Here is a 461,373-nt window from a genome sequence, read left to right as displayed (position 1 = left end):
TCGATGCACAAGCAGCTTCAGCCACTTGGCGCCATTCAGCCTCAATAAATTCCTCTACACCCAAGTCACGAAGCGTCAATGGAAGGCCTACATCCTTCACCAGTTTAATCACGGTTTCCAGTTCCTCTTTCGGCGCATTTTCCAGCACTAGCTGGGTTAACAAACCGAATGTGACTTTCTCACCATGCTGTGCTTTATGAAGCGAAGGAACAGCCGTCATGCCATTATGAATGGCGTGTGCTGCTGCCAACCCACCTGATTCTGCACCAACACCGCTCAGATAAATGGTAGCTTCAATCGTATCCTCAACCGCACGAGTATATACTTTACGATCCACAGCACGTTTGGCCTTCACAGCATTTTCCAGCAGCGTATCATAACAAAGACGAGCAAGTCCCAGTCCTGTAGTGGAAGGCTTGTTCAAAACCAGGTTATCCCCATTGGCCTGATAGCAGGCACGAGCTTCAAAATAAGTGGCCAGTGCATCACCGATTCCAGCTGCAAAGAAACGTGCAGGCGCTGCTGCCAGGATGCCTGTATCTGCCAGTACAACGTCTGGGTTAGTAGGCAGGAACAGATATTCATCAAAAGAGCCATCTTTTTTGTATATAACCGCAAGCGCGGTACAAGGAGCATCTGTAGAAGCAATCGTTGGGAAAATAACAACAGGCAGCTTTTCATAATAAGCGGTTGCCTTGGCGGTATCCAATGTTTTTCCCCCGCCAATCCCTATGATAATGTTCGAACCATGTTTACGCACCAATTCGCGGTTACGCTCAATCTCTTCTTTTGTACATTCATATTGAAATTTCTCGAAGACCACCTGGTTACCAGCTGCTTCAATCGAAGCACCTGCCTCCTTTTGGGCCCTTTCAAGTATGAATTCATCACAAATGACAAAGGCTTTATCGCCATAATCCTTAATATAGTCATTTAACGACGAGAGTAGATTTTGTCCAGAAATAAATTTCTTGGGTGAAGTGACGGACCTTACAACGTTTGCCATGTAAATTCCTCCTCAGCTTTGACTCATACTCAAATTAATAATGATTTGGGCATGTGACCCCTTAACTATAAACCTCTTTTCACGTTATTAAAAGGCTTATTATGGAATATTTTATGAACAAATTGTGTATCTATTATATTTGAACAGTCGAGCTCCATTCAGAATACAGGATACCCATCATGATACGATCATAACTGTTACCATCGCGAAGAACAGCGGAACGAACTCTACCCTCAAGCTGGAACCCCGCCTTCTCATAAGTTCGGATCGCTTGTGTATTGTACTCAATCACATCCAAGCCGACCCGATTCAAATTGAGCTCATAAAACGCATAACGAAGAATGAGCCGTACCGCTTCTGCCCCAAAGCCCTTGCCGCGGTAGTCCGTATTACCTATACCTATTGCCAGCTGTCCGCAGCGATTATTCCACTCAATCCCGTGGATAGCAACAAATCCGATCAAGACATCATCTGCCAATGTTCTTAATCGAAAATAGACCTCGTTAGAGCGGGGTGATCCTTCTGACTCCATCTGTTTCAACGTGTAAGGGAGCGCCAAATCCGTATCTACATTTCGCAGATACTTCGCATCCTCACCCCATTTGAACATCACTTCGGCATCTTCTTCCCTGACTGCGGCCAGTTTTATTCGTTCCCCATAAAATAAATTTTCGATCTTAATGACTCTTCAGCTCCTATTATGAATTGTGTGCCATGTTTTCCGTCATAATTGTCATGCTATCCGATGTCCGCAATATAAGCTCTCCCTTTTAATTCAATGTTTAAATTTTACAAAATAATCAAACATAGCACAACCAAATCATTACAATTGTCATTGTGTGACACACAAAAAAGACCTTGCAGCTGCAAGGTCTTCGCATAACTAATATTTAAACAACATAGCAACCAGCTGATATCCAGCTCCAATCGTCCAGAACAGCACATAATCACCGCGCCGGATACGACCCGATTCAATACCTTCATATAGCGCAATGAACGGGCTACTGGTACCTGTGTAACCATATCGATCACCCACATAAATCATTTGGGCATCCTCTAGCTTCAAGTGATCCTGAATCTTCAATACATTTGCTAACGAGAACTGAGACAGACAATAAGCCCGTACATCTTGAGGCGTCAGCCCGTTCTTTTTTAAAATGCGTTCAAGCAGATCAAATGTTGGAGGCAAGGCCATATTGGCATCGAACGGAAGCCACTGAATATATTTTCCGGGGGCGTTCCTTTGGAGTGTTGCCGCTAACCCCTGAGCCGGGTACAAAATTTTATCTATATTGACTGGGTCCGTAAAATACATCGAATCTATGAAACCGGTGTCTTCTTCTGTACGCTCCAAAATAGCCGCACATGCAGCATCTCCATAGTTCGCATAAGTAATCTCATCCTCCGGACCGGAAATGAGTGAATTATAATCTGAACCGATAATAAGCGCTGTCCGCACGTCAGGATTAGATAGCATCGACCGACTGGCTTGATCGACAGCGACTGTCATCCCTGCACAATTCGCGTTGGAATCCATCACGGCCACATCATGTCTGGCCCCAATCGCCTGGTGAACAAACAAGGCATTCATCGGAAACAGTGACTCAGGAACTTGAGTGGAGAACACGATCATATCCACATCACGGCCTGTCATACCGGCCTGTTCCAGTGCTTTTTGCGCAGCTGCAATTCCCATTGTTAGACCGTTTTCGTTAGGATCATCAATGATATAACGCTGTTTTCTACCCATATGCTCCATGAAGCGTCGAATATCTCTGCCCCGCTCGTCAAAATGGCGAACATAGTATTCGTTATCCAACGAATGGGGCGGATGGTACACACCCAGTGCTTTTATTTTGATATGGCTCATCAGGCTTCCCCCTTACACATACGTCAGCGCATTATTGTACAACAATATCTACGTTGTTTAATCCTGCTTCGCGTGCTACTCGACCAAGCTGCATTTTAATAATGGTTTGTTGAAGGCTGATGCCAAAGATTACTTTGGCAAATCCAGTTTCTTTATAACGTACAAATGAGCCCTTCAATTTTTCCACTTCTCCCGGACCCAAAAGTGCCATCTGGGTACAATCTACCTTGAGTGTAAAGCTGGGCGCCTGAATGGATGAAGTTTTGGCTACATATTCTTTTACAAAGCTATCATACTCCTCCTGGCTAAAAACTCCATTCACCGCCATATGTACCGTTTTCATGGCTTGATCTACTTCGATAGTGTAAGGATGTTGACTCATTTAGAAAGACTCCTTTGATTTCATTTTTTTGTCTATTAAGAGTATCGGAATAATAGGTAGAATTTTTAATATTAAATCAGATAAATCACCACTAAAATATTACAAATTTGTGAATATAAAAAACCGCCACTGCTCCTAGAAGAAGCAACTGACGGCTAGAAATTTGCGTATTCTCATGTGCAATTAATTCGTAAACGTATGGCGACCGAGTGAGATGACAGCCGGGCGACTTTTACTCCATTTGGCTGTGGCAATGGCCGGGTTGTAATAAAACAAGGATCCATTAGTCGGATCAGCACCGTTAAGTGCCTGTCTGGCTGCACGGTATGCCGTCTTGTTTGGTTTCAGGCGGTATTGACCATCCTGTACAGCGGTGAATTGGCCAGGCTGCAAAATAACGTCCGGGATCGAGCTTGGAAACTCGCCGGACTGAACACGGTTTAATACGACAGCGCCGACAGCCACTTGACCTTCAAACGATTCTCCGCGCGCCTCAGAATAAATGATACGAGCCAGTTGATCCAGCGCGGTTACGCGCACCTTTCCGAAGGATTCCAGCTTGGCTTGTGTTGCCGCTCCGGCTACTCCATCAGGTGTCAGACCGTTATCTCGTTGAAAACGAGCCACCGCTTTACTGGTCAGAGAACCATAGTACCCAGTAAACCCAGCCTTGAAATAACCGAGCGAATGAAGCTGCTGTTGAAGCTCCAGTACCCGTTCGCTTTGAATCCCTTTCTTCAAAGCTGACGTTTGTGCTTGTGCTTGTCCTGGTGCGACTGACAATACAGTACCTAACATACATGCGCAGGACAGGATTAAAATAGATAATTTTTTCATTTTCCAGACAACCTCCTCTTTCATGTTCTGTCCGGTGCAACCATTCCGGCCTGTACAACTCAGGGACGTTTATCCGATGATGTTTCTTATGACATAACTTATGCCTAGCTGCAGAAATGACGCGTGGCTACATACGGAATGGGACAATCATACTTTCACACGTCCGTTGCAGTATACCACAAGCCGCATTTACGTATCATCCGGCTCTGGTCCTAAGACTACCCAAGCAAATAAAACGTCATCCCTAAAGGGATGACGTGTATTAAAAGCAATGGATCATGTTCTGACCACACTTGAATACGTGACTTTTTTCGCTATTTTTCGCTTCTACTTGCCCGGGACCGGAGCCTGATTTCTACTAATCCAAATCACATTTGCGCGCACACATATATGGGCGTATGCATAGGGTAGCGTACGATCATCAAATCTTGATTAACAGAAAGGCTGGAAACGACGCGTGAATTCATATATGGATTACACCTCTCCTACTGTACAATTCACCTATGATTTAAGCGACAATGTTTTGTTTCAGAAGGATGCTCAAAATTCGATCAACGAGCTGTCGATCCAGCAGCTGAATACATTGGCAAATGTATCGCTGCTGGATATTCGCCTCAGCACTGCTAATGTTGTGGAGCCTCACTATCACCAAAATGCCACAGAACTGGTCTACTGCATCTCTGGAGCAGTAACCGTGTCACTGATTAACCCCTTTACCCGCGAGTTACGACATTTTCCGATCACACCTGGCCAAGTGGCTAACGTCCCTCAAGGATGGTGGCATTATCTGGTCGCCACGATGGATAACACTCATTTGTTGACGATTTTTGATGCCCCGACCCCTGAATTCATACTGGGATCTGACGTTTTGCGCCTAACGCCAAATAACATTCTGGCTCATACTTACTGCCTGGATGAGAATAAGGTTCAGGAAGCGCTCGCCCCTATTAAAAAACCTGTCATCATCGGTCCTCCCAATGACTGCAAGCAGCAGCCCCCCCGAAAGCCCGGGATACATGTAAGGCTTGCTGACGCTTCATCACACCATCAGGTCGTCCCCCAAAGAGATTACGCCTATACTAACGGATATCCTGGCTTCTCTTTTAATCCCTATCAGGAATAGGCTAACTCTAGTCAGGTCTTAAGTTGGAGGGAATACCTTTTTCCTGTATGTTCGCCGTTACCATAAGACCGTCCCTCTCATAAAATGCCAATGTATAAGAGGGGGTGATGGAATGGACGCTTACTACAACTGTTTGAACTGCATGAATAAAAAGGTGCGTATTCTCACCATTGACGGAAAACAGTACGAAGGAACCATTATGGATGTGGATCGTAATAATGTGTACTTAAAAACAGAACGGAACGGACGTGTACAAACGTCTGCCTTTTATCCTGGCTACGGGTATGGGAATCAAATCTTAACTTTGAGCCTGTTCACCCTGCTGGCGATTGCGTTAATTTAATCCCTGATCCATTGCCCGTTCCTGTCTATAGATGCCAATGTACCTCAAATGACAGCGCCCAGCCCGGCACAGTTTGTGTAGGGCTTGTACGCTGTTATTTGAGGTGTTTTATCATACGCTCCATCCTCTAAAACACTTAACCCCCCATCGGTTATATACCAATGGGGGGTTAAGCTACTCAGTTCAATTTAAACCCATAAAGACTTCGTAATGATAACGAGCAGAATGAACAGTACCAGAATAGCTCCTGTCGATGTCCATACTCCTGGGTAGCCCCCTACTGAACCGCCACCACAACCTCTTTCACATTCACTCATGGTCATTGCCTCCTTCAATTCAAGGTACAACATAGCTTATGTATTGAGCTTTCCTACGGACCGGGCTTTTCGGCAATGTTATGAATGTTTTGCTGATGGGCATTAGCCTACACCTTTCCTAGGCAGGAGCATAGGATAACACAACTAATCTTGAAGGAGTGAAGCAATTGAATTCAAATCAAATGCTCAATTACAACGTTAATCAACCTTTCCCCCACCATCCTACCTCTCACCATGTCGTGGTGCACCCTGTAGATCCATACGTCGTAGAAACATTAAAATCGGTGATCGGCAAGTACGTTGTACTTGAGACCACACGTGGCAGAATTGATGGATGCGTAGTCGATTGTAAGCCCGACCATGTTATTTTAGATGTATACGGAAAAAAATTCTTTGTTCGAATCAGCGAAATCGTATGGATCATGCCCAACTAAACAAATCAGACATTAAAAATCCTCGCAAATCCTGTTCCGGATTCGCGAGGATTGATTATAACGTTGATTATGCTAATCAAGCTCTCCTGCCAGTGAAGCCCGGAGTTCATCTATCGTTCCGTTGTATTCATCCAAATCGACTTGGCCTTGAATACCCGGAACACTGCCTGTGCTACTGTACTGCCAAGCCCACCAGTTATTCCAAGCTGGAACCGCGGTCGGCTTTTGCGTAGTACTGTATCGGGCTACCCACAGTTTATACATAGAAAATGTAGGATCAAACTTGGAAGCAAAAACATTGCCCGTGTATACGATCGGCTGACGCCCGGTAAGCCTCTCCATTTCATCCAAAAAGGCATGAGCCACTTCACTAATTTGTGCAGGAGTAAGACCTTTGGGGTTATTTTCATAGTCCATCACAGGGGGCAGATCCAGCCTGCCTCCTGCTGAATCTATAGCTCTGGCAAAATTGGCAGCTTCCTGACGAGCCCCATCCGCGGTAGTTGCGTTCAAAAAGTGGTAAGCGCCAACCAGGATGTTAGCATCTCTGGCCCCCTGTACATTTACTAAAAATTGATTATCTTGATATTTTGTGCCCTCTGTAGCTTTAATAAAAGCAAATGTCTTGCCTGCCGCCGCCACTTGCTGCCAATCAATATTGCCATTATGGTGGGAGACATCAATCCCTTGCGCGTGTCCGTCGGAAGAAATCGCAGGTGCAACAGGTATGGTAGGTATAACATCCTCGGTAGTTGATGGCTTCTCCGTTTCCTGATCCAACGCTATAACCACCTTACCATCATCCCCATGGAGTACATGAAAGGGTGTACTCTGATTAAGATCAACCACAATACGTACCGATGCGGGGGTTGTACTAAACATGGAGTATCTTACTTGGGAAACATCTGGATCTTCTGTGACTGGAAAACTTCCTTGTCCACCATTGTTAAATGATTGCGATGCTGGAAATTCCTCAGCAAACTTTGTATCCGGTATGTCTACAACAATACGATCTGTATGAGTCAACGTGGTTACTTTGGGGGTTACTTTTCCATTAACAGTTATAGTTAATTGGTGATTAGTGAAGCTAATTTGGTTTATAGCCGTGCGCGCACTCTCTTTAGGACTACTTACAGCTGGAGTAGCAGAATGATCATGAGTGGACTCGCTATTGCCGCTTGAAGTAGGAGGAGTCGTCAGGAACACGGTTTTAAGCTCGTTGTTCCAGGTCACATTCATTCCTGTCTGTTCCGATACAAAGCGAAGCGGAACATAAGTCGTCCCCTCTTTAAGCAAAGGAGCTACAGCCAATCCCATTTGATGATCATTGACAGAGGCTATGGGATTGTTGACCTGAAGACTGAGGTTAAGATTTTGCTTATGTATAGTTATGGTCCCTGTCTTGGACTCCCAATTCACACTATAACCCAATTCCTCTACAATGAGACGGAGTGGAACCAGTACGTTCCCCTTTACTTCTTGAATCTGAACACCTTTGCCAACACTTATATCTTTACCATCCAACTGAAGATGTGAACTCGAAGATGCAGCATGACTTTCTCTTGGAAATGCTAGTAGAAACAGAAACAAAAAAGCAAATAAACAAATTTTCTTCATTATGTACCCTACCAATCTCTATATTTTCGCTTATGAAATTCTTGCACGCTATGATTCTCAGGACCTCTATTTTGATAGACGCGAATCATATGGTAAAAGTTACGATTGATTCAGTACATATTTCAGTCTTATCATACAAAAGTACTAAAAAACTCTGCCAGCTATACAGCAAGCAGAGCTTTTTCCAGTTTTATTAATCTAGTTTACTAGCAATCTTATCACCAAACGAATACTTCATGTTCACACTGTTAAAAATGTTAACCCTATAAGAATGATCGAGGTGACAGATAGTACCAGTAAGGGAAGCATTGCTTTCTTCCGTAAAGCCTTAAAGCTCACATTCAGCCCCATGCCTACCATAGCCATCGTTAACATAAAGGTGGTGACTTGAGAAATTCCGTTCGTCAGACTAGATGGAACTTCAATATATTTTCCAAAAACATAGCTGCCCATAATACTTGTAGCCATAAAGCCGATGAGGAACCAGGGAAACTCCACTTTAGCGTCTGTACGAATTTTTCCAGTTCGTTTCATCCAAACCATTAAAACAAAGCTGAGCGGTATGAGTAAGAAAACACGCCCCAGTTTGGCTAATAAGCCCATTGCAAGAGCATCCTGTCCGGCAGGCGCTGCAGCTAAGGCCACATGTGCAATTTCATGTAAACTGATGCCCGACCAGATTCCATATTGCATATCCGTCAAAGGAAGCCAGGGCCGAAGCACAGTAAACAAAATGGCAAATACCGTTCCAACCAAGGCAATGAGTCCTACTCCTATGGCTGTATCCTCATCTTTGGATTTTAACAAGGGAGAAACCGCTGCAATCGCTGCTGCACCGCAAACTCCAGTCCCAATACCAAGAAGAAGCGAAAGCGAAGCATCTGCCTTGAAACGTTTTGCCAGCCAAACCGTAAAAAAGATGGAAAATACAACGGTGCCCACATCACGCAAAAGTAAACCTAACCCATGATGAATGACAACATCCATGTTCAGCTTCAGCCCAAATAACACAATCGCTCCACGTAGTATTTTCTTTGCTGAAAACTCAACCCCCGAGCGCACAGCTTCAGGGTATCCCCACAACTGTCGGTACAGAATAGCGAGAAACATGGCACAAGCCAATGGACCTACATAATGAAAACCTGGCAATTCGTTCAGGCTGTAGCCTGCCAAAGCAAATAACATCGTGAGGATAATACCAAGTATACGCTGGAATAATCGTCCTCTGTTCGAAAATAATTTGGTGTGTTGTGTATGACTGTTCATGGTGAACCCCTCCAATTCTACATGCATCAAGCTTAATATGTTTTTTGTCATAAGAAAAATAAATCATTATAATAATGATAATAAGTAAATAGATATGATGGATTTGGAGGAATGGGCTTTGGACCAATCTTTAATCGTATTTGTTAGGGTCGCGGAGAAACAAAACTTCACACGAGCTGCCGAGGTGTTACACATGACCCAACCTGCGGTAAGTCAATATATTCAAACGCTGGAACGTAGCGTAGGGACCCGCCTCCTGGAGCGTAGTAATAAATATGTGCGCTTAACCAAAGCAGGTGAAATTGTGTATCATCATGCTCAGGAGATTATCCGTCTCCATACACGGATGCAATACTTGGTGGACGAGCTGATACATACGGCAAAAGGAAACCTGTCGATCGGCGCAAGCTACACATATGGCGAATATGTGCTGCCGCATGTGATTGCGCAAATGAGAATCCATTATCCACTCATTCAGCCCTCGATTACCATCGGCAACACCCAGGAAATTGAAAAACTCATGATCCATAATCAACTGGATGTAGGCATTATCGAAGGAGAATTTCAGCATGACCATTTACACATTGAATCATTTGCTGATGATAGAATGTATATCGTCGTTCCGCAAAATCACAGTTTGGCTGGTAAATCTCAAGTGGATGTAAGTGAGCTGCAAGAGGACGTCTGGATTCTGCGGGAAGAAGGTTCTGGAACCCGGGAAGCGGCTGAAAAGATGTTTGCACGGCTTCAGTTCTCCCCTTCTCATATGATGAATTTTGGCAGTACACAGATCATCAAAGAGTCTGTAGAAGCAGGCTTGGGGATTTCTTTGCTGTCCCAATGGGTCATTCAGAAGGAACTTGCTCTGGGCACATTAAAAGTACTGGATATTCGTAATCTTCCGGTCATTCGGAAATTTTCCTTTCTAACCCCTTCTTCGACATTTGAAACGAAAGCATGCACCGCTTTTTTGGAGATTTTGCGAAGTTATAATGTGAAAAGTTAACGTGCAAAACCAACGAAAAAAGCACCCATCAAGGTGCTTTCAACATAATCACTATCATGTTTTTTTATGAGGAAAGATGATCCTTTCCATGATATAAGAAATGAGAAAAATCAGCGTAGCTTCCTTGGAACTGTTGCATATCATGAGCAGCAACACCTACAAAATTCCCTGTAAAACCACCGGATAAAAAGCTGATATCCTGCATTTCAAAAAGCCGCTTCCAAGCAGGTTTATCTCCGACTCCATAATAAAATTGCCCATGGGATGCATGGACTTCCACAGCTAAATGTATAGGAAGATCGTCCTGAAGCGTAATCGCTTGGGGAACTAAGGTAAATGTGTTGGCTTCACATCGCATCATGCGCAGTACCTTCCCTTGTCCCTCCTCATAGCTAACATAGGCGTACAAATAATCTTCTTCATTAAGGTACAGTAGTAGCCCCGCCATTTGTAAATAGCTTGTTGGCTGATACTCTAATGCTGTTTCTACCCGGAAATGATGATCCGTTTGCCGAATGGCAAGCACGTGATGCTGGAACAGACTTTGAATGGATTCTCCAGCCAGAATCCGAAGGTAACCTGGGCGCTGGCTTAATGAACACCAGCTATCGTCTGCCAGGATACGCAATGTGTTCCACGTTTTGTTTAATGTGGGGCCCTCGAAAAAATCCTCGAAAATATAACTCTGCTGCTCTTGCTTAACCGAGAACATCCCTTGAGGTGCGGGTACCTCCAATTGAGGTGTATGGCCCCCGGCGGTTAATCGCAGCCAGCCTTCATCATTCCAGTACACTTGCTGCAAGGCTGTTTCCCGTCCTAAAATGGCATATTTCCCCTCTACTGGACGCGTGCATAAATGAGCCATGTACCATTCGCCGTCCGGTGTCTGTACAAGACTGCCATGTCCTGCACATTGTAACGGGAAATCCAGCCGATCACGTGACGTAAGCATGGGGTTGTGCGGGTCTACTTCATATGGCCCGGATATCTGCTTCGACCGTGCTACGGTAACGGCATGCCCCGTACCCGTTCCGCCTTCCGCTGTAACAAGATAGTAATATCCATTTTGCTTATAGATGTGAGGCGCTTCTGTTTTCTTCAAAGGAGTACAATCAAAGATTTTAACAGGCTCGCCAATGAGCTGTTGTTGCTTGCTGTCATACTCCTGCATGACTATGCCGGAAGATTTATTACTTTCCAACATGCGGTAATCCCACAATGCGTTCAATAGCCATTTGCGTCCGTCCTCATCATGAAATAAAGACGGATCAAATCCACTACTGTTAAGATAGACGGGTTCCGACCATGGTCCTTGGATCGTAGGCGCCGTCATCACAAAATTATGAACGTCCTTGAACGGACGCTTGGTGCTTTTCACATCCGTATAGAGCAGATAAAAAAGGTCATCTGCATAGCTAAGCTGCGGTGCCCAAATGCTGCAATTTTTCGGGTTTCCTCTTAAATCAACCTGATCGGTCAAAATATCTGTGCAGTGCTCCCAATGGGCCAAATCTTTGGACTGGTACACCCGTACTCCAGGCAGCCACTCAAACGATGACACCACAATATAGTAAGTATCCTCGACTCGTGTAATACACGGATCGGGATTAAAGCCTTTTAATATGGGATTTTGGATCATCATGAGACCTCACTTCTCCTTACTTCCAAAATGTGACTTCATCAAAAACCTTTTCCTTGCTCCATGCTTTTGTTCCCGCTTCAAAACAATCCGCCCACGGAACACGCTGCTTACGTAACGTAGCAACTTCATCGTGTCCGTTATATTCCTGATAACAGACGGTTTTCTCGTTCGCAACATTGTTCCAATTGTCCCAGCCACGTGGGTCAATATGATCGCCCATTTTACAATTGACAAATACGGTCTTGGCATACTCCCGCCACGGACGCCCCAAAAAAACCGGGGTAATATCAGCTTCTGCGGTTAAATAGCAATGGTTGAATACATAACCGTACGATTGTCCTTGCGGCGTAGAGGCGGCTGTAACGTAGCTCGTTTGGTTTTCATGATGGCGTAAACTGCGAATCTCGCAATCTTCAAAATACGCGGTAGCCCCACCAAAAATAAAGTCCACCGTACCCTCTATATAACAATGCTGATAAAGCTGCCGATAGTGCCTATGATGCTCCTTCAAATGGATTCCACCAAACTGGAGTCGTTCTTTCGGTGCAGGAGGTAGAGGGCCTGTAAATAAAGTATCCTGGTGCCCTTTAAAGGTACAGTTTCTAAAAACCGTTTCATCACAATGAGCGTATACCGCAACGGCCTGCCCAACGGCTTCTCCCTGGCCCGCTGTGTTGGAAATCGTTAGATTTTCCAAAATCAGGTGGCTACCGCCTAAAAATAAAGTAGGTGTCGCAAAGGTCCCTATTTCCTCACCCGCTTCATCCCGCTCCTTGGCATACCGATCCATTCGAATCTCTACCTGTCCGATGCCTATAATATGAAGATATGAACGGTAAATCCGTACCTCTTCCTCATAAGTACCTGATAAAATAGTTAGTGTTTCCATTTTATTGGAAGCCGACTGCTCCAATACAGCAATCGCCTCCTGAATCGTATGGAAATCACAAAAGGATTCTTTTCCAACTAGCATGGTTACCCCGATCCCTTCATTTGATTTACAGGTGTTCGGCTAAAAATGACTGCCACGCCGTTCGCATTTCCAACGTCTCCATATGTCCACCGCCCGCGATTACAGGCTGCCAATGCTCAGGACGACCTGCTTCCTGGTAAGCTTCCAGCAGACCTTTTGCCAAATGCTCGACTCCTTCAATAGGACACATCCGGTCATTTTGACCTGTTATACTCATCCGTGGACGAGGTACGATCCGCTTTTGAATATCCAGTGTGGTAAAATGCTTCAGCAGGCCGGGGACATAGGAATAAAAGCCATGATGATCCAATCCCCTTTTGGCGATTAGCGTATGGGCATCTACCTGTCCACAGATATCAACCGTTACCTGTATCCGTTCATCTAACGCAGCCATCCACCATGCCATGAGTCCACCCATCGACATACCGATCGTTGCGATACGGGAAGCATCAATGTCTTCACGCTGGCACATATAATCCACCAAACGACGATTATCATACAGCATCATGCCCCACAGCACCTGGCCCTGCCAGAGCATTTCTTTTACCAGCTCGCTCTCAGTTTTGCCCCCACGTTCGTTGAAACCCCACATGTCAATACAGCACACGCAGTACCCCATGTCTGTCAGGGTTGTAGCGAACGAGGGCTGCTGCAAGTAAGAGCTGCTATGGATCAGCTCCTTGCGCCCGTTTGTATAGTTGCCCCCATGCGAATGGTTAAAAACAACCAACGGAAACGGACCTTCTCCTTGTAAGGGTATAGCTACATACGCTGGGACAGGCTCGATCCCGTTCAAATCCAGCAGGAGACACTCCAGTCGATATCCCTCACGCTCTTCTTGATTCAGCAGAGTTGCCGTTACAGGGCGATCTGCCGGAAGGTCTCCCAACAATGCTTGCAACTTATCCACGTTGTACCTCCTTTCATGCCCTCCTAATTCATCATATTTCGTTCAGAAGGTTGTATCGTTACTTGTTCTATCAGCTTTTCGGGCTGAGCTGTATTCTTCGAATGGCAACGATTGATTTCAACATCTTCTCCATTTTCAATGTAAAAGGCAGGACCTTCATGATTCTCAATCGTCACCTGTTGAAAACGAATATCCTTCACATTACCTAGATAAAAACCACGGTTGTTCATATCTTCAATCCCTGTCATCATCGCCGGACGACCGGGAATTGCATTTTTAGCCATAGAAATATCAATATTGGAAAATGTAATTTCAGCAATATATTGCTCTGCAAGTCCGTATAAGAATCCAGCAGCCGCATGAACCTGTCGTGCCGTAATATCGGAAAAATGGATTCGTCTGAAGCACGGGGTTTCATCGGTAATCGGATAAGGATTTTTGTCCCACACATATTTGTCTTTGCCCCGAGGTCCGCAGAAATAATAAAGGTTCAGAATAAATGGACAAATGACATCTTCCATCACAATGTTGCTGACTCGAATATCCTCAATGGTTCCGCCACGTCCTCGTCTGGACTTCAGACGTATGCCCCGATCTGTTTGCTTGAACACGCAATTGCTGATCGTAACATTACGAATATCACCACTCATTTCGCTTCCCAGTACGACTGCGCCATGTCCATGCACCATCGTACAATTTGTAATCGTAATATTTTCACATGGAATTCGCTCTTGTGTATCTTCGGTTCCTGCTTTGATCGCAATACAATCATCGCCCACATCTATATTGCAGTTGCTAATACGAACATTGGAACAGGATTCAGGATTAATACCGTCCGTATTGGGGGAGTCCGCCGGGTTAAGAATGGACAAATTATCAATCGTAACGTTATAGCAAGCGATGGGGTTTACCGTCCAACTGGGGGAATTTTTTAACATAACATCTTTAATGGTAACCCGCTGACAACGGTCAAAGCTGATTAATTTGGGTCTCGGATACTGTAATTCCTCTGGATGATTGCGGTGCTTTTCCCACCACGGCTGACCATTTCCGTCCAACGTTCCGCTACCTGTAACTGAAATATTCTCAAGGTTCTGTCCATAAATGCATGACGCATGCACTTCCCGCTGAACGCCCTCCCATCTGGATTCTACTACAGGGTAATCAGCCAGTTCCGTACTGAAGGACAGAGTTGCACCAGGGCTTACATGCAGCTCAATGTTACTTTTCAGAAAGATAGCACCTGTCAGATACGTCCCAGACGGAACAAAAACGGTTCCTCCTCCAGCATTGCTGGCCGCTTCAATGGCAGCCGCAATTGCTCCCGTAGCCAGCGTCGTGCCATCCTGAACTGCTCCATAATCTACAATGTTATACAATTGCATTTCGTTCTCTCCTGTCTTTATATTTTGTGAATGTTAGATCCATTTTGTATTGGGAAAGCATAAGCTGCCCCCCGGATTTCAACATCCAAGAAATCATTCAAGGAGTCAGGGGGCAACAGCCATGCTCAGCTATTATTTTTTCGTTTTCTTATACGCTTCCTCATACTCAGCGGTAATCCGTGATCCACCAGAGTTTTTCCAGTTTTCTACGGCTGCTTTAAACCCGGCTTCGTCAAGCTCACCCATAATAAATTTGAAGGAGGCGTCGGTAATGATTTTCTCCAGCTCTGTTCCTTGCTCATTAGCGGTGACTGAATCCAGTGGCACGGTCGGGTCCAGAACAGCAAATTCATTATTTTCTCGGACTAATTCATTAGCCAGTTCCTTCTCTGGATTGGCATCTTTTAAGTTGTAGGTCACTTCACTTGGTCTGGAGCTTGAAAACGGCTGAACATCTGCTTGCCACAAATCTGTATTCGTAATTTTGAAGGCTCCATCTTTTTCGATCTTATAATGAGTGCCTTCAATACCGCCGGTCATATACATATATACATCTTTGTCAATTAAATCATCTACAAATTGCAGCAGTCTCTTCAACTCAGCTTCTGTTTTTACTTCGGATTTCGGAAATGCCAGCAAACCTCCTACCCCGCTTCCCTCAGACCATACGTGGTATTTGCCATCTCCATTCGAAATCTTGTTAACCGGTACCAGCTTCAGCCCCTTTTGTAAGCCTTGGGACAAGGTTCTGAGGTTAGAGATATCGATCATGCCTGTATAAATACCTGCTTTACCTTGTGCAAATTGTTGCTGCTGGTCCGTTTTAGCGGTTACAGCAAAGTCTTTAGAAAGATATCCATTTTTGTATAATTTATTGGAATACTTTAAGGTCTCCAAATATTGAGGAGTATCAAATTCCGGCGTAAATTTTCCGCTTTCATCTACTTTCCAGCCATTAGGTGTGCCAAAGTAGGAACTTAAAGTTTTGAAGCTGCTGTAGCGTAGATCCGATCTGTCAACAAACCCAGTCGTATCATTTTTTCCATTTCCATCCGGATCATCTTCTGTAAACGCTCTCGCAACTTCATACAACTCATCCAGTGTCGTCGGCACCTTCAGTCCTAAGCGATCCAGCCAATCCTGGCGAATGACCAGACCCGCCCGAGCCAGATTCTTCTGGAACGGAACGCCATACAGTACCCCTTCAATGGATGCGGCTTCCCGAACTTCAGGCGGGATTTTTTTCAAATTTTCATAATCATCTAAATACTTTCCTACATCCCAGAATAGTCCTGATTTCAATGAACTACGCACTGAAGAATTTGTCATCATTGTCAGCGTCACCATATCGGCCAATTCGCCAGAAGCAAGCGCAGTAGTGATTCTCTCTTCTTTAGAAGCGTCAGGCACCCAATTGAACGTGATTTTAGAATTGGTGTATTCTTCAATTTTGCTTTTGATCGTTTCTGTAGGCGGAGAAGCTGTATGCAATACGTTTAACCAGGTAAATTCCAGTTTGGACTTCGGATCATAGGTTTGGCCGCTTTGATCCTCAGCTCCCTTGTCACCGCAAGCAGCTAAAAAAACACTCATGACCATTAGTACAGCAAGAAGGCCCGATACTCCCTTTTTCGTCGTGATTCCCTTTTTCATCGTATTTGCTCCTTTTCTGTTTATATATTTATGCCATATCTTCCTCTTTCACCAGAACCTCTCGCTCTATTTTGCTGAACACCTGATGCGTCATCCACATCACGAGATAACCCATAATACTTGCTCCGGCAAAAGTTAGAATTCCTGGGTACAAGCCTAGAATCAATGCAAAAAGCACGACAATGGCTACAAAAAGAACAAGCGTATATTGTAAATACGAAAACCCAATCACTATCGACATTTTGACCTTCAGTCTGATACCTTTCCAATCATAGTGAGCCAGCAGCGGGAAAATGTAGGCCAAAGAGATGAGATACAAAAAGGCTCCAATAAGCGTCACCACACGAACATACCAGGACGAGACGTTGACTATATCTACGTAGAGCACGTAACCCACAAGGCTGTAAAGCCCGCCAATGATGGCTGCTTCTTTAAAGCTTTCTCTAAAGTAACGTACAAACGTCGAGAAAATGGCGACTTCCTCATTGCCCCGAATCCACTGTCTTAAAATACTAAGCATAGCGACGGTTGCAGGCCCAACGCCTATAAAACCCAAGCCCAGAATCGTCGCAACCGTCCAAAGCAAGTTAAGATAGACCAAGCGTAGCAGGCGCATGCACCATTTGTTCATGTTTTCTACAAACCGTACCATTTTGCATCCTTCCCGTCGTCATTAGTAAACGCCGTCTTCACCAAATTTCTTGGCCAGTCGATTGGAGCCCATAATCAGGATTAAACCTACCACACCTTTAAAAAGTCCTACCGTCGTACTGAAACTTAATTGTCCATTCTTTAAGCCCGCAGTATAAATGTAGGTGTCAAAGATTTCGGCAACCTCGCGGTTTAAGGAGTTCAATAGCAGATACATATGCTCAAAGCCCAAATCCAACGTGCTACCGATTTTCAAAATTAACAATGTAATAATGACTGGGCGAATCGCAGGCAAGGTAACGTGCCATGTCTTTCTCAGGCGTCCAGCTCCGTCCATCTCTGCTGCCTCATACAATTGCGTATCTACCACTGTAATCGCAGAAAGATAAATGATGGTAGACCAGCCGAGTTCCTTCCAAATCACTTGCCCGATGTAGACCGTTCGTAGCCATTGCGGAGAAGTTAAGAAGCTGATCTTCTCACCGCCCAGCGCAGCAATCATTTCATTCAGCACCCCGCCGTCTACGGTTAGGAATACATAAGAAATCGAAACAATGATAACCCATGACATAAAGTGCGGGATGTAGATAATGGTTTGAATAATGTTTTTAAAAAACATCTTCCTAACCTCGTTCAGCATGAGTGCCAAAATGATGGGCAATGGAAAAAAGATTACAATGTTCAATGCAAACAAAACCAGCGTATTGCGAAGCAGCATAAAAAACGTGGGCTCGGTAAATAAACGAATAAAATGCTTCATTCCTACCCATGGACTACCTGTGATTCCCTGAAAAGCTTGATAATCCTGAAATGCAATCACCAATCCCCCCATAGGAAAGTACTTAAAAATAATGAAGTACACCAGTCCAGGCAAAACCATTAAATAGAGCAACTTGTGTTTCTGCATTCGTAAAAGGCTTTCCGTCGTTCTTTTGTTCTTTTTCATTTTCATGTTTGGTGCGGGGACACTTGAAACTTTCATTAGTTCGACCTCCTTCAAACGATCCTGTATACGTTTTCAAGAGTACGCGATTTTCAGCATTCCGCATATAATCATCAAATGATAGCGTTTACAAAATTGGGTGTGCAGCCTACTTTTCAACCTTTTCACCTTAGCTAATGATTACTACACAACCTAATGAGCATCCGCTTTTTTCCATGATTAGAGAACACCTCAAGATTTGATTATATACGGAATTCTTTCCTCTTGATAAGGTTGACATGTAAACGATTACGAGGAGGTCAACCACATTGACACAGCCATTACGAAAACAAAAATTACGAAAAAAAGAATCGCTGGGCAGTCGTATTTTCAACATTGTAAACAGTACACTATTGATTCTCATTGCCCTCACTTGTCTCTTACCTTTTTTGAATATCATCGCCAGCTCTTTTGCCTCAACCGAAGAAGTAATAGCCAAGAAGTTCATTTTATTCCCAGTTACTTTTTCCTTGGATGCCTACCGTTATATTCTGTCGACTCCCACCATTTTTAGAGGTCTCGGGGTTTCGGTCGGAGTAACGATCGTCGGTACAGTTGTGAGTATGATATTTACTGCTTTTATGGCTTATGGATTATCCCGAAGATATCTACTAGGACGCAATACGATTAACTTCATTGTAGTGTTTTCTATGTTGTTTAGTGGGGGGATGATTCCAACATTCCTGGTTGTAAAAAGCATGGGGCTTATCAATTCGTATTGGTCCTTGATTCTTCCCGTGGCCATTAATGCGTTTAACCTGATTATCATGCGTAACTTCTTTCAGGCGCTGCCAGATGATCTGGAGGAATCAGCCAAGATGGACGGGTGCAACGATTTTGGTATCTTCTTTAAAATTATGTTGCCATTAGCCCTGCCTTCTATTGCAACCATCTCTCTATTCTACGCTGTTGCCTACTGGAATACGTATATGCACGCCATTCTCTATATTAATGATTCTGCCAAATGGCCGATTCAGGTCTTGCTACGTCAAATTGTAATCGTTTCCAGTGGTATGCAGGCAGAAGGAACTGCTGTAGATGTCATCCCGCCTGCGCAGACCATTAAGATGGCAGTCATTGTCATTGCGACCGTTCCGATGTTAATCGTATATCCATTTGTGCAAAAGCACTTTGTCAAAGGAGCTTTGTTAGGCGCGGTTAAAGGCTAATTGGCTTGCTTCATCTTTCGGTAAGCTCCCGGTGTAACCTGTTCCTTTTTCCGAAAAGAGCGGATAAAGTTTTGTGAATTATGATATTGCAGTCGCTCGGCGATTTCTTTAATCGTCATATCTGTCTCAATGAGCCACTTCTTGCCCATTTGCAGCCGATAGCCCATCAGATATTCACTAAACGTCGTTCCGTATTCTTTTTTGAAAATACTGCTTAAATAATTCGGATTGTAATGAAGTCGGTCTCCAATGAGTTCTAATGATAATTCCTGGTCATATTCAGCACGGATAATAGCAGCAATTTTCTCCGAGAGACAACGGAATTGCTGGTTGGTCTTCTCTTTCATGCTTTTTACCATGGGGAAAATAACTTGCTCTATCAGCATACGTTCTATCTCTTCCGGGTTACGGATGTCCAGCAAACGATGATACAAGGCATGATTGTCTTGCGTCAGCAGCACTTCAATCCCTAATAGCTGCTCCAATTGGATGAGGTTATTCACAAACCGTACCAACAGTACTTCAAAGTTCATGGAATGATTATTTTTTATCATCATTTCCTCCAATAAAGAGTGCACGGTATGATATACCTGCTCTTCGTCCCCTATTCGGATGGCATCAAACAGTTTCGATTCCAATTCCGTAGGATAATGAAGCAGCACCGGACCTGAAATGACCATGGAAATATCTTCATAAAAAATAATCGACTCTTTGCCTAAATTTAAACGGTGATGCAAAGCTTGCTTGCTCATCTCACAGGCTTCTTTACTTTCTAATAAGTTATCATACGCTGTACTAATGCCGATGCTGATGGATACATTCAAATACTCTTTTACGTTTCGAACCAAAAGGGTCGCATCATCCAGAACTTGCTTTCTCATTTCCTGTTCGCTCAACCCTGTCAAAATTAATATGGTGGCCTGAGTGTTATCGTTCAAAATGATGGGGAGCATTCGCTGCTGCTCTGGAATCGTTTCTTCTACGATCTTGTTAATAGCCAGCAGCAAAACGTCTTTATCCGATGGCTCTCGATCTCCCAGATTATCCAGTTGGACTAACAAGGTAATATACATTTGATTCTCGATCTGCGGATAACCCAAGCGTGGCATTTTTCGTGCCAATTCCTCTGCAGAAATACGTTTGCGAAACAGATTGAGAATCAATTGGGTTTCCAACTGTGGCATTTCGGACTGAATGAGACTTTCCAAGCTTTCCTTCTCGGTTACAATGTTATCGATGGAATTAATAATCCATTCAATTTCATTTTTAGAAGGTTCATTTTTGAAAGCGAAATTAGGATTTTTAGGCAAGCTGCGTTTTATTTGCTGAAATGGCTTTGTAAAGTAAATGGCAATGAAGTATGCCACTACCACCATTAAAAGCGTTAATACAAGTCCCATCATGATGATCCCAAATTTGGTCGTTTGAAAGGCATCCGCAATTTCTTTCTTATCTAATACCGTTAAGTAAGTCCAATTATTATAGGCAGATTTAGCATAAATAACTTGTCGTGCAGGCTGCTGATCCGTTTTCTCCAAAGTTAACATACCTGTGTTGTTCGGCTTCACTGCAGCTTCTGAAATGTGCTGAAGCTGTTGGGTGGACAATAATTGTTCAGCAGGCTGGGTTTCATACATTAAATCGCCTTGTTTATTCAAAATAAAAACAGCCATATGATCCTCGGTTTGAATCGTATGATTTAACGTTTGCAGCGAAATATCCGACAGGGCAATGGCTTGCTTCTTCTTAGAGAATACAGGTAAGGTATTCACAAAACGAATTCCTTTATCTGTTTTAACCCAGAATAGTCCCTTCTCTTGGTGGTCGATATAGGTACTAATCAGCTTTTCTCGTTCCGTTTTAGTCAAATAGGACAGGCTTCCATTGGAGATTCTCCAATTCTGATTTAGACTGATTAGTGAATATTCCGTTCCCTCTAATCCCATCGTAGCAATATAATTGAGCTGAGTATTCACATTCCGATACGCTATAAAATCTTTTTCTGTAATGGGATTTTTCACAACATCATTAAAGGAACTGGTCGTGCTATACGTATTAAAAGCATATTCAATCGTTTGAATTTTCTGCTCCAGACTATTTCTGATCTGTGCCATGTAGCTTTGCTTGGTATTGGAAACTCTCTCCACAACGGAGCTAATTGTTGTAAAATAGATGTAGCTGCCAAAACTGGCCACCAATCCTACTCCCAAAACCAGAATCGTAATAAAAATAGTATAGAACATTCTTCCTTTTTTCATTGCGCTCCCCCTCTGGCTCTTTGCATCACAACAAAATTATAGCGCTTTCATAACAAGGTTTAAATCATTTTTTTCACGTGTGCATTATTTTTTACATCCGTATCATTCCAATTTAAGTCGATTTTGTTTGGTTTGCGGCAGTTAAAAAGAAATTTGGAGGAGTTACTTATGTTACATGTTGTTAGTCCTAAACAACCGATTATAAAAGAAGAATTTCCGTCAGACACTTCTTTTCTCTCCCTCTATCCCGTAGCAGTTCGTGAAGCTCGTCCTTTTATATTGGTATTGCCTGGCGGTGGCTACGAGCATTTGGCCTCACATGAAGGAGAGCCTATAGCCCGGTGGTTGAATGATCTAGGTATTCATGCGGGTGTGCTGGAGTATCAAGTCGGCGATTTCGAGATTAATTCCTTGTTGGAGGATGTAGAACATGCTCTGCAATGGATTCGCCAAACACCGCATGACTGGCTAGTCATTCCTGATCAAGTGGGGCTCATCGGTTTTTCTGCAGGCGGTCACTTGGCCTCCATTGTCTCCATGATAGGGACAGTAAAGCCAGATCTTCTGTTGTTGGGATACCCTGTAATTTCATTTCATGAGCCTTATACACATATCGGAAGCCGCACACATTTTTTAGGGGAACAGCCGACGCTGGAGCAGCTTCAAGCCTTTTCATCCGATCAGCAAGTAACTTCACAGACACCTCCAACTTTGATATGGACTACAGCTAATGATGGCGCTGTACCAGTAGAAAATAGTCTGTTGTTCGCTTTTTCATTATCCAGAGAACATATTCCGTTTGAACTGCATGTATTTGAGGAAGGGCGACACGGATTGGGACTGTCAGAGGACAACCATGAATGCCATCAATGGCTTAATCTGGCGGAAACTTGGCTTCAAAAACATGGATATGCTCAGGCAAGGCAACAGATGACAACTCGACTGTTTATCGCTGGGGACTCCACTGCAGCTCAAAAAGGGGCTACCGAAAAACCGATGACAGGCTGGGGCGAACACTTGCAAAGCTATTTGGCACCGTCTGTTCATGTGGACAATCGTGCTGTCAATGGGCGAAGCACCAAATCTTTTATAGCAGAAGGCCGATTAGCTGATATTGAAAAAGATATTCAAGCTGGAGACTATCTGTTTATTCAATTTGGACACAACGATGAAAAAAAAGAAGACCCCACTCGCTACACCGATCCTGATGGAGAGTATCGTCAAAACTTAATTCAATACATTCAGTCCGCTAGGGAGCGTGGTGGAATTCCAGTCTTATTGACCTCTGTAAGCCGCCGCCGATTCACCGCAAACGGTGAACCTGATCCGCTGGCTGTAGGAGCCTATCCTGCTGCCATGAGACAAGTAGCCGCGGAAACCAAAACACCCCTGCTCGATATTTTTGAAGCTTCTCAGCAGCTTTATCGTTCAATGGGTGAAAAAGAGTCCCAGCAGCTATTTATGTATTTGCCTGAAAAAACACATCCTAATTACCCCGCTGGTGTAACGGATAATACCCATTTTTCTGACGAAGGAGCAAGACAGATTGCTCAGCTTGTAGCAGAAGCAATTCGTCAATGTACGGAACTGTCCGCATTAAAACAACGTATGGTAGAAAAGAATCCAGACAGCGGTGAGAGGCTTGCGCACCAACTTGTCAACTGATATCAATAACTAAATAGAAATATACACGAAAAACGGACTTGGAGCTAATCACTCTGACGTCCGTTTTTTATTCCGTGTGATCGAAGACTATACAGCTAGGAGAATAGTTCAAAAGTACAGTAACTTAAATTAAAATTATTTAATTGTTATATTTTAATTCTTTTGTATTTTATAGGACTTTAGAATCGTTTTATTGTATTATTTTGACAACATTTGTCGAATGAAGTGAAATCCATAACTTTACATGGTATATTTTAGGAGATTGAATCATACATAAGGAGGATTTTTTTATGAAACTAAGAAAATATTATTATCAACAGCTATGTCTCTGGGACTTATTGGGAGCATTATCGTCCCTAGCGCGTCCGCATCTGTAGGCCCTTCTCCGGTAATTACGCCTGTCGTAGAAGTTAACGGAGTATACTACAGAACGGCTACGTTGCCACGTAATTATTCCTATGCGTTGTCAAATTACCCAGGGGATACTTATAAAGTGGCGAGCGGAAATGTCACCGTCTCCGCTTCCGGGGTGGTAACCACCACTACTGCAACGAATGCAAAAGTTGAGATTTACGGCGGTAACGGTAAATTGAGAATGGTATACACTGTTAAGGTATCTTAAGTTAAAAACGGTAAAAATAGCACTGTCCGTTTATTGGGACAGTGCTACTTTTATGGAACGAAAAGAACTCATATTAGCTTTTTTATCAGCGAAACCCTTTATTTGTTTTCATTGAACTCTATTAACCGACTCTTAAGAAGTTTTATTTAAATACTCCTCAAATTGCGTGCCAAATGCTCGAACGTCCTCTTTTCTAAACTTTCGTGAAATCAATAAAGATACCCCAAAAAATCTAAGTCTCCCTCACTCCAATCTATCTTTCCTACTTCTTTAATCATTATTCCATCAATTTTCTCAAAGCCTATTCCATTTGTAATATTTTTTTCATTATCAATTTTTAACCATTTAATTTTGTTCTTTACAGGCTTATATCCATTTCTTAAATACAAGTTCATATTATCAGCAAATAAAAGTATAAAATCAATATTTCCTGTAACGGAAACTTTTCAATTTCTAAAAGCAGTGCTGAAGCTATTCCCTGTGATCGGACATTTTTTGAAACACACAAATCAATTAAACCCAGTACTTTTATGGATTCTCCGTTTAGATTCATTATCCTATAATCTAATCCAACATGCCCTATAAGTTGATATTCATGGTTAAAAGCTAGAAGTCTAAAATGTGGAAGTTGCTTGAAATAAATTCTATCCTTAGGGTAGATTTCTGAAAAACTGTCGATTAATAATGCTTGTATACTGGCTGCTAACTCTTCACTTATGTCATGTTCAAAAACTTGATCTATTTTCAAAATACCACTCCCATCCTTGTGCCTACTGTAGCACTCTTCTACATTTAAGTGTGACAACTGTACGTGAATTACCGGAGTTGATCTAAACAAAATGAACCAACCTAGAAAAATATTCCTAGTTCTGATAGACTAATTTTGTGTTTTGAAAGTTAAATTGATAAGGAGCCATAAAAATGAAGAAATTTATATTAGTATTCTTCTCAGTAATCATTGTTTCTGCCTTCCTCCAATTTCCAACATTTGCTGCAGAAATCAATGCCAAAGAAATCCTTAAGAAAAAATATCCTCGGGAAATTGTAACACTGAGCAAATCTACGGATTTAAACGGAGATGGTAAAAAGGAATACTTCCTACTTACTGAAGCGGGTAATTTTTTTCTTGTTAATTCTAAAGGGGCAGTTGTATTAATTAACACAAATATAATAAGTGATGAATTTTTTGAACAGCCTACTATCCAGATTTATCAAGTATCTAAAAAAGAAAAGCACATAGCAATAACCTTTGAATATGGACCATCAAATACACAGTTTTATGCTTATCAATATAAAAACGGTACATTATTTAATAAACTTTCCATTATGGGCGATCAGGGAGTACAAGTTGATATAAAGGGAACCGTTAAACAATATTGGAAAAAGTACAGACCTGAGGGAGGATGGGATTTAGCTATAGCGACGTATTCATGGAGTGCTTCAAAGAATAAGTACCTCGGAGCAGGACAGCTGCCTTAGTTAATCATCTCTATTGAAAAGCTCACGTTTAAAGTCATCTAAGGAAATACACTGGGACTCACACCAGCTTTCAGTCAGTGGAGTCCTCTTTTAGATCTAAAAGTAAACTCACTAGTCCCTAATATTTTCTAAAGTAGCGCTTCCCATCTCCTGTAGGCATAATAACCTTCTGCTCCCTATCCCGTCATTCTACCCGCAATATAGACTCTTCCGCCCATACAATATAGTCAAATCAGGCATCGAAAAAAGACGATATAACGATCAGCAAAATGATTTCTGAAAGCTGTCCGTTATCAAAGGTATGATTGGGAAACCGATAAGTTATCGGAATGGCATACTGTTCCTGCTGGCGGCATTGTCATAATCGCCCCCTTATAAATGCTACTTCCCTCCATTTTCTCGCCCTCTATAAACAACAAAAAAACCCTTGCTACGCAAGGGATTTTGAGGAAATGGGCCCTGAGGGACTCGAACCCCCGACCAATCGGTTATGAGCCGACCGCTCTAACCAACTGAGCTAAGGGCCCTCAAAAAAATTTGTATATTCACGTTATACATTCATAACAGCAACGTTAATTAATATACAACATTTTCTTGTGTTTCGTCAATAGTCTTTCGAAAATTTTCTTTTATAAAATTATTTTTGTGGACTTACGGAATAAATCGGACACCATAACGACCTTTGCGCGAGCGGTACACCTCCACTGCGCGGGGATCATTGTAGCCATACATCCAGCCGTCGTGCTCCAACCTTTTTGCCAGACATCCTGCCTGAAATTTAGTCGTGTACAGTCTGCCATAGTAAATCCAATACATCCGAGCTCCCTCTTTTCACATGATGGTAGGAGTAGTGTAACCGGATCGAATTCGATTTACACGGCCTCAGCCATAACAATCTACAATGGTTAGCAACGAGTACGAATCGTTCTAATCATTAGCTCTGTTGGCCCCTATAGCTCATCTTATTTTCCAAAGGAAGCCGGGTCCTGACGCCAAGAACGCAGTAGTTCCATCTCTTCTTCCTGAATGGTTCCTTCACGCAAGGCAACATTCATCAGGGCTGTATAATTGGACAAGCTATGCAGCTCCACACCTGCTTCTTCAAAAGCTTGAGTCGCTTTGTCTAGCTGGTAGCTGAAAATAGCTAGTACCGCTAACGGCTGAGCGCCTGCTTGTGCTACAGCCTGCGCTGCTTTAATGGAACTGCCTCCTGTAGAAATGAGATCCTCGATGATCATAACCTTTTGTCCTGCGCTGATGCGGCCTTCAATTTGGTTCTCTTTCCCATGTCCTTTGGCTTTGTCCCTTACATAGGCCATTGGCAGATTTAGCTTTTGCGCCACCCAGGCCGCATGAGGAATCCCTGCTGTAGCTGTCCCTGCAATGACTTCGGTTTCGGGATATTGCTCACGAATGAGGGCTGCAAATGAGGCTGCGATCAGCTCGCGCACCTCCGGGTAGGACATGGTCAGGCGATTGTCGCAGTAAATTGGCGATTTAATGCCGGATGTCCATGTAAAAGGCTGTTGTGGGCGCAATGCCACCGCCTGAATACGTAACAGATGGGATGCGATTTGCTCGGGGATACTATTGAATGTGGTCATACTTGTATCATCTCCTCAATAATGTGTTCCGCTGCGGCACGTGGGTCTGCTGCTGCGGTGATAGGACGTCCAACAACAATGTAGCTGCTGCCTTGGGCAATGGCTTGCCCAGGTGTAAGCACACGCGACTGATCGCCTGCAGCACTACCTGTCGGGCGTATGCCAGGAGTTATCGTCTTAAATTCTGATCCACATACAGCACGAATGGCAGGCACTTCCAAAGGAGAAGCTACCACACCATCCAGTCCCGCCTCACGGGTCAATTGTGCGTAGCGAACGACTGCATCCTGTACCGTACCAGGAATACCCAACTCCTTATTCATGGTCGTCTGATCCGTGCTGGTCAGCTGTGTGACTGCAATAATGAGCGGCATGGAAAGCGAACTGTCTGCGGAAATAGCTGCTTCTGCACCAGCTTTAGCGGCTGACATCATACTGCTGCCCCCAGCGGCATGTACGTTGAACATATCCACACCTAGGCGGGTAATGCTCTCTGCCCCTCCCCGCACCGTGTTAGGGATATCATGCATTTTCAAATCCAGAAATACGGAGTATCCTCTGGACTTTAGCTGTTCTACAAAAGCTGGCCCTGCACTATAAAACAGTTGCATACCTACTTTTATATAACAGGGAATCCCCTCTAGCTGCCGAATTAACTGCTCAGCCTGCTGTGCATTGGGATAATCTAACGCAACCATCAGCCGTCCTGCCATCTGATGAAATGCTCCATTCACCGTTCTACATCCCCTTTTTACGTCAATTCGGGTACATTTGCCCGTGATAAAGGACATCCGTCAGCCGAAGCTGATGAATGTCCTTCCCTGTGCTACTTATTTCCTCACATCTATTCGTAACGCATTAGTTGCTCAGGACCGGCATGGATTCGGATGTGAAATTGATCGTTTCCAGCATTCTTAGCAAAGCGCGTACTGTATCCAGTGAGGTCATGCAGACGATGCCATTCTCAACCGCTTCGCGGCGGATACGGAATCCATCACGTTCTGGCGTTTTGCCTTTGGTCAGCGTATTGAAGACAAAGTTGGCTTCACCCGTACGGATCATATCCAGGATATTCGGGTTCCCTTCGCTCAGCTTGTTGATCGTGTTCACTGGAATGTTGGCTTGCTCCATAGCAGCCGCTGTTCCACCTGTTGCAATAATTTTATAGCCCAGTCTGTAAAAGCCCTGCATCAACTCGACAGCTTCTTCTTTGTCCTTATCTGCCACTGTAATGATGATCGCTCCAGTGGATGGGATTTTCATGCCAGCCCCCACAAGTCCTTTGTACAGTGCTTTGGCATACTGAATATCGCGTCCCATGACTTCACCTGTCGATTTCATTTCCGGGCCCAGTGTCGGCTCTACACGGCGCAGTTTGGCAAAGGAGAATACCGGAACCTTAACCGAGACATAATTACTTTCAGGCCAAAGACCTTCTGAATAACCTGCATCTTTAAGCTTACCGCCCAAAATAGCCTGAGTGGCCAGATTCGCCATCGGGATATTCGTTACTTTACTCAAGAAAGGAACTGTCCGCGAGGAGCGAGGATTAACCTCGATCACGTACACCTCGTCTTGATGAATAACAAACTGGATATTTACCAGGCCGATCGTTTTCAATTCCTTGGCGATGCTGATTGTGATTTCCACAATTTTTTGTTTCAGCTCGGCAGACAAGTGCTGTGGTGGATACACTGCGATAGAGTCACCTGAGTGAACCCCGGCCCGTTCTACATGCTCCATAATGCCTGGTACCAATACTGTCTCGCCGTCGCAGATGGCGTCGACCTCAACTTCTTTACCCAGCATATAACGGTCGATGAGCACTGGATGCTCTGGATTGATTTTAACCGCTTCTTCCATGTACCGCAGCAGTTCCGTATCGGAGTACACGATTTCCATAGCGCGCCCGCCCAGAACGTAGGATGGACGTACCAGGACCGGATAGCCTAGCGCCTGTGCGGTTCCTACTGCTTCATCTACCGATGTGACCGTGTTGCCTTTAGGCTGTGCGATAGCCAGACGAGACAAAAGTTGCTCGAACTTTTTCCGGTCTTCCGCTTCATCGATACTTTCCAGACTCGTGCCCAAAATATTCACGCCTGCCGCACTCAGCGGAGCTGCGAGATTAATGGCCGTTTGACCACCGAACTGGACGATAACCCCAATCGGTTTTTCCTGCTCGATGACATTCATTACATCTTCGAAGAAGAGCGGTTCAAAGTAGAGGCGGTCGGATGTGTTAAAGTCCGTAGATACCGTCTCCGGGTTGTTATTGATAATCACTGCTTCGTAGCCCGCTTTTTGAATAGCCCATACCGCATGTACGGTGGAGTAATCAAATTCAATCCCTTGCCCGATCCGAATCGGTCCGGAGCCGAGTACGATAACTTTCTCTTTGCTAGATGGAATCACTTCATTTTCCACCTCGTAAGAGGAGTAGTAGTACGGAGTTGTGGCTTCAAACTCGGCTGCGCATGTGTCTACCATTTTGTAGACCGGACGCAGGTTTTGAGCTAGACGGAATTCACGTACCTCACGCTCGGTTGTCATACTGTCGTTTTGGCCCATACTGCGAATCTCGGCGATAGAGCGGTCGGTAAAGCCTTTACGTTTGGCCTGATAGAGTGTTTCGTAGGTCAGCTCAGACTCTCCAGCGATGATGGCTTCGAACTTGACGATTCCCTCTACCTTATCGAGGAACCACCAGTCGATTTTCGACAAATCCTGAATTTCCTGCTGCTTCCAACCGCGACGGAATGCTTCAGCTACCAAGAACAAACGCTCATCATCTGCTTTAATCAGGCGATCCTTGAGCACGTCATCAGACAGCTGATCGGCTCCCTTAAGATGCAGACGGTGTACGCCAATTTCCAAAGACCGTACCGCTTTATGGATGGACTCTTCGAATGTGCGTCCGATGGCCATGACTTCACCCGTTGCTTTCATTTGCGTACCCAGCTTACGGTTGGCAGAAATGAATTTATCAAATGGCCAGCGTGGTATTTTGCTCACGATGTAATCCAGTGTTGGCTCAAAGCAAGCATACGTTTGTCCCGTTACCGGGTTCACAATTTCATCCAGCGTGTAGCCCAGTGCAATTTTGGCAGCCATTTTAGCAATCGGATATCCGGTTGCCTTGGAAGCCAGCGCCGAGGAGCGGCTTACGCGCGGGTTTACTTCAATTACATAGTATTGATAGCTGTGCGGATCAAGCGCAAACTGTACATTACAGCCGCCTTCGATATTGAGGGCGCGGATAATTTTCAAAGAAGCGGAGCGCAGCATCTGGTATTCGCGATCGGACAGCGTCTGACTCGGAGCTACGACGATACTGTCGCCAGTATGCACGCCGACTGGATCAAAGTTCTCCATATTACAGACAACGATGCAGTTATCATTGCCGTCACGCATGACCTCATACTCGACTTCCTTCATACCTGCGATACTTTTTTCCACCAAACATTGTCCGATTGGACTGTATCTCAAGCCAGAGCTGACGGTTTCACGCAGTTCTTCTTCTGTGGAGCAGATACCACCGCCTGTTCCCCCTAGCGTATAAGCCGGGCGAACGATAATTGGATAACCGATTTCGTTAGCAAATTCTAACGATTCTTCCAAGGTTGTTACAATGACACTTTCCGGTACAGGCTGTTCCAACTCGCGCATCAAATCACGGAACAGATCACGATCTTCGGCTTTTTCTATCGAATTCAGTTGAGTTCCCAGCAGCTTGACGTTTTCACGCTCCAGCACTCCCGCGCGAGCCAGTTCCACTGCCATATTCAGACCTGTCTGTCCTCCCAGCGTAGGAAGCAGACCATCTGGACGCTCTTGACGGATAATCTGTGTTACAAAATCAAGTGTAATCGGCTCGATGTATACTTTGTCTGCCATGTTGGTGTCTGTCATGATGGTTGCCGGATTACTGTTGATCAGTACTACCTCGACGCCTTCTTCTTTGAGCGCTTGACAAGCTTGTGTACCAGCGTAATCAAATTCCGCTGCCTGACCAATGACGATAGGACCGGAACCGATCACAAGTATTTTTTTAAGTTCTGTATTTTTCGGCATATTAGCGCTCTCCTCTCACTGCGGCGGCGATAGCAGCCTGACGCGGTTGCTTTGGATGATTTCTTTTGTGCTCACGGATCATGTTCAGAAAGCGGTCAAACAGGTAGCCATTATCGTAAGGTCCTGGTGCAGCCTCTGGATGATATTGCACCGAAAACGCGGGATACTTTGTATGTTTAAGACCTTCTATCGTTTTATCGTTGTTATTAATATGCGTCACTTCAAGCTCAGTTCCTTGAATCGAATCCTCATTCACCGTGTAGCCGTGATTTTGTGATGTGATAAAGCAGCGTCCGCTCTCCAGTTCTTTCACCGGATGGTTACCACCGCGATGTCCGAATTTCAGCTTTTCCGTATCCGCTCCCGAAGCTAAAGCGAACAACTGGTGTCCCAAGCAAATTCCGAAAATCGGATATTCCCCTAACAGTTCAGCTACCGTACGAACGGCATGGGGTACGTCTTTTGGATCTCCAGGGCCGTTAGACAGCTGGATACCGTCCGGGTCCAAGCGGCGAATTTCCTCAGCCGTCGTATCATGTGGAACGACAACTACATCGCAATCCCGTTTATTCAGTTCGCGCAAAATGCCACTTTTTGCACCGTAGTCAATCAACACGATCCGCTCTCCGTTGCCAGGACTGCTGTACGGATGAGGTGTGGAAGTCATAGGAACCTGATTGCGCAGTTCTTCAATGGTCAAGTCAGACATCATTTCTTTCAGTTCTTCCAGCGGCTGGGAACCAGTCGTCAAAATGCCCTTCATCGTGCCGTGATGGCGAATAATCCGGGTAAGCATGCGGGTGTCGATGTCGCTAATGCCAATGATGCCATATTCCTTCAGCAAATCGCCCACGCTGTATTGAGCACGCCAGTTACTTGGCGCCGGCTCGTAATGTCGAACAGCAAAGCCATGGACATAAGGCCGTACCGATTCAAAGTCATCCCGAGTAATTCCGTAATTGCCAATCAGCGGGTAAGTCATCGTTACGATTTGTCCGCAGTAAGAGGGATCAGTCAGCACCTCTTGATAGCCTGTAATCCCTGTGTTGAAAACGACCTCGCCTGTTTTTTCACCTTCCGCACCAAATGATGTGCCTGTAAACAGCGTGCCGTCCTGAAGTAACAATCTTGCCTGCATCCCGTCTCACTCCTCTATATTGTTTCCTGCTATTAGGTTCTATTTTTTTAGTGGTTTCTATTTATTTTGCTTCGTCAGCAGACCATACCAGTTTGCCGTCTACCCAAGTTTTCACGGGCCAGCCTTTGAGCTTCCAGCCTGTAAAAGGAGTGTTGCGTCCTTTGCTGGCAAACGTTTGCGGATCAACTGCCTGCTCCTGCTCCAGATCAATCATGGTCAGGTCAGCTGGAGCTCCTTCTTCCAGGCGTCCCGTATCAAGGCGGAAGACACGCGCTGGATCAGCAGTCATACGACGCACCAGAAAGTCCAGCGTCCACTGTCCGGTAGCTACGAATTTCGTGTACAACAGCGGGAAGGCCGTCTCAAATCCAACGATCCCAAATGGCGCCAGCTCCATCCCTCTTGCCTTCTCTTCCTCACTGTGCGCTGCATGGTCGGTTACGACGATGTCAATCGTACCGTCTTCCAGTCCCTCGATGCATGCCTGCACATCACGTGGGGAGCGTAGCGGAGGATTCATTTTCCAGTTCGCATCCAGCCCAGGGATGTCCTCATCTGACAATACCAAGTGGTGCGGGCATACCTCAGCCGTTACCTTGATGCCAAAAGATTTCGCGTGGCGGATTAACCGCACTGACTGCTCCGTGCTGACATGGCATACATGATAGTGTGCCCCGGTTGCCTCGGATAACAAAATGTCTCGTCCGACATGAATGGCTTCGGATTCGTTCGGAATGCCTTTAAGTCCGTGGCGCTTGGCAAATTCGCCGTCCGTCACTGCCGCTCCTTCAACAAGCGTGTTATCTTCACAGTGTGCAATAACCGGCATATCCAGTGCCTTGGCCCGCGCCATAGCGTCCTTCATCATTTGCGCGCTTTGCACCCCGACACCATCGTCAGTAAAGCCGATTGTACCTGCTGCTTTGAGCGCTTCAAAATCTGTCAGCTCACGACCCAGTTCGTTTTTCGTAATGGCTGCGTAAGGAAGAACCTTGGCAAGCCCGGCTTCCTGTCCCTTTTTCAATACCAGCTGGACTGTGTCCACATTGTCAGTCACTGGACGTGTGTTTGGCATGCAGGCAATCGTCGTAAATCCGCCTTTCACCGCCGCGCGGCTGCCCGTTTCAATCGTTTCTTTATATTCAAAGCCAGGTTCTCTCAGATGCACATGCATGTCGATTAAACCGGGGATGACCAGTTTTCCCTGGGCGTCAATTTTTTCAACTTCGCGCTCCTGCTCAGATGCCCCTTCTTCTATAAGTAGGCTGACTCCAGCATCTGCATTTGCGATAGCCAAAATTTTTCCGTCGGCGATTAGGATGGATTTCAATTCAGCCTCGCCCTGCTCGTTCAATACGCTTGCATTCATTATTAATTGTTTCATCTGAAATATTCCTCCGCTCAGTTTTCTGCAACTTTTTCCTACGATCCTACTGACAGCTTCTACAGCTTCATTGCCCGTTCCATAACCGCCATGCGGATCGGAACCCCGTTTGCCATTTGCGGAAAAATTCGTGATTGTTCGCTTTCCACAACTGCACTATCAATTTCCACATCCCGATTCACTGGAGCTGGATGCATGATAATTGTTCCGGGCTTCAGGTTCGCTGCTCTTTTCTCTGTCAAACCGTACTGCTCTCGGTACTCATCCGCTGAGCGCAACATCCCTTCGGCATGCCGTTCCAGCTGTACCCGAAGCATCATGACCACGTCCGCCTGTAGTGCCTCTTGCATCGAAACATAAGGCGCGTACGCCGCAAGATCAGGTGCTTGCATATTTTCAGGAGCGCAGAAGCTAACCTTGGCTCCGAACTTTTGCAAGGCCCATAGATTCGAGCGAGCGACACGGCTGTGCAGAATGTCTCCTATAATGGATACTCTCAAGCCTTTAAGCTCACCGAAAGTTTTGCGCATGGTGTACAGGTCCAGCAGAGCCTGTGTTGGATGCTCATTGTTGCCGTCCCCTGCATTAACCAGTGGAACATTGACCTTCTCAGCGAGCTCTTGCAGCACCCCGGCTGGCTTTAACCGGATGACTCCTGCATCAATGCCCATGGATTCGAGCGTACGTACTGTATCGTAAATAGACTCCCCTTTTTCCACACTGGAAGCCGCAGCGGAAAAGTTCAAAACCTGAGCGCCCAGCCGCTTCTCTGCCATTTCAAAAGAAAAGCGGGTGCGAGTGCTGTTTTCAAAAAACATGTTGGCCGCAAAGCGTGATTGCAGTACTGGAACCAGTTTTTCTGGTTGAGATTCCCAATAATGAGCGCGATCCAGAATGGACTCGATTTCATTTCGGCTAAGTTCCTTTAACCCGAGCAGGCTACGTTCTTTAAGTTGACTGGCTGTTGTGATCATAGCTGTTCCCCCCGGTTCTGAATGATTGTCACTTCGTCCTTACCGTCCGTCTCTTGAAGGGCTACTACGATTTCCTCAGATTTGGAGGTCGGGATGTTCTTGCCGATGTAATCTGGACGAATCGGAAGCTCACGGTGTCCGCGATCCGCTAGCACTGCCAGCTGAATCATTTGCGGTCGTCCGCAGTGCATCAATGCATCCATCGCCGCGCGGATGGTGCGGCCTGTGTACAGCACATCGTCAAAGAGAATGACTTTCTTATCATGAACCGATACGTCAGCAGGATTCATCAAAAGCTCTTTTCCATTTCCTTTAGCTTCGGCTACGCTACTCCGGTCATCCCGGTAGGCTGTGACATCCAGCTCTCCCCATGGAATTGGTGCGCCTTCAATCTCAGCAATTTTTTCAGCCAAGCGCTGCGCCAGATGAACTCCTCGTGTTCGAATACCTACTAGCACACAATCGTCAATACCTTTGTTTTTCTCTAAAATTTCATGTGCAATCCGTGTCAATGCCCGACGAATCGCAATTTCATCCATCAGTACATGTGTTTCATTACTCATGCTTCCAGCCTCCTCAGGTGATATTCCCTTCAGACCTGGTCCCGTGTTCGGATACAAAAAAGACTCCTTGCCCAAGTTTGGCAAGGAGTCTCGTGTGAACAGTTTTCTACTGTTCTCCGATCTCTCGGACACACTGAAGACATACCGCCGCAGCGGATGCACTGATCAGTGATCCATTCACGTTACCTTGCCAGCCTCACGGGACTGATTTAAAGGTGCTATTCAGGATTTCCTTTGTCCTGCTTCTCATAGTGTGAGATGGTTAGCCATCTCTTGGACAAAGTTCATCGCAACTACAAGAAGTATGACAGATTGAAAATCGTGTGTCAACACCCGTTCAACCGGAACCACCGGAAGCACTCTAATAATTATACAACTTCATTGTATAATTATCCATAGTTGTTTTTACCCATACCTTATCCCACAATAAAAAAACCGCCATTTAGGCGGTTTTACATAATAATTTATTCAGGTTTGTGAATAGGAATGCAAATTGTCATTGTTTTAGCGACTACGCAAGGATGCTAGCACATCCTCCATATCAGGAGGGATTGGTCTGTTGAATTCCATGTACTCTCCAGTGGAGGGATGCTTAAAGCCCAGTACCGCCGCATGCAGCGCCTGACCATCCATACGAACCCCTTTGCTGCGCCCATACATAGGGTCGCCAACCAATGGGTGTCCAATAAATTTCATGTGAACACGAATTTGATGTGTGCGCCCTGTCTCCAATTGAAGTTCAAGCAGGGTATAATCCCCCAACCGTTCAATGACGAGAAAATGGGTGACTGCGTGCTTGCTGTTACGTTCCGTCACTGTGAACAATTTGCGATCACCGGAATCGCGGCCAATCGGAGCATCTACCGTTCCCTGATCGTGGCTCAAATGACCGTGAACTAAGGCTATATATTTCCGAGTTACACTATGGTCCTTAAGCTGTGCTGCAAGTGACGCGTGAGCCTGATCATTTTTAGCCGCCATCAGCAGTCCTGATGTATCCTTATCAATACGGTGAACAATACCAGGACGTAATTCCCCGTTGATGCCGGAAAGATCGTGACAGTGGTACATCAGTGCGTTAACCAATGTTCCCGAAGAGTGTCCCGGTGCAGGATGCACGACCAGACCACGTTGCTTGTTAATAACAATAACGTCCGAGTCCTCGTAAACGACATCCAACGGAATATTTTCCGGTACAATATCTACACTTTCTGGCTCCGGTACCGATAATACAATACGATCTCCTTCAGCCAGCTTGTAGTTCGCCTTGATCGCCGTACCGTTCACCAGCACGCGACCATTTCCGATCCACATCTGTATCTGAGAACGTGACACTTCCTTCATTTCTTCGGCGATATATTTGTCTATACGCGTTTTGGCATCCCCGGAATCGGCCGTCCATTCCAGAGATTCACCCTCTAGTTCGTCCTCATAAGACAGACCTGCGGCTTCGCCGTTTTCATTCACTTCGCTCATGCTATGACTTCCCTTCAATGCTATCATTGCCATTGCCATTTCCCTTTTCCCGACGCGATTCCAGCAATGTATCCAAAATAATCAGTGCTACACCGATGACAATCGCCGAATCTGCCACATTAAAAATGGGGAACGTATAGCTTCCAAAATTAAATTGTGCAAAATCAACTACTTCCCCTGAAATAGCTCGATCCAAAAAGTTACCGACTGCTCCCCCAAGCACCAAACTTAGCGCAACAGGAAGTAGCTTTTGTCCAGCCTTGACTGTTTTTCGCAGGTACCAGACGATACCGATCACCACTACAATTGTAATCACGATAAAAAGCCAACGTTGACCTTCCAAAATCCCAAAAGCGGCTCCACGATTACGATGGGATGTGATTAAAAAGAAATCGCCGATGACTGGTATTTGCTCGTACAATTCCATCCGCGTAGCCACCAAATATTTGACTCCCTGATCAATCAAAAAAATAATTAGCGCAATACCAAAATAAATCACTGTCCTTCGTCACTCCGATCCGCTTATATCCGTTGTTGAACCCATTTATTGTAGCATAAGCGTTCTCAGATCGTCCACGAAACCCGCAAGCTATCAAGCTCAGATCATCCATAAAATGAACTCCTTCGCATTTGATTAGAATTTCCTATGTAAAAGAGGTCTTCCCGGTGCAAACTACATGGAGCATACTCAACACAACGCATGCGCATGTAAACCTAGAACAAGGAGAGGATTCCATGTCCCCATTGACGGAGCAACAATTGCAGGGCTTGCGTAACGAACTGCTGGAACGCAAAAAAGAAATTGAGCATCGTTTGCAAGACAACGACCATTACGGACTCGGCGATTCCCAACGCGACCAAACCGGCGAGCTTTCTCCTATTGATAACCACCCAGGAGATCTGGCTACCGAAACCTACGAGCGAGCCAAGGATATTTCCTTACTGGAGCACGACGAATTCCAATTAGAACGCATCGAATCAGCTCTGATGGCCATGGAAAAAGGGACGTATGGCATTTGTGCCGCCAGCGGTAAACCCATTCCCTATGAGCGCCTGCTGGCTGTTCCCTATACCATTTACTGTAAAGAGTACAGTCCCGAAACAGAAGTGTCTAACCGCCGCCCGGTGGAGGAAGAATTTCTCGCTCCCTCGTTCGGCAGAACGAGTCTGGATGAGCGTGATGATCAAAACGGCTTCGACGGTGAAGATGCCTGGCAGATCGTCGAAAATTGGGGTACCTCAAACACACCAGCTATGGCCGAAAGTGGAGAAATCCACAGTTATGATGATATGGAAATTGAAGCAGGCGATGATAATATGGGCTTCGTAGAGCCATACGAAAGCTTTATTGCTACTGACATTTATGGACAAAATGTATCTGTTATTCGCAGCTCCATTTATCAGCGTTATATCGAAGATGGCGAGGGCGAAGGTCTACTGGAGCCGGATACGCACGAAGACGAATCGTGAACTTCAAGGTGGAAATCGCTTCCTAATAGGTAGTAAGCTCCAATTGTCGTTGTACGATCCGTACAATATCAGCGATATAATCACCGATAATCGGCAAATTCAACGCTCCGAGCACTTGCAGCACATAAATAATGGTAGCGGCAAAAAAAGTAAAACCTAGCGCGATGCCGATTCCCCGGGAAACGCCTGATATTAGATTTAGCCAGAGCAATCGCCAAGGCTTATTCAGCAGTAAAGCATAATCTGCAATACGTGTCCGTTCCATCTGCTCTGACACAGCACGTATCAGCTTTTCAACACGACTTAATTGCTCTGCCTGATTACCTGTTTTGCTTTTATCTGCGGCTATGGCAGCCCCTTCTCCGTTGCCCCCTCGGAGACTCCTTCCCTGTCTACGTCTTGATCGTGCCGTCATATGCACAATCCCCCTTTTCCCATGGCTGCCCTGAACGCAGCAAACGAGCCGAAGCACGTAACGGAGAAAACCCGTTTCCGATGCTTAGGCTCGTTTTTATATGCTGCCTGTTATTGTATTATGGGACAGGGGGCTTGTAATTATTCCCCAATATGAACGCCGATGGTTTTACCGTTCACTTCCACATGTTCTGCCGGTTCGGCTTGACCAAATGTCACAGTAGTAACCAATACGTTCTCACGCAACACAGAGTCAAAGCTTTCGATGGCCTGACGCAGCTCGTTATCTACATCCAACGTCAACGCCACATATTTTTCAATCGGCAGATCCAGTTTTTTACGATAATCCTGTACCGCACGAACCACTTCACGTACCCAGCCCTCTTGCTCCAGCTCCGGCGTAATGTCTGTGTTCAACGCTACCGTTAAGCCATAACCGGAAGCAGAAGCGAAGCCTTCTTTCGCTTTTTTCTCCACCAGCAGTTCTTCGGCCGTAACTTGCAGCTCTTCACCTTCTGGAGAAGCGACGTTTAACACTCCTTTTTCTACAACAGAACGGGTATCCTCAGCAGACATTCCTTTGAAAAAGTTTTGTAGGAAACCGACATTTTTGCCGTATTTCTTGCCTGCTACTTTCAAATTCAGTTTCAGTGTAAAATCTACAAAGCCGCTATCGTCCGTCTCAACATGAATATGCTTCACGTTAATCTCATCTTTGATGATTTCCTCATAGCCACTCAGTTCAAAATCCTGATCCATGGACAGAATCAACTCGGACAACGGTTGACGCGTTTTCAAACCCGTTTCGTTGCGGACGTTACGCGCCAATTCGACGACACGGCGTGCCGTTTCCATATCTCGTTCCAGTTCCAAATCGATCAAGGACTCATTGGCAGTCGGATAATCATCCAGATGAACACTTTCCCCGTTGCTCAGGTTGAGGTAAATATCCTCTGCAAGCAGTGGTGTAAACGGCGCAAGTAGTTTGGCAGTCGTTAACAGCACTTCGGTCAGTGTACGGTATGCATCCAGCTTATCTTCTGTAAGACCATTGCCCCAGAATCGGTCGCGTGAACGACGGATATACCAGTTGCTCAGCTCATCCACAAACGACTCAATCGCTTTGGATGAGTTCAGGAAGTCATTTACAGCCAGCGCTTTGTCCACTACCAAAATCAGGCTGTTCAGACGGGACAAAATCCAACGATCCAACTTATGAGCCGATGGTTTGAACGGATGCTGTGCCGGATCAAATCCGTCGATATCCGCATACAAGGTCAGAAAAGCGTGTGTATTGACAAGCGTATCCACCAGCTTCGATTTAGCCTCACCTACAATGCCTTTGGAAAAACGTTTGCTATTCCATGGTGCACTATCTGACAGTAATGCCCAGCGGAAAGCATCTGTACCGTACTCGTCAATCACTTCCCACGGATCAATAACATTACCCTTGGATTTGGACATTTTCTGCCCCTGCTCATCCAGTACATGGCCTGTCGCCATGACAGCTTTATAAGGAGCTTTGCCAGTCAGCATAGTCGAAACCGCAAGCAAGCTATAGAACCAGCCACGAGTCTGGTCAATCCCTTCACAGATCATATCTGCCGGAAATTGCTGCTCGAACGTTTCATTATTTTCAAAAGGATAATGATGCTGTGCAAACGGCATGGAGCCACTATCGAACCATACGTCGATTACTTCCGGTGTACGAGTCATTTCGTATTTACCGCATTGACTACGAACCTTAATATCATCTACATATGGTTTGTGCAGCTCGATGTCCGCTGGTACATCGCCAATCGCACGTTCCCTCAATTCAGCAATACTATGTGGAGCGAACTGTTCTCCAGTTTCCTCACAAACCCAGATGTTTAGCGGTGTACCCCAATAGCGATCGCGACTGATGTTCCAATCCACCAATTCTTCCAAAAACTTGCCAAAACGTCCTTCACGTATATGCCCCGGGTACCATTCGACTTCGCTGTTGTTGGCAATCAATTGATCCTTGATCGCAGTTGTTTTGATAAACCAGCTGTCCATAGCATAGTACAATAATGGAGTATCGCAGCGCCAGCAGAACGGATAGCTATGCTCGTATTTTTCCTTGCTGTACAGCAAGCCTTTTTCGGACAGCATTTTAACAATATCTACATCACAGTCTTTTACAAAACGGCCTGCAAAATCAGTGATTTCCTCTACATAGTTACCTTGAAGATCCACCACGTTGATGAACTCAACACCATTTTCACGACATACCCGGTAATCATCCTCACCATGCGCCGGAGCCATATGAACGATACCTGTACCGCTGGAGTCTGTTACGAACTTCGCACCCAGAATCTGATTACCCTTCTCAACCTGAAAATACGTAAATGGCGGGGTATACGTTTGGCCAACCAGTTCTGAACCGGATAGTGTGCCAATCACTTCATGATCGCCTTTAATTACGTCCTCAACCAGATTTTTAGCAACGATGTATACACCGTCTTCCTGCTTCACACGTGCATATTCCAGTTCAGGGTTGACGGCGAGCGCCACGTGACTCGGCAAGGTCCAAGGTGTTGTGGTCCAAGCCAGTACATATTCACCACTGCTATGCAACTTGAATTTGGCCGTGGCACTCAGATCCTTCACATCTTTGTAGCCCTGCGCTACTTCATGAGAACTTAGCGTCGTCTGACAATCCGGGCAATACGGACTCACACGATGACCACGATACAGCAGATCTTTTTCATGAATTGTCGCCAAAATGTTCCACACGCTCTCGATATAGTTATTATCCAATGTAATGTACGGGTTATCGAGGTCTGTCCAGTATCCGATCGCTTCGGTTAGATCACGCCATTGTTGCTCGTACTCAAACACGCTCGCCTTACATTTTTTAATAAACTTTTCAACGCCATATTCTTCAATTTCAGGTTTATGGGAGATTCCCAGCTGCTTTTGTACACCCAATTCTACCGGCAAGCCATGCGTGTCCCAGCCTGCCTTACGTACGACGCGGTATCCCTTCATCGTCTGATAGCGACCGACGAAATCCTTAATTACACGACCCAGCATGTGACCGATATGCGGTTTACCGTTAGCTGTTGGTGGACCCTCATAAAACACAAAATTGGGCTTCCCTTCACGATTTGTGATAGATTTACGGAATGTGTCCTCCTGTTTCCATTTGCTCAGGATACGCAGGTCACGGGACCGTGCTTTTTCTTTAACATCCACTCTGTTCATACTGTCATACTCCCTCTCTGCTCATCATTGATTTCCCTAGCATTTACTAAAAAAAGCAACAAAAAAAGCCCCATCCCTGTAAAGGGACGAGACTGTGCTCGCGTTACCACCCTGATTCCGTAAAAACAGACCATTTTAAAAATACAGTCTCATCACGGCTCTCTGAGCCCCACTCAACTACAGCAGGGCGCCATTATAACGCATGGCAAACGGTGATTGCTTACACACGCCATAAATCTTAAGCGCTTCAGCTCACTTCTCCGGGAGGATCTTCGGTCATGTTCTGAACGTTGGCTTGCACCGGAAGGCCAACTCTCTGAGGGACAAATCATGACGTACTCGTTCCCATCAACGAATTAAACATGTTAAATTCATCGAATATTAAATCAGCAACATCGTTGCCTTGAATAACAACCATCAGCCGACAGACGGATAATCATTGAATTCAGTATAGTATTTACAGTTATAGCCTGTTTAAAGATAAAAGTCAACCCTAACAAAACCTGATAAAAGCTTGTCAGAAATGAAATTAGTAAATTTCTTTCATCTCACGCTCGCGCTCCAGTACTTCGCGTTCCCGGTTTTCAAGTGCTTCCCAGCCGTCTTGGCTTAACAAGTCAAGCTGTGCTTCCACCAGTGTACGAAACCGTGCTCGGTAAATCGATGCCTGCTTCTTCAGTTCTTCAACCTCCAACGCGATCTTGCGGGATTTGGACAATGCTTCGTTCACAATACGGTCCGCATTTTTTTCCGCTTCCTTCACGATCAGTTGGGATTCTTTCTTGGCGTTGTTACGAACTTCATCAGCCGCTTCCTGCGCCACGATAATCGTCTTACTCAGCGTATCCTCAATCGTCGCGAAATGATCGAGCTTCTCCTGTACGTTCAACAACTCGGTGCTCAGTTCTTTATTTTCACGAATAACGCCCTCGTAATCTTTGATCACCTGATCCAAAAATTCATTAACCTGATCCTCATCATAACCGCGAAGCCGGCGGGCAAATTCCTTGTTATGTATATCCAATGGCGTTAATGGCATGCCGTCCACCTCCTATAAGATTGACAAAAAATACATTTTCCGCGTCACGACGCTCACTATCATCTATCGGTCATCATACCCCGTTTTGTGAATACTGTACAGAGCAAAATCGTTCCAGTTCTTCGCTATAGCTTAATTCTTTCGACAGAAAGCTCGTGATTCCTGCCTACTGCTATACAAACTTACCAATTTTGACACGGAATCTTCCCTTTTTTGTCATCCCGTCTGTTTCAAGCACTTTGAAACGCCCAAAACCCTGCATGGAAATAACGTCCCCAGCTTTAAGTGGAGTGGATGGATTCTCCTCCACCTTCCAATTTACCCGGCACCGTCCCGCCCGAATCGGTGTTAATATTTTACTGCGGCTTAGCTTGTACACATCGCTGGCAATACCGTCCAGGCGCAAAGACGCGACCGTCAGATCTAGCGCCTCTAATGCAACTTCCTTCGTTCGCAGACTCGCTACAGGCAACAGTTCTGTCCATACATGAACACGATGTACCTGCTGCAAATGCATCGTCATAAAATCACCGATCTCTGAAGCTACCAATACATGGCACCCATCATCCAGTACATGAATGTCCCCGATTTTCCCACGTTTGATTCCAAGTCCCAGTAGGGCACCTAGATAATCACCGTGCTCAAGGGTACCTATTTTATGATCGTCAGATGTGATGGAAAGGACCTGAATCCCCATCTCCTCACCGTCCAAATACGAATAATCGGGCGCAATAAGCGCCCGCTTTCGTTCCGAAGCCATATATCCGCCATCTACCCTAATCGTGACCTTGTCTTCCTTCGAAGCAAGGGTCTCCAATATGTACTGTTGGCGCGGGTCCAAAAAATCAGTCAGCTTCTGCTCATGATAAGCTCCCGCATGACTGATCCATTCGGAAGCGCGATCCACATAATCCCGTTCATCCGGGTGAAAATGCTCATAAATCTCAGTTCGCATAACTCCTCCTAGACGAAATTACCAATTAAAGAAATCAAACCGTACGACGCAAAACGCAGAGCAATCAGCGCAACGATGGGTGAAATATCAATCATCCCGAAGATTGGCGGTATAAACCTGCGAAAAGGAGACAAATACGGCTCCACAAACTTGGCAAGTAAATCACCAATTACACTCTCTCTGGCATTAGGAAGCCATGACAGCAGAACATATGCAATGATCATGTACGAATAAATCTGAAATAGCCAGTAAATTACCTCGATCAAGAAAAGTTCACCTCATTCTGTTAAGTTCTTGTTCAGTGTCAGCCAGTATTTCCGTAATAGAGCCTTGAATCTCAACCGTATCTGGTGTACACAGAAAAATATTGTTCCCGACCTTGGAAATACCACCGCCCAGTGCATACACAGTACCACTCAAAAAATCAATAATGCGCAGCGCCTGATCCTTGCGAATTCGTTGCAAATTAACTACAACGGTGCGATGGGAACGGATATGGTCGGCAATTTCCTGTGCTTCATCATAAGAACGCGGCTCATATAGGACAACTTTCACATTTTTCTGTGAATGGATGCTGACAACATTAGTGCCCTTCTGGTTCTTACGTTTATCAAAGCTTGGGGTTTCAATTTCTTGATCTTCCGGCGTATTCATAACCTCTCGCTCTATAACTTCCTCTTCTTCCTGAAGCCCCAGAAAGTTCATGAACTTATTCATTACGCCCAATGGAAATCCTCCTCTCGTCCGACCAGTACGGAACCAAGCCGCAGCCAGGTCGCTCCCTCTTCAACCGCCACTTCAAAATCATTGGACATCCCCATAGACAAGTGAACGATGGGTTCTCTGGTCAAGGCTTGTCCATTTAACCTATCCCGTAATTCACGTAATCCCCGAAACACAGGCCGAGTTTTTTCCGGGTCTTCCTCATGAGGAGCCATCGTCATCAAGCCAATCACGTCCACATGCTCCAACTCGCGAATTTGTTCCAAAAAGGGGACAACCGCCTCAGAGGACAAGCCATATTTGGATATTTCCCCAGAAATATTGACTTGCACAAAAGCTTTAACTCGCAGTCCCAGAGCGGCTGCCTTTTTGTCCAATTCCTGAGCGAGCGATAAGCGGTCAAGCGAATGTATAAATTTAAATTTTCCAATCACATCTTTAACCTTATTCGTTTGGAGATGACCAATAAAATGCCACGTTCCCCGGTCACCCAACTTGCTCCATTTATCCGCAGCATCCTGCCAGCGATTTTCGCCCACATGCTCTAAGTCGCTATCCAATACCGATGTCATTGTCGCCGCCGAAACATATTTCGTGACAGCGATCACATTAACTTCATCACGCGAACGTCCGCTTCGGGCACATGCCGCTTCTACACGGGCATTCACTTCTTTAATTCGTTCCTCCAAAGACACGGGAGGACTCACCTCTCTTCCAGACCAATCCAACTCGCCATTCTTCCTGTGACGCCGCCTTCTTTGCGATATGAAAAAAACAAATCGCTACGGCTACTCGTGCATAAGGTAGTACATTCGATATGGCTCGGCAATATTCCTGCTTTCATCATAATGTGTCGATTGCATTGTTTCAAGTCAAGTAGTGTTTTTCCGTCGGTTAAGGGGAAGTAAACGGAACCTTCCCATTTATCATTACCCGGGCAATCATGCTCCAAAACCCGAATTTGGCTCATCACATGCTCATCCACCTCATAGGATTCAGAACCAATGGAAGGACCAATAGCTGCTAGTATATCAGACGGTTGAGATCCATATTCGTTTTGCATGGTCTGTACCATTTTCAATGCGATTTCCGCAACGGTTCCCTTCCAGCCTGCATGCGCCAACCCAATCACACGGCGCACTGGATCACAAAAATATAATGGTACACAGTCTGCATAAAAGGACGTCAGCAAAATGCCAGGTACATTCGTCAAAAGTCCATCTGTGTCCTGAAAAGCGGATGCACGATCCATAAAGCCCCGCCCGCGATCAGTAGCCTTGACCACAGCAACATGATGACCATGAACCTGTTCACCGCACGTCCACGCTTCAGCAGCAAAGCCAAGCTGCTCAGCAATGAGCCGACGGTTACGAATAACTTGCTCGGGGTCATCCCCTACATGAAACGCACAGTTCAGACTAGCGTAGGGCACCTCACTGACACCGCCATGACGACCTGTAAAACCCGCTGTTAATCCCTGAACCTGCCGCTCCCAAGATTGAATATATAACAACTCCGGTACGGGACGTCCGCCATCTTGCATTAGCGTAGCCCCCGTAGCCTCGGTATTCACTACAAATGGTTCCATTCATCCTCACCTCTACTGCCCAGTGTACCAAAAAGCCGCCGCCATGTCTTCACAACACACTAAAATACGTGGACCCACTGTTCAAAAGCCCCGCCGTTCACTCCGCTCTTGACGTTCGATATACAACTTTTCCTCCCCTTCACCCGGCGGCTCATGCAATCCTTCCAGACGTACAAGCACAACATCCGAACCAATTTTCACAATGTTACGCCACGGAATGACCAACTCGCTTCCGCCTCCAAACCAGCCCATAAAACGACTGCTGCCTGGAACCACAATGGCTTCAATTTTCCCCTGCCGCACGTCAATCTCCAAATCACTGATTTGTCCCAGACGTCGTCCATCTACAATGTTAATGACATCCTTGGTTTGAAACTCGGAAATTTTCATTGCTCTTACTGACGTTTCCGGTGCACTCACACGCATCACATCCTTTATTTCACTATATGAGCGGAAGAGCCCAAAAAATGTCCTGTAAACGCAAAAACGATCCGAGTAGGATCGTTTTTATCGCTGGATCATTCAAGCATTCATTTCATTAGGACTTTACATGTTTTTGCATTTGCTGTATAGCCGACTTCTCTAATCTTGAAACCTGGGCTTGAGAGATACCGATTTCGTCGGCAACCTCCATTTGCGTCTTTCCTTCATAAAAACGCATAGACAATATCATCTTTTCACGCTGGCCCAGGCGATGCATCGCTTCCCGCAGAGCGATTTCCTCAATCCATGAGACGTCTTTATTTCTGTCATCACTGATCTGATCCATCACATAGATTGGGTCGCCCCCGTCGTGATATATCGGCTCGAACAGCGAAACCGGATCCTGAATCGCATCCAACGCGAACACAACGTCTTCTTTAGGCACATTCAGTGCCTCTGAAATTTCAAAAATCGTTGGTTCTCGCGAGTTCAGATTCGTCAGACTGTCCCGCACCTGAAGCGCCTTATATGCAATATCCCGTAACGAACGAGACACACGGATCGGATTGTTATCCCGCAAATAACGGCGGATCTCTCCGATAATCATCGGCACCGCATAAGTGGAGAACTTTACGTTTTGCGAAAGGTCAAAATTATCAATCGCCTTCATTAGGCCGATACATCCTACCTGAAACAAATCGTCCACAAACTCTCCCCGATTGTTAAATCGTTGAATCACACTCAGGACGAGCCGGAGATTGCCGTTGACCAATTTTTCTCTGGCTGATCGTTCATTATTTTGCTGAAGTGATGTGAACAACTCGCGCATTTCTGCATTGGTTAATACCGGCAGTTTGGCGGTATCCACACCGCAAATTTCCACTTTATTTCGGGTCATCGAGTCTTACCTCCCAAGGAGCAACATTAATGTACATTATCTCCTGAGGGCATTTTTTTATTCGCCGTTTCCATCGCTTCCGGATATACCCATGCATTATACCATTTTATTAAATTCTTTTCGTAAGCGCTTTATAATTCGCTTTTCCAGACGCGAAATATACGATTGCGAGATACCCAACAGGTCAGCAACATCCTTCTGTGTCTTCTCTTCTCCGTCTTGTAAGCCGAAGCGCAGCTCCATAATCAAACGCTCTCGATCGGTCAACTTATCCAGTGCCTTATGCAGTAATTTACGGTCCACCTGCTCCTCAATATTACGGTAAATGGTATCATTTTCCGTACCCATCACATCGGAAAGTAACAATTCATTACCGTCCCAATCTATATTCAGAGGCTCATCAAAAGAAACTTCCGTTCTCGTTTTACTATTGCGACGTAAATACATCAAAATCTCATTCTCAATGCATCGAGACGCATATGTGGCAAGTTTGATTTTCTTCTCTGGATCAAAAGTGTTAACCGCTTTGATTAGTCCAATAGCACCGATGGATACGAGATCCTCAATGTTGATTCCCGTATTCTCAAATTTACGTGCAATATATACGACTAACCGCAAATTTCTTTCGATTAGCATCGACCTTACTGCTGCATCTCCAGAAGAAAGTTTTCCCAGCAAATATTCTTCTTCGTCTCTCGTCAGCGGTGGGGGGAGCGCCTCGCTGCCGCCAATATAATAAATTTCTTCACTTTTCAGCCCAAATAAAAATAAAATACGATAATATTGCAATTGCAACGCTAACCTAATTTTCATCTTCAATTTCATCTGTTCCCGCATACCATTCTCCCCCTTTTGAAAATAGTGCAATTACAGCTGTGCTCCGCCCATTTCACCATTGGATATTCCTCGTCGCCTTCAAACATCATTTTGTGTTTATGCTCCATCATCCTGATTCTGTAAAATGCTCACCCAAATGTGCATCTCGTTTCTGGTTGATATCAGCACTGCCCTCTTCTTGTGCCGTCACATCCGGATGGATGATGGCGCGATACTTACCCTCTGCTGACAATGTTCCCCCGTCCAAGCCAATCAACACTCGATGATGTACAAAATGAACCCCATTCATCACCACCTCTACCCGGTCTGGTTTAAGGGCCAGCATAAAGGAATGACTACGGTTAATTCCACGATAGGGAACGAGACGAACACGATCCTGCCAGCTAAACGATTCGTCCCCCAGTTCCATCACCAGTTGGTCAGCATTACCCTCAGAACATTTTCGGAGCCAGGAGGCGGGCAAATACGATTCCCACAAGGCCGCCTCCATGACCATTACCGGGGTTCGGGTCAAAGGATCATAGAGCTGGTTACCTGTATCCAACAAGCCTGTACACTCAATATGATCCCGCCCAATCCACACCTGCACTTGTCCCAAAAACCCACTCATCCTTTCTGTGCGCTGCTTTGAGGACTGCACAATACGAAAGAAAAGCATCACTCCGCCAAATGCGCATAAAATAAACCAGAATGCGATTTTCAGTTCAAAGGACATTCCTCCCGAAGCGGTGTACCAGATACCATTAAACAATTCCCCCGTATTTTGGAGAAAATAATGCATCCCCAAAATGCCACCTGCAGCTACAAAATTGATCATGTAAAAAGCACCCATTGTACGAAGATACTTTTGCATGCTGCCAAATCCAAAAGCCACCAGCAGCATTATGACCGATAATGCCAGTTTGATCAGGAACGTAAATAAAAAGGACAGTTCCGGCACAAACATCATGACCACATACATTGCGCCGATTCCAGCTGAAGTCATCAACCTCCACCACACTGGACGGATTTTTCTCATCCAGGCGGTGACCATCAGCAACACAGCATCAATGAACAAATTGGCCAAAAAAATCAAGTCGATATAAACAACCAAGGCTTCACCCGCCCAGCGTTTGCAGGATAGGATTAAGTATAGTAGTCATGCTGTTCAAAGTCTGTCTAACGGTGGGGACGGTGACCGACTAATTTTGTCGGAAAGAGGAGAAGCGCCTGAACTGCAGGATACGGAAAACAGAAAGAAGCCCGCATCTCCAGGGAGAATGCGGGCAATCCGAATTGAAACTAGTTATCGTTATTATTATTGCGCGAACGGTTACGTAAGAATGTAGGAATGTCTAATTGGTCACTGCTTTGAGTGTTACCAAATGGACGCAAGTTAGGAGAGCCTTTTTCCGCCGATTCGGAAGTAGCTGGGTTGGCTGCCGGTTTACGTCCCGGTGCCGGTTGACTTGGCTTGCCTTCAAAGCCAGTGGCAATGACGGTTACCTTAATCTCTTCTTTCAACTCTTCGTCAATGATAGCACCAAAAATCATGTTTACTTCCGGATCGGAAGCCGATGTTACAATTTCAGCCGCCTCATTAACCTCATACAGAGACAGGTTGTTGCCACCAGTGATGTTCATAATCACACCACGAGCACCTTCAATGGATGTCTCCAACAACGGGCTCATGATAGCCTTGCGTGCTGCTTCAGCCGCACGATTTTCACCAGTTGCTTCGCCAATCCCCATCAAAGCGGAGCCACGCTCCGTCATGATCGTCTTAACGTCAGCAAAGTCGAGGTTGATTAGACCCGGTACAGCGATCAAATCTGAAATACCTTGTACCGCCTGACGCAGAACATTGTCTGCTTCACGGAATGCTTCCAACATTGGGGTTTTCTTGTCCACAATTTCAAGCAAACGGTCATTCGGGATTACAATCAAAGTGTCTACTTTTTCTTTTAATCCCTCAATACCAAGTTCAGCTTGATTGGAACGCTTACGCCCTTCAAACGTGAATGGTCGGGTTACCACGCCTACAGTCAGCGCGCCGCATTCCTTGGCAATTTCAGCAATGACAGGAGCCGCTCCGGTTCCAGTACCGCCACCCATTCCCGCCGTTACGAATACCATATCCGCACCTTTGAGCGTATTCATAATGAGCTCACGCGACTCTTCAGCCGCTTTTTTACCCACATCGGGGTTAGCGCCGGCACCCAGACCGCGGGTCAGCTTATCCCCAATTTGAAGCTTATGCTCAGACTTCGCTAAATGAAGTGCCTGGGCATCTGTATTGACTGTAATGAACTCCACACCCTGAACACCATTTTCGATCATTCGGTTAACCGCATTGCTGCCGCCGCCTCCGACGCCGATCACTTTAATTTGAGCCAAGCTCTCCATTTCAAAATCAAATTCCAACATACTATTCCATCTCCCCCTCAATGTGCATGGATGGCCCGTCCATGATTGGCATAATTAGCAATGAACGTTATATAAATTCACTGAACATATTTTTTAAGCGTTCAATCAACCCCTGCTTTTGCTCGCCTTCCGCAGCGGGACTACTGCTTTTGGTTCGGTTAGTCGGCTTCTTGGTACTTCCGCCACTGTTGCTAACGCTAGTCGATCTTCCGCGATAGTAACGAATGGCATTATGCAAGATTCCAACTCCGCTCGTGTAGCCCGGATCCCTTACACCGATAAAATCAGGTACGGCGATCCTTACGGAAGCGGCCAGTTCGCTTTGTGCCACCTGAAGTACACCAGGCATGGAGACGGTGCCTCCGGTAAGTATATAACCTCCCGGAAGCTCTGTGTAACCCAAGCGCTTAACTTCTGCCTGAATGAGTTGAAAAATTTCCTGCACTCTCGGCTCAATAATAGCAGCCAAATCCTGCTGGTTGAACTCCTTGTCCACATTACTACCGATACGCGTCACTTTAAAGACGACATCGGCTGCCGCATCATCATACCATGCGCAGCCGTATTTAAGCTTTACTTTTTCGGCTTGATCGGTAAGGGTTCTCAGTCCGTAGGCAATATCATTGGTTACAAATTCTCCACCAATCGGAAGTGTTGATGTGGCAACAATCGTTCCTTCCTGGAAAATGGCAACATTCGTAGATCCTGCACCAATATCCACCAGCACTGAACCCATCACCTTTTCATCCTTCGAAAGAGACAATTGTCCGGCTCCAAGAGGTAGCAAGACCAGATCTTTAATCCTCAAGCCGGCTTTCTCAACGCAGCGCAACAGATTATGTATCGGGGTCTTGCCTCCAGTAACAATCGTAGCCTCTACTTCGAGACGAACTCCAATCATACCGCGAGGGTCCTGAATGCCTTCAAGGCCATCCACGACATACTGCTTGGCTACCACGTCAATAATTTCTCTTTCCGGTGGTACGGCAATAACCTCAGCTGCCTTCAGTACACGCTCAATGTCCTCCTCACCGATTTCACGGTCCTCGTTGGACACGGCTACTACGCCATGACTATTTTGCAGGCCAATATGATTGCCTGAAATCCCCACATACACTTCTGTTATTTGAATACCAACCATGCGTTCTGCGTGATCCACGGCGTTACGGATTGATTGCACGGTTTGATCAATGTCTACAATTGCACCTTTGCGAATCCCTTCCGAGTCGGCAGATCCAACTCCAATAATATTAAAGGTTCCATTATTCATTTCCCCAATAATAGCCCGAACTTTGGATGTACCGATGTCCAAACTAACAATGATGTCATTGTTGCTCAAGTCTGTGGCACCTCCTGACTCCAAAATGAATTTCGTTCTTTAAACACACTCTGTACATATTCAACAAACTCCATGCTTTCCCTCTTTTTTCTACAAATTTTTTAGAAGCCAATTTATGGTTGCAGTCACATAAAAATTTGAAGAAAAAAGAAGGAGGCAAGTCTATTACCCATAAAATCAATTCTAGCATTTTTTCACATCACTGAGTAGTATCTTTTTCTTGGCCCTCTTCACTCGTATCCGGTTTGAACGGAACGTAGGAATCCGCCTCCAACATGGTGATCAAACCTGGATCTTCTGTTTCTAGCACCTGGTTCAAATAGCTGATTTTAGAATTCAGTAGAGAAACGGTTGTAATAACCTCAAACTGGGAACGTGTGTACATTTTGATGCGGTCCGGAAAAGAAGGAATCGGCGCGGGAATGATTTCCGAAATATCGGCTGTCCATTCCCCCGGAATGCGTGATAAAGCATCACACAGCTTCGCTTTGTACGGATCATCAGATCTCCATTTGGTCAAAATAGGCTTCTCAACGGCTATTCCGCTACTCCCCACGCTCACGCTTGTCCCATTCGCTAGAATAGCACGAAGGCTCCCGTCACTCTGCAACTCGTAAGCGACCGTAGCAAACTCTTTAATGTGAATAGCAATAATACCCGGAAACTGCTTGTCCACTGTGACTTGCTGTATCGATTGAATTTCCCGCAGCTTCTCAGAGATGTCGGATGAACTGACTCCGAAATACTGGTCTCCAACAGCCAGACCGCTTCGATTAAGAAGCTGATCTCGGGTCGAAAATACATTACCATCAAAACGAATTTCAGAAACCCGACTCAACGAAGAACGGAAAAAGAGAACAGCGAGCAGTACGATAAACAACAAAATGAGAAGAATAGCAATCTTCCGGCTTGTTCTTTTTTTCGTCCTGTTCTTTTTAAGAACAGGTATTTGAGCATTTGGCATAGCTTCTCTCCACAAAAGCCTTTTGTCCCCCCGTTAACGGAGGGACATTACAGGCATTAATTTACGAAATCCAGGTGCTCCGGCACCGGAGACTGACGGCTCATTCGGGCACCCAGTCCCTGGAAAAGACGTTCGATTCGGTCATAACCTCTGTCAATATGATGAACCTGCTCGACAATGGTACGTCCTTGAGCCGCTAGACCCGCTATGACCAGCGCAGCCCCTGCCCGCAGATCGGTAGCCTCTACCGTAGCCCCGTACAGACGAGAAACTCCTCTTATAAAAGCAGCATTTGCATCAACCGTAATATCAGCACCCATTACATTTAGTTCATCCACATGTTTGAATCGGCTTTCGAAGACGGTCTCTTTCATGACACTGAATCCGTCCGCCAAAGAAAGCAGAACCATGACCTGAGATTGCAAATCCGTCGGAAAAGACGGGTAAGGGGAGGTAACGATCCTCTCCACTGCTTTGGGACGACTCATACAACTTACGGTCATTATATCATTCAAGATGCCGATTTGAACACCAGCCCGCCTGAGGACGTGAATCAAAGCAGACAAGTGGGATGGATTGCAGTGGGTCAGCGACACACTGCCTCGCGTTGCTGCAGCTGCAATCATAACCGTTCCAGCTACTATGCGGTCAGGAATGACCTCATACGTACACGGATTGAGGCGACTGACCCCCGTGATTGTAATCGTGTCGGTTCCAGCACCGATAATGCGGGCTCCCATGGCATTCAAGAAGTTTTGTAGATCCTGAATCTCCGGTTCCCTCGCTGCATTGGTGATCGTTGTTCGTCCTTCAGCCAACGCAGCAGCCATCATAATATTTTCCGTTGCACCTACACTCGGGAAATCCATGTGGATGTCCGAGCCGATTAGCTTGTGGGCTCGAAACGTAATTTGCTCGTCTTTTTCCTCTATCTCTGCGCCAAGAGCTTTTAAGCCCTCTAGGTGAAGATCAATTTTGCGCTCGCCTATGGCGCAGCCTCCGGGCTGGTAAATGGAAACCTCTCCATATCTGGCGAGCAGCGGTCCCATCAGAAAGATAGATGAGCGCATTTGCTTCATCAAATCTTCCGGAATTTGGAACGTTCGGACGGACGACGTATCCACGTATACCGTTTCCTCTTCATGTCGGCATGTACAGCCGAGTCTTTCAAGGATGTGCAGCATGACCTTAATGTCTAAAAGATGGGGCACATTCCGAATTTCTACCTTACCTTGTGCAAGTAAGCTCGCTGCAAGAATAGGTAGTGCCGCATTTTTTGCCCCATGGATACGTATGGTGCCTGACAGGGGACGGCCTCCCTCAATCACCAATTTGTCCAATGTATCACCTCCGAGTTTACCGCTCACCCACTACGAAAACCTCCGGAACTAGCTTGATGCCGGTTTGAGATGATATTGTACTTTGAATATGCTTCATTAGGGTAAGCACGTCCTCTGCTGTCGCTTGACCGGTATTTACAATGAAATTGGCATGCTGTACAGATACCTCTGCGCCTCCCGCCTTCAAGCCCTTGAGACCTGCGCTTTCAATAAGACGAGCAGCATAGTCTCCTGGAGGATTACGGAACACGCTTCCTGCACAAGCTAACTGTAGCGGCTGGGTCAGCCGGCGGCGGTCTTTAAAAGCCGCAAGCGCTGATGAAATTTCCTCGCGATCGCCCCGCTTCATCCGAAACACTGCCTCTGTCACCATTCCACGTTGCTCATGTAACACGGAGTGACGATAGCTGAAATGCATGTTCTCGGCATCGTACACAGCCAATTCCCCTGTATCCAGCACAATCTCAGCGGACTGGAATATTTGTGACACATCAGACCCATGGGCACCGGCGTTCATGTAGACAGCCCCACCGACTGATCCTGGGATACCACCAGCAAATTCAAGGCCGGACAGGCCCTGCTTGCTGGCCATAACGCACAGTTTGACCAGTGAAACGCCTCCTCCAGCAACGATCTGTTCATTCTCAAAATGAACATAATCAAATCCTGGCCCCAGCTTGATCACAAGGCCCCGTATCCCTTTGTCAGAGACGAGCATGTTGGAGCCCCGCCCCAACTGCATCCAGGGAATTCCGTGCTCGCTAGCCAGCTTCAAAACTCTTGCCAGCTGCTCTTTGGTATCCGGGATGACAAGTGCATCCGCAGGGCCTCCAATCTTCCATGTCGTATATTTGGACAGCGGCTCATGCTCCAGCACTTTTCCGATATCATGCTCCGCTAATAATGGCATCCATTGCTGCATTGTACTGAAACCTCCTTGTTGCTTGCCCCGCATGGTTGTAAGGCTCTCACCTGACAACCGGCAGCCTGAGTGATGGTCACAATCTATAGGGTATCCTATGTAAATACCATCCGGTGTGTGACAACCGCCCAATTCTGCGCTGCAGACTACCTTTTATGGGCAAGACGTTCCATTTCTTTTACTAAAATGTCTGCTGAGTCAGGCTTGCCGAGCGCAGACGCCGACTCTGCCATGCGACTCCGCCATGCCTCATCCTTCATAATCCCCGCTATAGATTGAAACAGGGTCGGGCCACTCAGTTCCTTTTCTACAATCATGACGGATGCGCCTGCCTTTTCAAGTGTACGAGCATTAGCCTCCTGATGGTTATTCGTCACATTAGGTGATGGGATCAGAATGGACGGAATGCCGAGCGATGTGATCTCTGCCAAGAAGGACGCACCTGCGCGATTAACAATTAATGAGGTACAAGCCAGCACCTCTGGCATATTGTGAATATAGGGAAGCACGTGTAGATGATTGGGCAATGAACCGATCTGATTCCGTATGCTATCCAGCGTTTGCTCATAATAAGATTCACCGGTTACATATACAAAATGGACGTCTTTCAGTTGCGAAAGTTGCGGAGCCATTGCAATCATGGCGTCATTAATGGCCTTCGCTCCCCTGCTGCCACCGACCACAAGGACGACCGAACTGTTCATCGGAACCCCAATAGTAGCAAATCCCCGATCCCGGTTAGCCAAACGAACTGTTGTAGCACGCGGGTTCCCAGTGTACAGTACATTTTTAGCTTTGGGGAATGCTCCTTCTGAGCCTTCAAAGCTAACAGCCACTGTATCCACATAGCGACTCAGAAATGTATTAGTCAACCCTGGAATTGCATTTTGCTCATGAATAATGCTGGGAATTCCCAACTTGGAAGCTGCATAAACGACGGGGCCGCATACATATCCCCCAGTGCCAATAACGACATCTGGCTTAAATTTCTTTAATAATGCTTTGGATCTGCGAACCCCTTTGAAAAAGCGCATGATCGTTTTTATATTTTCCACAGACAAGCTGCGGCGAAATCCTGTGATATCAATAGCCTCAAATGGAATTTTTTCCTGAGGAACCAACTTGCTTTCGAGTCCTCGTTGACCGCCAATGTATAAAAATTCAGAGTCCGGATCAATCTCTTCGCACTGTCTGGCTACGGCCAGCGCCGGATAAATATGCCCTCCGGTGCCGCCGCCGCTCAACACGACGCGCATAAACGTTCACCTCGCATAACGTGATAAATTTAGTAAAATGCCCAGAGCAGTTAGCATTAAGGTCAGAGAAGAACCTCCATAGCTGATTAAGGGCAGTGTTATTCCTGTCACCGGCATTAAACCGATAACGACACCAATATTAATGACGACCTGTACGGCGACCATTGCGACAATACCCACCGCAAGCAAACTGCCATAGGTATCCGGAATGGTTATAGCGACACGCATTCCTCTCCACACGAGAACCAAAAAGAGCCCCAGCACCGTCATTCCACCGATAAAGCCAAGCTCCTCCGCCAAAATGGAAAAAATAAAATCAGTCTGCGGCTCAGGAACGTAGCTATATTTTTGTCGACTCATGCCGAGTCCCAAGCCCGCCAGCCCGCCAGGACCAATCGCATATAGCGATTGAATAATTTGATAGCCTGCGCCAAGCGGATCAGACCAAGGGTCCAGAAAAGCGGTGATGCGCTGGAGTCGATAAGGCGCAGCTGCAATCAGTGCAGCAAACCCTGCTGCTCCCGACAGAGCCAGCAGACCGAGATGCTTCATACGCGCGCCTGCCGTAAATACGATGAGCATGGACGCTCCCATCATTACCGTGCCTGTGCCCAAATCGGGCTGGAGCATAATAAGCCCAAAAGCCAGTCCCATGAGTCCAAGCGGGGGCAACAGGCCGCGCGTAAAAGAGCTAATATCATAGTCAGGACGACTGAGCCAACGAGCGAGAAAAAGAATCATACCCAGCTTCATAAACTCGGAAGGCTGAATGCCGAAAGAGCTAATACCGAGCCAGCTTCGTGCCCCGCCTCTTACTACACCAATGCCGGGAATTAATACGGCAACCAGCAACGCTAGACAGATCAACAACACGACCTTGGCATATTTCTGCCAGATCCGGTAGTCCGTTCTGGCAGTAAAGTACATCGCTACAAGGCCGAGCCCTGCAAACAGCAATTGCCGCTTTACAAAATAGTAGGAGTCCCCGTACTCGTGAAAAGCGAGGACGGCGCCCGCACTGTATACCATAACCATGCCGATGGCTAATAAGCTTATGATACAAACGAAAAGCCATAGATCCGGCGCTGGACGAGATTGCTTCATCAGGAGGCCACCCCTTGCATAAAAGTAGGGGCTTATCCAACCCCCCTACTTACAATTTATGCGCCGCCTCTTTAAAAATACGTCCACGCTCTTCATAGGATCGGAACATATCCCAGCTTGCACAGGCGGGTGAGAGTAATACTACATCTCCCGTCTCAGCAAATTCAGCAGCCTTGTTCACAGCCTCCACGAGCGTAGCGGCGGCATCCTCCCCATTATCGACGACCTTGACATGCTCTATTCCGGCCTGCTGGGCCCGCTCAGCCAACTTATGCCGTGTCTCACCCAAGAGCACAACGGCTTTTACACCTTCCTGCAAGGAAGGTACGAGCTCTGTATAATCAGAACCGCGATCCAATCCTCCGGCAATGAGTACAATGGGTTGCTTAAAGGAAGATAAGGCCATCATTGTTGCTTTCGAATTGGTTGCTTTGGAGTTATTGTAATAAGCTACACCAGCGTGTTCTAAAACATATTCAAGCCGATGTTCGACGCCGCGAAAAGTACTTAATGGCTCCGCCAAATTCGCTGGTTCTGCGCCTGCAGCAATGGCGATTGCGCAAGCAGCAAGAGCATTTTCTACGTTAAAACGACCCGGAAGTCCAATCTCAGCTACGCCTATAATGGGATGCAACACACCATTTCCATCGCGGTATACAATGCTACGTTCAATATCGTCCGTCACATCCGGTATGTATGGCGGGTCAGCGAACAACCCTTCCTGCAAACGTTCTGTCATAGAGAACGGAAGCAGCTTCGCTTTTATATAGGGTACGAGTTCCCGGCAGACGGGGTCATCCCAGTTCACCACCGCAGTATCCGCCGCCGTTTGATTGGCAAATAGACGCGCCTTGGATGCAACGTAGTCCTCCATGCCTCCGTGGTAGTCCAAATGGGTCTCAGCTACATTGAGCAAGCAGGCCACAGTGGGCTTGAAATCTTTTGTTCCTTTTAACTGAAAGCTGCTCAGCTCCACAACCATCCACTCGTCCGACTTGGCATCCACAGCCGCCTCACATACGGGCGTACCGATATTACCAGCCACGATTGGATTCATGCCGGATGCCTCCAACAGCTTGCCTACCCAAGTGGTCGTGGTCGTCTTTCCGTTGGAGCCAGTAATTCCGATGATCGGAGCTTTACATAGATGGTAGGCGACCTCAACCTCGGTCACGACCTCAATGCCGAGCTCGACAGCTTTCTGTACGGGAGGGGCCGTATAAGGAATCCCTGGATTTTTGACAACCAGCTTCACTCCAGGATGAATTAGCCCCTCTGGGTGACCCCCGCATAAAACGGAAATTCCCAAAGCCTCTAATTCAGAAGCTTCGGGACATTGTTCCCTATCTTTTTTATCATTGACTGTCAGCTTGGCTCCGGCCTGGTGCAGCACCTTGGCAACTTGCACGCCGCTTTTAGCCAGACCGATAATGACGACTTCCTGATCTCTGTATGCGTCTGGATGGTTCATTTGTCTACAACCCCTTGTTGAGATAAAGTCCGAGTCCTGCCAACAGCAGTCCTACAGCCCAGAATGTAATAACTACGCGCCATTCGGACCAGCCGGACAGCTCGAAATGATGATGAATCGGGCTCATTTTGAAAATACGCTTGCCACGTGTTTTAAAGGAAGCTACTTGCAAGACTACGGACAGCATTTCAATTACGAATACACCACCGATAATGAGGAACAAAATTTCGCTTTTCGTAACGATGGCAATGGCACCTATGGCGCCGCCGATTCCCAGCGAGCCTGTGTCACCCATAAACACCTTGGCAGGATGAGCATTATATACAAGAAATCCGAGTACAGCGCCAATCATAGCCGCTGAGCATACTGCTGCCGGAAGCGAGGTTGCCTGAATCGCGACAATGGCATAAGCAGCAAAGGCAATGGCACTTGTACCGGACAGTAGCCCGTCCAGCCCATCCGTGAAATTGACAGCATTGCTAATCGCCAGCATCATGATAATGATGAACGGATAATAAAACCAGCCGCCCCAATCAAATGACCATGATGTTCCAGGGATGCCGATAGCGGTACTATGATCATTGCTAAGCAGAAGCCAGCACATAATTGCTCCAAACAATAATTGCCCAAACAGCTTTTGACGCGCCGTCAGACCTAACGAGCGTTTGAATACAATTTTGATATAGTCGTCCAAAAAGCCGATCAGCCCAAAACCGAGCGTAGCAACCAGCAGAACGTAAAAGTCCGTATTTTTGATAGCTGAAAACTTAAGAAAGGTCAGCGTAAAAGCCACCAGAATCACGATACCGCCCATTGTAGGCGTACCTATCTTTTTAAGATGGCTTTGTGGCCCGTCATCCCGGACCTGCTGGCCGAATTTCATTCGCCGCAGCAGCGGAATGAGCAGTGGAGCGGCAATGACCGCCAGTATAAACGATACGACGATCGTCAGCAGTAATAATTGAATATCCATGGGAGTCTCCCTCTCGTCAACATCAGTTCTGTAGCGGACCGTTTTTCAGCGCATCCACAATTTCTTCTAGTCGCATCCCTCTGGATGCCTTAACCAGCACAATATCATTGCCGTGGAGATGAATCTGCAAATGCTGGATCAGCTCTTGCTTATCTGTATAAGTGTGCACGTTAGCAGTTGGCATCAACCCTTGCGCACCCTGCGCAATCGAAGTGCCTAACGCACCGTAGGTAAACAGTACCTCTACGTCGTGCTTTGCCGCGAAAATTCCAATTTCCTCATGGAATTGCTTTTCCTCAGGTCCCAGCTCCAGCATGTCACCAAGCACGGCGACTTTACGTCCGTCCGTTTTATACGCAGACAACGTCTGAATTGCAGCCTTCATTGAAGCCGGGCTGGCATTATAAGCGTCGTTTAGCACGGTAAGTCCATTAGGACAGTTCACGACCTCAATGCGCATGCCCGTCAGTTTTAAAGACGACAACCCTTTACGTATATGGTCTGCATCGACATTGAAATGACGCGCTACCGCCAGTGCTGCCAAACCATTTACAACATTGTGCTGTCCAAGCAAGGGAAGCCGGAAAGCCTCTTTGCCAGATTGGGCTGTTATGAATAAGCTACCTTCTCCATCCGAAGTGATTTCAGTCGGATAGTCATCGTTGCCTGTAGCTAGCCCGAACGTAAACAATTTTAAACCTTCAGGCTTGACCGTTTCAGACTCCGCCAACACTTGTGAAAGCAGTGGTTCATCCCCGTTGTAGATCAGCAAACCACCAGGCTTAAGGCCACTTGTGATCTCCAACTTTGCACGAGCGATTTCTGCACGAGAACCAAGCTGAAGTAAATGCGATTCGCCTATGTTCGTTATGATAGCTACATCTGGTTGGGCGATATTAGCCAGCAGACGAATCTCTCCGCGCCCACTCATGCCCATCTCCAGAATGAGAATATCTGTATCCTGCGGCATGGAAAGTACAGTTAAAGGCAAACCGATATGATTGTTATAATTTCCTTCGGTTTTGTGTACTTTAAAAGTCGTGCCCAGCAGAGCGTTTACGATGTCTTTCGTTGTCGTCTTGCCGTTGCTTCCCGTGATCCCCACGACAGAAACGCCGGTTTCGCGTAAGTATACAGCTGCTAGATGCTGAAGGGCTTCTAACGTATCCTCTACCTCAATAGCGTTCTCAGCCGGAGGTGCTCCATGATCCTTTTGCCATAAAAATGCAGCTGCACTTGCCTCGCTTACGATCTGCTGCACATAATTATGCCCATCAAACCGTTCGCCCACGAGTGGAACAAACAACCCTTGGCTCTGCGGCCTGCGAGAATCTGTAAAAACGCCTTCGACCATCCGTTCGGCGTCCGCTTCTCCGTGAAGTGTTCCCCCACACATAGATGCAATCTGACCGATTGTTCTTTTCATCACTTGGATAAACCCCTTATCGCTTCTTTGGCTACGATGCGGTCATCGAATTCATGCACCGTTTTTCCGATCAACTGGTAAGTCTCATGACCTTTTCCCGCAATCAATACTACATCGTCAGGGCTTGCCATTTCAACAGCTTTATGAATTGCAGTTCTGCGATCCACGATCAATTCGTATCGTTCTGGGGGTATACCTTCGTCAATCAGCCCTTGTTCGATGTCTTCCAAAATCACTTTCGGGTCCTCTGTTCGCGGATTATCGGAAGTAATAAACGAATGATCGCTGTAACGCGCAGCAATTTTCCCCATCAACGGACGTTTCGTACGATCCCGGTCACCGCCGCATCCAAATACACACCATACTTTACCGACCGCAAATTCCTTTACGGTTCGAAGGACATTTTCCAATCCGTCCGGTGTATGGGCATAATCTACAATAACAGCAAAGGGCTGACCCGCATCTACAGGCTCTACCCGCCCATCTACGCCTGCGATAGACTCTAGACTGCGCTTGATATCCACCAGCGAGATTCCTTCCAGCAAAGCAGCGGTTATGGCCGCCAGTGCGTTGTACACATTGAACTTGCCCACCATTCGAAGCTCAATATCGGTATCTCCTTTAAAAGTAGACACATGGAAGGAGGTTCCCTTGGAACCTATAGTGATACGAGATGCCTGCACATCAGACTCCTTTTCCACGCCGTATGTAATCACTTGGGCCGCAGTTTGAGCCTGCAAATAGGAAGAAGCCGGATCGTCTGCATTCAGAACAGCATATTTGCTATCTGATGCATCCCGCGAGAAAGCATTTCCCAACCTAGAGAACAAAAGTCCTTTTGCAGCGCGGTACTCCTCCATTGTGTTGTGGTAGTCTAGGTGGTCCTGCGTCAGGTTTGTAAATATAGCGGTGCGAAAATCAGTTCCTTTGACGCGGCCTTGCTCCAACGCATGTGAGGATACTTCCATGACACAGCATTGAACCCCCTGCTCTGCCATATTTCCGAGATAACGTTGCAGTTCCACCGCTTCGGGCGTAGTGCCAGACATTGGGTAAGACTGACCTCCGTAACGCATTTGAATCGTACCAATCAGTCCGGTGTTCACCCCGGCATCCTTCATGATCTTTTCAATCAGATAAGTTATCGTTGTTTTACCGTTGGTTCCGGTTATGCCGATCATGCGCATGCGTCGGCTCGGTGAATCAAACATATAATCCGCCAAAACCGCCATGGCATGTCGTGCATCCTTAACTACAAGCTGCGGAACAGGTACATCCAGTTCCCGTTCAACGACCAAAGCTGCCGCCCCGGACGCAATTGCCTGCTCAGCATAGTCATGTCCGTCCACTGTAAGACCTGGCAAACACAGAAATAAATCTCCTGGTTGCACTCGACGTGAATCCGCCCCGATTCCTCGGCAATCCACTGTACCGTCACCTACCATACGGGAGACGGCCAGCAGTGAAGCCAATTGTTGAAGCTGCATCTTTCATTCCTCCATTGCTCTCTCGTTATTCATAGTATGGTATAAAAAGAACCTATCAATCCCCCATGTAAATACGGATCGTTGATCCCCGCTCCAATCTGGAGCCCGGCTTCGGCGCCTGACTCACGACCGTCTTGCCTGACCCAGATTTCACGAGCATAAAGTTCATATTCATATCTTCGTACAAATCAGCTGCAGTAGCACCTACCAGATCAGGTACCGTTTCGATTGGATTTTCTCCATACTTGTACTCTTTGGCAATTTGATTGGTGCGAGGCGGTATTTTCAAGGCAATCAGCGCGTCCTTTAAGATATTTTGCACGATTGGCGCAGCAACCACCCCGCCGAATTGAATGCCCTTCGGGTTATCGACAGCGGTATAGACGACGATTTGCGGATCATCCGCCGGCGCAAAACCAATAAAGGATACAATATGCTCCGAGGAAGAATAACGCCCGTTAATGACCTTTTGTGCTGTCCCCGTTTTACCTCCCACCCGGTAGCCTTCAATAAATGCAGGACGACCTGTACCTTTAGCAACGACGCTTTCCAGCGCTTCCCTTACCTGTCGGGAGGTTTCCTCTGAAATAACCCTACGTACCAGTTCTGGTTCTATTTTTTCCAGCACTTTTCCGGTTCCCGGCTGAACCCAACCTTTTGTAATGTGAGGCTTATAAAGATTACCGCCATTGATTGCCGCTGATACAGCTGTAACCTGCTGGATCGGAGTGACAGACACCCCTTGACCAAAAGCGGTTGTCGCCAGCTCTACAGGACCGACCTGAGGTAGCTTGAACAAAATGCCGTTGCCCTCACCAATCATGTCGACCCCTGTTTTGCTGCCGAATCCGAAATTGCGAATGTACTTGAACAGTGTTTCTTTACCTAATCGCTGCCCCAATGTTACAAAACCGGGGTTGCAAGAATTCTCCACCACTTGAAGGAAAGTTTGGCTTCCATGTCCGCCTTTCTTCCAGCAACGCAGGCGTGCTCCACCGACTTCAATATATCCCGGATCAAAAAAACGGTCATTTTTGAGATTGACCTTCTTTTCTTCCAAGGCAGCCGCCAGTGTAATAATTTTGAAAGTAGACCCAGGTTCATATGTCATCCAGATAGGCAGATTTCGATTATAGATTTCAGGCGCATATTGCTTGTATAGTGCTGGTTCATAGCTTGGTCGTCCAGCCATGCCTAATATTTCACCCGTCTTAGGGTTCATAGCTATAGACAACGCGGACTTCGCCTGAAATTTGACCATGGCTTGGTCAAGCTCCCGTTCCATAATGGACTGCACAGACTTATCAATGGTTAATTGTAAATTCAGTCCATCCTTCGGTTCAATGTATTTCTCAGAAGAACCAGGCATTAGACGACCACCTGCATCCGATAAATACGCAATGCTTCCGTCGATTCCCCGAAGCTTACTGTTTTGCTGCTTCTCTACGCCTGTCAGCCCTTGATTATCAATTCCTGTAAACCCAAGAATATGAGCCGCTAGATCACCATAAGGATAATAACGTTTGTTGTCTTCAGCAACAACGATACCCGGCAGCTTCAAATCACGAATTTGCTGCGCTTTCTCCATCGTAATTTTTCGTCCGCCGGGCTGAAGTTTTTGGCTTGCTGTTCGTTTGGTAATCAGCTTGAGCACTTTATCCTCACTCATATCCAGCAAGGGCGCCAGCCTGCGTGCCGTTTCTTCCGGCTCCTTAATTTGGACTGGTATCGCCATGACTGTCGGCGAACTGACATTATAGGTCAGCGCCGTGCCCTGCCGATCCAAAATTTCGCCACGCTTGGCTGCAAAAGGAATATTGCGGCGCCACGAATCCTCAGCCTTGGCCGAGAGCTCGCCTCCTTTACCCAATTGAACATAGGCGAGCCGGATCGACAAGGCCGCAAACAGTACAAATAATCCCATTAGCCCCCATACCAGCCTTCGCCGCATGGTCACGTTAGATTTTTTCAAACGCGCTCCCTCCGTTCCTCAAATACTCATGACATGTCTTACCTCATGAATATTCAAAAGAACGAACATTAGAACAAGCTATCAGTTATCCTCGCCTTTAATCGCAGCAGCACTTTGCTCATCTGCAACAGCCGATATTCCTCCCTTAGGAGCTCCCACGTCTATTCCAGCTTCGGCAGTAGTACCGGATTCGGTTTTAGTATCGGCCTCCGTTTTAATTGCGCTGCCGGTCTGGTTAGCTGCAACTCCATTGGTCGAGTCCTGTGTTTCCTCCGGTTTCACTCCGGTCACCGTTTCTTTGGCCGGCTGAAGCGTCACGCTGACGATTCGCTTTCCATTTACCATTTGCGCCTTTTGAGAGACAACATAACCTTCGCCGCTTACCTGCACACCAACCTTCATAAGCGTCAGAACTTGAAGTGTGTCACGCAACGAAACACCTGTAAAGTCAGGAATAGTCATGTTGGCACTATCCTCAGTCAGCAAGTAAATGCGTTGTCCGGGTTTCATTTTGACGCCTGCTTCAGGATACTGGCGAACAATTTTGGAGCCTTTGCCTACCGTTTCATAGGCAATTCCCTGTTTGAGCAATGCATTTTGCGCATCCTTCTTCACCTGACCAGTTAATGTTGGTACCGTTGGCAAATTCACTGTTTTTACAACAGCGCCACCTGATTTATTCGTTTTAGTTCCCGTTTTTGGAACCCCCATATATTGCAACGATTGGGATACAATTTTTTTAAATACAGGTGCTGCTGCTGTACCGCCGCCTACCGATTTGTTAGGTTCGTCCATAACAACCAAAACAGCTATTTTCGGATCATTTACCGGTGCAAAACCTATAAAGGACACGACATCCTTCGAATGGTCATATACTTTTCCGACGACCTTCGTCGCTGTACCTGTTTTACCAGCTACACGATATCCGTCAATATAAGCAAGGCGTCCCGTACCAATTTCTTGGTCAGATACGACCTGCTCTAGATAGCTGCTTGTCTGGACTGCCGATTCCCGAGTAATCACTTGGCGGACTTCCTTCGGTTGAATCGTCTGAACTTCGCCTGTATCTGGGTTGATGATTTCCTTCACCAGATGAGGCTGCATCAGCTTCCCCCCGTTAGCAATTGCCGAGATGGCAGCTACCTGCTGGATTGGCGTCACCTGAACACGTCCGTGTCCATATGAAGCGGTTGCGACCTCGGATTTGTACTGGGTATGGAATGTAATAGCTCCGGTAGACTCACTCGGAAGATCAATGCCCGTTTTCACGCCGAATCCAAAGTTATTAATATATTTCTTCAGTCTCCCGCCACCCAACTTATCCAGTCCCAGATGGACGAAACCAACGTTACTTGAGCGCTTGACTCCCTGAAGATAGGTTAACGTTCCCCAGTTGCGGCTTACATCACGAATATCCCAGCCTCCGACCCGAATCATACCAGATTGGTAAGATTCATTTGGATTGAACACCTTTTCTTGAACCGCAGCTGCCAAGGTTACAATCTTAAACGTGGAGCCTGGCTCGTAGATAGACTGAGTAGCATTATTACGGAAATATTCCAAAGGTGTACTCCCATATGTATTGGGATTAAAATTCGGGTAAGTCGCCATACCGAGAACATCCATCGTTTTAGGATCAGCCGCTACCACAGTCATCGTTTTCGGATTATAATTTGCAATAGCTTCCTGCATGGCATCCTCTATATAATACTGAATCGTATCGTCAATCGTCAGCTTTAAATTTTTACCATTTTGTGCCGGCTCATAGACACTTTCCGATCCTTGAAGAGGAACTCCCTTCCGATCCCGCTGATACAGAAGCTTTCCAGCCGTGCCCGAGAGCTCTTTATTATAATAAGCTTCCAACCCCATACCTGCTGTGCCATCTTTTCTTTGATAGCCAAGAACATGGGAAGCCAGCTTATTTTCCGGATAATAGCGTTTGGATTCTTGAACGGTGTCCACAGCTCCAATTACTTCATACTTATCCTTCAAATACTCTTTGAACGTATCCACTTGTGCCTTGACCTCAGGATCTACCTTCCAGCCCCCATTACGAATCTCGCGATTTTTTAAGTAGTTCCCCTTTTTATCCTTTGCAGAAAGATGTCCTCTCAGCTCATCCTCAGGCGTTTTGAGTAACTGGTGCAGCTTAGCTACAACCTCATTCTCCAAATCATACTCCTGAATGATGCTAGGATTGACAACTACCGTATAAGCCGGTGCATCCGTAGCCAATACGTTTCCTTTACGGTCCGTAATGGTTCCACGCTTGGGCTGAATCACCTGATCTCTTTCTACTTGATTAACTACCAGGTTATGCCAGTATTCCCCGCTCACAACTTGAATCCAAAATACTTTAAGTAGCAGAACAAGAAAAAAGAGGGTAATACATCCCCCTATTAGCAGTGTGCGAAGCTTTATTCTTTTGACCATAGCTCAAACCTCTCTGCAAAAAAATGTACGTCAGAGCATAGCTTGATGCTATGCCCTTAACTATTTGGCAGCCTGCTTTTCCACACGAATGGGCTCTCTTGTTGGTTCGATATATCCCTGTTGCTTTGCAGTCGGCACGATCTGATTTTCCAGACGCTCCTTTTGAATCTTCAGTTGGGCGATATTGGTCTGTAATTTGGAAATGTCCTTGCTTGCCGTATTAATCGAATAATTGATTTGATAAATGTGAGCGTACCTGCTAATCAACATACCAGCAATGACAATGCACGCTACAAGTGTCAATAGATACAGCAGCTTTTCTCGAATCGGCAGCTCTCTGCGGCGTGTAACGACTTTGGTAGTCTCACGATACCGTTGTTGCTGAACCTGTTCCTGACGGGCTCTTTCTTTTACAGCCAAATTACCGCGTGTATAAGCCATGTCGCCTCTCCTTCTCCATTAAATTTACAATTTCTCGGCAACTCTAAGCTTAGCTGACCGGGACCGTGGATTCATCTCTAGTTCCTGCTCTGACGCCACAATCGGTTTACGATTCACCAGCTTCAGATCGCCTTCCATTTTGTCCTCCAAAATAGGCAAATCAGACGGATAGATGCTTTTCGCCAAATACTCCTTGAAAATATGCTTGCATATCCGATCCTCCAGAGAATGGAATGTAATGACCGAAATTCTGCCTCCTGGAGCCAGACATCTTACTGCCTGATGCAAAGTATCTTCCAGTGCACCCAACTCATCATTCACAGCAATCCGCAAAGCCTGGAAACTGCGTTTAGCCGGATGTCCCCCGGTTCTGCGTGCTGCAGCCGGAATTCCTTCTTTGATAATATCGACAAGTTCCCCTGTTGTGTGAATAGGCTTGTTCAATCGACGTTCAATCATGATCTTTGCGATCCGCCGTGAAAACTTCTCTTCTCCGTAATGAAACAAAATACGCGCAATCTCTGCTTCTGACCATTCATTGACAATTTCGTAAGCCGTAAGCGAGCTACTCTGATCCATCCGCATATCAAGCGGCGCATCATGATTGTAGCTAAATCCCCGTTCCCCCTCATCGAACTGGGGCGAGGACACACCCAGATCGAACAAAATACCCTGGACCTGCGGGACGCCGTCTTTCTCGGGCAATCCCAATTCGGTCAGCTTGTCCTGCAAGTGACGGAAGTTGGATTTCACTAATGAAATCTTGCCTTCATAGGCTGACAGCTTCTCTCGCGCATTGTTCAATGCCCAGTCGTCCTGATCAAAGGCAATGAGCCTTCCCTCAGGGCCAAGCTGTGATGCAATGACTGAACTGTGTCCTGCCCCTCCCAACGTGCAGTCCACATAAATCCCGTCCTGCCTGATGTTTAGTGCCTGTGTTGCTTCTTCTTTGAGTACGGTAATGTGGTGAAACAAACGGCTGACCTCCTAAATTACAATTCAAAGTTGAAATCAACCAATTTCTCAGCAATGTCGTTAAATGCTTCTTCTGATTGGTTGAAATATTGCTCCCAAGTGTGCTTGCTCCAAATCTCTACACGGGTGGACACTCCCAATACGACGCACTCTTTAGTGAGCTTGGCGTATTCGCACAAATTCCCCGGTAAATTTACCCTGCCCTGTTTGTCCAATTCGCATTCAGTCGCCCCCGAGAAAAAAAAACGGGTAAACGCTCGCGCATCGGCCTTCATCAGAGGCAGTGCTTTAAGTTTTTTCTCCATGACAGCCCACTCATCCATGGGATACACGAAGAGGCATTGGTCCAGCCCGCGGGTAACCACGAACGAGGCACCGAGAAGTTCACGAAACTTGGCCGGTACAGTAAGCCGACCCTTCTCATCAATGCTATGTTGGAACTCCCCCATAAACATTGGTTTCGTCACCCCTTACCCCATTCTCCCACTTTGGCCCACTTTCCACCACCTAAGCATAATAGATTCGCTTTAAAAAATCAAAGACCTCTTTTTCATTACCAAAAAGTGATAGAAGCCGGATCCATACCATTATGTCTGTTATTGTAGCCCCGCGTCACAAGATGCAAAAAAGCCCCTTATCCCATGAAGCCGGCCCCCGACAATATGCATCAGGTTTCGAAACAACACGGAATAAAGGGCTTACTCTCTGCCCATTATGTCGACCTAAACAAATACTTGCATTAAAAACGCAACACTTTTGCAGCGGACATCGTGACGAAAAAATCCGATTACGCGTTCCAGCTGTCCAAATAGATCTTTTGGTCTTCGGTTAACGTGTCAATTTGGATTCCCAGACTATCAAGCTTGAATCGAGCTACCTGCTCATCAATTTCATAAGGTACATTAATAACGGCTTTGCCTAGCTCATTGTAACGATCATTCACATATTTCAAGCCAAGCGCCTGAAGCGCAAATGTCGTATCCATAATTTCCGCAGGATGTCCATCAGCAGCAGCCAGATTCACGAGGCGTCCTTCTGCCAGCAAATACATTTTACGTCCATCTTTAAAGCGATATTCCTCGATATTGCGACGCACCGTGCGAATGGATTCGGAGCGTTTAGCAAGCTCAGGCTTACTAACCTCCACATCAAAATGCCCTGCGTTACACAGCACAGCTCCATCCTTCATAACATCAAAGTGTTCCCCTGTAATTACAGCTTTGTTTCCAGTTACTGTAATAAAGAAGTCACCCAGTTTGGCAGCTTCTACCATCGGCAACACATGGAAACCATCCATATGAGCTTCTACTGCCTTGATTGGATCAACTTCGGTTACAACAACGTTGGCTCCCAGCCCTTTCGCACGCATTGCAACCCCTTTGCCACACCAGCCATAACCTACCACAACCACTGTACTCCCTGCCACAACCAGATTAGTCGTACGAATAATGCCGTCGAAAGCTGACTGTCCTGTACCATAGCGGTTATCAAACAAATATTTGCAGTAAGCATCATTAACAGCCACCATCGGAAAGTGAAGTTGCCCTTCTTTTTCCAATGCCTTCAAACGAATGATACCAGTAGTTGTCTCCTCTGCTCCCCCACGGATCGTAGAAATCAGATCAGGCCGTTCGGATTGCAACAGAGTAACCAAGTCACCACCATCATCTATAATGAGATCCGGCTTTGTTTCCAGTGCCTTGATTTGCAAATTTTTGAATTCTTCTGGGTCCGGATTGTATTTAGCTAATACCGTAACCCCATCTTCAACTAATGCGGCGCAAACATCATCTTGTGTGGACAATGGATTACTACCCGTAATAGTTACCTGCGCTCCACCTGCTTGTACCACTTTAGCCAGGTAAGCCGTTTTGGCCTCCAGATGTAGACAGATGGTTACCTTCAGACCAGCAAAAGGCTGCTCTTGCTCAAATTGTTGACGTATACGGTTCAATACCGGCATATGGGCTTCTACCCAATCAATTTTCAAATGACCTTCAGGGGCCAATTTAAGATCGTGAACTATGCTATTTTGTAGAGAATGGGAAGTCATACTTTGTTTCCTCCTTCATATTGGTTAAATTTGCTCCATGATAAATCCTATATAAAATAATTAATCATACATAGATAACACGATGCGTACCCATCAGATCCAATGGTACATTCATAATCATATCAATCAGGCTGAGACCATGACGGTTTAGAAAATGATAGATCGTATACGCCCGCTCCTGCGGCTGTCCAAATGGAAAAAGCGACCATTCAATACGATCCCACTGGCGAAGTGCTGTTTCATTTTGCCGAAGCAACGCTTCCTGAACTTTTGCCTCCAGATAGGCGATCTGTGACAGAATCTTGTCGCGGTTGGTTTCTCCGAGCCGTAGCAAACCTTTTTCAATCAAACCTGTCTGTTGCACAAGCGGTTCGTACATGCGGACAAAAGCTTCCTTAGCCCCGGAAAACTGATCCTGCATTCCAAGCTGATCTTGAGTGGCGATCCATTGCTTTTTCCGTTCCTCAAGTCCGTCTCTAACTTGACCAAAACTTAATTCATACTTAAGCATATGCTTCTCCACACCTGGCTCTACCAACGTAAAAGACATTCGTGGCAGCAGTATCGGCATCTGCATCTTCAACACCCCGAAAGCATCCCGTGTAATCGCCCAGTAAGCAATTTCTCCTAAACCCAGCACAGATGCCAGCACCGGAAACAGTGAATCCTGCATTATAGGACGAGTTAGCACATTGTTACTAAAACGTTCGGGATGTCTATCTATCTCTTCAAGCAGTTCATCCACAGTAAACGCCACCAGACCGTGTCGATCCGTGAATAGTCCAGCTTTTTTGAAAAGCAGCAAGCGTTCATCTTCATGGATATAAAAGAGATTCGCGCCACCTTCATGCACATCGGCTTGTAACTGATAGCCATAATCTACGATCCGCGTGGCAGCCGTCCGGTAAGCATGCTCCAACTCATCATTGTGCTGAACCAGCCGCTTAAAAATGGATGCTTCCAGTTTGCGTAGCGAAGGATCTGCTGAATCCAAAAGTACTAATCCATAGGTGCCGAACAAAAGGCCCAGCAACTTGGCAAAGGCTTCACTCAGTCCATATGAATCCGTTATCCCGTTCTCAATCATGCGCATTATATCAGCCTTATGTTCTGAATCTGGCAAGCTTTGCTCTATATCCGCTATCGCTTGCTTCCATTCAAGAGCGTCAACTTTAATGGCACTAACCGAAGAACGGCGTTCAGGTTGCTTATTCAGCTTGATTTTGACGGCTTGTGGGTCATTTGCCATTACGTATGTATGATTGACCTCGTCCCAGTCATGATCTTCGCCAGCAATCCAGAAGATAGGAATAACCGGACGTCCAAGCCGTTCCTCTGCTTCTCTCGCCGCCTTAATAAGGGTAGCGGCTTTGTAAATGACCAACATCGGACCTGTGAACAGTCCGCTTTGCTGCCCGCCAGCTACTACCAGAGCATCTGGACTTTCCAGACGGTCCAATGAAGCACCAACCGCCTCATACGAATTGTATTTCTCATTGTATATACGAAGACATGCTACGACATCCTTACGGTTTAATCGCAGATGCCCCGTCTTATCCAGCCACTTCGCCCGTTGGGCATAAGCATCGGCGTGCAGCACATTATATTCATACAAGTCGCTTGCGCGTCCTGTACCCTGTATATAATCTTCTGCCAAAGCCGACCCTCCGCGAAGCGTTTCCGGAATTATTTTCATGGGTCTGCCTCCTGTCTCCACCAAAACCTTACTGCTTGATTGTACCGAAAGCCTCTGTCCACGTCAAAGCTTCCTACAAAAAAAACCGCCGAATAACTCGGCGGTTGGTGCATAAAACAAGATCAGGCGTAAGGCTCAGCTACAAAATGTCCTTTAGACACTTCGATGAGCGTGGCATTTTCCAGGTTATAAGCCCCTGTCTTACTGCCAGATGCATCATGAATCGGGCCTGCTTGGTCGCCTGGCATAATAATCCGTTTTTTGTTGGCTTCTACTTCTGGATCAGGAAGTGGGATCGCCGACAAAAGCATTTTCGTATAAGGATGGATCGGGTTTGCATACAACTCAGCACTTTCTGCAAGCTCAACCATTCTACCCATATACATTACAGCTACCCGATCACTGATGTGCTTGACCATCGACAGATCATGCGCAATGAACAGGTATGTCAGACCCAAACGTTCTTGAAGCTCTTTTAACAGGTTGACAACCTGAGCCTGAATAGATACGTCAAGAGCTGAAATCGGCTCATCACAGATGATGAATTTAGGATTAACAGCCAGTGCACGTGCAATACCGATCCGTTGACGTTGGCCACCAGAAAACTCATGCGGATAGCGTGTTGCATGGTCAGGGTTCAAACCAACCAGATCAAGTAACTCTTCAATCCGTTTCTTACGTTCTGCACGGCTACCCGCCATATTGTGAATATCCAGTGCCTCACCAATAATATCAGAAACGGTAAAACGCGGGTTCAATGATGCATACGGATCTTGAAAGATCATCTGCATATCACGACGCATTGCTTTCATTTTACTTGGTGATAATTTGTAAATATCCGTACCGTTAAAACGTACGCTACCTGCTGTAGGTTCATACAAGCGCAAAATCGTACGACCCGCTGTAGACTTACCACAGCCGGATTCGCCAACCATACCCAGCGTTTCACCCTCGCGAATATAGAAATTCAGGTTGTCCACCGCTTTGAGCACACGGTTTTTGCCAACATTAAAATACTTTTTAAGACCTTCAACCTCAATTAAATTGTTGCTACTCACCATGATCTCACCTCCTATTTCTTCAACTTCGGATCAAGCGCATCACGCAAGCCGTCGCCAAAAAGGTTGAACGCAAGCATAATCAAACTGATCAAACCTGCTGGGAAAAGCATCCGCCACGGGTAATACATCCACCCGGTCAGAGCTGATTCAATCATTGAACCCAGCGACGCCTGAGGAGCCTGTACCCCTAATCCAAGGAAGCTCAGGAATGCCTCAGAGAAAATAGCACTTGGAACTGTCAAAGTCAGTGTGACAATGATCGGTCCTACCGCATTAGGCAACAAGTGACGGAACAGCAAACGACCAGCACCTGCACCCATTGAACGGGAAGCGAGTACGAATTCTCGGTTTTTAAGTTGTAACATCTCACCACGTACAATCCACGACATGTTAATCCACCCCGTTACACAGAGCGCAATAATAATTGTAGTGATACTTGGCTCCAGTACAACCAGCAACAGGATCGTAACAAGCAAGTAAGGAATGGAGTACAAGATTTCAGAAAATTTATTCATGATTTCATCAACGCGGCCACCAAAGTAACCCATAATTCCACCATAAATAACTCCAATCATCAAGTCAATCATTGCAGCAGCCAAACCAATAATCAAGGAAATCCGAGCGCCCATCCAAGTACGTACAAACATATCACGCCCCAGATCATCTGTTCCGAACCAATGTTCCGCCGAAGGAGGAAGATTGGTGCTCAACAAATCATTCGTGCGGTCATCGTATGGGGACAGCATCGGGCCAACGATTGAAGCAAGCACAATGAGAACCAAAACACTCAAGCTTGTCATAGCCAGTTTATTTTTACGAAGTCGCTCCCAAGCATCTCGCCAAGCGGATAAGCTTTCGCGCTGAATAACTTCAGACTGCTTTTCATCCGCCCCGACCTTCTGGAAATCTTCCGGTTTCACCTGAAGCTTATCCAAGTTCACAGCATTATCTTTAACAGACATAAAGTTATCCCTCCTTCCCGCCAGTAAGCTTAATCCGCGGATCAATAAATCCATATGCAATATCTGTAATAAAACGCGCCACCATCAGCAAAATACCGTAAAAAATAGTAACTCCCATAATCATGGTATAATCGCGGGTTGTAATACTATCTACGAATACCTTACCAATACCGCCAATCCCGAAGATACGTTCAATAACAACTGAACCCGTAATAATATTGGCCGTCATTGGTCCCACATAGGTAACAACCGGCAGAATAGCATTACGTACAACGTGTTTGAACATAATAGTAATGGATTTCAAGCCTTTAGCCTTGGCAGTCTTAATGTAATCCGCATGAAGCACTTCCAGCATGCTAGAACGCGTTAGTCGAGCGATAAACGCAATAGGGGAAGCAGATAGAGCTGCAACAGGCAGAACGTAGTCCATCGGACCGTCAAAGCCCATAACATTAAACCAACCTAACTGTTGAGCGAAGAAAAATTGAATCAACGATGCCAGAACGAAGCTGGGAACCGCAATCCCCATGATAGCTAATACCATTGCAACGTTATCTATTAGCCTACGATGATACAAAGCTGCTAGCATACCTAGCAAGAGACCGACAATTATCGACACGATTATGGCAACAAAACCCAGTTTGAGGGAAACCGTAAAAGTTTGTCCGATAATGTCAGTTACACTTTGATTCAGCTTTTTCATAGAAATACCAAAATCACCTGAAGCAATATCACCTAAGTATTTAAAATATTGGACATATACAGGCTTATCCAGCCCATATTGCTCCATTAACCGGGCTTGAATCTCAGGAGAAGTCGCTTTTTCACTCATGAAGGGGTTACCCGGAATTGCTTTCATGAGAAAAAACGTCGCAGAGATCAGAATGAACAAAGATAGCAGCATGTAGAAAAATTTACTGATCAAATAACGCGTCATTGCCCGTTTACACCCCCCATAAATTTTTTTCGACACCATTCGATTTTATCGAAATAGAATTGGACTGTCCAATCTACTTATTTGCATGGTTACATGATGATGGAAAAGACCATGACACACAAAAAAAACGGGATATATATGGTTCTATCCACATATATATCCCGAAGTAACTATCAAACTTCAGAATCGAGCTTCAGTTACTGTGTAATATACGCTCTTGTGAAATCAACTGCTCCACTAAAGTCAAGCCCAATGTCTTTTACATTCGGTTTTGTTAAAGAAACATTTGAGTAGTAGTAGATCGGAAGCATTACCATATCATCTTGAACCAGAATTTTCTCCGCTTTCGCAAAATCTTCCATGCGTTTTGCTGGATCAGTTTCTTTCTTAGCTGCTTCAATCAAAGCATCATATGCTGGGTTAGCATAACCTGCATTGTTATTGCCATTGCCTGTTGTCCACATATCCAGGAATGTCATTGGATCATTATAGTCAGCAGACCATCCACCACGAGCAATTTGGAAATTCAGCTTATTACGTGTTTGGATAAATACGCCCCACTCTTGGTTTTGGGTTTTGATGTCCACACCAAGGTTTTTCTTCCACATATCAGCAACTGCCAAAGCTATCTTTTGGTGACTCTCACTGGAGTTATACAGCAATGTTACCGGAGGAAGTGTAGTTACGCCTTCTTCCTTCATACCTTCTTGAAGCAATTTTTTCGCTTCAGTGAAGTCTTCTTTGAAGTAATCATCTTTATTCTCAGTACGGAATTCTTGAGATACTCCTTTGATACCTGGAGGTACAAAGCCGTATGCAGGAATTTGACCGCCCAATGTCACTCTTTCAACGATTGGTTGGCGTTGAATAGCCATCGCAAACGCTTTACGGATTTTAACATTGTTAAATGGTTTTTCAGTTACATTAAACAGATAGTAGTACGTACTTGCAATCCCTTTTGCCTTAAATTCGTTAGGCAATTCTTTTTTCACAGCCGGAATTTGGTCGGTAGGAATTTCACCGTTTGGCATACCTGCGTAATCGAGTTGTCCACTTCTATAAGAAGCCAGCTCTGTTGCACCGCTATTTACAAGGGACATCGTAATTTTGTTCAGCTTGATTTCGTCTTTACCCCAATAGTTTTCACTCTTGGTTACTTCGATCTTTTGACCGCTGTCCCAAGTCGTTAATGTGTAAGGTCCGTTAGTGATCATGCTATCTTTCTTAACAGCCCACTTGTCATTACCTTTAACAGAAGGATTTACAGGATAGAAAGTGTAGAAAGAAGTCAATCCCAAGAAGTAAGGAGTTGGGTGCTCCAGCTCTACTTGCAATGTATGATCGTCAACAGCTTTAACACCTACATCTTTAAAGTCTGTAACTTTAGTGCCTTTAAAAGATTTCGAAGTGCTCAGGTTGTAACCCTCAGCATTTTTGATATAGTACAATTGGTAAGCATATGGAGGTGCAGGAGCCGTGGAAGGATCCAATACCCGTTGCCAAGCAAATACGAAGTCGCTTGCTTTGACTGGATCGCCATTACTCCATTTTGCAGTATCACGAAGCTTGAACGTATAGGTTTTGCCGTCATCGGAAATTTTCCAAGATTCAGCTACGCCAGGGATTTCTTTGCCGTCAGGACCCATACGTACGAGACCTTCATACAAAGTTTTCAGAACCGTGTTAGTTTGACTATCCTGAGCTTGTGCCGGATCGAACGTTGGCGGCTCGGATGCAAGGTTAATGCGCAAAATTTGCTTGTCGGCCGCAGCCGGCGTAGTCGAGGTGTTTTCTTGTGCGCCCTTACCATTGGTATCGTTCTTGCCGCCGCAACCTGCGAGCAGTGCGCCAACTGCAAGAATGAGTGTCAAAAGGACTAAAAAGCTTTTCCTTTTCATCTAGCGTTTTCCCCCTAGTTCTAAAGTGGTATATGTTTATAGATTATACAACCAGCGGTCAAAAAAATCTACATTACATTTCTTCAAATTGAGCTTTTTTTTCAAAAAAACATGATTAATTCATATTTTTTCACCTTTCGATGTCATCTTATATCACATGATGTTGAATATATTCTTAAATATACCAACAACAGTCAACAAAATATACGCCAATGTCATCGCCATAAAAGTTAATCTCCAGACCGCTCTACATAATCTTTTACCATCAACCTTCCCTTTTATTCGATTTTGAGCTCCTCCAATTAAACCCAAGGCCAGTAATAGGAGCAGTAGAATCAAATAAAAACCGAATCGAGATGTAAAAATGACGTTAAAGAGTGCTGCGACGGAAAATATCAGAAAAAACGTGGTAATATCCATAGAAGTAAGTAACGATTTCTTTTTTTCCATTTTAAGAATGTAGCGACAAACCGCAAACACGATCAAAAACGGAAAAAAGGGAAGAATACTGAAAGTGATAATAGTACCTTGTATAAGACTCAACTAATCACCCCTCTTTTAGCCGCATGCCTTCAATTAATTGCCACAATAACTCATGAGTTGATGCAGTAACTCCAGCCCGATCTGCCATCTGCACCAGTTGTCCGTTAATCGAAGCAACTTCCGTCATGGACTGTGCAAGTACATCAGCTAGCATGGACGAGTGATTCTCTGCCGTTGCCCGGCATACATTCATAATTTGCTCCCACCATGCGTTTTCCCAGTGGATACCATGAGCTTCATACACTTGAATGCCTTCATCGTACAGCCTGCGCATCATATGTATTCGAATAGGGTCCGAAAGTAGCTCGCCATTACGAACTCGCCATAACGCCGTCAGCGGATTGATCACAGCATTGATCAACAACTTGCGATACATACCGTTCTCGATTTCTTTCGACAAGAAAGCGTCAAATCCTGCTGCAAGCAGCCGATTTAGCACACATTGATTAAAATTATTGTTCTTCGACTCCTCCTCTTCCTCCGAACATCCTATTTCAGTAACACCCGATCCTGCATGTACAATAGATGCTACTCCCTGCCTCTTGGCTCCTTCAGTCGTCACAGCAGGGTATACCACAGCTTTAGGCCAAGCCTTTCTAATGCGTTCTATATGGCCGATTCCATTCTGCAAGCAAACAATTCCTGTATCTCTATCCATTTGAGCTGCAGGCTGGATCTGTTCTAATACTTCCTCAATCGCCCCCTGTTTGGTCATAAGCATGATCCATCGTGCCGGAGCCTGTGAATTTAACCGTTGCCAATCTGCCAATGGCGCTACCTTCAATTTATTCCCGGACACATGTACTGCCGTCTGTCCCTCTTTATCAAACACAGTAATCCCTTCACGAGCAATGACGCGTGCCTGCTCAAGTGTACGCGTCCACAGCCTTACTTTTGTACCTGAGGCAGACAACCTCCCGGCAAACAACAATCCCAGCGAACCCGCTCCAATAATATCAATCACCTTTGTATCGTCTCGCTTCCATCTTTTTTTCTACTATATCATATGCACTCTAAAGAAATACAAAAAACGCCAACTCCGGCAAAGCGCTAGTTGACGTTTTATTTCAATATTGTAGAAGTAATCTTGTTACTCAATGCGCTCCAGATTCCCATTCGCGTCCATTTTGAATCTGGATTTAAGCTCTTCCTCTTCATCAGTGATTAAAGCCAAGCGCCGAGCCCGGTCCATAATCTGAATCAGAGCTTTATAATCATCATTCACAACACGATAGTCGGTTTGCACCTCATTCACTTCTTTGGACAATCGGTCATTAATGGAGCGAAGCTGATTCAATTCTTCTTCCTTTTCCCGTAAATCTTTCTCCAGCATCTTAATCTGCCGATTCGTTTCCTGGACGGATCCCTTCCATTGACGCAAGAAGCGAATTACTGCATCAATAGATAACGTATCCTCACTCGTACCATCCGTTCTGTACCCACCTTCGACTGTATCAAGTGAGGCAAAAGCCGCAACCTGTGATACACCTACTGGGTTCTGCTTACGGATATAACTGCGCTTCTGGCGCTGTGCTTTGGCAATGCTAATCGCTTCATCATAACGTTTGCGCACGCAGCTGTTCCAACGAAAACCACATGCTGCAGAGGTTCTTCCGATTTTTTGTCCAACCTCCTCAAACGCAGCGAGCTGCGTTCCACCTTCACGGATATGCCGCAATGTCACCTCCGCCAATATCAAGTCATCTTCCACACTCCATGCATCTTGTCTTATTGCAGTCATGCCTCTAGCCCTCCTAACAACATCCTGAAATAACCGTCTTCATGAACCGATCTTGCCGGTATTTGAATAGGGTATAAAAGCTGTTTATTCATTCCTATGCCTCTCGTAGAGTTCATAGAATCTATTTGATACTAAATTGTATTTCCATTTCTGCAAGAACTCATACGTGAACGTAAACAGTTTCGGGTTTCAAGCATGCTCAGACTGCTGTACAATAAAATGAATGGTTAAAGAAACAGAAAGGATCATATACATTACTATTAGTTTTTTTCGGGAATACATAAAAGGGGAAACCAAATGAACAAACGAATAAAAATCACAATCAGCACCCTGCTGACCACCATTATGATGCTAACTTTCATATATGTACGTCCTACTCTGGCCGCTCCCACCCATGAAGAAAATCAGATTTTACAAGATAGCCTGTCGATTGTAGAGATAGACCATGAAATTGAGCGAATCAGTCAGGAGCAGCAGACTCTTTTGCACCGTCAGCAGGAACTGCGAAGTAATCTCACCGTTCAGCAAGAGCAAATGACCATACAACGGAAGCGTGCAGGTTCTGTGCTGCGATCTTATTATATGGGTGAAAGGGACAAGCTGTTGAGCGTGGTGCTAGGGGCGAAAAGTATAAGGCAACTTCTCTCTCTGTACGATTACTACTTATTATTGATTAGTCACGATCAGGATGTGCTTCAAGAATACGAATCCAATTATCAATCTATGCGAAAAACAGAACAACAAGTCACCCAAGCTTCAATGGAATTGGAGACAGTCAAAACAAACTTACTGGCACAACGTAAACGCATTATCCTGCTTCAGTCGCGTGTAAATGACGGCGTTAACGCCAGTAATGACCCGGATACCCTACGCAAGCTTATTGGCGAAATGACAGCTTATTGGGAGAATGTAGGTGTCTACGAGGTAAATAAGCACTTTAAAGCATTAGCTCAAGCTATGCAGGATTTACCGCAATTCATTCAACAACAACAAGGTGCCATGGTTACAAATGGAAAAGTGATTACGATAAGCATTCGCGAAGAGGACTTTAACCGTTTTTTAAAGTCAGAAAATGAATTGTTTAATCACTTCAGCTTTACATTTGCGCAGGATCGAATTATGGTAGAAGGTCAGCAGGGAACGATGAAATTAAGAGTAGAAGGTCACTACACGGTAGAAAATGAACCGAAAAATGCAATTTTATTTCATGTAGATCGATTGGTATTTAATGGTCTAGAACTACCTGATACGACCCGCAACAAACTGGAAAAGGATTTTGATCTGGGTTTCTACCCACAGCAGCTTATTTCCTATGTCAAAGCCACAGAAGTACGCACTTTAGCAGGAATGCTTGAAGTTAAGCTCGAATTAAACTTTAAGTAAGCTTTTGCTCACTTTTATTGTTCTGAATTTTTACGTGTACAAAACAAGAGACCCCGGGATATTCCCGAGGTCTTTATTATTGTAATAACGATAGGAATTTTATAGCAGATCGGCTGCCAACTGCGCGAGCTTGGAGCGTTCTCCTTTTTCCAACATAATATGCCCGCTAATCCCTTCTTGCTTAAACCGCTCCACCACATAGGTTAGACCGTTACTGGCTGCATCCAGATAAGGGTGATCAATCTGCTCTGGATCTCCCATCAAAATGATCTTGCTCCCCTCACCCACCCGGGACACAATCGTTTTGATCTCATGTCGGGATAAGTTTTGCGCCTCATCGACTATAATAAATTGCCCAGGTATCGAACGCCCGCGAATATAAGTAAGTGCCTCCACCTGAATACTGCCCAAGCCCATCAAAATTTTGTCGATATCACCTGATTTTTTGGCATCAAACAGATACTCTAGATTGTCGTAGATTGGTTGCATCCACGGGCGAAGCTTTTCATCCTTTTCTCCCGGTAAATAACCAATATCCTTACCCATAGGAACAACAGGCCGAGCAATCAGCAGTTTCTTGAAGCGATGTTCATCCTCTACCTTAAGCAAACCTGCCGCCAGCGCCAGCAACGTTTTGCCCGTACCCGCTTTTCCTGTAATGGTCACGAGGGGGATATCGTCATTAAGCAAAAGCTCCAATGCCATCCGCTGTTGAGCATTACGCGCGCTGATTCCCCACACCGATTCGTTACTTAAGTACAGCGGCTCTAATCTCTCTGCCTCCTGATTTACTTTCAGCAAAGCTGATTTTCCTGTTCCCATTTCATCTTTCAGAATGACAAATTCATGTGGATACAGCGTATAAGGTAGTTCCAGTGGCTTGATTGGTAAAAAACGGTTAGAGTAAAATTCATCTATGATGGACGGGTGCACCTGTATTGCCGAGTATCCGGGATATAGCTCACTCAGATCGCCTGTTCTATCGGATAGGTAGTCTTCAGTCAGTAGTCCCAATACATCTGCCTTGATCCTGACCAGCACGTCTTTACTGACCAAAACGACCGAACGTGGTTCAGGCTGCTCCTGCTCTTCCAGATGATAATTCAAGGCGACCGCCAAAATCCGGTTATCGTTCGAAACCTCCCCGAACATCTCCTGAACTTTCAAAAAACTTCGGTGGTTTAACTCAACTTTAAGCCTCCCACCTTGGGGAAGTGGAACGCCACTGTGCAGATGACCTACTTCTCTCAACCCGTCCAACAGTCGCGATACATTGCGGGCATTCCGTCCAATCTCATCCGCGTTGCGTTTTTTGGAGTCGATTTCTTCCAGAACAACAGCTGGAATGACAACTTCATGTTCTTTGAAGGTAAAAATGGCTTTCGGATCATGCAGCAGCACATTCGTATCCAGCACAAAAATTTTCTTCATTAAATCCCCTCCAAAGCGGCGTGGACAATCTCGTGTTTCATACCTATACCTATTCACCGGGTACCCAATACTTGCTGATTCCCTGAAAAAAGAACCCCAAAGCAGCATAAAGCAACGAAAAGTTGTAGTGAAGATAGCCTCTGAGCCTGTACATTTTTAAATTAGACACAAAAGGCCCAGTGATTGCTCACTGGACCTAGACTGGGTTCACTATAACTTTAGACATACCTCAACCCCCTTATGTTATATAAGAGCTTTACTCGCTGCGATTATAACATAATAGGGGAGAAAGATACACACTCAGGAATTGGAAGAAGCTGCAGTATTATCGCTTGCTTTTTTAGCTAATTCCTCTTGTAGCGCTTGTTTGGCCAAATCGAGCTGTTGCTCATCAATGTACACATACGGGCTACGCCACGTTCCCGCCACCGGATTGTATTTCACATTTTGTTTAGAAATATTCCAATAGGTTTGTACGATATTTTTCATTTGCTGTGACTCGATATCTGTCATCATATTCTTATCAACCGATTTAATAATTGCACTAAACTTGGTCAAAGCGTTAAAGGATTGCATTTGGTCAATTAGGGAATGAAGCACCTGATTTTGTCGACGATTACGATCAAAATCGTCAGATTCAGCTGTTCTCGGACGGCAATTCGATTTGCGGTAGCGAACAAAATCAAGAGCCTGATCACCGTTCAAATGCTTGGCTCCAACTGTCAGGTTAATATCGGTACCATCTGCACGGTCACGATAACACATGTTTTTATCAACCGTCACATCTACGCCACCCAAATTATCTACTACATCTCTAAAGCCCTGGAAGTTAATAACCGTCACATAATCAATATCAATGTTTAAATATTTGCCAATCATCTTCTTCATTTGTTCTTCAGCAACTTCGCCAGATTCTTTCTCTCTAGCCTTAAACACCGGATAATACTCATTCAACTTGCGAGGTTTATATCCATCCATTTCTAGACGCGTATCGCGCGGTAAGGACACGATGGTAGACGATTTAGTATTGGGGTTCAATGTAGCTACCATAATAACGTCGGACAAATAAGTCGGATGATCAGGGCGGTAATCGGTTCCTAGCAATAAGATAGTCAAAGGCTTAGCTTCTGCCAATTGTGTTTTGGGTACTTCCGTGTTGATCCCCGTATCCAAAACTTCCTCTACCTGATTGTAAAGATAGTAGGTATAACCACCTGCTGCCAAAATACCTATAATAAGCAGAAACAAGACAAACTTCATAAACGATCTGAAAAAGCTTTTTTTCTTTTTCGTTTTTTTCGGTTTGGCGGATTTTTTCCCGCTTTGTGTCCGGGGAGGCAATCCGTTCGAAAGATTACTCATGCTTCAACACCTTTTCCTGCGTTTTGAGAAATATAGCTTTCTCCAAGTTTACAATCCTAAAACACACACAGCGGCGCATCCCGTTCCCGGGCGTCGCCGCTGTGGCCAAAGACCAATCCAATCAATTACATATTTGCTTGTGCTGTTTTACGTTGTTTCTCCGCACGCTCGCGTTCACCTTTGTTCAAGATCTTTTTACGCAAACGGATAGCGTTAGGTGTAATTTCGCAATACTCATCATCATTCAAGTATTCGAGCGCCTGTTCCAAAGAGAAGATAACAGGTGTTTTCAGTTTAACTGTATCGTCTTTTGTTGCTGAACGAACGTTTGTCAGTTGTTTTTCTTTACAAATGTTAACGACGATGTCGTTATCACGTGTGTGCTCCCCAACGATCATACCCTCATAGATTTCAGTACCTGGCTCCAGGAACAAAATACCGCGGTCTTCCACGCCCAGCATACCATAAAAAGTAGAGCTGCCGTTTTCCGTTGACACGAGTACACCCTGATGACGTCCACCTACTTGACCGCCAACAAAAGGTCCATAGCTGTCAAACGCATGGTTCATTACGCCATAACCACGAGTCAAAGTCAGGAAGTTTGTAGTGTAGCCGATCAGACCACGTGCAGGGATCAAGAATTCTAAGCGAACCTGTCCGGTGCCGTTATTAATCATGTTAACCATTTCGGCTTTACGGGAGCCCAAACTTTCCATAACCGCGCCCATGCTTTCTTCCGGAATATCAATAAGGAGACGTTCGATAGGCTCCATTTTCTTACCATCAATTTCCTTGACGATAACTTCCGGTTTGGACACTTGCAGTTCGTAACCTTCACGACGCATGTTTTCAATCAGGATACCCAGATGCAACTCACCACGTCCGGATACAATAAAGGCGTCCGGGCTATCAGTTTCATCAACACGTAAGCTGACATCCGTTTCGAGTTCTTTCAGAAGACGCTCACGCAATTTACGGGATGTTACCCACTTACCATCGCGACCTGCGAATGGGCTGTTGTTAACCAGGAAGGTCATTTGCAGTGTCGGCTCATCAATCTTCAGTACAGGCAGCGCTTCAGGATGATTTGGATCAGCAATGGTTTCACCAATGTTGATATCCTTAATTCCCGCAATCGCCACAATGTCACCAGCGCCCGCTTGGTCAGTTTCAATACGTTTCAGACCTTGGAAGCCGAACAGCTTCTCAATACGTGCTGATTTACTGCTACCATCACGCTGCATAACTGTGACTGCTTGCCCCTGTTTAATGATACCGCGGTTTACACGACCTACTGCAATTCGGCCAAGGTATTCGTTATAGTCCATCAGTGTTACGAGGAATTGAAGAGGCTCATCTACTTTCTCAGTTGGAGCCGGTATGTGCTCTACAACTGTTTCGTACAATGCTTGCATGTTATCGTCTTGCTTTTCAGCATCCATGCTGGATGTTCCGTTCAGCGCCGAAGCGTACACAACAGGGAATTCCAATTGCTCGTCATTCGCACCCAGCTCGATGAACAGATCCAGTACTTCGTCAATAACTTCTGCCGGACGAGCTGCCGGACGGTCAATTTTGTTTACTACAACGATTGGCGTCAGATTTTGCTCCAGCGCTTTACGCAGTACGAATTTCGTTTGCGGCATGCAACCTTCGTAAGCATCAACGACGAGCAAAACACCGTCAACCATTTTCATAATCCGTTCCACTTCGCCACCAAAGTCGGCGTGTCCCGGTGTATCTACAATGTTAATCAGATAATCTTTGTAAGTGATAGCTGTATTTTTAGCCAAAATCGTAATACCGCGTTCACGCTCCAGATCGTTGGAGTCCATGGCGCGCTCCTGAACAGCCTCGTGTTCTCTAAATGTTCCGGACTGTTGAAGCAGCTTGTCGACAAGCGTCGTTTTTCCGTGGTCGACGTGGGCAATAATCGCAATATTGCGAATGTTTTCTCTAGCATGCATGGTTTGTATCCATATCCTTTCCGTATATCAAAATAGTGTCTCTATCCTGAAGCAGTGCTGATTCAAGGCTAACAATCGTTCTTTAGGCCCACTCCCTGCCAGCCTTCTATATGTTTCAGGCTTTGTACAGACAGCTTCTCTCTCCGATTCGCGTGAAAACCTTAAAATAAGCGTCAGAAATCATTCCGACGCTCTTATCATATCCATTATATTATAGTTGAAATATGTCATAAAGCAAGACATTATTGCCTGTTCCGTAATTTACCGCCATAAAATCTCACAGCTTGTCGTTTTACCTTTTGCGTTTGCCACGGTTGTTTAGGACCAACCAGATTCCAGCGCCAATCAGTAAAACTGCAATAACATATATGATACCCGTTCTTAGGGAGGTAATAACCAATAAAAGCACCGATACCAAGCCCAATATTACGCCCCCTGTATATACATTGCGAGAAAGCGAAATATCATTAATGGCATACTCCCATAATCCAATCGCCACACCTAGAAGTAACAAAGGCCATAAATAGGCCATTAAATGCCAGCCCCAAATATTGCAGAGCAAAAATAAGAAGCCGTAAACCGACAAAATCCCTGCCGGCAGCAACATAAAGGGTGAAACTTTACGCTTCATGTACATTGCATGCAGTACGATTCCAGGTATTAAAAACAGCAAAGGCCAAAAGTTTCGTCCCAAAAAGGAGAACGCCCCCAGTTTCCCCAACAAAATAATCAGTCCTACGGCAACAATGCCCACTCCGATCATACGCTCTTTTCCGGAATTCATCGTGGTCTCCTTTGTTTGCTGAATTTGTTTTTAGGTCTCTTAATGTGATTGTTTTTAAGTATATTTTTGTGAATATAGAGTCTTTACAAAAACCGAGTAAACCTGGCATTCGCAAAACTCTATGTCTATTTTAGCCGATGTTTTCCAAAAAAACTACGTTCAAATATGGCGAGCTCGTAACTGACGATATATACCTGCAACGACAACTGCTGTTGCCAAGAGTCCCGGTAACCATGCATGTATAAGCTCTCCCGTACCTGCTAACCATACACCCAATCGGGGATCACGCAGTAGCATTTCTCCTGCCGTAAAAGCCAGGATTGCAGATCCGAGCAAAACAAGTACAGGGAACCGATGAAGCCAGATCGCAATCACGTTGCTGCCCCAGACGACAATTGGAATGCTAATCGCAATACCAATGACAATAATGGCGATATCCCCATCTGCTAGGGCTGCAATAGCTAATACGTTATCTAGACTCATCACAAAGTCCGCTACCAGAATCACCTGTATAGCCTTCCATATGGTTGTTTCTGCTCTTACTCCCACATGATCCTCATTCTCATAAAGCAGCTTAAACGCAATCCATAACAGAAGTAGACCGCCTGCCGCCTGAATAAAGGGTATGCCCAGCAAAATGACAGCTACAAAAGTCAAAACACAGCGCAGGAGGACTGCACCGACTGCCCCCCACCATATAGCTTGACTCCGCTGCCTTGCAGGCAAGTTTTTGCTCGCCATGGCTATAACAACTGCATTATCACCGCTTAACACCAAATTAATCATTAATATTTTCAACAGCAAAATGATATGCTCCATGTGTACAAACACCCCCATCCTACTTGTATGCGAAATAGGACGAGGCTATGCTTATAAGCCTTGTCAAATAAGTCATCATTTATTAAAAATTGATGTCAAATTTGTTGAGCAAAGACCTTGAAATCAATAACAAACAGCAATATAATGAATCGTATTTCCGAAAAACGGGTATTAAAATAAACAACATACAATGATTTTAGGATGTTTAATCAGGGAGATGAGAACGATTGATATGTCCGGATTTCAGTTCTTTTGGCTACTGCTTAATGTGATATTTATTGACCTTCTGCTCGCAGGAGATAATGCGATTGTAATTGGACTTGCCGCCAGAAAGCTGCCTCCTGCAACGCAAAAAAAAGCGATACTGTACGGTACCGGTGGTGCCCTTCTCATTCGCATAGCAGCCACCATTGTGGTACTCTGGCTGCTTCAAGTACCATGGTTGTTACTCATCGGGGGTGTCATGTTAGTCTGGATCGCTTATAAGTTGCTCGTAGATCAGGAGGACCATACCGAAATCAAAGCGGAAACAACGTTATGGGGTGCTATCCGCACGATTGTTATAGCCGATGCGGCTATGGGTCTGGACAACGTGATTGCTGTTGCTGGCGCGGCCCAGCAGCATTTGCTACTTGTAGTGCTGGGACTGTTAATCAGCGTACCGATCGTTGTATGGGGAAGCACTCTTTTTATCAAGTTGATCAATAAATTCCCTTGGATTATCTATTTAGGATCGGCTGTGCTTGGTTATACAGCCTCTAATATGATTACTGAAGAACGTAAGCTGGAACCCTACTTTACTGAGCACCCTGCACTGCGTATCTTGTTTATTGCCGCAGTCATGGCAGGTATTTTGCTCACAGGATATCTTCAAAATCGCAGAGCAGTGTCCAGTCGAGAAAAAGCCGTCTAAAATGCTTCAAAAACTGTTTTAACTAAAATAAAAAGGCAGACCCAAAATAGCTGGCGGGTCTGCCTTTTTGTTTAAAACCAATCTTCCTGTATAACTTCCTCTTTGCGCCCCTCTATAGCTCCGCCTGCCTCCAGGACAAGCGTCTCCGTTGTAGCCACGGCCTGTTCAATCAACACATTTAAATCCCGAATAGAGGCTTCAATCTTTTGAACAACCCACAAATTTGGATTGGTCGTTGGGGATTTAGGAACAAACAATGTGCAGCAATCCTCATAGGGGAGGATCGATAGATCGTAGGTGCCAATCTGCTTTGCGATTTCCGTGATCTCCTGTTTATCCATCATGACGAGAGGTCGCAGCAACGGTAATTCTGTCGAACGGCCAATCACATTCATGCTGGATAACGTTTGACTAGCGACTTGACCCAGACTGTCGCCCGTCACGAGTGCCAGTGCTCCTTCACGCTCAGCCAGCATCGTTGCAATTCGCAGCATAGACCGTCTCATTAACGTAATAATCAGATTGTCCTGTCCAGTGCGCGTAAAGGCCGTCTGCACCTCTGTAAACGGTACAAGGTGGATTTTGATCCGCCCCGCATAGCCTGCTAATACCCTTGCCAATTCAATGACCTTTTCTTTCGCACGCTCACTTGTAAACGGATAGCTATAAAAATGTACACATTCAATTTCCAATCCTCTACGCATGGAAGACCATCCTGCTACCGGGCTGTCAATTCCACCAGACAGCAGCAGCATAGCTTTACCGTTCGTTCCTAACGGAAAGCCCCCTACAGCCATAATAACATCGCTGAATATATAGGCCGCCTGTTCTCTAACCTCCACACGTAACTCAATATCTGGTTGATGTACATCGACCCTCAACGCTTGAAACTCTCGCAATATAGGAGAACCAATTAAATGATTCATCTCTTGTGAGGAATGAGCAAACTCCTTCCATACTCTGCGGGCATTTACCTTGAACGTCGTTCCCTCGGTCACATTCAGCTCACGCATCAAAGCTACAGCGGTTTCAATGATAGCACCCAGCTCGACAGGAGCCATTTTGACAGGACTTATTGTCGTGATGCCAAACACTTTTTGTAACACCTGAATGATCTGTTCATAAGGCTCTCCTCCGAGAACCACATAAATCCGTCCAAATTCCTTCCGCAAAGAAGCGCCGGGAAACGGTTTGAGCAGCAGCTTCACGTGATTCAGTACTGCCTTTTCAAAACGAGTCCGATTCTTCCCTTTTAATGTAAATTCACCGAAGCGAAGTAACAGCATATCATAGTGCATTTTAACGTTTCCACCTTTCAAGGGATTCCAGCTTGGCTACAGCCTTTCGCAGTGCAAGTATAAGCTCATCGATATCCTGTTCCGTATGTTCATCACCGAAGCTGATGCGAATGCCGCCAGAAGCTTCTGCCTCATTGCGGCCCATCGCCAGCAGCACTCGGCTGGGCTCGGCCAATTTCGAAGAGCAAGCCGATTTGGTGGATACTACCACGCCCAATTGCTCCAGCGTATGCAGCAGTACCTCGGCCTTCATGCCCGGATACGAAAAGTGGACAATATGCGGCGCTTCTCCTCCGCTGTTCAGCCGCAGTTGAGGGATTGTCTTCACTTCTTCGACCACCCGTTCTCTCCATTCGGTCATACGGCGTGCTGTCTCTGCTTGTCGTTCGCCCGCCAGCCGTACCGCCTTAGACATACCGACAAGCAGCGGTACATTTTCCGTACCTGCACGAAGCCCCTGCTCCTGAGAGCCGCCACTATGCAGTGGGAAAAGCTCTATACCTTCCCGAACGAATAGTAGTCCAGCACCTTTGGGTCCACGCAACTTATGCGCAGAGAGGCTGTACAGATCAGCCTGCCATCCCCGGATATCAACCGGTAGCTTTCCAAACCCCTGTACACCGTCAATATGAAATAGAACGCGAGGGAACTGTTTCTTCAGCGCGGCTCCGATATCATGTAACGGTTGCACCCTTCCCGTCTCATTATTGACATGCATAATACTGACTAAAATCGTATCTTTACGGACAGCGGCACAAACCTGTTCGGCGCTCACATGCCCTTCCGCATCGACAGGTAAAAATGTAACCTCAAAGCCCAGATTTGTCAGTTGTCTACAAGCTTCGTACACAGACGGGTGCTCTGTCGATACAGTAACAATATGCTTACCTCTGGTCTGATACTGCAAAGCTGCTCCCTTAATAGCAAGATTGTTGCTTTCCGTTGCCCCAGATGTGAAGACAATCTCTGATGGATACACTCCCAAAGCCGCAGCACATACTTCGCGCGAACGCTTAAGCAACTTATCCGCGTCCTCTCCATATCGATGCATCGAGGATGGATTCCCGTAGTGGCGTCTCATGACCTCGGCAACTGTTGTAATCACCTCTTCAAAAGGCGGAGTTGTCGCGGCATAATCAAAATATTTCATTGCACTCCCCTTTTCCGCCCTATAACTGCTGCAACAAAAAAAGACCAAAACAGGGAAAGGCCGCTACTACATTATAGCGACACCCTTTCCCCATATTGATCCTGTCTGCGGACCTAATCTAATTGAAATTACGCACTTTTTTCGTTGTAAGCTATAGGGCTTAGATCGTATATTTTTCACGTGCATTTTGAATTTTGGTAATATATCTTTGCGTTTCTACCGGAAGCTTGTCCAGTACAGCCATTAACTGTTCATCACTACTTACACCAAGCCGCTGCACCCGTCCGGGACCTGCATTATATGCAGCCAGCGCCATATTTTCTTGTCCGTTAAACCGTTTAATCTGGTAGGACAAATAACGAACACCGGCATCAATATTTTGAACAGGATCATATGGGTCGCTGACTCCCAGGCCTTGAGCCGTAGCATCCATAAGTTGCATAAGCCCTTTGGCTCCGGCCGAAGAAGTGACCGACGGATTAAACGAAGATTCCGTATCAATAACCGCTTTAATCAACGCTACTGGAACGCCGTATTTCTGGCTAGCCTCGTTAATTAAATCATCATATGCTGTAGGTGTTGTGGGTCCGTCTGTTGCTGTGCTGGAAGGAGCGGGGTACAATGACGAAGCCGTCCCCCTCGAAGGTCCCAATTGAAGCCATAGCAAACCGTTTTCGTCTCTGGTAACATCACTTGAATTTTCTCGTGTCACAGCACCATCTGTTTCCAACTGACCTACTTGTTCCAGTAATCCGGAAAAAGCGTCAGTTGTACCCGTCTGGGTTGTAGCACTCATATTATTTAACAGCTGCATGTCTAACATGGACTTGGACACGCGCGGATCAATTTGCATGTGGTGTTCCCAACTTTCTATAGTTGTTATATCCCAAATAGCTTGTCATTACTGCTATGATACAACTTTTTACTATGTACTTCCATACCTTTTAATGAAAAAAAGCTCCGTTTCTGTCGAAAAGACAGCGGAGCTTTATAGATCAGCTTTAATGTAATTATATCACTAAGATGAATTTTCTCGGATATACAAAAGAAAACTGAGCTTGTTCCTCCAGTAGGGTCAACGAACGAACGGGATAAAAGCAAAATAACTCAATGTCGCCAGCGCCCCAAGACCAATCGACCAAATGCCGGTCGTTTTGCTGCCATTCACATAAGCAAAAAAACCTAAAACTGCAGCAATAGGTCCCAGCACAATTGACCACATAAACAATGAGGCAATTCCTGCAGCCAGACCAATATAGCCAGAAATACGGCCACTATTGTTTATAACCTGCTCTTCACCCTTGACCTCATGTCGAGTTACAGCTGAGCCGGGAGCAACCTCTGCTGCATATTCTTCACGATCATTACGGCGCTTGGCAGATCGTTCATGAATGTGACGGGGGTAATCTACACGTTCGCGGCTAACATGCTCTTTACTCTGATGCTTGTCATTTTCATGATCTTCCATAATAAACTGCACCTCCAAATGCGAAATGAATCACGTAATAAAATTTACACGGACTTCGGCTTAAAAGTGTGGCAACAGGTTGCGGCTGACGTGGCAGCCTTATCACGTTCTTCTGAACTGAAGCTTTCTCCCGCATATTCTTCTTTAAATTTCTTACCGGCATGACCATCAACTTCAATCATGATCAAATCTGCCTTGCACAAATTGTTTTCTCCCCAATAATGGCAATTGGCTACGCTACACTTAACGATTGGCTTGGCCTCTTGGCTCATGATCATCACCTCGAATTCATTGTCCCCCCGCTACCCTGCACCTATGCGTTTATGGTATATGGCAGTTGGTGACATACGAAAAAAGCCGCTTCCTTCACCTCCTCCAAAATGGCAGGAAGCAAGTAGAAAACGGCTTGCTTGTCTTGTTTTAGTTTTTGATTAGAAATGATCTTCCCCGTTGAATGCTTTAGGCATGAGTACGTCGAGTCTGCATCCGGCGCTGAGTCAAATAGTCACTTTCATAATAAGTCAGATCATCACGCAATTCTTCAAAATTTTTCGTAATGTCCATGATCACTTCGCGAGCGGCTGGCACTGGCGTTTTACGGAAGCGAATAGCATCTTGTCCCGTATACGCATAGCGTCCATCCTCTGCGTAAGATTCATTTTTGGGATAAAAAAAGCTGTTCACGCAGTCATGGTAAACGTTATACAATGCCTTTTCCGCAAAATCGACGTCAAAATTGGCACGGCGTAAAGCCACACCCAGCTTTTCATAAGATACTTCGGAAAAAACAAGGACATGACGGAGATCCGACAAAAAGCCTTTGTAAAAAAGCACGGACTCCTCATTGCCATCTGCAGCAAGTTGCGGCAGAGCATGCTCATTGAGGAATGTTTCCACCCGTTTCACGGCAGTTTTCAGTCTCTCCTGCGCCGACTCACATAATTTTTGTACGTTGACTGCTGACATCAAGGCAGCTCCCCCTTATTTGTTGCTTGTTCATCAATTTGGTTACCCGAAAATAGTCCCTTCTAACCGAAAGAGCTGTAATTTTCAGTATTTATCCTACCACAAATGAGCATTGAAAGGTATAAAAACATGCCAACCTCCTCACGCTAAACCATAAATTTATGAATACTCAAGGAGGACGGTCCTATGTCTCGGCGAAAATGGTTAAAACCCCTGCTCGGAGCAGCTGCCGGGGTGCTTCTCATCACACTGATGCTGCCTTCCCGTGATCACCGCCATACACCTCAGCCCGAATATACGGCCAAGATGGTACCACAGCAAGAGAAGCAGCTCAAAAAAGGAATGTTGGCTTTGGACCTGTCTGCTACGGATACCCTCACACGCATGGATGCAAGGCAGGATATTCAATACGTGATGCGGGAGCTTGATGGTAAAACTACTGATCAGAAAAGGCAGTTTACCCGCACGCTCCAGCAATCGCACAGTCATCTTCATACGTTACTGTGGATTCACACACGCGACGGGAACACGAACACCTATACGGGCAGTAAATCACAAACTCGTCTGCTGAGTCATCCTCAAATTAAAAGCAGCTTGGCCGCGGCTCGTCGTTCCGTCATGCAAAATAAATCCTACGAATCTGCTGCATTTCAGGCTGAAGGCGGTAAATATTTTGTCATGGCAGAACCATCGGCTGACGGAACATGTGGCGTTGCTGCCCTGGTCAGTCAGCAAGTATTGCGAGACGTGGAGAAGCATCAGCGGAAGAATTTGCGTTTGATTCCCTATCCAAAAGAAGGCAGCTACAAAATCGAATCCGTACATCCCGACACATTGCACGATATTACTGTCAAGACGGGCCACGACAACGAAAATGCAAGTCATTATTTTGAAAACGAAATTGTCGTTCGCTTCCGTCACAACCCTGATTCTCGACAACTGCAGGAAATTGCAGCAGATTTACACTGTGCGCCAGGCCGCAAGCTTGGTTATACCTATGTATTTCATTCGGATAAGATGAACTTCAAGGAGCTAAAGCAATATTTTTCAAGAAAGTGGAACCCGCTTTATACTGAGCCTCACTATATGTATCTAACCAATGAGAAAACACCTATCAAAGCGGACAGCTCTATCCCCAATGATTTGCTCTTTTCCCGCTATCAATGGAATCTGCCGGCTACTGAAACCAACCGGGGTTGGAAATTAAGCAAAGGCAGCAAGGACGTAATTGTCGCTGTCATAGATACGGGAGTAGATTTGGATCACCCTGACCTAAAAGGTCAAATCCTTTCAGGTCATAACGTGGTAAATCCGTCTGAAAAGCCTTATGATGACGTCGGTCACGGAACGCACGTCGCTGGCATCATTTCTGCCCTCGTGAATAATGGTGAGGGGGTCGCTGGCATGACATGGTACAACAAAGTCATGCCGATTAAGGTACTTGACCAATCCGGCTCCGGTACGACTTACTCGGTTGCAGAAGGTATTATATGGGCAGCTGATCATGGCGCCAAGGTCATTAATTTGAGTCTCGGCAATTACGCACAAGCTGAATTTTTGCATGATGCGATCAAATACGCCTATGATAAAGATGTCGTATTAGTTGCAGCCACAGGTAATGACAATACGGAACGACCTGGCTATCCAGCAGCGTATCCAGAAGTATTTGCCGTTTCCGCTACAGATTCTTCTATGCACCGTGCATCCTTTTCTAACTATGGAGATTATGTAGACGTCATGGCTCCAGGTGCAAGTATTGCCAGTACGTACCCAGGGAACCAATATGCTGCACTGTCGGGTACTTCAATGGCCAGTCCCCATGTATCAGCGCTTGCTGCACTGATTCGATCCATTAACCCCGATCTGACCAACAAAGAGGTTATGGATTTAATGAGAAGCAGCGTAATTGACTTGGGCACACCCGGGCATGACAAATATTTCGGATATGGTCAAATTGACGTGTATAAAGCGTTGAAAGCAGCACAACGTCCATATGTTCCTTTGCAATTCTATCCACAGCATTTAAGTGACAAGTTAAAATCAATATTAAAGAAACTGGAAACGTAAGATTCCTTATTGGAAAAAAGCAGCCATGTTGCTCCATGGCTGCTTTTTTGGGCTTTATTAACGCTTGGAACTACTGCGAACAGGACGCTTGCCATGGCTGCGAGTATGACAGCAAGGTTCTCCAGGGTCCTTTATACTCACCGGAAATACGTGATGAGGTACAGGTACAATGTGCGTCTGATTAACAATTTCAATCGGATGAACCACAGGCACGACTTGTGGGAAAAATTGATGATTTACAAATTGGATCGGCGGGCACACGATCGGGTCGTAAGGGCAATGACTCATAATGTGCAACTCCTTTCGGTGAATTAGTACAGCATATTATGAAGGCGGGTGCTGTGCTTGGATGTTTACCCCCTAATACAAATATCCCTTATAAAATAGGCTTCCGTTCAACAATGACCGAACGATCAAGCAGTTCGCCCAACAAACGGCACAGTTTGTGAAGACCTGTTTTAAGTGTTTCCTTGTCCGCATACGAAAAAGAAATACGGATATGATTACTGTCCATACCACCAGCATAGCATACTGCCCCAGGTAAAAAGGAAACGCCTTCTCGGTCAGCCAGCCGCTCCAATTCTGGAATATCAACATTAGGAGGAAGCTTAATCCACACATTTAGGCCGCCTTCGGGAGCATACCAGCTGACCTCTGGCGGAGCATAGCGCTGGAGCGTGTGCAATGCAACTGTCAACCGATCCCGCATTTGTTCCCGCAACCAAACAAGGTGCTGATCAAGTCGGTTCTTGATAAAGGGCAGTAGCGCTTTTTGCGTTAATAGAGGGCTCCCCAAATCTGTAGTAGACTTGGCAGCCACCAAACGATCCATTACACTGCCCGTGGCCGCTACACAAGCTATACGGCAGCCGGGAGCAACGGTTTTGCTAAAGCTTTTGATATATATCACATGTCCGGACTGATCATGCGCCTTGATAGAGAGTGGCGGCTTTGTTTTATAATAAAGGTCGGAAAATGGATCATCTTCAACAATGAGACAATGATAACTTTGAGCTAGATCCAGTAATTGTGTGCGTCTGGTCATCGTTAAAGTTACTCCGGTAGGATTATGAAAGGTGGGTATCGTGTAGATCAGTTTTGGGGGATGAGTGTCACAGAGACGCGTGAGGATATCGATCCTCATGCCCTGCTCATCCATCGGAATCATAATTACTTTGGCACCACGACTGGTAAACACATCAATGGCCCCCGTATATGTAGGAGCCTCCATGTAGACAACATCTCCAGAACCAACAAAAGTGCGTGCAACCAAGTCAATCCCCTGTTGGGCACCACTGGTTACGAGTAGCTGTTCTGCCACTGTGCATATACCGCGTTCGTTCAAGTGATCTACAAACACTTCCCTCAGCGCTAAATCACCTTCAAAAGTCCCATATGCTGCCATTGCATCAGGATTTCCAGAGGATAGACGTTGAGTATCAGCAATGATTTCGCGTGTAGGAAGAAGCTCCGGTTGAATTGCTGCTATATGAAAAGAATAAGGAAACTGTCTGCTATGGTTAAAGTTTCTCCATAACTGTGCGCGTGGCAAATAATCGATCAGCGACATTTGCCATGACAAATCCTGTGCTCCCTCACGTTGAACAGCTACCGAAGGCTCCGCTACATAGCAACCTTTTCCCTGTGTACAGGTAACCAAATGAATAGACTCCAACTCAGCATACGCCTTGCTTACAGTTACGGGACTCACCGCAAGCAGACTGGACAGATGACGGACAGAAGGAAGCTTTGTACCCTGAGGCAGCAATCCAGACTGGATGCGATCTGCTAATGTTTTAGCAATCTGTAAATATAATTTGACACTGCTATTGCGGCTGAGATCAATATGCATCGGAACCGTCCCCTCCAAAAATCAACTGTTACATTTAGACGTTTACTGTTATACTTCATTATCGATATAATACAACAAATTTCATAGTACAGTATAGAACACAGGAGATGATTGGATTGGAACACAAATTTTCGGGTATGGCTCGTACTCAGGGCTCGTCCATGGTAAGGGACATTTTAAAGCTGACACAGGGAACAGATGTGTTATCTCTGGCAGGTGGCCTTCCGGCCGATGCCTTTTTCCCCATCGAAGCTGTTGCTAAAGCCTATGAGCGGGTATTTCGTCTCGGCGGTACTACCGCTCTTCAATACGGCCTAACCGAGGGCTACATTCCTCTACGGGAACGTCTTGCAGCAATCATGTCATCCCAAGGCATCTCCGTCACCAGAGATAATATCATCATGACGACGGGCTCACAGCAGACCATTGATCTGGTTTCGCGTGTGTTGCTCGATCCGCAGGATACTGTATTGGTGGAGTCCCCTACTTATTTGGCAGCTCTTCAGGTATTTAATTCCTATGGTGCCAACATTGTAAGTGTAGATACAGACTCTAACGGTATGCGATTAGAAGATCTTGAAGCCAAGATCAAAAAACATCAGCCTAAATTCGTGTATGTCATCCCCACCTTCTCCAACCCGGCAGGAAGTGTTTGGAGTATGGAACGCAGAACAGGCGTTGTTGAACTATGCCGTAAATACGGCACTTTGATTTTTGAAGATGATCCTTACGGACGTCTTAAATTTGACGAAAACCTTAACTTTCCATCCCTTTTCTCAATTGATCAACAGTTAGGTGGAGACAGCCATGTAATGTACACTTCTACATTCTCTAAAACTGTCGCTCCAGGTGTTCGCTCTGGATGGTTGGTAGCCGATCAAGCCATCGTCGTTAAAGTCGCGAATGCCAAACAATCTGCCGATCTGCACTCCAGCAGTATTGATCAACGTGCTTTGAATGAGTTATTGGACTTTTTTGACTTGGACGGACATATTCGCACTGTGTCCGCTGAGTACCATTCTCGTATGCTACGTCTCACGTCGCTAATGAAAGAACGCCAATGGGAAGGAATCACCTGGAATGATGCACTTGGCGGTATGTTTATGTGGGTTACCCTACCCGAGGGCTTCCGTTCTGATCGGTTGCTGCAACTCGCAATTCAGGAAGGAGTCGCATTTGTGCCTGGACAAGTCTTCTATGCTGACCTAAGCGGCAGCAACCATATGCGAATTAACTTCACACATACCGATCCTTCCTTGCTTCCAAAAGCAGTTGACCGATTGGATCGAGCGCTGAAGATGTACACAGAGGAAAGTGTGGTAAAAAGCGTACGCTGATGGAGTTGGCAGGACACGTACGTGAGGCCGCTTCACGAATCATTTGATTTTACGATCGCTGTTCCCTCTGATTCGTTTGGAATTTGAATAGCATGTTGGAATCTGGGACAAAGACGTACGCCTCCCTCCGTAGATTCAAATGCGTTGCTACGCTGACTACGTGCCTCATCCTCGCACGGTTTTACGGTAAAGAAGTAAAAATTAGAATGAAAGCACCCATTAATTACGCTGGGGGCTTCATTCTAAAAATGCACTATATCTGCGTAAATACGGTATGTTAAAAAGGGTGTGCCATGATTCCCACAGGAATATGACACACCCTTTTTAATTCAATAAATACATTTGGATTAAAGGCTTTCATGCAAACAGGTCATTTACAAAAGTTAAATTCATACATTTTAAGGTGTTGCAGTGGGGAAAGTTTTCCGTAAGCCGGGTTCTGTGCTATTCGTGGTACAGACGGGAACTACCCTCCCACTACAAGCGACAATCATCTATCTAGGCCGAACATTGCTATTCAGCTCCAGCGACCAACCTAGACACGCCTCGGGCTAAGGCTGCTTCGCGAAGAAGCTGTGTCCCATTAGGTCTTGCTCCAGATGGGGTTTACCAGGAACGAAGTCACCAGCGTTCCTCGGGGTCTCTTACACCTCGGTTCCATCCTTGCCTGTGCCGCAAGCGGCCATCGGCGGTCCATTTCTGTGGCACTATCCTTCAACTCGCGCTGACTGGACGTTATCCAGCATCCTGCCCTATGGAGCCCGGACTTTCCTCTCGCGGCTTACGCCGCCAGCGATTGTCTGTCAAACTTTCCGAACAACATTACATAGTATACAGGGAACGCGCGCACGTTACAACCCTGAAAATATTGTAAAAAGTAGAAAGCACCTTTATTTTCTCATAGACGTTGAGGTTTTACAAAAATTGAAAAGGTTCGGTTTCCACCTGAGATACATGTACTTCCGTTGAGTATCGACCTTCTGCCAAGCGTTTACGCATCCACTCTGCAGTTTTAGGCTTCATAATCTTTTCAGCGTTATGTCCAGGGTCAATAATAGCAATCCCCGCCATAAGGGCATCCTGAGCCGTGTGATAGTCAATATCCCCCGTCACTAATACGTCAGCCCCCTTAAAAAGCGACTTATTCACATAGCGGCTGCCTGAGCCCCCAAGCACGGCTGCCTTTTTGATCATACGGTCCAAGTCGCCCACCACACGTACATGCTCCACGTTGAGGCCATTTTTCACAACATCGACAAACTCCCGTAGCGTGCGAGTTTCCTTAAGCTTGCCCACCCGTCCCAAACCAAAGGAACGGCCCTGCAAATCCATGTGATACAGGTCATAAGCCACCTCTTCATAAGGGTGAGCCTTCAGCATCGCTTGAATGACTTTGTTGCGTACAGCCTGCGGTACAATGGTTTCAATACGAACCTCTTCGCTACGTTCCATTTTACCCGGTTCACCCAAAAACGGCTGGGTTCCCTCACCTGGTACGAAAGTTCCATAGCCATCAATGTTAAAGCTGCAATGGCTGTAGTTGCCAATATGCCCAGCTCCAGCCCCCAGTACAGCATCCAGTACCCGTTGATGATGTGTTTTGGGAACAAAAACAACAAGCTTGAATAATTGCTCAGTGTGAACATCCTCCAGCGTACCTTCACTTTGAATACCCAGTGCTTCTGCCATCCAGTCATTCATGCCGTCCTCAGCCGTATCCAGATTCGTATGACTGATGTAGACAGCAATATCATTCTTGATCAGCTTTTCATACAATCTGCCCGCAGGCTGATCCGTGTTCAAAGCTTTAAGTGGGCGGAATATAATCGCATGATGCGCAATAATGAGGTCAGCTTTTATGCGGATTGCCTCTTCGACAACCTCATCATTAACATCCAGGGCTACTAATATGCTTTTGATTTCCTTTTGCAGACTACCCAGCTGAAGCCCGATTCTATCGTCCGGAACTGCCAAGTATTTTGGAGCCAGCTGCTCCATGTAGCTAATTACTGTCTGTCCTTTGGCAAACATGCAAGTACCTCCTCTAGCTGTTCAATTTGCTTGCGCAATTGTTCCCGCTTATGCTGTGCGGATTCCTGATCTGACCGTGCCACTTGTGCCAGCACATCCTCAAGCTTGCGGATCTCCAATTTCCATTTATAAAAAAAGACTTCATTCGGTGCTTTGACCAATAGCGGTCCAAGTTGCATCAACAAATCCTGTGTCAGTACCAGTGAACTATCGGGAAGTTTCCATGGTTGATACAGCTCATCCTGTTTCAGTGGGCTTACCGAATCAGGTACTGCCGTCAGAATCTCATATATTTTTCTGTCTTCTTCCATAATATGTTCACTTGTTAGTACCCATTGATGTTCGATGAGCCATCGGCGTAAAATATCCTCGCCTACGTTAGGCTGTAGAACAAGTTGTTTTACTGAAACAAGCTTGTCTTTCCCTTGCTCTAGAATGGAAGCGATCAAGGCACCACCCATTCCGGCTATTGTAATAACATCAACCTCATTGGCCTTAATTACAGCCAAGCCATCTCCCTTTCTAACCGCAATGCGATCAGTAAGACCTGCTTCGGCCACCTGCTTTTGAGCCGCACGCAACGGCCCATCGTTGACTTCACCCGCCACGGCTTGCGGTACTCTGCCACTACGCACTGCAGCCACAGGGAGTAGTCCATGATCCGAGCCAATATCCGCAAGTCTGCTCCCGGCAGGAATTTGTTCCATAATATATTGTAATCGTTGAGAAAGTTTCATGACGTCACCCACGTAATCCATTTTTTTCGAGTCCAAAATAAAATCCCTACAACAAATGCCAACTTCAGTATGCTGTAAAACACCACATTTCCCGCCGCTTGATGGCGCAGGATAATCGTGTCTGCTTCAGCCATGAATGCTAGTGTCATGCCTATAGCGAAATAAACCAAAGCGAGACGCGGAAAGCGGCGATGTACCCACCAGCTTAACCAGATCAACAATACTGCGTGTAAAATCCAAAATGCCTCAAGCATCACTAAAGTTGCTGTAGGCCAGTAGCGGCCTATAAGGATCGCGTACACTAAAAGTAGCCCAACAAGGCCACAGTAATGAAGCAAGCTGATGCGCAAAGTTAATCCCACAAGACACCATACCACACCGCATAGGCCTACGAGAAAAAGAAACCAAACCTTAGCTTCACCTTGATGGAGCTGAATGATCCACACACCCGAACCCAGCATAATCGCACTGCCTAAAGTGCTCAACATCGCACTCATACTCTTTTCGGAAGACCGCCAAAATGCGGCCACTCCATAGCAAATCGTAGTAACTGCACTTGCCGAGAATATTTGCATTGCCAACGGAAAAGCGGTAAAATAAAAACCGATCAAACAAATGCAGGAAATAATGACAAAACCAAGAAGCCAGGCGATCCCATGCCCGTGTCTAAGATATGTAAGCAGCCCGGTGTTGTTACGGTTCTGGCTCTGCGACGGATCTTCGTTCTCCCGATACAGGTTAGACAAAAAATCGCAATATTGCTCAGGGAGCAGCCGACTTCGCCGCCAATGCTCAATTTCATGTAACAGTATTGCCCGTTTTTTCTCCTGGTCCAAGCTTCTTCCCCTCCACCAAGGCTGCCATGAGATAAAAAAAGACCCCCTGCGCGCTTCAAGCCGCAGAAGGTCCGCAATGTTACGCTTCTATTCGAGGAAATCCTTCAGTCGCTTACTGCGGCTTGGATGGCGCAACTTACGCAGCGCTTTGGCCTCAATCTGACGAATACGTTCACGTGTAACACCGAACACTTTACCCACTTCTTCAAGAGTTCTGGTTCTTCCGTCATCCAAACCAAAGCGGAGACGCAAAACATTCTCTTCCCGTTCGGTCAACGTATCCAGTACATCTTCAAGCTGTTCCTTCAGAAGTTCATAGGCAGCCGCATCTGCAGGCGCCAATGCTTCCTGATCCTCAATGAAATCCCCCAGATGTGAGTCATCCTCTTCACCAATTGGTGTTTCCAATGAAACCGGTTCTTGGGCAATTTTCATAATCTCCCGTACTTTTTCCACGCTCAGCTCCATCTCGGCAGCCACTTCTTCCGGCGTAGGTTCGCGCCCCAGCTCTTGCAACAGTTGACGCGATACGCGAATCAGCTTGTTGATCGTTTCCACCATATGCACTGGAATACGGATCGTTCTCGCCTGATCGGCTATTGCGCGCGTAATGGCCTGACGAATCCACCAGGTTGCATACGTACTGAATTTAAAGCCTTTTTCGTAATCAAATTTTTCTACTGCCTTAATCAAACCCATATTACCTTCCTGAATCAGATCCAGGAAAAGCATTCCGCGACCAACATAACGTTTGGCAATACTTACAACCAGACGCAAGTTCGCTTCTGCCAACCGACGCTTAGCTTCTTCATCGCCGTTATTGATCCGTTTGGCAAGCTCCACCTCATCATCAGCAGAAAGCAACGGTACACGACCGATTTCCTTCAAGTACATCCGGACCGGGTCATTAATTTTAATACCGGGAGGCAGGCTCAGATCGTCATCGAAATTAAAATCATCCCCATCATTGTTTTCCGGGTCGTCATTTTGACGCAATCTGGTAACTTCTTCGTCGTTGTCATTCACAACCTCAATCCCCAAGTCACCCAGCTGCTCATAAAACTCATCCATTTGCTCGGGGTCCTGATCAAACGGCGACAGTTTTTCCATGATATCTTTGTAGTTCAGAGAAGAACTTTTTTTACCCAACTCAATCAGTTGATCTTTAACCTGATCCAGTGTTAGTTCCGTCTCCAGTTCAGTATGCTGATCATTCGCCATCTTTCGACTCCCTCCTCCCTAGAAACATCCGACCTCTGTGTGTTCATTGTCTCTCTAGGGCTATAATCTCACTTGCAATTTGTGCTGCGCGCAAAAAGTCACCTAAGCGCTCAGCGGCTCTCATTTCTTCCCTTTTCAAATCCAGTTGCTCCTGCAATGGAAATTTTCGCACTTGATGAATATAATCATCCAAAATGTGCGGTGCCCATACGCCTGGAGCATCCATCATCATGATCGAACTTACGTTCTTCTCCAGTCGGTCGTCTTGCAAAGATGAAATAAAACGGCTTGTATCCGGTAACTTTCCTTGCGCGTAATAGGCATATAGATAAGCAGCAATTGCTGCATGATCCTCAATATTAAAGGCGTCGCCCAGATGCTTTTCTACATACTCTGCAGCTTCTAAATCCTGCATCATCCAGTGAAGCAGCCTGCGTTCAGCCACATGGTAAGCTGGCAACAGATTAGGTGTGGAGACCTGCCCTTTTTTATGCCTACCATTATTCCACCCATTTTCGTTATTATCCCCAAAGTTCTGTTTTTTTTGCAGGGATTGACGGAGTAAATTGCATTCTTGCTTCAAGGTTTCAAAATCCACCTTGACTTCGGATGATACTTCGCGCAGATACACTTCCCGCTCGGTCGGGGATGACAGAGGTGCAATGACATTTAATGCTTCGCGGGAATACGCGATTCTTCCTTCTTCCTCTTGCAGTATATGGTTTTTTTTCAGATATATAAGCTTAAATTTCACCGTTGAAACAGCACTTTCGATAATTTGGCGCTGGAATCGTTCGCCGCCGTATTGCCGGATAAAATCATCCGGGTCCATACCGTCACTGACCAGCGCTACTTTCACGTGAAGCCCCGCATTTTCCAACAGCGGAAAATTTTTAAGCGCAGCAGCTTGGCCTGCCCGGTCACCATCATAACAAATAATGACCTCGTCGCACAGTCCTTTTAACATCGTGGCATGGTGCTCCGTTAGAGCAGTGCCCATGGCGGCCACCCCATTTTGTACGCCAGCTTCCCATGCCGAGATAACATCACCGTAGCCTTCAAAAAGAACACTTTGGCGGAGCTTGCGAATTGAGGTTTTAGCATGATGGAGATTGTACAGCGTTCGGCTCTTGTTGAATAGCTTGGTCTCCGGTGAATTCAAATACTTCGGCTGTCCCTCACCAAGTATACGGCCTGCAAAGGCAATAACTTTTCCGTTGCGATTCCAAATGGGAAACATGATACGATCTCTGAATCGATCCACATATCCATCACCCTCATGCCGGGGAGAAATAAGCCCTCCCTTTTCCATCTCCACGGGATCAAAAGAACGCTTCTCCAGAAACTGAACGATCGTATCCCATCGGTTGGGTGCATAGCCAATTTGAAATTGATCAATGATCTTGTCACTGAATCCCCGTGAGCGCAAGTATTCCATGGCTGGTTTGCCGTGCTCCGTATTTTTAAGCAAAAAATGGTACATCTTAGAAGTTAACTCATACGCTTGCAACAGCCTGTCCAACTCAGGATGCTGATGCGATGAATCACGTCCCTGCCATTCGCCGAGCGGGATATGACTTTCTTCTGCCATTGTCCTGACAGCTTCGGGAAAGGATAGTCCTTCGATTTCCATCATAAATTTGATGGCATTGCCTCCCGCGCCGCAGCCGTAGCAGTAAAAAATCTGACGATCCGGTGTCACGGTGAATGAAGGGGTTTTTTCGGAATGAAAAGGACAGAGGCCTTTCATATATTTCCCCTGCTTGGTCAAATGCACGTACTTGCTTACCGTATCTACAATATCATGATGTTGTAAAACCGACTCAATGATATCGTCTGGTATGTTACCTTGTCCGGCACTCATATTAACCACCTTCATCTCTTTAGCACGTAAATATAATTCGATACCGTTACTCATTCTCCTGCAAGCGAAGTAAAAGTTTTGTCAGTTTATGTTGAAAAACTTCACGATCCTCTAATGTAAACGGTTTAGGACCTTTTCCATAACGTCCTTTTTTCCGTTCTTTGGCAGAAGTATGGCGTCGGTCAAGCATGAAATCTATCGAATCGTTTCGATACATAGCTCCGCGAAAAGACATCACTTCACAACCTTTTGCCAAGGCAAGTGCAGCAAGACCATAATCATTGGTGGTTACAATATCCCCGCGGCGGATATGATTGGCAATATAGAGATCGGCACTTTGGTCGCTTCGGTCTACTTTAACGACGCTTACGCCTTTGCTGCCCTGAATGAGATGATCATATGAAGATACCATAATAACCTCAATATGAAAACGGGAAGCTATCTCCGCAATTTCACTTTTAACAGGACAAGCGTCCCCGTCAACAACGATCCGTACATCCAGTAAAGTTCCGGTTCCCTCCATGAGCATCCCCCATCTCCATCCGCATTCGAGTAAAATACGGAACGGCTGCAAGATTACTCTTACACCGTTCCGTATATTTATACCCATTTTTTCAAGTTGTTCATACTACCACAACTGACGTTTAAACTACAAGCTTGGAAAAATCGGCAAAACGCTTCAGTTCTGAGTCAATAGCAGCCAGCAATGCCAAACGATTATTACGAACTGCATCATCCTCAGCCATAACCATAACGGAATCAAAGAACGCCGTCACCGCAGGGGTAATGGATGAAGCAAGCGCTAACGCTCGTGTCGCATCACCTTCCTGTAAAGCTACGCTATAAGATTCATAAGCGCTAGACCATGCTTCGTAAAGCGTTTTTTCGCCTTGCTCCGTAAACTCACTCGTATTAACTGACTTATGAACTGCTTTAGCAGCCAGATTACCTACACGATTAAAGGATTCAACTGTTGCTTTGAATACCTCACCTGTTTGTACGGCAGTCATTAATGCAGTTCCGCGGTTAACAACGGAAGTGACGTCGTCATATCCAGCTGCAAGCACAGCATCCACAACGTCATAGCGAAGTGTCTCAGACAATAGCTTCTTCACGCGTAATCCGAAAAACTCATGTAATTCTTTACGTATTTCATCCGCGGAACGTTTCATATTTCCAAGGTTGCCGTGCACATCGAGCGCGATATTGAACACATCAGACAACGTAGCCGAAAGCTTACGATCCAACAAGATCTGCACAATACCTGCTGCCTGGCGACGAAGCGCGTAAGGATCCTGTGAACCTGTTGGAATAATACCGATCGAGAAGCAGCCTGTAATGGTATCTATCTTGTCTGCGATACTTACAATCGCTCCAGCATTCGTTGAAGGAACCGTTTCTCCTGCATAACGCGGTTGGTAATGCTCAAACACCGCTCTCGCCACTTCTTCCTTCTCTCCAGCCTTACGAGCATAATCCTCACCCATCACACCTTGCAGTTCAGGGAACTCATATACCATTTGTGTTACCAGGTCAAATTTACAAATATCCGCTGCTCGACTAACCGATTCCTGTGTATCTGGGGAAACGCGAAGCTTCTCTGCCAGAGCATCAGCAATACGGCGAATCCGGCGCACTTTGTCTCCAACCGTTCCCAGCTCTTCGTGGAAAACGATACTTTCCAGTTTGGAGAGTGCATCTTTAATTTCCAGCTTCTGATCTTCTTCATAAAAGAATTTGGCATCAGACAGCCGCGCACGCAATACTTTTTCATTCCCTTTAGCAATGACTTCCAGCGATTGACTTCCTCCGTTACGTACCGTAACAAAGTATGGCAGTAGCTCTCCTGTGCGATCCAGCACTGGGAAATAGCGTTGATGTTCACGCATGGAAGTAATGAGTACATCCTTCGGAATGTTCAGGAACGCAGGATCAAAACCTCCGAACAGTACTGTTGGGGTTTCCACCAAATACAGCACTTCTTCTAGCAAATCATCCTTGACTGCAATCGTCCAATCTTTTTCGGCTGCCAACGCTTCAATCTGCTTTACAATAAGCGTTTGACGTTCCTCAATGTCCACAATGACATGCTGCTTGCGAAGTACTTCAACATAGTCAGCTGGACTTTCTACAACGGCATCCTGTCCCAGGAAACGATGCCCTCTTGTCACATTTCCTGACTGTACGCCGGCAATCTCCAAATTAACAATATCGTTACCAAACAAGGCAATCAACCAGCGGATCGGACGAACAAATTTAAAGTCATAACTTGCCCAGCGCATGAATTTAGGGAATGTCATCGCATGTAAAATGTGCAATAAACCTTCGGACAGCACTTCCGCTGTTGGTACACCTATGCTGCTCTTAGTTGCATAAATATATTCCACGCCTCCAAGCTCCTTGAACGTGAACTGTTCAGGATCAACACCTTGGCTACGAGCAAAGCCTAGTGCAGCCTTACTCCAGTTACCAGCTTCGTCGAGTGCGATTTTGCGGGAAGGACCTTTAACTTCTTCGTTAATATCTTCTTGCTTCTCCGCTACTTCCTTGACAAGTACCGCCAAACGGCGAGGTGTAGCATAAGCCTCTACAGCACCATAAGCAATACGCGAGCTGTCAAGCCACGCCGTCATACGCTGCTTCAACTGCTGAATCGCATTCGGGATAAAACGTGCAGGGACTTCTTCCAGCCCGATCTCAAACAATAAATCCTTAGACATTTGCCGCACCTCCTTTCTTCAACAGCGGGAAGCCCAGCTTCTCGCGCTCCTCCAGATAGGTCGCAGCCACCTGACGCGCCAAATTACGCACTCGTATAATAAACCCAGTCCGTTCCGTCACACTGATCGCTCCGCGAGCGTCCAGCAAGTTGAACGCATGAGAACATTTCAGCACATAATCATAGGCTGGAAATACAAGATGCTGCGCCATCGCTTTATTTGCCTCTTCTTCGTACATATTAAAAAGAGTAAAGAGCATTTTGACGTCAGATACTTCGAACGTATATTTAGAATGCTCAAATTCAGGCTGGTGGAAAACATCACCGTACGTGATTCCATTGACCCACTCCAAATCGAACACATTCTCCTTGTCCTGGATGTAGGAAGCAAGACGCTCCATACCATACGTGATTTCTACGGCAACCGGACTGGCATCAATACCGCCCACTTGCTGGAAATACGTGAATTGGGTAATTTCCATACCGTCCAGCCATACTTCCCAACCTAAGCCCCACGCTCCCAACGTCGGCGCTTCCCAGTTGTCTTCAACGAAACGAATATCATGCTCCAGAGGGTTAATGCCCAAACGGCTCAAACTCTCCAAATACAATTCCTGAATGTTATCCGGTGAAGGCTTCAAAACTACTTGGAACTGATGATGCTGATACAGGCGATTCGGGTTCTCACCATAACGTCCGTCTGACGGACGACGAGAAGGCTCAACATAAGCTACATTCCACGGCTCAGGTCCAATCGAACGTAAATACGTCATTGGGTTCATCGTGCCTGCCCCTTTTTCCGTGTCATACGGCTGTACAATAATACAGTTGTGTTCAGCCCAAAATTGTTGCAGCGTTAAAATCATCTGCTGAAAATTCATTGGTACACGCTCCCTTTCTACTTCCCTCAAATGTTGATGATTTCTTCTCATTAAGCTCGTATGTACAGGGCGATTTTATCCCAAAAGCCTTGCTAGAGACAGCAAAAAGCCCCCGCCTCTACGCCTGTACAGACGTAGGGACGAGAGCTGACTCCCGCGGTTCCACCCTACTTGATTGCGATCCTACATCACCAATCAGATCGTAATCCTCTTTTCCGTGTCCATTCAGATGCTCCCGAGTGCCTTGTTCACGAAGAATTCCCGCTGGGCTTACACCGTCCCCAACTCGCTAATTACAGAGAATACATCCCGCTACTTTCTCGTTCAATGCATCTGCTCCCGAAGGAGATATATAGTAGGATATTACACGTTTTCAGCAATACAGTCAAGAGAATAGGGCGTTTCACATATCGTACTTGTCGAGCTGATCCAAGAAATTGCGGGATTTCAGCTTGACCTCCAATTGCATATCCATGAACTGACGCATGACATGTTTGATCTCCAGCTTAGTGGAGTCCTTCACGTCAATGTTGCCGAGCCGATTCAAATCCATTCTGGCGAACAAGCGCAGCAACTTCAATGTACGTGGAGTCACGCTCAATGCAGCTGGATCAAAATGCTTGTAGCTTCGGCACAAAACTCCGCCTAGCCTCGGACTGACAAACATATCTTCATCAGCACATTGTTGACCACTTGAAATACATGCATCCAGCTGAGGAGCATATCCGGCCGCCTGCAATATTTTAAATTCATAAATACTCATGACGATCAGCGGATCTTTGCCACTCTCCAGCGCCTCCAAACATGCTTTTAGCTGCTTAAACCAGAACGCACCTGTTTCCTCATCCTGTAACACCCGATCGAGTAATTCACAAGCATAAGAAGCGTAAGCAGCCTTAGTAATATCCTCGCGTAATGTATGGTGGGATTGGATGATTTCACCGGCATTCAACGTGCCTAAGCCTGTGTTTCGAAAAAAAACGAATTCACCGTACGTAAACGGCTGCGTTAAAGCAGCGTGACGGCTTTTGGACTTTTTTGCACCTCTGACCAGCACGCCTGCTTTGCCTCCGCTTTCGGTGCAAAGCGTAATAATTTTGTTCCCCTCACCGTAATCCATGCTGCGGATGACGATTCCTTCCACCCTGTAAAGCATGCCTCTTCCCCCAAACATTCGCGAAGAAGCCAGTGGCTTGTACTATTCACGGGCTTCTTCATGCTCGTCCGACTCTCCCTCATCCGTGTCTTGGTCCCTTGTCCCGGCGCTCTCCCGATATAACATATACGCACCGACATCTCCAGTCATCGCAAAATACTTCCACGAAAAATCTCGCAATCGTATTCATCCTTTCTTCGGAAATGACGTTTGCATCTCAAAAATAGGATGATGCGAAGAGGGGAGAAGTATGCGATGAAATAAATGGATTGCGTTAAAAAAGGCCCATTATTTCATCGCTGGAAGAAAAGGGTAAAAAGAGCAAGAGTTAAGCGCTGCATATGCGCGGCGCTTTGAATGACCAGAAGACTGTTACTTATCTCAGTCATAGAGATCGGGACGGCTTTTTTATGATGCTTACAACAACTATACATATTTATTTAATATCAATTTTTTTAGCCTCAATAAACCCTTGAACTAAAGTGACGTAGAATCGAGTTCTGTTTTTAAGCGTCGCGGTGGAAGCCAAGGTCACGAAGGACGCGTTCCTGGTTGCGCCAGTCTTTTTTGACCTTAACCCACAGTTCCAAGAAAATCTTGGAGCCTAGCAGGTTTTGGATATCCTGGCGGGCCTGTTTGCCCACTTCTTTGAGCATGGCTCCCTGTTTGCCGATAATGATCCCCTTCTGGGAGTCACGCTCTACAAAAATAACAGCCATAATATGCACTACCCCATTATCCTGCACTTTCATGTCTTCAATCATAACCGCAATAGAATGGGGTACTTCCTCACGTGTCATATGCAGAATTTTTTCCCGTACCAGCTCGGCAATAACAAACTGCTCCGGATGGTCGGTAATTTGGTCATCAGGGTAATATTGCGGACCTTCTGGCAAGTATTTTTTCACCTGATCCAACAGAGTGTTTACATTGTTGCCCATTTTGGCCGAGATCGGTACGATTTCTGCAAAGTCGTACAACTTGCGATACTGCTCAATCAGGGGCAACAACGCTTCCGGCTCAATGCGATCAATTTTATTCAACACCAAAATAACTGGCGTTTTTACTTGTTTAAGCTGTTCCGCAATAAAGCGGTCGCCTCCGCCTAGACCTTCAGCAGCGTCAATAAGAAAAAGTACCGCTTCTACTTCACCCAACGTATTAAACGCAGTCTGATTCATATAATCGCCCAATTTTGACTGGCGCTTGTGAATCCCCGGTGTATCCAAAAATACAATTTGTGTGTCCTCTGTAGTAAATACGCCGTGAATTTTGTTGCGTGTAGTTTGAGGCTTGTCTGACATAATGGCAATCTTCTGCCCAATGACATGGTTCATCAGTGTTGATTTTCCGACATTGGGTCTGCCAACAATTGCGACAAAGCCTGATTTAAAGTGTTTCTTAGCCATTTCATTTCCTCCAGCGCGATTAAGCACCTATTTTATTTTGGTTTTTCCATTAAAACAGCGAACTAATTAACGTCAACATAGGCCTATAAAACACAAATATACCAATAATTACAGCAAAAACCGCTGCCAGGAGCACGGCTCCGGCGGCGGTGTCTTTAGCCGCTTTGGCCAGCGGATGAATATCAGGTGAGATGAGATCCACCGTTGCTTCAACAGCGGTGTTGAACAGTTCGGCCACAATGACTATAGCGATAGCCACGCAGACGAATAACCAGTCGAGCCGGGAGATGTGCAGAGTTAAGCCTGCTACAATGACAAGGAGCGCCACGGCCACATGTATCCGCATATTTACTTGCGTACGCAGAGCATACATCACGCCTTCTGCCGCATAGCGAAAGGTCATTCTCCAAGGCTGACGTCTCATTACCTTGTCAACCCCGCTTGAGCCAGTACAGCTTCCTGTTTGCCCATCATTTCAGCTTCACTCACATCATCCTGATGATCATAGCCTAACAGATGCAGAAAGCCGTGAACAAACAAAAAACCGATTTCACGCTCAATCGAATGTCCGTATTCTTCGCTCTGAGCTTGCGCTGTCTGTACAGAGATTATAATATCCCCCAGAACATCCGGTACATCATTCAATGAATTTTCTTCATTCGGTTCGTAAATAATTTCAAGCTCTTCATCCAGTGTCTCCTTCATAGCAAAAGACAACACATCAGTGGGACGATCAATTCCCCGATAGTCCCTGTTCAACTCATGAATTTGCTCATCATTAACGAAGGTAAGAGCTACCTCACCGTCTGTGACTCCTTCCACTCTGCCTGCCTCCTCTAATAAGGTGTTCAGCAGCGTAATTAAAGATTCGTTAATTACCATATCGTTTTGTTCATTATTCCAAGCTAATTGAAGGCCCATGCCAACCGCTCCTTTTAATTCTAGTGCTCTACCCGTGCTTCATGCACAAGTTATATTAAGCTTTTCCGTTTTCAGACTTGGGCCTTTCCTCTGGATACTCAATACGGGAATGGAAAATCCCCATTACTGATTCCTTGAGGGTTTGAGCCACGATATCAAGCTCCCGCATGGTCAGCTCGCAGTCGTTAAATTGGTGATCATCAAGACGGCTCTTAATAATTTTCTCAATCATGGATTCAACCTGTTCCACCGTCGGCTTCCGTAAGGAACGAACTGCTGCCTCCACACTATCAGCAATTCCCACCACAGCAGACTCTTTAGACTGAGCCTTCGGTCCCGGATAACGGAAATCATCCTCCGTGAAGTCAGGCTCCACCCCCCGCTCTTCAGCCTCACGCAACGCCTTGTGATAAAAATAGTGTAAGAATGTCGTTCCATGATGCTGCTCGGCAATATCGCGAATTGGCTTCGGTAGCTTGTAATCCAATTGCATTTCCACGCCGTCACGAGCATGGGCGATAATGATGGATTTGCTAAGCTTGGGCTCTATTGAATCATGTGGATTTTCCAACCCATTTTGATTTTCAATGAAGTACGAAGGCCTCTTGGTTTTACCAATATCATGATAATACGAACCAACCCGGCACAACAAGCCGTTTGCTCCTATAGCCTCCGCTGCGGCCTCTGACAGATTACCCACCATTACACTATGATGATACGTTCCCGGTGTCTCCGTAAGCAGCTTGCGGAGCAATGGATGATTGGGATTCGACAGCTCAACAAGCTTCAGTGCCGACAAGATACCAAAGGTAGACTCAAAAAATGGCATTAGCCCTATAACAAGTATTGCTGTTATCAGACCGCCTGCAAAAGCAAAAGCTACCCCATAGAGCGTCGTCGTTTGAGTCCAATTCCCTTGGTCAATCAGTGCCAGAGAAAAAACAGACAGGGCACCGAACAGGCATACCATGATCGCCCCTTTGAACAGTGTTGAACGCTGGCTGGCTCGATGGGTAGAGAAAATCGCTGCCAGACAGACCACAATAGCAAAAAATCCAAAATTAAAGTCAAAAATTTGTCCCTGACGGACATTCAAAATAACACTTGCCAATATACTGAATATAACGGCACATACGAAAGCCAACGACATATCAAGCAACAGCGTTACGAGCATAGCTCCAAGCGCGATAGGCGCCAGATAGCCGAGATAGGAACGTTCACTATTCTGCAGTATGGAAATTAACATCATTGCTCCAACTGTTATCACAAAGATTAATACTAGCATGAGCAACTGCGCATTATTATACTTGAAGTTTCGTGTTCGTGATTGGAATTGACGAATATACATAAACAGGCCCAATGCCAGCATCATAGACAACATCAGTAGGCCAAATTGTGGCCAATAATTGATTTTATCCTTGAGCAATTCATTTTCATCAAGCAGTGTATAGATTTCCTGGGTAATAATCTCACCCTTCTTGACGAGTACTTCACCCTGTTTAATGTAAACTGTCGGTGTATCTTCACGAGCCTGTACCTTGGCGTCCTTCGTAGCTGTATCATCATAAAACTTGTTGGCGGTAATCACAAGCCTTGCAAGTTCCTGAACAACCTCCCGTGAAGTACGCTTAGTAAGCGAGCTTGTACTAACCCGCTCAGCTACTTTCGCTCGGGCTGTCTGGGCATCCGTAATTTGATCATTCATCAACCCTGTCACAATCTCACGGGCAACAGGCCGCATTTCAGCAATATCCTCAGATGTAAGGCGGGGAATTTTAATGAATGTCTCCTCTGGAATTCGGTACGTTTGCTCTTTCGTTTTTTCCAGCACTTCATCCAGCAACTTATCTGGGTAGGCATCCGCATTACGGCTGTTATTCACAAAATTTTGTACAAATTCTCGTGCACGTTGCGGAATCTCATCCTTATAAATCGAAATCTTATCTGCTCTGGAAACCTGATCATCCTGATTGAGCCGTTCAATTCGATCCAAAATACCAGTAATCAGGTTATCGTTGCGAACGGGCACAATGGTATACATGGGCTGCACACGTTCAGCTGATTCCTCTTGAGCCTTCAAAGTCGCCTTACTGTTAGGAAGCTGCATCGGGGCGACAATTTCCTTTTCACTCGGTTGATTTACCCGAATATCATAACGCTCGGGAAGCAGCTTGGACGCAAAGCCTACATAAAAAAGAACCACCAAAAATAAAAACAGAAGATAGCGTGTCGCCACGCTATACTTCCATCCATTCATTCTATGCTGGAACGTTTTCCCTTTAGATAATTCCTTCGAGGTCATCTAAAACAATCCCTCTCCATCATCTTTTTCAAGGCAGCTACACTGCTCATTTTATACTTTTTCTGATCGTACACACCATACTCGTGATTGAATGGCTATCCATGATTTTCGGCAATACGGTCATAAGCAACAATGATTTTTTGAACTAGGGAATGACGGACAACATCCTCTTCTGCAAACTGGACAAAGCCTATTTCTTCAATCCCTTGTAAAATCGCATTCGCTTCAATCAGACCGGATTTTTTGCCACGAGGCAAATCAATTTGCGTGACATCGCCGGTAATAACCATTTTGGAGCCGAAGCCAAGTCGAGTCAAAAACATTTTCATTTGCTCGGGTGTGGTGTTTTGCGCTTCGTCCAAAATAATAAATGAATCATCCAGCGTACGTCCCCGCATATAAGCCAAAGGTGCAATTTCTATTAACCCACGCTCCAGTGCCTTTGCAGTCTGCTCTGGGCCCATCACATCGTATAGGGCATCATACAATGGGCGTAAATACGGATCAACCTTTTCCTGTAAATCCCCTGGTAAAAAACCTAAATTTTCACCTGCTTCCACCGCAGGACGAGTCAGTACAATTCGCTTGACTGAACCTTCCTTCAGGGCAGCTACGGCCAGCACTACAGCCAGATAGGTTTTACCAGTACCCGCCGGGCCAATTCCAAATACAATATCGCGTTTCTTAATCGTGGTTACATAGTGCTTTTGTCCAATCGTTTTGACGCGAATCGGTTTACCCCGGAACGTCGTCGTAATTTCACCCTTGAACAAATCGAGCAGCTGATCAGCGCGCAAATCTTTGGCCAATTCAATCGCATAATGGACGTCTCTTTCGGTCAGTATATACCCATTGCGAATTAACTGAAGTAATACATCGAACAATTGTTCGAGCACTTCCACCTCGTGTGCATTACCAAAAACATTAACTTCTGCCTCACGAGATGCTATTTTTGCTGGAATAGCGGCTTCGATTAATTTTAAAAAGGAATCCTGCGGGCCAAATAACGCCTGTCCTTCTCCCGCATTGTTCAATGCAATTTGTATGCTGCGTTGTTGTTCTGCCAAATAGCCTCATTCTCCTTGGTTATGAACTAACGGAAGTTCTTCCGCAATATCCTGCTCCACTTCAAAAAGCACTTTCATATAAACTTTACCATTCTCTCTCTTCTCATGCAAAATTTTTTGGCTCATTATTTTCGTTCCTTTGCCGTATTTAGCTAAAATATCAGCTCGCGCGCCTTCTATTCCTGACATTTTCGCTTCTGCTTCCGTAAGCTTCTGCTCTTGTATCTTTGTCTCCCTCACACTTTCGGTCATCCAACCCATTGGAAGTTTGTAGGAACGCCATGTTAGCGGATCATGTTCAACTGTTGTTTTATGTGTAGAATAAGGTATTTTCCCATATCCCCACAATTGTATCGCACGGTTGCCTAACACCAGATACAAGCGGTCGTGACTTGTACCTGTATACGTGCTGCTGCGTTGCACCGTGGGACTGCTAATTTCGTATTCATGCCATACAAGACCCTTAACCTCTCCTTTGGCTACGACCTGCTGCTGATTCTCCTCATCTCCAAGCGTTCCCGAGATGAGAATGGCTCCTTTTTTGACACGCGTATTTTTATGCACGACAGGACGACCCTGCTCGGCAAAAATTTCAGTGACTACCGCGTCTGCCTTACTGATGATATGACGTGGGCTGTAGAGCGGCGCAGGGGTAGGCTGTGAAGCTTCAACAACCTGAATCGTCACCAAAGTACCCTGTTTTTCCACACCGATCCAGGATGCCTCTGGAAGCTTCTGCATGAGCGCACGGGAAAGCTTGTCTTGACTGGAAAGACGAAAGCTCCATTGAAACGGATACAGACCCTCCTGTCGGGCAGCTTTGAGAACGGATTCCGTCGAGAGCTTATCATTCCCCTTCACTTCAATATCCCAGATAAGCGAAGACATCAGCAGGAGACCTATCCAGAACAAGGCCAGTCCAGCCAGAAAAAATTTACGTTTGGCAAGTCGTATAACAGTAAAGGGAAGCCCTTGCCGCTTCAGAACATGCATTTTACAGCCTGTCCTTCTCAAAAGCGGGCGTAGGAGGAAGACGTGCGGCAGCAGAAGGTTCATTTCTGCATGTCTAGTACCCATCGGCCGCACGTTCCAAACAGGTATATGTTGATCGGTGAGTAAATTAATGAAAGCTTCCACACTTTCGCCCTTGACAGCAAGGGTAACCGTGCCATGCAGCTTTGCTAAAGCAGGATGTTTCACGAGCCTTCCTCCGTTCCTTCCAATTGGATATCCGTTATATGTCCCTCCACACTTACCTGCTCTGGCAGAATAGACGTAATGACTAGATCATGGCCGGACACCCTCAGCCTGCCTTGCGCAAGTGCAAGTACGAGCTGATCCGGCGTGAAATCCACCACGCCCCGGTGATTCTCCACATAAAGCTGGCGGCTGCCGATGAGGGTTAACCGCGGCAAGTCAAATAGAATGTCCTGCGGAAGCTCCAGCGTCTCGCTGGCCCACTTTCGCAGTTTGCGGCTCATCCTGCTCATACGGCGAAATCTCCTTTCCCGTCATCAAAACATCTGTTATCCAATGGCTCATAGTTGTTTTGATGACAGCACGCTGCTATTTTTTCATCTTCTGTTATTGCCATTCGGACTCATAGATGTTTCATGGCAGCTACGCTGCTGGCTTTTCATCGTATATTCTTATTATCAGTGAACACCATTACACCAGCGCCACAGATATCTGTTCTGTACATTTTATGATCCAGTCCCCGCATTTATGAGGCTAAACTTACAATTCGTAGCTGCTACTATATTGCAGAGGCAAAAGATGGGTTCTTTCAAAATTCACAACCAAAAAAGCCAACCTCGTTTTCATATCGAAAACAAGGTTGGCTTTTTTTGATTTTCATTAAATGACACGGTTATTTCTCGGTATCTCGATTCAAAAGAGAGTTTTTTCTAGAGTATAAGAAGTAAACAGCCATACCAATGACAAGCCAAATAATAAAGCGAATAAATGTCTGACCATTCAAATTAAGAATAAGCACCCCACATGAAACGATAGCCAGGATTGGAATATACGGAACTCCAGGACATCGGAAGGCCCTTGGCAAATCAGGTTGTGTTTTTCTCATAACGATGACGGCGATCGAAATCAGAATAAATGCTGACAAGGTTCCAATGTTCACCAAACTAGCTAACTCATCTAGCGGGATCAGCCCACCCATTAATGCAGATAAAGTACCGAAAAACAACGTGTTAATGTAGGGCGTTTTATATTTAGAATGAACCTTGGATAATACTTTGGGGACTAAGCCGTCACGTGACATAGCAAACATAATGCGAGTTTGACCATAGAGCATAACCAGCATGACCGTTGTCATTCCTAAGATAGCTCCTATATCTATAATACCTGCAACCCAGTTCTGACCCGCAACCTGCAATACCAATGACACAGGGTGAGAGATACCTTCAAATTGCATAAACGGTACTATACCAGTCATAATCGCGCTAACAACGACATACAAAAACGTACAAACAACAAGTGAGAAAATAATGCCTCGCGGTAAATCACGAGCGGGATTTTTGGTTTCTTCAGCCGCTGATGAAACAGCATCAAAACCAATAAAAGCAAAAAACACAAGAGCTGCAGCTCCAAACACCCCACTGAACCCAAACGGTATAAACGGTGTCCAGTTATCTGGCTTCACATATTTAAAAGCAACGATGATAAATAATAAAATAACAACAATTTTTACGATTACCATGATGTTGTTTATCCGTTTTGATTCTTTTATCCCAAAATAAAGCAAGAACGTGATACCCATCAAAATTAAAAAAGCTGGGAGATTAAAATAAGTAGTTTGGTCTTTTAAAGCCCCAGGTGCAGCAGTGAATTCAAGCGGAATGTGAAGGCCAATTCCATTCCAAAATGATACAAAGTAACCCGACCAACCTGCGGAAACGGCGCTGGCTGCCAGCATGTATTCCAAAATCAAATCCCATCCAATAATAAAGGCCAATAGTTCCCCCATCGTTGCATATGTAAAAGTGTAAACAGAACCGGCTACTGGAACGGTGGATGCAAATTCCGCATAAGCCAATGCTGCGAATAAACAGGCGAGTCCCGCAATGACAAAAGAAAGAACCAAGCCTGGACCAGCTGTAACTGCTCCTGTACCTGTCAACACAAAAATCCCCGTTCCAATAATGGCTCCAATTCCAAGCATCGTTAAATCAAACGCACCCAGTTCCCTTTTGAGTGCTTTTTCCCCCCGCGTGGCAGCAACCAACTGATCAATGCTCTTCTTTCTGAACAAGCTGTTCCCCATCCATTCCATCCTCCTAAAAATTAATTTTTCATTTTTATAACCTTGTTTTGTCATCTCGATATAAATCAAATTTTAGCTAAATTTGGAGTAAATTTCATAAGTATCTATCATTGAGAACATTATATATAAAAAAGAAAAAATGAAAACTGCTTTCGGAAAGCTTCATTCATATTGTTACATTTGATCATTTTTCACGAATATATTTTCATAAATGAGACCCTAAATTAGACAAAATGCCACCATTTTAGATGACAGCAAATGTGAGAAACCTAGGGCACACAAGAAATTATCACATTCGTTGTCAGGTAATTAGAGCATTTGTCGTTAATTCACTTTTTATCCTGAGCATGGTTATGTATTCCTAAAGCATCACAAAAAAAGATCCGCCACAGCCAAAGCCGTGGCGGATCCACTATCATTTTAACGTCTTCCTCCACCCATGTAGCGCTTGGAACGCGGAGGACCTAATATTTCTGCCCAAATCACACCTCTGCGCAGATCAGCCGTATCCACCGTATTACGGTCTTGCGAAGCTATCTCTGGCGCATCTGTAATTTCCCCTGACTCCCTCGCGTTGGATATACGATCGAGACGGGCTAAAACCAATCTGCGCTCTTCTTCCATAGCACGGATCCGATCCTCTAGAGTCGAACCGTTATCTAATGAATCCCGGTCCATCCGTTCTTCCGTTTCCGAACGATCGCCCACTTCTTCTATACGGCGAGCTTCTATAACCGCCCGTCGTTCATTAGGAAATTGACGTTGCAACTCACCAGCAACATCCTGCTGGCGTTGCTCTTGCCCATGTTCCGTTGTGAAGGGTCTGGATGACGTCGAAGGCCCGCGAGAACCATGATCACCCCCAAAGGTAGGCATACCTTTTCGCGGCGGTGATTTCCGCCCTGTACCTTGGATGCTTTTCCCCAAAAAGGACACCAAAGCAAAGCCAATCACGATCAGGATATACAAATGTTCAAAGATCCAGCTGATAAAGTTCATTACTCACCACCTAGCTGCCGTAATTCATCGGCTATGTCCCGTTATTAATCCCGGTTCTTGTTGTCATTCCCGGAGTTCTCATTCGGTTTGCCTAAGGAGCCACGCATTTGCGTATCCGCCTCAATATTTTTCAAATTCATATAGTCCATGACGCCAAGCTTCCCGCCACGCAGCGCTTCAGCCATTGCCAGCGGCACTTCGGATTCGGATTCCACCACGCGCGCTCTCATTTCTACAACACGTGCCTTCATTTCCTGCTCCTGCGCTACAGCCATCGCACGCCGCTCTTCCGCTTTTGCCTGCGCAATACGTTTGTCGGCTTCCGCCTGCTCTGTTTGCAGAAAAGCACCGATATTTTTACCTACATCAACGTCCGCAATATCAATGGACAAGATTTCAAATGCTGTCCCGGCATCCAAACCTTTGGACAATACAGTTCTTGAAATTGAATCTGGATTCTCCAATACGTCCTTATGCGAGTTACTGGAACCTACGGTTGTAACAATACCTTCACCAACCCGTGCAATAATCGTTTCTTCTCCGGCACCCCCAACAAGTCGATCAATGTTGGCACGCACCGTAACACGAGCTTTAACCTTTACTTCGATACCATCCTTGGCGACCGCAGCCACAATAGGTGTCTCAATAACACGCGGATTAACGCTCATTTGGACCGCTTGCAGAACATCCCGTCCCGCAAGGTCAATCGCTGCCGCACGTTCAAACTCAAGCGGAATGTTAGCTCGCTGCGCAGCAATCAACGCATTGATCACTCGGTCTACATTCCCTCCTGCGAGAAAATGGCTTTCCAGCTGGTTGATGTTCAAGCCCAGACCCGCCTTGGTTGCCTTAATGAGCGGATTGACAATTCGGCTTGGCGTGACGCGCCGTAACCGCATAGCTACCAGCGTAATGATGCCAATACGCACACCCGAAGCCAATGCTGAAATCCACAGCATCACCGGGAAGAAACTGAAAAATACGCTCAATACAATAATCACTACAACGGCAATCAGCAAAACGCTGACAATACCCGATTCGAACACTCGCATCATCCTCCATTAATCTAATTCTTTGTTGTTTACTTGTTTAGACGCTAGTGTCTGCCTTGACCACAATTCGCCCACCTTCTACTTTGGATACTATAATCGGCATATCTGTAGCAATAAACTCGCCGTTCGTTACAACATCGACTCGCTCATCAGCGATCAGCACCGTTCCGGCTGGACGAAGTGGTGTCAGACTGACACCCCGTTGACCTAATAACATTTCCCGGTTCACAACTGAAGAAAAGCCTTGTTCGGCCGTTAAACTTTCTTTAAGTATAAAACGGTTCCATATCCCTCGGTCCTTGAATACAACCGCGATAATCGCCACAACAGCAACCGCAGCTGCAAAGGCAATGCCCAAAGATATAAACGCATGCTGCATGTTGTATGCTGCCCGAACAACTCCGGCGACAAGGCTAACTGAACCCAAAATGCCTAAAATACCAAAGCTTGGGATGAACATTTCAAGTATAAGCAGAGCCAGACCGATAATAAACAACAACCACGTCTCCGAACCTGCAAAACCAGCGATATAATTGCCGAAAAAATACAACCCAAATCCGAGTATGCCCAAAATTCCCGGTACACCAAAACCGGGTACGAGCAGCTCAATAACGACACCCGCGATACCGATAAATAAAAGCAACGTCTGCACAATTGGGTTGGTCAATATCTCGGCTGCTTTTTCAGCCCATGTTCGCTCCACATGAATTACATCATCCGTGCTGTAACCCATCCACTGGATAACTTCTTGTTCGGAAGACGCGATGTGATCCGCATAACCCAACTTCAGCGCTTCCTCACTGGTTAAAGAAATGATCTGACCATTTTCCTTATTAAAGTTCATCTCTGGAATAGATACGGTCGTTTTGGAGTCAACCATACCTCTGGCAATATCCGGGTTGCGTCCGCCAGCTTCTGCGGCAGATGCCATGCTACTCTTCCACCAAGCTACCGTTTTTGGATCTGTGATAGCCTGCCCCCTACCGTCTACTAACGCTGCTGCTCCGATAATACTCCCCGGTTTCATAACAATCTTGTTTGCGCTCAACGCAATATAACTACCCGCTGAGGCCGCTTCGCCCCTTATATAGGCTACGGTCGGAATTGGACTGTCTTTAATCAGTTTGCCCAGCTTCTCCGCTGTATCTACCCGTCCACCGGGAGTGTTAATATCCAGTAAAATCAGACCTGCTTTGGAATCTGCTGCTTCTGCAAATCCACGTTCCATGAATTTGCCCAGACCTTGCTCAATTTCCTGATCAACTGGTATAACAAACACAGCTCCACCTTTAGTTTGGGCCGCCGCTGATTCAGAATGAACTAAGGGTAACAGCAAAACGGATACCATAATCCACAACGTTAAAAAGATCAATTTGCGACTGGAGTGGTGATGTTCTCTATGCATTTCTCTCCCCCCTTTCGACCTTTCTATGTTACAGCATACCAAACTTTGTTAGACAAACTATACAGTTTTCAGGATTTAATGTGAAATTATTGGGTATATTGCTAATCCTGACGGCTGTCAGATACTTTACGCACCCAACGGACATCACGTTTCACACAATTAACGATAGCGCTTACATATAAGAATCTTCTCATCATTACATTCTATGGTAGACATCGCATATATAGAAATAACACCCTCTGTAAACAGAGGGTGTTGTGTTTTCCTGTTTGTCGCAGGTTTATTGCAGAAATTGCTGAACCGCTTGGTTCACGAGCTTACCGTCAGCGCGGCCTTTTACCTTAGGCATCAAGGCCGTCATTACTTTCCCCATCTCGGCTTTCGAAGAAGCACCGGTTTCCTGGATGGTCTGCTGTACAATAACTTTAATTTCTTCCTCAGAAAGTTGTTCGGGAAGGTACTGAGCGATGATCTCTATTTCTGCTTTAGTGCTTGTCGCAAGTTCATCACGACCGGCTTTTTCAAATTCATGGAGGGCATCTTTTCGCTGTTTGATCTCACGACTCAGAATATCAAGCACTTCGTTGTCGTCCAAATCCCGTTTCAAATCTATTTCAAGATTTTTAATCGTAGAACGAACCATTCGAATGGTGGAGAGTTTGAACTTGTCCTTACTCTTCATTGCTTGCTTCATATCTTCGTTCAATCGTTCGCTCAAATTCATGATTGCTTAGATCCTCCTAGAACTTTCTCTTACGAGCAGCCTCGGACTTTTTCTTGCGCTTTACGCTTGGCTTTTCATAATGCTTGCGTTTCTTCACCTCAGCCAATACGCCATCCTTAGCAATGGAACGTTTAAAGCGACGAAGTGCAGCATCAATTGTCTCGTTTTTGCGAACTTTAGTTTCAGACACCAGTTTTCCCTCCCTCCGACCAGACCGTCCAAGAGCAATAACACGGTTCATCAAATTTTATTATAGGTGAAACGGAAACCAGGTGTCAACCTATAAGAAAAAATGAATACTTAAAGGGCCGTTTTTCTCCATTCACTTCCGTATTACTGAGAAGACAAGCTCTGTCATTTTTTAAGAATGTGAGTCCGAAATACCTGTCAAGGCACCCAATTTGGCGCCGCCCAGTAAGTGATAATGCAGATGTCCCACCGCTTGTCCACTATCCGGGCCACAGTTGTTAATCAACCGATAGCCAGACTCAGCGATTCCTAACTTTTTCGCAACCTCAACCGCAACACGATGAATCTCCGCGATAAGAGGAAGATCCTCCTCCGTCACAGCGTTCATCGAAGGAATATATTTTTTTGGAATAATGAGCACGTGTACTGGCGCCGCAGGCTGGATGTCATGAAATGCGAGCACATTGTCGGTTTCCAACACCTTTTTGCTGGGGATGGTTCCATCCACAATTTTCAAAAACAGATCGTCCATTCAAAACCCTCCTTTGGCAGTGAGCCGATCATAAGCAAATAGACACAAACAGCCCTTGCTCTCGGCATTCAAAGTTATGTATTTCCCACACTGAACAGAAACATATACAGCCATGTTTGGTTATACTTATGTTTCTATATGTATCATAACGGAAAAAGGGTCTTAATACCAGTTTCCCTTACTAACTTCCTCTATAATAGCTTTCACCCCTGCATCAATTTGATCTAACTGCGCGCGCGAAATACTTATGCGCAAAAACTTCTCTTGTTCCCTATAGCCTGATAAATAAAAGCCTTTGCCAGCTACAACCTGGATGTTCCTCGCGGAAAGACACTGTACCAAGCGTTCCAAATTCACCGTCCGAGGCAGTTTAAACTGCATATAAACTCCTGAGGTTACAGCTGAAGTCTGAACGTATCCAGCCTGATTGTATCGTTCCACAGCCTTGTTAAGAGCACGAACGCGCTCCGAATACAGTTTGCATATCGTGTGCTTGTGGCGTTCATACATTCCATTTTTAATATAAATATCAAGCGCCGCCTGAGACAAAATAGATGTGTCGACATACCTTTTATAGGCATTAAACGTCTTCAATAGGGCTTCTGGCAATACCGCAACTCCTAATCGTAAGCCGGGGAAAATGATTTTCGAGAAGCTTTTCAAATAAATAACATGGTCCGTCTGGTCGTATGCATAAATGGGATCAAACAGATGATCAGCCCCCAAATCTGCCATATAGTCATCTTCTACAATGTACACATCATATTTGGCGGCTAAGGCAGCTATCGTTTTTCGCTCCTCTGTGTTGTATGAGATTCCTAATGGATTATGATATCTTGACATGGTATAAAAAAACTTGATGCTCTCGTTCTTAAATTGATTCTCCAATTCGTGAAAATCCATACCTTCCGCTGTCCGGACGATGGTACTGACGGGTATGTTCTCTTCCTCCAGAAAACGCAAATATATATCGTAACTTGGCTGCTCGACCAAAACCTTTTCTTTGCCATTGGGAAACGGCATTTTAGCGAGTATCTCCAATGCCTGCTGAACACCCGAAGTAACGATAATCCGATCCATTTTTGCAAACACCTGAGTATCAGCCAAATGGGAAACCAACGTATGACGCAGTGTTTCCAGTCCTTGCGAATCGCCATAAGTGAACAGATGATATTTGTAGGTGTCAATAGCCTGATTCAAACAATGTTGGAAATCCAGATAAGGGAATACATTTAAATCCGGGGAGGCCGAAGCAAAATCAACGGAGTCTTGAATATGGCTATAGTGCAAATCGCCCGCATTTTCCACTACATAGTATCCACTTTGCGGTATGGAATAGATGGCGTGTTTCTTTTCAAGTTCAGCATATGCCCGCAGAATCGTGCTTTTGCTGCACCTGTATAATTCAGAAGCCTCACGGACCGACGGCAGCTTGTAACCTGATTTATATTGTCCCTCGCGAATTTTAAGTTCTATATCCAATAAAATTGAAACGTATTTTTTCACAATATCCCCCCACCTGCTCTTTACATACTCATACATGCTCATTTCATTACATGCTTATTCCGTCTGATGTTTCTTTACACGCTAGATGTTACCATGGTTTATGGATAAACAGGATACCTTATTTCATTGAACTGTACTGATACAGTTTCAATTATTGGATCATATTTGGGATGTTTTACGTGAAAAAGAGGCTGTTTCTTCATAATGGAAGAAACAGCCTTGCATGGTGATGATGTATGGATGCGCCTTAAAGTCACTTGTACTGTACAAGAACTGTAGGCGGGAGAGAGCAGAGAATTCACTATATCTGGCGACTAAGGAATTAGGATTAGTAATAAGGCAGCAAGCTAATCGCTGTCAACGCTGCAAGTGGCAGAATCAAACGATTAAAGCGACGGCGTCCGTATGGGAATCCATATGCATAAGCGGGTACTGGATACGGGTACGGATACGGGTACGGAGGATAAGACGCATAGCCACCATAAGCACGGGAGCCGCAGCCACAATTGTTAGGTGGATATGGGAGATTAACATTGACATTCTCCATCTCGTCTCCACCCATAGGAACGGCTAAGTATATCTTTTCATCATCCACATGCTCTACAATGCCGTCATACATTGTCCCGTCCTTCACCCATACGCATACATAACGATGCATATGCTTTTGACATAGTGCTTTAGCATCCGTCTGTTCCGGTGCTGTAACTTTTTCGGTTGTCATGCTTTTTTCCATGGTTGTTTCCTCCTAGGCTCTTGCATGTATACCGTATGTTATTCAAAAACGGGCTATTTGCTACATCAAATTGGGCAAATTCCGGCTTGCAAAAAAAAAAGAAGCACCCCGGGAGCTCTTGGCAGAGCCCCTCTGAACGGACGTATGACGGGAAGATTTCTTCCGCAGCATACGTCCGCCGGGGTGCTGTATGATTAACTTGTCGGCTTGGCTGTATTATAACAATAGTTTGAAACTGTATCTGTGACCTGTATCACATTACTTCAAAAAGTTTCCATAACCACACGTGAGCCGCCTCCAGCCTGCTCTGCTGGAAGAACAACTAGCTTGCGCGGAAGACGGGCCCGTAGTTCAGGCACATGACTAATCACACCAACAGACAATTGATCGTGGTGCAGCTTTTCCAGTGAGGTGATCACTGTGTCAAGCAGCTCAGGGTCCAACGTTCCAAAGCCTTCATCCAGAAAGAAAAATTGCAGAGGGTATTGGCCCCGCAATTGAATTTGAGCCGAAAGCGCAAGCGCAAGCGACAAGGAGGTCAGGAACGTTTCGCCACCGGACAAGGTCGATACTGGACGTTTGACCCCACCGTTGGCATCGTCACTAATGACAAAACCACCGCTGGAATCTACCTCTAGCGCGTAACGCTGCTTGGTCAGAAAACGCAGGCGGCGTGAAGCCGATTGACTGACCTGCATGAGCTGCTCCTCGGCAATATATTCAACAAAGGCATTGCCGCGAAAAACAGACTGGAGCTTGGACATTTTTTCCGCTTCGCTACGCAAATGTATACGATTGGACTCCAGCTTCATCCAGCGGACGTGCCGATGCTGCAAGTCCTCTAAATCACGCTCAGCCTTGGCGCGATTCTGAAGCGCCTCTTCGTCGCGTGCACGGCAATCACGTAGCTGTGCAGTGGCCGTTTCCCACTGTTCCTCTGTTACCGTTGCTCCATTCAGCTGCTCTTCGACATGTTTTAAGCGGGAAGACAGCTCTTTTTCCCGTTCTCGATGCAAACTCACTTCACGCTCATAGCGTGCGGCTTCTTCCGGTCCCAGACAGCATTCCATGACCTCTGCTTCCGTAGCGAAGGAGGAGGCTTCCAGACGGCTACCCCAACGGGACTCTGCCATCTGACGTCTTTCTTCTGCCGAGTCGGAGGCCTGCCGGGCAATCAGTGAAGCATGAACAGCTTGCTGCTTGCGTTCTTCCGCTTCGGTACGGCGGCGTGCCGCGGCTTCGGCTCCGTTTTTCAGTCCCAACAGTCGCGAGGTCGCTTCTTCAAGCAATGAAGCCGCTTGGCCATCTCCAACCCATTTTCGGAGCTGTGCTAGCTTTTCACGAAGCGAACCATCTTTACTTTGGAGCCCTGTACGGCGGGCAATAATGATTTTGTCCTCCTCGATGATACTCTGCTGTATCTGTTGAACACGCGCCGCCTTTCCTTCGAGGAAGGTCACACTCGTCTCCAGCCGGGACCGCAGCTCTTCTGCACGCCCGTCGCGCTCCTGCATGGCGCGGTAACGCTCCGCAGCTTCGCTCGGAGCGACATCCGTTAGCTGCGCCGCCCATTCGGCGCGCAGCCCCTCGCTGCGCGTGGTGCATGCCTCGCGCTTGCTGCGTGCCTGCGTCAGCGCTGCAGCTGCTGCCTCCTGCTCGGCGGCAGCACGGATACGCCGCTGCTGTCCGGCGGCGTCTGCCTCGCGCAGCGCCTGTGCCTCGGCAGGCAGCGCATGCGCACGTGCGGCTAGTTCTGCCGCAGCACGCTCCAGCGCCGTGCAGCGCTCCGCCCAAGCGGCGGCACCGCGCGGCTCTGCTGGCGCTGCCGCAGGCGTGAAAGGCTCGCCCGTGGCGGCAGCGCCGCTGTCTGCGGTGGCGGGCTGCGCCAGCAAGCTGCGCTGCTCGTGCAACTGCTGGCGCAGTGTGAGGCGCAGCTCCTGCAAACCGAGCCGCAGGCGGTGCAGCTCATCCGGCGCAGCGGCATCTGCGCTATGCGCCGCGGCGACGGCAGGCGCGGGGTGATGCAGCGAGCCGCACACTGCGCACGGCTCGCCTTCGCGCAACTCGGCAGCGAGATGCTGAGCGAGACGGCCCAGCTCCTCGGCACGGAGCTCGTGGCGCAGTTGTTCTTCCTCGGAGGCCAGTGACGACATATCGGCGGTGATCTCTGCCTCCAACGTCAGCAATGCCTCAATGCCATCAGCTGCCTGTGTAGCAAGGGCAGAACGCCGTGCCTCCGTCTCCTGTGTCTCCTGGTCCGTCAGCTTCAGACGTTCGTCAGCTTGCGCAAGCCGTTTTTCCTGAGTGGCGTACTCCAGTTCAGCTTCACGCAATTGTTCATTCGCGATTTCCAGCTGTTGCAACCGTTGCACAGCCTCTTGCAGCATACGCCGCTCATCTGCCCGCACTTCATTTTGCTTTAGCTCTTGTTGAAGCTCTTGCTGTCGCTTCAAGCCTCGCGTCTGTAGCTCTTGTTCCTTTGCGAGTCCTTCTGCATGTTCAGCAAGGGTTTGTTCGCTTTGCACAAGCTCGGCCGCCAGACGTTCCCGTTCAATACGCAATGCTTCCGTATCACGCTCCAGTTGAAGTGCCTGCTCTAGTTGGTCGATCCGAAGCAATAGCTTCGGTTCTTCGGCACTGAGTGCTTGCCGGGCCTGCTCATCTGCTTGCGCAGACACAAGCGCAGCCTCCTGCGCGGTAGCGGCCAGGACTTCCATTTCTTCGGCAGTCTTTTGCCGTTTTTCCGCTTCAGCAATGGCTTCCTTCCAATCCGTCAGCGCAGGCAACAATGCCTCGGCTGCAGATGCTTGTCGAAGCTTGTGCTCCAGCAAAGCGATGCCTGGCTCCTGTGCTGCCAACTGCTCCAGCTCGTTCGATCTTTGGCTGAGCTCGACAACCAGCTCACGGGTTTTGTTTAGCGCCTCCCATTCACGTGAGACACGCTCTAGCTCACGACGCGAAGCTTCTGCATTGGCAATCGCCTCTTTGAGACGCAACTCTACATGTTCAAGCGCTTCAGCACTGGCATCCCCCAGCCCTTGCTGCTCCGCCTCTAACGCTTTCAGTGCGGTATCGTTATCTTTCACACGACGGCTTAGCTTCTGTGCAAGTTGGTCTCCGTACTTCTCCAGATGGAACAAACGCTGTAGCATCTGTCTGCGTTCACTGCCTTTTAAGGACAAGAATTCCGCAAACTTTCCCTGCGGCAACACGACAGCTCGTGTAAAATCGTCCATTTTCAGACCGATATACTCCTCCACACAGCGCGTCACATCCTGCACCTTATCGGCAAGCACTTCCTCGCCATCCTCTGTTAACGCAATAAAACGGCTAAGCGTATTATTAACCGATACGCCTCCAGCACGTTTGAAACGTCGTTCTACACGGTAACGACGAGGCCCTTGAGCTGACATTAATTCAAACGTAAATGCAACAGACAATGTATCCTCAGCATGATTCATAATGCCTTGTGTACCATTCACTGCCCGCTCCACTTTACCGTACATAGCCAACGTAATGGCATCCAGCAGCGTTGATTTTCCACTACCCGTTGGGCCAAATATCCCGAACAGTCCAGTTTCGGTCAAATCGTCAAAGCGAATTTCCTGCGACTCCCGGTAGCTTTGCAACCCCGCCAGTTTTAGAAGGATTGGTTTCATGCGTCATCCTCCTCAGCGTGGTCTCTTGCATCATCCTGTTCCACCAGTTCCAGAAACAACTGCACTAATCCGTCATCTGGCTGTGCTCCACCTGTCTGCCGCTGATAGAATGCCCGGAACAACTCATGCACTGGCAGTTCTGATCGTTGGTGCTCCAGCTGTGCGGCAGCCATTTCTGGATACATTGGGCGAATATGAATGATGCCTTCACGGCTTTTGCGCAGCCGCTGAATATCTCCCATCGACATCGCTTCATCCAGCGTAATTTCCAGATCAATAAAGGCATCGGCATCCAATCCTTCGTCCAGCCAGCGATATACTTCCTCCAGACCTCCCCGTGCGCGCCACCTCACTAATGGGCGTCCACTGGTAATATACAGTTCCTCGACCTGAGCAGGCTTGCCAGCAACCACGTCAATTAACGTAACCGATTTGGCTTGTCCGGCTTCGGAAAAGCTATAAGCCAGCGGCGAGCCACTGTAACGCATCAGCCCGTCTCCCTTCACATATTGGGGACGATGCAAATGTCCTAGAGCCGTATACTGTGCCCCAATACTCAAAGCAGACGGATCTACGGTATACGCCCCCCCGACCTGAATCGGGCGTTCCGAGTCCGACTCCAGCCCGCCGAGCACATAAATATGGCTCATCGACAAATTAACGGTGTCAGGCCGAAATGCTGTACCCAGTTGTGACATCAGCAAGCCCACACGGCGGCTGTATGCCTCGCGCAATATTGTTTCATCTCCGTCTTCAGACAATAGCTCGTTCAGACGAGACTCGGAGGGATATGGCAAGGCTGCAATGCATGCCATTTCACCCGTTCGCGGTGTACGAATGCGTACCGCTTCCCCATGGGGCAGTCCCAGCAATGTAATTCCACGCCCGCTCACCAGCGGTGTGACCGAGGATACCCTTTCCGGCTGATCATGATTGCCCGCAATGACGACTAGTGGTCTTCCTCCAGCCGTAAGACGGGCAGACGTTTCATAAAACAATTGCTCGGCTGCGGCCGAGGGATTGACTGAGTCGTATACGTCTCCAGCCATCATAATCAAATCGGCCTGCTGATCGTCAGCCATTTTCGCTAACTCTTCCAAAAACGCCTCCTGCTCCTTCAAACGGCTGCGTCCTTCCAACGTGCGGCCCAAATGCCAATCACCCGTATGCAAAATCCGCATGCTATTCCTCCTCTCCCTATCTATATAACTACAGCTGTACACTCTCTCCAGCTTCTAAAAAATACAACCACTTCTCAGCAACCTTTTTGCTTGTAATCTCTTCGATCACACGGGCATACAGCTCCAATTGAAAACGATATTGGTCTGTTAAATGGGACAGTGTACGATATTCAGATATCCGATCTGTTTTATAATCCACCAGCACGAGTCCTTCGGGAGTTTCAAACAGACAGTCAATAATCCCGTTCATCAGCACTTTATCGCCGTCCTGTCCAGCTTCCGAATCTGTTTCTTGTCCTGGCAGCACGGATGGTAAGCTGTGATTCCAGTAATCGGCTGCCCGCATGGTATAAGTAAACGGAAGCTCACGTTGAACATGGGATGCCCCTAGCATTCTGCTACCCAGCTCACTAGTGAAAAAGCGTAATATTTTATCCGTCTCTAGCGCCTTTGCATGAACATCCAGTAACATACGCTGATTGAGCAAACGAGCCTTGGTTTCCTCAATAACTTCGGCGCTCATCCCCCCATCTAGTGGCAAATGCAGCATCAACGTATGATAGACTGTTCCTCGTTCCGTTGGAGTCAGTCGCTGATTCCCCATAAACTTAGGTCTGCGCAAGTGTAATTGACTTCCCCCAGCGTGAGAATCCTCCCGATCCTCCGGTGACTCTGCTAGTAGGGAGGTAGATAAATTCAGCCAATCGTCCGAACCCATCTCCTGCATTTCCAGCCATCTTTTCATCTCAGTAACCGATGTATTGGCTGCCGTCTTGCTGGCCCGTTCATACGGATAGGTCCAGGAAAGAGCTGCTTCAATGTTCGTTTCACTCTCTTCGTTCAAGTCGATTAGCTCTGCATTTCTCAGTGCTTCTGTCTTCTTTTGGCGCTCTTCGCCCGACACCTCTTCCTCATGATCCGAGTTCACACGAGAGCCGGAAAGTGTTTCCGAGGCCACGATTTTAAATAACCAGTCTGTTCCCGGCATATGTTCCAGCCTGTGATAGTACCCATCCTGATCACCTGCCGCTTCCCTTAACAAAGTAGCAGAAGGATGCCGAATCAAAGCGGGACCTACCCAGTCCAGATAGCTGCGGCCTGCCGCCAGCATATAGTCTGGTAAGACCGTTTCCGTATGTTCTTTGGCACGTGCCCAACCCGCTGCGCGCGAAGCGAGATCCTTCACAGTTCCGGTCATAATCAGCTTTTCGCGCGGACGTGTAAGCGCCACGTATAACACCCGCATTTCCTCAGCCAATAGCTCCAGCTGTGAGCGTCGGCGGATCGCTAAATTAGGCAGCGTAGGGTAGCTGACACGATTTTGTTCCTCCACATATTTAGGACCAAACCCCAACTCCTTGTGCATAAGAAACGGCGCATTGAGATCCTGTTGATTGAACATTTTTGCTGTCCCGGCAATAAACACGATAGGGAATTCAAGTCCTTTACTTTTATGAATGGTCATAATGCGGACAGCCTGATCGGGTTCAGTCCCCCCGCTAATGGATCCTAAATCACCGCCTCGCTCCCGTAGACGGGAAATGAAGGTCAGAAATCGGAACAATCCTCGGTTGGACGTAGAAGTCTCATACTGTCTCGCTCGGTCATATAGCGCCCGCAAATTGTTTTGACGCTGTGAGCCGCCAGGCAGTCCACCGACCCAATCCAGATATCCTGTTTCCTCCAGCACATTCCAAATCAATGCACTTAAGCTGCCTTGTCGGGCTTCCTGCCGCCAGGCTTCCAAATTACGCAAAAATGAACGTAGTCGGGCAGATAACGTATTCCCGTCATTTCTATTACCAAAGTCAGATGAAGATAAAGAGTCCTCAGGGAAAAGATCCAACTCCATGATGTCAGCCGAGATCCCTTTTTCACTTTCTTCCAGTGGGTCAGCTTCTGCCGCCGCCAGCAATGCGTCATAAAATAATCCATCCGGCTTCTCCAACCGAATTTGTGCCAGTTCATCTTCGGTCAAGCCGACAATCGGCGAACGAAGCACGGATGCAAGCGGGATGTCCTGCTGCGGATTATCAATAATGTGCAGCAGAGACAACATCACCTCAACTTCCGTTGCTTTAAAAAAGCCTGTCGTCTGCTCCCCGGAAGCCGGAATGCCCTCAAGCCGCAGTTCCTCTACAATTAGGGGGGCCCACACGCTTGCCGAACGAAGCAAAATGACGATATCGCCGTAGACTGCCGGACGCATCGCCTTTAATCCTCTGTCGTAAATCAACAGTGGTTGTCCAGTGTCTCCGGTCAGTTCTTTAATCCGTTGCGCGATCGCACGAGCCTCTAACTGTGCCGTTTCCAGCTCCGCAAGCTCAGCCAGCTCACTTTCCTGTAGAGCAGATTCGTCCCCCGTTTCGGACAGCTCTGAAGCCTCGGAAAGACCCTGTCCACCCTTATCAACTAACAGCAGCTCAGGTGCGTATACGGATGCGGCGTCTTGATCCGACTGGTCGGGATAGGATGCACCATGTACCAGCCACGCTCGTTCATCGTACTCAATTTCCGCCACATCCACACTCATAATCTGGCGGAACACCAAATTGACCGCATCGACAACTTCCTCCCGACTGCGGAAATTACGCGCCAGATCAATTAATAAGCCATCTTCCTGCTCCTGCATGCCGTACCGTTGGTACTTATTCAAAAACAGACCCGGCTCCGCCAGCCGAAACCGATAAATACTCTGTTTCACGTCGCCCACCATAAAACGATTACCCGGTTCCTCCCGTGATACCAACCTAACGATATCTTCCTGTACGGTATTCGTATCCTGATACTCATCCAACAGCACCTCGTCGAATTGCGCCTTGTATTCGAGCGCAGCGTCGGAAGGTAGTAGCTTGTACGGAGTAGAATCGGGATGTCGTAATATTTTCAGACAATAATGTTCCAAATCCCCGAAGTCCACCAGCCCTTTTGACTGCTTGTGTTGTTGAAATCGTTCCCCGAATACAATCACGGTTTCTACCAATTCGTCCATCAGCGGAGCCGTAGCGTGCAGCTCATCCCAATAGGCTTCTGCTCTCCTGCCAAACAGAAAAGCCTTCATATCTGTAATCATTTTTTTGGCTGCTTCGCGCAGCGTCTTAACCCGTTCCTGCAATGCAGGCTCAGTCTGATCTTTTTTGACCGGCTTGAGCTTACCGAAGGAAGCTGTCTGAAAATGATCATATAGAGATGCCCACGGCTGTGTCTCCAGCTCCTGTAGCAATCCCTTCACCATCGCCGCATCCTCTTGCAGCGTCACGGCATAAGGTGCGGGACCGCCGGGCTGCATAGCTGTTTCATGCGCCTGTTCCAGCAAGCTCGCTGCTCCGCGCAATGAAAGTGCCGCATCCGCCAAAATGCTGCGAACCCAGGGAGTCTCTCCCAAAGCGGCTACATCCTGTACACGAAATGCTGCCGCTGTATCCCGCAGCCAATGTTCTGGCCAAGGATGACTTTGAGAAAAATCATACAGCCGCTGAACAAGCACGTACATTGCATCATCGGTGCGTTCTCCACTAAACCAGTCAACCAGTCTGCGGAATGTACTGCCTTCATCATGAGCCTCATATTTCTCCTCAAACAGTTCTTCTAAAAGCTCCTGACGCAGCAATTCTGTCTCATGCTCATTCATAATCCGAAAACCAGGATCAAGGGGAATGGCCTGATAATGCCTGCGGATGACCTCCATACAAAATGAGTGAAGCGTCGTAATCGAGGCCCGATTCAGCAACGATAGCTGGCGACGTACATGCTCACTTTCCGGTTCCTGCTCCAGTACACGTTCCAACGCTTCGCGTATCCGTTGACGCATTTCGGCGGCTGCAGCCTTCGTAAAGGTCGCTACCAGTAACCGATCCACACTGAAGCCGAGCTGGGGATCGACGATTTTACGAATAATACGCTCTACGAGCACCGCTGTTTTACCAGACCCTGCCGCTGCCGCGACCAGCATGTTGTTACCAGATTCCGAAATGGCACGCCACTGGTCATCGCTCCACATACTGCCTTCCGGCTTCGGCATGCCTTTAGTGTTTGACGTGCCTATCATTAGTCCATTCCTCCTTTCCCTTCCTGTGTATGACCCAGCAGATTCCAGATTTGATCCTTACCGGGTTTACCCCATTGATTGTAGCCACTGCCGTCCAGACTGTCGTCAAATTGACAAACCGGCTTAAAAGAGCAGAAGGTACATGCGGTCTCTTGCTGGATACGATAAGGTTCAATGGCCACATCGCCCTCTGTCATCCGTGTACCAATCGTCCGAATATTATTACGCACCGAAGCTAGCAGGCTGTCCCACTGTTCCGGCGAAGCAACCGAAGCACTGCTATAAAAACTGCCGTCTGCTTTCACCGCAACAGGTAAAATAGAGGAATATCCCTTGTCCAATGCTGTATCCATTTGTCCAACTACATCCCGATCCGCAAGCAATAATCCCTTCATCTTGAATCGTTTCAAAAGCTCCTGACGGGCCTGTTCTGCGCTAAGACCGTTAGGCGACTGCAACATCGGATTGTGGACGTGAAAATACAGGGTACCCGCTGGATAAGCGGTCTCGCCCAACCATTCCTCCGCCGCATTCAGCAGCACATCTAGGTAGGTGAGCATTTGCAAGGACAGGCCATAGTACACTTCATGCAGCTTGAGATCCTTTTGGCTGGATTTGTAATCGATGACACGCAAAAGTAACCCCTTTTCTCCCTCTGCCACATCTACACGGTCAATCCGTCCAACAATTTCCATCACAACGCCGTTATCTAACCGGAAGCTTAACGGAGGAAGCTGCTGACCCGGTCCAAAGTCCAACTCCAGCCCAATCGGCTCAAAACTACCTCTTCGCGCATGTTCACCTAAGATCAACGAAGCACGGCTCACGATGTCTTTCAATTTGCGCAAAATGTAGCCATACCGCTTGGAACTCATTAAAATCTCGCCTTGCAGACGAGGAGCCAAACGCTCCACTGTACTTTCCGCCTCTTGGCGGCATTCCTCGGTGCTGAGACTGCCCCAGCTGACATTGCGTTTACGCAGATTGATCGCCATCTCTCCAAGCGCTGCATGGAATAATTGTCCGATATCCGGGGCCTTCAGGCGATACATTTGACGTTCCTTCAAACGAAGACCGTGAGAGGCAAAGTGCGAAAATGGACATGCCACAAAACGTTCCATACGAGATACGCTGGTACGCAGCTTGCTACCGTACAGACGGCGGCTCGTTTCCTTCTGCATTTCGGCATGGTTCTCATAAAAAAGTGAGGTCAACAGCTGACGCAGCTTGTCCTTCTCACGCCCTTGCTGGCTTGCATACCAGTTATATACCTCCCACCAAGGAGATAAAATGTCACCGCCACGTCGCCAATGCCGTAATTGCGCAATGAGCTGCGGCAAAGCCTCGGACGGATGAGAAGCATACTCCCATTGCGTCGTCCAAACATCCCCAGGCAAAGGGTATCCAGCCAGCGGACGTTCGTCCAGACTAGGAAACAGATGCCGCACATGTCGTACTAACTCAGACGGCAACAATGACTTGCCTTCTTCATCAGTCACTGCATAGCTCATCCACAGGTTTTTACCGGCTGAGGTAAAGGCTGTATAAGCGAGAAAACGTTCGTCCAACAGACGTCTTGTCATATCCGGCGCCAGCTCTATGCCTCGTTCGTTTAATGCCGTACGCTCCTGCTCATTCAGCACACCGTCCTCATGGAACACAGCCGGCATCACACCTTCGTTCATACCTAGCACAAAGGCATGTTGAATACCGGACACACGTGTACGGTCCGTGTTTCCGACCAGAACCTGATCCAGAGCCGGCGGAACAAGTCCCATACGGAACTCAGCCAATCCCGTTTCCAGCACACCCGCAAACAAAGAGGTATCCAGCCTCTCATCACCCATCATTTCGACAATTTGATCCAGTAGTTCAAGCACTGCATCCCATACCTGACGATGCTCTTTCGCCTGCTCAGGTTTTCCTGCTTCCTCTGCCTGATGAATGAAGGCGTCCAGCTTGTGGCCGATTTCTGCATCCTCCAGTAACAGATATACCGCTTCACACTTCTCAAGTGCAGTTCGTGCCTTGCCCACACGTTTCTCAAACGCACGTAAAGGCGTCACGATCACATCCCGGCACAGCTCCATCAAATCCAACGTTTCATCCCGTTGACGATTCCGTTCCTGCTCCTCCAGCTCCAGTGACAAGCTGGGCACAGCCTGCCACGGGCGACCGTCTGTCCAACGGCTGCCTTGTATTCCGCAGGCTAGTACATAGTTTTCCAAACGGTCCATCTCCTCACGGCTCACCCGACCATCCAGCGGCAGGAGAAGGTCTGTTTTGACCACACGGAATACATCCTCATATCGCCAACGACGCTGCACGATATCCAGCGAAGCCCGAATCAATTCCACTAAGGGATGATGCAATACACTTCTCCGCTGATCCAGAAATACTGGAACCTCATATTGTTTGAATATCGGTTCCACCCATGGCTCATAATCTTCAATATGACGCACAAACAGAGCCATCTCCCGATAACGCGCGCCTTCATCTCGGGCCAGACGGCGCATTTCGCGTACAGCCCCTTCCAGCTCTGCACGGCGATTAGCCGCAGTGTACAGTTTTATTCCCTCCGGCTGCTTTTCTGTCCACTGCTCTCGTAGCTGCTGCAGCCGCATCCGTTGTTCCTGATTCCGTAACCCTGTACGATGTTCAAAGTTAGCCTCCAAATACGCCAACGCTGGACGCTCCTTAAATCTCGGCAGCGGATCAGGGCGCAGTAATTGTGTCTGCGTCTCTATCATCAGCTCGTCTGCCATTCCTTTGAGCTTTACATACGTAGCCGCCGAAGGATGAAACAAATCCAGCTCATGCGGAAGCTGTCCGCTCTCGTAGCTGCGGTTGCAAGTCAGCGCCACCGTCAACGAAGAGGCATGCAGCATAAGTTGCTCCACAACCTTGTATTCATGTGGTGTAAACCTGCGGTAGCCATCCATCCAAATATCTGCCCCACGCACAAGGGAAGACTCAGCAATCTGTTCTGCCAGCATGCGCAACGTATCTTCACCGTCAATATATTTAAGCGTCAGCTCTCGTTCAAAATCCTCATAGATTAGACTGATATCTTTGAGCTTGCCGCGCAAAATCGGAGTTGACTCTTCAGCAGCGTTCATTCGCTCCAGTTGCTCCGGTACAGACCAAGTATCATTTCCATACTGCTTTAGCTCCGTAAACAATGTATTCAACCGATCCACAAAGCCGAGCTGGTCTCCCGAATCCTTAAACAAGCTCAGTTCATCCTTACGACGACGAATAATTTTATATAAAAGCATCTTCTTGCCTTCTTCCGTAACAGGCACCAGTGCTGAACCCCCGGTTTCCTGCATAACTAAATAGGCAAGACGATGAAATCCCATCACTTGGGCGCGCACCGACCCCTGAATACCGTTTCCGGCTTCTGTAAGTAACGCATGCTCAGAAGCAAATGACGATTGCTCCGGTACAAGTAACAGCATAGGCTTACCTAGCGGCTCCTCGCGTAACATAGACGTCATTTCATTGCGGATTAACGTACTTTTACCACTCCCAGAGCGGCCAATCAACAAGCGGACCGACATGATGCGGCCTCCTTTCCAACGAACAACATTCTATTAAACAGTATAGCATATCAGGCAAGAGAGAAAAGAACGTACGTTTGCCATGTTGTAGCAATTCTTCCTCCCTCTAAAAAAACAAATCAGTCCCGCAGATTGGCTTGGTGCACGCCTTCTCTACAGGACTGATTTATACCTAAACGAGTCTATTTTACCTATTTAATCACCAAAAAGGCGATTGACTTTGACCTTGTATGAAACCTACAGCTGTGTCCGGCTGCGCACCTCAAAGATGGCGAATTTCAAGTAATGGCCTTCCTCCACACCCAAAATTTGAGGATGGTCCTTACCAGCCGCTCTCCAGTCTACCAGACGAAGGATTTTGCCAGCATCTGCCGCCGCTTCCTTAATGGTATCTAAAAACAACTCTGGCCGCATATGGAACGAGCAGCTCGCTGTCACCAGATAGCCGCCCTCATTGACCAGCTTCATCCCGTGCAGGTTGATATCTTTATATCCACGTGTAGCTCCTTTGACAGCGTTCTTCGTTTTGGCAAAGGCTGGCGGATCGAGAATGACCACATCAAAGGTGCGTCCGCCACCTGCTGTCAGCGGCTTGGATGTATCTCCTTTGCCCCCGGCTCGTGCATTGCGTTCCTCTACACCTTTCACTTGATTGCGCAAATATTGAAAAGCATCGTCGACAACAAACTCAACGCGTTCCTCAAAACCGTTCAGCTTGACATTATCCCGCGCACTTTCAATCGCATGCTCAGAAATATCAAGACAAGTTACTTTTTTAGCACCATGTTTACATGCATTGAGGGTAAAGCTTCCCGTGTGCGAAAAACATTCCAATACAGTTGCGCCATCCCAGAATGGGAATTCAACAACCTTACCACTTTTATTCACTGGCTTCATGACCGTAGTGCCCGCATCCCCTGAGTCTGCAGCTACTTCTTGTAGCGTAATTCCACTACGTGCTCCCCAACCTGTCATCAACGGTGCTATGGCCGCACGATTTTCACGCTGGTCAAAGAAATAACCCGTCTTCTGGCCCTCTACGATATCAACCTTGATGTGCAGCCCATTTTCCGTCACCACCACATGACGCGGGCAATCACCGTACAAAGGACCCTTCGTTTGTTCCAATCCTTCCAGCTCACGGATGGATACATCACTTCGCTCATATATACCAACAGGACCCACTACTTCAACGAGCGCATCCCTGATTTCTTCCCTGCGCCGATCCATGCCAAGCGTTAACAACTGCACGACTAACACATCACCAAATCGATCTACAATCAGTCCAGGCAAAAAATCAGCCTCGCCGTACACCAACCGATAAGCGTTTCCCCCGGTCACAAAACGTTCGCGGTGCTCCAGACATTTGCGAAAGCGTTGGGCAAAAAAGTTTTGATCCATTGCTTCCAGCGGCTCGTAGGACATTACACGCACTGTAATTTGTGAAGCTGGGTTATAGTAACCTGTCGCCAAATAACGCCCCTGATGGTTAACGATACTGACCAAATCGCCTGCCTCTGGGTCCCCTTCGATCTTGGCTATTTCGTTTTTAAACACCCAAGGGTGTGCGTGCTCCAGCCTTTTTTTACGGCTGCGTTCTAATATTACTGAAGGCAAAATCCTTCACTCCCATTCTTGGATTACTCAAAGTGTTAAAACGTTTTGTTCGATAGGGGCGCGGCTCCGCGATTCATTTGTTCTTATGAACACTGTCGCTTCTCCAGATTCAAATGAACCGCTTCGCTACTGCCCGCCTGTATATCGACGTCACGCTTTTAAAGCTTGTGAAGATACTACAAAATTATCGTTCCGTAAAAAAGAGCTCAGCCATGCTTGTCATGGCTGTCCCCAACAGATCATAGGCTGTTACATAAGTATTTTCACCTAGAAAAGGGGGCTATGCCCGTGTTTATACATGTTATACTCCCGTTGTGCGGTGGGCTGTTTATTTTTTTGGGCGGGATGAAGCTGATGGAAGCAGCCCTCCGGCATTTGGCCGGCCCCTTCCTCACCCGCTGGTTGAACCGCGCCACAGTTTCACCTTGGCGGGGCATGCTGTTCAGCTCAGGCATTACGGCCCTGCTGCAAAGCAGCACCGCCGTAACGGTGCTGACGATCGGACTGGTCAACGCCGGGCTGTTGACCTACGGCCGCACGCTCGGCATCATTCTTGGCACCAATATCGGCACCTGCCTGACCACCGAGCTGATGGGGCTCCAGCTCGGCATGCTGGCTGTTCCGTTGCTCTGCGGCTCACTGCTCTGCTGGAGCACTGCCGTGCTGTGGGGTGAAGCTGTCCCCGGCCGCCAGTATGCGTCTGACGGAGCTTCACCCGGCTCCAATGGGCTTAGCCGTCCGCAGGCTGTACAATATATCAGCCTCGTCTTTGCTGGATTTTCGCTGATTCTGGCGGGTATTCGCGTGATGCAGTCGGTCGGACCCTGGATTGAGCAGGCCGGACTATTCCGTTGGTTTCTTGATCACGCTGCAGCCAACATGTGGTGGGCCTTCGCTGCTGGAGCCTGCCTGACCGCGCTGGTTCACAGTAGCGCAGCCGTCATTGGCATGGCGATTAGCCTTGCCGCTGCGGGAGCCTTGCCAGCCGATGTGGGGATCGCCATCGTCATCGGCTCCAATGTAGGCACCTGCGTAACCGCCCTGATTGCCGCTGTTGGCGGTAGCGTGTCCGGCAAATTTGTCGCCTGGTCCCACGTACTGCTGAACGTAGGCGGAGCCTTGCTCTTTATGCCGTTGATCCCTGGTCTGGAGATGGCCGCTGCCTGGATATCTACCGAGCCCGGAGCCAAGGTAGCCCATGCCCAAACTCTGTTTAACGTTATTAGCTCTCTGCTGGTCTTGCCTCTCTGCTATCTACCTGTGTGGACGCGTTTAGAGGATCGTATATCTCCCCACAGAATCAAACGTTAATTCCTAGCATGGACAGCGCCTTGCTTAAAATGACATCATTATTGTCATATCCACCCTGGCGCTGGAGACGCCATGCTTCCTCAGGCGTATGCCACGCAACTCCTTTAATTTCTTCGATCTGTGCCTGTAAATCCCCATCCAGTGCCTCTACGAGATAATAGTGCACTTCTTTATCTACTTCCCCAAATTCTGGATGCTGATACGTATAAGCAATCATATCTACATGCTTGATAATCCGCCCGTTCAACCCTGTTTCCTCGCGAATTTCACGTAAAGCCGTCTGTTCGATTGTTTCCCCCAACTCCATTTTCCCTTTAGCCAAGGATACCTTGCCATATCGGTCAGTAATGAGCTGAATTTCAAGCTGCTCCCCCTGCTTGCGAAACACAACGCCGCCTGCGGAAATTTCCTTTTTTGCTGCCATCCTGTAATCTCCCTTCCTTGCGCAACAAGGATTCCGTCCTCTCTGTAAGGAAAGGCGAAATCCTTGTTTGCCATCTCTATTGCCTGTTCAGGCTTTTTTTGTTCTTACAGAGCTGTTTGCAGCCCATTCTCTAGTACGCGAACCAATTGCCCTTCACTTTCATTAATGCCTGCCTTCGTTAGCTTCACGCGGCATACCTTGCCAACCAGATCCTCAGTACCTTCAAACGCCAGTTGAATATAATTGTCACTATATCCATGGAGTATACCGCTATCTTCGGTCCCTTTCGGCGCAACTTCCGGAATGACCTCCAGCACCTGACCTACAAACTTCTCAGCATACGCCAGTTGCATTTGCTCTGACAGTTGTATCAGCTCATGCACTCGTGCATTTTTCACGTCTTCGTCCACCTGATCCTCCATACGCGCCGCAGGAGTTCCACTGCGCTTGGAGTACGGGAACACGTGCATTTCCGAAAAACCGATTTTTTTCATCAGCTCATAGCCATTGCGGAACATTTCATCCGTCTCCCCAGGGAAGCCGACAATCACGTCCGTTGTAATCGCTACATCTGGCATTGCTTTGCGAATCATAAGCATTTTGTTATAAAACTCTTCTGTCGTGTACTTGCGACGCATCCGTTTCAATACAGTGTCATCCCCCGCCTGAAGCGGTATGTGAAAATGACGAACCAGCTTGGTAGAACGGTTCAGCACATCAAGCATTTTTTCATCAATCTGGCTGGCTTCAATAGAACTGATACGGATACGCTCCAGCCCTTCCACCTTCTCCAGATCCCACAGTAGATCAGATAGGTCATAATTATCCATGTCATCACCATAACCGCCAGTGTGGATACCTGTGAGTACAATTTCCTTGTAGCCTGCGTGTACCAGTTGACGCGCCTGTGCAATAATGCTCGCAGCGTCACGACTGCGGGATAGCCCCCGCGACCACGGAATGATGCAGAAGGTACAGAAGTTATTGCACCCATCCTGAATTTTCAAAAAGGCCCGAGTATGATTAGCAAAATCAGGCACATCCATTTCCTCAAATACACGCGTTTTCATAATATTGCGCACGGCGTTCACCGGTTGACGCGTCCCTTGAATTTCCTGCACGAACGGAATGATTTTGTCCCGATCCTGAGTCCCGATAACAAGATCAACGCCAGGAATATCCATAATTTCGGCAGGAGAAGTTTGGGCGTAACAGCCCGTCACTGCCACAATGGCATCTGGATTCCGGCGAATCGCGCGGCGAATAATCTGACGACTCTTTTTATCGCCGGTATTCGTAACGGTACATGTATTAATAAGATAGACATCAGCTGTCTGCTCATCAAAGTCCACCTGTTCATAACCTTCATTTTTAAACAGCTGCCAGATCGCTTCTGTATCATAAAAGTTTACCTTACAGCCCAATGTGTAAAATGCCACTGACGGCATATTAAACCCCTCCCATTTCTCCTGTCTCATATAAAATGCATGCCAATGCAGCCATTCCTGCGGTCTCCGCACGCAAAATACGTCTTCCCAGTCCTGTAGACTGGGCTCCAGCCTGCTCGGCTTCCAGACTTTCCGCTTCAGTAAAGCCGCCTTCCGGGCCTACCACCAGCAGAACACGCGGCATGTCCGTCGACGCCCATTGTCCTGCCAAAGGCTGGATTACATCCCGTAGCTGTTTACCCTGCTCTTTTTCATAACAATAACATATCAAATCATACCCAGCAAAAGAAGCCAGAAGTTCTTTCCACGTCATGGGCGCGCTAATTTCTGGAATCCGGTTACGGTGGCTTTGTTCAGCCGCTTCCTTCACAATCTTGCGCCAACGCTCCAGTCGCTTGCCTTCTTTTTTGGCATCATACTGCACGACCGTACGCTCGGACAAAAACGGTACAAACCCGGTTGCTCCGATTTCTGTACATTTTTGCATCACCGTCTCCATCTTGTCTCCTTTAGGAAGACTCTGAGCGATGGTGACCTGCACATGCGGTTCAGAGGTCATCTTCAACGGCTCAATGATCGTCGCCGTAACATGGTCCTGCTCAATCGTATCCAATGCAGCCAGCGCTTCCCTAGATACCCCGTCACTAACTATAATTTTGTCACCACTACGGCCCCGCATGACTTTAGCGATATGTCGCGCGTCCTCACCCGCAACAATCACGTGATCTTCTAGAAATTGCTCTGCCGGAATAAAATAACGCTGCATTCTCTCTCACACCTATTCCTGGATTTTGCAAAATCCTCATTCTAAAAATAACTGTTATCCACTAACGTTCCGTACAAAATCCGAATAAATCACCAAGCAACATCATATCATCTTTTGCGCCTGTATGACCAGTCTGTTCCCTCTTCCATTCAGGTTATACCTACCTAATCCTCGTAAAAAAGGAGCCCTTAGGCTCCGAATAATCCAGTGATATAAAAAGAGAACTGCAAAAACTGTATATAAATCATCTGGGCCAGCGTGTAAAGAGGTTCAATCGTTACAGCTCGAACCTGCGGAATGACCAGTATAAGCAGAAAAATAAAGATCGACCACTGTTCAAATTGCTGAAGTTTACGGCGTACAGGAGTGGGGGCCACATCTTCCACAATCCGGTATCCATCCAGTGGAGGCAATGGGATCAAATTAAAGATAAACAAAAACAGATTTAAATTGATCAGAGCATTGATAAACAAATAGATTGCTTGAGCCACCCGTTGGTTCTCCATCCCCGGCAATACTTGAAAATGAAGGAGCACGGCATAGATCAAAGTAGTAACAAATGCAAGCAGCAGATTGCTGAGCGGACCCGCAGCCGATACGATAATGCCCATGAGGCGCGGACGGCTAAAATTGTCACGATTAACCGGAACTGGCTTGGCCCAGCCAAAGCCTCCGATCAACAGCAGCAGCGTACCCAGCAGGTCAATATGCACTGCCGGATTTAAAGTCACGCGCCCAAGTAGCTTGGCCGTAGGGTCACCAAATTTATTGGCATAATACGCATGTGCAAACTCATGAACCGTGAACGATATGATCACAGCCAGTAAATAAAAGGGAAGAACATTTAAATTTACACGAAAAATATTTTGTAAAAAATCCATACTTACCTCTTTCTCGCCACAAACGCCAGCCAATCTTCATCCCGGCTTATTTCGGCAATCTCAAAGCCAGCTGCTTTCAACGCAGTTTCGACAACTTCTTCTTTGTTCTTCCAAATCCCTGAAGCAATATAAATACCACCTGGTTCCAGGGCTTTATATACATCATCAATGAACAGCAGAATAATCTCTGCCAATATATTAGCTACCACCAGCTTGACCGGTAACTGGATGCCCAGTGTTGGATCGCTTGCTTTAAGCACGGATAGCAAATCACTTTCTTTAATGGTAATGCGTTCCTCCAGTCCGTTCAGACGCGTATTTTCCCGCGCACTGGATACTGCCACCGGATCCAGATCCAAGGCAAGTACATGCTTCGCTCCCAGCTTTACAGCTCCAATGGCCAAAATACCGGAACCCGTGCCGACATCAATGACTTCTTCCCCGCCCTTTATTACAGATTCCAGCGTTCTCAGACAAAGGGATGTCGTAGGATGCGTTCCGGTCCCAAAGGCCATACCAGGGTCCAGCTCAATGATTTTTTCCGCTTCACTCGCAGGCTCATAGTCCTCCCAAGTGGGTTTAATCGTCAGACGATCCGACACACGCAAAGGCTTGAAATATTGCTTCCAAGCATTTGCCCAGTCATCCTCATCAACTGTTTTCAGCTCATACTGAACCTCACCAGGATCAATATCGAAAGTTCTCAATTCTTCGACGCGCGGCTCAATCTGCGAACGAATACGATCCATGTCCACTTCTTCGGCAAAATAGCCTTTGATGATCGCTTGTCCTTCAGGTATGTCGTTCAAAGGCCGATCATACCACTGCCCATAGGACGTATCCCGCGGTTTGTTGAGCGAACCGGATTCTTCAATGGAAACCCCTCCTGCACCTGCTTCATGTAGAAAATTCGAAATCATTTCGATGGCTTCTTCGGTTGTATGTATTGTAATTTCATTCCACAACATGGTTTTCATTTCCTCCTCATTTCACATGCATACATTACATTGTACTATATACATGCACAGGAGTTCAAAAAAGCTAATATTATCGGTGCTCAAAATATTTTTTGTAGAGCTTGTATTTGTTGTCCACTCTTTTAGTCCAACCACCCTTAACTCTAGTACATACAATACAATATACTAGAAAAGGAGTGATTTAGTATGGCAAAGACAGTGTTAGATTATAATGCCAGTGTTATTACACCTATCACTAATGGTATAAATCTTCCTGTTCCGATTTCTCCAGCCTGACTTGGAATTGCTACGACGTCTGTATTTATTGATCCTGCTATTTCTGGAGCTGTCAACAACCGAGTAGAGTTAAAAGCCTCGATTGGACTACGTTTTGTCGGTGCCGGCAACATTAGAGTGCTTGTACGGATTTGGAGAGCTGGCAAAGAAATTTATTACGGACTGGAATCCAATGTCTTCGATAACAACATTATTCTTAATGTCGAAACGGTAGACGTTGCGCCTCTGGGCGTGCAAAACTACCAACTGATTATTGAAAATCAAACGCCTGCGACTACTGCTTTCGTCGCCGGTCCTCTTGTTTTTAGTGCAACAGCATACAGCGGATAATGAATAGAAAGAGGAAAAGAACACAAATAAGACGGGCTATCCCACAAATTATCCTTATTAATGGAGATAACCCGTCTTATTAAATTCTACTCATTGTCGTTTATGATACGTTGCTGACGACGGTCAGCTACTTCGCTACGCCGGATCGCTTCTAGATCCTCAGCATCTGCCTGATCTGCCGAGAACTCAACATCTTCATTTTTAGCAGATTGCATGCGTTTGATTTTTTCGGTTTTGGTCAGCACTTTATCAAACCGTTTGTTTTTGGACATCGGTCACTGCTCCTTCCAAACTTTTCACAGCATTCCACCCGCTTGTTCCACGATGGACATCGCCTGATGATGAATGGATTCATCCACCACAGCAGTCAACAAAATATCACGGCCCGTCGGTCCGCCCTGTCCTCCATCACTCATGCCACTGGCGGTCGGATCAGCTGCAGCCAGTATTGCTGGAGTTGCATCTGTAAAGTCCACGCCCTGTGTCAGTGAGGACAAGCTGCTAATCTGTCCTGAAAATACAGGCAATCCGGCGTTGCCAGTAGACTGCCGCGGATACCGGCTAAATCGGTCTATCGACACATCGGCTACCCGGAGAGCTTCCAGTTTTCTAGCGGCTCCCTGTGCTTCCTCAGGACTTTTGAAATACGCCAAAATATTTTTTTCGCCCATCTCAAAATCTCCCTGTGTAGTATTGAGCGCAACTGCTCTTCAAGAGCATAGAGCGTTACGCTTTGTTATATCCTGCTCATTGGCACGATTTTATATTCCCTACGAAGCTAGACGGATCAGGCGGTATCGAGAACATCAAGCCAAGACTGTGAACCATAGTTTGTGAAGAATATAACTTTTACGGGTGTAAAGTAGCAGTCGGAGCTTCACCTGACTTGGCCACTCCTGTCTCCCATGCAGCACGAATGACAGCATCCCGTACCTTTTGAACCACCTTCGGATTAAAAACATTCGGTATGATATAAGTTTCACTTAGCTCCTCAGGACAGATCGCATCAGCGATGGCAAGTCCGGCAGCTAGTTTCATTTCCTCATTAATCGTCGTAGCATGGCAATCTAGAGCACCCCGGAAAATTCCTGGGAAGCACAGCACATTGTTAATCTGATTTGGAAAATCGGAGCGGCCGGTAGCAAGCACACGTACATGAGGTGCGGCTACAGCCGGATCAATTTCCGGCTTCGGATTCGCCATGGCGAACACAATAGGATCAGTTGCCATGCTCTGTATATCCTCCACAGTCAGTATATTCGGGCCTGACACACCGATGAATACATCAGCTCCCACAATCACATCGGATAAACTTCCACTTAAATTGTGCGGATTAGTCATGTTCGCATACTCTGTCCAATGCGGGTTACTGTACTCCACGTCACGATGAATAGCTCCCTGTCGATCAACGCCAATCAGATTGCGCACACCTGCCTTGAGCAGCATACGGGAGCAGGCCATACCCGCCGCACCGATCCCTGCAAATACAACCTTGACATCCTCCATTTTTTTGCCACATACCTTTAATGCATTGACCAGACCCGCTAATACAACGACTGCCGTACCATGCTGATCATCATGAAATACTGGAATGTCCAGTTCCTGCTTCAACCGTCTCTCGATTTCAAAACAGCGTGGCGAAGATATATCTTCCAAATTAATACCTCCAAAGGCAGGAGCAATCATTTTGACAATTTGAACAATTTCATCAGCGTCCTTCGTGTTGAGACAGATTGGGAAGGCGTCGACACCTGCAAATTGTTTGAACAACACTGCTTTACCCTCCATTACAGGCATAGCGGCCTCCGGTCCGATATCTCCTAATCCAAGTACTGCTGTTCCGTCTGAAACGACTGCTACTGTATTCTTTTTGATCGTTAATTGATACGCTTTGGCTGGGTCATTGGCGATTTCCATACAAATTTCAGCTACACCCGGCGTATACACCTTGGACAACCCCTCCATCGTTTCAATTCGCTTCTTTGGTAAGGTCTCCATTTTGCCACCTGCATGTAATTCTCTAATTTCGTCTATTAAACTGCTCATATTTTTCTCCGTCCTTTCATGTCTCTATTTGGATATGAAACTCAGTCCTGTGTATAAAACTCATCAGCTCCAAAATTGGAGTAACAAAGTTGCTAAAATGACCGTGCCTGCCCCGCCAATACGTGTTGCAATTTGTGCAAAAGGCATCAGTTCCATCCGATTGGACGCAGACAGAATGGCTACATCTCCCGTCCCCCCTAATCCACCGCGACAGCTAGTCACCAAAGCAGCTTCTACGGGATACATGTGAATCCATTTTCCTGTGAAGTATCCGGTAACAATCAATGCAACTACAACAGATGCACAGGTGATGGCATAAGGAACCGTTAAAATCCCAACTACACTATCCAAAGGTACATACAAAATACCCAATCCCACCATCAAGGGCCACGTCAGACTTGCCGTTATACATTTGTACAAGTGAAAAGCTCCCTGCTCCAATGTGTTCGGCATGATCTGAATACACTTAATTAATGCCGCCACCAGGATCATGAGGATCGGACCTGGAATATGGAGATACGGCTCCAGCAGCTTACCCACAATAAAGAAAGTACAGGCCAACAGCAGACCTCCTCCCATCAATGGAAAAGAAATCGATTGTTCCAGACTTGTCGGAGCTAACTTGTCTGCATCTTTCTCTAGTTTTAGTAACCTCCCGTTACCTGAAGTTTTTGGATTTTTCTCTGCTAATCTCTTCAGAACACCCGCACCTATGATTGCAACAATGTTCCCGATAATTGCAGCCGGGATAAACTGGGATACGAATATTGCCGAATCCTTGCCCAGCACCAATCCATAAGAAATGGACAACGGTAAAATGCCTTCCCCAATCCCACCGGAGATAATTGGAATGATGATGAAAAAAAATGTATGATAGGCGCTATAGCCAAATGCCATACCCACCACCATCCCCACGCCAACAGCTGCAATAGATCCTATAATAATGGGGGCAAAAATTTTGACAATTCCGTTCATCAGCATTTTGCGATCCATGCCAAGAATACTTCCCGTTACTAGACATGCGATGTAGAAGTAAAGAAAATTCGAGGTTTTCATAAGCGTGTGTACCGCACCCATTGCAGATGGACTAAACATATTCCAAAATACCATTAACGATGGAACCATAAGAGATAAAATGGCCGGCCCGCCAATATGCTTAAGCAACGGAAGTTTGGCCCCTAGATCACTGAGCAGTATACCTAAAATCATGATGACGGCAAACCCGCCCAACAGATCGTTCGGGAGTCTTTCAGTAATTGCAGCTGCATAAACAATCAGCGCGATCACGGCATAGAGTGGAAGAGGAATAACCCCCACCTTTAGCCTACCCAGCATTCTGATGCCATCTACAAAATTTTTACTCCATCTTTGCCCCTTTTGAATGACAGGCTGATTCGTAGCATTTTCCATAAATCTCCCTCCATAAAGTGAAGAATGATGATCATGTTTCCATTCTACACTTTGGAAAACGCTTTATTTGGTTTTATAACTAATCATTCACTTTTGTAATTAAAGTAATCAGAAAGAAGATTTAAATAAAACTATTCATGATGCCTTCTGCCTGTGGCAATATTCGGTATTGGTAAACAGGGCGCCCTATGGTACCGTATATGATTTCCATGGAAAGAGCCTCAATCTCTGTCATAAAAGCCAGGTACTTGCGCATAGACACCCTGGATATCCCTGCGCTCTCCGAAATATCCTCGGTGGAAAACAGCACCTTATTATGCTGCTGGATACAATTCCATATCATAGACAGCGTGGATTTAGTTATGCCTTTGGGCAATCGTGCCAGGTCTTTAGTCAAGCTTTTATGATAAATCAGTCGGTCCAGTTCTTCCTGCGAAAGTAGGCTGCGCTCACGCACGATGCTAATGTGCTCTCGGTACCCCGTGAGGGCCTCCAAAAAACGGTTAAAGTGGAACGGCTTAATCAAGTAATCCACCGCGCCGAAGTTCATCGCTTTTTTGACACTGTTCATGTCACTTGCAGCCGAGATGACAATGACATCTATATTTACACCTGTCTCCCGTATGAATGACAGTAAATCGAGGCCATTGCTTTCCTGCATATACACATCTAGCAATATCAAATCAATGGCTTGTTCAGCTATATATTTCTTAGCCTCTTCCACAGAAGAAGCCCAACCCCCACATTGAAAACCTTCCACCTGCTCCATATATTTGCGATTAAATTCCGCAACCATCGGATCATCTTCTACAATCAGGACATTAATCATGTTCATCATTCCCCGCTATAATGTATGGAATCGTAATGTGAAAACAGCACCCTTGCTCGGCTGGGTTCAACTTTATACTTCCCTGTAATCTTTTCACGCTTTGCGTCACCAGATAAAGGCCCATTCCTCGTGACTCTCCCTTGGTCGAAAAACCTTTTTCAAATATAGCCTTCACATGCCCTTCCGGTATACCCGGACCATTATCGCACATGATACAGGTCAGATAGCCGTTCTTCTGGCTTTCCTCATAATAAAGTGAAAGAGTAATCCGCTTGTGCTCCAAAGATTCCATCGCCTCCACCGCATTATCAAACAGATTGCCAAGAATAGTAATCAGTTCATGCGTCGTTTGAGTTTGACTGGATTCGGGCAAGTAACTACCTGAAGTCAGTTCAAAATTCACCCCTACTTCTCTGGCCCGGCTTAATTTCCCCAACACAAATCCCGCCATAACCGGGTCCCTGATCTGCCGGGTGATGGAGCCAATCTCCACTTGATGATGCTCGACGGCATCCATAATGTAATGCTCCAGTTTATCGTACATTCGTAAGTGTACCATCCCCATAATGACATGCAGCTTGTTCATAAATTCATGAGCCTGCGCACGTAGTGCTTCTGTGTACAGGGACACTCCTGTCAAACGTTCCGCAAGCTGGTTCATCTCCGTTTTATCCCGAAAGGTTACAATTGCTCCCACAATTTCCCCTTTGACCCGTATCGGAACACTGGTGGTCAGCAAGGTTATTCCACCCAGCTCCATTTCCTCATCCATTTGTGGAGTACTCGCTTCCAAGACCTCTTGCAATCGAAAAGCGGATAGATAAACGGTAATTTCCTGTCCGGAGAATGAGAAATCTTCAATCCCCGCTTGTCTAAGCAGACGTATCGCTTCTGCATTCATCAGCATGACGCGACCGAATTCATCTACCGCAATAACTCCTTCCTTGATGGATTGCAACATAGCGCTGCGTTCCTCCAGCAAGCGTGCGATTTCTGGCGGCTCCAGACCAACTAGCATATTTTTGATTTTACGAGCCAGCACAACCGCACCTCCAGTGCCAATCAACATTCCAGTGCCAATGGCGATCGCAATAAGACGGTTGTTGCCTTCCTGAGCCATCTGTACATCTTGCATGGATATACCAACAACAATCGCCCCTACCTGCTTCCCCGTTAAGCTGAACACGGGGGAAAAGGCTCGCATGGACAAGCCCAATGTTCCCTTCGCAACGGACACGCTCTCATGACCATGAAGTGCAGTATACTCGTCTCCGCCGACAAAGGCTTTGCCGATCATCCTAGCATCCGGGTGCGTTTTACGAATTCCCTTCATATCCATAGCCACGATAAACTGGATGTGATTTGCTGCTGAAACCCTCTTCACATACTCCTGCATGGAAGGAGACGAACCCGTCTCTTGCAGTTGCTCGACAATAAGCGGCGTATGGGCGAGTGTACGCGCGATGGACATTGCCTTTTCTTCCAGTCCCTTCTCAGTTTCATGTTCCACTCTCTCAGCAAATAACAGGGTTACAGGCAGAAGCACAAGTGCCATAACTAGACATACTAGCAGTGTAATTAGGCCTCTGAGCTTTAATAGCGGTTTACCCCGACGTAGCTTGAGCTGTACATTTCCGATGGAACTCACCCCTTTCTATTTGATATTAAGTCTCAACAGTTCAACATGCCTATACAAAAATGGTTATGTATGTGTTTACGTGAATATAAAAAAAGGAACTATCCCGCAATTGCGGAATAGTTTCCTTTGATTCATGGTTGAAGCTCCGCGATTCCTAATTGGGCTTAGTCGCCTCGGAAGGCGCGCTTCACACGGTCAAAAAAAGACTGCTCATTCTCATGTGTCTGCTCTCCGCTAAGCGAAGAGAACTGGCGCAGCAAATCCTTTTGTTCCTCACTCAGTTTACTAGGCGTTACCACAACTACCTTAATATGCTGGTCACCCTGACCTACGCCGCGCAGTTTTGGCACACCTTTTCCTTTAAGACGGAAGTAAGTACCAGTTTGTGTACCTGCTGGAACTTTCAGCTTCACTTTCTCGGTCAACGTTGGGATCTCGACTTCATCTCCCAATGCTGCCTGTGAGAACGTCAGCGGAATTTCACAGTAGATATCGTCTCCCTCACGCTCAAAGAAGTCATGCGACTTCACACGGAACACGACGTACAAATCACCTGCCGGTCCTCCGTTGACACCGCCTTCGCCTTCACCGTTAATACGCATTTGTGCGCCGTCATCCACACCCGCTGGAATGCGGATATGAATTTTACGTTGCTTGCGTACCCGACCCGAACCGCTACAAGTCGAGCATTTTTCTTTGATGATTTTACCGGAACCGCCGCAATTGGAGCAGGCGCGTCGATTAACCATACGACCAAACGGTGTATTCTGCACCACTTCTTCCTGTCCGCTGCCGTGGCAGACGGAGCAGGTTTGTGGTTGAGTACCCGCTTTGGCTCCCGTACCGTGACACGTATCACATGTTTCCGTACGTTCAATATGAATGTCGGTTTCTTTACCGAACACCGCTTCCTTGAATTCAATCGTCATCGTATATTGAAGATCGTTCCCACGCTGCGGTGCATTCGGATCGCGTCGACCGTTGCCGCCGCCACCAAAGAACATATCAAAAATATCGCCAAACCCGCCACCGAAGTCGGCACCACCACCAAAACCGCCTCCCATGCCCTGGTTCGGGTCTACATGACCATACTGGTCGTATCTTGCCCGCTTCTGACCATCGCTGAGAACATCGTAAGCTTCTTTCACTTCTTTAAATTTAGTTTCCGCGTCCGCAGCCTTGTTCACGTCCGGATGATACTGACGCGCAAGCTTACGGTAAGCCTTTTTGACTTCTTCATCCGAAGCGCCCTTCGCGACGCCCAGCACCTCATAATAATCACGCTTATCAGCCAATGTTCCACCCCCATGCCTACAACGTGTCTGCACTACATATAAAAGGAAAGCCAAAGGCACGGGATGACCCGGCTTTGACCTTCCCATCATTTCAAGGCAGTACAACCCGTAATATGCTTATTTATCTTGGAAATAACTGTTACCCTTCGGCTAATTGTTATTTATCAAGGCAGCTACGCTGCAATTACTATTCAGTATATCATAACGCATCGGTGTACCGTAAAGCTACACTACCCGATTCGTAGCTTAGCCTTTCTTCTGATCTTCGTCAACAACTTCATAGTCCGCATCAACTACATTGTCGCGACCTTTGCTGTCTGCTGCACCGTCTTGAGCTTGTTGAGCCTGTGCTTCTTGAGCAGCTTGCTCATACAGCTTCACAGACAATTGCTGAACGATTTCAGTCAGTTCTTCAGTAGCTTTTTTGATATCTTCCAGGTTGTCGGTTTCCAGCGTTTTTTGCAGATTTTCTTTAGCTGCATTTGCTTTTTCGACTTCGCCTGCGTCCGCTTTTTCGCCCAGATCTTTAATCGTTTTGTCTACAGAGTAGATCAGTTGATCCGCAGCGTTTTTCGCTTCTACCAAATCTTTGCGTTTTTTATCTTCTTCCGCATGCAACTCGGCATCCTTCATCATACGTTCTACTTCCTCGTCACTCAAGCCGCTGGAAGATGTGATCGTAATTTTTTGGCTTTTGCCTGTGCCTTTATCTGTAGCGGATACGTTCACGATACCGTTCGCATCCAGATCAAAGGTAACTTCGATTTGTGGTACACCACGTGGTGCTGGAGGGATATCTCCCAATTGGAAACGACCCAGTGTTTTGTTGCCTGCTGCCATTTCACGTTCACCTTGCAACACGTGAATTTCTACGCTAGGCTGATTGTCGGCATATGTCGAGAATACCTGCGATTTGCTCGTAGGGATCGTCGTGTTACGATCAATCATTTTAGTAAATACGCCGCCTGCAGTTTCAATACCGAGGGACAGTGGAGTTACGTCAAGGAGTACAACGTCTTTCACATCACCAGTCAGTACACCCGCTTGAACTGCCGCGCCCAAAGCTACCACTTCATCAGGGTTTACGCCTTTGTGAGGCTCTTTACCTGTCAGCTTTTTGATTGCTTCTTGTACAGCCGGAATACGTGTGGAACCGCCGACCAGAACGATTTTGTCGATGTCGCTGGCACTCATGCCTGCATCTTTCATTGCTTGACGAGTAGGTCCCAAAGTACGTTCTACCAGACCTTCAGACAATTCTTCAAATTTCGCACGAGTCAGGTTCAACTCCAAATGCTGTGGAACTCCATCAGCTACTGTAATAAACGGCAAAGAAATCGTCGTTGTCAGTACGCCAGACAGTTCTTTCTTCGCTTTTTCCGCTGCATCTTTCAGACGTTGTACAGCAGCTTTATCTTTGCTCAGGTCAATGCCTTGATCTTTTTTGAACTCATTTACGAGGTAATCAATAATTACTTGGTCAAAGTCATCGCCACCCAGCTTGTTATCGCCGCTTGTTGCTTTAACTTCGAAGAAACCGTCGCCCAGTTCCAGAATGGATACGTCGAATGTACCGCCACCCAAGTCATACACGAGGATCGTTTGATCTTCAGATTTTTCCATACCGTATGCCAATGCAGCTGCTGTTGGCTCATTGACAATCCGCAGAACTTCCAGACCGGCAATTTTACCTGCATCCTTGGTTGCTTGACGTTGACCGTCATTGAAGTAAGCTGGAACAGTGATAACAGCTTGGGAAACCGTTTGTCCCAGGTAAGCTTCAGCATCGGATTTCAGCTTTTGCAAAATCATAGCGGAAATTTCCTGTGCGGAATATTCCTTGCCGTCAATGTTTTCTTTATGATTTGTACCCATGTGACGCTTGATGGACATAATTGTACGATCCGGGTTCGTAATTGCTTGGCGTTTTGCCGTTTCCCCTACAGTACGTTCTCCATCTTTTTTGAAACCAACAACGGAAGGGGTTGTGCGTGCGCCTTCCGGATTTGGAATAACGACCGCTTCGCCGCCCTCCATAACAGCCACACAAGAGTTGGTTGTACCTAAGTCAATACCGATTACTTTGCTCATCGGACAATTCCTCCTTCTGTATATACGAGGCCCGCAGGCCAGAATGGTTGAACCAAATTGATGTATTTCTAATGTATATTGAAAAAGTTACATGCTCACTTTTACCATCGCTGGACGAAGCACCTTGTCCTTCAGCATGTATCCTTTTTGTACCTCTTCAACGACGATGCCTTCCTCATGCTCTTCGCTCTCCACCTGCATAATAGCCTGATGGAAATCAGGATTAAACGGTTGTCCCACCGAATTCATGGCCGTTACACCCTCTGCCTGAAGCACACTCTCAAACTGGCGGAAAATCATTTCCACGCCTTTGCTGAATGACTCAGACTCCACTCCTTGCGGTGCTGTTGCCAGCGCACGCTCGAAGTTATCCAAAACCGGCACCAACTCGGTAACCAGCTTCATAGATGCATATTTGGCAAGGTCTTCTTTTTCTTTCAGCGTACGACGGCGAAAATTATCAAAATCCGCCTGAGCGCGTAAAAACCGTTGCTGATGCTCTTCCGCCTGAGCGCGAAGCTTAGTCAGCTCTGTTTCGCTTTCTTGGTCTTCCAGTGCCGCCGCTTCATTAACCGACTCTTCCTGCTGGCTCGTTTCGGCGGCTTCCTCTGTGCTTACATTTTGTTGTTTTTCTTCTTGGAACGCTTGTTCTTCCTTCAAAATGTTTCACCTCCTTCAAGTCATAACTACCTTTACAAAAACACGCAACAATGCACCCGCGCAGGATACGACCGTATCCTAGCGCGGAACATGTAGGACCGCAACCTATGCGGTCTTGTTCTATTTAAACCGCTGCGTTAGCATTGCGGTCAAATCCTTAGACAGGATACCCAAAATATTAATAACTCTCGCATATTCCATCCGTGTCGGACCCAGTATGCCTATAGTGCCCAACGCTTCTCCGTCTACTGCATACGTAGCAGTAATCAGGCTGCAATTGGCAAACGCCTCATGATCATTTTCAGTGCCGATCCGGACTTGAATTTCAGGTGCCCCGACAACTGGTGTCATTAGTTTAAGCAGCGTTGGTGTCTCCTCCAGCAAATCGAGAATATGTTTAACCTTTTCTACATCTTTAAATTCAGGTTGATTGAGCATGTTCGTCGCACCGCTCAAATACAAGCGCTGATCCGATTCATTATCCAGTGCTTTATCCAGCACCTTCATAGCATCCTCAAAATGAGACACATGTTTCTCCATCTCCTGACCAAGTGCGGTGTAAAGGCGTGATTTAAGCTGATAAATCGGCACACCGACCAGTTTGCTGTTCAGTAAATTCACAACCTTCTCCATCTCGGAAATCGAAATTCCCGGTGGAATATCTACCGTTTTATTCTCCACCTGACCGGTATTGGTCACGATTATCGCCACAGCCGTCGTTTCGTTGAGCGGCAGAAGCTGAAAATGACGCAATGAAGTATGAAAAACCTCCGGCCCAAGCAGGATGGAAGTATAATTGGTCATATGGGACAAAATGCCTGACGCATGCTGGATCACTTGCTCCATTACATTCAGCTTTTCGGCGTAAAAGGCTTTCAGTTCCCGCATTTCCATAGGCTTCAACGTATTCAGTGGCACCAGATGGTCCACATAATAACGATAGCCTTTATGAGACGGGATGCGTCCCGCAGAAGTATGGGGTTGCTCCAGATAGCCCTGTTCCTCCAAATCCGACATTTCATTACGGATCGTGGCCGGGCTGAATCCGACATCCTGCCTTTTGGATATGCTGCGGGAACCCACTGGCTCAGCCGAACGAATGTAGTCATCAATAATCGCATTCAGAATGAGTCTCTGACGTTCGGTTAACAAGCGAATCCCCCCTTGTTGTTTATCCATAATAGCATGATTGTTAAATGGAATCATTAGCACTCGTTCGCGATGAGTGCTAACCGATAATACAAAAATACCAAACCGACCTGATCATTGTCAAGTCAGATCAGTATTTTCAATAAACAAGATTTATCACAACAGTTTAGTTTACTGGAATGAATCCAGAACGTTTACACTTTTTCACGAAAAATCTCAATATCCAGCGTATAAAAACCGTATTTATGTATAGTGACACAGAAAATAGAAAAATTCGAGACTATGTCTCCATACCATTATAGCTTCTTTGTCCTTGAGGAGGAATTAAATTTGAGAACTAATCGCCGCAACCTTTTATACGCATCGATCGCACTTTTACCTACAATTTGTATGTTTCAGATTTTAATTGAGTTGTTTCCGTATACAGGACTAGGAAGAATAGTTGCTTTGCCATTGGTTTTCATCCTGAATGCAGCCCTTATTATTTCAGTCATCCATTTAATTCGTAAATTTAGCCCCCTGTGTTGTGCCTTAATCTTGGTTCCTACAATACTTTTAAGCATATGGAATACCATTTTGTTTTACCCTCAAGAATTCAGTCCAAGTATTCCCAAGCAAATAAAATACAGTATATCGGCAATACAACATTACGATGATTTAACACTAGCCGATTGGGAAGGATATACATATAGTCCAAGCAGAAGCGGAGCGTCTGAAAGATATGTTGTCGCCTTGTATAAATATAAATACCGAGTTCCATTAGACGGCACTGCATACTTTTATAATGATACTGATTATCATAAGGACCATCCCATAAGAAGCCTGAATGGAATACCTTCCGAACTGGAGCCTCATCATCAATTCATTTGGTGGTTGCTCAAAACATATGAGAAATGAACCAGGATTAAACAATGTAGGCTGTATAATATACGCATGATTAGGTCCTGATAAAAAAAGAACTGACCTCATTATTGACAGGTCAGTTCAGTACTTTCAACACTGCGATTTCATCACAATTGTTTTGTTTACTACAGTGAATGCAGTCGGTCCATACCTTTTCAGGGAAAATCTCTTTGCTTACTACATCAAAACCGTTTTTTATAAAAAAGGAGACCTCGTAGGTCAATGCCATAATTTTAGGAATACGTTGCCGCCGTGCTTCTATAATAAGGCCCTCCACGAGCTTAGAGCCAATACCCATACCTTTATGTCCTTCAGAGATGCCAAGGGAGCGAATCTCTACCAGATCAGCGCCCAATTTGCATAAAGAACCACAACCAACAACTTCGCCGTCCACCTCTGCAACAATAAACAGCTCCAGTTGGCGCGTAAGCACTTCCCTCGAACGTGGCAGCATAATCCCCCGCTCTGCATAGCCGCTAATCATTTGATATAAAGGCTCCACATCCTCAGGAACCGCACTTCTGCACAATACATCTTTACACACTGAAGCCATCTTGCTCTCCTCCTGCCGCTTGCCGCATATAATGAATAAATATACAACATAACGCATAGAATCGCAATACTCCATTTACCCTGCTGTGACAGAATGGTGTTATAAAATGATTGTCCCAGCTTACGAAGTTGAAACGTACTGTGCTGAAGCCTACGACTTATGAATTTACCGTGATAGAACCGATGAACTCTGCAAATACATCATTTCCGAATAAAATGCCGCGTTCACTCAAACGATAACCGTCCTCAATTGATTCGATTAACCCCGCATTGAGCATTTTTCCGAGAGGAGCAGTAAACGTATCCTCCAATGCCTGACCGAATTGAGCTTCAAAGCGGGACTTGGAAACGCCCTCTAGCATTCTCAAACCGACCATAAGAAAATCCTCCATAGCTTCCGCCGCCGGCACCTCAAAGCTATCCAGACGTGGCAAACCATTACGACTAGCCTCCACATAAGGGTTAATGCCCTTAATGTTCATATGACGCTCTCTGCCAACATATCCATGTGCCCCAGCGCCAAGACCGTAATAGTCCTCATTTCGCCAATAGGTCATGTTGTGCTTGCTCCCCAAGCCCGGTTTTGCAAAATTACTAATCTCATACTGCTCATAGCCCGCTTCTTTCATGCGACGCATGAGGAGTAAATACATTTCCAGTTCATCATCCTCGTGTGGAAGCGGTAGCTGATTTTTCTGATACAGCGTGTGGAAGAGCGTGTTTTCTTCAACCTTCAAGCTGTAGATAGAGTAATGAGGAAGCTCCAGCTCTAGTGCTCTACTGACGCTTTCATGCAGCATGTCCACCGTTTGATTCGGCAAACCAAACATCAGGTCAATCGACAGGTTGTCCAAACCTACCTTACGGGCGTTTTCCAAACTACGATATACGTCATCTGTACTGTGAATGCGACCTATGCCTGTGAGTAGCTCATTCTGAAAAGCCTGTACACCAAAGCTCAGTCGATTGACGCCGCCTTCTTTCATCACAGAGAGTTTTTCAAAATCAGTGGTGCCTGGATTGGCTTCCATGGAAAACTCAATATCTTCCGCCCAATGTGGGAAATAGGTTCGGACGCTCTTCAGGAAATATTCCATTTCTTTCGGGTTTAGGGTAGTTGGTGTTCCACCCCCGACAAAAATGGTTTTAATCTCTCCTGGCGGGTGAAGCTTGACTGTATGTTCCATCTCCCGTTCCAGTGCATACAGATATTCCATAACAGGTTGATCCTTGAGCACATAAGAGTTGAAATCACAGTAAAAGCATTTATTCGTGCAAAAAGGTATATGCAGGTAAACCGCTTGAGGCGCGGATGAATGTTCATGTTTTTGTATGGATGCGGTCATACCGATCCTCCTTGTCAATTCAGAGTGTGGTGATTGAAAAAATGGCGAAGAGGGGGAGAACGCTCCGTGGATGGATCATTCTTCCGATCGCTGTTACCCCCGGATTTTTTCTTTCTAAATAAACTTAATAGGGTAAAATCCGGGGATAAAGGCGAACGCTAACGCTTCTTCAGAACGATTCTATCCACTCCGCTGCTGCCCACCACCATCGGTCATTTTTTGTGATGTAGGTGTTGCAGTAAGAGTAAAGCATCTTTAGAAATACGCTAAAGATGCTGGTGTTATACTATTTTTGCAACTGAAATAACAAACACTCCATCTCTGGATAGCTTGCTCAAATAAATAACGTCCATTCTCCATGCACGGCAAATGCCCCATGAAAGAATGGACGAATACCGCTTGGAATCAAGCGGATCGTAATACCTTAGGGTACTCACAGAGTGATTGTACCTAAGCTACTACAGGATCATGCTGTTGTTGCTTATGTGTATTCAATTCATATACACAATTCTGATGTATCGAATTCAACACTGAGCTGCTGATTCAAGCAGCTTTACTCATCTATTTTCAGTACCGCCATAAATGCTTCCTGTGGTACTTCTACGTTACCGACCTGCTTCATACGCTTCTTGCCCTCTTTTTGCTTTTCAAGCAGCTTCCGTTTACGAGAAATATCGCCGCCGTAGCATTTGGCCAAGACGTTTTTACGCATCGCCTTAACGGTTTCACGCGCCACAACCTTTGTTCCCACAGATGCCTGGATCGGCACCTCGAACATTTGACGCGGGATTAGCTCGCGCAGCTTCTCACAGATAATACGTCCGCGATGATAAGCCCGATCTCTATGCACGATGAACGACAGCGCATCGACCTGCTCGCCATTCAACAAAATATCCATTTTCACCAGGTTGGACTGGCGATAGCCTGAAATCTCATAATCAAAGGAAGCATAGCCTTTGGTACTTGATTTAAGCTGATCGAAGAAATCATATACGATTTCAGACAGCGGAATTTGATACGTAATGGTTACCCGTGTCGTATCCAGGTATTCCATATTTACGTATTCCCCACGCTTGGTTTGACAAAGCTCCATCACCGTACCTACGTAATCATTAGGGACGATAATACCTGCTTTTACATAGGGCTCTTCCACATGTTCAATCCGTCCGATTTCCGGATAATTCGATGGATTGTCGATCTGGATCGTTTCCCCATTCGTCAACTTTATGCGGTAAATAACACTTGGTGCCGTTGTAATCAGCGGAATGTTAAATTCACGTTCAATCCGCTCCTGGATAACGTCCATATGAAGCAGACCAAGGAATCCGCAACGGAAGCCAAAACCCAACGCGCTTGATGTTTCCGGCTCAAAACTGAGCGAAGCATCGTTCAACTGTAGCTTTTCAAGCGCCTCACGCAGATCGTTATACTCCGATGTTTCGATTGGATACAGACCGCAATAAACCATCGGATTTATTTTGCGATAACCTGGCATCGGTTCTAATGTTGGATTTTTTGCATCTGTCACCGTATCCCCGACACGCGTATCACCCACATGCTTGATACCGGCAACGATAAAGCCAACATCACCGATATTCAGCTCGTCCACGATGTTCATACGCGGCATAAAAGCACCAACTTCAATAACTTCAAACGTTTTGTCAGTCGCCATCATTTTAATTTTCGAACCGGCTCGGATACTACCATCCACGACGCGAACATATACGATAACGCCTTTATAAGGATCATAGTGCGAATCGAAAATGAGTGCCTTCAGCGGATTATCCGGATTACCTTGTGGAGCAGGCACACTTCTGACTACCTGCTCCAAAATTTCCTTGATACCGATTCCAGCTTTGGCTGAAGCATGTACGGTCTCGCTTGTATCCAAGCCGATAACATCCTCGATTTCCTGTTTTACCCGCTCAGGATCAGCACTTGGCAAATCAATCTTGTTAAGCACCGGCAAAATCTCCAGATTGTTGTCCAACGCCAAATATACGTTAGCCAACGTCTGTGCCTCGATTCCCTGCGCGGCGTCTACTACCAGCAAAGCACCTTCACAGGCTGCCAAACTACGGGATACCTCATACGTAAAATCGACGTGTCCCGGTGTATCAATCAAATTCAAAATGTACTCTTCGCCGTCATCGGCCTTATAAGTGAGTCGCACTGCCTGGAGCTTGATCGTAATTCCGCGCTCCCGTTCCAGTTCCATCTGGTCAAGCACTTGCTCCTGCATTTCACGAGAAGTGAGTGCACCGGTATATTCTAAAATCCGGTCAGCCAGCGTGGATTTACCATGGTCTATATGTGCAATGATACTAAAGTTCCGAATTTTACGTTGTCTTGCCAAAATGTCAGTCATGCCTTACCCCCACACAATGCCTAGTGTCAATCAGCTTATTATAGCAGTTGTAAGAGGGGTCAGCAATATTTCTATTCTGTTACTCCATCAAATACAGATACGACCCATCGAATGCCCTGTCTCGACAGGTTTTGAAGCAGCCCAGCTGTTTTGTCCGCCATGGTATCCACCGAGGCTTGCTGTTCCTTGACGGCTAGCAGTTCACGCGGTGTCTCCAGGCCCTGAGTATTGACATGCTGCGCAGTCGTCGAATACCACCTGGATGCCCCGAGCTCCGTCTGTTCCTCATTTTCTTCCCTTCCACTAGCTTCGTTTATACCCGCTCCCGTTGTCGGCTCAACCTTAACATTTCCACTAGTGCTATACGTACCGCTATATGCACGAGTGTTAGCTGCGGGTGTATCCTCAATAACCATCTGTTCATATCCGACTTTCTGTTGATTTACCGATTGAATCGTATCCCCGTTCCATTCCGGTCCATACACTGAACGCAGGCCAGATCCTGCAAGTTGCATACCGAGTAGAATACCTGCCCCCATGAGCAGTACAAATCCAAGTGCTTTCTTACGAAAATGTCCAGACATTACCTTTCCCCCTTACCGCTACCTCATTTAATTGCCACTGTTGCTCTTTTTTGTATCCGATACGTTAGTGCCCGCTTTCTGAGCTTTCTGATCCTCCCAATACACTTCACCGATCATGTCCGCCAAAACGTCCGAGGTACGTTTCAACTCCTCCTCGGTGTTGTCAATACCCCCGATTTCGATCAAAATACTGTGGGAAGACAAGCTTTGATTGTACTCACCGTTATTGCCTTTGCCACCATCTTTCCCCCATACACCACGTGATACGCCGTGATACGATTTTTCCAGCTTTTCATGAATACGAGCAGCAAAAGCTTCATTTTCGCGCCAATTTTTGTTGTCATGTCCGATAATAAAATACACCTTGGCATAAGAGAGCCCATTAATGGTTGCTGTTGTTTTTCCGTGACGTTGTGAATCTCGATGGATATCAAGCAAATAAGTTAAACCTTTATTTCCAGCTAAAGCTTCCTTGACTGTTTCGCGTGAATATTTATAGGAATAGTTCCAATTGTAATTTTGAACTGTAGTGGCATAATCCTTGTTTACATGCAGTGTGGATATCCCTTGCTTTTCCAGCCTCTTCTTTACGAAGTCCCCTACCCTTGACACATTGGCTGATTTAGAACCTGAATTGGGGTTGGAACTGGTTTTGCTGAGTAGTGGGTTATATGCTTCTCTGGGATGAGAATGGTAGATTAATATACGCTTGTCCCCTTTGGCCGTATCACCTGGATGATCCTCACGTGCCGGATCTGTTTGCGGTGTTGTCGGAATATCCGGTGTAGTAGTCGGTGGGTTCTCAGATGCATCTAAGCCACCAGGGGCATCCGTCGTTCCCTGATCGGGCTGATAATCCGTAGGACCCTCTACTTTGGTGTTCCCCGAACCCTTGCGCAGCAAGACAGGTGCTCCTGCAGACATGCCAGGAATCTCACGAGAAATGAGACTTTTGGGATCCTGCGGATTAATACCTGTAAGCATCTGAAAAACAAAAGGCGACCATTGTTCACCCGACAACGAAGATTGCTGCTTCTTTTGTGCCAAATGAGGTACTTCCATACCTAGCATATCCGCGAAAAAACCGCTGGACACCGAACCTGCCAATCCTTTCATGGAAGAAACAGGAGAGGTTTGTAAACGATTTTCTGCCAACCCTCCTAGCCCCAAAACGACAAATAAAAGCGCCGAGCCCATGATCAGCAGCACAAGCGTATGTCCCATCGCCAAAATTTCGATACCTTTTCTTCTCCATCTTCCGACGTTCCAGGTCTGAATTTTTTTCATGTGAGCCTTGTCCTCCTTCGTCCCGTCGAAACCCGCTTTATATTTGGAACATAGGGTTCCTATCTGCTGCGGAAATCTCTTATACTTCAACTCTATGAACGGAGAACAATTACTAGAACACAAAAAATCTCTATCACAGGTATATCACCTCCCTTTTTGAAAGAGATTAGATTCCTGTTAAATAGAGACTTTCGTGTATCGAAATACGATTGTACCAACCCTTGATTAATGCGTATAGGCGGCGACATTGCCAGGATCAACAGCTTCGTGCAGAGCAGCGTTCAACCCAGTAGCAATGATGTTCGCGATATCTTCAATAAATTCATCGATCTCTTTAGGAGTCACAATCAGATCATGCCCCAGCGGTTGTAGGACCTCTCTCACCAGCCCAAGTCTCTCAGGTTCTGAAATATCGTCCAACATCCCCAGGATTGCTTTTGTAGAAGCCTTTTCTTTGGTAAAATGTGTTTTCATCAGTTCAATTACGTTATTGACAATGGTCGAAGCGTAGCATACCGTCGGTACGCCGATAGCGATACACGGAACGCCCATAATATCCTTGGTGATACCGCGCCGCTTGTTGCCAATACCTGAACCTGGATGTATCCCGATATCGGCCACCTGAATGGTCGTGTTGACGCGCTCCAGTGAACGTGACGCCAGAGCGTCAATGGCAATAATCAGTTCTGGCTTTGTGCGATCCACGATGCCTTGAACAATTTCACTGGACTCGATCCCCGTAATACCCAGAACGCCCGGTGCAATTGCGCTCACATCTCGATAGCCCGGGTTGATTTGATCAGGTGTCAGTTCAAAAAATTGACGAGTCACCATTAAATTTTCAACGACAAGCGGACCCAGCGAATCGGGAGTGACGTTCCAGTTGCCCAGACCTACCACCAGTACCTTTGCCGTATTAGAGATTCCTATTTTTTGTATAAAATGCTCCATTTCTTTTGCAAATGCAATAGCGACACGTTGCTGGAGCCCCGTGTCGCCTTCACGCAGGCCGGGTACTTCTAGCGTGACGTAATGTCCTTGTACCCGCCCAATACGGTTGGCTCCTTCTTCATTCAGTACATCCAGCCGTGTGATTTTGATTCCGTTATCTTCCTCCACATTCTCACTTATGCCCGCCAGAGGTACAGGCTGATCCCGTTCGGCCAGTTCTCTTGCCTCTAATGCCAAATCCGTGCGTACCGCATACTTCTGCAAATCCAGATCCATCTTTTAAGCCTCCTTGGATACCATCTTTGACTATAGTGTGCGAGACACCCAACAGGTTTATGCACATCCATTTTCATCCTGTAATTTGCATCGCCTCAGAATGTTTTCTTATTGCAATTTGAGGTGTGGCATGCTAAAATATTTTAAGTTGTGAAACGTTTGTGTTCATAAGTAATGCCTTTACAGGAGGTGAATGTAATGCCAAACATCAAATCCGCTATCAAACGCGTTAAAACTAGCGACAAACGCCGTGCGTTGAACGCTTCCCAAAAATCTGCGCTTCGTACAGCAGTAAAAGCTGCCGATACAGCGTTGGTAGGTAACGAAGCTGAAACTGCTGCTGCTGCTTTCAAAGTAGCTTCCCAAAAGCTGGACAAGGCTGTAACTAAAGGTCTGATCCACAAAAATGCAGCTGCTCGCAAGAAATCCCGCTTGGCGAAAAAACTTAACGCTCTTACAGCTCAAGCGTAAGCAAGAGCTACTTTATACGTTAATGAAAAAAACCTGACCAGCCTTGGCTGATCAGGTTTTTTTAGTTTATAATTTTTATTAATTTATAGAGTCAGCTTTTCACGATACATTAGCTGACTCTATAACAGCACATGGGGGGAATTAGATTGAAGCCCCCGCACCCATTTTCATCAAAAATATTTCCAGTCCCAGTACCTTGTCAACGACACCTGTTTTCATATGATAATCCAGCTCGCCCAATTCGTAGAGAAGCTGACGCAGCTGCTCAGGGCGAAACCTCCGCGCTTGGTCTCCTGCAACTTTCACCCCATAAGGATGCAAACTAAGCTGACTCGCAATTTGTTGCTGGGAATAGCTTTGACCTGCTAGCTCTTTGACCTGCAACATAATACGGAACTGGCGCGTGATCAAGGCGGCAATCTTGATCGGTTCCTCTTTTTGCTTAAGCAACTCATAGAAAATACTGAGTGCCTTATCCAGCCGCAAATTAGCCAGATCCTCAACCATCGCAAATACGTTTTGCTCTGTGTTACGAGGCACCAGGGATTCTATATCAGCAGATGAGATCGTTCCCTGTGCTCCTGCGTACAAGCAGAGCTTGTCTATCTCGGCAGCCAAGGATTGCAGCCCGGTACCTGTGAATTGAATGAGGCTTTCAGCAGCTCCTGCAGCCAATTGCACTTCTCTTTCTCCTGCACGCTTATGAATCCAAGCCACAAGATCATCTCCACCCATTGGAGCAAAAGCAATAACCGAAGCATCATTTTTCAGTTTTTTGACAATCTTTTTCCGTTCATCCAACTTTTCAGCCTGAACCGTAAAAACGATGACGCTATAGTCAGTCGGGTTATCCATATAAGTCAACAGCGTCTCAATCCGGTGCTCTATCTTACCGCTATCTTTGCCTGCTGCAAATACACTGGTATCCCGTACAATAATCAGCTTCTTTGGTACCAGAAAAGGCGCTGTTTCCGCCTCCTCCACGACCACCTCTATTGGCGTTTCGGTTAAATCATAAGGAATGATGGCGAAGTCACGATGCTCCTCTTCCACCACTTTCTCTTTAAGCATCTCAACAAACTGCTTCATTTGATATTTTTCACTGCCGTATAGCAAATACACTGGCGAAATGTCGCCTTTGCGAATAGCCTTAGAGGCTGTTTTTACATCCATTTTCCGTTCCCCCCACCCACTGATCGTACCCGACATCCGAACGGAAGGCAAGTCATGATACAAACGAAGGGACCCTGCTATAGGCAGGATCCCTTCACCACCATCTATATCAACACGGCAGCAGAAAGCTCTAGAAACTTTCGGCCGTCGGGATACGACGTCGGTTCATATAGTTTATTCTCTGTTTTTAAAAGTGTGTCAACTTACGGAAACTATTTTCCAGTGCTGCGCGGGACGGTGTACGTATATTTACTTGCTGTCCCATCCTGCTCCGTCTCATACATAAAGGTCTGGCTGTCTTCTGACCAGCTTCCTTTGACCCAGGCACCTTTTAAAGTACGGACTTCCAGGGTTGTTCGGTCTACACCGTTATCGGAAAGCTTATACACTTTCAGCTTTTTGCCCTCAATAGCCACCGCATAGCTACCATCAGGCGAGTTGAGCTGATCTGTAGAGCCGGATTGGGCACTATAGCTGGAAGCATTATCGTTGTCTGGAGAGACCAGTGAATTAGATACAAAGCCTTCTTTACGAACCGGGTCTTGTGACACGGATGATTGCTGATCATTAGAAGCTGCATTGCTGCTATCCGTTCCCAAGGCATTCCCCGAATCCTTAGTGATGCTTTTGGAAGTCGTGTCTTTCGACGTTTCGTTTGACGCAATCCGCTCCTGCACCTTCAATTCCTGACTAAGCGACGAAGATGAATCATTCGTACTCGTGCTATCGTTATTACCGTCCTGAGCGGTACCCGTACCCGCAAGGGGTGCTTTTTCCATTTTCGGTTCCAACTGTTCATCAGGAGCAATCGTGGGTTGATCAGATTTTTCCTGACTTAACTGTTTGTCCTCAGATTTAGAAGCATCTGCAGCAGACGGATTTTCCTTTGCCACCTGACGATCCGTACGTAGCTGTCCCTGCCCTTCCTCCTGACGAGAAGAACGTTCAGCTGGTGCAGATTTCGTCGAATCTTCCTCCCCAGCTCGCTGATCGTCACGTTTCCCAGCATCCCGTTTGGAAGAGTTCTTTTCATCGTCTGCATTGGTTGCACCTTTGCTCAGGTCAGGATCTTTATCCGCAGGTAGCTGAGATGCATCCGTTCCTTGCCCCTGCTCTGACGGCTGCTGTGTAGAATCCGAACCAATGGCTGCATAACGGCCTCCACTGCCATTGGCTGTATCTGTAATTTCCGTCTGATTTTGCGGATTCGTCACTTCGGGCGTCTGGGTTGTAAGTATGCCTTCCGCATCCTGCACTGTTTTAGGCTCGAAGTTAAATACTACAATCCCCAGTACAACAGCAGCGGCAGCCACGCCCATGGCAGCGCGCCCAGCCATTCGGTTCCACCAAGGTGTAGGCTGGGTACTTTGTCTAGGCACTGGTCCAGGCTCTACAGTCACAGGCTGCATTTCCTGAAGCGCACTTCCCTGTTCTTCACGTGCGCGGTCAATGGCATCAAGCTGAGGCATGATGGAATCCACCAGGCTGAACGCCGGGGAAACCGCAGGCAATTCCTCCAGCTCGCGAGAGAGTGTCTGAAGAATAAGAAATTTTTCCGCACAGTCCGGGCAAGTCGCAATATGGTTCATTAATTGGGACGTCTCTTCTTCGCCCAGCTCATGATCCACATAACGCTGCATCCAATCCATCACCTCTTCCCCACACTTCATCCTGATACACCACCTTTCTGATATTCCTGAAGTAGCCCTTGCAATTGCTGTCTTGCACGATATAAGTATGACTTGACCGTATTTAGCGGCAAATCCAGAGAATCTGCAATCTCGTTATAGGAGAAATCCTGCAAATATCTTAAGACAATTACCGTACGGTGGTGCTCCGGAAGTTGTTGTATAGCCTCACGAACATCCTGTGCCATGTAAGAGGTCAACACCTCGACCTCCACATTTTGGGGATCGTTGAATATCATGTCGTGCTCGTCAATGGAAACCGAGGGTTTCGTTCTTCTGAATTTGTCGATGCATATATTCGTTACAATACGTTGGACCCAGGTTTTAAACTGCGCTTTTTCCTCATAAGAGTTAATTTTGGAATAGATCCGTATGAGGGCTTCTTGTGAAGCATCCATGGCGTCCTGCTCATTGTTTAGAATGTAATATGCCGTACGGTACACATGCTGTTCTATCTCTCTTAATAGGGTAATGAGAGCGTCGCGATCGCCCGATTGAGCGGCTCGAATGAGTCCCTGCTCTACCACAAAGGATCCCCCTCTCCCTGCAATATTACAGACGTATCCATTTTGCAAATTGTTGCAGGATAGACGTCTGACACTAATTTTATTTTTTTAACAAAAAAAATTATACCAAAAAGCCCAAAATCCCCAGCGTATCCTCCCTTAGAATAACAGAAAAAGGGAAGGTAGTCACCTTCCCTTAGCTCCTGCATACATCTAAATGCTAGCCTATCGAGCTGCAAGATTATATTGTTACTTCTTGGAAACCAAAAAATCCGATATGAGTTCTAATTGATAAGTCAGAGCAATCGGATCTTGAAAATAAAAATCGTCGATTGAGTATTGATATACTTTACCTAATTTAACGGCAGAAAGGTTCTTCCACACACTTTTAGATAAAATATCTTTTCCTTGGTCTGCTCCGTCGCCTCGAATACCCAACATTAAATAATCGGCATCGCCCAGCATCTCCGGTAAAGCCTCTATTGAAATGCTGGCCCACCCCTTCTCGAACGCTGCCTTTTCTACCTTCTCAGGAGCATGAAGTCCCAGCTCATCATAAAGTATGGCTCCTCCACGTCCATAAGATTTTCCATATAGATATAATTCTTTTCCTGTAATCTCAAAAATAGCGATTTTTTTACCCGAATCAATGACGTCAGACAAAGCCTGTTTCTTCTCAGCAATCATGGTTGCAAAATCAGCCAGGCATTTCTTCGCTTCCTGCTCCTTGTTCAATACTTTGCCCAGCTCCATCAGACGATCCTTATATTGATATTTACCATATGGAATAAACACAGTAGGCGCTATTTTTTTCAGATTTTCATATGCTTTCTCATCATAGGTAATGATCAGATCCGGCTTTAGGGTGATCACCTTTTCAAGGGACAACGCGTAGCTGTCACCGATATTTTCAACACCATTCAAGTATTTTTTATAATATGGAACATTAAATACGGTATCTGGAGCCCCTACAGGTGTAATACCAAGTGCTAGCACATCACCTACATAATCACCGACTGCTACTACGACACGCTGGGGATGCTCAGGAAGAGTAATTGTACCTTTATCACTTTCATATGTACGCGTGGCAGCCTCATCTCCAATTGATGTGGTCTTGGAAGCAGTTGATTGACCGCTTTCTGTTACAGTCCCACCCCCACTTGTAGCGCATGCACTCAATACCAGCATTAATGAAATGATGAACAAACAAGCTGATGCTCTAAATTTAAATAACTCATAATATCCCTCCCATTAATAATGATTCTCATTTTCATTACTCATATGATTCTATCAAAGCTTACAGCTACTGTCCATGCAGATTGGATTCAAAGCAAACAGCCCACTCCTGAGAGTGAGCACCCGTTTTAGTATGTTGTTGTATTAGTATCTGTTTTGTACTGTTTGCGTTGGTACCTCACACTCAGTTTTCCTTGCTGCGCTCGAATCTGTATCTCTCCCATCGTATCTGTTCGATATATAGCAGAATCAACTGCCGATAAACGTTCCAATACCGCTTCATTCGGATGTCCGTAAGTATTGGTCGCACCGACCGAAATAACGGATACTTTCGGTCGCCAGTAGGATAACCACTCTTCCGAGGTGGAATACTTGCTACCGTGATGTGCTATTTTCATGACATCTACAGCTTTCCCGACAGCCCCCATTCCCTTATCTTTCACACTTGATGAAAAACGAGTTAATTCAGAGAGCAACGACGACTCTGCTGCATCATCCATATCTCCTGTGAACAAAAAAGAGGCTCCCTCCATCTCCAATATCATGGCAACAGAGTAATGATTTTGCTCCTTCATAACAGGCAACTGCTCAGATTCGTCCTCCGGTAGCGTAAACGGATAGAGAAAGCGGATTTTCGTAGCCTGGTCTGGCTCCCATTCCATACTATGATGTGCACCGTACAGCTTAATCTGCTTGTCTAAAGCCGTGTTCAACAGCTTACGGAATGGGGCTTTATCTGTCAGGGTACCATTAAAAAACAAGGTAGATACGGGAATCTGGTCAAGCACAGCCTGTAGTCCTCCTGCATGATCATGATCTCCGTGTGTTAAAATGACAGCGTCCAGCCGATGTACACCTCGTTGCTTTAGCAAGGGTACAATCGTATCTTCACCTACCTCATAGGGATCTGCGCGTTTGCGCCAAGCATTTTTCCCTGTAGCAAAGTCCATTGTGCCCCCGCCATCCACCAAAATATGTTTCCCGCCCGGCGTTGTAATTAAAATACTGTCACCTTGGCCCGCATCTAGATATTGAACAGTTCCCGTATTTCCTCCACCAGGAGATTGGTAACCTGTATACAATATCCCAAGCCATGCGATAACACTTAGAGCCAGTGCCAAATGACGATAACCATTCCACTGTCGACTCGCAAATTTCCCTGCCCCCTTAGGTTCATGAGCCGTATGCAATATAGCCGCCCACTCTGGAGAAGCTGCTAATCCTGTATATATAGGTGATGAAATAGTAGAGTTCAAGACGGTAATGTCGTTCGTTTGCCTGCGGGATGTCAGCCATGTTTTGAGCCAGTACAAAACACTGTACAAAGCTGCGTAATACACCATGACCCACAGGATGGAGGAAGACGGCCAAATACTCACATAAGCATCATCCACATTCAGCCATTTCACTAGTAAAAAGGTCAAATCGTTCAATTGCTCTGCCGGCCACGCAAGAATACGAGCCCCATCCCCCCACAAAAAGGAAAGCCCCATCGCCACCGTACCTAATGGAAGCACGATATATGTAATAAGGGGTACAAGCACAAAATTGGCCGCAAATGATAACAACGAAAATTGATTAAAGTAGAATACCGTCATTGGAAACGAAACAAGCTGTGCCGTAATTGTAATCGCAACTTCACCGCCGATTAGGAAAGGCCATTTGGCGAAAAACGGCTTCATAAGCGGCATATAAATGAGCAACCCACCTGTCACCAAAAAGGAAAGCTGAAAGCTGACGCTAAGAAGATAATATGGATTCCAAATCAGCATGAGCAACGCGGATATACTTAGAATATTAAGTCCGTCTTTGAGCAACCCTCGTCGGGCTGCAAACAAGCCGATCATCGCCATAATTCCTGCCCTCACAACAGAGGGAGAAGCACCTGTCAGCAGGACATAAGCCGGAATGAGTATCATCACGACTGTAAGAGATGTCTCGCGGCTAACTCGTAACAGCCTGAGTAAATATAATAGTGTAGCTGCATATACTGCCACATGCATGCCCGATATTGCTAAAATATGCGTTAAACCAAGCTGCGTAAACTCGTTATACGTTGCTGGGTCCAACTCATCTGTTACCCCAAGTACCAGTCCTTTCATATATCCTGCGTGATGAAGTGATGTAAATGCCGATTCCATTCTCTGCCCTAGCTGCTCCCTAAGCTGATCATTCCATCTGAACAAAGTGTAGCGGTTCCACAGTGAAGCCTCCTGCTTCTGTAGCGAGGCTGCCCCATCGCCTTTGAAAAGCCAGTGGATTTCCTGTGTGTGCAGGTATTCACTGTAATCAAAGCCGCCAAAGTTCCCCGCTTTTGCAGGAGCCTTCAAGGTACCACGCAGTAGGATTGCATCTCCACGCTGCCATGCTGCCGCAAGTTGCTGTTCCTGCTTGGCAGCCAACTTGATATGAACAATGACCTGTTCAGAAATTAGTGCACGATTCTCGTCCTTTTTCGAATGACTTCCGTAGTGATTGATTGAGGTGACTCTCATCTCAAACTGTGTTCGATCACCATCTACCTGTACTTCAGAAGCGATAAGCCCTGCTACTTGAACAGGCATGTCTTCCAACATAGAAGACGATACATGAAGAGCATCGGGAATACTGCTAACATTATGCGTATCATGCCAAAACCAATGAAATCCACCCCCGCTGATTGCAAGCCAAAGTAATACCATATGCCGGATGGGGATTTTCATCCATAAAGCTATAAGCGGAAAGATCAGGGTAACCCCCGCCCAGAGCAACAAAAGCATACGCCCAGAATACAGACATGCTCCCGCACTTCCTGTAATCCAACAAACAGTAAGGGTCAATATAGGTCTAGTTAACACAAGATTAGCTTGAATACAATCACCTTCCGGTAGCAAACATTACTTTTTGTCCAAAATAAGCAAAACAAAAAGAACCTCTGACAAAAGAGCATTCGTCAGAGGTTCTTCCTCGTTTACTTTTTAATTCATTACATCCATCAGCGTTTCTTTCGGTGGATGATAGGTCTTCAGCATACGAAAGGCGATTCCCTTTTCCTCCATCATAGCACGAACCTTGTCGGCATCTTTGGGATAAGGTCTGTGGTATACAATCTCCACAATACCGCTGTTCGCCAACATATTGGCACACGTCCAGCATGGCTGGTCGGTGACATATACTGAAGAGCCTTCACGATCAATTCGGTCAGTAAACAGTAGCAGGTTCTGCTCCGCATGAATAGTGCGAATACAACGCTGCTTCTTAACCATTTCCTCGCGCCCATCACGGTGAACGACCTCATACTCCTCTGAGATCATACAGCCTGCCTCAGAACAGTCAGGCACCCCGGATGGTGCTCCATTATAGGCCGTCCCCAAGAGCTTTTTACCTTGTACAAGTACGGCTCCAACATGACGCCGCGCACAGCGCGAACGGGTGGATACCATATAAGCGATATCCATGAAATAGGTGTCCCAGTCCTTGCGTACATCTGCACTCATTTCCATCTCTCCCGTATAAACAAGTTAAAACGTAAACCATATCCGCTACCGCCGTTCTCAGAGCCTGTACATTGTAATCTTATATAAGTTACAAGCTGACATACGGCTTCATTTTCGCCAACATCTTAGCTCCGATTCCCTTTACATGATCCAAATCATTCACACGTTTGAACGCCCCATGCTGATTACGGTAGTTCAGTATAGCCTCGGCTTTTTTAGCCCCAACTCCTGGTAACTTCATTAACTCAGCAGCAGTCGCCGTGTTGATGTTTACCTTTTTTTCGCCGGAATCGGGTGTAGTAACCGAATCACTTACCGTATAGGTCCTACTCGTCGTTGCACCACTCGAACTAACAATACCTGTGTCTGAGCTCAGATTCGCAACACCTGACTGCTTTACGGTACTTGAATTTCCCGCAATAGAGTTTTCGCTCACAGCAGCAGATACACCAGTAGAAATCTGCATAGTATCACGTTTCACATTGTCAGCGGCTTCGGCATTCCTACTGCGCTCAGCTTTGTCTGAAGGTTCTTTTACAGCAGGCTTTATCTGGGCGTAGTCACTGCTGCGCTGCGACTCATTTGGCTCTGCCTCCATCGCCACAGCCTGCTCCACCTTATGGTTAAGTAAAGTCCACTCTTCTTGCGGCTCAGAGCGCTGTCCTCCGGCAAATAAAATAAGTCCACTCCCGATTACAGCAAGCGTTATCGCTGTTCCTGTCCATACACGTTTCATTTCCGTATCGTCCCCTACTCCACATGGATTTCAGGAAATTGAGCCGACTGAAAACACCGTCTCAATCAAACAGAGCAAGTCTGTCCAATTCCCGTTAAACCGGAGGGTGCAAACAACCTCCATACGGTCTCGCTGTGAGCATTTTTACAAAAAAGTGGTACGACCCCGGGCACGATCTAACATGCTCAGACATAAAATTCGTCATGTCGGCCAAGACCAGGCGCATACACTAAGAAGAATGACAGCTGACAGCACAGCGTCTATACCGCAAAGTATGAAAGGAGGACGTTGAACAATGAAAGTTGGATTTATCGGGACTGGCAGCATGGGAAGTCTGCTAATTGAGTCTTTTATTAATTCTAACGCACTCAAGCCGCAGCAAATATCAGCAAGCAATCGAACGCATTCCAAGGTAACCGAGCTAGCCCGTCGCTATCCAGGTTTGCATGCAGCCCAAAGCAACCGTGAAACGGCAGCGGAAAGCGATGTTCTGTTTATCTGTGTGAAGCCGCTGGAATCAAAAGCCGTAACGGATGAAATACGCAACGTCATTACAGAAGAGCAAATCGTCGTATCTATCACAAGCCCGGTGCAGATTCGTATTTTGGAACATGCACTGAAAGCCAAAGTGTCCAAAATTATCCCCAGTATCACCCACCAAGTGGGCAGCGGAGCCTCACTATGCATCCATGGAAGCCGGATTACAGAGGAGGATCGCACCCTTCTGGAAGAGCTTATGTCCCACATCAGCAGGCCGATTCGGGTTAAAGAATCTTATACTCGGATCACGTCGGATTTTTCGAGTTGTGGTCCTGCTTTCTTGGCCTTTTTTATGGACCAGTGGATTCAAGCCGCAGTTCAAGCTACAGGTATAGACCGTACGGAGCTATGCGCCCTGGCCGGTGAAATGATCATCGGCACTGGAAAGCTGCTCACGGAAGGCGGGATGACACCAGCCGAGTTACAGGCCAGAGTGGCTGTTCCCGGAGGTATTACCGCCGAAGCTCTCGCATTGTTGGACATCAGCCTGCATAGCGTCTTTCCCGAGCTGATACAGGCCACGCACAACAAGTATGAAGAGGACATGCAAAAGGTAGATGTCTCCTTCGGCTTAAAGCCGATTAACCGGCAACAATATTAACCAGCTTACCTGGAACAGCAATTACCTTGCGGATCGTTTTGCCGGCCAGTGCCTGCTGAACATTGTCCAACGACACAGCGAATGCCTCCATCGCTTTAGCATCAAGATCCTTGGCAATCGTTGCACGCTGCACAATTTTACCATTCACTTGCACAACAATTTCCACTTCGGCGTCCACCGTCCATGCTTCATCATAAGCAGGCCAAGCCGCGTAGGTAATGCTATCATTGTGCCCCAGCAGCTGCCACAATTCCTCAGCCAGATGGGGTGCAAGCGGCGACAGCATTTGCACGAAGTTTTCCATTGCTGCACGCGGCAGAAGGTCTGCTTTGTATGCATCGTTGGTGAAGATCATCAGCTGACTGATCGCTGTATTGAAGCGCAGCGCATCCAGATCTTCGGTTACTTTTTTCAGCGTTTTATGCCAAGTACGATTGAACTCATCGCTACCGCCGTCATTTGTAATTTTATCGTTCAGGCTACCATCCTCGGAAACAAACAGGCGCCATACGCGGGACAGAAAACGATGTGCTCCCTCTACCCCATTCTCATTCCATGGCTTGGTCGCTTCCAGCGGCCCCATAAACATCTCATAAATACGCAGCGTATCGGCGCCAAACGTATTGACAATATCATCAGGATTAATGACATTACCGCGTGATTTACTCATTTTTTCATTGTTGTTGCCCAAAATCATACCCTGGTTGACCAGCTTATAAAAAGGCTCTTTCGTTTCCACTACGCCGATATCATACAGTACCTTATGCCAGAAACGGGCATACAGCAAGTGAAGAACCGCATGTTCCGCTCCGCCAATATACAAATCAACAGGCATCCATTCACGCTGTTTTTCTTTGGATACAAGCTCTTTGTCATTTTTCGGATCAATAAAGCGCAGGTAATACCAACAACTTCCTGCCCATTGCGGCATTGTATTCGTCTCGCGGCGTGCTTTCATACCTGTCTCAGGATCAATGGTTTCCACCCAATCTGTTGCGTTCGCCAGCGGGGATTCACCTGTACCTGAAGGCTTGATGTTGTCCATCTCCGGCAGTACGAGCGGAAGTTGGTCCTCAGGAACCGTTTTGATCGTTCCATCCTCCAGATGAATTACCGGAATGGGCTCGCCCCAATAGCGTTGACGGCTGAACAGCCAGTCACGCAGGCGGTAGGTGACTTTGCCGTGTCCTTTGCCCTCGGCTTCCAGCCATTCAATCATCTTCGGAATCGCTTCCTCGTTGGTAAGTCCATTCAGCGGGCCTGAATTGACGTGCGGTCCATCCTCAGTATATGGCTCATTAGCCACATCTCCACCTTGGACAACCTCAATGATATTCAATCCGAATTGCTTGGCAAATTCCCAGTCACGCGCATCGTGAGCAGGTACAGCCATAATCGCTCCAGTTCCGTAGCCCGCCAGTACATAGTCAGCAATCCAGATCGGCAGCTTTTCGCCGTTCACCGGGTTCACTGCATAAGCTCCTGTGAATACGCCTGTTTTATCCTTGGCCAGATCCGTACGCTCCAGATCGCTTTTACGAGCAGCTTGTTCACGGTACTGTTGTACAGCATCCTTTTGCTCAGGCGTAGTGATAATATCGACCAATTCCTGCTCTGGTGCCAGCACACAGTAGCTTGCGCCAAACAGTGTATCTGGGCGGGTTGTAAATACTGTGAGTTGCTCGTCATAGCCTTCAATTGGAAAACGAACCTCTGCCCCGGTAGACTTACCGATCCAGTTCCGCTGCATATCCTTAATACTCTCAGACCAATCCAGTTCCTCCAGATCATCCAGCAGACGATCCGCGTATTCCGTAATTTTCAGCATCCATTGACGCATTGGTTTACGGACGACCGGATGACCGCCACGCTCACTCTTACCGTCAATAACTTCTTCATTCGCCAGCACTGTTCCCAGCGCTGGGCACCAGTTCACGGGTACTTCAGCTACATATGCAAGGCCGCGCTTGTACAGCTGGATGAAGATCCACTGTGTCCATTTGTAATAATCAGGATCCGTCGTGCTGATTTCACGATCCCAGTCGTAGGAGAAGCCGAGCGATTTGATTTGACGGCGGAAGTTATTTACGTTTTTCACCGTAATTTCGCGTGGGTGCTCCCCTGTATCCAGCGCATGCTGCTCGGCAGGCAGACCGAAGGCGTCCCAACCCATCGGATGCAGTACGTTGTAGCCGCGCATTCTTTTATAACGTGAAACAATATCCGTAGCTGTGTAGCCCTCTGGGTGGCCTACATGCAGGCCGGCTCCAGATGGGTACGGAAACATATCCAAAGCATAAAACTTCGGTTTGCCCGGCTCTTCCCCGGTGCGGAACGTCTTGTTCTCATCCCAATATTTCTGCCATTTTGGTTCAATACTTTGCGGTTGATAGCCGTGCTTCGGCTGTGTGTCTGTCATTGTCTTTTCCTCCTCAAACGGTATGCAACAAAAAAACCTCTGCATCCCGTAGCGTGTCAGCGCTAGGGACGAGAGGTTATATTCCCGTGGTACCACCCTAGTTAGCAGAAAGCGTTCTTCGCGTTCTACTCCCTTTGCACCTGATAACGGAGGTGATCCGATGCGGGTTAATAACAGGATACAAGCACCTGTATAGGGCGTTCCTGCGTTGGACGCATATCTCCGAGGCGAGTTCACTTTGCGCTGTCAACCGGCTTGCACCACCCGCCGGCTCTCTACATGTCCAGACAAAGCTACTATTCCTCATCAGCGATTGTTTAACCGTTAATAATGGCACTATTATATTGAAAACCGCGAAAAAAGTCAAATAAGGACTATCTTTGGTGTTAAAGACCCTCTTCATACTAATTGTTCATGACACATGCATACGAATGTTTTATAATAACTTCGAATTAAATTGATGCAAATTGAGTTGAGTTGAGATAAGAAAGGTGAGCTGAGACATGGCACAGATTAAAATTTTCGGAATAAAAGAAGCTCTAAATCCAATCAAAAAGCAACTTTCAGAGGTGATTCATTCTGCTGTGGTGGATGCATTCAAATACCCTCCAGACAAGAGGTTTCATCGTTTTTTTCCTATGGATCAGGAAGACTTTATATATGCCGATGGTCGCTCTGAGGCGTACACCATTATTGAAATCAGTATCTTTGAAGGCAGAACGACAGAAGCTAAGAAGCAACTCATTAACCTGTTATTCCAACGAATTACGGACTATTTTGGCATTGCTCCACAGGATCTTGAGATTACTATATTTGAAACGCCCAAACAGAACTGGGGCATCCGGGGTGTACCGGGTGATGAGCTTCAGTTGAACTATAAAGTGAATATATGAGTGCAAAAAGACGCCCTTCATGTCATCATGAAAAGCGTCTTTCTTTTCCTAAATTTGCTCAATGAGTCTTCACTATTTTACAGCAACATAAAACAGTCTCGCCGCGTCATCTTCTGCTTCTACCCATTCAAAATCCGCATATACCTTCACATCACGAAAACCCGCTTTGGACAATTCTGCCTTCATCCAGTCTGGATCATAGGCACGCTGTACATGAATTTCCTCGAAACGCTGATACAGATCGCGTCCTTCATGTTCTGCTTTCGCAAAGATACTAAGATGATGCTCAATTTCACAACGGGGAGTGTCCAACGCACATGTCCAGATATACGAGATAGAGCGATCATCCAGTACGAATGGTTGCTCTTCATCATAACGTAAAAACGTCTGGGGATGATGTACATCGAACAAGAAGGTTCCGCCAGGCTTCAGACCAGCATGCGTTCTACGAAAAGTAGAAATTATATCTTCTTCCTCCAACAAGTAATTCAGACAATCGCAAAAAGAAATTACAGAATCCACAGGCTCGGGTAAAATCCATTCTCTCATATCCTGCTGTATCCAGCGAACGCTTCCCTCACGAAACAATCGCTGTCCCTGGGGAGTGGTTTCCATTTTGCGACGGGCTACTGCCAGCATGTCAGAGGATAAGTCGATTCCAGACACTTCGAAGCCCGAGTTAACTAGGGGAATCGTAATCGAACCCGTTCCACAGCCCAGCTCAGCCACCGTATGTGGCATACCGTACTGATCCCAAGCCTGCCGTGCAAAGCGTAACCAGTCCGGGTACGGCATGTCCTGCATCAGCTCATCATACACATAGGCAAACTTCCGGTAAGAAGCCATTTTTTATTCCCCATTCCCGTCCTTCGGTTTCGGCATTTTCTCCACCAGGTAGGTCCAGTTTTCCTTTTGTGTAACCATTCCTTCCTTCATCAGCTTGCCCATCGCACGCTTGAAGGCGGATTTACTGATACCAAACCGTTGCTTGATAATATCCGGCGGCGTTGCGTCGGAGTAAGGCATGCCGCCACCCGGACGCTCCTTCAGAAAAGCAATCAATCGATCCGCATCCTCATCACGGCCTACTTCCTTGCGTGGCGACATCGCCAGATTGACCCGACCGTCTTCGCGAACAAGTGTGACCCGTACCTTAACCTCTTCGCCCAAGCGAAGCATCCGGTTGCGTTCCGAGGAGTGAATCATCCCAATCGCACCAAAACCAAGCACACCTCCGTCCACCAGAACGAATGTGCCCATTTGAAGCGGCTTGTACACAGTCGCCTGCACCCACGTATTCAGCCACGAATCAGGGGCGTGAAAGCACAACGGAGCAAGCTCCTGTTCCCCTGCCAGCTTAGCCCGCAGTCTACCTTGCTTGTCATGCTCCATAATGGCATATACGTAGTCGCCCACCCGAGGATGTAAATCTCGGTTTTCTGGCAACTCACGAATCGGCAGCAAAAGCTGACGACCCAATCCCATCTCTAGGAAACAACCCAAACGCGGATGCACATCGGCCACCTCAAGCTTTGCCATTTCGCCCAACGACAAGAACGGCTTTTTCATGGTTGCGGCCAAGCGGTCCTCTGTATCGTGAAAAATAAATACCTCCAACCGTTCACCAACTTCAATTTCACGTGTCAGCTCCGTATAATGCAGCAGCACATCCTGCTCACCAACAGTGAGAAAGTAGCCGAAAGGAGATACCTCACGATCCACCATAATGGTGACATAAGTACCGGCGATCAAACTCATACCTTTTCCACAACCTTAGCATCCGACCAGAGTCGTTCAATGTTATAGTATTCGCGCTCGTCGCGATGGAAGACATGCACTACGACATCCCCCAAATCCATTAGAACCCAACGGGCGGAATCCATTCCTTCGATTCCTTTGATGGTTACGCCTTCATCATGAGCGCGTTTGCGAATTTCTGTTGCAATCGCCTGTACCTGTGTATCCGAATTACCGTGGCAGATGACAAAATAATCAGCTACTAGTGATATTCCCCGCAAATCCAGTGCGACAATATTCATTGCCTTTTTATCATTTGCAGCATCAACCGCTGTTTGCATTAATTGCTCATTAGTTAGGGTCATTCATGAACCTCCGTTTTTCTCTGTTTTAGTTGTTGAATCAAGTCATTACGTGACAAGACTGTCAGTGGAAAAATAACCTTTTTCTTTTCCAGCAACAATGAAATCGTGGAGTCAAATCCAGCGATAAGGCCCTGCTCCAAGCTTTTCTTTGCCTGTTTACGGATATGCTCAACCCCCGGAAAATCCCGTCCCGGTTCGATGTAATCAGCGAGACACACGACTTTGTCCAGCAGGCTCATACCTACGCGTCCTGACGTATGCCAGCGGATCGCATTCCTTATTTCCGGATCATCCACTCCGTAATCTCTTGCTGCAACGCAGTATCCCACCTCTGAATGCCAGAGCTGCTTGTCATGTTCCAAAAGCTCCTGATCACATTCGGGATGACTGCGAATCACCTCTTCCATCTGCTGAACAGGCCAATATTTCGCTACATCATGCAAAATAGCCGCCAGTTCGGCCTTATCCGGATCTGCTCCATAGCGCTTTGCAAGCTCCACTGAGGTATGCATAACACCTAGTGTGTGCTTCCAGCGTTTTTCAGGCATTTGACCAGATACGGCTTCCATTAATTGCTCACGGCTGTACTTCATACAAACCGCCCCTTGTAATATAGTCATGCACTCGATCAGGCACAAGATAACGGATAGTGCGCCCTGCCGCAGCACGCTCTCGAATATCCGTCGACGAAATATCCACCACCGGCATATCCGCCAGCAGCACCTTGTCCTGCAAATAATGCGGCAACTCATCCAACGCAAGCTGGAACCCTGGGCGCCGAACACCAATAAAACAAATTCGCTGCGCCAGTTCCTCAATTCCCTGCCAATGAGGCAAGTAGTTCACCATATCCGCACCAATAATAAAATAAAAATCCACAGCAGAATGCAACTCCTGAAGCTCCTTGATCGTGTCAATGGTATAGGATACTCCCCCGCGAAGCACTTCAATATCCAGCACTTCAAAAGCAGGATGACCCGCCACCGCTTCACTCGTCATCTCCAGACGCTCCTTACCGCTCGCCCCCGCCTGATGCTTGTGCGGAGGAATATGAGAAGGCATAAACCATACTTGATCCAGCCCATAGGCATCTCTTGCCGCTTCTCCAGCCAGCAGATGTCCAATATGAATCGGGTCAAATGTACCACCCATAATACCGATTTTCATAATTTTCTCCCCGCGTGTTATCCTCTAGGCAACTCAATTTCCTTATGATCACGGGATTCTTTGTACAAAATAATAGTGCTCCCGATGATCTGAACAAGCTCAGAACCTGTCTCCGCGGCCAGTTCTTCCGCAATTTCATGCTTGTCGTCCAAACAGTTGTTCAAAATTTGCACTTTCATCAGCTCACGCTTTTCAATCGCATCGTTGATGTGACGCATAAGATGCTCATTCGTACCGTTTTTGCCTACTTGAAAAACCGGGTCCAAATGATGCGCCATTGAACGCAAATATCTTTTTTGTTTACCTGTTAACATGTATATTTAACCCCTTCGTCGCCACATATGCAATGCAGCATTTCCATAATTTTAATGTACAATCTTACTTACGACAGGCTACTCAGCACAGCCGCTCTCATTTGCTCTACAGCAGGGACAACCCCTGTAAAATACTCAAAAGCTACAGCCCCCTGGTACACGAACATGCCCAAACCCCCATGTACAGTGCAGCCGCGCTGTTCACGGCTTTCCTGTAAAAGTCTCGTTTCCAGCGGGTTGTAGATCAAATCACTCACAATGATTCCCTCCGGAATCAAGCTCGTTTCCAGTGGAAGTTCATCCGATAAAGGAGACATTCCCACCGAGGTTGTGTTAATCAACACATTCACTGTGGCGAGCACGCTCTTGGCATCTTCGTTGGAATAACCCCTCACTGGGATCGCTTCCGTCGTCCACTCTAATGCCAGTTGCTCAGCTTTGTCACGTGTTCGGTTCAAAATAATAACCGATTCCGGTTGCTCCTCCAACAGAGCATGAATCACGCCACGAGCAGCCCCTCCGGCTCCAAGAACAGCAATTCTTGCGCCCTTCAACTCGACAGAAGTCTCTTCTTTGAGGGAACGTACGTAGCCAATTCCGTCCGTGTTATAGCCCTTAAGACGTCCATTGTCATTCACTATCGTATTGACAGCGCCAATGAGTCTGGCCCCTTCATCAATCTCATCCAGATATTTCATAACTTCAACTTTATGGGGAATCGTCACATTGACTCCGCGGAAATGCAAAGCGCGAATCCCCTTCATGGCATCTTCCAGCTGATCCGGTTTGACATGAAGAGGTACAAAATCTCCTTCAATCCCCGCTGCCTGTAAAGCTATTTTATGCATAAGAGGCGATTTGGAGTGCTTGATCGGATCACCCAATACGCCCAATAGTACAAGACCTTGTTCGGTCGCTTCAGACTCCCCGCTGTTCATCGTTGCTCTCCCCCATATTGCAAAATATTAGGCCGCACAAATACATGAATGGCGGCAGGAACCAATACCTGTTCCTTGCCGCCCTATAACATGGTTACAGCAACGTTATATCAACGCAGGCCGCAAAAGCACACGGACTCCCCGAGGAGCATGAACCGCAATCAGAGCTCCGTTCTCGCTATTTACCCTGATCCATCCCAAACCGGAAATGTAGATGTCCGATGGAGATTTGCGTGGAACGCGGAACTCATGTCTTGTCCATTCCGGCATCTCTGCCAATTGATCGCGTGTTGGCGGAGATAACAATTCCCCGGCATGATCAGCGAACAACTGATCAGCTCGCTCCAGCTTCGTGCGATGTATCTTAAGACCACCGTTAATGTAGCAGGTAAATGATTGGTGCTGACCCTCCACAAAATCAAATCGGGCCATACCGCCGAAAAACAATGTTTGTCCGGCATCAAGCTGATATGCAGCAGGCTTCAGCGGCTTGTCCGGCATAATAGCGCTCAAGTCCTGACGGGAGACGATTTCACTGAATCGCCAAGGGTATACAATACCCGGAGTATCAATAATGTGCTTGCCGTCGTCGAGCGGAATATTCACCATATCGAGTGTAGTCCCCGGGTAACGGGACGTTGTGAGTTCCTGCTCCATATCGCTATAATCACGAATCAAGCGGTTAATAAGCGTCGATTTACCCACATTTGTCGCTCCGACTACATATACATCGCGGTTACCACGGAGCTCAGATACCACATCCAACAGACGGTCAAAGCCCTGATTTTTTTTAGCTGAGCACAGTACGATTTCTTCTGTGCGTAGTCCTTGCTCCTTCGCTTGCTTTTGTACCCAGTTACGTACCTTGTTCCAATTCGTTACCTTAGGCAGCAAATCGGTCTTGTTCACAGCTAGTATAACCGGATTGGAGCCTACAAAGCGTTGCAAACCGGAAATCAAGCTACCTTCAAAATCAAAAATATCTACAATGTGGATGACGAGCGCATCCTTGTCACCAATTTGACTGAGCAGCTTCAAGAACTCATCTTGATCCACCGTCACTGAAGACGTCTCATTATAGTTTTTGATCCGGAAGCAACGCTGACAGATGACAGGTTCGCGAGTAAGCAATTTTTCAGGAATATATCCCGGAAGCTCCGGGCTAGTGGTCTGCACGGTGATACCGCAACCACTACATTTGACGGCAGTGCCGCCGTCAGGTCTTTCAGTCATTCTTCTTTTCCTCCTCAAGCCATAAGCCTTTCTTACGTAACCTTGTGAGCGCGATTCGCTCCAACCGCCGATTAAATCGGGTCATGACTCCTTCATCATGAATGGATATCGGTAGCACCAACACCGTATGCAATCCCAGTCGGTTGCCTCCCAATACGTCCGTCAACATTTGGTCCCCGACCATGATAGTCTCTTCCGGAGTCAGCCCCATCATACGGATGGCTCTACGAAAAGACGAGTTGGAGGGCTTCCGTGCGGCATGTATAAATTCAATGTCCAAAGGCGTAGCAAACACGGATACACGGTCCATATTGTTGTTAGACACGATGACAAGCTTAAAACCCGCCTGTTTGACCTTCTCAAACCAGGCCACCAGCTCGGGAGTCGCATTCGGCGCTTTTGCACCGACCAGCGTGTTATCTAGATCCGTAATAATGCCGCGATATCCTTGAGCATACAAGCCTTCAAGATCAATATCAAAGACGGTATTCACCCGTAATTTGGGCATCAGCATTTCAAACAACGTCGGTCACCTCAGTTTCATACGACAAACTATACCATATTACTATGGCTTAGTAAAAAGCTATCCGCAACAAACGGACAGCTTTTTCACTAAATATATAGCTAAAGATTAAAATAGACGGCGTTTGACCCTAATCAAAAATAGACTAGTCTTGATCCTTCTGATCCGACGCAGCTTTTCGTCCAGCCCAACGTTTAATCCATCCTTCTTTATGTAACAGGGAGGCTTGCTGGCGAACCATATGCCAATCTTCTGCGGTTACAGATGAGGGACTATAACGCGCTTGTTCAAATCGTCCAAGCAGCTGATGTAAAATTGAAGCGTGTTCCGGTACTTCTAGCGACCATCTATCAACTGATTCCCTCAGCGTCTCGTGACTGGCGCGGACAAATCCCCTTCTTCGCATGTACCTTAACCAGTGCTCAGTTTCGACGACCACCTTTTCATCCGGAGTCAGCGGCTTACCTCTGCGTAAGCGCAGCAGGTAAAAGTGAATGTCTGCCCGATTACGCCAGACGATATAAGCAGCCCACAGCAGCAGAATTGCAGCAGCAGAACCTATAATTACAGGATGAATCTTTGAACCTTCCTCCGGATTAGTCTGCGGGGTCTGCTCAGGCTGTTCTGGTTCAGGCTGATCTTTAACCTCAGGGGCTTCTGGAGTCTTTGAATCCTCCTGTTCCGTAAGCAGTGGCATATCAAAGCCAGGCGTAGCTTCTACAGGGACCCAACCGTATTCACCTAAATATACTTCCGCCCAGGAATGAGCATCCGCATTTGTCACGGAGTAAGAGGACATATTTTCGTCACTTTCGCCCGTTGTTGCATCATCTGAAAACGTCTGCTGACCAGGTGCATACCCTTTAACCCAGCGGGCTGGAACCCCAACAGAGCGAGCCATCATGACTAATGAGGTGGAATAATAATCGCAATAGCCCTCCCGAATCTCAAACAGAAAGGCATCCACAAAATCTCTGCTTCTTTTCCGTGAGAGGTCCGGATTGTTCGTATATGCATAATTTTGCTGCAAATACTGCTGTAGTAATCCGACTTTTTCATACGGCGTTTTCGCCGTTGACGTTACGTTCTGAGCCAAATCACGAACCCGCTGTGGCAACTCATTTGGAATTTGTAGATAGGCTTCCTGTTTGTTTTTTCCGTACAACTCATTAAAAGTTTTTGTGCGTAGCTCTTTCTCAGGGATCACAGGGACATGCGATACCAGAGTATACGTTTTAGGATAAGCAGTTCTTCGGGAGGATGGATTCCAAAGCAGCTCCGCCTGTTCCGGATTCCAACGTAACCCGTCTGCCCGTGAATCTCTGTCCACCGATTGAACACGCTGCACCGAATAGGCGCCAAACAAAACAGGATAGCTCTGGTCGTTTTGCATCGTAATGGTCTGAACGACCTGCTCAGTCGAATGCCGCGTTTCTTGTGTGTTTTCAAGCTCTGCGGTCATCGGCACATCATTTAGCGTTTGATCATCGTTGCCCCCGTCACTCCAGCCTGTACCGGAATAGGTTCGTTTCGTTTCCCCCCGCCAATAGCTTCGCTGAGTGGTCGTGATGGTCATGACAGGAGAATAATCAAAATTAAAACCTCCACCCAACCGATTATCCTGGCGACTATAACCCGATGCGGTGTTCATCCGCTGATTCAGTGCCCCAGATCCATTGCTGATCCCAGCGGTGGTTGAGCTATCTCTCTGGGTCCACGCTGTATAGGGATCCGTCAAAGCTGGCTGTACCTCAGGCATATTGACACCAGCCATAATAATGAGCGCAAAAATGACCGCAATATTGGCTGCTATTTTATATGGATAGCGCCGAATATGCTTCCACCCTTGAGGATAATGCTGCCGAAAATACTGCAGATGCTGTGTCACTAGCCAACCCATACCAGCAAAGACGATCCAAGCAACCTCCTCCCACAGCACAGTTGGCGTGAAGGAATCAAGCACTGCCAGCGCGGCAATATTAATACCCACAAAAACAAGAATCCGTTGCTTCGTTGTAACGATGAGCGGCACCATTTCAATAACTAGCCAAGCGATAAGGGAAAACCAAATATAAGGAGACATATTGGATATAAATTGGTCCAGGCGATTGGCTACCCCTCCGAAGGGGATAATGATGGAGTAAGACACCAATGTCCGATACAAAATAAAAAACAGCGCCGCCGCCTTAACAATAAATTCAATCCAAGGACGAAATGGTAGTACAATCTTCACCAGAGCCAGCATCGTAATGGTCATCAGTACAAGTGCTCTTGTCTCTTCCAGCCATAATTCGGAAGCAAAAGAAACCCATTGCATGGCAATAATAATAATCCATAAAAATGTAAAAGCGGGAGCCCAGGAACCCTTTAACGATTGTAACCAGCTCTTCATAGTGTCCCTCCCCCCATTACAGCCGGGAGCTCTTCAAGGCTCTCAACATCGTAGCCCTTGATTCCCCTTGCACGAAGCATGCTTATCCATTCTTCAGCTTCTCCCTCAGCAGAACCTTCTCCGATATAGACGTGGCACGGAGTCATCCCCCGGGTATCGGCCCAGCGAAGAAGCTCCATCGCCTGATAATCCCTCAGCGGACTAATCAGTATAAAATAACAGCCTTGCGGAAACTTGCGTACACTGCTTTCTACAGCGGATTTCAAGCTACCTTGTGAAGTTGTGTATATGTCTACCAAGTGATGCATCATTCGTTGTCGTTCCATTGTCTGCTCACTTGGCTGAAAGACGGTACCTTTCTCTCCAGCTGTGCACAATCCAACCCCCATTCGCTCCCGTCCACCATATTCCAGCAATGAAGCGGTAGAGGATACAGCTAGCTCAAACTGTTCGGCGTTTACATAATGCTTCATGTGTACGTCCAGCACAAGCATCGTTTTGGGAACGGTCTCATGCTCAAATTCCTTGGATTTCCAGCTACCTGTACGCGCCGTCGCATTCCAGTGGATGCGCGAAAACCGATCTCCATACACATAGTCCCGTACACCGTTAATTTGTGTCGTTTCACGCCGCGTTCGAGTTTGAACGGTCTGCGGTCCAGACATCCTTGAGCGACGGTCATTCATCTGCCAATACGGAATGAATACCGTTCGGGGCAGCACCCGAAATTCACCGCGTGCGTTCAAGCTGCCTTTGTGCTCCAACAGGCCGAAGATGTCCTCACTCACACATTCAGTTTCCTCAAAGTGGTAGCTTCCTCGTTCTAAAGCGGGAGTCTGAAATGTAAGCTGACCGCCCCCTTTTAGACTGGGAATGACACTGTCCTCAAACGACCAGGATTCACCTGTATGTCGCTTGAGGACCTCACGGACAATGACATAGGGTAACGGAAGAAAACCAGGAATGCTGAGGCTCAGCTTTACATGCACCTGATCTCCCGCATGCAGCAGTTCTCCAAACTGCGAGCCTTGCGAAAGCTGCCGGGAGCCTTGCACACGGCGAACTCCGCTCAGACCAACGATCCATAAATAAACGATTAACAGCGTAACCATAGACAACAGCATGACCGACGTCTTGCCGCCCTGAAACAACAAATATAGCAGGCACACCACCCATATGACCCCCAGAAGCCAGATGCGGCCTGACAGCCGGGGAAGCCTGCGCTTCCTTTTGACCATATTCATTCCCTAAGGACGCTCCATTCGTACGGGTACATGAACCTGCCGAAGGACAGCCTGCAGCACGGACTGGGCACTGGAACTGTCCAGACGCGCCTCGGGACGCAGCAACAAACGATGCGTTAGCACATAAGGTGCCAGCGCCTTCACATCATCAGGCAGCACATAGTCACGGTTGTCTAGAAAAGCGTATGCCTTCGCAGCCATTACAAAAGCAAGCGCCGCCCGGGGGCTTGCTCCCAGCAGCACGGATGGATGTTCTCTTGTCGCACGCACGATATCAAGTAAATAGGACGTCACTGCTTCGTCCATATAAATTCCTCTAATTTCCTGCTGGATGTCAGCAATCTGCTCCATATGAGCTACAGCCTCCAGACGGTCTGCTGGCTGGCCTGCCTGATGATGAAGCAGCATGTTTCGCTCCGTCTCCATGTCAGGATAACCCAAGCTGATTTTGAGCATAAAACGATCTAACTGTGCTTCCGGCAGCATATAGGTGCCTTCAAAATCAATCGGATTTTGTGTCGCACACAGCATAAAAGGATGAGGCAACATATGAGTGTCCCCATCCACTGTCACACTGCGTTCCTCCATAACCTCCAGCAGAGCCGACTGGGTTTTCGTCGTCGCTCGGTTAATTTCATCCGCCAGCAAAATATTAGTCATCACAGGACCCGGACGGAAATAAAAACGCTCGTCCCGTGGATGAAATATGGATACCCCTGTAATATCACTCGGGAGAATATCAGGATTACATTGAACACGGCGGTAATCACCGCGCATGGATTTGGCAAGAGCCTTGATCATTTGCGTTTTTCCCGTACCCGGAACATCCTCGATCAGAATGTGTCCACCCGCCAGCATAGCCGTAAGCAGTAATTTTATTTCAAAGGATTTACCTAATATACATGATTCCAGATTAGAACGGATTGCAGATACAATCTGCACAGATTCTTGACGTACGGGCATAGCTCTGTAAACCTCCTAGATAGCAACATGTTTCCTATTATTGTACATGAAGGTGGGCACAGAGTACACTTAACCCCTGCCCGTATTATTCAAACTCCATCCTTCTTTCGATCTTTCATGTGCAGAACAATTAAAAACCCTTCGGTCATTAGATCCGAAGGGCACATGTTTATAATCATTTATTTTTATGTCAAATCTAAAGTACGCTGCTTTTATATGCTTCCTTTTGGACGAACAAACAAGCATGCCAGAAAAGAGAAAATAATCGCAGAGGAAATTCCTGCACTTGTCAGACTAAAGATCCCTGTAATGACACCCAGCCATCCGTCCTTCTCCAATTCGGTTAATGCGCCATGTACAAGTGAGTTACCAAAACTGGTAATTGGAATGGTCGCACCCGCACCCGCAAATTTAATAAGCGGATCGTATATCCCAACAGCATCAGCAATTGCACCTGCAACCACCAACGTACTCATCGTATGTGCCGGCGTCATTTTGAACACATCCATCATCAACTGGCCCACGACACAAATGGCACCACCCACTAAAAAAGCCCATAGAAATATCATACTGTTCCTCCCGCTTCAAAAGCTACAGCATGTGCAACACAAGGAATGCTTTCACCCTGCTGTGTAGTCAAAGGAGATAATAACGCTCCGGTTGCCACGACCAGTACCTTTTGCAGCTCTCCTTTTTCGATCCGCTTCAACAAATGCCCGTAGGTTACAACAGCCGAGCAGCCACAACCACTGCCTCCTGCAATGACTTTCTTTTGCTTATTGATATCGTAAATCAGTAAACCGCAATCATTAAATTCCGTCTGATTCATATCGAACCCATCTTTTTTGAGCAGCTCCTTGGCAATCGGTAGCCCCACTGAGGCTAAATCGCCCGTTACAATGAGATCATAGTAACCAGGGTCACGGCCAGTATCTCGAAAATGAGACAACAGCGTATCCGCAGCCGCGGGAGCCATGGCTCCACCCATATTAAAGGGGTCTTTAATACCCATGTCCATTACACGTCCAATGGTAGCACAATCCACCACCGTCCCTGACTTGGCATGTCCTACAATTGCGGCGCCGGAACCGGTAACAGTATACTGAGCCGTAGGGGGCTTCTGTGATCCGTATTCATTAGGATAGCGGAATTGTTTTTCTACAGTACAGTTATGGCTGGTCGTACCCGCCATCACGTAGTCACCGGCCTCTGAGTCCACAATAAGTGCGGCTAAGGCTAAGCTTTCCATTGATGTTGAACAGGCTCCAAAAACACCCAAATAGGGAATAGCCAGCTTGCTAGCCGAGAAGGAGCTACTGATAATCTGATTCATCAGATCACCACTAATAAAAAACTGCACTTCTTCTTTGTTCAAATTGGCATTAATTAGCGCCAGCTCTGTAGAATGCTCAATCAATCTACGTTCCGCTTTTTCCCACGTTTTCTCGTTGATTTCTATGTTGTCATAAATATAATCAAAATCTGTGGACAACGGCCCCTCTCCTTCATCCGGGCCCACAACAGTGGCACTTCCAATGATGCGCGGTCTTGATTCAAACTTCCAGGTTTGTCCTCCCTGTCTTCTCATAAGTGATTGCCTCCCACACCAAGGATGGCATATATAACGCCTACGATAAATGCAGCCACCACCCCGAATACGACAACCGAGCCTGCAAGTTTGAACATATTGGCGCCCACTCCGAGCACCAGTCCCTCAGAACGATATTCCAATGCAGCCGAACACATGGAGTTAGCAAAGCCTGTAATGGGCACAGCGGTTCCTGCTCCTGCCCATTGAGCAACCTTATCGTAAACCCCGATACTGGTTAATATGACCGCCAGCAAGATCATCATGGATGAGGTCGGCGGGGCGGCCTCCTTGGCTGATATGTGCATTCCTGCCATAAAAGCCTCTTGAATCGCCTGTCCAATCACACAGATCCCGCCTCCAACCAGAAAAGCGCGCACACAATTGGCAAATACTTTTCTCGAGGGTTCATGCTTTTGTGAAATATTCTGATAGTCCTTCTCATTTATGGACAGCGGCGACGTATTGGTACGAAAACCGCGCTGCCCGGATTTAGCTGGCATCATTCACCACCCCTTATCTGTAAGTTTTCGCGCTTGGCGGTTCGAATTGCTTGGGTCTTTTTCATTATGAGCTTTTTGGAGAAATGTTATGTCAGGAAAATGATATCGTGGACATTCGATACAAATCCATTCATACTGAATACATGACGACCACTGGTTAATTAATAAGGAGTGAGGTATACATCATGGAATCAAAAACATTGGAATTGTTTAAAACCTTAACGGAGTTTCCTTCCATTCCTGGACATGAGCGTGAGTTGCGGGCATGGGTTAAGGAACGAATATCCGGTTATACCGATGAAATCGTGCAAGATCGATTGGGAAGTCTTTTTGGGGTGCTACGCGGTCAAGAGAGTGGACCACGTGTAATGGTGGCAGGCCATCTGGATGAAGTCGGTTTTATCGTGAATGGTATTACGGAAACTGGAATGATTCGTTTTCAGCCGGTTGGAGGCTGGTGGAGCCAAGCCATTATGTCACAACGTCTTCAAGTATTGACTCCAAAAGGCCCAGTTATCGGTGTAGTTGGCTCTGTCTCGCCTCATTTGCTGGATGAATCGCAACGCAGCAAACCTATGGACATCAAGCATATGTATCTGGATATCGGCGTAGACAGCAGACAAGAAGCGCAAGATCTGGGGATCGTACCAGGAACGGCCATTGCGCCGATCTGTGATTTCACTCCACTGGCAAATCCTAAAAAAATCATGGCTAAAGCGTGGGATAACCGCTACGGTGTAGGCTTGGCTATTGAACTGCTTGAAGCGTTACATAAAGAAAAAGACAAGCTTCCCAATACATTATATGCGGGGGCCACTGTTCAAGAAGAAGTGGGACTGCGTGGTGCACGCACAGCGGCCAATCTGATTCAGCCGGATATATTCTTTGCACTGGATTGCAGTGCAGCCAACGATATGGGCGGCGACCCGAATGCTTACGGGCACCTCGGTAAAGGCGCACTGCTGCGGGTATTTGATCCGGGTATGATTACACATCGCGGGATTGTGGAATACGTGCAAGACATGGCGGAAACTCACAAAATCAAGTATCAATATTTCATCTCCACAGGGGGAACCGATGCAGGTCAAGTGCACTTGAGCGGAATTGGCGTGCCATCCACTGTCATAGGCATCTGTGGACGATACATCCATACTTCTTCGTCTATTATTCACACTGATGATTATGATGCAGCCAAAGAGCTGATCATCAAGCTGGTTCAAAATCTGGATCGTACAACGCTGAATACCATTATTGAACGAACCTAAGTTGTAAGAGAGAATCGCAATCTATAAAAAAACAGTCAAGACACGTACAACGTGCATTGACTGTTTTTTTAATTTAATAGAAACAAAAGATAGAATATATCAAATCAAATGCTTATAACGAAGCAAAGCAATCACTACAAGTACAGTAGTTAAAGCAATACAGACGTTTTCTATCTTAGCTCCCTTCCGGGTTCCGGTACTCATCAATTTAAATCGCAACTTCCATTTGAACGGCGGCAAAGGTTTGATTCCATTATTCGTCAAGGAATCTGCCAGTAAATGCAGCAAGTACGCTAGACCTCCAGCCAGCCATATGCTGTCACCGTGCAAACGTGTCGTACCATAAAGCAGCGCAGTCCATGCGACTGTCCCATATACCGTATGTGTCAATCCCCGGTGTGGGACTAACGTACAAATGATCAGCAGACAGCCGGCGATATAATTCCACGGTGCATATGATTCTCCATACCAGGCTAGGCCGATACCAATTAGAAAGATAATAACCTTGCGCATGGATCGTGAAGGCATAAAAGAAGCACTGATCATCAGCAAAGCCAACACAAGATTCCATGGCGGTGGAGCCAAACGGGTGAAAAATACCCAACCAGCAGCCCCAATCATTAGAAGCTGTACAAGCCTAAGCATTTTGGTTGGCAGCGCACGACTCACGAGCATGGAGTTAGGCTCGTCAATATCCGGCAACAGTGAGCCGACCACAGCAGCTGCCACGGCAGCCGGGGTCACTTCGTATCCACTTAAAGCCAATACCGACAGGGAGACCCCGGTTCCAATAATCAAATGGGCTCTTCCCATCATGGTGCAAAACATCCTTTCGTTGCAGCATACAACAGAGTTCAACATCACTCCATTTGAATCAGCATAATTCGATTGTATACGACAAACAAAAGGAGAACAATAGTTCGCTTATTCTATTTAAAAGACTTCATTCAAAAGTCCTAGTTTCGTCCCCATTACTTAATCCTCCCCTTATTCTTTATCTGTACAACCATTTCTTAAAAAACACGCCATATGGCCTATGAGTATGTTGACAAACATCTTCAATATTTTCTTTTTGCCTCAAAGTCCTATTGTACAATTTGAAATATTAGGTAATATAGTGTTTATATTTACTATATGAATCTATTAAATGAATAAGGAGGAAATGTTATGCAAAAAATATCGACGTTCCGAAAGTTCAAAACCATTGGTCTGACATCGTTGCTAAGTCTTGTATTATTCGCCCTTCCCGCTTCAGCTGCTTGGAATGATACATACACGGGGTACGCCACATATACAGGATCAGGTTACTCTGGAGGGGCATTACTGCTTGATCCCATCCCTTCGGATGCCAAAATTACAGCGCTTAACCGCACACAACTGAATTATAACGGAATCAAAGCTGCATTAGCTGGAGCCTATTTGGAAGTTCAAGGTCCCAAAGGGAAAACAACCGTATATGTAACTGATCTTTACCCTGAAGGTCCAAGTGGCGCGCTCGATCTGTCTCCAAACGCGTTCAACCTGATTGGCAATCAAATAGACGGAAAAATCAATATATCATGGAAAGTTGTCAAAGCTCCGGTTAACGGCAATGTCTCCTACCGCATTAAAGAAGGCAGCAGCCAATGGTGGGCAGCCATTCAAGTACGCAATCATAAATATCCGGTCTTGAAGATGGAAGTCCAACAAAACGGACAATGGCTCAATCTCGAAAAACAGGATTACAACCACTTTCTAGGTACTAACTTAGGAAAACAACCTCTGAAAATACGGATTACGGACATTCGTGGTGTCGTGCTGAACGATACAATCCCAGCTCTAGCAGAAAATGGTACAGGTGGAGCCTATATCGTTAAAGGTAACGTTCAATTTCCTGACTAATTGCAGTACCGTCATCTTTCCTTCTTTTATTTGAATAGACAAACCCGGCCGGGAACCGACGCAATCCAATGCGTATAAGTGTTCCTGGCCTTTTTGCGAAAAAATCATTATTTTTCACAAAGAATCGGTTTGTTCACTGTCCTGTTCACAAGATCACACGTATAATGAATACATAAATAGGGTGTACTTTACAGCTACGTGCACACAGACAGGAGGCCTGTTCATATGAGCAATTTCAAAAAGCATCACAAGCTTCACAGCAAATTGCTGGTCAGCATTACGTTATGTATTACGCTAACGTTGCTGGTATCCACCACTGTGTATTATTTTTACTATATTCGCGTGGAAAAGGAGCAGGCATTCGAGGCCAATCACAACAGCTTGACGTTGAGAAGCAAAGAAGTTATTAACATGACATCTATTGCTCAATCTTTGGCATTTCAAATGTATCGCAGCAGTACCCTGTCCAAGTTGTTGTATTATCCAAAACCTAATGTATATGATGTAACCGCTGCCATGACCGAATTGAACAATTATCTTAACTCCATGCCGTATATCGAATCCATCTACGTGTTTAACCCTAAAAGCGGCACCTTCTACATTGCGTCCTCACAAGGTCAAAACGGGTTATTCAGCAAACATGAACTGGCTGATACAGATATCATTCGCGTGCTGGATCATTATCAGGACTATAAACCCTTTACGCCTATTCCACGCACGTATCCGCTGCTGACTGCCTCAGACTCCGGAGCTGGAGTAGAGCAAGCAAGCCCAGATATCGCAGCTTATACGTATTTATGTTATGACGCAATTAACTCGAACGAAGCGATAAATTCGGCTGTGATTGTGAATGTGTCGGCGGCCTGGATGAACAAGGAAATGGCGGCGAATCCAATCTCAGGCGGGACCGCTTATATTTTAGACGATCAGGGCAGACTGTTGTCTGGTACAACATTGACAGACGAAACTTTGAACGAAAAAGAACAGCTATGGTTGCACACGAGAGTCAAAAAACAAGAAACAGGCTATTTTGTAGAAGACTTTCATGGTAAAAGATCACTCATTTCCTACACCTCCCCGGATGGACTAGGTTGGCAGTATATTAGTGTCACACCATATGAAAGCGTTATCAAAATGGCAAGTGTCATTCGTAATGCGATGTTACTGATAGCCGCCATCATTGCATTGGCAGGATTCGTGGCTTCGTGGCTGCTGTCCAAAATGCTGTATACGCCTATTGGCCAAATTGTTGTGCATATGAATTCACTGGAATCGGAGAAACGAAACAGCATGTACACGATCCGACAAAACATTTTACGGAATGTGATCCGAGGAATCCGAAATCTTCCTGCCGGGGAAGAACCGGAACGATTACGCGAGCTTGGGATTACGTTCCAGTTCGACAAAGACTACCGCCTTGTGCTGCTGCGCATAGATGAATATACCCGATGGCAAAGCGAACGTGGACCTGATCTGCTACCCTATAAGTTTGCAATCATGAACATTGCTTCTGAAATATGCGGACAAACGTACCGGGTGGAGACCGTTGATATGGATGAGGACAGTGTATTGCTGATGCTTAACATTCTCGATCCCGCAGAACATACAGATACTGTACTGTTAGAAACCTTATTACGCCAAATACGTGAAGCTTGCTTTGAATATTTGAAGCTGAGCGTTTCACTGACTTACAGTGCAATCACGAGTCAACCAGAACGGCTGCATCTGCTGTACCGCCAGGTACAAGACGCATCTATGCACCGATTTTTTCAGGGGCATGGCTGCATTATTAATGCGCAAAACACTACAGACGAGGATATCCAAAATACTTACGTATATCCAGCCGATAAAGAGAAAAAAATGCTAGATACGCTGCTGTCTGGTCATACGGAGGATGCACACAGTATGTTCAAAGAATTATTGATGCATATGGAAAAATATCCGTTTTCCTCTGTTCAAGTGGCGATATCCCGGCTCATCATGAGTGTGAATAATGCTGTTCGGCATATCAGTGAGCTCAATGGATTTGCTATAGAAACTAAACCTGAATTACCATCCGCAGATCGGTTAGAGACCGCTGAGAATCTTATTGATCATTATCAATTGGTCTTTGATCATATTCGCTCCAGTCTATCGGAAAAACGAAACACGAAGCAGGAACGATTGGTGCGGCAAATCAATGAACGAATAGAGCAAGCCTATACGGATCCCAATTTTTGTCTCAATCAGATTGCGGAAGAGCTGGATATGTCGCCGATCTATGTCAGCAGGCTATATAAGCAACAGACCATGTCTACCATCGTGGACGTCATCCAACAACTCCGTATTCGCAAGGCCTGTGAGCTGCTGGAACAGACCGACTGGTCTGTAGCTGAAGTAGCAGAACAAACCGGATTTGCGAGTAGCTCTTATTTCCATCGCATGTTCAAGCGTAGCTTGGGCGTAACACCGACAGATTTTCGCCGTTCTAAAGCAAATGCGCAATAAGTAGACCGCTCTACACGACCACTCTGAGAACGGAACATTGCTCCCAAAAACATAAACTGACATTAAAAAGCAAGCCTCCAACTTTCTGGAGACTTGCTTTTTTCTTTATCACAATTCTTTATGTTTTATTTAATCCCCTTCTCCTTTACATAGGCTTCCCATTGTTTTGTATATTCGGTTTGGATTTTCTCCAAACCAGCTTGGTTTGCCTTTTGCAAGAAGGTCTGCAAGCCTTGATCTACATTGTCGATCAGTCCAGCTTGGAGCGGATACAGATATTGCTTCTCAACCTGTTCTAGAGCTGCTTTTTCTGCTTGATATGTCGTGTAGTCCTCTGCAAAGCCGGTAAACAGGTCAGGCTTCTGGATTTTATCCAGCTCGGCAAAAATTTTCTTCACACGGTCAAAGCCAGAATCAAACAGCATGTATTCCGGGTTACGCCAAGCCCAACTGTTCATACCTTCGCGTGAAAATCCATTAGAACTGCCGCTACCTATCATATGATAGTAACCATCTTTGACTTCGTAGTTTTTGCCTTCAATACCATATTGCGTGAGCAAGTTATAGCGTTTGTCCGTCACAAGCTTTTCATAAAAAGCTAATGCGCGCGCCGGATTTGGGCTGCTTTTTGGAATTGCAAAGCCGTTGTGAATCGGATGCACTGGAGTTGCATAACCTGTCGTCAAAGGGAATGGGTAATACTCGAGCTTCCAGTCCGGGTGAGATGCTTTGAGCTTAATGACCATATCATTAAACCGGGTTGGATTGTCACCGAAAATACTCGCCGCTTTACCAGAAGTCACTTGATCCTGAAGCGTATCTTTTACGTTTAATACGTTTTTAGGAATGAATCCTTTATCGGCCCAGCGTTTGTAAGTGTTCAGCTCTTCCTTTTGTTCATCCGAGCCCCAATATTTATAAACCTCTGTTGGTTTTTCATATTTAATACCGATGCCATAAGGCAAGGCACCTACACTCTTCGTTACTAATTCGGTATATCGGTCATGCAGATTTCCCTTGATATCGCTGTTCAGAGATACGGTTTTCATATTTGGCTCATGCTGACGTATCCCATCCATATAAGCCTCGTAACTTTTGATATCTGTCGGTTTAGGCAAATTGTACTTCTCTCGTAAATCCTCACGCCATACAAAGCCGTTAGTGACATACTCTTTATACGTGCCAGGCACGGTATAAATTTTGCCTCCGATTTTAACTCCATCCCACATGTCCTGAGGTACAAATTTTTGCAAGGCAGGTGCAGCCTTAGGCAGCAGATCGTCTAGCGGCAGGAATGCGCCCTTCTTGGCATAGGCCTGATACTGCGTCCAATCTGCAGTGAATATCAGGTCGATAGGCTGACCCGAAGACAATAACAGCTTATATTTTTGATCCCAGTCTGTCCACGTCGTATAGTTAAATTTGACGGTGGCATTCAGATCTTTTTCCGCCAACTTATTAATCTCTGCCTCAATGGTAGACAGATCCTTAGGAGCATCCCCCAGCATATAAAATTGCAGCTGAACTTTTTGGGATTTATCATCCTCTCCATTTGCTTTTTGTGCGCTGTTTCCGCTACCTCCTCCACATCCGGCTAATAGCGCCATGATGACCATTACTGCAATCAGGATGGACATGCGTTGTTTTCTTTTCTTTGTGAATGTCATGTGAATCCTCCCTTTGAAATGGTAGTCCGATTAAATAAAACGCTTACAAAGAGTGCTATTTAGATGGCACAACGTCAGCACGTCATGCCATCACAGTCCTTGAGTGCCACTTTAGCCTTTTACCGCACCAATGGTCAATCCCTTAACAAAATAGCGCTGTACGAACGGGTACAGCAGCAAAATGGGTCCAGTAACCACGATCGCCATTGCCATTTTGGTCGATTCTGTCGGCATATCATTGGAAAGGGACACACCAGTACCTGCACCCATTTGAGCGATAAATTGCATGGAGTTAATTACATTATACAGATAATATTGCAACTGGTATTTATGCGGATCGTTAATAAAGAGTGAGGATGAGAACCAGTCATTCCAGTAAGCCAAGGCCAGAAACAGCCCCACAGTGGCAATACCCGGTGTAGATAAAGGCAGCACAATTCGATAGTAAATTTTAAAATCACCCGCACCGTCAATTTTAGCGGACTCGAACAGCTCTTCCGGCATGGAGGAACGAATGAAGTTTTTCATCAAAATGATCAGAAACGGAGTCATCAATCCCGGGAAAATAAGCACTGTATACGTATCAAGCAATCCTAAATACTTCGTCAGCATAATGTACCAAGGTACCAACCCGCCTCCAAACAGCGTCGTAAAGTAAATATAGAATGAAAACGCATTGCGGTATTTAAAATCTTTGCGTGCCAGCACATATCCTGCCATCGTCATCAGGAACAGGCCTAACGTCGTGCCTACAACCGTGGTAAAAATCGTCACCCCGTATGCCCTTAACACCTCTTCAGGAAAGGTGAACACCGTCCGGTAACCTTCCAGTGAGAATTGCTGTGGTATAAAGTGATATCCATCCCTGATAATCGATTCATTACTGGTCAGTGAAGCCGAAATAATAAGTAGAAATGGAAGTAAACAAGCAATGGAAGCAATAATGATAATCACATAAGAGATAATTTTAAAAATTCGAGTGTATACATCCTCTTTGATCGCCATCCGTTTGGGTCCTCCTTTCTAGAATAAGGCATACTCGTCGTTCAACTTGCGGATAATGTAGTTCACGGTCATGATCAGTACAAAGCCGAACAAGGATTGGTATACGCCTGCCGCCGAAGCCATCCCCACATCAAAAGTCACTTTAAGCGAACGGTACACATAAGTGTCCAAAATATCCGTCGTATTGTACAGCACCCCATTGTTGCCGATTAATTGATAGAAAAGATCAAATTGTCCTTTCATAATACTACCAAGCGCAAACAACAGCAGCACAACGAATGTCGATTTAAGCATCGGAACGGTAATGTACCAGATTCGTTGAAAAATGTTGGCTCCATCCATTTTAGCTGCCTCATAATATTCGTCACTGATCCCTGTAATTGCTGCCAGATAGATCACCATACTGTAGCCGAGATTTTTCCATAAATAGAACAGGATAATCAGAAAAATCCATACCCATGGTTTGTTGTATACATCCACTCGTTCACCACCAAATTGCAGCAGCAGCGTATTCAGAAAACCATTATCATAATTAAATATGTTATACACGATGACACTTAGAATAACGAAAGAAACAAAATAAGGCAGGAACATCACGGATTGAGCAATCTTTTTAAAGTAGCGGCCTCGCAGTTCATTCAGCAAAATAGCGAGAACAATCGCTAACACGTTACCGAGTAAAATAAACGCTGCGTTGTATCCGACCGTATTCAATGTCAGTTTTGTCAGCGTGCCGGATTGCCATAGAAAGCGAAAATTTTGGAGTCCGACGAACTTGGCATCAAACAGACTGGTATTAAAGTCGAACTGAGTAAATGCATAATAAATACCCACCATAGGAATGTAGGAATTAATGAAGAAAAAAATTAAAGTGGGCAACAACATCAGAAATAATACGCGATTGCGGAACAGTTCATAGAAAAAACCGTGTTTTCTACCCGTTCCCAGCCTCTTACCATTCAGGCGGGAATCCGTTGCAAGCATTGCAGAATTTTTGGGCATAGGCTGATTCAATGTGAGTCACTCCCCCTCTGTGTACGTTACCGACAGCAAGGTTTGTAGCACCGCCGCCGTATAACTATATTTTATGTAAGCGCATTCAAAATGAAAAGTGAAGCCTCTCATGCTTCATGAACAAAGGAGTGTCCTGAGGAGTGAACAATTCGGATATTTGTGAAGTTTTGTGTAATATGAGGCGCCTGATCGACGCCTTGAGCCCATTCACAAAGCATATTTGAACGATCTACTCTATTCCTTTTGTCCACCCTGAAAAGTGGTTTCATCCTGTTTCACCCGAAATCCGATTTTCTTGGCCTGCTCCAGCAGCTCAGCGGCATTATCCTGCGGCTTATATCCGATTAGTTCTTCCAAGTAGCCAATGTCATAATAATTATCCGTATTGGCTGACGTACCGTACAAATTAAGATAACTCATCTCCGGACGAGCTTCGATACAGCAGACGGTCAGACGGATCATATCGCGCTCGGAAATCCAAATATGAGCGGCGCGCTCCGAATGGGGCCGATCATCCCCAGGAAAATTTCCGATACGGATATTCATTGAAGATATTTTGCCCTGATCGGCATACAGCCGTCCCAACAGTTCAATGTAGCACTTACTCAATCCATAAAAACTGTCTGGTCGGTAGGGATCTTCTACATCTATGCTTTCGCCTACTTTATAAAACCCTGTGGCATGATTGGAACTGGCAAAAACAATACGCTTTACCCCATTTTTCACCGCAGCTTCATACAGCTTGTAGGCTCCGCTAACATTGCCAGACAGCACTTTGCCGAGGAAATCCCCTTCATCCTTGATCCATGCAAAATGCAGTACCGTATCCACTCCGCGCGTCAGCTCATCCAGTCGTGCAGCATCATGTATATCCATTTCCACAATCCCTGCCTCTTCATCCCTCTTCACATCAGCAGCGGTTATTTCATATTTACCTTCCGCTTGTAGCCCTTCATACAATACTTTCCCAATTGTACCTGCCGCACCTGTAATCAATAATTTTCGTGCCATCGTCCGCATCTCCCTTCTTTGCTTGGTTGTATGCTGTCATCCATATCATAATTTTAACCAACTCCCCAGGGAGGAAACCCCTTAAACTCTCGAATTCGGTAGGTCATAGCCCACTTAGCTGTGTCTCCTGTTAGCATATAAAAAGGGACCCTGCTACTGTGCAAGAGTCCCTTGTTGTTACTTTGTTTCAAATTCTATGTTTCAAGTTGTATCTTTCAATTTCTTTGTTTCAACTACTACGTTCAAGCTTGTCGTACTACTCTCGCTCTGCGATTAACCAAATAAATGCTAAGCCCGATTAAGATCAACCCGATCAGCAGGAAAGCCGTAATCGCTTCGCCCAGCACCAACGAGCTGACAAACACCGAGATCACAGGCACCAAAAACGTATAAGACGCAACCTTACTCGCATCCCCTGAATTAACAAGTGTGAAATACAGCAACCAGGAAAGTGAAATTCCCAGCACCGTGCCGAATATCAGCCCTGACACATACGGGACATTCCATACGATATCTGACCAGCTTTCCGTCACCGTTCCAGCTCCCGTCAGCACGATGCCTCCCAGTGTACATTGAAATGCAACCAGCCACAGCGAATCGACACGCTGGTTTACCTTTTTCACATATACCGTTCCCAATGCCCAGCTCACGGCTGTAATAATGGCGATGATTACACCTGCCACAGCCACATGCCCTGAAAATCCGCCGACACTGACAGCTGCAACACCCAAAAATCCGATGACCAATCCAAGCACCTTGAGTCTGGACATCGCTTCCCCTAGCCACATCCATGCAAAAATGCCGACCAGCACAGGCTGGAGATATACCAGCACGGAAAACAAGCCGGAGGGGACGTACATCAGTCCCACTGTTTGCAGGCCATAAAACAGTACCACGTTAAAAATACCTGAAATAGCATACACCCGCCAATTTTCTTTCCAACGAATGCGATTCCATCTCGGTACTAAAATTGCTCCTAATAGCAGACCGCCCAGCAGTGTACGTAGCCCTGCAAACAACAATGGAGGTGTGAATTCCAATGCCACTTTATAAATGGGCCAAGAAATGCCCCACAATACAACCAGTAGCGCGATCATCATCATCCGCTTGGCTGTCGTTAACTCTCCCATGACGCTATCGCTCCTCTATGAAAAAAATCACTAGATTTTATATATTACGCCTACAGAACAACTTTATCAAACAAAAAATATGTATTGGAAAGCTCTACCTTTCATGCCCGCTTGTTCATCGAGGTATGTCTTCGGACAGAGGAATCCAGTCATTTGCCTATGTTACAATATACCAAAAAGACTTATAAAGCTTATAAGGATAGGAGGTTGTCTGCACTTGATTTATATCATCAAATTTTTGTACAGCTTTGTGCTCCCTCCCGGTTTGTTCATCCTCGTGATGGCAGGGCTCGTGATCTGGATATGGAAAAAGGCACGTATACCTGCGGTCGTACTGCTTCTTGTCACATTGCTGCTGTACGTTTCCTCGACCAATTTGGCTGGTGATTTGTTAATCAGTAGCCTGGAAAAACAGTACCCACAACCCCGTACTATTCAAGGCGATGTCATTGTTGTACTTGGGGGCGGAGCCACAGAAGGAACTCCCGACATCAATGGACAAGGCAATCTGCTAGGATCTGCGGCTAATCGACTGCTCACTGCGGCCCGACTGCACGAAGCAACAGGCTTACCCATTCTTTTCTCCGGTGGGCAAGTGTTTGGAGACAGTGGTAATGAAGCGAATATTGCGCAAAGGCAGCTGCTAGGACTCGGTATTCCGGCTAAGGACATCCTGATCGAAAACCGTTCTTTGAACACACAGCAAAATGCCGTATATACATCGCAAATTTTGGGAAAACATCAACTCACTAGACCTGTTCTGGTGACCTCCGCTTTCCATATGCCACGTGCTGCACTGGAATTTCAGCGTGCAGGCATACAGGTCATAGCTTATCCTACCGACTATCTGGCAAGTGAAAAGCTGTCACTGTATGCTGGCAAGCTCTCGCCGTCTGCTGGGGCCATGTCTACAACCGGAACAGCCCTCAAGGAATACCTAGGAATTCTTGCATTAAAGCTTAAATAATACGATGTCTATATTGTATGGCGGCACACAGCACAAACAAGCGTCTTGCGCTCGCAGGTATAAGCCTGTAAGCTAGCAAGGCGCTTGATCTACCATTTCATATTTAATCCAAGAAAATATCCGATATTTGTTCTTCCGATATGACCTTAAAGCCTTCCTTTTTTAACAAAGCCGAGGTTACCCCGTTACCTGCTATTTTACGGTTTTCGAATGACCCATTATATATTGCTGCTGATCCGCAGGACGGGCTGTTTTCTTTTAAAACAACAAATGTTGCGTTAACCTCTCTGGCTATATTCAGGGCTTCGTACGCACCTCTAATGTACATATCGCTGACATCGTTGCCTGAGAACTCGACCACCTTGGCTGTGCCGTTCAGCACATCCTCGCCTGTCCCTCCAATAATCTCAGCAGGCTCTCTCGGAGTCACAAAGCCCCCCAAAAGCTCAGGACAGATCGTCATAGCTTTCTTTTCCTTTACCAACTTCTGAATATGTATATCCAGACTATCCGTCCCGTTATATCGTACCTTCATGCCCGCCAAACACGAACTTACCAGAATCATTAGCTTCCACCTCATATCCATTGCATTCACTATTAAGTAGTTAAAGTATAAACAAATTTTCTCGTAGAGTCATCGTGCGAAAATTTAGGCTCGCCACTACGTCCACGTTCCGTAAGGATATTCGTCCAGCTGATGACATAACCATAATCCTGCACTCTATCCATACCATTTTGAACTCTGTTTGAAATACAAATAATGAAAAAAGGCCCTAATTAGTACCTTCAAATACTGCGGAGTTCTACGTATCTCCTTTGTCATTTATCCCTTCTGTTTGTAAGTAAAATAAATTCACTCTTGCTATAAGTCGTAATTTAAGATATATTATTAATTAAATAATCATTCATTTAATTAATAAAAGTTTAGTTTAAAGAGAGGGGAATACATTTGGCAAGACCCATCAATGAAGAAAAAAGACTGGAGCGGCGTAAACGTATCCTAGAAGAAGCTGTTGTCCTGTTCGCAGAAAGTGGATATTCTAATACCACAACGGCTATCATTGCGCAGAGTGTGGGAGTGACTCCTGGAACCATTTTTCAATATTTCCCCAGCAAAGAAGCTTTATACTACGCCGCTGTCCTTGAGCCGCTTGCTGATATTCAGGTGAAATCGCTTGCTTGTCTACAACAAGAGGGGACGCCGGGCGTATTGATTAAGAACATGGTGGCAGAACAATTCAACCATATCTACTTCTATATAAATGAATTGCGGCTTGTTCAATCTGTCTTAGGACAACGAATAAGATACCCTGAACTTACACAGAAGGTCCTTGAAAGTATAAAGGTAATGACAGATGCGATCGAATGCGTCTATGCCAAGGGACAGTTAATGGGAGAATTCAACAAAAGCTTTTCTCCAGCAATGATCTCTCGTGCCTATATCTCTTTCTTAAATGGAGTGGCCTTAACTCTTGAAGAAAGTATTATTCATCATCCCGAGTGGGAAAATCTGAAGGGGCATGCCTTTTATTTGTTCGCCCCCATACAACCTAAAGAAAAACTGGAGGAATCTGAATGAGTCAGGCATCATTACAACCCGATCTGACATTTAACGTTCGTGTGAAAAAACGAAAGAAAATTTTATGGAGCCTAGGCATCGTGCTCTTGCTTGTGATGGCTCTTGTATTTTTTATATCTTATAAAGTAGTAGACACCTTGTTGCACCATCCTAGGGACACTAATGTCAGCTACGGATTGAATATCGATAAAACTCCCTACGAAGAGGTCGAGTTCAAGAGTCTGAAAAATGATAATACGATTAGAGGTTCCTTCTTTCCTGCAAGTGGTCTTGGTAAATCAAGTAATAAGACGATTATTGTCGTCCATGGATATACGAGCAATCGTTTAGTCAAAGGGCGGACCCAAAAGTTAGTAGAGCATTTCGTTCCGAAAGGCTACAATGTATTGGCATTTGACCTCAGCTCACAAGGTAAATCCGATGGTGATTTGATTACACTGGGCTTCAATGAAAAATACGATTTGCTAGGAGCTGTAAGCTATTTAAAATCCAGAGACCATACGGGTGATAAGATTGGAGTTATCGGCTTTTCAATGGGTGCTGCTACTTCTTTGCTAGCCGCAAGTGAAAGTGATGACATCAAAGCCGTAATTGCGGATAGTCCTTTTCGTAATGCTGGTCTATTTCTGAGAGAGGGTTTGCCCTTCTTTTCAGGTTTACCTGCGTTTCCATTCAGTTATACATCGACATGGATGGCAAATTGGGCCTTTAAGGTTGATCTTGATTCCATATCTCCTATGGATGCGGTAAAAAAGATGCAAGACAAGCCAGTTATGCTCATTCATGGTACTGGAGATCAGCAAATTAGTTATAAAAATACAGAAATTATTTACGAGTCCTTAAAAGATAACCCAAAAGCAGAAGTATGGTACCCGCAAAATACGGAGCACATCGATGCCATCAACCATTACCCCACTGAATATTTCAAAAGAGTAGATCGATTTTTGGATGAGTATGTAGGAAAATAAATTCAGTCCAAGAGAGCCAACTAGCGAAGGAGCTTGTCCTGACGAAGTAAAAATACCCAATAATATCAAGCATTTTTAGCCTGTAGTGTAGAAAACCACTACAGGCTTTTATTTGCGTTTTAAATGAAAACACATAGCAAAATAGTTATTATTTAAGCGAAAAGGAGCAGTTGTTTTTATAAGATAGCCTTAGGTAAGAATATTGGATGGGCAGAGGGGGATGCAATTTAAACACGCCTCTGAAAAGAAGCAAGTAATTGAATTATGAAAAAGACCTAAAAAGGCCCTGTTAAGGGCCTCAAGCGGCTTCATATATCTCCTTATCCATTACCCCTTCTGCTTGTAAAACTCATGGTACAACTTCATCAGCGCGCGCTTTTCGATTCGTGACACGTACGAGCGCGAAATTCCCAGTTCTCGTGCAATTTCCCGCTGTGTTCGTTCTTCTCCTCCGGCTTCCAGGCCGAAGCGGCCGATCACCACTTCTTTTTCGCGCTCATCTAAAATATCCAGGTTGCGATAGATTTTACTCTTCTCGATTTTGAGTTGTACTTTATCTACAATATCGTCCGCCTCGGTGCCGAGGATATCAATCAAAGTAATCTCGTTGCCTTCCTTATCAGTCCCTATAGGATCGTGGAGAGATACGTCTTTGCGTGTTTTTTTCAGAGATCGCAAATGCATCAGGATTTCATTTTCTATACAACGGGCTGCAAATGTTGCCAGCTTGGTGCCTTTCCCAGTCTGAAAGCTTTCAATGGCCTTGATCAGTCCGATGGTACCGATGGATATAAGATCCTCCAAATCTTCGCCGGTGTTATCGAATTTTTTCACAATATGGGCCACCAGCCGTAGGTTATGTTCAATGAGTGTGTTACGGGAGTGTGCGTTGCCTTCGGCAAACAGCTTTAGGTGTCGAGCTTCCTCTTTCTCAGTCAATGGCTGCGGAAAGGCGTTGTTTTTCACGTAGGAAACGAGTAGCGTCAATTCCTTGATGAACAGAGCGATAGCGCTAAATAGTCCGGGCACGGATGACACCTCCTGAGGTAGTTGCGAACTTACCGGCCTTTGTTACTTACCGGGCTTGCGGTCTGTTTATTGTATGTAGGCAGGTGCCCATCCGTGCCTGTACTCCGAAAACTGCCCCGTAGCAATTTACTGGATATCTTTCTGGAGCAACTTCCAATACTTAATTCGAAACGTAGAGATCTCTTCGATACAAATCAATGCACTCCATATAGCCAGGGGGAAAGCTGGGATAGCTTTACATTATTCAACACTTGGTTTCCTCATTTTCTTTCAGTAGAGCATTAACTTCTTTCTAAATATGACAATGGGAGTGGGGAATAGACCATTGTATCTCCATCTTCATCTCGTTTTAAAACAATAGCAAACTCAGCACCATTACTTTCATCGCCTCTTGGCAATGGAAATATCATAGCCGGACAACGCAACTCATAATTATGAGAAAATTCTTTTCGAAAGTTCTCTAAAGCATAATTCAGAATCGCATCTATTTTGTCAGTAAGCACATTAAATCCACCTATTACAAAATCATTATATTCTTGGGAAGTCGTGTACTTCTCAAATAATTTTCTTTTATATTCCTCAACAGTACTAAAACAAACTTCCCAATCCAAAGGGAATATGCCGTCTCCCAAATAATAAGTGTATATTTTCATATTCTATCCATTTCCTTTCTCGCACCTTAATTAGTTATTTATATTCTAAACATGCAACTCCCCGCCCGCAAATGAGCTTGCTATTATGATGTTGGACCGCTTAAACACTAGTATGCATTCTATCATCAAGGAATATATTCATAGAGAGTTCCATATAAATGATATAAATCAACCTTTTCAACACATTCAAAAATTAAACTAAAGGGGGAATTTCAACATGGCAAAATTCAGCCAAAATCCAGACAACTATACTTTTTCCGTAGATCCTGTTGTTATAGCAGAGGAAAATGTTTCAACCAACGGGGATTCTAAAAATACTTTTCCGAAAAATGTTTTAGTCGATAATAATCTCTATTGGGAGAGCAGTTTAAGCGGTAAAGGTGGAGAAATCATCTTCAAATTAGATACAGGTAAGACGATCAATGATATTCTTTTAGCTCAGCCATCTTCTCGAGCTTTTATACTTTCATTTTCTTTTCACGGCTCTAATGACGGAGAAAATTGGTTTAGGTTAGGTGAAGTCGAAACTTTGCCAACCACTGCAAAAACAACCTATCAATTTAGTAATGAGATTCCTTTTTCATATTATAAAGTAGCTGTACTTTCCTCCGGGATGAGTAGTACAACCTCCTATTATGGTATACGATATATTCAGCTAAGAACCGCACTCATTAATGGCGTTCCTGCCTACAGAGCATCCAATATAAACCCCGCTATTGCGGAATAAGTTAAGTTAGTACACACAAAAAAAGGGGCTGGCCAACGCCGCCCCTTGATTCGTTCTATTTCATTTGTAGCATGTTATAAATCATCTCAGCCGCTTCCGCCCGTGTGACCTCCTGTTTGGCACGGAAGCTACCATCTGGATATCCTTGTACTAAATTAATCTCGGTTAGACCAAGTACATCCTTTCTGGCCCACTCTACAATTTGAGAGGAATCTGAGTATGCACTGCTTTCTTGCTGTGGTGTAGCTTTGATAATGTTATTCACCATTTTAGCCGCCTGCTCACGGTTAATGACCCGATCTGGGCCAAATTCTCTATTACTAAACCCACGAGCGACCTGATCTTTAATCGCCGTTTTGAGCAGATCAACGTACCACGCCGATGGATTGATATCCTCGAAGCCTAAAGTCACATCCGTTTCGAGCGGTAATTTCAAGGAACGGACCAGCATAGAAGTGAACTCCATACGCGTCACAGGTCTGTTCGGCTCAAATAGCGTGTGAGTTGTTCCCTTTACTACACCCAAATCGGCAAGCACATTTATTTTTTCTTTATTAAATACCCGATCAATGTCACTAAAATGATTTGCCTTCGTCTTAACGGTTGAATCTTGAATGTGCTTTGTTTCTATCGGCTCCTTTACAACAGGTTGAATCGGTTTTACACTCTCCGCCCCTCCTGCTCCACCCCCTGCGTCCAAAGTATTACCCGTTGTTTTTCCGTGCGCTTGTTTTGCTTCTGTGCGTTTTCCTTGACTATTTTCTGCCCAAAGTTGAACGGTATACAACTGCTTCTCTTTAAGTTGTTTCCAGATATAGCTTCGATCCTTACCACGATATAGCTCTGTTCCTCCTTCACTAGCGAGAACGAAAATATCATTTTTATGTTCTGACTCCCAATGGATGATAAACTCACTATTCTTTGTTTCTGTCTTTGAAAACGCAAACGCTGGAGACGGCAGCGTCTCGACCTGATCTTCTGTCTGCTTACCTTCACCACTTGTGTTCAATGGCTTGACGGTAATACGATACAATGTAGAACTATCCAATCCATCTACTTTAAATTCATGGGAGGTCGTATGACCGATAAGCACCCTGTTTTGGTAGACATTGTAAGCATCTGCACCCGAAGCTTCTTTCCACGTAACAACCAAATCGGTATCTGTTACTTCTTTCACAGTCAATCTATTGTCTGGTATTTGACCTGGCAAAGCGCGATACGTAAAGGGAGCTATATTACCTACCCCCGTTGTATTCACGGCCTGTATACCAAACGAGTAAATCATACCAGGCTGGATATCTGAAAGCTTAATATGAGTATCTCTGGTGTTAAAAACTTCCCCCGTATCTCTGCGGAATACAGTATATTGATAAGCGCTCTTGATTTCATCCCAGCTCAGCGAAATCTGGCCATCCTCAAGTTCTGTAACATTAACATTTTGTACTTGAGGAGGAAGTGTCAGCAGCTTACCCAACGCTGGCTGGCTGAAACCACTACTGTTCCCACTGCTCACTTGAAAATCATAGTTTTTCCCACCTGTTAAACCAGATACAACCACACGTGGTTCCGTACTATAAAAATTTTGACCGTTGATCGTTACCTTATATTGAGTTGCCCCATCAACCGGGGCCCATATCAACGTGGCATCGTGCTCGCGAACATCTTCAGTTGCAAGTTGCACAGCCAAATCAGGTAGTGTTAATGCGTTGATAGATGTATCTTTGCCTGTACCACTTCGATTGTAGGCTCGTATTTTAATATTGGCAGATCTACCTGCAGGCAAGCCCTCAAAAGTATAAGAATGGATACCACGCGCAACCCGCACCTTCGGTTCATCGTTAACATTCAAGATGTATCCTTCAGCCCCCTGCACATCCTGCCACGCAACACCGATAGCATACACATCCTTCGTCACACTTGATATTGTAGTTACTCGATCAGGTAAAGTGATGACTCCTAGATGGGCATAGTCTCCGAATCCTGTTGCATTTTCAGCGGAAACGTTATAACCATACTCTGTTCCTGCCTGAAGATCAGTATCGGTAAATTCTGTATACACATCTTTATAAACCGAGACTTCGTCACGTTCTAGGGCGTAGTAGGTGGCAGTGATTACAGAATTCCACTTCAAATCGATTCCATCTTCTCTTACAGTTACATTCCGGAATCCGTTCGGGCTGTCTGGTAGGCTTAGAAAAGATACATGCTTTGCTGTACCCTCTCCAGTGTCATTAATAGCTGATACAGAAACATCGTAATATTTACCAGGCTTCATTCCCGTAATTGGATTATACACATCCTGTGTAACCGTATCCTTAAATATGATTTCTCCCGTACTTACGTCCGCTGCTGTAATGTTATATTTGTTAGCTGATGAAACTGGCGTAAAGTCAGCCAAGATTTCTGTAGAATGACGTGAGACAGGTCGTAACTGGATATGATCAGGAGCAGCAGGTAACGTTAATACATGGACTCGATTGGAATACGCATTGCCTCCTACATGATTACTAGAACGGACTTCATATTCGTATTGCCGTCCTCCTTGCAGCCCTCTATCTGTAAAAGAATTTGCCGGATGCGTAACGTCCCAAACCTCATTAGTTGTTAGATTTCGGACTGTATAAACGTAACCATCATCAAGGACCGACGGGAGAGTCCACTGCAAATCAGCTTCCGTATTTCGTACGGATGTCGCAGAGAGCACAACCGACTGGGGCTGCTTTTGAATGCGAAGTGCACTGCTGACCGTTTCATAATTATTACCCACCTTGTCTTTGACCTTGGCATGAACATACCATTCGCCTTCATCTGAAAGATCCATCTGGATTGTTGTATCGGCTGTAGCATCCCAGTTTTCGGGTGAATCAGGGCTGTTCGTGATTTTATACTGCATTGTGGATAACTCAATCCCCGAATGCTGATCGGCATATCGTATCCTCACATGAATATGGGTATCTTTCCATTCACGCGAATCCGGCGTCAGTTGGATTGTCGGTGGTTCCAAATCAATATAAGACACCGCGGACACCGGATCGCTTCGATTTCCAGCCGCATCTACAGCTTGAGCAGTCAATTTTACGATACCCGAACCATTCAATATTCCAAACGAACCAGGAACATAGGCGCCAGAACCCAATTGATATTCATAATGTACTGCTGTAGTATCCGTCGCACCCGATAGAGCAAACTGCACTGGCTTATTGGTATATCGAGTAGATGTCGTCACCTCGGAAAACGTAACTTTCGGAGGCGTTGGCTGGGTTCGATCAATCATAACCGATTGAGTCACGATTGGACTAGACACGTCGAGATTATTGATCGTCCGTGCTGCTAATTCGTAAGTCCCTTCTGCGTTTAATGTAAAAGTGCCATTGTATGTCCGCCACTCCCCTAATGGACCCAAGCGATACTGTGTCATCTTAATTCCATTTGTAGAGTCACTTCCTGAATCAAGGGTAACATTCACATCACGGATCGTTGGCCCTGTCTCGCTAGCCCGGATGGCAGGAGCCGTCGGTCCCTTTTTATCAATGGTGACTTCTTTACTTACTTCTTGGCTCACATTACTGACGCCGTCAATGGAGCGTGCATATACCGTGCTTTTACCATCTTTATTCACATGAAACACTCCACTATAATCCTGCCAATCTTGATTCACAACGCCCGTCAAACGAAATTGAGTATGGGCTAGTCCAGAATAATCGTCTACACCCGGTTGTAATGAAATGGTGTAGTCATTACTATTTCCCGTTGCGCTTAGGGTGGGTGGAGTTGGAGGCATCTTGTCTATTCGGACATTCCCGGAAGAAAGACCACTATACTGGTTATTTACGTCCACTGTCCGGGCATAAATTGTATTTACACCATGGTCATAGACAGTGAAAGGCCCGGTGTATTGCTGAAATGCTCCTCCATTCAGGCTATATTCATAGTATTTTAGTCCTTCAGGAGCCACGTCTCCATCTATCCAAACGGTTACAGGTTCTTTGGTCCACCCTGTGATCGCTTGTCCCTCTGTACCTGCATGGATCTGAGGTGGTTTAGGCATTAGGTCCGATTTGGGAATAACACGGATTCCAAACTTGGATATTTCAACACTTGTCTGTTGGCTATCTCCCACCGCTCTGAAATATCGAACATCTCTTAATGTAATAGAGTCGGTGATATCTAACCATTTTCCCTGATAATATCTATCCGCATAGAATTTCGTTACATTAGTCCATGTATATAAGTTCGTTCCATTAGGCCTCCAACTGTCGCCTGCTGCGTTATTAGATGCATATATATCAGTATGATAAGACCCTTCAATGTAAACAAAAATCCTGTAATCCGAAGTCTTAATGGATCTTCCAATATCAATAAAACGATTTGTCGGCTGCGTAGTACCATCACATTTATACCTGGCCGAACCCATGCCAGTATATACTTCCGTTGCTCCTATCCCATTTCCTGACCAAGAACCCCAGCTGTCGCCTCCACCCGGCAAATTGTTTTGGCAAAAAGGGCCCCCAATGATCTCCTGAGCAGCAGCTGATACCCTTTCCGGAAATATGGGAATCATCGTTAATAGTAGGAATACAGCCAAAAATCCATACACCCACTTCCTTACCTTTCGCTTATTTTTTCGATACATACACTTCTCCTTACTTTATTTTATTTTCAAAGAGTTTTACAAACTCGCTTCGGGTAAATAGAAAAAGCACCTCAAACGAAGGCATTAATGCCTAGGTTTGAGGTGCTTCCTCTATATCACGAGTATGTTTTGAAGCTATTATACTTCGTTCCAAGCAGGATGTAAACAGAACTGACAAATTATTTGAAGATGTTAATGAATCTGAACGCCCAAGTTCCGAAAAAATCCTCGCATATTCTGCATGTAAGAATCTTGAGTAGCGGAAGATTCCTTAAGAAGATTTTGCATACTGTTCAAAAAAGCAGAAGCTGATGTTGTATCAGCTTTGTCAAACCGATTGTTTAACGGTGTGTTATTTAGCAACTCTGCGTTCTGTCCCGTGCGTTCCTTGTATTTCTCAATCCAATCGGGATGTTGAGGAACCTTTTGCGCAAAATTTAACAGTTGGCTCAGCCCATTTCCACCACCTTTAATATCATTCATGTACGCCGTATATTTTTGAGGATCGACCTGCTTCATCACTTCTGATAGCTTGACATAATCCTCAGGAGCACCTGACGGACGATCTATTGGAGTCGTGTAGCTAATATCTCCGGTCTCTGGATCAGTGGATCGTGTTAAAGCAATACCAGCAATCTGGTTCATGGTTTCGAGAAATTCTTTGGCCTTGTCGCCTTCCATGTAATGATCAGCAATATACTTGGATTGAGTGACTCCCATCTCCAGCAGCACAGCACGCTGACTCTCATCCGTTACTGTTCCGTCGACGATAAAATTAGATTGAATCATACTGTACACTGCATTAGACACTTCTTCTGGCTGACCTTCCAAAACCCGGTTTAATGAATCATTGATCTGTGTTGTACCGAAATACTTGGCAGCCTGTGATACAATAGCCCCTTCGGCCAACTGTCTACCGGCTTCACTAATCTCCACGGAGTCTTGAACTACCACTCTGGAGACCTGTTCTTCATGAAGCTGGGGTGGTGGAGCTTGCTTGCTTGTCGGATTGATCCGTAAACTACTCGCATTAAGAATCGCTTGCTGTGCTCTAAGAGGTCCAAAATTCATCCTATTTCCTCCTGTCATGTTTGTAACAGGCAATCTAAGGCGTATGTATAGTGTAATGTGACCCTGTTTCTATATATATCGGACAAAGCATATATGGAATGAATATATGCTTTGTCCCAAAAATGAACAAATATTGAAACGAACTACTTTTGTTTCAAATATAAAATACTCAAGCAACAAGTTACCTAAAGTTTTAGCTTAATACCCCGTCCATCAACCACCATAAATACTATAGGCAAAGTGATATACAATATCCGTGTCTATAATCGAAGTACCTGACACCTGAACGGCTACCCCTGATAGATCATAATAGTGTGTAAAACTGATGGCTCCAGACAGGTATTCCGCTATACTTCCAGTGGAAGATGGCAGGGAAAGAGTCACACTAAAGGCTCCATTCTGATCCGTATAAGCCGTGCCTGTACGAGTACGATTCCCGCTGCTTTCAGTCCAGTTCTGATTCAACCATGTCACATCAACAGGCGCATTTGCCACTGGATAACCATCAGTTGTCTTAACTACACCCTTCACGGTAAAGTTGCTGCGTTGATTAGCCCGATAATGACGACCATATGAGTAGTTCGGATAATCATTAGGGCCATTAGGAGAATCATAGCCGGTAATTTCAATTTTGCCAGCTCGAAGCACCGGCTTCAGTGTAAGTGTGTACAAATGATTGGGTGAATACTGATTGGTTGTGTACACTCGCACATAGTAGGTTCCTGTATTTAAGCTAACATTATGATTTGTTTGCGGCAAAAGCACCATTTGGTTTCCGGTAAGAGCTCCGTAGACTTCCGCTTTGTAGCCATAACCGTCCGAAACACTGTCAAGCTTTACGTTCAAAGCATCATAATTGCGGCTGGCAGGGATCGTAACTTGGTACCAGTCATTATCAATGCCTGAATGAATAGAGCGTGAATTAAGCGATGAACCGCCCGTACTAAAGGTAAAGTTATAGGCATGGAAAGCACTCTCATCTGGTTCATATGCATCGTAGCTGGAACTTGTATCGACCGTTAAATAGAAAGGATCATTGATGCTGGAACCTTTTTTGGCATGGACAGCAATCGCATATGCCTTTTCATATCCGGCAGCGTTGCGGGTTCCTACGTTTTCAGGAAGTGAGGCAGCCCCCTGTTCATAATTGTTAAAATAAGTACCATAGGTGGATGCATCAATGGCATTAGGATTAATGTCTCCTGTAGTCATATCAAATTCATATAAGTATAAGTCATAGTCAAGCTGGGCTGAAAATGGACCATCCAACTGGGACTGCAACAATTCACCAGGCTGCAAATAGATAGGGTATAAAAATTGTGTACCTCCTTCTTGCGTAATCGTACCGGAATACGTAGCAGAAGAAGCTGTGGCTGAAGCAGCCATTGGGCTTGCTTTCAGCGAAGAAATAGATTCCCTTTTCAATGAGGTTGTCTCTGGTGTCTTGAAGTTGAGATTTTCTTGCATGACATAAACCGAAGACGTAACGCTGTCTGGCTTGTCTGCCCGCGTTAAACGCTTAATCACATCTTCATTTACAGTTGTTAGCTGAATATCGGATTCCACTTTAATCGCTTGATTCGATGTAGCCTCCGTGTTTTCACTCGCATTCGCAGTCATTTCGAAAGCAAACAGGAGCATCATGCTTAACATTACTGCAATAGCCTTTTTGAACCTCTTCATACTGAAATCCCCTCTCAAATGGTTTAAGGAATTCCCGCTATCCCCGGATAAACCAGGGCGATTTCTAGGCTGTATGGCTCTATCATAATACATTTTTGGTTCAAATGGAATATACTTGTTAAAACATTCTTATTTGTAATTGTATATGAATAGGTTTAGGTTAATCAACTTAATTTCGACACTATTTTACCATAAAAATCCTACCATTCTCTTATTTATACGATATAATCAAATAATATGGATAGTTCCTTCAGACTATTAAATGAATCGAATTACCCATAATATACATAAAAAAGGGGAATACAGATGAAAAAACTTAGCCTGTTTATGTTAGTATTATGTTGCTTCTCCATTTTGGCAGCCTGCTCTACCGATCCGGTTAAAAAAGATTTAATCACGTATGTAAATGATGGAATGCTTCCTTTGGCACAAGATGAAAAAGCAGTTACTGATAAGTATGAAGCTGTGACCGGAGATAACTTTACAGATGATGTTACACTATATAATGCTTTAAAAGACGATATCATCCCGGAATACACCAAATTTGTTGGTAAGTTAGAAGCTGTAAAGACGGAGACCCCTGAGGTAAGAGCCGTCCACGAAACCTACATCAAGGCCGCTAGTACTCAAAAGGAAGCCTTCATTAAGATGCTCGATGCGTTGGATAAACAGGATATGAACTTAGTCAATGAAAGTAACACCAAGCTCAGCGAAGGTAGAAAGCTATTTAGAGATTTTGGCGAACAGGTCAACACACTTGCCAAAGAGCATGATGTTACTTTGAATAAGAAATAAATAAAAAACTCCCATTATGGGAGTTTTTTTATTTACTTCAGGATTGCAAAATCCTCACTTATGAATATTCGAAGCAAATTACCGCTTTCCTTAATTCTCGATCATAAAATAAGTAAACCGTATCGGCTCCAAACGCTTGAAAATAATATCCAGTGAAAGAACCGATATAGGTAAATGTCTCACCACTAGCGCGTTTAGGTACATGGAGCAAATTGGTTTGCTCGAACTGGAGCATCTCTTCAAGAGATTCGTCATATTCCTTCATGTAACTTTGAGCCTTGTCAGACTGAAATGCGATATCCTCTAAAATACCGTTAACTTCAGGGAAACTCAGCCCCCAACCGCTGGATTGCTTTTCCTCAAAATCACGGGTGAGCTCTTCCACAGACTTTTGGGCCTCCCCAAAGGAGGAATATGGATAAATTTTATTGTTTTCCAGGAAAAATGCTTTGCGAGCTTGGTAGTCTTGTTCATTAGCCATGTACACCTGTTCCAGTCCGTCCAGCGCCATGACTTCTCTCTTCATACGTAGGTACGCTTTATCCCCGGTAGACTTCAGCGCTTCATAGGTGGCTTCCAATTGCTCTTTCTGATGAAGGCTGAAATAATTCCAGTCCGCTTCGAATTTATATTTGCCGTCAATGACATCGAAACCTAGCATATCTTCCTTGGTATATGAGGTATGAAATTGCTGAGTATTTTCACCCACACAGCCTTCGTAGATTTCTTTTACGGAAACAAAATGCAGCCACTCGTCCTGCTCTGGGAATAAAAACTGAAGATTAATCGAGCAAATCGGCAGAAAGTGCTTGCGATGATGTTCAAGATCGCTGGCAAATACATCCTCGTATGCTGGAAAACGTTTGATGAATCTCTCAGGTATGTTCATGGTACTCCCCCTATATTGTATGGTTTTCCGGCAGCCTTCTGATCTGAAACGTTCCTTCATTGGAAATCACACTATAGAGTTCATCAAATCCTTCTTCGTAGCTTGGGATCTCTAGTTTACTCATTACACTTTTAATACCGATTTCAGGAATATACTCTTTGTCTGTACGCTGCTCATTACGCTTAATAGATTCTGCAAAATTGGGTTCAAAATAGTAGCCAATAATTTCAAATCCCTTATTTTTACAAGCATCTATATATTTCTTCCGTTCTATAACAGTAGCATTTGTATTGTCTACAACAAAGCGCTGCATGGTTTCGATGGAGGCTTGTAGATAAATATTTTCCCTATTCCGTGTTTTAAGCATATCAAGGTTTATTCGCATATGTGTTTTGAAGAAATGTTCTTTATAAAATGTCGACTTGCCCGAAGCCTGAATCCCTATAAAAATGACACACTCCAAATCTACACATCCTTGTCCAAGTATACATATTGGTTAATATAATCTCTATTCTGTGAAAAAATCGGTGTCTCATGATCAACATCCCACTTGCTTCTGACGGCTTCGCCTTTGTTGTACTGTTGTTTGGTAATGCAAATTCCCCGCTTTTGCCAGACCGGAAGATCGTTCCAGTTTAGCCCTTTTTCCACAAAAAGCTTGTCATGTAGCTGATTTCCGTTCAATCCTTCTAGTTCTGAATGCCTGAAATGGGCTTGAGCTACCATAGAAATGCTGTTTTTAGTAGCATCTTGTTGTCTCCATAGGAAGTAGTTTGTAACCTCATCCTGGGGCAAGACCCATGCTCTCGCATCAAAAGTGGCTAAAGGCTGACCTGGGTAAACCTTTTGGATTTCCTCATTAAATTTGGCTGTAGCCAGCGAGGCAGATATGGACACCATCTTTTGAAGATTATTTTCAAACCAGGATTGCGTCGTTAATTTATCATAATTCGTAAGAAGCAGTGAGATTTCATCGCTCTGATGATACACCAATTTACATCCCATAATGTTATAGGCCAAATATTTACACGTCTCCCATAATGCAAAAATTAGTTTCTCATCAAAAGGTTTCGTCATCCCACGTGTAAAGGTATGAAAATGCGCACCATCAATTCTGATGATTACGGGTAAACGGCGTGGTAGGCTTAATCTATAGGCATTTTCATATTCCTTCATCCTATTTCCAAAATCATTTTTTTTCATAAACTATGTAGGTTCCTTTCATGATCCATGATTTGCGCATAGAGTAAAACAATGTCTATCTTCCCCAATCGACATATACAAGAATTGTAACAAATTGGCTGATACATCGCTAGGAATTAAGCAAGACAAAAAAACTTAGCAGATGGACTTGCAGAGTCTTTCGTTTTTTCTTGGTATCTATTCCCCAAATGTTAGGCTATAATAATTTCAGATTTTACTTTATTCCGATATGAAAAGGATGATATATATGAGCCAAATTCCATCTTCCATTCCGCGTCCGTTAGTCAGGGCTAATCAATGGGTAATTGTTTTATCTGTAGTTTTCACTTGGATTACAGGGGGATATGGGGTGCTAGTTATTCCTCTTATCGCGGGGTTGCTCGGCGTCCTTTTTAACTTCAATCCAGTAATGCGGATAGCCAAGCTTTTCTTGAAGAAAAGCCCCTCCTCATATGTGCAGGAGGACCGAGAACAGCAAAGGTTTAATCAGCTTCTTGCCGTCTTTTTTCTGCTGGTCGCTTGGGTAGGATTTATGCTCCAGTGGAGTATTGTCGCTTATGTATTTTCGGCCATGGTCCTAGTGGCGGCTTTGGTGGCTATCCTTGGTTTTTGCATAGGATGTTTTGTTCTCTACCAATGGTCCCAATATCAATATCGAAGAAGAAAAAACGTGTAAACAGAAAAAACTCTCTATTCATTCCATTTCAATTAGGACATCGTTAATTAAATCGAGGGTGTAGCCGAACTCTCCAACAATATGGATGCTATATCGGTTCCGCCTTCTTTTTATTTTGCGGTAATGTTATCTTCAAATACAAAAACGGAGATGGCTATATCTTCCTCCACTTTAATATCTGAAAAGAGGTGCAGCAGCCGGGAATCCATGTAATCCTCCAGTTCTTTATTGAAGTGTGTGGGATATATTTTTTGAACCATTTTGGTTCGAGCTGCATGCACCATCTCTTTCCCGGATTCTTCTTGTGCCAGAAACTTTTCGGATGGGGTTAAATTTCCATACAGCATCGTGATGGCCATATTATCTACAAAGGTTGTATGTATGCGCTCCGGGCCTTTCCCAAACAGCTCTTTACGTACTTTTCGAATAATTTCGTTAAAACCCGTTTCCCTTCTCATATCGCACCGCTCTCCTAAAATCTACTAAAATCCCTATTACTATATCCATCATAACCGATTCCTCTCATATAAAACAGAGACTAGCGAAAGTGATTTTTGGAACATGATTTTAACTAAAATTATAAACGTTCATTAATTTTGAGTAACATTTCCTCTAAAATTTTCTTCTCCTCTTCAGTCAGGGATTGAACAATTTCGTCCTCCACCTTTTGGAAAGAATCACTAAAAGCTTCAATCAATTCAATGGCTTTTGGTAAAACATAAATATTTTTTTGCCGTTCATTATTGGCCGGGATTTTGCGCTCGATGAATCCTTTTTGCTCAAGACCTTGAAGTATGCTTGTAATGCTGGCTCCGCGCAGATGGAACCGATCGGCAAGATCCTTCTGAATTAAATTATTCTCTTGATTCTCGTAGATATATCTAATCATTTTTCCTTGTTGAGCATTTAATCCCAACTCTTTTATGCTCTCGTCCGCTCTTTTCTTTAACTTAAGACCGATAACCTGAAACAAATCCAGAAAAACCGTATCCTTTTGGGTTTTCATAATCATACCTCCTCAAATTATTAGAAGTCTAATTGTCAGTAAATAAACTATATAAATCTCTAAACTGTTTGTCAAATGAAAATTAGTTTATTGACAGTTATAAAACTAATAGTTAGAATTCTAAGTGTTTAAAACTGAACACTAAGGAGGAACGACATGAAGAATGTAACTCAAAGCAGCTCTACGGTAGAAAAAGTTACAGCAATTACGAATGTACGTATTTTCGATGGTGAAAAAGTTATTGAGCCCAGAAATGTTGTCATCCATGGGGAAACCATTATTTCGGTAGGCGGAGACCTTCCGACGCATGCAACGATCATCGATGGGGAAAATGCGACATTATTGCCTGGCCTGATTGATGCGCATGTCCACACTTCAATCGGTGGGTTACGAGATGCTTTAAAATTCGGCGTCACGACAGAACTCGAAATGAACGGCAGTTTTACAGAAAGAGGGCGCAAGATCCAGTTGAAAAACGTGAATGATGCCGCTGAAGTCCGTTCTGCCGGCACAGCGATCACCGCTCCAGGTGGTCATCCGGATGAATTATTGCAGGATGAGGATGAAATTCCTGAGTTCGTATTAAAGGAATTGGAGAAGTTACCCAAGGAAGACCGGGAAGCTATGCTAGCCGCCTACGCTCACGATCACGAAAAAGTGCCCCAAGTGACGACAGTGGAAGAAGCGATCAAACATGTGCATACCCAGGTGGAGAGTGGCGCCGACTATATTAAAATCATGATTGAAGAAGGGACGGTCTTGGGTGCCCCTGGACTGCCTATTTTAAGCGACGAGATTTTAAAAGCAGCCGTGGCAGAAGCCCATAAATTCGATAAAATTGTCATAGCCCACGTCTTGACGGCTCATTCTTCGCAAACCGCCATCGATATGGGAGTCGACGGATTGGGTCACTTATTTCTCGACAGGCCCGAATGCACATCCGAGTTGGTGAAATCCATAGCGGATTCAGGCGCATTTGTTATACCGTGCTTGGTATTGAACTCATCCATTCTGGGGAATCCGGCATCAGAATTGGCGAATGATCCACGTGTTTATTCTAAATTAAGTCCGGAATGGATCGATATTTTGAACTCAAGCTTCCATACTTTCCCGCAAGGCAATTTGGAGAATAGCTTTAAAAATGTGATGGATCTTCACCGTGCCGGTGTGGATATTCTGGTCGGGACGGATGTCGCCCCCGTTCCTGTTCCCAATCTTGGCGGCCTTGCTCATGGAGCCAGCGTTCATCATGAAATGCAATTGTTGGTTGAGGCCGGATTTACTCCCATAGAAGCGCTTCAGTCGGCTACCGCGAAACCGGCCCGTTGCTTTGGGCTTAACGATCGCGGCTGTATTGCCGAAGGTTTGCTCGCTGACCTTATACTAGTAAACGGTGATCCGACAACCAACATCTCGGATACCTTGTCGATCAAATCCGTATGGTTAAAAGGTGTGCAACAACTATGTTAATCGGAGCCTATCGAACAGGAACAACTTTCTAATCTCATTTGTATGACTTCCATTTTTACTTTCCGAGGATAGCTTAATCTTGTTGCCAACGCAAAAACACCTCCAAGGTTATCTCCATATCTTACGACATGGGGTTTCACTTTGAAGGTGTTTTAATTGCAAGGAACATTGTAAAAATGTACAAACAGTGGCCCCAAATAGTTTCGCCATGCACTGTTTGTCATAAAATATAGAACTTACTCGTAGGCACCGATGTTCACAGCGGCTCCCTGTACTCTAGGCTTCCCGTCGATATCCAGTGTTCCAATGATGGCACGGTCCGTGTTCCCAGCATCGATCGCCGGTGACGAAGACTGCAAATGGAAGTCGCCGTTCGTGGCATTCACGAATTTAGGATCGGAAAATAGAGAATGCGTATCGTTGCCGGTCCCCGATTTGTACGCGGAGAAACCTGTATATTCTTTATTTTTCCAGATCCAGTTGGCTTCCGAGCTGCCGCTCGGAGCAAAATATAAATTATAATCCACAACATTGCCGGAATTTTTGGTGTATCCATTGGAGATCAGCATATCCGTGGAGCTGGCCACGAAAATATTGTTTTTGATCACGTTGTTTCGCGTATCACATTGAACCAAAAGCTGACCGCTTCCGTCGTCAAACGTATCGTTCTTGTATAGTGTATTGTTCACGATCTTGCAGTTTACCGTGGAGCCACGCTCCTCATTGTAACCGCCCATGGCAATACCGGTCAGTCGGTTGTTATATATCGCGTTGCTGCGGACCGTAATATTACTGGTTGCTTTACCGGCGTGCTCGGAGGCAATTTCGACGCCGATATCGTTGTTGTAGCTGTAGTTCTGCTCAATAATGCTGTCCTTGCCTCCATCTACATAAATGCCGCCTGCCGAGTTGTCATCGCTCTTGTAAGATGGGTTATTTTGAACTGAATTATTATACACCCGATTGCCCTTCACCAACCCGTTCCGCGCCTGATCGTAAGCGGTATTCGGCGCAGTTCCCTCAAAGCCGATCAAATCAATCCCGATGTTGTCATTATCGTGAATGAGGTTGTTGGTCACCACAAAGCCATCCACGTTGCCGTTTAAAACGAGCGATTCGCTGGAGCCCAGCACGAGATTGTACAGCTCATTGCCGCTGATCGTAAGGTCGTGAATCGAAGCCGGAGCTTTCGTGCCGTAAACAGCGATACCGTGAGCATCCCGACCCAGCCGATCTTTGCCGGTCGGGGTAACCGTGTTTTTGATGTCATGGATTTTGTTGTTGGACAGATTAATGAAGCCGCCCGAACCGTGGACATAAATACCTACGGGCACCGTGTTCTTGGAAGCAGCGGTAAAATTGCGGATTTCAAACCCCTGAACAGTAACGTAATTGACATCGGCCAGTTCGATCAGCCCTTCGTTCCCGCTGACCGAAAGTCCGCTGCCATCAATAATGGCGGTCTCTGTCCCATAGTTGGTGAACACAATGGGACCCTGCGAAGCGGAGCCAGAGCGGGTAATCTTTAATTTCTGCTTGTACACGCCGCTCCGGACGTAAACCGTGCTGCCCGCAGGAGCCACGTCGGCCGCGTGCTGCAACGTCTTCCACGGCGCATCGTTCGTTCCAGCGTTAGAGTCGCTGCCGCTCGTGGCCACATAATATTCTGTACCGGCCGCGGAAGCGGCAGGAGGTTGCACATTTCCGGCCACCAGACCAAGCCCGAAAACCATGGCTAAACCTACCAGAAACATTTGCCCGAATTTCTTCATGTTCCACATCCCCCTTTGTTTTTCTTGTAAATTGTACCATAATTCCACTAAATCTGTTCTATGGCATCGGCCATTAGTGCAACCTAATGCGCGATACCAAGGACCGGGAGGTCACCGTAATCGCTGTCGAAAGAAACAAGAAACCCTGCGTTTTTAGTAATCGCAGGGTTTCTTGGTGATCTAAGCTGCTCTATAACGTTGCCGCAGCTGCCCTATCGGCAGACTGTGCATGTTCTTACTCCAAACGGACTAATCCTTTACCAGTCGATTAGAAAGCATCAACATGATAAAAGAGAATAAAATGATGACAGCTACCCAGCTCCAAGAGAGTGTCATATTTCCGACCTCGGACGCGGTGTAAATCGCTGTAGGCAGGGTTTGGGTCTGTTCAGGAATATTACCTGCAAGCATCAGCGTAGCGCCAAATTCCCCTAACCCTCGGGCAAATCCGAGAATGTATCCTGAAATGAGCGGTCGGTAGGCAAGGGGCATCGTAATGTGGCGAAACACTTGCCATTCGTTGGCACCTTGCGCACGTGCAGCCTGCTCTACCTCAGGGTCTACAGCTTCAAAGCCAGCTTTAATCGTACGGTAAGCCAGTGGAAAAGCAACAACTACGGCCGCCACCACTGCAGCTCCCCACGTAAATACAATCGTCTGCTGGAACAGGCTTTCGAAGGCTGTGCCGATCCAGCTTTTCCTTCCCAGCAAGATGAGCAAAATAAAGCCGACAACAGTGGGAGGCAAAACGAGCGGAAGAAGTAGGACGGTCTCGATCACGCTGGTTCCCCTCCGCGGCGTGCAGTTCGCCATCATCCGCGCTACCACAGTAGCTAATAAAAAGACGATGATGCTGGCGACGACAGCGACTTTAACAGATACGATAACCGGAGGAAGAAAAGCTGACCAATCCAACGGGACCCCCTCCTTTATCTGTGAATTCTATTTTCCCGTCATTTCTGTAGGGGCTGAAAATCCATCTTTACTGAACACACTCATTGCTTCATCTGTCCGTAGAAAATCAAGAAACTCGCCTGCTTCCTGGCTATGTTTGGTTGCTTTTACAATGCCTTCAGGATACAGGATGGGTGCATGCAATTCCTCGGGCACTTCCAGTGCTATGACCGTTTTATTGGATGATTTGGCATCCGTTAGATAGACGAGTCCTGCATCGGCGTTGCCTGTTTCAACATAATTTAATACCTGTCTTACGTCCTTGGCGAATACCATCTTAGGTTGCAGCTTATCCCATAGTCCAGCCTTCGTTAACGATTCTTTGGAATACTGTCCGGCGGGAACGGTAGTAGGCTCCCCAACTGCCACTTTCAGGAAAGAAGGACCCATCAGGTCATTGAGCGTAATGCTTTTGTTATCCGTGCTCTGCTCCTTATCTTGTGGAACAACCACAACCAGTTTATTTTGAAGCAGCACGTTATCCTTTTCCACTAATGAAGCATCCGTTAATGCCTTCATTTGCTTCATGCCCGCCGAAATAAATACGTCAGCGGGTGCGCCTTGCTCAATTTGTTTTTGTAATGTACCGGATGAAGCGTAGTTAAAGGTAAGTTTGATATCTGGGTGCTGTTTCTCATACTGGCCTTTGAGCGTATTCAGACTATCTTGAAGACTTGCAGCGGCAGATACGACTAGTTCTGTCTTGGGTGCGGACTGTGCCGATTGTACAGCAGCCGGAGACGAGCAGCCCGCCAGAACCCATGCCAACAATCCAACGAACGTGAATATGTACCCAAATTTCTTTTTCAACTTGTTTTTCCCCTATCCTATAAATTCCAAAATGAGATGACAAAAATGTGATAGCGAAAATAAGGAAACATTGTACATCTCATAACGAGTCGAATCTATTGGGTCAACCCAAATATTTGTGATAAATCGATCTCGCCTCGGCGATGTCCTTCGTGCCATGAATTAAGACGCGTCCATCCTGAAAAAGAACGATTCGATGCGTTCCGATAACAACGGATACCAGGTATGGATTATGCTCCACCTTGCCCCCCTGACGGGATAACAAACGTGCCGCTTCATTCAGATCACGTACAGTACCCGGGGCAGGGCGGATTTGAACCGTATCTCGTCCGCACAAGACAGCCGTTTTAGCCTGATGCTCCGATTGTAAAAAAGGATACACTGGGTGCTCACCACACGTTGGGCAATCGGCTTTCTTCATGGCGCTGATTTGAATCGCCTGATGCTGATTGTTCCACAGATCGAAAGAAATCAGCTTATTTTGCAAAGCCGAATCGTCCCCGGTGAGCAGCTTCAATGCTTCGGCGCTTTGATAAGCGGCCACCATCTGTACAGCCGGGCTAATCACACCGACCGTATCACAGGTCGCACCGCCAAGCGGTACGGTCCCGAGCAGGCAATGCAGGCACGGTGTCTGCCCTGGCACGATGGTAAAGGTTGTCCCATAGCTGCCCACACACGCCCCGTAAATCCAAGGAATTTGGTGCTTGACCGCATAATCGTTCATAAGCAGACGTGTATCGAAATTATCGGTGGCATCTACGATAAGATCCACCCCTGCTGCGATATCGTCGATTTCCTCCAGCGAGACGTCCCGGACTAGCGCACGAATGTCCACGTCCGAATTGATTTGCTGCAATCGCTTCTGCGCGGCCACTGCCTTGGGGATCTGATCACGGGCATCCGCTTCGTCATAGAGCTGTTGGCGCTGCAAATTGCTCCAATCTACATAATCACGGTCTACCAACGTCAGCCGTCCGATGCCCGCTCGCACCAGCATGTCAGCATTGGCAGTGCCCAGTGCGCCAGCCCCCACCATCAGCACATGCTTACTACGGATATTTTGCTGGCCTGTCGGTCCAATTTTCGAGAATAATTCCTGTCTAGAATAACGGGCATGAGACGTATGCGCATGTGCTTGTGCAGCAACTTCTATTTTCTGGATCTTGTCCATTTCTGACATCGTTGATTTACGCCTCCATACTTATCCATTGATAGCTACAAGTTGATCAGACAAGCTAAAAGTTCAAATGTCCTCGCCCTTATTTGAAAGCTTTGGGGTACTTTGAGGGTTCCAGCCACCCAGCTGATGCCCCTTCCATTCTGAGCCGTCCTCCCACACTTCCTTTTTCCAAATCGGTACGATTTGCTTTAACCGTTCAATGGCATGGCGGCTGGCTTCGTAGCAAGTATCGCGGTGTGCAGCAGAGACAGCAATCACCACACTCGTCTCTCCAATTCTTACCGTACCAAGCCGATGTGTAATCGCAGTACGTGTAGAAGGCCAACGCTCTGCAATTTCGTCACCAATCTGCTTCATCGTGTTCATGGCCATCGGGACATACGCCTCATATTCAAGCAGCACCGTTCGCTGACCTTGCGTAAATTCCCGAGTCGTACCATTGAAGGTCAACGAGGCGCCATGAGAAGGGTCGAGCACCTTTGAGGTTACTTCATCGGCATCAATCGGGTCGTACGTAATGGCAAATAAGCCACATTTTGAAACGACCGTCTCCATCCCGGGTGCTGACTGATGAAGAGCAATTGTATCTGATGGAAGCACAAGTTCATCTGGAGAAGCCAACTTTTTATGATGGGTAAAAAAAGAACCTGGCAGTTGTGAAGTCACTTCCGGGTACAGCTCATTCAGCCTTTTTCGAATGTCTGCAATGGTCACCGCTTCCTGTGAAAGTTCTACCGTGATCACATCACCAAGTTGCTCCGCCATACCTGCGAATAGCTGAATACGGTATTGCATATGATCTGCCCCCTTGCACCTATTCTATCAAATTCATTTATTCTATTAATAGAATTTACCCTCCTGAAACCGGAGGAATAATCGCAATCTCATCATGGATACTTACGAGGTCCTCAGGAGCGGCGTAGGCTTGATTTCTGGCAACAAAAGAACCCTGCAACTGGGCTGCTGCTTCAGGGAAACACTCGGATAGCAAGTCTTTTAACGCGGCAACGCTCATCGTTTCTTGATCAGTAGGCACCGTGATTATAGGCCCTCCCATCTGTTCCGCAAGTCCGGCAAATACTTGAATATGATAGTTCATTTAACATCCCCTCCTTTTCAGTACAGTGACTGTCCACCACATATGTACCAAGAAAAACCAACATGAATGAATACCCCGAAAGGTTTTATTCCATGCTGGTTAACTATGACGGTGTACAATGAGGATTTGTATATTATATTTTAGATTCAGCCAGTTCATCAATCCGCTCGGTATGCGTATATACATTCAGAGAATGACTGCGTATAAAGCCAACGGTAGTAATCCCCAGATCCTCAGCCAATTCAAGTGCAAGCTCTGTGGGAGCTGACTTTGACAACACAACTTCACAGCCAATCTTCGCAACCTTCAACAAAATTTCAGACGAAATGCGTCCGCTGAATACTATGATTTTGTCTTGTAATACAATATCATGTTTTAGGCAATGCCCATAGATTTTATCCAGCGCATTGTGTCGGCCGATATCTATTCTGGACAGGATCATCCCGTCTTTATCGCACAACGCTGCATTATGAACACCACCGGTCTCTTGGAACGTAAGTGCCGAGCTTTGCATTAAATTCATCAAGCGGAAACAATCGTCAAAAGACAACGTAACATGGGTATCATTCATTCTTTTTGCCACTTTGGCATCATTCATAAAATAAAAGCCCTGTCTGCTTTTTCCGCAGCAGGAGGTAATGTACCGTTTGGAATGAAAGTTTTGATAAAACTCATTCATTCGACGGGTTTTAATATGAACAAAACCTTCTTTTTCCTGAACCCAAATATCTTCAATATCATCGTACCGTTGAATGACGCCTTCAGAGGCCAAAAAACCTACTGCCATATCCTCCACATACTCTGGTGTACAAACCATGGTAGCAAATTCCTGCTGATTGATTTTGATGGTCACCGGATGCTCCGTCACCACAGTGTCTTCAAAACGCTTGATCTGACCGTCACGATAACGTAGAATCTCACGTTTTACCTCAGCTGGCTTTTCCATGTGCTCCACTCCCTTGTTTCTGACAGGCGGGCTCTTCGGCTCACCCACCGATGTGTGACATTTCAATTTTAGATGTTGCTTGCTGTGTATGATTCAGCCGTTCCTCTGAATAGCGGTCGGTACGTTCTCTCCAAACACGCTCAATGTAAGCTCTAATCTCGTCATCGGACTGTTCGGAACGCAGCATCGCGCGAAGCTTGTACCCTTGAGAGGCAAACAGGCACGTGTACAAGGAGCCTTCAGCAGAAATTCTCGCTCGTGTACATGTGGAGCAGAAGGCGTCCGTAACAGACGAAATAATGCCGATTTCCCCGTCTCTGTCCTGATACCTGTAGCGCGTCGCCACCTCACCTTTGTACTGGGGTGGGACAGGTTCTAACGGCATATGCTCGTGAATGGCTTCGATGATCTGCTGCTTGGAAACGACCTGATCCAATTTCCAGCCATTGGTGTTGCCTACATCCATAAACTCAACAAAACGTAAAATATGCTTTTTCTTTTGGAAATAATCGGCCATGGGAACAATATCCTGATCGTTAAAACCCTTTTGCACGACCATATTTATTTTCACCTGCATCCCTGCTTGAGCCGCAGCCTCAATACCATCCAGCACCGCCTTTACACTGCTTCTGCCCCCGTTCATTTGACGGAACCGATCGTCATCGAGCGAATCCAGACTAACCGTCACTCTCTTCAGTCCCGCCTCTCGCAGTGCTACAGCATATTTAGGCAAAAATACGCCGTTTGTCGTCATTGCAATATCTTCAACGCCATCGAGTTGAGTTAACGAATGAATAAGCAAGGACAAATTTTTCCTCAGCAACGGCTCACCACCAGTAATACGCAGCTTCGTAACGCCCAGCGAGATAAAAATACGGGAAAGGCGCGTAATTTCCTCAAAGGTCAATATTTTTTCTTTTGGCAAAAACGGATAGTCATGGCCAAATATTTCTTCCGGCATACAATATCGGCACCGAAAATTACATCGGTCTATGACGGATATTCTTAAGTCCCGTAACGGACGATTCCATTGATCGTCGCTCCGGTTCGCCATCCTGTTCACCTCAATCCGTCTTCATTAATAAAACTCTTTACACTCTAAATTGGAACGGTATTTCCATTCATTTTATACTGAACCAAAAAACCGGCATCACAACAACTTCTTCGCTTATGAGTATCGAAGAATCTGCTAAATGCCGGTTAATTTATCTACATCAGGATTTTACGAATCCCACTTCATGTGATATAGAAAAATCAAACTAACAAGCGCTGCGACAAATAAAATATACGCGGTTCCCACGCACACTCCATTTACGATTGCTCTGAAATAGATTACATTCCTATTGTTAGCAATCCTGGAACGTTTGTCAATGATTTTTCGATTTCTCAAACGATAATCATTATCAATTAAAAAATTAATAATGTACCGTTGAACTATCTTAAATTTTACGTTATAGTTACACGAGATGACATGCAGAAAATGACATATCTAAGTTATTCAGAAGTTATTGATATACAGACGGTGCGTACTGTTTGTTATTAATACATATTCAAATGGCGGATTGGCCTCCAGGACCTAGAGCTTGGTCACTACTCCACCATAAACACAAGTGCTGGAACACGAGCACTTGTGTTTATGGTGGAGTTTTTTTATTCCTAATTTTTAAATTTAAAATCTGAAAGGAGCCTGAACCGTGACTGATAGTACGATCAAAATTACATTAAACGGACAGGAACTGAAAACGAAGAACAGCGCAACGATTCTTGAAGTGATTAACGAAAACAACATCGCCCATCCCCAGCTGTGTTACGTTCCCGAAGTCGATCCGATCCGCACCTGTGACACATGTATTGTGGAAGTGGACGGAAAACTTATGCGTTCCTGCTCGACATTAGCTTCGGATGGAATGAATATTCATTTACATTCGGATCGCGCGAAAGCAGCTCAAACCGAGGCTATGGACCGATTGCTGGAAAATCATCTCCTCTACTGCACAGTGTGCGATAACAACAACGGTAATTGTACTTTGCATAATACAGCAGAGCTTATGGAAATTGAACATCAAAAATATCCGTACCAACCGAAAGTTGACCCGACAGAAGTAGATATGTCTCATCCCTTCTACCGATATGACCCCAATCAATGTATTGCATGCGGCCAATGCGTAGAGGTATGCCAAAACCTTCAGGTCAATGAAACGCTGTCCCTCGACTGGGAGGCTGAACGTCCTCGCGTCATATGGGATGACAGGGTTGCGATTAACGATTCCTCTTGCGTTAGCTGTGGTCAGTGTGTAACCGTCTGCCCATGTAATGCCTTGATGGAGAAATCTATGCTGGGAGAAGCAGGCTTCATGAGTGGCATGAGCAAGGATTTATTAAATCCGATGGTGGATTTAATAAAAGAAGTGGAGCCGGGCTATAGTGGGATTTTTGCTATTTCCGAAGCCGAGGCAGCGATGCGTGAAACCCGTACGAAAAAAACGAAAACCGTCTGTACGTTTTGCGGTGTAGGTTGCAGCTTTGAGGTTTGGACCAAAGGCCGCAAAATTTTGAAGGTACAACCTACCTCTGAGGGACCTGTTAACGGTATCTCGACATGCGTAAAAGGAAAATTCGGCTGGGATTTTGTGAACAGCGATCAGCGTCTGACCTCCCCTTTAATTCGTCAAGGTGACGAATTTGTGGAAGCAACCTGGGAAGAAGCACTGAGCCTGATGGCCAGCAAAATGGGAGCTATTCAAGAAACCTATGGTGGCGAAGCACTCGGCTTTATTTCTTCGTCCAAATTTACCAATGAAGAAAACTATTTGATGCAAAAGTTGGCTCGTCAGGTCTTCCAAACGAATAACGTCGATAATTGCTCACGGTATTGCCAATCTCCTGCGTCATGGGGGCTGCAATACACCGGAGGCATCGGTGGGGACAGCGGTACGATTAAAGACCTTGCCAAAGCAGGTTTGGTCATGCTGGTCGGTTGCGCGCCGGGAGAAGGACATCCAGTGCTGGCTACGCGTATCAAACGTGCGCATAAGCTGCACGGTCAAAAGTTGATCTCGGTCGACCTGCGCAAGCATGAAATGGCAGAACGCGCAGATCTGTTCATTCGTCCGAAGCAAGGTACTGATTATGTATGGTTATCCGCTGTAGCCAAATACATCATTGAGCAAAACTGGCATGATGCAAAATTCATTGAAGAGCATGTAAACTTCTATCCTGAATATTTGAAGTTGCTAGATCGTTTCTCCCTGGAATTTGCCGAACAGGAAACTGGTATTTCCAAAGAGACACTGATTCAGGTAGCGACTATGATTCACGAAGCCGACGGCACTGCCATTTGCTGGGGCATGGGTGTGACGCAAAACATCGCAGGCTCTTACACTTCGATTGCAATTGCCAACCTACTGCTGGTGACTGGAAACTTTATGCGTCCGGGTGCAGGCGCATATCCGCTTCGCGGACATAACAATGTTCAGGGTGCTGCCGATATGGGTACAATGCCGGATATTTTCCCGGGCTATCAGCCCGTGGCGAACGATGTCGTTCGTGCCAAGTTTGAAGCGGCCTACGGCGTACAAATTCCAGGTCAACGCGGACTAGACAACATTCAGATGCTGGAAGCCATTGAAACAGGTAAGCTCAAAGCGATGTATATCGCTGGAGAAGAGATGGCATGGGTGGATGCCGATTCCAACCATACCCAAGAAATGCTGGCGAACTTGGATTTCCTTGTCGTTCAGGATGTATTTCTGAGCAAGACAGCTGAATTCGCTGACGTTATTTTGCCAGCCGTACCTTCACTCGAAAAAGACGGAACCTTTACGAACACCGAACGTCGTGTCCAGCGTTTATATGAAGCACTCCGCCCTATGGGAGACAGTAAACCGGATTGGTGGATTTTCAGCCAATTTGCCAAGCACATGGGATTTGATTGGGATTACAGCCATCCAAGTGAAATTTTTGAGGAAATGGCGTCGCTCACTCCATTTTTCTCCCAATGTAATTATGACGTATTGGAAGGCTGGAACAGCTTCCACTGGGGATCGCCGGATGGTAGCAATACACCGCTGCTGCACACCAACGGCTTTAACTTTCCAGATAAAAAAGCGCGTTTGGGACTTTTCGAATATGTACCACCGAAAGAGTACCCCGTTGAATTCGATCTGACCTTAAATAATGGTCGACTGCTCGAACAGTTTCATGAAGGAAATATGACGACCAAATCAGCGGGTATTCAGCTCAAACTTCCAAAAGTATTTGTGGAAGTGTCCCCTGAATTGGCTGAAGAGCGCGGAATCAATAATGGATCGCTGGTTCGATTGGAATCCCCTTATGGTGCGGTCAAGCTACGCGTTCTGGTTACAGACCGGGTGCAGGGAACTGAAATTTATGTGCCGATGCACTCTACCAGCCATGATGGTGCTGTCAATCTGTTAACTGGTGGAGCGTTCGATGTGGTCACCCGTACACCAGCCTATAAACAAGCCAAAGTAAGGATGCAAATTTTGGAGGTAGACGGTCAAAATCCACTACCACGTATCAATCCGCGTTACAAAAAGCGTCATCCGCAAAATGGGGTTGAAGTGGACCGTAAGTGGAATCGTCCCGGTTATGTCGATTTGGTGGATCAAAAATAAGGAGGTCGAACCGTGGCTAAGCCTATTTCAATTGTGAGAAAACGCATTTTGACAGAAGAAGAACGGCAAAAACAATCGCTAGATCAGCTTACTGCTGATCTAGCAGACAATGGGGCGGCATTGCAGAAGACACTCGAAATCGTACGTGAGCTGCACGATAGTGGTCTTCTCGAAGCAGCTCAGTCTATGCTAAAGGCTAAAGAAAGCATCACCAAAATCGCTGTAGGACAAGCGACGCGTAAGCCTGTGACGAACATCATCAATAATCTCATGGGAGCAGCAGGGATGCTGTCTGAGGTAGACCCCGAGCTGATGAAAAAGCTGACAAACAGCGTTACCAATGGCCTGAACGAAGCGGAAGAACATCTAAAACAGAATAAAAAGACTCGTCTGCGCGATCTTATGAAGGCGATAAATGATCCAGATGTAAACCGGGCAATGGGATTTGGTATTCATTTTCTCAAAGGAGTGGGGAAAAGTTTGTCTGATAAATAACTCATAGAGCGTGAAGGTGGAAGACTAGTAACAACAGACAATAAAAAGAGCTGGCTCCGAAAACGGGGGCAGCTCTTTTTATTTATTTTTTATCCACCTGCAATAGCGTCACCGTTTTAAGAGAAACGGCATCTTTTATTTGCTCCTCTGCGATGACCTTGAGCTTAAGCAAACTGGCAATCTTCGACGTATCCGGCTTGGAAAACAAGCGCCATAGCTGCGGATCAGGCAGTGAATCATATAGCTTTGTATGATCGTATTCCTTGCGGTGCTGCTGTATAATCTTGACTCGGTAGTTGCCAATTTCCCAATCTGATACTTCCTGCTGTGCACAATGAGCGGTAATGTCATTACGCAAATCAGTCAGTTCACCTTCAATTTCTTTTTGCTTTTGCTTTAACTGGTAGTAGCGACGCACTTTGTTTTCCAATCCCATCACGCTCCTCTGCTTACATATGTATGTTTGCAGAAGCGTTTTAGGACAAGTTTTGTAATGTTAGGATTGAAGGTATAACTACAAAAGCATTTCCCGGGTAATGGAAAGGTCCATAAGTTGAGCCATCATCATCCAAACTTTATTTAGGCACATTCGCCCCTGGATTTACTGGCCCTGCTCCCTTGGGATTTCCCCTTACGCTTCATATAATTGGCCCAGTATGCCGTCAGAATAGGTACCAAAATCGAGGTCACAATGACCGAAGCAGCAACTAAGGCCGTTGCAGATTGCGCAACAGGCAGGAACTCAGGCTTGATATTGGCGACAATGACTGGATTGGCTACTGCTGCACCTGCTGTACTGGAGGCTGCAATTCCTGCTGTACCGTTGCCACCACCAATATATTTGTCCGCCAGAATCAGTGGAATACCTGTAATGATAATGACAAAAATACCTAATAAAATACCAAGCATACCTGTCTGGACAATAACACTCAAGTCAATGGAACAACCAAGTGCAAAACCGAAAAATGGAATCAAAGCTTGCGTTGCGTTCCCAAAATATTTTCGGAAATCATGATCCAGATTGCCCAACATAAATCCGACCAAAAATGGTAATACTGCCCCCACAAATGTCTGCGGTTCAAAAACGGCCAGCCCGGTGCTACCCAAAATAATCATGGTCACCAACGGACCTGATTCCAGTGACATCAGCACGAATGCTCCTGCCTCTTCCTTGGAACCATATTGCTGCATAATGGAGGCATATAACCCGCCATTTGTCATATCCATAGCCGAGATCAACGCCAGCACCGACAAACCTGCAAATAGTCCACTTTCTACGCCACCAACAGGCAGCAATCTGGACGCAATGATCGCCACTACCCAGGCGACCGCGATTTTAGTCAATACGAGCGTTCCTGATTTACGCAAAACGGTACCCGTCGCTCGTACATCTATAGAAGCACCCATACAAAAAAACCACACTGCTAAGATGGGTACCGTACCTGTCATCAGCCCCTTGGTAAAAGATCCAAAATAGTCGCCTGCCCATGGAGTAAATGTATGAAAAAGCGCGCCAATAAACAGCGGCACCAGCATAATGCCCCCTGGAATTTTATCAATGTTTTGTTTGATTTTCATAACTTCGTTCAACCCTTTCGTTTTTGCCAATGCAAAAACAAGGCCGTGTTACTTGCGGCTCAAGCCGAGCTCGGGAATCAGTCTTGCGAAGGTATCGTGACTCTCCTTCAGTTGCCGCGCGAATGCCTCTGCATCCTGGACACGCAATCCCAACCCATGCTTACGCATTTCCTCCCTGAATTCCTCGTCTTTCGTCCCCTTGATCAGTGCATCCGTCAGCGTTTGAGCAACTTCATCCGGTGTATCCTTGGGTACAGCCAGCCCTCTCCAAGTGCCAATAAAATGTACACGCAGCCCAGTGGCTTGCTGTAGTGTCGGCACTTTTGGAAACGCTTCCGAAATAGTGTCTGCCTGGATCGCCAGTATGCGAAGCTTCCCTTCGTCCACGTATTTCTTCACCTCTGCGGGACTGACGGGTACAGCATCCACAAATCCGCTCATTAAAGCGGAGACGGCCGGGCCTGCTCCCTCATAAGGGATATGGGTAAAGCGGACTCCGCTTTTCTGCTCCAGCATCGCGGCAGCAAGGTGCCATATGCTCCCTGTGCCTGCATTCCCCATTTTGAGCTTGCCGGGATGGGCCTCAGCGTCCTCCAGAAATGCCTCCGCTGTCTTCCATGGTGCATCCGCCCGGACCGTAATGGCGGAAGGGTCCATATTGGTTTGAAGCAGAGGCTTAAATCGCTCATAGGTGAGCGGTAGCAGTCCCAAATGAGGCAACGTAGTCAGCTCAGCGACCAGATACGTTACGGTATAACCATCCGCCTGCGCCTCAGCCCCTTCCATCAGCCCGACAGAACCGCCTCCTCCCGTTCGATTAACGACGATGATCGGCTGACCGAGATGCTTTTCGGCGGCTTTCGCCAACGCTCTCGCGGTAATATCCGTACCGCCTCCGGCTGCATAAGGAACGACGAGTGTTATTGGCTTCGTAGGAAATATACGGCTGTGATCCTGCAGGGTGCGGTGATCCACATATTCACTGATACTCAAGGCAGAAAGCATAGCTACTCCCGCCGCAACCAGCACATATTTTTGCCATGGCTTTTTCTTCATTACGTTTCCTCTTCTCCAAAAATGAACTGGGCCCGTCATGCGCCCGTTTTCACCTCCAACGTTTTCGGTCTTGTTGTTTGCGTTTACATGAAGTCAATGTACCGCAACGTGGAGGGCTACAGCTATCGCTTAATCTTCGTATTTATCTTCTATTTCGCCAAAGTATTCGCCTTTTGACCGATCTGCATATTCATTGGAAGATTTGCTGATTTGTCTGAATTTCCCTGGGGTCACTTGTTTGTGCTTGCGGAATACCCGGATAAAGCTGTTCTCATTTCGGTATCCGACCTGTTCTGCAATTTCACCGATTTTCAAATGGGTTTCACATAGTAATGTGCATGCCTTTTTTACGCGTAGTCCAGTCAAATAATCGTAAACGGTGGTCCCCGTTTCTTCCTTGAACATACTGCTCACTGAGGACACGCTCATGTGAACATGATCCGCAATTTCCTGAAGCCCGATGTTCAAATGCAAATGATGTTCCATATACTCGATCATCTCTTGTACACGCACAAAATCTTTGGACTGAATGCGGCCATGCCATTTTTCTTCAATATCAGTCAACATAATGACCAGCAATGCCTCAATGTCTTGAAGGTCTAGCGTCAGAATCTGATTCCAGTGGTAATCAGCAAGCTGATCCGGCGGCGTCACACTCTGAGTGGCACACCATTTTAGCAAATCTTCCAGCAATTCATGAACAAACAAGTAGACCTGGGCTGGGGATGTTCTGTGGAGTCGAAGTTCTTCTACCCAGTGGCTGATTAGCTTTACACTTGCACCATGTTCCTGTGACTCCAGGGCACGAATCATTTCCACACGCCGATTGTCCAGCAATGTTGAATCCTGAATCTGCTCCTTTGACTGTTCATCCACTGTGTTATCCTTTTTCACACTTATGCTGCTGTCTATATTCGTATATGAACGTCCATACCCCTCATACAAACGCAAATTAAGGGCCTCTTTCCCTTTTATAAAAGACGCCCGTGCCTCTTGAATATCCGTGACCATATGACCAATTCCTATAGAAATGGTCAAAGGAAGATACTCACCGACAACCTGAATCAGCCTATCCACGCTTTTGTGAAGCAAAATGCTCTCTTGGAGGTCAGTCTCTGTACCGACTTCATTCGAACTCTCGCTGAACTGTAACAGCACAATAAAACCACTTTCCTCCTCCGGCGAGCATACTGCTTTCCAGTGAGGTTCGAGCATCTCTAGCAAAATATTGTTTAGCGCATACTTGAGCAGCATTTTATCCTCTTCTGGAAAGCTTGCGGCCCACGCAGAATACCGGTCAATGGACACGATCATGACAAACAAAGAATGGCCGTCCCAATCGGAAAAATACTGTTCCCATTTCATACGCATTTCCTGTATGCCCATTCTACGCTGGATGACATCTTCCATATATTTAGAACGCAGCTCCGGCAAGCTTCGCTCTACCACCAATGATTTGCGGTGAAACTCTCCAACCAGTTTGCTAATCACAGGTTCCAGGTCATACAATCCTCCTTGGCGCGTTCCCTTATTGCCCGAATTCAATAGGCTATTGATTTTTTTCATGGGGCGAAAAGCTGCATAATTGTAATAGTAAACTGCTGAGCACCCAGCCAGTATGGAGATAAAGGCCAGCCACAGCATCATATTGCGCGCCAGCTTTACATTTTTCAGCAGCTTGTCCATCGGAACGAGCGATACTAGACGCCAGCCCGTAACATCAGAAAAGGTTTGGTTGGCCATATATTCCATGTCCCCTATCTCCACATAAGCATAGGGGCTCACATCCAGCTCCTTCAAAATCCTGCCCATATCATTTAAGGGTAAGGACGATCTCAGCTTGGGATAGATCAACTCGCCCTCCAGATCATACACGTATTGCGAGTTGGATAAATGAATATATAGTTTGGAGAAAAAACGGTCATAATCCAGATTGATTAGCACCGCACCCATGACCTGACCATTCTCTACTATGGGCCTGGCCAGCGAAAGCAACTCTACCGTCCCCTGCTCACGATCGGTTCCGTACCATCTCCGCTTAATCAACAACGGCTTTTTTTGAATGTCCTGAATCCAGGGAACCCATGTGGTATCCGGTGCCTGCTTCCAATCAGGTATGTAACCATAATTGCTGGATACCAGAGCATGATTGTCCAAGGAAATAACTTCAACCGAATAAATTTCCTCGTGCGAAGAAAGGGTTTTTAAGTATTTGTGAAGCCGATCTATGACGGAGGCGTTGTCTGACAGCGATTTTCCATCCGTTTGGACACGTACAAAAGCCTCTACGTCCGGATGATATGCTGCGTCCAGCGCCTTGTTATCAGACTCACGAAAAGCCCGATTGGTCACATCCAGATTGATTTGCAACAATTCTATATTGGGTGTATTCAGCTCGGTATCCAAACCTTCACGGTATCCTGAATACGATAGCAATCCGATCACGCTAATCACGAGCGACACGCACAGAGTGAGCAGTAGGATCAGTCTTGTCTGTTTATTTTTCAATATCAATCGAAGCTTAAGTCGCATCATTCCCGTAACTTCATCCTTCCGGACTTCGTTGTCCATCTTCCTCTTGCCAATATATCTGGTGACATATTCTCCCTAAATGTATTTGACGCAAGAGGCGGAATTCCCTGCCTATGTAAATCAAACTTAACAGAAGTCACATCATTAAAATAAAAAGAAGAAGTCTCCCTGTACAAGGTAGAACTCCTTCTTTGGCACTGCTTGTATCATTATTCAGCAAAAACAGATACTCGCTTCACAGGTTTTAGCTTGTCTATTCCACCTGAAAACGATCCAGCTCCCGCTGCATCTCCTCGCGAATCTGACGAAGTTCTTTTACCTTCTCAGCCGACTCCTCAAAGGAACGCTTCTGCTCCACTGTGGAAGCCGTAATCTCTTCACTGCCTGCGGCGGACTGCTGAGTGATTGCACTGATATTTTCGATAGCTTGCTGCACCTGTACGCTCAGTTCTCGCGATACATTCATGTCCATTGATAGCTTGCTGACTTGGCCAGCAATTTGCTGCACTTTGCCACTGATCTCTGTGAACGATTCTCCGGTGGAGGTAGTTGCCTTCTCCTGCTCTCGGAACAGCTCCTGACTTTGCGCCACAGAAGTCTTCACCTTTTCCATAGCCTGCGTAATACCTTCGACAGCGGTATAAATTTTCTTCACAGCAGATTCTGATTGATTCGCCAGCTTTTTCACTTCATTGGCAACAACAGCAAAGCCCTTTCCCGCTTCACCCGCACGTGCAGCCTCAATGGAAGCATTCAAGGACAACAGCGACGTCTGGCTAGCAATTTCGGATACGTAGCCGGTCATGGTTGTAATCTCGGCTGCATTGGCCTCCAGCTCCTTGACCGTCTGCTCCACTTCGGACATGGCTGAACGATTTTCTGCAACAATACGCAGTTGATCACTCATGACCCGCGTACCCTGCTCAATGACACGCAAAGCATCCTCACTATACGCAGTCGATTGTGTGGTCTCCAGCAGATTCGATTCAAACTTTTGCTGCATTTCATCCACAACGCCAACTGTTGACGACAGGTCCTCAGCAATTTTCTGACTGCCTATCGCCAGTTCCTCTGTTGACGTGCTGACTTGTGTCACAATTTCCTTCATGGCCTCATTATGCTGATCAATATCCCGAGCCATCAGATCGACACGATTACCCGCCTGATCAATGGAGAGTACAATGCTGCGCAAGTTCCCGATCATCACCCGGAAAGATTCATTGAGCTCGTCTAGCTCATCGCGCCCCTTCGTTTGTGCGAGCTGCACTGTCAGATTCCCCTCAGCAATTTGCTTTGCGGCATCCGTTAACTTACGTGTTCTAAGGGCAAGCTGCCTGGAGGTATATGTATTATATAGCCCAACCGCCACCAGAAGTATAACTGCACCTGCCAAGGCCAATTGCCAAGTAAAACGTATGCTTTTGGTCAAATCTTCTGTGTATTGGTCATAACGTGCCTTGGTCAGCAGATCCAGCATAAATACATCGTTCTGAATCCCTTGGGCACGCATGGCCTCCCGCTTGGACTCTGGACTGTTTTGGGTGCTCATTGCTTTCTCCGTTGCTACTTTCAATTGGCTGAATTTTGTTTTAATCGTATTCAGTCGCTTTTGCTGCGCTTCGGTTTGCATCATGCCCTGTGAAAGCAATGCAATCGTCTTTTCAGACTGAGTCAGTTGATTTTGCACATCGGCTTTATTGCTCTCCGTCATGGAAGCTGAGTAATTTTGCAGTGCCTGCCCTGACTGAATCAAATAGGCATTGAGCTGCTGTACATTCAACATAGCCGGAACCAGATTACTACTTTGCGAGTTAATACGAATTAATTCAAAAATGATATATGCCACTAAAGCCAGACAAGCGATCAAGGAAATCATCGCGTTCAGCACCAGTTTACCTTGCAGTTTCATCAGCATTCATCCTCCGTTTGCAAAAATTTATTGGGTGGGAACAGTAAGTGTGCCGGATTTGATTTTTTCCATTAAATCATCCATCACCTTTTGCTGATCCGGCTTCAGTGTCACGACACGAATAGGTGCCAGACCTATACCATCTTCCGCAAGACCAAACACCATGTCCTTCTCCGTAAATTTTCTTTGATGATCTGCAAAGCCTTTGACTACTGTATAAATTGCACTGTCTACATTTTTAATCATCGAGGTCACTACCGCTTTTTCCGCAATGAAAAACTGGTCGCTATCGACCCCGATGGCGAATTTTTGCTGCTTCTGTACTTCTTGTAGCGCACCCACGCCCGTAAGGCCTGCTGCTGCATAGATGACATCAATCTGATCCTGATTGATCATGTCATCTGCAATTTGCGTACCCAGCTCCGGCTTTCCAAAATCTCCTGCATACGTAGCGGTGACTTTGGCATTAGGCTTGACTGAGTGAACCCCTGCGCTATATCCAATTTCAAACTTTTTCAGCAGAGGAGATTCCACGCCTCCGAGAAAGCCCACCTGTTCAGTGCGACTTGTCAAACCTGCGACAACTCCGGCCATAAAGCTACCTTCTTCTTCTTTAAAGGTGATAGAGGCCACATTCGGTAAATCTGATTTCTCATCCACGATTAAAAATTTACGGTCCGGATATTTTTTGGCAACGCTTTCCAGACTGTCCTTGACCATGTAACCCAATCCAACGATTAAATCAGCTTTTTCTTGAGCAAGCTGTTCAAAAGCCGCATCATACGTCTTGGTCTCCGTTATTTCCCGGTATTCAAAAACAATCTTCCCCTCATCCCTTGCCTTGACCAAACCTCGAAAAGCCGCGTCGCTGTAAGATTGGTCACCCAGACCAATATCTGACAGTACGATTCCCACCTTAATGGGCTGAGCCTTGGTTTGTGCTGCCGAATGCCCACATGCACTTAGCAATAATGCAAAGATTGTGACAATGGGAATCCACCTAAAATTTAATAATACAGCTCGCTTCTTCATGACATATCACCTCAACATAATTTGGAAATCCCCAACATCTTTATATCGGTTATAAAAGCATATTTTTTCATAATAATTTCTGTAAATTCAGTTCTTCTATTTTATTATGAAAAAATAGAAGGGACTGACCACCAGGCTCGAATAACATCGCCTAACAATCAGTCCCCAATCTTATTTACTTTTACTCCATTTGGAAGCAATCACTTCGGTTTTACTTTCTATGAGATCCATGACTTCCTCGCGGTGTTTCGTCTTGAATAAATCAATCATGTCCATCAAGTCGTTGCGGTCTAATAGTTTAACCCCGTTGACAGCAGCAAGTGTTTTACAGGATTCCGTATAACGACCGGAGGTGATGACGACAGACTTTTCGGCCGCATAATAACGCATGGAGGTATAAATTTCCTGCACCGCGCCCAAACCTACCGGATGTTGTACCCCATAACGTTTGGCCTGTATGACAACTCTGACGCCTTCACGGTCTGTAAAAACCAGATCCGCTCCAAAATCCCGGCTACTGGTTGTTTTATAGATATCCTTATAGCCAAGCGCGGATAATAACCGCTGCAAATAAAGCTCAAATTCCGACCCATCCTCCATACGATCTATATCCTGAATTCCAATTTTGCGCGGGTCCAGATCACGTAAAATCCGATTTCTGCGACCACGTACCAGTCCTCTGATGATGAGCGCAAACAACACTAAAAGTACAATGAGTCCTATTCCTAATTCCTTGTATGCCAATAATTTCTCTAGCAACATCCAACTCTCCCTTTTCTACCATAAGCGTAGCCGTATCATCCTTAACAGGGAACTCCCCTATGCACGCTGGCTCCCGTATTACATCTCTCTTTATCACATAACAATAGCCCCGCCAGATTCGACGGGGCTATCTTCGTCTTGCCTCAAAGCTGTCTAAACTCCATACTCCGCATTATTATTCGCGATTCAGCAAAGATTCTCCGGCAATACCAGGCTGAGTCATTTGGTACGGGTCCAATATAATGTCCAGCTCCTCCTCGGTCAGTACATTGTACAGCAAGCACAGCTCGCGCACCGATTTCCCAGTCGTAATTGCTTCGCGAGCAATGCGTGATACAACCTCATATCCAAGATGCGGATTAAGCGCTGTAATAATGCCTACACTGTTCTCCACATATTCACGACACCGCTCCACATTCGCTTCAATTCCTTCTACACAATGAATGCGGAAGACATGGAAGCCCTGCTTCATAATTTCCAGCGATTGCAGTAGATTGTAGACCAGTACAGGCTCCATTACATTCAGCTCGAGCTGACCAGCCTCTGAAGCCAAGCAGATTGTATGATCATTACCAATGACCTGGAAAGCAATTTGGTTAATAACCTCACACATCACCGGATTTACCTTGCCCGGCATAATGGATGACCCTGGCTGGCGGGCAGGCAGACTCAGTTCCCCCAGACCCGCACGTGGTCCGGAAGCCATCAAACGGATGTCATTTGCCACCTTAGACATATTCATCATACAAATTTTCAAGGCGGCAGACACTTCAGTATAAGCATCCGTATTTTGTGTAGCATCTACAAGATTTTCATCAGCTTCCACAGGGAAGCCACTGACGTCTGCCAGTACCTCTGCGACACGCTGAATATAACGACGGTCTGCGTTCAGGCCAGTACCCACCGCAGTTGCACCCATATTAATCGTTAGCAGGTGCTGCTTGGTCGCACGGACGCGTCCGATATCACGACCCAGCACACGCGCATAAGCCTGAAACTCCTGTCCTAATCGGATCGGCACTGCATCCTGCAAGTGAGTCCGGCCCATTTTAATCACACTATCAAATTCATTTGCCTTGCGGGAAAATGCTTCCTGAAGCTCACTCATGGTAGCTAACAGCTTATCAATCATACTTAATACAGCCAAGTGTACGGCTGTAGGAAAAGCATCGTTCGTCGATTGCGCCATATTAACATGATTATTAGGACTGATCTCCTGATAATCTCCGCGTTGCTTGCCAATCAGCTCCAGCGCGCGGTTCGCAATCACTTCATTTGTATTCATATTAATGGACGTGCCTGCGCCGCCTTGAATCGGATCGACGATGAAATGATCATGCAACTGTCCTTGTATAATCTCATCAGCAGCCTGAATAATGGCCTCTGCTTTGGGGCGGTGTAAACGGGTTAGTTCCATATTTACCGTCGCTGCTCCCTTTTTTACAATCGCCATGGCTTTAATCAACTCAGGGTGCAGTTTTTGGCCTGTAATTGGAAAATTTTCTTTTGCCCTCAACGTTTGTACACCATAATAGGCATCTGATGGCACTTCCTTGGTACCTAAAAAATCATGCTCCAACCTCATATTCTCTGATTCCTCCGCTTTGTTTACTACGTTTCTTCAATTCAGTACAGCCAAATTGACATAAAAAGACCTTTTCTGATCCCCTCTTCATTATACGTTTCTATTCCCGTGCTTTTCCAGTTGAATAAACGCGGAAAAAGCTATGTAATCCTATGACAAGTTATGATTACCCGTATATACCACACTTATTCGGTAAATGCTCAGCTATGACTTGAATACGGATTTAATGGCTTATAATAATATCGAGTGGCATGAAGCTGACCGTCGGCTGATTGAGCATACCCCGGAATAACACCAGCTTCTACGAACCCGATCGACTCGTATAGTCCATTGGAGGGATCACCCACCCGTGTATCTAGCACCAGTAACGTTCTATCCTGACTTAGTGCCTCTTCTTCCGCTGCCTTCATTAACTGTCGTGCGATCCCCAGTCTGCGTCCGGACGGATGCACCATAAGCTTTGCAATTTCCGCACGATGAATAGCGTTAGCTTTTTGCGCCAAATGCAGCTGGACCGTCCCTACAGGTACTCCGTCCTTCTCGGCAATCCACAGAACTACGCCGTCCTCAAGTACATTGTTCCAATAAGCTGCTGCTTCCTGATAACCTAATGGGGGTAAGAAACCTATAGATGCACCGTCTGCAACCACGTCGATTAACAGTCGACTTAGCGAATCTGCCAGGGCTTCGTTCAGAGCTTGAACAGGGTAGACTCTCATTTCGTTAGACATTGTGATTCCTCCCGATGAGTTCGATAACATACAATAAAGAAAGCAAACTATCTTTTTAGGATAGTTTACTTTCCATGATACTTCGTTTACTTCATCGTTCTCATTTCCATTACTGCTCTGCCATATAAAAAAACTCCCACAGATGACCATCCAAATCCTGAAAGCTCCATCCATACATAAAACCATGATCTTGAGGTTCGTTCGAGGGCTTGCCGCCCGCTTCCAAAGCCTTGTGGACAATCTCGTCTACCTTTTCTCGGCTCTCTACCGATAAGGCAACAATCGCTTCTGTACTTTTTGTGGCATCTGAAATTTCCTTTGTCGTGAACGCTTTAAAACGTTCTTCAACCAATAACATGACAAAAATATGCTCACTAACAACCATACAGGTTGCATGTTCATCAGTGAACTGAGCGCTGAATTCAAATCCGATGGTAGTGAAAAAATCAATGGACTGTTGCAGGTTTTTAACTGGTAAATTCACAAAAATTTGTTTAGCTGTTACTCCCACGACATTTCACCTCTTCATTCGTCATTCATTCTACTTTATCATACTACTTCTCCACAAAAGATAACTTAACTATCGTATAAAGTCAATCAATCTGACATTTGTATAGCGAAATCTCCTAGTCCCAATGTAGCTTATCCAACGTTCGAGATAATACAGCCGCAGCTTCTGCCCTCGTCACGGATGTAGCCGGGCCAAAACGGCCTTTCTCGTCTCCCTTCATAATACCTAGTCCAGACAAAGTCTTCACAGCCGGAGCTGCCCATGTGGAAATCTTATGCGCATCCGACAATGATACGGATTTACTTCCTGTTGCTTCTTCTGTAGTTGCTTCTTCTGTATTTTCTTCTGTATTCCCAGCGAAGCGTAAGGCTCTCTCTATGATCACAGCCAGTTCCTCCCTCGATACCGTGGCATCAGGGCGGAAGCTTCCGTCAGTATAGCCGTTGATCAGCCCGGCTGCTGCTGCGGTACGTACGGAATCCACATACCACGATTCGGGTTGAACGTCGTCAAAGTTCGTCAGCGTGCGATCTGTACGCTCCAGTCCAAGCACACGAACCAGCATCGCAGCCAGTTCGGAGCGTCGCACCTGACCTTCAGGCTCAAAGCGTACGCTCGCTAAGTCCATTTCACTAGTCGCATTAGCTGTAGACGCTGATGGAATGGTCCCCGCCACAACCAGGCGAGTTGCAAGACGTGTAATATCCTGCTGTGCCCAATGGCCGGATATATCAATGAACGATCCGTTTTCTCCAGAAGCCCCGCCATCCAGCACAGCGTAAGTCCCTCCCGAACGACCATACACGGTTATTTCCTCACTCACAGCGTGAAAAGGAACGGGTTGATAGGACACTTGTCCGACTTGGTTGGTCGATACCTTCACTACAGCGAGCTGGCCTGCATCGACCGTTGCAGGAACACGTAACAGATAACGTTCATACCCACTACCTGAGCCCCCGTTACCTGCCAAAGGCTGTTTCCGTCCATCCTCACTTCTCAGCTCAGCTGTGATATCCAAAGCCTGTAACAGTTTGCGCCCTGTCGGAACATCCAAGCGTTTAGCCAGTTCTTCGTTCGAAGTGATGGAAAAATTCAAGGAAATTTGTTTTACAGGCACTTGCCAGGTATCAGCCAGTTTCTGAAGAGACAAACGACTTGTTGCTACTTCATATCCACCCTGTGGCGTTTCCACTCGAAGGGTACGAATACGGTCGTTCAAGACGGCTCCCAAAGCTTCACCGTCTAAATGAACCTCGTACGTCCTCGCTTCTACTTGCTCCCCTGCACGGATCACCAGCGTACCCTTCGCGCCATTTTGAATGGCCTTTTGTATTTCAGCAACTGTTATTTGAGCAACTGCCTTTTTCAGTCCGTTGTTCTCCACTCCGGTCATTACAGACTTGACTTGCACCACATTTGTACCAGACAGGCTGCTTCCATTGGGTTCACTACTGGCAGTCTGCCCCTGCCCATTTACCGTTCCATTCACGTTACCGCTACTGCCATTTCCAGTGTTACCGTTTCCCTCGTTATCCTGCTGATCCTCATCATCATCGTCATTTCGGCCACTCCCACCATCAGTTGGTGGTTCTTCCGTTTTGCGCAGCAAATCTATTTGCGCAACCAACGGATCATGATCACTGACCCGCCCGTCCGCCGCACTAAAGTCTGCATTCATATGAACGATATCCAGCACGGATGTTTTGCTCAGTGACGGGCTGACCAGCATATGATCCAATGTTTGCGAGTTACCTTCATAAACATAGGAGTACCGTTCCTTTTCATCCAAATTGTCAATCAGATTGGTCAATTCCTGCCCCCGTAGCAAAGCCAGCGTTTCCGAAAATTGAAAATCATTTAGGTCACCGAGCACCACCATATTGGCCTTAGGGTTTACTTGCAGTACCGACTTTACAAAGCCATTCACAATCGTTGCAATCTTCGCACGCTGTATTTCGCTGCTTCGTACAGGCGGCTGAATTCCTCCAAATGGCGCTTGATCGCCCCCTTTGGAATTAAAATGGTTAGCGACCACAATTACCTGCTGGCCTTCAAACTCAAATTCAGCGGCCAACGGCTTGCGCGAGTCTTCAAATGACGCATTCAGGGGATCAATCCGACCCGGGTTGAGAGAGAGTCCCTGCACCCCATAAGTGACAGACGTAACCGAATCCCCCTTGGGCTTGTCGGTCAGCGTAACACGTTGCGGATTGTACAAGAAGCCAACACGGATATTGCCACCGGGGGCACCGCCATCCTTATTATTATCAGGGGCAATATCTGTAAATGCGTATTCCGGGCCTCCATGAGCACGAATCGCCTCTATGAGCACACGGAAGCTTTCGGAAGCGTCTGTGGTGCCATCATCTTTCTCACCGTTATTATCCTGCACTTCCAGCAATCCTATGATATCCGGATGATTCAAATTTACGGCGATAGCCTGCCCCAGCTGATCTATCCGTTTTCCATCACCGGGATCGAAGTTTTCCACATTAAAAGAAGCTACTGTCAGCTTACGATCATCGCGTATCAAACGCGTGTTGGCTGGCTGGAGGCCACCAGGTATAACATCTGGCAGACGCACTGGCAGCAGCTTATAATTGCTAAAGCTATAGCTCACCACACCTGTGATAGGACCCACAAAACGATCGCCTGTTTTCAACGGTGTCGAAGGCTTCGCATCAATCAGAATCCGTTGCGGGTTCAGACTTCTTTCTGTCAGCATGAGTCCGCCTGCCTCCGTTACAACCTCACCTGTGTTTGGACCGTTATCAATTCGGACTGGAATTTCATAGCCATAAGGACCAATTACAGTGGCATCCTTCAACTCTACACGCATGCCTTCTAGGCTTTCAAAAAAGTCCAAGCCATCCTCCTGTGGATCAAACACTGTCATTCCGTCATGATCCACAACAGATGTCGGCATCACACGTCCCTGTTCTCCTAGCAAAATTGGAGCTGGCAATGGACGGTCATTGGCAATTACCTTAACCGAAGAAACCACAATTTCTGTGGTTGTCAGGTCGATTGGCTTGCTCGCATACGTTCTTTCCGTGTATTCCTTCACCGAACCGCTAACCCTTACCTCATCCCCAACTTGTACACCGTGACTAGGCTTGTACACTAAAATGGCCTCGGATGTTTTTTCATCCTGATCCACTTGAGCATCCAACTCTTGGATATAGAAGCTGCTCCCCTTCACCATCGTGACAACGCCTTCAATATCCGCTACTTTTTGTCCTTCATATGGAGAACGGTGTGCTCCCCCCTGTATATCGTGGATGCGAAGCTTTTTAGGAAAATAGACATCTGCATATACACTTGCCCCTACAGTTACGGGTGAAGGTTGCACCTCTTTTCCTGCAAAAGACGCAGGCTCTGCCGAAGCTTTTCCACTGGACAACCCTACCGGCCCTCCAGCCGAAAGCACCAGTATGGCACTGAGCCATGTGATCCCGAACCTTTGTAATTTCGTGGGTAATATTTTTTCTATGTATTCTTGTTTCATCAAAAGATACTCCCCTCCTCATTTTTACCATGATTACGCTTACAAATATATTCATCTTTTAAGATACCATAAATTAGTCAATTTAGTACCTTAATTATGTAAAATGAATTCTTCTTGTCGTAGCATATTCAGATCAAATTATTGTAAACTTGTTCTAATACAGAAAAAGGTGGCACATACGCTATGGAGCATTTGCTTAACGATCAGGTTAAAAACATTCAAATCAGCGGCATCCGCAAAATCGCCAACAAAGTTGCCGCATTACCCGGAACCCTGTCATTAACGATTGGACAGCCGGATTTCCCTACCCCTGCGCATATTATGGAAGCTGCCCATCGGGCGATTAACGAAGGACGCACCTCCTATACACCTAATCCGGGACTGCCGGAATTACGAGAAGCCGCAGCGGCGTTTGTAGCCCGTAAATACGGCCTGAATTACCGTGGACAGGATGAGGTTATCGTAACGAACGGAGCCAGTGAAGCGCTGGATATTACCTTACGCACGATTTTGTCACCCGGCGATGAAGTCATTCTGCCTGTCCCGATCTACCCAGGGTACGAGCCATTGATCCGTTTGTCAGGCGGTATTCCTGTGTTTGCCGATACCCGCAGTAGCGGCTTCAAGCTCACGGCCGAGGTGCTGGAGCCTTATCTGACCGAACGGACAAAAGCAGTCATTCTCGGATATCCTTCAAATCCAACCGGACGAGTGATGAGCCGTGAAGAACTGGAAGCGGTCGCGGATTTACTGAAGGAGCGCGATTTGTTTATCATTTCGGATGAAATATACAGTGAACTGATTTACGATACACCCCACGTTTCCATTGCAGCTCTACCAGGTATGCGGGAGCGCACCATCGTCATTAACGGTCTGTCCAAATCACATTCTATGACGGGATGGCGCATTGGTTTTACACTTGCACCCGCTGAAATTACACAGCACATGGTCAAAGTCCATCAATACAACGTAACCTGTGCCAGCTCGATTAGCCAATATGCTGCCCTGGAAGCCATGACTGTTGGTGTCGATGATGCACTCCCGATGCGTGAGGAATACCGCAAGCGTCGTGATTATGTACATGGTAGGCTGATAGACATGGGTATCCCGCTGGAGAAACCCGAGGGAGCCTTTTACCTTTTCCCTTCCATCGCGCATTTTGGATTAAGCTCTATGGATTTTACCTTGAAGCTGCTGGAAGAGCATGGAGTGGCTGTCGTACCTGGAGATGCCTTTTCTTCCTATGGCGAAGGATACATTCGCTTGTCCTATGCTTACGGGCAGGATGTGCTGGAGCAAGGGTTGGATAAAATAGAGAGGTTTGTTAGGGGAATTGTGAGGAGTTAAGGTGGGAGGAGGCGCTATGCAGTCCATTTGATCTTCCGATCGCTGTTGCTGGGGGATTCTTGGATTGGATAAAACATTTATAGGTAAGAATCCCACTAAGCATATGCTTTCGAAGCAAGCTTTCCTTTGGAAAGCTTTTAGCCGAACGCTGTCGCTTCTCCAGATTCAAATGGCCCGCTTCGCTACTGCCCACCTTAAAGTCCCTCAAATCTCTAACGTGTGTGTGTAGTATGGGGAAAAGAAGTACAATACTCACCGCTTTGCGCGGTGAATAAACATAAAAAAGGCCTCTGAGCCACCCGTACAGGTGGCTCAGAGGCCTTTTCGCTCTTCCTCTACTCCCTCACCTGGAGTGGGATTAATGGGTGCGTACCTTTAAGCACGTCGCAGCAAAGGGGGCGGAATGGTGCTGGACAAGCGAAGCGGTCGCCTTTAAATTCCGATTTTAACCTTTAAATATTCAATCATAAAAATCGGAATTTAACAGCGATGGGAAGCACCATCCGCCACCGCAGCGACCTTTAAAGCACCAACTCCTAATCCCAACGCCCCCCTACTTTAAATGCATTTTGAATTGCAGGAACAATTCATTGTAATGAGCGAGCATGCGCTTGCCTAGATTGTTGTATACTTCCAGCTTGTCTGTAATTTCGGACGGAGGGTAAAAACGCTCGTCACCAGAGATATCTTCAGGCAACAACTTCTTTCCATCCTCGTTGGGTGTGGAGTATCCTACAAATTCGGCATTTTGAGCGGCTACATCGGGCTGCATCATGAAATTGATGAACTTATGGGCCGCATCCACATGGGTAGCGGTTTTTGGAATAACCATATTATCAAACCACAAGTTGGAGCCTTCATCTGGCACGATGTAATCGAGCTTCTCGTTCTCATCCATGATTTCAGAAGCATCACCGGACCATACAACCCCGGCAGCGGCTTCCTCGTTTGCCAGCAGCATTTTAATCTCGTCACCGACAACCGCTTTGACATTGGGCGCTAATATCTCCAACTTCGTCAAAGCCTGCTGCAAATGTGCCTCATTCGTATCGTTCAAGGAATAGTGAAGGCTGTTCAGTGACATCCCTACGACTTCCCTCGCACCATCAACCAACAGTAGATTATTACGCAGCTTTGGATTCCACAGACCGTTCCAGCTATGAAAATCAATGCCTTTCGTCAGCTCTGGGTTAAACACAATCCCGACTGTACCCCAAAAATACGGCACTGAGTATTCATTATTCGGGTCGAACGAAAGGTTTAGAAAATGAGAATCCACATGCTTCAAATTCGGCAGCTTGCTGTGGTCCAACGGGAGCAACAAGTGCTCCTGCTTCATTTTAGCCAAAGCATATTCCGAGGGAACCGCTACATCAAACGAAGTTCCTCCCTGCTCGATTTTCGTCAGCATCGCCTCATTGGAGTCAAAGGTCTGATAAATGACGGTAATTCCCGTCTCCTTCTGAAACCGTTCCAGCAGCTCAGGATCAATGTAGTCTCCCCAGTTGTACACCGTCAGTGTGTTACCACCGGAGTAGCCTTGACTGGAATTAAGCCATGCAGCCACCCCCATCAGCCCAAACGAGATGATGAAAATCGACAGAAACACGCGCACAAGTGACTTCATCTAGGCACCCCCATTTCTGCCGCAGGCTCTTTTTTACCATTACGATTCGCCTTGCGCATAATAAAGTAGTAGCCCACCACCAGCAGCACAGTAAACAGGAAAATGAGCGTGGATAGCGCATTGATGGACAAGGAAACCCCTTGACGGGCACGTGAGTATATTTCCACCGATAAGGTCGAATAGCCACTGCCTGTCACAAAAAAGGTTACCGCAAAATCATCCAGCGAGTACGTTAACGCCATAAAGAAGCCCGCATAAATACCTGGCTTGATAAAGGGTAGAATTACCTTGGTCAGCACATCCATTCGGCTGGCACCCAAATCACGCGCGGCATCGACCAGAGATGGACTCATTTCCTGCAACCGCGGCAAAATCATAATGACCGCAATCGGCACACTAAATGCAATATGGGATAATAAAACGGAGTAGAAACCCAGCTTAATCCCGACCATCGTGAACAAAATGAGGAAGGAAGCGCCAATAATGACGTCCGGGTTCACGATCAATACATTATTGAGCGACAGCATCGTGCTTTTGACTCGACGGTTCTGCATCTGATGAATAGCCAGCGCACCCATGATGCCAATAATCGTAGCCAACGCAGACGACAACAAAGCAATCACCAAGGTGTTAATGACAATAATGATCAAGCGAGTGTCTGCAAACACCTCTTTGTAATATTGGAGTGTAAAACCTTCAAACTCATGCATCGTCCCGCCACTGTTGAAGGAATAGTACATCAAATACAAAATAGGTGCGTATAACACGAGAAAAACAATCACCAAATAAATATTCCCGAACCGGTTTTTATTTACCATGCCGCACCCTCCGTTTCGTTCCCGAGGTGAGCAGCATAATGATCCCCATCGCCAAAATCAGGAACACGGCAACCGTAGAGCCCATCCCCCAATCCTGAGTAACCAGAAAATGCTGCTCTATCGCCGTCCCCAGTGTAATCACACGGTTACCTGCAATCAGGCGGGTAATCATAAACAGCGACAACGCTGGAATAAACACAGCCATGCAACCGGATCGCACACCCGCAAGCGTTAACGGGAAAATAACCCTACGAAACGCGGTCCACTTGGAGGCTCCCAAATCTCGGGCAGCGTCCAGCAATGAAGGGTTTAACCCTTCCAGCGCGTTATAGATGGGCAAAATCATAAAAGGCACAAAAATATAAACCGATACAAACACAAAGCTGGAGCTGGTAAACAATAATTGCTGACCTCCCAACCCAACCATACCTAACACCGCATTCACCGGGCCATAGGTACCAAATATCCCGATAAAAGCATACGTTTTGAGTAACAGGTTAATCCAGGTCGGCAAAATAATGAGCAACAGCCACAGCTGCTTATGCTTGGTGCGTGTGAGCAAATATGCTGCCGGGTAAGCAACTAACAGTGAAAATACAGTGATCAGAAATGCATACCAAAACGAGCTAAGCGTCATGCTCAAATAAATAGGTGTCAGAAACTGAGCATAGTTGTTGAAGGTGAGATGACCATCCACATCAAATAGCGAATAGTAAAACACAAGTACAACTGGAGCCGCCACAAACAGCACAATCCATAAATAATAAGGCAGCAGATACGCTGCTCTTGTATTACCGGACATGCTGATCCACCTCTTCATAGGCTTCCAGACGCCGATCAAATTCTTCCTCTGTTTCCCCGAACCGCATCACATGGATCGCTTCCGGGTCAAATCGCAGACCGATTTCACTGCCCAGCTCCGCCTTTTTGGTAGAATGCACGAGCCACTCCTGTCCTGAATCATCATAGCAGCTTATTTCATAGTGAACACCACGGAACAATTGGGTATCCACTTTTACACGCAGCTTGCCTTCAACAACACTCGTAATCTCCAGATCCTCCGGTCGGATCACGATTTCAATGGGCTCGTTCGGACGTAATCCTCCGTCGACACATTCAAACTGTCGACCGTTAAATTCCACTTGGTAATCCGCAATCATACGTCCTGGGACAATATTGGATTCGCCGATGAAATCAGCAACAAACCGATTGATCGGCTCATCATAAATATCATTAGGCGTACCACTCTGCTCAATCTTACCTTTGTTCATGACAAAAATTTCGTCCGACATGGCCAGTGCTTCCTCCTGATCATGCGTAACGAAAATAAAGGTAATTCCAAGGCGCTGCTGCATTTCGCGCAAAATGTACTGCATTTCTGTACGCAGCTTTAAATCCAGTGCAGACAACGGTTCATCCAACAACAGAACATCAGGCTCATTGACGATAGCCCTTGCGATGGCTACACGCTGACGCTGTCCCCCGGACATCTCAGAAATTTCCCGCTCGCCGTAGCCTTCCAGATTGACAAAGGACAACGCCTGTGTCACCTTATCCTGAATATCCTTTTTGTTCATCTTTTTGATCCGCAGACCAAAGGCTACATTTTCAAACACATTCAGATGCGGAAATAGCGCATAATCCTGAAAAACCGTATTGACCTGCCGCTCATTGGCTGGAACACGATTAATGAGTTTTCCATTTAAATAAATAGAGCCTTCTGTCGGCTCCGCAAAACCTGCAATCATACGCAAAATCGTCGTTTTACCACAGCCGGAAGGCCCCAGTAGTGTATAAAATTTACCACGCTCAATCTCAAAGCTGACGTCCGCCAGCACTGGGGGATCGTTGTCATATTGCTTGGTCACCCGTTCAAATCGGATGATGGTTTGCTCTCCCATAACACCCTCCTTCAAAAATTCGACTTCATTCCATTTCATTCTCTTCATTAAACCTATTTATTCAGGCCGTATCATTTACCCCTGTGACTTCCATGTAAAATAGTCTGTCAGCACACGAATGGCCACGCCGATTGCTTCCTCCGCAGGCTCCAGCTTCGCATGGTGCAAACCATAAGGCGTATCAACACCAAGCCAGAACATCAGACCAGGAATTCGCTCCAGAAAATACCCGAAGTCTTCTCCTGTCATCGCTTCTCCGCATTCAATAAGCTGCACATCCTGCCGATTACGTACCCAGTTCATAAATTCCTCGGTCACCTGAGCTTCATTGTACACTTGCAAATAGTTTGAGCCATAATGAATCTCGGCATGGCATTCAAACCCAGCTTCCACACCGCGCACCAGCGCTTCAATCCGTGATTTAACCAGCATCATCGTATCGGCTGACAACGTTCGGATCGTACCCTCCAAACGGGCGGTTTCCGCAATAATATTCTGCTTCGTGCCTCCGCTAACCTTGCCCACGGTAATGACTGCTGCATCGAGTGGATTCACATTACGGGCTACAACCGTCTGTAATTGTCCCACCAGTTGGCAAGTAGCCACTACCATATCATTCGCCTTGTGTGGATACGCAGCATGCCCGCCAGTACCCTTCAAGTCGATGAACAGCTCCGACGTATTGGCAAATAGGATACCCGGGCGAGTCGCAATTGTACCGACAGGATATTCAGGTGCAACATGCAGCGCGACAATTTCATCGGGTATCCAGTCGGCCAGCTCCGTGCTGTCCCGCATAGGCAAGGCTCCACCAGGTCCTTCCTCAGCCGGTTGAAACAGCACAACCAGATCATCCTTAATCGGATGGCTTGCAAAGTGAGTAACAATTCCCAATCCAATCGTCATATGTAAATCGTGTCCACAAGCATGCATATAGCCGGGATGGGTCGAACGGAAATCGTACCCTGTCTCTTCTTCAATCGGCAAACCGTCCATATCACAACGATATCCATAGCGGCGTTCAGGAGCCGTTCCATGAATGAACACTAACACGCCCGTACGCCATGTACGAATTTCCAGCCGCTCCTGAGGGAGCGTTTCCAAATAATCCAGCAAATATTGTTGTGTTTTGTATTCCTCAAAACCCGGTTCGGGAATTTGGTGTAAATCTCTTCGTATTTGGACAAAAGAACGATAGTCGACCGTACTCATTGCTACTACGCCTCCTCTTTATAGCTCATCAGCTCTTATCTGGCAAAAGAACAAAAGGACAAAAGCCCGGCGCAGCCGCCGAGCCTTGTCCGTTGTGCTTCGTCCCTAAGTTATGCTGTCAGTGCATCATGCTTCTGACAAGGAATCGTTCACCTTTGGTACATAAAAACTTTTGCCTTCTTACAGAACGCGCAGTTCTTTCAAAATCTCAGTTTTAGATTTGGTCTTATCATCGACCTGTTTGATCACACGTGCAGGTGTACCCGCCACTACGGAGTATTCAGGCACATCTTCAGTTACGACTGCTCCGGCTGCAACAACTGCACCTTTACCAATCCGCACGCCTTCCAATACGACCGAGTTCGCACCGATCAATACATCGTCTTCTACTACAACTGGCTGTGCAGATGGTGGTTCAATGACACCCGCCAGGACAACGCCTGCACCGATGTGACACATGTTACCTACTTTAACACGACCGCCCAGCACAGCATTCATATCAATCATCGTGCCTTCACCAATGGTGACACCGATGTTAATCACTGCACCCATCATGATGACTGCGTTGTTACCGATGCCAACCATATCACGAATATATGCGCCTGGCTCAATGCGGGCATTGATGCCTTTCAGATCGAGCATAGGAACAGCAGAGTTACGGCGGTCATTTTCCACCACGTAGTCTTCTTCTTTCGCGTTTGCGCTATCCAGTACAGGCTTGATATCAGCCCAATCACCAAATACAACACCACTGTCTCCAGAAATAAAAGCTTGAACATTCTCGCCAAAAGATGCGGAAGCCAAAGCTCCTTTTACATATACTTTAACAGGCGTCTTTTTCTTGCTGTTTTTAATCACGTTGATGACTTCTTGTGTATTCATTTCGATGGACATAGTAAATCTAACAACTCCTTCATCGCTTCATACGACTTCGCAAGCCGGAATGATCTTATTCTCTCATCCTTTATAGCACAAAAGTGCAGGTCTCGCAATTATAGATTAGACCCTTATAGCTCTAACCTAACCCTTAAAATAACAATTTCCAACGGCATGACTGCCTTAAATTCATAATTGTAAGCCGCCGACCATCCCACATCAAAGTAGGGTTATTTATTAGCTTGCAGGCTCTCCAGCGATGTATAAATGAAGGATTCGAATCCTTCAGCAGGTTCACCTTGTGGAATGTTCACTTTCACGATGAAACCACCTGTTTTATTTTCTACAACAATATATTGCTGTGTCATCTTCGAACCGCTCGCTTGTAAGAACAGACGGCTACTGGACAGCGCTTCAGGTAAGGCTGCTTTGTCCAGCTTTTGCACCTTGCCGATGGAAGCTAGATCCTTCTCGCCTTCTTTTTGAAGCTCATCCAGATTAAAATCGGAGGGCAGCTTTGTAATTTCAGCATAATAGTTATCATCTACAGCCAAGGCAACACGGTTTTGATCGGGAAACAGGGACATCGGATCAAACACATACAGTGAATATCCCTCTCCTTTTGCCAATGTTGCTGTCTGCTTTTCCTTCTTTCCTTCAAGGGTAAGCTCAAAAGCTTGAGTTTTCGAGCGTTCCCCGCCTACTTGTTGACCAGAACTTCCGTTTTGACTGCTATCTGTTGCAGCCTCTGTTTTTTGTATTTTCGTTAAAGTCAGTTGCTTCGCCGTCGCGTCGCCCTCTACTGCTTTCTCGCTATATTCAAACGCTACTGTATCGCCTTCTTTAAGTCCAGCTATTACCGTGTCCAGTCCCTCCCCCAATTGGAAGGATTGGGCTTCACCATTGGTTTCAATCTCTACCGTATGCGGGTCAGCAGCTCCATTGTATACACCTGTGCCTTTTTTAACCTCCGGCTCAGCGATTGGCTCCGGTTTAACTTGCGGCTGCTGTCGCGTTTGCGGTTGGTCTGACCCTTGAGGTGCGGTGTTATTGGTTTGCGGTTTCGTTCCACAGGCTGACAGAGCCAGCACTGCCACTACAGTCAGTAGTATGATTGAAAATGTGTTTTGTTTTTTCATAAAATCCACCTCCACTATGATAGACGAGCTTGTGCAGCAAAAGTTCTACGCAGCATCTCACTTAAAATCCTACCTCCTGCTCCCGTTTATAATATTCTCAGGATTTTGCAAAATCCTAATACCACGGGAATGTCAGGTACGGTATAATGGGCTGTATTAAACCTATTTTTCGAGATACCGCTTGGAAGGAACATAGACGTATTTACTTTCTTCCATACGGATGGAGCTACCACATGAATCAAGCACACAAACCGTCGTTTTCCTTTGAATTATTGTACATCATAGGTATTATCGCTATTTCGTTCTCCTCGATCTTCGTAAGATGGTCTGAAGCCGAGGTGTCCGTCATCGCTATGTACCGTTTGTACCTAACCAATCTGATCATGCTGCCTTTGGTCTGGAAGTACCGCACTGAGCTGTTTAGCCTGACCCGCAAGCAGTGGATGCTGATCCTCTGGTCCGGTATTGCGCTGGGGCTGCATTTTTTGCTCTGGATGGGCTCACTGCGACTGACCACCGTTGCAAGCTCTACCGTTATTATGACATTGGAGCCGATCCTTGTCATGCTCGGTTCTTTTTTGTTTTTCCGGACGGGCACGAATCGCGCTATGCTCATCGGAATGGGTATGGCTTTTATCGGCTCACTGGCCATCGGAGCTGGAGACTTCCATGTCTCGGGACAAGCCCTGCTCGGGGACGCACTGTCCTTCTTGGGTATGGTAGCCGTGTCCATCCATATGCTGATGGGCAAGCATCTGCGCGAGCATTTGAGCGCGTTTGTCTATAATTTTTGGGTTTTCGCCATCGCAGCCACATCACTTGCGCTGTATAATGTGGTCAATGCTATTCCTTTTACCGGATACGCTCCACGGGAATGGGGACTGTTCCTGCTACTTGCCATTGTGCCTACGCTGTTCGGACATTACCTGTTTAACTGGCTACTCAAATACATTAACGCCACCGCGGTGTCGATGGCGGTACTCGGCGAGCCCGTTATTTCTTCCCTGCTAGCTTGGATGCTGCTCGGGGAAAGGCTGTCTACTTTACAATTTGGTGCAGGCTTTTTCATCCTGTTCGGGGTATGGATTTTTATCCGATACGGAGCGGATTTTAAAAAGAAAGTTATCCACCAAAGTGAGTTGCCCGACACTGAGCACCCCTTGAAGGCCAGCTCTTAACTTATTTACCCCATTTTCATAAACCATACTCAATGGATTAAATTTACTGTTAAATAAAGGAAGGCGGAATCCTCTATGAAATCCATCGTATCCAAACGCTGGCTGCTGGCCCGATTGTATGAGCCGGACATGATCATTGCCGACTGCCGTTCCCTGCTCGGACAAGCCGGGGCTGGACGGACTCAATTTAATGAAGACCATATTCCAGGGGCGGTTCACTTCGATTTGGAAGAAGACCTTACTGCTCCTCTTGGTGAGCATGGTGGTCGCCATCCATTACCTGATGCGGATACACTTGCCGCACGTCTGAGTCGTGCCGGGATCAACGCATCTTCACGGATCGTCGCTTATGATGACCAAGGCGGTATGATGGCTTCCCGCTTCTGGTGGCTCCTGCGCTATCTCGGGCATGAGCAGGTATATGTGCTGGAAGAGGGCTACAGCGCTTGGAAGGAAGCGAAGTTCCCCGTTACGGCAGACCAGCCAATTCGCATTCCAAGTACATTCACACCGAATGTACAGCCGCAAATGCTCACAAATATGCAAGAAGTGCAACGTGTATCCGAAGGTTCGCTTCCTGATAGCTCTTACATATTGATTGATTCGAGAGAGCGGCCGCGTTACCTGGGGCTGGAGGAGCCCATTGATCAAGCAGCGGGGCATATCCCAAGTGCGGTGAATTTCTTTTGGAAAGAAGTATTGGACGAAAAAGCCAGCTTTAAAAGTGTGGAACAATTGCAGCAGCACTTTGCCGACCTTGATCCAAACGCAGAAATTATCGTGTATTGCGGTTCTGGCGTATCCGCCTGTCCCAATGTACTCGCCTTGAATGAAGCTGGATTTAGTAAGGTCCGTTTATATCCGGGAAGCTGGAGCGACTGGATCAGCTATGAGGAGAATCCGGTGGCGACCGGAGAGGAATAAAAAGTTTTCAACGGATATACAGTGGTTCTAAAGACAGATACACCGTCCTAGCGATTAGGCTTACGGCGGTGTATTTGCTTTGTTCAAAAAAACAACTTGAGCTGAGTGAAGCAATAAAACGATGTAGTTGAAGTTGCTTGCTTTTTTGAATAGCTATCCAATCTTTTGAACAAATATATATCTTAATTCATATTTTTTCTGTTGTTTTTCTGCATATATCAGAGTTTCTCTTATGGAACCCGTTTCTAATATATTCAAATCATTAAAATGTTCTTTTAAATCTTCTTCAGTAAAGAAGTGAGCATATTTCCCTTCCTTGTATTCATATGTTCCTTCTTCAATTTCCCTACCCACACCATTATTAAAATCACAATTAGAAAAACATGTGAAATACATTACTCCCAATTCCTTCAAATGCTTCACGCAATTCTGTATCAGTCTTTTTCGGTCTTCTAACAAAAATAAATGCAATAAATCATAACAATATATTCCATCATACCTTTGGCATGTACTAAACTCTAATACCGATTCTTGAATAAAATTCGTTTTTAAGTCCCATTCTTTTGCTAGATCTATAGCTGAACTAGATATCTCAATTCCATCAACCTGAAAATAAGAAGAGAACGCCTTCGTATTTCTTCCATATCCAGCACCAGGAACCAAAATATCATGTACATTATTCTTTTTGAACAAATCTATAGCTTGGGTTACAGTTTGACTTGGTTCACAACCCCAAATCATCCCTTCTTCAGTAAATCTTTTGTTCCAATAATCCCCCATATGATTCACCCGCCTATATACTCACATAGCTTTTCTTTTAAGTTCATCAATCTGTCTGATATGATGTTGATCATGCCGGATAAAATCTCTTAAATATGATATTACAGTAAACTTCCCGTTAGCATATTCTTTAGTAAACTTATCGTCTTCAAAACCCTCTATACTCTCCAATATCATGTTACGGTACTGAATAGTCATTTTAATTAATTCTTCTTTCGTTTTTGTTTTTCCATATTCAATAGCATCCCGATTAAATTGTTCAAAATCCATATGTGTTAATGTCAAAGGTGTATTGTTTAATATCGGATTTATTGCTGCATCAAAAAAGTATTTATCCCACAGCAGTATATGACTTACGATATCCTGAACTGACCATTTACCTTCAGCAATCGTTATTTGCCAATCCATTTCACGAATCTCAGAAACAAAACGAATCCATTCCTTGAACTCCTCTAGTAACTGCGACTTCTCATTCATGGTATCACGCTCCTTTTTTCAAATTATTCATTATCCTTTGCCATTCATCTGCTAAAATCGCATGTTGATATGCATTATGCCAAATGGGTTGTCCTTCTTTTCGCATCAACAAGCGCTCCAATAATCTTAACGATGAAGCATTTTCTGGATTACACATCGCAATAATCCGATGAGCCTTTAACTCTTCAAATCCATATTGCAATACTCTTCTACTTGCCTCAGTAGCATATCCATTTCCATAGTATCTTGGGTTGAATATGTATCCATTTCCCATGTTAAAAACTCAAAGGGTACGGTTTGATTAAAGTAAATGTGTCCTATCATTTTATTGTTTTCTCTTAATAATTATCACCTCAGATACGTTTATTTAGCCTCTGCCTGAATTACTTTTAACGATCATTTAATCCCTCTCCATTGAGAATTTTCTGCATACATTTTTCAACCTTTGACTCCCGAGTTTTAGATCGTTTGGGTGCACTCAGAATCCGTAAGGAGCCGCTGCTTGGATATGATGTTAGGCGATACCCTTGATTTCTTTTGAGTTCCTTAAAATAGTCTTATTACTACTGTATTTTAACTTCTCAAATCGACAACCATCGTGATTGATGAATCAACTTTCCCAACTTCTTTAAATCCGAATCTCTCGTAGAGTTTCATTGCCGCTGCATTGCTCGGATCAACACTGAGGGATAATTTTTTTATATTCCTCTTCCTAGCTTCTTTAAATAATTCATCCATTAAGGCCATTCCGATTTTTCTTCCCCTGTATTCTTTTAACAAAGCCATTCCTAGTTCGGGTACATCATTATCAATAAATCCAAATCCCTTATTATCCTCGTTAAAATATCGAACTGTTATTGATCCGACGGGTTCACCCTCATGGTTCATTGCTATAAATCCAAAATCCCCATCTCTTCCCCAACCTTCAATATACTTTGATATATAAGGGTCTTTTATTATCGCTTTATCGAATGGCTCTTGACCTTCTGGGACAAATAATGATTCATATAACATCTCCCATAAAAAAAACACATCATCTTCTATTATTGGTCGGATTCTGTATTGCATCATTGAAGTTACCTCATTTCTAGATTCTCAAAGATTTCGCATAACGTTTCTGTATTCATGAGCCCCGTCAGGGGTTGTCTGATGAAATTCCTCTTCGAAATCCAACTCACAGACCTAGGCTCCATTGGAGCGGCAGCTTGAATGTTATGTTGTCAGATGTCAGTGCCTTCCACGATTTACTCAACGTCAATTTTTGTTTAAATCCTTTGTCAGTATTATTTCCAGAGGTTCATTCTCAAGCATTAAACATCCAGCATCTCTATATCCAAGCTTTCTATAAAAATGTTGAGCTTCTTCATTTGAAAGTGTTGAGGTCATAACCATTTCAAATTCTTTTTGTTTCATTAATTCCTCCCAATAGTGGACAACTTTTTTACCAATACCTGTTCCTCTATACTCCTCATCTATCCATATCATATTCATAAATGGTGTGTTGTCCCAGAAAAATCCGTATCTCATCCAACCTATTTCTTGATTGGAATCTCTGATTATTAGAATTTCATTTTCTTTTATTTTTGGTCTTATCAGTGTCTTATGTATGTGCTTGTCTCTTAACGAGATATACTCATAATCTGATTCAATCGCAAAATCAATCTTCATTGTAAATCCTCCCTTTCACTCTTCTCATTAAATATCTTCTTGGTAACACTTAGCACTGATGTCTCATAACGTTTGTACATTACATAAGTTTATAAAGTCTTTTTAAAAATGTATAAGTCACCTTCTTCTCTAACTTTAGTAAACCCACACTTTGAATAGAAGTGATGATTCTTGACACTCCAGCTAGGAGTATCCAGCCACCATTCAGTGCTGTCTGGAAATTTACCTTCAATTTTCTCCATCACTTTCGTTCCGATTCCTTGATTTTTAAAATTTGGATCAATAAAGATTCTTCCTAGATTATGCACTTGATTACATTCTACGAATATCATTGCTCCCCCGATTATTTCTCCATTAAAGAGTACCTTGAAATATTCGCAATTTTGCATCATCTCTTCTTGCCAGCTTATGGAGTCATATCCTATTGGCCCAACGGTTTCGTTATTATTAAAATGCTTTGACTCATCCTAAAACTGGCCTTTTGTATTTCAGCAAGCTTTGTGCATCATTTTTTCTAGCTTTTTCTAATGTCAGCACCATACATACCTCCATTGTCTTTTTATTTTTTCTGGGGTTGTCTGCTGAAATCCCTCTTCGAACTCCATCCCAACAGGCCAAAGCTCCATGAGGATTCGATGCTTGAATATTATGTTATCAGAAGTTACCGAACTTCTTCACTATGCATTCAAAATCAATCTGCAAATTTTTTTATCAGCGAATTTTCTAATATGGTCTTTTTTCATTTTGTAGTTTAATTATTAGTTCATATGCATCTCTTTCACTTTTCTGAGCTTTTAATGACTCTTCTTCTGTTATTTCTATTTCTATCATTTGAACCACTATTCCACCAGCATCAAAAATAATGAATATTCTCCCATCTCTTCGAATTATATTAATCCCATTCTTGGCAAGAGTATATCCATAAAGTGACCTCCAGTTCTTTCGTGTTCTTTATACTATAGCTTTTAGTACTTTTGAGATCTTATTATTATGTTTTAGTAATTCAAGAATTTCTGATAACGTTTGTGTATAAAGCCTCTAAATTAGAGGCTCATATGGACGATGTTCGTTCGTGTCCCTCGACACCACGGTTCAGCAAATTCCAAAATTGTTCAACCATGACCGATGCCGGATATGGCATCGAACGGGTAATCCACCATTCCACTACCCCCACTGCCGCTGAAATTAAAAATTGCACCGTAATGTCCCTGTTCATTTCCTGATCGAGGTTGATCGAATCCAGATGCTCGCTCAGACTTTGCCGAAACATTGTCTCCATTTGGTTCCGAAAAATCGTACTTCCCTTGTTCGTCAGCATTCTAGAATAGAATGAAGCATGCTGCTCCAAATATTCAAACGTACGCAGTAATGCGGTTTTGGAAGGGAGATGAAAGAAGTTATCTTCAGACATACAATTGCGTAGTAACTCGTTAATTTGAGCTTCCATGCATTGATCGCGCAGATCATACTTGTCAGCGAAATGCAAATAAACCGTTCCGCGATTGACATTCGCTTCCTCCGCAATTTGATTGATCGTAATTCTCTCGAATTCCTTTTCTGACATCAGCCTCATAAAAGCATCAATAATGGCTTGCCTCGATTTTTGAATACGCCTGTCCATATCCTTCTCCCCTTTGTACCATCCGAAAAAATGTCACTTCGAAGTCCTCTGTTGAAAAATCAACAACCAAGCTTGTTTTAACCATTGAACCCCATATACCGCTCTGATACATTCACTTTATAAAATTTATGTTGATGATTCAACATATGTTCAATTTTAGAGGAGCCATAATCATGAGAGCTATTGATTTACAATCTTTGGAATGATTTAAATCACATTGAATTAGGAGGGTTTAAAAATTGAAACTTACAGGAAACACGATTTTTATTACAGGCGGCGGTTCGGGAATTGGACGTGCGTTAGCAGAAGCTCTCCACAATCTTGGAAACAAAGTTATTATCTCCGGTCGACGTAAAGAGCGTCTGGAGGAGACGATCAAAGCGAATCCCGGCATGTCCGCAGTGGAATTGAATGTACAAGATCCTGCCAGCATAAAGGCGGTTGCCAAGCAGTTAATCGAAGAATACCCGGATGTTAATGTCTTGGTTAACAACGCCGGCATCATACAATCCGATGACGCGGCGGGTGTGATCGATGAGGATGTTTTGGTTTCGACTGTCACTACAAACTTGCTAGGTCCAATTCGCTTGACTTCTGCATTCATCGAGCATTTGAAGTCCAAAGAAGAAGCGGTTGTCATCAACACGACTTCAATACTTGGATTTGTACCGTTAGCGACAACTGCTGTATACTCCGCGACGAAGGCAGCACTTCATACCTATACGCTGTCCCAAAGGTACATGCTTAAAGACACATCGGTAAAAGTAATAGAAATTGTACCCCCATGGGTTCAAAGCAACAACGATGAACTACGGGCGATGCCACTTTCTTCATTCATTGATGCAACAATAAAGATACTTGGCACGGATACAGACGAAGTTCTGGTGGAAGAAGCGAAAATGTTTCGAAATAACCCTGGCCCGAACGAAGGTGTTTTTGTGACTCAGCTTAACGATACGATGAATTCTGAACCTCCAAAGATTCATTGATCCACCTGTGATTCAATTTTCAAAAGTTTAGGCGAACATGAAGTAGACACTCAGCTCTATCTACTTCATGTTCATTTTATTGCAACTTGCTCGTGAAGTAAGAAAAAGCGCCAAGCGGTCACACCCATGTTTAACCTCTTAAATAATTTCGTTGATTTCACATAGCGTTTGGGTATTCCTGAAGTTCAAGCAGCTTAAGGTGACCATTGGGAATGGTCGTCCGAATTAGCCGGTTGAATGTGTCCGGTGAATTCGCTCCTCCGAAATGCCTCTTCCAGACCAAGGGTTGGGCATGTCCCGACCGCTGCGTTGAATGCGATGTTAGATGATGTCACCCACTTCTTAGAGTTGCATTCAAAGTAATTATTATTCTTGTTTCCATTTATGTGTTTCGAGTAGTTTTCCAGTTTCATAATAATACTTTATTACTTCAAGCATAGGAATTAATTCTATACAAATGTTATCGCAATAATTGCCTAACTGACCACCAGCAATCAGAAGAATTTCACTGTTTCCCTGTTTATCATTCATAAGAGTATATATATTACCATCAATTGTAATAGACACTATGAAATATTCCGGTCCGCCTCCAACTAATGCTGAATCTGTGTCTGATACCTCAAAAAAGACTAATGTAAATTTATCTCCATCGAGTTTTCTTAAAAATCTTAAAGTGTCTCCCCATGTAGGATTCATAACTATTTCTTCATTGAATGTGGTCCCATTCCATTCATCAATACTAATAGATTTTATCATTTTTTCTTTGCATCCTTTTTAGATGGTTTTATTTATTTGGGTGCTTTCATCTAACGTTTCTGTATTCATGAACCCGTAGAGTTGTCTGCTGAAATGCCTCCCCGAAATTCATCTCGCAGACCAAGGCTCCGTCAGGAGCCGCTGCTTGAATATTATGTTATACGACGGAAGCACCTCTTCAATTAACCAATCTTCATTCTTTGCCCAATCTCTTATTGCTCCGCTATATGTTCCAATAAATCTCCTGGTTGACAACCTAAAGCTGTACATAATTTATCAATTACTTTTAATGACACATATTCATTCGTATTGAGCTTCGCCATTGTAGCAGATGAAATCCCCGTCATTTTCAATAAATCCTGCTTCTTAATCTCCCTGTCGATCAATAGTTTTTGAAAAGGCTTATAACTAATCATCCTATATTCCTCTCACACATGAAGTGGATTTTTCTTTAATTATATGAAAGTATTTTTCCTTTATTAAAAACATCTTCAATATCTATTGACTTAATTGTTCAATGTGATGAAATTAAATTCAACAAACTAAACTTTTATTCGTAAAATTAAATTAATTGGAAGGTGTTCAATTATGCCAAATTCTTTAGAAGTCTTACTTGATTCACTGATTCATACTCGAATCGAATCTTTATATGGCAAACATATCAAAAACAACTCCAGTTACAATCAGTTCTCATCCGAACGTAATCTTTACTTCAAGCAATTACACGAACTATTACCAGAAGAAATGCATAAGACCCTATTCCTTTATGATGATGCAGACCTTTCCGTTCAAGTCATTTTAGAACGCGAAATCTATTTGCAAGGTTTTAAAGACGCTCTTCACCTACATAACGAATTACATACATCTTTAGATTGAGAGCCTATTGGCTCTTTTTCATTTGATGCTGTCGTATAACGTTTCTGTATTCATGAACCCCGTCAGGAGTTGTCTGCTGAAATACATCTTCGAAATCCATCCAGCAGACCAAGGGTCCTTCAGGAACCGCCGCTTGAATACTATGTTATATGATGGAAATGCTTACGAGGTTGCTTACTAATCTGCTTTTCACTTCACTTATCTAATTTTTTCTTTGATTCATCTTTTCTCATGTGTTATCATATTCTTAAATAAAGACCAAGTGCGTCAACACTTGGTCAGTACAATTGGCTTGGATGGCTTATCCCTTCTTAAAGCTTTCGGAATAAAAACCCACCTTTGGCGGTCAACCTTGGGGTGGGTTTTTACTTTCTCTTGTTGTTATTGATGTGGATTGTCAACACTAAACTAGACAATTTTTTTGTGGTGCCTCTGCTTGAACTCAGCCGGACTCAAGTAATCCAGAGAACCGTGAATCCGAATATGGTTAAACCAGTGTACATAGTCATGTAATTCTGTGGTTAGCTCAGCAAGACTTTCAAAATGACGTTTCTTCACAAACTCCGTTTTGAAAATTTTAAAAGTAGTTTCCGCAACGGCATTGTCATAGGGACAGCCTTTCATGCTCAAAGAACGCTCAATCTGAAAAGCCTCCAGCGCAGCGTCGATGAGCTTATTCTTGAATTCATTGCTTCGGTCGGTATGGAAGAGCTGAATGTCATTCAGGTTGCCCTTAACGGAAGCCAAAGCACGGTAAACCAGCTTGGCATCCTTGTGGGGGCCTGCACTGTAGCCGATATTCTCGCGGTTAAACAGATCTACAAAGAAGCATACGTAGTTCCAATATGAACCCACTCGGACGTACGTCAGATCACTTACGACGACAGATAACTCCTGCTCTTGTTCAAATTTCCGGTCCAGTACATTCGCTTGCTTGGCTTCATTGCATCTCGTGGGATGAGGCTTTTACTGAGCGACCGTATACGAGGAAACCAACCCGTATTCCTTCATGATTCGTCCAATTCTCCGCCTGGATACCGTAAAGCCTTGCTGGTTCAACGCTTTTTTGATCTTAAGCGTACCGTAGTTTTGACGGCTGCTTTGAAAAATGTCCATAATCAGCCTGTTTCAACTCGTCTTCGTCCTCCTATTTCAAGTGCAATTGGATTACTACAAAATGGAAGTGGGAAGATACATCAATACCCTCCCACACGATTTCCCCTCTTCAATCCAATAACTTCTCTTTATACAATCGCCTCATAGGCGACGATTTCGCATGCTTGAATCTCATCTCCGGCCGCCACAGATTCACGTATTTTTTGACCATGTCCTGCGAGGTATGGCCCAAAATATCCTGCAGGCTGTAAGGATCACCTTCATTCATAATATACAGCTTGGCAAAGGTATGCTGGAGCGGGCTAGAGCGTACGTCCTTAATCCCTGCTGCTTCCCCATACTTGCGAATAGAAGCTTGAACAGATCGTACCCCGAGCGAATGTCCATCCAATGTGACGAAAAAGTGCAATGATGGTACTTCTCCTCTGGCTTTGACATACCGAATCAGCAACTTACGGACATCGTCACAAAATGGAATATCCCGCGGCTTCCGACTCTTCCCGATGACCCCGAGCAACTGGCTTTCCTTCACATCGACCTGGTTCATTTTAAGCTTGGTCAGTTCACCAACTCGCAGACCACAATCCAAAATCAAGGACAGCATGACGAAATCACGGAAGCCGATGAAGGTCTGCTGATCAGGTTGCTGAAGCAGTGCAATAACCTGCTCCTCTGAGAATGAAGCTATTGTTGGCCGGTGGCCTTTGCGCAACTTCAAATGCTCAGCAGGATTATGCGCAATCCAGCCTTCATCCGATAGGAACTGAAAGAATCGTTTTATGGCTTTGATCCGGTTATTGATCGTATTGAGCTTGTATCCCTTTTTTTCGACCATCACCATAATGAATTGATTCCTCAGAAAATCCGTTGAAACCTCAAGTAGTAACCATCAGTATATATATCTATTGTATTCATACAATTTGGCAATTCACTTCTTATCTTCTTCACATTATTCTCGATATTGACCGAATTCAGGATTAATTCTTTAGACCAAGGAATTTTCCTATACTTACTCAATTCTCTGCACAATCATTTTCATTCCACAGTTTTATATCTTCCAACAACTTAGAATAATTCACTTTTGTATAATCTGTTACATCTACTTCATATAACTTCCCTAGTTTAAACGTGTCATATCCTCTTGTTGTACATCTTTTTATAAATTCTTCATAAGTCAATAAATGATCTGCTTTACCTCTATCGGCCAAATACCGCCCTTTTTTATATGAAGTTACAATATGGCTTAAATGCCTTGACGGATCCAAATCCCGCTTTTTTTGTCGTTCAAACAAAATATCTAAATCTCCAATTAATCGAATAGTCAGAACCTTATAACCATATTCTTCTACCAATTTCTGAATATTGGGTTTTTGCTTCTGACTAAAAGGATAATCAGATATGATATTTTTTTCTCCTTTCATTTGTTTCTCCATTAATTCATAATATTTTACCCATGCTATCTTCTCTACCTCTTGCTTTTCTTCCAGATTATTGTAACCATACAAATCAGAATAGTATTCTTTCAGACTATCCTGAGAAAGCATATGAAATGGACCTAAAGAATTTATCAAGATATTGCTCAGATAAGTTTTTCCTGTACCTGGTAAACCCGCTAATAAGATCAAAACCCTATCCATCCCTATCACCTCATTAAAAAAGAGCACAAGGAATTCTTGTACTCTTCTTATTATTCTGCTTCATTATCCCTTATGAAAAAGACTAACACACTTTTGTAATTATTTTACTGTATTGAGATGACCCTCTTTATTCATAAAGATTCCTATTTTGTGTTTTACAACTTCTTTCACTGCCTCATTACATGGGATGATATTATGACGTAATGATTTATTTACTTTTGTTTCTCTAAATGTTTCCTTCGCTGTTTGTGTCCATGTTACTAACAACTCAGTACCAACATTGAATTTACGAATCCCATTATCAATTAATTCATGAATATCCTTTTCGTTTACACCTGTCCCCCCATGGATAACTAGAGGTACATCGACTACCGCATTGATTTCTTTTAATAGTGGTATATTTACTTCTGTTTTGGATTTATATTGACCGTGATTAGTACCGATTGCGATTGCTAAAGCATCTACTCCTGTTGCTCTAACAAAATCTACGGCATCTTTGGGATCTGTATAGCTCTTCTTATCTTCATCTACATGGATCCCTTCTTCAGTACCGCCAATAGTTCCTAATTCACCCTCTACTGAAACACCATGTTTATGAGCATAGTTTACTACCGCTCTTGTCTTCATAATATTCTCTTTAAAAGGTAAATGAGAACCATCGAACATTACGGATGTATATCCTTTGTGAATTGCCTCTTTAATATCATCAAAGTCTCTTGCATGGTCCAAATGCAACACTACATCTACCATTTCTGTTGTAGCCATAGACTTGCATACGGCAACGAAATTTTCATGACCTATATATTTCGCTGTATCAATACTTGTTTGAATAATAATGGGTGCCCCTTGCTCTTTTGCCGCACGTATCATATCAGGTAACATCTCTAAATTATGTGCGTTAAATGCACCGACAGTATAATTTAATTCTTCAGCTCTTAGTGCTGCTTCTTTTAATGTAATATACATAAAATCATATCCCTCCTGAGAATTCTTTATATTTTGCTACCTTATCGCACACCACGTGTAACATCTTTAGAAACCTGCATCATTTGATCCATCTTCTTTAAATAGATCTGTAATGATTCTTCATCATTTACTTTTGCTGCTTCCGCACGTTTCTTGTTATAAAGTTTTAATAAAGTCTTATAACCTTCTCCAACTGATTTTTTTGCTTGAAGACTTTTTTCAAATGCATCGATCGCATCATCCTCTTCACCAAGCTCATGAAATGCTAAGCCGATCTCTTCATAAACTTTTGCTTGTTCCTCTCCAGCTATTTGATTTACTTCTTCCTTCTTCAAGGAAATAGTACGTAATAATTCTTCCTTACGTTCTTCTGTTAATACCACTTCTGCTGCCGCTTCTTTTTTCGGTTCTTTATTCTTCTTCTTACCAAATCCAAACATGATGCAAACCTCCCACTACCTCTTTCTTAAAAAGGTCCACTTAAATTCCTAAAATGCTTTTAGAATTGGACCAATGATCCATGCATATAGTAAAGCGGCTGTTACGGTATCTACATCTGTCGCTGTTGCATTGACAAATCCCATATTATTGAAAATGGTAACTAACAGTGCCGGTAACAGCGTAATGAAGAAGCCATGTACAATACCTCCAATAATTGCTCCGCGACGTCCACCCGTTAAGTTACCAAAGATCCCGGCAGTACCACCCGCGAAGAAGTTTGTTAGTATACCTGGCAAGATCATAGCCCAACCAAAGACAGGCAATACAAACATGGCAATAATTGAACCTATCGTAGTTGTGATGAACCCTACAATTACTGCATTAGGGCTATATGGAAACAGTACTGGACAATCCAACGCAGGTACCGCATTTGGAACCAGGCGCATTGCGATCCCTCTAAATGCCGGAACAATTTCACCCAGCAATAAGCGAACCCCGGCTAATAAGACATATACCCCTACTACGAATTGAATAGACTGTATAAACGCAAACATGATATAGTTGGTATTTCCCGATAAGGTAGAACCAAACTCTGGACCTGCAAACGCTGCCGTAATGATATAAAGCGGAACCATCAATACCATCAATGATAAATACGTATCTTGTAAAAATTCTAATTGCGTTGGTAATTTCAAATCTTCAACTGATTTTTTGTTTTCACCCTTTTCACCAAATAGTTTCGCTACACCCGCTTCAAATACATATCCAACCGTACAAAAATGTCCCAGAGCAATTTCATCCATACCCGTAATCTTACGAACAAACGGTTGTGCAATCGCCGGCATAGCTACGGCAAAAATCCCCCCAATGAAACCGCCTACCAAAATCAATGCGGCGCCGCGCAAACCTGCGAAATATCCAAACACCGTTGTCATCGTTGACATCCAAAGAATCGCCTGACCCGTTAAAAAGATATACTTCCATTTCGTAAACCGAGCAATTAAAATATTGAATACAAAGATAGCCAAAAATGTTAATGCAATATCCCGACCTAAGCCTAAGTCATTCATTGCTTGACCGTTAATTGCTTCAATCGAAGGAATAATCCCTTGCATATGGAACCCTTCTGTGAAAATCTTTCCAAAATAAGTCAAACTATTGACAATAATACTAGAACCCGCCGACAACACCATAAACCCTAACAACGTCTTTAACGAACCTGAAATCACTTGTCCTAATGACTTCTTTTGCAAAATCAATCCTAACATGGCAATCAACGCAACGGTGATTGATGCTTGTGTCAAGATATTCTGGATAATAAAGTTTACTACTCCCATTTTCTCCCTCCTTATTTCCAGAATGGATTAAGCCAAAGCGCCCTTTTCCTGTAATACCGGGGTGATTTTTTCTTCAATTTCTTGTTTGGATACAATATTTTTCAAATAAATAATTGTCGTTTGTTTGGGATCAATTGAGAATTTCTCAAATTGAGTTTGGAAATTTTGTGCAGTCATAATGATATCCGGCTTATTTGATACTGCGGACGAGATATCACTATGATCCAGTTTCGCATCAACACCCAGCTTCCTTAGAACATCCTCAGCCGCCATTTGACACGCAAAGCTGCTTCCCAAGCCTGCTCCACATACAAATAAGATATTTACTTTTTTCATACTGCTCTCCCCTTAATTTAAATCGTTTGGTTTCTACTCATCCTATCTTGAAATCTGTCTTATTGAATCTTCTGCTCGCTTTGTATATCCTGAATTGGGGGATTCCCGTGTAATGCCTCATTAAAAGCCCTCATATCTTTTGCAACAATTAACTTATTTAATTTTTCTGTATCGTCAATTAACTCAACCAGACTTTTCATAATTCTTATATGCGAATGTGAATTTACTGCAGCTAAGCAAAAGACAATTTTTACAGGATCGTTATCCGGATGGCCAAAATGAACTGGCTCCTTCAACGTCATGACACTGATGCCTAATTTATTGACTCCGTCTTCTGGCCGTGCATGTGCTAACGCTAGATGCTTTCCCACAACAATATATGGCCCAAATTCTTCAACAGACTTAATCATTGCGGTTATATATCGCCCTTCGATGACCTCCTCTTGTAATAGAGGCATTGCAACCTTCGTTATCACCTCCTTCCAGTCTTGCCCTTCCTGATTTAGTAAAATGTTAGAATCCGTTAAAACATCCTGTAGCATCGGCTGTATCTCCCTTGTATTAATTTTTAAATGATGTTGTTTGAAAGTTTCTTCTACTTTCTCATAGCTTTCCTGTGTGATCGTACCGCCGCTGTCAACGATCAATGCCAGAACATCCTGGATAAGCTTCGTGGCATCCAATTTATTGGAAATCGTTCTTCTTTTATTTTGGTGTTCAAATAAGAACGCTTTTACTTCCTTCTTATCACTTTCCATTAAAATAGGGTTTAGTAATAAAATCGGCTTTTTAGGGTACTCAATGGGAATTGAAGTAAAGATCAGATCTACATCCAACTTGTCAATAAAAGCTAATTCATACGAGCTTAAAACGGCTACAATCTCGATATTGAACTGCCTTTTTAAATTGGAAGCTAATAGTTTTCCGGTTGAAATTCCATGATTACAAACGACAACCGCCTGATAAACATCTTGTTCTTCTTGGTTCATCCGGCTTGCTGAAGTGGAAAAATACACGGTTAGGAAGCCAATCTCATCTTCCGATAATGCTTTCTTGGTATAATCCTCTATTCGCTTGCTGAAGCAGGCTACTGCGTTATAAATTACTGCATAAGTTTCTTTAATCGTGTCTTTCAATGGATTAAATACCTGTAAATCGTTCTTGGTTCTACTTAACAATCCGGTGATATGCTTATACAAACCTTCATATAAATCTTCTTCTTCCTGAGAAAAAGGAATCCCCGTTACTTTCTCTACATGTTCTATTAATTGAATCGCTAACAATTGTGCTGCAACCCAATCAAATGAACTATTCATATCTTTTGGTTTCAACGATTCAATGGTGAATGTAATATATTTAATTTCATTTAACGAAGGATATAATGAAAAATCGGCACAAATCGAATCCACAAAATTTCTTACCGGGCCTTCTTTTATCTCTGCCCGTGCCTTTGTTAATTCACTAACGGTATTTCCTTCTTGTACACGTCTTCCCCATATAGCTACAAACAAAGTGATCTGGTTACGGTACACATGATTAGTCTCCACATTAGACTTTTTCAATAATTCATCATAATGTTTCCCAAGTGTTTGCAATACTTTTCGATCCAAATAATCCAGTACAAATTTACTTACGGTATCTGTATACCGCATCAGTTGATCAATATCTGTCATACTATTAATAACCTCAAACAGCATAGACCGTATGGACCGCTCATCCCCTTGCAATACAATGCCTTGCTTCGTCAAGCTTTCGACGGAAATCCCATATTGATTTAAATATTGACGAAGTTTACGCATATCTTCATCCAACGTACTTTTAGATACCTGCAACTTCCCTTCCATTTCATAAAGCAACGTGGTTTTTGTAGTATCTGTAATATCCAACAGCAAGGCAAGAAAACGTTCATCCGGTCGATAATAATCCTTTTCCTTATTGTCACCGACTTGCGCCAGTAACTTTTTCGTTTCTTTATCAGGCAGAACCAATTTCATTCCTTCGCCTCTTGAAGTAGTAACAACTGGATAATTATTTTCAGCCAAATATTCATTAATCAGCACCAATTCGTTTCGTAAAGTACGTTCACTGATACGAAATTCTTTGCTCAAATCCTCAAAAGTTAATGGCGTACTTACTCTTAAAAATCTTGCAAATATTCGTCGTGTCCGTTCCTTCATAAAATGTAACCCCTTTCTTAATTTCATTATAGTTATTTAAATTTAATAAGTTTAGTACAGCTTTTTGCAACTTTAATTCGCAAGAATGTAAGCGCTACAGAGCTGGTGGATATCATACGAAAAAAAAAGATTAACCTTAAACGTGTGTACCGGTTAATGAAGCTGAAGGGGTCAAAAAGCGTATTTAAGAGCGCTATTCTTGACCCTTTATGACAAATCCATTGTCTCCTATGTATTCGGGCGTTCCAAATAACAAGCTTCTTGTGTTCCAGACCTTGAAATTAGCTTTACTAGAAGCTTCGGGAAGTAAACCTATGCTTCATAGTGACCGAGGCTATCAATACACTTCGCTGGCTTTCATCGATAATAGCCCTATGGAATCGTTTTGGGGAACTTTAAAATGAGAGGTATTATTTAGATACTTATCCTACCTTTGAGGAGCTTGAAAGAGACATTAGGACCTACTCCACTTTTACAATTATGAACGGTTGCAAGCAAAACAAAACGGCCTCAGTCCAAAGAAATTCAGGACCAAGGCCGCTTAATGGCTCAAAACCATAATTAGTGGTTGACGAAGTAGAAAAGCAAGTAGAACGAGGATGAAAATGGAAAAACAGTTACCTCTGAAGTAGGACTTTATTATTATGTAATAAAATACTAGCGGCTCTAAATTGGATTTTATTTGAACCAACGTTGTATGAAATCATCATATTATCGGTTCATTCCTTCTCTGAAATTTCTAGATCATTATGGTTTGCTGATATTTCCTATAACGTTCTTGTATTCACGAACCCTCACTGGCTTAAGCGCGCTTGCGCGGGTCGTCAGACTTAGCCAGTGCAGGGTTGTCTGCTGGACTCGCTTCACCGAAATTCCTCTGCCGGACCGAGGGCCGGATGGCCCGATACGTGAATATTGTGTTAGATGATGCCAGTGCCTTCATCGATTTGCTTACACAATTGTTTCCAATATCCCCATGCCTGTATATATTCAGTCAAGTCATTTGGATGATGCCGTACACTAAGTCCTATTCGACAATAAAGATGTATCAGTGTTTCCTCAATTAATCTGGTTCTCTCAACATTACCTTGTTCAAGTAAATCCGATGCGGCAAACAAAGTATCAGTATTAATATCATCAGGTGAAGAACAAAATGCATATAAAAAATCATATATGATTGGCCCCACCATCGGTGACGGATCAATCACACCAATTAGTGTTGAATCATTAAAAACAAAATTATGAACGCCTGTATCCCCATGCAATAAATACTTATTTCCTTGCTTTGAATCATCATTAAATAGTTTTTTTGACATTAATTTTACGTATTGATAGTCTTCTGGCGATAATACATTCTTCAGATTTATTCTTGCTTCTTCAATGCTAATTTCATTAAATTCCTTCCATGTTTCTCGTGGGAATTCTATTCTTCCCCATGTATTTTTCCCCTGATGTTCAACATATTGGTTGAGCAGTTCTTTTACTAGGATTCTCATCCAATTTCTTTTTTTACCACGATTAAAATGAGTTATACCATCAATGAATGTATAAACAAAATATGACTTATCTTGGGCTGATAAAAGAATTTTAGGTAATAATACTGAATGCGTATAGGTATGAAGCAAATGTTCAACTAATTCAATCTGGATTGGAGTATCAGACTTCAAAATGTACTTAATTCCCTGCTTTGATTCTAATCTTAAAACTATTCCAGAAGTTGTTCCTGATAGTCTTTGAAAACTTACAATTTCATCATTTATATGGTGCTGTTGAAACAATCTATTAATCGTTTCGATATTATGTTCAATCATTATATATCTCTACTCCTTACTTAAGATCTTGTATTGGTTTCATCTAACGTTCCTGTATTCACGAACCTAGCGAATGCTAGGTTGTCCGGCTCCTGCCGGACCAAGGATGAATGTCCGATGCGTGAATATTATGTTAGCTGATACCATTTTATTTATTGAATTAACTAAGCTTCCTTAAACTTCTTTAAGTCAATATGTAAGTCTGTTAGTATCTTTTCCATTGCAATTATTATTTCACTTATGAATTCTTTGCATATATATATTTTGTTTCTTTCCGTTTCGAAAATACTCTTCCCCAATCTATTAATTGATTTTCTCAAATCTATGGTTCGAGAAAATAGTTCAACATCTCCGCCACAATGAACTATGCAATTTCTAACAAGAGCACAGTTCTTTATTGTTTTCCATTCATCAGTAGTTTCCGGAAAATTACTCTGAATAACTTTTTTCATATAATTTTTCGCTCTTTCAATACCAGCCCCTTTTAAATCAGCAACTGAAATTACAATGTTTTTTTGTTGTTTATAGTAATCACAAATTAATGCAAGTTGGTTCTCAAAGAATGCATACAATGAAACAAGTAGCGAGTTTCTTAATATTTGAGGAAATTCATCTGAATATTTATTATTAAGCAATAACCAATTTAGAAAGTTTTCTTCTCTCACATTGTTTTTCTTCAATTCATGTTTTAAATTTTCTAATTGATTTTCAGTCAATTTACAATACATCTTGAAATTATTCAGCTCTTTCTCAAAGCTATAATTATAAACTTTCATGTACTCACCTCTTATTTAATGGTTTCAGCTAACGTTCTTGTATTCACGAACCCGAGAGCCCTTAAGTGAGCAACGCGAACGGGTCGTCAGACTTAGGCTCGCAGGGTTGATTGCCTGAGTCCGCTTCCTGGCTTCTTATCTTCCGGCAATCCCAGGGCCGTATGGCCCGCCGCGTGAATAACGTGTTATATAAAGTCGGTGCTTCCCTGAATTCCCATCAGAATTATTCTTTATTCCAATCTCTATATATAAATCCTTCCAATACTCTTTCTACTGGTACCCATCCCTTATAAACTGGTTTGGTCCATCCCGGGGCCCCTTTCAAGTTTTCAATTTCCAAGTAGTTTTCAATTCTTACTTTATCCCATGCATGAACAACTTTCCCAGCTCCAATACAAAGAGCAACATGTCCCCAGTTCTTTACTTCCCCATTAATCACGCCGTTTGCATCATAAAATACAAAAGCTCCTTTGGGTGGTTCGGATGTATTCCGCCATGCTTCATAAATCTCCGCTGATTCTGCGGCATAGTCTCCACCAAAAACCTCAATATTATTGCTTCGTTCGAGTGCATCTTCAACAAAAGCTAAACAAATAAGACAATAGTCCGGACTACCTTCTTGAGCGACTGCCCAAGTAATAGCATTATCAATAATCTGATTTACATTTAAATTCATTGCTTTTCTCCTTTGTTCGCCCGTTTTAAATTCCCATATTCTTAATCCCTAGGTACAACTTCTTGAATAGCTTGTAAAACTAATGCACCATTACCTCTAAATATTGGTAATGTAATGGTAAGAATGCTTTTATTTGTTTTCCCCGATTTCATATAACGTTCCTGTATTCATGAACCCCGAAGGGGTTGTCTGCTAAAATCCCTCTTCGAAAATCCTTCCCGCAGACCAAGGCTCCGCGAGGAGCCGCAGCTTGAATATTATGTTATACGATGGAATCACTTCTACGATTAACCAACATTCATTCTTGATTCTAATCTGTCATTGTTCTGCTATATGTTCCAATAAATCTCCTGGCTGACAACCTAAAGCCGCACATAATTTATCAATCACTTCTAATGACACATATTCGTTTGTATTGAGTTTCGCCATTGTAGCAGACGAAATACCCGTCATTTTCAATAAATCCTGCTTCTTAATCTCCCTGTCGATCAATAATTTTTGAAAAGGTTTATAACTAATCATCTGATATTCCTTTCACACATCAAGTGAATTTTTCTTTAATTATATGAAAGTATATTTTCTTTATCAAAAACATCTTCAACATGTATTGACTTATATCTTCGTTATGATAAAATTATGTTTAATAAGTTGAACTTTTATTCATAAAATCAAATACATTGGATGGTGTTCAAAATGCATAATTCTTTAGAAGTCTTACTTGATTCACTGATTCATACTCGAATTGAATCTTTATATGGTGAGCTTATCAAAAACAACTCCAGCTACAACCAGTTCTCATCCGAACGGAATCTCTACTTCAAGCAGTTACATGAAGGAGTACCGGAGAATATACAGAAGACCCTATTCCTTTACGATGATGCTGAGCTTTCTGTTCAAGCTATTTTAGAACGTGAAATTTATTTGCAAGGTTTTAAGGACGCTCTTCACCTGCATAACGAATTACATATATCTTTAGATTGAGAGCCTTCTGGCTCTTTTTCATTTTAATTCTGTCGTATAACGTTCTTGTATTCACGACACCTGACGTATGCCAGGTGTGTCCGGCTGCCTCTGCTTCTCTGAAATCCCTCTGCCGGACCGAGGGCGTATGCCCGATGCGTGAATATTATGTTATACGGAGTCATCTTCTTCTCGAGAAACACAAACTAATGTCCATGCATTTCTTGAAAAGACATTATCAATGGCTATGATATTCATTAAGTTATATATCTCCATTGGTTTAGAGTATAATTCCATAAATTTATTAACGGTAACAGGCAAAAAATTTCTGGTTGATCCATGCCACGACCACATATCTCTATTTTTAAATTCTTTCATGATATTCAATTTGGTTTCATAGATAAATCTATATGGATCACCTCTCCATTCTTCTGGAAGATGAGATAATATTTCATTCAGTCCGGCAGCAATCCAAATCAGGGCTTGCTGCTCATTACTTTCTTTGTTGTTCCATAACATTTCAGCTGTTCGATTAAAACCGACTACTGTATCCCAATCAGCACCTAAAATGCCTCGATCATTTAGTTTCTTTGTTCTATATTCAACTTCATTGGTTGGCCACCAATCTATTATTTCAGTTCCAATATTAAGATTAGGATTTAACTGTGGTTTTATTTAAATTTTTTTAAAACTTTGTTCGTCAATAGATCTATAGCTATACTCTTCAATAAAGTGCTTCCAGTATGAATAGACTTCTTTCCATGAAAAATCATTAGAATTCATATTTGGTCTCCTCTTATGTAAGATGATTTCGTATAACGTTCCCGTATTCACGACGCCCAGCGAATGCTGGGTGTGTCCGGCTGCCCCCGCTTCCCCGAAATCCTCCTGCCGGACCGAGGGCGTATGCCCGATGCGTGAATATAATGTTATCTGATGTCAGCCCTCCTTAGAGCCACTAACTCACTTATTTTGAGCTTCTTCAGTAATTTTAAAGTTTTCTTGCTTTGATAACGAAGGTTACAGGAAACATCTTCGCTCTTTTTACGAAATCATTATTTTCATCGTGCAATTGTATGATTTCATTCTCGGTTTCTTCAATCATTTGTTCAATAACAAACCCTGCTTTCGCCAACGCATTTATATAGGTTGATAGTTTACGGTCAGATAAGGTTAGCGCGCCTTGACAAAAATCAGGAGATACCGAATACCAAGATTCATCGAAATAACACTTGTTAAAAGCAAATCTATTATTTTCTTCAACAACACATTTGTGTATAGGATGAGACCAACTGAAAATAAAAACGCAGTCTTTTTTTAAATAAGAAGCAATTCGACAAAAAGTGCCTTCTAGGTCGGTTGTCCAGCCTATGGTGTAAATCGAATAAACAAAGTCAAAATAATCTACAGGTATGTCACATTCTTCTTCCATGGGAGAACAGATCAATTTTGCCGAAAGACCACACGCCGTCAAATGTTGTTTTGCCTTCTCAATTTGTTTTTCTGATATATCCATCCCCCATAGTTCAGATGCTTTGCGATCCCCCTGATATTGCAAGGATTGACCATTTCCACAGCCTATCTCTAACATCTTTTTTCCTGAGACATCGCCAAAAAGTTGGCATTTTTCTTCTGAGACAAATGCTCCATAAAAAGGAAGTACGATTGCTCCTAAAAAGTCATTTCCTTTTGTATCCCAATAGAAGCTGTTTGTTTCATAAACACTATGCTTGTTCATCCTGTGACCTCCTCTAATATAAATTTTGTTCGCTGCTCAGGTGTTTACCTATTAGTCATTTATTAGGTTTAGTTAATTTATCTGAAATAAAGTAAGCAGCAATAAATGAAAGAATAAAATTAGTTGTAACATTATCTGGTGTCCATCCAAAGGTGTTCACCTCATTACTTAAGTGTCTATGATTTAGCTGATTTCAGATAACGTTTCTATATTCATGAACCCCAACGGGGTTGTCTGCTGAAATGCCTCTCCGAAATTCACCGCAGACCAAGGCTCCATTAGAGCCGCAGCTTGAATATTATGTTATCATATTTCAGCGTCTTCCTTGAATTACTTACAACAATCATTTTTTGTTTTTAATCACCAAACTGATAGTCTTGTCCTTGTATCATTTTCATCAGTTATATATTCCAGAGATTTATATCCCTTTCTCTTTATGTGATCATATAAGTCCTCAAGTTTTTCAAGGTCTTTGCAGTAAACTGTTATGTACACACTATCAATCACAAGAAGAATAATCTGACACTCACTCGCAATATATTCTTCATATGACATTACATCTATTATATTTGCTCCTTTTGGATACGCCTTTAAATTCGCAAATATTAAGTAGTACTTGTTGTAATCAATAATCTTTTTAAGATCTTCTCCATCCATTCCAGTAACCATGTCTGGAAAGAGATTACCCCCTAAAGTATCATCAACAATAAAATATGACTCTTCTCCACCAATAAACCAACTGAAAGTAGTTATATCTATTGGCTTTAAAATCTCTCCAAGATGGCTTCCATAAGAATTTGGAATTTCAAAACTTATGCCTCTATTCATTTATTCACCCACTTCACGCTGATTTCTGATAACGTTCCCGTATTCACGACTCAGCGTATGCTGAGTGTCCGACGCATGTCGGACCAAAAGCGAATGCTCACAGCGTGAATATTATGTTATATGCTGCCTGTGCTCTTCCAATTTCTCTTAATCTTATTTGATCTTTTCCTTCTTTAATTCTATGCTTTCTTTCTGTCTTTCTCCAATGATTTTTTAGTTCTTCCTCGATTGTTTAGCTCTTCCTCAATCTTTTTCAAATTTCCTTTGGTTTAAAATGCTTTCCAAACTCCCTTTCTTCATTCGTCTGATCGGAAACGACTCCGTGCTTCCTATTTCAAATCTGGACTTCATGCCTTAATCGTTCTTATCTCTGTAAATCGTTCTGATTTTTTAAATGTTTTTAATCTTAAACAAAAAACGCCGATAGGGAACTCGGCGCTTTGCAATCTTATTCTTTCCCTCATGGGTTCCCAGTTTTTCAGGTTACATAGAACGTTTCCGCAGTTCCCGACGTTCCTTCCTTTTTATGCCACAGCAAAAAAAGTGGCGCAGTACTTGCTTCGTAACAGCTGTGAATCGGAAGGAATGTAGTAAATTGTCGTGTTATAGGATGTTTGTTTCGTTTAATATACAAATGCATACAATCGAAGACATATTTCACTTTATTTAATTTTCAAATATTTACCTCTTAGCTTACACAAAAAATCCGTTTCTTCGAATTCATTTTGGCTCAATATAGTCATATCAATCTGAATTCCACTATATTCATACATAATAGAACTTATTTCCTCAGAATCATATAAAACCTTATTTGTTAATTCATCGTATACTAATAAAATATCAACATCGTTTAGAATCTTATTCAAAGATAATATCGAGCCAAATAAGTATACATTTGAAAATGAATCAAACAAGGACTGATGTTGAACAAAACTATAGTAAATTTTATAAATCTTATTTAAGTCTATTAACGTATACATAAAATTTATCCATTGTTAATAATGTGACAGCCATTTCGTCAGCCAAAGCATAAGCTTCACTCGATATACATCCCTTACCATTCCAATTGTGTAGATTTACTAGAATGCTATTTTCAGATGGAGTTAGTTTCATTAGGTCTACTTTACTGAGACAGTAATTATAAATGAAGATCATTTTTTTCCCTTTCACTATAACCTCTCTCAAATTAGTGTAATCATTAAACTCAAACATAACACCTCTAGTTTTTATAAATTTATAAGCAAAGTTTAAACTGTCCAATCGAACTTTCGCTCCCCGAAAACAACCATAGTCAAAATAGAATTGTCTTAGTCTAGGTGTATCATTTAAATACAATTTAACCACATTACCATCTTCGAGAAGCTCTATGTATGGATTATCAGTACCTAAAACTATCCCTACGAATTCACCTTGCCTTTGTAGCTTATTTATCAATATTTCTAACGACTCAACTGAGGGTAATAGTGACTGATCGACGGGTTCTATTCCAAACAAAGAGTTTATCTCTTCTGGGAACAGAACCTGTCTATGTTTTTCAACAGTAGGTCTAGTTGATTCAAATTCGGATATATGAACAAGAAATGTGTCAATTATCGCTAAATTTGAGTAACTTTCATCGCTATGCCTTTGAATTAAATTTCGATTTTGCTCAAGCAACTTCTTTAACATATTATTATTTGCTAAAATCTTACCTTCAAACACGTTCCAAAGTTCTTTTTTATCACCAATATAGTAGTTTTCAAAAATTACTTTATTTTCTTTCAGTAATGGAGCCACTCTACTTCTGAGTTCATCAAATGTACTAAATTTTTCACCAAAAAATCTATCAAATTCTTCTTTTCTATTCTGTTTCCACATTGTCACGTGAACTTTCGTGAATGCAGAATTCTTGTCAAAATCAGTATGACAATTTGGACACAGGACTACTAAATTTTCGAATGAGTTATCTTCTGAATCGCAGAAGGGCGTTAAATGCGCTTTCTCAATTATGTCTCCATTATCTCTAAACAACTCAACCTTACAATCAGGGTTCATACACCGCCCCATTGATTCGGCATACAACATTCTTTGAACGTGATCACTAATTTTTCTGCCCATAATCTACTTCGCCTCCAGCTAGTTTATTACTCATTTATTTTGAATATCAACATTTAATTGTTTTCATAAAGTTAAACAAAACCTTCAGATGAGAAAATAATATCCTATAACATTCCTGTATTCACAACTTATCGCATGCTGAGTGTCCGGCGTCTGTCGGACCAAAGGCGTAGATACATGTCGAGTGTCTAGCGAATGCTAGACTAAGGGCTTATGCCCGCAGCGTGAATATTATGTTAGATAATGCCTATGTCCTTCCAAATCCTCTTAATCTTATTCGATCTTCCCCTTCTTCAATTCTATGCTTTCTTTCTGTCTTTCACCAATGATTTTTTAGCTCTTCCTCCATCTTTTTCAAATCCCCTTCGGTTTGAAATGCTTTCCAAATTCCCTTTCTTCATTCGTCTGATCGGAAGCGACACCGTGCTTCCTATTTCAACTCTTGGCCCCGTGCTTTAATCGTTCTTAGATCTGTAAATTCCTTTGATTTTTCAAATACTTTTACCCTAAACCAAAAACGCCGATAGGGAACTCGGCGCTTCGTTATCTTATTCTTCACCTATGATTTCCCAGTCTTTCAGGTTGCATATAACGTTCCTGTATTCACGACGCTCGACGAAGTCGAGTGTGTCCACAGCAACAGCTTCCTTGAATCAACTTCTGGGACCGAGGGCGTAGCACGATGCGTGAATATTATGTTATAGGATGTCAGCGCCTTCTTCGAACAGCTTCAAACTAATTACTTTATATATTGCTTGAATTTCTGTTCCATTTTAATCAGTTGATCTTCAAAAATTGATATAAGATCATTAATTATTTGAGTTATTTCAGCCTGCACTTGTCGTCTAAAATTAATTGATTCTAAAGATACTCTGGCGTTTGTTCCAAACTCATCATCAGCAATTACGAGTGAAATTAATGGATGGTTAGCTGATTTAAGAATACAGTTGTCTTTTCGTTCTCTGATTTCTTTCATTTTTTCATAAAGAGCGCCGTCAATTTTATTTCCTGATTCTGCAGCCGAACTGATTGTACTTGACATTAAATCAAAATACTCTGACGGGCGTTCATACTGTGCTAAACCTTTAATAAAGTATTCGTTATTATTAAAAGAATCACGCTGACCTTTAAGTTTAAAAAGAACATCCGTCAGAAGTTTAATCTTCTCAGGGAACTCATCAATATATTTTTGCTTCGTTTGTGTGTTAATTGTTTGTCTTACACCAAGATATGTAAATAACCCGCCGATTACTCCACCGAAAATCGCTCCAAAATAACTTGCAAAAAATCCTATCCAAGATTCAGTACTTCCAAATGTAATTGATGTCCTCCATCCCATAAATGATACATTAATGAAGAATGGAAATATTGCTAAAAAAGTAATGACACAGACTAGAGCAATAACAAACTTATTGTTCATATTTTTGTTGTCTCCTAAATAATATTTTCTGTATTTTAATTTTTTAGTTTTTAGCGCTGATTTCCTATAACGTCTTATTTACGAACTTCCGAAAGAATGCTCTCTTCGTCATATTCACGAACTTCGTGAATCCTGCACTTTTCTCCCTATTCCCGCACTTTCTGCGGTTCAATCCTCCTGCCCGCTCATCCGATCCAACGGACTTTGAATCCGCCCAATGTCCCGCCTGCTCACATGTGTATACCGCTCCGTCGTTCGCACGCTCTGATGCCCTAGCAGTTCCTGAATATAGCGAAGATCAATCCCATTCTCCAGCAAAAGGGTCGCAAAAGAATGCCTTAGCGAATGAATACTTACCTGTTTGTGAATGCCCGCTTCAGCCAGTGTCTTATCAAATACTTTCTGCGCTGAACGTTCCGTCAAGTGGCGGCCTTCCCTCTGCCCTGGAAACAGCCAGTCTTCTGGCTCTCCACCCCTATGTACTGCTCGACCACCGCAAAAGCCGCTTTTGAGAGCAACGCTTGACGATCCTTCTTGCTTCTTCCGATAAAGTAGGTAATCTTCATGCTCGCTTGTCTCCTTAGTATATCAGCCGTTCAAAAAATTGGAAATCTATTTTCACACAAAAAAAGGGACTTAAGATGTAAATTCACCTTAAGGCCCTGATTCTTTCGGATCAAATTATTGATCCTTTAAGTTCAATTTTCATTATCATAATTACTTGGAATGAGACTCCGAAGACAAAAGAATAGTGTAACCGTTAATCTTTTGAATAAGGATATGCGGCTAAAAAGCGTGGTTCCTCGCCATTTTTTTCAGATAAACCGCTTGTATTACAATCATATATAAAGATCAACGAATTATATTTACCATCTACTTTACTCAAATCATGTAATAGTGGAGATAAAAAAGAATCAACATAGGAAACATCTTTTATACCATCATCTGACCCATCAACCAGAAAGACTCCTTCAGCAAAATCTTCGTCAAAATCATCTATTTTATGATCATTTAAAAAACCGCTAAAAATATTCTCATTCTCATCTTCCGGGTATTTGATCTCAACATATTCAAACAACTCATCTTCAGAGGCAAAGTGACCGTACCAGACGGACACCATATTTTTTTCAAAGCAATTCATATCTTCACCCCGCTAATATTTCAGTTTATACGTATGGTCTATCTGTATCCCGCACCAGCTACCATGCCCTCTACCCCACAACAGCTGTTGAAGCTAAAAAGCCCGCTGAACGCGGGCTTTGCTGTATATTTAGCCAATATCATGCCTAGTAGACTTGTTACTCAACCTTGAACTGTTTTAATTCGTCTTGAAGCTTATTGGACAATTGGTTTAATTGTTTGGATAGTTCAGCAACCTGTTCAAAGCTCTCCAATTGTTCCTGCGTGCTGGCGCTAACCTCTTCGGTTGAAGCTGAATTTTCCTCGGTGGTGGAAGAGATGATCTCCAGTGCCTGCAAAATCTCATCTTTGTGCTTGTGGACTTTGGAGGTGTTGGTGCTGATCTGGATCATTCGCAATTTCAAATCTTCCAAATCCTTGTTAATGCTAAAAAATACTTGCTTCGTGTCCTCCACCGATCTCGCATTTTCTTCCGCAATTTTCAGACCGTGAACCGTATGCTCAACTGATACGCTGGTTTTTTCTTCAATCACACGTACCTTCTTGTAGATTTCCTGTGTCGCCAGTGCAGTCTGCTCAGCCAGCTTGCGAACCTCCCCGGCAACAACAGCAAACCCTTTACCCTGTTCTCCTGCACGTGCAGCTTCAATAGAAGCATTGAGCGCCAGCAGGTTGGTCTGCGTTGCAATTTGGTTGACCGTATCGACGATGCTGGAAATCTCATGACGGCTCAGATCAATCTCCTGAATAATAGACGACATCGCTTGTGTGGAATTGTGATTTTCTTCCGCCCATCTGGATAACTGATCTACTACAGCAAGCCCCTGTCCGCTTTGTTCAGCAGAGATTTGTACCATCGTTTCGATGGCTTTGGCATCATTGGCAATTTCGTCAATTTGGCCGGATAATGCACCAGTTTTTTGTAAAATGTTATCCGTTTCGATGGATTGGTAGTTCGTTGCATTGGCAATTTCATTAATTGCTGTCGCCGTATCGTTCATCGTAATCGCGGTTCTGGAAGAAATGGATTGCAAATCATGAGAAGACTGATTCAAGACTTGAGCTGAGCCACCCACCATTTGGAGCATGCCTTGAATTTTTTGAACCATATTGTAAATTCCTTGAGAAATTTGCCCGATTTCGTTGTTGGATTGCGTATCAAACTGAACGGTCAAATCTCCATTTTCAATCAGCTTGATTTTTGCAAGCAATTTCGGGATTGATCTCAACAGATAACGGAGCGTTATATAACAAATCACAACGAGCAGGATGGTGGCTGCCGCAAAACCGCCAATGGTAAGCCAGGTAAAGGTTTTTAATTCTGTGAGCACCTCTTCTTCAGAAATAGTTAAGCCTACAGACCACCCCGTATCTTTACTGGTTGCATACCCAATATAACGACGTTCCCCATTATCATTAATTAGCTGTACTCCGGACTCACCAGCAATCATTTTCTTTCCAATCTCCCCAAGATCACCTGTGCTTTCGTTAATCTTTTCTTTCAGCACTTTATTTTGATCGGGGTGATACAAAATATCTCCTGTTTTGGACGCAAGAATCGAATAACCTGTGCTTCCAAGCGAATAGCTTTGCATAACGGCAGGGATGTCTTTGAAAGCAATATCGACAGCAGCAAATCCGATTAATTGATTACTTCTATCTTTAATCGGATAGAAAATGCCCATCAGCACATTACCCGAATTGACGTCCTTATAGGGTTCTGAGTAGTATAAACCGTCTGCTTCAACGGCTGGCTTGAAGTATGGGCGTGTATGGATATCGAAATCCGGTTTAGAAGCAACACCATCATTCTGAAGAAAGAAGCCTTTACCAGATATTCCTGCAATCCAGGCGTCGGCAAAAGATGGCTCTGCCTTTACAATGGCTGCCAGAGTCGCTACTGTTTCCGCAGCATAAGGAGAAGTTTTCACCATTTCTGCCGATGGGGTGGTTTCTAAATATTGCTTAAAAAGATTATTCGTTGACATTTGTTTGACAAGTGATCCCTTTTCTTTAAACAACGCATCGAATTGAGTGACAACGGCCTGCGTCTTGGTCTGGAGCATGGCCTCTTGCTGCTTGACAAGTATGCTTTGCGTGCTTGCAAACATGAACGTCCCCAAGGTTGCAAAGACGACAACGATAATGACTAACAAGACCATGGCCAATGTGTTGGCGATGCTGGATGATCTGAATATGCTCTTCTTAATATTTTGTGACATGCTGCCATCTCCCCGAGGAATATTGAGCGAAAAGCTCTTAGATAATATGTCGGAAGTTTGCAGCTGTTTTAATAGGTTTTTAGTATATACAATTTAAAGTTTTGCTATCTGATTCCTCATAGATTCCCTCCCGACCTGTTCCGTAACTCCAGCAAAAGATTAGGGCAGCACAAAGAGCCTCCGTCAGACGTAGGCTCTTTACTAAAAGCTATATATGAGAACGCAGGGTTTTGCGGATTTAGAGCATTTCAGCGATCCGTAAGCTCAACCCTCATCCTCCGTCGTTAACTCAACTGCATCGTTGTGATACACGTATCGTTTTTCTCATATGTAGAGAATTCAGTTTCAGCCGTTTTACCTTCATGATTCACGCTAATGCGGTATGTTTTATCCCTCGGTAGCCATAGATCAATAAAACCATTGGATTGTGATTTCATGGCGGCATTCTCCATGATGACATTCCCTTCGGAGTCGTGAACGGTCACATTGAACGCACCGTTTTTTATTTCGCCTTGGCAGCCCGTTAGACTATGAGTTGCACATGGGTGGGTCTGTTCCACATATGGTGCAATCGAAACAAAAAACTCGTTGTCAGGCAAATCATAATTAATGGTCTGAGTATCGTCCCCTGTCACAATCAACTGACTGGAATTAATGGAAGCAGACTGGGCTGTTGCCTTGCCTGCACTGATATCATGCACCAATTTCTTGATATCTGTCGTCTCATGTTTTTCCGCCCCTTCTTTCTGAATATTTCCTGCAATTAGGTACGTCCCCAATGCGGCAACAACCAACCCTGAAGCGACTAAGATTCCTTTTTTCATCTGGAGTTCATCTCCTCATCTGTTTTGTATTATTATAAGGGAGAATGCACCATAATGGGCAAAATGGGGTGCTGAAGTCACTAGATATTCACATATCTGTGTTGCGTGCTCAGACATATTTATATCACATTAGAGGATTACCGATGAACGAAGGAACATGAGCAGCTCTTCGGTCTCAACGTAAAAACACCCATTACTCTTGTGGAGCAATGGGGCACACTCGTTTTTTAACGGTCCCGGTTCACGACATAATGTATTAAGTGCTTCAGAAAAGCAATATTACGTGGGATCTCTTCTAATGCTTCCATAGCGAGACAATAGTGTTCCCACATCTCTTTACTGGCACCTTCTAGACCAAGGATGGACACGAAATTCGAATTGTTGTTATCAGAATCTTGGCCAACAGGTTTTCCGAGTAAGAGCATATCTCCTTCCACATCAAGCAAATCATCTTTAATCTGAAAAGCAATCCCCATATGATAGGCGAATTTCTTCAAAGCAGCAATTTCCGGTTCCTTGACCTGTGCAAGCATGGCTGGCATAACCAGACAAGCCTCAAACGCCACTCCGGTTTTGTAAAAGCACACCATATTCAGCTGCTCCAAGGTCAGTGCCTTTCCTTTGGAATCCAGATCCATCGCCTGCCCCATACACATATCTTCTGCTTTCTGGGCCGAGTATTGTATCAAAGCAAGCACCGTTTCAGCATTGAACTGGTCAAGTGACGATTGTTCCCCAATCGCCTTCTGGATCAGGAACAGACCGGTTAATTCTGCGGTAGCGCTATTGTGCACCTGATGCAAGGTCTGACGCCCTCTACGGGTAGACGCATTATCCTGGGAAGGAAGATCATCAAAAATCAGGGAGGCTGTATGCATATATTCCAATGATCTCAGAAGAGGCACAATTGCCGATGCATCTAATCCATATTCGTTCACGCCCATGACCCAAGTCAATATAGGCCGTATCCGCTTCCCGTCCCCTTCAAGACTATAATTTGCAGCCTCAATAAGCTGTTCTTTCATGGCCGGAATCCCTTGAGGCTTGGTAATTTTCAATTGGTTGTTAATCTGCTCACGGACCATTTTGACCGTATTGAAAAAGTCTTCTTTTTCCCTCGCATCGTTTTTCAGATGGGTAATCATCTGGTCCCGAAGCAGCTTATCTAAGAAATCTACATCATCCGCTTTTTGTACCATCTTCTGAATGAGATTATTAAATTCCGGATTTCCGGATGCAAAGATCTCCATCGTTTCATTATACTTTTCAATACCTACACGTTCTTTATAACGTTTGAGTCCATTCATTGCACGATCCAGTATCACCTCACGAGCCATGGCATCGGAGTCATATACGTTATGGATCAAATAGGAAATAACCGCCCAGTATAATTCAAAGGGATTGATCAAATCCGGTCTCTGATGATGATATTTTAAATAGTAGGTATAGGGTGTTACCGCACCGTCTCTCATATCGTCAACCATATCCGCAAAATCATCAGCAAGCTGGTTATAGATGCCATAAAAGAATGTTCGTTGCTCAAACCCCTCATCCGCAGGAGCACTAATCACAGAACGGACAATCAATCGGGACGAAGAAGACTTCAAAATAACGGGTATATAAAGCTCTTCATTAGTATAAGTAGCTCGCGTCAGATCCTTAACACGGTCAATATCTTGAGAATGAAAAAAGACATAAGCCTGCTCGAAAAATGTTTGCTGTGTGTCTGGCCGCTGATGTTCCTTAATATACTCAAATGCATCCGAGAGCTCCGAATGTATGTATTGAATCAACCTCATATGATTTCCAGTCCAATCGCCCATCTCAGGCACAGATCCACTGAGAAGCCCGGCACGTATCATACGGGAATATTGTTCTTTCTCTTGAACGTTCAGAACCTGGGAGTCGAGAAGATCATCAATGAAAGGATAGGTTAGACCATAGGAGTACCCAAGCCTGATGGCTTCATCAAGTCTGCGAGCACGTTCCATAGGTGACACTGTATCGTCCATTTCTTCCATCACATGCAAAATAACCCCGATAATGATCTTAATCAGTTTGCGCTGGGCTTGCTCGGCATCCATCTCTTTGGGAATATGGGAGGATACGGACCTAAGTTTGTTGATCACCCAAATTATCGCGGTTTCTATACCTTCCCTCTGGGCCCACCGATACACCCCGGCCAAATTCATAAATTCCGGTTGGTCTCCCCCGTTTGCACTGGTGGATTGGATCAAGTGTTTTTTTACGTCTGCAATGACACGCTGAATCCGGGTATGTGTGTCAGGAGAATTCAGAGCTTTGCCTAGGTCCCTCATATAAATATAGGAGACACTTCGGTCCAGATAATCATCCAATTTGCCTGTATAATTCAGCCATTGAATGTATCTATTATAGTCCCGAGTATCAGGTTTTCTCTTTCTCCGTGAAAAAAAGGATAACCATGAGGAATGATAAATATGATTTTTTTTCCACTTTTGAATGTCTTCTGTCAGGGTAGTCACATAAGATTTGTCTATGACCTGATCATACAGTAATGCAAAATACTGAATCGCCTTCCGCTCAGCCAGCTGATATCCTGTATTGGCTTGTAATTTTTCATTCATATGATGCATTACCTCAACTTCTCATTTTGTTAAACATGGTTGCATTTCTCCCTGAGGGTACGAATTCGGATCATGTTTTTATCTTTATACGGAAAAAAATCTGTAAGGTTACGAAATTTAATGGGGTCGAGGCGATATAAGAAGTAATCCCAAGAGGTGAATCGTCATGAAATATAGTGAACAAAAAAAGCTGGGCTCTGCTCCATAAGAAAAGCAGCCCAGCTTGATCTTTATAGATGTTCCCCTTGGAGCGTTTGGTCCTTCTCGACCTTCTGCCATAAAGCCTCAGTCAGTTCATCTATCATCTCCTTCATCGCCAGCTTCTCGCGCCAACGACTTGGGATACCGCTTACTCCGTAATAAGCTCCTGCAATTTGCCCATATACCGCTCCGGTCGTATCGGCATCATCACCCAGATTCACTGCCAGCAGTGCCCCCTCTTCAAATGAAGTCGAATGGTGAAATGCCCACAACGCAGCCTCAAGGGAACGAATGACATACCCGGTTCCTTGTATTTCGGGCGGCTCTTTATACCGGTAAGATCCCCGAATTATTTCTTCAATGGCTGCCGAATAAGCAGGCTCGTCCTGCCGCCACTTATAACAGACCTCCGCCGATAACATGGATTCTTTGTCCGCTCCTCGCAGACCTGCCACAAGGATTGAAGCAAGCACAGCACAGGCCTCCACACTTTCGGCTGCTCCATGGGTGGTTCGCGAGCTCATCTCAGCGTACTTCACCGCCTCTTCCGGACGGTTCGCATAGGCCATAGCCACAGGTGCAAGCCTCATAATAGAGCCATTGCCGGCAGTCATGGGGTCAATGGACCCACTGTACGGATCTCCGGTAGCTTCGAAGCGATGCAGTGCTGCTCTCGTTGCACCACCGATATCAAAGCACGTTCCCGTACTACTCATATATCCCAAGTGGTACCAATTGGTGTATCGGCGCATTTGATCTGCCGGATCAAAGCCATCTTTACGTACCATACTCTCGGCCAAGCAGAGCGCCATCGACGTATCGTCTGTCCACTGGCCCGGCTTTAACCCAAAGACACCGCCGCCCACGATATCCGTTACAGGTTCAAATGTACCTGGACTGCTGAATTCCACAGTGGTTCCCAAAGCATCGCCCACGGCCAGCCCAACCAGGCATCCCAAAAAACGATCCTTGATAAGTGCCATTTTGGTTTTACGCCCCTTTTCAAATGTAATAACTAACGCATATTTTCCCATCTCGCCAGGAAGGAAGCAAAAATGCGGTAACGCCTTTTATTCGTAGATCAAGGCTGTACAACGGCTATTCGGTTTTAATTCAATGAAAATCCCCGCCTCGTGATGGTAAACGAGTGCTGCCAGAGCGAAGTTCTAGTCTCCACAGTTCTGCTTGTATGTTTAGTGCCAGCAGGGTTATGCTTTCCTGAGAGTCGCCCTGTAGTGAATGAATGGCTGCAAGGCGTCCGATAGACGGTGGTAAATCAGGTAAAGAAACGTGATGGAATGGCATCATTAAACCCCTTTTATTCTGGATAAATAATAATTTATACCCGCATTTGTGAAGCTGGATTTATCAACAAAAAATCTGATATCAAGCAATGCAGTTAATATTTTCATAAAAACTCCCGGTTTTTTCTTGCAAAATAATTTAAGATATGTAATTTCGCTAGGATTACTTTTGAGAACAAAATAGGAATAGTTCATCAAGATCAAATGGGAGATGAACTGCTCTGTTGGAGATTGATGCTCATTGATACAGTCTATCAGCACCTCTAACACCCTATTTTTATTAGATTTGTAGGCTTGTATAAACATCGTTGCTTCTACAAACGGCTTGTTGAAATCATCGAATGGAAAATCATATACATCATGACTACCCAGAATGAAGTTAACCCATTGGCCTTGTAAAAATTTTATTTTTTCCAGCGCTGCTTGTGTATCCATATCCATCTTACTTTTGTTAATATGCTCATGCAAAATGTTAATAAGAATGTGCAGATCATAATATTGTGCGTCTTCCATTCTGTACATAATCCTATTAGTTTCAATCGTCAGGCGATCATAAATGTCGTCACCTAAACCCAGATCAAATAAGAGATGGTGAAGGAAAAGTAGTCTGTCCTTAGCAAACGTGAATTCATTCCCTCTCTCTGCTAGATGTGAAACCTGATATTGATAATAAACACAACATAAGTTTTTTCTGCTATAAGCAGCATCTTTGTGTATATCAAAAACATTAAAAATGAGCGAAAGCAATCGAATCAGGCGTTCAGCATCCGCTACGCTTAGAATGGGATGATCCATTTTTGTAAACAGCGACCTGTCAAACAGATCATGCCATCGCACTAGAGAAACATAATCCTGCTCGTTTATATTCAGGGTTAATATTCTTAAATTTTGCTCTTGATCGGGATAAGAATAAAATAGATATTCATGACTTAAATCAGAAATACGCTCATTAAAATAAGCTCTTAATTTGTAATCGTATATTTTAGAAAATGACATGCTTATCCTCCTTACAAGTAAGCCTGAGCATATTAAACTAAGTACAAAACATGTTCGAACTCCTATATTGTAAAATTAATCTGGATAGACTGGCAAGGCGGCACAATTACAGAAACATATGTTCTCCATATCTATATTATGATATCTTTAGGCTAGAAATGAAACGTTATTGTCGAAGGTCATAGCCTAAAATTAGAAAGGAATGCAAACCTATGAAACAATTAAGCGAAGCTCTGGCCTGTTTTGTACAACAACAAAACTTATATAATGATGCCTACGGGCTGTTCCAAAACCACGACATCCAGCCCCGGACGGAAAACCTAACAGATTGCTGGGACAGACGGATTCCCGTATCCCCTGAGCTTGAGTACCTGTATAGCCATTATGAAATGATCGATGCTAAGGCAGCGGGAACACACAAATTAAAAAATGCAGCAGTTGAAATCGGGGATGCCGCGGTTCTCTTTTTTGCCGCACCAGAACATCTGTATCGCCAACAGCTGGGCTATCGCTGGATTACATCTGGTGAGCTTGTCCAAGAATCTTCTTCGTGGCCGCCCCATCATGTCGTAATTGCCACTTTTAATGACGATCCAGTCATTGTCGATACTAGCGCACTCGGTTCCCCTGTATATGCTGCTTTTGAAGGTGGGGCAACGCAGCAGGTTGCCGACTCTTTAGCTAACTTCTTTACGGCTCTTTCCATCCTGATCGAAGGTGCCTGTACCTTTAAGGGAGAATTGAAAGATGAGGACACATACGAAACCAAAGCAGAATATATCGAGCACGTAAAACCATTGCTGCATCCGCTGTTGAGCGAAAATCAAACCACGTATTTAATGGAATACCTATCCCTTTGTTAGAAATCCTTTTTTTGAAGAGAGGTGGAGCTTATATGATCTATATCGCATTACTGCGGGGCATCAACGTTGGCGGCAACAACAAGATCGAGATGAAGAAGCTCAAGCAAACGTTTGAAAATGCAGGTATGGGGCATGTGACGACTTACATTAATTCTGGAAACATTATTTTTTCTAGTCAGACCCAGTCTAACCAGGAGCTTTCACTCATATTGGAACAGGCGATTCTGGAGGATTTTAGCTTACCCATCCGCGTCATCGTCCGAAACATGAAAGAGATTCAGAGCATTATGGAGGCACTGCCGAATGAATGGTCTAATGATACACAGATGAAAAGTGATGTATTGTTCCTGTGGGATGAAATTAACGATATTTCCGTTCTGGACAAGCTACCTTTGAAACCGGGAATTGGGCATGTAATATATACGAACGGGGCCGTTCTGTTTTCTGTCAGCAAAGAACAAGTCACAAAAAGCGGGTTAACGAAATTAGTCGGCTCCAAGCTGTATCAGCAAATGACGGTGCGGAATGTGAACACAACACGACAGATCTATAAGCTCATGCAAATGGCTGAACAGGAAGAGCTACGGGATACGAGTTCCTGACAATAGTCCAAAAGCAACGTTGGAAGGGTAAACTCAAAAAGGGAGCCTTTTTACGGCTCCCCAACTGTTTTTCTTTGATGTAATGTTTTCCCTAGTCTTTACGATGGGCCTCGTTAAATTTTAAAGCCTTCGACCAGTTCATTCAGTCGGGCCGCGCTTTCCTTCACCTGATCAGACTGGTGTGCCACTTCAAGAGATTTCTCCGTCGATGAAACCATATTCTCTGCAATGTGCTGAGTGGATATAGCGGACTGTTCGCTGGCTGTTGCAATCTCATGAATCGCTCTCACCATGGTTTGGATGGTTGCATTCACCTGCTTAGAGGTGGCGTTCAAATCATTGACCGTGTTTGTGTGTTCAACTGCATCCATGTAATATTGTCCTACTGTATCCTCAAGCAGCTGATAATCCTTGCCTACCTGTGCTTGCAGGAAGTGCAGTAATTCTTCGGCATTAGTAGTTAAATTCTCTACAGATTGCACAACTTCTTGAGTAACACTCTGAATTTGGTCTACCGCGTGTTTGGAGCCGTCTGCCAACTTGCGAATCTCGTTAGCCACAACCGCAAACCCTCGACCTGACTCACCCGCACGAGCCGCTTCAATGGATGCATTTAGAGCCAGCAAATTGGTTTGTGCCGTAATTTCTAAGATAGACTGAGAAAGTAAACGAATTTGGTCTACGGCCTTGGCTCGTTCTAGCGCTTCCTTCATCTTTTCATTGGCCTTCCGGTAAATTTCCTTGGCCGCTTTATTGGATTCACTAGCCGCATGCTTCAATGTTTCGGCTTTTACACTTGTATCATTGGCAGACTGAGCTCTTTCTTGAGTTTTGACCGAGATGTACTCCGCTGCCCGCTGCATTTCTTCCGCAGAATGATTCATGTTTTCGGTGTATGCCGAAGTCTCTTCCATAGCTGCTGACAGCTGTTCGACCGTGGCAGATACATCTCTAATCCGCTCATTGAGATCTGTCATATTATGATTCGTCTGGTCACTCAGTTGGTTAATTTGGCGTGACTCATTGATAACCCCCGTTATGACCATTGAGGTTGAATCTGTCATTTGTTGAATGGCACGAGCAATGACAGCGATCTCATTATTTCCTTTGAGCAAGGCAGGATCAAGTGCTGCCGTTAAATTTCCTTGGGTAATCTCCTCACAGTATTTCGTAATTGTACTCATCCGGAAACGGATATTTCGAATGGCCGCAAAGGAGATGGTGATAAGAATAGCCAGCACAAGGGCCAGAACCGTGATCAAAACAATTGTACGCATTTTAATCTCATTTTGCGTATTTTGATATAAGTTGGCGGATTGCTCATTGTTATAATCTGAAATCGTAGTCAGCATCGTAACAATTGCCGTACTGGATTTATTAATCCGGCCTCTCTCTTCCGTGTCATACGTTCCGCTATTTTTTTTGACTGCCATGATTTGCTCAATATCCTGATAATATGTGTCTATACTCCCCCGTAGTTCCTCGTACAATTTCTGTTCCTTAGCATCCAAATTCCTTTGTGAGAATTCATTTAGTCCGGTTGTAACGCTATCTTTTCCTTTCTGCACCTGCTTATACTGTTTATCTGTGTACTCCTTATTGTCGAGTATTTTTGTATAATTAGCCCGCATATTATAGAAATCACTTTTGACTTCAAGAATATTCGTTTGGTGTTGAAAGCGATCCACATACAAAATACCTTGACCCTCTTTAGCTTGATACATACCGATAACCCCTACCAACGATACAATGAGTAAACCTACTAAGCTGATTACAATCATGGAGATCATCGTTGTCGTAACCTTTAAATCTCTAAAACCTTTTCCTTTTTTAGTCCTGTCTGATTGCTTGTTACTCATCCAAACCCCTCCAGATCGTCTATGGATAATAGTTCACGCTGCTCTCAACTTTCACGAGTTTCCAGTCGGTCTCCTTGACATTGCCCTCCAAACAACAAAATGAAGCAGATCACAGAACGTGATGATATATATATCTATATATCGGTAGAAAGCGCTTAAATTTATAAGTAAACTAACGGTACTGCAAAAATAAGAATATTATAGTAGGCAACTTCATATTTGGACTTGCTATGTAACTCAAAATTTTAGATATTCATGGGCTTAAAGAATTTGCTAAACTAGAAGAGGAGTCCTTACACGAAGTGGGGCACATATAAACAACAAACGCTGAATGATGGGAGAGAAAGTATTGTGACAAACATACAAAATAAAAAACAAGTATATATAATCCACGGATACACAGCTTCGCCAGCCGATCATTGGTTCCCTTGGTTACAAGACAAATTACAGGAAGATGGAGTATCGGTAGGTATACTGGAGATGCCCAACTCGCAATCCCCCAAACTTAATGAGTGGATCGAGCATCTATTACAAAATATTAAAGTTCTACATAAAGACACCTATTTTATTGGTCATAGCTTGGGATGTGTATCCATATTAAGATACCTACAGCAAGTAAGTATCCCAGAACCACTTGGTGGTCTCGTTTTCGTTTCCGGTTTTACTGATCCAGTGCCGAGTCTACCGTCATTAGATGAATTTACCAATGGCCATTTGGATTATCAGCAAATCATGGATTCGCTAAAAGCGCGTTCAGTTATCGCTTCAAAGGATGACACAATTGTGCCCTTTGCACTCAGTAAGAAACTAGCTGAAGACATCCAAGCCGATTTCCATGAAGTAGACCATGGAGGACACTTTTTACAAAGTGACGGTTTTACCACCTTACCGATGGTACATCAAGTGTTAATTGAAATGATGAATGCAAATAAGTAGCATGACAGGCTTAGTTTGAAAACTTACATAACCCGCAAAATGGAACCGGCGAAGGGTTCATTATTGCGGGTTATGTAATCACTTCTGGAATACGTACGTCTTAACAAGGAGTCGCTCCACAGATGTACTTATAGTCAATACATCAATACAATGCCCATTTTTCCGTACACAGCTCTATAAATGAATGGGCAACCTGTTCACATTCGTCATATCCCAAACTACCAGAATGAGCAAAAAGAACGGGATACTCATTGTTTCTTTTTTCCTCTCTCATATCAAACATATAGTGGTTTCCGCACCCATCCATCGCAAACGACACAGCACCCGGCATATATTCCGGTAACTCGTAGGCAAGGTTCATTTCTCTCAAATCTTTGGTATTGAAAAACTGAAAATAACGTTCTCCATTTTGAAACTCCCCGCCGTTAGAGTATCTCAAAAAATCCATATAGCTGTCAGGAAATTGCCCTTGGGGCAGATGCCAGCTCACAGGATCTAAAGGTTTATATTGATCATAGAATGGAGACGACTTTGGAAAAGGGTTCACTTGTCTTTGCTTGATTTCGTGAATCTCTTGTTCCGATAGCTTTATGTTCCATGTTTTCAAAAAATTTGCGATTTGTTCATCCGTTGCTTCCAGACTTTTTACAAACTGCTGTTCAAAGTGAATACTCCACATATCGGCCAACCTCCATACCTCGATGCCTCTAAGAGTTGTTATTTCTACCGAGCAAGCTATTCCTTATCCACTACCACCTGCCATGCTTTTGTAATATCTATAGGCGACTTGCTGCTGGTCTCCCCTCCACCTTCCTGGGTCCATAGCGGCGGATAATAAGCAAATATCTCTCCGTGCTGAAGTTGCTCCATATCCTCCTGCCAACCGTTCCAGCGGAATGTCTGGTAGAACAAGTCCAAATCTCCCTCAGCCAGCCAGCTCAAGAAACCGGAATAGGCCAGCTCTGTGGATTCCCATTCCAATGCATCTGGTGCAAAATAGTAGATATGACCGCTACGTCCGAATTTCCCTGTATCCAATCCAAAAAATCCACCTGCTGCATCATAAGCCACAATCAGCATCCCCTCAAGTGCAGGAACACTTTCTGGCTCCTGAAGCCCGTTCCATGAGGTCAAGCTACCAAAAATTCCAGAGCCACCCGCACCCAGCAAGGTGATCCAACCGTAATCAAACACAATTCCTCCTGTCTCATAGGCAACTGTTCCCAAATACGACTTCGTACTCACCTGCAAACGGTACAGCGTGTCCCCCGTAGCGGATTCCGATTCGGCCGATACAATGTGATGTGAATTCCGGCCTTCTTTCAGAATATTTCTGACCTCTTCCCATGCATGGTTATCCTTATCCACCAGTTCATCAACCGTTAAAGTATGCATGTTCATTCCCCTTCCCGCATATCCTAAAATTCCCTTTCAACCTGCGAACTGATTTTTGAAAACCTGCGTTTGATCTAAAATCACCCACTGGTTCACTTCGTCGTATCCTTTTACAATGGCCGTGACCTCATGCTTCGGATACATCCACTCGGATGGTGTCTTTTCCTCATATGTACGAGTGTCTGACAATCCGACCGCATGATGCTGGAAAATATGAATAAGCGTACCGTGTGGGAAAAATGCTTCAATATAACCCTTTACCTTAGTCCCAACGGGCAGTGCATTTTTGATTTGATGCCATTCCTTGTTGAAGGTGTGAAGATAATTGGACCAGATTTCTTCAAACTCTTTTTTTTGTAATTTGCGTATAATAGGGCTCTGTATCATCAATCGCTTTCTCAGCTAATAAGAAATGATACTGCTCGTGCTTGCGATTAGAGGCGATATACGTGCCATCATCCTGGATGACAATTTGTCGATAGGCTATTCCATCCGAATCTATTTCAAAATACCAGGTTCCCATGCCTGGTTCCGGACAATCTTTAAGATATTTCATTGGCCCCTCCTATTAAAAAATCAAATCCGTTTTCATCATTTTTTCCCGCCATAGATTCTTATCAAATATGCGAGATATTCCGAACGTGTCAGTCCTCCCGTTTGACGGTTGAACTCATCATACGAAATGTCTTCCAGGAATCCGAATTCGGCCAGTGCTTTTCGACGCTCATCCTGATATAACGGATTATCCAGCATTTTGTACCACTCCCGCTCTTCCCAGGAGCCAAAACAGTCGGCAACGACACTTGAATACACACCGTTATTTAAAAATTTTCGTGAAGACTTGAACACTGTCTCCCCTTCCGGTTTGGAAACCGTGCCCGTTCCCCAGGACAGACTATATGTTCTTTCTTTTCTACTATCCGTACTACAGCCATAGCCGATGGGGAACACAATATCCTCTTCCACTAATAGCTTATGCCCTACCCGCTCATAGGCACCCCGCATAAAGGAATCATCCATAACAATCCAGGTCGTTTCGGATAATGGGGCGGCTGTGATAGATTCCAAAGCTGTTGAACGGTCACGACTCGTAAACAAATACGGACGCACGAATAAAGGCATGGTCATGACACTGTTCCAAATGCTCTCCTCTGCAAACAACTGATTCTTTTGCATTTGGCGCAGATCTCCAATGACCAGTACATATCCATCTGTGAAAAGGTCTATTTCCACGCGAAAGATGTCTCCCGGGACCGTTTTATAACGCTGGTTTTTCATAAGCTTCAGTCGGTGCAATCTGCGATCGTAATCCTTGGGCACAAGTGACGGATATTGCTGAAGCCAATCGATGATCTCTTCTTTACTATGTAAATGCTCACATCCCGTAATAGGGAGTTTCACACCCGTTTTGCTATTCACAGCAGTAACATAACTAAGAGGACGATCCCTTCGAATGCCTGTTGAAAAGGTTATGCCTTCTGCCTTGATGCTCGAAACACTTGTGTAATTCAGCTTTTTCTCTTTGCCACGAGCCGTTTTAGGCAAAACAAATGCCCGGTCACGCGTAAGAATCTCTACATCGGTTTCTCCATAAGTATCCTCAGTGGAAGAAATTCGCTTGCGAATGACATCCCCATCCATACAAATAAAGTATCCTTCTTTAATTTCTACCACGTCCCAATGCTCTTCCAGCGTCTCCAGCCCGAAGTACGGTCGTAACGCGTTCGTTAGCCAACGATTCATCTGCTCCTCCTGTTCAGAGTACATCTCAATGGACTCAGGCTCAATTTTTCCAGAGACTATAACATAACGTGGCATTTAGCTCGTTTATTCATACACTGTTCCAGCTTGAACCAACTCTTCCTGAATCCAGCTACTGCTGGTAGAAAGCTGGAGCAAGTCGGCAGCGATCTGTTTGACCTGCTCTTGCAACACGTGTGACTGATCCGTTCCTTCCAGAAAGCGACTCAAAAAATGAAGAAATACGTCTACCTTCCTAAGCAGCATCAAAATAGGCAAAGCATCAATCTCGGTGTGGCTTAAATGAACCTGGCGGCTGAAGCCTCGGCAAAAATCCCGAACTGCTGTCGTCTCCTCCGGTTGTCCCAAAAATCCAGATAAGATGACCGCCGGCTCCATGACCCGAACGTCTAGCGTACAAAATTCAAAATCAAGCAGTGCAGTTACTAGACTATGATCCGAATCCTTTACTAACAAATTGGAAGCGTTCAAGTCTCCATGTACAAGCTGATGCGGCAACTCTTCTAATGCATGAAGCGAATCTGTAATCTCTTCATAAGCTGCTCCTATTAACCGCAGCTCTTCATGCAAATCCTTTAGAGGCTCAGGCGGATGTAAACAAAAGCCTTGAACCGTTTCCCGGTTACACAATGGATAGGATTGCTGCAAAGCATAATACGGTCGATAGACTGGAGTCATATCAAGATTGAATGTCGCAAGCACAGCAGATAATTCCCCCGTAGTCTCGCCCAAAGAATAGGCAAAGCTCGAATCCTGCTCCAGGGGTGATATGCCTTCTATGTATTTGAACAGACACACATATTTGCCGCTTTCCTTCTCCAGTTGAGCAAGCGTCTCTCCCGTGACCGTTGGAATAGGCTGGGGTATCCTGAATGATAGAGAATGCTTACTCAGCTCCTGCAAAACCGCATGCTCAAATTCAATTTTATCCCGATCCCTGTGTGTATCGTAGACGCGCAGCACCCCGCTTCGTCCACCACTCTTAACAAAATACGTCGTATTATTCCAACCCCCGGTTCGTCTCTGCAACGTTCCGTTCCACTCCGGCCAGTGCCGTCTTAGTATTGCTTCCAAGGATGTATCCTCCCTTTTGCCGGAGACAAAGGTATCCCGCAGCCTATCCATTCATCAGCCTTGAGCTTATGAATTTGCAGATATTATAACATAGGACGCCCAATAGAATTGGACGTCCTTGTATATCGTTTATTTCCTCAGATGCTTGTTTCGAATATTTTGCGGGGTGGCACCATACGCTGTTTTAAACTTTTTATAGAAGAAACTCATGCTGTTATACCCTACCTGCTTAAATATCATTTCAAACGGCAGGTTGGTATTCACTACCAAAGAATAGGCTGCATTGAGTTTAATGTTGGCAATAAGCTGAGTGTAAGTAAGACCGGTTACTTTTTTCAACTTATTACTTAAATACGTACTATTGTAATTAAAATGGTTAGATAATTGCTGTAGGCTTAAATGCTGATAATGCTCTTCCATGTAATTCAGAATAGAGGTAATATTATTTTCCTGCTGGTTTAAGTGAATATTATGCTCGCTTTCCAATACACGGACCAATTCTCCAAATACAATTTGCAAATAAGCCTTCACCAATTCCATCGAATCCTCTTGTCTGGAATAATATTCGATTAAGATCCTACGCAGTATATATTGAAGGTTTTCATTATGCTGCGACTCAAAAATAATAAAGTGATTATGGTGCTGATGCTGGAGGACAGAGTTGGCTAGAAATTCGCCAATCAGGCTTTTTTTCTTAGATAGCCGCTGCAGGAATAGGGATGAAATTGTTTCTCTTTGTAGCAAGATATTAATAAGTATATCGTCTTCTCCCAAAGGAGCGATGCTGTGAGGCACATCCTTATCCAGGACACATACTTGGCCTTCACAAAGCTGAATTTCTTTGCCTGCTATCATTTGATTGCACTTACCTGAGTAAACATAGTTTAATTCAATAAATTCATGCATGTGCTCCAACATCGGAGCAAATCTATTGTGCTTGCTAATATAAATATCATGTTCTCCGAAGAAAAATAAAGCGGGCATTCGATACATTTTCTGATTCAAATCAAAAAATCGCTCATTTTCCGAATCCTTGGAGAGATCATTAATCACCTGATTGTTTTGCTGTTGTAAAAGTTCAATTTCCGTTTTGTTTCTCAGCAACTGATCCAACTCATGAAGGTTCATAAACACTGACTCCTCCTTCAGACTCCCCATTAACTGTGGACTGCCGCTTGAGTTTTGCTTCCCTTTCCTCTAATAGCGATTCCCAGACAAAGGAGTGCTGCAATCGTAAATACAATCCCAGAAACAAGGAAGGAAAATGAAGCCGTTTCATTTCCAGACAACACGCCAACTAACTTGATCACATAAGGCGAAGCAAACGCTCCCAAATTGGACCCTACCATCGCAATGGAAATGGATAAAGTTTCACTGCCTTTAGGTACGATTTTAGTTAGTATGGTAAAAATATAAGGAATAAACAGCGCAAAACTAAAGCCAATGATCAACATGGCAACGGTAACCATGGTAACATTCTGAGCAAACCATAGTAGTACAAAACCAGTTGCTGTTAATAGACTGGAGATAAAGGGAGCGTAATTTCTAAACCATTTATAGATTCTACCAAACAGGAAGCCTGCAATCATGGTGGACAAGGAAAACAGCGTTAACGCAGTGCCTAAAAAACCAGCATTGGGCATACTCTTTTCAGCAATCATAATGCCTGTTTTGGTATATACAATCATGATAAAAGTCATAAACAGAAAAAGTGCAGCCCCTAATCCAAGTACAGGTATGGATATTCCCCCGTTCTTGTGACCCTTTTCTGTCGAACTCTCTACTGTAGGCTCCCCGCGCTCTGGTTCGGGAATGATCAGAAAGAATAATAGCGCAATAGGAATGGTGATTCCATAGCATAAAAAAGCGAACTGCCAGTTGATTAGGGCGAGCTGTCCTGCCACAAAGGTAGCCAAGCTGCTTCCGAGTCCTTGAACGGCGCTTTGAAAGCCTACTAATTGAGCACGTTCATCCCCTTCAAAAAAATCACTAATTAAACTGACGGCCAGCGAATTGAACATCCCGAGACCTGCACCTAGTACCAAACGCAGCGCAAGAATCCATGTAATATTCGTCGTGAACATGGGAAGTATTCCGCCGATGACTACGAGCAAAAGCCCTAGCAGGACTGTATTTTTTTTACCCAATCGGGAAGAAATAGGGCCACTCAACAGCACAAACAGCATCATCGAGAAAGATGGAATCGTGACTACGCTTTCAATCAGCGAACTGGAGACGCCTGATAATTGGTTCAGCATCATTGGTATGACAGCCGAAATGGCACTCGCTGACGTCAGGACTAAGGAAATGGATAGCAACGCCGTTTTAAACAAAACTTTGTTCTTTATATTCATTAAGCTCTCACCTCTAGTCTATGTTATTTAGCCTCTAGTTGCATCTGTACTGGAACGTATACTGTCCTGAACCGACCGTAAACGTCATTTTATGATCTCCGCTCTTTTGGAAAATCGCCTGTTCCCCTGTAGAACCTAATTTCCCGGCCAGCTCCTGTGGCACATCACCAGGAGGATACTGAATCGACGGATATTGCATAGCAATGGTCTGCTGTAGTGCATCCGGTTCCATAACGCCCGGAAGTGTAATCTCAGCCGTCGTATTATGTGGCACGCGAACCGTCATCTTCATTTCTTTATTCACGATTTCCCATTGGACTTCAAGCGTGCCATATGGCGTCTCCAGCTTGCCATGGGCCGAAGTAAGATTGGCAGGCGGTTTAGGAGCTAAACGTGATTTTTTATAGCCCGCTTCAAGCACATCAATTCCGGCAATATTTTGGTACATAAAGTCTCCTACTGAACCGTACGAATAGTGATTGAACGAGTTCATATCGGTGCTCCAGAATGAGCCGTCCACTTTAATGCTATCCCAATGCTCCCACATGGTCGTTGCTCCCCGTTCCACCTGATAGAGCCATGAAGGATAATCATTTTGAAATAAAATGTTATAAGCAACATCCGTATAGCCATGGTCGGATAAAACCAGACATAGATAGGGGGTGCCCACAAAGCCAGTATCTAGATGCATATCATTTTTTTCTATGAGCCGTACGAGCTCCTGGATCACATGCTGTTTATACTTTTCTGGCACCAATCCGAAGTGCAAAGCCACAACCTGTGCAGTCTGGGTATTGGAGGTCAATTTGCCCGCGTCATCGAAGTAGCGGTTCGCAAAAGCCGTTTTAATCCCCACATGTAAGCTTTTATATGTGTTGTAATCGGTATAACGATTCAGCAGTTTGGCCGTCTGTGCCAAAATATGAGTCGAATATGCAAAATAAGCAGTGGCCACCAGCGTCCCATCCGTCGCCCCAAAATAGCTTCCTTCCTCGCTATCCAGCGCCAGCCAGTCTCCCAGCTGCAAACCGGTATCCCAAAGACACTCTTCGTCCCCTTGGGCGCGAATATAATCCACCCATGCTTTCATACTGTCATACTGCTGCACTAAGATTTGCTTATCCCCATAGCATTGATATAGGGTCCACGGACATATAACCGCCGCATCTCCCCATGCTGCCGTCGTTTTGTCCATATTGTCTGCAAAGGTTCCTTTGAGGACATCGGGCACTACAAAAGGCACGGCCCCATTCTCCAGCTGGTTATAAGCCAAATCTTTCAGCCACTTTCGGAAGAAGGAAGCACTATTCATATTGAAGCTGGCCGTTCTGGCAAAAATCTGTGCATCGCCGGTCCAGCCTAATCGCTCATCACGCTGTGGACAATCGGTCGGCACATCCAGGAAGTTCCCCTTTTGCCCCCACACAATATTGTGCTGGAGTTGATTCAGCTTTGAATCGGATGTCTCGAACAAGCCAATTGTCTCCATGTCTGAATGCAAAACAACGCCTGTAAAATCTTCAATGGCTACGCCAGCCGGAAAGCCCTCAAGCTTCACATATTGGAAACCCTGAAAAGTAAAATGCGGCCTAAATATCTCCGTCCCCTTGCCGCTGCAAATGTACGTAATCTGCTGCGCTGCATCACGAATGTTATCCCGGTAAAAGTTCCCTTGCTGATCCAGCACTTCACCATGAACCAGATTCAGAACCGTACCTTCGGGGGCTTCAACTTTAAATTCCAGCCAACCTACCATATTTTGACCCAAGTTAAGCACCAGCTCATCTTTAGGAGTTCGAATGAGTTCAACAGGCTTCAACCGATTCATCACACGGACAGGCTCGTTCTCCTGAGCAACCAGATGACTTAACGGAAACGGGACGACCTGCATCATTTTCCGTTCGGTTAAGGAGCAATGCTCGCCTTCCTGCTGCTCCAGTCGAGCATCATAGATTTCGCCGTTATAAATATCTGACATCAAGATGGCACAGCTCGTTTCCTCCCAGGAAGAATCAGAGCAAATGAGTTCTGAACGGCCATCTTCATAGCTAATCTTCATTTGAAATAGCAAAGCATTTGTGTTCCCATAGGTATCTTTGCGCTTTTGCCAGCCTAGATAGCCGCTGTACCAGCCTTCTCCCACCGTGGCTGTGATTCGATTATGTTGTTCTCGAACGGTAGAAGTCACATCATAGGCTTGCACCTGGACACGATCGTTATAATCTGTCCATCCCGGGGTAAAGTAGGCATCGCCCACCCTTTGTCCATTGAACTCCAGTTCATACAGACCAAGGCTTGTAGCATAAATGACTGCTTTTTTCACTTTTCCCTCAACCGAAAAATATTTGGAAGCGGCAAAAGGAGCTCTTGTCTCAAACTGTTCATGGATGCTCCGCTCCTTCACTGTGATCCATTGTGCTTTCCAGTCCTGCTCATGGAGCAGCCCCATCTCCCAAAAGCCGGACTCACTCCATTCCGATTCTTCCGGTTCTGTGTCACCCGCTCCCTGAGCCCATACTTTTACCCGATAATAATATCTTTGTCCTGATTCCAGCGGGGGGCCTTCATAGGGAAACAAAATGGATTGATCCGAATAGGTAAAATGATTCCAGATCAGCGGTTCAAAAGTGGGATGAACGGATACTTGCAATTGAAACCGTTTTTGAGAAACATACATTTTTTCAGATTCGATCTGCCAACTTAACCGCGGTTTTAGACAACCCAATCCAATCGGATTATTTAAATGTTCGCATCTAAGCGCTTTCACTTTTAGCATTCTTATGTCCTCCCTGAGGTCTTCTTTTGTGTTTCTATATTCAAATTAAAACGCTTCCATTGATTGTGCGCAATGTTGTATCCCTGCATGTTATATGCTTGATTTACAGGTGTTGAAATTCCACCCCTTATATTGAAGCTTAAAATGGATCTATTAGAAAAATATGTGCGTTTGCAGAGCAGCTACACTTATTAAAAAAAGCCTGAATCCGTTTGAGATGGATTCAGGCTTGATTCTTGCTAGAAGGTCTATCTATTCTTTTTCAGCTGGCTTATGCCTGTCCGGCTATCGCTTGTTCCGGCGTGGAAGCTGGATACAAGTGACAGGCTACCTGTCGCCCCGGTGCAGCTTCGGCAAAGATGGGCTGTACTTTGCTGCATATCTCCATGGCTGCCGGGCAGCGGTTATGAAACGCACAACCACTTGGCGGATTTTCTGGACTGGGCACATCCCCTTTAAGTACAATCCGATCACGCTCCGCTTCCGGATCAGCTACAGGTACGGCAGACATTAGCGCCTTTGTATACGGATGCAGCGGCTCTCTGAACACTTCTTGGGTCGGTGCGAGTTCGACCAGCTTGCCCAGGTACATCACACCCACGCGGTCGCTGATAAATTTGACGACCGACAGATCATGGGAAATGAACATATACGTCAGGTCATATTGTTTTTGCAGGTCCTTCATCAGATTGAGCACTTGCGCCTGAATCGACACATCGAGGGCCGAGACTGGCTCGTCACACACGATAAATTTGGGATGAAGCGCCAGTGCACGTGCGATCCCGATCCTCTGGCGTTGACCACCCGAGAACTCATGCGGATAACGATGTGCGTGATAAGGAGACAACCCGACCACTTCGAGCAGCTCTTCCACCCGCTCTTTGAGCTGCGTTTTGCTTAGCTTTTCATGCGTGATGAGCGGTTCTTCCAGCACCTGCTGTACCGTCCATCTGGGGTCAAGCGAAGCAAACGGATCTTGAAACACCATCTGCATATCCGTTCTGAATTTGCGCAGCTGCTCTGTGTTTAGCTTACGTATATCCGTGCCATTAAACAGAATCTCTCCATCCGTCGGTTCAATCAATCTGAGAATTGCCCGTCCAGTTGTGGATTTGCCGCAGCCGGATTCTCCCACGATTGCCAGGGTTTCACCCTGCTGTACAGTCAGGTTAATACCATCCACCGCTTTGACTGCTCCCACCTGTTTGGAAAAAAGTCCTTTTTTGATCGGATAGTGCTTTTTCAAATTACGTATTTCAAGCAGTGTACTCATGATATCCCTCCTGCTGTAGCAAGCAGCGGCTTTTGTGTCCGGGTTCCACTTCTGTAAGCTCCGGGGCCTCTGCACGGCAAATTTCCTTGGCAAACTGACAACGTGGTGCAAAGCGGCAACCTTTTGGCATATCAAGTGGGTTGGGAACCTGGCCCGGAATGGAAGCCAGACGCTCCTGATCACTGTTCAATTGCGGCAGTGAGGCTAGCAAACTTTGGGTATACGGATGCTTGGGATCTTTAAAAAGTGTTTTAACATCCGTTTCTTCTACTACTTGTCCGGCGTACATAATCACGACCCGATCGCACATTTCAGCAACGACACCAAGGTCATGAGTAATCATCAGAATGGAAGTTCCTTCGGACTTCTGTAGCTCACGCATCAAGTCAAGAATCTGTGCTTGAATGGTTACATCGAGTGCCGTTGTCGGTTCATCGGCGATCAGCAACTTCGGATTGCACACCATTGCCATCGCAATCATCACCCGTTGGCGCATACCGCCCGAGAGTTCATGCGGATAAGAAGCGGCTACTTTTTCTGGACGTGGAATTCCCACTTTCGTCAGCATTTCCACAGCCATGTCTTTTGCTTTGTGTTTGCTTACACCGTGGTGGTAGCGGGCAGACTCCGCAATTTGCTTGCCGATCTTGAACACAGGATTTAGCGAAGTCATCGGCTCCTGAAAAATCATAGCCATCTCGTTGCCACGAATCGAGCGCATTTTCCGCTCCGAAAAATCCAGCATGTTTTCACCGTTAAACCGTACTTCACCAGCGGCAACTTTCCCAAGTCCCTTAGGGAGGAGCTGCATAATGGAAAGGGAGGTAATGCTCTTGCCGCACCCGGATTCGCCAACAATTCCGAGTGTTTCGCCTTTGCCAACTGATAGATCGACGCCGTCCACAGCCCGGATGGTGCCAGCCGCAGTCTTGAACTCCGTCCGGAGGTTGGTTACTTCAAGCAGTTGTGCCATGCCCTCTTCCTCCTCCTTGTCCATCATTGAACCTTCATGTTCTTTATCTTAGGGAATAAGCTTATTCAGACTTACCCATCGTTTGCAGATGCTTCATGGTACCGTACAGTTTAGTAATATGTTGAAACTCCTTTTCCGAATGAAAAGAGCATTGCCCACGTCCATAAGCTTTGGCTGTTTCTACAGCCAATTTGGCCGCCAGCGCAATATCGCTTTCGTGGCTGGCCCCCGTTGCACTGCCTGGGACAGGAGCAGCGGCCGTGATGGCTACACCAACCACTGGAGCGGAAGTGGCCACCGCTGGCTGCAAAATGCTGTTGATGTGATACAGGTCGTTACCATAAGGTGTGATGTCCTGCGTAGTTACAGCAAACGTGACACACGGTTCGCCAGTAACGGTCTGCACAATATCGACGAGGTCTTCACTAATGCGTAGCACGTAGCCTTCACGTACCGTTGGGGAAATGGCAATACCTTTATGGTTAATGACCCGATTCCCTTTGGTCGTATCAATGGACAGAATCGCTTCCATTTCGGGTGTCACTTCATATTTGTTCATCGTCAAAATATCTACGGGTGAATCCATAAATGGAACTGGATCATGGGGCTGAGTGGGTGCATCTGGACAAATATGTGTACAGATGATCACATCTCCGTCAAGCACATCTCCTTTGGACTGCATGCTCAAAAGTTTAGCTGCCGCCGAAATTGCCGCTGCTGCACCGTCACCATCGGATACAAATCCGATCATTTCCGGCCGTGCTCCAAGTCCACCAAGTCGCCCTACTACACCCAAGGTTGGAGAATCGCCCCCCTGAATGCGACCCGTTTTACCGGCAATGACAATTTTAATAAAATCCGTAGAGCCCTTTTCACCTTGCACAGTGGTGACTGTAATCTCCGCTTGACCCAGTTGTTCCAAAAAAGCTTTGACTTCTGCTCCGCTGGCGAACGGGCTATCCAAAAGGTCATAAACTTCAAAAACTTGTTTCATCATTCGGCAGATCCCCTTATGCTTCTTTTTGTGTTGTTTTCAGATATTTAAGCGCCGTCAAGGCGTATACTTTCGCAGATTGAATGATCTGCCATACCGGAGCTTTTTCATTAAAATTGTGAATGGTCGACAGTTCGGCAGGACCGTATTGTAATACCGGGATATTGTATTTGCGGAATGCACGTGCATCGCTGGTTGCCCATTGTAGTACGCCATAGGCCTCTTTACCGCTGACCTCAGCGATAGATTCCACAAGCTCCTGTACAATCGGCTCGGTGGGCGGAGTCCAGTTGGCATTACCATAAAATCCGAATTGTTTGGGCTCCGCGTCAATGCCAACACTTGCAAGCAATTCTTTGGCCTTGGCCAGTACATCGCGGTGGTCTACGCCAAATGGAACACGGGAATCCACTTGCACTGTGCAACGGTCCGCAACCACATTGACTTTCGTACCCCCCTGGATCGTACCAATGTTCACCGTTACATGATCAAACGCTTGTCCATAGCTTGGGTTCTCCCGTTCGCTTGCATAACGCTTGGAAATTTCAATGATCTCTTTGACTTCTTCCGGGATGTCTGGCTTGATGTCCCACAGTTGTTGCAGCGCTTCAATCCCTTTTGCTGCCTTCAAAATAGCACTGTCACCTGCGATTGGCTGCAAACTGCCGTGACCTGGTGTGCCTTCAACGGTAAATTCAAACCAGCAGCTTCCCTTTTGCCCAATGGTCGGGTTTTGCGGACCTGAAGGCTCTGCGATCACAGCAGCTGTTCCTTCAATCAGCTTTCTTTCCAGCACCCAAGGTACTCCAAGATGTCCGCCGGTTTCCTCGTCTGGAACTACAAGCAACGACAACGCACCTTCGAGTGGTACGCCTAGTTTGGAGAACAGCGCAACGGTAAATATTAATCCGCCCAGTCCTGCTTTCATGTCCGAAGCACCGCGACCCAGGAGATAGCCATCACGTATTTCACCACAAAACGGATCAAAATCCCAACGAGTGCGATCCCCTGCCGGCACAACGTCTGTATGCCCACAGAAAATCAGTTTTTTTCCGTCCGCCGTTTCAGCGCCATAATCAGAAATGAGATTCCACATATTCGGCCCGGATTCATGCACCGTTGTTTCTATACCTGCTTCTTTAAGATAGTCCATAATGAACTGACTAATTTCGCGTGAATCACCTGGAGGATTTTCCGAAGGAAACTGAATCAACCGCGAGCATAGCTCAAGCAATTCGTCTTGCCGTTTATCTATTTCATCAAGAACTAACGTTTTCCAATCTGTCATTTCCATTCAGTCCCTTCACGTTTTCCATTTAGCCAACTAAACTTTTTACGATCCATCGGGATCAGCTTTATACTTCAGGTGTAAAATGATAGCCTTCGGCTGTAAAAACCGAAGGCATAAGGTAAGATCACAACTTACTCTTTATTCAATGAATAGAATCGGATAACCTCATCTGGGTAGTAAACATATCCAGTGACGTCTTTGCTCATGCCAACAACCCGATTGTATTCATACAGGTACGCCCATGGCGAATCTTGATTTATAAGTTCTTGTGCTTTGCCATACAGCTCTTTACGTTTATTTTCATCTTGCTCTTTGCCTGCTTGTTCCCAAAGCTTATCCACTTCTGCATTAGCGTAATGCATATAATTCGAAGAACCGCCGCTGTACATCAGGAACCCGAGATGGTAACCAGGGTCGTTGACGAAAGAAGTCCATTTGGAAATGTATGCTGTCAGGTTGCCTTCTCGTTGCTGTTCAAGGAACTGTGCACGGGCAACATTGACAACATTCATCTTTACGCCAATCTTGGCAAGTTCAGCTTGAATCAATACAGCATCATCTGCCCAGTCCTGGAAGCCGGAACCCAGTGTCAGGTCAAAATTAAACCCATTAGGATAACCTGCTTCTGTAAGCAGCTGTTTTGCTTTGTCCAGGTCGTGCTTGTAGCTGTAGCCCGCATCGGTGTAGCCAGGCGTGTTACTCGCTACAGAACTCTTCATTTGCTTTGCTTGACCGTACATGACATCGTCGATTAATTGGTCGTAAGGAATAGCATAAGCAATCGCTTGACGCACTTTTGGATCATTAAAAGGTTTAACTTTGTTATTCATGGCGAAATACAGAATCCGGTTACTTGCATTGGATTGAACCTTCAGATCAGCGTTGGTTTCCAGCTTCGAAACATCCTTTGCAGGAATCTCAATCGCCATGTCCACATCGCCTTTATCCAGCAGAAGTACACGGTTGGAAGCTTCCTTGGTAAACTTCATCGTTACTTTGCTCAGATTTGGCGCTCCTTGCCAGTAGCTGGCATTAGCATTAAAGACAGCTTCTGTCGCAGGGTCCCATTTTTCAAGCTTGAACGGACCTGAACCTGCCGCATGTGTTTTCAAATAGTCACCATCGCCATTTTCTTTGACAAGCACATCATCCACAATGGAAAAGTTGTACAATGACAGGATTTGCAGAAACATATGATTGGGTTGGGACAATGTAACGACAACGGTGTGCTCATCAGGCGCTGTAGCGGTTTTAATGGAGCTCATACCATACAGGAAGCTACCGGAATCGGAATTTTTAAGCCGCTCAAAGGAATACAACACAGAATTGGCGGTCAGCGGGTTGCCGCTCTGGAATTTAACGTCTTTACGCAGATGGAGCGTATAAGTCATGTTATCAGCGGACACATCCCATTTTTCAGCCAGCATGGGCTTAATTGCTTCCGTATCTGCCACTTCGCCGCTATCCGTAGACTTTTTGCCGTAGGTCACAAGCTGATCATAGAGCGCAAGCACAAGGGTGTCCGATGTAAGATCACTCGCTTCAGCAGGGTCCATGGTTGACCCTCCCTCCGAGTAAGCAAGTGTAATCGTCTTTGGTGGGGATGGGGCATCTGCGCCTTTCTCTCCAGATGAAGCGGACGGGCTGTTAGCATTGCTCGCACAGCCTGCCGTCCATAGCAACGTAGACAAGACGACAATTAGAGAAAGACTTTTTTTCAACATGGCTTACGTTCTCCCCTTTAATGATCTATTTATTTTTATTTGCTAGAGCGCAGTCTAGGATCAAGAACATCCCGCAAACCGTCTCCAAGCAAATTGAAGCCCAAAATAGCTGTCGCAATTCCAAGACCCGGGAAGGTTACAATCCACCACTCACCGGAAATGATATACGCTCGCCCTTCTGAAATCATTGCGCCCCATTCAGCAATCGGGGGTTTCACACCGAGTCCCAGGAAGCTGAGACTGGCTGAGGTGAGGATGGCGAAGCCCATTCCAAGCGTTGCATTCACAAGCAGTGGGGCAAGTGCATTAGGCAAGATGTGGCGAAACAGGATCGTTCCGTTCGTTACACCAATCGCCCTGCTGGCCTCAACAAACTCCTTTTCCCGGAGAGAGATGGTTTGTCCGTGAATCAGTCTGGCGAATTCGGGTATGCCTACAATGCCCACGGCGATGAGTGCACTCATCAGTCCTGGTCCCATCGCTGCAGCAATGGCCATGGCGAGTACCAGCGACGGGAAAGCCAACAGAATATCCATACAGCGCATAATAATGCTGCCCATTCGACCGCCATAGAAACCTGCGATGGCTCCAAGCGGTACGCCGATGATAAATGAGATCGACACGGCAATCATCCCGGTCCATATGCTGATTCTGGCTCCGTAAATGACACGGCTGAGAATGTCACGTCCGTAATTATCGGTCCCAAACCAATGTTCTGCACTTGGCGGCAGCAGCTTGTTCGCCGGGTCGGTTACATAAGGATCATGTGGAACGATCCATGATGAGAGGATGGCAATGAGCGTCCAGCCAACGATAAAGATGAATCCGATTAAAGCGAGTTTATTGCCAAATAACAATCGCCAAAAGGTTTTTCGTTTCGGTATAGCGGCTGCATTAGGCTGAGGTACAGCCGCTTTTGCCACCAAATCACTTGCAGTGCTCATCCGAGTACCTCCCCCTACTTTTGTGCTTCGTTCATTATTCGTACCGGATACGTGGATCAATCAATCCGTAAACCAAGTCGACTCCAAGATTGATAAAGCTGTAAATCAGCGCACTTACGAGGGTAAATGCTTGAATCGGTGCGTAGTCAGCCGCCAAAATGGAGTCCGTCACATAGCTGCCCACTCCTGGCCAGGTAAAAATGGTTTCGGTAATAACCGCTCCACCAATCAGGTAACCGACCTGCAAACCAAGTACGGTAAGTGTTGGAATAAAGGCGTTAATGAGTGCGTGCTTATAAATAACAATTCCTTCGCGCAGACCTTTGGCTCTGGCTGTGCGAACAAAATCCTGACCGATCACTTCCAGCATGCTGGAACGCATCATCCGCGCCACAATCGCCATAGTGCCTGTACTGAGACAGACTGCTGGCAGAACCAAATGGGATAAACTGCTTTTTAAAGCTACAAAATCACCGGTCATCAAACTATCGAGTACATAAAGTCCCGTAACGTGCGTCGGCGGATTGATGTCACCGCTAATTCGACCCATGGGCGCAGGAGCGATGCCCCATTTAGCATAGAAGATATAAATGAATAACAGGCCAATCCAGAAAATGGGCATACATGCACCGATCAAGGAAAACACGCGTGAAATGTGATCAACAATCGATTCTTTACGGGTTGCCGCCAGAATACCGATCGGGATTGCCACCAGAATCGCAATAACCAAGCTTGCCAGCGCCAACTCGATGGTTGCTGGAAACCGGGTAGCAAAGTCGCTTGCCACTGACTGTCCGGTGTGATAAGCCTGACCCAGATCACCTTGGAATAATCCAACTACATAATGAAAAAATTGAATGTACTTCGGTTGATCCAGTCCCATGCTGCTGCGAATATTTTCAATCGTCTCGGGTGTAGCCTGTTCCCCCGCAAGCATCACGGCAGGATCACCTGGAAGCACTCTTGAGATCATGAATGTAATGACGACAATACCAAGCAGTGCCGGAATCATTTGTATCAATCTACGTAGTGTGTATACGGCCACAGCCCGTCCCCCCTTATCCGTAATCCCTCGTCTCTTTGTCATCTTTCTTTTCATCACTTGTTATTTTTATTCATTGTACTAAGGAACAAGAACGGTTTCCACGTCCTGAATAGCTAAAAATAATGACGAATTTTGTCGTTTATGCACTAAAGTTACTCATCATGTTATTTAAATGTCGTGTTTTATTTGATTATAGAAATCAAAATCAGCATGATGCAAAACAAGCGGTCCCCTTTCAAAAGGAAATCGCTTGTTTTTTGTAAGTATAGATTGTAGTATTAGGCCGATCAGGAAAGGAGAATCCCAGTACGGCCTGTATCCACATCATCTTCCATTTTGGAGCAGAAAGCCGGCTGGCCGCTTCGTTATGGCAAACGATAAAAGAGATTCTTCAACCTGCCGCTAACCATATGGGGACCGATCAATATCAGCTTGCTGTATCTGTTAGCAAATTTATGGGAGATACCAAATTGGAGCAGAGGTTAATCAGACTTCAGAAGCAAAGGCAGTAATCCAGTTGCGATAAGGGGCCTGTCGCGCGTTCTGCACAGAACGAGGCATTCGACTCAGCGCTCGCCGTTCGGTCGCCCCTCGAAGCAGCGGTTCAAAGGTATATCCAGTATTGTCTTTGGCTACAGCTCGAACCACTCCGCAGCACGCTCCTCTTCTTCCAGCACCCTGTACATTCCTTCCCTCCACTTCACCGCATCTTCGCCACCAATATGAAATAGACAATTGAGGCCTTTTGACTATCATTCAAACCAGCAAACAAAATAGGCTTCCCGTGAATATAGCGCGGAAGCCTATGAGTTCATCAAACCACTCTTTTATTTATTTGGCCTTCTGAGACACCAGTTCACTATTCCCTTTTCTCTTTCTTACGCCTAACATAATGACAGCCATAACAGCTACCAAAACCGCTATAAGAATAAAGGGAATATATTGGTCCACCCGATATAGCGTCGTTGTCAAAATAGGAGCAATAATCGCAGAAATGCCTTGGACAGTGGCCACCAGACCAGCGGCTCCCCCTTGCTGTTCTTTACTAACAGAAAGAGAAGCCCCAGCCATAAATCCAGGCATAAGCAAGCCTGTACCTATACCAAACATAAAGAACGCAAAATAGTAAACGACCATGCTGGCTGACATGAGGAATATCAGCATACCGGCAATAAGGAACAGAGAACCGAGCAAAATCATCGGCTTGGGCTGCCATTTAAGCCATTTCATCTGAACGATCTGTACAATCAACATGGCTGCACCGGAAAACATAAGTCCAAAGGAAACCACTCTTGCTGTTTCTTCGGATGAAAGGCCTAATTGATCTTGAAAATAAAATCCGCCTATAACCTGGATGGTCACAATACTAATCATCGTAACCAAACCTGCAAACAAATACATTCGTAGACCAGGTTGAAAAAGGTTAATCCGAGCTGGCTTTTGCTGAATAACGGGCTTGGCAGACGGAATTGCCAGCAAGGCCACTACAAATGCTACAGCCGCAATCACAATCCCAAAATATAGAGGCCACAGCAAGCCTATTAAAGTAAAGGCACCTGCAATAGCAAGCCCAAATACTAATCCAAGTCCATTGGCCGCGCTAATGATAGCCATCCCACTACCTCGATCTTCTCCCTCGGTCACATCTCCCATATAAGCTTGGGAGGATGACAATACCGCCGGGATAAACCCGCCGATCAAACCGCGTGTAACAATCAGCAGGACTAACAGCAGCCCCCCGCTAAGCCAACCATTTAATCCTGCAAAAAGAGTAAGCGTAAACAGCAAGCAGCTTACACACATCCCTATGAATCCAAGCAAAATTACAGGCTTGCGTCCCTTTGCATCACTCAGATTTCCCCATATTGGGGCCATTAAGGCCATCGTTATGGAGCCAAGCGATACAATTAACCCAGAATGACTTTCTCTTAACCCCAACTCACGAATAAGGGGCGGCATAATTGGAGCAATGAGCATGAGCCCTAGCATAGCCACAAATACACTGAAAAAGATGCTTCCTTTTACCCTATTCATCCTCGCACACTCCTCTGTTATAGATTCTCTCTATGCAGAAGTATACGAGTCACAGCACCACTCTACTGCCTATATACGGATTATTCTACGGTTAAACGGATTTTTATTTTAAAATACCTTCTTTAAGGAGGATGGCTTCACTCCGTATTCCCGGAAAAATTGCTCTGAAAATGCACTCACATTGCTATATCCTACAGCCATCGCAGCTTCAGTCACATTGCTTTCTTGGCTTCGGAGCAGCTTCATCGCATAATCGAGACGAATTTGGCGCAAATATTCAAATACAGTAGTTCCAAAGCAGGCTTTGAATCCTTTTTTTAATTTAAAATCGTTTAATCCAACCTTTTGGGATAATGTGATCAGCGAGGGTGGATCAATCATGCTGGATTCAAGTATCTCCCGAGCCATATGCAGCTTTCTGACATCTTCTTTAGACAAACCTTCGGGCATAGGTGTTAAATCAAATAATTGAATCATAAATCGATTTAAAATCTCAAGTGCCGCTGCTTCCATTAACAAAGGCGATTTATGCACACTTTTCAAGTCTTTGATCAAATGTTCAATCATCACTATACTTCTGTGATCCAGTTCAAAACTAAAGTGATGGAATGCAGCTCCCTTAAGAATTTGATTAAATTCAATAGCTACCTGCCGACGAGCCGCTAACTGTGAAGCCGCATAATTAAACAACGAAACAGGAATTCCAAGTGCAAATGATTGGTATTGTTCGTTAACCGGAGGATGAAAGCGCGCTGTAAAATCCTGTAAAAAAATAAGAGCACCCTGCCCCATCGGGAGTGTATAATCCAGACCAGCCACATTCACATGACGTTGACCGGAAAGCGCAAATTGAAGTTCAATCATTTGTCCTCTGGAAGAAAAATTGGTCGGATACGGCTCGTGATATTGAATGTGCGAATATACAATCTCAATTCCGCTGTAAGTTGTAACTCGATAGATATGCCCATGACCCGCTTCCGGTAACATCATATACGTATGCTCATTCTGTTGTCTAAACGGAGTTTTTTCCAAATAATTCTGATATATTAATGATAACGAGTTTGAATTCACAAGCGTCCACCTCAAATGTTTTCATTCATTCTGATACTCCAAATGAGAATCGTTATCAATAATAGTAGCCGAATTTGAATGGTTTGACCAGACCTATTGGAGTAAGCTGTGGAGACATTCGGGGGTCTATTAATCCCAATCCATATAAAACTTTGCCTTCAATTTACCCTTCTCACATGCTGGGCAGCTTAAATGATGAGGAGCATTGTTTTCAATGTGTTTCTGTTCCATGACGCTCGTGCATCTAGGACAAGCATAAGAACTCCTATACTGTGATGAGTCGGATTTCATCTCTATAAACAATTCATTGCGCATAGCCTGACAGGCCGGGCACACATATAGAGCGTTATAAGCATCATATCTCGTCGAAGGGTTGCCTATGAATTCCTCAATACGTTGTTTAAGGGCAGCATCCTGTACAAACGAAGCAATGGATTCCAAACTCATATATGCAAAACCAAATCCTACAAATATGTTCCCCGTATAAGTACAGGTATCACAGTCCAGCTTGTACGCTTCCCCCATTTTTAACCACCTCAACTCTCCATACAGTTTAAGAAGCCTCTATACTATCTCTTTACAAGATTTGCTGAATGAGTGACCCTATTTCTCCCGCCATCTTTGGAAGCATACAGAGCCAAATCCGCTTGATGAACAATCGTTTGTTCCGTATCCTCTTGCGTAACCGTTGCCACCCCAATACTCACAGTAATAGCATATTCTCCCCAATCCATCGAGGCCGTCGTGGAGCGGTATCTTTCCGCTGTAAGAATAGCTTCTTCTTGATCGTTGTCTGGAAGAATAATTACGAACTCCTCGCCCCCATATCGAGCGACAATGTCCCTGTCCCGTGACATGGATTGCAGTAATTCTGCCAGATTCGTAAGCACCAGGTCGCCGACCGGATGACCATAAGTATCGTTAATACTTTTGAAACGATCAATATCAATGATAAGCAGCGAAAAAGATATTCCACTCTCACGAAAAGACGCGAGGCTAGCTAGTAATTGATCTTGGAAATACCTTCTATTTTTAAGACCGGTTAACGGGTCCGTTGATGCCATCGTTTCAAGCTGGAGATTAATCCTTTCTAGCTCCTGCTGTTTGATTTCATATTCTTCGTGCAACCGTTCAAGCTTCTGGTTCGCTTCATTCGTAGCCTGATATAATTCCTGAAGCTTGGTTTTGGTCTGCAGAATATCTCTCTCATGTTCAATTCGCTTACGCATCATAAGCACTACACAATCAATAACAGTTTCTCCGTTGCGTTCCTGGCGCACCCCGTTTAGAAGTACAGGCACATCCTGTCGATCACTTGTCCTAAACGAGAAGTACATCTCATCGACATGCCCGTACAACTGAATGTAGGGATAAAAATAAGTATGAAAAAATAGCTTGTTGGTCACAGACATTGTGGATTCAATAGGCCGTCCGAGCAATTCATTACGATCATAAAGTAGCATATCCAATAAAGTTTGATTCACCGATTGAATGAAGCCAGAATCCGAGATTGAGAAATATCCACAGGGAGCTTTATCTAATTGAATATCCATTTCATGACTGCCTTTCTTCTGATATTACACACTGGCTAAATACTCTTTAATCAGATCGCTTGTTTCTCCTGGTTGACTTAAGTGAGGATAATGCCCCTTTGCCCTCATCTGTTGAAGCCTGCTGTTTTTAAGATGAGTATGTAAATAATTCCCTACTTCAATCGGAGCAATGCTATCGTCCGAGCACTGGAGAATCAGTGTAGGAACCGAAGCATGCTGGAGATCGACACGGCAATCCGAAAAAAAAGTCACTTCCGCAAATTGTCGTGCAATATGAGGGTCTCTTGAGCAAAAGGTTTTCTCCAACTCTTCGGTTAATTCCTGTCGATCAGGATTCTGCATAACAATGGGTGCCAGGTAACTAGCCCAGCCGATGAAGTTCATTTGCATCATATCAAGCAATTCATCGATGTCACTCTTATCGAAGCCTCCATAATAATAGGGGAGGTCATTCACATAACGAGGAGAGGGACCGAGCATGACGATGCGCTCAAAATATTGAGGGCTGCGGATCGATGCGAGCATTCCGATCATGCTGCTAACGGAGTGTCCGACGAATATGACATTTTTTAATTCTAGCGCTTCCATAATATCTAGCACATCTTGGGCATACCCTTGCAAGTCACTGTATTTTTCTGAATCATAGTACTTAATTTGAGAATCTCCAGAGCCTACGTAATCAAATAAGACGATTTGGTAGTTGTCGATAAAGCTAGGGACGATATAACGCCACATATCCTGATCGCATCCAAAGCCATGAGCAAATACGATCGTTTGGCTACCTGAGCCCAGCACTTTTACATTATTACGTACGAGAATGTCAACGGTCATTATAAATCACCTCTCTGAGGTAGTATCTGTTCTATCGACTGCTTTTCATTATTATATCGGAAAAGATTTGATTATGGATAATGAATCTCATTCAGAAATACATGTACCCCATATTCTTCTAGTTCGGAGTAACTCTGTTCATTTAACTCATTCAAATTCATATCTGTATCCTCTCCGCGGCATTTATTCATCTAAATGAAAATGTTTTTTTATAGGCAAGGGCATCGCAGAGAATATTAATTCGCCTAATTGCTCTGGAGATTCCTTCATGCCATTCTCAAGCCAGTCCTTAGTCACATTCACTCCCCCATAAGCGTTAAATCTTATAGCAAAAAGGATGTCGGGAGGCAACGAAGTCCTATTTGTTTTCTTAAGAATATAATTGGTGTGGCATTCAACCGTATAGTTAAAGATATTATTATAAAAAGACAAGTGCGTATTGTCGTCAAAAGCCTTTTTAAAATAGATGTAATCCTCTTTAATAAACTCAACAATTCTCCCGGCAACACGTCCCCAAGACTCTTTTTCTATATATTGTTCAATAATTTTATCTGCCTTATCACTATATATCCATGAGATTAGGTCGTATTTACTGGAAAAATGATAATAGAACATCTGTCTGCTGACCTGACAATTGTCAGTAATATCCGTTACGGTGATGGACTGGATTGGATGTTTTTTGGCTAAGTCTATCAAAGATTCAGCAAGGAGTTCCTTAGGAGTTGTTTTTCGAATCATGTTAGCCCTCACAAAATTTTATTTTACTTTTGTACACTATGAAGTATTTGTCTACATTTTTAACACTCTTAAAAATCAGTCTATTATTATTTAAGTGCCTATATTTTATACTAATGATGTAAATAGAAGCTGGACAGCCATCTGCCAAATGAAAAGGTGATGGTTCAAAATCTTTTTATAAAGGAGAATAACAGCATGAATCCCAAAAAGATTAAAAATGTAACTATTAATGTTTCATTCAACAGCGAGAATGAAGTTGCTAAAAAGAACATGGATGTCATTATAGACTTTTTTTCTTTATATTTAGGAGATACGGACAAATTTTATTCTTTGTGGGTTAAAGATAATCCGGCTGTAATTACCCCATTTACCACTGATGATGTGGCAGTTTTGCACAATTCTGTTCAAGAAGGCTGGGATGCTGTAAAAGGCTTCTTTAATCCCATTTTTAATGATATGAAAGGGACATTCGAATGGACCATCGATGAGTTTATAGTCGGAGAAAATCCTAACACGATTGTGACAAAAACACGCAGCCATATTGATATCACAGCGAATGGACCATGGGGAGAAAATAAAAAAATAAAATACAACGGGATCTATGTCCAGATCTTTAAATTTGAAAACAATAAAATCAAATCTTTCGAAGAGTATTATGATACTGCACTGTTAAACCAACAATACTCGTAAATATTTACTATTAGAAAAAGTCTCGGCCTGTAATCTACATTTCCATTACGGAATGTACAATTCACAGACCGAGACTTTTTTTCATTCTTTATTCTGCTTCAACATCATCCGTAATTTTTTCTACTAACCCTCTCAAGCCGTGGTTGGTTACATTTAATTGATCAATAATATTCATAAATTCCGTTACAAGCTTGGCTTGCTCTTGGGAGGAAACCGCAATCTGTGTGATTTCTTGTTCCATGTTATAAACCGATTGTCTGACGGCTTGCAAGGACTGCTCAATCCGTCCGGTTGCTTCCTTGGTGCCCGTAGACATTTTCCGGATTTCTGTAGCCACAACCCCAAAACCGGCTCCTGCCTCACCCACTCGGGCTGCTTCAATTGCTGCATTTAATCCAAGCAAGTTCGTCTGCTCTGAAATTTCCTTAATGTAGCCGGCCACCTCAGTCACGTTACCGGAGTCCTCAACCGCCTGTTTAGTATTGCTTAGAATTTCTTCAGCTGTCGCACTAAGCTCCTCCGAATGAGCCGCCACATGCTGAATCCCTTCAACTAGCTTACTTGTAACATCCTCGGCTTGAGTCATCAACTTCTTCAGTTGATCTTGATTATCCATACTATAGGTGATACACATTACGGCCTCGATCTCATTCTGTTCATTCTTAATCGGATGAAAGTAAGAATCAGCAGCAATGCCGAAAACTTCAGCAGCGTAACGCTCTCTGGTCTTTTCACCACCTACTAGCATTTTGAAGTCTCTGTGTACATCAGGAAGAGGATCGCCTGCTTTGAAGTCATAAACTAAGCTTTTACCCGACTGAAAGAACAGAAATTTTTCCCTGTCCATTACGGAAATTGAAACATCTTGTCGTGCAGCTTCTTTGATAAATGGCATGGCGGTCAAAACAGCTTCTACTTGATTCATCATATGTATCCACTTCCTTATATTTTGATATAAGTCCTATCCTCTATTTCGACATTTTCATCCCATGTGTTTAGCGAATTTAAAAATACTATGGATGATGTTGAGTCCCTACCTATAAACATTCTCCGTAGTTTCCTGAAGGGAATCCATTTTTACGGCCGGGATTCATATCCATTTAAGGTATTATTTTCGTTTCATAATGTAAATTCAAGCAGCGCGTACCGATTAAAGTTGGCACGCGCTGACGGTATGACTTTTATGAAACAGGCACTAAGATTTAATTCAACTGCTCTCCATTAGTTTCGATCACATTCTTATACCAATAGAAGCTCTTCTTTCTGGATCTGGCAAGTGTTCCTTTGCCTTCATTATCCTTATCGACATATATAAACCCATAACGCTTTTTCATTTCACCGGTTCCCGCACTTACCAGATCAATACATCCCCAAGGCGTATACCCTATTAGGTCTACTCCATCAGCAATCGCTTCTTTCATTTGCTCAATGTGTTGCTTTAGATAATCAATTCGATAATCATCGTGAATGGAGCCGTCTTCTTCCACTGTATCTACGGCGCCAAGACCATTTTCAACAACCATTAACGGGATTTCATATCGGTTGTAAATGTTATTGAGGGACCATCTCAATCCCTGTGGATCGATCTGCCAATCCCAGGCACTTGCTTTCAAATGAGGATTCTTTAGGCCCATAGATAAATTTCCTCCCACCTTCTCCTGGTTGGGATCGGCACTGACACAAGTAGAGGAATAATAGCTGAAGGTATAGAAATCTACGCAACCTTCCTTTAAGATGTCCTCATCCTCTTCTTGCATTTTGATCTGAATGTTATGATCTCTAAAATAGCGTTTGGCAAATCCCGGATAAGCTCCTCTTACTTGAACATCTGAGCATAAGAAATTACTTAAGTTATCCTTTTGTTGAGCTAGCAGAATATCATCAGGATGGCATGTAAGTGGGTAGGAACACATATAAGCAATCATACAACCGATTTTAAAGTCCTTGTTGATTTCATGACCCAGCTTTACAGCCTTTGCACTGGCAATAAATTGATGATGCAACGCCTGATACAGAACCTGCTCATCCTTCACTGTAGCATGGGCAAGCTCTCCATTCCCCTCCGGCATCATAGCTCCAGCCATGAATGCTCCAAATGACAAGGTTAAAATATTGATTTCATTAAAGGTTAACCAGTATTTCACGACATCTTTGTATCTGTTAAAAAGCACTTCACAATATCTCACATAAAAATCTACGACTCTGCGATCTGACCAACCATTATATTTTTGGGTCAAATGAAACGGTGCTTCATAATGTGAGATTGTAACCAAAGGCTCAATATTATACTTTTTCAATTCTGCGAATACACGATCATAGAACTGCAAGCCTTGCTCATTCGGCTCTGCATCATCTCCGTTAGGAAATATTCTTGACCACGCAATGGACATTCTAAAGACCTTGAATCCCATCTCTGCAAATAAGCGGATATCCTCTTGATAGTGGTGGAAAAAATCAATAGCCTCGTGACTCGGATAGTTCACTCCTTCTTCCAGTATAGGTGTAATTCTTCGGGAAGTCGTATGCGTTCCAGCCGTAATCACATCAGCAGTGCTTAAGCCTTTACCTTCTTCATTATATCCACCTTCAAATTGGTTGGCAGCCGTTGCACCTCCCCATAAAAATCCTTGTGGAAATTCCAATGTAGTTGTATTTTTCATTGTTAATTCCTCCTCAACATTTAATTAAGATTAGACTACGACGGTCAATAAATCCTCTTGATACTCAATCGCCTTCTTCTCTGTTTCAATGACATCCAGGTAATTCGTAGTATTGGCAACGATAACAGGTGTGGTCAAAACATAACCAGCCTCTTTTATAGCTTCCATATCAAACTCCATAAGCAGCTGGCCTTTTTTAACAGCATCTCCCTGTTTTACTTTAGGATAAAAATGTTTGCCTTTTAATTTGACCGTATCTTTGCCTACATGGATGAGGACCTCAACACCGTGATCACTTGTAATTCCAATCGCATGACCTGACGAAAATAATGATGTTAATACACCATCTACAGGTGAAACAACCTTACCTTCAGAAGGTTCAATGGCAATCCCTTTACCCAGAGCACCTGTCGAAAAGGCTTCATCTGTTACTTCAGATAAAGACTTCACTTCACCTTTTAATGGACTCATCACCGTCTCTTGTTTTACTAAAACTTCTCCTCTTGCCGCTCCTGGTGTACTGTCTTCCTTTTTTGTTTCTTTCACTTCGTCATCTTTAAATCCGCCAAAGAACATAAGCAAGAAGCCTAATACAAAGCTTACCAGGATACCGATAACAGCCCCATAAAATCCGTTGTCTATTCCTGCCGGACTGATATAGCTCGGGATAGCGAAAATACCCAATCCACCAATAATGTAACCTTTAGTACCCATCATTCCTATAATACCGCCGCCTACTGCGGATGCTATACAGCTTAAAATAAATGGTTTTTTACGTGGTAATGTAATCCCGTAAATTGCTGGTTCTGTCACACCAAAAATCCCGGAGATGACAGCTGGAATGGAAAGTGATCTCAGCTTTACATTTTTGGTTTTAAACAAAATCGCCAGTACGACGCCCGTCTGAGCAAAGGAAGCTCCCAGCGTAGCCGCAAGAATCGGATCGAATTTAAGCACTGCTAAATTGTTCATAGCGATAGGAACAAGTCCCCAGTGTAATCCAAAGATAACAAACACTTGCCAGAAAGCGCCCATGAGCATACCTTCAATAATCGGACTTAAGTTATACACAAAGAGAGTTCCTGCGCCAAGCAGTTGACCTGCCCAAGTCGAGAGAGGTCCAATCGCAACCAACGCTAAGGGTACAATAACTAACAATGTGAAAAACGGAACCAAAAATGTTCTCACTACGCTAGGGATTACCTTTTTAAAGAAGTTTTCTATTTTTGAGCCTACATAGGTGGATATGATAATCGGAAGAACGGTTGACGCATAACTCATCAGAATGACCGGAATACCTAAGAAGGTGATATATACCGGTGACTCAAATATAGTACCGCTAAATAGAGTGTATAGCGGTTTGCCCGAGGCTGTTATCGTGCTAAATGTTGGGTACACAAGCGATGCACCTATAGCCATACCTATAAAAATGTTGGCATTGAACTTTTTAGCTGATGTATACCCCAGGAAAATAGGAAAGAAGTAAAACAAACAATCACCTAAAGCATTGAGAATTTGATAGGTACCCGATGTAGTGGCCAGCCAGCCCAAAGCTACAAATAAGGCGGTGAAGCCCTTAATCATACCTGTGGCACTTAAGACACCCAGCGTGGGTGTAAATACACCTGAAATGGTATCAATGAATCTATTGAACAAACTCATTTTTTCACCTGATGCTTCTTCTGAATCTCCTGTCTGAAAACCGCCTACAGCAGTAACATCAGCATACACCTCAGGTACATGGTTACCTATAACAACCTGGTATTGCCCGCCACTCTTTACCACAGTGACAACACCATCCATATTTTTTAAAACCTCTGTATTGGCTTTACTTTCATCTTTTAGTTTGAAACGCAAACGTGTTACACAATGAGTTAGACTATTCACATTTTCTTTGCCGCCGACATTTTTGATAATGTCTTTTGCTAATGTCTCATACTTCATCGTAACTTCCCCTTTAATTGTATTTATAAAAAAAGGCAAAACCAAAATAGATCAAATTCGATCTAGGTTGGTTTCGCCTGCATTACCAGTAACAATCCAAGAGTTATTCAATTTTGTCTTTGGGTCACACGCTGAATATGAATCGTTATATACAGCTTTTCCTCATCTGACAATACCATATCCAAGTATTTCTCAATCTTCAGCATGCAGCCATAGGCCTTTTTGTACTTTGCTTTCACTTGCCTCCACAAAAAATCGTCTTCCAGTTCTACTTTTTCTTTTTTATTTAATCGCTGAAAGAAGAATCTTAAATGTGTAATAAATCGCTCATAACTGATTGAGTGTTCATCTATAGTGGTATTATAAGAGTATTTAATAATATTCAAGATGTCGTGTATTTTTTGAGTTTGCTGAGCAACATCTGCTACCTTGTTGTAGGAGCTGTTTACTTGAGCATTGATTAAATGAAGAGCAATATTACCTGCTTCATCTTCTGACAATCGTTTGCCTGTTTCGTCTTCAATGAACTCCAGTGCTTTTAATCCAACCGCAAATTCTTTGGGATAAAATTTTTTGATCTCCCAAATTAACGGATTTGCATTTTTTAACCCTTCATCAAACATTTTAAATGCATTGTTCATGTGATCCGTAAGCGAAACATATATATAATCGCTCAATTGTGCTTCTAATATGCTTTTTCCATATTCAATGATGTCATAGCATAACGAAACATATTCTGATGGAACATCCTCTAACAATAACTTAAATTTCTCTGAAGCATCTTTATGTTTAAGCACAAAGACCTTTTCAATTAGATGCTCTTCTACTTGTTCGCCTGCACTCTTTTTGAATGCAATACCACGACCCATAACAACAAATTCATCTCTTTTTTGATCTTTGGCTATTATGGCGTTGTTATTAAAAATCTTCGTTATGATCATCTAACTGCCCCCCTTATCCCATCAAATTTAAAAAAGGATTTAGATGCTGGGCGAAATTTCAGATAGGTCACAAGACGGTAATAGCCGATCAAACCTTCGTCGTAAATCAAATTCAAATGTATTGATTTACAATTTCGTGTTATGAAAACGCATTCATAATAAGAGACAAAGCCTTACGTTTTCCCTGAATGATCTTGAGTGCTCACAAACCGATCTGATATTCCGTTCTGAAAATGGATATAGTCGGTTAACCACGTCCCATGACATCATTTTTCGGATGTCGATTCGTTGGTCGACGTCATCATCTTTGTTGTTCAGCACTTGTAAGGCTTTATATCACTCACCTTTCTGCGTTATGGCTGGCCAGATATTCATATCATGCAGGATATCGTAAAGCTTGTATTCTAAAAAGAAAAGGCAAAACCCAACACATGGAAATCTAATTCCATGCCTCGGGTTTTGCCTTTTCAGTAACAATCCCAAGATCATAATAACATCGAATTTAAGTTTTGCCAACAAAAATGTTTGCGCTTTCTTTTTCGGAGCAACCACATCAAATACAACACACTATCATGGTATAAAATGTCAGCCGCCAATGTAGGACATGTTAATCTTTTTTTTGTTGTTGGCTGTCTGCTCCGTACGTTCATCGGAATACCGATCTGTGCGTTGTTCCCATACTGAAGTAATCATATCGAGCAGTTCCTGGTCATTCGCCCCGTTGCGAAGCATCTGGCGTAAATCAAATCCGCCTGAAGCAAACAAACATGTATAAAACTTGCCATCGCACGATAAGCGGGCACGTGTACAAGACGAACAAAACGATTCAGAAACCGAAGTAATAAAACCAATCTGTGCGTCGCTGTCTTTATAACGATAACGCTTTGCCACTTCTCCAAAGTAATCCCGATCCATCGGCTCCAGCTCGTACGCATTCTTAATCCGTTCAACGATTTCTTTTTTGGTTAGTACCTTTTTGAAACTCCATCCGTTGTCATTACCTACATCCATAAACTCGATAAAGCGAAGGGTTATTCCCTGCTCCTTAAAATAAGCGGCCATAGGCAAAATCTCCGAGTCATTAACGCCTTTTTGAACGACCATATTGACCTTGATTTCAAAGCCGATTTCTCTTGCATATTCGATCTGCTTCAAAATAAAATCAGGCTTAATCCCCCGCCCATTCAACCGCCCAAACAGCTCGGAGTCCAGAGCGTCCAGACTGACATTAAGCCGTCGTAGCCCCGCGTCATAGAGAGGCTTAGCCTGCTGTCCTAGCAGCACACCGTTGGTGGTCAAGCCGATATCTTCCACTCCGTCAATGGACAGGATTTGGGAGACCAGGTCGGGTAGATTCCTGCGCATTAATGGTTCGCCACCCGTGAGTCGGATCTTTTTTACACCCAGGGATACAAAGAGCTTCGTTAGCCGGTGTATCTCTTCAAACGACAGACATTCATTTTGGGGAAGAAAGGCGTAATCGTCACCGAATATTTCTTTGGGCATGCAATAGGAACAGCGGAAATTGCAGCGGTCCGTAACCGATATACGCAGGTCACGAATCGGCCGCTGCAATGTGTCCTTCAGTGGATGAAAATTCATACGCCCCCTCCTTTCTAGTTGTTTAGCATCGTTATTATTAGCCGCCGCTGACTGGGGGAATGAAGGCTGCAATGTCTCCATCCTGTAATACATCCGTAGACAACGCATACTCCTCGTTTATCGCAATTCGCACAGACTCGATCGGCATATCTGGATATTGATCTGTTATCCAATTGGATAAATCGCCTACGGTTTGGCCTGCCAAATCTGCCAATTCTTCTGTTTTTCCCGTCACCTCACGGAGTCCCGCAAAGTAGTACAGCTTAATCATAACTGATCTCCCCCCGGCTTTTTCTTTTGATCTCCGACCCACTGCGTTCCATCTTCCCAAATCTCTCGTTTCCAAATAGGAACTATTTCTTTAATTCGTTCGATCGCGTATTCATTTGCCTCATACGCATCCGAACGGTGAGGTGAAGAAACGGCAATGACAACGGCGATATCACCGATTTGAAGCTCGCCAATGCGGTGCGCGATCGCCACTCGCGTCCCTTCCCATTTCTGTTCGATCTCGCGACCAATCTCTGCGAGTTTTTTTTGAGCCATAGGGACATAGGCCTCATAAGCAAGGTATAAGGTCCTTACGCCTTGAGTCCATTCTCGTACGTGCCCTGTAAAAATAGTCACCGCTCCTGCTTCCGGCCTTAGGACATAATCCGCATAAGCCTGCGGGATGATGGGCTCCGTTACGATTTCAAATACACTCATCTTTTCCACCTTCCAGCCACCGGACAAACCACTCTCCGGTGACAGACTCTTTTAAATGTTTCTGCTTTTTGTATCTACATCTCATTTAGCCGAACAGCTGATGATATAGCTTTTGACCGTTGGCAACACTCCGTACACCGTGTATGAGAAGCCTTCCGTTTTTGAATAAAATCATTCGATGCTTAAAAGCATAAAATTCAACAAAATAAGGGGTTCTTTTTACACGATCTGCTATAAGCCTGCCCATTTTCTCTGCATCATCAAGCGTGATTGGACGATGTGGGTCTGGAAGAACCTGTACCACGTTCCGTCCGCACAGAGCCGCATACGCCGAGCGACGTGATGCTGTCAGTGCAGGAAACGTAGGATGCTCTCCACAGGTTGGACATTCTTGGTTACGGATGCGGGAAATCCCTATGTCCATCTGCGTGTTCTCCCATAGATCAAAAAGATGAACCTTGCGGCGCATCTTATCACGTCTGCCGCTCAGCCACTTCATGGCTTCTGCACATTGGAGGGCAGCTGTTACCTGGACTGCGGGTGAGATGATTCCAGCCGTATCGCAGGTCTGATTGATCGCAGGCAACGATGGCAGAAGGCAGCGTAAACAAGCAGACTCTCCCGGCACGAATGGAAAAACAACGCCTGTGCTTCCAACACAGGCTCCGTAAATCCATGGAATTCCTATCTTCAGTGCAGCATCGTTGATAAGTAGACGAGTTTCGAAATTGTCCGTAGCATCCATCAGCAATATACTTTTACTGGCAAGTTCTTGAACAAGCTCGGCATCCAAGTTATCGAGATATGTGTACAACCTCACGTCTTCTCGTATGGCTTTCAGCCTTTTTTCGGCTGCCATGACCTTGGGCTGCATTTCCACAGCGTCCTGCTCCGTAAACAACTGCTGACGTTGCAGATTCGACACCTCTACATAATCCCGGTCAACAAGATGCAGCTCTCCAACGCCCGCTCTTACCAATGTTTCGGCAATGGCGGAACCCAGTGCCCCGCAACCGATAATGGTGACGACAGCAGCGGATAGATTACGCTGCCCTTCGCCACCAATGGGTCTAAATAAGATCTGTCTGGAATAACGTTCATTCATTAGATTTTGTCCCTTGATAATACAGCCATATGACGAGGATCAGGCTAGCCAGCGCCACTTGGGAGAGGAGCATGAATCCAATGGAATATTGGCCAGTAGCGGCATGAATCGTCGACAACAAGATCGGAGGGAAAAAGCCACCGAGACCGCCCATCATGGATACAATTCCGTTAACTATACCTGCTTGTTTATTAAAATAAAATGGAACTAGCTTGAAAATGACGCCGTTCCCCACTCCAGCACTTACAGCGATCGCCAAGCAGCCTACTGTATACAGGGTAATCCCTGGTGAAAAAGCCAAAAGAATCGCAGCGACCGTATAAACTGTGAACGTGCCTACCAGCAGGAACAGGGGCTGAAACCGATCCGCCAGCCAGCCACCGATGGGACGGAAGAATGTAGCAATCGCAATAAAGCCTGCTGTACGCATCCCTGCATCCACTTTAGCCAGCTCAAAATTCGATACCAGGAAATTCGGCAAGTACACCGTGAACGCTACAAATGAGCCAAATGTAATAAAATAAAAGAGCGAGAAAAACCAAAGCTTTTCATTTTTGTAAACCCCTTTGATCTGTTCCATAATAGGCGTCTTTACTTTAGCTTCATGACGATCCCCTAAGAAGAAATTCAAAACGATAAAAACAAGCAGCAGAATGAGATACAGCTTCACTGTAAGGGCCCAGCCAATTTGTGTAGCCACAATAGGGGCCGAGAAGGTAGTGACGGCTGTTCCCAAATTCCCTATGCCATACATTCCATTTACAAACCCATGTTTTTCCTTTGGATAATACTTCGGTAGCGAAGTCACCCCAACCGAGAACACAGCTCCTCCAATCCCAAGGAACAAGCCACCGATAATTAAATCCGTCATCGTAGAAGCTTCACTAATGTAGTAGACGGGAAACAAAAGCAAAATAAAGCTAACGAGAAAAACGATTCTTGCTCCAACGATGTTGGCATAATAACCAAGCGGAATGCGCAGAATCGATCCAAGCACGACCGGAATCGCCGTAACCATGGCCAATTTTCCGGGTGGAATAGCAATATCCTCCGTAATGAACGGCATAAGAGAAGAAATGATAACCCATACCATGAATCCAAGAATCAAGTTCAATGTTTGTAGCGGCAACTGCATTTTTCTAATCATTTAACTCACCTTTTCAACGTTTTTTCTGTCGAATTATTAATTTGAATTTTCTGTCCCCATTGTAGCCGCTAGTCGATCTGTTCGAATATAGGGGACTCCCCTTTACCTGACAGGGGACTCCCTGAAAATATAAAAAGCCGCTTCTATAAGAAGCGACTTGGTCTTTTTAAGAGATAATTGTATTTAATTTGTCACATAACTTGGTTAGATCATTCCGATTGATCTGTTGCTCTGCCATAGGAAAAAGTACAGTTTCTTCTTTTATAAAATGTACAGTCAGCACTTCAAAGGCCTCTCCCGCGTTCTTGGCTGCCTCCTGAATGTCATCAAGCGTGAGCAAACTCAAATCGCCCTCCGTCTGATGAAGAAAATGATCGATATAGCCCTCTATTTCACGGTGCTCCTCCTGTATACCGACGAGCGGTCCCTGCTCAAAACCAATGTAGGTTCCTAGCATAGAAAAGAAGTGTTCTTCTTCCTTTTCGGTATGTTTCTTGAGGGGTACCCTAAAGTCGATAATCTGCATTCTCAGTTTTTCCAGTTGCTTGCGGCCTTCTTCCAAATCTAGTATTCTGTGCTGCTCAAACCACAATACAATGGCATGCCATTCATCCATCAGATATGTTAGATATCGATGCTCATTTTCAAGAATACGCATGGCAGGTTTGGAAAAGCGCAGTTTCTCATTTTCCAGCACGCGGATTTCCTCCATTCATCGGCTAAAAATCCAGCATTTTTTTCTTTAATGCATATTGGACCAGTTCAGGCCGGCTTCTTAAATTCAATTTTTCCATGATCTTCGCTTTGTTCGCTTCCACCGTCTTGACAGAGATGAACAGCTTTTCCGCAACTTCCTTGTTACCGTAACCTTTTGCGACCAGAGGCAGAATCTCCAGTTCCCGCTTGGACAGGATCTCATAAGGATCTTCTGATTGTGACGTTGTATCTTTTTTGATGAACTCACGAACGAGAGAAGTAGCCATTTTAGGATGGATATAAGTCCCACCCCCATGAATGGTTCGTATGGCAAGTAATAGCTCCTCATCTGGAGCATTTTTCAAAACATACCCTGAAGCACCATTCTTTAAAATATGAAAAAGATATTCTTCATCATCATGCATGGTCAGAATCAGAATTTTAGTATCAGGGTGGTCTTCTTTAATCTTGCCTGTGGCGATCAATCCACTCTCGCCTGGGGGCATGCTGAGGTCCATGATCAGAATATCTGGACGATATTTAGCTACCATTGTATACGCTTCAATGCCGTCTGCAGCCGTTCCAACAACCTCCATATCCGATTGGAAGTTCAAAATCATGGAAAATCCGCTCCGTACAATGGCATGGTCATCCGCTAACACAATTTTGATCACGTCTTTACTCCTCCTCATGTCCAATCGGAATTTTTAAAAATACTTTGGTTCCTTGACCAACATTTGAAAGAACGCCAAAACTTCCACCTACCAGTTCTGCTCTCTCCTGCATGCCATATAAACCAAGTCCCGTTCCAATAGGATTGCTCCCCTTTTCAAAGCCAACCCCATCGTCCTCTACAGTCAAACGAAGCGTATGATCGTGCTCAGACAAAGAAACTTTAACCATATCTACCTGGGCATACTTCAAGGCATTGAGAACAGCCTCCTGGCAGACACGGTAAATGACCGTTTCCTTTTCACTTCCATATCGCTTTTGGGGAAGATCCGACACAAATTCAACGACAAGACCAAAGCTTTGTTCAACCCTCTTAAAGTGGGAACGAAATGCCGCTTCAAGCCCAAAATCATCAAGTGTGGCGGGGCGTAGTTCCACAGACAGGTTGCGGATATCATCCAGCAATCGCGTCATGGATGCTTCAGTCTGCTTCATGTTTTTGATGAGCTGTTCATCATTCGTCATGTATTTTAACACCCGCAGCTCAACAACCGCACTCATCAATTCCTGGGCGACGCTGTCGTGCAGTTCCCTGGAAAGCCGTTTACGCTCATTTTCCTGCGCTTCAATGACATGCTTCATCATTTTGTTTTGATACAATTTTTCCTGCGTCTGAAATTGCGGAGTCAAGTCCCTCAACATCAACACCCTTGTTCCATGTTCAGAATCAATGGTGTGAAAAGAAGCGGCATAGGGGATCATTCCGTTGCTCTTTGTTTCCAGATAAACCTGAAAAGAAGCGAAATCCTTGGATTCTGGCATATTGAAATAACAATCAAGGCAGGTACGGGGCTCCGTTTCGCTTGTATAGCCCCTGCATGTTCCACACAAAGCTTTTTCCTTCCCTTCATAGAGTTGAATGAGAACGTCATCGCTCACAATCTCCTCCGCTGCCGGGTTCATAGCTAGGGTGTTCCCTTGCCCATCAAAAAAGAAAATGGCTTCTGTACTGTTCTCAAACAACTTCACCATTAGCGCATTCAAAGAGCCAGTCCCTACAGATAATGTCAATTACATCACTTCCTTCCCGTTCAACTCTCCAAATCCCCTATGCGCCAAAGCTTCCAAATCACGCATCATGGCTGCGGTCATCAGCAGTTCTTCCCGAAATCCACCAAGCAGTACGCCCGCGACGCGAGCATCATTCCATAGGGGAACAGCCCCGAGACTCTTGAGCTTCTCGGATTGAACGATCGGGTAGTTAAACAGGTTGTCTGCCCCCACATATTGATGAACAGATGGAATGAAAACGGATTTCCCAGTTTTGAACACGACTCCTGCTATGCCCTTTCCGGATTGCAGTACAATTCGCTTAAAGCGATCATTTAAATTACCGGCTGCATTTTTCCATTTAATTACGTATTGATATTCGGCCGGTTCAACAAGAGCAAGCGCCATGAAATCATAACCGAAATGTTCGCGTATTCGCTCAAGCTCCCTTTGATAATCCATCCTATTATTCATCGCTCTCTCCTAATAGAATTAGGAAAGAAGGCAGAGCCCGCTTTCCTAATTCGATTTATGTCTTCTGTAAAGGATATAACTTCTGCGCACATAATTCAACGGAACACTCCACACATGTACAAGCCGGGTAAACGGCCAGAATGCAAAAATCGCAAAGGCCATAAGGATATGAAGCTTGAAGGACATCGGTACGTCTCTCATCAGTGTCGGGTCGACACGGAATATGAATAAACCGCGGAACCAGATTGAGATCGTCTCTCGATAATCGAATTCTGGCTGTACCGCATTCGTTACGAGAGTCGCAAACATCCCCATGCATACAATGGCCAAAAGCAATACGTTTACGATCAAATCAGACGCTGTACTTAAACGGCGCACATTGCGTATTGTAAAACGGCGAGAGGTGAGAATCAACATACCGAGGAACGTCATGGCTCCGAATATACCACCAATATAAACTGCCCCAATATGATACAGATGATCATTTACACCCAGTGCATGCATCCAGGTTTTCGGTATGCCCAGACCGGACACATGCCCCATAATAACCGGGATGATACCCAGGTGGAACAAGAGGCTTCCGATCATCAATTGTTTCTTTTCAATAAATTCACTTGATTTCGCTGTCCAATTAAACTGGTCGTTTCTGTAGCGAAAAATATGCCCTACAATAAAGACGACCACGCACATATAGGGGAAAATGACCCATAAAAACTGCTCTAGCATCATCATAGCGTGGCTGCCTCCTGTTCTACGCAAGCTTTAAGCGTTTCGCGCAGTCCCTTCACCAGATGAAAATACGGGCTTTCCATTTTTTCCAGTGCTTTAAGCAAATGATATGTGCCGTCTTCCAGGATCGCGATTGGCATGCGAAAGTTTTCTGTCGTCTTCGGATCTTGCGCCCATTCGGCGGCATACAGAAATTCACACATGAGCGGAAGGTAATCTGGCAGCTCTCCATCTGGCATTTCAAGACCGTACATCTCATATAGCACCTTTAACTTGACCAACATTTGTCCCCGTTCTTTTGCATCTTCGAACTTGAAGTAAGTCATATATAATGCGCAATTTTTTTGAAAATCAAAGGTTTCTGTATACATTTCCTGAATCTCTTCCATACTGAACTCTTGCATAAGGGACCAGTAAGTGTGCGCATACGTATATGCCGGATGGTTCGGATCAAACGATGCTTCCAGAAAAGCTGGATGAAAATCCAGCTTTTCCGGGTACATGAGTTGCTGAGCGAAAAACCCGAATGATGGCTTGCATTCATACAACTTCGCTACATTAATCACGCCAAATACCCCCGTAGAAGTTTTCTTCATACATTTCTTTGCCAGTTTTCAAAGGCTCTTCCATCCCCATCGAACTTGCCATACTACAGCCGTCACATCCAGAGCCAGAACCCATGTTTCCCATGGTATCGCCGTAACCAGCAGATCCTTGAGCCCGGTACGGATTCGAATATCCTTCTTTATGCGATGTCGGAATGACGAAACGATCCTCATACTTGGCAATCGCCAGAAGTCGATACATCTGCTCAGTCTGCCGTGGTGTCATGCCGATGCGCTCAAGACGGCTTTCATCGAAAGATTGTCCTGTGGACTGGGCACGCATATAGGAGCGCATCATAGCCATTCGCTGCAAGGACTCCTTCACGGTTTGCGTGTCGCCCGCCGTCAGCATATTGGCAAGGTACTGAATGGGGGTACGCATCTCTTCGATAGCCGGAAAGATCATATCGGGATTCTCAATCGAGTCTTTCCCTTCAAAGTAATTCATGATCGGACTAAGTGGTGGCACATACCAGACCATAGGTAATGTGCGGTATTCTGGATGAAGCGGGAATGCCAGCTTGTGCTCAATGGCAAGCTTGTAGACCGGCGAGTTCTGGGCTGCTTCAATCCAGTCCTCCGAGATACCGTCTTTTCTCGCTTGAGCAATCACTGCCGGATCACTTGGATCCATGAACAGGTCGCACTGCGCTTTATAAAGTTCTTTCTCGTCCTGCGTAGAAGCGGCCTCAAGCACCCGATCCGCGTCATACAACATAACGCCGAGGTAGCGAATTCGTCCTGTACATGTCTCGGAGCAGACTGTCGGCAGGCCAGCTTCCACACGTGGGAAACAGAAGGTACATTTTTCCGCTTTGTTCGTCTGCCAGTTAAAGTACACTTTTTTATATGGACAGCCCGTCATGCAATACCGCCAGCCGCGGCAGGCTTCCTGATCCACGAGCACGATTCCGTCCTCGTCCCGTTTGTACATGGCGCCCGAAGGACAGGACGCGACACAGCTCGGATTTAAACAATGTTCGCAAAGCCGTGGGAGATAAACCATGAATGACTTCTCAAAGTTAAATTTAATCTCTTCTTCTATTTTCTGAATATTTGGATCAAGCGGACCCGTTACATGCGCACCCGCCAGGTCATCTTCCCAGTTTGGCCCCCACTCCAAATCCATTTTTTCACCCGTTACCGCAGAGTGCGCGCGTGCCACAGGTGAATGCTTCTGTTCACCGGCGTTGGTCAGTTGCTCGTAATTGTAAGTCCAGGGCTCATAATAATCTTTCATTTCCGGCATGTCTGGATTGTAAAAAATCTTACCCAGTGCTATTTTGGACAGCTTGTTGCCTGACTTCAGTTCCAATTTCCCTTTGCGGAGCTGCCAGCCGCCTTTATATAATTCCTGGTCTTCCCAGCGCTTCGGATAACCGATACCGGGTTTGGTTTCCACATTGTTAAACCACATATATTCCGCACCTTTGCGGTTCGTCCAGGTTGTTTTACATGTCACGCTGCACGTATGGCAGCCAATACATTTATCCAGGTTCATGACCATGGCAATTTGAGCTTTAATCTTCAAGCCAGTTAACCTCCTTCATTTTACGTACCGCAACGTACACATCACGCTGGTTGCCGATCGGACCATAATAGTTGAATCCATAACTAAGCTGAGCATATCCACCGACCATCTGGGTTGGTTTGAGATGAATTCTTGTCGGTGCGTTATGACTACCGCCGCGTGTATCCGTGATTTCGGAGCCTGGCACTTGAATGTGCTTATCCTGAGCATGGTACATGAACATCGTTCCTCTTGGCATCCGGTGGCTGACAACGGTCCGGGCGGTTACGACGCCGTTACGGTTGTATACCTCTACCCAGTCATTGTCGGCAAGATCGTGTGCCTCTGCGTCTTCGTTGTTGATCCACACCGTTGGACCTCCGCGAAACAGTGTAAGCATATGCTGGTTATCCTGGTAGGTGGAGTGAATATTCCATTTACCGTGCGGTGTCAGATAACGGAGCACCAGTGAATCTTGCCCGCCTTTTATTTCCCGATCGCGAGGGCCGAACACCATTGGCGGTAGCGTCGGTTTGTAGATCGGCAATGATTCCCCAAATTGTTGGAAAATCTCATGATCAATATAGAAATGCTGTCTTCCCGTCAAAGTACGAAACGGAACGAGACGTTCAATATTCGTTGTAAATGGTGAATAGCGGCGTCCTTTCTTGTTCGATCCAGTGAATACTGGTGTCGGTATAACTTCCCGTGGCTGTGCCGTGATACTTTGGAAAGTGATCCTTTCAGCTGCCCGATCGGCCGAGATGTCTTTGAGTTCCACACCGTGAAGCTCTTCTGCCTGCTCATAAGCCTTTTGCGACACCCGTCCATTAGTCGCGGATGAAAGGTGCAGAATTGCATTGGCCACTTGGCGAGCTGTCTGAATTTTGGGCAGCCCATCTTTAATGGATTCGTCGTAATAAACTCCGTTCAACTTTTTCATTTCCTCATATTCGTCCGCTACGGAGAAGCTGACGCCATGCGCACCTGCTTTCCCGGTAATCAAATTCGGACCGAGTGAGATAAATTTATCGTGAATTTTAGTATAATCGCGTTCGACGATGCTGAAATTCGGCATGGTTTTCCCCGGGGTTGCTTCAATCTCACCCTTCGTCCAATCCTTTACAAGACCCATCGGCTGTGAAATTTCGCCTATACTGTCATGTGCGAGCGGCGCGGTCACAAGGTCTTTATATATTCCTGGTAAGTGCTCTTTTGCCATATCCGAAAAGACTTCGGAAAGCTGGCGGTAAATATCCCAGTCCGCGCGGGATTCCCACAATGGATTAACGGCCGGATTAAACGGGTGCACGAAAGGATGCATGTCTGTTGACGACAAGTCTGTTTTTTCGTACCAGGTTGCCGCCGGAAGCACGATGTCCGCGTACAATGGAGTTGTTGTCATCCGGAAATCAAGTGCAACCATCAAATCAAGCTTTCCTTCTACATCTTCTCTCCAGACGATTTCCTCAGGTTTTTGTTCTTCATTCGGTCGGGCAAGCAGGGCATCAGATGCTCCGAGTAAATGTTTCATGAAATACTCTTGTCCCTTCGCCGAACTAGAAATCAGATTTGACCGCCAAACAAAGAGTGAACGCGGGAAGTTCTCGGCTGCCCCAGGATCTTCTACAGCAAAGCGTGTCTTACGTGATTTAATCTCTTCCACAGAATGATTAATGATGTCCTCGTTGGACTTCTTGCCTAATTGCGCAGCCTCTTCGGCGAACAGCAGACTGTTTTTATTAAACTGTGGATAAGAAGGCAGCCAACCCAAACGCGCTGCGAGCACGTTGTAGTCTGCTGGATGTCTGTAACTGACATCCCCACCAATCGGTGACTTCAAGGTGTCTGTTCCACTTTCTTCGTAACGCCATTGCTCTGTTGCAAAGTAGAAAAACGATGTAGCATTTTGCTGCCGAGCCGCCCCTTGCCAGTCTTTTGCAAAGGCAATCGTTGACCAGCCTTCGATGGGACGGAGCTTTTCTTGACCCACATAATGCGCCCAGCCTCCACCGTTTACACCTTGGGAAGCAGTCAACACGACAAGATTCAAGATGGAGCGATAGATCGTGTCACTATTGAACCAGTGGTTGATACCCGCACCCATAATAATCATGGAGCGCCCTTTGGTATCGATTGCATTTTGAGCAAATTCCCGAGCAATCTGTACCACAACAGACGCCTTCACACCTGTGATCTTCTCCTGCCAGGCAGGGGTATAATGCGAAGCTTCGTCGTAATAATTCTTGGCGTTATGAGAGCTGTCATTGCGTGCGACACCGTACTGGCTCATCATCAAATCGTACACGGTTGCAACGTAACGCTCCGAGCCATCTGCTAGGCGTACTTTTTTGGCCGGAATTACACGTTTGAATGTTCCATTACCCGCGTTATCAAAGTAAGGGAATACGATTTCTTCCCATTGCTCACCATGACCTTCCACAGTGAGTGCGGGCTCAACTTTTGTTCCGTCTTCCCGCTCCAGAATCAGGTTCCATTTTTTATCCTGCTCCCAGCGCTGTCCCATCGTACCGTTAGGAACCAGCATTTCCCCCGCTGCTTCGTCATATATGACTGGCTTCCAGTCCGCATGCGGCGATACATCCCCAAGGTCACTCGCCCGTAGGAAACGTCCACCTTTCCAAGCTCCCTCGTGCGGATCAAGCAGAATCATAAACGGCATATCTGTATATTGTTTGGCATAGTTAATGAACATCGGTTCTTGGCGCTCTTTGTAAAACTCATCCAGAATAACATGTGTCATAGCCTGGGCTACGGCAGCATCTGTACCCGGATGTGGTGCAAGCCAGTTGTCAGCGAACTTCACATTCTCCGCCAAGTCGGGAGCCACTGATACAACTTTTGTTCCCTTATATCGTACTTCCGTCATAAAATGAGCGTCTGGCGTCCGGGTAAGCGGTACGTTCGATCCCCACATGATCAGGTAACCCGCATTGTACCAATCAGAAGATTCCGGTACATCCGTCTGCTCACCCCAAATTTGAGGAGATGAAGGCGGAAGGTCGGCATACCAGTCATAAAAACTCAACATCTGCCCACCCAGTAGCGAAATGAATCGAGCTCCTGAAGCGTAGCTTATCATTGACATCGCCGGGATTGGCGTAAAGCCCGCGATCCGGTCAGGACCGTATTTACGAATGGTATAGATGAGTTGTGCCGAGATCAGACGCAGGACATCGTCCCAAGTGACACGGACATGACCGCCTTTTCCGCGAGCTGCTTTGTAGAGCTTGGCTTTCTCCGGATCTTCCACAATGCTTGCCCATGCTTCCACCGGATTAGCATGTTCCTGGATGGCCGCCTGCCAAAGCCGCAACAGCTTACCGCGCATATAAGGATATTTCACGCGTAATGGACTGTATTCATACCAGGAAAATGTAGCCCCACGCGGACATCCCCGCGGTTCAAATTCTGGCATATCTACACCGCAGGAAGGATAATCGATCTGTTGATTTTCCCAGGTAATGATGCCGTTTTTGACAAAAACCTTCCAACTACAGGAACCGGTGCAGTTCACTCCGTGAGTCGTCCGAACCACTTTGTCGTGAGACCAACGCTGACGGTACACGTTTTCCCATTCTCTATTTTTTTCCTCAAGGATTGACCAATTTCCCGAATAGCTTTCGATCGGTTTAAAAAAGTTGAGGTTGTATTTCTTTTTCATCGATGACCAACACTCCTTTTTAGAAAGAATCATCCCAATGCAAGTTCCAAGGGAAGACTCACTCGCTTACTCTCATTATGTAATTCATTCATCTCTGTTCCCATTAGGGAATGTCCTATAGCGCTACAGGAAATCCCTCGTTCTATGGAAAGATACAAAAAAGCCTCCCTCTACTAAAGGGAAGCTTATATGAAGTAATTAATTGTTCTTTTGGCCTGTTAACAGGAGCATGATAAAAGAAATGAGTATGATAGAGCATGTCCATGCCCAGGCCATAGGAAGATGACCAGAATCCACCGCAATATAAATGGCCGTCGGAATCGTTTGTGTTTTACCCGGAATATTTCCGGCAATCATCAGTGTAGCACCAAATTCGCCCAGACCGCGGGCAAAACCGAGTATAAAGGCAGCTTTAAAAGAAGGGAAAATTAAAGGGAAGGTGATATATCGAAAAACCTGCCATTCACTTGCACCCATCGAACGTCCCGCGTTTTCCAAGTCCTGGTCAACAGAAGACAATCCCATTCTCAGCGTCCGATAGACAAGAGGAAAAGCCACTACCACCGCTGCTATAACCCCTGCCCACCACGAGAATATAATAGGTTCTCCAAACCATTGTTCTACAAAACGTCCGAACCCGCTTTTTCGTCCAAGTAATATTAGCAGTAAAAAACCAACAACCGTCGGTGGGAGTACCAAAGGCAGCATAAGCACGGTTTCAACAACCGTTTTCCCTTTAAATAATCCCAACCGCGACATTGACCATGCCACAAGCAAGCCTAATATGATTACCAAAACGCTGGATAACAGTGCAACCTGCAACGATAATCGGATAGGAGGCCAATATTCATTCCAATCTATATCTTGCATGCTCACTTCGGTATGGTAAATCCATACTTAGCCATAATATTCAGAGATTCTTGCGATTGTAGGTAGGCATAAAAGTCTTCGGCTTCTTGAATGTGCTTTGTAGCTTTGACAATCCCGATTGGATACTCAACAGGTGAATAGGTTTTGGGATCCACCTCAAAGGCGATTTTTGCCTTTTGTGAAGTCAATGCATCTGTTTTATATACAAATCCGACATCTGCATTCCCAGTTTCCACATATTGCAGCACTTGTCTAACGTCTTTCGCTTGAACCAGCTTGCTCTGTAACGTGTCCCAAAGCTTCGCTTTCGTCAGTGCTTCCTGTGCGTAGTTACCCGCTGGAACACTTTCAGGAATTCCGATCGCAACTTTCTTCACTTCTTTTTTTGTTAAATCGGTTACACTCGCGATGTTCATCGTCCCGTCTACAGGGATAACCGCGACCAATTCGTTCGTCAGCCACGTTTTTTGTTTTTTCGTATCTATTAATTGCTGATCAACAAGGGACTTCATGTTTTTGGTCGAAGCGGATAGGAACAAATCCGATGGTGCTCCTTGCTCAATTTGTTTTTCCAGCGCACCAGAGCCGCCGAAGTTAAAATTCAATTTGATGCCTGTATGGATTAATTCGTATGAATGCTGAATTTCTTTGAGCGCATCCGTTAAACTTGCTGCTGCGGATATGGTAAGCTCAGTAGTTTCAGCCGTTTTCGAAGATGTCTGGCTGGAAGATCCATTCTGACCGGCGCTGCCAACATTTGAATCTAGTTGTTGTTTCGTACCACATCCTGATAATAATAAAATGATGGAAATAACCAAAACGAAAACAGTGCTACTTTTAATTAATTTTTGCATTTGGTTCGGCTCCTCATGTAGTTCATCATCAATTAATCGGTTTCGCTATTAGCTGTGCCTGTCTTGTACGTTCGATCAGTGTACAATTTTCAAGAAGAATATGATTAAAAATATCTGCTTCCAGGTCTTCTAACCGCTTCAATACGAGTCGGTGCGTACCACAAGCTTCCTGCATCGGCTCAAAGCCGTTTGTGATCAAGCGCATTTCCTTCAGGAATTCCACCACCGTTTGATGCTCGTCTTGCAACTTGGACAAAATTGGATTTAGTTCATCTGCTCGTTCCACTGTTGATTCTTGTAAAAATGCTTCAATCATCGGAAACACAAGATCCTCCTCATTTTGAATATGTTCCGATAATTCCTGTTTAAGCAAGGTAAACAGTTCATTAACTCGCTTGAGATGCGGATAACGTTCACCGTGAACTCGCGTTAGTTTGGTTACATACGGCGTTAAGGCCGATAGTTCTTCCCGAAGCTTCGTATGATACTCATTTTGAATATAGGCGATTAGTTCTTTTGGTTCGAGTGAAGGAGGTTGCATTTGCTTATGCTGTGCCTGCTTTTCTTCCACTTCATGTATCTGCGTCAGCAGTTCACCAGCGTGAAGGCCTCGATTGGCTGCTGCTTCACGGAGCGATATTTTCCCTCCACAGCAGAAATCTATCCTCAGTTTGCGGAACAGATCTCCCGTTTTGGGTACTGCTTTCACAATGTCCGCCACCCATGTTTCTTCCGTTAACTGGCTCATCTTCCATTCCTCCATCGTACTTCGATTTTGTGCTCAACTTTCATTCTACGTCTCCCTTAAAGCTGAACCAATCAGGGGGTTCCCTCTTTCACTAGTGGAAAGAGCCTGATTATAAAAAATCAGAAAGTAACTGTTCAGCCGCTTCTTTCCCTTGAGCAATGCAATCTGGAATTCCAACGCCCCCATAGCCAGCACCGCATAGAAAAACACCCGGTAAATACTGTGCGAAGTCCTGTCTCATCTTCGCCATATGCTCTTTGTGTCCAATCGGATATTGCGGCATTGATCGATCACACCTACTGACTTCAACGAATTCCGGTTCCGCTTCCAGGCCCATTAAATCTTTCAAATCTTTGCGCGCGGCATCCACAAGTTGATCGTCTGTCATCTGAATCCACTCCTGTGCGCCTGCATGTCCGATGTAGGTCCGTAAAAGCGTATATCCTTCAGGAGCAGTATGGCTCCACTTCGTCGAAGACCAAGTACATGCCGTAATCTTTTTGCCTTCTTTGCGGGGGACTAGAAATCCCGTTCCCTCAAAAGCAAAATTAAGATCTGTGTTTTTATAAGCAAGGGCAATATTGGCTACGGAAACATAGTGAATCTTGTGTAACCAGCTAGCGCTTGCAACGCCAGAAAATAATGTAGCCGCTTCAAAAGCTGGAACAGCGCAGATCACCGCATCCGCAGCTATTTTTTGTCCATGTTCTAAAATGACCTGATAACCGCTTTCTTTCCTTACTTCAACTACACCTTGCCCCATAACAAAACGTACGGTATCCAGCCTTTCCTTTAGCCGTTCCACGATTGTAGATAATCCTAGCCGATAAGAAAGAAACATACTTTTCTTAGCGATATCCGGCAGTTTGTCTTGTACAGCCGACTTTCTTCCTGCCCCTTTAGACATACCCTTAATCAAACTTCCATGCTTTTGTTCCATTAGTTTAAATTGAGGGAAAGTTGACATAAGGCTCAGAGAATGAGTATCCCCAGCGTAAATTCCAGACAGCAGCGGTTCTGTAATCTGGTCCAGAACTTCTTTGCCGAGACGCCGTTTGATAAAATCACCTAGAGATTCGTCCGCATCACCTTTCTTCGCCGGAATGATTAAATCCAGGGCTGCCCGTGCTTTTCCCAGCGGAGAAATAAGTCCTGTCCGAATGAAAGGAGTCAGCTTTGTTGGGATACCCAGAATAAAGCCCATCGGCATCGTATGAAGTTTGCCCTTATGCAAAATGCAAGCAGATTTGGCTTTCGGGTTTGTCGATACCAGCTCTGCTTCCAGCCCCAACTCCATGGTCAGATCCAATATTGCCGTCTTTCTGGCCAAGAAAGCATCCGGGCCTTTTTCGATCATAAAATCGTTTTGGCGAACGGTTTGCAGCTTTCCTCCCAGACGTTCACTTTTCTCCACCAGTGTAATCTCCACTTCAAGCTGCCGATCCTCAGCCAGCTTTTTCACATAAAAGGCAGCACTTAAACCACTTATTCCTCCACCGAGAATAACGACTTTTTTAGAACTTTTTTTCATGAAAACACTTTTCCTCTCCAACCCCGGGTATATAAGCGCAATAAGGGTCACTCTCCAAATAGTCTCCTGTTATTGCAAAAGCCCTTGCTCTGGAGCCCCCACAGATGGCCTTGAATTCACAGACTCCACATTTACCTTTAAGTAGGGACTTATCTCTAAGATTCATCATGATCGGAGAGTTGCGATAAATATCTGCCAGGCTATCGTTTCGTACATTCCCGCACATAAGAGGCAGAAAACCGCTTGGGTATACTTCGCCGATATGACTAATAAAAACAAATCCATCTCCATCATTTACGCCTTTAGGAGCACGTCCTAAAATATCTGCCCTCTTTTGTCCGTCTGCTACACTGTTCTCACCTGCTTTGTGCTTTTCCTGCAGTACGACCCTCCGGTAGTGAGGAGCTTCTGTAGCCTTCACACCGTACGGCATCTGTTGCTGTATTTGATACAACCATTTCATTACGGCTTCATGCTCATCAGGAGTAATCATATCTTTCTCCATGCCACGTCCGGTTGGAACAAGGAAAAATAAACTCCATAACACAGCCTGCATTTCCTTTACCCTTTCTGCAATTTGCTCCAGATCATGAAGATTGTACCGGGACACCGTAGTGTTCACTTGAATAGGGATGTTCAGTTCCTTTAAATAACCAATTCCTCGCATGGTCGTATCGTAAGAACCCACTGTACCCCGAAAATGATCGTGAATGTCTGCACATGAACCGTCCAGACTAAACGCCCACCGCGATAACCCAACTTGCTTTGCTTTTTCTACCGCTGCTCGTGTCACTTTAGGGGTGGCACTGGGGGTCATCGAAACCGACAGATTTTTCTCTTCAATTGCATATCGAGCCAGTTCAAACAGATCAGGACGCATCAAAGGATCTCCGCCTGTGAATACAACCAACGGATGATTCATTTCAGCGATTTGATCTATAAGCTTCTTACCTTCTTCTAGTGTCAGTTGGCGAGGATCAGGTTTGTACTGAGCTTCCGCTCTACAGTGAAGGCACTTTAAAGCACAAGCTCGTGTAACCTCCCAGATGACTATAAACGGATCTGTATGATAATCACGCGGCGTTTTCAAAGATATCATTGATGTCTCTCCTTTTAGAAGTATAAAAACAACACAAAAACATAGAGCATCATTGAAAATCCAATTTCCGCCATGCCAACTTGTTTTGCCTTTAATCCAAGTTTAGGAAGCCATATGGCCCGTATCAAAAAAATCAAAAAAGGAACAAACAGAGGTAACTTTAACCAAGTAGCAAACAACAAAATCACCAAATGATAGATGATGGAAGCATAATGGTAACGTATATTTTTTCTTTCACGAATGATCGTTTTGACATACAAAGCAGTTCCGATAAAGTAAAGCACCAAAAGCAAGAATAACTCTGTTGCTACTCTCCAATCCTCTCCTCCCCCCATATAAATAACGGGGTATATAAAAGAACAAAAGAGTAGAATTGCAACAATGTCATTGAGTAAAGCACGTTCATTTTTCGTTTTTGCAAAATAAATATTAGCCATAAAAAAGAGCAATAGAAGAACCCCATACCAGATCAAGGCCGGCTCAAACCATATCAGTGAAATTAACAAAGGAAGTAATATCACTCCGTATACAACGGCGGGTTTGCGGTATCTTTCACTGCTGCCTGTTTTGATCCATTGGAGGACAGGAAAACTGAATAAGTAGATAAAAAACCAGCACACAAATAGGGGGATATGAATGAGTTCCCCTCGAGAAGCAGCTAAACCGAATAAAAAAGGAAGAATGAGCATGGCCCAGGCTCCATGTTGATTGGGTATGTATCTGCTCACCCCCTTCAAACCCTTGATCCTTTTTTCACAATCTTTTTTATGTCTGTTATTTCGGTTAATCGATTCATCATCCATTCCCCCAAGATTGAGTTTTATCATCTAACTTCATTCTAAGTATTATATGAAATTGAACCAATTAGGGAGTTCCCTTTTCCTTAGAGGGGAAAATCCTAACCGGAAAAATAACGCTATTTTCTTATGCTATACTGTACTAAAAAAGGGAACAAAGAAAGGATGAAATGTTATGGGAGGACCTTCTTTACGTCAACTGCATGCTCATCATGCCATTCATCAAGGCGGGCTATCTGGCGCTCTAGATAAGACGAGAGAAGTAGAGGAATTACTCGAAGCAAAAGAATTCAAGGTAGCGCGCCAGGCTGCCGACCACTTGATCGAATATTGGGAAACCCGCATTCTCAGCCATGCTGATGCAGAAGAGGAAGGATTCTATCAGGAAATGGTCGAGAAAAAACCGGAACTGCAGGAGGCTGTCGTCAAACTTACACGAGATCATGATCTGCTCCGAATCATTGTAAAAGAGCTCAAAGCCGGGATCCGTGAAGAAGGGCTTACGCCTGAAGTTCTTCAACAGTTCCACGCACTTCTGGTTGTCAATGCCATTCATAGTCGGGAAGAAGAACGTTTGCTGTTTGAGCAACCGTCATAATCAAGATGTGCATAACGATTCACATTCTCTATAAAAACGTACCAAAGAAATAGTCCAACGCCTCCTGCGAGTATCCGTCATCTCCTTGCCAAGCTGCTACGGAATAAAAATCATGATTGCCGTGCTGTCGTTTACGAGGCGTGTCCTGCGGGACCAGCAGTCCGGCATATCCCCACACCTCCATGACGACATCACGCTCGTTTTTGCTGGATGGAAACACATCCTTCCAGCGCTTTTCCAATTGACGTGCACTGCTTTGAGCATCACAGTTCTGAACAGCTTCGAGCATGTTATGGAGTATAGCTAGATCCTCATCGGAAACCTGAACATCCTCTTCTTGACTGAACAATTCAAGGTCCATCCAGCAATACAGAAGGTGGTTCAGACGAATACCGCCCCATTTGATTCGCTCAAAATTCAGTACATTCAAATCTTCATTGACATATTCCTTATCGGACATCATTTTATTAAAATTACAATCCCCACAGCTACTGTAATTGGGCAGGACGACAGGCCGCTCACCATAGGTGTGCAAAGGAAGTCCTGCGGTTAATGTCCAGCTCGATAAAGCGCTTCGTAAATGAACCTTTTTCGTGGAAAGACTATGCAAAAATGCTGCTGCCACTCGTTCTTTTGTAGCCTTTTGCTGGTGCAGCTCATGCAGCCTGTTTATAATCTCGTTATGTGTAATGGTGATCGGATCGAACATCAACCCCTTACTTTTGGCATATTCAAAATCCTCACCCGAAAAAGATCCCCGCTCCTGCTTCCAGCCGCTAGAGGACCAGAATGTGTTCATCAGTATTTTTTTTGCCTTTTTATCCACAACACATCTCCCTTACTCATCCAACACCCTCACCTCCAACAAAAAGCTCAGGGTTGTAGCGTATTTTATGTAAGATTGCTATTCATCTTTATACTTAAAAGCAATGGCCGTATTTCCTGACCGGGGGTCAAAATAAGAAGAGATTTTCCCCCAATTCAGCTCATATTTCATATAGGGGTAAGGCTTTGTTTGACGATAGCTTGGCTTCACGGACAAATGTTGCTGTAACAAACGATCATGCTCCCTTTGCCGCTTTCTCTCCCCTTCCTCAGACCAATTATCCCACGAAGTTGGAAATTCATCGCCCTGGAGCGAAATCTCCACGACAACTAGGCTTGTATCCTTAAAGCATACAGACACAAAAAAATGCCGACGCAGCAAAGAAACCTGATCGAAATGATACCAGATGTAGTCATTCCCTAGCTTTCTTACAGAATGAAAATATTTCGAATACCAAGTGGTCTCTAACAACTGATCTTCCGTTAAAGATGAGTAGATCGCACGCTCACCATCGACCCGAATGATTCCTGATTCCCAGTCATTCATTGCTGCCACTCCTTCAGCTATTATGCCAATCTCCTACAGTTTCTCTCTGTCCTCATTTGTCCACATGATTGAAAATGGCCTGCCAGGCCCGATCTAGCACGCGCGTATGTAATTGCTTGGCATAAACATTTCTAACGATGGCGAGAACGATCACACCCACGAATACAACACTGAGCAAAGTAATAGAGGGAACCCAATAGTCAAACATGGCATTCGCCAGCACTTGCATTTTCCACCTGCTCTACAGGCAGGTCATGCTTCTGAATAAATGCATGTGCTTTCTTCAATTCGGATTGAATAAATAAACTACTCTGGATAGCAGATCCTAGCTGACCTAAAACATTCATATCTTTTCACTCCATTTTCGATAGCTTCTAAACTACGAGTATATAGGATTGCCATGCTCTACAAAACGATCGGTTCCAGACCGCTCTCTAAATGAGCCTATTAGTAAAAATCAAAGTAACCCCGCCAGACTCCTTCATTCTGATGCTTGGCAAAATAAAAGCTGCCTCCATCTACAATATTCAATTGGGCTTTGGCATCTGAGGCAATCTGAAACACAAATTCATAGCCCTCGCCAAAGTCGATGCCTGGTTGAATAAAGCTGGGATAGCCACCGATTTTGTGAACCGCATATATTTCCTCTACGATGTCCTCAAAATAATCGGGTTCCTCCTCGTCCATCTGGTTGAGAGCATCGTCGTATTCCTCAGGGATATCTTCACCGTCCCAGACCGGATAATCATTCTCTTTAAGTTCGGGGAACAGCGGAAATGCTTTGATTTGCATAAATGCCGGACCAAAATCTTTTTCAACCAAATCCTCTACCGACGTATACTCACGAATACACATATATCCTTCCATGTCCTCATGATCTAGTACATCGGGAGACAGGAAGACCGTCAACAGCTTGACACTGTGCATAGCTTCAGGGACAAAAGGCAAGGCAGGCAAATACAATTGCATGATCGGAGCCATAACATTCCCCTGTACATCAATGGGTTGTTCCTCCGTTGGCAAAGCCACTGTAACTCTACCAATCCAGCTTTGTTCAAGGGAATCCGACGGCCTACGACCCCCTGTATGAAAAATCGTAGCTTTACGTTTTAGAATCGTTCTTAGCTTCTCAATAGAGTTGCTGGACAACGAAATCACTCCTTTCTAATCTAAAATAGAAACAGAACAACATCCTCGCCTGCTTTAAATCCAAACTCTCTTAATCGATCTTCCATCTCTTGAATCTGGCGCAGATAATCTTCCGGCACAGCTGGCAGACCCTGTTCATTCACTAATGTCCCGCCGAGTCTGGTGCGTGCATATTCGGCACTTTTCCACATCGCCTCAAACACAGTTTGCGGCTGCACGGTTCGTACCCCATCCATACTGAAAATCAAATCTGCAAAGCCATCCTCTGCGAGTGTACTCAACCAAAAAAAGCCAGGCTCGGTGCCCGTATGTACGCTAAATAGTTCATCATAGCCGACCGACCCGTGATGGTGTGCATGGAAAATATCCATATCTCCCCACTCCATTCCGAGGCTCAGCATGACATCCCAGATATCCGCTCCACGGTAAGCTTGGCCTTGATCCGCTACTAGCCTAAGCATGACAGCGTGTTCCCTTTCACCTTCCTGATCTGTAAATGCTTTAAGTTTTTCCGCTTTTGCACGTGCACGGGCAGCCTCCTCCCGAGGAAGCACATGAATGGTGCCCTTCTCCTGAAAACGAACTGGCAGTGTGTTCATAAAGTCTGCAACTTTGACTTCATCTAAATGAACCTGCATCTCTACATTATCGAATATATCCATACAAATACAGATTTTATCAAAATGGCATTCGCCTGCCGATCTGCGCCCCACACTAGTCCACATCTGTAAATCATGGACATGTCCATACACGATATATCCTTTGAGCAATTGCAAAATATCCTCATCTGACAACGTAAAGCCACTGAATTCCACATCAATCAGCCAATAGATATTAGCATCAGGCTCCACTTGGTGGATTCCTTTTGCGGTCTTCACAGGCTCATGTTCCAACTCCACGGCAAGGATGCTAGATACATCCTCACTCCCATGTTCAGGTAAATTCATGAATCTCTCTCCTAACTAGCTGTTTTCACTTTACAGTTTCCTATAATTCTCAATATATATTAAACTATAAATCACCAAGCACAAAATAGTATAAAAACAGTGCTGGGTTGTTGAACATAACTTTTTAGAATTTCAAAGCTTCGAAAGGGGAGAACTCATGATGCAAAAACTTTGGCAAAAAGGGAAGGCTCTGTCTCTGCCTATTATGGTGTCCGCATCGCTGATATCTGGAGCGCTGTCTGTAAGTACACCTGCGGCGAATGCGGCTGCAACCAAGGAATTGCTTCAGCTATCCGGTCAGACGACTTACTATGGAGAGGTCGAGAATGGGCAGCCCAACGGACGTGGTACGATCAAATGGAGCGAATATAAGCAGTATTCGGGTGATTTTGTGAATGGCAAGCGTTCAGGTACTGGAAAATATATAAATCAGTACACGGATGCAGATGGACAAAATCATAAAATCGTATACAACGGCACATGGAACAATGACACGATGAGCGGCAAGGGTACGCAGACTGAAAAAGTGACGCAAATGGACGGAACCGTACGTTCGAACGAGATTCAAGTAGGTGCTTTTCAGAACAATGGATTACAGAACGGCTACCAAGTGATCCACGCTGTGGCCGATCCAGACTACAGCTTCACTTATAAAAATGGAAAAGAAGTGTTAAATATCTTGCACAGTAATCAAGATCTGGTCCAAAGGTGGCAAAAAGGAGATCTCTTCTCCGTAAATTATAAAAATGGCTCTGTCCAAAAGGAATACTCCATGTTCCCTGAAGAGACTGCTACCAAAGAACGTCAAAGACAAGCGTCTATCAAGTATTTCAAAGGAATTACCGCCAAGGTCACTCCTCACTTGCAGCAGTTTGAAAAGCTGTCCAAGCAGATTCCGCTAAAATAATTAATACGATGCGAAACATGTATTAGCCTCTACGCAAGAAGGCCTCTCTTTCTAATGGAAAGCTCCATTTGAAAAGAGGGGCTTTTTTCGTTTCGTTATGAATGACATATAAGAACTTCGGATCATAACACCTCCTACTATTCTCCCTTATGCACCCTCATGAACTCATACAAATGACTTATTTTTCACTTAAATCCCCTCCTTTTTTTGCTAACCCCCACTAGATTCACTAAAATATAAGTAATTATTTTAATCATCCGAGGTGGACATCATGGCTAAAATTATGGTTCCTCCTGAGAAACTAGAAGCGGTTTCCAGGCAGTTCGCACAGGCACGTGAGCTGGGGGCACAAATTTGCGGACAACTGTCACAGCATATTCAGATGTTGGAAAATAGCTGGGCAGGAACAACACAGCAGCGCTTTTATCAGGATTTTCATAAAGCGCGTGGACAAATGGATGCTTTCACTCAAACTGTCGGTTCTGTCAGCACAGAGTTGCGTTCCATTGCAGTAAAATTCAAGGAAACAGATACCCAAGCAGACTCGGGTATTAATAAAGGAGATCACAGCGGACAGATCGGCAACAGTGAGGGGGCAACTTCCGGGAAAAAAGGACCCGATCCAGCAGATATAGCCATTAACAGCATTTCAGAAGCCAATAAATGGCGCGGGCAACTGGGATTTGCCGGAACAGCTATCTATAGCGGTCTGGCTTCCACACTTGTGCTCACCAAAACAGTAGAATTCAAGAAAAGTCTGAAGAATCCCACTCGAGCGGTTATACATAATGCGGCATGGGTGAATGGCAAGGGTAACAATGCGTTTATGCGTAATTTGGGCAAAAGCCTAAACCGCCAATTCGCTAAACCCGGTATTGTGATGAAGGGTTTAAAGGGCTTTGATCGTTTAGCTGGAAAGCTTCAAATGGGTAAGCTCGGCCTCGGATTCAACAAAGCCAACAGCTTTCCTCAGTGGACGCGGAACGTCATCGCTGGGGTGGAAAAAGGCCGTTACGGCATAGCCACCCGCCAAATTCCCGGCATGATTGCCAAAAAACTGTACCCTATTAACGCCACCATGAATATTGTGGGCGAGGGTATCAGTCTGGCTGGAAAATGGAAAAGCGGGAAGCTTACCGGAACGGATGTGGCTGTATCTGCTTCTAACGTAGCGATTAAAACCGCCGCAACTTATGGCGGTGCTGTCGCTTTGGGAGCCGTAGGCGGCGCTATCGGTGGTCCGGTCGGAGCAGCCGTCGGTGCTTACGTCGGCGGTACGGTGGGAAGCTGGGCAGGTGGAAAAGTCGCCAAATTCGCCGAAAAAGGGATACGTTGGGCCAGCAAACTATTTAAATGACATACACCTAACAGATGGAGAAGGAGCCTGACTATGGATAAACAAACGGTAATTTTAACGCTTGAGGAACTAGGCTTTGCCTTGACCGCACTGGGCGCAGAAGATATGGCTTCTGGTCTGCTCCAATCTTATTACGGGGAACTGACCGAAGATCGCTGGGAACTGCTTTTTCATGCCGCAACGCATAGCCTGATATCCAAGGGTTTGATGGAGCAACGGGATGACGGGCAACAACAGCTCGAATTTGATGCGTTCATTGTTGAAATGCTAGCTCATCTGGTACAAAGCCGCCAGATGCTACGTGGTTACAAGGAGCAACAGGACAAGCAAAATACATTAACGATACACCATGGAAATGAACGTTTTCTATATCATTTTTCCAGCCACAATGAACTCCATTTCTTTCGCTGGTCTTCCCGAGAAGACTGGCATCACGACATTGATCAATTGTTCGGCCTGCTTGCTTCGAACTTCAATGCGCACAGCCGATACGTCGATCTGACAGAAGAACAGTGGAATGAGTTAACCTCATCCAACTTCAGCATGCAGCAAATGCCAACGTGGAAGCTTCATGAGTCGGCTCAACAAATGATACAAGACTGGCGAGAGGATTTTGATCGTAATCAGTGTAGCCTAGATAATTTGAGCCAGATGATATACGCGGATACGGATGAAGATGGACCTTCCGTTACAAATCTACTATTTGTTCTTAAAGGAATGAATGATGTGTGGATCGTAAGAAATACAGAACTGGATATGCAGGCCACCCCATGTCTGCGTATTGAAAGTGTAACCGAAGCTGACTGGAGAGAACGAATAACTTATTTCATTCAGGAGTTTGTACGCGACGAGGCGGTATTCCGTGGATAAAATTGTATATCGAAGATCTTTGGCATTTTGGAAAGCCATGGGTAGCTTGATGTTTGTGCTTATCTGTCTGTTTTTGCTGCTGCTCATTTTTATCGACGAAGATATCTCAGCTCTACAAATCTTCTTCTTTATTACCTCCGCCATTGTCGGACTTCCTTTTTTCGGCAGCTATCTCGTGGTTTGTTTGAGCAGAATGCTTCGTAAGGATACCTATCTGTTCATCTTTGACGAGCATAGCATTTCCGATGGTATTCGAACTGTCCCATGGTCTGCAATCACTAAAGTCGAATTCGAAGGGGCCTCCATCCGCAAATGGCTGCGCCCTCGCTTTCCCGCCTTTATTTTTCATCTGAATGACCGCAGCACCTGGGAAGTCAGCACCGATTATGTGTTGAACGATATGGAGCTGAACCATGCCGGGAAACAACTTCGAACTCTCATTAGCCAGCATGGCAAGTCGAAGAAAAAACGTTCCTGAATATTGCCATTGAATATATCAAAGCTTGTCTCTATCATATGCAGCTACAAGAGCCACAACCACTGCTGCCGAGTTGGCCGCAGCCAAATCAAGATTGGAGTCAAAAGAATCCGCCGCTTCTACACCGGCAAGATCAGACAAAGAACGGACAGCCAAAAATGGAACACCAAACTGGTACGCAGTCTGAACGACCGCGGCCCCTTCCATATCGGTCACTTTCGCTTCAGGAAACTGGCTACGGATAAAATGGGCGCGCTCAGCCTGGGAGATAAAAGAGTCTGCCGTCGTAATCAAACCGTTGACGATCTGCCCCTCAATCCTGGTCTCCGCCAGCGCTTCTGTCGCAAAAGCAAGCAGCGCTGGATCGACAGGATAACTTGCCGGCATCTGTGGCACCTGCCCGTAGGTATAGCCGAACGCCGTTCCGTCCACATCGCTGTAAGTCAGCTCGGTCGCCACGACGACATCGCCAACATGCAGCGCTGGATCGAGCCCACCCGCAGACCCGGTATTAATGACAAGCTCCGGGCTAAATCGCTCAATCAACAGCGCCGTAGTCGAGGCTGCGTTCGCTTTGCCAATTCCTGATTGCAGTAGAATAACTTCCTTGCCCTCAAGCTGGCCCGTATAAAAAATCCCGTTCGCAATCTGGGTCATCTTTATCCCTTCGATCTGCGCTTTCAAATCTGCTATTTCTTCCTCCATAGCTCCGATAATCGCTATACTCAAAGTTCTTTTCCCGCTCCCTCCGTGAATTCCTTGTATTCCAGCTTATCCTTGAAAAACACCCGTTGCTGCGATGCGCTGCACCGCCTCCAGTAGCCTTTCTTCACTGTTCACCAGACTGACCCGCACATGAGAAGCTCCTGCACGACCAAAGCCTTCTCCAGGAGCGACCGCAACATGAGCCTCGTCCAATAAAAAGTCTGCAAAGGAAGCAGATGTATAACCCTCTGGCACCTTGAACCAGGCAAAAAAAGACCCTTGGGGAGCAGCTACATCCCAGCCAATACCACGTAACGCTGCAATGAGAACATCACGGCGCCGCTCATATAACGCCGCGAGCTCCCGTACCGGTTCCTGTGTGCCCAGCAATGCCACAGCTCCCGCATCCTGTACCGCTCCAAAAACAGTGCTGTAGGCATGCGTATGATAATGCTTGAGCGCACCAATGATGGACGAATTCCCCACTGCAAAGCCGAAGCGCCATCCAGCCATGTTATACGTTTTGGAAGCCGTATACGTCTCGACGCCATACTCCTTGGCGCCGGGGATTTGCAATAAACTAATCGGCTTATACCCGTCAAATCCAAGAGCACCGTAAGCAAAATCATTCATAACCGGAAACTGGTACCGAGCGGCATAATTCAGCGTCTTTGTCAGAAAATCTGCTGTAGCTACTGCTCCAGTCGGATTGTTCGGATAATTAATCATGAGCAATTTGACCTGCTCTGCAATTTCTTCCGGCACGGTTGTATAATCAGGCAAGAAACCATGCTTCTCATCAAGCGGAATCGTATGAATATGGGCTCTTGCCAGCGTAGCAGCGGAGTAATATTGGGGATATGCCGGATCGGTGGTCAATAACCAATCACCTGGATTCAATAGCGCCTGTGGAATCCCCATTACGCCTATGGCTGAGCCGTTGAATATGGCAATCTCCCGGTCTGGATCCAGCTCCACCTGATACTCCCGTTTATAGAACGCGGCGACAGCCTCCAGCGTGCTTTTTTTTCCATGAAAAGGCGGATAGCCCTGATTGATCGGTTGATCGACCGCTTCCTTCAAAGCGCTAATGATATGCGCCGGTGTCGGCTGATCCGGGTTGCCGGCTGCCAAATTGATTACATCTATTCCCTTACTTTTATACAGATTCACCTTGTCATCCATGGCACTAAAATAGTTGTCAGGCAGAGCCTTGACGAGATCAGAGGATGAAAAAATCACGTTCATCTCCACCTTCTATCCATAAGATACAGGCTGACAACGTCAGCCCGCAGAAGATAATACCCCATTTTATTTGAAATAGCTTGGCAGCTTGTAGCCTTCATAATCAGGATTCGATTGGATATACTTTTGGAATTCATCTGAATGATATCCTTCAATAATGTCTTTGACGAAGGCCTTATCCTTGTTCTTGCTGTCCACAGCGACCACGTTCGTAAACGGATCTGTCATATTTTCAAGCTTTAATGCCGAGGTCAGCTTTATTCCATTCGATACAGCAAAGTTCCCTTGTATAGCCGCAAAATCAACATCCTCCAGTGCACGTGGCCCCTGTGCCGGGTCGGTAGCAACAAATTGCAGATGATGCGGATTAGAGGTGATGTCGTTCACCGAGGTTTGCAATGGATCAATATGGTCCTTTAACGTAATCCAGCCTACTTCCTTCAAAATATTCAGCGCACGCAGCATATTGACTGGCTCGTTGGGCAGGTTGATTTGGGCTCCCTCACTGATTTCGTCAAGGCTGGTATGCTTGCTGGAGTACAATCCCATCGGAGGAGTCGGAACTTGTACAGCACCAATCAGATCAATATTCTCCCGCTTATTCATAGAATCCAGGTAAAGCGAATGCTGAAACACATTAGCATCAATATCCCCCTTAGCCACGGCTACATTGGGCTGAACACCGTCTGTAAACTCTTTATATGTAATCTTATAGCCTTTCTTCTCCAAATATGGAGCCACACCATTCTTAAACTGATCGCTATATGGACCGGGATTAAAGCTGATATGCAGTGTTTTCTTTTCTTCACCCGCAGCGTTGCCCGACGTATTCTTGCTGCCGCAGCCTGAAATAAAAAGCACGACTGCTCCCAGCAGCAATATAAATGAAATCCATGGTTTCTTCATTTTGATGTCTCCCCCTGCTCCTTGATATCATCTACTTTTGGTGAGTTAGAATGTTTACAGTCGCCCAAAATACCAAGTAATTTGATGCGTTTTATAGATATTACAATGATTTTTTATTCACTGTCAACAACATTTAATTACGCATCTTCTGCATAACAAATAAGGGATCACAACAGGCGATCCCCTTGAAGGCAAAAATACTTCACAACTTTGTAATATTATTCCGTTTCAATTATACCCCCCAGGGGTATAATGAATATGAAAATAAAACCCTAAAGGAGCTATTAAATATGAGAATGCAATGGGCTTTGCTCGCTGGTACAGTCATGATTATTTTGAGTGGGTGCGGGAACAGTAACGCGCCGAACCAAGAGCACACGGCAAACAGCAGTCAACAGCACGACACATCGGAGATGAACCATTCCACTTCCAGTGAGCTTCCTGCCGGACTAAAAGAAGCTGAAAATCCAGCCTTCAAAGTTGGTAGCCAAGCGACTATACGAGCTGACCATATGGCAGGCATGAATGGGGCTACTGCCACGATTGTGGGTGCTTATACGACTACTGCTTATACAGTCTCATATACTCCAACCACTGGAGAAGAAAAAGTGAATAATCATAAGTGGGTTATTCATGAAGAGATTAAGGATGCAAGCAGCGAGCCCTATGCACCGGGCACAGAGGTTATCCTTGCAGCAGATCATATGAAGGGGATGGATGGGGCTAAGGCTACCATTGATTCCGCCGAGCCAACGACCGTATATATGGTAGATTATACGCCTACTACAGGAGGAGAGCCTGTCAAAAATCATAAATGGGTAACGGAGAGTGAGCTTTCAGCCCATTAGAACTCTTTTATCACAGGTGGCTTGTGATAACAAAAGGGAGCCTTACATCGGCTCCCTTTATACGGCTTTATTTGAGTTTGGACAAACCTACTTTGCTAAATTCAGCTTGGCCTCCTTGATATCATACATAGTCCCTTCGTTGGTATCTACAAGCTTTTTCATTTGTTTGTTCGCTAGTCCATTTGCAGGCACGATTGCATTAAAAATAACGCCATTTTTCTGTAATTGCTCGTTGATTTCATCCACAGAAAAACGGGCTTTACCCAGAGCGGTATTTTTATCATGAACTGGTGCATCTGTAATGAATATGATTGTTTTGGAATTGGAATTTTTGGGAAATTTACTTATAGCTAACTGAATAGCCTCTAATCCCGATTCTTTTAAATCCCCGCCAGCGGAAGGGTGCAACATATTCAAATTACCTTTTAACTTGTTTTTATCGTTCGTAAACTCCAAAAATTCTAAATCTTTATCTGCCTTCAGATTGATATCCCGAAATGCAACGACAGCAAATTGGGAACCTGCTGGAACGGAATCAACAAAGCCTTTCACCTTCTGTCTCACATAATCCAGCGTCCCTGTCATACTACTCGTAACATCTATAACGAACACAATATCCGTAGATTTAGAGAAGGTAGTGGACATCTTTTTCAGAATCGTTGGATTGGATTGTGATTCGGAATCATTTTCATTTTCCTCCATTAATTGTTCACTTTCACTGGTTGTCAAAACCTGCGGTGGAGCAAGAAAAATCACAACGCTCTGAGCTGCAATATTCCACTTTACCTTCGCACCCAGCGCCTCACTTACAAAGCGAATAGGAACCATTACTTTGCCATTAATGAGCCTCGGTGCCGCATTGAGACGCACTAATTTACCGTTGATATAGGCATCTCTGGAACCTACAGTTAACTTGATCGTTGTATTTCCTTTGGTTGCAGTCACGGTCTTGGTAGCTCCATCCCATTTCACTTTCGCCCCAAGCGCCTCAAAAACGGCACGAAATGGCACGAGCATACTTCCGCTAATAGAGGTCGCAGGCTGCTCATATTGTTGCAGTTTACCGTCTATAAACACCTCAACCTGCTGAGCCTTGTTATTATTTATGGGAACGAATTGGGGTACAGACGCGGCCGAATTTCCCGACTGATCGATCATTTTGATATAAAAGTAGTATCCACCCGTAGATAAATTCAGGTTACTCAATGGGTAGCTAAACGTTGTTTCCGGATCGAACTGAATCCGTTTAATTAATTGAGCATCCGCATTTTTGACCATAACGTATGAAGTGTACGTGGGTTGAATATTTTTCAATTTCAAACGAACTGAAAATGACGTACCTGAAGAGTTGATTGTAAATGTACCCGGAAAATTTTCTCCAGACGGGATAGACAAAGGGATTTCCGGTGACTCATCCACCTCTTGGTCCACTTTAGGCTCCACGACAGGCTGGGTTACTTGCGGTTCAATTACTTTCGGTTTATCCACAGGTTGAGCAACCTCGGGTTCACTGGGAGTGGGAATCTCTTTTAGATTGGTCTCCACCTCAGGCTGCGTTACTTTCGGCTCCCCAGCAAGTGGAGTTACTGTAGATTCATCGACTGACTGCACAGTCCCTTCCATAGTTGTAACTATAGGAAACTCTATATGATTTTCTGATCCTGGATAAGGTGCTGGTCGTGAATCTGCAATCGAAATTGTGGAGTTGGCATAATCGATCGTAAAGTCACCAGGAGGAATTTCAATATAGTTGCTATACAAGCGAATTGGCGTATCAGGCTTAATCGTAAACGGGAGATCGAATTTAAATACTCTGTTTACTCCATTACCATCATCAAGGGTAAGCTTAAGCTTATCTCCATCTCTGAATACTGTCGAATTGGCAGCGTGAACACTTTCTGTACACAAAGTGAACAACCCTACGAGTATCGTTAAAAACGAAAGTAGGAACATCATACTTTTGAGCTTCATTCTTATTTCCCCTTTTGCATCTATTCTTGTCGGTAAATCATAGCATAGGGTTAGATGAAGTTCATGCCATCTGATTACAGTTATGGATATGCGAACTCACTTTTTCCATCATTCGCGCTCTGTTCTTCTGTTCGGTTCATATGTATCTCCTTGGCCCGCTTCTTCAACGTGGCATACGTAATATGGCCGCCTTCAGTGCCTTAGTCCCTTCTTCGCTTTTCAAATAATCCGACGGTGTTTCGTTGCCGAGTGCGGGGACTTTTCGATCCATCCAAGTCAGTAAATACTCCCCCATATCGGGCAGCAGCACAATCTGAATCTCCTTTGGAATTTTACTTTCGGCCACTTTTGCTCTTATAGCCGGATCTACCTGAGCATATCGCTCCTGATAGATCTGAACCATGTTGGTCCAGCTCTCCGGCTTAAACTCTTTCAAATATATGTCTCTCATCTACGAACCCTCCTTAGGACCTCAGACAACGCTTCTCATGCTGGAGCAACCATTCTTTTCTCCATAGCCCTCCTGCATAGCCCGTTAGTTTCTGATTGGAACCGATAATTCGGTGACATGGAATCACAATGCTCAGCTTATTTTTTCCATTAGCACTGCCTACGGCTCGGATCGCTTTTTCATTTCCAATAGCAAGAGCAATATCTTTATAAGCTGTCGTTTTACCATACCCCACGGACACCAGTGCATTCCATACTTTTTGCTGAAAATCCGTACCTTTAAAGGCATAAGGAAACGTAAACTCAAAGCGCTCACCTTTAAAATACTCGTCAAGCTGGGTAGCGCATTCCGCTAATACTTGGATTGGAACCTCTTCTATAGCCCTCGTTAAGGGCTCATTCCGATTAGAGAACATAATAGAATAGACAGCCTCATTTGTGCCCTGTATCTCTATCTCTCCAATCGGCGATACATACTTCAATACGTATAGTTCGCTCATAAAAGGGTACAACCTCCTTCCTTTTCTAATCCTTACTCAACTTCCTATACTCACTAGGAGAACAATGGTTCAAGCTGCGAAACGCCTTATAGAAATGGGAGGGACTTTGGAAGCCCGTCTCATAGCAAATCTCAAGATTCGTAAGATTTGTACTTTTAAGAAGATAGGCTGCCTTATCTACTCTTATTTTTTCCAAATACGTACGTGGGGTTTCGGCGGTTTCCTGTTTAAAGATCCGATCCAAGTAAAAGGAGCTTATTCCGATATGATCCGCAATATCCTGCAATACAAGTTTTTCCTTGTAATGATTGACCAAGAAGGTTACCACATTCTGCACAAGTCTGATATACGGCGAAAGGTCTGTATGGGGCTGGCATCTTTTGCAAGCACGAAAACCCGCCTTTTCCACTTTGTCCAAATCAAAGTAAAACTCCACATTTATTTTTTTCGGCTTTTTGGATCGACAGGAAGGTCGGCAGTATATGCGGGTTGTTTTCACAGCGGTAAAAAACAACCCGTCATACTTACGATCACACGCTATAATTTTCTCCCACATTTCTTCAAAAGAAAGATTGATGTTAGCCATGATCGAATGCTCTGTCCTTTCTATAGTTCATATTCATCTAGTTCAGGATTTTGCAAAATCCTCATATAAATGTGATGTATCTTGAAGCTCTATCAACTGTTCGGCATTCTTTTGCAAAGCAACTATTATCTTATCAGAAAATGCATTTCCAAAGCTAAACCGTTTAACTCCTAACTGCTGAAGCTGGTGGACATTCGTCAGACCCGGCAGAGATAAAACATTAAGCGGAGCATGTACATGAAACACAACTTCCCTGATCTCTTCATCACTCTTTAATCCTGGAACAAAAATTCCGCTCGCACCACTATCCACATACGCTTTGGCCCGCTCTATGGTCTCTGAAAGTGGGGCATCCATCTGCAAATATGTATCCGTTCTTGCGTTTATAAAAAACTCCTGAAACCCACGCGCATCCAATGCTGTTCTTATTTTGGACAACAGGTTACTGTGTAGGCCCACTTCTCGAAGTCCCTTTTGCGTTTTCAAAGAATCCTCAATATTAATCCCTGCAACTCCCACATCGGCTACCCTTAAAACATGCTCAACAATCGTTGCCGTATCCTCCCCATATCCTGCTTCAATATCTGCCGACACTGGAATCTGAACTTGCTCAGCAATCGTCCGAATAATGCTTACATGCTGATCAAAATCAATAAGCTCTCCATCTGAGAATCCAAGCGTATTGGCAATTCCCCAACTCGTCGTACCTATGGCCTTAAAGCCTGCCCTCTCCAGAGCCACCGCAGATAGCATATCCCAGGCGTTCCCTAAAAATAAAAGTTCCTCTGATGTGTGAAGTGCATGAAACTGATGAATTTTGTTCATAATATAGCCTCCTGATATGTGATGTAACTCATTTTATCAAGAGGCTATCTTTGTTTCGTCCTCATTCTTGCACTTATGATCTGTAGGAATCTAGGGAACAACTAGGTCCATTTATTCACATATAAATCATAATTTTTGAAAAAAACGGTTATTTAAGCTCTATTCAATCCTATGCTTCTTATCTATACTCTTGCTAAATCAATTCGAGTTAGATGCAAATCTACGCTTTTAGCCTTTCACAATTACATTACTATAGGAGGAGTTATATGTATAAAACAAAGTTCCTTATGATCTTGCTAAGCTTTACTGTAATCGCTTCTTTCTCTAGCTTGTCCGGCCCTTCACCTAGCAAGGCTTTTGCTGAAGAGAATGGAACTCCGGTGCAGAAAACGATCGGTTTAAATGAGGGCTTCGACAATTCAAATGAAGCTAGTATAGAGCCATTATCCCTTACCAGCGAAGAAGCTACTAGCCAAGAAGCGGTTACAGCTATTGATCATGATGCTAATTTCTCACCTTCAACACTTCAGTTTCTGAAGGCTAATACAGGACTCGACGGTGAGCAATGGGATAATATTATGAAGCTAGTGAACAAACCAGAGCAAGATTCTTTGAAATGGACTGAATTTTATGGCTATGCTGAAGATATCGGCGATAATCGCGGATACACAATTGGTATCTTTGGAGCAACAACCGGCGGTTCAAATGATACGGGACCCGATGGTCCGGACTTATTCAAAGCTTTTGATGCTGCTAGTGGAGCTAGTAACCCTTCCATTGCAGGTGGATTAACACGTGCTGGTCTGAAGGGGAAAATGAGTGGTTCGATTCTAAAACTCAGCGATAGCGATAGTGTAATCAAGAAGAAGATCAACGCTCTCCAAAACAATGAAGCTTGGAGAGAAGCCATGTGGCGTACGTTCTATGACACCTATATCGAGTATAGTGTACAGCAAGCACAGAAACGCGGATTTAATACTGCTCTGACGATTGGATCATTTGTCGACACAGCACTCAATCAAGGCGCTACTGGTGATTCAGGTAGTCTTGAAGGAATCCTCTCACGTTCAGGCAGTAGTACGAATGAGAAGAAGTTCATGACTAGCTTCTATGCTAAGCGTACATTGGTTGTCGATACCAACGATTATAACCAACCTCCCAATGGTAAGAATCGTGTGAAACAATGGAGTTCTCTCTTAGCTTCTGGTGAAACAGATCTTAAGAACGCAGATGCAGCTGTGATCAAAGCAACGAATTGGGAACTGAAGTAAATCAATATACGTCATTAGGAGGGCATATCGTATGTCCTCCTTTATCTATTTTTCATGAACATTGAGTTGTCGATGACTGCTAACAACGCATTCTCACATACAATTCCTCTCATCATTCGAGTATGTAAGTCGCATGTACAAATAGAGAGACTGTCCCAGAAGCCCAAAAGTTGCAAGCTCCTGAAACAGTCTTGTAAAATAGTTTATGAAGTCGAAATAAGTCCGTTAGATGATTCGATAGCCAGATGGCAGTCTACCGGTACTGCGGATATTACGGATTTGCTGCAACGTCAAACGTTGATTGGTAGAGATAATAGATTCCACATCATTCCCGCGAATCAGATCATCCAGGTCGGCGATGCTGCGATTGCCTCTAAACACACGGAAGTTACCTCTAAACCGCGTGCCAGTAAAGAGTACAAGTGTAGCATTGCTGCTGGTAGAAAAGAAACGCAGACTTTCGATGCCGTCGAGAATGTTATCGGTATTACGAATGCCCAGGTTTCCTCTGAATACTCTCCTGGAACCCCGAAAATTTTCTTCGTTGTAGACTGTAAGACGTGGATACGTTTGAGATACATATGCTTTGTTGTCCATGTTGTAATTCCTCCTTTCAACTTTATCTTATGCCTCACCATCCGATTGGCGCGGGCCTCGCAGCATCCATCTAAAAATGGTTATGTGATTGAATAGAGCGATGCAGACTTGAAAAAGGAACATATGTTCTGTATAATCTAGCTTAGCAATTTGGAAAATCCTGAACTAACGGAGATGCGGACATGGACGATAAATTTATTGAGGAACTACGTGAAATTAGCAGAAACGACAAGCGAAGATCCGAATTTCTTATTAAGGGTATGAAGGAAACACTTCAGGAAAGAAAAGAAAAAAACTTTATCGAAAGATGGATTTGGCGACAAAAAAATAAGAAGCGTATAGCGCGGAAGTTTAAATCCTAGTAGATATAATAATTGGATCTTCGTAGATTCATAGCACTTTACAAGTGCTTAGGTCACAACTCATTTTTAGGAGGCATAAAGCTTGGATATGGATCTCACAACAAATCACAGATAATCATAAATTGACCTATATAGAAGAACTCTTACGTTATTTAAAAGGAACCACCCTATCAGGTGTACGTGGTGATGCCGAAACAGTCGAGAAGTTCGCAAATGCTTACGCACAACGTCGTCATGCTGCTCAGGTACATACCCACATGGTCATGGAATCTTATTTCTGTCCTAAATATAAAAAGCCCTCGGGCGTTGAGGGAATGATCCGACAATCCATCCCAGAGGATGTACAATTAGTTGCCCAGTTTCTAGCTGGTTTTTCAGAAGAGGCTTTAGGTAGTTTTATTGATCCGGTTAGTCAAATATCGGTTGCGGAGAAGACCATCGGGACAGGAAATTTGTATCTTTGGATTGTAAATAACATGCCTGTGTCCATGGCTAATATTGCTCACTTCTCGCCGAGACATGCTCGCATTAACGCTGTGTATACCCCGCCTAATTTACGAAAGAAAGGTTTTGCCAGCGCAATGGTATCCGAGCTATGTTCCATTTTGGAAAATGAGCATTTAGTACCCATGCTATATGCAGATTTAAAAAATTCGGTTTCCAATCAAGTTTATAAAAATATCGGCTTTGAGGAAGGCGGTAAAATCACTGATATTGCGTTTGAATAAGCCTTCTTACTGCAAGAGAGCATATTATTGCTCATACAAATCAAAGAAGGCCCGCAATGTCACCTTCATCACTGGGCCTCCTTTTCACTTATCTATAAACTTTACTCCGTAACACCCACTTGTGTTTGAACTGAGGATCTTCGTGTAAGTAAATACGTAGCCACAATAGCGATACCGACCCCTGCTGCTCCAAACCAGGTGATGGAAGACAGCGAAACCTGACCAACAACTACACCGCCAATTCCGGCTCCGGCTGCCATAGCAAGCTGCATTGTAGACTGATTGAGACTCAGCATCACACCAGAAGATTCAGGCACAAGTGTGACCAGATTATATTGTTGAGTAGGTCCAGTTGTCCAGGCTGCGAACGACCAAAGGATCAATAAAGCAAATACTGCAATCAGGGAATGAGCGGCAAAAGGAAGCAAGAGTAAGGAAATACCGTGCAACACCATACCCCCTAATAATGTAAAGGGTATACCCTTTTTATCCGCACTGTACCCACCAATTTTTGACCCGATTAGACTGGCAATTCCGAAGGCGAGTAATACTGAGCTTAGCATATCCTCTCCTACACCTGATACATTCAGCAAATACGGTGAGATGTAAGTATACGCGAGTGAATAACCTCCTAGCCAAAAGAAGGTAATGCCTAATCCCAAAGCAACTTCAGGCTTTTTCAGAAGAGCAAACTGTTGTAGTAAGGGGACAGGTCGATCTCCTTTCAAGCGGGGAATCGTCATAGCAATAACAATTAGGGCAATAATTCCTGTCAAAGCGATACCGAGAAATACGGTTTTCCAGCCATATGCAGAAGATATCATTCTCCCAAGTGGCACCCCGATAATCAGCGAGGCTGTAAAACCCATAGTAACCGTAGCAATAGAACTGGCCTGCTTGCCGGCTGGGGCAATTTTCGCAGCAATGCTCAGTGCTGTAACCACGACCATCCCTGCCCCGAGGGCCATAAGAATACGTGCGGCGATAAACATTCCAAAACCCGGTAGAACAAAGGAGAGGACATTGGCTACTGCAAATAATCCGAGCGAACTCAAGAGCAGCTTGCGTCTGTCCCATTTAGCGGTTACTGCCATCAGGATCGGCGTGCCAATCGCGTAAGCAAGAGAAAAGACTGTAATCAGCTGGCCCGCTGCGGACACCGTAATCCCCATGGTTGTTGCAATCTGATCCAAAACGCCTGAGATAATGTATTCGGATGTGCCTACCAAAAAACTAACAATGGCCAAAATATACACTTTCCACGTGCTCTGCATTTTTAAATAACGCCTCTTTTCTTTTGGTATTTTTTATATTTTTATATTTTTACAAATATCGAAATTAAGACTAAAAAAATTTATGTTATCAGGAACGGGGCATATTTCTGCGCTGCCTCCACATCCAAACTGTAATAAATAAACGTCCCCTCTTTACGGTATGTGAGCAGCCCCGACTCTGCCATTTGCTTCAGATGGTGTGATAGCGTTGAAATAGCTACACTGTTCAGCTTTTCGCCCAGCACAGAGCAGCATTGGTCACTTTCCTCTTTTAGCAGAAGTGCTATCTTGAGACGAGTGGGTTCTCCAAGTGCTTTATATATTTTTACAGCTTGCTGCATCTCTGTTGTATCTTTCACCCTGTTCGGCTCCCTTCTGTTCCAGTCTTAATTTCGATGTTTGTCGAAATAAAGTTATCACAAACATTTGTAAAAGTAAACCCGTTTATTCTAAAGACACAGCCTTTTTACACTCTGTGGTGTGAACGATGCTCTTTCTCATCTTATAAATAATCCCCCATCCATAAAGGATGGAGGGAAAAATGATTTGAGTGCAGAGAGGGAATCATGGATTTCATGACATTAATTAGGGCTTGCCGTAGGTCTAACAATAATTTCATTAACGTCTACATCCGCCGGCTGCTCCATGGCATACAGAATGGAACGGGCAATGGCATCAGGTGAAATCGAAATACGACGGTACTCTTTCATTCCTTGCCGGGCCTCTTCATCTGAAATACTGTCAGCAAGCTCAGATTCGGTTACTCCCGGCGATACCAGCGTCACACGAATATCTCCCCCCACCTCCATACGCAATCCTTCAGAGATCGCCCGAACCGCATACTTCGTAGCACAATACACCGCTGCAGTCGGGGTTACACTATACGCGCCAATAGAGGCGATATTAATAAACTGACCAAATCCTTGCTTTTTCATAATAGGAAGCCCTGCCGCAATCCCATGCAGAACGCCCCGTATATTTACATCAATCATGCGATCCCATTCTTCTACCTTCAGGGCTTCTAATTTTGAAAGAGGCATCACTCCCGCATTGTTCAAAATGACATCCACACGCCCAAATGTTTTTTCCGCGTACTTAATGAACGCTTCCATCTGGTCCCTCTTCGTCACATCCAGTTGCTGATAACCAGCCGATCCACCTTTAGAACGAATCTCGGATGTCAGAGCCTCTAATCGCTCTGTGCGTCTGGCCCCTAATACCACATGAGCCCCTTGGTGAGCAAGTAAACGGGCAGTAGCTTCACCGATTCCACTGCTTGCCCCCGTAATAGCTACGACTTTCCCTTTAATATTCAACATGCTTGTTCCTCCTCTAGTTTAAAATCTCACTTAAAAAGTGATATAACAGATTACTTTTTTACTTCCCTGTAAAAAATCATCCCTGCATGATACAAAACACCATTTTTGAATACACCATCTGCCGTAAATCCGGTGTCGTCCACATATTCGATATAGTCATCTTCTAAGATATAGCTGCCTGTATAGGCACTTTGTCTCTGACCCCGTGCTTCATCATAACGGCCATTAGGCAAGAGTTCGTGACGGATATTTCCGTCTTCAGTTACCCACATCCCTATATAGGGATGCTGCGAAGCGTGTACACTTTTTTCCGCTTTGTTACTCTCCATGACTCCACTCCTTTGCACTTCTATTTTTTTCTCAATTGCTCATTAGGTGTTGTATCTGCATCTTATTATGAGAGGAATGTCCATCAGCCCGGTAGAAGAATCAGAGCAAATTATTGCCTAATCCTCCAAAGCCCCTTAATATGTAATAAACTACTGAAAATGAAAACGGGCTACGTTGCAAAGAAGGGATGTGTCATGATGGGGGCAACCAAAATAGAAAGTTCTACCATGGAAAAACAAGCCGAGTTGGCAAGGCTTATAGAACGATTTTCAAATCAGGACGGAGTTCTCACTACAGCCATACCTTCGCTTCATTTCGTCCGAAGTTCAAATACAACCGTTCCGATACATCAAGTCCATGAACCTGCTTTATGTATTGTGGCACAAGGCAGAAAAGTCGTGATGCTCGCAGAGGAAAGTTACCATTACGGTACATTCGACTACCTTGTCGTGTCGGTGGATTTGCCGATATCCGGGCAGGTCATCCAAGCGTCAGCAGAAGCTCCTTATTTGTGCCTCCGGCTCAATTTTGATCCGCATCAGGTTTTGGACCTGATCAAGGAATCTGCTTTTCCCACAAGCCCAATGCCTGATTCCAGACGAGGCTTGTATGTAAGCCAAACCAACTCTCTACTGCTGGATGCCGTGGTAAGGCTAGTGCATCTTTTGGAAAGCCCACAGGATGTTCCGGTGCTAGCTCCATTAGTCATTCGTGAGATACTGTATAGGATTTTACAGGGTAATCAGGGGGAATCCTTAAAACAACTGGTCATGACCGGCAGCCATTCCAACCGAATCGCAGAAGTCATAAAGCGGATTAAGCAGGATTATGATAAGCCGTTGCGTATTGAGGAATTGTCCAAACTAGCGAATATGAGTCCTTCGTCACTACATCGTCATTTTAAAGAGGTTACGGCTATGAGCCCAATGCAATATCAAAAACAATTACGTCTACAAGAGTCCCGCCGCCTGTTGTTATCCGAATCAGCGGATGCGGCAGATGTCGGTTTTCAGGTAGGTTACGAGAGTCCCTCACAATTCAGCCGCGAATACGCCCGCTTGTTCGGCCTGCCTCCAATTAGTGATATCAAACGCTTGCGCTCGGATCAGGATCACCCGACCATTTGAACCCATTGTTAGATGAACATCTGAAACCAATGGTTCTACTAACATTTATCCCAATCATAAATGGCAGGATGTAAAAAACAGCACAAAACAGCCGCTCCTCCGGTAGAGACGCGGCTGTTCAATATATTCCTTTATGCATGTGGTCATCACTATTTGAGCATCAATACGGATTATCCAGCTTGACGAACAAGGCTCGAATGACATCCTTCTCTGCCGAAGTAAGCTTTTGTCCTGCCTGCCATTGTTGAATCTCTTTCTTGACTTCCTTGGGTTCTCTATAGCTGAGAGCATACCCGATGCTTCCTATACCTTGTGTGCGGTTGGTTTTGTCCATATGTGCCAATGCTCGAGTCATCGCAGTTCTGTCTCTTGTAAACAAATCTCCCATAAGACCAGCATAGCTTTCGCTTAAAGCTCCATCCAATCCTTCAGAAGCTCGGATCACATTTGGGAAACTTTCCGATGGAATAAAAGCGCGCTGCCTATACAGATATTCGATAATTTCCAGGCTTTGATGTTCTTTGATTTCGTTTATCTTTTCCCATTGGATTCCTGCTAAATGGTCCGTCATGTGGCGTACTTTTGCTTCATCACTGAGGGATGAATCCTTATAAAAGGACAGCACTAGCTCCTCTTTACTTTGCTGGGTGTGCTGCGTATTGGCTGCAGTTTGCTTGGACTCCCCATTGTTTGCACCGGACGGTGCCGCAGTTTCAGCATCCTGTCCCACTGGATGGGGAGTGCACCCTATGGTTACAGCCAGCAATAGTGCAGTACAAGCTACAGATACAACCCCATTACCTTTTAACATGAATCCACTCTCCTGTCTAAACAAACAATGGTCGTTATGATTGCCCAAAATCCACTCATACCCTACTACGCCTGCAACCGCTCATCATCGTTATGACGATAGGAAGATTGCATCTAGACTTCTAAGCGTCACGTCCCACCGTAGGCTTACGGATCACAGAGACGCTCGATTCCCTCACGATCAGACGAGGCTCGAATTGCACACGCTCATAATCCCCAGGTGTCTGTTCCTGAATCCGCTTGAGCAGCAGCTCCGCAGCCAGCCGTGCCACCTCTTCCCCCATGATGGAAACTGAGCTGATCTGAGGGGTCGTTACCGTAGCCCACAGATTGTTATCAATACCGACTACAGCAACCTCATCCGGCACTTTTACACCCAAATCCTTAAATCGATTGACGATCCCTATCGCCACCATATCGTTAACCGCATAAATAGCATCCGGCATATGTTTCAAGCTGTAAAAATAATCGGCAGCACGCAGCCCTGTCTCAAAGGAGAAATCATCGCCAAAATAAACGAGTGAAGGGTCCACATGCTGGAGAGACTGCTCATAAGCGAAGTATCTTTCCTCGATTTTGTCCTTCGCAGCGCCTGCATAGGCAATTCTTGTTCTGCCGATTTTAAGCAAATGCTCCATCACGAGTCTTCCCTCTTGCCGGGCCAGACTGACGATATCCGCTTTGACATCTTCGCCCAGCTTCTTGCCATAGTTAATAATGGACACGGGAACGCTGGCTTTGTTAATCAGATCTACCAACATTTTGGGATACGCCAGCGGCATAATGATGAGCCCGTCTACATGCAGCTTCTTGACCTCACGAACGGTTTCAAGCTCCATTCTGGCATTCCCGGCGGTATTGATTTGCACGACACGGTAACCATGCTGCTTGGCGGCCTGCTCTACGGACCAAGCGATCTCCGGAATAATCGCGTTACGAATGTCCGGCACGGCCAGTGCGATTTGTCGTGTCTGACGAACTTTCAAGCTCTGAGCCGAGGTGTTGGGCGTAAACCCCATCTCTTCAATCACTTGCAAAATCAAGGCTTTCGTTCTCGGGCTGATGCCCTCACTATCGTTAATAGCTCTGGAGACAGTCGCAATACCGACTCCTGCCCGCTTGGCTACATCCTCTATGGTTACTTTCTTTTGATCTGTCACGCCCAAAATCCTTTCAAGAACGGAATCGTTTTCTGACTTTCTAAAATAAAGTCTTAATGTTGATATTATACCACAGAATGAGTGTCTAAAAATTGAAGTCGTTTTCTTCTTGTCTTTACTTCACCTGAAAAATCCACAAAATCTCTTTGTATAAAAGTAACGAGCCAAATATAGCACTGTAGTCACAAGTGATTATATTCACAAAAAAATCAAGTGCTTTTTGTATGAATTTGGTTTGACAATGTGTAAAAATTGTGACATATTATTTTTCGGAAACGTTTCCTAATTCATTCACTTTTATAGAGGCAATGATCATATATTCGTCAAGGAGATGACAGACATGCAAGCATTGAGATGGCATGGAGTAAAAGACTTACGATTGGAAAATATTGAGCAGCCCGCTGCTCTGGCAGGAAAAGTAAAAATCAAAGTAGAATGGTGTGGCATTTGCGGAAGTGATCTTCACGAATATGTAGCAGGACCGATCTTCATTCCCCAAGATGCTCAGCATCCATTGACTGGCGAAAAAGCGCCGATCGTAATGGGACATGAATTCTCTGGACAAGTCGTCGAAATCGGTGAAGGTGTAACCAAGATTCAGGTTGGCGACCGTGTCGTTGTAGAACCGGTTTTTGCATGTGGAGAATGTGATGCATGTAAACAAGGCAAATATAATCTTTGCGATAAAATGGGCTTCCTCGGTCTGGCAGGCGGCGGCGGTGGATTTTCTGAATATGTCGCAGCTGACGAGCACATGGTTCACAAAATTCCAGAAAGCGTATCTTTCGAGCAAGGAGCGTTGGTAGAGCCTTCGGCCGTTGCTTTGTATGCTGTTCGTCAAAGCCAACTGAAAGTCGGCGACAAAGCTGTAGTATTTGGCGCTGGTCCTATCGGATTGCTGGTTATTGAAGCGTTGAAAGCTTCGGGTGCATCTGAGATTTATGCAGTAGAGCTTTCCGAGGAACGCAAAGCTAAAGCTGAAGAGCTGGGTGCTATTGTGCTTGATCCTAAGACTTATGATGTGGTGGAAGAACTGCACAAACGGACTAACGGCGGTGTAGATGTAGCCTATGAAGTCACTGGAGTACCTCCTGTACTGACTCAAGCTATTGAATCCACTAAAATTAGCGGACAAATCATGATCGTCAGCATTTTTGAAAAAGAAGCTCCGATCAAGCCTAACAATATCGTTATGAAGGAACGCAATCTGACTGGTATTATCGGCTACCGTGATGTATTCCCAGCTGTTATCAGCCTGATGGAAAAAGGTTATTTCCCTGCCGACAAGCTGGTTACCAAACGTATTAAACTCGAAGAAGTGATTGAGCAAGGTTTTGAAGGTCTCCTGAAAGAGAAAAATCAGGTTAAAATCCTGGTATCTCCGCAAGCCTAATATCGAAAACAAACCAGATGTCTGCTCTACGCAGACATCTTTTTATAAAAAAACGCTCTCCTTCCTGCGACATACTGTCGTCAAGATGAGTAGCGTTTTTTGATTACCATTTGGATTACTTAGTTACATTTTTCAGAACATCGTCAATCATTTGACTGTTTGCAATTGTACCTGTGTACAACCAGCTGGAATCCTTACCAAAATCGTATACGTGGCCTTCTTTAACGGCTGAAATTCCCGCCCATACAGGATCTTTTACAATATCTTCTTTACTCACGTTTTTGCTGTTCACGATAAAGATATAATCCGCATCCAACTCGGCCAGCTTCTCCAGCGATAAATTACTCCAGTTCGCCTTAGCCGTTTTCGAAATCTCCTGTACGACTTGTGGAATCTTGAATCCCAAATCCTTATACAATACATCACCGCTGGATAGATTCTGGTTTACGACATACACGTTTTTATCCGTTACCCATAATGCCGCCGCAGTTTTTTGTCCCACCGTCTGACTCAGCTGGGCTTTAGCCTCTGCTGCTTTTTTGTCGTAGTTGCTCAATGCCTGCTTCGCTTCACTACTCTTATTCAGCACCTCACCCACGGTCAGCAGCTCTTGACGCCAATCATTGTTCATATTAGTGCCTACCACGTAGGTTGGAGCAATTTTAGAGTATTGATTATATTTGTCGCCTTCCACCATGCTCGCACTGTCCATAATGATTAAATCAGGCTTGAAGTTCAGAACCGCCTCAAACGGAAGATCTGAAGCAATGGTAGGAACGTCCTTCAGTTCTTTTTGCAGGTAACCTTGAACTGAATTTTTCCCTACCGACCATTGGGCTACAGGTTTAACCCCCAGCGCAACCAGATGATCCTCCAGATAAGAAGCGATCACACGCTGAGGCTGAGCCGGAATTTTCACCTCATGCCCAAGTGCATCCTTCAGCACCCTTTCCTGTGATGTTGGTTCCGCTGATGTATTATTGGTCCCTTGGGAAGCACCATCGGTTGCCGTAGGACTGGATGTGCCTGAGCACGCGCTGAGCAGCAGGGTAAAACTAAGCAATAAAATAAATGCCATGGAATGCTTTGCGTTTCTATTCATTCGTAAAATCCCTTCATCATGATTTTGATAATGATTATTATCCTCAATAACAGTATGCAGGGCGCCACTTATCGAATCAATGGAACATTCGGACATGCTTAATGGATTATCCAGACTGGTATCTCTCACAAAAGCAGATGAATATAGGCTGTCCCGGTAATGAACCGGGGATACACCCGTATATTTTTTGAATGCCCGGCTAAAGAAATAGACATCCGGGTACCCCACACTGGTAGCGATATCCTGGAGAGTGGCATCCGTCTTCCGCAAAAGCTCCTTTGCCTTGTCCATTCGCAGTTGAATCAAGTACATAATCGGGCTACAATCCGTTTGTTTTTTAAATAACCGAGTCAAATGTCTCGGACTGCATTCCAACAATCCGGCCAAACGTTCCAGCGTTACGGACTCCGCGTAATGATCCTGCATAAATCGAATCGCCTGTGTCACGATATCCCGCGCAGAAGTTCGAGCCTTCGGTTCCTGCAATTGCCGCATACATTCATATGCAAAATCATAGAACCGACCCTGAGCCTGAATCTTGGATAGCGCCTCATGATCCTGCCATGCGTACTCCAGTAGTTGCAGCTTTTGGTACAGTATAACCGGATAAGGCGGTGCAAAACCATGAACTATCGAAGGATGATTATACACCGTATGTCCAGATAGAGAAGTCGCTTTATATAGTACAAGGATATATTCTATCCCGCATTGCGAGGGTTTCATATTCAGTTCAAAGCCTTTGCTGCCATGCAGTACGTACCCTGAATGTGGCGTATCCTTCCAATCACCATCCAAACGCACGCTACCCTGCAATACAAATACAAAAGCCTGCGCTGGAAGACGATACGGTTGAAGCAACTCTTCCGGCTCCAGTCGAATATGCCGGACATCCATGACACGAATCGACGAATGGAGCCATAGGGACAGCAGTTTGTTTAACTCATCAGCTTCATGTCTCTTGCTCATCCCGATATAGGAACCTGCCTGCTTTTGCCGATCCTGCTTCACGTATCAAAGCCTCCGCTTCATAAATATCATACTTTTTTTCCAAACCAACCTCATTATATATCATCTTTTACTGCGTCTACTATGAGACAAATATTCCTGCACGAAACAAGGTGAATATACCATTTTCATGGTACAATTTGTATAAATACAAGATTTAAAATACATAGGGGGTTTGACAGCATGAACGGTTCCAACATTGCATTGAGTACAGGAGCTAATGCACCATTCGGTAAGGAAGATACGGTGCGGGTCACCATTACATGGAAGCATGCACCTGCCGAACTGGATGTTAGCTGTTTTATGGTAGGAGCAGACGGAAAGGTTTCCTCAGATGACTATTTCATTTTTTACAATCAACCCGCTGACCCGCACGGCCATGTACGGTTACAGCGTCCCAATGACAGAACCACTGAGTTTACTGTAGCGCTCCAGGAACTGGAACGAACCGGAGTGGAAAAATGTGTGTTTGCAGCCACACTGGACGGCCCAGGTACTTTTGCCGATGTGGTCGGCTGCTCACTTACTGCTCAAGGCAAGCAATCCCATATCACCTACAGCATCACCGAAGCTACCAAAGAAACGTCACTCGTATTCGCTGAAATATACCGCCATACGTCTGGCTTCAAGCTTCGCGCAGTTGGGCGTGGTTTCAATGGGGGACTAAAGCCGCTCGCCGAGGCTCATGGTGTCACCGTAGAGGAAACGGAATCGCCAGCAGCACCGTCCGCTGATCAAGCCGGCGTGAAGGAGCCTTCTCCTGTGAATGGAAGAATTAATCTGCTTAAACAGAAGGTACAAATTTCACTCCAAAAGAAGCAGATAGACCGTGAAAAAGCACGAGTAGCGGTTGTATTAGACGCTTCTGCTTCCATGGCGAAACTGTACTCTAAAGGAACCGTGCAAAAAGCCTTCGAACGTGTTCTGGCTGTATCGGCCTGCATGGATGATGACGGTGAAATGGACGTATGGTTTTTTGCGAACAAAGCCAAACGCGCTCCAAGCGTCACGGAACGGGATTACGAGAATTACGTAAAACGAAATTTCCCGGAAATCGGATACGGAAATATAGGATTTGGTAACAATGAGCCTGAAGTGATAGAGGATATCATTTTAAAATATACAAAAGAGGTACCCAATGAAACAATCCCGACCTACATTATCTTTTTCAGTGACGGTGGCGTATATGAAACGAAAAAAATATCAAAGTTGCTGATCAAGTGCTCGAAAACTCCGATTTTCTGGCAATTTGTTGGTCTTGGTCATGCTGATTTCGGAGTCCTTGAAAAGTTGGATAATCTGCGCGGTCGCGTAGTGGATAATGCAGATTTCTTTGCCTTGGATGACATTGACTCCGTGACAGACGCAGAATTGTACGACCGTCTGCTGAATGAGTTTCCTGGTTGGCTCAAGCAAGTGCGGGCTAAAGGAATATTGCGGAGCTAATCCTTCACCGCAATGCGATACTCCTACATGATCACTTAAATATCCGCCGAGCAGAACAATAAAGGCAGAATGACCGCAGATAGAGCAATCATCAGCGCCAGCATTCTGCCTCTGTTTTCTTCAGTTTGTCCTCTATCGATTTCAATCTCCCTACCAGATCCTATTTCTTTCATTTCCTAATTGGATATTTTCATGTAGTATAAGTCTAATTGAAGTAACCCTGTTTGGGCTATGCTGAAGCTATACACTATATGAAGGAGGATTTCATATTGAAATCAAATGAAGCAACTTTGCACAAAAAGCTGCTCCCACGGCATATTACCTTTATGGCTATGGGTGGAGTCATCGGAACGGGAATTTTTAAAGGAAGTACCGAAACGATTAGCTTGGCGGGACCTGGAGTTATTTTATCCTATGTATTCGCGGGACTCCTGCTCTTGGTCGTTATGGGCGCAATTGCCGAGATGGCTACCGTCTATCCCAACATGAATATGAAAGATTTTATTCGCAAAGCTTTTGGAGAACGACTGTCCTTTATTATCGGCTGGTTGTATTGCTTCATGTGGCTGGCCGTCTGTATCATTGAGGTCATTGCTGCGGGAAGCTTCCTGCAATATTGGTTGCCAGATGTTCCTCTATGGGTACTCAGTTTAGTGAGTGCGGCTTTCATTATTGTTGTCAACATGCTGAGTGTCGGCGGTTTTGGAGAGCTGGAATTTTGGCTTGCGGGTATTAAGATTGCCATGATTATTATCTTCATCGCCTTGGGTGGCTGTATACTGTTCGGGATTATTCCCACTGAAACTCCACCTTATCTAAGCAACTACGCGCAGCACGGCGGATTTCTACCTAATGGCTGGTTAGCTATCTTTTCAGCGCTGCTGGTCGTTACCTTTTCATACGGAGGGTCCGAGCTGATTGGACTGACGTTGACGGAGACAGAAAATCCGGAAAAGGTACTACCTAGAGTGGTTAAAAGCTTTATTCTTCGCGTTGTTTTGTTCTATACGTTGCCCATTCTCATCATTTGTGGCTTGATTCCCTGGAACCAACTGGATGCGAATACCAGCCCGTTTGTACAGGTACTGTCTTCTGTAGGGCTTCAAGGCTCGGCTCATGTTATGAACTTTATTCTGATCACTGCTGTACTGTCTGCCGCCAATTCGGGAATTTACGGGGCTACACGTATGCTGCATTCGCTGGCTATCAATGGAGAAGGTCCCAAATCACTCGCCCGTTTATCTTCAAACGGGGTTCCGGTAAATAGTCTCAAATTGTGCGCTGTAGTCCTGATTGTCGGTTCCATGGTTGCTTATGTCGCTCAGGACGGGCTGTTCCGTATTTTGATGGCTGTACCTGGCTTCGTCGTGTTGCTCGTCTGGAGCTGTATTTGTCTGTCCCAATTGAAATTGCGCAAATCTTATCCAGTGGAGCCTACTTTCAAGATATGGGGATTCCCTTATGTAACGGCGGTTACAGTGGGATGCCTATGGGTCATTGCGTTCCTATTCTTGCTTGACCCGCAAAATCGCATTAGCATTAGCGTGTGCGTGGCTTTCATGGCATTTCTGGTCATCTGGTCTTTGGTGAAGTTCCGGAGAAAGCAGGCGTAAGTAGCATATGATTCAATCTTACCTGTTTCCTGTTTCGTATGCCTTTCTTGCGTTTCCTTTTGCTGCGTTATTGTTTACACTGCCTTTCCTTATCGTGCAATATCGCAGACATGGCTATATTCACAAGGCTAGAGCATGGCTGCTTTACTTGATGCTTTTATACTTAATGAACGTCTTCTTTCTGGTCATACTACCGCTTCCGGCATCGCGTCATAATGCTGCATTAGCCGGGGGAGCGTTGCAGTTGATGCCCTTGCAGTTCGTTCAAGACATTATAAGAGAAACATCCATCTCACCCGCCCATCCCTCCAGCTATGTTCATTTGCTTTAGCGCTATTGTTCCAATTACTTCTCCTACTGAAACAGTTGTACCTTTCAACCACGGGGTAAACGGGTAGTTTGTTAAAAGAGGCTGTCCCAAAACTAAACATTTGAACGCCCTCACCAGAAAAATAGAATGATAATCGTAAAAAGCCAAGGACTAAGCGGTCTGTTTTCGCTTAGCTCCTTGGCTTTTGTCTTGCGTGGCTCTTTAGCCGCAAATACTCTTGCTCACTTTGATATCGCGATCCCCTTGGCTTTTGTACACTGCGGCTTTAACGCAGCCCCGTTGTTTCTTTGCACTCCACCTAGGCGACATTCTTTAGCTTGGCGTATTGTTGCAGGTGTAAGGCTTTTGCCGAAGCCCAACCGCCGATGACAAATTGACATCGGACAATTTGTCCGATATAATCAAAACAAAACGGACAAACTGTCCGAATTTATAATATGAAGGATGAAACTGGGATGTATATCAAAAAGTTGTATTTTTTATCTGTAGGTGAATGTTTCCTAGATCAATCGGCAGTTAATCGAACCCTTGCCCCCGGGAAATTAGTCGGAATGCCTGTGTGGTCTTTTCTATTGGAAACGACCAGCGGGCCGATACTCATCGATACGGGAATGCCCGACGCTTTTATCAACAATCCCGATTACTACAAGGGGACTAGACGTGAAGGGCGCGTCGTCCCCAACATGTCTGACGGCGACTCGATCGTAAATGTGTTAAAGCGTGTCGGTTATCGACCTGACGATATTCAAATGGTCATTAGCTCCCATTTACACTTGGATCATTCTGGGGGAAACGGGCATTTCCGCAATACGCCGATCCTTATTCAAAGGGCAGAGTATGATGCGGCCATAAACAATGAGGATTACTCTCCATTAGAGTGCAGGCTGCCCGATTTACAATATCAAATCATTGAGGGTGACCATGAATTGATTCCGGGGGTTCAAATTTTATTCACTCCGGGTCATTCCCCTGGCCATCAATCAGTCCTTGTCACAACGGAAAAGTCGGGTCCAGTGCTACTGACAATTGATGTTGCTTATACTCGGGAGAACTTCGAGAATAGCGTACCGTTCTTGACATTCGATCAAGAGATGGCTGCCAAATCGATTACTCGCATGCAGGAGTTAATTCAGGATGTTCGGCCGTCCTATGTTTTCTTGGGACACGATAGAGATCAGGCGCAAAAATGCCGCACCTTTCCTGACTTCCTGTAATGGAGGGACAGCCTATGGATACTCAATCAATGGCTTTATCCGGCAATGAGCGGAAATTAATGGGGACACTTTGCTTGCTCATTATTTTCGGAAACATCAATATGACCATGTTTAATTTGTCTATACCTTCGATTTCCGCTGACTTTGCCCTGACCTCCTCGCAGGTGAGCTGGGTTATGGTCGGTTACAGCATTTTGATGGCTATCGGCGCCGGTACTTACGGCAAGTTAACGGAGTCCTTTTCCTTTCGACAGCTGTATGTCATTGGTTTAATCCTTTTAGCTTTCGGCTCTATGATCGGCTTTTTTGCAGCTTCATACTTGCAAGTCATCATTGGAAGACTGCTGCAGGCAGCAGGGGCCTCATCCATCTCTCCCCTGTCTTATGCGGCAGTAACCCTGTATTTTAAGCCTACAGTCAAGGGACGGGTGCTGGGAACCTTATCCGCCACAATTGCCTTAGCTTCCGGCTTCGGGCCTGTGTTCGGCGGTTTCGTGGAGCAATACTTTGGCTGGCGTGCTTTGTTCATCGTGTCCAGTCTGAGCCTATTTGTTATCCCTTTGATATTCAAGTATGTTCCTGACAAGAAACACGACCGCGGTTCATTCGATTTTCTCGGAGCTGTTTTGTTCTCCGCGGGACTGGCGTTGGTATTGCTAGGGGTTACGAACTATTGGTTTATGCTCATTGCAGGAGCAGCAGTTCTTCTATGGTTCGGTACTCATATTCAGAAAAAAGAACATCCATTTATCGATGCATCTTTCATGAAAAATGCTCCTTACCGACGAATTCTAGGGATTGGATTCCTTACCTTCGTATGCAACACGGGGTTAACCTTTACTCTTCCTGTCATGATGAAGAATTCCTTTCATTTACCAACTAGTAAAATCGGTCTGCTGATGCTTCCCGGTGCCGCCTGTGCAGCCTTGCTCGGATCCCGGATCGGAGGTTGGACAGATCGTTTCGGAAGCTCCCGCGTGCTTGTCATATCGCAAAGTCTCGTCATCAGCGGATTTATACTACTGGGGGTATCCGTACATTTGCCGCCATGGATCGACGCTTTATTGATCATTATCCTTATGATTGGATTCAACGGTGTCCTCACCTCTAGCAGCAATTTAGTTTCGACGACACTCCGTTCGGCTGAGCTGGGTGTGGGGATGGGTATTTTCACACTGGCCTATCTCCTAGGCGGAGCATTCGGCCCTGCGCTGGTCGGCCGACTGATTGATCTAAAGATGCCTTTTTCTGTTGTTTATTTTACCATTTCCCTGTTGGCAATCCTGACATACTTATTCGCAAGAAAAGCAAATCCTAGCGGAAGCTATGGTAATTAGTTTGGTAGACGGACGACATGTCCGAAAGATACGGAGGATGAATAGATGAGTAAATTAAATTTCCAACTGTCCTTTGCTGCTATTCATGAGCTGGCCGAGGGGATCCGAACAAGGGAAATATCCCCGGTAGAGATTACAGAACATGCGCTTCACCGCATCGAACGTTTGAATCCGAAACTGAACGTTTTCGTTACCCAAACGTCCGAACTGGCGATTGAACAAGCGAAGCAATCGGAACGCGATATTATGCATGGTCGGTACAAAGGGCCCCTTCACGGGATTCCCATCGTTCATAAGGATCTATATTACACTAAAGGGATCCGAACAACTGCCGGTTCAAAAATATTGAACAGCTTCGTCCCCGATTACGATTCGACGGTTGCAGCTAAGCTACATGAGGCTGGAACAGTTCTGCTAGGCAAAGTACAGACTCACGAGTTCGCAGCGGGATTGACAACAACTAGCCCGCACTTCGGTCCTTGCCTCAATCCGTGGAACACTGAACTTGTAACGGGAGGTTCAAGCGGCGGCTCGGCTTCTGCTTTAGCGGCTGGACTTACTTATCTGGGCACAGGCTCGGATACCGGAGGTTCGATCCGCATACCCGCTGCTTTGTGCGGTGTCGTAGGGATGAAGCCGACGTACGGTCGGGTCAGTCGGTATGGTATCATTCCAATGGCCTGGTCATTGGACCACTCGGGTCCGTTGACCCGCTGTGTCATGGATGCGTCCCTGTCCTTGGATGTGATGTCTGGCTTCGATCCAAAGGATGAATCGACTGTCGATCTGCCTGCGCCAGGTATCAAGATGTATCCGAATGGTCTCAGGGGTGTGCGTATCGGATTGCCGACAAGCTACTATTACGAGGATTTGATGCCGGAAGTGGAAGCTGCGATGAAGGCCGCTATCAATAAATTCCGAGAACTGGGAGCAGAAATCATCGAAGTTAGCCTGCCCCTGATCAAACATGTTAGAAGTGCGACGATGGCCATTATGATGACGGAAATGTACTCGTACCACGAGAAGTGGCTTGAGACAGAATTGGAACAGTATGGACCGGACGTCCGAATGTTTCTTGAAAGCAGTAGAGATATTCCGGCTTCCATTTACCTTCAGTCTCAGCGGGCCCGGCAACTAATTGTCAATGATTTTTTGAATGCATTGTCCGGAATCGACATCTTGTTGACGCCGGCAACACCGATCACTGCGCCGCGTGCAGATGATGATGCTAGTGTATTCAGATTGAACTCATTTACGGTTCCGACCAATTTGACTGGCTTGCCTAGCCTGAGCATGCCTTGCGGCTTCTCACCTTCCGGTCTGCCGATTAATATGCAATTGATTGGCCGCCCCTTCGAAGAAGCGACAGTACTAGGTATCGGCAATACTTATGAAATGAATACAGACTGGCACAAGAGACATCCGGATTTGTAAGCCTGACTATATTTGATGGAGGGTAATCTATGGATCAAAAGCAACTTAACTCTGAAGTTAGCAGGAAAGCATCAACCGAAACCGGAACAGATACGACGAGCGACAAGAAAAAAGCATACGAGCAGTTTATTCATACGATCGCAAGTTTAAAGGAACTGGACCTATCGGGCATTGAACCGCATTTGCCTCCAATTTACAAAAAGCACTATACCAAGAAATAAAAAAAAGCTCATCGGTCACCCAAATGAATGTATTTTTAATTTTTCACGAAATGTATTATAATATGAAGACGGACAACATGTCCTATACACGAAAAACGGACATATTGTCCGTTTTTCGTGTTAAATAACAGTTAAATTAATGATGAAGGGAGATGTTTATGGTGAATTCAGAATCGCAATCTGTCTCTCTGAAAATTCCCAGAGAGGAGTTAAACCGAAGACGAATTTTGGCGGCGGCTAGAGAACTTTTCATCAAAAACGGTGTTGACAATGTCAATATGCATCAGATTGCGAAGACTGCTGGAGTAGGACAAGCAAGCCTATACCGACGCTACTCGGATAAGGGCGACATATGTCAGGAGATCGCGTATGAAGAATACCAACCCTTGTTTGATGAAGTTCAAGCATTTCTTGATCAATCCCCAGAAAGCGCTGCCTTGGACCGGCTTTACCATGTAATCGTAAGATATGTCTCTTTTTTAGAGGCGAAAGTTCCTTGGCTCTGTGAGGTCAGCCGGGCCTCAACCGGGCATCGTCCGTTACAATCTCCGTTATGTCAATGGATGCGCAATATAAGCAGAATTCTGCTAAATGAGGCCGTTGAACAGGGAGACGTATCCGGGGTGGACATTTCATATACTATTGAAGCCCTGCTGGCCGTGCTTCACAATATCGATTACCATCTCCAAGATGAAGGCTTTACAAGCCAACGAGTTCTTGATGGATTACACCGCATATTTATTGAAGGTTTAAGAGCTAATAGACATTAATTGAGGGGCTGGCCACAAAGCCACATAACATGGATGAGGGATAGTCCTGCGTAACTCCTCTTTTTATCTCATAATGGTATATTGAATGTACAAAGAAACCATATCCTTTCAAATGGTCGGGTGGTACCTCCATTTTATCCAGGAACGGTTTCTTATTGTTTTACAATTGGAGAACAGGACGTCCCTAGTCGTTTTCATGACTTATGGGACAACCCTTTTTTTTCTGCCAATGGCTGCTATGCGAATTGTCCGGATCGGAGGGAGCGGCAGTGTGCTGGTTCGCTCACCAGTTCATGAGCTGTAAGAGCGCCGCGCTACCTTATACCTTTACGGACACCAAAAGGATTTTATTTTCACGCAATTAATTTTAGAGAATAAAAAAGAGCATCCCAAGGGATGCCCTTCTTTCACTATATTGCATTGATGATGAATTGTCCTTTTGGCGCTTTGATCTCAAAGTAATACTGTTGATCTTTATTTAAACCACTTAATTGTTTGCTATTCCCAGGAGACACTTGAAACTCATCAATTACGACATTTCCTTTTTCATCTTTAACTCTCATAAGTGCATTACCTGCACTGTTTGCATCATTTATGATTGTCTTATCCCAAAAAACACTATCAAATTTGATGGAATCTTGACCATCAAATTTAACACTATTCCATTCATCAGTTTCTTTTTCTATAGCCATAACTGACGTTATCTTAGGAGAGAAGTAATTATGAACTGTTTCTACATTTTGATAAACTTGATAAGAACAAACAAAAATAATGGTTAACGTAACGAAAATCGCACCAATTACACCAATTTTCTTGATTTTACTATTAACCATAATTCAACTCCTTAATCAATCGTAATATTATAATATCCCGTTTTACTTACTTTTCCTTGCAGGGTATAGTCTCCGGCATTCCAAGGTATCGTATCAAGTTCTACAGATTTTCCTGCCGCAACTGTTTTGGTACTTCCTACTTGCGCGCCTGTATCATCTACAACCCTAAAAGTGACAGAACCTGGGCTGTTTGCACCGTTTGTAACAGTAGGTACCCGACGGGGCGTAGCCTTTTTCGTGGATTCTATCATATGGATCGGGCTACTCGGCATCATGGAGTCTCTGCATGTGCCTGCTGCTTTCTGAGTTTCCAGTGGGGTATACTTTATGGTGGTTCCTTACCTAACGAATGGGCGAACGCCAGGGAAATGGCTGGTGCGTATTCATCTTACAGGGACAGGACAACGGATTTCCCTATGGGAGCTCATAAAGCGTTACAGTCTCTTGTACTGGGTGTATTTTGGACTTAATTACGTACTGGGAGGACCCGTGCTGTGGTCTCAAGTCTCTCCATGGGTAAGTGTTCTGATCAGCCTTTTGTTGTTGGTGATCAACGGATGGTTCTTTTTCCATCTGGTCATACGTCTATTCAAGAAAGCCCCGTTATTTTATGAGGAGCTTAGCCATACTTCACACCAAATTATATGGCCCAAGCACTATCATCATCCTCAAAATGACACTGCTGACCCTGCAGAAACGTCGGGAGCGAATACCGTGAAATGATAACTGAAAGACTGAGAACGTGATAAGCACCCGCGATCTACGTTGCATCTAAGCAAATAAAAAAACAGGCGAAGCAAAGGGATTTCCTTTGTCCGCCTGTTTTTTATTTTGCGTATAGATGTTAGTTCGTTTCCCTTATTTCCACTGTGCGATTTGATCAATAGGCAAACGTGTGGACGGATGACCCTCGTTAATTCCTTTACCCATGGAAATGAGCATAACAGGGACATAACGATCTTTTTCCAGACCAAAGGCTTCAGCAATTTGATCCTTTTCAAAACCGCCAATAGCGTTAGTATCATAACCATGAGCGCGCGCTACCAGCATAAGCTGCATGGATACCAAACCACCGTCAATCAGGACCGTTTCTTTGTTCACAACTGGATCAAGCGTTGCAAAATGAGCTGCCACTTTTTCCTGTTGCATTTCTTTAATGTCTTTTGGCATATAGCCCAGTTCTACAGCTTCTCCGAAAATTTGTTCGAAATTATCAAAGTTGTTCAAATCTCCAAACACAGCGATCACTGCCGAAGATGTTTCTACTTGACGTTGGTTGAAACGGGCCAATGGTGCCAGTGTAGCTTTACCTTCAGGGCTGTCAATGACGAGGAAACGCCAAGGTTGCAGGTTAATGGAAGATGGTGCGCGTGTAGCTTCTGTCAAAATCTCTGTCATTTCCTCACGACTGATCTTCACGGATGGATCGTATACTTTTACAGAACGGCGTCCCAGTGCGATTTCTTTAAAATCATTCGTTTTTACAATATTGGATGTGCTCGTATTATTCATTCCAATCTCTCCTTGTCCCTCTGTGGGTATAGTAATGTTAAAAAAGGTTGTCAGTCCATATCGGATATATGACTATTCATCACTTGCAGCATATCAGCTAGTTGGTGCCGCTGGGTCTCGTCGAAGCTCTGTAGCAGCTGAGCTACAAACTGCGAACGCTCCTGCTTAAAGATGACAATGCGTGCACGCCCATAATCGGTCAGGCTTACCAAGGTAACCCTGTTGTCCTCTGGCTTCGTGCGTCGTGTGACCATTGCTGTCGCTTCCAGTTGTTTCAAATGGCGCGTTACGGCTGCAGCGTCAATGCCAACCTCTTTTTGCAGCAGAGTTTGACTAATCTCCTCCACTTGATACAACTTGCACAATAGCTGCAATCTGGACGCGCTGACTCCTGCGCAACGCTCAAACTTGGAGCTAATCTGCTTGTTCAGTAGCAGCAACATCTCAAAAATATACTCAGCCTCGGATGGTGTCTGGGTGATATCAATCTCTCCTCCCTTAAGCATATCGCTGGGCTTCGTATTCTAACCTTTTGATCCATCAATTATTGATCTATCAAGTAATATACATCCTCTTAAAAAATAAATCAAGTCCCTGAGAAAAATAAAGTGCTCTTTGCAAATAAAAGCTGAGCGACTCGCACAAGAGCCGCTCAGCTTCAATTTAACTTTATTATGTTCCGTTGTGCTAAATAATCCCGTGGGACAGCATTGCGTCGGCCACACGCACAAATCCTGCGATATTGGCTCCGACAACCAGATTGCCCGGCACGCCGTATTCCTCGGCCGCCTTCACGCTGTTAGCATAGATATTTTTCATAATATCATGCAGCTTGGCATCCACTTCCTCAAAGGTCCATGACAGGCGCATGCTGTTCTGCGACATTTCAAGCGCCGAGACCGCTACTCCGCCTGCATTGGCTGCCTTGGCTGGTCCAAACAGAACCCCATTGTCCAAAAACACTTCAATGGCCTGTAGCGAGGATGGCATATTGGCACCTTCGCCTATAGCTTTTACGCCATTACTTACCAGCAGCTGGGCTGCTTGCTCGTCAATTTCATTCTGTGTGGCGCATGGCAGTGCGATGTCGCATGGGATCGACCAGATCCCCGAACAGCCTTCTGTATAGATTGCGCCTGGACGCTCTTGAGTATACTCACTAATCCGCAGACGGTTCACTTCTTTCAGCTGCTTCACCAGCTTCAGATCGATACCGTCTGGATCATAGATGTAGCCATTCGAGTCACTACATGCCACGACTGTAGCACCGAGCTGCTGTGCTTTTTCAATCGCATAAATAGATACGTTCCCCGAGCCCGACACGACGACGCGTTTTCCTTCAAAGGACGATCCCTGAGCCTGCAACATCTCGTTTACAAAATATACACAACCGTAGCCAGTCGCTTCCGTACGTGTGAGACTGCCTCCGTAATGAATCCCTTTACCCGTCAGGACGCCACCTTCATGTCCTCCGCGAATCCGCTTGTATTGTCCGAACATGTAACCGATCTCGCGGCCACCTACTCCAATATCCCCAGCCGGAACGTCGGCATCTGGACCAATATATTTATACAACTCAGTCATGAAGCTTTGTGTAAAACGCATCACTTCGTTATCTGATTTCCCTTTGGGATCAAAATCCGAGCCGCCTTTACCACCACCGATGGGAAGACCCGTCAATGCATTTTTGAAAATCTGCTCAAAACCCAAAAACTTGACGATTCCCAGATATACAGACGGATGGAAGCGAAGTCCACCTTTATAAGGCCCTATCGCACTGTTAAACTGCACACGGAAGCCACGGTTGACCTGTACAACCCCCGCATCATCCACCCAAGGTACACGGAAGGTAATGACTCGCTCCGGCTCCACTAGCCGTTCCAGAAGCCCCTGCTGCATATACTTAGGGTGCTTAGCCAATACCGGAATTAGCGAATCCAATATTTCCTTGACGGCCTGATGGAATTCATTCTCATGAGGATTGCGCGCAATAACCTTCTCAAAAACGGACTGCACATATTCGGCTGCTGCTTGTTGACTCTGCTCTGGACGGATCATGGTCATTATTTAATACACCCCTTTTATAATTAGCCCCTCTGTTAAATGACGGAACGACGTTATTCTGCACCTTCGAGAGTGGAACTTTATGTATTCATAAAATTTAGTTAACTATACATGATTTTTTATAATAATACATCTAATTCGCCTATAAAAAATTTTTGTATCCTTCATCAAATAACTCTATGAACCTCTCATTGTCTGTTAGTTTCCTAAAGCTAAATCCCTTGATTCACGGGCTTTTTTCACGGTTTTTAAGGCCCTAACACCTTACTCCACATGGCATTATAATGTGAACAAATTGAAACTAAAACATACAGCACATCTGGAAAATATGGAAATAAAAAAGAGGCTAGCGCGCAGGGCGTAGCCTCCTTTCCCATTCTTTTACACATAAAAAGCTTCAAGCTGACGCACAATTTCTGCCTCGTCATGCTCTACCACCTGCTGATGCTGCGATTTAGAGAACAATTGTTCAATTTGCGCCGGGAACTCCTGCTTGATGTCCACCAGACGAATGGCTTCATCAAATTTGGCCGGATGCGCTGTCGCAAAAGTCACACATACTTCGTCCGCGCCATTACACGCCTCATACGCGGCAATACCGCATGCCGTATGGGGATCGAGCAAATAATCGTATTCGGCCTTGTATTTCTTGATTAGCTCCAGACACTGCTCATTCGAAGCGCCGAGCGCTTCAAAATCCTGCTGTACCCGTTTCAAATCCTCTGCACTGATCACAATCCGTCCCTCGGTTTTGAGGTTATTCATGTATTCAGATACCTTGGCTGCATCTTCTCCAAGGAAGTAATACAGATATCTTTCGAAATTGCTCGCCACCTGAATGTCCATCGAAGGACTGTGTGTGCTTTTGAAGTCACCTGGCTTGTATTCACCTGTCTTCACGAAGCGCTCCAAAATATTATTTTCATTGGTTGCAATGATCAGCTTATGGATCGGCAGACCCATTTTCTTCGCAAGAAAGCCGGAAAAAATATTGCCAAAGTTGCCGGATGGCACACTGATATTGATTTTTTTCGTACCCGCAGACTCCTGTGCCCGGAAATAAGCATAGAAGTAATATACGGTTTGCGCCAAAATACGCACAAAGTTAATCGAGTTAATCGCCCGCAAATGATGCTTACCTTTGAAATCCAGATCGGCAAACAGGTCCTTAATGACCTTCTGACAATCGTCAAAGTTCCCTTTTACGGACAGATTCAATACATTTTCATCGTCAACCGTCGTCATTTGCAGCTCTTGTACCTTGCTCACCTTTTGGTGTGGATGCAAAATACAGATTTTAATGCCTTCCTTGCCACGCACGCCCTGAATCGCTGCCGCCCCGGTATCACCTGAGGTTGCACCCAAAATGTGAATGATCTCATTCTGCTTCTTGGACACGTAGGAATAAAACTCACCCATAAATTGCAGCGCCACATCCTTGAACGCGAACGTAGGCCCGTGGAACAGCTCCAAAATAGACAGGGAATCGTTGATCTTCTTCACTGGCGTAACTTCTAGATGACGGAAGCTCGCATAACTGCGCTCCACCAGCTGTTCCAAATCTTCACGAGGAATCTCATCATTGATATACAGCGCAAAAACTTCCAGCAGCAGCTCTCTGTAGCTCAATGTAGCCCATTGCTCTAACGTAGCTGCCGACACGGTCGGAATCTGCTCAGGTACCATCAGACCTCCATCGTCAGCTAACCCCATGAGCACGGTATCAATAAATCCCTTGGCTTCTACTCGACCTCTAGTGCTTATATATCTCATATACATCCCCCAATAAAAATTCAATTCGAACCTTTTTTCGAATATATTATTGTCTATAATACCCTGTCGCGGTGCTGTAACCAAGCCTTTTTTTTCATATTTCAAAGACTTTCTCCTACTTTACCATACCCTGATGCATCAGGCATCTGTAATCGATAGGCAATCGGAACGTCAGAAACAGGCCGTAAGTCTGAAAAAAGAAGGCTGCTCCAGTGATTAGGAACCTGAAATCGAGAGTGCAGCCAGCTTGAGCGAAGGGGATGTGCAGCTTCCCGTAAAACGCAAATCGTTGCCAACTTCCTCTACCTGCTGTAACACGTCAAAGAAGTTGCCCGATACGGTGATCTGATTGACTGCTCTGACCACTTGCCCCTGCTCAATCCAGTATCCCAGACAAGCCAGCGAAAAGTTACCGGACGCCGTATTCGTACCCGCATGCAGCCCTTGCAACTCGACGATCATCAACCCGCGATCCGTCTTGCGAATCATGTCCTCCAACGTAGACGTGCCTGGTTCCACATATAGATTATGATACGATACACCGATTTTACCGTTATAACTGCCCTTGGAAGCATTAGAGGTACTTTCCACCCCAGCCTTGCGAGCCGTCTTGCGATTATGGAAATACGTCCGTAGTTCGCCGTCCTTGATGATCTCATTACGATGCGTTGCGCTGCCTTCGGCATCAAACGTACTGCCTGCGGGAACGTTCTCCATCAGCGGATCATCAATCAGCGTAATACGCTCACTTGCCACCTTTTGCCCTAGTTTCCCAGCTAATCGCGAAAAGCCTTTATCCACCGATTCCGCTGAAAATACCGACGTATACGCAGCCAGCAATTGCGCTGCTGCATCATGACGGAAAATGACCGGATAGTTATCCGATTGGATCGTGTGCGCACCCAGCTTGGAAACAGCCTCTTTTACGGCTTTACGCGCCACATCCGCAATATCGATTTCTTCCACACTTCGCAGCGAATAATCATGCCAGCCCCCAGTTACCGTCTCGTCATGCTCTGCTGCAATCACATACACATAAGCGGTCGCTAGGCTTTTGCGACGATGGCAGTGCAGTCCTTTGGTATTTACTATCAGGACCTCATTTTCACGAATGCTGACTGAGCAATGCCGAGCCATCACAATCCTTGGATCTGCGGCAAGCGCTGTGCGCTCCATTTCTAGCGCCGCTTCAATAAGAATCTCTGGAGCGGTGTCGGCCAACGCTGAGGCATAGGCAGGCTGCTCAGGGTAGCTCTCAGAGCCTGCGAACAGCTCATCCTGCTCCTCGCTCTCCAATATGTCCGCATTGCTGCGTGCCTCTTCCAATAAAAAGTCGATTACGTCCGGTTCCAGCTTCTCTGTAGAGGCATAACCCATTTTCCCGTTAATGACGCCCCGGAAGGAAAGCCCACCGTTTTCGACGATGGTATATTGGTCAATTTCCCCTTTCAGCACCTTTACCGAGGTAGAACGTCCATTTACATAGTAGATTTCCATATCCGCGTAGCCGATTTCTCGGCCTTTTGTGAACAACGCTTCCTGAAATTGCTGAATATTCATCGCCTATTCCCCCTTCCGTCCGCCGACGGTCATCTCGGACACACGAATTGTCGGCTGTCCGCAGTTGACCGGAAGACTTCCGCTGACCGAGCCGCACATCCCCTGACCATGATCCAGATTGTTGCCGACCATATCAATATTTTGTAGGGTTTCAATCCCTTTGCCGATTAGCGTTGCGCCTTTGACCGGCTCGGCAATTTTGCCGTTGCGAATCATGTACGCCTCTTCAACCGCAAAATTGAACTCGCTCGTCGAGGTATTCACCGAACCACCGCCCAGCGATTTGGCATAGATTCCGTACTCCGTATTGGCAATGATTTCTTCACGGGTCGAATCCCCGTTCGCAATAAACGTATTGTTCATACGGGACGCAGGTGCAAATTTATAGGACTGTCTTCGTCCCGACCCTGTCGCAGGTACACTCATCTGGCGCGAGCCCATGCGGTCGATCAGATATCCTTTTAAAATGCCGTTCTCAATCAGTACGTTGCGCTGTGTCGGCGCTCCTTCATCATCAATATTGAGCGAGCCCCACGCGTTCGGAATCGTTCCATCATCTATAGCCGTGACAAGCGGTGAAGCCACCTGCTGCCCGATCTTATTGGCAAACACGGAGGTTCCATGAGCCACCGCCGTAGATTCCAACCCGTGTCCACATGCTTCGTGAAAAAGGACGCCGCCGAAGCCGTTCTCAATCACGACGGGCAGTCTGCCGCTAGGCGCATATCCCGCTTTGACCATCGTGGACGCAATACGAGCGGCGTGTCTCGCATTTTCTTCGATATTCAGATTCTCCAAGAATTCAGTCCCTGCATACGCTCCCGGCCCACGGAACCCGGATTGTCTATGCTCCCCATCGGTCGCAATCGCGCTTATTCTCATGCGTGTATACGTACGGGTATCCTCCACCAGCAGCCCGTTGCTATTGGCGATCAGCACGTTTTGGATTGAGTTACTAATCCCAATGGAAGTCTGCGTGATGGAAGGATCATATTGGCTTGCTGCCTCATGCGCCCGTCTCATCATGTCAATCTTGGCGCGTTTCTGTGAAGCGTCAGGAATGATCGCAATCGGGTGGTGGTTAGGAATCGCGTGGGGATGGAGTGTAATGGTGTGTGTACCTGGCGCTCCACCGCCGCGAATGGCCTTGGCAGCCGATTTGGCCAGTCGGATCAGGCTCTGTTCGCTCATGTCGCTGGTATAGGCATACACCGAGAAATGCTCCTTCATAATCCGAATACCAATCCCAAAATCCCGGCCTGACAGCGCCGTATCCACGACGCCTCCGGTCATGCCCAGTTGTCCATTGGTGCGGTCCTCGACGAACACCTCTGCAAAATCTCCGCCCGTCTCCAGCGCGGCTTGCAGCATATCCTGAATCTGTGTTGGATGTATCATCACGTTCCTCCTCGTTTTTGCCATGTTTCTTATTGTACGGTTATTCGTTCAAGATAATAAGCGGGTTCATGTTCATTTCCCATAACTTTACTATACATGATGTTGGGAGTGGGTGTAACTATCTGGGTGGCAAGTGGTTTCGAGGGGAGTGAAGATTTATGGGTGGGGATGAAGGGATTGAAATGAGAAAACCCGATCAGACCGTGAAGGGTCATGTCGGGTTATTTGAGCAAATTGATTACTGGGCGATTGAGCAAGTACGTGCATATGAGGGCGCTACGTAGACGGATCATTCTTCCGATCGCTGTTGCCCCCAGATTTCTTTGATTATATTTTAACGGTAAAAATCCGGGTTCAAAGGCGAACGCTCCGCTTCTTCAGAACGTTTCCGTCCCCTTCGCTGCTATGCTTGGGTTTGCTTCATTCTGTTCGCCAGAATACTTTTTTTCAAACGGACCTTAAACAGTTCTCTTCGTAAATCCAGTTCCATGATATGAAGATGATCAGCCGCTTCTTTGACGGTTTCCATGTGCAGTACGCTTGCCTTTTGAGAAATAATAGCTAGCGCATCCCAAATGAGCTTTGTGCATGTTTTAAGTCTCTCTATGTGTTCGTCTTCCTGCTGTACCAAGCTCTCGTATTGCTCATTCGTATTTTCAGATGGGTTTGTATGTTCCACGCTCTTTAGTATCTTGGATTGGGTATCCAAAGTTATCATCTCCTTTATAAAAAGTGTAGCAAAGGATGATGCTGGATGTGGTACGTGGATACGTAATAAAGAGAGAATAATAGATAAGGTTATTATGGCAATTTAGTGTGCAAGATAAAATAAGACTCTTTGACATTCCAAGATAAGGATTATATCAAACTTAGAAGCTATAAAAGTACAACTAAATGAATAAATATTATTTCAATACCTTAAACCTTGCACTGTTCTTCAGTCTGTCACTACATTATATTTTCAATTACATAAGTAAGTATCATTTCTATTCAAAATCATTAGTCCCGTAAAATAAATTACCTGATCTTTCTCACCAAATGGCTGTACCTTAAAAGAAATACCTTCTTCACAAAATAAGCTTCAATTATAATAATTGAAAAAAGAGCTGCCGAAACAGCTCATGGATACTTAATAATCACAAGCGTTATGTTACATTTTCAAAATGGGTATCCATATTTCACTTCTGAAAGCCGGTGAGGTTATATCTTTACTCTCATTCCACAAGATTTCCGGGCCTTCTATTTGTTCATAATTTGAAGATGGAAACCATTCAGAATAAATACGTCCCCACACATCTTGTAGCGCATCAGGAAATGATCCGATTGCTTCGAATACTGCCCATGTTGAGGCAGCAACTTCAAGCTGTGTTATATTATCCGGACACTCCCGGGTTGTTGCAACACCAATATAGTGGTCAAGCTCCCCTTTTTCCTCCATTCTACCTTCAGAAAAGTTTGTGGATGCACTAAGCAATCCCATAGGCTCGACATTAGAAATTTTTTTAAGATTGCTGATCGTTTCACCATCTAAACTTTCCCACATCGCTGCAATCTCTGGATTAACCCCGTTAAAAATAATAGGAACTCTTTTTTGAATACCAACAATGCGAAATGCCCCTTTTTCTTCAATTCGATAGTTCATTTCACTTCCCCCTTTAATTGATAACTGGAAGGTCATTCGTGGATATGCTTTTAGTGAACGGCCATTAATTCTAGCTTCAGACGGCGTTAAGCCATGTAAATTTTGAAAAGCTCTTGTAAAAGAATCTGGTGAATTGTACCCGTATTTAATCGCGATATCAATGACCTTTACGTTGCTATCTTTAAGCTCAAATGCCGCAAGAGTGAGGCGTCTGCGGCGGATGTATTCTGATAACGTAGCACCTGCAAGAAAAGAAAACATCCTTTTAAAATGAAATTCGGAGCAATAAGCCAGTCTTGCTACCTCTTTAAAGTCAATATCGTTAGTCAGGTTTTCTTCAATATACTTTATTGCTTCATTCATGCTCTTAAGCAAATCCACTATAAGACCTCCTTCATCAATAGAATAGCAGTAGTTGAATATATCCACCCGACAATTCCTGCACAATATTGTAGGATCTATTCTTATTCATAAGTTTAGTACACAAACTTATATAACATAACTAATTAAGTGAGAATATCTTTAATAATCAATGCCCTTTCAATAAAAGATCCACCTCACTGGATTTATTATAATTAATATATGTTCCATCAATAAAGATTTTCATTATTCGGTATAACCAATGGGGCATTCTGTAAACTAAATCTCTCTTTTAACCGATAAATACATATGCTGGGTTGTTTATTAAATATCTCCTTCCGCCCCTTTTTAGCGTACAAACCTTGTTATACATATTTATATTGACTCACCGTCATACTCATCTGCGGCTTCTTTAATCAGAAGCGCATTCAAGATGACGTGCTACTTGGAAATACCCATCGCATTCTAGAAAGGAGTCTTGAACTCACTTGAGCGTATTATCAGATGGGATTGGATATGAAAGCCTACGCTTTTATGGTCCCTTTCAGCCACTACACATCGAACAACTTCAAATAACACGCGCCATTAACGATCATGCCTATTTACATATCAGTGGCACGCTCTCCGAAGAACAGGGAGCCGCTTGTATCGGTCAAAATATGGAGCAAGAGCCGATTGTGATTCGTCAGTTGAATGATCAGGGACAATCGCTGAGAAGGCTATTCCATGGAATTGTTACACGTATGTCCGTACACTGTGTACGAGGCGTATATACGTTTGAACTAGAGGCCGCTTCCCATTCGTACCAGATGGATATTAAGCTTAAAAGACGCTCCTATCAAGATATTCACCGCACCTATGATGATCTGGTCACTGCGCTGGTTCGAAAATATCAGTACGGAGATGCCATTGATACGGTAAGCAACTATGCCAAACTGGAGGCATTTGTTTTACAATATGAGGAGACTGATTGGGCGTTTTTAAAACGTCTCGCTTCTCGCTTTGGTTCCGTCCTTGTGCCAGAGGTAACCGCAGCCTCGCCCAAGGTTTTCTTCGGAATGCCGGAAGGCAAACAGCATAAGGTGGAGCGGGATGTATTTTATCGAGTACGAAAAACGTTTCATGAGCTGGATACGGAAAAGCCGGGAGAACGTGCTAGCTCGTATGTCACCTATATGATCGAAAGCCTACAATACTATGCGCTGGGCGACCTCATCACGTTACCCATTGGACAAGGCAAAGAACTGGTAGTGGTTCGAGCCGTGACCACACTAACAGATGGCTTGCTGCGCACCCGTTACGATCTTCAAGCCGAACAGGATATCCGCTATGCTCGGTATGAAAACGATCAGGCCACCGGGATTTCGCTGACAGGAACGGTGCTGAAGGTACAACAGGATTTCGTACAGCTTCAACTGGACATCGACCCGAAGCAAGATCCTGCCAAAGCCTGCTGGTTTCCGGTAGCCACCCGTTATGTCGCCGAAGAACATAGTGGCTGGTACGATATGCCTGAAATCGGGGAACAGGTGGAATTGTATCTGCCTACCCACCGCGAACAAGATGCCTATGTCACGGATTCACTGCGACAACAACGCCACACCAATGGACAGCCGAATGTGAAGGTATGGCAACATGTGCAAGGAAGCGGCATAGAAATGTCTGAGCATGAGCTGACCCTATCCACCTCCGGTGAATTTTCCATTACACTGCATGAAAGTAGCGGTATTACCATCGACAGTCCGGGGAATGTACAGATTCAAGGTGGTCACGTGAAGCTCGATGCAGGCGAGGAACTTTCACTCGAAGCTGGAACGGCGATGTATCTAAAAGGCGGAGCCAGCAGCATGGTACTGGATGGTGAGACGGATACCAAAGCTCCAGTGATATATCAGGAAGGTACGGTGAAGGCTCCTGTTTTCGTAGCCGACCTCCCTCCTGTGCCTGAACCGCCATTAATGAGCATCAAAGCATACGAGGCAGCGCAAGCTCCATCGACAGCTAAGACATCATCAAGCAGCACTCCTACCGCCAAAGTAACAAGTCCGGCTGCACTTCAACAGGCCAACTCTTTGTTGGGTACGGTGTCCAAGCTATTAGGCTCCATTCCAGTGATGGGAAAAGTGGCTGGCGTTGTTGCGGGGGCTTTAGGTGGGCCTGCGGCGGGTGTCATTCTAAAAGCAACCGCAATGATCCCCGTTCGGAGCAAAGGAACAAGTCACGCTGGAGGTAGTGCTCCTAAAGGTGGTTTGCATCCATTGAAGCATCTGGCTAGTTTAGCACTCCAAGGGCTAATAAGCCAATACGAGCATGAGCGGGCTAAGGAAGCCTATTATAGCAAGTGGATTTTGGGGAAAGTGTTTACGAGTGCACGTCATATAGCGCATTCTGGTGGCCCATTAGAACTGGTTCAAAACCTGCTGAAAGAGTCAAATGCCATGGCTCAAGCGTATCAGCAAGTTCCTAAAAACATTCAGAAGAAATGGCTCCGAGATTATGAGGAAAAACAACGCCTTCAAGCAGCACAAACGCAGAAACATGAGAATCCAAAACTTGCATTATGGAGAGAAAGAAAAACTAGTGAATATACTTCATATTGGAATCAAACTGATTATTTTACAGCCAACTGGTGGCAGGATGAAAATAAGCTAAAACAAGCAGAGCAAGCACTGCGTACTGAAATTACAATGCAGCGCAAACTATCACTGTATGATATTAAAGATCCTAATAAATTGGCCGCCATCCAGCGTATCGTCAATGCAAAAAGAACACACGTATGGGATGAAGGAACTCTCAATGCCATTGAAGATGGTTTGGTAGCGATGGGTGTGGACTCTACAAATGCTATTGAGTTGGACAAAGAGAAAATGGATGCACTCATTACTCGATACAATCAAGGCTTTATTGGACAAAAATCTGGAGATTACATGGAAAGGACAGGCTTAAGCGATTTAGTCGAAGAAACGACTTATGGGATTGTAGCAGCCCGTATCGGTATGGGGAGTGCGGGAAGTTCTCCTGCTAGGTCCAGCCAGCCACCTATTGCAGAGAATCCGCCTGCAAAACCCAATCCAAAAGGTGGTCCAGGTGTAAACAGGCCTATTGATGAGTTCAATGATTCGGCGATTTATAACGGGGCAAATTCAAGTAGACCTAAAGAAACACCTAAACTACCGAATTCGGGTAAACCTCCTGAGAGTACTGGTAAAGGTCCAAGCAAATATTTAGATAAACCTGCTGATGAAAATGGAACACTAAATATTGGGGCACGAGGTAAACCTACAGAAGGCGCATATAATATTGATATAGACCCCAAGGCTCCTGGTGTTCATTATGGAGATGCAACAAAATTAACTAATATTAAGACAGGGAGTCAGAGTAAAATCATTATTGAAAACCCATATGGCTATGACCCATTGAACCCTGAAGTAATAAGAGGGTTATCAAGAGACGGGGAAATTATAATTACTGGGTCGCGCTCTAATATGAACAAGCTGGTTAGAACATTAGAGGATAAAGGGTTGAAGGTAAAGGGTGAAAGACGAGAAATACCAAATGATGGCAGCTATTTAACTACAGATGGGGAAAATATTAAATCACCAATGCTAGATCAGTATACCTTTATAAGAAAGTGAGGTTATAGTGGATGATACTTACTCTTGATATAAGTAATGAAGAATTTGATGGAATTATAGATGGTGATGGAGAATTTACACCGACTATTTTTTTGAATTTTCCAAGTGATATCAGAGGAATATATGAATTTGAACTCATAAATACAGTGATAGATATTTATAATTTTAAAGATCAAACACAAAATCTGGGACTTCCTGTAAAAGATGATTCACTTTTTGTATTTGGAAAAATGAAAGTTCGAATTGAGGGGGTCAAGGGAGCAGATTTCAAACTAATTGAAGGTAACCTCCTTGCAGGACGTGAGCAATATTACAGTTGGCCCTATACAATTGATAGCGGTGATATTGTATGTAAATGCGGGGGGAAGTTATCTTTCCTAGAGGATTGCTACGTAGCATTAATGATTGTTACTGAAAGTAAGCCTAAAATAACATTAACATTTAATATTGAGGAGACAGTTCCTTTTGATTTCATGAATAGCAGTAGCATAGAGCAAGCAAATTTAAAAAAAGTAGAGTCTAAACATATGAAATCTCATGGAAAGTTGTTTGATTTCGATTTTTTTCAAGAGTATTTTGGATCTGGGAGAAGAGCTATTAAGAGTGAGTAGTTCAAATGTTAAATAAAAGGATCATCTAATGGCTTATTCTATCTGAAACGATGAGGAGGAATGAGCCTTTTTTCCACACAAAAAAATAATTTTTCATCCCTCCCTATCATTAGCCGACCAAAAGAATAAATTTAAAAATTAAGATGACTTTTAATCTAAGCCTGAGAGGAAGAAATATGTGATTGAAAAAATTATACACCTAATAACAAACGCGTCTTTAGATAAAGATGATCGTGTTATAGTATCTGCTCTAAAGTTATTAAAAAATGATTGCAATTTAGAAGGATTAGAGGGTGACTATTTTGCTCAACTTGTTAGTATGATTCCTCTGGTTAAAGAACAGAGTACAAAGGCACTTTTAATCGAAACAATTGTGGAATCTCCAGAATTCGTTAGCGACGATACGATACTGGACGAATATGTGAAACTTATATCAGTAGGTGCTACTAACGTTCAGGAAGCTGCAAGATGTTTAGGTGCATTTACCGCCTCCGGCTCTACAAACAATCAGATATTCTTACAATTGGTCAATAAATTAAATAATGAATTTGCCGTTGAAATACTAGTTTCAATGGGACGTTCTAATTGGGGAGAAATCCCTCATTACCTAGAAACATTTGCCCAAGAGGTTCAAAAAGCACAAAGGATAAGATATCGTTCAGGAATAATTGCAGCCTTTTTATTAATTGTTCATCCTCTGTGTTCAGAATACGCTCATGTCAGTTCGTTATCTTTTGGATATCCATTTACTGAAGCGGCTGTGAATGATTGGGCGTGGGTAACTCCAAAAAATACAGAAAATATAGTACAAAGGAAAATAGTAACCTCAAAGGAAGCTGAGGTATTGGTGAAATTAGGGGGCTTATTACGAAATAATATGGACTTGAATTCAAATGAAATTGCAAAGCTCTACACCGAGTTTTTTGAAGATAAGAACCCATTTGATGTTATTTACACTTTACCAAAATAAAAAACATAACGTTCAAGAAGTCGCGAGAGAGTTGTTTGGTATCGGCCTTAGTTTTCTCTAGGGAAATTGAAAAAACATCCTCGCTTCAATTGATTGGATCATCTTAAACTGATAAAGTTCATGTCCTATAACTATGCAAGAAATCGTAGAACACGCCCCTATCTTTCCCCTAAAATAATGACTTCGATCCCTCCCCATCTAAAGGCGTTTGACTTGAAAAAGAAAATGTTCGAAGAATACAACACTGGGGAAAGATGGGCGTCAAAGCAGATAAGTAACGTTCATATTGATATTGTTCAATAGGAGGATAATTAAATGCTTATAATAAAAGCTTTAACAAAGATGTATGAGGATTGGGGTGAAGATATAGACGACTTCTATATTACTTATAATGTTGATATCGGACCCAGTGAAATAAATGGAGCATCAGACATGTTTTCATTTGAACTAATAAGTCCTAAAAGGTTAGCTAGGATGACAGGTCAAGGTGATATTATTATCGGGCATGGTCATTTTATAGCACGGGACTTTAATGAAAATATACTTGAAGCAACATTAAACCGTATCATTAATAAATGCGTAGATGATGATATTAATAAGGCATACAAAAACCTATCTGCATATTTTCGTTGGGAGATGGACGAATAATTAACAATATCCCTGGAAACCAGAATTATATTTAGATAAGGCTAATTCTCTATTAGAAAAATTAAGTTAAAAATGGGGATCTGGCTGAATTGTAAATACACAGTTAGCCCTATAATAGATTTTACAAAATGTTGTCGTGATCACAATCACGGTTTAGACTGTAAATTTAAGTTAAAATACAAACAATTTAAATTATGTTTTACCTAAAACCAAAAATACCGTGATGGATCACAAAGAAAAAACAAGGAAGTGTACAAAGATGAAAAGAACTGATTTACCTCTTGTCTATTCATGTTCTGGATGTTCCTCCGCAGCACAAACCGCTAACATGATCGCTATACAAATGGATCGAGAAAAAGTCGCTGAAATGTCCTGCATTGCTGGTGTTGGTGGTGATGTCAAACCCCTTGTCAGAACAGCAAAATCAGGACGTGACATCATTGCAATTGATGGCTGTCCCTTGTCCTGTTGCAAGAGTTACATAGCAAGGCATCAAGTCCAACCCAAACACCATTTCACGCTGTTTGACTTTGACGTACCTAAAACGCCTGCTGGCATAAACAAAAAGCAAAAAGATGAACGACTTCGTTTTGAAGACGTTCATCTTTATTTTCATATAGAGATTTTCTCAAAATAAGTTGGGTCATGTATTATAATTTTTTTACCTGAAACTGTAATAATATTATCTTTCTTTAACTGATTTAACACACCGCTAACTGTTTCTCGAGACGTTCCGGATATTTTAGAAATTCCGATTGTTGTCAGTGGACACGAAATGACAATCTCTTCACCGTTTTGTTCCCCTAAATCCTGCCTTAAATAATTAAGTGACTGAATTACCCGATCTTGTGCATTGGGGATTGTAATATATTGTATGCGATGTTCATGAAGTTTTAAGATTAAAGAAAACTGCTGAACAACAAATAATAATTGTTTTTGATTGGCTTTCAACATATCCTCAAAAATCGCCGTAGGCATATAATACACATCCACATCTGTCAGTGCTTCTGCCGAGTAATTATATCTTTTATCTGTAAACATACCGCCATAAGGAAAAATTGAATATTGTTTTACATAGTCCTCATATAATAAATTTCCACTTTGATTTACCCGCTCTAACTTTACAAAGCCATCTAACATAAGGTAAATTCGTTCCCTTAAGTCCCCTTCTAAAAATAAAAATTGACCCTTCTTATAAGTTCGCCAATAGACAAACTCTCTTAAGATTTTTAATTTTTTTTCTGATAAATCAGCAAATAAGCTAAACTGTTTTAAATTTTCCACGACATTCCTTTTATTCATAAATACACCTCTCTTGTTTCATAATAGAAATAATATGAATTTTATCATTTATCCTATGTACTGAGCAATTTAGCTCTCCATAAACTATAAATGATCAATGAAACAAGCAGGCCGAATTCGGGAGCAAAAACCAGCCCAAACTCGACCATATTGTTTAAAGAGCAGTATTTTTTAATGTTATTTATACATGCACAGATCCCTCTTGTTTAGAAATAACCGTGCCTGTTTTTCCTTCTAATGCTTCATATACCTTCTCTAAAGAAGTAATAATGGCTTTTCGTTCTGAATTTGTATTAACAAAATGAATAGCAGCTTCAATTTTGGGAAGCATACTTCCGGCTGCAAAATGTTGTTCCTTTATATATCCTTCTAATTCATCAACGGTTACAAACTCTAACCTTTTTTGATTTGGCTTATTAAAATTCACATATACAAAATCAACTGCAGTTAAAATGACAAGCGTATCGGCACCTACTAATTCAGCTAATTTCTGAGCGGCGAAATCTTTATCAATAACCGCTTCAGTCCCTGTTAATCCTTCTTTAGAATGAATTACCGGAATTCCGCCACCTCCAACAGCAATGACGATATTCCCATCCTTTACCAAAGAATCAACCACTTTATATTCAAGAATGCTTACAGGTGTTGGTGACGGTACAACTCGTCTCCACCCTCTTCCTGCATCTTCTTTAAATACCACTTTTGTTTCCTTCATGACCTTTCTTGCTTCGTCCTCTGTATAAAAAGGCCCGATTGGTTTGGTGGGATTATTAAATGCCTCATCTTTTTCATCGACGACCACTCTTGTTACGATTGTTACCACATCTTTATTTATATCCCGTTTTCTCAGTACTTTTGCAATCGCATTTCCCATCCAATAGCCAATCATTCCTTGACTCATCGCACCACAAGTATCCAACGGCATGGCGGGGGTTTTTTCTGATTCCGCCGCTTTTTGCTGTAATAAAATATTTCCTACTTGCGGACCATTCCCATGGACAATTACGATATCAACATCATTTTCTATTATTTTTACAAGTTGTTCCGCTGTTTTTTCTAATGCTTCTTGTTGTGCCTGTGCTGTAGCGTCCATGGATTGTATCGCGTTTCCGCCTAGTGCCACTACAATTTTTCTGCGTGCCATACTTCAACCCTCCAATTGTTTTTATTCCCAAAAAACTTAAATCGCAAAATTCCCCGTAACTAATTCATAGATTGTGAATACTGCCAAAGCAGCAATAACAACAGATAATATCAGTTCCACCTGAGTAAATACTTGCTTTGGATTATTTTGCTTTTGCAGCTTATAATAGATAAAAATGCCCGGTGCATATAAGGTCATTGCTAATAACAAGTAATTTAACCCAGCCGCATAAACTAACCAAATCCCATAAATACTTGCAACGGTCCCAATGACTATATTGATAGTTCGGCCTTTTTCGTTTGATCGCAAGCTATACTTCAATTGATAAAATGCTGAAAACACATAAGGAACTAAAATAGCGGAGGATGCTAGAGAAAACGCAAAATTATACGCTTTATCCGAAATAATGAAGGTTAATAAAAAAAGTTGAATTAAACCATTTGTAATCCATAATGAATTTACAGGAGCTTTATTTTTATTCTCTTTCGCAAACCACTTTGGAAATGTACCATCTTTACCGGCTAAATATGGAATTTCAGATGCAAGTAAAGTCCACCCGAGCCAAGCGCCTGAGGCGGAAACAACCAAACCCAGGTTAATAAATGCAGCTCCCCATTTTCCAACAACACTTTCAAATAAATAGGCCATAGCTGGATTTTTTAAATTAGCAATATCCGCTTGCTGCATAAGCCCGAGAGATAATAATGTAATCAATACGTAAACAATAAGTGTTCCTATCAATCCAATGACTGTCGCTTTCCCGACATCACTTTTATTTTTTGCACGGCCAGATAGAACAACAGCCCCTTCAACACCAGTAAACACCCAGACAGTTACAAGCATTGTGCTTTTAACTTGACTGCCTACCGCCCCCCAATTAAAAGTACCGCCTTGTCCCCAAAATCCGTCTACGAATACATGGAGTTGAAAAGCAAAGATTCCCACAATAATAAATACAAACACTGGTACTAATTTTGCGATTGTAGTTACTAGATTTATAAGCGCTGCCGATTGTACGCCTCGTAAAATCAGCAGATGAACACACCAGAGCAAGATGCTCGCACCAATAATGGATGCTATATTTTGCCCCCCATCAAAAATTGAAAAAAAATAGCCTAATGAACTAAACAGTAAAGTTGCGTAAGCTACATTCCCAAGCCATGCGGCTACCCAATATCCCCACGCGCTATTAAACCCCATAAAATTTCCAAATCCAGCTTTTGCGTAACTAAAAATACCACCATCCAAATCCGGTCTTTTTTTAGTTAAATTCTGAAAGGATAATCCAAGTGCAATCATTCCGATTCCTGTGATAATCCACCCAATAATAATAGCTCCGGCGCCAGCTTCTTTGGACATATCACTTGCCAAGTTAAACGCTCCCCCCCCTATCATTGAACCGACAACAAGAGCTGTTAAAGTAAATAATCCTAATTTTTTTTCTTCACCCACTACACTCACCTCTCTCTATTTGATAGAGTTAAGGAACAGAGAGAGAAAGAAGGAAGATTAATTCCTTCTTTACTCCATATTTCCTAAAGTAGCTGCTAAAACCGCTTTAATTGTATGCATTCTATTTTCAGCTTGATCGAATACTTTTGAATGCTTGCTGCGGAATACCTCATCGGTTACTTCCATTTCTCTCAATCCATATTTATCGTAAATTTCTTTTCCGTACGTTGTTTCCAGATCATGAAATGCAGGTAAACAATGTAAAAAAACAACATCATCGTTCCCAGTTTCCTTAATCATTTGCATATTTACTTGATAAGGTGAAAGCAGTTCAATACGTTCAGCAAATTTATCTTCTTCCCCCATAGATACCCAAACATCTGTGTAGATTACATCTGCGCCCGCAACAGCCTCTTCAATACTACTGGTTACCATTACCTGGTCACTAAATTTTTTGGCCAAATAAATGACTTCTTGTCCCGGCCATAATGATTTTGGCGCACAAATCCGAACTTCCATTCCAACGATTGAACCACCAATTAATAAGCTATTAGCAACATTGTTTCGGCCATCGCCAACATAAACGAGCTTCACATTTCGCAAGTGCCCTATATGTTCTTGGATGGTTAATAAATCCGCGAGCGTTTGGGTTGGATGCCACATATCCGTTAGACCGTTCCACACCGGTACACCCGAATGCTCAGCTAAAGATTCCACTGTTTTATGAGCAAAGCCGCGGAACTCAATTCCGTCAAACATGCGGCCCAACACTTTCGCAGTGTCTTCTACGGATTCTTTTTTACCGAGCTGAATATCACCTTTACCCAAATACTCGGGGTGCGCGCCTAAATCTGTACAAGCTACTGTAAATGCGCACCGTGTACGAGTAGAAGTTTTTTCAAATAAAAGAGCTATATTTTTTCCTTCCAAATAACGATGGGGAATGCCGTTTTTCTTTTTCTCTTTTAAATCTGCTGCTAAATTGAGGAAATATAACAATTCCTCTTCTGTAAAATCGATCTCCGCAAGAAAACTTCTGCCTTTTAAGCTTGAATTAGTTTTTCCCATATTTATCCCTGCTTTCTCCGTAATTTAAATATCTTTTCGAACGATTGGCATACTCATACAACGTGGACCCCCACGGCCACGGGATAATTCCGAGCTCAATATTTCAATGACCTCGATACCGTGTTCACGCAATAAAGCATTTGATACATAGTTACGGTCATACGTAACAACGACTCCTGGCGCAATGGCTAATGTATTGGATCCGTCATTCCATTGTTCACGAGCAGAGGCTATTGCATCTCCTCCGCCACAAGGAATAAGAACCAAATCCTTTAAGCCCAAAATCTCTTTTAGAGATTCCATTAAAGAGGTGTGATGGGTAATATTAAGCGTTTCTTCATCCGGGCCTTTCTCTAAAACATAAATATTCATATTTCCTTGCGGTCCTTGTATCGCTGGATGAATTGTAAATTTATCATAATCAACCATCGTAAATACGGTATCTAAATGCATAAATGCCCGGCATTTTGGAATCTCAATGGCTAGTACTCGCTTGAACTTTTCTTGACGGCTAAATAGATTTAGGGCTAAACGTTCAATAGCTTTAGCTGAAGTACGGGCAGATACACCAATGGCAATGGTTTCTTCATTTAAAATGAGCTCATCACCACCTTCGATTGGAAATTCATAATTGCGATCCAGCCAAACCGGTACATTATGACTGGTAAATCTCGGATGATGTTTAATAACGTACTCCATAAACAAGGATTCACGTCTTCGTGCAGTTTCTCTCATTTTATTAATCGTTAACCCATCACCAATAACAGCTGCAGGATCGCGGGTAAAATATAAATTTGGCATTGGAACCAAATAAAATGGAGAATGATCTTGCATAAATTCATGTAATTGCATACTCTTACCCGTTTCAATTTCGTTTTTTCGTACACCACTCATTATTTTTTGAACTAAATCTTCATTGGAGAAGGAAAATAAATATTCTTTTAAAATTTGATGTGAAATATTTCCTTCAGCCCTTCCTTCTTCTAACATTTGGTCAACAAATTCTTCTCTCCGTTTTTTATCCACTAATGCCTCGGCTGCGAGTTTTTCCAAATAAAGAACTTCAATTCCCCGATTGCGTAATGTTTGGGCAAAATAGTCATGTTCTTTTTGAATCACCGGCAAAAAGGGAATATCGTCAAATAATAACGGTTGTAAAAAATCCGGTGTTAAGTTTTCCAATTCTTGTCCCGGACGTTTTAATAAAACCGTTTGTAATTCCCCAATTTCCGAAGCAACATGCAATGGATGCTTCATTGGTCGTACCTCCTTTTTAATCTTTGATGTATACAAATGCATCATAAATGGTTCATGCTTTCCGCCTCGTGCAAACGCCAACATTTTTGTTGAGAAATATTTCACGTTTTTATTTTTAAAATAATAAAAAAATGTATTTTTATAATAGATTTTGTCAGTTTATCTACGAAACCTATTTCATATTACGTATATATGATGAATATCTGGACTGTAACTGCTGATCTAAAAAAATACATTATCAACTTGCAGCCTATGTAGAATGTAAGCGTATCCACAAGAAAAAGAGCGAAGGAACGCCCGCAAGGTAGCTGTGATGTTTGATCCAACAAGATACATCACGGCTACAGCATGCTCAAATTCGGGCATCCTACGCTCTTTAATTACTAAACTCAAGTAACCTCGTATTCTCACTTGACAATCTACTAGCTATTTTATCTAAAAATTAAATTAAGTCTTTCTTTTAAAATCTTTCGATCTGATAGAGTTTGGGAAATGACAAGGCAGGTATCATTCCCACATACACATCCTACCATTTCTCTCCAATTTGAATTATCTAATAAAACACCGATAACATTTGCATTGCCAGGCAACGTTTTTATAATCGTCAATTGATCGATATAATCAATCTTTACAACAACTTCTTTTAACTTCTTCTTTAACTTCAAATCAGTTTGCAAAGGCATTTCTGAGGAAACATTATAGATCATAAATCCTTTCGGAGAAGCTATTTTTATTAATTTCAACTCACGGATATCCCGTGAAATCGTAGCTTGCGTTACTATTATATCTTGTTCTGCCAACAATTCTACTAACTTCTCTTGTGTTTCTATTTCATATTCGCTTACCAATTGCTTAATTAATCGTTGTCTTTTTTCTCTTTTCATAGAAAGACACTCCTTTTTTATATTATAGCTTTATCATATCTTGCTCTAATTTTCTATTATTTTCTATAAAGAGGGATATAAGTATACTCTCGGAGCAAAGAGATGGCGCAGAACTTATTTTCATTGATAACACTGAAACGAACGAAGAGGAGCTTCTCATTTCTGGAAGCTCCTCTTCTTGTATAAAAAGTTTAATGGTAGATTTTGAAAAAATGTTGTCGTGATCAATATCACGGTCTAACCTGTAAATTTAAGTTAAAATACAAACAATTTAAATTATGTTTTATCTAAAACCAAAAATACCGTGATGGATTACAAAGAAAAAACAGGGAAGTGTACAAAGATGAAAAGAACTGATTTACCTCTTGTCTATTCATGTTCTGGATGTTCCTCCGCAGCACAAACCGCTAACATGATTGCTATACAAATGGATCGAGAAAAAGTCGCTGAAATGTCCTGCATTGCTGGTGTTGGTGGTGATGTCAAACCACTTGTCAGAACAGCAAAATCGGGACGTGACATCATTGCAATTGACGGCTGTCCCTTGTCCTGTTGCAAGAGTTGCTTAGCAAGGCATGATGTTCAACCCAAAGACCATTTCCTGCTGTCTGACTTTGACGTACCCAAGATAATAGGAGAAGATCCTAACCCCGATCATTATAGAAATGCTTACACACAAATCTTAGAACAAATTGGACAATAATTCTTAGTCAAAATTAAGGTGTGTATCGAAAGATGGCTCTCCTTTATTTTAGCTCCTTCGAGGTGTTGGGATAGTATACAATAAAAGTTAGCTGGCTTTTATTATGTAACAATATCGTAAATTAGTTTTACTGGTGGCTCCTAATACATCTTTAAGGGCCACCAGAATTTCTATTACATCATTTCAGCAGGTAGTCACCTTTAACGTATTCTACCAAAAAAGCGATTACCTTTATTCTCCACTAAAGCTTTTAGCCCATTCAGCAACCCTACGACTACTTTCTTCTTCTGACAAATCCTCGATCCTGGTCATAATAGACCATCTTACTCCACAAGGATCCAATATACTTCCGAATCGATCACCTGAAACAAAGTTTGTAACTGGTTCCCTTACTTTTGCTCCTCTTGCTACCGCATTTTCAATGACCTGATCAACATTCACTACGTAAATTCCGAAAGAATAACACGCATTCTCTTCATCTGGCGGCAAGACCAATTGATATGTCGGATTCGCTGCTCCCAGCTGCAAAAAACCATTTCCAAAATCTAATTCAGCATGAACAATTATTTTATTGCCATTCTCATCAGGATATTCAGTAATATCCTTAACCCTTGCATTGAAAACTGTTTTATAGAACTCTATTGCTTCCGAAGGATTCTTCACTGTAATAAAAGGGGTAATAGATGTAAAGCCGTTGGGCATTCCATTCTTTGTATATTTACCTGACACTCCCACATATTCTCTGCTTTCAGTCATTTTGACTCCTCCTTTAAATGATCGTAACAGTTCAATTTTGTGCTTATACCTTTATTGGATTGAATTCATCAATTCATAGTAATATTTGGATGCGCGAGTCTTATTTAGACTATACCAGGCTTCTAATGTTTTAGAAGAAAACACACCCAGAGCTTTCAAAACGTGTACGGAAAATTCCAACGGAGCTGTTCCAGATGCAGTGATCAGTTTTCCATCCGTTACAGCAGACTCCGTTTTGTAATACTTTTCGCCCGTGTAGGTGGGACAGGTCATTTTGAGATATTCCAGGTCATTGCTTGTATGCCAACGTGAATTCAGCAATCCTGTCTGGGCAAGTCCCATGGTAGCACCACAAATCGCAGCAACCCATATACCTTCCTCTAAACACCTCTCAACAATTTTTAAGATGGGTTGGTGAATGGTTTCTGTCCATGTATTTCCACCGGGTAAAATCAATGTATCTGTGCTTTCAATGCTGCACTCATCCAGTGTGATGTCAGGCAGGATTTTCAATCCGCCCATTGTAGTTACAGGAGTCTTTTCCATTCCCACGGTAACTATTTTTGATGGGACCAGCCCCTTTTTATAATATCTCCCCGAGTTCAGTTCGGCAGTTAAGTAACCTATCTCCCAATCTGCCATGGTGTCAAACACATAAAGATATACTGTATTATTCATTTGCAAATTCTCCTTATTTTATAATTCACCGAGTGATACCAATCATCCTTCGGTAATCAATGATTATCCTCATTATAAAAAAGCTTCACTGACATCTGCTGTCAGTGAAGCTTTTAACGTTGATAATATTCCATTAACTCCGACGCAACAGCAACAAGCTTTTTCTTCAAACTCTGTGGTTCGATGACTTGAATGGACTTCCCGTAGGGTAGGAGTAAATAAGGGACATATGTATGAAGTGATTTTTCCTCAAGCAAAAAGATGGCTTGATTGGATGTCCGCTCTTTCAGATGATGCCCCAAAAACCAATGCAGACATAAGTCATCCAATGCCTCTGGCCTGCCTTCGATCATTAAAGAAATTAAACCGTCCTTGCCTACTAAATCAGGCAACAGATTTTGCACAAAAAATTCACGGGCCGAAAAAGCTTCGGAACGCTTAAATATGATTGGAGTACGCTTGATTTGTAGAATCCGATCTGCCCGAAAGCTACGTATCTCATTTCTTAGGTGACAAAATGCAACAGTGTACCATTTGTTGTTCCAGTAAACCATTCCATAGGGGTCTATCACCCTATTCTTGGGTTGTTCTTCATGGCTTGTGCGATAATCCATTTCTACAGAGAATTCGTTGGCTACAGCTTGCTCCAATTCCGCCAATATCGGCTGAAGAGAAGGGTCTCCCATGCGATTAATAACTTCAAATCCGGCTAAATGACGGCTAAGTATACTTTCCTGCTCTTGATTCGAATACATTTTCAATTTTGATGTTGCATTGTCTAATGCCTCACTCAAAGGGTATCCAGCCTCTTTTGCAAAAATAGCAGCATGAAGGAGTGCCTTTTTTTCTTCCATATCAAATAGTAGAGGCGCTCTTATAAAATTATTCAGCAAGCTATACCCGCCATTATGACCTGTGTCGGATATTATAGGCACTCCACTGGCACATAGTGCATCAATATATCGATAAACTGTCCTTATATTTATTTCTAACTTTTCGGATATTTGTTTTGCAGTCATTTTTACGCCCGAATTCAACATCCATAGAATGGCCAGCATATTATCGTTTTTTGGCATAACATAAACCCTCATCTTTCATTAAAGTTCAATCTTTTATAAATATCTTTTTATACTCTCTCTTACTACCTATTATATGCTTTTTTCCACCTTATACTTCCCTCTCATATCTTCTAATTCCAGATTTACACATAGTAAATACCACAATGAATGGTTCATTCTGTAAACTAACTCTCTCTTTTAACCGATAAATACATATGCTGGATTTATCAATAACCACATTACTAGCTGGGAATCTCATAATAACATTTACCAAAAACAACTATAGAAGGAGACACCTATGGAAAACATCGTGACGTACGGTCATATCGAAATCATGCCTTATGAGTTCGTCCGCCTTCATGAACTTAAAATCTTAAAAACAGTCAATGACCATGCCCGAATGATCTGTACAGGTATCATTTCGGAGAAAAAGCGAGAGCTGTACGTACGTGCTTCGGATGAAGAAACTCAGGTCAAAGCTTTTGTCACAGACCAAAATGGCAATCGACAGCCCCTTTTTCGAGGCATTGCCTTGGATGTGGAGGAAAAAGTCGTTCACGGGGTCCATTACCTGACCGTCGAAGCCATATCTCATACCTACGAGTTAGATATTAAGCGGCATCAACGCTCTTTCCAGAACCCCAAGCTCACCTATACGGGCCTGATCGAAAGTATTGTATCGGACTACTCCAAAGCCGAAGCCATGGATGTTGTGTCCCATAAGAAGCCCATCGGCACTTTTATCATGCAATATGATGAGACCGATTGGCAGTTTCTGAAACGGATGGCCTCCCACTTCTACTCTCCGCTCATTCCTGCGGTGGGCTATGGAGTGCCGAAGTTTTATTTTGGCCTGCCTATGGGACTCAGCAAAGGAGAAATTAAATCTACCAATTATAAGGTCACCAAACGGGTTGCGGATTTTCAAACAGCCTTAGAGAACCATATCCCTGGCGTACGTGATGCTGATTTTATCCAATATGAGGTCGAGACGGAGAAATTACTGGAACCTGGCTATGAAGTAACCTTTCAAGGTCATAAGTTGATCGTAGCTGAGGTGCTAACGGAGATGAAAGACGGGGTGCTGACCCATACCGCCAAGCTGTCACCACGAAGCGGCTTACGTCCAATTAAAGACTATAATCGCTCTATTATCGGAGCTTCCATTCATGGCAAGGTACTGAGCGTTCGTCGGGACAAAGTCCGCGCCCAGCTCGATATGGATGATCAGCAAGACCCGAACACGGATTACTGGTTTCCCTACTCTACCATTTATGCATCTGCGGATAACACGGGCTGGTATTGCATGCCTGAAGACGGAGACAGCATCCGCATCTATTTTCCCAGTTATAAGGAAGAAGAAGGGTACGCGATCAGCTCGGTTAAAAGAGAACCACAACCTTCCGGTGGAAAAGCTTCTGTTACTTCTGGACATGCCACAGCTTCTGCTTCGTCTGCTGGATCAAAGTCTTCTTCGGCACTGTCTGCGGCAGCTCCTGCGCCAGATCGAATGGCTGACCCTGCCATTAAGACGCTGCGAACCAAATACGGCAAAGAAATCATGCTCGCTCCGGATCAAATCGTTATTTCCGGGAATGGCATGTCTATTGTCATTAACGATAAAACAGGCATTGATATTGTAAGTGGAAAAAATGTGAGTATTAGCGCGGCTTCGGATATTGTTATGAGTTCCGGTAACATCCAGCTTTCCGCCGGAAAAATCGAGCTGTCTGGTAAAGGCAACACGATTACGCTGGATGACAAAACCACCTTCTCCGGCACGGAAATTAAGATGAACTAACGGAAGGTGAGAACTAGCAGATGGATAAACAAGCGGCGTTACACCATTTTAAAGAGCATCACTTTACACCTTTGCTGGACATTCAGTTGGACATGCTGGAAGCCATGTTTCATCGCTACCAAGCTCAACTAATCTTCGATTTCAAAGAATCGTTTAGGGATTTGTGTATACACATTTTGAGCATGCAGCAACAAGGTCAAAAAGATCCCATTGGATATATCCACTACTCGTTTTTGCGTACTCAGATGCTGGAGCAAACCTACCTGTATATGGTCGAGGCTTATTCTGCTGAATGGTACGAAGATGATTCCGATTGCAAATTAACCTATGACGCTTCATGGGCCTATGCACCGATGAGTACCATGTTGGAAACCTTGGAACAGGAACGAAAAATATATATGGGGACGATTACTTCTGTGGACGTTGAACGAATGATGCTGGAATCCGCTCCTTTTTTCCACCAGTTTGTGAACTCCCTCCTGCGCTTAGGGATGGCAGAAGTGGTTCAAATGCCTGAGTATCTCGCCATTCATAAAGCTGATCGTGTAGCTATACGAACGGGTGAGTACAAGGATATCAGCGAGAATCTATATGTCGAAGATCAGGAAGCACTTCTTGCAGATCATGTGAGAGAGCAATTGATACATTCCAGTGAAGAAGAACCCTATGTTTACGAAAACCTAAAGAGGCTCTCTCTTCCCCTCCTTCACCTAATGCAAAAGGATTTGCGCTATAACGATTTTAGCCACAGTGACTTACGGGAAAGCCAGTTTCACAGCTGCATATTGATCGGAAGCATCTGGCAACGAGCGAATCTGGCAGGAAGCAGCTTTCAGGGATGCCTCCTGACCGACACGGATTTTAGATTTAGCGATTTGAGAGGTGCTAACTTCAGCAGTGCCAGCGGACAGCCGCATCGGGAACATGGAGTTCGTGTGCCGGGGCTATGTGGACTTCGTTTTGAACACGCCAACCTGGATGGGGCCGATTTTACAGATGTACATTCGTTTGAACATGTGTGTTTTGAGGGGGCTACAATGCAAGGAACCCTTGTCCCGCGAAAGTACCAACAGCATTGGAAACTAAGCGAAGCACAGCGTCAATCTATTGTGTGGACGGAATAAGGAGGAATGTGTATGCGCCATTATTATGTGCTGGTCGATGATCATCGTATTTCCCGAAACATTAAACCGATGAATTTAGACCTTTTTAAAACGCCATTTGTTGGCATGCCTCCGGCTCAGGTTTTAGATATTCATGCGACAGAAGATGCCGAGTACACGGACTGGCTACCGTTTTCACCCTCACAACCGCTATTTTCCGATCCTATGAAACGGATTCTAGAACTATACAATACACAAGCTCGTTTTAAGCAGTTGTATATCGTGAACCGGGAACCCAGCCGTCAGGAGCTATATTGGATTCCATCTGTTACCTCCGTGGATGGTATTTCGGAACAGACTGAATTTTATCCGCATGATCAAACCCTGAAACGCCTTGTGCTGGATAGTCAAAAGGTGAATGGACACCATTTTTTCAGACTCTCCAACGTGAGGGAACCTTATTTCATCGTTAGCTTGGAGGCTGCTGAAAGTTTGCTTCGGCGGAGTTTGAGTGGTTTTCGGCTACAGAAGCTAGAACTCGTATAAGGAGGTTCAATCTTGACGGAGCATTGGGATGAATTTTTTTTGAAACTGCATCATCAACAAACGTTGAAAGAGCAACTAAGTACAGCGGAAAACGATGAAAGCTGGATGATGATATCTATTGAAGCAGCGATGGAGGGAATTTTGAAAGGCTCACTAACCCTACCGAATGAACAGGAAATTCGATTTCAAACCCTTTCTGTCTTTGAAAATCAACACACCCTTTCCCTGCCTGACTCTCTTATTCCAGAAGTTCGGGCTGGACAGACGGTAGATCCGTCGAAAAGCTTCGTTGTTCAGGACAAGCTGGGTGGAATCCTGTTAGGTCTGCACCAAAGCAGGCAAGAACTGGACCCCACGCAAATAGAAATCTATCAACAGCAGATGATTGAGCAAACGAGTCGCGCACAACCAAGTATGAAGCTCGTGGATGAAAAGGCTCTTTCTATTCATGATACCCTCATTGGTTGTTATGAAGCTATTTTTCTAGTTTCCCCCTCTCCCTATTATCAGATTGTCTTTGTGCGTTCCTGGCATGGCAAGGCTGTGATCGGAAGTTGCCAATTTAAGCTGGAGGATGCTCCCCTCTGGGTTCCCTTAACCTATGCCATGCTGCACACCGCAACATGGTCGGAGCTTTCTTGATTTTATACCTTTTATTCAAGGAGGTACTTGTATGTTTTTACCTTTACTTATTAAAGCTCTGGCTCAAGGTGCACTCAGCGGAGAACATTCTTATGTGGTGAGAGGAGCCAAGTTACAGTGCAGTCAAGGCACAGACCCTGGTGTGCTCAATATGATGTACAGCCACGGTGTTTTCATTAAAGATAAACCCGTTCTGAACGTGGACGATGCCATTTGTGGAGCCAATATTAGCAAAATCAATGCTTTTGGATTGTGTAAATTGAAGCAGGGTCTTCCCTGTGAACCGGAGATTGCGTTTGGGTCCAAGTGGACAGGCGGTAAGGAAGACGTATTGATTGAGGGGGCGCCTGCCCTACTCAACAATTCTACCTTAATGTGTAGCTGTCAAGGTGTACAAGAGGCGATATCCTCCTTTTTTGGTACAGACAGCACGGGATCAGGTGGTGGAGGTATCATCTCCATTACTGATGACGGACAGGATGGTTGATTTTATCAAGCAAGGAGATTAAGGATGAACATCGTAGCGAAAGACCGCTTTACCTATCAGCACTTACATGTCACTTGGCCCTATGGCAAGCTGCGTCTTCACAACGTCCATATGAGTCACGAGCTGGGAGAACATGCTAGACTGGTGATCACGGGTAGTCTAGAAGCCGATCAAGCAGACACAATCATTACCAAAGCAAGCAGTGACGACGAAGTTGAGCTATGGTATTCCGATGCCAAAGACCAGAAGCATCCCTTATTTATGGGACAACTGTACTGCGTAGATGTGGAGCACAGACATCAGGAGATTCTGTTAACTCTCGACGTCATTTCTCATAGTTTTAAACTAGATACGCAGCTCAAAAACCGCTCCTTTCAGCACATAAACCAGAAATATGTTGAAATCGTCGACGCAGTGCTGGCCGATTATAAGGGCTCGGATAAGATTGATGAAGCTTTTGAGAAAAAAGCGACAGGCCAGTTCATGATGCAGTATCAAGAGACCGATTGGACTTTTTTAAAACGGCTGGCTTCGCATGTGGGAGCCCTTCTCGTCCCAAATATCGTTTCACACCATGCACAAATTTGGATCGGTATTCCGCAAGCCAGACAGCATATTCATTTGAAAGAGGTTCCTTTTTCGTTGCAGCGCAAGATTGCCCCTTATCTGGATCAGGAGGCGAATGGCTGGAGATCTGCCCATATTGCAGACTATACTCGGTATACCTTTGAATGGGATCGAATGCTGCAATTGGGAGATGAAGTTGAACGCAATCACGAAACCTACGTCATCACCAAACGTGAAGGACAGTTGATTCGCGGCTTAATGACCTGGTCATATGAATGCGCACTGTCGCAAGGCTTGAAGGTTCCCAAAATATATAATCGAACGATCATTGGCGCCGCTATTGAAGGGAAAATACTAGATGTCAGCCGGAATCAGGTTCGATTGCATTTGGATATAGACGATCAGCAGAATCCCAAGGATGCCCAATGGTTCCCCTATTCTGCTGAAGGTAATCAGGTTTGGTATCTGATGCCGGAAAAAGGTGCGCAGGTGAAGCTGTATTTTCCAAGTGCTGACGAAGACGATGCGATGGTCATACAATCGGTCCGAACGAAACCATCCAGCGTTGCTGTCCCTTCATCTCACGCAGCTCAAGGTGCCGTGGTCGAATCGCCTGCAGTACGCCACCAGCGTAAAACAGCCGATCCCGGGGTCAAATCCTTTGCGAATCCGCAGGGAAAAGAAATTTCCTTAGGGAACTCCGAACTGTCGATGAGTGCTCAGGAAGGATCACTATACATCTCCATGAATACCCATAACGGTGTCAGCCTGAACAGCACCCAACGTGTACAAATTCAAGCCACAGGTAGTCTTAGTCTTTCGGCAGGTAGCATCCTGCTGCAAGGAACCAACGGCTTACACTTGAATACAACAACCGATACGTTGGATCTGGAGCAGGAAGTTAACAGCGTGAGTTCAGAAATCCAGCTTACAGCTTCCCTCCATCAATACTACCCAGAACCGGTTTTGTCTGACTTTGAGAAGCAAGTCGCTGAAAACGGAATCCAAAGTGTGCTCGGAGCACGCGTTAAGGAAAACGTAGGCGCCACGCTCAAGGGAGAATGGGATGCGGGTATAGAGTTTTTAAGCGGGGTATGGGACTCAGTTGTCGATATAGCAGATATGGGGACCATGGTAATGACTCCTATCGTTATGCCGGGAAATTACACTGGTAAAGGTTTTCTGGAGCGCAATGAGACGCTCGAGGGTATTAAGGGCGGTGCGAAGTTTGGCTGGAACTATATTGCCGATTCATTCCAAGGGAAAAAAACAAAGAAAGATGTGGTTCACGACCTTGAAACCGTGTGGGACGGCATAAAAAGCATACCCGATCCGATTGAGCGAAAATTGAATAATTTCTTCCCTAATCCATTGACCGATACCAAACAGGAAAGTTATGAGGCAGGATATGACAGTATTAAGGCCGTTGAACGTGGAGCCGACATTTATACAATTGTCAAAGGTGGAGCAAAATTAATTAGGAATCTAGGAAAGCTGGGCAAAGAAGAAGCCTCCTTATCTAAGGGGCTCAAGGAAGCTGAAGAAAAGAAAGCCAGTAAAGGAGGAACACCGGGGTTATTCGGAGATTCAGCAAAGGCCGACTCTGCTCTAGCCAAGGTCGGAGATGGAAAATTCAAAACGAATGCCATCCGTTTTCCAACCAATTTTGAATCCTTAGGGAGTTACTTGCAAAGTGTAGCAAGAAAGATGAACATCCGTATAACTAAAAGGTTACCCATTTTCGAAACTGCTGGAGGTCATTATCGGTTTCATGATCCTGGTCCTGACGTTCCGCATTCCAAAGGTTCCGGTGCAAAAATTTCGCCTGAGAGACAAAAACAGATTGATGCGTTAGAATCAGGAGAGTATACAGGTAAGAGCACTAAGGTGACGGGGAAAGGGGCTGATATTCCGCCTGCGTTCAAACAAACTGAATTCGCCAGTTCGTATGAAGCAAGAATTAGCCAAACCCCTGCGCCAGATAATCCAAAAATCGGTTTCGAAGGAGCACGCGGAGAATCTCAATGTACGTTAAAGCCACCACCAGATCCTCAAATAAAAAAGATATTAGATGAAGCTGGTATTGATGGTATACAATATAAAAATGCTGTTCCCGATCTTTCACCAGTGGCAAAAGCACAAGTAGAAATCGACTATATGCTTGGTGGAAAGAGGACTTATGGAGGGAAAGCTAGACGAGCTAACTTTATTCAATCAGACCAAAAACTAGCTGAACAATTAAATAATTCTCCTGAATCAGCACGCCAATTTGGGATGGAATCTGGTAAGATCAGTGCAAAAGATATAAAGACTTACCGAGAAAAAAACAAATTAACATGGCATGAATTAAATGACGTCAAAACAATGCAACTTGTACCAACAAAAATAAATAGTGCATTTGGGCACCTTGGCGGTGTAGGGGAGATCAACGCAGGAGCATTTGAACCTGGACAATTTGCCAATAAACAAAAGGAGATTTTAAAATGACAGTAAACGATCCAATCTTTGGTGAACTCGAATATAACTATAGTTGGGCTAAGGATACCACTATTCATTTTTTTGGAAGAGAAACTGAGATTGCATTGATGATAGATGGTGAAGAAGATGGCGAGTTTGATGAAGCTCAATATACGGCATATCAATCTTTAATGCAAAACTGGGAGCAATTGCAGCAAAGCTTCTTGCAACCAATTTTAGACTATTACCAACAAAAGCGACATGAACTTGGTTATGATACTGAACTTAATGAGAATTATCCCTTAGTTGAAACAACCGACCAACTTCTTGAAATGATTACTTTGGATGGAATTGTTGTTCCATATGCAGGTATTTATGAAGGTCGAGATATCGGGATACTTTTTGATTGTACATGGGATATAGAGAATGGATTGGGAATTCGTTTATTAAATGAAAAAGTAACTGAAGTAGGTTACCAGGATGTTGCGATTTGAATAATTGGAGAGGGGCAAACTGGGGCAGAATTAAACACTTAAACACACCATCATTTTCAATGTAACCTTTGTTTTATCTGAGGAAGTTTCGTGAATTGAGAGTTGAAATGTACACACGAAAGTGCTAAAAAAGAATATCCTATTTAACAATACACTGAACAGGTCATTATGGTTAGATACTACCATAATTGGCTTGTTTTTGTTATCGTCTTGGCACTAGTCCTGTTAGGTATTCATACTATCACTAAGCATAATGAGGAGGAATAAAAGAACACTGTGCAGACGCTTCAAAACATTAATTGGGGGGGTTAAATATTTTAAAAACACAGAAAGAAAATATAATATTTCCTCTTTCAGATAGCAATTTAATCATGCATGTGGAAGAGAATTTCGAATTTAAGTTTCCAAAGATTTTATTTTGAAGAACAATGGCGATATTCCAATAACTGGATTTTTTGAATTTAAATCTAATAGGTATGTAGTTGATCGTTTTCTTTGTTTATTGGAACAATCCAGGCGATCATGACAAGGAAATGTATGACACCAAGGTTGTTTTCAGTCAGTTAGACAAAAGAATACTTTCCGATAGAGACATAGCATCATAAAACTCAACTCTCTTGTAATTTGATTCATCAAATAGACTCACACAAAAATGCACCCCCTAGCATTCATCGGACAAACCAAAAGGTTTGTTCCCATGTATACACTAGGGGGTACCCTTCTAACCTAGGGAATTTGTTTTATCCCTTAACCGATCCTGCCGCAATCCCTTCCACAATCCGGTCACTCATGATGAGGAACACTAGCAAAATGGGCAAAATGCTGATCATCAACGTTGCTCCGATAGCTCCCCAGTCGGTCGTATATTGTCCAATAAAGTTCTGGACGCCTACGGTCAGTGTTTTGTTTTCGTCCGAGCTGATGAACGTATTGACGAAAATAAACTCATTCCAGTTATAGATCATGTTAATAATAGATGTCGTTGCCATGACCGGGGTAGTCATGGGCAGCACGATTCGGAAGAACATCCGGTTGACGGAGCAGCCGTCCATAACGGCCGCTTCTTCCACTTCACGGGGCAAGGCGTAATAGAAGCCCAGCAAGATCATCATCGTTGTCGGCAGATTAAAAGCAACATACGACAGGATGATGGAGAGTGAAGTGTCTGTTAAATGCAGTTTGAGAAACATACTGAACAACGGAATCAGGGTGGAATGGACTGGAATCATGAGTCCGACCATAAATAGCCCGAGAACCAGCTGACTTCCTTTCCACCGCATACGCGTAATGGCAAACGTTACAAAGCTGGCTAGCAGCACCGTCAGCGCCACGGATATGACCGTAATCCACACACTATTGAAAAAATACCGCCCGATATTGCCGCTGGTCCACACATTCATATAGTTCTCCCAATGCGGTTGGGACGGGAGTGCAAACGGCGGAAGGTTAAACACTTCCTGATTATTTTTAAGTGAGAACAGCATCAGCCACACCAGCGGTAAAAGCTGCGTCACCGCCAAGATGATTAAAATGATATACAAAGCGGCATAACCGACCCGAGTTAACATTTTGCCGCGGGTAGCGACTCCAAGCGGATAGTTGGCGGCTGCCTGGGTTTTCATATCCGATCCTCCCTCTTCCTGTCCTTTGTTACCCTCATCTATTAGCAAGACTGCATTATGAATACTGGATGGTGTCACTAGTAGCCGTAACCTTACGGATCAGCCACGTAGCGATTAGACAGATGAGCAGCAGGGCAAAGGCTGTAGCACTGCCGTATCCAAAATCAAAACTGCGGAATGCCTGGTGGTACATGTAAGAGGCCATCACTTCACTGGCTCCATTCGGTCCACCGTCCGTCATGACGTAGATGAGATCAAAATATTTGAGCGAGCCGACAATGGACAATATGATCGTAACGTTAATCACCTCGCGCAGCAGGGGCAATTTGATACGAGTCGCAATCTGCCAGGCACTGGCCCCGTCGATCCGGGCAGCCTCCATCAGCGTTTCGGGAATATTTTTCAGCCCGGCATAGTAGATCAGGATATAAAAGCCTGCATATTGCCAAATAATCGGAATGAACAAGGCAAACAGCACCAAGGACGGATTAGCTAACCATTCAGGCGGATTGTGGACTCCGACCGACGCCAGTATGGAATTGAACACTCCGTTCGTTGGATGATACATTTTGAGCCACAGCTGTGCGATCGCTACAGATGACAACAGCATGGGAATCAGATAAATTTTCCGCAGCAGATTCGCTCCCTTGATTTTCCCTGACAAAATCATCGCAATGACCAGATAACCGATCAGACTAATGCCTGAAAACAAGGCCAACAGCAGCGAATGCCAGGCACTTTGCCAGAATGCACTGTCTGTGAGCAAATGTTGATAATTGTCCAGCCCGACGAAAGTCATAGGGCCAATTCCATTCCACTGATTCAGGCCGTAATAGCCGGTTAGTACTATGGGTACATATATTACGGCGAATAACAGCAGCAGAGAAGGCAATACATATAGAGCAATGACAAGCTTATTGGACATGACCTTTTCCACGGTTGGACCTCCTTAGGTGGTCAATTTCCTTTCTCGATGGCAGCCTTATGCTGCTCGGCAAATTGTTGCGGTGTCACCGCTTTACCAAACAACGCCTGAATCATATTCAAATGTACCTGTGCTGCATTCGGCTTCATCTGTACATCGGCGAACAATGTAATGCTGCTGGCTTGATTCAGTCCGTTCAGCAAATCGACATACAGCTTGGGCAATTTTTCTTTGGAGGTGTCCACTTTCGTCGCCGGAATTACACCCGCCTGTGTGACCGATTGCTCTCCCCATTTGACTACGAAGTATTCAACGAACGCTTTGGCCTCTTCTTTTACCTTGGAATTTTCCGAAACGAACAAGCCTACTCCCGGACCTCCTACCCAACTGTTTTCGTTGCCCTTGCCGCCTGCAACCATCGGGAATTTAAAGAAGCCAATTTGATCTTTAAATGCTTGCGGGATTGCGGGATTGGTCGTAAAATTCGGCAATTCCCAAGTAGCCATTAAATACATAGCTGCCTTATTGTTCATAAACTCGGATTTTCCCTCATCATTGGACAAGCCGTTAAATCCTTTGTTAAAGGCATTCATATCCACAAGCGTCTGGACTTCGGAGGCCGCCTGAATTAAACCAGGGTCATCGAACGATCCTGAGCCGTCAATCGCTTTTTTCAGCGTTTCGTTACCTGCTATACGGTCCGCAAGATACATGTACCAGAGCGAGCCGGTCCAGCGGTCTTTATTACCCAATGCAATCGGTGCAACTCCATGATCCGTAAGTGTTTTCACAACCTGCTTAAACTCGTCAAATGTCGCAGGTACCTTCAAGTTGTATTTTTGGAATATGGCTTTGTTGTAATAAATAGGTGTTATGTTCAATTCAATCGGAAGCGCATACGTTTTGCCATTCAGCGCATAAGCTTCGGTCGTTCCTGGTACGAATTTGTCCTTCAGCTTGGAACCATTCAACAGGTCATCCATCGGCGTAAATAATCCACCTTTAACGTAAGGCTCCATAAAACCCGCTGCCCAGGTGATGCCGATATCCGGCAATTCATTGGAAGCTGACAGCACTTTGAGTTTGTTTTTGTATTGTTCATTTTCCAGCACTTCCTGCTGAATGACGACATTCGGATGATCCTTTTGGTATTGATCAATAATCTGAGTCACAAGCTTGCTCTGCTGTGCCGAGCTTCCCTCTGGCCACAGGTGCATCATTTTAAGTGTAACCTTTCCCCCTCCTCCACTGGAACCGCCTTGACCATCCTTACCAGCACCGCAACCGGATAGCACCAGCATAAATGACAGCAGCAGGGTCAACCCAGCAAACCATTTCTGATGTGAGCGCTTACGTAAACCATACTCGTTGGACATCGTTAGACCTCCGTTTGTTGTAATTATATTTTTTGTAACCGTTATCATTTGTAAGTTTAGCACTCCATTCCTGCTTTCAACAGGGTACACTCATTGGGTATAATTCCACTTTTATTGGGTTCATCTGCCTACTATCAGTCGATATTCTCCGGCCCTGTACGCATCTGCTGCCTGTAGCGGCTAGGACTTACCCCCTCGGTCGCTTTGAATACTTTGATAAAATATTTATCTGTCCGGTAGCCTGATCGCTCGCCGATTTGGGCAATCGTCAACTGGGTATGCAGCAACAGCTCCTTGGCCCGTTGTATCCGCAATCGGTGCAGATATTCACTAAAGGACAAACCACTTTGCTCTTTGAATAAAACACTAAAATAGCTCGCATTCAGGTGTGAATGCGCGGCAGTCTGCGCCATCGTAATGGATTCGTGAAGATGCTCCGCCATAAAGGTGAAGGCACGTCGTACCGGGTCACTAAGAGTAGCCGCCTGGAGATCAAGCTCTAGCAGAACAGGGTCAGCCAGCTTGTCTAGCTTCTCGTACCGCTGCCGCTCCTCTTCCAGCCGAAGCGCTTCATTGACCGCATTCAGCAGCTCCTGCTTATCAATCGGTTTGAGCAAATAATTGACGGCTCCCAGACGAAGCGCCTGCTGGACATAATCAAATTCCGCATATCCCGAGATGACAATGATCGCTGGTCGTCGTGAATCCCGTTCCAGAGAGCGGATTAAATCCAGCCCACTGAATTCCGGCAACCGGACATCCGTAATCAACAGATGAACCGTCTCCGCTTGCAGTATATTTAATGCTTCCAAACCATTATCGAATGTCACAATCCGGTATTTCCCGGCGGCCCATTGCTCCAATGTCTGGTGTATCCCCTGACGTGTTCGCTGTTCATCGTCTACAATGACAATGGTTTTGGATGAAACACTCATTCCTACCGCCCTCCATATTCATCAGGAATTTCAAAAGCGACCACAGTTCCTTCCTGCTCAGCACTATGTATCAGCATACCGTCCGTTGGATAAGATGCGCTGTCATAATAGAGCGCGAGCCTGCGTTGCACATTCACTAGTCCCATACCGGTTCCCTTGCTCTCGCAGGCTGCTCCCCCCATTAACGCTGTACGCACAGCTGCAAGTTCTTCCATTGTCATTCCAGGTCCGTTATCTATGACCGCGATCTTGGTCCAACCCGATCTGGTCGAAGGAGTGACACTGATTTCAACGCGGCCGTTGCCGATGCGATTTTCGACACCATGCAAAATGGCATTCTCTAGAATAGGCTGGATCAGCAGCTTAGGAAGCGGAATTCTGGCTGCCTCTGAAGGCATATGAATTTGCCAGCTCAGACGTTCACCCAGACGCATCTCCATCAGTTCCAGATAACGACGGATTTGCGCCATTTCTTCCCCGAGGGTCACCCAAGAGTCATGGTGAGCCGGTTCGATAACATAACGAAACAGCCGCGACATAGACACCATCAGCCCGGCAAGCTCCTCCTCTCCCTTCTCCTGTAGCGACCAGTTGAAAGCATCCAGCGTATTAAAAAGGAAATGCGGATTGATCTGCGCCTGCAGAGCTTTAAGCTCGGTCTGGCTTTGTAAAACCTCCTTCTCGTAAATGACATGGATCAATTCATTGATATCGACAATCATCGTATTGTACTCTGCGTTCAATTCTCGCAGCTCGACCGCTGCTGCCGGTTCTGGATTCAGAGCCAACGCCCCTTCCCGTGAACGACGCATCGCCTGAATCAAGTGACCTATCGGTCTTGTAATCAACGTAGACAACATAAAGGACATAAACAGGAATAGCACGGCACCAAGAGATGCGGAAATGATAAGTGTAGTCCGTAAAACCGTAATTCCGTCTGTGACGACACTAACCGGAATCAGGATCAGCAGCGACCAGCCAGTCCGCTCCGACTGCTGAACTGCCTTCACATATTCCCGTTCCCCAATATGAACCGTCTGTGTCTTGCTATGCAGTACACCTGACAAATCCGTCTGGTTCATTGGTTCACCCGACAGCAGCTGGCCTTGACGATCTACAAGCAGCATGGTTTCATCCGCTTCCTCATTGACCGCTGACGCACCATTCAGTCCAAAATAGCTTCGCTCCATACGGGTAATCAGGTACCCTCCGCGAGAGAACCAGCGATCCACCAGGCTCACCTGCCGAATCGCTAGCAGTGACCGGGGATCTTCGGGATCAATACCGATCCAGACCAGTCTTCCTTTCATCTGATTCGCTTCCCGGATGTCTGCCTGTCCGATACGTTCCTCCAGACTGCCCTCTCTAATCGGAAACAACATCTTCCCTTCGGCGGTATACAGCTCCAGCGAGCCAACACTCGGCATATATGCCTGATAGCTATGCATCACTTGCAGTAGTGATTGACGCTGTCCAAAATTTACCTTGCCCCCGTTACGCTCCTCCAGCAAAATATGCTGAACAGACGGGTGATTCGCGACCTGCTCCGTCAAGCTGTCCATCTGGCCGATTAATGCATCCAGCCTACCGCTTGCTTGTACGGCGGTCTGACCAATATGTCGCTCGGCACTGTCTTTTAACAGGTGAGACACATTGAGATAAATGAACGCCCCCGCCACACTCATCATAATGAGCATCACCAGTATAAATCCGATAAAAATCTGATTACGTAATGTGTTTAATGGCTGAAACCTTGACCTTGAACGCATAAGCCTTCTCCCCCTGAACCATCGCAGAAAAATGGGTGATGATAACGCTTTCCTTTTCCTATTCTATCGCATCGTTCGTCTTTGTTGGCGTATTTTCAGCAGAGATTAATCAAAATGGACAGGAATGCTATGAAATAGAAAGGTCGTAGGGTAAACGAAAAAAATGACTCCCGACAAATGCAGGAGCCATCTACTGACCAGTTTACACCGAAGCTTCTTTCAAATCACCCAAACTAAGGTACCGTCCAGGCTCCGAAACTTGTATATGAAATAGGTATCCTATTGGAGCGCAGCCAAAATGCGGTCGCACAGCTCCATCGTTTTCACGTTATCCCGTCCACTTGAATCAGGCGTCCGTCCTTCTTGGCAGCAGTTCATGAAATGTGCGATTTCACCAACAAAACCGCGCAAGTACAAATCACGGTATCCGCCCGACATCGCGGAGGCTGACGGTGTCAGAACCGTATCGTTTTCCGCAAGGGATTTCCAAGGAAGCTCTGTATGACTCTCCGACTTGTGAATGATCAGTGTATTCACCTCATCCGCGTTCGCAAAACCGTGATCAAAGGTTACCGTAATACCTTCACTCTCGCGTGTCCATGCTGTCATACCTGCGAAGTATAGGCTACCCACTACACCATTTTCAAATTTCAGGGCAATCGTATGGGAAATACACTCGCCGTTATCGTTCGCAAATCCGGTAACCTGCGCCACTTCTCCGAACAAATAACGTACCAGATCGACCATATGAACCGCCGCCAGCTTCATGAAATCTTCGCCAGTTTTACAAAACAGGGTACTGTCCACGAGAAATTTTGCCTGAAACGAGCGTGCGGCTCCAAGCGAGCCACCCTCAATCAATTCTTTTAATTTTATGTATACAGGCGCGTAACGCTTCATGAAACCGACCATCAGGACAACGCCTGCTGCTTCTGCCGCATCTGCAATTTGGGCCGCTTCCTCCGCATTCCAGCCCAGTGGCTTGTCTACAAAGACATGTTTTCCAGCCTTAATGCAGTCCAGTACGAGCGAAGGATGATCTGCCGCTTGTGCAATCACGACAACTCCATCACAGTCTTCCTGCTCCAGCATAGCCTTGTAATTGTCATAAGGTGTGCCACTGCTTCCAAACCGCTGAAGTGCTGTCTTCGATCTGCTTAGATCTCTAGTCGCAATCGCCTGAATTTCAGCACCTGCCCCAATAACAGCAGGATATATATTCGTTGAAGCGTGAAAGCCAGCCCCGATAAAACACAGCTTCGCCTTGCTCATGTTAGTCCCTCCCATGTACACACTAAAATAATCCGATCCCATCGTACCATATTGCCGAAGTATATATACAGTGGCATAAAGATAAAGGGCATAGTTCTTAAGGAGAACAAGCTAAAAAAACCTTAACAAAGATAATCCCTTATCCTTGTTAAGGTTCTGTCTGCATCACCAGCAACAATCCTTAAAAATACATTCAATTACAGGGTTCAGGCGTTATCTTGTGGATAACGAAGCCCATTTTTGCTCCAGCCACTGATCAAATTCAGCACCCTTGTCACCTTCGTAGATGTCATAAATATCGACTCTCATCTTGTGCAGCTTCTCGCGAAAATCGTTATAGGTATGGTCGGCTGGCAGGCTTTTTTTAATCCGTACCAGAATCTTCGTCAGACCCTTAACAAGCTCACCCTCTTTGCGCACAGGCGGCTGTACATTCTCGCCCCATTCCTGAAGTCTGCGGTAAGCGGCTTCCTGAACGGCATATACCGTATCATTATTCAAACGGTGTGTCAGCAAGTCAATCGTCTGCTGGTTCTTCCATGCACCCAGATCGTTTACCGCAGCTAGGCGTGTTTTCCAATCGGAGGTTCGGTTTGCAGCTACTTTAAGCTGCTCATATACTTCTGCAAATTCTTGCTGAGTTTCGTTGTTTTCCAAAATCATCTCATCCTTTTCTAAAAATCACTATATTACTGTTCATCACGATTGCCGTTTGTTAAATATAACATACTTGCAGGTCTTCTTCTAAAAAAGATAAAAATGAAATGTATCGGACATGCCAATAGGCATCATCCGCCTCAGTTGGCTGCCGCGGAAAGGCTTCGTAAATCCCTCCAGATCTCGGGGTAGATAAACCGTATTTTGTAAGGGAATTTACAGAAAATCTGCACGTGCTGGTGTAAATGCATCTAGCAGAATACCGCCATCCTCCAGTGGGATACAGCCATGAAGAGTATCGGATGGAAAATGGATGCTGTCTCCTTCTTTGACGGTCTGGACTTCCTTTGTTTCGCCATCATCAATCATGAACTTAAAACTTCCCTTTATTACATAGGTGACTTGTTCATGGACATGCTTATGCAACAGGATTTCCCCTATTTGGGCTTTAGCAAACATCACTTTGACATACATAAGCTGGTCGCTGTGGGCCAGCACTTTCCGGGTGGTATTACTGTCAACGATATCAATTTGAATATCTTGGTCATTAAAAAACATGGATCATTCCTCCTCTTTTTAAGCACAAATGATTTTGATGAGTTATTTTGAAAAATTCATAAATCGATTTAGTTTAAAACCAGCGGAAAATAAGCCAAAGTACTCCTGAAAGGGTAGTAAAGTCGGGATCGGCGAATGTTACTCCTTCGGCACCCAAAAAGGAAAAGAGCGGCAAGGTGAGGGCCGGCAGCAGACAGAGCAAGAATCCATTAAGACAACTGGAAATAACAGCTCCTCTGAAACCACCGCTGGAATTGCCGAATATCGCGGCTGCACCACCAGCGAGGAAACAGGCCATGATCCCCGGCACAATGACAGGCAATCCGATAAACGGGAAAAGAAAGACGCAGGCAACGCCTGTGAAGAAGCTGACCAAGAAGCCTACCAGCGCGGAATTGGGTGATTTATCGAACAGTACCAGAACATCCACACCAGGGATTGCTCCAGGTGCGAACACTTGGGAGAAGCCTTTGAAAGCGGGTACAATTTCAGTTGTAAAAAGCTTAACACCTGCTTTTGCGATATACAAGCCGGCAGCAAAAATAGCTGACTGTTCGAGGATGAAGACGATATATTCTTTGCCGTCAGATAATTTGCTGACATAATCAGAACCAGCAACCAGTCCAGATACCAGTAAAAGCACAAGCATCGTCAAGGTCGTTGCAACATTGGGGTCGCGCAAAAAACTGATGCGGTCATTAATTTTCACATTTTCGGTGTCATTTTCACGGTTGCCAAAAACTTTCCCTAAATAGGTACCTAGAATGTAAGAGGTCATGGAAGCATGAGCAATCGTATATTCATCCGATTTAATAATGTTTTTGCTGGCATTCCGGAGTAGGTAAGGAAACACCGCCATATAGCTCCCAATTATCACTGAACCGACGATGATCGTAGTCAGCGAACTGAGACCCAGACCTTTCATAACGGCTGTAGCGGCAAAGCTCATGAACAAAATCAAGTGAAGAGACAAATAAATGTACTTGAACTTGGTCAGACGTGCAAGCACGATATTAAGGATCATGGAAAAGAGCAGAATGAGCGCAGCGTCCGCCCCGATCTGATCAATGGTCAGTGCCATAATGGCTTCATTGCTGGGTACGACACCTTTAAGGTTGAACGCATAAGAAAAAATTTGGCTGAAGTTAGTGAGAACGCCACCTAAAATGCCGCCGCCGACCTTGATCATGGTGAAGCCCATAAAAGAAAGGGTAGTTCCCGTAATGATTTCTGATACTTTCTTTCTCTGGAATATAAGGCCGAGTAATGTCACAATCGCGATAATGATGGATGGCTCCCTGATAATGCTCATAAACATTTCCATAGTGATCTCCGACTTTCTTTTATTTATTTTCCATTCTTACTAAATCGATTTAGTAATACACGAAAAAAATTTCCCTTCCGGGAATGTAAAAAGAAGCAGAATCATTTTTGTGAATTAAATCACAACTCACTTCATACATTATTCGTTTAAGCTTCATTCCTCCCCTCTCTTTAATCGCAATCATTACTAAAATCAGGACATACATAAATGAAAGGGTATTCATGACTCGAATCATAAGATCATTATAGCTCTTTATTTTCTTTTTACAATAGAATTCATAAAAACGTTTTCAAAAAGATGCAAAGGACTTATTCAAATCATTCAGTTCAGTTTTTGGACAGATTCTCTGTGGTTAATGACCGGATTCATTCGGATGATTTCTGACAGCTCCTCATGATCCTGTTCTTTTTGATCAATTTTCTCCAGCAGTAGCCTCGCACTTCTTTTCCCCATTTCAAAACTCGGCTGGGAAACGGTTGTGATCGGCGGATTATAAAAAGATGCAAAGGATACATCATCTATGCCAATCAAGGAAAAGTCATTAGGTATGGTCAGATGATTATTTTTTGCATAAATCAGCACCTGCTCCAAAATCATGTCATTCGTAGCAATAATTGCGGTGGGCGGATGCTCCATATGGAATAGTTGTCCAATCAGATTAGGCATTTCATCCAACCTGCCGCTTTTGATATAGTTTTCATTCACTGATATGCCATGTTTGCCCAACGTATTTCGATAACCTGACAGCCGCTCACTTCGTGTAGTGATCGCTTTTTTGCCTAAGGGGAACGTGATAATTCCAATGTTGTTATGACCATGCTCAATGAGTGCTTCAACCGCAAGCTCGCTGGCCTTTTCATTATTCAACAGCACTGTGTCTACACTGATTTCATCGATTTTTCGGTCCACAAACACGAAAGGATAGCCATTTTTGACAAGGGAAACATATAATTTCTTGTTCTCTTCCGTCGGGAAAATGATAAGTCCATCCACTTGCCGAGCAATCATCGACTGGACATACTTTTTCTCTTTGAGCGAATCATCATCGGTATTGCAGACAATGACCTGGACATTTTCCAGTTGGCATTCATCTTCAATGGCACGCACGACTTCTGTTGTAAATCTCGATAAAATGGTTGAAGAAATAACCCCCACAATGAAGGTCTTCTTCTGCTTGAGACTACGTGCCACCTCATTAGGTATATAACTGAGATCCTCAATCGCTTGCTCGATCTTCTTCTTGGTGTTTTCACTCATATAGTTGTATCTCTTTTGCAGAAACTGCGAAACTGTACTCTTCGACACTCCGGCACGTTCTGCAACTTCCTTCATCGTTGTTACCATAATTACCCTCCTTTCTTTTTTGCATGTCATGCGTGTTAATTCTCAAATATATATATTCTGCAACCTGTATGTAAAGTGAATTTCACTTTATTATATACCTTCTTTTACAGCAGGAAAATATAATAAATAAAGAGTTAGAGCATGCCCTCCAGCCCCTAAACAACCGCTCCCACAAAAGCTGGACACTTAGCTTAACCATCCGTTGTTACGAATCTATTGAATTCGAACGAAATCTTAGAAATATACGAATTTTATGAACTTGTTTGATGGAAGATTTGAACATAAAATAAGAATGTAATCGGTTACAATTTCTTTTAAATAAAGGAGGAAGCAGAATTATGAAGAAAAAAGGACTGAAAAAAACATTTTTCGTCATTGCCTCCCTCGTAATGGGCTTCACACTGTATGGCTATACTCCCGCTTCAGCAGATGCAGCCAGTGTGAAAGGATATTATCACACCCAAGGAAACAAGATTGTAGACGAATCCGGGAAAGAAGCGGCATTTAACGGCCTAAACTGGTTCGGTCTGGAAACTCCTAATTACACCTTGCATGGACTGTGGAGCCGCTCAATGGACGACATGCTAGATCAGGTGAAGAAAGAAGGCTACAATCTGATTCGTCTGCCTTACAGCAATCAGTTATTCGATTCCAGTTCCCGTCCAGACAGTATTGATTACCACAAAAACCCTGATCTGGTCGGATTAACTCCGATTCAAATTATGGACAAGCTGATCGAAAAAGCTGGACAACGCGGTATTCAGATTATCCTTGACCGTCACCGTCCAAGCTCAGGTGGGCAATCCGAGCTGTGGTACACATCCGAGTACCCTGAGTCTCGCTGGATTAATGACTGGAAAATGTTGGCTGAACGTTATAAAAACAACCCAACCGTCATTGGTGCGGATTTGCACAACGAGCCACACGGTCAAGCAAGCTGGGGTACAGGCAATGCCTCCACAGACTGGCGTCTGGCGGCACAACGTGCAGGGAATGCGATTCTGTCCGTGAATCCGAATTGGCTGATTCTCGTAGAAGGTGTAGACCACAATGTACAAGGCAACAATAGCCAATACTGGTGGGGTGGCAACCTGACAGGTGTAGCCAACTATCCTGTCGTTCTGGACGTACCGAACCGTGTCGTCTATTCTCCACATGACTACGGCCCAGGTGTGTCTTCACAGCCATGGTTCAACGACCCGGCCTTCCCGTCCAACCTGCCAGCGATCTGGGATCAAACCTGGGGCTACATCAGCAAGCAAAACATAGCTCCGGTGCTGGTCGGTGAATTCGGCGGTCGTAATGTTGATTTGTCTACTACTGAGGGGAAATGGCAAAATGCACTCGTAGACTATATTGGTGCCAACAACCTGTACTTTACGTACTGGTCCCTGAATCCGAATAGCGGCGACACAGGCGGTCTGCTGCTGGATGATTGGGTTACCTGGAATCGTCCGAAGCAAGATATGCTGAGTCGAATTATGAAGCCTGTTATTTTCGTAGCGGAAAAAGCGCAGGCAGCAGCCGAATAAGCCTGTCGCCTGCTCCGCGGGTATATGACAACGGCCCATCCTTTGGGCATTTGACACAGGACAGGCTGCCCATGTTTTTTGCTGATTATCGTGAATGAGTAACTACGTAGTATCCTCATTGTAAAAGCCGCTTTTCCCTCCTTCAGGATCAGGTCATGCCAGACCTATGGAGGGGTGAAAAGCGGTTTTTTAGGTAAACTTACATATACGTATAACAGATATTGAAGATTGACAATGAGCTATTTACTAAATTATCATTACCTTTTAATGTATTTCATAACGAATAGGTGGTGTTCACAAAATGTTTGGAATCGTAAATTATGAAGTATTTTTGCTTACTGGAATCCTCCTAAATCTAATTCCTGGTGCAGACACCATGTATATAATTGGGAAATGCATTGCACAGGGGAGAAAAGCCGGTGTGTATTCTGTTTTCGGTATCATTAGTGGTTCTTTGATCCATACGTTGTTAGTTGCTTTTGGTTTATCAATTATACTTACAAAGTCAATTATCGTGTTCAACATGATTAAAATAATTGGAGTTATTTATTTAGTTTATCTAGGGGTTAGAATGCTATTAGATAAAACAAATGCAAGTTTTAGAGCATCTGAATCCAATAAACAACACAACAACAGAAAAACATATCTACAAGGGATGTTGACCAGTCTTACGAATCCCAAGGTTTCTTTGTTTTTCATTGCCTTTCTTCCACAATTTATTGATACACAGGCTTCTGGGCCCATTCCATTTATCATTTTAGGACTTACATTTTCGTTCACCGGATTGTTATGGTGCTTGTTTATTGCCTATTTTTCCTCTTACATTACCCATAAAATAAAAGTCAACCAAAGGCTTAGCAGCTATTTAAACAAAATAACCGGGATAATCTTCATCGGATTAGGATTAAATCTTCTTCGAACAAAGGCTCCTCAATAAACCTGAATAATTGTTCTCAAATGTTCCACTAACAGGAACGTTTTTGAATTCATCATATGACCGCCTATAGCTAAATGGTGGTCATATTTTTTTCAAGAATCAACACAGTACAATAACAGCTAAGCTTTCCTCTTCTTCTTGACGCCTTCTTTCCAGTTTTACACATTGTAAATTTCCCATCGAATGGGAACCCAGCACAGTCTGTTTTTTATCCCTATGCATTATTGGGGCCCTGCCGGGCTAGCGATTGGATTTATTTTAATCGTTGCATCGATATTTATATAACGTTGATTTCAAAACATGAGCTATTCCAAAGACCACAATGCGGGCCAGTTGCTCCCATTGTGGTCTTTTTCCTTTTGGCAGGTCAATTATGATCGGTTACCGTCATGGTTTACCTGTAGGCCAATGGATTTGGGGCAGGTGAAAACCTAGCTCATGCTTCGCCCCAGCTGCTCCACCTTGCTCAGCCAATCGTTGCGCTGCTGATCCGATAATTTATTCATGAGATCAATCGCAGTAGAATGCACTGGTTTGACACCACATAGATGCAGCGTAGAATCCTTCATCATCCGATGTCCAGGCTGTCCCTGGAAAAATCGGTAGTACCAGTGCGGACCGTCCATCGTTGTAATGAGGCGGGCCGTTCTTCCTTTTAGAAGCTTGTCAGGCAGGGGTTTTCCTTTTTGATACTTAAACGCAAATCCCGGCATAAAGGTACGGTCAATGAATCCTTTCATTAATGCAGGCAAGCTGCCCCACCAGATCGGAAAGACAAAAACGAGATGTTCTGCCCATTTAATCGATTCCTGTGCTTGGATCAAATCAGGTTCCAGCGGCAATTTATTACGATATCCACCTAATAGATTTGGATTAAAATCAAGCTCGGATAGCTGCAACAAACGAACCTCTGCCCCTGCAGCCTTCGCTCCTTTTACATAGGATTGAGCCAACGCTTCTCCATAACTGCCAGCGACCGGATTCCCTTGAATCACCAATATTTTTTTAGACATATAAACCACTTCCTACCTTCATATTATGATTTTAGTTAGAAAACACTAACTTTATATTTAAAAAGAAAAGGTCACTACTGACCTTTACTTAATAAAGCTGTTAAACGTTGTTTGACCTCTGTTGCAAATGGAACCAACTGCTGTGGAAGTTCACCTTCCAGGCTGGATACGGACAAGCGTGTAATAGCTCCAATGATGAGCACACCGGATAGCTGAGCATCCTGCTTCGGCAGTTCACCTTGTTGAACCCCCTGTTCGATGAATTCAGTCAACGCCTCCAGCGGCTGACGCACATTCTGGCTCTGGCTTGCTTCAACATACAGCTCATGATGCTGTGATAGTAGAAGCAAACCATACTGATCCTCATCATGCATATTCAGCACTTCATCCACCAGTTGATGGAAACGACTGACGAAGCTCCCACTCTGCTTGCGATAGAAGTCAATTAATGTGGTGTAGCTATTGCAATATTGCCCGAATACTTCCAAAGCCATCGCATCTTTACTCTTAAAATGCTTATAAATCGCGGCATCCGTCACACCGGCAGCCTCTCCAATTTCTTTAACCGAAATCCCGTCAATTCCTTTGGTTGCAAATAAGCACATCGCTGCCTGCAGAATATCTTTCTTTTTGCTGTCTACATGTGTTTTCTTGTTCATAAGATTATAGTAAGTGATAACTAACCAAAATGCAAATTATTTTTATAGAGGCTCATCCCGTCTTTATATCTTCATTTAAAATAAATTGAATTCAACCTAATATACCATGTTTTTATAATAGATTAATTATAAACACCTTAAATTATACGTGTATCACCACATTTTATTCATATAAAATAGCACGTCTGTTGATTAACCAGAATAAGTAATTTGATTTATAGAAGCAGAGACACGCTTAAGAAGAACATGCTGAATCTGGATCAGCCATTCCACTGGTAGTTTTTGCAGAAGAAAAAGACGAGAAAATCGGGCAAAGGAAAGAATGGCATGTTTGGGCCACGTTGTTTGAGCAGCATCAAATAGCCATTTGAGCAGGACATAGACAATGAGAGCGCAGAATAGTTGCCCATAGACCGCATTTTCCGTCGTGCCAAATAACGTTGGAATATTCAAATGTTGCTTGATCCAACGGAAAAAGACTTCGATCTGCCACCGAGCTTTATACATCTGTGCGATTTGTTCTGCCGTGACCTGCATTAAATCTGTTACCACCCGAATTTCCCGACCTTCAAAATCTCGAAATATAACGACACGATGACGTTGCTTGGAACGACACTGCGATGTTCCTAGCTGGCAAGTCATATCTCGAAGGATAGTTGAATCCGATGGCTTGAGACGGGATAGTGCATGAGGTTTTTCCAAATGGACATTGTCACGAAGCCGAATGACAAAGGATTGTCCTTGGATTTTGAAGTCATCCAGACGCTCCAGTTTCCCATAAGCACGGTCCATCACCAAAATGTAGTCCGGTTGAGCCAACGCTTCACTCATGGGGCCATCATGCTTGGAGCCCAGCGTTTCGACCACCTGAAGGGGTTGCCCATTTTGGGCTTGTAAAGCGACATGAAGTTTAATACCTGCACGCTCCCCGTGATAAGGAGCCCAGGGTAGTCGTGTTTTTCCCACCGTCATGGTGGTCGAATCGATGAGGAGTAATTCTTTGGGAAACGTAAGTTTTCGGCGTGTTTCTCGGCTACACTTGTGAATGACCCGATGAAAAAGCTCCTTAAATATAGCAAAGGGGACTTCGGCCGTTTTGGTGGAAAAACACGAATAATGAACCTTAGGTAAGCCACTGCGAGCGGCATGATCCACACCGGAACGATAACTGTCCCATTGTTCTAAGGCAGCTACACACCAGTATCGAAGTAAGTGGGTTACCGTGAATTTACGGGCTTTGTCTTCATAGTCTGTTTCCTTGGCAACGCTTTTCACTTCTTCCGGTGTCAGAATAGATTAAAGATATTTTAGCACACCTGTTGATTAACCACTAAATGGTAGAAAAAGAGCCGTCAACTCGGTAAAATGTTTGTACCCCTACAAACTTAACCGAAAGGTGACGACTCCATGAAAAAGTCTATCACGATCCCATTATTATAAAGGGGATAACCAAATGGTTATAATTAAAATATGAATATGAATCATCTTGAAGTGTTTATGAAGGTTGCGGAGAAGTTAATATTACGGAGGCTGCCAAAACACTGTTTATTTCCCAACCGGCTGTTAGTAAGGCTTTGAAAAATTTAGAAATATCTTTACAAGTGAAGCTGTTTATTCGAGACAAACAGAATGGATTAATGCTTACAGATGTTGGGAAAGAAATGTTGATTCTGGCTAGGAATATGAAGGAAATTGAAAATAAAATGGTTCAACTCGCCTGTCAGGAGAACAAGCTTTTGCGTGGTAAGGTGAGGATTGGCTCATTTCCGGCTGCCTCCACAAACTTGCTGCCGGAAGTGATATGTTCATTCCGCTCCCAATATCCGCAAGTCACGATTGAGCTTATGGAAGGAACCTCTAATCAAATTAAACAATGGGTGGAAGACCGAACGGTTGAAATAGGCTTATCGCTTCTCCCTTCGATCATTTTAACTTTAAAATCCTGGCGCATGACTACATGGTAGCTATTGTACCGGAGAACCATCCTTTACAATCACAAAGCGAGATTAACCTGGAACATTACAGAAATGATTTTATTTTTTGCAAAGGTGGACATGAATCCGCTGTGTTGAACACATTTCACGAGAATGATATTTCTTTCCATGAGAGTCTGACTGTCCAAACGGCTGAAACCTTAATCCAAATGGTCCAAAAAAATCTGGGGATCGGCATTATATCTCATTTTACGCTTACTTCTGTTCCACATCACTTGATTGTCAAAGAGATTGTTCCTCGGATCACGCGGGATATCGGGATTGTAGCACGTTCCTTTGATGAAGTGACACCAGCAGCCAAGCAGTTTATAAGTGTTATGGGTCAGTTGTATGGTGAGAGGATTTAATGTGTCTATATGTGATGGCTGCGATTATATGATATTTACGATGCTTTCAGCGCAGTTGTTTAGAATTGATAAGGCAGGCCATCCCACAAAGTATGGCCTTTAAACTTGCCGTTACAGACAGCGCGGTGAACCGTATCATAAGTAACGGAGGTTTTTGCATACATAAGTATGTTTTATAATAATTCCATCAAAAAAGTCCCTCATTGATTATTCATGTGCAACACTGGGCAGTACATGAATATGCATCAAAATACCCTCCAAATCTGCGGGATTAGAGGGTATTTTGATTCGAGCATAAGAAATTTATTCACGGATACCTCAAGCTCATACGGATTAAAACTGTTCAACTTACTTCTCCCGGTGCTGCTCATGTGATTCATCAGCAGCGCAATATTTTGTACATAAGGATTAAAATGTTTACTAGAGCTTATAAAATCTTAACCCTGCTTTCTCTGAATTACTACCTTTCCCCTCTTAGGATTTGTTTCGCACCTGTGGTACGCTTCGGCTAATCCTTGAGATGTAAATGGGAAAATCCCGCTTAAATGAACCTTTAATTTTTCTTCATGTACGTTTCGAAGAATGGATAACAAATCATCGTGGTTTGGCTCTGCATGAACAAATTGAGCTTCGATTCCGCGAATTTTGGGATGTTCATTAATTGCCATGGCTACCAGTGAGATGAGCTTGCCTCCATCCTTCAAAACAGAGTAGCTTTTTCGCCCAGTTTCACTTATCTTCGCATTCAGAACGGTAGCTGATCTATCCATAACCATATCCAGTACAATATCTACTGGACTACTTATAGCCTTTGTGAAATCAGTTTTGGTATAATCAATTGCCTCGTCGGCACCTAACTGTCGCACAAATTCATGGTTAAATTCACGGGCTGTTGCAATCACATATGCACCTGCTTGTTTGGCGAGTTGAACAGCAATATGTCCCACACCGCCTGCGCCTGCATGAATCAGAATACGCTGTCCAGGTTGTAGTTTGCCATACTTAAACAAAGACTGCCAGGCAGTCAATCCAACCGTTGGCAATGCAGCAGCTTCATGAAAAGATATCCCTGGTTGGATTATCGCAAGTGCGTTTTCTTCCACTGCTACATAATCTGCATAGGCGCCACCATTATTAATAGGAATACCCATAACACGATCGCCAGGTTTGAAATGAGTTACCTTACTTCCAACCTCAGTGACCACACCCGCAAAATCTGCACCGAGAACATATGGCAACTGAACTGGCAAAATATCCTTAACAGCCCCAGAACGTAGTACATAATCTGCTGGATTTATCGAAGCAGCATACATTTCCACTAGCACCTGTGTTTCTGTAATTACTGGCACAGTTATCTCTTCATCTTGTAAAACTGCTGGAATTCCGTACTCTTTTAAAACAATTGCTTTCATAATAAATTCCTCCTATTTTTTAAATTTGTTTCAAACAATGAATGATTTATAAACACTTGTTTACTTATTAACAACTGTCTGATATCGTGATATTAACAAAGTTACTTCTTCACTTCAATCGTTAAAATAACTGCATTTGATCATTAATTAACAAAATTCGATTCATCGTTCAATAACTAATAAATATTTCATGAACCCAAATGCATATGGTTAAATTCATTGGAAAAATTTTACCCTATATTTTAAGGAGGGTCTTATGGATAGACGAATACTAAAAACACAAAAAGTAATTATCGGGGCTTTTATCGAACTGCTCTCAGAGAAAGAATTTGAAGATATTACAATTAGTGAAATAGCAGATCGAGCTGATGTTAGCCGCGGGACTGTCTACTTGCATTACATTGACAAGTTCGATTTGTTGGATAAATGTATCGATATTTATTTTAAAAAATTATTTGAAAGTTGCATGACTCTCGACGGCACTGCGCTTTTACTTTCCAAATCCATTATGATCCGCACATTTGAGTATTTGGAACAACATGCTTTAATATATACTACTCTGCTGGTTAACAAAGGAATCCCTGCGTTTAGAAACCTCATGATGAATGTGATTCTAGGGAACCTTAGTGAGCTGATCGATGTCAGTAGCATAAAACAAGATATGAACAAGGAGGTGATGTTACAGTTTTTGGCTTCGGCTATTGTTGGTTTACTAGAGTGGTGGATTATCCAGTCAATACCCATTCCAGCTAAGGATATAGCAGAACAATTGTGGTCACTGCTGGAACGTATTCAAGTTATGCCTCATTTACCGGATTCTAATTAATCAGATAGTAGGGTACAAGGACACTATCCCTTATATATCTAGGAGGAAGTGCTAGCAATATAGGCCGAAGGGGTTCTAATAAAGCAAATTTCCTCAAATTAAAAACTGCAGTTAAAGTGATACGGTGAACCGTATCACAAGTAGGGCAAATAGGGGCAAGTTTTTTGAGGAATAGCTCGCAGGAGGCTGTTAGATCAACGGGTAGAGAAAAAATCTCCTGGACGTTAAATGAAATTGATCAAATTAATTTTGAATAATTCAATAGCAATCATGCTGCCGAAAAGTGGATTCCTTTTGGACAGCATGGTTTTTTTGTAGGAGAATACTTGCGCTTTATTGGAGGTACTGCCTCTATAAGCGGTAAATATATGCTTTTACTCAGTAGTGAATGAGTTTAGCCGTTATAGCGTGTACGGTGAACCTTACCATAAGTGAGGCAAATTTTATTGGGGGAAACAACGGGGTTTATCATATCCTAAACGTGAACGTTTATATTTAAATCATTTTTGGTATAATATTTGGCAGATAAGGAAGATTAAATTTCTATTTTTAGAAAATAGTGAGAGAAAACGAGGGATGGAAATGTCGTATATCGTTGATTTTAAAAATGTGTCTACGGTAGGCTTAGAGTCTTCACCTGTAGTAGAAGCGCTTGCTGGTTTACGTGCACATGGGCCAAACTCACCGGGTTGTCACTCTCATTACTACGCATGTCTTCAATATCCGCTTTTCGCCTCAACATTGCCGTTTCCTGCTCAGCCAGTTCACCTACTCGTTCCTTAAGCAAATGAACCTCCAGCATATCTTCCTCGGAGATGGTGAAAAGCCAGTTTGCTATGTCCTGTTTTGGACACTCATCGTATTTCCCTGTATTTTTATTTATGAAAAAGTCGGATGAGTGCGGATATTTCTTCTATAGTTTCTTGTTGACCATTCTTTATCCACATCACCCAAATTTCAAAAACACCGGCACTCATAAAATGAATCCAATAATTTCGTTTCGCACCTGTCCAGTCTGGAAAGGGAATAAGCTCATCATAAAATTGGGTAATATGATTTTTGAAGATTTGATAAAGTAGCCCTGTGTAATCACTCTCAATGGCCAATCGAAAATCATCAGAGAATGTTAGAAAAAAGTTGGTCAAATCTGTTATTTTTTGCTCGTGATTCTTTTTGTTCGCAATTTTATTGAAAATATCTGCAAATTTAGGCTCGTAGTACTCCACTAATACCTGTTCAAGACTTTCATAATTTCTATAGAAGGCCATTCGGCTGACGCCGGCTTTTCTAACGAGTTCTGAAATCGTCAGCTCTGATATTCTTTTCGTTCGCAATAGCTCCAGCAATGCAATAGTAATCCATTCTTTGGTGTCTTTTTTAATAATTTGTGCGTGATCCGTTGCTGCCATTACACTTCCTCCATTCTGTCACACATGCTTGTTTCTTGCTTGCTATTGATAATGCCTGGTCCTATTATAGTGTAAAAAGCGTTACAAGTGTAACGCCACCTGAAGGGAGTATTTAAGATGGCAGACTCTAGCAAACCTGTAGTGCTGGTGACCGGAGGTTCAGGATTTATCGCTGTTCATATCATTGTGAAATTACTGGAGAAGAAGTATCGTGTGCGGGCAACCCTGCGTACAATGAGCAGACAAGATGAAGTGAAAGCCATGATTATGTCAGGTGGAGTGACAAATATGGAGGATTTGTCGTTTGTTCAAACGGATTTGACTTCTGATAAGAACTGGAATAATGCGGTTAAAGGAGCGGATTATGTCATCCATGTGGCTTCTCCAACCCCCAATAGAATTTATAAAGATGAGAATGAAATGATTGGGCCGGCACGTGAAGGTGTTTTACGAGTGTTGAGGGCAGCACGTGATGCAGGGGTCAAGCGTGTTGTTTTAACTTCTGCTTTTGGAGCCATTGGTGTGGGACATAAGCATCACATAGGGCCATATACCGAGGATGATTGGTCCAATACAGATGCAAAAATTCATCCATATCAAAAATCCAAGACACTTGCTGAAAAAGCTGCCTGGGAATTTATTCAACAAGAAGGGAAGGGTTTAGAATTTGCAACCGTAAATCCTGTTGGTGTGATGGGACCAATTCTAGGCAATGATTATTCGCATTCAAATGATATTGTCCGCCAAATGTTAGAAGGCAAGCTAAAGTCTGTCCCCAAAATTTATTCTGATTATGTGGATGTTCGAGATGTTGCAGAGCTGCATATCCTGGCAATGGTTCATCCCGAAGCAAGTGGAGAGCGGTTTATAGCTTCTAGTGCAGAAAATCTCTCAACACTTGAGATCGCAAATATTCTGAGAAAAAATTTAGGGGAAGATGCGAAACACGTGCCTATGAAGGAAATTCCAAATCCTATCGTTCGTGTTGCGGCGGTTTTCAATCCTAAATTAAGAATGATTGCAACACTCTTGGGCCAAGACATGTCAACGAGTAATCAAAAAGCCAAACGTTTACTGGGATGGACACCACGCCCGGCAGAAGAAGCAATTATAGCCACTGGTAAAAGTATGATGAAAGTTATCAAGGGACAGATGAAGGTATAAGTTATTGTGGGGACAATTTGCGTTTAACAACTGTCCCCTTTTATGTTAGATCGCCTGCACAGCTCCGGTGTTTTGGCAATCCTGCATTGGTGATCATGTCCTTGAGCTCGTTGACAAATGAAGTCAAACTGGTCGTAGAGGCCTTCCCGAATCGGTTCTCCCCGGTCAGGTTCCCGATCGGTTTGGCTGCATCCTCTCTGTATTTGCTTTTTAGTATATGATCCACCACTCTACATTAAATCTATAATCTATTTTTAATTCTCAATTCTCCAACATAACTCCTGTAAAACCTCTTTCATCCTTCTGGTTTCTCATAATATGGGCTAACTTCATGTGATACTGAGCAAGTTGAGTGAATATGAATTGTGGTCAGAATACTACCATAACGAAGGCATGAGACACTTGTTTGTCGAACTGCCCTATTTTACCGCCGAATATTTGAACCTATGCACGCTGTCGTTCGATTGTGGCCGGTTCATTTTCAGAAGATAGATTGAATAGAGAGAGTTGTAGAATTTTTAATTCTTCACGTTGAGAGTTGATTTGTCACAAAGGTCTCGAACTGAGAGCAATAGATTAATGTTATCGCAGAAGGCCCCCTCACATTTTGCTTCAAGAAAATTTTGAGCTCTAATTGCATTGAATTTAAAGTTCTTTTTTATATCGACATGTATTTATTTATGGGAAGGGTAGGAAGGATACATGATGTTAGAAAAATCGGATATGGAGCTTTTGATTGAAGCAGAACGAGCTCCTGATAAGTCTTTAGCTGTATTAATATGTGGGATAGCGGATTCGGGGAAAACTACCTTTTCTCAAAAAATGGAGGAGTATGGGTACATACGCCTTTCCATTGATGAGGAGGTATGGTCCGCTAACGGATGATATGAAATTGATTTTCCTATTGAAAAGTATAGGGATCACTCGAATGAAGCACATATAGGTTTGCGTAATATAATTGTGCACTTCATTCAAGATAAAAAACAGGTTGCGGTTGACTCTAGTTTTTGGAGCAGGTCGGAAAGAAATGAATATAAGCGGCTTATCGAAAACGCCGGAGGGAAGTGGAGACTCATTTACTTGAAAGTGAATTGCGAAAGTGCCTTAAGATTCGTAGCCAACGCTTTGATGCAAATGCTGCCTTTATGATTACAGAGGAGTTGTTAACGACTTTTCTTAATTGATTTGAAGAGCCAAAAGATGAAGGAGAAATTGTCATAGATAATTAGAAAATCACTGACTGATATTTAAGTGACAAAAGGCAATCCTATAAGAATAGCCCTAAAACTTGCCGTTACAGACAGCGCGGAGAACCGTATCATAAGTGACGGCAATTTTTTTACAAAGTTTGGCAATTTTTTGTCTCGCCCACACCATACCGTTGTACACAAAAAGGCCCCATAGGGGGCCTTAGTCTTGTCTATACACATTACCGCTTTTTGGAACCAAACGCGCCTTCTTCGTAGTATCAGAAGTTTTCTAAAACAATTTTTCCAATGGACCGTCCAGTTTCCAACTTCTCATGTGCTAAACGTAGGTTTGCTGCATTAATGGGTTCTAGTCGTTCATTTAGCGTAGTTTTTAATTTTCCATCATCGATTAAGTCCGCCAGGTCATTCAACAATTTGTGTTGTTTAATCATGTCTTTGGTATGAAACAAGGACCGTGTAAACATGAACTCCCATACAAACGTTACACTTTTAGAAAACAGCAAGTCCATTTTCAGGCTTCCTGCCCAGGTAGCCTTATCTGCAGGAACGATACAGCAAATTACACCTTGAGGGGTAATGACCTCCGCCATATTCGCTAGATGTTGTACAGTATCATTCAAGCAAAAGATATAATCTACGGTGTCTAGACCAACTTCCTTGAGCTGAGGTTGAAAAGGGTTGTTGTGGTTTATTATAAAATCCGCACCTAGACTTTTAACCCATTGAGTTGACTCTGGACGCGAAGCAGTACCGATGACAGTCAAACCTGCTAATTTGGCAAGTTGAATGGCAATCGATCCTACCCCTCCAGCTGCACCGATAATAAGTATACTTTTGTTTTCATTTGCGTTTAGGCTAATTCCTAAACGATCAAATAGGCCCTCCCATGCAGTTATCGAGGTAAGCGGTAATGCGGCTGCGGCTGCGAAATCCAAACTTTTCGGCATATTTCCTACAATTCGTTCATCAACCAAGTGAAATTCACTATTACTACCTGGTCGAGACACACTGCCCGCATAATAGATCTTGTCCCCAGGTTTAAACAATTGACAGTCAGGACCAACTTGTTCTACGATTCCAGCAGCATCCCAACCAAGAATTTTCGGTGATTCGGCTTCGTAGTTATGGTTTTCGCGAACACCTACGTCTGCAGGGTTGACAGAGATTGCCTTTACATTTACAAGCAAATCACGGCCCGTAGGTTCCGGTTTATCCAAATGCAGATCAATAAGGCTTTCCGGATTGGATATTGGGAGGTATCGGTAAGCACCGACTGCTTTCATCTTTTGGTTGGTATTCATGGATATCCATCCTCTCAAATAGGAAATGTTGTACAGTTGCATTGTAAATCATTCGATTACTTTAAGTAAGTACGCATATTTTTATGATATAGTATTAAAAATCAAACCTTTAGGGAGATGAGCTGATGGGAGACCGAAGAAACAAATATGGAGCGAGTCCGGATATGCAAGCATGTCCGGTTGAAACAACGCTGGATGTTATTGGTGGAAAGTGGAAGGGAATCATTCTCTATCAGCTCCTGGACGGAACGAAAAGATTCAATGAATTTAGGCGCCTCAATCCGGGAATTACGCAGTTTATGCTCACATTACAGTTAAGAGAGCTTGAACGGGATGGCATCATTCACCGAGAAATATATAAAGAGATTCCGCCAAAAGTGGAATACTCCCTTACTGATTTCGGAAGGACTTTGGAACCGGTCATTATGTCTATGAAAGCATGGGGGGAGTCTTATAAAATGCGGCTTGATGAAAATCGAACGGTACAAGGGGAGGAAAGTTAAAGGCAAGTTGGGTAACAAGCTAGGGGTGGGTACAAGGCCACAGTTACAGGAAGTAAATAGAATATACCAGGCCTGTTGATTAACTAAAAATAGGATAAAAAGAGCCGCCTTGAGCAGTGGAAAGGCTATCGCTCCGGCGTGGATCAAGCGTCGTTAAGTGGTTTGCCGACGGTTCATTACTCTACCTTCTCCGGGAAAGCCGCCGAGGTTCCTTTTGCTGTGTTCAAAACATGGTTTCACCAACTTCTTCAAAGCCGAGGACGAGCCGAACGGCGAACTTTACAGATTCCTCAGTAACTGCTGCTCATCGACTCGACCACCGTAACGGTAGGAAAGACTCGTCTGCCCTAGGCTCCTTATCATGGCGAACGAGCCGGCGTAAAGCTTCATGTCGCTTGGGATGCGACCTCTTTACAGCCTCGGCGCGTCGAAGAAACCACTGCCGTATGTCATGACGGCCCCCTGGGTGAAGTCCTCGCCGATCCGTCCTACACGCTGGTTCAAGATCGAGCCTATGGTAAAATCGAGCGTTTCGATCGATACCTGGAGCAAAAGCAAGGGTTTGTGATTCGCTTAAAAGAGAATGTGTTTTTTCGCTGGATCAAGCAACATTTGAATATTCCAACACGGTTTGGAACCACCGAAAATGCGGTGTATGGACAGTTGTTCTCAGCGCTTATCGTATACGTACTGTTAAAAACGATGTATGATCGCTTAAGCCTTCGTGTTCCCAAGCATGAAGCACTGGAGTTTGTTCGTTTTGCGCGCCTGCTCTTGCTAAATAAGCTTGCTGCTCATTGGAGATACCTTCTATATACCTTGAATATGAAGGATATCTTTCATCCTTAAATTCACAATAATTGGTTAATCAACAGGCCTGATAAAATAGATATGTAACCGAATAAAAAAAGCAACCGATTGGCATACGCTGCATTATGGCGCTCGGACGCTAGGACAGGTGGGACTAATTATGCTTGAAGTGCACGCAGTCACCCAGCAGGGAAAAGACTCAGGCAGCCTTGGCCTATGAAGCGACGAGCACATTTCCCCGCTGCAAAAAAGTCGTGCAAGCCATCCATGACCAAGGCTCCAAAGCCGGTCTTCAGCTTTGGCATGTCGGACGCAAAGGCTCGTTGCCCCAAGAAACAGCTGTATCTGCCTCTGGGTTGCCTCACCGCGAACAGTATCATCCACTAGATCGCACACTAAACCGAACAATTTCCACAATAATAGGTGTGCCGGAGAGAATTGCCTCTCCTTCGTTAAGGCGAATCGTCAGCGATGAAGGTGTTAGGCTATACAATGTGCTTTCTTGTACCATTCCATTAATGTATAGATTGGCATAACTATTGCTTCCGACATTAAAACGCTGAAAGGCCTCCTGTACACCATCTACAGAAAATTGATCCGCCATAATCGTGATTGAAGATTCAATTGTAGCAGGTGCTAAATAAAAATACCGCTCAGCTATGGGTATAATTTCAATATTTGAAATGTCAGCTGCCGGACCGGTTGGCCCTGTTATACCTCGGGCTCCAGTAGGGCCCGCTATGCCCTGTGCTCCAGTAGGGCCAGGTGCACCTGTTGCACCTGAACTACCTTGGACTCCAGCCGGACCTGGTGCTCCTGGTGCTCCCCGTGTTCCTGCTGGGCCCTGTATTCCTGGTATTCCTTGGACTCCCGGTGTTCCCGCAGTTCCCGGTATGCCTTGGGCTCCTGCTAAACCTGGAATACCTTGTACCCCTGTCAACCCGGCTTCGCCTTGCATCCCTGTCAAACCGGGAATACCTTGTGCTCCTGCCGAACCCGGAACATCTCGCTTTACCGTCTGGCCCATTCTTCTCCTCCGCTTGGTAGGAGTATTTCTACACCGCCGGTGCATGATTAGCTTTGGATGCTTTTTGACATGGAACCCCGTTTTTGTTCTACCTTTGAATGGATAACTTGTTTTACACTTTTTACGTTTGTTGGTCTTGCAATGTACAGTTCTCTTTCCTTGCCTCCTTAGTGATGAATCGCGTCTCCTCATACCAGCCGTATACACCTCCTTCTCACATGCTGATTTATATATTGTATGCACATCCCCCTTTAGGGTTTTAGGCATTTGTAACCTCCAGATTCCAAGTGTTCGCTTCCATCTATATTTGTAGCAAAATAGGGCCTTCTCCATTAACCCTATTATTTATAGAAAGGTTAACATGCCGTTTCCGAATAGGTTGAAAAATCATTTATTGATTAAGAGCCAACGAATGGCTCATACCAGTAAAGAAAGGAGATGAAAACTATGCCCATCATAAAACCTGTGTACACAGCAGTAGCTACTGCTCCCGTAGCAACTGGTGGTGCCATAAGCACGACTGTAACCCCAGCCGTGACTCGTTTTTTTGCAACCATTACAGCCGGGATGATCGGAGCAACAACAACAACTATTCCTGCTGCAAGCTTCGTAGATGACGCCGACGCTCCAGTAGTTGCTTTACCAACATTAACGGCTACTGATTCTGCTAATTATTATATTAATGGAGTTATTCAGCAGAGCTCCTTATTCACCCTGACCACGGCAAGTCTGGTCATTGCCTCTGTAGATATTACACCAGGTGTCCCCGCTGTCATAGAAATATCTGATTTTAGCGGCACAACCTCCACCATATCAACTCAGCCCACCATCTCTGCCCCTACCGTAACGATTATCACTTAAGACGTTTCATCCTTTTGATTCAAGATGGACTGAACGGTCATTCACGCTGTACATTACCCCATATAAGCTAGAAAAGACCGATTCAGATGTCGATATCTGAATCGGTCTTTTAGTTCAAAATGATTATATAATCGTTTTTAAATGACTGGGTACTGTATGATTAAGGCAAAATAGCAAAGGAGCGCACCGGAAATCCGGGAGAATCCTGAATGCTCGGAACGATATTATATATGACCGCGCCCGTCGGAGGTACCTTGTCCAAGTTCGTCAGCACCTCAACTTGATACCGATCCTGCTCCAATATGTAATATTCCCCTACCAGCTTGCCAGCTTTGCGATAAGCTACAGAGGAATCGGTATCTAGTGTTTCATGTCCAATGGCAGCCACATTCCGTTCCTCTACCAAAAAGCGTAGCGCTTCCAGCGACCAGCCCGGGCAGTGTGCATCTCCGGCGTCATCATTGTTCGAGAAGGCGTCTGAATCAGGCCAACGCTTGCTCCAATCACTGCGAAAGGCAACAAAGGACTGATCTGCAATGCGTCCATGCTCTTTCTCAAAGTCCAAAATATCCGCAACCGTAAGTTCATAGTCAGAATTGGCTGCAACGGCTACTGAACGATCAATGACAACTAGCGGCAAAACCAGCTCCTTCAACGAAAGCTCATGCAAGTAACGTTTGCCCTTCACAAAATGAACGGGTGCGTCAATATGAGTCCCATACTGACCTGGAAAGCAGTATTGTTTTACAAAAAAGCCATCATCGTGGGTAAACAGGGTATCCACCTGAACATTATCGAATACGGGAAAATGAGGGATTTCAGGATAAAAAGCGTGGGACAAATCTACCCACTCTTTTTGCTTCAACAACTTCAAGATATCTGCTAAATGCTCTGCCATGATGCCCATTCCTCCTCAGCTTTATTACAAGCCATTTTACCTGAGGATTCTTCAAAAATCTATAAATCGATCTGCTAAACTAATATAGATTGCAATCGTTAACATTCTGGTGAAAACACAAAAACAATTCCATATATTCATATATACAATTCCTATTCCGTGTGGTTGTTAACGTTTTCATTATTACATATACGTATTGATTGGAAAAAGAAGGGGACTATTGAATTATATAAAAAATTCGACAAAAATTTTAGTATGTAACTTTTATTATATTAACAAATACTGGAATGCGAAGTATGATAGAAAATGTAGAAACCACAGGAGCACCCGGGACTCCCTTCGTTCATCTACTCCATTAATCCAATATACGGAGGTATTTTATGAAAAAGAGATTTTCACTCGGAATCGCAGCAGCTCTACTGTTCACTACTCTGGCTCCTATAGGTGCACCTGCTCATGCAGCCAGCGATATTGGCAAGGAGACGCTCGGCAGCAAAAACGGATGGGCAGCCTTTTCTACAGGCACAACAGGTGGAGCTGCGGCGACTACCTCCAATATTTTCACCGTAACGAATCGCAAACAACTTGTCGATGCCTTAGGCAAAAGCAGCAACACAGCGCCTAAAATCATTTATGTCAAAGGCACGATCAATGCCAACGTCGATGACAATAATAAACCGTTAGGATTGGACGACTACAAGGACCCTAAATATAATTTTGACGCCTACCTCAAAGCGTATGACCCGTCCACATGGGGGAAAAAGGCTCCGTCTGGCACATTGGAAAAGGCACGTGAGGCTTCACAAAAAAATCAGGCCAGTCGTGTCGTCATTGAAATTCCGTCCAATACAACGATTGTCGGTCTGGGAAGCGACGCTGTCATTAACGGCGCAAACTTCCAGCTGAAAAAAGGGACAGACAACGTTATTATCCGTAATATCGAATTCCAGGATGCCTACGATTATTTTCCTCAGTGGGACCCAACGGACGGCAGCACAGGCAATTGGAATTCGGAATATGACAGTATTACAGTTAACGGGGCCACACATGTGTGGGTAGACCACAATACCTTCAATGATGGATCTCACCCCGATAGCCAAAACGGTACCTTTTACGGTCAAGAATACCAGCATCATGATGGACTTCTTGATGTGATTAACCAAGGCGATCTGGTTACGGTTTCTTACAATCATTTTTACGATCATGATAAATCGTCGATTATTGGCAACAGCGACAGCAAAACAGCAGATGAAGGAGCTTTACGTGTAACCTTGCATCACAACTATTATGAAAACACGGTACAACGCACACCACGCGTGCGGTATGGACAAGTCCATCTGTACAACAATTACTATACAGGTGATGTAAAACGCTCCGAATATCCTTCACTGTATATATGGGGCGCAGGTAAATCCTCCAAAATCTTAGCCGAAAACAATGTCATTGACGTTGCGGGATTATCCGCAGCCAAAATTGTGACTGTCTTTGGAGGAACTGCCCTGTCAGATACGGGCACAATCCTGAATGGACAAGCTGTTAACGCAGGCTCCAGCGCGGGTCTTAGCTCCTCTGTAGGCTGGAAACCATCGCTGAACGATAAAATTTCCCCATCCGCCAGTGTGAAGGCAGAAGTCACTTCCCAAGCTGGTTCCGGTAAGCTGTAAACACTACCTGCTAACACAAATAACCACAGGCGCATACAACCTGCGATTTTACACCAAAAAAGGCTGTTTCCTCCGTAGAATGATTCCACACGGAGAGAACAGCCCTTTTTTTATTTTTCATTTGTTTAATTACAAATTATAACACGCCTTAACTGCCGTATTGTTCTACCAAAACCGGCTTTTCAAATGCATTATCCAGCTTGCGAAGTTTAGCCTTTACCGCTTCTGGTGGCTCAACCGCAGGCGCATCTGGATGCAGCAACCATGATTTCACAAAGTGCGTATCGGATAATTGAAAGAGTGGAGGCTCTTTCTCAAAGTCAATTTTCATAGCATAAGAACTACGGGCTGCAAAAGCATCCCCTACAGGTGGGTGAAGCAGATCCGGAGGTGTTCCCGGAATAGCTGCCAACTTCTGACCATGGCTGTCCAAACTTGGCATAGAAGCGAGAAGGCCCCATGTATATGGATGTTTTGGGTTGTAGAAAATTTCATTAACCGTACCTGTTTCCACGATTTGTCCTGCGTACATAACAGCAACGCGATCAGCCATCTTCGCCACAACACCGAGGTCATGCGTAATAAAGATGATGGAAGTATCGATCTTTTTCTGAAGATCCTTCATCAGCTCCAAAATTTGAGCTTGAATCGTTACGTCCAACGCAGTCGTCGGCTCATCGGCAATCAGAAGTTTCGGATTAGCAGCCAATGCCATCGCAATGACGACACGTTGACGCATACCGCCACTAAATTCATGCGGATATTGGTTAAAACGCTGTTCAGGATGTGGAATACCTACCAGATTCAGCAACTCAATACCCCGCTTGCGAGCAGCATCCTTGGATATTTTTTCATGCTTGAAAAGCACTTCCGTGATCTGCTTGCCGACTTTCATCGTCGGGTTAAGCGAAGTCATTGGGTCCTGAGAAATCAGGCCAATTTCCTTACCACGAATTTTTTGCATCTGCTTTTCTGTTTTATTAATCAGCTCTTGTCCGTCAAACATAATTTGACCCTTTTGATAGATGCCCGGAGGGGTCGGAATCAACTTCATAACAGCTTGTGAGGTTACGCTTTTGCCTGAGCCGGATTCGCCCACAATCGCCAGCGTCTCTCCTTTATTGACATGAAAGTTTACGCCACGAATGGCCTGCACTAGTCCCTGACGGGTCTTGAAAGATATCGTTAAGTCCTTCACTTCCAAAAGGCGGTTCATCTCATCACTCTTTCATTTATTATTCATCACTATTATTGACCACTATCTAAAAAAACGACGTCCAGGAGTCAAGGTATATACGATTAATTTTACTCAGTTTAGTACCTACCAGTCAAGCTATATCTAAAATATCACCAAAAACCTCTCATACTATGTTAGATAAATGGGATATTAGGCCGAAAAAACGATCATTTTTAACCATTTCTGTACTCATTTATAACATGTGCTGGATATAGCTGAAGCGTGCTCCACCCAATGGCGAACGTGTGCAGAGTAGTTCTCCGTTCAATCGGGTAGCAATTTGACGACAAATAGCCAATCCAAGACCTGTGACACCATTCGAGCCCGCATAGAATCTTCCGAACACCTCGGCTGCCTCTTGTTCGGTCAGCCCTCCTCCATCATCATCCACATGCATAACCCATACAACCTCCGGTGTTGTCCCTGTCTCCAAATGAATGACAACCTCCGTAGAGGTGTGCCGAACTGCATTTTGCAACAAATTCAACATCATACGGAACAATTGCTCGGCCGGAACGGCCACATGCAGGCCCTCTCCCTCCACTCGAAGCGAGATAGAACGTTCAGCAGCCACCGGCATCAATAGATGAACAGCATCCTCTGCCATGCTTTTAAGATCAACCAGAGAGACAGGCCATTCCTCATTCAGCGCTTCCAGCCTTGATAGCTGCAGCAGCTTTTCCACCATGTCAATTAACCGCTGGGACTGCACTTTGATGATACTCAGCCCCTCGTCCTGGGATACCACTTGATCCTGAATGGCATATACATAGCCTTGAATGGACATTAACGGTGTCCTTAGCTCGTGAGATACATTTTGTAGAAATTCAATTTGACCCTGATGGTGCTGCTGAATACGGGCGGACATGGAATGAAAGGTACCGATCAGCTCGCCAATCTCACTTTTATCCGCCTGCGGAAAATCACTATCCTGCGGCTGATTAGGCTCATAGTTGCCTACCGCCTCCTTCAATCGTTTGAGTGGACGTACCAGACGTGAGACAACCATCAGACCAATGACGAGAATCACCAAAAAACCCGCGATGATAGACAGTAATGTGGTTCTCATTAACGGTACATACAGTGCTCGCAAAGAAGATAAGGGTGAGTACACAAAAATACGAAAAGGTTGTCCGGGCAATTCTTCATTCGTAAACAGTACCTTTTTACCTTGAAGCACAGCTACCCCTTCATGTGTAGCGGTCAGATCCTGGGCAGACAGATGAACCGATGCAAAAAATCCCTGGCGGATCAAAAGCAAACGCTCGATCTTTTTGCCTTCCATTCCAGAGACGCTTGAGTCGATGATGCGGTTATCCGTACTTAAAATAAAGTAGTCGGCAGATAAAAGCACGCCCTTGATAACATAGTTGAATTCAGCATTATCCAGTCGATCAAAGCCTCCGTCGCTCATAATATGGACGGCTTTGCGCGCCTGCTCATGAAGCTTGGATTTGGCCTGATTCACCAGAATGTCGTCGATAAGCCTGATGAATAGGACCACCGTAATACAGACGGTAATAAGCATGGCGATGGACAGGGAAAGCAGTATTTTAGCTCTCATCGTACGCATGGTTACAACTCCTGAACTGTTGCTTTATATCCGAAGCCCCATACGGTGTTAATGACGAGCGTAGAGTGATATTCAGCTAACTTTTTGCGAATCCGTTTGACCAGATCATCCACGACTCTCACATCACCTATAAAATCATAGCTCCACACCTGCTGAATCAGATGTTCCCTGCCAAAAGGTCTCTCCAGATGATTCGCAAGAAACAGCAGCAGGTCGAATTCACGTGAGGTCAAATTCAGCTCTTGTCCGTCCACTGTGACTTTACGAAAGTCAGCAAAAATACACAGATTGCCCGCATGGCATATATCTGCGCTTTCTGCCGCTTGCCTATCGTCCGATGCAGACATTCCGGCCTTGCTCAGCCTCAGCATCGCTTTAACCCTTCCTACCAATTCTCTTGGATTAAAGGGCTTGGTCAAAAAATCGCTGCATCCCAGCTCCAGCCCATGAATACGGTCGTTTTCTTCTCCACGGGCAGAGATCATAATGATCGGCATTTCTGTAAAATCACGAAGCTGAGTCAGTAGAGAAAGCCCATCAATGCCAGGCATCATAATATCAAGAACGAGACAATCCGGACGGTTCGTACGGATATGCTCTACCAGTGTTTTACCACTGGAAAAGGAAGTGACCTCGTAGGATTCTTTTTTCAAATATTCAGATATTAATTGCAAAATGAACACATCGTCATCCACTACTACTATTTTTGTCATGGCCTTAACCCCTTGCCGTTGTTCTGGATGCTTCCATCCTCTCTTTAAGCTTAACAGAAGCCCAGCAGAATAGACAAAAGACGGGTATACCGTTCCCGGTCCCGTCTTTCTTATCATGAATCGCTGCTGTATATGCCAGGCGAGCTGAAAGCTAATTACACATCAATCTTATTTCTTGGTTGTTACTACTTTAGCAGCTGTTTTTGGCGCTGTTTTCACTGTTTTTGCTGGGACTACTTTTTTAACTGGAGCTTTGTGGGTCACTTTTTTAGCTACGGCATGATGTGCACGAGTTTTATGAGTTGTTGCTTTGTGTTTAACAACATTATGTTTTTTTGCATGATGTTTAACTGTACGGTGCTGCACTTTCACTGCTTTTGTTTTGTGGCTTGCCACTTTTTTCGCAACGGATTTTTTAGCAGGGGCTTTCTTCGCTTTGGTTGTTGTTTTATGAGCTGTTGAAACTTTTTTAACGGGTGCTTTCACCACAGGTGTTTTCGTCACAGGTGTTTTCGTCACAGGTGCTTTTGCCGGTGTTTTGGTAGCCGGAGTCGTAACCGCAGGAGCTTTGATCGCTGGTGCAGTGCTCGCTGGAGTCGTTGTTGCTGTAGCGGCGAATGCACTGCTTGCTCCTCCCAGTACACTTACTACGGTCAATACGGCTGCTGCATTTTTAGTCCATTTTTTCATGATTGAATCACCTCTCCTTTAAAGTATCTTTAGCTTATCAGGAGAATTCGGGATAATTGTGGAGCAAATGTGTGAAAAGTATATGAAAAAGCGTGCAGCCCTGTATTTAGAAAATACATGAGTCTGCACACTATGAGTTTTACAATAACCATCTTCCTAACCAATGGCGATCCAGGAAATAATACCGTAGTTATGCGCGGTTTCGTTCCACTTGGTTACGACGATCACTGCTCCATTCGGCGTCTGAGATTTCAGCGTCGCATGAAAGAGAGGGTGGTTCGTCATCGCTACCAACGTGTAGTCTGGGTTTACAAAAGGCTCCCCGAATACAATGGTCACTTCCGTCTCTCCTTCACTACCTTTCAAAAGAAACGGCGCTCTGCCAAACTGCTGCAATGCGGGCTGATTCGCACAAGTACGAACCGGAGTGATGCTCAAATGCTCCGGCTTCACTGCGTTCAGTTCCAGCTCACGTGAGCCTACAGAGCCTTCCACCAGATGATGACCTTCAATGCTCTGCTCTGCCACATGATGGCTTTGTACCGCAGCAGCCTGCAGATGCTCTGGTCCCACAGCTTCCGGGCTCAGCACCTCGCTGTCGACGGCCTGAGCTTGCAGATGGCTGCGAGATACACTGTTTGCCTGAAGTCTGTCGCCACTGACACCTTCCTCCGGCAAAAGTCCCGAGAGATGAATATCTGTGGACAGCTGAGCCAGTGTCACTGAGCCCGGTTTTAGGTGATGCGAATCAATAACTTCCTCTCCAATGTGGTGGCTTTCAATAGCTTCCTCAGCCACATGGCGGGACTGTATCGTTCCGTCTGCAAGCTTGCTGGACGTCACCGCTCCTTCCTGTATAGCGTCCTCAGCCACCGCCTGCCAACCTACATGCTGTGGCTGAATAGCCCCTGCTTGCAGATGCTCCGACTGGACTGAATCCAGCGCGATATGCCTGGACTGCACCACGCCCTCTGCCAGTGCGGACCCTTGGATCGCCCCATCGGCCAAATGCTGAGTGTGTACGGCATGCTCCGTCAAATGCACAGAATTTACGCTGGCTTCTGCCAGATTCGAAGCACGCACCGCCCGAAGCGCAAGCTTCTCAGCGTTCACGCTGCCTGCCTGGAGCGCGTGAACCGATACACTACCCGGCGCAATATGCCGGGTCATCACTGCCGAAGCCTGCAAATGGGCAGAGGTGACAGATTCAGGAGCCAGATGGCTCGACTGGACGGCCTCTTCTGCCAAATGATTGGCTTGCACCGCTTCGTCCGTAATATGCCACGGCTGGACCGAATGAGGAGATATTTTGGCAGCAGTCACGCCATCATCCGCCAGTTTGTCGGACGTAACCGACTCATCCTGCAAAGCATCGGTTGATATTGCTTGTGAGGCGATATGCACACCCTGAATGGTTCCAAGATGCAGATGGTGCGGCTGAATGGACTCCGGTGCGATATGCACGGACTTCACCGCCCCCTCTGCCAGCGCTCTGTCCTGTACTGCGCCCGTTGCCAAGTGCCGGGGGTGTACGGCATGCTCAGACAACTGTGAAGGGCCGACGCTGCCTTCCGCGAGATTCGTCGCTTGCACCGAGCGTGCCGCCAGCTTTTCCGAGGTGACGCTTTCTGCTTGAAGCGCACGACCTGATACACTGTCCACGGCCAGATGTCTCGCAAATACCGAGGAAGCTTGTAAATGATCAGAGGTGACGGATTCAGGAGCCAGATGGCTCGACTGGATGGACTCTTCTGCCAAGTGATTGGCTTGCACCGCTTCGTCTGTAATGTGCCATGGCTGGACTGAGTGGGCAGACAGCTTGGCGGCAGTCACGCCATCATCCGCCAATTTGTCGGACGTAACGGATTCATTCTGCAAAGCATCGGTCGATATCGCCTGTGAGGCGATATGCACACCCTGAATGGTTCCCATTTGCAGATGATGCGACTGGATGGACTCCGGTGCGATATGCACGGACTTTACTACCCCTTCTGCCAGCGCTCTGTCCTGTACTGCGCCAGGTGCCAAATGTCGGGGGTGTACGGCATGCTCAGACAACTGTGAAGGGCCGACGCTTCCTTCCGCTAGATTCGTAGCTTGCACCGAGCGTGCCGCCAGCTTTTCCGAGGTGACGCTTTCTGCTTGAAGTGCACGACCTGACACACTGTCCGGGGCCAGATGGCTCGCAAACACCGAGGAAGCCTGTAAATGGGCAGAGCTGACGGATTCCGGGGCCAAATGGTTGGACTGGATGGACTCTTCTGCCAAATGATTGGCTTGCACCGCTTCGTCTGTAATGTGCCATGGCTGGACTGAGTGGGCAGACAGCTTGGCGGCAGTCACGCCCTCATCCGCCAATTTGTCGGACGTAACGGATTCATCCTGCAAAGCATCGATCGATATCGCCTGTGAGGCGATATGCACACCCTGAATGGTTCCCATTTGCAGATGATGCGACTGGATGGACTCCGGTGCGATATGCACGGACTTTACTGCCCCTTCTGCCAGCGCTCTATCCTGTACTGCGCCGGGTGCCAAATGTCGGGGGTGTATCGCCTGCGCGGACAGATGTGAAGGGCCTATGCTGCTTTCCGCGAGATTTATCGCTCGTACCGAGTGTACCGCCAGTTTTTCCGAGGTGACGCTTTCTGCTTGAATCGCACTACTGGATACGCTATCCGGGGCCAGATGGCTCGCAAGCACCGCCGAAGCCTGCAAATGAGCAGATCTGACGGATTCCCGGGCCAAATGGTTGGACTGGACAGCCTCTTCTGACAAATGATTGGCTTGCACCGCTTCGTCTGTAATGTGCCACGGCTGGACCGATTGGGCAGACAACTTGGCGGCAGTCACACCCTCATCCGCCAGTTTGTCGGACGTAACGGACTCACCCTGCAAAGCATCAGTCGATATGGACTGTGATGCGATATGTTCTCCCTGAATGGTTCCCATTTGCAAATGATGCGGCTGGATGGACTCCGGTGCGATGTGCACAGATTTCACCGCCCCATCTGCCAACACTCTGTCCTGTACTGCGCCTGTTGCCAAGTGCCGGGTGTGTATCGCTTGCGTAGACAGATGTGGAGGGCCGACACTGCCTTCCGCGAGATTCGTCGCTTGCACCGAGTGTGCCGCCAGCTTTTCCGAGGTGATGCTTTCTGCTTGAATCGCACTACTGGATACGCTATCCGGGGCCAGATGGCTCGCAAGCACC

Annotated in this window: 418 protein-coding genes, 1 tRNA gene, 1 other RNA gene, 9 pseudogenes and 2 other annotated features (2 of these 431 only partly in view); of the genes and pseudogenes, 86 read left to right on the top strand and 343 right to left on the bottom strand. The window is 44.8% G+C overall.

Translation table 11 applies throughout. The annotated features are described in order from the left end of the window. From C1T21_RS21550 to C1T21_RS21530, 5 genes are all read right to left on the bottom strand, one after another. Window positions 1-1,006 carry the 5' portion of a glycerol dehydrogenase gene (locus C1T21_RS21550; protein WP_103049676.1) on the bottom strand. It extends 98 nt beyond the left edge of the window, so only the first 1,006 of its 1,104 coding nucleotides appear in the window; its start codon is at window positions 1,004-1,006; the stop codon falls past the left edge of the window. A gap of 133 nt (window positions 1,007-1,139) precedes the next feature. After that, window positions 1,140-1,688: a GNAT family N-acetyltransferase gene (locus C1T21_RS21545; protein ID WP_103049675.1), complete on the bottom strand. Its 549-nt coding sequence runs from the start codon at window positions 1,686-1,688 to the stop codon at window positions 1,140-1,142. A 201-nt stretch (window positions 1,689-1,889) separates the two neighbouring features. Further along, complete coding sequence (locus C1T21_RS21540) at window positions 1,890-2,876, bottom strand: ketoacyl-ACP synthase III (protein ID WP_103049674.1); 987 nt, start codon at window positions 2,874-2,876, stop codon at window positions 1,890-1,892. A 31-nt stretch (window positions 2,877-2,907) separates the two neighbouring features. Further along, a complete protein-coding gene (locus tag C1T21_RS21535) occupies window positions 2,908-3,258 on the bottom strand; it encodes a hypothetical protein (RefSeq protein WP_103049673.1) in 351 nt (116 codons plus the stop codon). Between the two features lie 183 nt (window positions 3,259-3,441). Continuing rightward, window positions 3,442-4,095, bottom strand: a complete 654-nt coding sequence (locus C1T21_RS21530) for a cell wall hydrolase (protein ID WP_103049672.1) — start codon at window positions 4,093-4,095, stop codon at window positions 3,442-3,444. 457 nt (window positions 4,096-4,552) lie between these two features. Between C1T21_RS21530 and C1T21_RS21525 the strand changes: the two genes are divergently transcribed. Both C1T21_RS21525 and C1T21_RS21520 read left to right on the top strand, forming a co-directional pair. Then, window positions 4,553-5,218, top strand: a complete 666-nt coding sequence (locus C1T21_RS21525) for a cupin domain-containing protein (protein ID WP_103049671.1) — start codon at window positions 4,553-4,555, stop codon at window positions 5,216-5,218. 112 nt (window positions 5,219-5,330) lie between these two features. Then, complete coding sequence (locus C1T21_RS21520; protein WP_025719727.1) at window positions 5,331-5,561, top strand: LSm family protein; 231 nt, start codon at window positions 5,331-5,333, stop codon at window positions 5,559-5,561. A 188-nt stretch (window positions 5,562-5,749) separates the two neighbouring features. Here the strand turns inward: C1T21_RS21520 and C1T21_RS28180 are convergent, their stop codons facing one another. Further along, window positions 5,750-5,878: a hypothetical protein gene (locus tag C1T21_RS28180; protein ID WP_013371969.1), complete on the bottom strand. Its 129-nt coding sequence runs from the start codon at window positions 5,876-5,878 to the stop codon at window positions 5,750-5,752. A gap of 167 nt (window positions 5,879-6,045) precedes the next feature. On the opposite strand from C1T21_RS28180, the gene C1T21_RS21515 reads away from it, so the two are divergent. Further along, window positions 6,046-6,312 (top strand): DUF2642 domain-containing protein, encoded by a 267-nt coding sequence (locus C1T21_RS21515; protein WP_025719729.1) that lies wholly within the window; start codon window positions 6,046-6,048, stop codon window positions 6,310-6,312. Window positions 6,313-6,384: 72 nt separating this feature from the next. Here C1T21_RS21515 and C1T21_RS21510 read toward each other — a convergent pair whose 3' ends face one another. Together C1T21_RS21510 and C1T21_RS21505 are read right to left on the bottom strand one after the other, a co-directional pair. Then, on the bottom strand, window positions 6,385-7,929 hold the full coding sequence (locus C1T21_RS21510) for a GH25 family lysozyme (protein WP_103049670.1): 1,545 nt from the start codon (window positions 7,927-7,929) through the stop codon (window positions 6,385-6,387). A 240-nt stretch (window positions 7,930-8,169) separates the two neighbouring features. Continuing rightward, window positions 8,170-9,195, bottom strand: coding sequence for a YeiH family protein (locus tag C1T21_RS21505; RefSeq protein WP_103049669.1), 1,026 nt, complete (start codon window positions 9,193-9,195; stop codon window positions 8,170-8,172). A 118-nt stretch (window positions 9,196-9,313) separates the two neighbouring features. On the opposite strand from C1T21_RS21505, the gene C1T21_RS21500 reads away from it, so the two are divergent. Further along, entirely contained in the window at window positions 9,314-10,201 is an 888-nt protein-coding gene (locus C1T21_RS21500; protein ID WP_103049668.1) for a LysR family transcriptional regulator, read from the top strand. A gap of 64 nt (window positions 10,202-10,265) precedes the next feature. Here C1T21_RS21500 and C1T21_RS21495 read toward each other — a convergent pair whose 3' ends face one another. From C1T21_RS21495 to C1T21_RS21465, 7 genes are all read right to left on the bottom strand, one after another. Continuing rightward, entirely contained in the window at window positions 10,266-11,843 is a 1,578-nt protein-coding gene (locus C1T21_RS21495) for a glycoside hydrolase family 43 protein (RefSeq protein ID WP_103049667.1), read from the bottom strand. Between the two features lie 16 nt (window positions 11,844-11,859). Continuing rightward, window positions 11,860-12,816, bottom strand: coding sequence for a pectinesterase family protein (locus C1T21_RS21490; protein WP_103049666.1), 957 nt, complete (start codon window positions 12,814-12,816; stop codon window positions 11,860-11,862). A 25-nt stretch (window positions 12,817-12,841) separates the two neighbouring features. Beyond that, on the bottom strand, window positions 12,842-13,726 hold the full coding sequence (locus C1T21_RS21485) for a dienelactone hydrolase family protein (protein WP_103049665.1): 885 nt from the start codon (window positions 13,724-13,726) through the stop codon (window positions 12,842-12,844). Window positions 13,727-13,749: 23 nt separating this feature from the next. Then, window positions 13,750-15,111 carry a glycoside hydrolase family 28 protein gene (locus tag C1T21_RS21480; RefSeq protein ID WP_103049664.1) on the bottom strand — a complete coding sequence of 454 codons (1,362 nt, stop codon included), beginning with the start codon at window positions 15,109-15,111 and terminating at the stop codon, window positions 13,750-13,752. Window positions 15,112-15,243: 132 nt separating this feature from the next. After that, window positions 15,244-16,764 (bottom strand): extracellular solute-binding protein, encoded by a 1,521-nt coding sequence (locus tag C1T21_RS21475; RefSeq protein WP_028540499.1) that lies wholly within the window; start codon window positions 16,762-16,764, stop codon window positions 15,244-15,246. A gap of 28 nt (window positions 16,765-16,792) precedes the next feature. Beyond that, window positions 16,793-17,416, bottom strand: a complete 624-nt coding sequence (locus tag C1T21_RS21470) for a YesL family protein (protein ID WP_013311055.1) — start codon at window positions 17,414-17,416, stop codon at window positions 16,793-16,795. A gap of 21 nt (window positions 17,417-17,437) precedes the next feature. Next, the gene (locus tag C1T21_RS21465; protein WP_023989418.1) at window positions 17,438-18,397 is read right to left on the bottom strand and encodes an ABC transporter permease; all 960 of its coding nucleotides are present in this window, start codon (window positions 18,395-18,397) and stop codon (window positions 17,438-17,440) included. A 269-nt stretch (window positions 18,398-18,666) separates the two neighbouring features. On the opposite strand from C1T21_RS21465, the gene C1T21_RS21460 reads away from it, so the two are divergent. Then, window positions 18,667-19,566 (top strand): carbohydrate ABC transporter permease, encoded by a 900-nt coding sequence (locus tag C1T21_RS21460; protein ID WP_013311057.1) that lies wholly within the window; start codon window positions 18,667-18,669, stop codon window positions 19,564-19,566. On the opposite strand, the gene C1T21_RS21455 is transcribed toward C1T21_RS21460, so the two are convergent. Beyond that, window positions 19,563-21,824: a helix-turn-helix domain-containing protein gene (locus C1T21_RS21455; RefSeq protein WP_103049663.1), complete on the bottom strand. Its 2,262-nt coding sequence runs from the start codon at window positions 21,822-21,824 to the stop codon at window positions 19,563-19,565. The two genes, C1T21_RS21460 and C1T21_RS21455, sit on opposite strands and share 4 nt — an antisense overlap. Before the next feature lie 168 nt (window positions 21,825-21,992). Between C1T21_RS21455 and C1T21_RS21450 the strand changes: the two genes are divergently transcribed. Both C1T21_RS21450 and C1T21_RS28175 read left to right on the top strand, forming a co-directional pair. Beyond that, window positions 21,993-23,489 (top strand): GDSL-type esterase/lipase family protein, encoded by a 1,497-nt coding sequence (locus C1T21_RS21450; RefSeq protein ID WP_103049662.1) that lies wholly within the window; start codon window positions 21,993-21,995, stop codon window positions 23,487-23,489. A 493-nt stretch (window positions 23,490-23,982) separates the two neighbouring features. After that, a complete protein-coding gene (locus C1T21_RS28175; protein WP_258012585.1) occupies window positions 23,983-24,111 on the top strand; it encodes a hypothetical protein in 129 nt (42 codons plus the stop codon). Window positions 24,112-24,502: 391 nt separating this feature from the next. Here C1T21_RS28175 and C1T21_RS21440 read toward each other — a convergent pair whose 3' ends face one another. Then, window positions 24,503-24,859: a GNAT family N-acetyltransferase gene (locus C1T21_RS21440; RefSeq protein WP_258012584.1), complete on the bottom strand. Its 357-nt coding sequence runs from the start codon at window positions 24,857-24,859 to the stop codon at window positions 24,503-24,505. Between the two features lie 173 nt (window positions 24,860-25,032). On the opposite strand from C1T21_RS21440, the gene C1T21_RS21435 reads away from it, so the two are divergent. Further along, on the top strand, window positions 25,033-25,590 hold the full coding sequence (locus tag C1T21_RS21435; protein ID WP_103049660.1) for a hypothetical protein: 558 nt from the start codon (window positions 25,033-25,035) through the stop codon (window positions 25,588-25,590). A 453-nt stretch (window positions 25,591-26,043) separates the two neighbouring features. Here C1T21_RS21435 and C1T21_RS21425 read toward each other — a convergent pair. The 11 genes from C1T21_RS21425 to lspA all read right to left on the bottom strand — a co-directional run bounded on the left by C1T21_RS21425 (window position 26,044) and on the right by lspA (window position 37,302). Further along, a tRNA-Ile gene (locus C1T21_RS21425) sits at window positions 26,044-26,117 on the bottom strand. 124 nt (window positions 26,118-26,241) lie between these two features. Beyond that, window positions 26,242-26,406 (bottom strand): hypothetical protein, encoded by a 165-nt coding sequence (locus tag C1T21_RS27450; RefSeq protein ID WP_014282411.1) that lies wholly within the window; start codon window positions 26,404-26,406, stop codon window positions 26,242-26,244. 146 nt (window positions 26,407-26,552) lie between these two features. After that, complete coding sequence (gene pyrE / locus C1T21_RS21420; protein ID WP_103049659.1) at window positions 26,553-27,194, bottom strand: orotate phosphoribosyltransferase; 642 nt, start codon at window positions 27,192-27,194, stop codon at window positions 26,553-26,555. After that, window positions 27,191-27,985, bottom strand: a complete 795-nt coding sequence (gene pyrF / locus C1T21_RS21415; protein ID WP_103049658.1) for an orotidine-5'-phosphate decarboxylase — start codon at window positions 27,983-27,985, stop codon at window positions 27,191-27,193. The genes pyrE and pyrF overlap by 4 nt, the downstream gene beginning before the upstream one ends. Window positions 27,986-28,052: 67 nt before the next feature. After that, the gene (gene carB / locus C1T21_RS21410; RefSeq protein ID WP_103049657.1) at window positions 28,053-31,268 is read right to left on the bottom strand and encodes a carbamoyl-phosphate synthase large subunit; all 3,216 of its coding nucleotides are present in this window, start codon (window positions 31,266-31,268) and stop codon (window positions 28,053-28,055) included. A gap of 1 nt (window position 31,269) precedes the next feature. Further along, entirely contained in the window at window positions 31,270-32,406 is a 1,137-nt protein-coding gene (carA, locus tag C1T21_RS21405; protein WP_103049656.1) for a glutamine-hydrolyzing carbamoyl-phosphate synthase small subunit, read from the bottom strand. A 61-nt stretch (window positions 32,407-32,467) separates the two neighbouring features. Then, a complete protein-coding gene (locus C1T21_RS21400) occupies window positions 32,468-33,790 on the bottom strand; it encodes a dihydroorotase (RefSeq protein WP_103049655.1) in 1,323 nt (440 codons plus the stop codon). Window positions 33,791-33,849: 59 nt separating this feature from the next. After that, entirely contained in the window at window positions 33,850-34,764 is a 915-nt protein-coding gene (locus C1T21_RS21395) for an aspartate carbamoyltransferase catalytic subunit (protein WP_103049654.1), read from the bottom strand. Beyond that, window positions 34,761-35,327: a bifunctional pyr operon transcriptional regulator/uracil phosphoribosyltransferase PyrR gene (gene pyrR, locus C1T21_RS21390; RefSeq protein ID WP_043882258.1), complete on the bottom strand. Its 567-nt coding sequence runs from the start codon at window positions 35,325-35,327 to the stop codon at window positions 34,761-34,763. The genes C1T21_RS21395 and pyrR overlap by 4 nt, the downstream gene beginning before the upstream one ends. A 504-nt stretch (window positions 35,328-35,831) precedes the next feature. Then, window positions 35,832-36,803, bottom strand: coding sequence for an RluA family pseudouridine synthase (locus C1T21_RS21385; RefSeq protein WP_103049653.1), 972 nt, complete (start codon window positions 36,801-36,803; stop codon window positions 35,832-35,834). Window position 36,804: 1 nt separating this feature from the next. Further along, window positions 36,805-37,302: a signal peptidase II gene (lspA, locus tag C1T21_RS21380; protein WP_103049652.1), complete on the bottom strand. Its 498-nt coding sequence runs from the start codon at window positions 37,300-37,302 to the stop codon at window positions 36,805-36,807. A 236-nt stretch (window positions 37,303-37,538) separates the two neighbouring features. On the opposite strand from lspA, the gene C1T21_RS21375 reads away from it, so the two are divergent. Beyond that, the gene (locus C1T21_RS21375) at window positions 37,539-38,273 is read left to right on the top strand and encodes a TraR/DksA C4-type zinc finger protein (protein WP_043882260.1); all 735 of its coding nucleotides are present in this window, start codon (window positions 37,539-37,541) and stop codon (window positions 38,271-38,273) included. A gap of 22 nt (window positions 38,274-38,295) precedes the next feature. Here C1T21_RS21375 and C1T21_RS21370 read toward each other — a convergent pair whose 3' ends face one another. The 37 genes from C1T21_RS21370 to C1T21_RS21190 form a co-directional block, all read right to left on the bottom strand. Continuing rightward, window positions 38,296-38,688, bottom strand: a complete 393-nt coding sequence (locus C1T21_RS21370; RefSeq protein WP_103049651.1) for a DUF5665 domain-containing protein — start codon at window positions 38,686-38,688, stop codon at window positions 38,296-38,298. 140 nt (window positions 38,689-38,828) lie between these two features. Next, window positions 38,829-41,918: an isoleucine--tRNA ligase gene (ileS, locus tag C1T21_RS21365; RefSeq protein WP_103049650.1), complete on the bottom strand. Its 3,090-nt coding sequence runs from the start codon at window positions 41,916-41,918 to the stop codon at window positions 38,829-38,831. A 79-nt stretch (window positions 41,919-41,997) separates the two neighbouring features. Beyond that, window positions 41,998-42,279: a binding site (T-box leader), on the bottom strand. A gap of 168 nt (window positions 42,280-42,447) precedes the next feature. Then, complete coding sequence (locus C1T21_RS21360; RefSeq protein ID WP_023989434.1) at window positions 42,448-42,957, bottom strand: DivIVA domain-containing protein; 510 nt, start codon at window positions 42,955-42,957, stop codon at window positions 42,448-42,450. Window positions 42,958-43,129: 172 nt separating this feature from the next. Further along, window positions 43,130-43,912: a YlmH family RNA-binding protein gene (locus C1T21_RS21355; RefSeq protein ID WP_023989435.1), complete on the bottom strand. Its 783-nt coding sequence runs from the start codon at window positions 43,910-43,912 to the stop codon at window positions 43,130-43,132. Window positions 43,913-43,920: 8 nt separating this feature from the next. Beyond that, the gene (locus tag C1T21_RS21350; RefSeq protein ID WP_023989436.1) at window positions 43,921-44,178 is read right to left on the bottom strand and encodes a YggT family protein; all 258 of its coding nucleotides are present in this window, start codon (window positions 44,176-44,178) and stop codon (window positions 43,921-43,923) included. A 7-nt stretch (window positions 44,179-44,185) separates the two neighbouring features. Next, window positions 44,186-44,638, bottom strand: coding sequence for a cell division protein SepF (locus C1T21_RS21345; RefSeq protein ID WP_013311078.1), 453 nt, complete (start codon window positions 44,636-44,638; stop codon window positions 44,186-44,188). Beyond that, on the bottom strand, window positions 44,629-45,330 hold the full coding sequence (locus C1T21_RS21340) for a YggS family pyridoxal phosphate-dependent enzyme (protein WP_025718637.1): 702 nt from the start codon (window positions 45,328-45,330) through the stop codon (window positions 44,629-44,631). Before C1T21_RS21340 ends, C1T21_RS21345 begins: the two co-directional genes overlap by 10 nt. An 8-nt stretch (window positions 45,331-45,338) precedes the next feature. After that, on the bottom strand, window positions 45,339-46,223 hold the full coding sequence (pgeF, locus tag C1T21_RS21335; RefSeq protein ID WP_103049649.1) for a peptidoglycan editing factor PgeF: 885 nt from the start codon (window positions 46,221-46,223) through the stop codon (window positions 45,339-45,341). 81 nt (window positions 46,224-46,304) lie between these two features. Next, window positions 46,305-46,643: a YlmC/YmxH family sporulation protein gene (locus C1T21_RS21330; RefSeq protein WP_103049648.1), complete on the bottom strand. Its 339-nt coding sequence runs from the start codon at window positions 46,641-46,643 to the stop codon at window positions 46,305-46,307. A gap of 118 nt (window positions 46,644-46,761) precedes the next feature. Next, window positions 46,762-47,544, bottom strand: coding sequence for an RNA polymerase sporulation sigma factor SigG (gene sigG, locus C1T21_RS21325; protein WP_007431182.1), 783 nt, complete (start codon window positions 47,542-47,544; stop codon window positions 46,762-46,764). Between the two features lie 96 nt (window positions 47,545-47,640). Then, window positions 47,641-48,381, bottom strand: a complete 741-nt coding sequence (gene sigE, locus C1T21_RS21320) for an RNA polymerase sporulation sigma factor SigE (RefSeq protein ID WP_013311082.1) — start codon at window positions 48,379-48,381, stop codon at window positions 47,641-47,643. 106 nt (window positions 48,382-48,487) lie between these two features. Next, on the bottom strand, window positions 48,488-49,474 hold the full coding sequence (spoIIGA, locus tag C1T21_RS21315) for a sigma-E processing peptidase SpoIIGA (protein WP_103049647.1): 987 nt from the start codon (window positions 49,472-49,474) through the stop codon (window positions 48,488-48,490). Between the two features lie 188 nt (window positions 49,475-49,662). Then, entirely contained in the window at window positions 49,663-50,787 is a 1,125-nt protein-coding gene (gene ftsZ, locus C1T21_RS21310; protein WP_013311084.1) for a cell division protein FtsZ, read from the bottom strand. Between the two features lie 67 nt (window positions 50,788-50,854). Continuing rightward, window positions 50,855-52,126: a cell division protein FtsA gene (ftsA, locus tag C1T21_RS21305; RefSeq protein WP_013311085.1), complete on the bottom strand. Its 1,272-nt coding sequence runs from the start codon at window positions 52,124-52,126 to the stop codon at window positions 50,855-50,857. Window positions 52,127-52,325: 199 nt separating this feature from the next. Beyond that, on the bottom strand, window positions 52,326-53,090 hold the full coding sequence (locus C1T21_RS21300) for a cell division protein FtsQ/DivIB (RefSeq protein WP_013311086.1): 765 nt from the start codon (window positions 53,088-53,090) through the stop codon (window positions 52,326-52,328). 56 nt (window positions 53,091-53,146) lie between these two features. Continuing rightward, window positions 53,147-54,457, bottom strand: coding sequence for a UDP-N-acetylglucosamine 1-carboxyvinyltransferase (gene murA, locus C1T21_RS21295; protein ID WP_172828261.1), 1,311 nt, complete (start codon window positions 54,455-54,457; stop codon window positions 53,147-53,149). Continuing rightward, the gene (gene murB, locus C1T21_RS21290; protein ID WP_103049646.1) at window positions 54,447-55,352 is read right to left on the bottom strand and encodes a UDP-N-acetylmuramate dehydrogenase; all 906 of its coding nucleotides are present in this window, start codon (window positions 55,350-55,352) and stop codon (window positions 54,447-54,449) included. The genes murA and murB overlap by 11 nt, the downstream gene beginning before the upstream one ends. Window positions 55,353-55,498: 146 nt before the next feature. Continuing rightward, the gene (gene murG / locus C1T21_RS21285; protein WP_103049645.1) at window positions 55,499-56,608 is read right to left on the bottom strand and encodes an undecaprenyldiphospho-muramoylpentapeptide beta-N-acetylglucosaminyltransferase; all 1,110 of its coding nucleotides are present in this window, start codon (window positions 56,606-56,608) and stop codon (window positions 55,499-55,501) included. A gap of 6 nt (window positions 56,609-56,614) precedes the next feature. Next, window positions 56,615-57,712, bottom strand: a complete 1,098-nt coding sequence (gene spoVE / locus C1T21_RS21280; protein ID WP_103049644.1) for a stage V sporulation protein E — start codon at window positions 57,710-57,712, stop codon at window positions 56,615-56,617. 49 nt (window positions 57,713-57,761) lie between these two features. Next, window positions 57,762-59,183 (bottom strand): UDP-N-acetylmuramoyl-L-alanine--D-glutamate ligase, encoded by a 1,422-nt coding sequence (gene murD, locus C1T21_RS21275; protein ID WP_103049643.1) that lies wholly within the window; start codon window positions 59,181-59,183, stop codon window positions 57,762-57,764. Window positions 59,184-59,187: 4 nt separating this feature from the next. Further along, complete coding sequence (gene mraY, locus C1T21_RS21270) at window positions 59,188-60,156, bottom strand: phospho-N-acetylmuramoyl-pentapeptide-transferase (RefSeq protein WP_013311092.1); 969 nt, start codon at window positions 60,154-60,156, stop codon at window positions 59,188-59,190. Window positions 60,157-60,178: 22 nt separating this feature from the next. After that, window positions 60,179-61,582 carry a UDP-N-acetylmuramoyl-tripeptide--D-alanyl-D-alanine ligase gene (locus C1T21_RS21265; RefSeq protein WP_103049642.1) on the bottom strand — a complete coding sequence of 468 codons (1,404 nt, stop codon included), beginning with the start codon at window positions 61,580-61,582 and terminating at the stop codon, window positions 60,179-60,181. Beyond that, the gene (locus tag C1T21_RS21260; RefSeq protein ID WP_103049641.1) at window positions 61,582-63,069 is read right to left on the bottom strand and encodes a UDP-N-acetylmuramoyl-L-alanyl-D-glutamate--2,6-diaminopimelate ligase; all 1,488 of its coding nucleotides are present in this window, start codon (window positions 63,067-63,069) and stop codon (window positions 61,582-61,584) included. Before C1T21_RS21260 ends, C1T21_RS21265 begins: the two co-directional genes overlap by 1 nt. A gap of 55 nt (window positions 63,070-63,124) precedes the next feature. Continuing rightward, on the bottom strand, window positions 63,125-65,041 hold the full coding sequence (locus C1T21_RS21255) for a stage V sporulation protein D (protein ID WP_103049640.1): 1,917 nt from the start codon (window positions 65,039-65,041) through the stop codon (window positions 63,125-63,127). 81 nt (window positions 65,042-65,122) lie between these two features. Then, window positions 65,123-67,477, bottom strand: a complete 2,355-nt coding sequence (locus C1T21_RS21250) for a penicillin-binding transpeptidase domain-containing protein (RefSeq protein ID WP_103049639.1) — start codon at window positions 67,475-67,477, stop codon at window positions 65,123-65,125. Window positions 67,478-67,537: 60 nt separating this feature from the next. Beyond that, a complete protein-coding gene (locus tag C1T21_RS21245; protein ID WP_025721604.1) occupies window positions 67,538-67,918 on the bottom strand; it encodes a hypothetical protein in 381 nt (126 codons plus the stop codon). A gap of 24 nt (window positions 67,919-67,942) precedes the next feature. Then, window positions 67,943-68,893 carry a 16S rRNA (cytosine(1402)-N(4))-methyltransferase RsmH gene (gene rsmH, locus C1T21_RS21240; RefSeq protein WP_103049638.1) on the bottom strand — a complete coding sequence of 317 codons (951 nt, stop codon included), beginning with the start codon at window positions 68,891-68,893 and terminating at the stop codon, window positions 67,943-67,945. Between the two features lie 17 nt (window positions 68,894-68,910). Next, a complete protein-coding gene (mraZ, locus tag C1T21_RS21235; protein WP_013311099.1) occupies window positions 68,911-69,348 on the bottom strand; it encodes a division/cell wall cluster transcriptional repressor MraZ in 438 nt (145 codons plus the stop codon). A gap of 332 nt (window positions 69,349-69,680) precedes the next feature. After that, window positions 69,681-70,946 (bottom strand): adenosylhomocysteinase, encoded by a 1,266-nt coding sequence (locus C1T21_RS21230; protein ID WP_013311100.1) that lies wholly within the window; start codon window positions 70,944-70,946, stop codon window positions 69,681-69,683. A gap of 64 nt (window positions 70,947-71,010) precedes the next feature. Further along, window positions 71,011-72,642, bottom strand: coding sequence for a bacillithiol biosynthesis cysteine-adding enzyme BshC (gene bshC, locus C1T21_RS21225; RefSeq protein WP_103049637.1), 1,632 nt, complete (start codon window positions 72,640-72,642; stop codon window positions 71,011-71,013). 122 nt (window positions 72,643-72,764) lie between these two features. Further along, window positions 72,765-73,703, bottom strand: coding sequence for an ABC transporter ATP-binding protein (locus tag C1T21_RS21220; protein ID WP_013311102.1), 939 nt, complete (start codon window positions 73,701-73,703; stop codon window positions 72,765-72,767). Window positions 73,704-73,714: 11 nt separating this feature from the next. Next, window positions 73,715-74,665, bottom strand: coding sequence for an ABC transporter permease (locus C1T21_RS21215; protein WP_013311103.1), 951 nt, complete (start codon window positions 74,663-74,665; stop codon window positions 73,715-73,717). Between the two features lie 4 nt (window positions 74,666-74,669). Next, window positions 74,670-75,602: an ABC transporter permease gene (locus tag C1T21_RS21210; RefSeq protein WP_023989458.1), complete on the bottom strand. Its 933-nt coding sequence runs from the start codon at window positions 75,600-75,602 to the stop codon at window positions 74,670-74,672. A 197-nt stretch (window positions 75,603-75,799) separates the two neighbouring features. Beyond that, window positions 75,800-77,500, bottom strand: a complete 1,701-nt coding sequence (locus C1T21_RS21205) for a peptide ABC transporter substrate-binding protein (protein ID WP_103049636.1) — start codon at window positions 77,498-77,500, stop codon at window positions 75,800-75,802. Between the two features lie 153 nt (window positions 77,501-77,653). Next, entirely contained in the window at window positions 77,654-78,043 is a 390-nt protein-coding gene (locus C1T21_RS21200) for a DUF3397 domain-containing protein (RefSeq protein WP_103049635.1), read from the bottom strand. A 4-nt stretch (window positions 78,044-78,047) separates the two neighbouring features. Beyond that, window positions 78,048-79,007, bottom strand: a complete 960-nt coding sequence (locus tag C1T21_RS21195; protein WP_103049634.1) for a ketopantoate reductase family protein — start codon at window positions 79,005-79,007, stop codon at window positions 78,048-78,050. A 126-nt stretch (window positions 79,008-79,133) separates the two neighbouring features. Next, window positions 79,134-79,784 (bottom strand): RsfA family transcriptional regulator, encoded by a 651-nt coding sequence (locus C1T21_RS21190; RefSeq protein WP_103049633.1) that lies wholly within the window; start codon window positions 79,782-79,784, stop codon window positions 79,134-79,136. Between the two features lie 297 nt (window positions 79,785-80,081). On the opposite strand from C1T21_RS21190, the gene C1T21_RS21185 reads away from it, so the two are divergent. Further along, the gene (locus C1T21_RS21185; RefSeq protein WP_103049632.1) at window positions 80,082-81,167 is read left to right on the top strand and encodes a coiled-coil domain-containing protein; all 1,086 of its coding nucleotides are present in this window, start codon (window positions 80,082-80,084) and stop codon (window positions 81,165-81,167) included. Between the two features lie 99 nt (window positions 81,168-81,266). Here C1T21_RS21185 and C1T21_RS21180 read toward each other — a convergent pair whose 3' ends face one another. The 5 genes from C1T21_RS21180 to C1T21_RS21160 form a co-directional block, all read right to left on the bottom strand. Further along, window positions 81,267-82,598: a PhoH family protein gene (locus C1T21_RS21180; protein WP_023989462.1), complete on the bottom strand. Its 1,332-nt coding sequence runs from the start codon at window positions 82,596-82,598 to the stop codon at window positions 81,267-81,269. 300 nt (window positions 82,599-82,898) lie between these two features. Continuing rightward, window positions 82,899-83,960, bottom strand: coding sequence for an LCP family protein (locus C1T21_RS21175; protein ID WP_103049631.1), 1,062 nt, complete (start codon window positions 83,958-83,960; stop codon window positions 82,899-82,901). A gap of 125 nt (window positions 83,961-84,085) precedes the next feature. Next, window positions 84,086-85,927, bottom strand: coding sequence for a translational GTPase TypA (typA, locus tag C1T21_RS21170; protein WP_061828529.1), 1,842 nt, complete (start codon window positions 85,925-85,927; stop codon window positions 84,086-84,088). A gap of 292 nt (window positions 85,928-86,219) precedes the next feature. Then, complete coding sequence (locus C1T21_RS21165; protein ID WP_103049630.1) at window positions 86,220-86,711, bottom strand: hypothetical protein; 492 nt, start codon at window positions 86,709-86,711, stop codon at window positions 86,220-86,222. A 159-nt stretch (window positions 86,712-86,870) separates the two neighbouring features. Next, the gene (locus tag C1T21_RS21160; protein ID WP_013311114.1) at window positions 86,871-87,530 is read right to left on the bottom strand and encodes a TerC family protein; all 660 of its coding nucleotides are present in this window, start codon (window positions 87,528-87,530) and stop codon (window positions 86,871-86,873) included. Between the two features lie 217 nt (window positions 87,531-87,747). Here C1T21_RS21160 and C1T21_RS21155 point away from each other — a divergent pair, with 217 nt between their 5' ends. Further along, a complete protein-coding gene (locus C1T21_RS21155) occupies window positions 87,748-88,443 on the top strand; it encodes a TerC family protein (protein ID WP_103049629.1) in 696 nt (231 codons plus the stop codon). A 71-nt stretch (window positions 88,444-88,514) separates the two neighbouring features. On the opposite strand, the gene thiI is transcribed toward C1T21_RS21155, so the two are convergent. The 6 genes from thiI to C1T21_RS21125 all read right to left on the bottom strand — a co-directional run bounded on the left by thiI (window position 88,515) and on the right by C1T21_RS21125 (window position 93,325). After that, window positions 88,515-89,741, bottom strand: coding sequence for a tRNA uracil 4-sulfurtransferase ThiI (thiI, locus tag C1T21_RS21150; protein WP_103049628.1), 1,227 nt, complete (start codon window positions 89,739-89,741; stop codon window positions 88,515-88,517). A 1-nt stretch (window position 89,742) separates the two neighbouring features. Beyond that, the gene (locus tag C1T21_RS21145; protein WP_103049627.1) at window positions 89,743-90,891 is read right to left on the bottom strand and encodes a cysteine desulfurase family protein; all 1,149 of its coding nucleotides are present in this window, start codon (window positions 90,889-90,891) and stop codon (window positions 89,743-89,745) included. A 160-nt stretch (window positions 90,892-91,051) separates the two neighbouring features. Continuing rightward, window positions 91,052-91,744: a lytic transglycosylase domain-containing protein gene (locus C1T21_RS21140; RefSeq protein ID WP_103049626.1), complete on the bottom strand. Its 693-nt coding sequence runs from the start codon at window positions 91,742-91,744 to the stop codon at window positions 91,052-91,054. 222 nt (window positions 91,745-91,966) lie between these two features. Further along, the gene (locus C1T21_RS21135; RefSeq protein WP_061828535.1) at window positions 91,967-92,359 is read right to left on the bottom strand and encodes a hypothetical protein; all 393 of its coding nucleotides are present in this window, start codon (window positions 92,357-92,359) and stop codon (window positions 91,967-91,969) included. 44 nt (window positions 92,360-92,403) lie between these two features. Continuing rightward, window positions 92,404-92,631, bottom strand: coding sequence for a DUF1540 domain-containing protein (locus C1T21_RS21130; protein WP_013311120.1), 228 nt, complete (start codon window positions 92,629-92,631; stop codon window positions 92,404-92,406). 187 nt (window positions 92,632-92,818) lie between these two features. Beyond that, entirely contained in the window at window positions 92,819-93,325 is a 507-nt protein-coding gene (locus tag C1T21_RS21125) for a YpuI family protein (protein ID WP_029517778.1), read from the bottom strand. Between the two features lie 186 nt (window positions 93,326-93,511). Here C1T21_RS21125 and C1T21_RS21120 point away from each other — a divergent pair, with 186 nt between their 5' ends. After that, the gene (locus C1T21_RS21120; RefSeq protein ID WP_103049625.1) at window positions 93,512-95,392 is read left to right on the top strand and encodes a S8 family peptidase; all 1,881 of its coding nucleotides are present in this window, start codon (window positions 93,512-93,514) and stop codon (window positions 95,390-95,392) included. Window positions 95,393-95,449: 57 nt separating this feature from the next. Here C1T21_RS21120 and C1T21_RS21115 read toward each other — a convergent pair whose 3' ends face one another. After that, window positions 95,450-95,680, bottom strand: a complete 231-nt coding sequence (locus C1T21_RS21115; protein ID WP_071558470.1) for a hypothetical protein — start codon at window positions 95,678-95,680, stop codon at window positions 95,450-95,452. 88 nt (window positions 95,681-95,768) lie between these two features. Then, entirely contained in the window at window positions 95,769-97,244 is a 1,476-nt protein-coding gene (gene pdxR, locus C1T21_RS21110) for a MocR-like pyridoxine biosynthesis transcription factor PdxR (protein WP_103049624.1), read from the bottom strand. Window positions 97,245-97,360: 116 nt separating this feature from the next. Here pdxR and C1T21_RS21105 point away from each other — a divergent pair, with 116 nt between their 5' ends. Next, window positions 97,361-98,581: an aminotransferase-like domain-containing protein gene (locus C1T21_RS21105; protein ID WP_103049623.1), complete on the top strand. Its 1,221-nt coding sequence runs from the start codon at window positions 97,361-97,363 to the stop codon at window positions 98,579-98,581. A gap of 413 nt (window positions 98,582-98,994) precedes the next feature. On the opposite strand, the gene rnpB is transcribed toward C1T21_RS21105, so the two are convergent. From rnpB to C1T21_RS20945, 32 genes are all read right to left on the bottom strand, one after another. Then, an RNA gene (rnpB, locus tag C1T21_RS21100) (RNase P RNA component class A) lies at window positions 98,995-99,393 on the bottom strand. A 103-nt stretch (window positions 99,394-99,496) separates the two neighbouring features. Continuing rightward, the gene (locus C1T21_RS21095) at window positions 99,497-100,612 is read right to left on the bottom strand and encodes a Nif3-like dinuclear metal center hexameric protein (RefSeq protein WP_103049622.1); all 1,116 of its coding nucleotides are present in this window, start codon (window positions 100,610-100,612) and stop codon (window positions 99,497-99,499) included. Beyond that, complete coding sequence (locus C1T21_RS21090; RefSeq protein ID WP_103049621.1) at window positions 100,588-101,349, bottom strand: tRNA (adenine(22)-N(1))-methyltransferase; 762 nt, start codon at window positions 101,347-101,349, stop codon at window positions 100,588-100,590. The genes C1T21_RS21095 and C1T21_RS21090 overlap by 25 nt, the downstream gene beginning before the upstream one ends. Next, entirely contained in the window at window positions 101,346-102,185 is an 840-nt protein-coding gene (locus tag C1T21_RS21085; RefSeq protein WP_103049620.1) for a hypothetical protein, read from the bottom strand. The genes C1T21_RS21090 and C1T21_RS21085 overlap by 4 nt, the downstream gene beginning before the upstream one ends. Before the next feature lie 87 nt (window positions 102,186-102,272). Beyond that, entirely contained in the window at window positions 102,273-103,406 is a 1,134-nt protein-coding gene (gene rpoD, locus C1T21_RS21080; protein WP_007431230.1) for an RNA polymerase sigma factor RpoD, read from the bottom strand. 43 nt (window positions 103,407-103,449) lie between these two features. Further along, complete coding sequence (dnaG, locus tag C1T21_RS21075) at window positions 103,450-105,324, bottom strand: DNA primase (RefSeq protein WP_180984627.1); 1,875 nt, start codon at window positions 105,322-105,324, stop codon at window positions 103,450-103,452. Next, the gene (locus C1T21_RS21070) at window positions 105,317-105,793 is read right to left on the bottom strand and encodes a YaiI/YqxD family protein (RefSeq protein ID WP_025722119.1); all 477 of its coding nucleotides are present in this window, start codon (window positions 105,791-105,793) and stop codon (window positions 105,317-105,319) included. The genes dnaG and C1T21_RS21070 overlap by 8 nt, the downstream gene beginning before the upstream one ends. 121 nt (window positions 105,794-105,914) lie before the next feature. After that, window positions 105,915-107,990 carry a glycine--tRNA ligase subunit beta gene (gene glyS / locus C1T21_RS21065; RefSeq protein ID WP_103049619.1) on the bottom strand — a complete coding sequence of 692 codons (2,076 nt, stop codon included), beginning with the start codon at window positions 107,988-107,990 and terminating at the stop codon, window positions 105,915-105,917. Next, entirely contained in the window at window positions 107,983-108,870 is an 888-nt protein-coding gene (gene glyQ / locus C1T21_RS21060) for a glycine--tRNA ligase subunit alpha (protein WP_023989480.1), read from the bottom strand. Before glyQ ends, glyS begins: the two co-directional genes overlap by 8 nt. A 403-nt stretch (window positions 108,871-109,273) precedes the next feature. Next, the gene (gene recO / locus C1T21_RS21055) at window positions 109,274-110,026 is read right to left on the bottom strand and encodes a DNA repair protein RecO (protein WP_013311133.1); all 753 of its coding nucleotides are present in this window, start codon (window positions 110,024-110,026) and stop codon (window positions 109,274-109,276) included. 42 nt (window positions 110,027-110,068) lie between these two features. Continuing rightward, complete coding sequence (locus C1T21_RS21050; RefSeq protein ID WP_103049618.1) at window positions 110,069-110,206, bottom strand: YqzL family protein; 138 nt, start codon at window positions 110,204-110,206, stop codon at window positions 110,069-110,071. A 326-nt stretch (window positions 110,207-110,532) separates the two neighbouring features. After that, window positions 110,533-111,435 (bottom strand): GTPase Era, encoded by a 903-nt coding sequence (gene era / locus C1T21_RS21045; RefSeq protein ID WP_103049617.1) that lies wholly within the window; start codon window positions 111,433-111,435, stop codon window positions 110,533-110,535. A gap of 49 nt (window positions 111,436-111,484) precedes the next feature. Next, a complete protein-coding gene (locus C1T21_RS21040) occupies window positions 111,485-111,859 on the bottom strand; it encodes a diacylglycerol kinase family protein (protein WP_103049616.1) in 375 nt (124 codons plus the stop codon). After that, a complete protein-coding gene (gene ybeY, locus C1T21_RS21035) occupies window positions 111,859-112,356 on the bottom strand; it encodes an rRNA maturation RNase YbeY (protein ID WP_025722123.1) in 498 nt (165 codons plus the stop codon). The genes C1T21_RS21040 and ybeY overlap by 1 nt, the downstream gene beginning before the upstream one ends. A gap of 55 nt (window positions 112,357-112,411) precedes the next feature. Beyond that, the gene (locus C1T21_RS21030) at window positions 112,412-114,658 is read right to left on the bottom strand and encodes an HD family phosphohydrolase (RefSeq protein WP_103049615.1); all 2,247 of its coding nucleotides are present in this window, start codon (window positions 114,656-114,658) and stop codon (window positions 112,412-112,414) included. A gap of 95 nt (window positions 114,659-114,753) precedes the next feature. Continuing rightward, window positions 114,754-115,725 carry a PhoH family protein gene (locus tag C1T21_RS21025; protein ID WP_013311138.1) on the bottom strand — a complete coding sequence of 324 codons (972 nt, stop codon included), beginning with the start codon at window positions 115,723-115,725 and terminating at the stop codon, window positions 114,754-114,756. 6 nt (window positions 115,726-115,731) lie between these two features. Next, window positions 115,732-116,925: a sporulation protein YqfD gene (gene yqfD, locus C1T21_RS21020; protein ID WP_103049614.1), complete on the bottom strand. Its 1,194-nt coding sequence runs from the start codon at window positions 116,923-116,925 to the stop codon at window positions 115,732-115,734. Continuing rightward, window positions 116,922-117,215, bottom strand: coding sequence for a sporulation protein YqfC (yqfC, locus tag C1T21_RS21015; RefSeq protein ID WP_103049613.1), 294 nt, complete (start codon window positions 117,213-117,215; stop codon window positions 116,922-116,924). The genes yqfD and yqfC overlap by 4 nt, the downstream gene beginning before the upstream one ends. A 380-nt stretch (window positions 117,216-117,595) precedes the next feature. After that, window positions 117,596-119,005 carry a branched-chain amino acid transporter BcaP gene (bcaP, locus tag C1T21_RS21010; RefSeq protein ID WP_103049612.1) on the bottom strand — a complete coding sequence of 470 codons (1,410 nt, stop codon included), beginning with the start codon at window positions 119,003-119,005 and terminating at the stop codon, window positions 117,596-117,598. 420 nt (window positions 119,006-119,425) lie between these two features. Further along, window positions 119,426-120,004 carry a hypothetical protein gene (locus C1T21_RS21005; protein ID WP_103049611.1) on the bottom strand — a complete coding sequence of 193 codons (579 nt, stop codon included), beginning with the start codon at window positions 120,002-120,004 and terminating at the stop codon, window positions 119,426-119,428. Window positions 120,005-120,048: 44 nt separating this feature from the next. Beyond that, entirely contained in the window at window positions 120,049-121,050 is a 1,002-nt protein-coding gene (gene floA / locus C1T21_RS21000; RefSeq protein WP_029517799.1) for a flotillin-like protein FloA, read from the bottom strand. A 43-nt stretch (window positions 121,051-121,093) separates the two neighbouring features. Continuing rightward, window positions 121,094-122,461 carry an NfeD family protein gene (locus C1T21_RS20995; RefSeq protein ID WP_071558467.1) on the bottom strand — a complete coding sequence of 456 codons (1,368 nt, stop codon included), beginning with the start codon at window positions 122,459-122,461 and terminating at the stop codon, window positions 121,094-121,096. Between the two features lie 280 nt (window positions 122,462-122,741). Next, the gene (locus tag C1T21_RS20990) at window positions 122,742-123,185 is read right to left on the bottom strand and encodes a GatB/YqeY domain-containing protein (RefSeq protein ID WP_013311146.1); all 444 of its coding nucleotides are present in this window, start codon (window positions 123,183-123,185) and stop codon (window positions 122,742-122,744) included. A 16-nt stretch (window positions 123,186-123,201) separates the two neighbouring features. Continuing rightward, complete coding sequence (rpsU, locus tag C1T21_RS20985) at window positions 123,202-123,375, bottom strand: 30S ribosomal protein S21 (protein ID WP_005547957.1); 174 nt, start codon at window positions 123,373-123,375, stop codon at window positions 123,202-123,204. Between the two features lie 171 nt (window positions 123,376-123,546). Next, on the bottom strand, window positions 123,547-123,906 hold the full coding sequence (locus tag C1T21_RS20980) for a histidine triad nucleotide-binding protein (RefSeq protein WP_025722131.1): 360 nt from the start codon (window positions 123,904-123,906) through the stop codon (window positions 123,547-123,549). Between the two features lie 162 nt (window positions 123,907-124,068). After that, the gene (locus C1T21_RS20975) at window positions 124,069-125,412 is read right to left on the bottom strand and encodes an aminotransferase-like domain-containing protein (protein ID WP_103049610.1); all 1,344 of its coding nucleotides are present in this window, start codon (window positions 125,410-125,412) and stop codon (window positions 124,069-124,071) included. 328 nt (window positions 125,413-125,740) lie between these two features. Continuing rightward, window positions 125,741-126,145: a hypothetical protein gene (locus C1T21_RS20970; protein WP_103049609.1), complete on the bottom strand. Its 405-nt coding sequence runs from the start codon at window positions 126,143-126,145 to the stop codon at window positions 125,741-125,743. A 263-nt stretch (window positions 126,146-126,408) separates the two neighbouring features. Next, window positions 126,409-129,804 (bottom strand): AAA family ATPase, encoded by a 3,396-nt coding sequence (locus C1T21_RS20965; protein WP_103049608.1) that lies wholly within the window; start codon window positions 129,802-129,804, stop codon window positions 126,409-126,411. Beyond that, window positions 129,801-130,985: an exonuclease SbcCD subunit D gene (locus tag C1T21_RS20960; protein WP_103049607.1), complete on the bottom strand. Its 1,185-nt coding sequence runs from the start codon at window positions 130,983-130,985 to the stop codon at window positions 129,801-129,803. The genes C1T21_RS20965 and C1T21_RS20960 overlap by 4 nt, the downstream gene beginning before the upstream one ends. Before the next feature lie 28 nt (window positions 130,986-131,013). Continuing rightward, a complete protein-coding gene (addA, locus tag C1T21_RS20955) occupies window positions 131,014-135,033 on the bottom strand; it encodes a helicase-exonuclease AddAB subunit AddA (RefSeq protein ID WP_103049606.1) in 4,020 nt (1,339 codons plus the stop codon). Then, entirely contained in the window at window positions 135,033-138,596 is a 3,564-nt protein-coding gene (gene addB / locus C1T21_RS20950) for a helicase-exonuclease AddAB subunit AddB (RefSeq protein WP_103049605.1), read from the bottom strand. The genes addA and addB overlap by 1 nt, the downstream gene beginning before the upstream one ends. Window positions 138,597-138,833: 237 nt before the next feature. Continuing rightward, window positions 138,834-140,213, bottom strand: a complete 1,380-nt coding sequence (locus C1T21_RS20945; RefSeq protein ID WP_103049604.1) for a class I SAM-dependent rRNA methyltransferase — start codon at window positions 140,211-140,213, stop codon at window positions 138,834-138,836. Window positions 140,214-140,501: 288 nt separating this feature from the next. Between C1T21_RS20945 and C1T21_RS20940 the strand changes: the two genes are divergently transcribed. Continuing rightward, window positions 140,502-141,524, top strand: coding sequence for a Na/Pi cotransporter family protein (locus C1T21_RS20940; RefSeq protein WP_103049603.1), 1,023 nt, complete (start codon window positions 140,502-140,504; stop codon window positions 141,522-141,524). Here C1T21_RS20940 and C1T21_RS20935 read toward each other — a convergent pair. The 5 genes from C1T21_RS20935 to prmA all read right to left on the bottom strand — a co-directional run bounded on the left by C1T21_RS20935 (window position 141,514) and on the right by prmA (window position 146,011). Continuing rightward, window positions 141,514-141,948 (bottom strand): NUDIX hydrolase, encoded by a 435-nt coding sequence (locus C1T21_RS20935; RefSeq protein ID WP_103049602.1) that lies wholly within the window; start codon window positions 141,946-141,948, stop codon window positions 141,514-141,516. The genes C1T21_RS20940 and C1T21_RS20935 overlap by 11 nt on opposite strands. A 104-nt stretch (window positions 141,949-142,052) precedes the next feature. Continuing rightward, a complete protein-coding gene (gene mtaB, locus C1T21_RS20930) occupies window positions 142,053-143,396 on the bottom strand; it encodes a tRNA (N(6)-L-threonylcarbamoyladenosine(37)-C(2))-methylthiotransferase MtaB (protein WP_103049601.1) in 1,344 nt (447 codons plus the stop codon). Window position 143,397: 1 nt separating this feature from the next. Next, window positions 143,398-144,162: a 16S rRNA (uracil(1498)-N(3))-methyltransferase gene (locus tag C1T21_RS20925; protein WP_103049600.1), complete on the bottom strand. Its 765-nt coding sequence runs from the start codon at window positions 144,160-144,162 to the stop codon at window positions 143,398-143,400. Window positions 144,163-144,350: 188 nt separating this feature from the next. Next, window positions 144,351-145,043: a site-2 protease family protein gene (locus C1T21_RS20920; RefSeq protein WP_023989504.1), complete on the bottom strand. Its 693-nt coding sequence runs from the start codon at window positions 145,041-145,043 to the stop codon at window positions 144,351-144,353. Between the two features lie 2 nt (window positions 145,044-145,045). After that, the gene (prmA, locus tag C1T21_RS20915; protein WP_103049599.1) at window positions 145,046-146,011 is read right to left on the bottom strand and encodes a 50S ribosomal protein L11 methyltransferase; all 966 of its coding nucleotides are present in this window, start codon (window positions 146,009-146,011) and stop codon (window positions 145,046-145,048) included. 402 nt (window positions 146,012-146,413) lie between these two features. On the opposite strand from prmA, the gene C1T21_RS20910 reads away from it, so the two are divergent. Continuing rightward, window positions 146,414-146,626, top strand: coding sequence for a hypothetical protein (locus C1T21_RS20910; protein WP_103049598.1), 213 nt, complete (start codon window positions 146,414-146,416; stop codon window positions 146,624-146,626). Window positions 146,627-146,712: 86 nt separating this feature from the next. Here the strand turns inward: C1T21_RS20910 and C1T21_RS20905 are convergent, their stop codons facing one another. The 10 genes from C1T21_RS20905 to hrcA form a co-directional block, all read right to left on the bottom strand. Next, the gene (locus C1T21_RS20905; protein WP_069290020.1) at window positions 146,713-146,898 is read right to left on the bottom strand and encodes a YfhD family protein; all 186 of its coding nucleotides are present in this window, start codon (window positions 146,896-146,898) and stop codon (window positions 146,713-146,715) included. Window positions 146,899-146,922: 24 nt separating this feature from the next. Beyond that, complete coding sequence (locus C1T21_RS20900; protein WP_103049597.1) at window positions 146,923-147,297, bottom strand: hypothetical protein; 375 nt, start codon at window positions 147,295-147,297, stop codon at window positions 146,923-146,925. A 178-nt stretch (window positions 147,298-147,475) separates the two neighbouring features. Continuing rightward, entirely contained in the window at window positions 147,476-148,672 is a 1,197-nt protein-coding gene (locus C1T21_RS20895) for an NAD(P)-dependent malic enzyme (RefSeq protein WP_103049596.1), read from the bottom strand. Window positions 148,673-148,735: 63 nt separating this feature from the next. After that, entirely contained in the window at window positions 148,736-150,082 is a 1,347-nt protein-coding gene (locus C1T21_RS20890) for a 2-hydroxycarboxylate transporter family protein (RefSeq protein WP_103049595.1), read from the bottom strand. A gap of 121 nt (window positions 150,083-150,203) precedes the next feature. Continuing rightward, window positions 150,204-150,911 (bottom strand): two-component system response regulator DcuR, encoded by a 708-nt coding sequence (dcuR, locus tag C1T21_RS20885; protein WP_103049594.1) that lies wholly within the window; start codon window positions 150,909-150,911, stop codon window positions 150,204-150,206. After that, window positions 150,904-152,559, bottom strand: coding sequence for a DcuS/MalK family sensor histidine kinase (gene dcuS / locus C1T21_RS20880; protein ID WP_103049593.1), 1,656 nt, complete (start codon window positions 152,557-152,559; stop codon window positions 150,904-150,906). The genes dcuR and dcuS overlap by 8 nt, the downstream gene beginning before the upstream one ends. A 155-nt stretch (window positions 152,560-152,714) precedes the next feature. Then, a complete protein-coding gene (dnaJ, locus tag C1T21_RS20875) occupies window positions 152,715-153,845 on the bottom strand; it encodes a molecular chaperone DnaJ (RefSeq protein WP_103049592.1) in 1,131 nt (376 codons plus the stop codon). Between the two features lie 246 nt (window positions 153,846-154,091). Further along, window positions 154,092-155,936: a molecular chaperone DnaK gene (gene dnaK / locus C1T21_RS20870; protein ID WP_103049591.1), complete on the bottom strand. Its 1,845-nt coding sequence runs from the start codon at window positions 155,934-155,936 to the stop codon at window positions 154,092-154,094. 87 nt (window positions 155,937-156,023) lie between these two features. Beyond that, on the bottom strand, window positions 156,024-156,596 hold the full coding sequence (grpE, locus tag C1T21_RS20865; protein WP_103049590.1) for a nucleotide exchange factor GrpE: 573 nt from the start codon (window positions 156,594-156,596) through the stop codon (window positions 156,024-156,026). 120 nt (window positions 156,597-156,716) lie between these two features. After that, window positions 156,717-157,748, bottom strand: a complete 1,032-nt coding sequence (gene hrcA / locus C1T21_RS20860) for a heat-inducible transcriptional repressor HrcA (protein ID WP_029515358.1) — start codon at window positions 157,746-157,748, stop codon at window positions 156,717-156,719. 327 nt (window positions 157,749-158,075) lie between these two features. On the opposite strand from hrcA, the gene C1T21_RS20855 reads away from it, so the two are divergent. Continuing rightward, window positions 158,076-158,642: a hypothetical protein gene (locus C1T21_RS20855; protein ID WP_223821925.1), complete on the top strand. Its 567-nt coding sequence runs from the start codon at window positions 158,076-158,078 to the stop codon at window positions 158,640-158,642. A gap of 82 nt (window positions 158,643-158,724) precedes the next feature. Here C1T21_RS20855 and C1T21_RS20850 read toward each other — a convergent pair whose 3' ends face one another. From C1T21_RS20850 to gpr, 6 genes are all read right to left on the bottom strand, one after another. Then, entirely contained in the window at window positions 158,725-159,201 is a 477-nt protein-coding gene (locus C1T21_RS20850; RefSeq protein ID WP_013311174.1) for an N-acetyltransferase, read from the bottom strand. Window positions 159,202-159,358: 157 nt separating this feature from the next. Beyond that, on the bottom strand, window positions 159,359-160,546 hold the full coding sequence (hemW, locus tag C1T21_RS20845) for a radical SAM family heme chaperone HemW (protein ID WP_039272303.1): 1,188 nt from the start codon (window positions 160,544-160,546) through the stop codon (window positions 159,359-159,361). 553 nt (window positions 160,547-161,099) lie between these two features. Then, a complete protein-coding gene (lepA, locus tag C1T21_RS20840) occupies window positions 161,100-162,914 on the bottom strand; it encodes a translation elongation factor 4 (RefSeq protein WP_029515362.1) in 1,815 nt (604 codons plus the stop codon). A 71-nt stretch (window positions 162,915-162,985) separates the two neighbouring features. Continuing rightward, complete coding sequence (locus C1T21_RS20835) at window positions 162,986-163,498, bottom strand: hypothetical protein (RefSeq protein WP_103049589.1); 513 nt, start codon at window positions 163,496-163,498, stop codon at window positions 162,986-162,988. A 27-nt stretch (window positions 163,499-163,525) separates the two neighbouring features. Next, window positions 163,526-164,785, bottom strand: a complete 1,260-nt coding sequence (locus tag C1T21_RS20830) for a stage II sporulation protein P (RefSeq protein WP_103049588.1) — start codon at window positions 164,783-164,785, stop codon at window positions 163,526-163,528. Window positions 164,786-165,010: 225 nt separating this feature from the next. After that, window positions 165,011-166,012 (bottom strand): GPR endopeptidase, encoded by a 1,002-nt coding sequence (gene gpr, locus C1T21_RS20825; protein WP_039272306.1) that lies wholly within the window; start codon window positions 166,010-166,012, stop codon window positions 165,011-165,013. A 198-nt stretch (window positions 166,013-166,210) separates the two neighbouring features. On the opposite strand from gpr, the gene rpsT reads away from it, so the two are divergent. Further along, window positions 166,211-166,483, top strand: coding sequence for a 30S ribosomal protein S20 (gene rpsT, locus C1T21_RS20820; protein WP_013311181.1), 273 nt, complete (start codon window positions 166,211-166,213; stop codon window positions 166,481-166,483). A gap of 141 nt (window positions 166,484-166,624) precedes the next feature. Here the strand turns inward: rpsT and holA are convergent, their stop codons facing one another. The 8 genes from holA to C1T21_RS20780 form a co-directional block, all read right to left on the bottom strand. After that, window positions 166,625-167,656 carry a DNA polymerase III subunit delta gene (gene holA / locus C1T21_RS20815; RefSeq protein WP_103049587.1) on the bottom strand — a complete coding sequence of 344 codons (1,032 nt, stop codon included), beginning with the start codon at window positions 167,654-167,656 and terminating at the stop codon, window positions 166,625-166,627. 212 nt (window positions 167,657-167,868) lie between these two features. Then, window positions 167,869-169,326 (bottom strand): anti-sigma factor, encoded by a 1,458-nt coding sequence (locus C1T21_RS20810; RefSeq protein WP_103049586.1) that lies wholly within the window; start codon window positions 169,324-169,326, stop codon window positions 167,869-167,871. Then, window positions 169,323-169,871: an RNA polymerase sigma factor gene (locus C1T21_RS20805; RefSeq protein WP_013311184.1), complete on the bottom strand. Its 549-nt coding sequence runs from the start codon at window positions 169,869-169,871 to the stop codon at window positions 169,323-169,325. The genes C1T21_RS20810 and C1T21_RS20805 overlap by 4 nt, the downstream gene beginning before the upstream one ends. A gap of 228 nt (window positions 169,872-170,099) precedes the next feature. Further along, window positions 170,100-171,056 (bottom strand): iron-hydroxamate ABC transporter substrate-binding protein, encoded by a 957-nt coding sequence (locus tag C1T21_RS20795; protein ID WP_258012572.1) that lies wholly within the window; start codon window positions 171,054-171,056, stop codon window positions 170,100-170,102. A gap of 158 nt (window positions 171,057-171,214) precedes the next feature. Further along, window positions 171,215-173,782, bottom strand: a complete 2,568-nt coding sequence (locus C1T21_RS20790; protein WP_258012590.1) for a DNA internalization-related competence protein ComEC/Rec2 — start codon at window positions 173,780-173,782, stop codon at window positions 171,215-171,217. Further along, entirely contained in the window at window positions 173,712-173,864 is a 153-nt protein-coding gene (locus C1T21_RS28170; RefSeq protein WP_223822149.1) for a hypothetical protein, read from the bottom strand. Before C1T21_RS28170 ends, C1T21_RS20790 begins: the two co-directional genes overlap by 71 nt. Window positions 173,865-174,043: 179 nt before the next feature. Further along, window positions 174,044-174,562 carry a deoxycytidylate deaminase gene (locus C1T21_RS20785; protein WP_025723414.1) on the bottom strand — a complete coding sequence of 173 codons (519 nt, stop codon included), beginning with the start codon at window positions 174,560-174,562 and terminating at the stop codon, window positions 174,044-174,046. 88 nt (window positions 174,563-174,650) lie between these two features. Then, window positions 174,651-175,298: a ComEA family DNA-binding protein gene (locus C1T21_RS20780; RefSeq protein WP_103049584.1), complete on the bottom strand. Its 648-nt coding sequence runs from the start codon at window positions 175,296-175,298 to the stop codon at window positions 174,651-174,653. A 295-nt stretch (window positions 175,299-175,593) separates the two neighbouring features. Between C1T21_RS20780 and comER the strand changes: the two genes are divergently transcribed. Beyond that, on the top strand, window positions 175,594-176,439 hold the full coding sequence (comER, locus tag C1T21_RS20775) for a late competence protein ComER (RefSeq protein WP_028540440.1): 846 nt from the start codon (window positions 175,594-175,596) through the stop codon (window positions 176,437-176,439). Here the strand turns inward: comER and leuS are convergent. Then, window positions 176,420-178,858, bottom strand: coding sequence for a leucine--tRNA ligase (gene leuS, locus C1T21_RS20770; protein ID WP_103049583.1), 2,439 nt, complete (start codon window positions 178,856-178,858; stop codon window positions 176,420-176,422). The two genes, comER and leuS, sit on opposite strands and share 20 nt — an antisense overlap. 61 nt (window positions 178,859-178,919) lie before the next feature. After that, window positions 178,920-179,177 (bottom strand) — a binding site (T-box leader). Between the two features lie 184 nt (window positions 179,178-179,361). On the opposite strand from leuS, the gene C1T21_RS20765 reads away from it, so the two are divergent. Then, a complete protein-coding gene (locus C1T21_RS20765) occupies window positions 179,362-179,751 on the top strand; it encodes a tautomerase family protein (protein WP_103049582.1) in 390 nt (129 codons plus the stop codon). A gap of 72 nt (window positions 179,752-179,823) precedes the next feature. Here C1T21_RS20765 and C1T21_RS20760 read toward each other — a convergent pair whose 3' ends face one another. The 15 genes from C1T21_RS20760 to spoVAC form a co-directional block, all read right to left on the bottom strand. Beyond that, the gene (locus C1T21_RS20760) at window positions 179,824-180,597 is read right to left on the bottom strand and encodes a class I SAM-dependent DNA methyltransferase (RefSeq protein WP_103049581.1); all 774 of its coding nucleotides are present in this window, start codon (window positions 180,595-180,597) and stop codon (window positions 179,824-179,826) included. 3 nt (window positions 180,598-180,600) lie between these two features. Beyond that, the gene (locus C1T21_RS20755) at window positions 180,601-181,509 is read right to left on the bottom strand and encodes a CvfB family protein (RefSeq protein ID WP_029515375.1); all 909 of its coding nucleotides are present in this window, start codon (window positions 181,507-181,509) and stop codon (window positions 180,601-180,603) included. Further along, a complete protein-coding gene (gene rsfS, locus C1T21_RS20750) occupies window positions 181,506-181,853 on the bottom strand; it encodes a ribosome silencing factor (protein WP_013311194.1) in 348 nt (115 codons plus the stop codon). Before rsfS ends, C1T21_RS20755 begins: the two co-directional genes overlap by 4 nt. Continuing rightward, window positions 181,850-182,446 (bottom strand): bis(5'-nucleosyl)-tetraphosphatase (symmetrical) YqeK, encoded by a 597-nt coding sequence (yqeK, locus tag C1T21_RS20745; protein WP_039272316.1) that lies wholly within the window; start codon window positions 182,444-182,446, stop codon window positions 181,850-181,852. Before yqeK ends, rsfS begins: the two co-directional genes overlap by 4 nt. Beyond that, entirely contained in the window at window positions 182,430-183,020 is a 591-nt protein-coding gene (gene nadD, locus C1T21_RS20740) for a nicotinate-nucleotide adenylyltransferase (protein WP_103049580.1), read from the bottom strand. The genes yqeK and nadD overlap by 17 nt, the downstream gene beginning before the upstream one ends. A 17-nt stretch (window positions 183,021-183,037) precedes the next feature. Beyond that, window positions 183,038-183,334, bottom strand: coding sequence for a ribosome assembly RNA-binding protein YhbY (gene yhbY / locus C1T21_RS20735; RefSeq protein ID WP_013311197.1), 297 nt, complete (start codon window positions 183,332-183,334; stop codon window positions 183,038-183,040). 68 nt (window positions 183,335-183,402) lie between these two features. After that, window positions 183,403-184,272 (bottom strand): shikimate dehydrogenase, encoded by an 870-nt coding sequence (gene aroE / locus C1T21_RS20730; RefSeq protein WP_103049579.1) that lies wholly within the window; start codon window positions 184,270-184,272, stop codon window positions 183,403-183,405. Window positions 184,273-184,377: 105 nt separating this feature from the next. Beyond that, window positions 184,378-185,505, bottom strand: coding sequence for a ribosome biogenesis GTPase YqeH (yqeH, locus tag C1T21_RS20725; protein ID WP_039272319.1), 1,128 nt, complete (start codon window positions 185,503-185,505; stop codon window positions 184,378-184,380). After that, entirely contained in the window at window positions 185,498-186,028 is a 531-nt protein-coding gene (locus tag C1T21_RS20720) for a YqeG family HAD IIIA-type phosphatase (RefSeq protein WP_013311200.1), read from the bottom strand. Before C1T21_RS20720 ends, yqeH begins: the two co-directional genes overlap by 8 nt. A 145-nt stretch (window positions 186,029-186,173) precedes the next feature. Beyond that, window positions 186,174-188,420, bottom strand: a complete 2,247-nt coding sequence (locus C1T21_RS20715) for a transglutaminase TgpA family protein (protein ID WP_103049578.1) — start codon at window positions 188,418-188,420, stop codon at window positions 186,174-186,176. Further along, window positions 188,417-189,664 carry a DUF58 domain-containing protein gene (locus C1T21_RS20710; protein WP_103049577.1) on the bottom strand — a complete coding sequence of 416 codons (1,248 nt, stop codon included), beginning with the start codon at window positions 189,662-189,664 and terminating at the stop codon, window positions 188,417-188,419. The genes C1T21_RS20715 and C1T21_RS20710 overlap by 4 nt, the downstream gene beginning before the upstream one ends. A 3-nt stretch (window positions 189,665-189,667) precedes the next feature. Next, window positions 189,668-190,627, bottom strand: coding sequence for an AAA family ATPase (locus C1T21_RS20705; RefSeq protein WP_103049576.1), 960 nt, complete (start codon window positions 190,625-190,627; stop codon window positions 189,668-189,670). A 212-nt stretch (window positions 190,628-190,839) separates the two neighbouring features. Continuing rightward, entirely contained in the window at window positions 190,840-191,196 is a 357-nt protein-coding gene (gene spoVAE, locus C1T21_RS20700) for a stage V sporulation protein AE (RefSeq protein WP_013311204.1), read from the bottom strand. Next, a complete protein-coding gene (gene spoVAD / locus C1T21_RS20695; RefSeq protein WP_023989537.1) occupies window positions 191,193-192,215 on the bottom strand; it encodes a stage V sporulation protein AD in 1,023 nt (340 codons plus the stop codon). The genes spoVAE and spoVAD overlap by 4 nt, the downstream gene beginning before the upstream one ends. Further along, a complete protein-coding gene (gene spoVAC, locus C1T21_RS20690; RefSeq protein WP_103049575.1) occupies window positions 192,212-192,718 on the bottom strand; it encodes a stage V sporulation protein AC in 507 nt (168 codons plus the stop codon). Before spoVAC ends, spoVAD begins: the two co-directional genes overlap by 4 nt. 185 nt (window positions 192,719-192,903) lie before the next feature. Between spoVAC and C1T21_RS20685 the strand changes: the two genes are divergently transcribed. Next, on the top strand, window positions 192,904-193,983 hold the full coding sequence (locus C1T21_RS20685; protein ID WP_075154477.1) for a M42 family metallopeptidase: 1,080 nt from the start codon (window positions 192,904-192,906) through the stop codon (window positions 193,981-193,983). Window positions 193,984-194,082: 99 nt separating this feature from the next. On the opposite strand, the gene C1T21_RS20680 is transcribed toward C1T21_RS20685, so the two are convergent. Beyond that, complete coding sequence (locus tag C1T21_RS20680; RefSeq protein ID WP_103049574.1) at window positions 194,083-194,799, bottom strand: metal-dependent hydrolase; 717 nt, start codon at window positions 194,797-194,799, stop codon at window positions 194,083-194,085. Window positions 194,800-195,150: 351 nt separating this feature from the next. Here C1T21_RS20680 and exlX point away from each other — a divergent pair, with 351 nt between their 5' ends. Together exlX and C1T21_RS20670 are read left to right on the top strand one after the other, a co-directional pair. Next, window positions 195,151-195,864, top strand: coding sequence for an expansin ExlX (exlX, locus tag C1T21_RS20675; protein WP_103049573.1), 714 nt, complete (start codon window positions 195,151-195,153; stop codon window positions 195,862-195,864). A gap of 225 nt (window positions 195,865-196,089) precedes the next feature. Beyond that, a complete protein-coding gene (locus C1T21_RS20670) occupies window positions 196,090-198,351 on the top strand; it encodes an AraC family transcriptional regulator (protein WP_103049572.1) in 2,262 nt (753 codons plus the stop codon). Window positions 198,352-198,476: 125 nt separating this feature from the next. On the opposite strand, the gene C1T21_RS20665 is transcribed toward C1T21_RS20670, so the two are convergent. The 5 genes from C1T21_RS20665 to C1T21_RS20645 form a co-directional block, all read right to left on the bottom strand. Then, window positions 198,477-200,018 (bottom strand): extracellular solute-binding protein, encoded by a 1,542-nt coding sequence (locus tag C1T21_RS20665; RefSeq protein WP_103049571.1) that lies wholly within the window; start codon window positions 200,016-200,018, stop codon window positions 198,477-198,479. 111 nt (window positions 200,019-200,129) lie between these two features. Beyond that, window positions 200,130-201,023: a carbohydrate ABC transporter permease gene (locus C1T21_RS20660; RefSeq protein WP_103049570.1), complete on the bottom strand. Its 894-nt coding sequence runs from the start codon at window positions 201,021-201,023 to the stop codon at window positions 200,130-200,132. An 18-nt stretch (window positions 201,024-201,041) separates the two neighbouring features. After that, window positions 201,042-202,037 carry an ABC transporter permease gene (locus C1T21_RS20655; RefSeq protein ID WP_061830390.1) on the bottom strand — a complete coding sequence of 332 codons (996 nt, stop codon included), beginning with the start codon at window positions 202,035-202,037 and terminating at the stop codon, window positions 201,042-201,044. Window positions 202,038-202,271: 234 nt separating this feature from the next. After that, window positions 202,272-203,048 carry an NAD-dependent epimerase/dehydratase family protein gene (locus C1T21_RS20650; RefSeq protein WP_103049569.1) on the bottom strand — a complete coding sequence of 259 codons (777 nt, stop codon included), beginning with the start codon at window positions 203,046-203,048 and terminating at the stop codon, window positions 202,272-202,274. Between the two features lie 242 nt (window positions 203,049-203,290). Next, on the bottom strand, window positions 203,291-204,178 hold the full coding sequence (locus C1T21_RS20645; RefSeq protein WP_103049568.1) for a DMT family transporter: 888 nt from the start codon (window positions 204,176-204,178) through the stop codon (window positions 203,291-203,293). Between the two features lie 217 nt (window positions 204,179-204,395). Here C1T21_RS20645 and C1T21_RS20640 point away from each other — a divergent pair, with 217 nt between their 5' ends. Continuing rightward, on the top strand, window positions 204,396-205,145 hold the full coding sequence (locus C1T21_RS20640; protein ID WP_103049567.1) for a YdcF family protein: 750 nt from the start codon (window positions 204,396-204,398) through the stop codon (window positions 205,143-205,145). A 103-nt stretch (window positions 205,146-205,248) separates the two neighbouring features. On the opposite strand, the gene C1T21_RS20635 is transcribed toward C1T21_RS20640, so the two are convergent. Next, window positions 205,249-205,710 (bottom strand): 2-thiouracil desulfurase family protein, encoded by a 462-nt coding sequence (locus C1T21_RS20635; protein ID WP_103049566.1) that lies wholly within the window; start codon window positions 205,708-205,710, stop codon window positions 205,249-205,251. Window positions 205,711-206,094: 384 nt separating this feature from the next. Between C1T21_RS20635 and C1T21_RS20630 the strand changes: the two genes are divergently transcribed. Further along, window positions 206,095-206,724 (top strand): TetR/AcrR family transcriptional regulator, encoded by a 630-nt coding sequence (locus tag C1T21_RS20630; protein ID WP_103049565.1) that lies wholly within the window; start codon window positions 206,095-206,097, stop codon window positions 206,722-206,724. Continuing rightward, window positions 206,721-207,692, top strand: coding sequence for an alpha/beta hydrolase (locus C1T21_RS20625; RefSeq protein ID WP_103049564.1), 972 nt, complete (start codon window positions 206,721-206,723; stop codon window positions 207,690-207,692). The genes C1T21_RS20630 and C1T21_RS20625 overlap by 4 nt, the downstream gene beginning before the upstream one ends. A gap of 327 nt (window positions 207,693-208,019) precedes the next feature. Here C1T21_RS20625 and sigK read toward each other — a convergent pair whose 3' ends face one another. After that, the gene (gene sigK, locus C1T21_RS20620; RefSeq protein WP_013311218.1) at window positions 208,020-208,721 is read right to left on the bottom strand and encodes an RNA polymerase sporulation sigma factor SigK; all 702 of its coding nucleotides are present in this window, start codon (window positions 208,719-208,721) and stop codon (window positions 208,020-208,022) included. A gap of 281 nt (window positions 208,722-209,002) precedes the next feature. Further along, on the bottom strand, window positions 209,003-209,374 hold the full coding sequence (locus C1T21_RS20615) for a hypothetical protein (protein WP_103049563.1): 372 nt from the start codon (window positions 209,372-209,374) through the stop codon (window positions 209,003-209,005). A 217-nt stretch (window positions 209,375-209,591) separates the two neighbouring features. Between C1T21_RS20615 and C1T21_RS20610 the strand changes: the two genes are divergently transcribed. After that, window positions 209,592-210,101 (top strand): discoidin domain-containing protein, encoded by a 510-nt coding sequence (locus C1T21_RS20610; RefSeq protein ID WP_103049562.1) that lies wholly within the window; start codon window positions 209,592-209,594, stop codon window positions 210,099-210,101. Window positions 210,102-210,156: 55 nt separating this feature from the next. Here C1T21_RS20610 and C1T21_RS20605 read toward each other — a convergent pair whose 3' ends face one another. The 3 genes from C1T21_RS20605 to C1T21_RS20595 form a co-directional block, all read right to left on the bottom strand. Next, on the bottom strand, window positions 210,157-214,734 hold the full coding sequence (locus C1T21_RS20605) for a fibronectin type III domain-containing protein (RefSeq protein ID WP_103049561.1): 4,578 nt from the start codon (window positions 214,732-214,734) through the stop codon (window positions 210,157-210,159). Between the two features lie 192 nt (window positions 214,735-214,926). Further along, complete coding sequence (locus C1T21_RS20600) at window positions 214,927-215,805, bottom strand: hypothetical protein (RefSeq protein WP_103049560.1); 879 nt, start codon at window positions 215,803-215,805, stop codon at window positions 214,927-214,929. A gap of 213 nt (window positions 215,806-216,018) precedes the next feature. Further along, window positions 216,019-217,488: an Ig-like domain-containing protein gene (locus tag C1T21_RS20595; protein WP_103049559.1), complete on the bottom strand. Its 1,470-nt coding sequence runs from the start codon at window positions 217,486-217,488 to the stop codon at window positions 216,019-216,021. Window positions 217,489-217,794: 306 nt separating this feature from the next. On the opposite strand from C1T21_RS20595, the gene C1T21_RS20590 reads away from it, so the two are divergent. Beyond that, window positions 217,795-218,283 (top strand): hypothetical protein, encoded by a 489-nt coding sequence (locus tag C1T21_RS20590; RefSeq protein WP_103049558.1) that lies wholly within the window; start codon window positions 217,795-217,797, stop codon window positions 218,281-218,283. A 58-nt stretch (window positions 218,284-218,341) separates the two neighbouring features. On the opposite strand, the gene C1T21_RS20585 is transcribed toward C1T21_RS20590, so the two are convergent. The 3 genes from C1T21_RS20585 to C1T21_RS20575 are packed head-to-tail and all read right to left on the bottom strand — an operon-like array spanning window position 218,342 to window position 220,375. Further along, window positions 218,342-219,172 carry a siderophore biosynthesis protein gene (locus C1T21_RS20585; protein ID WP_103049557.1) on the bottom strand — a complete coding sequence of 277 codons (831 nt, stop codon included), beginning with the start codon at window positions 219,170-219,172 and terminating at the stop codon, window positions 218,342-218,344. Window positions 219,173-219,182: 10 nt separating this feature from the next. Next, window positions 219,183-219,635, bottom strand: coding sequence for an ATP-binding protein (locus C1T21_RS20580; RefSeq protein WP_103049556.1), 453 nt, complete (start codon window positions 219,633-219,635; stop codon window positions 219,183-219,185). Between the two features lie 2 nt (window positions 219,636-219,637). Beyond that, a complete protein-coding gene (locus C1T21_RS20575; RefSeq protein WP_103049555.1) occupies window positions 219,638-220,375 on the bottom strand; it encodes a tRNA(His) guanylyltransferase Thg1 family protein in 738 nt (245 codons plus the stop codon). A 247-nt stretch (window positions 220,376-220,622) separates the two neighbouring features. Between C1T21_RS20575 and C1T21_RS20570 the strand changes: the two genes are divergently transcribed. After that, window positions 220,623-221,051: a DUF4395 domain-containing protein gene (locus tag C1T21_RS20570; protein ID WP_103049554.1), complete on the top strand. Its 429-nt coding sequence runs from the start codon at window positions 220,623-220,625 to the stop codon at window positions 221,049-221,051. Window positions 221,052-221,161: 110 nt separating this feature from the next. Here C1T21_RS20570 and C1T21_RS20565 read toward each other — a convergent pair whose 3' ends face one another. Continuing rightward, entirely contained in the window at window positions 221,162-221,509 is a 348-nt protein-coding gene (locus tag C1T21_RS20565; RefSeq protein WP_013311231.1) for a Na-translocating system protein MpsC family protein, read from the bottom strand. Window positions 221,510-221,628: 119 nt separating this feature from the next. Continuing rightward, window positions 221,629-222,057 carry a MarR family winged helix-turn-helix transcriptional regulator gene (locus tag C1T21_RS20560; RefSeq protein WP_103049553.1) on the bottom strand — a complete coding sequence of 143 codons (429 nt, stop codon included), beginning with the start codon at window positions 222,055-222,057 and terminating at the stop codon, window positions 221,629-221,631. A gap of 156 nt (window positions 222,058-222,213) precedes the next feature. On the opposite strand from C1T21_RS20560, the gene C1T21_RS20555 reads away from it, so the two are divergent. Beyond that, complete coding sequence (locus C1T21_RS20555; RefSeq protein ID WP_103049552.1) at window positions 222,214-223,527, top strand: amidohydrolase family protein; 1,314 nt, start codon at window positions 222,214-222,216, stop codon at window positions 223,525-223,527. Between the two features lie 236 nt (window positions 223,528-223,763). Here the strand turns inward: C1T21_RS20555 and C1T21_RS20550 are convergent, their stop codons facing one another. The 8 genes from C1T21_RS20550 to moaA (C1T21_RS20515) form a co-directional block, all read right to left on the bottom strand. Then, window positions 223,764-225,299: a choice-of-anchor Q domain-containing protein gene (locus C1T21_RS20550; RefSeq protein ID WP_103049551.1), complete on the bottom strand. Its 1,536-nt coding sequence runs from the start codon at window positions 225,297-225,299 to the stop codon at window positions 223,764-223,766. A gap of 249 nt (window positions 225,300-225,548) precedes the next feature. Beyond that, complete coding sequence (modB, locus tag C1T21_RS20545; RefSeq protein WP_028542525.1) at window positions 225,549-226,214, bottom strand: molybdate ABC transporter permease subunit; 666 nt, start codon at window positions 226,212-226,214, stop codon at window positions 225,549-225,551. 27 nt (window positions 226,215-226,241) lie between these two features. Continuing rightward, window positions 226,242-227,063, bottom strand: a complete 822-nt coding sequence (gene modA, locus C1T21_RS20540) for a molybdate ABC transporter substrate-binding protein (protein ID WP_103049550.1) — start codon at window positions 227,061-227,063, stop codon at window positions 226,242-226,244. Window positions 227,064-227,166: 103 nt separating this feature from the next. Next, complete coding sequence (locus tag C1T21_RS20535) at window positions 227,167-228,246, bottom strand: thiazole biosynthesis adenylyltransferase ThiF (RefSeq protein WP_180984626.1); 1,080 nt, start codon at window positions 228,244-228,246, stop codon at window positions 227,167-227,169. Between the two features lie 63 nt (window positions 228,247-228,309). After that, window positions 228,310-229,041: a molybdenum cofactor biosynthesis protein gene (locus C1T21_RS20530; RefSeq protein WP_061829721.1), complete on the bottom strand. Its 732-nt coding sequence runs from the start codon at window positions 229,039-229,041 to the stop codon at window positions 228,310-228,312. A gap of 55 nt (window positions 229,042-229,096) precedes the next feature. After that, window positions 229,097-229,345 (bottom strand): MoaD/ThiS family protein, encoded by a 249-nt coding sequence (locus C1T21_RS20525; protein WP_061829719.1) that lies wholly within the window; start codon window positions 229,343-229,345, stop codon window positions 229,097-229,099. A 133-nt stretch (window positions 229,346-229,478) separates the two neighbouring features. After that, window positions 229,479-230,291, bottom strand: coding sequence for a formate dehydrogenase accessory sulfurtransferase FdhD (fdhD, locus tag C1T21_RS20520; RefSeq protein WP_103049549.1), 813 nt, complete (start codon window positions 230,289-230,291; stop codon window positions 229,479-229,481). Between the two features lie 40 nt (window positions 230,292-230,331). Then, the gene (gene moaA, locus C1T21_RS20515; protein WP_103049548.1) at window positions 230,332-231,345 is read right to left on the bottom strand and encodes a GTP 3',8-cyclase MoaA; all 1,014 of its coding nucleotides are present in this window, start codon (window positions 231,343-231,345) and stop codon (window positions 230,332-230,334) included. Between the two features lie 640 nt (window positions 231,346-231,985). Here moaA (C1T21_RS20515) and fdhF point away from each other — a divergent pair. Both fdhF and C1T21_RS20505 read left to right on the top strand, forming a co-directional pair. Continuing rightward, on the top strand, window positions 231,986-234,928 hold the full coding sequence (fdhF, locus tag C1T21_RS20510; protein WP_103049547.1) for a formate dehydrogenase subunit alpha: 2,943 nt from the start codon (window positions 231,986-231,988) through the stop codon (window positions 234,926-234,928). A 12-nt stretch (window positions 234,929-234,940) separates the two neighbouring features. After that, window positions 234,941-235,423 (top strand): helical membrane plugin domain-containing protein, encoded by a 483-nt coding sequence (locus C1T21_RS20505; RefSeq protein WP_103049546.1) that lies wholly within the window; start codon window positions 234,941-234,943, stop codon window positions 235,421-235,423. Window positions 235,424-235,505: 82 nt separating this feature from the next. Here the strand turns inward: C1T21_RS20505 and C1T21_RS20500 are convergent, their stop codons facing one another. The 11 genes from C1T21_RS20500 to C1T21_RS20450 form a co-directional block, all read right to left on the bottom strand. Then, the gene (locus tag C1T21_RS20500) at window positions 235,506-235,859 is read right to left on the bottom strand and encodes a hypothetical protein (protein ID WP_013311244.1); all 354 of its coding nucleotides are present in this window, start codon (window positions 235,857-235,859) and stop codon (window positions 235,506-235,508) included. Between the two features lie 143 nt (window positions 235,860-236,002). Then, window positions 236,003-237,001, bottom strand: coding sequence for a 2-keto-3-deoxygluconate transporter (kdgT, locus tag C1T21_RS20495; RefSeq protein ID WP_103049545.1), 999 nt, complete (start codon window positions 236,999-237,001; stop codon window positions 236,003-236,005). 48 nt (window positions 237,002-237,049) lie between these two features. Then, window positions 237,050-238,057 (bottom strand): tripartite tricarboxylate transporter substrate binding protein, encoded by a 1,008-nt coding sequence (locus C1T21_RS20490; protein WP_103049544.1) that lies wholly within the window; start codon window positions 238,055-238,057, stop codon window positions 237,050-237,052. A 129-nt stretch (window positions 238,058-238,186) separates the two neighbouring features. Beyond that, complete coding sequence (locus C1T21_RS20485) at window positions 238,187-240,628, bottom strand: AraC family transcriptional regulator (RefSeq protein WP_103049543.1); 2,442 nt, start codon at window positions 240,626-240,628, stop codon at window positions 238,187-238,189. Between the two features lie 214 nt (window positions 240,629-240,842). Beyond that, window positions 240,843-242,498: a methyl-accepting chemotaxis protein gene (locus tag C1T21_RS20480; protein WP_103049542.1), complete on the bottom strand. Its 1,656-nt coding sequence runs from the start codon at window positions 242,496-242,498 to the stop codon at window positions 240,843-240,845. Between the two features lie 27 nt (window positions 242,499-242,525). Then, on the bottom strand, window positions 242,526-243,530 hold the full coding sequence (locus C1T21_RS20475; protein WP_103049541.1) for a BMP family lipoprotein: 1,005 nt from the start codon (window positions 243,528-243,530) through the stop codon (window positions 242,526-242,528). Window positions 243,531-243,701: 171 nt separating this feature from the next. After that, window positions 243,702-244,292: a restriction endonuclease gene (locus tag C1T21_RS20470; RefSeq protein ID WP_103049540.1), complete on the bottom strand. Its 591-nt coding sequence runs from the start codon at window positions 244,290-244,292 to the stop codon at window positions 243,702-243,704. 175 nt (window positions 244,293-244,467) lie between these two features. Further along, on the bottom strand, window positions 244,468-245,877 hold the full coding sequence (aspA, locus tag C1T21_RS20465) for an aspartate ammonia-lyase (RefSeq protein ID WP_103049539.1): 1,410 nt from the start codon (window positions 245,875-245,877) through the stop codon (window positions 244,468-244,470). Window positions 245,878-246,077: 200 nt separating this feature from the next. Continuing rightward, window positions 246,078-246,608, bottom strand: coding sequence for a GNAT family N-acetyltransferase (locus tag C1T21_RS20460; RefSeq protein ID WP_103049538.1), 531 nt, complete (start codon window positions 246,606-246,608; stop codon window positions 246,078-246,080). 109 nt (window positions 246,609-246,717) lie between these two features. Further along, the gene (locus C1T21_RS20455) at window positions 246,718-247,119 is read right to left on the bottom strand and encodes a VOC family protein (protein WP_023989581.1); all 402 of its coding nucleotides are present in this window, start codon (window positions 247,117-247,119) and stop codon (window positions 246,718-246,720) included. A gap of 115 nt (window positions 247,120-247,234) precedes the next feature. Continuing rightward, window positions 247,235-250,627: an S-layer homology domain-containing protein gene (locus C1T21_RS20450; protein WP_103049537.1), complete on the bottom strand. Its 3,393-nt coding sequence runs from the start codon at window positions 250,625-250,627 to the stop codon at window positions 247,235-247,237. A 183-nt stretch (window positions 250,628-250,810) separates the two neighbouring features. Here C1T21_RS20450 and C1T21_RS20445 point away from each other — a divergent pair, with 183 nt between their 5' ends. Continuing rightward, window positions 250,811-251,974 carry an aminotransferase A gene (locus C1T21_RS20445; RefSeq protein ID WP_103049536.1) on the top strand — a complete coding sequence of 388 codons (1,164 nt, stop codon included), beginning with the start codon at window positions 250,811-250,813 and terminating at the stop codon, window positions 251,972-251,974. 553 nt (window positions 251,975-252,527) lie between these two features. On the opposite strand, the gene C1T21_RS20440 is transcribed toward C1T21_RS20445, so the two are convergent. The 7 genes from C1T21_RS20440 to C1T21_RS20410 form a co-directional block, all read right to left on the bottom strand. Continuing rightward, entirely contained in the window at window positions 252,528-253,601 is a 1,074-nt protein-coding gene (locus tag C1T21_RS20440; RefSeq protein ID WP_103049535.1) for an ABC transporter substrate-binding protein, read from the bottom strand. Continuing rightward, window positions 253,598-254,419, bottom strand: coding sequence for an ABC transporter permease (locus tag C1T21_RS20435; RefSeq protein WP_103049534.1), 822 nt, complete (start codon window positions 254,417-254,419; stop codon window positions 253,598-253,600). Before C1T21_RS20435 ends, C1T21_RS20440 begins: the two co-directional genes overlap by 4 nt. Then, a complete protein-coding gene (locus tag C1T21_RS20430) occupies window positions 254,409-255,221 on the bottom strand; it encodes an ABC transporter permease (RefSeq protein WP_103049692.1) in 813 nt (270 codons plus the stop codon). Before C1T21_RS20430 ends, C1T21_RS20435 begins: the two co-directional genes overlap by 11 nt. Continuing rightward, entirely contained in the window at window positions 255,211-256,320 is a 1,110-nt protein-coding gene (locus C1T21_RS20425; RefSeq protein WP_103049533.1) for an ABC transporter ATP-binding protein, read from the bottom strand. Before C1T21_RS20425 ends, C1T21_RS20430 begins: the two co-directional genes overlap by 11 nt. 75 nt (window positions 256,321-256,395) lie before the next feature. Beyond that, entirely contained in the window at window positions 256,396-257,532 is a 1,137-nt protein-coding gene (locus C1T21_RS20420; protein WP_103049532.1) for an N-acetyldiaminopimelate deacetylase, read from the bottom strand. A 180-nt stretch (window positions 257,533-257,712) separates the two neighbouring features. Further along, a complete protein-coding gene (gene dapD, locus C1T21_RS20415; protein ID WP_013311259.1) occupies window positions 257,713-258,426 on the bottom strand; it encodes a 2,3,4,5-tetrahydropyridine-2,6-dicarboxylate N-acetyltransferase in 714 nt (237 codons plus the stop codon). 212 nt (window positions 258,427-258,638) lie between these two features. Beyond that, window positions 258,639-259,547 carry a hypothetical protein gene (locus C1T21_RS20410; RefSeq protein WP_103049531.1) on the bottom strand — a complete coding sequence of 303 codons (909 nt, stop codon included), beginning with the start codon at window positions 259,545-259,547 and terminating at the stop codon, window positions 258,639-258,641. A 233-nt stretch (window positions 259,548-259,780) separates the two neighbouring features. Between C1T21_RS20410 and C1T21_RS20405 the strand changes: the two genes are divergently transcribed. After that, window positions 259,781-260,725 carry a DMT family transporter gene (locus C1T21_RS20405; RefSeq protein WP_025720933.1) on the top strand — a complete coding sequence of 315 codons (945 nt, stop codon included), beginning with the start codon at window positions 259,781-259,783 and terminating at the stop codon, window positions 260,723-260,725. A gap of 75 nt (window positions 260,726-260,800) precedes the next feature. Next, entirely contained in the window at window positions 260,801-261,649 is an 849-nt protein-coding gene (locus tag C1T21_RS20400; protein ID WP_103049530.1) for a sulfurtransferase, read from the top strand. Window positions 261,650-261,802: 153 nt separating this feature from the next. On the opposite strand, the gene C1T21_RS20395 is transcribed toward C1T21_RS20400, so the two are convergent. The 7 genes and pseudogenes from C1T21_RS20395 to C1T21_RS20365 all read right to left on the bottom strand — a co-directional run bounded on the left by C1T21_RS20395 (window position 261,803) and on the right by C1T21_RS20365 (window position 266,195). Then, the gene (locus tag C1T21_RS20395) at window positions 261,803-262,429 is read right to left on the bottom strand and encodes a class I SAM-dependent methyltransferase (protein ID WP_103049529.1); all 627 of its coding nucleotides are present in this window, start codon (window positions 262,427-262,429) and stop codon (window positions 261,803-261,805) included. A gap of 21 nt (window positions 262,430-262,450) precedes the next feature. Then, window positions 262,451-262,906: a DinB family protein gene (locus tag C1T21_RS20390; protein ID WP_103049528.1), complete on the bottom strand. Its 456-nt coding sequence runs from the start codon at window positions 262,904-262,906 to the stop codon at window positions 262,451-262,453. Between the two features lie 4 nt (window positions 262,907-262,910). After that, window positions 262,911-263,180, bottom strand: a complete 270-nt coding sequence (locus tag C1T21_RS20385; protein WP_219727875.1) for a GNAT family N-acetyltransferase — start codon at window positions 263,178-263,180, stop codon at window positions 262,911-262,913. Window positions 263,181-263,479: 299 nt separating this feature from the next. Next, window positions 263,480-263,977, bottom strand: coding sequence for a GNAT family N-acetyltransferase (locus C1T21_RS20380; RefSeq protein WP_023989595.1), 498 nt, complete (start codon window positions 263,975-263,977; stop codon window positions 263,480-263,482). 183 nt (window positions 263,978-264,160) lie between these two features. Further along, on the bottom strand, window positions 264,161-264,574 hold the full coding sequence (locus C1T21_RS20375; RefSeq protein ID WP_103049527.1) for a GNAT family N-acetyltransferase: 414 nt from the start codon (window positions 264,572-264,574) through the stop codon (window positions 264,161-264,163). Window positions 264,575-264,663: 89 nt separating this feature from the next. Then, window positions 264,664-265,111, bottom strand: a pseudogene (locus C1T21_RS20370) (GNAT family N-acetyltransferase). Between the two features lie 514 nt (window positions 265,112-265,625). Next, window positions 265,626-266,195, bottom strand: coding sequence for a TetR/AcrR family transcriptional regulator (locus C1T21_RS20365; RefSeq protein ID WP_103049526.1), 570 nt, complete (start codon window positions 266,193-266,195; stop codon window positions 265,626-265,628). A gap of 239 nt (window positions 266,196-266,434) precedes the next feature. On the opposite strand from C1T21_RS20365, the gene C1T21_RS20360 reads away from it, so the two are divergent. Next, complete coding sequence (locus C1T21_RS20360; RefSeq protein ID WP_103049525.1) at window positions 266,435-267,184, top strand: SDR family oxidoreductase; 750 nt, start codon at window positions 266,435-266,437, stop codon at window positions 267,182-267,184. 366 nt (window positions 267,185-267,550) lie between these two features. Here C1T21_RS20360 and C1T21_RS20355 read toward each other — a convergent pair whose 3' ends face one another. Beyond that, window positions 267,551-267,940 carry a hypothetical protein gene (locus tag C1T21_RS20355; RefSeq protein WP_103049524.1) on the bottom strand — a complete coding sequence of 130 codons (390 nt, stop codon included), beginning with the start codon at window positions 267,938-267,940 and terminating at the stop codon, window positions 267,551-267,553. Window positions 267,941-268,152: 212 nt separating this feature from the next. Continuing rightward, a complete protein-coding gene (locus tag C1T21_RS20350) occupies window positions 268,153-268,356 on the bottom strand; it encodes a helix-turn-helix domain-containing protein (RefSeq protein ID WP_103049523.1) in 204 nt (67 codons plus the stop codon). A 172-nt stretch (window positions 268,357-268,528) separates the two neighbouring features. On the opposite strand from C1T21_RS20350, the gene C1T21_RS20345 reads away from it, so the two are divergent. Continuing rightward, entirely contained in the window at window positions 268,529-268,816 is a 288-nt protein-coding gene (locus C1T21_RS20345; protein WP_103049522.1) for a hypothetical protein, read from the top strand. 408 nt (window positions 268,817-269,224) lie between these two features. On the opposite strand, the pseudogene C1T21_RS20340 reads toward C1T21_RS20345, so the two are convergent. The 12 genes and pseudogenes from C1T21_RS20340 to C1T21_RS20280 form a co-directional block, all read right to left on the bottom strand. Then, window positions 269,225-269,935 (bottom strand): annotated as a pseudogene (locus C1T21_RS20340) (IS3 family transposase); the annotation flags it as partial. A 106-nt stretch (window positions 269,936-270,041) separates the two neighbouring features. Further along, a complete protein-coding gene (locus tag C1T21_RS20330) occupies window positions 270,042-270,773 on the bottom strand; it encodes a tyrosine-type recombinase/integrase (RefSeq protein WP_103049519.1) in 732 nt (243 codons plus the stop codon). 172 nt (window positions 270,774-270,945) lie between these two features. Beyond that, window positions 270,946-271,569 (bottom strand): P-loop nucleotide/nucleoside kinase family protein, encoded by a 624-nt coding sequence (locus C1T21_RS20325; RefSeq protein WP_103049518.1) that lies wholly within the window; start codon window positions 271,567-271,569, stop codon window positions 270,946-270,948. Between the two features lie 99 nt (window positions 271,570-271,668). Further along, window positions 271,669-272,535, bottom strand: a complete 867-nt coding sequence (locus C1T21_RS20320) for a class II fructose-bisphosphate aldolase (RefSeq protein WP_068501709.1) — start codon at window positions 272,533-272,535, stop codon at window positions 271,669-271,671. A 41-nt stretch (window positions 272,536-272,576) separates the two neighbouring features. Next, entirely contained in the window at window positions 272,577-272,975 is a 399-nt protein-coding gene (locus C1T21_RS20315) for a hypothetical protein (protein WP_103049517.1), read from the bottom strand. Window positions 272,976-273,023: 48 nt separating this feature from the next. Further along, window positions 273,024-274,313, bottom strand: a complete 1,290-nt coding sequence (locus tag C1T21_RS20310) for a PTS sugar transporter subunit IIC (protein ID WP_068501703.1) — start codon at window positions 274,311-274,313, stop codon at window positions 273,024-273,026. Between the two features lie 27 nt (window positions 274,314-274,340). Next, a complete protein-coding gene (locus tag C1T21_RS20305; protein WP_068501702.1) occupies window positions 274,341-274,649 on the bottom strand; it encodes a PTS sugar transporter subunit IIB in 309 nt (102 codons plus the stop codon). Window positions 274,650-274,708: 59 nt separating this feature from the next. Further along, window positions 274,709-276,826: a BglG family transcription antiterminator gene (locus C1T21_RS20300; RefSeq protein WP_103049516.1), complete on the bottom strand. Its 2,118-nt coding sequence runs from the start codon at window positions 276,824-276,826 to the stop codon at window positions 274,709-274,711. Between the two features lie 920 nt (window positions 276,827-277,746). After that, window positions 277,747-278,637: a hypothetical protein gene (locus tag C1T21_RS20295; protein ID WP_103049515.1), complete on the bottom strand. Its 891-nt coding sequence runs from the start codon at window positions 278,635-278,637 to the stop codon at window positions 277,747-277,749. A 164-nt stretch (window positions 278,638-278,801) separates the two neighbouring features. After that, a complete protein-coding gene (locus C1T21_RS20290; protein WP_103049514.1) occupies window positions 278,802-279,413 on the bottom strand; it encodes a hypothetical protein in 612 nt (203 codons plus the stop codon). A 223-nt stretch (window positions 279,414-279,636) separates the two neighbouring features. Beyond that, entirely contained in the window at window positions 279,637-280,089 is a 453-nt protein-coding gene (locus C1T21_RS20285) for a C40 family peptidase (RefSeq protein WP_103049513.1), read from the bottom strand. A gap of 318 nt (window positions 280,090-280,407) precedes the next feature. Next, window positions 280,408-280,611 (bottom strand): helix-turn-helix domain-containing protein, encoded by a 204-nt coding sequence (locus C1T21_RS20280; protein ID WP_010345194.1) that lies wholly within the window; start codon window positions 280,609-280,611, stop codon window positions 280,408-280,410. A 171-nt stretch (window positions 280,612-280,782) separates the two neighbouring features. On the opposite strand from C1T21_RS20280, the gene C1T21_RS20275 reads away from it, so the two are divergent. After that, window positions 280,783-281,070 carry a hypothetical protein gene (locus C1T21_RS20275; protein ID WP_103049512.1) on the top strand — a complete coding sequence of 96 codons (288 nt, stop codon included), beginning with the start codon at window positions 280,783-280,785 and terminating at the stop codon, window positions 281,068-281,070. Between the two features lie 150 nt (window positions 281,071-281,220). Here C1T21_RS20275 and C1T21_RS28165 read toward each other — a convergent pair whose 3' ends face one another. The 13 genes from C1T21_RS28165 to C1T21_RS20205 form a co-directional block, all read right to left on the bottom strand. After that, window positions 281,221-281,568, bottom strand: a complete 348-nt coding sequence (locus C1T21_RS28165; protein ID WP_017428279.1) for a hypothetical protein — start codon at window positions 281,566-281,568, stop codon at window positions 281,221-281,223. Window positions 281,569-282,040: 472 nt separating this feature from the next. Continuing rightward, window positions 282,041-282,787, bottom strand: coding sequence for a class I SAM-dependent methyltransferase (locus tag C1T21_RS20265; RefSeq protein WP_025721319.1), 747 nt, complete (start codon window positions 282,785-282,787; stop codon window positions 282,041-282,043). 360 nt (window positions 282,788-283,147) lie between these two features. Beyond that, a complete protein-coding gene (locus C1T21_RS20260; protein ID WP_028542564.1) occupies window positions 283,148-283,615 on the bottom strand; it encodes a DUF2691 family protein in 468 nt (155 codons plus the stop codon). Window positions 283,616-284,569: 954 nt separating this feature from the next. After that, window positions 284,570-285,712, bottom strand: a complete 1,143-nt coding sequence (locus tag C1T21_RS20250) for an HNH endonuclease signature motif containing protein (RefSeq protein WP_103049511.1) — start codon at window positions 285,710-285,712, stop codon at window positions 284,570-284,572. Between the two features lie 739 nt (window positions 285,713-286,451). Then, the gene (locus C1T21_RS20245; protein WP_025720963.1) at window positions 286,452-287,132 is read right to left on the bottom strand and encodes a hypothetical protein; all 681 of its coding nucleotides are present in this window, start codon (window positions 287,130-287,132) and stop codon (window positions 286,452-286,454) included. Window positions 287,133-287,300: 168 nt separating this feature from the next. After that, window positions 287,301-287,555, bottom strand: a complete 255-nt coding sequence (locus tag C1T21_RS27445) for a tyrosine-type recombinase/integrase (protein WP_103049510.1) — start codon at window positions 287,553-287,555, stop codon at window positions 287,301-287,303. Next, entirely contained in the window at window positions 287,552-287,698 is a 147-nt protein-coding gene (locus C1T21_RS28160; RefSeq protein WP_230585172.1) for a hypothetical protein, read from the bottom strand. The genes C1T21_RS27445 and C1T21_RS28160 overlap by 4 nt, the downstream gene beginning before the upstream one ends. A 194-nt stretch (window positions 287,699-287,892) precedes the next feature. Then, window positions 287,893-288,273 (bottom strand): immunity 22 family protein, encoded by a 381-nt coding sequence (locus tag C1T21_RS20235; RefSeq protein WP_103049509.1) that lies wholly within the window; start codon window positions 288,271-288,273, stop codon window positions 287,893-287,895. 157 nt (window positions 288,274-288,430) lie between these two features. Continuing rightward, entirely contained in the window at window positions 288,431-290,494 is a 2,064-nt protein-coding gene (locus tag C1T21_RS20230; protein WP_103049508.1) for a methyl-accepting chemotaxis protein, read from the bottom strand. Window positions 290,495-290,778: 284 nt separating this feature from the next. Then, window positions 290,779-291,318, bottom strand: coding sequence for a CueP family metal-binding protein (locus C1T21_RS20225; protein WP_103049507.1), 540 nt, complete (start codon window positions 291,316-291,318; stop codon window positions 290,779-290,781). A 227-nt stretch (window positions 291,319-291,545) separates the two neighbouring features. Then, entirely contained in the window at window positions 291,546-293,933 is a 2,388-nt protein-coding gene (locus tag C1T21_RS20220) for a polyprenyl synthetase family protein (protein WP_103049506.1), read from the bottom strand. Window positions 293,934-294,154: 221 nt separating this feature from the next. Then, window positions 294,155-295,108, bottom strand: a complete 954-nt coding sequence (locus tag C1T21_RS20215; RefSeq protein WP_103049691.1) for an ADP-ribosylglycohydrolase family protein — start codon at window positions 295,106-295,108, stop codon at window positions 294,155-294,157. A 324-nt stretch (window positions 295,109-295,432) separates the two neighbouring features. Further along, complete coding sequence (locus tag C1T21_RS20205; protein ID WP_103049504.1) at window positions 295,433-296,425, bottom strand: hypothetical protein; 993 nt, start codon at window positions 296,423-296,425, stop codon at window positions 295,433-295,435. A 212-nt stretch (window positions 296,426-296,637) separates the two neighbouring features. On the opposite strand from C1T21_RS20205, the gene C1T21_RS20200 reads away from it, so the two are divergent. Together C1T21_RS20200 and C1T21_RS20195 are read left to right on the top strand one after the other, a co-directional pair. Next, window positions 296,638-297,288, top strand: coding sequence for a hypothetical protein (locus C1T21_RS20200; RefSeq protein WP_103049503.1), 651 nt, complete (start codon window positions 296,638-296,640; stop codon window positions 297,286-297,288). A gap of 32 nt (window positions 297,289-297,320) precedes the next feature. Next, complete coding sequence (locus C1T21_RS20195; RefSeq protein WP_103049502.1) at window positions 297,321-297,890, top strand: DUF1697 domain-containing protein; 570 nt, start codon at window positions 297,321-297,323, stop codon at window positions 297,888-297,890. A 113-nt stretch (window positions 297,891-298,003) separates the two neighbouring features. On the opposite strand, the gene C1T21_RS20190 is transcribed toward C1T21_RS20195, so the two are convergent. Continuing rightward, window positions 298,004-299,749: a methyl-accepting chemotaxis protein gene (locus C1T21_RS20190; protein WP_103049501.1), complete on the bottom strand. Its 1,746-nt coding sequence runs from the start codon at window positions 299,747-299,749 to the stop codon at window positions 298,004-298,006. Window positions 299,750-300,100: 351 nt separating this feature from the next. Between C1T21_RS20190 and C1T21_RS20185 the strand changes: the two genes are divergently transcribed. Continuing rightward, window positions 300,101-300,685, top strand: coding sequence for an RBBP9/YdeN family alpha/beta hydrolase (locus C1T21_RS20185; protein ID WP_061829653.1), 585 nt, complete (start codon window positions 300,101-300,103; stop codon window positions 300,683-300,685). Between the two features lie 142 nt (window positions 300,686-300,827). Here the strand turns inward: C1T21_RS20185 and C1T21_RS20180 are convergent, their stop codons facing one another. The 23 genes from C1T21_RS20180 to C1T21_RS20075 all read right to left on the bottom strand — a co-directional run bounded on the left by C1T21_RS20180 (window position 300,828) and on the right by C1T21_RS20075 (window position 324,516). After that, entirely contained in the window at window positions 300,828-301,364 is a 537-nt protein-coding gene (locus C1T21_RS20180) for an SMI1/KNR4 family protein (RefSeq protein WP_103049500.1), read from the bottom strand. 56 nt (window positions 301,365-301,420) lie between these two features. Beyond that, the gene (locus C1T21_RS20175; RefSeq protein ID WP_103049499.1) at window positions 301,421-302,080 is read right to left on the bottom strand and encodes a DUF2625 domain-containing protein; all 660 of its coding nucleotides are present in this window, start codon (window positions 302,078-302,080) and stop codon (window positions 301,421-301,423) included. A 36-nt stretch (window positions 302,081-302,116) separates the two neighbouring features. After that, window positions 302,117-302,467: a hypothetical protein gene (locus C1T21_RS20170; RefSeq protein ID WP_258012565.1), complete on the bottom strand. Its 351-nt coding sequence runs from the start codon at window positions 302,465-302,467 to the stop codon at window positions 302,117-302,119. Continuing rightward, window positions 302,421-302,636 (bottom strand): hypothetical protein, encoded by a 216-nt coding sequence (locus C1T21_RS28155; RefSeq protein ID WP_258012564.1) that lies wholly within the window; start codon window positions 302,634-302,636, stop codon window positions 302,421-302,423. Before C1T21_RS28155 ends, C1T21_RS20170 begins: the two co-directional genes overlap by 47 nt. Window positions 302,637-302,671: 35 nt before the next feature. After that, window positions 302,672-303,823, bottom strand: a complete 1,152-nt coding sequence (locus C1T21_RS20165) for an immunity 26/phosphotriesterase HocA family protein (protein ID WP_103049498.1) — start codon at window positions 303,821-303,823, stop codon at window positions 302,672-302,674. A gap of 84 nt (window positions 303,824-303,907) precedes the next feature. Further along, the gene (locus tag C1T21_RS20160; protein ID WP_103049497.1) at window positions 303,908-304,915 is read right to left on the bottom strand and encodes a phosphotransferase enzyme family protein; all 1,008 of its coding nucleotides are present in this window, start codon (window positions 304,913-304,915) and stop codon (window positions 303,908-303,910) included. 129 nt (window positions 304,916-305,044) lie between these two features. Next, window positions 305,045-306,043, bottom strand: a complete 999-nt coding sequence (locus tag C1T21_RS20155; RefSeq protein WP_103049496.1) for an AraC family transcriptional regulator — start codon at window positions 306,041-306,043, stop codon at window positions 305,045-305,047. 29 nt (window positions 306,044-306,072) lie between these two features. Continuing rightward, the gene (locus C1T21_RS20150; protein ID WP_103049495.1) at window positions 306,073-307,269 is read right to left on the bottom strand and encodes an MFS transporter; all 1,197 of its coding nucleotides are present in this window, start codon (window positions 307,267-307,269) and stop codon (window positions 306,073-306,075) included. Between the two features lie 34 nt (window positions 307,270-307,303). Further along, window positions 307,304-310,045 carry an alpha-L-rhamnosidase gene (locus tag C1T21_RS20145; protein ID WP_103049494.1) on the bottom strand — a complete coding sequence of 914 codons (2,742 nt, stop codon included), beginning with the start codon at window positions 310,043-310,045 and terminating at the stop codon, window positions 307,304-307,306. Between the two features lie 271 nt (window positions 310,046-310,316). Then, complete coding sequence (locus C1T21_RS20140; RefSeq protein ID WP_103049493.1) at window positions 310,317-311,318, bottom strand: ABC transporter ATP-binding protein; 1,002 nt, start codon at window positions 311,316-311,318, stop codon at window positions 310,317-310,319. Then, entirely contained in the window at window positions 311,302-312,291 is a 990-nt protein-coding gene (locus C1T21_RS20135) for an ABC transporter ATP-binding protein (protein ID WP_061829731.1), read from the bottom strand. The genes C1T21_RS20140 and C1T21_RS20135 overlap by 17 nt, the downstream gene beginning before the upstream one ends. 61 nt (window positions 312,292-312,352) lie before the next feature. Beyond that, complete coding sequence (locus tag C1T21_RS20130) at window positions 312,353-313,288, bottom strand: DUF1177 domain-containing protein (protein WP_103049492.1); 936 nt, start codon at window positions 313,286-313,288, stop codon at window positions 312,353-312,355. Window positions 313,289-313,301: 13 nt separating this feature from the next. Further along, complete coding sequence (locus C1T21_RS20125) at window positions 313,302-314,573, bottom strand: M20 family metallopeptidase (protein ID WP_103049690.1); 1,272 nt, start codon at window positions 314,571-314,573, stop codon at window positions 313,302-313,304. A gap of 134 nt (window positions 314,574-314,707) precedes the next feature. After that, window positions 314,708-316,300 (bottom strand): ABC transporter substrate-binding protein, encoded by a 1,593-nt coding sequence (locus C1T21_RS20120; RefSeq protein ID WP_023989678.1) that lies wholly within the window; start codon window positions 316,298-316,300, stop codon window positions 314,708-314,710. Window positions 316,301-316,335: 35 nt separating this feature from the next. Then, window positions 316,336-317,244, bottom strand: coding sequence for an ABC transporter permease (locus C1T21_RS20115; RefSeq protein WP_028542289.1), 909 nt, complete (start codon window positions 317,242-317,244; stop codon window positions 316,336-316,338). Between the two features lie 34 nt (window positions 317,245-317,278). Continuing rightward, window positions 317,279-318,289 carry an ABC transporter permease gene (locus C1T21_RS20110; protein WP_023989680.1) on the bottom strand — a complete coding sequence of 337 codons (1,011 nt, stop codon included), beginning with the start codon at window positions 318,287-318,289 and terminating at the stop codon, window positions 317,279-317,281. A 486-nt stretch (window positions 318,290-318,775) separates the two neighbouring features. Further along, complete coding sequence (locus C1T21_RS27090) at window positions 318,776-318,937, bottom strand: hypothetical protein (protein ID WP_180984625.1); 162 nt, start codon at window positions 318,935-318,937, stop codon at window positions 318,776-318,778. Window positions 318,938-319,120: 183 nt separating this feature from the next. Continuing rightward, entirely contained in the window at window positions 319,121-320,323 is a 1,203-nt protein-coding gene (locus C1T21_RS20100; RefSeq protein ID WP_103049490.1) for an MFS transporter, read from the bottom strand. Window positions 320,324-320,431: 108 nt separating this feature from the next. After that, window positions 320,432-321,394 carry a helix-turn-helix domain-containing protein gene (locus C1T21_RS20095; protein WP_103049489.1) on the bottom strand — a complete coding sequence of 321 codons (963 nt, stop codon included), beginning with the start codon at window positions 321,392-321,394 and terminating at the stop codon, window positions 320,432-320,434. 129 nt (window positions 321,395-321,523) lie between these two features. Then, the gene (locus tag C1T21_RS28360; protein ID WP_103049488.1) at window positions 321,524-321,919 is read right to left on the bottom strand and encodes a hypothetical protein; all 396 of its coding nucleotides are present in this window, start codon (window positions 321,917-321,919) and stop codon (window positions 321,524-321,526) included. Between the two features lie 44 nt (window positions 321,920-321,963). Further along, window positions 321,964-322,947 (bottom strand): sensor domain-containing diguanylate cyclase, encoded by a 984-nt coding sequence (locus C1T21_RS20085; RefSeq protein ID WP_103049487.1) that lies wholly within the window; start codon window positions 322,945-322,947, stop codon window positions 321,964-321,966. Window positions 322,948-322,971: 24 nt separating this feature from the next. Then, a complete protein-coding gene (locus C1T21_RS20080) occupies window positions 322,972-323,778 on the bottom strand; it encodes an alpha/beta fold hydrolase (RefSeq protein ID WP_103049486.1) in 807 nt (268 codons plus the stop codon). A gap of 183 nt (window positions 323,779-323,961) precedes the next feature. Continuing rightward, window positions 323,962-324,516: a TetR/AcrR family transcriptional regulator C-terminal domain-containing protein gene (locus C1T21_RS20075; RefSeq protein ID WP_103049485.1), complete on the bottom strand. Its 555-nt coding sequence runs from the start codon at window positions 324,514-324,516 to the stop codon at window positions 323,962-323,964. A gap of 195 nt (window positions 324,517-324,711) precedes the next feature. Between C1T21_RS20075 and C1T21_RS20070 the strand changes: the two genes are divergently transcribed. After that, window positions 324,712-325,206: a nuclear transport factor 2 family protein gene (locus tag C1T21_RS20070; RefSeq protein WP_103049484.1), complete on the top strand. Its 495-nt coding sequence runs from the start codon at window positions 324,712-324,714 to the stop codon at window positions 325,204-325,206. Between the two features lie 88 nt (window positions 325,207-325,294). On the opposite strand, the gene C1T21_RS20065 is transcribed toward C1T21_RS20070, so the two are convergent. The 23 genes from C1T21_RS20065 to C1T21_RS19955 form a co-directional block, all read right to left on the bottom strand. Then, window positions 325,295-326,134: a methyl-accepting chemotaxis protein gene (locus tag C1T21_RS20065; protein WP_230486191.1), complete on the bottom strand. Its 840-nt coding sequence runs from the start codon at window positions 326,132-326,134 to the stop codon at window positions 325,295-325,297. 274 nt (window positions 326,135-326,408) lie between these two features. Continuing rightward, complete coding sequence (locus tag C1T21_RS20060) at window positions 326,409-327,866, bottom strand: glycoside hydrolase family 1 protein (RefSeq protein ID WP_103049483.1); 1,458 nt, start codon at window positions 327,864-327,866, stop codon at window positions 326,409-326,411. Between the two features lie 30 nt (window positions 327,867-327,896). Then, window positions 327,897-329,810, bottom strand: coding sequence for a beta-glucoside-specific PTS transporter subunit IIABC (locus C1T21_RS20055; RefSeq protein WP_103049482.1), 1,914 nt, complete (start codon window positions 329,808-329,810; stop codon window positions 327,897-327,899). 107 nt (window positions 329,811-329,917) lie between these two features. Further along, complete coding sequence (licT, locus tag C1T21_RS20050; RefSeq protein ID WP_103049481.1) at window positions 329,918-330,751, bottom strand: BglG family transcription antiterminator LicT; 834 nt, start codon at window positions 330,749-330,751, stop codon at window positions 329,918-329,920. 585 nt (window positions 330,752-331,336) lie between these two features. Further along, window positions 331,337-332,353, bottom strand: coding sequence for a GTP 3',8-cyclase MoaA (moaA, locus tag C1T21_RS20045; RefSeq protein WP_103049480.1), 1,017 nt, complete (start codon window positions 332,351-332,353; stop codon window positions 331,337-331,339). 37 nt (window positions 332,354-332,390) lie between these two features. Beyond that, window positions 332,391-332,624, bottom strand: a complete 234-nt coding sequence (locus tag C1T21_RS20040) for a MoaD/ThiS family protein (protein WP_029515506.1) — start codon at window positions 332,622-332,624, stop codon at window positions 332,391-332,393. Further along, window positions 332,621-333,061, bottom strand: coding sequence for a molybdenum cofactor biosynthesis protein MoaE (locus C1T21_RS20035; protein ID WP_103049689.1), 441 nt, complete (start codon window positions 333,059-333,061; stop codon window positions 332,621-332,623). The genes C1T21_RS20040 and C1T21_RS20035 overlap by 4 nt, the downstream gene beginning before the upstream one ends. Window positions 333,062-333,146: 85 nt before the next feature. Beyond that, window positions 333,147-334,166, bottom strand: a complete 1,020-nt coding sequence (locus C1T21_RS20030; RefSeq protein ID WP_103049479.1) for a ThiF family adenylyltransferase — start codon at window positions 334,164-334,166, stop codon at window positions 333,147-333,149. Beyond that, window positions 334,159-335,313, bottom strand: coding sequence for a nitrate/nitrite transporter (locus C1T21_RS20025; RefSeq protein ID WP_103049478.1), 1,155 nt, complete (start codon window positions 335,311-335,313; stop codon window positions 334,159-334,161). The genes C1T21_RS20030 and C1T21_RS20025 overlap by 8 nt, the downstream gene beginning before the upstream one ends. A 166-nt stretch (window positions 335,314-335,479) precedes the next feature. Beyond that, a complete protein-coding gene (locus C1T21_RS20020) occupies window positions 335,480-336,010 on the bottom strand; it encodes a hemerythrin domain-containing protein (RefSeq protein ID WP_180984624.1) in 531 nt (176 codons plus the stop codon). A gap of 22 nt (window positions 336,011-336,032) precedes the next feature. Continuing rightward, window positions 336,033-336,680, bottom strand: coding sequence for a response regulator transcription factor (locus C1T21_RS20015; protein WP_023989699.1), 648 nt, complete (start codon window positions 336,678-336,680; stop codon window positions 336,033-336,035). Window positions 336,681-336,687: 7 nt separating this feature from the next. Further along, window positions 336,688-337,752 carry a PAS domain-containing sensor histidine kinase gene (locus C1T21_RS20010; RefSeq protein ID WP_039274412.1) on the bottom strand — a complete coding sequence of 355 codons (1,065 nt, stop codon included), beginning with the start codon at window positions 337,750-337,752 and terminating at the stop codon, window positions 336,688-336,690. Next, window positions 337,753-338,205, bottom strand: a complete 453-nt coding sequence (locus C1T21_RS20005; RefSeq protein WP_029515512.1) for a GAF domain-containing protein — start codon at window positions 338,203-338,205, stop codon at window positions 337,753-337,755. A gap of 45 nt (window positions 338,206-338,250) precedes the next feature. Continuing rightward, a complete protein-coding gene (gene narI, locus C1T21_RS20000; RefSeq protein ID WP_081330765.1) occupies window positions 338,251-338,934 on the bottom strand; it encodes a respiratory nitrate reductase subunit gamma in 684 nt (227 codons plus the stop codon). Then, on the bottom strand, window positions 338,934-339,500 hold the full coding sequence (gene narJ, locus C1T21_RS19995) for a nitrate reductase molybdenum cofactor assembly chaperone (RefSeq protein ID WP_103049476.1): 567 nt from the start codon (window positions 339,498-339,500) through the stop codon (window positions 338,934-338,936). Before narJ ends, narI begins: the two co-directional genes overlap by 1 nt. Then, window positions 339,493-341,070, bottom strand: coding sequence for a nitrate reductase subunit beta (narH, locus tag C1T21_RS19990; protein WP_028542275.1), 1,578 nt, complete (start codon window positions 341,068-341,070; stop codon window positions 339,493-339,495). The genes narJ and narH overlap by 8 nt, the downstream gene beginning before the upstream one ends. Beyond that, on the bottom strand, window positions 341,060-344,734 hold the full coding sequence (locus tag C1T21_RS19985; protein WP_103049475.1) for a nitrate reductase subunit alpha: 3,675 nt from the start codon (window positions 344,732-344,734) through the stop codon (window positions 341,060-341,062). The genes narH and C1T21_RS19985 overlap by 11 nt, the downstream gene beginning before the upstream one ends. A gap of 198 nt (window positions 344,735-344,932) precedes the next feature. Beyond that, window positions 344,933-345,610: a molybdate ABC transporter permease subunit gene (gene modB, locus C1T21_RS19980; RefSeq protein WP_103049474.1), complete on the bottom strand. Its 678-nt coding sequence runs from the start codon at window positions 345,608-345,610 to the stop codon at window positions 344,933-344,935. After that, entirely contained in the window at window positions 345,607-346,458 is an 852-nt protein-coding gene (modA, locus tag C1T21_RS19975) for a molybdate ABC transporter substrate-binding protein (RefSeq protein ID WP_103049473.1), read from the bottom strand. The genes modB (C1T21_RS19980) and modA (C1T21_RS19975) overlap by 4 nt, the downstream gene beginning before the upstream one ends. A 28-nt stretch (window positions 346,459-346,486) precedes the next feature. Beyond that, window positions 346,487-347,206, bottom strand: coding sequence for an iron-sulfur cluster repair di-iron protein (gene ric / locus C1T21_RS19970; protein WP_025718083.1), 720 nt, complete (start codon window positions 347,204-347,206; stop codon window positions 346,487-346,489). 109 nt (window positions 347,207-347,315) lie between these two features. After that, window positions 347,316-348,737 carry a protoporphyrinogen oxidase gene (gene hemG, locus C1T21_RS19965; protein WP_103049472.1) on the bottom strand — a complete coding sequence of 474 codons (1,422 nt, stop codon included), beginning with the start codon at window positions 348,735-348,737 and terminating at the stop codon, window positions 347,316-347,318. After that, a complete protein-coding gene (locus C1T21_RS19960; RefSeq protein ID WP_103049471.1) occupies window positions 348,721-349,836 on the bottom strand; it encodes a TIGR04053 family radical SAM/SPASM domain-containing protein in 1,116 nt (371 codons plus the stop codon). Before C1T21_RS19960 ends, hemG begins: the two co-directional genes overlap by 17 nt. 14 nt (window positions 349,837-349,850) lie before the next feature. Further along, the gene (locus C1T21_RS19955) at window positions 349,851-350,639 is read right to left on the bottom strand and encodes a YwiC-like family protein (protein ID WP_103049688.1); all 789 of its coding nucleotides are present in this window, start codon (window positions 350,637-350,639) and stop codon (window positions 349,851-349,853) included. A gap of 169 nt (window positions 350,640-350,808) precedes the next feature. On the opposite strand from C1T21_RS19955, the gene C1T21_RS19950 reads away from it, so the two are divergent. Further along, entirely contained in the window at window positions 350,809-351,231 is a 423-nt protein-coding gene (locus C1T21_RS19950; RefSeq protein ID WP_103049470.1) for a hemerythrin domain-containing protein, read from the top strand. A 28-nt stretch (window positions 351,232-351,259) separates the two neighbouring features. On the opposite strand, the gene C1T21_RS19945 is transcribed toward C1T21_RS19950, so the two are convergent. The 6 genes from C1T21_RS19945 to C1T21_RS19925 all read right to left on the bottom strand — a co-directional run bounded on the left by C1T21_RS19945 (window position 351,260) and on the right by C1T21_RS19925 (window position 354,699). After that, window positions 351,260-352,057, bottom strand: coding sequence for a hypothetical protein (locus C1T21_RS19945; protein WP_103049469.1), 798 nt, complete (start codon window positions 352,055-352,057; stop codon window positions 351,260-351,262). A 78-nt stretch (window positions 352,058-352,135) separates the two neighbouring features. Then, window positions 352,136-352,603 carry a hypothetical protein gene (locus C1T21_RS19940; RefSeq protein ID WP_103049468.1) on the bottom strand — a complete coding sequence of 156 codons (468 nt, stop codon included), beginning with the start codon at window positions 352,601-352,603 and terminating at the stop codon, window positions 352,136-352,138. 52 nt (window positions 352,604-352,655) lie between these two features. Further along, a complete protein-coding gene (locus C1T21_RS28150) occupies window positions 352,656-352,826 on the bottom strand; it encodes a DUF6097 family protein (protein WP_258012561.1) in 171 nt (56 codons plus the stop codon). Then, complete coding sequence (locus C1T21_RS28145) at window positions 352,804-352,950, bottom strand: DUF6097 family protein (protein ID WP_223821930.1); 147 nt, start codon at window positions 352,948-352,950, stop codon at window positions 352,804-352,806. Before C1T21_RS28145 ends, C1T21_RS28150 begins: the two co-directional genes overlap by 23 nt. 100 nt (window positions 352,951-353,050) lie before the next feature. Then, window positions 353,051-353,752 (bottom strand): DUF1963 domain-containing protein, encoded by a 702-nt coding sequence (locus C1T21_RS19930; RefSeq protein WP_103049467.1) that lies wholly within the window; start codon window positions 353,750-353,752, stop codon window positions 353,051-353,053. A 20-nt stretch (window positions 353,753-353,772) separates the two neighbouring features. Further along, the gene (locus tag C1T21_RS19925) at window positions 353,773-354,699 is read right to left on the bottom strand and encodes a cell division protein ZipA C-terminal FtsZ-binding domain-containing protein (RefSeq protein WP_103049466.1); all 927 of its coding nucleotides are present in this window, start codon (window positions 354,697-354,699) and stop codon (window positions 353,773-353,775) included. A 160-nt stretch (window positions 354,700-354,859) separates the two neighbouring features. Between C1T21_RS19925 and C1T21_RS19920 the strand changes: the two genes are divergently transcribed. The 4 genes from C1T21_RS19920 (at window position 354,860) to C1T21_RS19905 (ending at window position 358,311) form a co-directional block, all read left to right on the top strand. Next, window positions 354,860-355,606, top strand: coding sequence for an MORN repeat-containing protein (locus tag C1T21_RS19920; protein ID WP_103049687.1), 747 nt, complete (start codon window positions 354,860-354,862; stop codon window positions 355,604-355,606). Between the two features lie 271 nt (window positions 355,607-355,877). After that, window positions 355,878-356,963: a WXG100 family type VII secretion target gene (locus C1T21_RS19915; RefSeq protein WP_076295523.1), complete on the top strand. Its 1,086-nt coding sequence runs from the start codon at window positions 355,878-355,880 to the stop codon at window positions 356,961-356,963. 33 nt (window positions 356,964-356,996) lie between these two features. Continuing rightward, on the top strand, window positions 356,997-357,833 hold the full coding sequence (locus C1T21_RS19910; protein ID WP_103049465.1) for a hypothetical protein: 837 nt from the start codon (window positions 356,997-356,999) through the stop codon (window positions 357,831-357,833). Further along, complete coding sequence (locus tag C1T21_RS19905) at window positions 357,826-358,311, top strand: DUF5381 family protein (protein ID WP_103049464.1); 486 nt, start codon at window positions 357,826-357,828, stop codon at window positions 358,309-358,311. Before C1T21_RS19910 ends, C1T21_RS19905 begins: the two co-directional genes overlap by 8 nt. Before the next feature lie 18 nt (window positions 358,312-358,329). Here C1T21_RS19905 and C1T21_RS19900 read toward each other — a convergent pair whose 3' ends face one another. The 3 genes from C1T21_RS19900 to C1T21_RS19890 all read right to left on the bottom strand — a co-directional run bounded on the left by C1T21_RS19900 (window position 358,330) and on the right by C1T21_RS19890 (window position 361,167). After that, on the bottom strand, window positions 358,330-359,040 hold the full coding sequence (locus C1T21_RS19900) for a 5'-methylthioadenosine/adenosylhomocysteine nucleosidase (protein ID WP_013311357.1): 711 nt from the start codon (window positions 359,038-359,040) through the stop codon (window positions 358,330-358,332). A 42-nt stretch (window positions 359,041-359,082) separates the two neighbouring features. After that, on the bottom strand, window positions 359,083-360,258 hold the full coding sequence (locus C1T21_RS19895) for an aminotransferase class I/II-fold pyridoxal phosphate-dependent enzyme (RefSeq protein WP_103049686.1): 1,176 nt from the start codon (window positions 360,256-360,258) through the stop codon (window positions 359,083-359,085). Window positions 360,259-360,327: 69 nt separating this feature from the next. Next, a complete protein-coding gene (locus C1T21_RS19890; RefSeq protein ID WP_103049463.1) occupies window positions 360,328-361,167 on the bottom strand; it encodes a MetQ/NlpA family ABC transporter substrate-binding protein in 840 nt (279 codons plus the stop codon). A 290-nt stretch (window positions 361,168-361,457) separates the two neighbouring features. Between C1T21_RS19890 and C1T21_RS19885 the strand changes: the two genes are divergently transcribed. Then, window positions 361,458-362,015, top strand: a complete 558-nt coding sequence (locus C1T21_RS19885) for a YdhK family protein (protein ID WP_071642167.1) — start codon at window positions 361,458-361,460, stop codon at window positions 362,013-362,015. 87 nt (window positions 362,016-362,102) lie between these two features. On the opposite strand, the gene C1T21_RS19880 is transcribed toward C1T21_RS19885, so the two are convergent. The 5 genes from C1T21_RS19880 to C1T21_RS19860 all read right to left on the bottom strand — a co-directional run bounded on the left by C1T21_RS19880 (window position 362,103) and on the right by C1T21_RS19860 (window position 366,347). After that, a complete protein-coding gene (locus C1T21_RS19880; protein WP_103049462.1) occupies window positions 362,103-363,986 on the bottom strand; it encodes a stalk domain-containing protein in 1,884 nt (627 codons plus the stop codon). Between the two features lie 163 nt (window positions 363,987-364,149). Beyond that, window positions 364,150-364,437, bottom strand: a complete 288-nt coding sequence (locus tag C1T21_RS19875) for an antitoxin Xre/MbcA/ParS toxin-binding domain-containing protein (RefSeq protein WP_025718120.1) — start codon at window positions 364,435-364,437, stop codon at window positions 364,150-364,152. Window positions 364,438-364,450: 13 nt separating this feature from the next. Further along, window positions 364,451-364,936 carry a methylated-DNA--[protein]-cysteine S-methyltransferase gene (locus C1T21_RS19870; RefSeq protein ID WP_025718121.1) on the bottom strand — a complete coding sequence of 162 codons (486 nt, stop codon included), beginning with the start codon at window positions 364,934-364,936 and terminating at the stop codon, window positions 364,451-364,453. A 25-nt stretch (window positions 364,937-364,961) separates the two neighbouring features. Continuing rightward, complete coding sequence (locus C1T21_RS19865) at window positions 364,962-365,522, bottom strand: bifunctional transcriptional activator/DNA repair enzyme AdaA (protein WP_103049461.1); 561 nt, start codon at window positions 365,520-365,522, stop codon at window positions 364,962-364,964. Between the two features lie 42 nt (window positions 365,523-365,564). Continuing rightward, a complete protein-coding gene (locus tag C1T21_RS19860) occupies window positions 365,565-366,347 on the bottom strand; it encodes an isocitrate lyase/PEP mutase family protein (RefSeq protein ID WP_103049460.1) in 783 nt (260 codons plus the stop codon). A 266-nt stretch (window positions 366,348-366,613) separates the two neighbouring features. On the opposite strand from C1T21_RS19860, the gene C1T21_RS19855 reads away from it, so the two are divergent. Continuing rightward, a complete protein-coding gene (locus C1T21_RS19855; protein ID WP_103049459.1) occupies window positions 366,614-367,618 on the top strand; it encodes a chitosanase in 1,005 nt (334 codons plus the stop codon). A gap of 225 nt (window positions 367,619-367,843) precedes the next feature. On the opposite strand, the gene C1T21_RS19850 is transcribed toward C1T21_RS19855, so the two are convergent. Then, window positions 367,844-368,215, bottom strand: coding sequence for a hypothetical protein (locus C1T21_RS19850; protein ID WP_103049458.1), 372 nt, complete (start codon window positions 368,213-368,215; stop codon window positions 367,844-367,846). Between the two features lie 484 nt (window positions 368,216-368,699). On the opposite strand from C1T21_RS19850, the gene C1T21_RS19840 reads away from it, so the two are divergent. Then, window positions 368,700-369,305, top strand: a complete 606-nt coding sequence (locus C1T21_RS19840) for a GNAT family N-acetyltransferase (protein WP_258012557.1) — start codon at window positions 368,700-368,702, stop codon at window positions 369,303-369,305. Between the two features lie 101 nt (window positions 369,306-369,406). On the opposite strand, the gene C1T21_RS19835 is transcribed toward C1T21_RS19840, so the two are convergent. From C1T21_RS19835 to C1T21_RS19820, 4 genes are all read right to left on the bottom strand, one after another. Then, window positions 369,407-370,579 (bottom strand): MFS transporter, encoded by a 1,173-nt coding sequence (locus C1T21_RS19835; protein WP_103049456.1) that lies wholly within the window; start codon window positions 370,577-370,579, stop codon window positions 369,407-369,409. 80 nt (window positions 370,580-370,659) lie between these two features. Beyond that, window positions 370,660-370,938: an ArsR/SmtB family transcription factor gene (locus tag C1T21_RS19830; RefSeq protein WP_013311367.1), complete on the bottom strand. Its 279-nt coding sequence runs from the start codon at window positions 370,936-370,938 to the stop codon at window positions 370,660-370,662. A 222-nt stretch (window positions 370,939-371,160) separates the two neighbouring features. Beyond that, a complete protein-coding gene (locus C1T21_RS19825; protein ID WP_103049455.1) occupies window positions 371,161-371,898 on the bottom strand; it encodes an SDR family oxidoreductase in 738 nt (245 codons plus the stop codon). A gap of 50 nt (window positions 371,899-371,948) precedes the next feature. Then, window positions 371,949-372,227 (bottom strand): Atu4866 domain-containing protein, encoded by a 279-nt coding sequence (locus C1T21_RS19820; RefSeq protein ID WP_103049454.1) that lies wholly within the window; start codon window positions 372,225-372,227, stop codon window positions 371,949-371,951. 198 nt (window positions 372,228-372,425) lie between these two features. Here C1T21_RS19820 and C1T21_RS19815 point away from each other — a divergent pair, with 198 nt between their 5' ends. After that, window positions 372,426-373,355 (top strand): AraC family transcriptional regulator, encoded by a 930-nt coding sequence (locus C1T21_RS19815; RefSeq protein WP_103049685.1) that lies wholly within the window; start codon window positions 372,426-372,428, stop codon window positions 373,353-373,355. Between the two features lie 160 nt (window positions 373,356-373,515). Here the strand turns inward: C1T21_RS19815 and C1T21_RS19810 are convergent, their stop codons facing one another. Next, window positions 373,516-374,166, bottom strand: coding sequence for a hypothetical protein (locus tag C1T21_RS19810; RefSeq protein ID WP_103049453.1), 651 nt, complete (start codon window positions 374,164-374,166; stop codon window positions 373,516-373,518). A gap of 121 nt (window positions 374,167-374,287) precedes the next feature. Further along, the gene (locus C1T21_RS19805) at window positions 374,288-375,325 is read right to left on the bottom strand and encodes a LacI family DNA-binding transcriptional regulator (protein ID WP_103049452.1); all 1,038 of its coding nucleotides are present in this window, start codon (window positions 375,323-375,325) and stop codon (window positions 374,288-374,290) included. 340 nt (window positions 375,326-375,665) lie between these two features. On the opposite strand from C1T21_RS19805, the gene C1T21_RS19800 reads away from it, so the two are divergent. Then, entirely contained in the window at window positions 375,666-376,718 is a 1,053-nt protein-coding gene (locus C1T21_RS19800; RefSeq protein WP_023989740.1) for a 2,3-butanediol dehydrogenase, read from the top strand. A gap of 115 nt (window positions 376,719-376,833) precedes the next feature. Here the strand turns inward: C1T21_RS19800 and C1T21_RS19795 are convergent, their stop codons facing one another. Then, complete coding sequence (locus tag C1T21_RS19795) at window positions 376,834-378,828, bottom strand: AraC family transcriptional regulator (RefSeq protein WP_103049451.1); 1,995 nt, start codon at window positions 378,826-378,828, stop codon at window positions 376,834-376,836. Window positions 378,829-379,008: 180 nt separating this feature from the next. Here C1T21_RS19795 and C1T21_RS19790 point away from each other — a divergent pair, with 180 nt between their 5' ends. The 8 genes and pseudogenes from C1T21_RS19790 (at window position 379,009) to C1T21_RS19755 (ending at window position 387,191) form a co-directional block, all read left to right on the top strand. Beyond that, a complete protein-coding gene (locus C1T21_RS19790) occupies window positions 379,009-380,271 on the top strand; it encodes a VWA domain-containing protein (RefSeq protein WP_103049450.1) in 1,263 nt (420 codons plus the stop codon). 269 nt (window positions 380,272-380,540) lie between these two features. Further along, the gene (locus C1T21_RS19785; protein ID WP_028542243.1) at window positions 380,541-381,884 is read left to right on the top strand and encodes an amino acid permease; all 1,344 of its coding nucleotides are present in this window, start codon (window positions 380,541-380,543) and stop codon (window positions 381,882-381,884) included. Window positions 381,885-381,891: 7 nt separating this feature from the next. Further along, a pseudogene (locus tag C1T21_RS19780) lies at window positions 381,892-382,212 on the top strand (VanZ family protein); the annotation flags it as partial. Window positions 382,213-382,670: 458 nt separating this feature from the next. Continuing rightward, window positions 382,671-383,429 carry a quorum-quenching N-acyl homoserine lactonase AiiA gene (gene aiiA, locus C1T21_RS19775; protein ID WP_103049449.1) on the top strand — a complete coding sequence of 253 codons (759 nt, stop codon included), beginning with the start codon at window positions 382,671-382,673 and terminating at the stop codon, window positions 383,427-383,429. Window positions 383,430-383,443: 14 nt separating this feature from the next. Next, window positions 383,444-384,766: an MFS transporter gene (locus tag C1T21_RS19770; protein ID WP_103049448.1), complete on the top strand. Its 1,323-nt coding sequence runs from the start codon at window positions 383,444-383,446 to the stop codon at window positions 384,764-384,766. 45 nt (window positions 384,767-384,811) lie between these two features. Further along, window positions 384,812-386,200: an amidase gene (locus C1T21_RS19765; protein WP_103049447.1), complete on the top strand. Its 1,389-nt coding sequence runs from the start codon at window positions 384,812-384,814 to the stop codon at window positions 386,198-386,200. 29 nt (window positions 386,201-386,229) lie between these two features. Next, complete coding sequence (locus tag C1T21_RS19760) at window positions 386,230-386,421, top strand: hypothetical protein (protein WP_029515917.1); 192 nt, start codon at window positions 386,230-386,232, stop codon at window positions 386,419-386,421. A 158-nt stretch (window positions 386,422-386,579) separates the two neighbouring features. After that, complete coding sequence (locus C1T21_RS19755; RefSeq protein ID WP_103049446.1) at window positions 386,580-387,191, top strand: TetR/AcrR family transcriptional regulator; 612 nt, start codon at window positions 386,580-386,582, stop codon at window positions 387,189-387,191. A gap of 410 nt (window positions 387,192-387,601) precedes the next feature. On the opposite strand, the gene C1T21_RS19750 is transcribed toward C1T21_RS19755, so the two are convergent. Together C1T21_RS19750 and C1T21_RS27440 are read right to left on the bottom strand one after the other, a co-directional pair. Then, a complete protein-coding gene (locus C1T21_RS19750; protein WP_103049445.1) occupies window positions 387,602-388,024 on the bottom strand; it encodes a hypothetical protein in 423 nt (140 codons plus the stop codon). A gap of 11 nt (window positions 388,025-388,035) precedes the next feature. Further along, window positions 388,036-388,275: a hypothetical protein gene (locus C1T21_RS27440; RefSeq protein ID WP_180984633.1), complete on the bottom strand. Its 240-nt coding sequence runs from the start codon at window positions 388,273-388,275 to the stop codon at window positions 388,036-388,038. Here C1T21_RS27440 and C1T21_RS19745 point away from each other — a divergent pair. Beyond that, window positions 388,238-388,747: pseudogene (locus C1T21_RS19745) on the top strand (RDD family protein); the annotation flags it as partial. The gene C1T21_RS27440 and the pseudogene C1T21_RS19745 overlap by 38 nt on opposite strands. Window positions 388,748-388,882: 135 nt before the next feature. Here C1T21_RS19745 and C1T21_RS19740 read toward each other — a convergent pair. The 6 genes from C1T21_RS19740 to C1T21_RS19715 form a co-directional block, all read right to left on the bottom strand. After that, window positions 388,883-389,536, bottom strand: a complete 654-nt coding sequence (locus tag C1T21_RS19740; RefSeq protein ID WP_103049444.1) for a nitroreductase family protein — start codon at window positions 389,534-389,536, stop codon at window positions 388,883-388,885. 50 nt (window positions 389,537-389,586) lie between these two features. Continuing rightward, window positions 389,587-389,979 carry a MarR family winged helix-turn-helix transcriptional regulator gene (locus tag C1T21_RS19735; protein ID WP_025718154.1) on the bottom strand — a complete coding sequence of 131 codons (393 nt, stop codon included), beginning with the start codon at window positions 389,977-389,979 and terminating at the stop codon, window positions 389,587-389,589. Window positions 389,980-390,223: 244 nt separating this feature from the next. Then, a complete protein-coding gene (gene gdhA, locus C1T21_RS19730; protein WP_025718156.1) occupies window positions 390,224-391,600 on the bottom strand; it encodes an NADP-specific glutamate dehydrogenase in 1,377 nt (458 codons plus the stop codon). Between the two features lie 381 nt (window positions 391,601-391,981). Then, window positions 391,982-393,373 (bottom strand): threonine synthase, encoded by a 1,392-nt coding sequence (thrC, locus tag C1T21_RS19725; protein ID WP_103049684.1) that lies wholly within the window; start codon window positions 393,371-393,373, stop codon window positions 391,982-391,984. A 216-nt stretch (window positions 393,374-393,589) separates the two neighbouring features. After that, on the bottom strand, window positions 393,590-394,933 hold the full coding sequence (locus C1T21_RS19720) for a TldD/PmbA family protein (RefSeq protein ID WP_103049443.1): 1,344 nt from the start codon (window positions 394,931-394,933) through the stop codon (window positions 393,590-393,592). A gap of 3 nt (window positions 394,934-394,936) precedes the next feature. Then, complete coding sequence (locus tag C1T21_RS19715; protein ID WP_103049442.1) at window positions 394,937-396,331, bottom strand: TldD/PmbA family protein; 1,395 nt, start codon at window positions 396,329-396,331, stop codon at window positions 394,937-394,939. A gap of 158 nt (window positions 396,332-396,489) precedes the next feature. Here C1T21_RS19715 and C1T21_RS28140 point away from each other — a divergent pair, with 158 nt between their 5' ends. Then, entirely contained in the window at window positions 396,490-396,615 is a 126-nt protein-coding gene (locus C1T21_RS28140; RefSeq protein WP_258012556.1) for a hypothetical protein, read from the top strand. A gap of 119 nt (window positions 396,616-396,734) precedes the next feature. Here C1T21_RS28140 and C1T21_RS19710 read toward each other — a convergent pair whose 3' ends face one another. Further along, window positions 396,735-397,040 carry a hypothetical protein gene (locus tag C1T21_RS19710; RefSeq protein ID WP_374703730.1) on the bottom strand — a complete coding sequence of 102 codons (306 nt, stop codon included), beginning with the start codon at window positions 397,038-397,040 and terminating at the stop codon, window positions 396,735-396,737. Window positions 397,041-397,481: 441 nt separating this feature from the next. After that, window positions 397,482-398,354, bottom strand: a complete 873-nt coding sequence (locus tag C1T21_RS19705; RefSeq protein ID WP_103049440.1) for an AraC family transcriptional regulator — start codon at window positions 398,352-398,354, stop codon at window positions 397,482-397,484. Between the two features lie 467 nt (window positions 398,355-398,821). On the opposite strand from C1T21_RS19705, the gene C1T21_RS28135 reads away from it, so the two are divergent. The 5 genes from C1T21_RS28135 to C1T21_RS19680 all read left to right on the top strand — a co-directional run bounded on the left by C1T21_RS28135 (window position 398,822) and on the right by C1T21_RS19680 (window position 404,834). Continuing rightward, on the top strand, window positions 398,822-401,968 hold the full coding sequence (locus tag C1T21_RS28135) for a contractile injection system protein, VgrG/Pvc8 family (RefSeq protein ID WP_258012555.1): 3,147 nt from the start codon (window positions 398,822-398,824) through the stop codon (window positions 401,966-401,968). A gap of 11 nt (window positions 401,969-401,979) precedes the next feature. Next, window positions 401,980-402,579, top strand: coding sequence for a hypothetical protein (locus tag C1T21_RS19695; RefSeq protein ID WP_103049439.1), 600 nt, complete (start codon window positions 401,980-401,982; stop codon window positions 402,577-402,579). Window positions 402,580-402,757: 178 nt separating this feature from the next. Then, complete coding sequence (locus C1T21_RS19690) at window positions 402,758-403,549, top strand: hypothetical protein (RefSeq protein ID WP_103049438.1); 792 nt, start codon at window positions 402,758-402,760, stop codon at window positions 403,547-403,549. A 315-nt stretch (window positions 403,550-403,864) separates the two neighbouring features. Further along, window positions 403,865-404,197, top strand: a complete 333-nt coding sequence (locus C1T21_RS19685; protein ID WP_103049437.1) for an Imm8 family immunity protein — start codon at window positions 403,865-403,867, stop codon at window positions 404,195-404,197. 259 nt (window positions 404,198-404,456) lie between these two features. Further along, window positions 404,457-404,834 (top strand): putative zinc-binding protein, encoded by a 378-nt coding sequence (locus C1T21_RS19680; protein WP_258012554.1) that lies wholly within the window; start codon window positions 404,457-404,459, stop codon window positions 404,832-404,834. Here C1T21_RS19680 and C1T21_RS19675 read toward each other — a convergent pair. The 6 genes from C1T21_RS19675 to argR form a co-directional block, all read right to left on the bottom strand. Continuing rightward, window positions 404,810-405,499, bottom strand: a complete 690-nt coding sequence (locus C1T21_RS19675; protein ID WP_103049436.1) for a Crp/Fnr family transcriptional regulator — start codon at window positions 405,497-405,499, stop codon at window positions 404,810-404,812. The genes C1T21_RS19680 and C1T21_RS19675 overlap by 25 nt on opposite strands. 181 nt (window positions 405,500-405,680) lie before the next feature. Beyond that, window positions 405,681-406,643: a carbamate kinase gene (gene arcC / locus C1T21_RS19670; RefSeq protein WP_103049435.1), complete on the bottom strand. Its 963-nt coding sequence runs from the start codon at window positions 406,641-406,643 to the stop codon at window positions 405,681-405,683. Between the two features lie 36 nt (window positions 406,644-406,679). Continuing rightward, on the bottom strand, window positions 406,680-408,095 hold the full coding sequence (gene arcD / locus C1T21_RS19665) for an arginine-ornithine antiporter (RefSeq protein ID WP_103049434.1): 1,416 nt from the start codon (window positions 408,093-408,095) through the stop codon (window positions 406,680-406,682). A 69-nt stretch (window positions 408,096-408,164) separates the two neighbouring features. Then, window positions 408,165-409,163 (bottom strand): ornithine carbamoyltransferase, encoded by a 999-nt coding sequence (gene argF / locus C1T21_RS19660; protein ID WP_103049433.1) that lies wholly within the window; start codon window positions 409,161-409,163, stop codon window positions 408,165-408,167. A 24-nt stretch (window positions 409,164-409,187) separates the two neighbouring features. Then, window positions 409,188-410,420, bottom strand: coding sequence for an arginine deiminase (gene arcA / locus C1T21_RS19655; protein WP_103049432.1), 1,233 nt, complete (start codon window positions 410,418-410,420; stop codon window positions 409,188-409,190). A gap of 431 nt (window positions 410,421-410,851) precedes the next feature. After that, a complete protein-coding gene (gene argR, locus C1T21_RS19650; RefSeq protein ID WP_103049431.1) occupies window positions 410,852-411,304 on the bottom strand; it encodes an arginine repressor in 453 nt (150 codons plus the stop codon). Between the two features lie 343 nt (window positions 411,305-411,647). Between argR and C1T21_RS19645 the strand changes: the two genes are divergently transcribed. Further along, complete coding sequence (locus C1T21_RS19645; protein ID WP_103049430.1) at window positions 411,648-412,007, top strand: putative zinc-binding protein; 360 nt, start codon at window positions 411,648-411,650, stop codon at window positions 412,005-412,007. Window positions 412,008-412,238: 231 nt separating this feature from the next. Here the strand turns inward: C1T21_RS19645 and C1T21_RS19640 are convergent, their stop codons facing one another. From C1T21_RS19640 to C1T21_RS19630, 3 genes are all read right to left on the bottom strand, one after another. Further along, a complete protein-coding gene (locus C1T21_RS19640) occupies window positions 412,239-412,763 on the bottom strand; it encodes a VOC family protein (RefSeq protein ID WP_103049429.1) in 525 nt (174 codons plus the stop codon). 51 nt (window positions 412,764-412,814) lie between these two features. After that, the gene (locus tag C1T21_RS19635; RefSeq protein WP_103049428.1) at window positions 412,815-413,441 is read right to left on the bottom strand and encodes a type 1 glutamine amidotransferase family protein; all 627 of its coding nucleotides are present in this window, start codon (window positions 413,439-413,441) and stop codon (window positions 412,815-412,817) included. Window positions 413,442-413,554: 113 nt separating this feature from the next. Then, window positions 413,555-414,517 carry a helix-turn-helix transcriptional regulator gene (locus C1T21_RS19630; RefSeq protein ID WP_103049427.1) on the bottom strand — a complete coding sequence of 321 codons (963 nt, stop codon included), beginning with the start codon at window positions 414,515-414,517 and terminating at the stop codon, window positions 413,555-413,557. Window positions 414,518-414,797: 280 nt separating this feature from the next. On the opposite strand from C1T21_RS19630, the gene C1T21_RS19625 reads away from it, so the two are divergent. The 8 genes and pseudogenes from C1T21_RS19625 (at window position 414,798) to C1T21_RS19595 (ending at window position 422,596) form a co-directional block, all read left to right on the top strand. After that, a complete protein-coding gene (locus C1T21_RS19625) occupies window positions 414,798-416,300 on the top strand; it encodes a hypothetical protein (RefSeq protein WP_103049426.1) in 1,503 nt (500 codons plus the stop codon). Window positions 416,301-416,320: 20 nt separating this feature from the next. After that, window positions 416,321-417,424: a pentapeptide repeat-containing protein gene (locus C1T21_RS19620; RefSeq protein WP_103049425.1), complete on the top strand. Its 1,104-nt coding sequence runs from the start codon at window positions 416,321-416,323 to the stop codon at window positions 417,422-417,424. A 12-nt stretch (window positions 417,425-417,436) separates the two neighbouring features. Further along, on the top strand, window positions 417,437-417,949 hold the full coding sequence (locus C1T21_RS19615) for an imm11 family protein (protein WP_103049424.1): 513 nt from the start codon (window positions 417,437-417,439) through the stop codon (window positions 417,947-417,949). 12 nt (window positions 417,950-417,961) lie between these two features. After that, window positions 417,962-418,591 (top strand): hypothetical protein, encoded by a 630-nt coding sequence (locus tag C1T21_RS19610; protein WP_103049423.1) that lies wholly within the window; start codon window positions 417,962-417,964, stop codon window positions 418,589-418,591. 31 nt (window positions 418,592-418,622) lie between these two features. Further along, complete coding sequence (locus tag C1T21_RS19605; RefSeq protein ID WP_103049422.1) at window positions 418,623-419,078, top strand: DUF4280 domain-containing protein; 456 nt, start codon at window positions 418,623-418,625, stop codon at window positions 419,076-419,078. 24 nt (window positions 419,079-419,102) lie between these two features. After that, a pseudogene (locus C1T21_RS28355) lies at window positions 419,103-419,615 on the top strand (contractile injection system protein, VgrG/Pvc8 family); the annotation flags it as partial. Window positions 419,616-421,487: 1,872 nt separating this feature from the next. Beyond that, on the top strand, window positions 421,488-422,132 hold the full coding sequence (locus tag C1T21_RS27435) for an HNH endonuclease (protein ID WP_258012588.1): 645 nt from the start codon (window positions 421,488-421,490) through the stop codon (window positions 422,130-422,132). Beyond that, on the top strand, window positions 422,129-422,596 hold the full coding sequence (locus tag C1T21_RS19595; protein ID WP_103049420.1) for a DUF6985 domain-containing protein: 468 nt from the start codon (window positions 422,129-422,131) through the stop codon (window positions 422,594-422,596). The genes C1T21_RS27435 and C1T21_RS19595 overlap by 4 nt, the downstream gene beginning before the upstream one ends. Before the next feature lie 740 nt (window positions 422,597-423,336). On the opposite strand, the gene C1T21_RS19585 is transcribed toward C1T21_RS19595, so the two are convergent. The 10 genes from C1T21_RS19585 to C1T21_RS19535 form a co-directional block, all read right to left on the bottom strand. Continuing rightward, complete coding sequence (locus C1T21_RS19585) at window positions 423,337-424,218, bottom strand: carbohydrate ABC transporter permease (protein ID WP_013311404.1); 882 nt, start codon at window positions 424,216-424,218, stop codon at window positions 423,337-423,339. Window positions 424,219-424,273: 55 nt separating this feature from the next. Further along, window positions 424,274-425,155 carry a carbohydrate ABC transporter permease gene (locus tag C1T21_RS19580; protein ID WP_103049419.1) on the bottom strand — a complete coding sequence of 294 codons (882 nt, stop codon included), beginning with the start codon at window positions 425,153-425,155 and terminating at the stop codon, window positions 424,274-424,276. Between the two features lie 20 nt (window positions 425,156-425,175). Further along, window positions 425,176-426,519, bottom strand: coding sequence for an extracellular solute-binding protein (locus tag C1T21_RS19575; protein WP_103049418.1), 1,344 nt, complete (start codon window positions 426,517-426,519; stop codon window positions 425,176-425,178). A 134-nt stretch (window positions 426,520-426,653) separates the two neighbouring features. Beyond that, window positions 426,654-427,454 (bottom strand): response regulator, encoded by an 801-nt coding sequence (locus C1T21_RS19570; protein WP_103049417.1) that lies wholly within the window; start codon window positions 427,452-427,454, stop codon window positions 426,654-426,656. A 2-nt stretch (window positions 427,455-427,456) separates the two neighbouring features. Then, window positions 427,457-429,223, bottom strand: a complete 1,767-nt coding sequence (locus C1T21_RS19565; protein ID WP_103049416.1) for a cache domain-containing sensor histidine kinase — start codon at window positions 429,221-429,223, stop codon at window positions 427,457-427,459. Window positions 429,224-429,502: 279 nt separating this feature from the next. Next, window positions 429,503-430,495, bottom strand: a complete 993-nt coding sequence (locus tag C1T21_RS19560) for a Gfo/Idh/MocA family protein (RefSeq protein WP_103049415.1) — start codon at window positions 430,493-430,495, stop codon at window positions 429,503-429,505. 213 nt (window positions 430,496-430,708) lie between these two features. After that, on the bottom strand, window positions 430,709-431,152 hold the full coding sequence (locus C1T21_RS19555; protein ID WP_013311410.1) for a HEAT repeat domain-containing protein: 444 nt from the start codon (window positions 431,150-431,152) through the stop codon (window positions 430,709-430,711). 216 nt (window positions 431,153-431,368) lie between these two features. Next, window positions 431,369-431,710, bottom strand: coding sequence for a cupin domain-containing protein (locus C1T21_RS19550; RefSeq protein WP_103049414.1), 342 nt, complete (start codon window positions 431,708-431,710; stop codon window positions 431,369-431,371). Between the two features lie 73 nt (window positions 431,711-431,783). Further along, on the bottom strand, window positions 431,784-433,034 hold the full coding sequence (locus C1T21_RS19545) for a PTS ascorbate transporter subunit IIC (RefSeq protein WP_103049413.1): 1,251 nt from the start codon (window positions 433,032-433,034) through the stop codon (window positions 431,784-431,786). A gap of 321 nt (window positions 433,035-433,355) precedes the next feature. Then, window positions 433,356-434,378, bottom strand: a complete 1,023-nt coding sequence (locus C1T21_RS19535; RefSeq protein ID WP_025723255.1) for a substrate-binding domain-containing protein — start codon at window positions 434,376-434,378, stop codon at window positions 433,356-433,358. Window positions 434,379-434,716: 338 nt separating this feature from the next. Between C1T21_RS19535 and C1T21_RS19530 the strand changes: the two genes are divergently transcribed. Both C1T21_RS19530 and C1T21_RS19525 read left to right on the top strand, forming a co-directional pair. Continuing rightward, entirely contained in the window at window positions 434,717-435,910 is a 1,194-nt protein-coding gene (locus tag C1T21_RS19530; protein ID WP_103049411.1) for a glycoside hydrolase family 5 protein, read from the top strand. Between the two features lie 301 nt (window positions 435,911-436,211). After that, window positions 436,212-436,847, top strand: coding sequence for a LysE family translocator (locus C1T21_RS19525; RefSeq protein ID WP_103049410.1), 636 nt, complete (start codon window positions 436,212-436,214; stop codon window positions 436,845-436,847). Window positions 436,848-437,278: 431 nt separating this feature from the next. On the opposite strand, the gene C1T21_RS19520 is transcribed toward C1T21_RS19525, so the two are convergent. From C1T21_RS19520 to C1T21_RS19510, 3 genes are all read right to left on the bottom strand, one after another. Then, window positions 437,279-437,860 (bottom strand): NAD(P)H-dependent oxidoreductase, encoded by a 582-nt coding sequence (locus C1T21_RS19520; RefSeq protein WP_103049409.1) that lies wholly within the window; start codon window positions 437,858-437,860, stop codon window positions 437,279-437,281. Window positions 437,861-437,934: 74 nt separating this feature from the next. After that, window positions 437,935-438,519, bottom strand: a complete 585-nt coding sequence (locus C1T21_RS19515; protein WP_103049408.1) for a TetR/AcrR family transcriptional regulator — start codon at window positions 438,517-438,519, stop codon at window positions 437,935-437,937. Window positions 438,520-438,711: 192 nt separating this feature from the next. Continuing rightward, a complete protein-coding gene (locus C1T21_RS19510; protein ID WP_258012587.1) occupies window positions 438,712-439,809 on the bottom strand; it encodes an IS4 family transposase in 1,098 nt (365 codons plus the stop codon). A gap of 180 nt (window positions 439,810-439,989) precedes the next feature. Here C1T21_RS19510 and C1T21_RS19505 point away from each other — a divergent pair. Then, window positions 439,990-440,860: pseudogene (locus C1T21_RS19505) on the top strand (LysR family transcriptional regulator). 437 nt (window positions 440,861-441,297) lie between these two features. Here the strand turns inward: C1T21_RS19505 and C1T21_RS19500 are convergent. Then, window positions 441,298-442,272, bottom strand: a complete 975-nt coding sequence (locus tag C1T21_RS19500) for an NADP-dependent oxidoreductase (RefSeq protein WP_103049406.1) — start codon at window positions 442,270-442,272, stop codon at window positions 441,298-441,300. Window positions 442,273-442,528: 256 nt separating this feature from the next. Between C1T21_RS19500 and C1T21_RS19495 the strand changes: the two genes are divergently transcribed. Further along, complete coding sequence (locus C1T21_RS19495) at window positions 442,529-443,098, top strand: TetR/AcrR family transcriptional regulator (protein WP_103049405.1); 570 nt, start codon at window positions 442,529-442,531, stop codon at window positions 443,096-443,098. 576 nt (window positions 443,099-443,674) lie between these two features. Continuing rightward, window positions 443,675-443,770, top strand: a pseudogene (locus C1T21_RS28125) (phage tail protein); the annotation flags it as partial. Window positions 443,771-443,973: 203 nt separating this feature from the next. Here C1T21_RS28125 and C1T21_RS19485 read toward each other — a convergent pair. Then, a complete protein-coding gene (locus tag C1T21_RS19485) occupies window positions 443,974-444,507 on the bottom strand; it encodes a TetR/AcrR family transcriptional regulator (protein ID WP_025716458.1) in 534 nt (177 codons plus the stop codon). Between the two features lie 117 nt (window positions 444,508-444,624). Between C1T21_RS19485 and C1T21_RS19480 the strand changes: the two genes are divergently transcribed. Then, complete coding sequence (locus C1T21_RS19480; RefSeq protein WP_103049404.1) at window positions 444,625-445,671, top strand: SDR family oxidoreductase; 1,047 nt, start codon at window positions 444,625-444,627, stop codon at window positions 445,669-445,671. 1,468 nt (window positions 445,672-447,139) lie between these two features. Here the strand turns inward: C1T21_RS19480 and C1T21_RS19465 are convergent. Next, window positions 447,140-448,183, bottom strand: coding sequence for a zinc-binding alcohol dehydrogenase family protein (locus C1T21_RS19465; RefSeq protein WP_103049402.1), 1,044 nt, complete (start codon window positions 448,181-448,183; stop codon window positions 447,140-447,142). 125 nt (window positions 448,184-448,308) lie between these two features. Here C1T21_RS19465 and C1T21_RS19460 point away from each other — a divergent pair, with 125 nt between their 5' ends. From C1T21_RS19460 to C1T21_RS28120, 3 genes and pseudogenes are all read left to right on the top strand, one after another. After that, the gene (locus C1T21_RS19460; RefSeq protein WP_103049401.1) at window positions 448,309-448,686 is read left to right on the top strand and encodes a winged helix-turn-helix transcriptional regulator; all 378 of its coding nucleotides are present in this window, start codon (window positions 448,309-448,311) and stop codon (window positions 448,684-448,686) included. A 381-nt stretch (window positions 448,687-449,067) separates the two neighbouring features. Beyond that, window positions 449,068-449,535, top strand: a pseudogene (locus C1T21_RS27425) (transposase); the annotation flags it as partial. Between the two features lie 215 nt (window positions 449,536-449,750). Further along, window positions 449,751-449,798: pseudogene (locus C1T21_RS28120) on the top strand (transposase); the annotation flags it as partial. Window positions 449,799-449,872: 74 nt separating this feature from the next. On the opposite strand, the gene C1T21_RS28350 reads toward C1T21_RS28120, so the two are convergent. Next, window positions 449,873-450,523, bottom strand: coding sequence for a DUF4183 domain-containing protein (locus C1T21_RS28350; protein WP_103049399.1), 651 nt, complete (start codon window positions 450,521-450,523; stop codon window positions 449,873-449,875). A 447-nt stretch (window positions 450,524-450,970) separates the two neighbouring features. Here C1T21_RS28350 and C1T21_RS19440 point away from each other — a divergent pair, with 447 nt between their 5' ends. Continuing rightward, window positions 450,971-451,384: a DUF4183 domain-containing protein gene (locus tag C1T21_RS19440; protein ID WP_013311418.1), complete on the top strand. Its 414-nt coding sequence runs from the start codon at window positions 450,971-450,973 to the stop codon at window positions 451,382-451,384. A gap of 160 nt (window positions 451,385-451,544) precedes the next feature. Here C1T21_RS19440 and C1T21_RS19435 read toward each other — a convergent pair whose 3' ends face one another. Next, window positions 451,545-452,282: a cyclase family protein gene (locus C1T21_RS19435; protein ID WP_103049398.1), complete on the bottom strand. Its 738-nt coding sequence runs from the start codon at window positions 452,280-452,282 to the stop codon at window positions 451,545-451,547. A gap of 380 nt (window positions 452,283-452,662) precedes the next feature. Here C1T21_RS19435 and C1T21_RS19430 point away from each other — a divergent pair, with 380 nt between their 5' ends. Then, the gene (locus tag C1T21_RS19430) at window positions 452,663-453,946 is read left to right on the top strand and encodes a pectate lyase family protein (protein ID WP_103049397.1); all 1,284 of its coding nucleotides are present in this window, start codon (window positions 452,663-452,665) and stop codon (window positions 453,944-453,946) included. A 148-nt stretch (window positions 453,947-454,094) separates the two neighbouring features. On the opposite strand, the gene C1T21_RS19425 is transcribed toward C1T21_RS19430, so the two are convergent. The 5 genes from C1T21_RS19425 to C1T21_RS19405 all read right to left on the bottom strand — a co-directional run. Then, a complete protein-coding gene (locus C1T21_RS19425; RefSeq protein WP_013311421.1) occupies window positions 454,095-455,162 on the bottom strand; it encodes an ABC transporter ATP-binding protein in 1,068 nt (355 codons plus the stop codon). 214 nt (window positions 455,163-455,376) lie between these two features. Continuing rightward, a complete protein-coding gene (locus C1T21_RS19420; RefSeq protein WP_103049396.1) occupies window positions 455,377-456,756 on the bottom strand; it encodes a sensor histidine kinase in 1,380 nt (459 codons plus the stop codon). 2 nt (window positions 456,757-456,758) lie between these two features. Next, window positions 456,759-457,469: a response regulator transcription factor gene (locus tag C1T21_RS19415; RefSeq protein WP_103049395.1), complete on the bottom strand. Its 711-nt coding sequence runs from the start codon at window positions 457,467-457,469 to the stop codon at window positions 456,759-456,761. 168 nt (window positions 457,470-457,637) lie between these two features. After that, window positions 457,638-458,159, bottom strand: a complete 522-nt coding sequence (locus tag C1T21_RS19410; protein ID WP_103049394.1) for a hypothetical protein — start codon at window positions 458,157-458,159, stop codon at window positions 457,638-457,640. A gap of 156 nt (window positions 458,160-458,315) precedes the next feature. After that, window positions 458,316-461,373 carry the final stretch of a WIAG-tail domain gene (locus C1T21_RS19405; protein ID WP_103049393.1) on the bottom strand. 3,167 nt of this gene lie beyond the right edge of the window, so only the last 3,058 of its 6,225 coding nucleotides appear in the window; its start codon lies beyond the right edge, outside the window; its stop codon occupies window positions 458,316-458,318.

Source organism: Paenibacillus sp. F4, from assembly GCF_002894905.1.
In the GTDB taxonomy this organism is placed as follows: domain Bacteria; phylum Bacillota; class Bacilli; order Paenibacillales; family Paenibacillaceae; genus Paenibacillus; species Paenibacillus polymyxa_B.
The sequence above is the reverse complement of the archived record's forward strand: the minus strand, read 5'-3'. Positions and strand labels throughout refer to the sequence as shown.

What these genes read in the sequence shown, in the direction of transcription:
- C1T21_RS21540 (WP_103049674.1), bottom strand. Translation starts at nt 2,876, where the DNA reads ATGAGCCATATCAAAATAAAAGCACTGGGTGTGTACCATCCGCCCCAT.
- C1T21_RS21535 (WP_103049673.1), bottom strand. Translation starts at nt 3,258, where the DNA reads ATGAGTCAACATCCTTACACTATCGAAGTAGATCAAGCCATGAAAACG.
- C1T21_RS21530 (WP_103049672.1), bottom strand. Translation starts at nt 4,095, where the DNA reads ATGAAAAAATTATCTATTTTAATCCTGTCCTGCGCATGTATGTTAGGT.
- C1T21_RS21520 (WP_025719727.1), top strand. Translation starts at nt 5,331, where the DNA reads ATGGACGCTTACTACAACTGTTTGAACTGCATGAATAAAAAGGTGCGT.
- C1T21_RS28180 (WP_013371969.1), bottom strand. Translation starts at nt 5,878, where the DNA reads ATGAGTGAATGTGAAAGAGGTTGTGGTGGCGGTTCAGTAGGGGGCTAC.
- C1T21_RS21510 (WP_103049670.1), bottom strand. Translation starts at nt 7,929, where the DNA reads ATGAAGAAAATTTGTTTATTTGCTTTTTTGTTTCTGTTTCTACTAGCA.
- C1T21_RS21505 (WP_103049669.1), bottom strand. Translation starts at nt 9,195, where the DNA reads ATGAACAGTCATACACAACACACCAAATTATTTTCGAACAGAGGACGA.
- C1T21_RS21495 (WP_103049667.1), bottom strand. Translation starts at nt 11,843, where the DNA reads ATGATGATCCAAAATCCCATATTAAAAGGCTTTAATCCCGATCCGTGT.
- C1T21_RS21490 (WP_103049666.1), bottom strand. Translation starts at nt 12,816, where the DNA reads ATGCTAGTTGGAAAAGAATCCTTTTGTGATTTCCATACGATTCAGGAG.
- C1T21_RS21480 (WP_103049664.1), bottom strand. Translation starts at nt 15,111, where the DNA reads ATGCAATTGTATAACATTGTAGATTATGGAGCAGTTCAGGATGGCACG.
- C1T21_RS21475 (WP_028540499.1), bottom strand. Translation starts at nt 16,764, where the DNA reads ATGAAAAAGGGAATCACGACGAAAAAGGGAGTATCGGGCCTTCTTGCT.
- C1T21_RS21470 (WP_013311055.1), bottom strand. Translation starts at nt 17,416, where the DNA reads ATGGTACGGTTTGTAGAAAACATGAACAAATGGTGCATGCGCCTGCTA.
- C1T21_RS21465 (WP_023989418.1), bottom strand. Translation starts at nt 18,397, where the DNA reads ATGAAAGTTTCAAGTGTCCCCGCACCAAACATGAAAATGAAAAAGAAC.
- C1T21_RS21455 (WP_103049663.1), bottom strand. Translation starts at nt 21,824, where the DNA reads ATGAAAAAAGGAAGAATGTTCTATACTATTTTTATTACGATTCTGGTT.
- C1T21_RS21450 (WP_103049662.1), top strand. Translation starts at nt 21,993, where the DNA reads ATGTTACATGTTGTTAGTCCTAAACAACCGATTATAAAAGAAGAATTT.
- C1T21_RS21435 (WP_103049660.1), top strand. Translation starts at nt 25,033, where the DNA reads ATGAAGAAATTTATATTAGTATTCTTCTCAGTAATCATTGTTTCTGCC.
- C1T21_RS27450 (WP_014282411.1), bottom strand. Translation starts at nt 26,406, where the DNA reads ATGTATTGGATTTACTATGGCAGACTGTACACGACTAAATTTCAGGCA.
- pyrE (WP_103049659.1), bottom strand. Translation starts at nt 27,194, where the DNA reads ATGACCACATTCAATAGTATCCCCGAGCAAATCGCATCCCATCTGTTA.
- pyrF (WP_103049658.1), bottom strand. Translation starts at nt 27,985, where the DNA reads ATGTCCTTTATCACGGGCAAATGTACCCGAATTGACGTAAAAAGGGGA.
- carB (WP_103049657.1), bottom strand. Translation starts at nt 31,268, where the DNA reads ATGCCGAAAAATACAGAACTTAAAAAAATACTTGTGATCGGTTCCGGT.
- carA (WP_103049656.1), bottom strand. Translation starts at nt 32,406, where the DNA reads ATGCAGGCAAGATTGTTACTTCAGGACGGCACGCTGTTTACAGGCACA.
- C1T21_RS21400 (WP_103049655.1), bottom strand. Translation starts at nt 33,790, where the DNA reads ATGAAACAATTAATAATGAATGCAAGCGTATTGAACGAGCAGGGCGAG.
- C1T21_RS21395 (WP_103049654.1), bottom strand. Translation starts at nt 34,764, where the DNA reads ATGATCACAACAGCCAGTCAACTTAAAGAACGTAGCCTGCTCGGGTTA.
- pyrR (WP_043882258.1), bottom strand. Translation starts at nt 35,327, where the DNA reads ATGAGTAATGAAACACATGTACTGATGGATGAAATTGCGATTCGTCGG.
- C1T21_RS21385 (WP_103049653.1), bottom strand. Translation starts at nt 36,803, where the DNA reads ATGAGCGAAGTGAATGAAAACGGCGAAGCCGCAGGTCTGTCTTATGAG.
- C1T21_RS21375 (WP_043882260.1), top strand. Translation starts at nt 37,539, where the DNA reads ATGTCCCCATTGACGGAGCAACAATTGCAGGGCTTGCGTAACGAACTG.
- C1T21_RS21370 (WP_103049651.1), bottom strand. Translation starts at nt 38,688, where the DNA reads ATGACGGCACGATCAAGACGTAGACAGGGAAGGAGTCTCCGAGGGGGC.
- ileS (WP_103049650.1), bottom strand. Translation starts at nt 41,918, where the DNA reads ATGAACAGAGTGGATGTTAAAGAAAAAGCACGGTCCCGTGACCTGCGT.
- C1T21_RS21360 (WP_023989434.1), bottom strand. Translation starts at nt 42,957, where the DNA reads ATGCCATTAACGCCATTGGATATACATAACAAGGAATTTGCCCGCCGG.
- C1T21_RS21355 (WP_023989435.1), bottom strand. Translation starts at nt 43,912, where the DNA reads ATGCGAACTGAGATTTATGAGCATTTTCACCCGGATGAACGGGATTAT.
- pgeF (WP_103049649.1), bottom strand. Translation starts at nt 46,223, where the DNA reads ATGGAACCATTTGTAGTGAATACCGAGGCTACGGGGGCTACGCTAATG.
- sigG (WP_007431182.1), bottom strand. Translation starts at nt 47,544, where the DNA reads ATGACCCGAAATAAAGTGGAAATTTGCGGTGTGGATACCGCCAAACTG.
- sigE (WP_013311082.1), bottom strand. Translation starts at nt 48,381, where the DNA reads ATGCGGGAACAGATGAAATTGAAGATGAAAATTAGGTTAGCGTTGCAA.
- ftsZ (WP_013311084.1), bottom strand. Translation starts at nt 50,787, where the DNA reads ATGTTGGAATTTGATTTTGAAATGGAGAGCTTGGCTCAAATTAAAGTG.
- C1T21_RS21300 (WP_013311086.1), bottom strand. Translation starts at nt 53,090, where the DNA reads ATGCCAAATGCTCAAATACCTGTTCTTAAAAAGAACAGGACGAAAAAA.
- murB (WP_103049646.1), bottom strand. Translation starts at nt 55,352, where the DNA reads ATGCAGCAATGGATGCCATTATTAGCGGAGCATGATATCGGAAAAGTG.
- murG (WP_103049645.1), bottom strand. Translation starts at nt 56,608, where the DNA reads ATGCGCGTCGTGTTGAGCGGCGGCGGCACCGGAGGGCATATTTATCCG.
- spoVE (WP_103049644.1), bottom strand. Translation starts at nt 57,712, where the DNA reads ATGAAGCAATCTCGTCCAGCGCCGGATCTATGGCTTTTCGTTTGTATC.
- murD (WP_103049643.1), bottom strand. Translation starts at nt 59,183, where the DNA reads ATGAACCATCCAGACGCATACAGAGATCAGGAAGTCGTCATTATCGGT.
- mraY (WP_013311092.1), bottom strand. Translation starts at nt 60,156, where the DNA reads ATGGATATTCAATTATTACTGCTGACGATCGTCGTATCGTTTATACTG.
- C1T21_RS21265 (WP_103049642.1), bottom strand. Translation starts at nt 61,582, where the DNA reads ATGAAAAGAACAATCGGTCAGATTGCATCTATGTGTGGGGGAACACTT.
- C1T21_RS21260 (WP_103049641.1), bottom strand. Translation starts at nt 63,069, where the DNA reads ATGCAGCTTCAACAATTGGCTTCACTGCTGGCCGTCTCCCGTATGGTA.
- C1T21_RS21250 (WP_103049639.1), bottom strand. Translation starts at nt 67,477, where the DNA reads ATGGTCAAAAGAATAAAGCTTCGCACACTGCTAATAGGGGGATGTATT.
- C1T21_RS21245 (WP_025721604.1), bottom strand. Translation starts at nt 67,918, where the DNA reads ATGGCTTATACACGCGGTAATTTGGCTGTAAAAGAAAGAGCCCGTCAG.
- mraZ (WP_013311099.1), bottom strand. Translation starts at nt 69,348, where the DNA reads ATGTTTATGGGGGAGTTCCAACATAGCATTGATGAGAAGGGTCGGCTT.
- C1T21_RS21230 (WP_013311100.1), bottom strand. Translation starts at nt 70,946, where the DNA reads ATGACTTCCCATTCTCTACAAAATAGCATAGTTCACGATCTTAAATTG.
- bshC (WP_103049637.1), bottom strand. Translation starts at nt 72,642, where the DNA reads ATGAAAATAATTCCGGAAACGCTTCGCGGAGGGTCGGCTTTGGCAGAA.
- C1T21_RS21220 (WP_013311102.1), bottom strand. Translation starts at nt 73,703, where the DNA reads ATGGTGAGTAGCAACAATTTAATTGAGGTTGAAGGTCTTAAAAAGTAT.
- C1T21_RS21215 (WP_013311103.1), bottom strand. Translation starts at nt 74,665, where the DNA reads ATGTCTGTTAAAGATAATGCTGTGAACTTGGATAAGCTTCAGGTGAAA.
- C1T21_RS21210 (WP_023989458.1), bottom strand. Translation starts at nt 75,602, where the DNA reads ATGACGCGTTATTTGATCAGTAAATTTTTCTACATGCTGCTATCTTTG.
- C1T21_RS21205 (WP_103049636.1), bottom strand. Translation starts at nt 77,500, where the DNA reads ATGAAAAGGAAAAGCTTTTTAGTCCTTTTGACACTCATTCTTGCAGTT.
- C1T21_RS21190 (WP_103049633.1), bottom strand. Translation starts at nt 79,784, where the DNA reads ATGACTGCAATAAGACAAGATGCATGGAGTGTGGAAGATGACTTGATA.
- C1T21_RS21185 (WP_103049632.1), top strand. Translation starts at nt 80,082, where the DNA reads ATGAACAAACGAATAAAAATCACAATCAGCACCCTGCTGACCACCATT.
- C1T21_RS21180 (WP_023989462.1), bottom strand. Translation starts at nt 82,598, where the DNA reads ATGAAGAAAATTTTTGTGCTGGATACGAATGTGCTGCTGCATGATCCG.
- C1T21_RS21175 (WP_103049631.1), bottom strand. Translation starts at nt 83,960, where the DNA reads ATGAGTAATCTTTCGAACGGATTGCCTCCCCGGACACAAAGCGGGAAA.
- typA (WP_061828529.1), bottom strand. Translation starts at nt 85,927, where the DNA reads ATGCATGCTAGAGAAAACATTCGCAATATTGCGATTATTGCCCACGTC.
- C1T21_RS21165 (WP_103049630.1), bottom strand. Translation starts at nt 86,711, where the DNA reads ATGAATTCCGGAAAAGAGCGTATGATCGGAGTGGGCATTGTTGCCGTA.
- C1T21_RS21160 (WP_013311114.1), bottom strand. Translation starts at nt 87,530, where the DNA reads ATGGAGCATATCATTTTGCTGTTGAAAATATTAATGATTAATTTGGTG.
- C1T21_RS21155 (WP_103049629.1), top strand. Translation starts at nt 87,748, where the DNA reads ATGAGAACGATTGATATGTCCGGATTTCAGTTCTTTTGGCTACTGCTT.
- thiI (WP_103049628.1), bottom strand. Translation starts at nt 89,741, where the DNA reads ATGCACTATGATATGCTGTTACTTCGCTTCGGTGAATTTACATTAAAA.
- C1T21_RS21145 (WP_103049627.1), bottom strand. Translation starts at nt 90,891, where the DNA reads ATGAAATATTTTGATTATGCCGCGACAACTCCGCCTTTTGAAGAGGTG.
- C1T21_RS21140 (WP_103049626.1), bottom strand. Translation starts at nt 91,744, where the DNA reads ATGCAAATTGATCCGCGCGTGTCCAAGTCCATGTTAGACATGCAGCTG.
- C1T21_RS21135 (WP_061828535.1), bottom strand. Translation starts at nt 92,359, where the DNA reads ATGGAAGATCATGAAAATGACAAGCATCAGAGTAAAGAGCATGTTAGC.
- C1T21_RS21130 (WP_013311120.1), bottom strand. Translation starts at nt 92,631, where the DNA reads ATGAGCCAAGAGGCCAAGCCAATCGTTAAGTGTAGCGTAGCCAATTGC.
- C1T21_RS21125 (WP_029517778.1), bottom strand. Translation starts at nt 93,325, where the DNA reads ATGTCAGCAGTCAACGTACAAAAATTATGTGAGTCGGCGCAGGAGAGA.
- C1T21_RS21120 (WP_103049625.1), top strand. Translation starts at nt 93,512, where the DNA reads ATGTCTCGGCGAAAATGGTTAAAACCCCTGCTCGGAGCAGCTGCCGGG.
- C1T21_RS21115 (WP_071558470.1), bottom strand. Translation starts at nt 95,680, where the DNA reads ATGAGTCATTGCCCTTACGACCCGATCGTGTGCCCGCCGATCCAATTT.
- pdxR (WP_103049624.1), bottom strand. Translation starts at nt 97,244, where the DNA reads ATGCATATTGATCTCAGCCGCAATAGCAGTGTCAAATTATATTTACAG.
- C1T21_RS21095 (WP_103049622.1), bottom strand. Translation starts at nt 100,612, where the DNA reads ATGTTTGCCAAAGGACAGACAGTAATTAGCTACATGGAGCAGCTGGCT.
- C1T21_RS21090 (WP_103049621.1), bottom strand. Translation starts at nt 101,349, where the DNA reads ATGAAACTTTCTCAACGATTACAATATATTATGGAACAAATTCCTGCC.
- rpoD (WP_007431230.1), bottom strand. Translation starts at nt 103,406, where the DNA reads ATGGCGAATGATCAGCATACTGAACTGGAGACGGAACTAACACTGGAT.
- dnaG (WP_180984627.1), bottom strand. Translation starts at nt 105,324, where the DNA reads ATGAGTAACGGTATCGAATTATATTTACGTGCTAAAGAGATGAAGGTG.
- C1T21_RS21070 (WP_025722119.1), bottom strand. Translation starts at nt 105,793, where the DNA reads ATGGAGGGAACCGGAACTTTACTGGATGTACGGATCGTTGTTGACGGG.
- glyS (WP_103049619.1), bottom strand. Translation starts at nt 107,990, where the DNA reads ATGTCTAAGGATTTATTGTTTGAGATCGGGCTGGAAGAAGTCCCTGCA.
- glyQ (WP_023989480.1), bottom strand. Translation starts at nt 108,870, where the DNA reads ATGAATTTTCAGCAGATGATTTTAACGCTGCAACAATTTTGGGCTGAA.
- recO (WP_013311133.1), bottom strand. Translation starts at nt 110,026, where the DNA reads ATGCTTTACAGGGTGGAAGGAATCGTCATCCGCAGCATGGATTACGGT.
- era (WP_103049617.1), bottom strand. Translation starts at nt 111,435, where the DNA reads ATGGCTAAGAAACACTTTAAATCAGGCTTTGTCGCAATTGTTGGCAGA.
- C1T21_RS21040 (WP_103049616.1), bottom strand. Translation starts at nt 111,859, where the DNA reads ATGAGACGTCAGCCTTGGAGAATGACCTTTCGCTATGCGGCAGAAGGC.
- ybeY (WP_025722123.1), bottom strand. Translation starts at nt 112,356, where the DNA reads ATGGGCCTTCAATTAGCTTGGAATAATGAACAAAACGATATGGTAATT.
- C1T21_RS21030 (WP_103049615.1), bottom strand. Translation starts at nt 114,658, where the DNA reads ATGACCTCGAAGGAATTATCTAAAGGGAAAACGTTCCAGCATAGAATG.
- yqfC (WP_103049613.1), bottom strand. Translation starts at nt 117,215, where the DNA reads ATGAGCAGGATGAGCCGCAAACTGCGAAAGTGGGCCAGCGAGACGCTG.
- bcaP (WP_103049612.1), bottom strand. Translation starts at nt 119,005, where the DNA reads ATGGGGAACAGCTTGTTCAGAAAGAAGAGCATTGATCAGTTGGTTGCT.
- C1T21_RS21005 (WP_103049611.1), bottom strand. Translation starts at nt 120,004, where the DNA reads ATGAACTTTATCAGCTGGATCTTTGAACATTTGTATATCCTGATCGTG.
- C1T21_RS20995 (WP_071558467.1), bottom strand. Translation starts at nt 122,461, where the DNA reads ATGCATAGAGAACATCACCACTCCAGTCGCAAATTGATCTTTTTAACG.
- C1T21_RS20990 (WP_013311146.1), bottom strand. Translation starts at nt 123,185, where the DNA reads ATGAATTTGAGCGAACGATTGAACGAAGATATGAAGCAAGCAATGAAG.
- C1T21_RS20980 (WP_025722131.1), bottom strand. Translation starts at nt 123,906, where the DNA reads ATGGACGATCTGTTTTTGAAAATTGTGGATGGAACCATCCCCAGCAAA.
- C1T21_RS20970 (WP_103049609.1), bottom strand. Translation starts at nt 126,145, where the DNA reads ATGGAAAAAAGCATGACAACCGAAAAAGTTACAGCACCGGAACAGACG.
- C1T21_RS20965 (WP_103049608.1), bottom strand. Translation starts at nt 129,804, where the DNA reads ATGAAACCAATCCTTCTAAAACTGGCGGGGTTGCAAAGCTACCGGGAG.
- C1T21_RS20960 (WP_103049607.1), bottom strand. Translation starts at nt 130,985, where the DNA reads ATGCGGATTTTGCATACGGGTGATTGGCATTTGGGCCGCACGTTGGAA.
- addA (WP_103049606.1), bottom strand. Translation starts at nt 135,033, where the DNA reads ATGATAGGCACGTCAAACACTAAAGGCATGCCGAAGCCGGAAGGCAGT.
- addB (WP_103049605.1), bottom strand. Translation starts at nt 138,596, where the DNA reads ATGTCGGTCCGCTTGTTGATTGGCCGCTCTGGGAGTGGTAAAAGTACG.
- C1T21_RS20935 (WP_103049602.1), bottom strand. Translation starts at nt 141,948, where the DNA reads ATGGCAGCAAAAAAGGAAATTTCCGCAGGCGGCGTTGTGTTTCGCAAG.
- mtaB (WP_103049601.1), bottom strand. Translation starts at nt 143,396, where the DNA reads ATGCCGTCAGTGGCATTTTACACATTGGGCTGTAAGGTAAACTTTTAT.
- C1T21_RS20925 (WP_103049600.1), bottom strand. Translation starts at nt 144,162, where the DNA reads ATGCAGCGTTATTTTATTCCGGCAGAGCAATTTCTAGAAGATCACGTG.
- C1T21_RS20920 (WP_023989504.1), bottom strand. Translation starts at nt 145,043, where the DNA reads ATGGATTTTTTACAAAATATTTTTCGTGTAAATTTAAATGTTCTTCCC.
- prmA (WP_103049599.1), bottom strand. Translation starts at nt 146,011, where the DNA reads ATGTTGTGGAATGAAATTACAATACATACAACCGAAGAAGCCATCGAA.
- C1T21_RS20905 (WP_069290020.1), bottom strand. Translation starts at nt 146,898, where the DNA reads ATGTCCAAAAACAAACGGTTTGATAAAGTGCTGACCAAAACCGAAAAA.
- C1T21_RS20900 (WP_103049597.1), bottom strand. Translation starts at nt 147,297, where the DNA reads ATGGGCGAAAAAAATATTTTGGCGTATTTCAAAAGTCCTGAGGAAGCA.
- C1T21_RS20895 (WP_103049596.1), bottom strand. Translation starts at nt 148,672, where the DNA reads ATGAGCAGTTTAATAGACGAAATTAGAGAATTACATGCAGGTGGCAAA.
- C1T21_RS20890 (WP_103049595.1), bottom strand. Translation starts at nt 150,082, where the DNA reads ATGGAAAATGCTACGAATCAGCCTGTCATTCAAAAGGGGCAAAGATGG.
- dcuR (WP_103049594.1), bottom strand. Translation starts at nt 150,911, where the DNA reads ATGATTAATGTCCTGATTGTAGAAGATGATCCGATGGTTGCGGAATTT.
- dnaK (WP_103049591.1), bottom strand. Translation starts at nt 155,936, where the DNA reads ATGAGCAAAGTAATCGGTATTGACTTAGGTACAACCAACTCTTGTGTG.
- C1T21_RS20850 (WP_013311174.1), bottom strand. Translation starts at nt 159,201, where the DNA reads ATGGCTTCAGTGTGTAAAGATGTATTGTGCAGAAGTGCGGTTCCTGAG.
- hemW (WP_039272303.1), bottom strand. Translation starts at nt 160,546, where the DNA reads ATGACCGCATCCATACAAAAACATGAACATTCATCCGCGCCTCAAGCG.
- lepA (WP_029515362.1), bottom strand. Translation starts at nt 162,914, where the DNA reads ATGACTGACATTTTGGCAAGACAACGTAAAATTCGGAACTTTAGTATC.
- C1T21_RS20835 (WP_103049589.1), bottom strand. Translation starts at nt 163,498, where the DNA reads ATGTCTGGACATTTTCGTAAGAAAGCACTTGGATTTGTACTGCTCATG.
- C1T21_RS20830 (WP_103049588.1), bottom strand. Translation starts at nt 164,785, where the DNA reads ATGAAAAAAATTCAGACCTGGAACGTCGGAAGATGGAGAAGAAAAGGT.
- gpr (WP_039272306.1), bottom strand. Translation starts at nt 166,012, where the DNA reads ATGGATCTGGATTTGCAGAAGTATGCGGTACGCACGGATTTGGCATTA.
- rpsT (WP_013311181.1), top strand. Translation starts at nt 166,211, where the DNA reads ATGCCAAACATCAAATCCGCTATCAAACGCGTTAAAACTAGCGACAAA.
- holA (WP_103049587.1), bottom strand. Translation starts at nt 167,656, where the DNA reads ATGGATGTAAAAACAGCCTCTAAGGCTATTCGCAAAGGCGACATTTCG.
- C1T21_RS20810 (WP_103049586.1), bottom strand. Translation starts at nt 169,326, where the DNA reads ATGAAGTGTGGGGAAGAGGTGATGGATTGGATGCAGCGTTATGTGGAT.
- C1T21_RS28170 (WP_223822149.1), bottom strand. Translation starts at nt 173,864, where the DNA reads ATGTCTGTATTCTGGGCGTATGCTTTTGTTGCTCTGGGCGGGGGTTAC.
- C1T21_RS20785 (WP_025723414.1), bottom strand. Translation starts at nt 174,562, where the DNA reads ATGAGTGCAGATGTACGCAAGGACTGGGACACCTATTTCATGGATATC.
- C1T21_RS20780 (WP_103049584.1), bottom strand. Translation starts at nt 175,298, where the DNA reads ATGAAACGTGTATGGACAGGAACAGCGATAACGCTTGCTGTAATCGGG.
- comER (WP_028540440.1), top strand. Translation starts at nt 175,594, where the DNA reads ATGAAAGTTGGATTTATCGGGACTGGCAGCATGGGAAGTCTGCTAATT.
- leuS (WP_103049583.1), bottom strand. Translation starts at nt 178,858, where the DNA reads ATGACAGACACACAGCCGAAGCACGGCTATCAACCGCAAAGTATTGAA.
- C1T21_RS20765 (WP_103049582.1), top strand. Translation starts at nt 179,362, where the DNA reads ATGGCACAGATTAAAATTTTCGGAATAAAAGAAGCTCTAAATCCAATC.
- C1T21_RS20760 (WP_103049581.1), bottom strand. Translation starts at nt 180,597, where the DNA reads ATGGCTTCTTACCGGAAGTTTGCCTATGTGTATGATGAGCTGATGCAG.
- C1T21_RS20755 (WP_029515375.1), bottom strand. Translation starts at nt 181,509, where the DNA reads ATGAGTTTGATCGCCGGTACTTATGTCACCATTATGGTGGATCGTGAG.
- rsfS (WP_013311194.1), bottom strand. Translation starts at nt 181,853, where the DNA reads ATGACCCTAACTAATGAGCAATTAATGCAAACAGCGGTTGATGCTGCA.
- yqeK (WP_039272316.1), bottom strand. Translation starts at nt 182,446, where the DNA reads ATGAAGTACAGCCGTGAGCAATTAATGGAAGCCGTATCTGGTCAAATG.
- nadD (WP_103049580.1), bottom strand. Translation starts at nt 183,020, where the DNA reads ATGAAAATCGGTATTATGGGTGGTACATTTGACCCGATTCATATTGGA.
- yhbY (WP_013311197.1), bottom strand. Translation starts at nt 183,334, where the DNA reads ATGTTAACAGGTAAACAAAAAAGATATTTGCGTTCAATGGCGCATCAT.
- aroE (WP_103049579.1), bottom strand. Translation starts at nt 184,272, where the DNA reads ATGAACAGCGGGGAGTCTGAAGCGACCGAACAAGGTCTTGTACTATTG.
- yqeH (WP_039272319.1), bottom strand. Translation starts at nt 185,505, where the DNA reads ATGACTGAAAGACCTGACGGCGGCACTGCCGTCAAATGTAGTGGTTGC.
- C1T21_RS20715 (WP_103049578.1), bottom strand. Translation starts at nt 188,420, where the DNA reads ATGAAGAGCTGGTTACAATCGTTAAAGGGTTCCTGGGCTCCCGCTTTT.
- C1T21_RS20710 (WP_103049577.1), bottom strand. Translation starts at nt 189,664, where the DNA reads ATGAATATGGTCAAAAGGAAGCGCAGGCTTCCCCGGCTGTCAGGCCGC.
- C1T21_RS20705 (WP_103049576.1), bottom strand. Translation starts at nt 190,627, where the DNA reads ATGCCCGTACGTCAAGAATCTGTGCAGATTGTATCTGCAATCCGTTCT.
- spoVAE (WP_013311204.1), bottom strand. Translation starts at nt 191,196, where the DNA reads ATGATATTTCTATGGGCTTTTTTAGTGGGTGGTGCCATTTGTGTCGTG.
- spoVAD (WP_023989537.1), bottom strand. Translation starts at nt 192,215, where the DNA reads ATGAGAAGACAGGGAGGACAAACCTGGAAGTTTGAATCAAGACCGCGC.
- spoVAC (WP_103049575.1), bottom strand. Translation starts at nt 192,718, where the DNA reads ATGCCAGCTAAATCCGGGCAGCGCGGTTTTCGTACCAATACGTCGCCG.
- C1T21_RS20685 (WP_075154477.1), top strand. Translation starts at nt 192,904, where the DNA reads ATGGAATCAAAAACATTGGAATTGTTTAAAACCTTAACGGAGTTTCCT.
- C1T21_RS20680 (WP_103049574.1), bottom strand. Translation starts at nt 194,799, where the DNA reads ATGATGGGAAGAGCCCATTTGATTATTGGAACCGGGGTCTCCCTGTCG.
- exlX (WP_103049573.1), top strand. Translation starts at nt 195,151, where the DNA reads ATGCAAAAAATATCGACGTTCCGAAAGTTCAAAACCATTGGTCTGACA.
- C1T21_RS20670 (WP_103049572.1), top strand. Translation starts at nt 196,090, where the DNA reads ATGAGCAATTTCAAAAAGCATCACAAGCTTCACAGCAAATTGCTGGTC.
- C1T21_RS20665 (WP_103049571.1), bottom strand. Translation starts at nt 200,018, where the DNA reads ATGACATTCACAAAGAAAAGAAAACAACGCATGTCCATCCTGATTGCA.
- C1T21_RS20660 (WP_103049570.1), bottom strand. Translation starts at nt 201,023, where the DNA reads ATGGCGATCAAAGAGGATGTATACACTCGAATTTTTAAAATTATCTCT.
- C1T21_RS20650 (WP_103049569.1), bottom strand. Translation starts at nt 203,048, where the DNA reads ATGGCACGAAAATTATTGATTACAGGTGCGGCAGGTACAATTGGGAAA.
- C1T21_RS20645 (WP_103049568.1), bottom strand. Translation starts at nt 204,178, where the DNA reads ATGGGAGAGTTAACGACAGCCAAGCGGATGATGATGATCGCGCTACTG.
- C1T21_RS20635 (WP_103049566.1), bottom strand. Translation starts at nt 205,710, where the DNA reads ATGATTCTGGTAAGTTCGTGTTTGGCGGGCATGAAGGTACGATATAAC.
- C1T21_RS20625 (WP_103049564.1), top strand. Translation starts at nt 206,721, where the DNA reads ATGAGTCAGGCATCATTACAACCCGATCTGACATTTAACGTTCGTGTG.
- C1T21_RS20615 (WP_103049563.1), bottom strand. Translation starts at nt 209,374, where the DNA reads ATGAAAATATACACTTATTATTTGGGAGACGGCATATTCCCTTTGGAT.
- C1T21_RS20610 (WP_103049562.1), top strand. Translation starts at nt 209,592, where the DNA reads ATGGCAAAATTCAGCCAAAATCCAGACAACTATACTTTTTCCGTAGAT.
- C1T21_RS20605 (WP_103049561.1), bottom strand. Translation starts at nt 214,734, where the DNA reads ATGTATCGAAAAAATAAGCGAAAGGTAAGGAAGTGGGTGTATGGATTT.
- C1T21_RS20600 (WP_103049560.1), bottom strand. Translation starts at nt 215,805, where the DNA reads ATGAATTTTGGACCTCTTAGAGCACAGCAAGCGATTCTTAATGCGAGT.
- C1T21_RS20595 (WP_103049559.1), bottom strand. Translation starts at nt 217,488, where the DNA reads ATGAAGAGGTTCAAAAAGGCTATTGCAGTAATGTTAAGCATGATGCTC.
- C1T21_RS20590 (WP_103049558.1), top strand. Translation starts at nt 217,795, where the DNA reads ATGAAAAAACTTAGCCTGTTTATGTTAGTATTATGTTGCTTCTCCATT.
- C1T21_RS20585 (WP_103049557.1), bottom strand. Translation starts at nt 219,172, where the DNA reads ATGAACATACCTGAGAGATTCATCAAACGTTTTCCAGCATACGAGGAT.
- C1T21_RS20575 (WP_103049555.1), bottom strand. Translation starts at nt 220,375, where the DNA reads ATGAAAAAAAATGATTTTGGAAATAGGATGAAGGAATATGAAAATGCC.
- C1T21_RS20570 (WP_103049554.1), top strand. Translation starts at nt 220,623, where the DNA reads ATGAGCCAAATTCCATCTTCCATTCCGCGTCCGTTAGTCAGGGCTAAT.
- C1T21_RS20565 (WP_013311231.1), bottom strand. Translation starts at nt 221,509, where the DNA reads ATGAGAAGGGAAACGGGTTTTAACGAAATTATTCGAAAAGTACGTAAA.
- C1T21_RS20560 (WP_103049553.1), bottom strand. Translation starts at nt 222,057, where the DNA reads ATGAAAACCCAAAAGGATACGGTTTTTCTGGATTTGTTTCAGGTTATC.
- C1T21_RS20555 (WP_103049552.1), top strand. Translation starts at nt 222,214, where the DNA reads ATGAAGAATGTAACTCAAAGCAGCTCTACGGTAGAAAAAGTTACAGCA.
- C1T21_RS20550 (WP_103049551.1), bottom strand. Translation starts at nt 225,299, where the DNA reads ATGAAGAAATTCGGGCAAATGTTTCTGGTAGGTTTAGCCATGGTTTTC.
- C1T21_RS20535 (WP_180984626.1), bottom strand. Translation starts at nt 228,246, where the DNA reads ATGTCAGAAATGGACAAGATCCAGAAAATAGAAGTTGCTGCACAAGCA.
- C1T21_RS20530 (WP_061829721.1), bottom strand. Translation starts at nt 229,041, where the DNA reads ATGCAATACCGTATTCAGCTATTCGCAGGTATGGCGGAGCAACTTGGT.
- C1T21_RS20525 (WP_061829719.1), bottom strand. Translation starts at nt 229,345, where the DNA reads ATGAACTATCATATTCAAGTATTTGCCGGACTTGCGGAACAGATGGGA.
- fdhD (WP_103049549.1), bottom strand. Translation starts at nt 230,291, where the DNA reads ATGGAAAAGCCAGCTGAGGTAAAACGTGAGATTCTACGTTATCGTGAC.
- moaA (WP_103049548.1), bottom strand. Translation starts at nt 231,345, where the DNA reads ATGGCGAACCGGAGCGACGATCAATGGAATCGTCCGTTACGGGACTTA.
- C1T21_RS20500 (WP_013311244.1), bottom strand. Translation starts at nt 235,859, where the DNA reads ATGGGATTGGAAAACAAAGTGCGTCGCTACTACCAGTTAAAGCAAAAG.
- kdgT (WP_103049545.1), bottom strand. Translation starts at nt 237,001, where the DNA reads ATGAAAATCAAACAAAACATTGATAAAATTCCAGGGGGCATTATGCTG.
- C1T21_RS20490 (WP_103049544.1), bottom strand. Translation starts at nt 238,057, where the DNA reads ATGAAGAAAAAGCCATGGCAAAAATATGTGCTGGTTGCGGCGGGAGTA.
- C1T21_RS20485 (WP_103049543.1), bottom strand. Translation starts at nt 240,628, where the DNA reads ATGGACAACGAAGTCCGGAAGGATGAAGTTACGGGAATGATGCGACTT.
- C1T21_RS20480 (WP_103049542.1), bottom strand. Translation starts at nt 242,498, where the DNA reads ATGAAACTGCAAGGTAAACTGGTGCTGAACGCGATGATTTCCTTGATC.
- C1T21_RS20475 (WP_103049541.1), bottom strand. Translation starts at nt 243,530, where the DNA reads ATGAAGAAGCGAGCTGTATTATTAAATTTTAGGTGGATTCCCATTGTC.
- C1T21_RS20470 (WP_103049540.1), bottom strand. Translation starts at nt 244,292, where the DNA reads ATGTTGCTAGAGAAATTATTGGCATACAAGGAATTAGGAATAGGACTC.
- aspA (WP_103049539.1), bottom strand. Translation starts at nt 245,877, where the DNA reads ATGAGGTTGGAGCATGATTTTTTAGGTACCAAGGAAGTGCCATCAGAT.
- C1T21_RS20460 (WP_103049538.1), bottom strand. Translation starts at nt 246,608, where the DNA reads ATGTCTAACGAAATGAGAGTCTACCCTGTTCAAGCTCTGAACGAAGCC.
- C1T21_RS20450 (WP_103049537.1), bottom strand. Translation starts at nt 250,627, where the DNA reads ATGAAACAAGAATACATAGAAAAAATATTACCCACGAAATTACAAAGG.
- C1T21_RS20445 (WP_103049536.1), top strand. Translation starts at nt 250,811, where the DNA reads ATGGAGCATTTGCTTAACGATCAGGTTAAAAACATTCAAATCAGCGGC.
- C1T21_RS20440 (WP_103049535.1), bottom strand. Translation starts at nt 253,601, where the DNA reads ATGAAGTCACTTGTGCGCGTGTTTCTGTCGATTTTCATCATCTCGTTT.
- C1T21_RS20435 (WP_103049534.1), bottom strand. Translation starts at nt 254,419, where the DNA reads ATGGTAAATAAAAACCGGTTCGGGAATATTTATTTGGTGATTGTTTTT.
- C1T21_RS20430 (WP_103049692.1), bottom strand. Translation starts at nt 255,221, where the DNA reads ATGTCCGGTAATACAAGAGCAGCGTATCTGCTGCCTTATTATTTATGG.
- C1T21_RS20425 (WP_103049533.1), bottom strand. Translation starts at nt 256,320, where the DNA reads ATGGGAGAGCAAACCATCATCCGATTTGAACGGGTGACCAAGCAATAT.
- C1T21_RS20420 (WP_103049532.1), bottom strand. Translation starts at nt 257,532, where the DNA reads ATGAGTACGGTCGACTATCGTTCTTTTGTCCAAATACGAAGAGATTTA.
- dapD (WP_013311259.1), bottom strand. Translation starts at nt 258,426, where the DNA reads ATGTCCATCGAAATGAATACACAAGAAGTCATCAACGTGATTAAAAAC.
- C1T21_RS20410 (WP_103049531.1), bottom strand. Translation starts at nt 259,547, where the DNA reads ATGAAAAAACAAAACACATTTTCAATCATACTACTGACTGTAGTGGCA.
- C1T21_RS20405 (WP_025720933.1), top strand. Translation starts at nt 259,781, where the DNA reads ATGAATCAAGCACACAAACCGTCGTTTTCCTTTGAATTATTGTACATC.
- C1T21_RS20400 (WP_103049530.1), top strand. Translation starts at nt 260,801, where the DNA reads ATGAAATCCATCGTATCCAAACGCTGGCTGCTGGCCCGATTGTATGAG.
- C1T21_RS20395 (WP_103049529.1), bottom strand. Translation starts at nt 262,429, where the DNA reads ATGGGGGATTATTGGAACAAAAGATTTACTGAAGAAGGGATGATTTGG.
- C1T21_RS20390 (WP_103049528.1), bottom strand. Translation starts at nt 262,906, where the DNA reads ATGAATGAGAAGTCGCAGTTACTAGAGGAGTTCAAGGAATGGATTCGT.
- C1T21_RS20385 (WP_219727875.1), bottom strand. Translation starts at nt 263,180, where the DNA reads ATGGGAAATGGATACATATTCAACCCAAGATACTATGGAAATGGATAT.
- C1T21_RS20380 (WP_023989595.1), bottom strand. Translation starts at nt 263,977, where the DNA reads ATGATGCAATACAGAATCCGACCAATAATAGAAGATGATGTGTTTTTT.
- C1T21_RS20375 (WP_103049527.1), bottom strand. Translation starts at nt 264,574, where the DNA reads ATGAAGATTGATTTTGCGATTGAATCAGATTATGAGTATATCTCGTTA.
- C1T21_RS20365 (WP_103049526.1), bottom strand. Translation starts at nt 266,195, where the DNA reads ATGGACAGGCGTATTCAAAAATCGAGGCAAGCCATTATTGATGCTTTT.
- C1T21_RS20355 (WP_103049524.1), bottom strand. Translation starts at nt 267,940, where the DNA reads ATGATAAAATCTATTAGTATTGATGAATGGAATGGGACCACATTCAAT.
- C1T21_RS20350 (WP_103049523.1), bottom strand. Translation starts at nt 268,356, where the DNA reads ATGATTAGTTATAAGCCTTTTCAAAAACTATTGATCGACAGGGAGATT.
- C1T21_RS20345 (WP_103049522.1), top strand. Translation starts at nt 268,529, where the DNA reads ATGCCAAATTCTTTAGAAGTCTTACTTGATTCACTGATTCATACTCGA.
- C1T21_RS20330 (WP_103049519.1), bottom strand. Translation starts at nt 270,773, where the DNA reads ATGGTGATGGTCGAAAAAAAGGGATACAAGCTCAATACGATCAATAAC.
- C1T21_RS20325 (WP_103049518.1), bottom strand. Translation starts at nt 271,569, where the DNA reads ATGGATAGGGTTTTGATCTTATTAGCGGGTTTACCAGGTACAGGAAAA.
- C1T21_RS20320 (WP_068501709.1), bottom strand. Translation starts at nt 272,535, where the DNA reads ATGTATATTACATTAAAAGAAGCAGCACTAAGAGCTGAAGAATTAAAT.
- C1T21_RS20315 (WP_103049517.1), bottom strand. Translation starts at nt 272,975, where the DNA reads ATGTTTGGATTTGGTAAGAAGAAGAATAAAGAACCGAAAAAAGAAGCG.
- C1T21_RS20310 (WP_068501703.1), bottom strand. Translation starts at nt 274,313, where the DNA reads ATGGGAGTAGTAAACTTTATTATCCAGAATATCTTGACACAAGCATCA.
- C1T21_RS20305 (WP_068501702.1), bottom strand. Translation starts at nt 274,649, where the DNA reads ATGAAAAAAGTAAATATCTTATTTGTATGTGGAGCAGGCTTGGGAAGC.
- C1T21_RS20300 (WP_103049516.1), bottom strand. Translation starts at nt 276,826, where the DNA reads ATGAAGGAACGGACACGACGAATATTTGCAAGATTTTTAAGAGTAAGT.
- C1T21_RS20295 (WP_103049515.1), bottom strand. Translation starts at nt 278,637, where the DNA reads ATGATTGAACATAATATCGAAACGATTAATAGATTGTTTCAACAGCAC.
- C1T21_RS20290 (WP_103049514.1), bottom strand. Translation starts at nt 279,413, where the DNA reads ATGAAAGTTTATAATTATAGCTTTGAGAAAGAGCTGAATAATTTCAAG.
- C1T21_RS20285 (WP_103049513.1), bottom strand. Translation starts at nt 280,089, where the DNA reads ATGAATTTAAATGTAAATCAGATTATTGATAATGCTATTACTTGGGCA.
- C1T21_RS20280 (WP_010345194.1), bottom strand. Translation starts at nt 280,611, where the DNA reads ATGATTAGTTATAAACCTTTTCAAAAATTATTGATCGACAGGGAGATT.
- C1T21_RS20275 (WP_103049512.1), top strand. Translation starts at nt 280,783, where the DNA reads ATGCATAATTCTTTAGAAGTCTTACTTGATTCACTGATTCATACTCGA.
- C1T21_RS28165 (WP_017428279.1), bottom strand. Translation starts at nt 281,568, where the DNA reads ATGTTATGGAACAACAAAGAAAGTAATGAGCAGCAAGCCCTGATTTGG.
- C1T21_RS20265 (WP_025721319.1), bottom strand. Translation starts at nt 282,787, where the DNA reads ATGAACAAGCATAGTGTTTATGAAACAAACAGCTTCTATTGGGATACA.
- C1T21_RS20260 (WP_028542564.1), bottom strand. Translation starts at nt 283,615, where the DNA reads ATGAATAGAGGCATAAGTTTTGAAATTCCAAATTCTTATGGAAGCCAT.
- C1T21_RS20250 (WP_103049511.1), bottom strand. Translation starts at nt 285,712, where the DNA reads ATGGGCAGAAAAATTAGTGATCACGTTCAAAGAATGTTGTATGCCGAA.
- C1T21_RS20245 (WP_025720963.1), bottom strand. Translation starts at nt 287,132, where the DNA reads ATGAACAATAAGTTTGTTATTGCTCTAGTCTGTGTCATTACTTTTTTA.
- C1T21_RS28160 (WP_230585172.1), bottom strand. Translation starts at nt 287,698, where the DNA reads ATGAAGATTACCTACTTTATCGGAAGAAGCAAGAAGGATCGTCAAGCG.
- C1T21_RS20235 (WP_103049509.1), bottom strand. Translation starts at nt 288,273, where the DNA reads ATGAATTGCTTTGAAAAAAATATGGTGTCCGTCTGGTACGGTCACTTT.
- C1T21_RS20230 (WP_103049508.1), bottom strand. Translation starts at nt 290,494, where the DNA reads ATGTCACAAAATATTAAGAAGAGCATATTCAGATCATCCAGCATCGCC.
- C1T21_RS20225 (WP_103049507.1), bottom strand. Translation starts at nt 291,318, where the DNA reads ATGAAAAAAGGAATCTTAGTCGCTTCAGGGTTGGTTGTTGCCGCATTG.
- C1T21_RS20220 (WP_103049506.1), bottom strand. Translation starts at nt 293,933, where the DNA reads ATGCATCATATGAATGAAAAATTACAAGCCAATACAGGATATCAGCTG.
- C1T21_RS20215 (WP_103049691.1), bottom strand. Translation starts at nt 295,108, where the DNA reads ATGGCACTTATCAAGGATCGTTTTTTGGGATGCCTGGTTGGGCTGGCC.
- C1T21_RS20205 (WP_103049504.1), bottom strand. Translation starts at nt 296,425, where the DNA reads ATGTCATTTTCTAAAATATACGATTACAAATTAAGAGCTTATTTTAAT.
- C1T21_RS20200 (WP_103049503.1), top strand. Translation starts at nt 296,638, where the DNA reads ATGAAACAATTAAGCGAAGCTCTGGCCTGTTTTGTACAACAACAAAAC.
- C1T21_RS20195 (WP_103049502.1), top strand. Translation starts at nt 297,321, where the DNA reads ATGATCTATATCGCATTACTGCGGGGCATCAACGTTGGCGGCAACAAC.
- C1T21_RS20190 (WP_103049501.1), bottom strand. Translation starts at nt 299,749, where the DNA reads ATGAGTAACAAGCAATCAGACAGGACTAAAAAAGGAAAAGGTTTTAGA.
- C1T21_RS20180 (WP_103049500.1), bottom strand. Translation starts at nt 301,364, where the DNA reads ATGTGGAGTATTCACTTTGAACAGCAGTTTGTAAAAAGTCTGGAAGCA.
- C1T21_RS20175 (WP_103049499.1), bottom strand. Translation starts at nt 302,080, where the DNA reads ATGCATACTTTAACGGTTGATGAACTGGTGGATAAGGATAACCATGCA.
- C1T21_RS20170 (WP_258012565.1), bottom strand. Translation starts at nt 302,467, where the DNA reads ATGATACAGAGCCCTATTATACGCAAATTACAAAAAAAAGAGTTTGAA.
- C1T21_RS28155 (WP_258012564.1), bottom strand. Translation starts at nt 302,636, where the DNA reads ATGAAATATCTTAAAGATTGTCCGGAACCAGGCATGGGAACCTGGTAT.
- C1T21_RS20165 (WP_103049498.1), bottom strand. Translation starts at nt 303,823, where the DNA reads ATGAATCGTTGGCTAACGAACGCGTTACGACCGTACTTCGGGCTGGAG.
- C1T21_RS20155 (WP_103049496.1), bottom strand. Translation starts at nt 306,043, where the DNA reads ATGAACCTTCATGAGTTGGATCAGTTGCTGAGAAACAAAACGGAAATT.
- C1T21_RS20150 (WP_103049495.1), bottom strand. Translation starts at nt 307,269, where the DNA reads ATGAATATAAAGAACAAAGTTTTGTTTAAAACGGCGTTGCTATCCATT.
- C1T21_RS20145 (WP_103049494.1), bottom strand. Translation starts at nt 310,045, where the DNA reads ATGCTAAAAGTGAAAGCGCTTAGATGCGAACATTTAAATAATCCGATT.
- C1T21_RS20140 (WP_103049493.1), bottom strand. Translation starts at nt 311,318, where the DNA reads ATGAGTACACTGCTTGAAATACGTAATTTGAAAAAGCACTATCCGATC.
- C1T21_RS20135 (WP_061829731.1), bottom strand. Translation starts at nt 312,291, where the DNA reads ATGGCACAACTGCTTGAAGTAACCAACCTCCGGACGGAGTTCAAGACT.
- C1T21_RS20130 (WP_103049492.1), bottom strand. Translation starts at nt 313,288, where the DNA reads ATGATGAAACAAGTTTTTGAAGTTTATGACCTTTTGGATAGCCCGTTC.
- C1T21_RS20125 (WP_103049690.1), bottom strand. Translation starts at nt 314,573, where the DNA reads ATGACAGATTGGAAAACGTTAGTTCTTGATGAAATAGATAAACGGCAA.
- C1T21_RS20120 (WP_023989678.1), bottom strand. Translation starts at nt 316,300, where the DNA reads ATGTTGAAAAAAAGTCTTTCTCTAATTGTCGTCTTGTCTACGTTGCTA.
- C1T21_RS20115 (WP_028542289.1), bottom strand. Translation starts at nt 317,244, where the DNA reads ATGAGCACTGCAAGTGATTTGGTGGCAAAAGCGGCTGTACCTCAGCCT.
- C1T21_RS20100 (WP_103049490.1), bottom strand. Translation starts at nt 320,323, where the DNA reads ATGAATAGGGTAAAAGGAAGCATCTTTTTCAGTGTATTTGTGGCTATG.
- C1T21_RS28360 (WP_103049488.1), bottom strand. Translation starts at nt 321,919, where the DNA reads ATGGGGGAAGCGTACAAGCTGGACTGTGATACCTGTACTTATACGGGG.
- C1T21_RS20085 (WP_103049487.1), bottom strand. Translation starts at nt 322,947, where the DNA reads ATGGATATTCAATTAGATAAAGCTCCCTGTGGATATTTCTCAATCTCG.
- C1T21_RS20080 (WP_103049486.1), bottom strand. Translation starts at nt 323,778, where the DNA reads ATGACCGTTGACATTCTCGTACGTAATAATGTAAAAGTGCTGGGCTCA.
- C1T21_RS20075 (WP_103049485.1), bottom strand. Translation starts at nt 324,516, where the DNA reads ATGATTCGAAAAACAACTCCTAAGGAACTCCTTGCTGAATCTTTGATA.
- C1T21_RS20070 (WP_103049484.1), top strand. Translation starts at nt 324,712, where the DNA reads ATGAATCCCAAAAAGATTAAAAATGTAACTATTAATGTTTCATTCAAC.
- C1T21_RS20065 (WP_230486191.1), bottom strand. Translation starts at nt 326,134, where the DNA reads ATGATGAATCAAGTAGAAGCTGTTTTGACCGCCATGCCATTTATCAAA.
- C1T21_RS20060 (WP_103049483.1), bottom strand. Translation starts at nt 327,866, where the DNA reads ATGAAAAATACAACTACATTGGAATTTCCACAAGGATTTTTATGGGGA.
- C1T21_RS20055 (WP_103049482.1), bottom strand. Translation starts at nt 329,810, where the DNA reads ATGAAGTATGAGACATTAGCAAAAGACATTATCAAAAATGTCGGCGGC.
- licT (WP_103049481.1), bottom strand. Translation starts at nt 330,751, where the DNA reads ATGATCATAACGAAGATTTTTAATAACAACGCCATAATAGCCAAAGAT.
- moaA (WP_103049480.1), bottom strand. Translation starts at nt 332,353, where the DNA reads ATGAATTTTCATCCACTGAAGGACACATTGCAGCGGCCGATTCGTGAC.
- C1T21_RS20040 (WP_029515506.1), bottom strand. Translation starts at nt 332,624, where the DNA reads ATGATTAAGCTGTACTACTTTGCGGGACTCCGTGAGGTGACGGGAAAA.
- C1T21_RS20035 (WP_103049689.1), bottom strand. Translation starts at nt 333,061, where the DNA reads ATGAGTGTATTTGAAATCGTAACGGAGCCCATCATCCCGCAGGCTTAT.
- C1T21_RS20030 (WP_103049479.1), bottom strand. Translation starts at nt 334,166, where the DNA reads ATGAATGAACGTTATTCCAGACAGATCTTATTTAGACCCATTGGTGGC.
- C1T21_RS20025 (WP_103049478.1), bottom strand. Translation starts at nt 335,313, where the DNA reads ATGATTAGAAAAATGCAGTTGCCGCTACAAACATTGAACTTGATTCTT.
- C1T21_RS20005 (WP_029515512.1), bottom strand. Translation starts at nt 338,205, where the DNA reads ATGAATAATAGGATGGATTATCAAAGGGAGCTTGAGCGAATACGCGAA.
- narI (WP_081330765.1), bottom strand. Translation starts at nt 338,934, where the DNA reads ATGATGCTAGAGCAGTTTTTATGGGTCATTTTCCCCTATATGTGCGTG.
- C1T21_RS19985 (WP_103049475.1), bottom strand. Translation starts at nt 344,734, where the DNA reads ATGAAAAAGAAATACAACCTCAACTTTTTTAAACCGATCGAAAGCTAT.
- modA (WP_103049473.1), bottom strand. Translation starts at nt 346,458, where the DNA reads ATGCAAAAATTAATTAAAAGTAGCACTGTTTTCGTTTTGGTTATTTCC.
- ric (WP_025718083.1), bottom strand. Translation starts at nt 347,206, where the DNA reads ATGAGCCAGTTAACGGAAGAAACATGGGTGGCGGACATTGTGAAAGCA.
- hemG (WP_103049472.1), bottom strand. Translation starts at nt 348,737, where the DNA reads ATGAAAAAAAGTTCTAAAAAAGTCGTTATTCTCGGTGGAGGAATAAGT.
- C1T21_RS19960 (WP_103049471.1), bottom strand. Translation starts at nt 349,836, where the DNA reads ATGATATCTTTGAAAACGCCGCGTGATTATCATACAGATCCGTTTATA.
- C1T21_RS19955 (WP_103049688.1), bottom strand. Translation starts at nt 350,639, where the DNA reads ATGGATGATGAATCGATTAACCGAAATAACAGACATAAAAAAGATTGT.
- C1T21_RS19950 (WP_103049470.1), top strand. Translation starts at nt 350,809, where the DNA reads ATGGGAGGACCTTCTTTACGTCAACTGCATGCTCATCATGCCATTCAT.
- C1T21_RS19940 (WP_103049468.1), bottom strand. Translation starts at nt 352,603, where the DNA reads ATGAATGACTGGGAATCAGGAATCATTCGGGTCGATGGTGAGCGTGCG.
- C1T21_RS28145 (WP_223821930.1), bottom strand. Translation starts at nt 352,950, where the DNA reads ATGAATGTTTTAGGTCAGCTAGGATCTGCTATCCAGAGTAGTTTATTT.
- C1T21_RS19925 (WP_103049466.1), bottom strand. Translation starts at nt 354,699, where the DNA reads ATGAATTTACCTGAACATGGGAGTGAGGATGTATCTAGCATCCTTGCC.
- C1T21_RS19920 (WP_103049687.1), top strand. Translation starts at nt 354,860, where the DNA reads ATGCAAAAACTTTGGCAAAAAGGGAAGGCTCTGTCTCTGCCTATTATG.
- C1T21_RS19915 (WP_076295523.1), top strand. Translation starts at nt 355,878, where the DNA reads ATGGCTAAAATTATGGTTCCTCCTGAGAAACTAGAAGCGGTTTCCAGG.
- C1T21_RS19910 (WP_103049465.1), top strand. Translation starts at nt 356,997, where the DNA reads ATGGATAAACAAACGGTAATTTTAACGCTTGAGGAACTAGGCTTTGCC.
- C1T21_RS19890 (WP_103049463.1), bottom strand. Translation starts at nt 361,167, where the DNA reads ATGAAGAAACCATGGATTTCATTTATATTGCTGCTGGGAGCAGTCGTG.
- C1T21_RS19885 (WP_071642167.1), top strand. Translation starts at nt 361,458, where the DNA reads ATGAGAATGCAATGGGCTTTGCTCGCTGGTACAGTCATGATTATTTTG.
- C1T21_RS19880 (WP_103049462.1), bottom strand. Translation starts at nt 363,986, where the DNA reads ATGAAGCTCAAAAGTATGATGTTCCTACTTTCGTTTTTAACGATACTC.
- C1T21_RS19875 (WP_025718120.1), bottom strand. Translation starts at nt 364,437, where the DNA reads ATGAGAGACATATATTTGAAAGAGTTTAAGCCGGAGAGCTGGACCAAC.
- C1T21_RS19870 (WP_025718121.1), bottom strand. Translation starts at nt 364,936, where the DNA reads ATGAGCGAACTATACGTATTGAAGTATGTATCGCCGATTGGAGAGATA.
- C1T21_RS19865 (WP_103049461.1), bottom strand. Translation starts at nt 365,522, where the DNA reads ATGGCTAACATCAATCTTTCTTTTGAAGAAATGTGGGAGAAAATTATA.
- C1T21_RS19860 (WP_103049460.1), bottom strand. Translation starts at nt 366,347, where the DNA reads ATGAACAAAATTCATCAGTTTCATGCACTTCACACATCAGAGGAACTT.
- C1T21_RS19855 (WP_103049459.1), top strand. Translation starts at nt 366,614, where the DNA reads ATGTATAAAACAAAGTTCCTTATGATCTTGCTAAGCTTTACTGTAATC.
- C1T21_RS19850 (WP_103049458.1), bottom strand. Translation starts at nt 368,215, where the DNA reads ATGGACAACAAAGCATATGTATCTCAAACGTATCCACGTCTTACAGTC.
- C1T21_RS19835 (WP_103049456.1), bottom strand. Translation starts at nt 370,579, where the DNA reads ATGCAGAGCACGTGGAAAGTGTATATTTTGGCCATTGTTAGTTTTTTG.
- C1T21_RS19825 (WP_103049455.1), bottom strand. Translation starts at nt 371,898, where the DNA reads ATGTTGAATATTAAAGGGAAAGTCGTAGCTATTACGGGGGCAAGCAGT.
- C1T21_RS19820 (WP_103049454.1), bottom strand. Translation starts at nt 372,227, where the DNA reads ATGGAGAGTAACAAAGCGGAAAAAAGTGTACACGCTTCGCAGCATCCC.
- C1T21_RS19815 (WP_103049685.1), top strand. Translation starts at nt 372,426, where the DNA reads ATGGGGGCAACCAAAATAGAAAGTTCTACCATGGAAAAACAAGCCGAG.
- C1T21_RS19810 (WP_103049453.1), bottom strand. Translation starts at nt 374,166, where the DNA reads ATGTTAAAAGGTAATGGGGTTGTATCTGTAGCTTGTACTGCACTATTG.
- C1T21_RS19800 (WP_023989740.1), top strand. Translation starts at nt 375,666, where the DNA reads ATGCAAGCATTGAGATGGCATGGAGTAAAAGACTTACGATTGGAAAAT.
- C1T21_RS19790 (WP_103049450.1), top strand. Translation starts at nt 379,009, where the DNA reads ATGAACGGTTCCAACATTGCATTGAGTACAGGAGCTAATGCACCATTC.
- aiiA (WP_103049449.1), top strand. Translation starts at nt 382,671, where the DNA reads ATGTATATCAAAAAGTTGTATTTTTTATCTGTAGGTGAATGTTTCCTA.
- C1T21_RS19770 (WP_103049448.1), top strand. Translation starts at nt 383,444, where the DNA reads ATGGATACTCAATCAATGGCTTTATCCGGCAATGAGCGGAAATTAATG.
- C1T21_RS19765 (WP_103049447.1), top strand. Translation starts at nt 384,812, where the DNA reads ATGAGTAAATTAAATTTCCAACTGTCCTTTGCTGCTATTCATGAGCTG.
- C1T21_RS19760 (WP_029515917.1), top strand. Translation starts at nt 386,230, where the DNA reads ATGGATCAAAAGCAACTTAACTCTGAAGTTAGCAGGAAAGCATCAACC.
- C1T21_RS19755 (WP_103049446.1), top strand. Translation starts at nt 386,580, where the DNA reads ATGGTGAATTCAGAATCGCAATCTGTCTCTCTGAAAATTCCCAGAGAG.
- C1T21_RS19750 (WP_103049445.1), bottom strand. Translation starts at nt 388,024, where the DNA reads ATGGTTAATAGTAAAATCAAGAAAATTGGTGTAATTGGTGCGATTTTC.
- C1T21_RS27440 (WP_180984633.1), bottom strand. Translation starts at nt 388,275, where the DNA reads ATGATAGAATCCACGAAAAAGGCTACGCCCCGTCGGGTACCTACTGTT.
- C1T21_RS19740 (WP_103049444.1), bottom strand. Translation starts at nt 389,536, where the DNA reads ATGAATAATACGAGCACATCCAATATTGTAAAAACGAATGATTTTAAA.
- C1T21_RS19735 (WP_025718154.1), bottom strand. Translation starts at nt 389,979, where the DNA reads ATGTTGCTGCTACTGAACAAGCAGATTAGCTCCAAGTTTGAGCGTTGC.
- gdhA (WP_025718156.1), bottom strand. Translation starts at nt 391,600, where the DNA reads ATGACCATGATCCGTCCAGAGCAGAGTCAACAAGCAGCAGCCGAATAT.
- thrC (WP_103049684.1), bottom strand. Translation starts at nt 393,373, where the DNA reads ATGAGATATATAAGCACTAGAGGTCGAGTAGAAGCCAAGGGATTTATT.
- C1T21_RS19720 (WP_103049443.1), bottom strand. Translation starts at nt 394,933, where the DNA reads ATGAATATTCAGCAATTTCAGGAAGCGTTGTTCACAAAAGGCCGAGAA.
- C1T21_RS19715 (WP_103049442.1), bottom strand. Translation starts at nt 396,331, where the DNA reads ATGATACATCCAACACAGATTCAGGATATGCTGCAAGCCGCGCTGGAG.
- C1T21_RS28140 (WP_258012556.1), top strand. Translation starts at nt 396,490, where the DNA reads ATGGGTGGGGATGAAGGGATTGAAATGAGAAAACCCGATCAGACCGTG.
- C1T21_RS19695 (WP_103049439.1), top strand. Translation starts at nt 401,980, where the DNA reads ATGATACTTACTCTTGATATAAGTAATGAAGAATTTGATGGAATTATA.
- C1T21_RS19685 (WP_103049437.1), top strand. Translation starts at nt 403,865, where the DNA reads ATGCTTATAATAAAAGCTTTAACAAAGATGTATGAGGATTGGGGTGAA.
- C1T21_RS19680 (WP_258012554.1), top strand. Translation starts at nt 404,457, where the DNA reads ATGAAAAGAACTGATTTACCTCTTGTCTATTCATGTTCTGGATGTTCC.
- C1T21_RS19675 (WP_103049436.1), bottom strand. Translation starts at nt 405,499, where the DNA reads ATGAATAAAAGGAATGTCGTGGAAAATTTAAAACAGTTTAGCTTATTT.
- arcC (WP_103049435.1), bottom strand. Translation starts at nt 406,643, where the DNA reads ATGGCACGCAGAAAAATTGTAGTGGCACTAGGCGGAAACGCGATACAA.
- argF (WP_103049433.1), bottom strand. Translation starts at nt 409,163, where the DNA reads ATGGGAAAAACTAATTCAAGCTTAAAAGGCAGAAGTTTTCTTGCGGAG.
- arcA (WP_103049432.1), bottom strand. Translation starts at nt 410,420, where the DNA reads ATGAAGCATCCATTGCATGTTGCTTCGGAAATTGGGGAATTACAAACG.
- argR (WP_103049431.1), bottom strand. Translation starts at nt 411,304, where the DNA reads ATGAAAAGAGAAAAAAGACAACGATTAATTAAGCAATTGGTAAGCGAA.
- C1T21_RS19645 (WP_103049430.1), top strand. Translation starts at nt 411,648, where the DNA reads ATGAAAAGAACTGATTTACCTCTTGTCTATTCATGTTCTGGATGTTCC.
- C1T21_RS19640 (WP_103049429.1), bottom strand. Translation starts at nt 412,763, where the DNA reads ATGACTGAAAGCAGAGAATATGTGGGAGTGTCAGGTAAATATACAAAG.
- C1T21_RS19635 (WP_103049428.1), bottom strand. Translation starts at nt 413,441, where the DNA reads ATGAATAATACAGTATATCTTTATGTGTTTGACACCATGGCAGATTGG.
- C1T21_RS19630 (WP_103049427.1), bottom strand. Translation starts at nt 414,517, where the DNA reads ATGCCAAAAAACGATAATATGCTGGCCATTCTATGGATGTTGAATTCG.
- C1T21_RS19625 (WP_103049426.1), top strand. Translation starts at nt 414,798, where the DNA reads ATGGAAAACATCGTGACGTACGGTCATATCGAAATCATGCCTTATGAG.
- C1T21_RS19620 (WP_103049425.1), top strand. Translation starts at nt 416,321, where the DNA reads ATGGATAAACAAGCGGCGTTACACCATTTTAAAGAGCATCACTTTACA.
- C1T21_RS19615 (WP_103049424.1), top strand. Translation starts at nt 417,437, where the DNA reads ATGCGCCATTATTATGTGCTGGTCGATGATCATCGTATTTCCCGAAAC.
- C1T21_RS19605 (WP_103049422.1), top strand. Translation starts at nt 418,623, where the DNA reads ATGTTTTTACCTTTACTTATTAAAGCTCTGGCTCAAGGTGCACTCAGC.
- C1T21_RS19595 (WP_103049420.1), top strand. Translation starts at nt 422,129, where the DNA reads ATGACAGTAAACGATCCAATCTTTGGTGAACTCGAATATAACTATAGT.
- C1T21_RS19585 (WP_013311404.1), bottom strand. Translation starts at nt 424,218, where the DNA reads ATGAAAACCCAGGCAGCCGCCAACTATCCGCTTGGAGTCGCTACCCGC.
- C1T21_RS19575 (WP_103049418.1), bottom strand. Translation starts at nt 426,519, where the DNA reads ATGTCCAACGAGTATGGTTTACGTAAGCGCTCACATCAGAAATGGTTT.
- C1T21_RS19570 (WP_103049417.1), bottom strand. Translation starts at nt 427,454, where the DNA reads ATGAGTGTTTCATCCAAAACCATTGTCATTGTAGACGATGAACAGCGA.
- C1T21_RS19565 (WP_103049416.1), bottom strand. Translation starts at nt 429,223, where the DNA reads ATGCGTTCAAGGTCAAGGTTTCAGCCATTAAACACATTACGTAATCAG.
- C1T21_RS19560 (WP_103049415.1), bottom strand. Translation starts at nt 430,495, where the DNA reads ATGAGCAAGGCGAAGCTGTGTTTTATCGGGGCTGGCTTTCACGCTTCA.
- C1T21_RS19550 (WP_103049414.1), bottom strand. Translation starts at nt 431,710, where the DNA reads ATGTTTTTTAATGACCAAGATATTCAAATTGATATCGTTGACAGTAAT.
- C1T21_RS19545 (WP_103049413.1), bottom strand. Translation starts at nt 433,034, where the DNA reads ATGGAAATGTTTATGAGCATTATCAGGGAGCCATCCATCATTATCGCG.
- C1T21_RS19535 (WP_025723255.1), bottom strand. Translation starts at nt 434,378, where the DNA reads ATGGTAACAACGATGAAGGAAGTTGCAGAACGTGCCGGAGTGTCGAAG.
- C1T21_RS19530 (WP_103049411.1), top strand. Translation starts at nt 434,717, where the DNA reads ATGAAGAAAAAAGGACTGAAAAAAACATTTTTCGTCATTGCCTCCCTC.
- C1T21_RS19525 (WP_103049410.1), top strand. Translation starts at nt 436,212, where the DNA reads ATGTTTGGAATCGTAAATTATGAAGTATTTTTGCTTACTGGAATCCTC.
- C1T21_RS19520 (WP_103049409.1), bottom strand. Translation starts at nt 437,860, where the DNA reads ATGTCTAAAAAAATATTGGTGATTCAAGGGAATCCGGTCGCTGGCAGT.
- C1T21_RS19515 (WP_103049408.1), bottom strand. Translation starts at nt 438,519, where the DNA reads ATGAACAAGAAAACACATGTAGACAGCAAAAAGAAAGATATTCTGCAG.
- C1T21_RS19500 (WP_103049406.1), bottom strand. Translation starts at nt 442,272, where the DNA reads ATGAAAGCAATTGTTTTAAAAGAGTACGGAATTCCAGCAGTTTTACAA.
- C1T21_RS19495 (WP_103049405.1), top strand. Translation starts at nt 442,529, where the DNA reads ATGGATAGACGAATACTAAAAACACAAAAAGTAATTATCGGGGCTTTT.
- C1T21_RS19485 (WP_025716458.1), bottom strand. Translation starts at nt 444,507, where the DNA reads ATGGCAGCAACGGATCACGCACAAATTATTAAAAAAGACACCAAAGAA.
- C1T21_RS19480 (WP_103049404.1), top strand. Translation starts at nt 444,625, where the DNA reads ATGGCAGACTCTAGCAAACCTGTAGTGCTGGTGACCGGAGGTTCAGGA.
- C1T21_RS19465 (WP_103049402.1), bottom strand. Translation starts at nt 448,183, where the DNA reads ATGAATACCAACCAAAAGATGAAAGCAGTCGGTGCTTACCGATACCTC.
- C1T21_RS19460 (WP_103049401.1), top strand. Translation starts at nt 448,309, where the DNA reads ATGGGAGACCGAAGAAACAAATATGGAGCGAGTCCGGATATGCAAGCA.
- C1T21_RS28350 (WP_103049399.1), bottom strand. Translation starts at nt 450,523, where the DNA reads ATGGGCCAGACGGTAAAGCGAGATGTTCCGGGTTCGGCAGGAGCACAA.
- C1T21_RS19440 (WP_013311418.1), top strand. Translation starts at nt 450,971, where the DNA reads ATGCCCATCATAAAACCTGTGTACACAGCAGTAGCTACTGCTCCCGTA.
- C1T21_RS19435 (WP_103049398.1), bottom strand. Translation starts at nt 452,282, where the DNA reads ATGGCAGAGCATTTAGCAGATATCTTGAAGTTGTTGAAGCAAAAAGAG.
- C1T21_RS19430 (WP_103049397.1), top strand. Translation starts at nt 452,663, where the DNA reads ATGAAAAAGAGATTTTCACTCGGAATCGCAGCAGCTCTACTGTTCACT.
- C1T21_RS19425 (WP_013311421.1), bottom strand. Translation starts at nt 455,162, where the DNA reads ATGAACCGCCTTTTGGAAGTGAAGGACTTAACGATATCTTTCAAGACC.
- C1T21_RS19420 (WP_103049396.1), bottom strand. Translation starts at nt 456,756, where the DNA reads ATGCGTACGATGAGAGCTAAAATACTGCTTTCCCTGTCCATCGCCATG.
- C1T21_RS19415 (WP_103049395.1), bottom strand. Translation starts at nt 457,469, where the DNA reads ATGACAAAAATAGTAGTAGTGGATGACGATGTGTTCATTTTGCAATTA.
- C1T21_RS19410 (WP_103049394.1), bottom strand. Translation starts at nt 458,159, where the DNA reads ATGAAAAAATGGACTAAAAATGCAGCAGCCGTATTGACCGTAGTAAGT.